Annotated in this window: 426 protein-coding genes, 7 tRNA genes and 4 pseudogenes; 207 read left to right on the top strand and 230 right to left on the bottom strand. The window is 65.5% G+C overall.

Annotated elements, in window-relative coordinates; translation table 11 throughout:
* Positions 1–363: 363 nt before the first annotated feature.
* The 4 genes from XH93_RS02175 to XH93_RS02160 are packed head-to-tail and all read left to right on the top strand — an operon-like array spanning position 364 to position 2,937.
* Positions 364–663: a DUF2282 domain-containing protein gene (locus XH93_RS02175; protein WP_139479937.1), complete on the top strand. Its 300-nt coding sequence runs from the start codon at positions 364–366 to the stop codon at positions 661–663.
* A gap of 48 nt (positions 664–711) precedes the next feature.
* Positions 712–1,623 (top strand): DUF692 domain-containing protein, encoded by a 912-nt coding sequence (locus XH93_RS02170; protein ID WP_194472214.1) that lies wholly within the window; start codon positions 712–714, stop codon positions 1,621–1,623.
* Entirely contained in the window at positions 1,610–2,392 is a 783-nt protein-coding gene (locus XH93_RS02165; protein ID WP_194472213.1) for a DNA-binding domain-containing protein, read from the top strand. The genes XH93_RS02170 and XH93_RS02165 overlap by 14 nt, the downstream gene beginning before the upstream one ends.
* Complete coding sequence (locus XH93_RS02160) at positions 2,392–2,937, top strand: DoxX family protein (RefSeq protein ID WP_194474954.1); 546 nt, start codon at positions 2,392–2,394, stop codon at positions 2,935–2,937. The genes XH93_RS02165 and XH93_RS02160 overlap by 1 nt, the downstream gene beginning before the upstream one ends.
* Here the strand turns inward: XH93_RS02160 and XH93_RS02155 are convergent.
* From XH93_RS02155 to XH93_RS02145, 3 genes are all read right to left on the bottom strand, one after another.
* Entirely contained in the window at positions 2,883–3,101 is a 219-nt protein-coding gene (locus tag XH93_RS02155; protein ID WP_194475552.1) for a hypothetical protein, read from the bottom strand. The genes XH93_RS02160 and XH93_RS02155 overlap by 55 nt on opposite strands.
* Before the next feature lie 51 nt (positions 3,102–3,152).
* Positions 3,153–4,346, bottom strand: coding sequence for a serine hydrolase (locus tag XH93_RS02150; protein ID WP_194472212.1), 1,194 nt, complete (start codon positions 4,344–4,346; stop codon positions 3,153–3,155).
* Between the two features lie 82 nt (positions 4,347–4,428).
* Positions 4,429–6,069 (bottom strand): NAD(P)/FAD-dependent oxidoreductase, encoded by a 1,641-nt coding sequence (locus XH93_RS02145; protein WP_194472211.1) that lies wholly within the window; start codon positions 6,067–6,069, stop codon positions 4,429–4,431.
* Between XH93_RS02145 and XH93_RS02140 the strand changes: the two genes are divergently transcribed.
* Positions 6,025–7,269 carry a helix-turn-helix transcriptional regulator gene (locus tag XH93_RS02140; RefSeq protein ID WP_246799459.1) on the top strand — a complete coding sequence of 415 codons (1,245 nt, stop codon included), beginning with the start codon at positions 6,025–6,027 and terminating at the stop codon, positions 7,267–7,269. The genes XH93_RS02145 and XH93_RS02140 overlap by 45 nt on opposite strands.
* A 33-nt stretch (positions 7,270–7,302) precedes the next feature.
* Here the strand turns inward: XH93_RS02140 and XH93_RS02135 are convergent, their stop codons facing one another.
* A complete protein-coding gene (locus XH93_RS02135) occupies positions 7,303–8,484 on the bottom strand; it encodes an MFS transporter (protein WP_194472210.1) in 1,182 nt (393 codons plus the stop codon).
* Positions 8,485–8,586: 102 nt separating this feature from the next.
* Here XH93_RS02135 and XH93_RS02130 point away from each other — a divergent pair, with 102 nt between their 5' ends.
* Positions 8,587–9,546, top strand: coding sequence for a LysR family transcriptional regulator (locus XH93_RS02130; protein ID WP_194472209.1), 960 nt, complete (start codon positions 8,587–8,589; stop codon positions 9,544–9,546).
* Between the two features lie 8 nt (positions 9,547–9,554).
* Here XH93_RS02130 and XH93_RS02125 read toward each other — a convergent pair whose 3' ends face one another.
* Positions 9,555–10,304 (bottom strand): class I SAM-dependent methyltransferase, encoded by a 750-nt coding sequence (locus XH93_RS02125; protein ID WP_194472208.1) that lies wholly within the window; start codon positions 10,302–10,304, stop codon positions 9,555–9,557.
* 202 nt (positions 10,305–10,506) lie between these two features.
* Here XH93_RS02125 and XH93_RS02120 point away from each other — a divergent pair, with 202 nt between their 5' ends.
* The 3 genes from XH93_RS02120 to XH93_RS02110 all read left to right on the top strand — a co-directional run bounded on the left by XH93_RS02120 (position 10,507) and on the right by XH93_RS02110 (position 13,940).
* A complete protein-coding gene (locus XH93_RS02120; protein WP_194472207.1) occupies positions 10,507–11,826 on the top strand; it encodes an Hsp70 family protein in 1,320 nt (439 codons plus the stop codon).
* A 138-nt stretch (positions 11,827–11,964) separates the two neighbouring features.
* Positions 11,965–13,548 carry an ABC-F family ATP-binding cassette domain-containing protein gene (locus tag XH93_RS02115; protein WP_194472206.1) on the top strand — a complete coding sequence of 528 codons (1,584 nt, stop codon included), beginning with the start codon at positions 11,965–11,967 and terminating at the stop codon, positions 13,546–13,548.
* 164 nt (positions 13,549–13,712) lie between these two features.
* On the top strand, positions 13,713–13,940 hold the full coding sequence (locus tag XH93_RS02110) for a hypothetical protein (protein ID WP_194472205.1): 228 nt from the start codon (positions 13,713–13,715) through the stop codon (positions 13,938–13,940).
* Positions 13,941–14,256: 316 nt separating this feature from the next.
* On the opposite strand, the gene XH93_RS02105 is transcribed toward XH93_RS02110, so the two are convergent.
* Both XH93_RS02105 and XH93_RS02100 read right to left on the bottom strand, forming a co-directional pair.
* Positions 14,257–14,517, bottom strand: coding sequence for a GIY-YIG nuclease family protein (locus tag XH93_RS02105; protein WP_194472204.1), 261 nt, complete (start codon positions 14,515–14,517; stop codon positions 14,257–14,259).
* Between the two features lie 183 nt (positions 14,518–14,700).
* A tRNA-Ser gene (locus XH93_RS02100) sits at positions 14,701–14,790 on the bottom strand.
* Between the two features lie 214 nt (positions 14,791–15,004).
* Between XH93_RS02100 and XH93_RS02095 the strand changes: the two genes are divergently transcribed.
* On the top strand, positions 15,005–15,871 hold the full coding sequence (locus XH93_RS02095; RefSeq protein WP_194472203.1) for an alpha/beta fold hydrolase: 867 nt from the start codon (positions 15,005–15,007) through the stop codon (positions 15,869–15,871).
* Between the two features lie 210 nt (positions 15,872–16,081).
* On the opposite strand, the gene XH93_RS02090 is transcribed toward XH93_RS02095, so the two are convergent.
* Positions 16,082–17,251, bottom strand: a complete 1,170-nt coding sequence (locus XH93_RS02090; RefSeq protein WP_194472202.1) for an ROK family protein — start codon at positions 17,249–17,251, stop codon at positions 16,082–16,084.
* Between the two features lie 97 nt (positions 17,252–17,348).
* Between XH93_RS02090 and XH93_RS02085 the strand changes: the two are divergent.
* The 4 genes and pseudogenes from XH93_RS02085 to XH93_RS02070 all read left to right on the top strand — a co-directional run.
* Positions 17,349–17,504, top strand: a pseudogene (locus XH93_RS02085) (GlxA family transcriptional regulator); the annotation flags it as partial.
* A 254-nt stretch (positions 17,505–17,758) separates the two neighbouring features.
* Positions 17,759–18,139, top strand: a complete 381-nt coding sequence (rplU, locus tag XH93_RS02080; protein ID WP_194472201.1) for a 50S ribosomal protein L21 — start codon at positions 17,759–17,761, stop codon at positions 18,137–18,139.
* A 117-nt stretch (positions 18,140–18,256) separates the two neighbouring features.
* The gene (gene rpmA / locus XH93_RS02075; protein WP_139479951.1) at positions 18,257–18,526 is read left to right on the top strand and encodes a 50S ribosomal protein L27; all 270 of its coding nucleotides are present in this window, start codon (positions 18,257–18,259) and stop codon (positions 18,524–18,526) included.
* A 170-nt stretch (positions 18,527–18,696) separates the two neighbouring features.
* Positions 18,697–19,293 carry a GNAT family N-acetyltransferase gene (locus XH93_RS02070; protein WP_194472200.1) on the top strand — a complete coding sequence of 199 codons (597 nt, stop codon included), beginning with the start codon at positions 18,697–18,699 and terminating at the stop codon, positions 19,291–19,293.
* A 172-nt stretch (positions 19,294–19,465) separates the two neighbouring features.
* On the opposite strand, the gene XH93_RS02065 is transcribed toward XH93_RS02070, so the two are convergent.
* Positions 19,466–20,380 (bottom strand): DMT family transporter, encoded by a 915-nt coding sequence (locus XH93_RS02065; RefSeq protein WP_194472199.1) that lies wholly within the window; start codon positions 20,378–20,380, stop codon positions 19,466–19,468.
* 281 nt (positions 20,381–20,661) lie between these two features.
* Here XH93_RS02065 and XH93_RS02060 point away from each other — a divergent pair, with 281 nt between their 5' ends.
* From XH93_RS02060 to XH93_RS02005, 12 genes are all read left to right on the top strand, one after another.
* Complete coding sequence (locus tag XH93_RS02060; protein WP_194472198.1) at positions 20,662–21,141, top strand: MaoC family dehydratase; 480 nt, start codon at positions 20,662–20,664, stop codon at positions 21,139–21,141.
* 206 nt (positions 21,142–21,347) lie between these two features.
* Positions 21,348–22,397, top strand: a complete 1,050-nt coding sequence (gene obgE / locus XH93_RS02055) for a GTPase ObgE (protein WP_139479955.1) — start codon at positions 21,348–21,350, stop codon at positions 22,395–22,397.
* 70 nt (positions 22,398–22,467) lie between these two features.
* Positions 22,468–23,610 (top strand): glutamate 5-kinase, encoded by a 1,143-nt coding sequence (proB, locus tag XH93_RS02050; protein ID WP_194472197.1) that lies wholly within the window; start codon positions 22,468–22,470, stop codon positions 23,608–23,610.
* A 164-nt stretch (positions 23,611–23,774) separates the two neighbouring features.
* The gene (locus XH93_RS02045; protein WP_194472196.1) at positions 23,775–25,067 is read left to right on the top strand and encodes a glutamate-5-semialdehyde dehydrogenase; all 1,293 of its coding nucleotides are present in this window, start codon (positions 23,775–23,777) and stop codon (positions 25,065–25,067) included.
* Positions 25,068–25,157: 90 nt separating this feature from the next.
* Positions 25,158–25,736 (top strand): nicotinate-nucleotide adenylyltransferase, encoded by a 579-nt coding sequence (locus XH93_RS02040; RefSeq protein ID WP_244622087.1) that lies wholly within the window; start codon positions 25,158–25,160, stop codon positions 25,734–25,736.
* 263 nt (positions 25,737–25,999) lie between these two features.
* Positions 26,000–26,293, top strand: a complete 294-nt coding sequence (gene rsfS, locus XH93_RS02035) for a ribosome silencing factor (RefSeq protein ID WP_229175197.1) — start codon at positions 26,000–26,002, stop codon at positions 26,291–26,293.
* Positions 26,294–26,342: 49 nt separating this feature from the next.
* Entirely contained in the window at positions 26,343–26,825 is a 483-nt protein-coding gene (gene rlmH / locus XH93_RS02030; RefSeq protein WP_139479959.1) for a 23S rRNA (pseudouridine(1915)-N(3))-methyltransferase RlmH, read from the top strand.
* 39 nt (positions 26,826–26,864) lie between these two features.
* The gene (locus XH93_RS02025; RefSeq protein WP_371814911.1) at positions 26,865–28,259 is read left to right on the top strand and encodes a murein hydrolase activator EnvC; all 1,395 of its coding nucleotides are present in this window, start codon (positions 26,865–26,867) and stop codon (positions 28,257–28,259) included.
* On the top strand, positions 28,256–29,626 hold the full coding sequence (locus tag XH93_RS02020; protein ID WP_139479961.1) for a S41 family peptidase: 1,371 nt from the start codon (positions 28,256–28,258) through the stop codon (positions 29,624–29,626). The genes XH93_RS02025 and XH93_RS02020 overlap by 4 nt, the downstream gene beginning before the upstream one ends.
* A 159-nt stretch (positions 29,627–29,785) precedes the next feature.
* On the top strand, positions 29,786–30,994 hold the full coding sequence (locus tag XH93_RS02015) for a divergent polysaccharide deacetylase family protein (protein WP_194472194.1): 1,209 nt from the start codon (positions 29,786–29,788) through the stop codon (positions 30,992–30,994).
* Positions 30,995–31,078: 84 nt separating this feature from the next.
* Entirely contained in the window at positions 31,079–31,582 is a 504-nt protein-coding gene (locus XH93_RS02010) for an RNA pyrophosphohydrolase (protein ID WP_194472193.1), read from the top strand.
* Positions 31,583–31,597: 15 nt separating this feature from the next.
* On the top strand, positions 31,598–32,110 hold the full coding sequence (locus XH93_RS02005) for an RNA pyrophosphohydrolase (protein ID WP_194472192.1): 513 nt from the start codon (positions 31,598–31,600) through the stop codon (positions 32,108–32,110).
* Here XH93_RS02005 and XH93_RS02000 read toward each other — a convergent pair.
* The 6 genes from XH93_RS02000 to XH93_RS01975 form a co-directional block, all read right to left on the bottom strand.
* Positions 32,056–33,051: an AraC family transcriptional regulator gene (locus tag XH93_RS02000; protein ID WP_194472191.1), complete on the bottom strand. Its 996-nt coding sequence runs from the start codon at positions 33,049–33,051 to the stop codon at positions 32,056–32,058. The two genes, XH93_RS02005 and XH93_RS02000, sit on opposite strands and share 55 nt — an antisense overlap.
* Before the next feature lie 417 nt (positions 33,052–33,468).
* Entirely contained in the window at positions 33,469–33,876 is a 408-nt protein-coding gene (locus XH93_RS01995) for a F0F1 ATP synthase subunit epsilon (protein WP_139479966.1), read from the bottom strand.
* A gap of 116 nt (positions 33,877–33,992) precedes the next feature.
* Positions 33,993–35,435 carry a F0F1 ATP synthase subunit beta gene (atpD, locus tag XH93_RS01990; protein WP_139479967.1) on the bottom strand — a complete coding sequence of 481 codons (1,443 nt, stop codon included), beginning with the start codon at positions 35,433–35,435 and terminating at the stop codon, positions 33,993–33,995.
* Between the two features lie 26 nt (positions 35,436–35,461).
* Positions 35,462–36,340, bottom strand: coding sequence for a F0F1 ATP synthase subunit gamma (locus XH93_RS01985; RefSeq protein WP_194472190.1), 879 nt, complete (start codon positions 36,338–36,340; stop codon positions 35,462–35,464).
* A 102-nt stretch (positions 36,341–36,442) separates the two neighbouring features.
* On the bottom strand, positions 36,443–37,972 hold the full coding sequence (gene atpA / locus XH93_RS01980) for a F0F1 ATP synthase subunit alpha (protein WP_139479969.1): 1,530 nt from the start codon (positions 37,970–37,972) through the stop codon (positions 36,443–36,445).
* Positions 37,972–38,532 carry a F0F1 ATP synthase subunit delta gene (locus tag XH93_RS01975; protein WP_139479970.1) on the bottom strand — a complete coding sequence of 187 codons (561 nt, stop codon included), beginning with the start codon at positions 38,530–38,532 and terminating at the stop codon, positions 37,972–37,974. The genes atpA and XH93_RS01975 overlap by 1 nt, the downstream gene beginning before the upstream one ends.
* Positions 38,533–39,177: 645 nt before the next feature.
* Here XH93_RS01975 and XH93_RS01970 point away from each other — a divergent pair.
* Positions 39,178–39,663, top strand: coding sequence for a septal ring lytic transglycosylase RlpA family protein (locus XH93_RS01970; RefSeq protein ID WP_194472189.1), 486 nt, complete (start codon positions 39,178–39,180; stop codon positions 39,661–39,663).
* A gap of 208 nt (positions 39,664–39,871) precedes the next feature.
* Here XH93_RS01970 and XH93_RS01965 read toward each other — a convergent pair whose 3' ends face one another.
* Positions 39,872–42,082, bottom strand: coding sequence for a primosomal protein N' (locus XH93_RS01965; protein WP_194472188.1), 2,211 nt, complete (start codon positions 42,080–42,082; stop codon positions 39,872–39,874).
* Positions 42,083–42,190: 108 nt separating this feature from the next.
* Here XH93_RS01965 and XH93_RS01960 point away from each other — a divergent pair, with 108 nt between their 5' ends.
* Complete coding sequence (locus XH93_RS01960) at positions 42,191–43,162, top strand: tyrosine recombinase XerC (protein ID WP_194472187.1); 972 nt, start codon at positions 42,191–42,193, stop codon at positions 43,160–43,162.
* A 181-nt stretch (positions 43,163–43,343) separates the two neighbouring features.
* Positions 43,344–43,934, top strand: coding sequence for a DUF4337 domain-containing protein (locus tag XH93_RS01955; RefSeq protein WP_194472186.1), 591 nt, complete (start codon positions 43,344–43,346; stop codon positions 43,932–43,934).
* 676 nt (positions 43,935–44,610) lie between these two features.
* Here XH93_RS01955 and XH93_RS01950 read toward each other — a convergent pair.
* The 12 genes from XH93_RS01950 to XH93_RS01895 all read right to left on the bottom strand — a co-directional run bounded on the left by XH93_RS01950 (position 44,611) and on the right by XH93_RS01895 (position 58,989).
* Positions 44,611–45,141, bottom strand: coding sequence for a hypothetical protein (locus tag XH93_RS01950; RefSeq protein ID WP_194472185.1), 531 nt, complete (start codon positions 45,139–45,141; stop codon positions 44,611–44,613).
* Positions 45,142–45,257: 116 nt separating this feature from the next.
* Entirely contained in the window at positions 45,258–46,658 is a 1,401-nt protein-coding gene (gene lpdA / locus XH93_RS01945) for a dihydrolipoyl dehydrogenase (protein WP_194472184.1), read from the bottom strand.
* Between the two features lie 27 nt (positions 46,659–46,685).
* A complete protein-coding gene (locus tag XH93_RS01940) occupies positions 46,686–47,435 on the bottom strand; it encodes an SDR family oxidoreductase (protein ID WP_172627888.1) in 750 nt (249 codons plus the stop codon).
* Between the two features lie 75 nt (positions 47,436–47,510).
* Entirely contained in the window at positions 47,511–48,761 is a 1,251-nt protein-coding gene (gene odhB / locus XH93_RS01935) for a 2-oxoglutarate dehydrogenase complex dihydrolipoyllysine-residue succinyltransferase (protein ID WP_194472183.1), read from the bottom strand.
* Positions 48,762–48,937: 176 nt separating this feature from the next.
* The gene (locus XH93_RS01930; protein ID WP_139479979.1) at positions 48,938–51,898 is read right to left on the bottom strand and encodes a 2-oxoglutarate dehydrogenase E1 component; all 2,961 of its coding nucleotides are present in this window, start codon (positions 51,896–51,898) and stop codon (positions 48,938–48,940) included.
* A gap of 440 nt (positions 51,899–52,338) precedes the next feature.
* Positions 52,339–53,220 carry a succinate--CoA ligase subunit alpha gene (gene sucD, locus XH93_RS01925; protein ID WP_139479980.1) on the bottom strand — a complete coding sequence of 294 codons (882 nt, stop codon included), beginning with the start codon at positions 53,218–53,220 and terminating at the stop codon, positions 52,339–52,341.
* Positions 53,221–53,311: 91 nt separating this feature from the next.
* Positions 53,312–53,788 (bottom strand): DUF1579 family protein, encoded by a 477-nt coding sequence (locus XH93_RS01920; protein ID WP_139479981.1) that lies wholly within the window; start codon positions 53,786–53,788, stop codon positions 53,312–53,314.
* Positions 53,789–53,790: 2 nt separating this feature from the next.
* Positions 53,791–54,987 (bottom strand): ADP-forming succinate--CoA ligase subunit beta, encoded by a 1,197-nt coding sequence (gene sucC / locus XH93_RS01915; protein WP_194472182.1) that lies wholly within the window; start codon positions 54,985–54,987, stop codon positions 53,791–53,793.
* A gap of 161 nt (positions 54,988–55,148) precedes the next feature.
* A complete protein-coding gene (mdh, locus tag XH93_RS01910; protein WP_139479983.1) occupies positions 55,149–56,117 on the bottom strand; it encodes a malate dehydrogenase in 969 nt (322 codons plus the stop codon).
* 208 nt (positions 56,118–56,325) lie between these two features.
* On the bottom strand, positions 56,326–57,510 hold the full coding sequence (gene zapE / locus XH93_RS01905) for a cell division protein ZapE (protein WP_194472181.1): 1,185 nt from the start codon (positions 57,508–57,510) through the stop codon (positions 56,326–56,328).
* A 135-nt stretch (positions 57,511–57,645) separates the two neighbouring features.
* Complete coding sequence (gene thpR, locus XH93_RS01900; RefSeq protein ID WP_139479985.1) at positions 57,646–58,182, bottom strand: RNA 2',3'-cyclic phosphodiesterase; 537 nt, start codon at positions 58,180–58,182, stop codon at positions 57,646–57,648.
* A gap of 171 nt (positions 58,183–58,353) precedes the next feature.
* Positions 58,354–58,989, bottom strand: coding sequence for an arylesterase (locus tag XH93_RS01895; RefSeq protein WP_139858544.1), 636 nt, complete (start codon positions 58,987–58,989; stop codon positions 58,354–58,356).
* A 55-nt stretch (positions 58,990–59,044) separates the two neighbouring features.
* Here XH93_RS01895 and XH93_RS01890 point away from each other — a divergent pair, with 55 nt between their 5' ends.
* The 4 genes from XH93_RS01890 (at position 59,045) to XH93_RS01875 (ending at position 63,982) form a co-directional block, all read left to right on the top strand.
* Positions 59,045–59,764, top strand: a complete 720-nt coding sequence (locus XH93_RS01890) for an ABC transporter ATP-binding protein (RefSeq protein ID WP_194472180.1) — start codon at positions 59,045–59,047, stop codon at positions 59,762–59,764.
* The gene (locus tag XH93_RS01885) at positions 59,761–62,331 is read left to right on the top strand and encodes an ABC transporter permease (protein WP_194472179.1); all 2,571 of its coding nucleotides are present in this window, start codon (positions 59,761–59,763) and stop codon (positions 62,329–62,331) included. Before XH93_RS01890 ends, XH93_RS01885 begins: the two co-directional genes overlap by 4 nt.
* Before the next feature lie 233 nt (positions 62,332–62,564).
* Positions 62,565–63,353: a Bax inhibitor-1/YccA family protein gene (locus tag XH93_RS01880; protein WP_139479988.1), complete on the top strand. Its 789-nt coding sequence runs from the start codon at positions 62,565–62,567 to the stop codon at positions 63,351–63,353.
* Positions 63,354–63,439: 86 nt separating this feature from the next.
* On the top strand, positions 63,440–63,982 hold the full coding sequence (locus XH93_RS01875) for a GNAT family N-acetyltransferase (protein WP_194472178.1): 543 nt from the start codon (positions 63,440–63,442) through the stop codon (positions 63,980–63,982).
* Between the two features lie 107 nt (positions 63,983–64,089).
* Here the strand turns inward: XH93_RS01875 and XH93_RS01870 are convergent, their stop codons facing one another.
* From XH93_RS01870 to acnA, 3 genes are all read right to left on the bottom strand, one after another.
* Positions 64,090–64,461 (bottom strand): DUF2794 domain-containing protein, encoded by a 372-nt coding sequence (locus XH93_RS01870; protein ID WP_139857261.1) that lies wholly within the window; start codon positions 64,459–64,461, stop codon positions 64,090–64,092.
* A 529-nt stretch (positions 64,462–64,990) separates the two neighbouring features.
* Positions 64,991–65,752, bottom strand: coding sequence for a thioredoxin family protein (locus XH93_RS01865; protein ID WP_139479991.1), 762 nt, complete (start codon positions 65,750–65,752; stop codon positions 64,991–64,993).
* Positions 65,753–65,997: 245 nt separating this feature from the next.
* The gene (gene acnA / locus XH93_RS01860) at positions 65,998–68,718 is read right to left on the bottom strand and encodes an aconitate hydratase AcnA (RefSeq protein ID WP_194472177.1); all 2,721 of its coding nucleotides are present in this window, start codon (positions 68,716–68,718) and stop codon (positions 65,998–66,000) included.
* Positions 68,719–68,959: 241 nt separating this feature from the next.
* On the opposite strand from acnA, the gene ccmA reads away from it, so the two are divergent.
* The 5 genes from ccmA (at position 68,960) to XH93_RS01835 (ending at position 71,857) form a co-directional block, all read left to right on the top strand.
* Complete coding sequence (gene ccmA, locus XH93_RS01855) at positions 68,960–69,562, top strand: heme ABC exporter ATP-binding protein CcmA (RefSeq protein ID WP_194472176.1); 603 nt, start codon at positions 68,960–68,962, stop codon at positions 69,560–69,562.
* Complete coding sequence (gene ccmB / locus XH93_RS01850; RefSeq protein WP_139857264.1) at positions 69,559–70,227, top strand: heme exporter protein CcmB; 669 nt, start codon at positions 69,559–69,561, stop codon at positions 70,225–70,227. The genes ccmA and ccmB overlap by 4 nt, the downstream gene beginning before the upstream one ends.
* Before the next feature lie 76 nt (positions 70,228–70,303).
* Positions 70,304–71,083, top strand: a complete 780-nt coding sequence (locus XH93_RS01845) for a heme ABC transporter permease (protein ID WP_194472175.1) — start codon at positions 70,304–70,306, stop codon at positions 71,081–71,083.
* Positions 71,084–71,087: 4 nt separating this feature from the next.
* Positions 71,088–71,267, top strand: a complete 180-nt coding sequence (ccmD, locus tag XH93_RS01840) for a heme exporter protein CcmD (RefSeq protein WP_194472174.1) — start codon at positions 71,088–71,090, stop codon at positions 71,265–71,267.
* Positions 71,264–71,857 carry a DsbE family thiol:disulfide interchange protein gene (locus XH93_RS01835; RefSeq protein WP_194472173.1) on the top strand — a complete coding sequence of 198 codons (594 nt, stop codon included), beginning with the start codon at positions 71,264–71,266 and terminating at the stop codon, positions 71,855–71,857. The genes ccmD and XH93_RS01835 overlap by 4 nt, the downstream gene beginning before the upstream one ends.
* 94 nt (positions 71,858–71,951) lie before the next feature.
* Here XH93_RS01835 and XH93_RS01830 read toward each other — a convergent pair whose 3' ends face one another.
* Together XH93_RS01830 and ftsY are read right to left on the bottom strand one after the other, a co-directional pair.
* Positions 71,952–72,554: a septation protein A gene (locus tag XH93_RS01830; protein WP_194472172.1), complete on the bottom strand. Its 603-nt coding sequence runs from the start codon at positions 72,552–72,554 to the stop codon at positions 71,952–71,954.
* Between the two features lie 61 nt (positions 72,555–72,615).
* Positions 72,616–73,563 (bottom strand): signal recognition particle-docking protein FtsY, encoded by a 948-nt coding sequence (ftsY, locus tag XH93_RS01825; RefSeq protein ID WP_194472171.1) that lies wholly within the window; start codon positions 73,561–73,563, stop codon positions 72,616–72,618.
* Between the two features lie 211 nt (positions 73,564–73,774).
* Here ftsY and XH93_RS01820 point away from each other — a divergent pair, with 211 nt between their 5' ends.
* Both XH93_RS01820 and XH93_RS01815 read left to right on the top strand, forming a co-directional pair.
* Positions 73,775–74,476 carry an RluA family pseudouridine synthase gene (locus XH93_RS01820; RefSeq protein WP_194472170.1) on the top strand — a complete coding sequence of 234 codons (702 nt, stop codon included), beginning with the start codon at positions 73,775–73,777 and terminating at the stop codon, positions 74,474–74,476.
* Between the two features lie 111 nt (positions 74,477–74,587).
* A complete protein-coding gene (locus XH93_RS01815) occupies positions 74,588–75,721 on the top strand; it encodes a DUF2336 domain-containing protein (RefSeq protein WP_194472169.1) in 1,134 nt (377 codons plus the stop codon).
* A gap of 11 nt (positions 75,722–75,732) precedes the next feature.
* Here the strand turns inward: XH93_RS01815 and mtaB are convergent, their stop codons facing one another.
* Both mtaB and dapF read right to left on the bottom strand, forming a co-directional pair.
* Positions 75,733–76,986 carry a tRNA (N(6)-L-threonylcarbamoyladenosine(37)-C(2))-methylthiotransferase MtaB gene (gene mtaB, locus XH93_RS01810; RefSeq protein WP_194472168.1) on the bottom strand — a complete coding sequence of 418 codons (1,254 nt, stop codon included), beginning with the start codon at positions 76,984–76,986 and terminating at the stop codon, positions 75,733–75,735.
* Positions 76,987–77,049: 63 nt separating this feature from the next.
* A complete protein-coding gene (dapF, locus tag XH93_RS01805) occupies positions 77,050–77,922 on the bottom strand; it encodes a diaminopimelate epimerase (RefSeq protein ID WP_194472167.1) in 873 nt (290 codons plus the stop codon).
* Between the two features lie 245 nt (positions 77,923–78,167).
* On the opposite strand from dapF, the gene XH93_RS01800 reads away from it, so the two are divergent.
* Positions 78,168–78,887: a GyrI-like domain-containing protein gene (locus XH93_RS01800; RefSeq protein WP_194472166.1), complete on the top strand. Its 720-nt coding sequence runs from the start codon at positions 78,168–78,170 to the stop codon at positions 78,885–78,887.
* A 5-nt stretch (positions 78,888–78,892) separates the two neighbouring features.
* On the top strand, positions 78,893–79,597 hold the full coding sequence (locus XH93_RS01795) for an SIMPL domain-containing protein (protein WP_194472165.1): 705 nt from the start codon (positions 78,893–78,895) through the stop codon (positions 79,595–79,597).
* A gap of 287 nt (positions 79,598–79,884) precedes the next feature.
* Here the strand turns inward: XH93_RS01795 and XH93_RS01790 are convergent, their stop codons facing one another.
* Positions 79,885–80,949, bottom strand: a complete 1,065-nt coding sequence (locus tag XH93_RS01790) for an MBL fold metallo-hydrolase (protein ID WP_194472164.1) — start codon at positions 80,947–80,949, stop codon at positions 79,885–79,887.
* Between the two features lie 449 nt (positions 80,950–81,398).
* Between XH93_RS01790 and ffh the strand changes: the two genes are divergently transcribed.
* The 3 genes from ffh to rimM all read left to right on the top strand — a co-directional run bounded on the left by ffh (position 81,399) and on the right by rimM (position 83,952).
* Positions 81,399–82,946 (top strand): signal recognition particle protein, encoded by a 1,548-nt coding sequence (gene ffh / locus XH93_RS01785; RefSeq protein ID WP_139857273.1) that lies wholly within the window; start codon positions 81,399–81,401, stop codon positions 82,944–82,946.
* A 134-nt stretch (positions 82,947–83,080) separates the two neighbouring features.
* The gene (gene rpsP / locus XH93_RS01780) at positions 83,081–83,413 is read left to right on the top strand and encodes a 30S ribosomal protein S16 (protein ID WP_139857274.1); all 333 of its coding nucleotides are present in this window, start codon (positions 83,081–83,083) and stop codon (positions 83,411–83,413) included.
* A 17-nt stretch (positions 83,414–83,430) separates the two neighbouring features.
* The gene (gene rimM / locus XH93_RS01775) at positions 83,431–83,952 is read left to right on the top strand and encodes a ribosome maturation factor RimM (RefSeq protein WP_194472163.1); all 522 of its coding nucleotides are present in this window, start codon (positions 83,431–83,433) and stop codon (positions 83,950–83,952) included.
* 15 nt (positions 83,953–83,967) lie between these two features.
* Here the strand turns inward: rimM and gcvA are convergent, their stop codons facing one another.
* Positions 83,968–84,879: a transcriptional regulator GcvA gene (gcvA, locus tag XH93_RS01770; protein ID WP_194472162.1), complete on the bottom strand. Its 912-nt coding sequence runs from the start codon at positions 84,877–84,879 to the stop codon at positions 83,968–83,970.
* A 173-nt stretch (positions 84,880–85,052) separates the two neighbouring features.
* Between gcvA and XH93_RS01765 the strand changes: the two genes are divergently transcribed.
* The 6 genes from XH93_RS01765 (at position 85,053) to XH93_RS01740 (ending at position 90,803) form a co-directional block, all read left to right on the top strand.
* Entirely contained in the window at positions 85,053–86,264 is a 1,212-nt protein-coding gene (locus tag XH93_RS01765) for an MFS transporter (protein WP_194472161.1), read from the top strand.
* Between the two features lie 98 nt (positions 86,265–86,362).
* Positions 86,363–87,445 (top strand): zinc-binding dehydrogenase, encoded by a 1,083-nt coding sequence (locus XH93_RS01760; protein WP_194472160.1) that lies wholly within the window; start codon positions 86,363–86,365, stop codon positions 87,443–87,445.
* Between the two features lie 9 nt (positions 87,446–87,454).
* On the top strand, positions 87,455–88,189 hold the full coding sequence (gene trmD, locus XH93_RS01755; protein WP_194472159.1) for a tRNA (guanosine(37)-N1)-methyltransferase TrmD: 735 nt from the start codon (positions 87,455–87,457) through the stop codon (positions 88,187–88,189).
* Between the two features lie 110 nt (positions 88,190–88,299).
* Positions 88,300–88,680 (top strand): 50S ribosomal protein L19, encoded by a 381-nt coding sequence (gene rplS, locus XH93_RS01750; RefSeq protein ID WP_139480012.1) that lies wholly within the window; start codon positions 88,300–88,302, stop codon positions 88,678–88,680.
* Positions 88,681–89,020: 340 nt separating this feature from the next.
* Positions 89,021–90,427 (top strand): 3-isopropylmalate dehydratase large subunit, encoded by a 1,407-nt coding sequence (gene leuC, locus XH93_RS01745; protein WP_194472158.1) that lies wholly within the window; start codon positions 89,021–89,023, stop codon positions 90,425–90,427.
* Positions 90,428–90,593: 166 nt separating this feature from the next.
* Positions 90,594–90,803, top strand: coding sequence for a hypothetical protein (locus XH93_RS01740; RefSeq protein ID WP_194472157.1), 210 nt, complete (start codon positions 90,594–90,596; stop codon positions 90,801–90,803).
* A 58-nt stretch (positions 90,804–90,861) separates the two neighbouring features.
* Here the strand turns inward: XH93_RS01740 and XH93_RS01735 are convergent, their stop codons facing one another.
* A complete protein-coding gene (locus tag XH93_RS01735) occupies positions 90,862–91,443 on the bottom strand; it encodes a hypothetical protein (protein ID WP_194472156.1) in 582 nt (193 codons plus the stop codon).
* A 150-nt stretch (positions 91,444–91,593) separates the two neighbouring features.
* On the opposite strand from XH93_RS01735, the gene XH93_RS01730 reads away from it, so the two are divergent.
* Positions 91,594–91,887: a DUF1330 domain-containing protein gene (locus tag XH93_RS01730; RefSeq protein ID WP_139480015.1), complete on the top strand. Its 294-nt coding sequence runs from the start codon at positions 91,594–91,596 to the stop codon at positions 91,885–91,887.
* 76 nt (positions 91,888–91,963) lie between these two features.
* Here the strand turns inward: XH93_RS01730 and XH93_RS01725 are convergent, their stop codons facing one another.
* From XH93_RS01725 to XH93_RS01715, 3 genes are all read right to left on the bottom strand, one after another.
* Entirely contained in the window at positions 91,964–92,269 is a 306-nt protein-coding gene (locus XH93_RS01725; protein ID WP_194472155.1) for a hypothetical protein, read from the bottom strand.
* Positions 92,270–92,395: 126 nt separating this feature from the next.
* The gene (locus XH93_RS01720) at positions 92,396–92,623 is read right to left on the bottom strand and encodes a hypothetical protein (RefSeq protein ID WP_194472154.1); all 228 of its coding nucleotides are present in this window, start codon (positions 92,621–92,623) and stop codon (positions 92,396–92,398) included.
* A 280-nt stretch (positions 92,624–92,903) separates the two neighbouring features.
* Positions 92,904–93,218, bottom strand: coding sequence for a hypothetical protein (locus XH93_RS01715; protein ID WP_194472153.1), 315 nt, complete (start codon positions 93,216–93,218; stop codon positions 92,904–92,906).
* Between the two features lie 101 nt (positions 93,219–93,319).
* Here XH93_RS01715 and XH93_RS01710 point away from each other — a divergent pair, with 101 nt between their 5' ends.
* The 3 genes from XH93_RS01710 to XH93_RS01700 all read left to right on the top strand — a co-directional run bounded on the left by XH93_RS01710 (position 93,320) and on the right by XH93_RS01700 (position 95,392).
* Complete coding sequence (locus XH93_RS01710) at positions 93,320–93,721, top strand: metallopeptidase family protein (protein WP_194472152.1); 402 nt, start codon at positions 93,320–93,322, stop codon at positions 93,719–93,721.
* 187 nt (positions 93,722–93,908) lie between these two features.
* Positions 93,909–94,511, top strand: a complete 603-nt coding sequence (gene leuD, locus XH93_RS01705; RefSeq protein ID WP_194472151.1) for a 3-isopropylmalate dehydratase small subunit — start codon at positions 93,909–93,911, stop codon at positions 94,509–94,511.
* Between the two features lie 92 nt (positions 94,512–94,603).
* Positions 94,604–95,392 carry a hypothetical protein gene (locus tag XH93_RS01700; protein ID WP_194472150.1) on the top strand — a complete coding sequence of 263 codons (789 nt, stop codon included), beginning with the start codon at positions 94,604–94,606 and terminating at the stop codon, positions 95,390–95,392.
* A gap of 311 nt (positions 95,393–95,703) precedes the next feature.
* On the opposite strand, the gene XH93_RS01695 is transcribed toward XH93_RS01700, so the two are convergent.
* Positions 95,704–95,994, bottom strand: coding sequence for a GYD domain-containing protein (locus XH93_RS01695; RefSeq protein ID WP_139857286.1), 291 nt, complete (start codon positions 95,992–95,994; stop codon positions 95,704–95,706).
* A gap of 586 nt (positions 95,995–96,580) precedes the next feature.
* Positions 96,581–97,459, bottom strand: a complete 879-nt coding sequence (locus tag XH93_RS01690) for a CoA ester lyase (RefSeq protein ID WP_194472149.1) — start codon at positions 97,457–97,459, stop codon at positions 96,581–96,583.
* A 146-nt stretch (positions 97,460–97,605) separates the two neighbouring features.
* Here XH93_RS01690 and XH93_RS01685 point away from each other — a divergent pair, with 146 nt between their 5' ends.
* A complete protein-coding gene (locus XH93_RS01685; protein ID WP_139479455.1) occupies positions 97,606–98,247 on the top strand; it encodes a carbonic anhydrase in 642 nt (213 codons plus the stop codon).
* Between the two features lie 23 nt (positions 98,248–98,270).
* Here the strand turns inward: XH93_RS01685 and XH93_RS01680 are convergent, their stop codons facing one another.
* The 3 genes from XH93_RS01680 to XH93_RS01670 form a co-directional block, all read right to left on the bottom strand.
* Entirely contained in the window at positions 98,271–100,409 is a 2,139-nt protein-coding gene (locus XH93_RS01680; protein WP_194472148.1) for a C1 family peptidase, read from the bottom strand.
* Between the two features lie 187 nt (positions 100,410–100,596).
* Positions 100,597–101,151 carry a TIGR00645 family protein gene (locus XH93_RS01675; RefSeq protein WP_139479457.1) on the bottom strand — a complete coding sequence of 185 codons (555 nt, stop codon included), beginning with the start codon at positions 101,149–101,151 and terminating at the stop codon, positions 100,597–100,599.
* A gap of 117 nt (positions 101,152–101,268) precedes the next feature.
* The gene (locus XH93_RS01670; protein ID WP_139479458.1) at positions 101,269–102,303 is read right to left on the bottom strand and encodes an aspartate-semialdehyde dehydrogenase; all 1,035 of its coding nucleotides are present in this window, start codon (positions 102,301–102,303) and stop codon (positions 101,269–101,271) included.
* A 116-nt stretch (positions 102,304–102,419) separates the two neighbouring features.
* Between XH93_RS01670 and XH93_RS01665 the strand changes: the two genes are divergently transcribed.
* Together XH93_RS01665 and XH93_RS01660 are read left to right on the top strand one after the other, a co-directional pair.
* On the top strand, positions 102,420–103,220 hold the full coding sequence (locus XH93_RS01665; RefSeq protein ID WP_194472147.1) for a hypothetical protein: 801 nt from the start codon (positions 102,420–102,422) through the stop codon (positions 103,218–103,220).
* Between the two features lie 176 nt (positions 103,221–103,396).
* Complete coding sequence (locus XH93_RS01660; protein WP_194472146.1) at positions 103,397–103,807, top strand: hypothetical protein; 411 nt, start codon at positions 103,397–103,399, stop codon at positions 103,805–103,807.
* A gap of 365 nt (positions 103,808–104,172) precedes the next feature.
* Here the strand turns inward: XH93_RS01660 and leuB are convergent, their stop codons facing one another.
* Complete coding sequence (gene leuB / locus XH93_RS01655; RefSeq protein WP_194472145.1) at positions 104,173–105,285, bottom strand: 3-isopropylmalate dehydrogenase; 1,113 nt, start codon at positions 105,283–105,285, stop codon at positions 104,173–104,175.
* A gap of 300 nt (positions 105,286–105,585) precedes the next feature.
* On the opposite strand from leuB, the gene XH93_RS01650 reads away from it, so the two are divergent.
* Positions 105,586–106,764 (top strand): YbfB/YjiJ family MFS transporter, encoded by a 1,179-nt coding sequence (locus tag XH93_RS01650; protein ID WP_194472144.1) that lies wholly within the window; start codon positions 105,586–105,588, stop codon positions 106,762–106,764.
* A gap of 77 nt (positions 106,765–106,841) precedes the next feature.
* Here XH93_RS01650 and XH93_RS01645 read toward each other — a convergent pair whose 3' ends face one another.
* The 4 genes from XH93_RS01645 to XH93_RS01630 all read right to left on the bottom strand — a co-directional run bounded on the left by XH93_RS01645 (position 106,842) and on the right by XH93_RS01630 (position 110,133).
* Complete coding sequence (locus XH93_RS01645) at positions 106,842–107,627, bottom strand: molybdopterin-dependent oxidoreductase (protein WP_194472143.1); 786 nt, start codon at positions 107,625–107,627, stop codon at positions 106,842–106,844.
* A 15-nt stretch (positions 107,628–107,642) separates the two neighbouring features.
* Positions 107,643–108,275 (bottom strand): cytochrome b/b6 domain-containing protein, encoded by a 633-nt coding sequence (locus XH93_RS01640; protein WP_194472142.1) that lies wholly within the window; start codon positions 108,273–108,275, stop codon positions 107,643–107,645.
* Between the two features lie 182 nt (positions 108,276–108,457).
* Positions 108,458–109,009, bottom strand: a complete 552-nt coding sequence (locus XH93_RS01635; protein WP_139479465.1) for a fasciclin domain-containing protein — start codon at positions 109,007–109,009, stop codon at positions 108,458–108,460.
* Between the two features lie 362 nt (positions 109,010–109,371).
* Positions 109,372–110,133, bottom strand: coding sequence for an SDR family oxidoreductase (locus XH93_RS01630; RefSeq protein ID WP_194472141.1), 762 nt, complete (start codon positions 110,131–110,133; stop codon positions 109,372–109,374).
* An 87-nt stretch (positions 110,134–110,220) separates the two neighbouring features.
* Here XH93_RS01630 and XH93_RS01625 point away from each other — a divergent pair, with 87 nt between their 5' ends.
* Positions 110,221–111,750 carry a malonyl-CoA synthase gene (locus XH93_RS01625; RefSeq protein ID WP_194472140.1) on the top strand — a complete coding sequence of 510 codons (1,530 nt, stop codon included), beginning with the start codon at positions 110,221–110,223 and terminating at the stop codon, positions 111,748–111,750.
* Positions 111,751–111,774: 24 nt separating this feature from the next.
* On the top strand, positions 111,775–112,272 hold the full coding sequence (locus XH93_RS01620; protein ID WP_139479468.1) for a hypothetical protein: 498 nt from the start codon (positions 111,775–111,777) through the stop codon (positions 112,270–112,272).
* 249 nt (positions 112,273–112,521) lie between these two features.
* Here the strand turns inward: XH93_RS01620 and XH93_RS01615 are convergent, their stop codons facing one another.
* Both XH93_RS01615 and XH93_RS01610 read right to left on the bottom strand, forming a co-directional pair.
* Positions 112,522–113,382 (bottom strand): sulfite exporter TauE/SafE family protein, encoded by an 861-nt coding sequence (locus tag XH93_RS01615; RefSeq protein WP_194472139.1) that lies wholly within the window; start codon positions 113,380–113,382, stop codon positions 112,522–112,524.
* Between the two features lie 5 nt (positions 113,383–113,387).
* Positions 113,388–113,633, bottom strand: a complete 246-nt coding sequence (locus XH93_RS01610) for a hypothetical protein (RefSeq protein WP_194472138.1) — start codon at positions 113,631–113,633, stop codon at positions 113,388–113,390.
* A gap of 98 nt (positions 113,634–113,731) precedes the next feature.
* Here XH93_RS01610 and XH93_RS01605 point away from each other — a divergent pair, with 98 nt between their 5' ends.
* The 5 genes from XH93_RS01605 (at position 113,732) to XH93_RS01585 (ending at position 118,409) form a co-directional block, all read left to right on the top strand.
* Complete coding sequence (locus tag XH93_RS01605) at positions 113,732–114,685, top strand: LysR family transcriptional regulator (protein WP_246799458.1); 954 nt, start codon at positions 113,732–113,734, stop codon at positions 114,683–114,685.
* Between the two features lie 201 nt (positions 114,686–114,886).
* Positions 114,887–115,285: a succinate dehydrogenase, cytochrome b556 subunit gene (sdhC, locus tag XH93_RS01600; RefSeq protein ID WP_139479472.1), complete on the top strand. Its 399-nt coding sequence runs from the start codon at positions 114,887–114,889 to the stop codon at positions 115,283–115,285.
* Positions 115,286–115,299: 14 nt separating this feature from the next.
* Entirely contained in the window at positions 115,300–115,674 is a 375-nt protein-coding gene (gene sdhD / locus XH93_RS01595; RefSeq protein WP_194474951.1) for a succinate dehydrogenase, hydrophobic membrane anchor protein, read from the top strand.
* A gap of 3 nt (positions 115,675–115,677) precedes the next feature.
* Positions 115,678–117,519: a succinate dehydrogenase flavoprotein subunit gene (sdhA, locus tag XH93_RS01590; RefSeq protein ID WP_194472136.1), complete on the top strand. Its 1,842-nt coding sequence runs from the start codon at positions 115,678–115,680 to the stop codon at positions 117,517–117,519.
* Positions 117,520–117,623: 104 nt separating this feature from the next.
* The gene (locus tag XH93_RS01585; RefSeq protein WP_139479474.1) at positions 117,624–118,409 is read left to right on the top strand and encodes a succinate dehydrogenase iron-sulfur subunit; all 786 of its coding nucleotides are present in this window, start codon (positions 117,624–117,626) and stop codon (positions 118,407–118,409) included.
* 74 nt (positions 118,410–118,483) lie between these two features.
* Here the strand turns inward: XH93_RS01585 and XH93_RS01580 are convergent, their stop codons facing one another.
* Positions 118,484–120,358, bottom strand: a complete 1,875-nt coding sequence (locus tag XH93_RS01580) for a ferrous iron transporter B (protein WP_194472135.1) — start codon at positions 120,356–120,358, stop codon at positions 118,484–118,486.
* Positions 120,355–120,642 (bottom strand): FeoA family protein, encoded by a 288-nt coding sequence (locus XH93_RS01575; protein WP_194472134.1) that lies wholly within the window; start codon positions 120,640–120,642, stop codon positions 120,355–120,357. The genes XH93_RS01580 and XH93_RS01575 overlap by 4 nt, the downstream gene beginning before the upstream one ends.
* Positions 120,643–121,046: 404 nt before the next feature.
* Here XH93_RS01575 and XH93_RS01570 point away from each other — a divergent pair, with 404 nt between their 5' ends.
* The 7 genes from XH93_RS01570 to XH93_RS01540 all read left to right on the top strand — a co-directional run bounded on the left by XH93_RS01570 (position 121,047) and on the right by XH93_RS01540 (position 130,277).
* A complete protein-coding gene (locus tag XH93_RS01570) occupies positions 121,047–123,191 on the top strand; it encodes a hybrid sensor histidine kinase/response regulator (protein WP_194472133.1) in 2,145 nt (714 codons plus the stop codon).
* Positions 123,192–123,468: 277 nt separating this feature from the next.
* Positions 123,469–123,987, top strand: coding sequence for a transposase (locus XH93_RS01565; RefSeq protein ID WP_194472132.1), 519 nt, complete (start codon positions 123,469–123,471; stop codon positions 123,985–123,987).
* Positions 123,951–126,008: an ABC transporter ATP-binding protein/permease gene (locus tag XH93_RS01560; RefSeq protein WP_194472131.1), complete on the top strand. Its 2,058-nt coding sequence runs from the start codon at positions 123,951–123,953 to the stop codon at positions 126,006–126,008. The genes XH93_RS01565 and XH93_RS01560 overlap by 37 nt, the downstream gene beginning before the upstream one ends.
* A 62-nt stretch (positions 126,009–126,070) precedes the next feature.
* The gene (locus tag XH93_RS01555) at positions 126,071–126,910 is read left to right on the top strand and encodes an FkbM family methyltransferase (RefSeq protein ID WP_194472130.1); all 840 of its coding nucleotides are present in this window, start codon (positions 126,071–126,073) and stop codon (positions 126,908–126,910) included.
* A gap of 182 nt (positions 126,911–127,092) precedes the next feature.
* Positions 127,093–127,479, top strand: a complete 387-nt coding sequence (locus tag XH93_RS01550; protein ID WP_194472129.1) for a VOC family protein — start codon at positions 127,093–127,095, stop codon at positions 127,477–127,479.
* A 65-nt stretch (positions 127,480–127,544) separates the two neighbouring features.
* Positions 127,545–127,796: a hypothetical protein gene (locus XH93_RS01545; protein ID WP_139479642.1), complete on the top strand. Its 252-nt coding sequence runs from the start codon at positions 127,545–127,547 to the stop codon at positions 127,794–127,796.
* Positions 127,797–128,051: 255 nt separating this feature from the next.
* Complete coding sequence (locus XH93_RS01540) at positions 128,052–130,277, top strand: OmpA family protein (protein WP_194472128.1); 2,226 nt, start codon at positions 128,052–128,054, stop codon at positions 130,275–130,277.
* A gap of 160 nt (positions 130,278–130,437) precedes the next feature.
* On the opposite strand, the gene XH93_RS01535 is transcribed toward XH93_RS01540, so the two are convergent.
* A complete protein-coding gene (locus tag XH93_RS01535) occupies positions 130,438–130,803 on the bottom strand; it encodes a nuclear transport factor 2 family protein (protein ID WP_194472127.1) in 366 nt (121 codons plus the stop codon).
* A gap of 153 nt (positions 130,804–130,956) precedes the next feature.
* On the opposite strand from XH93_RS01535, the gene XH93_RS01530 reads away from it, so the two are divergent.
* The gene (locus tag XH93_RS01530) at positions 130,957–131,544 is read left to right on the top strand and encodes a TetR/AcrR family transcriptional regulator (protein WP_194472126.1); all 588 of its coding nucleotides are present in this window, start codon (positions 130,957–130,959) and stop codon (positions 131,542–131,544) included.
* 71 nt (positions 131,545–131,615) lie between these two features.
* Here XH93_RS01530 and argG read toward each other — a convergent pair whose 3' ends face one another.
* From argG to XH93_RS01500, 6 genes are all read right to left on the bottom strand, one after another.
* A complete protein-coding gene (gene argG, locus XH93_RS01525) occupies positions 131,616–132,953 on the bottom strand; it encodes an argininosuccinate synthase (protein ID WP_194472125.1) in 1,338 nt (445 codons plus the stop codon).
* A 79-nt stretch (positions 132,954–133,032) separates the two neighbouring features.
* Positions 133,033–133,815: a phosphatase PAP2 family protein gene (locus tag XH93_RS01520; protein ID WP_194472124.1), complete on the bottom strand. Its 783-nt coding sequence runs from the start codon at positions 133,813–133,815 to the stop codon at positions 133,033–133,035.
* Positions 133,816–134,092: 277 nt separating this feature from the next.
* Entirely contained in the window at positions 134,093–134,581 is a 489-nt protein-coding gene (locus XH93_RS01515; RefSeq protein WP_194472123.1) for a hypothetical protein, read from the bottom strand.
* A 119-nt stretch (positions 134,582–134,700) separates the two neighbouring features.
* Positions 134,701–135,915: a 23S rRNA (adenine(2503)-C(2))-methyltransferase RlmN gene (gene rlmN / locus XH93_RS01510; protein ID WP_194472122.1), complete on the bottom strand. Its 1,215-nt coding sequence runs from the start codon at positions 135,913–135,915 to the stop codon at positions 134,701–134,703.
* A gap of 102 nt (positions 135,916–136,017) precedes the next feature.
* Complete coding sequence (locus tag XH93_RS01505; protein ID WP_194472121.1) at positions 136,018–136,629, bottom strand: invasion associated locus B family protein; 612 nt, start codon at positions 136,627–136,629, stop codon at positions 136,018–136,020.
* 136 nt (positions 136,630–136,765) lie between these two features.
* Positions 136,766–137,605 (bottom strand): SDR family oxidoreductase, encoded by an 840-nt coding sequence (locus XH93_RS01500; RefSeq protein WP_194472120.1) that lies wholly within the window; start codon positions 137,603–137,605, stop codon positions 136,766–136,768.
* Between the two features lie 89 nt (positions 137,606–137,694).
* Between XH93_RS01500 and XH93_RS01495 the strand changes: the two genes are divergently transcribed.
* Entirely contained in the window at positions 137,695–138,675 is a 981-nt protein-coding gene (locus XH93_RS01495; RefSeq protein WP_139857328.1) for an NADPH:quinone oxidoreductase family protein, read from the top strand.
* A 352-nt stretch (positions 138,676–139,027) separates the two neighbouring features.
* Here the strand turns inward: XH93_RS01495 and XH93_RS01490 are convergent, their stop codons facing one another.
* Entirely contained in the window at positions 139,028–139,420 is a 393-nt protein-coding gene (locus tag XH93_RS01490; protein WP_194472119.1) for a YkvA family protein, read from the bottom strand.
* A 221-nt stretch (positions 139,421–139,641) separates the two neighbouring features.
* Positions 139,642–139,947 carry a 4a-hydroxytetrahydrobiopterin dehydratase gene (locus XH93_RS01485; protein ID WP_194472118.1) on the bottom strand — a complete coding sequence of 102 codons (306 nt, stop codon included), beginning with the start codon at positions 139,945–139,947 and terminating at the stop codon, positions 139,642–139,644.
* A gap of 309 nt (positions 139,948–140,256) precedes the next feature.
* Between XH93_RS01485 and XH93_RS01480 the strand changes: the two genes are divergently transcribed.
* Positions 140,257–141,666, top strand: a complete 1,410-nt coding sequence (locus XH93_RS01480; protein ID WP_194472117.1) for a TAXI family TRAP transporter solute-binding subunit — start codon at positions 140,257–140,259, stop codon at positions 141,664–141,666.
* 397 nt (positions 141,667–142,063) lie between these two features.
* Positions 142,064–143,626 (top strand): alkaline phosphatase, encoded by a 1,563-nt coding sequence (locus tag XH93_RS01475; RefSeq protein ID WP_194472116.1) that lies wholly within the window; start codon positions 142,064–142,066, stop codon positions 143,624–143,626.
* A gap of 206 nt (positions 143,627–143,832) precedes the next feature.
* On the opposite strand, the gene XH93_RS01470 is transcribed toward XH93_RS01475, so the two are convergent.
* Positions 143,833–144,222 (bottom strand): response regulator, encoded by a 390-nt coding sequence (locus tag XH93_RS01470; RefSeq protein ID WP_194472115.1) that lies wholly within the window; start codon positions 144,220–144,222, stop codon positions 143,833–143,835.
* A gap of 261 nt (positions 144,223–144,483) precedes the next feature.
* On the opposite strand from XH93_RS01470, the gene XH93_RS01465 reads away from it, so the two are divergent.
* From XH93_RS01465 to XH93_RS01430, 8 genes are all read left to right on the top strand, one after another.
* On the top strand, positions 144,484–145,248 hold the full coding sequence (locus XH93_RS01465; protein WP_194472114.1) for a Crp/Fnr family transcriptional regulator: 765 nt from the start codon (positions 144,484–144,486) through the stop codon (positions 145,246–145,248).
* Positions 145,249–145,510: 262 nt separating this feature from the next.
* Positions 145,511–146,230: a prolipoprotein diacylglyceryl transferase gene (locus XH93_RS01460; RefSeq protein WP_194472113.1), complete on the top strand. Its 720-nt coding sequence runs from the start codon at positions 145,511–145,513 to the stop codon at positions 146,228–146,230.
* Positions 146,211–147,656, top strand: a complete 1,446-nt coding sequence (locus XH93_RS01455) for a radical SAM protein (RefSeq protein ID WP_194472112.1) — start codon at positions 146,211–146,213, stop codon at positions 147,654–147,656. Before XH93_RS01460 ends, XH93_RS01455 begins: the two co-directional genes overlap by 20 nt.
* A complete protein-coding gene (locus tag XH93_RS01450) occupies positions 147,653–147,898 on the top strand; it encodes a hypothetical protein (protein WP_139479497.1) in 246 nt (81 codons plus the stop codon). The genes XH93_RS01455 and XH93_RS01450 overlap by 4 nt, the downstream gene beginning before the upstream one ends.
* Positions 147,899–147,916: 18 nt before the next feature.
* Complete coding sequence (locus tag XH93_RS01445; protein WP_139857352.1) at positions 147,917–148,171, top strand: hypothetical protein; 255 nt, start codon at positions 147,917–147,919, stop codon at positions 148,169–148,171.
* Between the two features lie 7 nt (positions 148,172–148,178).
* Positions 148,179–148,448 (top strand): hypothetical protein, encoded by a 270-nt coding sequence (locus tag XH93_RS01440; protein WP_194475551.1) that lies wholly within the window; start codon positions 148,179–148,181, stop codon positions 148,446–148,448.
* Between the two features lie 289 nt (positions 148,449–148,737).
* A complete protein-coding gene (typA, locus tag XH93_RS01435; RefSeq protein ID WP_139479500.1) occupies positions 148,738–150,564 on the top strand; it encodes a translational GTPase TypA in 1,827 nt (608 codons plus the stop codon).
* Between the two features lie 228 nt (positions 150,565–150,792).
* Positions 150,793–152,040, top strand: coding sequence for an NAD(P)/FAD-dependent oxidoreductase (locus XH93_RS01430; protein WP_194472111.1), 1,248 nt, complete (start codon positions 150,793–150,795; stop codon positions 152,038–152,040).
* Positions 152,041–152,129: 89 nt separating this feature from the next.
* Here XH93_RS01430 and XH93_RS01425 read toward each other — a convergent pair whose 3' ends face one another.
* From XH93_RS01425 to XH93_RS01415, 3 genes are all read right to left on the bottom strand, one after another.
* A complete protein-coding gene (locus XH93_RS01425) occupies positions 152,130–152,537 on the bottom strand; it encodes a thiol-disulfide oxidoreductase DCC family protein (RefSeq protein WP_194472110.1) in 408 nt (135 codons plus the stop codon).
* The gene (locus XH93_RS01420; RefSeq protein WP_194472109.1) at positions 152,534–153,859 is read right to left on the bottom strand and encodes an SDR family oxidoreductase; all 1,326 of its coding nucleotides are present in this window, start codon (positions 153,857–153,859) and stop codon (positions 152,534–152,536) included. The genes XH93_RS01425 and XH93_RS01420 overlap by 4 nt, the downstream gene beginning before the upstream one ends.
* A 63-nt stretch (positions 153,860–153,922) precedes the next feature.
* Positions 153,923–154,390 (bottom strand): DUF2269 domain-containing protein, encoded by a 468-nt coding sequence (locus tag XH93_RS01415; RefSeq protein ID WP_194472108.1) that lies wholly within the window; start codon positions 154,388–154,390, stop codon positions 153,923–153,925.
* A 351-nt stretch (positions 154,391–154,741) separates the two neighbouring features.
* Here XH93_RS01415 and XH93_RS01410 point away from each other — a divergent pair, with 351 nt between their 5' ends.
* Together XH93_RS01410 and ppa are read left to right on the top strand one after the other, a co-directional pair.
* The gene (locus XH93_RS01410) at positions 154,742–155,251 is read left to right on the top strand and encodes a GNAT family N-acetyltransferase (protein WP_194472107.1); all 510 of its coding nucleotides are present in this window, start codon (positions 154,742–154,744) and stop codon (positions 155,249–155,251) included.
* Positions 155,252–155,407: 156 nt separating this feature from the next.
* Positions 155,408–155,941 (top strand): inorganic diphosphatase, encoded by a 534-nt coding sequence (ppa, locus tag XH93_RS01405; RefSeq protein WP_194472106.1) that lies wholly within the window; start codon positions 155,408–155,410, stop codon positions 155,939–155,941.
* Positions 155,942–156,169: 228 nt separating this feature from the next.
* On the opposite strand, the gene folD is transcribed toward ppa, so the two are convergent.
* The 3 genes from folD to XH93_RS01390 are packed head-to-tail and all read right to left on the bottom strand — an operon-like array spanning position 156,170 to position 157,682.
* The gene (folD, locus tag XH93_RS01400; RefSeq protein ID WP_194472105.1) at positions 156,170–157,054 is read right to left on the bottom strand and encodes a bifunctional methylenetetrahydrofolate dehydrogenase/methenyltetrahydrofolate cyclohydrolase FolD; all 885 of its coding nucleotides are present in this window, start codon (positions 157,052–157,054) and stop codon (positions 156,170–156,172) included.
* A gap of 1 nt (position 157,055) precedes the next feature.
* Positions 157,056–157,382, bottom strand: coding sequence for a DUF167 domain-containing protein (locus XH93_RS01395; protein ID WP_194472104.1), 327 nt, complete (start codon positions 157,380–157,382; stop codon positions 157,056–157,058).
* Between the two features lie 9 nt (positions 157,383–157,391).
* A complete protein-coding gene (locus XH93_RS01390) occupies positions 157,392–157,682 on the bottom strand; it encodes a YggT family protein (RefSeq protein WP_194472103.1) in 291 nt (96 codons plus the stop codon).
* 203 nt (positions 157,683–157,885) lie between these two features.
* On the opposite strand from XH93_RS01390, the gene XH93_RS01385 reads away from it, so the two are divergent.
* Positions 157,886–157,961 (top strand) — tRNA-Ala (locus XH93_RS01385).
* Positions 157,962–158,086: 125 nt separating this feature from the next.
* Here the strand turns inward: XH93_RS01385 and XH93_RS01380 are convergent.
* The 7 genes from XH93_RS01380 to XH93_RS01350 form a co-directional block, all read right to left on the bottom strand.
* Positions 158,087–158,896, bottom strand: coding sequence for an enoyl-CoA hydratase (locus XH93_RS01380; RefSeq protein WP_194472102.1), 810 nt, complete (start codon positions 158,894–158,896; stop codon positions 158,087–158,089).
* 116 nt (positions 158,897–159,012) lie between these two features.
* A complete protein-coding gene (locus XH93_RS01375; RefSeq protein ID WP_194472101.1) occupies positions 159,013–159,801 on the bottom strand; it encodes a glutamine amidotransferase in 789 nt (262 codons plus the stop codon).
* A 119-nt stretch (positions 159,802–159,920) separates the two neighbouring features.
* The gene (locus tag XH93_RS01370) at positions 159,921–160,700 is read right to left on the bottom strand and encodes an SDR family oxidoreductase (RefSeq protein ID WP_139479511.1); all 780 of its coding nucleotides are present in this window, start codon (positions 160,698–160,700) and stop codon (positions 159,921–159,923) included.
* A 236-nt stretch (positions 160,701–160,936) separates the two neighbouring features.
* Positions 160,937–161,440: a TerB family tellurite resistance protein gene (locus tag XH93_RS01365; RefSeq protein ID WP_194472100.1), complete on the bottom strand. Its 504-nt coding sequence runs from the start codon at positions 161,438–161,440 to the stop codon at positions 160,937–160,939.
* A 210-nt stretch (positions 161,441–161,650) separates the two neighbouring features.
* Positions 161,651–163,060 carry an adenylate/guanylate cyclase domain-containing protein gene (locus XH93_RS01360; protein ID WP_194472099.1) on the bottom strand — a complete coding sequence of 470 codons (1,410 nt, stop codon included), beginning with the start codon at positions 163,058–163,060 and terminating at the stop codon, positions 161,651–161,653.
* Between the two features lie 80 nt (positions 163,061–163,140).
* Entirely contained in the window at positions 163,141–164,526 is a 1,386-nt protein-coding gene (locus XH93_RS01355; RefSeq protein WP_194472098.1) for a cytochrome P450, read from the bottom strand.
* Between the two features lie 146 nt (positions 164,527–164,672).
* Positions 164,673–166,043, bottom strand: coding sequence for a hydrolase (locus XH93_RS01350; protein WP_194472097.1), 1,371 nt, complete (start codon positions 166,041–166,043; stop codon positions 164,673–164,675).
* Positions 166,044–166,193: 150 nt separating this feature from the next.
* Between XH93_RS01350 and XH93_RS01345 the strand changes: the two genes are divergently transcribed.
* Positions 166,194–167,882 carry an MFS transporter gene (locus tag XH93_RS01345; RefSeq protein ID WP_194472096.1) on the top strand — a complete coding sequence of 563 codons (1,689 nt, stop codon included), beginning with the start codon at positions 166,194–166,196 and terminating at the stop codon, positions 167,880–167,882.
* 114 nt (positions 167,883–167,996) lie between these two features.
* Here the strand turns inward: XH93_RS01345 and XH93_RS01340 are convergent, their stop codons facing one another.
* Positions 167,997–168,215, bottom strand: a complete 219-nt coding sequence (locus XH93_RS01340; RefSeq protein WP_139479517.1) for a hypothetical protein — start codon at positions 168,213–168,215, stop codon at positions 167,997–167,999.
* 171 nt (positions 168,216–168,386) lie between these two features.
* Positions 168,387–168,635, bottom strand: a pseudogene (locus XH93_RS41970) (hypothetical protein).
* Between the two features lie 249 nt (positions 168,636–168,884).
* Here XH93_RS41970 and XH93_RS01335 point away from each other — a divergent pair.
* Complete coding sequence (locus XH93_RS01335; RefSeq protein WP_194472095.1) at positions 168,885–169,934, top strand: polysaccharide deacetylase family protein; 1,050 nt, start codon at positions 168,885–168,887, stop codon at positions 169,932–169,934.
* Positions 169,935–170,116: 182 nt separating this feature from the next.
* Positions 170,117–171,334 (top strand): FAD-binding oxidoreductase, encoded by a 1,218-nt coding sequence (locus tag XH93_RS01330; protein ID WP_194472094.1) that lies wholly within the window; start codon positions 170,117–170,119, stop codon positions 171,332–171,334.
* A 521-nt stretch (positions 171,335–171,855) separates the two neighbouring features.
* Here XH93_RS01330 and XH93_RS01325 read toward each other — a convergent pair.
* The 4 genes from XH93_RS01325 to XH93_RS01310 form a co-directional block, all read right to left on the bottom strand.
* A tRNA-Thr gene (locus tag XH93_RS01325) sits at positions 171,856–171,931 on the bottom strand.
* A 110-nt stretch (positions 171,932–172,041) separates the two neighbouring features.
* Positions 172,042–173,787, bottom strand: a complete 1,746-nt coding sequence (locus XH93_RS01320) for a heme biosynthesis protein HemY (RefSeq protein WP_194472093.1) — start codon at positions 173,785–173,787, stop codon at positions 172,042–172,044.
* 20 nt (positions 173,788–173,807) lie between these two features.
* Positions 173,808–175,025 (bottom strand): COG4223 family protein, encoded by a 1,218-nt coding sequence (locus XH93_RS01315; protein ID WP_194472092.1) that lies wholly within the window; start codon positions 175,023–175,025, stop codon positions 173,808–173,810.
* Positions 175,026–175,138: 113 nt separating this feature from the next.
* Entirely contained in the window at positions 175,139–175,879 is a 741-nt protein-coding gene (locus XH93_RS01310) for a uroporphyrinogen-III synthase (protein ID WP_194472091.1), read from the bottom strand.
* Positions 175,880–176,055: 176 nt separating this feature from the next.
* Here XH93_RS01310 and tsaD point away from each other — a divergent pair, with 176 nt between their 5' ends.
* The 3 genes from tsaD to XH93_RS01295 all read left to right on the top strand — a co-directional run bounded on the left by tsaD (position 176,056) and on the right by XH93_RS01295 (position 178,757).
* A complete protein-coding gene (gene tsaD, locus XH93_RS01305; RefSeq protein WP_194472090.1) occupies positions 176,056–177,129 on the top strand; it encodes a tRNA (adenosine(37)-N6)-threonylcarbamoyltransferase complex transferase subunit TsaD in 1,074 nt (357 codons plus the stop codon).
* Between the two features lie 231 nt (positions 177,130–177,360).
* Entirely contained in the window at positions 177,361–178,341 is a 981-nt protein-coding gene (locus XH93_RS01300) for an NAD(P)H-dependent glycerol-3-phosphate dehydrogenase (RefSeq protein ID WP_194472089.1), read from the top strand.
* 2 nt (positions 178,342–178,343) lie between these two features.
* Positions 178,344–178,757, top strand: coding sequence for an EVE domain-containing protein (locus XH93_RS01295; protein WP_139479526.1), 414 nt, complete (start codon positions 178,344–178,346; stop codon positions 178,755–178,757).
* 155 nt (positions 178,758–178,912) lie between these two features.
* On the opposite strand, the gene XH93_RS01290 is transcribed toward XH93_RS01295, so the two are convergent.
* Both XH93_RS01290 and XH93_RS01285 read right to left on the bottom strand, forming a co-directional pair.
* The gene (locus XH93_RS01290; RefSeq protein ID WP_139479527.1) at positions 178,913–180,082 is read right to left on the bottom strand and encodes a DNA topoisomerase IB; all 1,170 of its coding nucleotides are present in this window, start codon (positions 180,080–180,082) and stop codon (positions 178,913–178,915) included.
* Between the two features lie 278 nt (positions 180,083–180,360).
* Complete coding sequence (locus XH93_RS01285) at positions 180,361–180,870, bottom strand: DUF2059 domain-containing protein (RefSeq protein WP_210340433.1); 510 nt, start codon at positions 180,868–180,870, stop codon at positions 180,361–180,363.
* Positions 180,871–181,068: 198 nt separating this feature from the next.
* Between XH93_RS01285 and acs the strand changes: the two genes are divergently transcribed.
* Positions 181,069–183,021 (top strand): acetate--CoA ligase, encoded by a 1,953-nt coding sequence (acs, locus tag XH93_RS01280; protein ID WP_194472087.1) that lies wholly within the window; start codon positions 181,069–181,071, stop codon positions 183,019–183,021.
* 316 nt (positions 183,022–183,337) lie between these two features.
* On the top strand, positions 183,338–183,853 hold the full coding sequence (locus tag XH93_RS01275) for a L,D-transpeptidase (RefSeq protein WP_139479530.1): 516 nt from the start codon (positions 183,338–183,340) through the stop codon (positions 183,851–183,853).
* Between the two features lie 70 nt (positions 183,854–183,923).
* Here XH93_RS01275 and XH93_RS01270 read toward each other — a convergent pair whose 3' ends face one another.
* Entirely contained in the window at positions 183,924–184,535 is a 612-nt protein-coding gene (locus tag XH93_RS01270) for a thermonuclease family protein (protein WP_194472086.1), read from the bottom strand.
* Between the two features lie 65 nt (positions 184,536–184,600).
* Complete coding sequence (locus XH93_RS01265; protein ID WP_194472085.1) at positions 184,601–184,825, bottom strand: DUF1674 domain-containing protein; 225 nt, start codon at positions 184,823–184,825, stop codon at positions 184,601–184,603.
* Between the two features lie 226 nt (positions 184,826–185,051).
* Between XH93_RS01265 and XH93_RS01260 the strand changes: the two genes are divergently transcribed.
* The 3 genes from XH93_RS01260 (at position 185,052) to purH (ending at position 190,302) form a co-directional block, all read left to right on the top strand.
* Positions 185,052–186,404 (top strand): RsmB/NOP family class I SAM-dependent RNA methyltransferase, encoded by a 1,353-nt coding sequence (locus XH93_RS01260; protein WP_194472084.1) that lies wholly within the window; start codon positions 185,052–185,054, stop codon positions 186,402–186,404.
* A gap of 166 nt (positions 186,405–186,570) precedes the next feature.
* Positions 186,571–188,322: a heparinase II/III family protein gene (locus XH93_RS01255; protein ID WP_194472083.1), complete on the top strand. Its 1,752-nt coding sequence runs from the start codon at positions 186,571–186,573 to the stop codon at positions 188,320–188,322.
* Between the two features lie 387 nt (positions 188,323–188,709).
* Positions 188,710–190,302: a bifunctional phosphoribosylaminoimidazolecarboxamide formyltransferase/IMP cyclohydrolase gene (gene purH, locus XH93_RS01250; protein ID WP_194472082.1), complete on the top strand. Its 1,593-nt coding sequence runs from the start codon at positions 188,710–188,712 to the stop codon at positions 190,300–190,302.
* A gap of 298 nt (positions 190,303–190,600) precedes the next feature.
* Here purH and XH93_RS01245 read toward each other — a convergent pair whose 3' ends face one another.
* Positions 190,601–191,704: an IS4 family transposase gene (locus tag XH93_RS01245; protein WP_194472081.1), complete on the bottom strand. Its 1,104-nt coding sequence runs from the start codon at positions 191,702–191,704 to the stop codon at positions 190,601–190,603.
* Between the two features lie 82 nt (positions 191,705–191,786).
* Positions 191,787–193,163: an MFS transporter gene (locus XH93_RS01240; protein ID WP_194472080.1), complete on the bottom strand. Its 1,377-nt coding sequence runs from the start codon at positions 193,161–193,163 to the stop codon at positions 191,787–191,789.
* Positions 193,164–193,282: 119 nt separating this feature from the next.
* Between XH93_RS01240 and ggt (XH93_RS01235) the strand changes: the two genes are divergently transcribed.
* From ggt (XH93_RS01235) to XH93_RS01225, 3 genes are all read left to right on the top strand, one after another.
* Positions 193,283–195,022, top strand: coding sequence for a gamma-glutamyltransferase (ggt, locus tag XH93_RS01235; RefSeq protein ID WP_194472079.1), 1,740 nt, complete (start codon positions 193,283–193,285; stop codon positions 195,020–195,022).
* A gap of 203 nt (positions 195,023–195,225) precedes the next feature.
* Positions 195,226–196,521, top strand: a complete 1,296-nt coding sequence (locus XH93_RS01230) for an MFS transporter (RefSeq protein WP_194472078.1) — start codon at positions 195,226–195,228, stop codon at positions 196,519–196,521.
* A gap of 241 nt (positions 196,522–196,762) precedes the next feature.
* Positions 196,763–197,638, top strand: a complete 876-nt coding sequence (locus XH93_RS01225; RefSeq protein WP_194472077.1) for an NAD(P)-dependent oxidoreductase — start codon at positions 196,763–196,765, stop codon at positions 197,636–197,638.
* Here the strand turns inward: XH93_RS01225 and XH93_RS01220 are convergent.
* Positions 197,635–197,970, bottom strand: coding sequence for a GIY-YIG nuclease family protein (locus XH93_RS01220; protein ID WP_194472076.1), 336 nt, complete (start codon positions 197,968–197,970; stop codon positions 197,635–197,637). The two genes, XH93_RS01225 and XH93_RS01220, sit on opposite strands and share 4 nt — an antisense overlap.
* 101 nt (positions 197,971–198,071) lie before the next feature.
* On the opposite strand from XH93_RS01220, the gene XH93_RS01215 reads away from it, so the two are divergent.
* Positions 198,072–198,512, top strand: a complete 441-nt coding sequence (locus XH93_RS01215) for a DUF1330 domain-containing protein (protein ID WP_194472075.1) — start codon at positions 198,072–198,074, stop codon at positions 198,510–198,512.
* An 8-nt stretch (positions 198,513–198,520) separates the two neighbouring features.
* On the opposite strand, the gene XH93_RS01210 is transcribed toward XH93_RS01215, so the two are convergent.
* A complete protein-coding gene (locus XH93_RS01210) occupies positions 198,521–199,186 on the bottom strand; it encodes a glutathione S-transferase family protein (protein ID WP_194472074.1) in 666 nt (221 codons plus the stop codon).
* A gap of 131 nt (positions 199,187–199,317) precedes the next feature.
* Between XH93_RS01210 and XH93_RS01205 the strand changes: the two genes are divergently transcribed.
* From XH93_RS01205 to panE, 3 genes are all read left to right on the top strand, one after another.
* Complete coding sequence (locus XH93_RS01205; RefSeq protein WP_194472073.1) at positions 199,318–199,905, top strand: DUF2239 family protein; 588 nt, start codon at positions 199,318–199,320, stop codon at positions 199,903–199,905.
* Positions 199,906–200,084: 179 nt separating this feature from the next.
* Entirely contained in the window at positions 200,085–200,690 is a 606-nt protein-coding gene (locus XH93_RS01200; RefSeq protein ID WP_194472072.1) for a 2-hydroxychromene-2-carboxylate isomerase, read from the top strand.
* Between the two features lie 108 nt (positions 200,691–200,798).
* The gene (panE, locus tag XH93_RS01195) at positions 200,799–201,719 is read left to right on the top strand and encodes a 2-dehydropantoate 2-reductase (protein ID WP_194472071.1); all 921 of its coding nucleotides are present in this window, start codon (positions 200,799–200,801) and stop codon (positions 201,717–201,719) included.
* Positions 201,720–201,814: 95 nt separating this feature from the next.
* On the opposite strand, the gene XH93_RS01190 is transcribed toward panE, so the two are convergent.
* The 5 genes from XH93_RS01190 to XH93_RS01170 all read right to left on the bottom strand — a co-directional run bounded on the left by XH93_RS01190 (position 201,815) and on the right by XH93_RS01170 (position 205,736).
* Positions 201,815–202,411: a cytochrome c gene (locus XH93_RS01190; RefSeq protein ID WP_194472070.1), complete on the bottom strand. Its 597-nt coding sequence runs from the start codon at positions 202,409–202,411 to the stop codon at positions 201,815–201,817.
* 192 nt (positions 202,412–202,603) lie between these two features.
* Positions 202,604–203,881 (bottom strand): sorbosone dehydrogenase family protein, encoded by a 1,278-nt coding sequence (locus XH93_RS01185; RefSeq protein WP_194472069.1) that lies wholly within the window; start codon positions 203,879–203,881, stop codon positions 202,604–202,606.
* A 265-nt stretch (positions 203,882–204,146) separates the two neighbouring features.
* Positions 204,147–204,770 carry a DUF2865 domain-containing protein gene (locus XH93_RS01180; protein WP_194472068.1) on the bottom strand — a complete coding sequence of 208 codons (624 nt, stop codon included), beginning with the start codon at positions 204,768–204,770 and terminating at the stop codon, positions 204,147–204,149.
* A 273-nt stretch (positions 204,771–205,043) separates the two neighbouring features.
* A tRNA-Gly gene (locus XH93_RS01175) sits at positions 205,044–205,118 on the bottom strand.
* A gap of 183 nt (positions 205,119–205,301) precedes the next feature.
* Positions 205,302–205,736: an SRPBCC family protein gene (locus XH93_RS01170; RefSeq protein ID WP_194472067.1), complete on the bottom strand. Its 435-nt coding sequence runs from the start codon at positions 205,734–205,736 to the stop codon at positions 205,302–205,304.
* Between the two features lie 210 nt (positions 205,737–205,946).
* Between XH93_RS01170 and trxA (XH93_RS01165) the strand changes: the two genes are divergently transcribed.
* Both trxA (XH93_RS01165) and XH93_RS01160 read left to right on the top strand, forming a co-directional pair.
* A complete protein-coding gene (gene trxA / locus XH93_RS01165; protein ID WP_172626590.1) occupies positions 205,947–206,867 on the top strand; it encodes a thioredoxin in 921 nt (306 codons plus the stop codon).
* Between the two features lie 114 nt (positions 206,868–206,981).
* Positions 206,982–207,656, top strand: a complete 675-nt coding sequence (locus XH93_RS01160) for an LON peptidase substrate-binding domain-containing protein (protein WP_194472066.1) — start codon at positions 206,982–206,984, stop codon at positions 207,654–207,656.
* A gap of 16 nt (positions 207,657–207,672) precedes the next feature.
* Here XH93_RS01160 and XH93_RS01155 read toward each other — a convergent pair whose 3' ends face one another.
* The 7 genes from XH93_RS01155 to XH93_RS01125 form a co-directional block, all read right to left on the bottom strand.
* Positions 207,673–208,260 (bottom strand): cytochrome b/b6 domain-containing protein, encoded by a 588-nt coding sequence (locus XH93_RS01155; RefSeq protein ID WP_194472065.1) that lies wholly within the window; start codon positions 208,258–208,260, stop codon positions 207,673–207,675.
* A 94-nt stretch (positions 208,261–208,354) separates the two neighbouring features.
* Positions 208,355–208,633, bottom strand: coding sequence for a PepSY domain-containing protein (locus XH93_RS01150; RefSeq protein WP_371814907.1), 279 nt, complete (start codon positions 208,631–208,633; stop codon positions 208,355–208,357).
* Positions 208,634–208,858: 225 nt separating this feature from the next.
* Positions 208,859–211,393 carry an EAL domain-containing protein gene (locus XH93_RS01145; RefSeq protein WP_194472063.1) on the bottom strand — a complete coding sequence of 845 codons (2,535 nt, stop codon included), beginning with the start codon at positions 211,391–211,393 and terminating at the stop codon, positions 208,859–208,861.
* 183 nt (positions 211,394–211,576) lie between these two features.
* Positions 211,577–212,389 (bottom strand): SDR family oxidoreductase, encoded by an 813-nt coding sequence (locus tag XH93_RS01140; RefSeq protein ID WP_194472062.1) that lies wholly within the window; start codon positions 212,387–212,389, stop codon positions 211,577–211,579.
* Positions 212,390–212,414: 25 nt separating this feature from the next.
* Positions 212,415–212,837 carry a PaaI family thioesterase gene (locus XH93_RS01135; protein WP_194472061.1) on the bottom strand — a complete coding sequence of 141 codons (423 nt, stop codon included), beginning with the start codon at positions 212,835–212,837 and terminating at the stop codon, positions 212,415–212,417.
* Positions 212,834–213,637: a crotonase/enoyl-CoA hydratase family protein gene (locus XH93_RS01130; RefSeq protein WP_194472060.1), complete on the bottom strand. Its 804-nt coding sequence runs from the start codon at positions 213,635–213,637 to the stop codon at positions 212,834–212,836. Before XH93_RS01130 ends, XH93_RS01135 begins: the two co-directional genes overlap by 4 nt.
* A 14-nt stretch (positions 213,638–213,651) precedes the next feature.
* Complete coding sequence (locus tag XH93_RS01125; RefSeq protein ID WP_194472059.1) at positions 213,652–214,002, bottom strand: hypothetical protein; 351 nt, start codon at positions 214,000–214,002, stop codon at positions 213,652–213,654.
* Between the two features lie 104 nt (positions 214,003–214,106).
* On the opposite strand from XH93_RS01125, the gene XH93_RS01120 reads away from it, so the two are divergent.
* Together XH93_RS01120 and XH93_RS01115 are read left to right on the top strand one after the other, a co-directional pair.
* A complete protein-coding gene (locus tag XH93_RS01120; protein ID WP_194472058.1) occupies positions 214,107–214,649 on the top strand; it encodes a TetR/AcrR family transcriptional regulator in 543 nt (180 codons plus the stop codon).
* Between the two features lie 47 nt (positions 214,650–214,696).
* On the top strand, positions 214,697–214,894 hold the full coding sequence (locus XH93_RS01115; protein WP_018269337.1) for a Trm112 family protein: 198 nt from the start codon (positions 214,697–214,699) through the stop codon (positions 214,892–214,894).
* Positions 214,895–215,002: 108 nt separating this feature from the next.
* On the opposite strand, the gene XH93_RS01110 is transcribed toward XH93_RS01115, so the two are convergent.
* A complete protein-coding gene (locus XH93_RS01110) occupies positions 215,003–216,223 on the bottom strand; it encodes a ubiquinone biosynthesis hydroxylase (RefSeq protein ID WP_194472057.1) in 1,221 nt (406 codons plus the stop codon).
* Between the two features lie 214 nt (positions 216,224–216,437).
* Here XH93_RS01110 and tesB point away from each other — a divergent pair, with 214 nt between their 5' ends.
* Positions 216,438–217,298, top strand: coding sequence for an acyl-CoA thioesterase II (gene tesB / locus XH93_RS01105; protein ID WP_194472056.1), 861 nt, complete (start codon positions 216,438–216,440; stop codon positions 217,296–217,298).
* A gap of 85 nt (positions 217,299–217,383) precedes the next feature.
* Here tesB and XH93_RS01100 read toward each other — a convergent pair whose 3' ends face one another.
* A complete protein-coding gene (locus XH93_RS01100; RefSeq protein WP_194472055.1) occupies positions 217,384–218,277 on the bottom strand; it encodes a DUF4339 domain-containing protein in 894 nt (297 codons plus the stop codon).
* A 311-nt stretch (positions 218,278–218,588) separates the two neighbouring features.
* On the opposite strand from XH93_RS01100, the gene XH93_RS01095 reads away from it, so the two are divergent.
* The 9 genes from XH93_RS01095 (at position 218,589) to XH93_RS01055 (ending at position 229,010) form a co-directional block, all read left to right on the top strand.
* Positions 218,589–218,927 carry a P-II family nitrogen regulator gene (locus XH93_RS01095; RefSeq protein ID WP_139479558.1) on the top strand — a complete coding sequence of 113 codons (339 nt, stop codon included), beginning with the start codon at positions 218,589–218,591 and terminating at the stop codon, positions 218,925–218,927.
* A 71-nt stretch (positions 218,928–218,998) separates the two neighbouring features.
* Positions 218,999–220,330, top strand: a complete 1,332-nt coding sequence (locus tag XH93_RS01090) for an ammonium transporter (protein WP_194472054.1) — start codon at positions 218,999–219,001, stop codon at positions 220,328–220,330.
* A 306-nt stretch (positions 220,331–220,636) separates the two neighbouring features.
* Positions 220,637–220,975, top strand: coding sequence for a P-II family nitrogen regulator (locus XH93_RS01085; RefSeq protein ID WP_044539269.1), 339 nt, complete (start codon positions 220,637–220,639; stop codon positions 220,973–220,975).
* A gap of 41 nt (positions 220,976–221,016) precedes the next feature.
* Positions 221,017–222,465, top strand: coding sequence for an ammonium transporter (locus XH93_RS01080; protein ID WP_194472053.1), 1,449 nt, complete (start codon positions 221,017–221,019; stop codon positions 222,463–222,465).
* A 200-nt stretch (positions 222,466–222,665) separates the two neighbouring features.
* Positions 222,666–223,070 carry a GFA family protein gene (locus XH93_RS01075; protein WP_194472052.1) on the top strand — a complete coding sequence of 135 codons (405 nt, stop codon included), beginning with the start codon at positions 222,666–222,668 and terminating at the stop codon, positions 223,068–223,070.
* A gap of 327 nt (positions 223,071–223,397) precedes the next feature.
* Positions 223,398–224,624, top strand: a complete 1,227-nt coding sequence (locus XH93_RS01070) for an aminotransferase class I/II-fold pyridoxal phosphate-dependent enzyme (RefSeq protein WP_194472051.1) — start codon at positions 223,398–223,400, stop codon at positions 224,622–224,624.
* A gap of 16 nt (positions 224,625–224,640) precedes the next feature.
* Positions 224,641–227,127, top strand: a complete 2,487-nt coding sequence (locus tag XH93_RS01065; RefSeq protein WP_194472050.1) for a DNA translocase FtsK — start codon at positions 224,641–224,643, stop codon at positions 227,125–227,127.
* Positions 227,128–227,225: 98 nt separating this feature from the next.
* Positions 227,226–228,059, top strand: a complete 834-nt coding sequence (locus XH93_RS01060; protein WP_194472049.1) for an outer membrane lipoprotein carrier protein LolA — start codon at positions 227,226–227,228, stop codon at positions 228,057–228,059.
* Between the two features lie 135 nt (positions 228,060–228,194).
* Positions 228,195–229,010, top strand: a complete 816-nt coding sequence (locus tag XH93_RS01055; RefSeq protein ID WP_194472048.1) for an exodeoxyribonuclease III — start codon at positions 228,195–228,197, stop codon at positions 229,008–229,010.
* Positions 229,011–229,363: 353 nt separating this feature from the next.
* Here XH93_RS01055 and XH93_RS01050 read toward each other — a convergent pair whose 3' ends face one another.
* The gene (locus XH93_RS01050; RefSeq protein WP_139479566.1) at positions 229,364–229,804 is read right to left on the bottom strand and encodes a cyclic nucleotide-binding domain-containing protein; all 441 of its coding nucleotides are present in this window, start codon (positions 229,802–229,804) and stop codon (positions 229,364–229,366) included.
* Between the two features lie 58 nt (positions 229,805–229,862).
* The gene (locus XH93_RS01045) at positions 229,863–230,549 is read right to left on the bottom strand and encodes a response regulator transcription factor (protein WP_139479567.1); all 687 of its coding nucleotides are present in this window, start codon (positions 230,547–230,549) and stop codon (positions 229,863–229,865) included.
* Positions 230,550–230,824: 275 nt separating this feature from the next.
* Between XH93_RS01045 and XH93_RS01040 the strand changes: the two genes are divergently transcribed.
* A complete protein-coding gene (locus tag XH93_RS01040) occupies positions 230,825–231,364 on the top strand; it encodes a L,D-transpeptidase (RefSeq protein WP_194472047.1) in 540 nt (179 codons plus the stop codon).
* A 194-nt stretch (positions 231,365–231,558) separates the two neighbouring features.
* Positions 231,559–232,344 carry a 2-keto-4-pentenoate hydratase gene (locus tag XH93_RS01035; RefSeq protein WP_194472046.1) on the top strand — a complete coding sequence of 262 codons (786 nt, stop codon included), beginning with the start codon at positions 231,559–231,561 and terminating at the stop codon, positions 232,342–232,344.
* A 183-nt stretch (positions 232,345–232,527) separates the two neighbouring features.
* On the opposite strand, the gene XH93_RS01030 is transcribed toward XH93_RS01035, so the two are convergent.
* Positions 232,528–233,232, bottom strand: coding sequence for a YggS family pyridoxal phosphate-dependent enzyme (locus XH93_RS01030; protein ID WP_139857432.1), 705 nt, complete (start codon positions 233,230–233,232; stop codon positions 232,528–232,530).
* A gap of 110 nt (positions 233,233–233,342) precedes the next feature.
* Here XH93_RS01030 and XH93_RS01025 point away from each other — a divergent pair, with 110 nt between their 5' ends.
* From XH93_RS01025 to holA, 4 genes are all read left to right on the top strand, one after another.
* Positions 233,343–235,034, top strand: a complete 1,692-nt coding sequence (locus tag XH93_RS01025) for a diguanylate cyclase domain-containing protein (RefSeq protein WP_194472045.1) — start codon at positions 233,343–233,345, stop codon at positions 235,032–235,034.
* 226 nt (positions 235,035–235,260) lie between these two features.
* Positions 235,261–237,885 carry a leucine--tRNA ligase gene (gene leuS, locus XH93_RS01020; RefSeq protein ID WP_194472044.1) on the top strand — a complete coding sequence of 875 codons (2,625 nt, stop codon included), beginning with the start codon at positions 235,261–235,263 and terminating at the stop codon, positions 237,883–237,885.
* Complete coding sequence (lptE, locus tag XH93_RS01015; RefSeq protein WP_194472043.1) at positions 237,872–238,423, top strand: LPS assembly lipoprotein LptE; 552 nt, start codon at positions 237,872–237,874, stop codon at positions 238,421–238,423. The genes leuS and lptE overlap by 14 nt, the downstream gene beginning before the upstream one ends.
* A gap of 111 nt (positions 238,424–238,534) precedes the next feature.
* Entirely contained in the window at positions 238,535–239,566 is a 1,032-nt protein-coding gene (holA, locus tag XH93_RS01010) for a DNA polymerase III subunit delta (protein ID WP_194472042.1), read from the top strand.
* A gap of 117 nt (positions 239,567–239,683) precedes the next feature.
* Here holA and XH93_RS01005 read toward each other — a convergent pair whose 3' ends face one another.
* The 7 genes from XH93_RS01005 to hemJ form a co-directional block, all read right to left on the bottom strand.
* Positions 239,684–240,568 (bottom strand): ParB/RepB/Spo0J family partition protein, encoded by an 885-nt coding sequence (locus tag XH93_RS01005; RefSeq protein WP_172627894.1) that lies wholly within the window; start codon positions 240,566–240,568, stop codon positions 239,684–239,686.
* A 141-nt stretch (positions 240,569–240,709) separates the two neighbouring features.
* On the bottom strand, positions 240,710–241,561 hold the full coding sequence (locus tag XH93_RS01000; RefSeq protein ID WP_139479576.1) for a ParA family protein: 852 nt from the start codon (positions 241,559–241,561) through the stop codon (positions 240,710–240,712).
* A 31-nt stretch (positions 241,562–241,592) separates the two neighbouring features.
* Positions 241,593–242,258 (bottom strand): 16S rRNA (guanine(527)-N(7))-methyltransferase RsmG, encoded by a 666-nt coding sequence (rsmG, locus tag XH93_RS00995; RefSeq protein WP_194474950.1) that lies wholly within the window; start codon positions 242,256–242,258, stop codon positions 241,593–241,595.
* A gap of 126 nt (positions 242,259–242,384) precedes the next feature.
* Positions 242,385–244,268 carry a tRNA uridine-5-carboxymethylaminomethyl(34) synthesis enzyme MnmG gene (gene mnmG, locus XH93_RS00990; protein WP_194472041.1) on the bottom strand — a complete coding sequence of 628 codons (1,884 nt, stop codon included), beginning with the start codon at positions 244,266–244,268 and terminating at the stop codon, positions 242,385–242,387.
* A 266-nt stretch (positions 244,269–244,534) separates the two neighbouring features.
* Entirely contained in the window at positions 244,535–245,860 is a 1,326-nt protein-coding gene (gene mnmE / locus XH93_RS00985) for a tRNA uridine-5-carboxymethylaminomethyl(34) synthesis GTPase MnmE (RefSeq protein WP_194472040.1), read from the bottom strand.
* 307 nt (positions 245,861–246,167) lie between these two features.
* Positions 246,168–247,433 (bottom strand): transcription termination factor Rho, encoded by a 1,266-nt coding sequence (gene rho, locus XH93_RS00980; protein ID WP_021078151.1) that lies wholly within the window; start codon positions 247,431–247,433, stop codon positions 246,168–246,170.
* A gap of 250 nt (positions 247,434–247,683) precedes the next feature.
* Positions 247,684–248,118: a protoporphyrinogen oxidase HemJ gene (gene hemJ, locus XH93_RS00975; RefSeq protein WP_194472039.1), complete on the bottom strand. Its 435-nt coding sequence runs from the start codon at positions 248,116–248,118 to the stop codon at positions 247,684–247,686.
* 445 nt (positions 248,119–248,563) lie between these two features.
* Here hemJ and XH93_RS00970 point away from each other — a divergent pair, with 445 nt between their 5' ends.
* From XH93_RS00970 to dnaQ, 4 genes are read left to right on the top strand one after another with little or no spacing between them, the layout of a single operon-like run.
* On the top strand, positions 248,564–249,400 hold the full coding sequence (locus XH93_RS00970; RefSeq protein ID WP_139479580.1) for a pyruvate, water dikinase regulatory protein: 837 nt from the start codon (positions 248,564–248,566) through the stop codon (positions 249,398–249,400).
* Between the two features lie 10 nt (positions 249,401–249,410).
* The gene (locus tag XH93_RS00965; RefSeq protein WP_194472038.1) at positions 249,411–250,019 is read left to right on the top strand and encodes a nucleoside triphosphate pyrophosphatase; all 609 of its coding nucleotides are present in this window, start codon (positions 249,411–249,413) and stop codon (positions 250,017–250,019) included.
* Positions 250,020–250,060: 41 nt separating this feature from the next.
* Complete coding sequence (gene coaE, locus XH93_RS00960) at positions 250,061–250,660, top strand: dephospho-CoA kinase (RefSeq protein ID WP_139479582.1); 600 nt, start codon at positions 250,061–250,063, stop codon at positions 250,658–250,660.
* A 25-nt stretch (positions 250,661–250,685) separates the two neighbouring features.
* The gene (gene dnaQ, locus XH93_RS00955) at positions 250,686–251,411 is read left to right on the top strand and encodes a DNA polymerase III subunit epsilon (RefSeq protein ID WP_194472037.1); all 726 of its coding nucleotides are present in this window, start codon (positions 250,686–250,688) and stop codon (positions 251,409–251,411) included.
* A gap of 188 nt (positions 251,412–251,599) precedes the next feature.
* On the opposite strand, the gene secB is transcribed toward dnaQ, so the two are convergent.
* Entirely contained in the window at positions 251,600–252,088 is a 489-nt protein-coding gene (gene secB / locus XH93_RS00950) for a protein-export chaperone SecB (RefSeq protein WP_139479584.1), read from the bottom strand.
* Between the two features lie 401 nt (positions 252,089–252,489).
* Here secB and XH93_RS00945 point away from each other — a divergent pair, with 401 nt between their 5' ends.
* Genes XH93_RS00945 through XH93_RS00935 form a run of 3 tightly spaced genes read left to right on the top strand, consistent with a single transcriptional unit; the run spans position 252,490 to position 255,399 of the window.
* On the top strand, positions 252,490–253,194 hold the full coding sequence (locus XH93_RS00945; RefSeq protein WP_194472036.1) for a Tim44/TimA family putative adaptor protein: 705 nt from the start codon (positions 252,490–252,492) through the stop codon (positions 253,192–253,194).
* Positions 253,178–254,815: a murein transglycosylase A gene (locus tag XH93_RS00940; RefSeq protein ID WP_371815147.1), complete on the top strand. Its 1,638-nt coding sequence runs from the start codon at positions 253,178–253,180 to the stop codon at positions 254,813–254,815. Before XH93_RS00945 ends, XH93_RS00940 begins: the two co-directional genes overlap by 17 nt.
* Positions 254,812–255,399, top strand: coding sequence for a Smr/MutS family protein (locus XH93_RS00935; RefSeq protein ID WP_194472034.1), 588 nt, complete (start codon positions 254,812–254,814; stop codon positions 255,397–255,399). Before XH93_RS00940 ends, XH93_RS00935 begins: the two co-directional genes overlap by 4 nt.
* 79 nt (positions 255,400–255,478) lie before the next feature.
* Here the strand turns inward: XH93_RS00935 and XH93_RS00930 are convergent, their stop codons facing one another.
* From XH93_RS00930 to hslV, 5 genes are all read right to left on the bottom strand, one after another.
* Positions 255,479–256,615 (bottom strand): hypothetical protein, encoded by a 1,137-nt coding sequence (locus XH93_RS00930; protein ID WP_194472033.1) that lies wholly within the window; start codon positions 256,613–256,615, stop codon positions 255,479–255,481.
* A gap of 166 nt (positions 256,616–256,781) precedes the next feature.
* Positions 256,782–258,086 carry an ATP-dependent protease ATPase subunit HslU gene (gene hslU / locus XH93_RS00925; RefSeq protein ID WP_139861134.1) on the bottom strand — a complete coding sequence of 435 codons (1,305 nt, stop codon included), beginning with the start codon at positions 258,084–258,086 and terminating at the stop codon, positions 256,782–256,784.
* A gap of 48 nt (positions 258,087–258,134) precedes the next feature.
* Positions 258,135–258,731: a DUF2585 domain-containing protein gene (locus XH93_RS00920; protein ID WP_139479589.1), complete on the bottom strand. Its 597-nt coding sequence runs from the start codon at positions 258,729–258,731 to the stop codon at positions 258,135–258,137.
* Positions 258,728–259,213 carry a GNAT family N-acetyltransferase gene (locus tag XH93_RS00915; protein WP_194472032.1) on the bottom strand — a complete coding sequence of 162 codons (486 nt, stop codon included), beginning with the start codon at positions 259,211–259,213 and terminating at the stop codon, positions 258,728–258,730. Before XH93_RS00915 ends, XH93_RS00920 begins: the two co-directional genes overlap by 4 nt.
* Before the next feature lie 2 nt (positions 259,214–259,215).
* Positions 259,216–259,773 carry an ATP-dependent protease subunit HslV gene (gene hslV / locus XH93_RS00910; RefSeq protein ID WP_194472031.1) on the bottom strand — a complete coding sequence of 186 codons (558 nt, stop codon included), beginning with the start codon at positions 259,771–259,773 and terminating at the stop codon, positions 259,216–259,218.
* 244 nt (positions 259,774–260,017) lie between these two features.
* On the opposite strand from hslV, the gene hisB reads away from it, so the two are divergent.
* From hisB to coaA, 7 genes are all read left to right on the top strand, one after another.
* Positions 260,018–260,611, top strand: coding sequence for an imidazoleglycerol-phosphate dehydratase HisB (gene hisB, locus XH93_RS00905; RefSeq protein ID WP_139479592.1), 594 nt, complete (start codon positions 260,018–260,020; stop codon positions 260,609–260,611).
* A gap of 85 nt (positions 260,612–260,696) precedes the next feature.
* The gene (locus tag XH93_RS00900) at positions 260,697–261,227 is read left to right on the top strand and encodes a DUF2628 domain-containing protein (protein ID WP_194472030.1); all 531 of its coding nucleotides are present in this window, start codon (positions 260,697–260,699) and stop codon (positions 261,225–261,227) included.
* Positions 261,224–261,874, top strand: coding sequence for an imidazole glycerol phosphate synthase subunit HisH (gene hisH / locus XH93_RS00895; RefSeq protein WP_194472029.1), 651 nt, complete (start codon positions 261,224–261,226; stop codon positions 261,872–261,874). Before XH93_RS00900 ends, hisH begins: the two co-directional genes overlap by 4 nt.
* Entirely contained in the window at positions 261,871–262,602 is a 732-nt protein-coding gene (gene hisA, locus XH93_RS00890) for a 1-(5-phosphoribosyl)-5-[(5-phosphoribosylamino)methylideneamino]imidazole-4-carboxamide isomerase (RefSeq protein WP_194472028.1), read from the top strand. Before hisH ends, hisA begins: the two co-directional genes overlap by 4 nt.
* A gap of 9 nt (positions 262,603–262,611) precedes the next feature.
* Entirely contained in the window at positions 262,612–263,388 is a 777-nt protein-coding gene (hisF, locus tag XH93_RS00885; RefSeq protein ID WP_139479596.1) for an imidazole glycerol phosphate synthase subunit HisF, read from the top strand.
* Between the two features lie 93 nt (positions 263,389–263,481).
* Positions 263,482–263,805, top strand: a complete 324-nt coding sequence (locus tag XH93_RS00880; RefSeq protein ID WP_139479597.1) for a phosphoribosyl-ATP diphosphatase — start codon at positions 263,482–263,484, stop codon at positions 263,803–263,805.
* A 15-nt stretch (positions 263,806–263,820) separates the two neighbouring features.
* Positions 263,821–264,777: a type I pantothenate kinase gene (gene coaA, locus XH93_RS00875; protein WP_139479598.1), complete on the top strand. Its 957-nt coding sequence runs from the start codon at positions 263,821–263,823 to the stop codon at positions 264,775–264,777.
* 172 nt (positions 264,778–264,949) lie between these two features.
* Here the strand turns inward: coaA and XH93_RS00870 are convergent, their stop codons facing one another.
* The 8 genes from XH93_RS00870 to rsmI all read right to left on the bottom strand — a co-directional run bounded on the left by XH93_RS00870 (position 264,950) and on the right by rsmI (position 274,070).
* A complete protein-coding gene (locus tag XH93_RS00870; RefSeq protein ID WP_194472027.1) occupies positions 264,950–267,214 on the bottom strand; it encodes a PAS domain-containing hybrid sensor histidine kinase/response regulator in 2,265 nt (754 codons plus the stop codon).
* A gap of 103 nt (positions 267,215–267,317) precedes the next feature.
* On the bottom strand, positions 267,318–267,854 hold the full coding sequence (locus XH93_RS00865; RefSeq protein ID WP_194472026.1) for a hypothetical protein: 537 nt from the start codon (positions 267,852–267,854) through the stop codon (positions 267,318–267,320).
* A gap of 120 nt (positions 267,855–267,974) precedes the next feature.
* A complete protein-coding gene (locus XH93_RS00860; protein ID WP_194472025.1) occupies positions 267,975–269,525 on the bottom strand; it encodes a YifB family Mg chelatase-like AAA ATPase in 1,551 nt (516 codons plus the stop codon).
* A gap of 489 nt (positions 269,526–270,014) precedes the next feature.
* Positions 270,015–270,106: transfer RNA gene (locus XH93_RS00855), tRNA-Thr, on the bottom strand.
* A gap of 376 nt (positions 270,107–270,482) precedes the next feature.
* On the bottom strand, positions 270,483–271,454 hold the full coding sequence (locus XH93_RS00850) for an MBL fold metallo-hydrolase (RefSeq protein WP_194472024.1): 972 nt from the start codon (positions 271,452–271,454) through the stop codon (positions 270,483–270,485).
* Between the two features lie 263 nt (positions 271,455–271,717).
* A complete protein-coding gene (gene gshB, locus XH93_RS00845) occupies positions 271,718–272,665 on the bottom strand; it encodes a glutathione synthase (RefSeq protein ID WP_194472023.1) in 948 nt (315 codons plus the stop codon).
* An 81-nt stretch (positions 272,666–272,746) separates the two neighbouring features.
* Complete coding sequence (locus tag XH93_RS00840; protein WP_194472022.1) at positions 272,747–273,130, bottom strand: YraN family protein; 384 nt, start codon at positions 273,128–273,130, stop codon at positions 272,747–272,749.
* The gene (gene rsmI / locus XH93_RS00835) at positions 273,117–274,070 is read right to left on the bottom strand and encodes a 16S rRNA (cytidine(1402)-2'-O)-methyltransferase (protein ID WP_194472021.1); all 954 of its coding nucleotides are present in this window, start codon (positions 274,068–274,070) and stop codon (positions 273,117–273,119) included. Before rsmI ends, XH93_RS00840 begins: the two co-directional genes overlap by 14 nt.
* Before the next feature lie 225 nt (positions 274,071–274,295).
* Between rsmI and XH93_RS00830 the strand changes: the two genes are divergently transcribed.
* Positions 274,296–275,507: a penicillin-binding protein activator gene (locus tag XH93_RS00830; RefSeq protein ID WP_194472020.1), complete on the top strand. Its 1,212-nt coding sequence runs from the start codon at positions 274,296–274,298 to the stop codon at positions 275,505–275,507.
* A gap of 97 nt (positions 275,508–275,604) precedes the next feature.
* Here XH93_RS00830 and XH93_RS00825 read toward each other — a convergent pair whose 3' ends face one another.
* The 5 genes from XH93_RS00825 to rph all read right to left on the bottom strand — a co-directional run bounded on the left by XH93_RS00825 (position 275,605) and on the right by rph (position 280,146).
* Positions 275,605–276,450, bottom strand: coding sequence for a hypothetical protein (locus XH93_RS00825; protein WP_194472019.1), 846 nt, complete (start codon positions 276,448–276,450; stop codon positions 275,605–275,607).
* Positions 276,447–277,544 (bottom strand): aminotransferase class I/II-fold pyridoxal phosphate-dependent enzyme, encoded by a 1,098-nt coding sequence (locus tag XH93_RS00820; RefSeq protein WP_194472018.1) that lies wholly within the window; start codon positions 277,542–277,544, stop codon positions 276,447–276,449. The genes XH93_RS00825 and XH93_RS00820 overlap by 4 nt, the downstream gene beginning before the upstream one ends.
* Positions 277,545–277,641: 97 nt before the next feature.
* Positions 277,642–278,799: a radical SAM family heme chaperone HemW gene (gene hemW, locus XH93_RS00815; RefSeq protein WP_194472017.1), complete on the bottom strand. Its 1,158-nt coding sequence runs from the start codon at positions 278,797–278,799 to the stop codon at positions 277,642–277,644.
* Entirely contained in the window at positions 278,786–279,421 is a 636-nt protein-coding gene (gene rdgB / locus XH93_RS00810; protein ID WP_194472016.1) for an RdgB/HAM1 family non-canonical purine NTP pyrophosphatase, read from the bottom strand. Before rdgB ends, hemW begins: the two co-directional genes overlap by 14 nt.
* Before the next feature lie 11 nt (positions 279,422–279,432).
* On the bottom strand, positions 279,433–280,146 hold the full coding sequence (rph, locus tag XH93_RS00805) for a ribonuclease PH (RefSeq protein WP_194472015.1): 714 nt from the start codon (positions 280,144–280,146) through the stop codon (positions 279,433–279,435).
* A 167-nt stretch (positions 280,147–280,313) separates the two neighbouring features.
* On the opposite strand from rph, the gene hrcA reads away from it, so the two are divergent.
* Positions 280,314–281,402 (top strand): heat-inducible transcriptional repressor HrcA, encoded by a 1,089-nt coding sequence (gene hrcA, locus XH93_RS00800; protein ID WP_139860504.1) that lies wholly within the window; start codon positions 280,314–280,316, stop codon positions 281,400–281,402.
* A 172-nt stretch (positions 281,403–281,574) separates the two neighbouring features.
* Positions 281,575–282,180 carry a nucleotide exchange factor GrpE gene (grpE, locus tag XH93_RS00795; protein ID WP_139479613.1) on the top strand — a complete coding sequence of 202 codons (606 nt, stop codon included), beginning with the start codon at positions 281,575–281,577 and terminating at the stop codon, positions 282,178–282,180.
* A 22-nt stretch (positions 282,181–282,202) separates the two neighbouring features.
* Here the strand turns inward: grpE and XH93_RS00790 are convergent, their stop codons facing one another.
* The 4 genes from XH93_RS00790 to XH93_RS00775 form a co-directional block, all read right to left on the bottom strand.
* Positions 282,203–282,628, bottom strand: a complete 426-nt coding sequence (locus XH93_RS00790; protein ID WP_194472014.1) for a VOC family protein — start codon at positions 282,626–282,628, stop codon at positions 282,203–282,205.
* Between the two features lie 76 nt (positions 282,629–282,704).
* Positions 282,705–283,559: a helix-turn-helix domain-containing protein gene (locus XH93_RS00785; protein ID WP_194472013.1), complete on the bottom strand. Its 855-nt coding sequence runs from the start codon at positions 283,557–283,559 to the stop codon at positions 282,705–282,707.
* 12 nt (positions 283,560–283,571) lie between these two features.
* Positions 283,572–284,282 (bottom strand): bifunctional nicotinamidase/pyrazinamidase, encoded by a 711-nt coding sequence (pncA, locus tag XH93_RS00780; protein WP_139860509.1) that lies wholly within the window; start codon positions 284,280–284,282, stop codon positions 283,572–283,574.
* A 195-nt stretch (positions 284,283–284,477) separates the two neighbouring features.
* On the bottom strand, positions 284,478–285,413 hold the full coding sequence (locus XH93_RS00775; protein ID WP_139479617.1) for a hypothetical protein: 936 nt from the start codon (positions 285,411–285,413) through the stop codon (positions 284,478–284,480).
* Between the two features lie 580 nt (positions 285,414–285,993).
* Here XH93_RS00775 and dnaK point away from each other — a divergent pair.
* The 11 genes from dnaK to XH93_RS00720 all read left to right on the top strand — a co-directional run bounded on the left by dnaK (position 285,994) and on the right by XH93_RS00720 (position 297,007).
* Positions 285,994–287,895, top strand: a complete 1,902-nt coding sequence (dnaK, locus tag XH93_RS00770) for a molecular chaperone DnaK (RefSeq protein ID WP_194472012.1) — start codon at positions 285,994–285,996, stop codon at positions 287,893–287,895.
* 150 nt (positions 287,896–288,045) lie between these two features.
* Positions 288,046–289,176: a molecular chaperone DnaJ gene (dnaJ, locus tag XH93_RS00765; protein WP_139479619.1), complete on the top strand. Its 1,131-nt coding sequence runs from the start codon at positions 288,046–288,048 to the stop codon at positions 289,174–289,176.
* A 95-nt stretch (positions 289,177–289,271) separates the two neighbouring features.
* A complete protein-coding gene (locus XH93_RS00760) occupies positions 289,272–289,874 on the top strand; it encodes a class I SAM-dependent methyltransferase (RefSeq protein ID WP_139856934.1) in 603 nt (200 codons plus the stop codon).
* A gap of 50 nt (positions 289,875–289,924) precedes the next feature.
* Positions 289,925–290,503 carry an NADPH-dependent FMN reductase gene (locus XH93_RS00755; protein WP_194472011.1) on the top strand — a complete coding sequence of 193 codons (579 nt, stop codon included), beginning with the start codon at positions 289,925–289,927 and terminating at the stop codon, positions 290,501–290,503.
* Between the two features lie 6 nt (positions 290,504–290,509).
* Positions 290,510–291,220, top strand: coding sequence for an orotidine-5'-phosphate decarboxylase (pyrF, locus tag XH93_RS00750; RefSeq protein ID WP_194472010.1), 711 nt, complete (start codon positions 290,510–290,512; stop codon positions 291,218–291,220).
* A gap of 136 nt (positions 291,221–291,356) precedes the next feature.
* A complete protein-coding gene (locus tag XH93_RS00745; RefSeq protein WP_139856937.1) occupies positions 291,357–291,653 on the top strand; it encodes a DUF1330 domain-containing protein in 297 nt (98 codons plus the stop codon).
* A gap of 82 nt (positions 291,654–291,735) precedes the next feature.
* Positions 291,736–292,554 (top strand): 4-hydroxy-tetrahydrodipicolinate reductase, encoded by an 819-nt coding sequence (gene dapB, locus XH93_RS00740; protein ID WP_194472009.1) that lies wholly within the window; start codon positions 291,736–291,738, stop codon positions 292,552–292,554.
* A 102-nt stretch (positions 292,555–292,656) separates the two neighbouring features.
* Positions 292,657–293,280: a 2,3-bisphosphoglycerate-dependent phosphoglycerate mutase gene (locus XH93_RS00735; RefSeq protein ID WP_139479625.1), complete on the top strand. Its 624-nt coding sequence runs from the start codon at positions 292,657–292,659 to the stop codon at positions 293,278–293,280.
* 126 nt (positions 293,281–293,406) lie between these two features.
* Entirely contained in the window at positions 293,407–294,180 is a 774-nt protein-coding gene (gene nth / locus XH93_RS00730; RefSeq protein ID WP_194474949.1) for an endonuclease III, read from the top strand.
* A gap of 63 nt (positions 294,181–294,243) precedes the next feature.
* The gene (locus XH93_RS00725; RefSeq protein ID WP_246799457.1) at positions 294,244–295,392 is read left to right on the top strand and encodes an HlyD family secretion protein; all 1,149 of its coding nucleotides are present in this window, start codon (positions 294,244–294,246) and stop codon (positions 295,390–295,392) included.
* Entirely contained in the window at positions 295,379–297,007 is a 1,629-nt protein-coding gene (locus tag XH93_RS00720; RefSeq protein WP_194472008.1) for an MFS transporter, read from the top strand. Before XH93_RS00725 ends, XH93_RS00720 begins: the two co-directional genes overlap by 14 nt.
* A gap of 9 nt (positions 297,008–297,016) precedes the next feature.
* On the opposite strand, the gene XH93_RS00715 is transcribed toward XH93_RS00720, so the two are convergent.
* The 3 genes from XH93_RS00715 to XH93_RS00705 form a co-directional block, all read right to left on the bottom strand.
* Positions 297,017–297,769: a sulfate transporter family protein gene (locus XH93_RS00715; protein ID WP_139856942.1), complete on the bottom strand. Its 753-nt coding sequence runs from the start codon at positions 297,767–297,769 to the stop codon at positions 297,017–297,019.
* 161 nt (positions 297,770–297,930) lie between these two features.
* Entirely contained in the window at positions 297,931–299,346 is a 1,416-nt protein-coding gene (locus tag XH93_RS00710) for an MFS transporter (protein ID WP_194472007.1), read from the bottom strand.
* 146 nt (positions 299,347–299,492) lie between these two features.
* A complete protein-coding gene (locus XH93_RS00705; protein ID WP_194472006.1) occupies positions 299,493–300,419 on the bottom strand; it encodes a LysR family transcriptional regulator in 927 nt (308 codons plus the stop codon).
* 120 nt (positions 300,420–300,539) lie between these two features.
* Here XH93_RS00705 and XH93_RS00700 point away from each other — a divergent pair, with 120 nt between their 5' ends.
* Both XH93_RS00700 and XH93_RS00695 read left to right on the top strand, forming a co-directional pair.
* On the top strand, positions 300,540–301,709 hold the full coding sequence (locus tag XH93_RS00700) for a CaiB/BaiF CoA-transferase family protein (RefSeq protein WP_194472005.1): 1,170 nt from the start codon (positions 300,540–300,542) through the stop codon (positions 301,707–301,709).
* Between the two features lie 7 nt (positions 301,710–301,716).
* Entirely contained in the window at positions 301,717–302,664 is a 948-nt protein-coding gene (locus XH93_RS00695) for a hydroxymethylglutaryl-CoA lyase (protein ID WP_194472004.1), read from the top strand.
* Positions 302,665–302,763: 99 nt separating this feature from the next.
* Here XH93_RS00695 and XH93_RS00690 read toward each other — a convergent pair whose 3' ends face one another.
* A complete protein-coding gene (locus XH93_RS00690; RefSeq protein WP_246799456.1) occupies positions 302,764–303,648 on the bottom strand; it encodes a YiiX/YebB-like N1pC/P60 family cysteine hydrolase in 885 nt (294 codons plus the stop codon).
* A gap of 199 nt (positions 303,649–303,847) precedes the next feature.
* On the opposite strand from XH93_RS00690, the gene XH93_RS00685 reads away from it, so the two are divergent.
* Positions 303,848–305,257, top strand: a complete 1,410-nt coding sequence (locus XH93_RS00685; protein WP_194472003.1) for an NAD(P)/FAD-dependent oxidoreductase — start codon at positions 303,848–303,850, stop codon at positions 305,255–305,257.
* A 211-nt stretch (positions 305,258–305,468) separates the two neighbouring features.
* On the opposite strand, the gene XH93_RS00680 is transcribed toward XH93_RS00685, so the two are convergent.
* The 5 genes from XH93_RS00680 to pheS all read right to left on the bottom strand — a co-directional run bounded on the left by XH93_RS00680 (position 305,469) and on the right by pheS (position 311,622).
* On the bottom strand, positions 305,469–306,413 hold the full coding sequence (locus XH93_RS00680; RefSeq protein WP_194472002.1) for an MBL fold metallo-hydrolase: 945 nt from the start codon (positions 306,411–306,413) through the stop codon (positions 305,469–305,471).
* A gap of 38 nt (positions 306,414–306,451) precedes the next feature.
* On the bottom strand, positions 306,452–307,228 hold the full coding sequence (locus XH93_RS00675) for a sulfite exporter TauE/SafE family protein (RefSeq protein ID WP_194472001.1): 777 nt from the start codon (positions 307,226–307,228) through the stop codon (positions 306,452–306,454).
* A gap of 280 nt (positions 307,229–307,508) precedes the next feature.
* Positions 307,509–309,917 carry a phenylalanine--tRNA ligase subunit beta gene (gene pheT / locus XH93_RS00670; protein WP_194472000.1) on the bottom strand — a complete coding sequence of 803 codons (2,409 nt, stop codon included), beginning with the start codon at positions 309,915–309,917 and terminating at the stop codon, positions 307,509–307,511.
* The gene (locus XH93_RS00665) at positions 309,914–310,348 is read right to left on the bottom strand and encodes an endonuclease domain-containing protein (protein WP_194471999.1); all 435 of its coding nucleotides are present in this window, start codon (positions 310,346–310,348) and stop codon (positions 309,914–309,916) included. The genes pheT and XH93_RS00665 overlap by 4 nt, the downstream gene beginning before the upstream one ends.
* Before the next feature lie 191 nt (positions 310,349–310,539).
* The gene (gene pheS / locus XH93_RS00660) at positions 310,540–311,622 is read right to left on the bottom strand and encodes a phenylalanine--tRNA ligase subunit alpha (RefSeq protein WP_139856952.1); all 1,083 of its coding nucleotides are present in this window, start codon (positions 311,620–311,622) and stop codon (positions 310,540–310,542) included.
* Positions 311,623–311,827: 205 nt separating this feature from the next.
* Here pheS and XH93_RS00655 point away from each other — a divergent pair, with 205 nt between their 5' ends.
* The gene (locus XH93_RS00655; protein WP_194471998.1) at positions 311,828–312,238 is read left to right on the top strand and encodes a hypothetical protein; all 411 of its coding nucleotides are present in this window, start codon (positions 311,828–311,830) and stop codon (positions 312,236–312,238) included.
* Between the two features lie 13 nt (positions 312,239–312,251).
* Here the strand turns inward: XH93_RS00655 and rplT are convergent, their stop codons facing one another.
* From rplT to infC, 3 genes are all read right to left on the bottom strand, one after another.
* Positions 312,252–312,611 (bottom strand): 50S ribosomal protein L20, encoded by a 360-nt coding sequence (gene rplT / locus XH93_RS00650; protein WP_139479640.1) that lies wholly within the window; start codon positions 312,609–312,611, stop codon positions 312,252–312,254.
* Between the two features lie 75 nt (positions 312,612–312,686).
* Complete coding sequence (gene rpmI / locus XH93_RS00645) at positions 312,687–312,887, bottom strand: 50S ribosomal protein L35 (protein WP_008539890.1); 201 nt, start codon at positions 312,885–312,887, stop codon at positions 312,687–312,689.
* Positions 312,888–313,306: 419 nt separating this feature from the next.
* Positions 313,307–313,846 (bottom strand): translation initiation factor IF-3, encoded by a 540-nt coding sequence (gene infC / locus XH93_RS00640; RefSeq protein WP_139479437.1) that lies wholly within the window; start codon positions 313,844–313,846, stop codon positions 313,307–313,309.
* Positions 313,847–314,076: 230 nt separating this feature from the next.
* Between infC and XH93_RS00635 the strand changes: the two genes are divergently transcribed.
* Both XH93_RS00635 and XH93_RS00630 read left to right on the top strand, forming a co-directional pair.
* Positions 314,077–314,925, top strand: coding sequence for a carboxylesterase (locus XH93_RS00635; protein ID WP_194471997.1), 849 nt, complete (start codon positions 314,077–314,079; stop codon positions 314,923–314,925).
* Positions 314,926–314,950: 25 nt separating this feature from the next.
* Positions 314,951–315,418 carry a nuclear transport factor 2 family protein gene (locus XH93_RS00630; protein ID WP_194471996.1) on the top strand — a complete coding sequence of 156 codons (468 nt, stop codon included), beginning with the start codon at positions 314,951–314,953 and terminating at the stop codon, positions 315,416–315,418.
* A 104-nt stretch (positions 315,419–315,522) separates the two neighbouring features.
* Here the strand turns inward: XH93_RS00630 and XH93_RS00625 are convergent, their stop codons facing one another.
* Genes XH93_RS00625 through XH93_RS00615 form a run of 3 tightly spaced genes read right to left on the bottom strand, consistent with a single transcriptional unit; the run spans position 315,523 to position 318,183 of the window.
* Positions 315,523–316,320, bottom strand: a complete 798-nt coding sequence (locus XH93_RS00625; RefSeq protein WP_194471995.1) for an acyl-CoA thioesterase domain-containing protein — start codon at positions 316,318–316,320, stop codon at positions 315,523–315,525.
* Between the two features lie 34 nt (positions 316,321–316,354).
* Positions 316,355–317,542 (bottom strand): tRNA epoxyqueuosine(34) reductase QueG, encoded by a 1,188-nt coding sequence (queG, locus tag XH93_RS00620; protein ID WP_194471994.1) that lies wholly within the window; start codon positions 317,540–317,542, stop codon positions 316,355–316,357.
* Positions 317,491–318,183 carry a glutathione S-transferase family protein gene (locus XH93_RS00615; RefSeq protein WP_139856959.1) on the bottom strand — a complete coding sequence of 231 codons (693 nt, stop codon included), beginning with the start codon at positions 318,181–318,183 and terminating at the stop codon, positions 317,491–317,493. The genes queG and XH93_RS00615 overlap by 52 nt, the downstream gene beginning before the upstream one ends.
* Positions 318,184–318,470: 287 nt before the next feature.
* Between XH93_RS00615 and XH93_RS00610 the strand changes: the two genes are divergently transcribed.
* Positions 318,471–319,277, top strand: a complete 807-nt coding sequence (locus XH93_RS00610) for an undecaprenyl-diphosphate phosphatase (RefSeq protein ID WP_139479421.1) — start codon at positions 318,471–318,473, stop codon at positions 319,275–319,277.
* 248 nt (positions 319,278–319,525) lie between these two features.
* On the opposite strand, the gene XH93_RS00605 is transcribed toward XH93_RS00610, so the two are convergent.
* Entirely contained in the window at positions 319,526–320,494 is a 969-nt protein-coding gene (locus XH93_RS00605; RefSeq protein WP_194471993.1) for a complex I NDUFA9 subunit family protein, read from the bottom strand.
* Positions 320,495–320,641: 147 nt separating this feature from the next.
* On the opposite strand from XH93_RS00605, the gene XH93_RS00600 reads away from it, so the two are divergent.
* A tRNA-Leu gene (locus tag XH93_RS00600) sits at positions 320,642–320,728 on the top strand.
* Between the two features lie 300 nt (positions 320,729–321,028).
* On the top strand, positions 321,029–322,429 hold the full coding sequence (locus XH93_RS00595; protein WP_194471992.1) for an NAD(P)/FAD-dependent oxidoreductase: 1,401 nt from the start codon (positions 321,029–321,031) through the stop codon (positions 322,427–322,429).
* A 34-nt stretch (positions 322,430–322,463) separates the two neighbouring features.
* Here XH93_RS00595 and XH93_RS00590 read toward each other — a convergent pair whose 3' ends face one another.
* Entirely contained in the window at positions 322,464–323,729 is a 1,266-nt protein-coding gene (locus XH93_RS00590; RefSeq protein ID WP_194471991.1) for an MFS transporter, read from the bottom strand.
* A 299-nt stretch (positions 323,730–324,028) separates the two neighbouring features.
* Here XH93_RS00590 and XH93_RS00585 point away from each other — a divergent pair, with 299 nt between their 5' ends.
* The 9 genes from XH93_RS00585 (at position 324,029) to XH93_RS00545 (ending at position 332,186) form a co-directional block, all read left to right on the top strand.
* Complete coding sequence (locus XH93_RS00585; protein WP_194471990.1) at positions 324,029–324,643, top strand: ribonuclease D; 615 nt, start codon at positions 324,029–324,031, stop codon at positions 324,641–324,643.
* Positions 324,644–324,826: 183 nt separating this feature from the next.
* The gene (gene lptC, locus XH93_RS00580) at positions 324,827–325,558 is read left to right on the top strand and encodes an LPS export ABC transporter periplasmic protein LptC (protein ID WP_194471989.1); all 732 of its coding nucleotides are present in this window, start codon (positions 324,827–324,829) and stop codon (positions 325,556–325,558) included.
* A gap of 8 nt (positions 325,559–325,566) precedes the next feature.
* Complete coding sequence (locus tag XH93_RS00575) at positions 325,567–326,268, top strand: LptA/OstA family protein (protein WP_246799455.1); 702 nt, start codon at positions 325,567–325,569, stop codon at positions 326,266–326,268.
* 30 nt (positions 326,269–326,298) lie between these two features.
* Positions 326,299–327,012, top strand: a complete 714-nt coding sequence (locus XH93_RS00570; protein ID WP_246799454.1) for an LptA/OstA family protein — start codon at positions 326,299–326,301, stop codon at positions 327,010–327,012.
* A gap of 248 nt (positions 327,013–327,260) precedes the next feature.
* Positions 327,261–328,247, top strand: coding sequence for an LPS export ABC transporter ATP-binding protein (lptB, locus tag XH93_RS00565; protein WP_139479413.1), 987 nt, complete (start codon positions 327,261–327,263; stop codon positions 328,245–328,247).
* A 91-nt stretch (positions 328,248–328,338) separates the two neighbouring features.
* On the top strand, positions 328,339–329,991 hold the full coding sequence (gene rpoN / locus XH93_RS00560; protein ID WP_139479412.1) for an RNA polymerase factor sigma-54: 1,653 nt from the start codon (positions 328,339–328,341) through the stop codon (positions 329,989–329,991).
* 187 nt (positions 329,992–330,178) lie between these two features.
* Complete coding sequence (hpf, locus tag XH93_RS00555) at positions 330,179–330,778, top strand: ribosome hibernation-promoting factor, HPF/YfiA family (protein WP_139479411.1); 600 nt, start codon at positions 330,179–330,181, stop codon at positions 330,776–330,778.
* Positions 330,779–331,011: 233 nt separating this feature from the next.
* Positions 331,012–331,473, top strand: a complete 462-nt coding sequence (ptsN, locus tag XH93_RS00550; RefSeq protein ID WP_139479410.1) for a PTS IIA-like nitrogen regulatory protein PtsN — start codon at positions 331,012–331,014, stop codon at positions 331,471–331,473.
* A gap of 89 nt (positions 331,474–331,562) precedes the next feature.
* Entirely contained in the window at positions 331,563–332,186 is a 624-nt protein-coding gene (locus XH93_RS00545; RefSeq protein WP_194471986.1) for a hypothetical protein, read from the top strand.
* A 57-nt stretch (positions 332,187–332,243) separates the two neighbouring features.
* Here XH93_RS00545 and XH93_RS00540 read toward each other — a convergent pair whose 3' ends face one another.
* Entirely contained in the window at positions 332,244–332,798 is a 555-nt protein-coding gene (locus XH93_RS00540; RefSeq protein ID WP_371815146.1) for a TetR/AcrR family transcriptional regulator, read from the bottom strand.
* Positions 332,772–332,873 (bottom strand): annotated as a pseudogene (locus XH93_RS42860) (TetR/AcrR family transcriptional regulator); the annotation flags it as partial. The pseudogene XH93_RS42860 and the gene XH93_RS00540, both read right to left, overlap by 27 nt.
* Positions 332,874–333,221: 348 nt before the next feature.
* Here XH93_RS42860 and XH93_RS00535 point away from each other — a divergent pair.
* The 3 genes from XH93_RS00535 to XH93_RS00525 all read left to right on the top strand — a co-directional run bounded on the left by XH93_RS00535 (position 333,222) and on the right by XH93_RS00525 (position 336,705).
* On the top strand, positions 333,222–334,025 hold the full coding sequence (locus XH93_RS00535; protein ID WP_139479408.1) for an SDR family NAD(P)-dependent oxidoreductase: 804 nt from the start codon (positions 333,222–333,224) through the stop codon (positions 334,023–334,025).
* A 37-nt stretch (positions 334,026–334,062) separates the two neighbouring features.
* A complete protein-coding gene (locus tag XH93_RS00530) occupies positions 334,063–335,193 on the top strand; it encodes a DUF5938 domain-containing protein (RefSeq protein WP_194471985.1) in 1,131 nt (376 codons plus the stop codon).
* Positions 335,194–335,322: 129 nt separating this feature from the next.
* The gene (locus tag XH93_RS00525) at positions 335,323–336,705 is read left to right on the top strand and encodes an AMP-binding protein (protein ID WP_194471984.1); all 1,383 of its coding nucleotides are present in this window, start codon (positions 335,323–335,325) and stop codon (positions 336,703–336,705) included.
* 31 nt (positions 336,706–336,736) lie between these two features.
* Here the strand turns inward: XH93_RS00525 and XH93_RS00520 are convergent, their stop codons facing one another.
* Both XH93_RS00520 and XH93_RS00515 read right to left on the bottom strand, forming a co-directional pair.
* On the bottom strand, positions 336,737–337,408 hold the full coding sequence (locus XH93_RS00520; RefSeq protein ID WP_194471983.1) for a hypothetical protein: 672 nt from the start codon (positions 337,406–337,408) through the stop codon (positions 336,737–336,739).
* Positions 337,409–337,430: 22 nt separating this feature from the next.
* The gene (locus XH93_RS00515) at positions 337,431–337,988 is read right to left on the bottom strand and encodes a cytochrome P460 family protein (protein ID WP_194471982.1); all 558 of its coding nucleotides are present in this window, start codon (positions 337,986–337,988) and stop codon (positions 337,431–337,433) included.
* Positions 337,989–338,290: 302 nt separating this feature from the next.
* Here XH93_RS00515 and XH93_RS00510 point away from each other — a divergent pair, with 302 nt between their 5' ends.
* Entirely contained in the window at positions 338,291–338,629 is a 339-nt protein-coding gene (locus tag XH93_RS00510; RefSeq protein WP_194471981.1) for a DUF6665 family protein, read from the top strand.
* 201 nt (positions 338,630–338,830) lie between these two features.
* Here the strand turns inward: XH93_RS00510 and XH93_RS00505 are convergent, their stop codons facing one another.
* The 8 genes from XH93_RS00505 to XH93_RS00470 all read right to left on the bottom strand — a co-directional run bounded on the left by XH93_RS00505 (position 338,831) and on the right by XH93_RS00470 (position 346,251).
* Positions 338,831–339,103 carry a DUF1150 domain-containing protein gene (locus XH93_RS00505; protein WP_139479402.1) on the bottom strand — a complete coding sequence of 91 codons (273 nt, stop codon included), beginning with the start codon at positions 339,101–339,103 and terminating at the stop codon, positions 338,831–338,833.
* Positions 339,104–339,153: 50 nt separating this feature from the next.
* Positions 339,154–339,579: an Hsp20 family protein gene (locus tag XH93_RS00500; protein WP_139479436.1), complete on the bottom strand. Its 426-nt coding sequence runs from the start codon at positions 339,577–339,579 to the stop codon at positions 339,154–339,156.
* A 373-nt stretch (positions 339,580–339,952) separates the two neighbouring features.
* Positions 339,953–341,032 (bottom strand): sn-glycerol-3-phosphate import ATP-binding protein UgpC, encoded by a 1,080-nt coding sequence (locus XH93_RS00495; protein WP_139479401.1) that lies wholly within the window; start codon positions 341,030–341,032, stop codon positions 339,953–339,955.
* A 6-nt stretch (positions 341,033–341,038) separates the two neighbouring features.
* A complete protein-coding gene (gene ugpE / locus XH93_RS00490; RefSeq protein ID WP_139479400.1) occupies positions 341,039–341,887 on the bottom strand; it encodes a sn-glycerol-3-phosphate ABC transporter permease UgpE in 849 nt (282 codons plus the stop codon).
* On the bottom strand, positions 341,887–342,768 hold the full coding sequence (gene ugpA, locus XH93_RS00485) for a sn-glycerol-3-phosphate ABC transporter permease UgpA (protein WP_139856972.1): 882 nt from the start codon (positions 342,766–342,768) through the stop codon (positions 341,887–341,889). Before ugpA ends, ugpE begins: the two co-directional genes overlap by 1 nt.
* A gap of 118 nt (positions 342,769–342,886) precedes the next feature.
* Complete coding sequence (gene ugpB / locus XH93_RS00480; protein ID WP_194471980.1) at positions 342,887–344,206, bottom strand: sn-glycerol-3-phosphate ABC transporter substrate-binding protein UgpB; 1,320 nt, start codon at positions 344,204–344,206, stop codon at positions 342,887–342,889.
* 218 nt (positions 344,207–344,424) lie between these two features.
* Entirely contained in the window at positions 344,425–345,630 is a 1,206-nt protein-coding gene (locus XH93_RS00475) for a CaiB/BaiF CoA-transferase family protein (RefSeq protein WP_246799453.1), read from the bottom strand.
* Between the two features lie 195 nt (positions 345,631–345,825).
* Positions 345,826–346,251 (bottom strand): organic hydroperoxide resistance protein, encoded by a 426-nt coding sequence (locus XH93_RS00470; protein ID WP_139479396.1) that lies wholly within the window; start codon positions 346,249–346,251, stop codon positions 345,826–345,828.
* A gap of 161 nt (positions 346,252–346,412) precedes the next feature.
* On the opposite strand from XH93_RS00470, the gene XH93_RS00465 reads away from it, so the two are divergent.
* Positions 346,413–346,874: a MarR family winged helix-turn-helix transcriptional regulator gene (locus XH93_RS00465; RefSeq protein WP_194471979.1), complete on the top strand. Its 462-nt coding sequence runs from the start codon at positions 346,413–346,415 to the stop codon at positions 346,872–346,874.
* 149 nt (positions 346,875–347,023) lie between these two features.
* Here XH93_RS00465 and XH93_RS00460 read toward each other — a convergent pair.
* A tRNA-Ala gene (locus XH93_RS00460) sits at positions 347,024–347,099 on the bottom strand.
* Between the two features lie 100 nt (positions 347,100–347,199).
* Positions 347,200–347,607 carry a TIGR02300 family protein gene (locus tag XH93_RS00455; RefSeq protein WP_097671433.1) on the bottom strand — a complete coding sequence of 136 codons (408 nt, stop codon included), beginning with the start codon at positions 347,605–347,607 and terminating at the stop codon, positions 347,200–347,202.
* Between the two features lie 145 nt (positions 347,608–347,752).
* Here XH93_RS00455 and aroA point away from each other — a divergent pair, with 145 nt between their 5' ends.
* Positions 347,753–349,090 carry a 3-phosphoshikimate 1-carboxyvinyltransferase gene (gene aroA / locus XH93_RS00450; RefSeq protein ID WP_194471978.1) on the top strand — a complete coding sequence of 446 codons (1,338 nt, stop codon included), beginning with the start codon at positions 347,753–347,755 and terminating at the stop codon, positions 349,088–349,090.
* On the top strand, positions 349,087–349,716 hold the full coding sequence (cmk, locus tag XH93_RS00445) for a (d)CMP kinase (protein WP_194471977.1): 630 nt from the start codon (positions 349,087–349,089) through the stop codon (positions 349,714–349,716). Before aroA ends, cmk begins: the two co-directional genes overlap by 4 nt.
* A 69-nt stretch (positions 349,717–349,785) precedes the next feature.
* On the opposite strand, the gene XH93_RS00440 is transcribed toward cmk, so the two are convergent.
* Positions 349,786–349,959 carry a hypothetical protein gene (locus XH93_RS00440; RefSeq protein ID WP_194471976.1) on the bottom strand — a complete coding sequence of 58 codons (174 nt, stop codon included), beginning with the start codon at positions 349,957–349,959 and terminating at the stop codon, positions 349,786–349,788.
* 488 nt (positions 349,960–350,447) lie between these two features.
* Between XH93_RS00440 and rpsA the strand changes: the two genes are divergently transcribed.
* The 6 genes from rpsA to trpB all read left to right on the top strand — a co-directional run bounded on the left by rpsA (position 350,448) and on the right by trpB (position 356,775).
* The gene (rpsA, locus tag XH93_RS00435; protein ID WP_139479391.1) at positions 350,448–352,157 is read left to right on the top strand and encodes a 30S ribosomal protein S1; all 1,710 of its coding nucleotides are present in this window, start codon (positions 350,448–350,450) and stop codon (positions 352,155–352,157) included.
* Positions 352,158–352,734: 577 nt separating this feature from the next.
* Positions 352,735–353,700, top strand: coding sequence for a signal peptide peptidase SppA (sppA, locus tag XH93_RS00430; protein ID WP_194471975.1), 966 nt, complete (start codon positions 352,735–352,737; stop codon positions 353,698–353,700).
* 186 nt (positions 353,701–353,886) lie between these two features.
* Entirely contained in the window at positions 353,887–354,216 is a 330-nt protein-coding gene (locus XH93_RS00425; RefSeq protein WP_139479389.1) for an integration host factor subunit beta, read from the top strand.
* 71 nt (positions 354,217–354,287) lie between these two features.
* Positions 354,288–354,674 (top strand): lipopolysaccharide assembly LapA domain-containing protein, encoded by a 387-nt coding sequence (locus XH93_RS00420; RefSeq protein WP_194471974.1) that lies wholly within the window; start codon positions 354,288–354,290, stop codon positions 354,672–354,674.
* 63 nt (positions 354,675–354,737) lie between these two features.
* Positions 354,738–355,439 carry a phosphoribosylanthranilate isomerase gene (locus XH93_RS00415; protein ID WP_194471973.1) on the top strand — a complete coding sequence of 234 codons (702 nt, stop codon included), beginning with the start codon at positions 354,738–354,740 and terminating at the stop codon, positions 355,437–355,439.
* 118 nt (positions 355,440–355,557) lie between these two features.
* Complete coding sequence (gene trpB, locus XH93_RS00410; protein WP_139479386.1) at positions 355,558–356,775, top strand: tryptophan synthase subunit beta; 1,218 nt, start codon at positions 355,558–355,560, stop codon at positions 356,773–356,775.
* Between the two features lie 79 nt (positions 356,776–356,854).
* Here the strand turns inward: trpB and XH93_RS00405 are convergent, their stop codons facing one another.
* Positions 356,855–357,199 carry an endonuclease domain-containing protein gene (locus tag XH93_RS00405; protein ID WP_194471972.1) on the bottom strand — a complete coding sequence of 115 codons (345 nt, stop codon included), beginning with the start codon at positions 357,197–357,199 and terminating at the stop codon, positions 356,855–356,857.
* 73 nt (positions 357,200–357,272) lie between these two features.
* Here XH93_RS00405 and trpA point away from each other — a divergent pair, with 73 nt between their 5' ends.
* The 4 genes from trpA to XH93_RS00385 all read left to right on the top strand — a co-directional run bounded on the left by trpA (position 357,273) and on the right by XH93_RS00385 (position 361,357).
* Positions 357,273–358,109, top strand: coding sequence for a tryptophan synthase subunit alpha (trpA, locus tag XH93_RS00400; RefSeq protein WP_194471971.1), 837 nt, complete (start codon positions 357,273–357,275; stop codon positions 358,107–358,109).
* A gap of 105 nt (positions 358,110–358,214) precedes the next feature.
* Positions 358,215–359,156, top strand: a complete 942-nt coding sequence (gene accD, locus XH93_RS00395; protein ID WP_194471970.1) for an acetyl-CoA carboxylase, carboxyltransferase subunit beta — start codon at positions 358,215–358,217, stop codon at positions 359,154–359,156.
* Positions 359,157–359,251: 95 nt separating this feature from the next.
* Positions 359,252–360,496, top strand: a complete 1,245-nt coding sequence (locus XH93_RS00390; RefSeq protein ID WP_371815145.1) for a folylpolyglutamate synthase/dihydrofolate synthase family protein — start codon at positions 359,252–359,254, stop codon at positions 360,494–360,496.
* Between the two features lie 120 nt (positions 360,497–360,616).
* Positions 360,617–361,357 carry a metallophosphoesterase gene (locus XH93_RS00385; RefSeq protein ID WP_194471968.1) on the top strand — a complete coding sequence of 247 codons (741 nt, stop codon included), beginning with the start codon at positions 360,617–360,619 and terminating at the stop codon, positions 361,355–361,357.
* Between the two features lie 190 nt (positions 361,358–361,547).
* On the opposite strand, the gene XH93_RS00380 is transcribed toward XH93_RS00385, so the two are convergent.
* The 12 genes from XH93_RS00380 to ubiE all read right to left on the bottom strand — a co-directional run bounded on the left by XH93_RS00380 (position 361,548) and on the right by ubiE (position 379,904).
* Positions 361,548–362,561 (bottom strand): ATP-dependent DNA ligase, encoded by a 1,014-nt coding sequence (locus XH93_RS00380; RefSeq protein WP_194471967.1) that lies wholly within the window; start codon positions 362,559–362,561, stop codon positions 361,548–361,550.
* A 152-nt stretch (positions 362,562–362,713) separates the two neighbouring features.
* Positions 362,714–363,034: a thioredoxin gene (trxA, locus tag XH93_RS00375; protein ID WP_139479381.1), complete on the bottom strand. Its 321-nt coding sequence runs from the start codon at positions 363,032–363,034 to the stop codon at positions 362,714–362,716.
* A 113-nt stretch (positions 363,035–363,147) separates the two neighbouring features.
* Positions 363,148–366,627 carry a double-strand break repair helicase AddA gene (gene addA / locus XH93_RS00370; protein ID WP_194471966.1) on the bottom strand — a complete coding sequence of 1,160 codons (3,480 nt, stop codon included), beginning with the start codon at positions 366,625–366,627 and terminating at the stop codon, positions 363,148–363,150.
* A complete protein-coding gene (gene addB, locus XH93_RS00365; protein WP_194471965.1) occupies positions 366,621–369,764 on the bottom strand; it encodes a double-strand break repair protein AddB in 3,144 nt (1,047 codons plus the stop codon). The genes addA and addB overlap by 7 nt, the downstream gene beginning before the upstream one ends.
* Before the next feature lie 160 nt (positions 369,765–369,924).
* Positions 369,925–370,647 (bottom strand): nucleotidyltransferase family protein, encoded by a 723-nt coding sequence (locus XH93_RS00360; RefSeq protein WP_194471964.1) that lies wholly within the window; start codon positions 370,645–370,647, stop codon positions 369,925–369,927.
* A 137-nt stretch (positions 370,648–370,784) separates the two neighbouring features.
* A complete protein-coding gene (locus XH93_RS00355; RefSeq protein WP_139479377.1) occupies positions 370,785–371,105 on the bottom strand; it encodes a PilZ domain-containing protein in 321 nt (106 codons plus the stop codon).
* Positions 371,106–371,187: 82 nt separating this feature from the next.
* Positions 371,188–372,711 (bottom strand): tRNA (adenosine(37)-N6)-threonylcarbamoyltransferase complex ATPase subunit type 1 TsaE, encoded by a 1,524-nt coding sequence (gene tsaE, locus XH93_RS00350; protein WP_194471963.1) that lies wholly within the window; start codon positions 372,709–372,711, stop codon positions 371,188–371,190.
* Entirely contained in the window at positions 372,708–375,218 is a 2,511-nt protein-coding gene (locus XH93_RS00345; protein WP_194471962.1) for a PAS domain-containing sensor histidine kinase, read from the bottom strand. The genes tsaE and XH93_RS00345 overlap by 4 nt, the downstream gene beginning before the upstream one ends.
* 310 nt (positions 375,219–375,528) lie before the next feature.
* A complete protein-coding gene (gene dut, locus XH93_RS00340; RefSeq protein ID WP_139479374.1) occupies positions 375,529–375,987 on the bottom strand; it encodes a dUTP diphosphatase in 459 nt (152 codons plus the stop codon).
* Positions 375,984–377,408 carry a bifunctional phosphopantothenoylcysteine decarboxylase/phosphopantothenate--cysteine ligase CoaBC gene (gene coaBC / locus XH93_RS00335; protein ID WP_210340432.1) on the bottom strand — a complete coding sequence of 475 codons (1,425 nt, stop codon included), beginning with the start codon at positions 377,406–377,408 and terminating at the stop codon, positions 375,984–375,986. Before coaBC ends, dut begins: the two co-directional genes overlap by 4 nt.
* Before the next feature lie 163 nt (positions 377,409–377,571).
* A complete protein-coding gene (gene ubiB, locus XH93_RS00330; protein ID WP_194474945.1) occupies positions 377,572–379,146 on the bottom strand; it encodes a 2-polyprenylphenol 6-hydroxylase in 1,575 nt (524 codons plus the stop codon).
* The gene (ubiE, locus tag XH93_RS00325; protein WP_194471961.1) at positions 379,143–379,904 is read right to left on the bottom strand and encodes a bifunctional demethylmenaquinone methyltransferase/2-methoxy-6-polyprenyl-1,4-benzoquinol methylase UbiE; all 762 of its coding nucleotides are present in this window, start codon (positions 379,902–379,904) and stop codon (positions 379,143–379,145) included. The genes ubiB and ubiE overlap by 4 nt, the downstream gene beginning before the upstream one ends.
* 141 nt (positions 379,905–380,045) lie before the next feature.
* On the opposite strand from ubiE, the gene mutM reads away from it, so the two are divergent.
* The gene (gene mutM / locus XH93_RS00320; RefSeq protein ID WP_194471960.1) at positions 380,046–380,927 is read left to right on the top strand and encodes a bifunctional DNA-formamidopyrimidine glycosylase/DNA-(apurinic or apyrimidinic site) lyase; all 882 of its coding nucleotides are present in this window, start codon (positions 380,046–380,048) and stop codon (positions 380,925–380,927) included.
* A 34-nt stretch (positions 380,928–380,961) separates the two neighbouring features.
* Positions 380,962–382,641, top strand: coding sequence for a gamma-glutamyltransferase (gene ggt, locus XH93_RS00315; RefSeq protein ID WP_194471959.1), 1,680 nt, complete (start codon positions 380,962–380,964; stop codon positions 382,639–382,641).
* Between the two features lie 105 nt (positions 382,642–382,746).
* Here the strand turns inward: ggt (XH93_RS00315) and XH93_RS00310 are convergent, their stop codons facing one another.
* Complete coding sequence (locus XH93_RS00310; protein WP_194471958.1) at positions 382,747–384,093, bottom strand: serine protease; 1,347 nt, start codon at positions 384,091–384,093, stop codon at positions 382,747–382,749.
* Between the two features lie 96 nt (positions 384,094–384,189).
* On the opposite strand from XH93_RS00310, the gene XH93_RS00305 reads away from it, so the two are divergent.
* Complete coding sequence (locus XH93_RS00305) at positions 384,190–384,990, top strand: molybdopterin-synthase adenylyltransferase MoeB (RefSeq protein ID WP_194471957.1); 801 nt, start codon at positions 384,190–384,192, stop codon at positions 384,988–384,990.
* 3 nt (positions 384,991–384,993) lie between these two features.
* On the opposite strand, the gene XH93_RS00300 is transcribed toward XH93_RS00305, so the two are convergent.
* Entirely contained in the window at positions 384,994–386,001 is a 1,008-nt protein-coding gene (locus tag XH93_RS00300) for an aldo/keto reductase (protein ID WP_194471956.1), read from the bottom strand.
* A 124-nt stretch (positions 386,002–386,125) separates the two neighbouring features.
* On the opposite strand from XH93_RS00300, the gene XH93_RS00295 reads away from it, so the two are divergent.
* Positions 386,126–387,037, top strand: coding sequence for a LysR family transcriptional regulator (locus XH93_RS00295; RefSeq protein WP_194471955.1), 912 nt, complete (start codon positions 386,126–386,128; stop codon positions 387,035–387,037).
* 414 nt (positions 387,038–387,451) lie between these two features.
* Here XH93_RS00295 and XH93_RS00290 read toward each other — a convergent pair whose 3' ends face one another.
* Positions 387,452–388,456 (bottom strand): D-glycerate dehydrogenase, encoded by a 1,005-nt coding sequence (locus XH93_RS00290; RefSeq protein ID WP_194471954.1) that lies wholly within the window; start codon positions 388,454–388,456, stop codon positions 387,452–387,454.
* Between the two features lie 341 nt (positions 388,457–388,797).
* Here XH93_RS00290 and XH93_RS00285 point away from each other — a divergent pair, with 341 nt between their 5' ends.
* Entirely contained in the window at positions 388,798–389,328 is a 531-nt protein-coding gene (locus XH93_RS00285) for an SH3 domain-containing protein (protein WP_194471953.1), read from the top strand.
* A gap of 153 nt (positions 389,329–389,481) precedes the next feature.
* On the opposite strand, the gene irrA is transcribed toward XH93_RS00285, so the two are convergent.
* Entirely contained in the window at positions 389,482–389,973 is a 492-nt protein-coding gene (gene irrA / locus XH93_RS00280) for an iron response transcriptional regulator IrrA (protein ID WP_139857002.1), read from the bottom strand.
* Between the two features lie 365 nt (positions 389,974–390,338).
* Between irrA and fabA the strand changes: the two genes are divergently transcribed.
* From fabA to fabV, 3 genes are all read left to right on the top strand, one after another.
* The gene (gene fabA, locus XH93_RS00275) at positions 390,339–390,860 is read left to right on the top strand and encodes a bifunctional 3-hydroxydecanoyl-ACP dehydratase/trans-2-decenoyl-ACP isomerase (protein ID WP_139479363.1); all 522 of its coding nucleotides are present in this window, start codon (positions 390,339–390,341) and stop codon (positions 390,858–390,860) included.
* A gap of 43 nt (positions 390,861–390,903) precedes the next feature.
* Complete coding sequence (gene fabB / locus XH93_RS00270; RefSeq protein ID WP_194471952.1) at positions 390,904–392,127, top strand: beta-ketoacyl-ACP synthase I; 1,224 nt, start codon at positions 390,904–390,906, stop codon at positions 392,125–392,127.
* Positions 392,128–392,205: 78 nt separating this feature from the next.
* Positions 392,206–393,378, top strand: a complete 1,173-nt coding sequence (fabV, locus tag XH93_RS00265; RefSeq protein WP_194471951.1) for an enoyl-ACP reductase FabV — start codon at positions 392,206–392,208, stop codon at positions 393,376–393,378.
* Between the two features lie 236 nt (positions 393,379–393,614).
* On the opposite strand, the gene XH93_RS00260 is transcribed toward fabV, so the two are convergent.
* From XH93_RS00260 to rimP, 10 genes are all read right to left on the bottom strand, one after another.
* Complete coding sequence (locus XH93_RS00260) at positions 393,615–394,079, bottom strand: GNAT family N-acetyltransferase (protein ID WP_194471950.1); 465 nt, start codon at positions 394,077–394,079, stop codon at positions 393,615–393,617.
* 107 nt (positions 394,080–394,186) lie between these two features.
* Positions 394,187–394,924 (bottom strand): superoxide dismutase, encoded by a 738-nt coding sequence (locus XH93_RS00255; protein ID WP_194471949.1) that lies wholly within the window; start codon positions 394,922–394,924, stop codon positions 394,187–394,189.
* 198 nt (positions 394,925–395,122) lie between these two features.
* Entirely contained in the window at positions 395,123–397,279 is a 2,157-nt protein-coding gene (gene pnp / locus XH93_RS00250) for a polyribonucleotide nucleotidyltransferase (protein ID WP_194471948.1), read from the bottom strand.
* Between the two features lie 290 nt (positions 397,280–397,569).
* Positions 397,570–397,839 (bottom strand): 30S ribosomal protein S15, encoded by a 270-nt coding sequence (gene rpsO, locus XH93_RS00245; protein ID WP_139479357.1) that lies wholly within the window; start codon positions 397,837–397,839, stop codon positions 397,570–397,572.
* A gap of 2 nt (positions 397,840–397,841) precedes the next feature.
* The gene (truB, locus tag XH93_RS00240) at positions 397,842–398,951 is read right to left on the bottom strand and encodes a tRNA pseudouridine(55) synthase TruB (RefSeq protein ID WP_194471947.1); all 1,110 of its coding nucleotides are present in this window, start codon (positions 398,949–398,951) and stop codon (positions 397,842–397,844) included.
* The gene (gene rbfA / locus XH93_RS00235) at positions 398,951–399,361 is read right to left on the bottom strand and encodes a 30S ribosome-binding factor RbfA (protein ID WP_139479355.1); all 411 of its coding nucleotides are present in this window, start codon (positions 399,359–399,361) and stop codon (positions 398,951–398,953) included. Before rbfA ends, truB begins: the two co-directional genes overlap by 1 nt.
* A 169-nt stretch (positions 399,362–399,530) precedes the next feature.
* Positions 399,531–402,254: a translation initiation factor IF-2 gene (gene infB / locus XH93_RS00230; protein WP_194471946.1), complete on the bottom strand. Its 2,724-nt coding sequence runs from the start codon at positions 402,252–402,254 to the stop codon at positions 399,531–399,533.
* Between the two features lie 108 nt (positions 402,255–402,362).
* On the bottom strand, positions 402,363–403,049 hold the full coding sequence (locus tag XH93_RS00225; protein ID WP_194471945.1) for an RNA-binding protein: 687 nt from the start codon (positions 403,047–403,049) through the stop codon (positions 402,363–402,365).
* A 15-nt stretch (positions 403,050–403,064) separates the two neighbouring features.
* Positions 403,065–404,678 carry a transcription termination factor NusA gene (nusA, locus tag XH93_RS00220; protein ID WP_139479352.1) on the bottom strand — a complete coding sequence of 538 codons (1,614 nt, stop codon included), beginning with the start codon at positions 404,676–404,678 and terminating at the stop codon, positions 403,065–403,067.
* Between the two features lie 3 nt (positions 404,679–404,681).
* Positions 404,682–405,446 carry a ribosome maturation factor RimP gene (rimP, locus tag XH93_RS00215; RefSeq protein WP_194471944.1) on the bottom strand — a complete coding sequence of 255 codons (765 nt, stop codon included), beginning with the start codon at positions 405,444–405,446 and terminating at the stop codon, positions 404,682–404,684.
* 339 nt (positions 405,447–405,785) lie between these two features.
* Between rimP and XH93_RS00210 the strand changes: the two genes are divergently transcribed.
* Positions 405,786–406,856, top strand: a complete 1,071-nt coding sequence (locus XH93_RS00210; protein ID WP_194471943.1) for a DUF2336 domain-containing protein — start codon at positions 405,786–405,788, stop codon at positions 406,854–406,856.
* An 85-nt stretch (positions 406,857–406,941) separates the two neighbouring features.
* On the opposite strand, the gene trmB is transcribed toward XH93_RS00210, so the two are convergent.
* From trmB to murJ, 16 genes and pseudogenes are all read right to left on the bottom strand, one after another.
* Positions 406,942–407,679: a tRNA (guanosine(46)-N7)-methyltransferase TrmB gene (trmB, locus tag XH93_RS00205; protein WP_194471942.1), complete on the bottom strand. Its 738-nt coding sequence runs from the start codon at positions 407,677–407,679 to the stop codon at positions 406,942–406,944.
* A pseudogene (locus tag XH93_RS00200) lies at positions 407,676–408,801 on the bottom strand (M20 family metallopeptidase). Before XH93_RS00200 ends, trmB begins: the two are co-directional and overlap by 4 nt.
* Positions 408,802–408,895: 94 nt before the next feature.
* Positions 408,896–409,318: a helix-turn-helix domain-containing protein gene (locus tag XH93_RS00195; protein WP_139479347.1), complete on the bottom strand. Its 423-nt coding sequence runs from the start codon at positions 409,316–409,318 to the stop codon at positions 408,896–408,898.
* 263 nt (positions 409,319–409,581) lie between these two features.
* Positions 409,582–411,195, bottom strand: a complete 1,614-nt coding sequence (gene lnt / locus XH93_RS00190; RefSeq protein ID WP_194471941.1) for an apolipoprotein N-acyltransferase — start codon at positions 411,193–411,195, stop codon at positions 409,582–409,584.
* Positions 411,192–412,307 (bottom strand): hemolysin family protein, encoded by a 1,116-nt coding sequence (locus XH93_RS00185; protein ID WP_194471940.1) that lies wholly within the window; start codon positions 412,305–412,307, stop codon positions 411,192–411,194. Before XH93_RS00185 ends, lnt begins: the two co-directional genes overlap by 4 nt.
* Before the next feature lies 1 nt (position 412,308).
* Complete coding sequence (ybeY, locus tag XH93_RS00180) at positions 412,309–412,806, bottom strand: rRNA maturation RNase YbeY (protein WP_139856888.1); 498 nt, start codon at positions 412,804–412,806, stop codon at positions 412,309–412,311.
* A 68-nt stretch (positions 412,807–412,874) separates the two neighbouring features.
* Positions 412,875–413,927 (bottom strand): PhoH family protein, encoded by a 1,053-nt coding sequence (locus XH93_RS00175; RefSeq protein WP_194471939.1) that lies wholly within the window; start codon positions 413,925–413,927, stop codon positions 412,875–412,877.
* Between the two features lie 5 nt (positions 413,928–413,932).
* The gene (miaB, locus tag XH93_RS00170) at positions 413,933–415,318 is read right to left on the bottom strand and encodes a tRNA (N6-isopentenyl adenosine(37)-C2)-methylthiotransferase MiaB (RefSeq protein ID WP_194471938.1); all 1,386 of its coding nucleotides are present in this window, start codon (positions 415,316–415,318) and stop codon (positions 413,933–413,935) included.
* Positions 415,319–415,555: 237 nt separating this feature from the next.
* On the bottom strand, positions 415,556–416,236 hold the full coding sequence (locus XH93_RS00165; RefSeq protein ID WP_194471937.1) for an HAD family hydrolase: 681 nt from the start codon (positions 416,234–416,236) through the stop codon (positions 415,556–415,558).
* A 5-nt stretch (positions 416,237–416,241) separates the two neighbouring features.
* Positions 416,242–416,691: a Fur family transcriptional regulator gene (locus tag XH93_RS00160; protein WP_139479340.1), complete on the bottom strand. Its 450-nt coding sequence runs from the start codon at positions 416,689–416,691 to the stop codon at positions 416,242–416,244.
* Positions 416,692–416,740: 49 nt separating this feature from the next.
* Positions 416,741–417,226, bottom strand: coding sequence for a ribosomal protein S18-alanine N-acetyltransferase (gene rimI / locus XH93_RS00155; RefSeq protein ID WP_139479339.1), 486 nt, complete (start codon positions 417,224–417,226; stop codon positions 416,741–416,743).
* Positions 417,223–417,918 (bottom strand): tRNA (adenosine(37)-N6)-threonylcarbamoyltransferase complex dimerization subunit type 1 TsaB, encoded by a 696-nt coding sequence (tsaB, locus tag XH93_RS00150; protein ID WP_194471936.1) that lies wholly within the window; start codon positions 417,916–417,918, stop codon positions 417,223–417,225. The genes rimI and tsaB overlap by 4 nt, the downstream gene beginning before the upstream one ends.
* An 88-nt stretch (positions 417,919–418,006) precedes the next feature.
* Complete coding sequence (locus XH93_RS00145; RefSeq protein WP_139856902.1) at positions 418,007–418,573, bottom strand: NifU family protein; 567 nt, start codon at positions 418,571–418,573, stop codon at positions 418,007–418,009.
* 330 nt (positions 418,574–418,903) lie between these two features.
* Positions 418,904–419,398 carry a universal stress protein gene (locus XH93_RS00140; protein ID WP_139479336.1) on the bottom strand — a complete coding sequence of 165 codons (495 nt, stop codon included), beginning with the start codon at positions 419,396–419,398 and terminating at the stop codon, positions 418,904–418,906.
* A gap of 88 nt (positions 419,399–419,486) precedes the next feature.
* A complete protein-coding gene (trpS, locus tag XH93_RS00135) occupies positions 419,487–420,539 on the bottom strand; it encodes a tryptophan--tRNA ligase (protein ID WP_194471935.1) in 1,053 nt (350 codons plus the stop codon).
* Between the two features lie 65 nt (positions 420,540–420,604).
* The gene (gene murJ / locus XH93_RS00130) at positions 420,605–422,143 is read right to left on the bottom strand and encodes a murein biosynthesis integral membrane protein MurJ (protein ID WP_194471934.1); all 1,539 of its coding nucleotides are present in this window, start codon (positions 422,141–422,143) and stop codon (positions 420,605–420,607) included.
* A 578-nt stretch (positions 422,144–422,721) separates the two neighbouring features.
* Between murJ and XH93_RS00125 the strand changes: the two genes are divergently transcribed.
* The gene (locus tag XH93_RS00125; RefSeq protein ID WP_194471933.1) at positions 422,722–423,723 is read left to right on the top strand and encodes an adenosine kinase; all 1,002 of its coding nucleotides are present in this window, start codon (positions 422,722–422,724) and stop codon (positions 423,721–423,723) included.
* Between the two features lie 168 nt (positions 423,724–423,891).
* Here the strand turns inward: XH93_RS00125 and XH93_RS00120 are convergent, their stop codons facing one another.
* Positions 423,892–425,598 carry an AMP-binding protein gene (locus tag XH93_RS00120; protein WP_194471932.1) on the bottom strand — a complete coding sequence of 569 codons (1,707 nt, stop codon included), beginning with the start codon at positions 425,596–425,598 and terminating at the stop codon, positions 423,892–423,894.
* Between the two features lie 281 nt (positions 425,599–425,879).
* Positions 425,880–427,070 carry a serine hydrolase gene (locus tag XH93_RS00115; RefSeq protein WP_194471931.1) on the bottom strand — a complete coding sequence of 397 codons (1,191 nt, stop codon included), beginning with the start codon at positions 427,068–427,070 and terminating at the stop codon, positions 425,880–425,882.
* Between the two features lie 359 nt (positions 427,071–427,429).
* Here XH93_RS00115 and XH93_RS00110 point away from each other — a divergent pair, with 359 nt between their 5' ends.
* Positions 427,430–427,753, top strand: coding sequence for a hypothetical protein (locus XH93_RS00110; RefSeq protein ID WP_139479331.1), 324 nt, complete (start codon positions 427,430–427,432; stop codon positions 427,751–427,753).
* Between the two features lie 138 nt (positions 427,754–427,891).
* Positions 427,892–429,379 carry an NAD-dependent succinate-semialdehyde dehydrogenase gene (locus XH93_RS00105; RefSeq protein ID WP_194471930.1) on the top strand — a complete coding sequence of 496 codons (1,488 nt, stop codon included), beginning with the start codon at positions 427,892–427,894 and terminating at the stop codon, positions 429,377–429,379.
* A 302-nt stretch (positions 429,380–429,681) separates the two neighbouring features.
* Here the strand turns inward: XH93_RS00105 and XH93_RS00100 are convergent, their stop codons facing one another.
* Positions 429,682–430,551 (bottom strand): amino acid ABC transporter substrate-binding protein, encoded by an 870-nt coding sequence (locus XH93_RS00100; RefSeq protein WP_246799452.1) that lies wholly within the window; start codon positions 430,549–430,551, stop codon positions 429,682–429,684.
* A gap of 172 nt (positions 430,552–430,723) precedes the next feature.
* Here XH93_RS00100 and XH93_RS00095 point away from each other — a divergent pair, with 172 nt between their 5' ends.
* Positions 430,724–431,425, top strand: coding sequence for a GntR family transcriptional regulator (locus XH93_RS00095; RefSeq protein WP_194471928.1), 702 nt, complete (start codon positions 430,724–430,726; stop codon positions 431,423–431,425).
* Positions 431,426–431,475: 50 nt separating this feature from the next.
* Positions 431,476–432,852, top strand: coding sequence for an FAD-binding oxidoreductase (locus tag XH93_RS00090; protein WP_194471927.1), 1,377 nt, complete (start codon positions 431,476–431,478; stop codon positions 432,850–432,852).
* 514 nt (positions 432,853–433,366) lie between these two features.
* Here the strand turns inward: XH93_RS00090 and XH93_RS00085 are convergent.
* The 4 genes from XH93_RS00085 to XH93_RS00070 all read right to left on the bottom strand — a co-directional run bounded on the left by XH93_RS00085 (position 433,367) and on the right by XH93_RS00070 (position 438,597).
* Positions 433,367–435,565 (bottom strand): SLC26A/SulP transporter family protein, encoded by a 2,199-nt coding sequence (locus XH93_RS00085; RefSeq protein WP_139479431.1) that lies wholly within the window; start codon positions 435,563–435,565, stop codon positions 433,367–433,369.
* Positions 435,566–435,659: 94 nt separating this feature from the next.
* Positions 435,660–436,481, bottom strand: a complete 822-nt coding sequence (locus XH93_RS00080) for a crotonase/enoyl-CoA hydratase family protein (RefSeq protein ID WP_194471926.1) — start codon at positions 436,479–436,481, stop codon at positions 435,660–435,662.
* A 214-nt stretch (positions 436,482–436,695) separates the two neighbouring features.
* Positions 436,696–437,610: a phosphoribosylaminoimidazolesuccinocarboxamide synthase gene (locus XH93_RS00075; RefSeq protein ID WP_194471925.1), complete on the bottom strand. Its 915-nt coding sequence runs from the start codon at positions 437,608–437,610 to the stop codon at positions 436,696–436,698.
* A gap of 69 nt (positions 437,611–437,679) precedes the next feature.
* Positions 437,680–438,597, bottom strand: coding sequence for a pirin family protein (locus XH93_RS00070; protein WP_139479324.1), 918 nt, complete (start codon positions 438,595–438,597; stop codon positions 437,680–437,682).
* Between the two features lie 179 nt (positions 438,598–438,776).
* Here XH93_RS00070 and XH93_RS00065 point away from each other — a divergent pair, with 179 nt between their 5' ends.
* From XH93_RS00065 to XH93_RS00055, 3 genes are all read left to right on the top strand, one after another.
* Positions 438,777–439,352, top strand: a complete 576-nt coding sequence (locus XH93_RS00065) for a GNAT family N-acetyltransferase (protein ID WP_194471924.1) — start codon at positions 438,777–438,779, stop codon at positions 439,350–439,352.
* Positions 439,353–439,385: 33 nt separating this feature from the next.
* Positions 439,386–440,480, top strand: coding sequence for a helix-turn-helix domain-containing protein (locus tag XH93_RS00060; RefSeq protein WP_194471923.1), 1,095 nt, complete (start codon positions 439,386–439,388; stop codon positions 440,478–440,480).
* Positions 440,481–440,795: 315 nt separating this feature from the next.
* Positions 440,796–442,223 carry a serine hydrolase gene (locus XH93_RS00055; RefSeq protein ID WP_194471922.1) on the top strand — a complete coding sequence of 476 codons (1,428 nt, stop codon included), beginning with the start codon at positions 440,796–440,798 and terminating at the stop codon, positions 442,221–442,223.
* Between the two features lie 258 nt (positions 442,224–442,481).
* Here XH93_RS00055 and XH93_RS00050 read toward each other — a convergent pair whose 3' ends face one another.
* Positions 442,482–443,852, bottom strand: coding sequence for an MmgE/PrpD family protein (locus tag XH93_RS00050; RefSeq protein WP_194471921.1), 1,371 nt, complete (start codon positions 443,850–443,852; stop codon positions 442,482–442,484).
* 132 nt (positions 443,853–443,984) lie between these two features.
* Between XH93_RS00050 and XH93_RS00045 the strand changes: the two genes are divergently transcribed.
* A complete protein-coding gene (locus XH93_RS00045) occupies positions 443,985–445,124 on the top strand; it encodes an aromatic acid exporter family protein (RefSeq protein ID WP_194471920.1) in 1,140 nt (379 codons plus the stop codon).
* A 133-nt stretch (positions 445,125–445,257) separates the two neighbouring features.
* Here XH93_RS00045 and XH93_RS00040 read toward each other — a convergent pair whose 3' ends face one another.
* The 8 genes from XH93_RS00040 to dnaA form a co-directional block, all read right to left on the bottom strand.
* A complete protein-coding gene (locus tag XH93_RS00040) occupies positions 445,258–445,914 on the bottom strand; it encodes a 2-hydroxychromene-2-carboxylate isomerase (RefSeq protein WP_194471919.1) in 657 nt (218 codons plus the stop codon).
* A gap of 28 nt (positions 445,915–445,942) precedes the next feature.
* Complete coding sequence (locus XH93_RS00035; protein WP_194471918.1) at positions 445,943–447,337, bottom strand: MATE family efflux transporter; 1,395 nt, start codon at positions 447,335–447,337, stop codon at positions 445,943–445,945.
* 171 nt (positions 447,338–447,508) lie between these two features.
* Positions 447,509–448,801: a UDP-N-acetylglucosamine 1-carboxyvinyltransferase gene (murA, locus tag XH93_RS00030; protein ID WP_139479317.1), complete on the bottom strand. Its 1,293-nt coding sequence runs from the start codon at positions 448,799–448,801 to the stop codon at positions 447,509–447,511.
* 30 nt (positions 448,802–448,831) lie between these two features.
* Positions 448,832–451,267: a DNA topoisomerase (ATP-hydrolyzing) subunit B gene (gyrB, locus tag XH93_RS00025; protein WP_194471917.1), complete on the bottom strand. Its 2,436-nt coding sequence runs from the start codon at positions 451,265–451,267 to the stop codon at positions 448,832–448,834.
* Between the two features lie 231 nt (positions 451,268–451,498).
* Entirely contained in the window at positions 451,499–452,635 is a 1,137-nt protein-coding gene (recF, locus tag XH93_RS00020) for a DNA replication/repair protein RecF (protein WP_194471916.1), read from the bottom strand.
* A 47-nt stretch (positions 452,636–452,682) separates the two neighbouring features.
* Positions 452,683–452,970, bottom strand: a complete 288-nt coding sequence (locus XH93_RS00015; protein ID WP_194471915.1) for a GIY-YIG nuclease family protein — start codon at positions 452,968–452,970, stop codon at positions 452,683–452,685.
* A gap of 52 nt (positions 452,971–453,022) precedes the next feature.
* Positions 453,023–454,141: a DNA polymerase III subunit beta gene (gene dnaN, locus XH93_RS00010; protein ID WP_139479314.1), complete on the bottom strand. Its 1,119-nt coding sequence runs from the start codon at positions 454,139–454,141 to the stop codon at positions 453,023–453,025.
* 275 nt (positions 454,142–454,416) lie between these two features.
* Positions 454,417–455,847, bottom strand: a complete 1,431-nt coding sequence (gene dnaA, locus XH93_RS00005) for a chromosomal replication initiator protein DnaA (protein WP_139479313.1) — start codon at positions 455,845–455,847, stop codon at positions 454,417–454,419.

Genomic DNA, 455,847 nt, shown 5'->3' with positions numbered 1-455,847 from the left:
GCGCTTCGCGGTAGAACAGCGTTCATACTGGCTTCCGCCGGTCTATGGCAGGCATTGGTGGCGATACGCCGGCCAGGGGTGGATTGTTACGCGAGGCCAGCTCGCGTCGATCATGCCGCGGGAAGGTCGGCGCCGCCAATGCTCAGCGGGTTTGGTTTCGATAACGAACAGGCATTGGAAAGCAGCGTAAGTTTTCGCCTATCTGCACCCAAGCGCGGCCCCGTGGGGCGATCAGCGCGACATCCGCGACGATCTCACCGATTCGTGAGCGGCCGAAGCCGTAACGGCAGCCGTTGGCGATACGAATGAGATGGCGCGCCCCCATTCGCCGAGGAGGCGAGGTAAACCAAAGTGGAGAAACCCATGAAGACCATTGTCAGCTCGCTCATCCTCGCGAGCGCCGTGACGACAGCGCTCGCGACCGTTGCCGCCGCCAATCCCTTGACCAAGGCGGAAGCCGATGCCGCCGTCGCAGCGCACAAGGAAAAGTGCTTCGGCGTCGCTCTGAAGGGCCAGAATGATTGCGCCGCCGGCCCCGGCACCACCTGCCAAGGTACCTCGACCGTGGACTTCCAGGGCAACGCCTGGAAATTCGTGCAGGGCGGCACCTGCACCAGCATCCAGCTTCCGAACGGCAAGACCGGCTCGCTCAAGCCGGTCTGATCGACCGGGCAGGCGACCATCACGATAGCGGGAAAGCGGAGAGACGACATGAGTGCAGCGGTCTTGTCCGGATTGCATGCAACCGAGGCTCATCGCTTTCCTGTATTTCAGGTACGCGACCTCGCCGGTAGCAGCTTCAAGCATGAGCACCTCCCGGCGATTCTCGACGAAGGAAGGCAGCGCGGCTTCTTCGAAGTCCACGCCGAGAATTACATGGGAGCGGGAGGACCGCCGCATCGTGCGCTGGAGGCCGTGCGCCGCGACCATCCGATATCGCTGCATGGCGTTTGCATGTCGATAGGAGGTCCGGAGCCGCTCGACCGGACTCATCTTGCGCGCTTCCGCGCCCTGGTCGAGCGCTACGAGCCCGCGCTGGTGTCGGAACATCTGGCCTGGTCTACCCACCAGACCACTTACTTCAACGATCTGCTGCCGCTGCCCTACACCGACGCGACGCTCGGCCGGGTCTGCGATCATGTCAGCCAGGTGCAGGATGCCATCCGGCGGCCGCTTCTGCTGGAGAACCCGTCCACCTATTTGTCATTCAGCGAATCGACGATGGCAGAGACGGAGTTCATCCGGCGCATCGCGGAGCATACCGGATGCGGTCTGCTGCTCGATATCAACAACGTCTTCGTCTCCGCGACCAACCACCGATTCTCTGCGCTCGATTATCTTTCAGACTTTCCGCTTGAACGTGTCGGCGAGATTCATCTTGCGGGCCACGCCGAACAGACCGACGACGAGGGCGACCTGCTCCTGATCGACAGTCACGACGGACCGGTGGCCGACCCGGTATGGAAACTGTACGAGCTCATCATCGCACGATGCGGCCCCATCCCGACCCTGATCGAGTGGGACAGCAACATTCCCGATTGGCCCGTTCTGAGGGCCGAAGCGGCCGCCGCGCAAGCGATCCTTGACCGTTACAAGAGGGATGCGCGTGATGCTGCCGCTTGAGCCGGAAATACCGTCCTATGCGGCGTTTGCCGCGGCGCTTGTCGATGCAACGCGCGCGACGCCTCCGATCGTGACCGGCCCTGCCGGCAAGGGCGCGGTGAAGCGCTACAACGTCTATCGCAACAACGTTACGGTCAGTCTCGTCAACGCACTCGCCGCGGTCTATCCGGCCGTCCAACGCATCACCGGCGGCGAGTTCTTTCGCGCCATGGCGCGATTTCACGTCCGCGCCACGCCGCCGACGTCGCGGCTCCTGTTCGAATACGGTCGCGACTTTCCGGCTTTCATCGAGACTTACGAATACGCGCGAGGCCTTCCTTGGCTTGCCGACGTCGCACGGATCGAGCGGGCCTGGCTCGACGCATACCACGCGGCCGACGCCGAACCACTGTCTGCGGCTGCGCTGGCGGCGACACCGCCCGAGCGGCTGGCGCACGCGGTGTTCACCGCGCATCCGGCAACGCGGATCGTGCGCTCCCGTTTCTCGGCCGTGACGATCTTTGCGGCCAACCGGAACGAGGCCCCCGTGGGGCAGATCGATGCCGGTACGCCGGAAGACGCCCTGATCACGCGGCCCGACGCCGAAGTCATCGTACGGCATCTGCCCGAGGGCGGCGCCGTGTTCCTGGAAAGCCTGGTATCGGGCCAATCACTTGGCGAGGCCGCGGCGTTGGCGATGCGCTGTTCGCCGTCCTTCGATCTCGCCGCCGGCATTGCTGGAATGATTCAGGCGGGTGCCTTCACCACTCTCAGTCTCGGAGCAGCATGATGGTCATCGATCGACAGTACGGCGCGAGCGATCGGCTTCCGCTCAGCCTTCTTGCAGATAAGGCCATCCACCTGATCCAGACGGTGGCGCAGCCGTCGCTGGTTCAACTCGTCATGCGCCTGGCCCTGGCCGTGCCGTTCTGGAAATCCGGCATCCTCAAATGGACCGGCTTCGGGAAACTCAGCGACACCGCGGTCACCCTGTTTACCGATGAATTCATGCTGCATCTGCCCGGAGGGCCCTATCACTACCCGGTGCCGACAGTGATGGCCTTCCTGTCCGGAACAGGAGAGATCCTTTTTCCGGTTCTGCTCGTGCTTGGGCTGGGTACCCGCTTCGCGGCGCTCGGGCTGTTGGTCATGACGGTGATTGTTGAACTGACCGTGCCTGATGGCTGGCCGATTCATATTACCTGGGCGGCGATGGCGCTTGGGATCATGGCCTGGGGACCGGGACGCCTCTCACTCGATCATCTGATGCGCGGATACGTTCAGTTACCGAATGACAGGCGGACCGCGGCAAGGGAAACGCGCTTGGGCGAATGACGGCGCGTCGATGCGGCTTCGGCACAGAGCGCGCGGCCGTCGTCGATCAGATCGCAGTTGCCGCCGTAATGCTCGATCGCCGACACGGTGCCGTCGACCCAGCCGCGCCGATAGCTCGGCCCGGCTGAGGGATTGTGGCGGGAGAACATGGTCCCGTTCGACATGGGACCATGTCATCATAATTCGCCTCCGGCAGCACGCCGGAAGTACCGCCCTTACCCCGCCTTGCGCAGCTTCAGCGCATCGTAGAGGGCGGTTTCGAAATTCATGTAGCCGATGAACGATGCCGGATCGCCGAACGGGAGAATCTGGGTGGCCCAGAATCCGCCGAACCCGTTCTGGCGATCGATCCAGTAGAACAGGTTGGCAAGGCCGGCCCAGCCCAGCGCACCGGCCGGGCGGCCGGTCGGAGCCTGCTCGTCATTGATCATGAAGCTGAGCGCCCACGACTTCGACTGGCCGGGGAAGAACTCCGCGTCGTTGGCGAGCGAGGGGATCACGCCGGTGATCGCGGTGACCTTGTTGTTGCCAAGGTGGTTCTTTTCCGCCATCCGCACGGTTTCGGGCCGCAGCACGCGGCCGTTCTCGCCGGCGCCGTCGTTCAGCCACATCCGGATGAAGCGCATGTAGTCGCCGATCGTGCCGTAGAGCCCGTGGCCGCCCATGTGGATTTCGGGATTTGCCGGCAGTTCGAAATCCATCGGCGTCAGCGAGCCGTCGGCGCCGCGGGCATGAATCCCGGCGAGCCTGCGCCGCATCGCATCGGTGAGCTCGAACGTCGTATCCTCGATGCCGAGCGGTTCGAAGATGCGCGTCCTGAACACCTCGCCAAGCCGCTTGCCCGCGATCGCTTCGACGATCTGACCGCACCAATCCATGTTGGTGCCGTATTCCCAGCGCTCGCCCGGATCGAACAGCAGCGGGGTCATCAGCGCGGCCCTGGACGCCGTGATGACGCTCGGCTGTCCCTTCTCCTGCGCGAGCCGATTGTAGGTGTGATTGATGAAGTCGTAGCTCAGGCCGGCGGAGTGGACCATCAGCATGCGGGTGGTGATGTCGCGCTTCGGCGCGCGGAGCCGCGGCTCGCCGTTGTCGTCAAAGCCTTCGATGACCTGGAGCTTGCCGATGTCGGGGGCGTAAGTTTTGGCCGGCGCGTCGAGATCGAGCTTGCCCTCCTCGACGAGTTGCAGCGCGGCCGTCCCGGTGATCGCCTTGGTGGTCGAGAAGATCGCGAACACGCTGTCGGTCGTCATGTCGGCGGGTTGATCGAGGCGGCGCTTGCCGGCGGCGCCTTCATAGATGTTGCGATGGCGGTCGGTCACCATGGCAACGACGCCGGGAACGCGCGGATTGGATGTCACAACGCCGTCGAGAATCGCATCTGCTGCCGCACTGAAATTCGTGCTCATTGTCGTCCTCCCATATTGTTTGTGATGTGATCGATCGTGAGCGGCGCCGCCGGCCGGAAGGCCGCGGCGCCGGACGCAACCGTTACTGCATGGCAAAGCCCTGATAACCGCTCGCAGCAACCTCGTCGCATTTCTGGCGATAGGTGCCGACGCCGCCGCAATAGGACAATACCCGGCGCGGCTTGCCCTCGACATTCGAGCCGAGGTACCAGGAATTGGTCTTCGCGATCAGCGTCGCGTTTGCCGTTTCATCGTGGTGCGCCACCCACTGATCTTCGGCATCCCTGGTCGGCTCGATGACGTTCAGATTCTTGCCGCGCAAATATTTGATGCAATCGTCGATCCACTCGACCTGTTGCTGCAGGCAGGTGGTCATGTTGCAGAGTGCGGCCGAGGGCGCGAGCGGCACCGCAGTGGTGAACAGGTTCGGGTAGCCGTGAACCTGCAGGCCCATCGTGGTGCGGATGTCCCTGCCCCAGTCCTCCTTCAGCGATCGTCCGTCGCGGCCGCGTATATCGATCCGCGTCAACGCTCCCGTTCCGGCGTCGAAGCCGGTCGCCAGAATGACGACGTCGAACTCATGCACCGTGCCATCGGCAGTCTGGATGCCCTCCGGCGTGATGCGGGCGATCGGATTGTTCTTGACGCTGACGATCTCGACATTGGGCCGCAGGAAGGCCTCGAGGAAATTGGATTCGAGCGGCACTCGGTGGGTGCCGAAGCCGTAGTCGGACGGAATCAGCTGCTCGCACAGCTTGGGGTCCTTGAGCCGCTCGCGCATCTTCTCGCGCACGAACTCGGTAATCTCGGCGTTGACGGCTTCGTCGAAGAACAATTCGGCGAAGGATGAGACCCACAGCTTCAGGGACCCGTGGTTCCAGCAGTCTTCGATCACCTGACGTCGCTGCGCGGGCGTCAGGTCGGCCCAGACGTGCTCAAAGTCGAATTCGAATCCGGTAAACGTCTTCGGCAGCCGCTCGGTGAGGGATTTGAACTTCGATTTGTAGGCCTCGATATCCGACACCTCCCATTTCGGGTTCTTCATCGGGATGATGTATTGCGGCGTGCGGACGAACACCTTGAGGTGACCGACCTCGCCGGCGATCGACTGGATCACCTGGATGCCGGTCGCGCCGTTGCCGACCACGCCCACCCGCTTGCCTGCGAATTCGATCGGCCTCTTGGGCCAGCGCGCAGTGTGGAACAGCTCGCCCTTGAACGTCTCCTGTCCCGGGAAGGACACGTGCGGCGCCGAGAGCATACCGCAGCAGGTGACCAGGAACTGGGTGTCGATGACATCGCCCTTGTCCGTCGTCACCAGCCAGCGTTGCGCCGCCTCATCGAAATGCGCGCTCTTGACCGTGGTGCCGAACTGGATGTCCTTCTTGAGGTCGAGGCGGTCGGCGACATAATTCAGCCAGCGCTCGATTTCCGGCTGGGCCGGGAAGCGCTCGCTCCAGCTCCAACCTTTGTAGAGTTCCTCCGAGAACAGGTACTGATAGGTGTGGCCTTCGGAATCGAAGCGCGCCCCGGGATAGCGGTTCCAGTACCAGGTGCCGCCTACGCTTGACCCGGCGTCGATCCCCCTCACACTCAGTCCCTGCTCACGCAGGCGGAATAATTGATAGAGACCGGCGACGCCGGCGCCGACGACCACGGCGTCGAGCTTGGTCGTAGCATGCGCACCATTGCTTCCATTCGACCTTGTGACGGTCTCGGTCATCGTTTCCTCCTGTGTCCTGATTCACACACTCCCATCCGCCGGCGTCGCCGGGCGATGGTGCGTTGCGTCAATTTGGCCCCGGCCGCTGGCGCAGTCGCCGAGACGCTGAGCAGGCTACGGGCCGCTCGACCGAGCGGCTTGGATGAAACTGACAATCTCTGGAACGCGGCCGTGCAATCGAGCCATCGGCCGTTGGTCGGCTTGGCAAACCGCGAAAGCGGCCTATCCTGCGCTCAGACGTCCGGCCAAGAAGAAGCGGTCAACCGCGCCACGGATTCCAGGGAGGAGGCTCGCGCGATGGCCCAATTGATCACGGTCGAGGAGCTGCCGCGCTACGCTCCCGGAGAGATGAAGCTGGACAGCGCCTCAGTCGGGAGGGACGATTTCCGGTTGCGCATCTTTCGCTATGCGCCATCGGATATCTGGGTTCCCCCGTCGGCCAACTTTCTGCTTGTGCTCTATCGCGACGGCGTGACGTCGATGAACCGCCGTGTCACCGGCGCCTGGAAGCAGGATCACGTCGGCCGCGGCGTCACGTCGTTCTTGACCCGCGCGGAGCCGTCAAGCTGGCACTGGAAGAATGACATCGAGGTCACGCATTTCTATATCTCCCCCGCCCTCATGATGAAGACGGCGAGCGATGCCTTCGACCGCGACGCCGAGGCGATCGAGCTTCACGATCTCCTTAAAGCCGAAGATCCGATGCTGACCTGGATCAACGACCAGATGGTTCAGGAGGTTGCCTCAGGAGGTCCGGGCGGACGCCTCTGCTATGACGCGCTGGCGCTGCAGGCGAGCGTGCACATCCTGCGGAAATATGCGGCGATCGAGTTCAAGATGCCCTGCGCGCAAGGACGCTTCCGCCCGGCGCATGCCCGGCTGATCGAGGACTATATCGAGCAGAACATCTTCCGAAACATCACACTCGAGGAGTTGGCGAACATCTGCAATTGCACGCCGGTCCAGTTTGCCCGCAAATTCCGCGTGCATTACGGCATGCGGCCGCACGCCTATGTCCTGCGGCGCAAGGTGGAGCACGCATGCCAGCATCTGCGCAAAGACCGCGTCGCGCTGAAGGAGATCGCGCTGCTGAGCGGCTTCGCAGATCAAAGCCACCTCAACCGCGTCTTCCGGCAGCACATGAACGTGACGCCGGCGGAGTATCGCCGGCAAGTGTGCGAGCACACGGCGCAGGCGTGAGGTGGCCTGCGCCGCCGGCGGCGAGTTTGCCGTTCATTCCGCCGGGCACTGCGCGGCGAGCACGGCCGGCCGGTCGAGCCGCAGGCTCCACAGCGCGAGCAGCAGCCCGACCGCGGTGATGGCGGCCGCGACCAGCGGCAGCGCGCCGAGGCCGAGGCCGTGATCGATGGTGACGCCGCCGGCCCAGGCGCCGAGCGCATTGCCGAGATTGAACGCCGCGATGTTCAGGCTCGAGGCCAGCGTGCGCCCCTCGACGCCGGCGGCCTCGAGCACGCGCAGCTGCAGCGGCGCGACGGTGGCAAAGGCGGCGATGCCGAGGATGAACAGCAGCGCCACGGCGAGCGCCTTGACGGAGACGACGGCTGCGAGCGCGACGAGCACGATCGCGAGGCCGCCGAGCGTCACGAGCAGCGCCCGCGCCAGTCCCTTGTCGGCGAGCCGGCCGCCCGCGACGTTGCCGACCGCAAGGCCAGCGCCGAACACCAGCAGGATCGGCGACACCGCCGCATCGGAGAATCCGGTGAGGCGAGTCAGGATCGGCTGCACATAGGTGAACACTGCGAACAGGCCGCCGAAGCCGAACACCGTCATAGCGAGCCCGAGCAGCACCTGCGGCCGGCCCAGCACGGCCAGTTCCTCGCGCAGCGGCGCAGGCTTGTCCTTGGCGCCGACATGGCCGGGGACCAGTACGGCCAGCACGACGAAGGCGACCACGCCGATCGCCGCCACCGCCCAGAACGCGGCGCGCCAGCCGAGCATCAGGCCGAACCAGGCGCCGAAGGGCACGCCGAGCAAGGTCGCGACCGTCAGCCCGATGAACATGGTGGCGATGGCGGAGGCGCGCTTGTCCTCGGCGACGAGGCTGGTCGCCACCACGGAGCCGACACCGAAGAAGGTGCCGTGCGCCAGCGAGGTCAGGATGCGCGCCGCCATCAGCAGCGAATAGCTCGGCGCCAGCGCGCAGGCCGCGTTGCCGAGCGTGAAGATCGCCATCAGTGCCAGCAGCACGGCCTTGCGCGGCATTTTGCGGGTCGCCAGCGTCAGGATCGGCGCGCCGACGAACACGCCGAGGGCATAGCCGGAAATCAGGAGGCCCGCCGCGGAGACCGAGACCTGCATGTCGGCGGCGACCTGCAGCAGCAGCCCCATGATGAGGAATTCGGTGGTGCCAATGCCGAAGGCACCGGCGGTGAGGGCTAGAACAGCAGCAGGCATGGGTCGCTCCGGATCGAATGGGATTCCGCGATCCGAGATAGCGAAGCGCTCGCCTGAGGATTAGGATGGCCGAAATCCAATCATTTATGACGTGAATTCAACATGGCCCGATCCGACACCAACCGCTCCGGCGAGATGGAGGTCTTCGTCCGCGTCGTCGATCTCGGCGGCTTCACCGCCGCGGCGAAGAATCTCGGCCTCACGCCCTCGGGCGTCAGCAAGCTGGTTTCGCGGCTCGAAGCCCGGCTCGGCACAAGGCTGGTCAACCGCACCACGCGCCGGCTGCTGCTCACCGCGGAAGGCAAGGCCTTCTACGAGCGCGCGCAAACCATTCTCGCCGATATCGAGGAGGCCGAACGGCTGGCAGGCTCCGGTGCCGCGCCGCGCGGCCATCTCACCGTCAATTGCAACATCCCGTTCGGCATGCTGCATGTGATGCCGCTGCTGCCGCGCTTCATGAGCGAGCATCCGGACGTCACGCTCGACCTCGTGCTGACCGACACGCTGGTCGACCTGATGCAGGAGCGCGCCGATGTCGCGATCCGCGCCGGCCCGCTCGGCGCTTCGCGGCTGATCGCGCGCAAGCTCGGCACCAGCCGCATGGCCGTGGTCGCCGCGCCGTCCTATCTCGCCCGCTACGGCGCGCCGAAGACGCCGGCGGATCTCGCCGCGCATCGCGGCATCGGCTGGACCTTTCCGCGCAGCATCCGCGGCTGGCCGTTCCGCCGCGCCGAGAAGATCGAGGAGGCGCTGCCGCCGCCGGTCGCCCGCGCCAGCGACGGCGAGGTCGCGCGCCGGCTCACGCTCGGCGGCATTGGCCTGGCGCGGCTCGCGCTGTTCCACATCGGCCCCGATATCGATGCCGGGCGCCTCGTGCCGGTGCTGCAGAATCTCAATCCCGGCGATCGTGAGGATATCCACGCGGTCTATGTCGGCCATGCCGGGCCGCTGCCGGCACGGGTGCGCGCCTTCATCGATTTCCTGGCAAAACACATCCGGATCGGCGACCCGGCGCTGCGCCGTGGCGCGGACGGGAAATGGAAGATCGTGCCGGGGAAGTAAGAGCGCGATCAGACCCGCTTCAGCAGATACAGCCGCGTGACATAGGGAAACACCACCTCGTCGGCGTCGCCGAGCCCGGCCTCGCGCAGGATATCGTCGGTCTTCTTGCGGAGGATCGCCTTTTCGTCGTCGGGAAGATTGGCGACATAGCTCGTCGACACCACGCGCTCGAACACGCCCTGGCGCGACATGCGATGCGGATGGTCCTGCACGATCTCCTTGTCGAGCGCGAAGCGCGGATCCTGCAAGATCCAGCGCCACCGCCCGGATTGATGGCGAGGCGTATCGCCGGCGTATTTCTCGATCATCACGGACAGCGCCTTGACCCACGGCGTGCCGTCGTCCCTGACATTCCAGACCAGCCCCAGCGTTCCGCCTTGCCGCAGCAGGCGCGCGATCTCGGCGACCGACGGCTCATTGTCGAACCAGTGAAACGCCTGGGCGCAGGTGACGAGATCGACGCTGCCGGTCTCGAGGGTGATCGCATCGGCGCGCGTGTTGATGACCTCGACCTTGCCTTCGCTCGCCAGCTTCGCCGACATCTCCGCAACGGGTTCGACCGCGACCAGGCGGGCTCCCGCGCCGAGATGCGCAAGCAGCAGGCGGGTGAACTTGCCGGTTCCGGCGCCGAGATCGACGACGCAACGTGCGCCTTGCAGCGGCAGCGCGGCGACGATCTCGGCCGGATAGCTGGGCCGGCCCGCCTCATAGGCATTGACCGCGACGCGATAATTTTTGGCTGTTGGGTTCAAGGTCATTCAGCTTCTCCTGCGCGCCGCACTCGTATAGCCCGGCGGATGGCAGAGCGCAGCAGACGCGCAACGCTGAAAGCGCCGGATCAATTCAAAATTCGCTGATCTTGCTTCACCATCGCGTCACAGGCATCGCGCCGCAGGGGTTGGCAAGCGCGGCCAAAGCCGCTAAAGGTCCGCCCCCTTCACATCAGCATCCGAGCATGACATGTCGAGCGCCCCGCCCGCCGTCTCGATTGGCGTCGATTTCGGCACCAGCAACACCGTGGTTGCCTTGTCCGACGGCGATGGCCGCGTCGAGGCGATCAGATTCGATCACGGCGGCCGCACCCATAGCGTCTATGTGTCGGCGCTGTGCTTCTGGGAGGACCGACCGGGAAGCGGCCTGCATCCGCGCGCCGAGGGCGGCCCGTGGGCGATCGAGCAGTTCCTCGAGGGCCGCACCATCCATCGCTTCATCCAGTCGTTCAAGACGTTTGCGGCGAGCTCGGCGTTCAACACCACGCAGATTTTCCGCCAGCGCTACAGGTTCGAGGATCTGCTCGCGGCCTTTCTGCGCACGCTGACGCGCCATGCCGGCGACGGCTTCGATCTCGGCGCGCCGACCATCATGGTCGGTCGTCCCGTGCGCTTCGCCGGCGGCAATCCCAACGACGAGCTCGCGATGCAGCGCTACCGCGCCGCGTTCGAGCGGTTAGGCGCCGGTCACGCCCGCTATGTCTACGAGCCGGTGGGCGCCGCATTCTCCTTCGCGCGCAGCCTCGACCACGACGCCACCGTGCTGGTCGCCGATTTCGGCGGCGGCACCAGCGACTTCTCGGTGATGCGGTTCTCGCGCAAGGGTGGCGTGCTGCGCGCCGAGCCGCTGGGCCACGCCGGCATCGGCATCGCCGGCGACACCTTTGACTATCGCATCGTCGACCACATCGTCTCGCCGCGGCTCGGCAAGGGCACGAGCTACCGTTCCTTCGACAAGGTGCTGCCGATCCCCAATCACTATTATTCGAGCCTCGCCCGCTGGCATCAGCTGGCGATGATGCGGGGCAATGGCGATCTGCGCGAGTTGCAGCAGCTCGCGCGCACCGCGCTCGATCCCGCGCCGCTGCAGGATTTCATCACCATCGTCGACCACGATCTCGGCTTTGCGCTCTATCGCGCAGTGTCCGACACCAAGGTCGCGCTGTCGAGCCGCGACAGCGTCGAGTTCCACTTCGCGCGCGAAGGCATCGACATCGGCGCCACCGTCACCCGCGACGATTTCGAGAGCTGGATCGCCGACGACATCGAGCGCCTGGGCGCGACCGTCGACGAGGCGCTGGCGAAGGCCGGCATCACCGCTCGCGACGTCGAAAAAGTGTTCTTGACCGGCGGCACCTCATTCGTGCCGGCCGTGCAGCGCCTGTTCGCCGAACGCTTCGGCGCGGCGCGGCTGACATCGGCGGATCAATTCGAGTCCATCGCCTATGGGCTCGCGCTGATCGGGCACACACAGGATCCCGACCGCTGGACCGTCGCCGCGGCGGCGTGATCTGCCGCTTCGGCCTTGATCCCGCATCGAGGCGCGACTACATCACTTGCGTTCATCAATCCGAGAGGATGCCGACGGCCATGGATTTTATCCGGACAGCAAAGCCCTTCAGCGTTGCCCACCGGGATATCCATTGCCATGCCTGCATCGATCACGCTCTCGAATCTGGCTCTGTCCGCGCCTGACGGCCGGGTTCTCCTTTCCAACATCGACCTCAGTTTCGGACCCGAACGGACCGGCCTTGTCGGCAGGAACGGCGTCGGGAAAACGACGCTGCTCGCCCTGATCGCAGGTCAACACACGCCGCAATCGGGCACGGTCTCGGTCCAGGGACGCGTCGGGATGCTGCATCAGGCGGTCCAGACCAGGCCGGACCAATGCGTCGTCGATCTGTTCGGCGCACGCCAGGCGCTTGCCGCGCTGCGGCTCGCCGAACAGGGCCTTGCGACCGCCGAGGAGCTTGCGGATGTCGACTGGACGCTCGATGTCCGCATCGCCTCCGCACTCGACCGCGTCGGATTGAACGCTGATCTCGAAGCGCCGCTGGCGACACTGTCCGGGGGACAGACCACCCGGGTGCGGCTCGCCGCGCTGACCTTTGCGCAGCCGGACTTTCTGCTGCTCGATGAGCCCACCAACAATCTCGACCGCGACGGACGAGGGGCGGTGATCGATCTGCTCGCCAATTGGCGCCATGGCGCCATCGTCGTCAGCCACGACCGCGAGCTGCTCGAGACCATGGATGCGATCGTCGAACTGACCTCGCTGGAAGCCAGACGCTACGGCGGCAATTGGAGCGAATACCGCGCGCGCAAGGCCATCGAGCTTGCGGCCGCAAGGCACGACCTCGCGGATGCCGAGAAGCGCGTGGATGACATCGGTCGCAAGGCGCGGGAAACCACCGAGCGGAAAGCACGCAAGGATGGCGCGGGCACGAAGAAGCGCGCCAAGGGCGACATGCCACGTATCGCGGCCGGGCTGCGCAAGGATCGCAGCGAAGATACCGGCGGCGAGAACGCACGCCTTGCCGAGCGCAGGCGGACGCAGGCGCTCGAATTCGCGGTCGCGGCGCGGCAGCGCATCGAGGTCCTGCAGCCGTTCTCGGTCCAACTGCCATCCACTCGCCTGCCGGCGGGGCGGACGGTGCTGCGGATCGAAGCCGCCGATGCCGGCTACACAACCGAAGCACCGATCCTGCGTGGCGTCACCTTCTCCATGTCAGGTCCGGAACGTGTCGCGATCACAGGTCCCAACGGCGCGGGCAAGACGACATTGCTCAGGCTCATCAGTGGCGATTTGCCGCCATTGCGCGGCACAGTCGAGGTGATGACCCGCTTCGCCATGTTCGATCAGGCGGTCAGCCTGCTCGATGCGTCCGCCTCCATCCTGGACAATTTCCGGCGCATCAATTCGCATGCAAACGAGAATACCTGTCGCGCAGCACTGGCGCGATTCATGTTCCGGGCCGACGCCGCGCTGCAGACCGTCTCCTGCCTCAGCGGCGGCCAGTTGCTTCGCGCCGGCCTTGCCTGCGTTCTGGGCGGCGCAACGCCGCCGCCTCTGCTGATCCTCGACGAGCCGACTAACCATCTGGACATCGATTCCATGGAGGCGGTCGAGGCCGGACTGCGCGCCTATGACGGGGCGCTGCTGGTCGTGAGTCACGACGAAACCTTCCTCGAGGCGATCGCGATCACCCGCAGGTTCGATCTCGCGTCGTAGAGGTGATGCGGAATTGTCTTCACGCAATTCAATGTTCGAACGACGAAGGTTGGTCAGCAAAGGAACAGCCGAGCACGCGTCGCCTTGGGGCAGGTTGTAAGGCGCGGTGCTCGGCTGCCAGGCCGCGCGGCGGTGCGGCCATCCCCGCAAGCTTCGCTCACCCCATGAGCGAGGCCGTCGGAGCTAGATTTCGCCTGCTGTTAAATGCGCGCCGTCGAATGGAGTGCGTTTCTCCGAAGGGCAAATGCGACGAAGCCAGCCAGCAACAAAAGGCCGCCACCGACCGCGATCAAGAAATGCGCGAACGTCATTTGGAACATCCCAATTGTGAAGTTTCGTGCGGCGCGATCTGCGCCGCAGCCTGGCAATCAAAAATGCACTTCAGGAATTGATTTGCCCCGCCGGCCGCCGCCGGCAGCCCGAAAGGTGGCTGGCACTGCGCTCTGCCCACCCTTCGATTTCAGAGAGGTCGTCAAGCCACTCGGCTTTTGCCTCCCAACAGGCGGTTCGTCACACCGCTGAACTGTCACCACGATAATCGATAAAACTTTATCGACAATCGAAACGGCAAATTAAGGTTACCGGCGGCGCCGATGCGATTGATCCGCCAGATTCAGACGACGTTGCTCAGGCTCATCACCGGCGATCTGCGACCATCGCGCGGCACGGTCGAGGTGATGACCCGGTCCACCATGTTCGATCAGGCGGTCAGCCTGTCGATGTGTCCGCCTTCCGCAGAAAGCGCTTGTTGGCAAACGCCTTTCCAGAGCCCGATTTGAAGTACCGCTCTAGTGCGCGAGCCGTCTGTTCATCTGCCACGGCGACATAGGAACGAAGGACGACCGGCAAGAGGCCGCGCGTGGAGATGACATGCCCTTGCTGGTGCGACGCGATTCTGCGGCGAAGATCGTTGGTCGAGCCGACGTAGACGTCGCCATTGCTCAGTTCCAGAAAATAAACGTACCACAAAGCAATGCCTCCAACGATTCAACGTGGAGGCTCAAAGATACAACCCTCGGATGTCAAACGGAACTCCGCAGGGCAGCTCCTGCATCGTCGACAGTCTCCCTACGCTTCTTCAAAGCTTCGGGAGACACCCTTCGCCCTGATTGAGAGGGTGGCCTGCCACCCGAAGCCCGGCAGGGCGAAGGGTGGCGGAGAGGGAGGGATTCGAACCCCCGATAGGCTTGCACCTATGCCGCATTTCGAGTGCGGTGCATTCAACCACTCTGCCACCTCTCCAGTGGACCAGGTGATTTGCACCACCCGCGGTCGGGGCGTGTTCTAGGCGAGGATGGCGGGCCAGACAAGGCGCTGCAATAATATTTCCGTCACGGCGCCGGCGAACGGCACAGCTATCGCGGCGGCCGAAGAAAGTGCGTGGAAACAAAGCTCTAGCGGCACGGCTCCGGTCGGACCGGCCGGCGCCGGGCCAGCCTGAACAGGGAGCGGAGAGATGGAGCATCTGACGATTCGGGCCAATGGCGCCGCGTTCCATGTCGCAAGGATCGGGAGCGGCAGGCCGCTGCTGCTGTTGCACGGCTGGCCGGAATTCTGGCTGACCTGGCAGCCGGTGATGACGCGGCTGGCCGACCGTTACACGCTGATTGCGCCCGACCTGCGCGGCTTCGGCGACAGCGACAAGCCCGGCGCACCGGCCTACGGCCCGGACCAACATGCCGACGACATGCTGGCGCTGCTGGATGCGCTCGGCATCGAGGCGGCCGGCGTGGTCGGCCACGACGTCGGCGGCGCGGTGATGCAGCCACTGGCGCGAAGAGCGCCGGAGCGCATCGCCGGGCTGTTCTTGTTCGATTTCGTTTATCCCGGCATCGGCCCGCGGATGGCGGCGCCCGACCGGCTGAACCACATCTGGTACCAGTCGTTCCACCAGATGGAGATGGCGCCCGCGCTGGTCGGCGCGACGCGCGAGAGCTGCCGGACCTATATCGGGCACTTCCTGCGCAACTGGTCGCACCGCAAGGCCGCGTTCGACGACGTGCTGGAGGATTTTGCCGACAATTTCTTCAAGCCCGGCAATCTCGCCGGCGGCTTTGCGCATTACCGGGCGGCGCATGCCGCGCGCGTCAGGATGATGCAGGGTGAAGCCCCCGCGCTGCCGCCGATCACGGTGCCGGCCTGCGTCCGCTGGGCGGAGCACGATCCGCTGTTTCCCTTTGCCTGGACCGACCGGCTGGGCGAGACCTTCTCCAATCTTGATCTCAAGATGTTCGGCGACGTCGGGCATTTCCCGCATCGCGAGGATCCCGACCGTGCGGCCTCCGAGATCGCCGGGTTCTTCGGGCGGATCAACTGGAGATAGAGAAGAGTGGGACCGCCAGGACGCGACAAAAAACTGGCGGCCCCGTGCCGCTTCTCAATATTGCTGGCCGGGAAGTGCGGCTTCGCCGGTCGGCGGGAGCGACAGGGCTCACGGTAGCAAGCAGCATCGAAACAGCAACGCGAAGCCGATCTTAACCTAACCCGTCAACCTTACCGGGCCGCGCCCCGCCGGTGCAGCTAACGGCACAACTCAGGCATCGGCCTTCTTGGCCTTTTTCTCGCTCTTGTCGTTTTCGTCGCCGTTCTTGGCCTTCCTGTCGCCCTTACCATTTTCCTTCTTGCCGTTTTCCTTCTTGCCGTTCTCTTTCCTGCGATTGGTGTAACGCGCGTTGCCGAGCCCGGTGCCGATCGTCAGCACGCCCCAGCGCTCGACATCCTGCATGAACGGAACCTCGGCGAGCCCCTGCGCGACACCGTCATTGTGCATCACGATCGCGGTGTCATGATCGCCGATCTGCGGGATCGCCTCGACCAGGCTCGCCGGCAGGTTGAACTTGCTGCTTTGCCAGTTGCCCGGCAGGTTCTGCGCGCCCTTCTCGATCGAGCCGTCCTCGTTGATGACGCCGGGACAGGAGATGCCGATGAACGGCGCGAGCTTGAGGTCCTCCGCTTCGGCGGCGGCAATCAGATCCTTGAGCATCTTCACCAGCCGCTTCACGGCGCCTTCGCGCGTCGGCTCGTCATCGGCATGCCGCCACAGTTCCGATTTCCACACCGACGCCTTGGACAGATCGGGCGCCTTCTTCCAGCGCGTCTCCACGACGCCGCAGCGGATATTGGTGCCGCCGATATCGACCGCGAGAACGCCATCGTGGGCCTCGAAGATCCATGATGGCGCCAGATGCAGCGTTCCGATCAGGCCGGCTTCGTCGGGATGAAATCGAATCGGCACGATGTCGCCCTTGAAGCCTTCGGACTTCAGGATGATCTCGGTGCGCGCGATGGCGAGTTCGCCGAGCCGGCTTTCGCGAAAGCCACCGCCGACCACGATGCGTTCGGTCCTGGCCCAGGCCTTGGTCTTCAGGAAGCGGCGCGTCACATAGGCAAGCTCCTGCGCGAACTCCTCGATCGCGCTGTGCACGACCGCCGAGGCCTCGGTGTCGTCGCCGACCAGCATCTCATCCAGTTTCTTCTTGCTGATCTTGTCCGATGGCTCGTCGCCGAACGGGTCCTCGCCCGACTTGCGCAGCGGCTTGCGCCAGCGGTCCAGGATCTTGCGGAACGCGCCCTTGGAGGCACGGTCGCCGAGGAAGCCGTCCTCGTCCTTCAGCTCGATGTTGAAACCGTCGATGTCGACCGACGGCAGCCGCGCGGCACCGTGGTGCGCGATGCCAGTGGTCAGTCCGGTCTCTTCCGCCATTCGCCCTTGCCCGGTTGAGGTCCGGGTCACTAACGGCGGGGAACCCAAATGGTTGCGCCCCGCGAGCAGCGCTTTGGCCGGCGCGGGACGCCATTTTCTGATCGGCGACGGCCGCCATTCGATGGACGAGATTGCGAGCGAGACAGGCTTTGCCGACCGTGAGCCGATGCGGCGGGCGTTTCTGCGCGTGCTGGGCCAGCCGCCGCAGACCATCCGCCGGCACGCCAGGGCAGCTGCCCAGGCGACCGCTTGAGGCGATCCAGGGCTAAAATCGCGCCAAACCATTCATTTTTGGCCGGTTTTTGCCCCGCTTTACCTTGACTCTCCGCGGTTTGCGGCTATAAGTCCGCTCCATCCGGCGCGAGGATTTCTCGCGCCGCTTGTTTTTGCGCGAACCGTTTTGGGAATTCGTTCCCTTCGTGCGAAAATCTGAACCCATAGCGACTGAACAAAAAGCCGACCCGGGCGATCGTCCGAGGCCGGAATCGAACACGAAGGAATCAAACGATGTTCGCAGTCATCAAAACCGGCGGCCGGCAGTACCGTGTCGTTCCGAATGATGTACTCGAGATTGGCAAGATCGCCGGCGATGTCGGCACGATCGTGCAGCTAGGCGAAGTTCTGGTGCTCGGCGGTGACACGTCGGTGCTGGGAACGCCCACCGTCGCAGGCGCGTCCGTTGCAGCCGAAGTGCTGCAGCACAAGCGCGGCGCCAAGGTGATCGCGTTCAAGAAGCGTCGCCGCAAGAATTCACGCCGCAAGCGCGGTTATCGCGACGAGCTCACGGTGCTTCGCATCACCGAGATCCTCGCCGATAACGCCAAGCCGACCATCGGCCCGCGGCCGAAGAAGGAAAAGGTCGCTGCTCCCGCCGAGGCCGCCGAGTAAAGCCGGCGCTGCAAGCGAGAAGTGATCGTCGCGCTGCAAGAGTTGAAGCGTGACAAAACGTGAAATGATTCCGTCAAGGAATTGATCTAGAGATCAAAGCGAAGTCGGAGACGAGCCATGGCTCACAAAAAGGCAGGCGGTTCATCGCGCAACGGACGTGATTCCAAGGGCAAGCGCCTTGGCATCAAGGCGTTCGGCGGCGAGCTCGTAATCCCTGGAAACATCATCGCGCGTCAGCGCGGCACCACCTGGCATCCCGGCCTTAATGTCGGCATGGGCACCGACCATACTCTCTTCGCGAAAGTCGAGGGTCATGTCGAGTTCCGTGCCAAGGCCAATGGCCGCACATTCGTATCGGTTATTCCGGTGGCGGAGGCGGCCGAGTAGACGGTGGACACACATGAGTCCGCCGGGTCCTGTTGAACCGGCGGAGTCGCAAAGGGCTCCAAGGGGAGGCGGGATTACCGGCCTCCCCTTTTTGTTGCGCGTGTTCCTGAAGGGCCACGCGTGACGTTCCAAGCGTTGCGTATCATTTATTCGCATCACAGGAGCTCGACATGTTGCAGGACATCCCGACGCCGACCTTGCGCGAAGCAAGAGCTTGCGTCCTCGAGACCGAACGGCTGACCTTGCGCAAGCCGACGCTCGCGGACGTAAAAGCAATTGCACGCCTCGCCAATGATCGCCGCATCGCGGAGAACACCCGCCGCCTGCCGCATCCCTATACCCAGGACGACGCCATCGATTTCGTGCGTGCCGTGGCCGATGGCGGCCGCGAAACCGTTTTCCTGATCGAGAACAATCACACGCCGATCGGCATGGTCGGCCTCGACTGGCGCGAGGAGAATGCAGCTGAGCTCGGTTACTGGCTCGGCGTCGACTATTGGGGCCAGGGCTTCGGCACGGAGGCCGCGCGCGCGGTGATCGATTACTTCTTCGAGGAGTTCGACCTCGACCAGCTGATCTCGGGCGCCCGCGTCGTCAACCCGTCGTCGCGCAACATCCTCGAGAAGTGCGGCTTCCAGTGGAGCGGCGTCGAGCTGCACCGCTTCGAGGCGCTGGGCTCGTCGAGCCCGGTCGACTGCTTCCGCCTGTCGCGCAGCGTCTGGGCCTCGCTGAAGAGCTGGAACAATTCGATCCGGCGGAAGGGTTGATCTTCACCCTCCCCTGGAGGGGGAGGGTCGACGCGAATGAAATGAGCGGCGGGGTGGGGTGGCGGTCTCTCCACGTCCAACAGTGCCCGTGTTGAGAGATCACCCCACCCCGTCTCGCACCTCGCTTCGCTCAGTTGCGAGTCGACCCTCCCCCTCCAGGGGAGGGTAAGAATTACGCCGGTGGATTCACTGCGGGATCCTCGCGGCCGAGCTGTTGCTCGCGGACGAAAATGTAGAGCCCGGCCGCGATGATGATCGCGGCGCCGACGATGGTGGCCCAGGACGGCACGTCGCCGAACACCACAAAGCCAAAGATCACGGCCCAGACGATCATCGAATATTGGTAGGGCACCACGACGCTGGCCGGCGCCAGCTTCAGCGAGCGGTTGACGCATAATAACGCGGCGACCGAGACGAGGCCGGCGGCAAAGAACAGCATCAGGCTGCCGGCAGACGGCGTCACCCAGCCGATCGGCGAGAGCACGGCGCCCAGCAGGAACGTGCCGCCGAACTGCGAGGTCGCGAGCACGATGTCGGGCGTCGAGCGCAGCGAGCGGGTGACCAGCATCAACACGGCAAACGACAGGCTGCCGCCAAGTGCGATCATCGCCGGCCAGCTGATCGTCTGCGCCGACGGCCTGAGCGCGATCAGCACGCCGCAAAAGCCGACCAGAATTGCGGTCCAGCGCCGCCAGCCGATGTGCTCGCCGAGCACGAGGCCCGACATTGCCGTAACGAAGATCGGTCCGGCCAAATAGTAGGTGATGACGTCGGCGAGCGGCAGATAGATGGTCGCGAGGAAGAACGCCGCGACCTCCAATGTCGACAGCGTGACCCGCAGCAATTGCAGCCACGGCCGTTCCAGATGCAGAAAATCCGCGCGTTGCTTCCACACCATCGGCAGCAATACCAGCAGCGCCGCGCAGGCGCGCAGCCACAACAGCTGTCCGACCGAATAGGTGGCGACGAGGAATTTGCCCATCGCATCGCCGAACGAGAACATGAAGATCGACAGCAGCATCAACCCGATGCCGGCGAGCCGCGCCGATCGATCGTCATAGGTGGACAGCTTTGCGAACAGGCTCATGAATGGATTTGCGCGTTTGCGTCGTTCTTGGTTGCGGCCGGGCGGGTCCCGGGTCGTCCGGTTTTAAAGACGTGGGCGGGTAGGACAAGCCCGCCGATGACGAATTGAACGGATTGCCGCACCTCGACCGCTGCGCTACCTCTAAAGCGCGATGAGATTGGGTTGAATCGTCATCGCGCTTTAGCTCTTTGTTTGAGCATGATCTTTTCGGAAAACCGCTTCACACTTTTCCGGATCATGCTCGAGCGCAACCAGTGACAAAAACGCGCAGGAAATGCCGCTTGACCGAGTTCGACCCCACGCAGCACCGCATGGTCCCCGCGCAGCGCTGGTTCGAGGATTTCGTGCTCGGCGAGCGCTTTGTCATTCCGAGCCGCACCCAGACCTCGGCGGTGTTTGCGGCGTTCCAGACCGCGAGCGGCGACACCCATCCGATCCATTACGACGTCGAATATTGCCGCGCCCGCGGCATGCCCGATCTGCTCGCGCATGGCTTCCAGACCCTGGTGCACACCGCGCCCGGCGCCGGGCTGTTCCCTTATGTCGTCGAGGAATCGCTGATCGGCTTCCTCGAGCAGTCCAGCAAGTTCCTGAAACCGGTCTATGCTGGCGACACCATCTACCCCGCGCTGGAGGCGATCGAGCTCGCCCCGGGCCGCTCCACCGGCGTGGTGACGCTGCGCTCCACCGTGCACAATCAGCGCCGCGAGCTGGTGCTGGAGGGCATGCAGAAATTCCTGTTGCGGCGGCGGCCGACCTAGCCCCGAGGGCCGCAAAAAGGCCCGAAAATTAAGGCTTTTCACTCATGTAAGGGCGTTTCCGGGTTGCCGCAGCGGCCCCCCTGCCCTAACTAGAGCCCTATCGGTTCTGACAAGATCAGAACCGATATGCTCTCGCTTTGGTTTTGACGCGTTTTCTTCACGCGAACCGGCGACCACTTCGCTTGAAAACGCTATAGTTGAAAATCATGAAATTCCTCGATGAAGCAAAAGTCTATATTCGCTCGGGCGACGGCGGCAACGGCTGCGTCGCGTTCCGGCGCGAGAAGTTCATCGAGTTCGGCGGCCCCTCCGGCGGCAATGGCGGCCGCGGCGGCGACGTCATCATCGAGTCCGTCGACGGCCTCAACACGCTGATCGACTACCGCTACCAGCAGCACTTCAAGGCGCAGAAGGGCGGCAATGGCATGGGCAAGGACCGCCATGGCGCCAACGGCAAGTCGATCGTGCTGAAGGTGCCGGTCGGCACCCAGGTGTTCGACGAGGACCGCGAGACGCTGCTGCACGACTTCACCGAGCTCGGCGAAAAGTTTGTGCTGGCGAAGGGCGGCAATGGCGGCTTCGGCAACGCGCATTTCAAATCCTCCACCAACCGCGCGCCGCGCAACGCCAATCCCGGCGCGCCGGGCGAAGAGCGCTGGATCTGGTTGCGGCTGAAGCTGATCGCCGACGCCGGTCTCGTCGGCCTGCCCAACGCCGGCAAATCGACCTTCCTCTCGGTGGTCAGCGCCGCACGGCCGAAGATCGCCGACTATCCCTTCACCACGCTGCATCCGCAGCTCGGCGTCGTGAACTACGGCGGCCGTGAATTCGTGCTCGCCGACATCCCCGGCCTGATCGAGGGCGCACATGAGGGCGCCGGCCTCGGCGACCGCTTCCTCGGCCATGTCGAGCGCTGCCGCGTGCTGCTGCATCTGATCGATGCGACCTGCGAGCATGCCGGCAAGGCCTACAAGACCGTGCGCACCGAGCTCGAGGCCTATGAGGGCCAGCTCGCCGACAAGATCGAGATCGTCGCGCTGAACAAGATCGACGCGGTGACGCCGGATGAACTGAAGAAGCAGAAGGACCGGCTGAAGCGGGCTGCGAAGAAGACGCCGCTGCTGCTCTCCGGCGCCACCGGCGAAGGCGTGCAGGACGCACTTGCTGCGCTGGTCGAGGTGATCGGCGAAGCGCCGGTCTCCAACAAGGCGAAGGCTCAGGCGGAGCCGTGGGCGACACCGGTGCCGCAGGGCTAACGGCCGCCCTGCACTTCCCAAGCCACCTCGTGGCGCGTATTGCTTCCCACCGTCCCGCTAGACCAAGCCCATGAAACGCCCCGCGCTCAAGAATTTTCGCCGCATCGTCGTCAAGGTCGGCTCCTCGCTATTGGTCGACTCGCAGGCCGGCGAGGTGCGCGCGGCCTGGCTCGCGGCGCTGGTCGACGACATCGCCAAACTGCACAAGGACGGCCGCGAGGTGCTGGTGGTGTCGTCGGGCTCGATCGCGCTCGGCCGCAGCCGCCTGAAACTGCCGCGCGGGCCGCTGAAGCTCGAGGAAAGCCAGGCTGCCGCGGCGGTCGGGCAGATCGCGCTGGCGCGGATCTGGTCGGAGGTGCTCGGCCATCACGGCATCGGCGCCGGGCAAATTCTCGTAACGCTGCAGGACACCGAGGAACGCCGCCGCTATCTCAACGCGCGCTCGACGATCGCAAAGCTGCTGGAATGGCGCGCAGTGCCTGTCATCAACGAGAACGACACCGTCGCCACCAACGAGATCCGCTATGGCGACAATGATCGCCTCGCCGCGCGCGTCGCCACCATGGCGAGCGCGGATTTGCTGATCCTGCTGTCCGACATCGACGGCCTTTACACCGCGCCGCCCGCGGTCGATCCCAATGCGACGCTGATCCCGGTGGTCGAGAGCATCACCTCGGAGATCGAGGCGATGGCGGGCTCGGCCGGGTCCGAACTGTCGCGCGGCGGCATGACGACCAAGATCGAGGCCGCGAAGATCGCGACCACCGCGGGCACGCATATGCTGATCGCTTCCGGCAAGATCGAGCATCCGCTGGCCGCGATCGCCGACGGCGGCCGCTGCACCTGGTTCCTCACCCCGGCCAATCCCGTCACCGCGCGAAAGCGCTGGATCGCCGGCTCGCTGGAGCCGAAGGGCACGCTGACCATCGACGCCGGCGCGGTGGCCGCGCTGCGCGCCGGCAAGAGCCTGCTGCCGGCCGGCGTGATCCGGGTCGACGGCCAGTTCGCCCGCGGCGATGCCGTGGTGGTGCGCGGCCCCGACACCCATGAGATCGGCCGCGGCCTGATCGCCTACGACGCCGAGGACGCCGAGAAGATCAAAGGCCGCTCCTCCCGCGATGTGATGGCCATTCTGGGCACCAGCGGCCGTTCCGAGATGATCCACCGCGACGACCTTGTGGTCGGGCCGGCCGGGGCGATTCCGGCCAAATAGGCCATTGGCCGAGCCCCCGCAGCCGGCCGCCCATCTGCCATGCCGGTTCCGTACCTCGCCACCCCTCAATTGCCATGCTAGAACATGGCCTTAGAGCATGATCCGGAAAAGTGGACACCGGTTTTCCGAAAAAGATCATGCTCAAACAAAGAGCTGGGACTTCCATGACCGCGCCCCTGAAGGCGATCGACGGCAACGCCGATCTCACCGCCCTGATGACCGACCTCGCCACGAAAGCGCGCGCCGCTGCGCGCGTGCTGGCGCTGGCGCCGCCGGAGCAGAAGAACCGGGCGCTCGCGGCGATCGAACGCGCGATCCGCGCCAATGCGCCGGCGATCCTCGCTGCCAACGCTGAGGATGTCGCCGACGCCCGCGCTACCGGCATGACCTCCGCTTTCGTCGACCGCCTGACCCTGACACAGGCGCGGATCGACGGCATGGCCGACGGCGTTGCCACCGTGCGCGAGATCGTTGATCCGGTCGGCGCCGTCACCGAAAGCTGGCAGCGGCCGAACGGCATGACCATCGAGCGCGTCCGCGTCCCGCTCGGCGTGATCGGCGTGATCTTCGAGAGCCGCCCCAATGTCGCGGCCGATGCCGGCGTGCTGTGCCTGAAGTCGGGCAATGCCGTGATCCTGCGCGGCGGCTCCGACAGCTTCCGCTCCTGCCGCGCGATCCATGATTCTCTCGTGCAGGGCCTGCGTGAAGCCGGCCTGCCCGAGGCCGCGATCACCCTGGTGCCGACCCGTGACCGCGCGGCCGTCGGCCTGATGTTGACGGGATTGAACGGCGGCATCGACGTGATCGTGCCGCGCGGTGGCAAGAGCCTGGTCGCGCGCGTCGAGGCCGAGGCGCGCGTTCCTGTGTTTGCGCATCTCGAGGGCGTCAACCACATCTATGTCGATGCCAGCGCCAGATTGGATATGGCCAAGGCGGTCGTGCTGAACGCCAAGATGCGCCGTCCTGGCGTTTGCGGCGCCGTCGAAACCCTGCTGATCGATCGCAACGCCGCCGCGGAAAAGCTGAAGCCGCTGGTCGCGATGCTGATCGACGCCGGCTGCGAGGTGCGCGGCGACGAGATCGTGCAAGGCGCCGATGCCAGGGTGAAACCTGCGTCCGACGAAGACTGGAACACCGAATACGAGGACGCGATCATCTCGGCGAAGATCGTCGACGGCCTCGATGCAGCGATCGCGCATATTCAGAATCACGGCTCGCATCACACCGACGCGATCGTGACCGAGGATGCCGAGGCGGCCTCGAAATTCCTCAGCGAGGTCGATTCGGCGATCGTGCTGCACAACGCCTCGACCCAGTTCGCCGACGGCGGCGAGTTCGGCTTCGGCGCCGAGATCGGGATCGCCACCGGCAAATTCCACGCCCGCGGCCCGGTCGGCGCCGAGCAGCTGACGAGCTTCAAGTACCGCGTCCACGGCACCGGGCAGACGCGGCCGTGATCATGTTCGCCCGTGCACGGTAGACCCTTGCAGCAAGCCTCGAGCGTGCCGCTCTCCGCAGCCCAGGCGCTGCCGTTCTACACCAACGGCATGCGCATCGGATTGCTCGGCGGCTCGTTCAATCCGCCGCATGCCGCGCATCGCGCCATCAGCCAGTTCGCGCTGAAGCGGCTGCAGCTCGACCGCGTCTGGTGGCTGCTCACGCCGGGCAATCCGCTGAAGAATCACGACGGCCTGCACGCGCTTGCCAAGCGCGCCGAGGCCGCGCGCCGTGTCGCCGACGATCCGCGCATCGACATCTCCTGTCTCGAAGCTGTCATTGGCACCCGCTACACTGTCGACACGATCATCCATTTGCGGCGCCGTGTCTCCGGCGTGCACTTTGTCTGGATCATGGGCGCTGACAACCTCGCGCAATTCCATCGCTGGAAAGACTGGCGGCGCATCGCCTCGGATGTGCCGATTGCCGTGATCGATCGACCGCCGCAAAGCTTCCGCGCCCTTGCCGCACCGGCGGCGCAGGCGCTCGCGCGCTATCGCATGCCTGAAAATCAGGCGACACGGCTGGCCGATCAGCAGGCGCCGGCCTGGGTGTTCCTGACAGGAATGAAATCCAATCTGTCTTCGACCGGACTTCGGAACCCGGACGGGAGCTGGAGAACGGCGTGAGAGCGCAAAAGGGTTACTGGAATATTGAAACCATTAACCCCACATGCGTAGTATGGTCCGTGGGCGCCGAGGATTCGGCACCCGCGATACAGTGAAAGGAATGGTCCCTGGCCACATCTGTATTGTCCAAGTCTGTTTTACCCAAGGTTCCCAAGACTTCGCGTAAAACACCGACGAAAACCGCGGCCTTGCAGGCGCAACCGGACGCCGACAAACCGGATGCCGACAAGACGCTGAGCCTGGTCCTCTCCCGCCTCGAGGATATGAAGGCGGAAGAGACGGTCACCATCGACCTTCGAGGCAAATCCGCATATTCCGACTACATGATCGTCACCTCGGGCCGGGCCAACCGGCACGTCGGTGCGATCGCGGAAAATGTGACGAAGGGCCTCAAGGAAAACGGGGTCAAGAACATCCATGTCGAGGGCCTGCCCAATTGCGACTGGGTGCTGATCGATTCCGGCGACGTGATCGTGCATGTGTTCAGACCCGAGGTGCGTGAGTTCTACAATCTCGAACGGTTGTGGACTCAGAACCCGGCGGTCGCGGCGGTCTAGGACGTACTGAGCCGATGCGAATCGGCAGCAGCGCAGCTAGTCTGCGTTGATGCGTCTTGCTGTGATCTGCATCGGCCGTCTGAAACAGGGTCCGGAACGGGAGCTCGCCGAGCGCTATCGGGAGCGCTTCGACGACATCGGCCGCAAGCTCGGCTTTCGCGGCCTCGATATTCATGACATCGCGGAAAGCCGCGCGCGTGACGCCACCACGCGCATCGCCGAGGAGGCCGCGGCGATCGCCGCGCTGATCCCCGACAAGTCCACGCTGGTCGCGCTCGACGAACGGGGCAAGAACGTCGACAGCACCAGCTTTGCCCAGCAGCTCGGCCGCTGGCGTGACGAGGGAATCGCGCATACTGTCTTCGTGATCGGCGGCGCGGACGGACTTTCGCCTGAATTGCAGCGCAGAGCTTCGCTGCGCATGGCATTTGGCGCCGCGACCTGGCCGCATCAAATGGTCCGCGTCATGCTTCTGGAACAAATCTATCGGGCCGCCACGATTTTGGCCGGCCACCCCTATCACCGCGCCTGACGCGCGATGACGGGCGATTGAAAGCGCTGAACACATCGGATGCAGCACAGGCGAAACATGCGTTCGTATTCCGGCACCGCGCGTCGCGGCTGGCTGAGCGCATCGCTGCCGCTTGCAATCGCCGCGTTCGCGGTACATCCGCCTGCACCCGCGCATGCCCAGGCGACACCGTCCGCGCAGGAGTCGGTGCCGCCGGCGCAGCAGGCCGCGGCGACGGCGACCGCGCCCGATGCCATCAAGCAGCGCGAGCAGGAGCTCGAGGCGGCGCGCGAGGAGCAGCGCAAGGCGACCGAGCTGCAGGAGAAGCTGAAGGCCGACATCGCCGCGATCGGTCAGGATCGCAGCAAGCTCAATCAGCAGCTGATCGACATCGCCGGCCAGGTGCGCAGCGTCGAGACGCGGATCGCCGACGCCGAGACGCGCCTGCAGCCGCTCGACAACCGCGAGCGCGAAATCCGCTCTTCGCTCGACTCACGCCGCGCCGAAGTCATCGAGGTGCTGGCGGCGCTGCAGCGCGCCGGACGGCGCACGCCGCCGGCGCTGCTGGTGCGGCCGGAGGACGCGCTGCAATCGCTGCGCACTGCGATGCTGCTCGGGGCCGTGGTGCCGGAATTGCGCACCCGCGCCGAGAAGCTTGCCAACGACCTCGGCGAACTGGTCGCGTTGCGCAAGACCATTGCGACCGAACGCGATGCGCTGGCGCATGACCGCGACCGGCTCAAGGAGGATCAGACCCGCCTCGCCGCGCTGGTCGACGAGCGGCAACGGCAGCAGGCCGCGGCCGAAAAGGACATGGCGACCGAGGGCGCCCGCGCCATCGCGCTGTCGAAGCAGGTCACCGACCTGCAAGGCCTGATCGCCAAGATGGAGCAGGACATCAAGAGCGCCGCCAAGGCCGCGGCCACCGCGAGCCTGCAGGGGGCACCGGCGACGGTTAACGGCAAACCGAATCTGGGGGCCTTCAAGGACCCGGCCCGGTTGAGCCCGGCGGTCGCCTTCGCCTCGGCCAAGGGCCTGTTCGCGTATCCCGTGAACGGCAGCAAGATTCGCGATTTTGGCGGTTCCGACGGCTCGGGCGGCGTACAAAAAGGCATTTCTTTGGCAGCCAAGCCCGGTGCACAGGTCACAACCCCGTGTGACGGCTGGGTTGTTTACGCTGGTCCTTTCCGTAGCTATGGACAACTCTTGATCCTCAATGCCGGGGGCGGGTATCATGTCCTGATCGCCGGGATGGAGCGTATTTCGGTTAACATCGGCCAGTTTGTACTTACGGGGGAGCCGGTTGCGACCATGGGGTCGACATCCCAAGTTGCATCTATCCTCGCGACCAATGCGAGCCAGCCAGTGCTCTATGTCGAGTTCCGGAAAGACGGCACTCCAATCGATCCAGGTCCATGGTGGGCCACAAATGAAGGCGAAAAGGTTCGCGGATGATGCGCAAGACTTCTGTAATTCTCCTTAGCGCCGCCACCGGCGCAGCACTGACGCTTTTCGTCACGCAGCCCCGCGCTGTGCTGATGGGATCGAGCGCACGTGCTGCGACCTCTGACACGTATCGCCAGCTCAACCTGTTCGGCGACGTGTTCGAGCGCGTGCGCAGCGACTATGTCGAGAAGCCGGACGACTCCAAGCTGGTTGAATCCGCGATCTCCGGCATGCTGTCCGGCCTCGATCCGCACTCGAGCTACATGGACGCCAAGAGCTTCCGCGACATGCAGGTGCAGACCCGCGGCGAGTTCGGCGGCCTCGGCATCGAGGTCACGATGGAAGACGGCCTGATCAAGGTCGTCTCGCCGATCGACGACACCCCGGCCTCGAAGGCCGGCATCATGGCCAACGACATCATCACCACGCTCGATGATGAAGCCGTGCAGGGCCTGACCTTGAACCAGGCCGTCGAGAAGATGCGCGGTCCGGTCAACACCAAGATCAAGCTCAAGATCGTCCGCAAGGGCCAGGACAATCCGATCGAAGTCACGCTGGTGCGCGACAACATCCGCGTCCGCTCGGTGCGTGCGCGCGTCGAGGCCGACGACATCGCCTATATCCGCATCACCACCTTCAACGAGCAGACCACCGAAGGCCTGAAGAAGGAGATCGCCAATCTCTCCGGCCAGATCGGCGACAAGCTGAAGGGCTACATCATCGACCTCAGGAACAACCCCGGCGGCCTGCTCGAAGAGGCGGTCACGGTGTCCGACTCCTTCCTGGAGCGCGGCGAGATCGTTTCGACGCGCGGCCGCAACGCCGAGGAGACGCAGCGCCGCGCCGCCCATCCGGGCGACCTGACCAAGGGCAAGCCGGTGATCGTGCTGATCAATGGCGGCTCGGCCTCGGCCTCCGAAATCGTCGCCGGCGCGCTGCAGGACCACAAGCGCGCGACGCTGGTCGGCACCCGCTCGTTCGGCAAGGGCTCGGTGCAGACCATCATCCCGCTCGGCTCGGGCAACGGCGCGCTGCGCCTGACCACCGCGCGCTACTACACGCCGTCGGGCAAGTCGATCCAGGCCAAGGGCATCGTGCCCGATATCGAGGTGCTGCAGGACGTGCCGGATGAGCTGAAGGCGCGCACCGACACCAAGGGCGAGGCCTCGCTGCGCGGCCATCTGAAGACCAACGACGGCGACGAGAAGACCGGCTCGCAGTCCTACGTGCCGCCGGACGCCAAGGACGACAAGGCGCTCAAGATGGCCGACGACCTGCTGCACGGCATCAAGTCGACCTCGAGCGCGCCAGCGGCACCTGAGGCCGCGCGCGACAAGGCCGCCGTCGACAAGCCGGGCAACAAGGCCGCGAACTGATCCAATCATCGATCTGGCGAAAAGGGCGGCCCTCGGGCCGCCCTTTTTGCTTTGGATGACGCACCCTGGACGGCCGCACCGTGCCTCCACGGAGCAGGCGCCGCGCGCCGGTGTACGCCGCATCGTGCTATCGTTCCCCCGATTGATTCGGGGAGGGCTATGGCAGAGGCGGCCGACGAGCTCAGCACGCCGCTTGGGCAGAAAACCGCGAGCAAGAGGCGCCGGATCCGGCTGCCGTTCACGGCGATGCAGGCGCTCGCCGTGCTGCTCGGGCTCGTGCTGGTCGCCTTCGCCGGTGTCGCGCTGTTCAACAATAACCCGCTCGGCGGCGAGCCGGTCGCCCATATCGCGCTGCGTAAAACTCCGCCGGCCACCGAAGACAAGCACGCCCCGGCCGGTCAGGCCGAACCTGCGGCCAAATCCGCCGCCAGGCCGCCCGCAGTGGCCGGCGATTCCAGGACCGTGACCATCATCGACGGCTCCAGCGGCAAGCGCCAGGACGTGGTGATCGGCGCTGGCGATGCCGCCGACAAGGCCGATGGCGGCGACGCGCCCGCCGCGATGATGACCGGGATCGACCAGCGCCTGCTGGAAAAATCGCGCTACGGCATGATCCCGGTGGTTGCCGATGGCTTGAAGCCGTTCACGGTCTATGCCGCCGATGCCGACCGCGCCAAGGCCGCCCGGATGCCCGTGGTGGCCATCGTGGTCGCAGGCCTCGGGGTCGGCGCCGCCAAGACCACTGACGCCATCATGAGGCTGCCGCCGGCCGTGACGCTGGCCTTCACGCCCTATGGGGCCGACCCCGGCAAGCTCGCCGAGCGGGCCCGGGCCCAGCGCCACGAGATCCTGCTGCAGATCCCGATGGAGCCGTTCGATTACCCCGACAATGATCCGGGGCCGCAGACCCTGCTGACCACGCTGAGCGGCGAGCAGAACCTCGACCGCTTCTACTGGCACCTCAGCCGCCTGCAGGGCTATGCCGGGATCGCCAATTTCATGGGCGCCCGCTTCACCGCGTCCGATGCCGTGATGCAGCCGATCGTTCGCGATGCCGCGAGGCGGGGCCTCGGCTATTTCGACGACGGTTCCACCCCGCGCAGCGTGGCCCATACCGCGGCGGCGGGCCAGTCGATGCCGTTCGCCAAGGCCGATTTCACCATCGACGCGGTGCCGACCTCGGTGGAAATCGACCGCACCCTGGTCAAGCTGGAGACGCTCGCCAAGGAACGCGGCACCGCCGTGGGTGTCGCCTCGGCCCTGCCGGTCTCGATCGAGCGGCTCGGCGCCTGGGTCAAGACCCTGGACGCCAAGGGGATCATGCTTGTGCCATTGACAACGGCGATGCTGAAATCAAAATCGGGCTAACAATCAATCCGTTGGGGCGCCTTGAGACCATGCCGGGGGGCCGGGTCGGGGGGCAGCTCCAGAGATGTGCGAGGTAGCGGCAGCATGGCACGTTACGAAGACCTGCCCTATCGAACCTGCGTCGGCATCATGCTGCTGAATGAGGCGGGGCTGGTCTTCATCGGGCGCCGCGCGGGCGGGATCGAGCATGTCGACGAGGCCCATGTCTGGCAGATGCCGCAAGGTGGCGTCGATCCCGGCGAAGACACCTTTCAGGCCGCCAAGCGCGAGCTGTACGAGGAGACCAGCATCAAATCGGTGGAGAAGCTCGGCGAGGTCTCGGACTGGCTGATCTACGACATCCCGCGCACCGTGGCGGGCCGCGCCTGGAAAGGCCGCTATCGCGGGCAGCGGCAGAAGTGGTTCGCGCTGCGCTTCACCGGCAAGGAGAACGAGATCAACGTCGCCAGTCCCGGCGGCGGACACAAGGCCGAGTTCGTCACCTGGCGCTGGGAGCCGATGAAGAATCTTCCCGAGCTGATCGTGCCGTTCAAGCGTCCGGTCTATGAGCGCGTGGTAAAGGAATTCGCCGGCCTCGCGGGCGGCTAGACAAACTCCGCCGCCATGTCATCGGAAAAGCCCTACCGCCCCAATGTGGGCATCGCGCTGTTCAACGCCGAAGGGCGCGTGCTGATCGGCCGCCGCTTCAAGGACGACGGTCCGGAGATCATCCTGCCCGGCCTCGAATGGCAGATGCCGCAAGGCGGCATCGACGCCGGCGAGGATCCGCGCCAGGCCGTGATGCGCGAATTGTGGGAGGAGACCGGCGCCGTCAGCGCCGACTATCTCGGCGAGACCACCTGGATCACTTACGAATTCCCGCCCTACGACGGCCCGGCATCGCACCGGCTCGCGCGCTTCCGCGGCCAGCGCCAGAAGTGGTTCGCGCTGCGCTTCACCGGGCGCGATGACGAGATCGACCCGCTGACGCCGCGCAACGGCCAGCCCGCGGAATTCGACCAATGGCGCTGGGAGCGGCTCGACCGCGTCGCCGATCTCGTGGTGCCTTTCCGCCGCGAGGTCTATCGCGCGGTCGCCGCCAGCTTCGCGGAATTCGCCGGCGCATCGGCGGCCTGAACGCGCCGCGCATCGCCCGGCGTCATGCCAAAGCTGGCGCGGAACACGCGATAGAAGGTCGCGATGCTGTCGAAGCCGCAGGAGAAGGCGATCTCGTCGATGCCGCATTCCGGCATGGTGGAGAGCAGCCGCCTCGCCTCCTTCAACCGCATCGCCGTCAGCGTCCGCGCAAAGGAAAGGCCGGTCGGCTCGAACAGCGCATGCAATTGCCGCAGCGAAATGCCGAGCTCGGAGGCAACCACCGCCGGCGTCAGCGCCGGACGATGCAGGTCGCGGAGCATGATCTCGCGCGCCGCGTGGAGATAGCCTGCATGCAACGCGGCACGGATTTCGTCCTGACGCGGCCGCGCGCGCCCGCGCGACAGCAACGCAAGCCGCACCATATGCGCGACGTCGCCGGCGAATTGCCCGGCGTTGGCGGGATCGCGGGTCATGGAGCGGAACATGGCGCCGACCAGGCGGGTCAGGCTGGCATCGCGCGGCAGCGCGACCGGCGGCACGTCCTCGATCGGCGCTCCGAGCACGAGCTCGCTGCTGACGGGAATCTTGAGGCTGTAGAAGTGAAAGCCGTCGCTACGTTCGGGCGTCGACGCGAACGGAAGGTTGGAATGGCCGAACACCAGATCCCCGTTGCGGACGTAGTGAACGCGATCGCGGCCGATGTTCAGGTGTCCGGGCCCACGCACCTGCCAGGCGAGATGCAGGCTGTTGCTCGGCACGCGGGCAATGTCGGTCGAGGTCCGGCTGACGCGATAGGAGGATGCCTTCATCTCCGCCAGCACGGCATCGCCGATCGGCGTTGCGGAGAACCGTCCCCGGAAATCCGGACGCTTGTCGCGGTCGAGCTCGATCGTGACGCCGAACAGGCTCTTGCCGCGTACGTCGCACCAATGTTCAAAACGGTCCTGCGGACGGAGAGCGTCGGTGGAGAAGGTCAGCACGGCATTGCGTCCATGGCGTCCAGGGGAGCGGTGAGGTTGGGCCGATCGGTCACCGCGCTTCAACTTGTCATTTGCGCACGATCGCCGCTGTAAGCTGCTTCACATTTCCGGCTCACGCTCTCGTTGGGACTACCGCGAACGGCCCGATATCGCTGCCGCGTTTGGCGCATTCGCCACGGCCCACATTGACGGCAGCCTGCAATATCAGCCGCAAGGATCGCCTCGATCTTGCGTTTCATGAAGCCCAGCCCCGAAGCCCGAATATGCGGTGCAGGATGCCGTCAGGCGTTCGCGGGTGCAACAAGCATTCAGCGCCCGCCAGGTCTGGCGAGCGCTGAATCGTTCAAGTCTTCGTATGTGATAAACGGAAAAACCGTGAGCGGCTTCACAAAGCGCGGCGACGAATCGCCACCGCGCTTAATGCATTGCCGTCGCGTTGAGCTCGTGCTGGATGCTCTTGAAGTGGTCGAGCCGCTCGATGGCGTGATCGAGTTCGGAGCCCTCCTTTTCGGCGAGCTTCTCTTCCATTTCCTTGATCGTCTCGGCGAACTTCGCACGATCGAGATCCACAATCGCAGTCGCGACGTCGGCGAGCACGGTGAGACCCTTGTCCGACACTTCGGCAAGTCCGCCGAGCACGATGACCTTCTCGCGCTTGCCGGCAGCCGTGATCGTCAGGATGCCCGGACGAACCGTGGCGACGACCGGCGCGTGTCCGGCCAGCACGCCGAAATCACCCTCCACGCCGGGAACGTCGACCTGATCGACATCGCCGGAGAAGGCGAGCTTTTCGGGAGAGACGAGATCGAAGTGGAAGGTGGTCATGGTCTTTCCGTTCTTTGCGCTGTCACCCGCGGGCTTGACCCGCGGGTCCATCAGTCAAAACTGGTCTCGTTCGATGGATCGCCGGATCAAGTCCGGCGATGACGACATCATGAAGCTTAGGCCGCCTCGGCGGCGAGCTTCTTGCCCTTCTCGACGGCCTCTTCGATGGTGCCGACCATGTAGAACGCCGCTTCCGGCAGGTGGTCATACTTGCCCTGGCAGAGATCGCGGAAGCCCTTGATGGTGTCCGCGAGGTCGACGAACTTGCCCGGCGAGCCGGTGAAGACTTCGGCGACGTGGAACGGCTGCGACAGGAAGCGCTCGACCTTGCGGGCGCGGGCCACCGTCAGCTTGTCCTCTTCCGACAACTCGTCCATGCCGAGAATGGCGATGATGTCCTGCAGCGACTTGTAGCGCTGCAGGATCTGCTGGACCAGACGCGCGGTGTTGTAGTGCTCTTCACCGACGACGAGCGGCGACAACATGCGCGAGGTCGAGTCGAGCGGGTCCACTGCCGGATAGATGCCCTTTTCCGAGATCGCGCGCGACAGCACCGTGGTGGCGTCCAAGTGCGCGAACGAGGTGGCGGGCGCCGGGTCGGTCAAGTCGTCGGCCGGCACGTAGATCGCCTGCACCGAGGTGATCGAGCCCTTCTGCGTGGTGGTGATGCGCTCCTGCAGCGCGCCCATGTCGGTCGCGAGCGTCGGCTGATAACCCACCGCCGAAGGAATACGGCCGAGCAACGCCGACACTTCCGAGCCCGCCTGGGTGAAGCGGAAGATGTTGTCGACGAAGAACAGCACGTCCTGGCCCTGGTCGCGGAAGTGCTCGGCGACCGTCAGACCGGTGAGGCCGACGCGGGCGCGGGCGCCGGGCGGCTCGTTCATCTGGCCGAACACCAGCGCGCACTTCGACTTCACGCTCGGATCAGGATTGTGCGGATCGGCGTTGACCTTCGATTCGATGAACTCGTGATAGAGGTCGTTGCCTTCGCGGGTGCGCTCGCCGACGCCGGCGAACACCGAGTAGCCGCCGTGCGCCTTCGCGACGTTGTTGATCAGCTCCTGAATCAGCACGGTCTTGCCGACGCCGGCGCCGCCGAACAGGCCGATCTTGCCGCCCTTGGCGTACGGAGCAAGAAGGTCGACAACCTTGATGCCGGTGACGAGAATTTCCGCTTCCGTCGACTGGTCGGTATAGGTCGGCGCATCCTGGTGGATGGCGCGCAGGCCCTCGGACTTGATCGGGCCGGCTTCGTCGATCGGCTCGCCGACCACGTTGATGATGCGGCCGAGCGTGCCTTCACCGACCGGCACGCGGATCGGCGCGCCGGTGTCGGTCACTTCCTGGCCGCGGACCAGACCTTCGGTGGTGTCCATCGCGATGGTGCGGACGGTCGATTCGCCGAGATGCTGGGCGACCTCGAGCACCAGGCGGTTGCCGCCATTCTTGGTCTCGAGCGAGTTGAGAATCGCCGGAAGGTGGCCTTCGAATTGGACGTCGACCACGGCGCCCGTGACCTGGGTAACGCGACCGACCTGGGTGGCTGCTGTAGCCATGGATGTTCTCCTTCGAAAAACTTGCCTTAGACCGCTTCAGCGCCGGAGATGATTTCAATCAGCTCCTTCGTGATCTGGGCCTGACGGGTCCGGTTATAAATAAGGGTTTGCTTGCGGATCATTTCGCCGGCGTTGCGGGTGGCGTTGTCCATCGCACTCATCTGCGCGCCGTAGAACGAGGCGTTGTTCTCCAGCAGCGCACGGAAGATCTGCACTGCGAGGTTGCGCGGCAGCAGCGAGGTGAGGATCTCGTCCTCTTCCGGCTCGTATTCGTAGGACGTGGCAGGCGCCGCATTGGCCGCGGGTGCAGCGACCTCCAGCGGGATGATTTGCTGCGCGGTCGGGATCTGCGCGATCACCGACTTGAAGCGCGAATAGAACAACGTGCAGACGTCGAATTCGCCGGCGTCGAACCGCGCCAGCACCTTGGTGGCGATGTCCTCGGCATTGACGAAGCCAAGCTGGCGCACCGAGCGCAGGTCGAGATGCTCGACGATCTGCCGCTCGAAGGTCCGGCGCAGCTGCTCGTAGCCCTTGCGGCCGACGCAGAAGAACTTGACCTCCTTGCCCTGCGCGATCAGCGACTGCGCCCGCTCGCGCGCCAGGCGCACGATCGAGGAGTTGAACGCGCCCGACAAGCCGCGCTCGCCGGTGCAGACCAGCAGCAGATGCACCTGATCCTTGCCGGTGCCCGCGAGCAGCGCCGGCGCGCCGGGCGAGCCGTTCGCGGCGGCAGCGATGTTGGAGATCACCGCGTCCATCTTGTCGGCGTAGGGCCGCGCCGCCTCAGCGGCTTGCTGCGCGCGGCGCAGCTTGGAGGCTGCGACCATCTGCATGGCCTTGGTGATCTTCTGCGTCGCCTTGGTCGAGGCGATGCGGACCCGCATGTCTTTCAGTGACGCCATTCTTCGTCCACCCCGGCGATCCGACCGCAAGGGTCAGATCGCAAGCCTCTGTTCGTCACGCCCGGCGGCACGCCGGGCGACGCCCCTTGTTATGCAAACGTCTTACGCAAAAGTCTTGGCGAAACCTTCGACCACCGTCTTCAGCTTGGCGGCGGTGTCGTCGGAGAGATCGCGGCTGGTGCGGATCGCGTCGAGGATCTCGGCGTTCTTGCCGCGCAGCAGCGACAGCAGGCCTTCCTCGAACGCCTTCACCTTGTTGAGCGGCAGCGGATCGAGATAGCCGTTGGTGCCGGCCCAGATCACGCAGACCTGCTCTTCCATCTTCAGCGGTGAGAACTGCGGCTGCTTCAGGAGCTCTGTGAGGCGCGAGCCACGGTTCAGCAGGCGCTGGGTCGAGGCGTCGAGGTCCGAGCCGAACTGCGCGAACGCCGCCATTTCGCGGTACTGCGCGAGCTCGCCCTTGATCTTGCCGGCGACCTTCTTGGTTGCCTTGGTCTGCGCCGACGAGCCGACGCGCGACACCGACAGACCGACGTTCACCGCGGGACGGATGCCCTGGAAGAACAGGTCGGTTTCCAGGAAGATCTGGCCGTCGGTGATCGAAATCACGTTGGTCGGGATGTAGGCCGACACGTCGTTGGCCTGGGTTTCGATGACCGGCAGTGCGGTCAGCGAACCCGAGCCATGCTCCTTGTTGAGCTTCGCAGCGCGCTCGAGCAGACGAGAATGCAGATAGAACACGTCGCCCGGATAGGCTTCGCGGCCCGGCGGACGGCGCAGGAGCAGCGACATCTGGCGGTAGGCGACGGCCTGCTTGGACAAGTCGTCATAGATGATCACAGCGTGCATGCCGTTGTCGCGGAAGTATTCGCCCATGGTGCAGCCGGTGAACGGCGCGATGTACTGCATCGGCGCCGGGTCCGACGCGGTGGCGGCAACAACGATCGAGTATTCGAGCGCGCCCTGCTCCTCGAGCACCTTGACGAACTGCGCGACGGTGGAGCGTTTCTGGCCGACCGCGACATAGACGCAGTACAGCTTGATGTTCTCGTCCGGCTGCGCGTTGAGCGGCTTCTGGTTCAGGATGGTGTCGAGCGCGATCGCGGTCTTGCCGGTCTGGCGGTCGCCGATGATCAGTTCGCGCTGGCCGCGGCCGATCGGGATCAGCGCGTCGATCGCCTTCAGGCCGGTGGCCATCGGCTCGTTCACCGACTTGCGCGGAATGATGCCGGGCGCCTTGACGTCGACGCGCTTGCGTTCGGTGGCCTGGATCGGGCCCTTGCCGTCGATCGGGTTGCCGAGCGCGTCGACGACGCGGCCGAGCAGGCCCTTGCCAACCGGCGCGTCCACGATGGCGCGGGTGCGCTTGACGGTCTGGCCTTCCTTGATCTCGCGGTCGGCGCCGAAGATCACGATACCGACGTTGTCGGTTTCGAGGTTGAGCGCCATGCCGCGGGTGCCGTTCTCGAACTCGACCATCTCACCGGCCTGGACGTTGTCGAGGCCGTAGACGCGGGCGATACCGTCACCGACCGACAGCACCTGTCCAACTTCGGTGACCTCGGCTTCCTGGCCGAAATTCTTGATCTGGTCCTTGAGGATCGCAGAAATTTCTGCGGCGCGGATGTCCATCAGCCTGCCTCTTTCATCGCGTTCTTGATCGAATTGAGTTTGGTGCGAAGCGAACTATCCACCATCCGGCTGCCGAGCTTGACCACCAGGCCACCAATAATGGAGGGATCGACCTTCACGTTGAGCGCGACGTCCTTGCCCGTCACTGATTTCAGTGCGGCCTTCAGCGCGTCGAGATTCTTGTCACTGAGTTGTTCGGCGACGGTGACTTCCGCGGTCGCCTCGCCCTTGAACTTCGCCACCAGCGCGCGATAGGCGCGGATCACATCGGCAATTGCGAACAGCCGGCGATTGGAGGTGAGCACTTTGAGGAATTTTGCCGAGGTGCCGGAAATGCCGGCCTTGTCCAGCACCGCGGTCAGCGCCTTGAGCTGGGCTTCGGCGGAAAACACCGGACTGCGGACGAGGCGCTTGAGGTCCTCGCTCTCGTTCAGCATGGCCTCGAATCTGTCGAGATCAGCCTTTACGGCATCGACGGATTGCTCGTCGCGCGCCAACTCGAACAACGCCGTTGCATAACGGCCGGACACTCCCGAAACGGACGGATCTTCAGCAGCCACGAGCTCGCTCTTTTTGCTGTTAAATTCGCAAGGGAAAAACCGTCGCCACCAAAGCAGCGCCTAGCGATCCAAGCCCTTGGAATTCAAGCGGGACTTCGATTTTCGACCGGCACAGGACGTGCCGGGACCGTTAAAATCGCGGGCTTTGCTAACATAGCAATCGCGCAGGTGCAACATGACGACACGCGCTGGCGCCGCCTTGTCGCACGCGCGTCGCACACGTGCTTTGGCGGCCACGACCGCCGGCCGAATCAGCGAATTCTGCGGACGGGAATTTTGCCGGCACCGCATCGGATTCGCACGGACCGGATTCGTTCCAGAAAAAATTCACATGCGGCCATGAGTGATCGCGAGGGAACAAATCGCGAGGCACGCGCTCCATTTGGCGAATACTTACCGAAAACTTACTACGGTGTCGTTTTTCAGTATTCGCAAGTATTTTAATCGTTAAAATTTAGTTAAAGCGGAAGGTTACGGAACCTCCCGAGACCACCCCGAAGCGGTAACAAGATATTTCAGCCGGAGGCAATCCGGATTTACTGCCCAATTCACGCCGCATTGCGAAATCAAACGGCCTTGGTCAACAAGGGACGGGGGTTCCACTTGCCACGGTTGGTGGCAATACTGTCTGAGGGTCTTAAATCAATGACGAATATCAAGAAAATGGTACTGGGCGTAACCCAGTCGCGTACGGCGCTTGCTGTTGTGGCCGCGACGCTTCTGGTTGGGGGCAGCGTGACCGAAGCGTCCGCGAAGTCCAGGCATCATCGCCATCATCACCACCATCATCACGCCCGGGCCGAGGGGTCGGCCTGGCGCAACGCCAACGCCTCGGTGCAGCCGGGCGGCGGCCACTCGTTCTCGGGGATGGCGTCGTTCTACGGCAATGAATCGGGCAGCCGCACCGCCTCCGGTCAGCGCTTCAACCAGAACGCCATGACCGCGGCCCATCGCTCGCTGCCGTTCGGCACCAAGCTCCGCGTCAGCCATGGCGGCCGCAGCGTCGTCGTCACCATCAATGACCGTGGCCCGTTCATCCGCGGCCGCGTGCTCGACCTCTCGACCGGCGCCGCCCGCGCCATCGGCCTGACCGGCGCCGGCGTCGGCCGCGTCACCGCCGAGGTCATCTAAGCGTCTTAAGTAAGCGTTGCGTAGCGTAACGGCCGCGAGGCCCGTGCCTCGCGTGCCAAAAGTGGCCTGCCGTCGCAAATGACGGCAGGCTTTTCTTTGCGGGCCGGCCGCACCACCAACCCGCGTCATTGCGAGCGAAGCGAAGCAATCCACGGGGCCGCATATGCAGAGCGATGGATTGCTTCGCTTCGCTCGCAATGACGGCTACCTACAAAAAGCTCTGCGGATCGACGTCGACCTCGAGCTTGAGATTGCCCTTGGTCTTCGGACCGGCGGCCAGCCATTCGCGCAAGTACTGCGACAGGTCGACATTGCGCAGCGATTTCACCAGCAGGCGGAAGCGGTAGCGGCCCTTGATCACCGCGAGCGGCGCCTCCGCCGGACCGAGCACCTGGATCCGCTCGTCGAGCGGCGCCACCGCAGCGAGCTTGCGGGCAAAGCCCTCCGCGGTCGGACGATCGCCAGCGGAAATGATCAGGCTCACCAGGCGGCCGAACGGCGGATAGCCGGTGCGCTCGCGGATATCGATCTCGCTGGCGTAGAACGCCTCGCGGTCGTTCGCGATCAACGCCTTGATCACGGGATGCTCGGGCTGGTGCGTCTGCAGAAAGCCGACGCCGCGGCCCTGCTCGCGCCCGGCACGGCCGACCACCTGGTTCAGCAGCTGGAACGTGCGCTCGGCGGCGCGCGGATCGCCATTGCTCAAACCGAGATCGGCATCGACGACGCCGACCAGATTGAGCCGCGGGAAGTTGTGTCCCTTGGCAACGAGTTGCGTGCCGATGATGATGTCGACGCGGCCCTGGGCGATCTCGTTGAGCTCGCTGCGCATGGTTTCGATCGAGGTGATGAGATCGCTCGACAGCACCATGGTGCGCGCCTCGGGGAAGATGTGAGCTGCCTCCTCCTGCAGGCGCTCGACGCCGGGACCGACGGCGGCCAGCGATTCCTCCGCCGCGCAGTTCGGGCAGATGTTCGGGCGCGGCATCGAGAAGCCGCAGTGATGGCAGACCAGCCGCTGGCGAAACCGGTGATCGACCAACCAGGCATCGCAGATCGTGCAGGCGAAGCGATGACCGCAGGCGCGGCACAGCGTTAGCGGCGCATAGCCACGGCGATTGAGAAACAGCAGCGCCTGCTCGCGCCGCTCGATCGCATAGCGGATCTGCTCGGCCAGTGGCGGCGAGATGAAGCGGCCGCGCGGCGGCGGCGCGCGGCGCAGATCGATCGCATCGATATGCGGCATGTGCTGGCCGCCGAACCGCGACGGCAGCGCGACGCGCTGGTAGCGCCCCTTGCGCGCATTGACCTCGCTCTCGACCGACGGCGTGGCGGACGCCAGCACGATCGGAATCTTTGCGATATGGGCGCGCACCACCGCCATGTCGCGCGCGTGATAATGCGCGCCGTCGTCCTGCTTATAGGCCTGGTCGTGCTCCTCATCGACGATGATGAGGCCGAGATCGGCGTAGGGCAGGAACAGCGCCGAGCGGGCGCCGACCACGACCGGCGCCTTGCCCTCCGAGATCGCCGCCCAGTTGCGCGCGCGGGTGCGCGGCGTGAGCTCGGAATGCCATTCCAGCGGCCGCACCCCGAAGCGCTGCGAGAAACGGTCGAGGAACTGGCCGGTCAGCGCGATCTCCGGCATCAGGATCAGCGACTGCTTGCCGCGCCGGATGTTTTCCGCAATCGCCTCGAAATAGACCTCGGTCTTGCCGGAGCCGGTGACGCCGTCGAGCAGCGCGACATGAAAGCTGCCGCTGGCGGCGAGCGTTCGCATCACGTCGACGGCGCTGCGCTGCTCGCGGGAAAAATCCGGTTGCGCGAAGGCGGGATCAGGACGCGGCGGCGGCGCCGGCGGCGGCATCGCCTCGACCGTCAGCGTGCCCTCATCGACCAGGCCGTCGACCACGCCTGAACTGACCCCGGCCTCCTTCGCGGCGTCCGACTTGCCGTGCAGCAGGCCGTCCGACAGCACCTCGATCAATCGCCGCCGCGCTGGCGTCAGGCGCTGCGGCGGCTCGCCGACCAGCCGCACGCCGAGACGCGTGCGCTCGGGCCCGAGATTCTCGCCCATGCGCAGCGTCATCCGCAGCACCATGCCGCGCGCCGACAGCGTGTAGTTCGACACCCAATCGACCAGCTGGCGCAGTTCCGCCTTCAGCGGCGGAACATCGAGCTTCTCGCTGACGTCCTTGAGGCGGTTGTGCAGCCGCGGATCGGGCTTGGCGTTCTCGGCCCATACCACCGCGACGACCTCGCGCGGCCCGAGCGGAACGGCGATCACGTCGCCCGGCGCGAGCTCCATGCCGCGCGGGACGCGGTAGGAATAGGTCTGGTTCAGCGCGACAGGCACCAGCACGTCGACGACACGTGTCGCCGATGCGGAAGCCGTGCTGTTGCGCGTGGTGTGGTCCATCGGATTCGCCTAGCACCGCTGCGCCGCCTTAGCGAACGGTAAACGAAGGAAGTGCGATATAATCAGGAGAATCGCAGCACCAATAGCCCCCAAGGTCGCTTACAAGATATGGCCCGGACCGATCAGCCCGTTCAAGCGCTCGAGCTCGACTGCGCCGACGTGTCAATCACACAGGAGATGACGCGCTGGCTGTCGCATCTGCGCGCCGAGCGGCGGCTGTCGCCCAAAACCCTCGAAGCCTATGCCCGCGATGTCAGGCAATGCCTGGCTTTCCTCGCGGGGCATTGGGGCGCCAAGGTCACGCTTGCCGGCTTTGCCGCGCTGGAGGCGAGCGATGTCCGCGCCTTCATGGCGATGCGGCGCGCCGACGAGATCGGCGGCCGATCGCTGATGCGGGCCTTGGCCGGCCTGCGCTCGTTCGGACGCTTCCTGGAGCGCGAGGGCAAGGGCAAGGTCGGCGCGCTGTCGGCGATCCGCGCGCCGAAAGTTGCAAAAAGCCTGCCGAAGCCGATCCACATGGAGGCGGCGAAGCGTTTTGCCGATGCCGACGAGCGCGCCGGCGAGGAACGCGAGACCTGGATCCTGGTGCGTGACGCCGCCGTGATGGCGCTGCTCTATGGTTCGGGCCTGCGCATCTCCGAGGCGCTGGGGCTGAAGCGCCGCGACGTGCCGAAGCCCGGCGAAGGCGACGTGCTGGTCGTGACCGGCAAGGGCAACAAGACCCGCATGGTGCCGGTGCTGCAGACCGTGCTGCAGTTGATCGCGGACTATGCGGCGATCTGTCCGCATCCGCTGAGCCCGACCGGGCCGATGTTCGTCGGCGCGCGCGGCGGTCCGCTCAGCCCGCGCATCATCCAGCTCACCATGGAGCGGCTGCGCGGCGCGCTCGGCCTGCCCGACAGCGCGACCCCGCACGCGCTGCGGCACTCCTTTGCCACCCATCTGCTCAGCCGCGGCGGCGATCTGCGCGCGATCCAGGAACTGCTCGGCCACGCCTCGCTGTCGACCACGCAGATCTATACCGGCATCGACAGCGAACGCCTGCTCGAAGTCTATCGCTCGGCGCATCCGCGCGGCTAAAGCATGATCCGGAAAAGTGTGAAGCGGTTTTCCGAGAAGATCATGCTCAAATAGGCGCGGCGTTCATCATTGTGAACGCGGCCCGCGCCGTTCGTCTTCATACGGCTGCCATAAATCGCTCGCCCCTTGCGTTGTGCGGCGCATTCGGCAATCGTGCCGCGGTCGCATCCGGAGGGGAATCATGAGCGCACATGAAAGTATGGAGCACGCCGAACATGCCGAGCATGCATCCGGCTCGAACAAGAAGATCGCCCTTTTGATCGCCGTGATCGCGCTGTTCCTGGCGCTGTCGGAAACCCTCGGCAAGGGCGCGCAGACCGAAGCGATCGCCAAGAATGTCGAGGCCTCCAACCTCTGGGCCTTCTTCCAGGCCAAGAGCATCCGCCGCACTACGGTGCAGGTCGCGGCCGATCAGGGCAAGCTCAGCCTCGGCGCCACGACCGACGAGGCGGCCAAGGCGGCGCTGCAGAAGCAGATCGACGACTGGACCAAGACCGCGGCGCGCTACCGCTCGGAGCCGGACACCGGCGAAGGCTCGGAGCAACTGTCGGAGCGCGCCAAGCATGCCGAGCATGAGCGCGACGAGGCGACCGCGAAATATCACCATTTCGAAATTGCCTCTGCCGCCTTCCAGATCGCCATCGTGCTGGCGTCGGCGACCATCATCACCGGCATCCTCGCGCTGGCCTGGGTGTCCGGCATCGTGACCTTGGCCGGCATCGCGATGACCGCGCTCGGCCTGTTCCAGCCGCATCTGCTGCATCTGCATTGAGGTCTGGGCTGGGACGCGCGCCCCGTCGCAGGCGCACGCCGCCAATATGGCGAAAACAACCCCATGCAAAGTAGCCGGCGGCTGCCGCCGTTCGGCAACGCGCTTGACACGTCGAGCAACTCAGGGGTATTCTTCTAATATTCCGAAACAGTGTGCGCGCGGTGACAGTGGGGCCGTCGACCCTTCGAGACGCGCGCAAGTGCGCGCTCCTCAGGGTGACGGTGATGGTTTGCTCAGCTTGCTCGGTGTCATCACCCGGCTTGACCGGGTGATCCAGTATTCCAGAGACGCCGGTGATAGAAGCGAGGGGCCGCGGCGTACTGGATCGCCCGGTCCATGTGCGCAATTGCGCACAGGCCGGGCGATGACAACGGTAGATGAGGACAAAGCTTCACAAGCTCTCAGGATGACGGGTTGAGCGGCGCTGCAACACATACGGTATCGTCCCGGCGCCAGCCTTCGCCGGGACGACACCGGGGGTCGCGTCCACTCGTTCCGTCATCCTGAGGTGCGAGCCTCTTCGGCGAGCCTCGAAGGATCGACGGCCCGGCTCTCTCCGCGTGATCGCAGCGGGGCCGATTCATCCTTCGAGGCTCGCCCAGCAGCGCAATTGCGCTGCAAGAGCTCGCACCTCAGGATGACGGTTCGACGGATCACTGAACCTCGATGAAGAAACTCAGCGCGCCTGGTGCACGCTCTTGCGGAAGCGTGCGATCGAGCGCAGCGTGCGGGCGGTCCAGCCGTCGCCGTCGCCGCGCAGCATCTCGAGGGCGCGCTGCTTGACCGGTTCGACCAAAGCGGTGGCCTTGGCGCGGAGCGCGATCACGAAATCATAGAGCCGCTGGAACCAGCGCATCTGCAACAGCTTCGGCCGCGTCACGTCGAACAGGAAAGCGGTGAGGCCCATGCCGACGAACTTGGCGAACAGGATCAGCGAGACCGCGCTCATCCAGTAATTGTTCGCCAACAGCCACAGCCCGATCAGCTTGAGCGGGAACAGCGAGATCGCGGGGATGACGAAGATGAACAGCGTGGTCGCCGGCGAAAGCGAATGCACCCGCTCGGCCACCCAGTGTTTCATCGCGCGCAGCGGTAGCGCCGCCACGATGCGCTCGACGATCGGCTCGAGGTGGTCCCACAGCCACGCCTCGATCAGGAAGATGATCGCAAGCAGGATCCAGAACGCGTTCAACAGGCGGCGCAACATCGTCGTGATCTCTCGATCATGATGCGACTGAGCATCATGATCTCATCTCTTTACCAGAGCGTGAAGCCGGCTTCAGTTATCCAGGTCACGCTCCGCCGGCTCGCACCGGACTTCGATCACATATGGATGGCGCGTTTGCCCACCGCAAGCGAGGCTTCCTTGATGGCTTCCGAGCGGGTCGGATGGGCGTGGCAGGTGCGGGCCAGATCCTCGGCCGAACCGCCAAATTCCATCAAAACGCAGGCTTCATGGATCATTTCGCCGGCTTCGCGGCCGACGATGTGCACGCCGAGCACCCGATCCGTTTTCGCATCTGCGAGAACTTTCACAAGACCATCGGTGGTCTGATTGACCTTGGAGCGGCCGTTCGCGGTGAACGGAAACTTGCCGACGGTATAAGCGACGCCGGCCTGCTTGAGCTCCTCCTCGGTCTTGCCGACCGACGACACTTCCGGCGTGGTATACACGACACCTGGGATAACATCGTAGTTCACATGGCCCGCCTGCCCCGCGATGATCTCCGCGCAGGCGACCCCTTCGTCTTCCGCCTTGTGCGCGAGCATCGGTCCGGCGACGACGTCGCCGATCGCGTAGATGCCCTTCACGTTCGTCGAGAAGTGCGCGTCGATCTCAACGCGGCCGCGATTGTCGAGCGCGACCCCGGCTTCCTTCAACCCAAGGCCCTCGGTGTAGGGCACGCGGCCGATGCAGACGAGCACGACGTCGGCTTCGATCGTCTCCGCCGCGCCGCCCGCCGCCGGCTCGACCTTGGCCTGCAGCGTCTTGCCCGAGGTGTCGACCGCGGTGACCTTGGTGCCGAGCTTGAAGGTGAAGCCCTGCTTCTCCAGCATGCGCTGGAATTGTTTTGCCACTTCGCCGTCCATGCCGGGCAAAATGCGGTCGAGGAATTCCACCACGGTGACCTTGGCGCCGAGACGGTGCCAGACCGAGCCGAGCTCGAGCCCGATCACGCCGGCGCCGACGATCAACAGACTCGACGGCACCTTCTCCAGCGACAGCGCGCCGGTCGACGACACGATGCGCTTCTCGTCGATCTCGATGCCCTTCAGCCGCGCGATGTCGGAGCCGGTGGCGATCACGATGTTCTTGGTCTCGACGGTCTCGGTCTTGCCGTCACCGGAGACTTCGACCTTGCCGGCACCGAGAATCTTGCCGGTGCCCTTGAGCACGTCGATCTTGTTCTTCTTCATCAGGAACTCGACGCCCTTGACGTTGCCGTCGATGCCCTGCTGCTTGAAGTTCATCATCGCGGGCAGATCGAGCTTCGGCGCCGAGACGCTGACGCCCATCTTGGCGAAGGAATGCGCAGCTTCCTCGAACATCTCGGAGGCGTGCAGCAGCGCCTTCGAGGGCATGCAGCCGACATTGAGGCAGGTGCCGCCGAGCGTCGCGTTCTTCTCGACGACGGCGACCTTCATGCCGAGTTGCGCCGCGCGGATCGCGCAGACATAGCCGCCAGGGCCGGTGCCGATGACGACGAGATCGTAAGAAGCCATGATTGAGGTCCTGTAACTCTTTGACTGTTAGCGACCGCCCGACACGTCGAGGATCGTGCTGGTGACATAGGAGGCCTCGTCCGACATCAGCCAGACGATGGCGTTAGCGATCTCATCCGCGGTGCCGACGCGCTTCATCGGCACCATATGGGCGAGCCGGTGCGCGCGGTCGGGCTCGCCGCCCGCGGCATGGATTTCGGTGTCGATCAGTCCCGGCCGGATGCCGGCGACGCGAATGCCTTCGGCCGCGACTTCATGGCCAAGGCCGACGGTGAACGAATCGATCGCGCCCTTGGACGCGGCATAATCGACATAGGTGTTGGGCGCGCCGAGCCTTGCCGCGACCGAGGAGAGGTTGACGATGACGCCGCCCTGGCCGCCATGCTTGGTCGACATCCGCTTCACCGCTTCGCGGGCGCAGAGGATCGAGCCGGTGACGTTGACGGCCATCACGCGCCGGATGCGCTCGGCCGACATTTCGTCGACGCGCACGCCGCTGGTGCCGACGATCCCGCCATTGTTGACCAGCGCCCCGAGCGTGCCGAATTTGTCGGCCGCCTTGAACAGGTCGAGGATATCGCCTTCCTCGGCGACATCGCATTTCACCGCGATCGCCTTGCCGTTGCTAGCCGCGATCTGGGCGACGACCTCGTCGGCCGCCTTCTTGTTGCTGGCATAGCCGACCACAACACGATAGCCGCGCGCGGCGGCAGCGAGGGCGGTGGCGCGGCCGATGCCGCGGCTGCCGCCGGTGATGATGACAACCTTATCCGTCACATTGATCCCCAAAGATACGCGGCCAAAACGATTGCGGCGCCCGATCGGGTCGAGCGCCGCGCGCGAATGACCTTCTTACAGGTCCAGCACCAGGCGGGCCGGATCCTCCAGGCTCTCCTTGACGCGCACTAGGAAGGTCACTGCTTCCTTGCCGTCGATCACGCGGTGATCGTAGGACAGCGCCAGATACATCATCGGGCGGACCTCGATCTTGCCGCCGACCACCATCGGCCGCTCCTGGATCTTGTGCATGCCGAGGATGCCGGACTGCGGCGCGTTGAGGATCGGGGTCGACATCAGCGAGCCATAGATGCCGCCATTGGTGATGGTGAAGGTGCCGCCCTGCATCTCGTCGATCTTGAGCTGGCCGTCGCGGGCTCTACGGCCGTAGTCGGCGATCGACTTCTCGATATCGGAGATCGACTTGTGGTCGCAGTCGCGCACCACGGGCACCACCAGGCCGCGGTCGGTGCCGACGGCGACGCCGATGTGGTAGTAGTTCTTGTAGATCAGGTCGCTGCCGTCGATCTCGGCGTTGACGGCGGGAATGTCCTTCAAGCCCTGAACGACGGCCTTGGTGAAGAAGCCCATGAAGCCGAGCTTGGCGCCGTGCTTCTTCTCGAACACGTCCTTGTACTGGGCACGCAGCTTCATCACCTCGGTCATGTCGACCTCGTTGAAGGTCGTCAGCATCGCTGCGGTGTTCTGCACGTCCTTGAGGCGGCGCGCGATGGTCTGGCGCAGCCGCGTCATCTTCACGCGCTCCTCGCGCGCGGCATCGTCGGCCGGCGACGGGGCGCGGACCTGCACCGCGGCGGCCGGCTGATTGACCGGGGTCGGCGCCGAGGCGGCCTTCTCGATCGCGGCTAGCATGTCGCCCTTGGTGACGCGGGCGTCCTTGCCCGAGCCGGGCACGGTGGTGGCATCGACGCCGCTTTCGGCGGACAGTTTTCGCACCGACGGAGCGAGCGGGGCATCCGCCGGCGGCGCCTTCGGCGCAGCAGGAGCCGGCGCGGGGGCGGCGGCCGGCGCCGCGGCGGCGGGCGCCGCAGCCTTGGCAGCCGGAGCGGCGGCGGGCTTCGCCGGAGCCGCGCCATCATTGATCTGGCCGAGCAGCGCGCCGACGGCGACCGTCTCGCCATCCTTGGCGATGATCTCGCCGAGCGTGCCGGCGGACGGCGCCGGCACCTCGATCGTGACCTTGTCGGTCTCCAGCTCCACCAACGGCTCGTCCACCGCGACGGCATCACCCGCCTTCTTGAACCAGCGGCCGATGGTGGCCTCGGTCACGGATTCACCGAGCGTTGGAACGCGAATTTCAGTCATGGTCTTTTCCTCAGATCAACCCTGCGGTCATGAAACTTGGTACGGCCACCGCCCGCCGAAGCGGACGATCCGGTACTCCGTGACGACAGCGACCTAGCTGGATGACCCGGGATACCGGATGCCCCGCTCCAGTGCGCAATTGCGCACAAGGCGGGGCATGGTGGTGGTGAAGGTGGTTAATTCAGTGCGTCGTCGAGCAGCGCCTTGAGCTGCGCCAGATGTTTCGACATCAGGCCGGTGGCGGTGGCCGCCGCGGCCGGACGGCCGGCGTAGCGCGGACGCTTGTTCGGCGCGTGGATCTGGTTCAGCACCCATTCGAGATAGGGCTCGATGAAGTGCCAGCCGCCCATGTTGCGCGGCTCTTCCTGGCACCACACGATCTCGGCGCCCTTGAAGCGGCCGAGCTCCTGCACCAGCGCCTTCAGCGGCACCGGATAGAGCTGCTCGACGCGCATCAGATAGATGTCGTCGATGCCGCGCTTCTCGCGCTCCTCGTAGAGATCGTAGTAGACCTTGCCCGCGCACAGCACGACGCGACGGATCTTGTCGTCCGGCTTGAGCTTGATCGCCTCGTTCGGCAGCATCTGGGCGTCATCGTACAGGATGCGGTGGAAGGTCTGGCCCTCGCCGAGCTCGTCGAGCCGCGACACCGCCCGCTTGTGGCGCAGCAGCGACTTCGGCGTCATCATGATCAGCGGCTTGCGGATCTCGCGGTGCAGCTGCCGCCGCAGCACGTGGAAGTAGTTGGCCGGGGTGGTCGGATACACCACCTGCATGTTGTCTTCGGCGCAGAGCTGCAGATAGCGCTCGAGCCGCGCCGAGGAGTGCTCCGGCCCCTGACCCTCATAGCCATGCGGCAGCAGGCAGACGAGGCCCGACATGCGCAGCCATTTGCGCTCGCCCGAGGAGATGAACTGGTCGAACAGCACCTGGGCGCCATTGGCGAAGTCGCCGAACTGGGCTTCCCACATCGCCAGCGCATTCGGCTCGGCCAGCGAGTAGCCGTATTCGAAGCCGAGCACCGCCTCTTCCGAGAGCAGCGAGTTGATGACTTCGTAGTGGCCGGTGTCGTTGCCGCCGAGATGGTTGAACGGCGTGTAGCGGCTCTCGTCTTCCTGGTCGATCAGCACCGAATGGCGCTGCGAGAAGGTGCCGCGCTCGGAGTCCTGGCCGGACAGCCGCACGTGGTGGCCTTCCTGCAGCAGGGTGCAGAACGCCAGCGCCTCGCCGGTCGCCCAGTCGATGCCGACGCCGGAGTCGATCGCCTTGGCGCGATTGTCGAGGAAGCGCTGGATGGTGCGGTGGACGTGGAAGCCGTCCGGCACCTTGGTGATCTTGCGGCCGATCTCCTTCAGCGTGGCGACGTTGACGCCGGTGACGCCGCGGCGAGCGTCCTCCTCCTGGTCGGCAATCTTGAAGCCGGCCCACTTGCCGTCGAGCCAGTCGGCCTTGTTCGGCTTGTAGCCGGCGCCGGCCTCGAACTCGGCATCGAGCCGCGCGCGCCAGTCGGCCTTGGCCTTGTCGACCTCGCCTTCGGTGATCACGCCCTCGGTGATCAGCCGCTTGGCGTAGATCTCCAGCGTGCTCGGATGCGAGGCGATGCGCTTGTACATCACCGGCTGGGTGAATGCCGGCTCGTCGCCCTCGTTATGGCCGTGGCGGCGATAGCAGAACATGTCGATGACGACCGGCTTGTGGAATTTCTGCCGGAACTCGATCGCGACCTTGGCCGCGAACACCACGGCCTCCGGGTCGTCGCCGTTCACATGGAAGATCGGCGCATCGATCATCTTCGCGACGTCCGACGGATAGGGCGAGGAGCGCGAGTAGCGCGGGTAGGTGGTGAAGCCGATCTGGTTGTTGACGATGAAGTGCAGCGAACCGCCGGTGCGGTAGCCCTTGAGGTCCGACAGGCTGAAGCATTCCGCGACCACGCCCTGACCGGCGAAGGCGGCGTCGCCGTGCATCAAGAGCGGCAGCACCGAGATACGCTGATCCGGCGGATCGCCGTGCTGGTCCTGCTTGGCGCGCACCTTGCCGAGCACGACGGGATCGACGATCTCGAGATGCGACGGGTTGGCGGTCAGCGACAGATGGATCTTGTTGCCGTCGAACTCGCGGTCCGAGGAGGCGCCGAGGTGATACTTGACGTCGCCGGAGCCTTCGACCGCGTCCGGATTGGCCGAGCCGCCCTTGAACTCGTGGAACAGCGCGCGGTGCGGCTTGGCCATCACCTGGGTCAGCACGTTGAGGCGGCCGCGATGCGGCATGCCGACCACGATCTCCTTCACGCCGAGATTGCCGCCGCGCTTGATGATCTGCTCCAGCGCGGGAATCAGCGACTCGGCGCCGTCGAGGCCGAAGCGCTTGGTGCCGGTGAACTTGGTGTCGCAGAATTTCTCGAAGCCTTCCGCCTCAACCAGCTTGTTGAGGATGGCGCGGCGCCCCTCGGGGGTGAAGCTGATCTCCTTGTCCGGCCCCTCGATGCGCTCCTGGATCCAGGCCTTCTGCGCGGCATTGGAGATGTGCATGAATTCGACGCCGAGCGTCTGGCAATAGGTGCGCTCGCAGATCTGCACGATCTCCCGCAGCGTGCCGTATTCGAGGCTGAGCACGTGATCGAGGAAGATCTTGCGGTCGAAATCGGCCTCGGTGAAGCCGTAGGAGCGCGGATCGAGCTCCTCGCGGTCGCGCGGCGCCTCGATGCCGAGCGGATCGAGCTTGGCGTGGAAATGGCCGCGCATGCGGTAGGCGCGGATCAGCATCAGGGCGCGAACCGAATCGCGGGTGGCCTGGTGGACGTCGGCGTCGGACAGTTCGGCGCCCCTGGCCTGCGCCTTGGCCGCGATCTTGGTGCTGACCGCCTTCTCGACCTGGGCCCAGTTGCCGTCGAGCGCGGAGGTCAGGTCGTCGCGCGGGGTGAGCGGCCAGTTGTCGCGGCCCCAGGAGGCGCCGTCGGCGTTCTTCCGTACGTCGCCAGGCGCGTCCTTCAGGCTCTTGAAGAAATCCTGCCATTCGGCGTCGACGGACGACGGATCCTGCTCATAACGCGCATAGAGGTCGTCGATATAGGCGGCGTTGGTGCCCTGGAGGAACGATGAGAGGGCAAAAGCGGCGTTCGCGTCTTGGCGAGACATATGGAAGTCCTGGTGATTTTTGGTTGGCGCGTGGCAGACGGCGCAAGACCAGTCCGAAGGACCAGCTGAATGGATATCCTTTAGCCTATTTAAGTCGGATATTCGCGCCTAAAAGAACCAAAAAATGAATGGACTTTCAAAACATATTGAAGCGCCTGCCGTGCGGATAACGCAGGACAAAAAGATACGCTCCCTGGCGATTTGAACCACCAGGGAGCGGTGAAGCTAGGTTGAGCCGGAGCGACGGCGAGTTCACCTCTCCCTTGGGAGAGGTCGGCGCGAAGCGCCGGGTGAGGGGTTATGGTCTCTCGGTGGAGCTGCGGCCCCTCACCCGATTTGCTTGCGCAAATCGACCTCTCCCCGACGGGGAGAGGTGGGCCGAACCCGCGGTCAAAGCTGAGTTCATCCCGCGCTAGCGGGATAGAATTGCAGTCGCGGCGTCACTTCAGCATCTCGGCCAGGGTGTGCCCGAGCCGCGCCGGGGACGGCGACACCCTGATGCCGGCCGATTCCATCGCCGCGGTCTTGGAGCCCGCGTCGCCCTTGCCGCCGGAGATGATGGCGCCGGCATGACCCATGCGGCGGCCGGGAGGTGCGGTGACACCGGCGATGAAGCCGACCATCGGCTTCTTGCGGCCGCGCTTGGCCTCGTCCTTGAGGAACTGGGCGGCGTCTTCCTCGGCCGAGCCGCCGATCTCGCCGATCATCACGATCGACTTGGTGTTGTCGTCGGCCAGGAACATTTCCAGCACGTCGATGAACTCGGTGCCCTTGACCGGGTCGCCGCCGATGCCGACCGCGGTGGTCTGGCCGAGGCCTTCCTGGGAGGTCTGGAACACCGCCTCATAGGTCAGCGTGCCGGAGCGGGAGACGATGCCGACCGAGCCGGGCTTGAAGATGTTGGCCGGCATGATGCCGATCTTGCACTCGCCGGCGGTCATCACGCCCGGGCAGTTCGGCCCGATCAGCCGCGACTTCGAGCCCGACAGCGAGCGCTTCACCCGCACCATGTCGAGCACCGGGATGCCCTCGGTGATGCAGACGATCAGCGGGATTTCCGCATCGATCGCCTCGCAGATCGCATCCGCCGCGCCCGGCGGCGGGACGTAGACCACGCTGGCGTCGGCGCCGGTCCTGGCGCGCGCCTCGGCGACGGTGTCGAACACCGGCAGATTGAGATGGGTCGAGCCGCCTTTGCCCGGCGCCACGCCGCCGACCATCTTGGTGCCGTAAGCGATCGCCGCTTCCGAATGGAACGTGCCGTTCTTGCCGGTGAAGCCCTGGCAGATGACCTTGGTGTTCTTGTCGATCAGAATGGACATGGTTCGAGATGCTTTCGCGAGACGAGAAGGGACTCTATGGTTTGAGCATGATCATATCGGAAAACCGGGGGCCACTTTTCCGGATCATGCTCTAGTGGATACGCCGGTACACGCCGGTGAGCACGTCGGCCCACCCTTCCGCGTCGGGCGAAAACTGGATCTTCATGTTGTAGGTATTGTCGTCGACGACCTCGTAGACATGGCGGGCGTTGCCGCGCAGCGAGCCGCGCACCAGGATCAGCGATTTGTTGACCCAGCCGCCCGAGGCCGGCGACGGCGGGTAGTAGCCGAGCGAATCGTGCCAGAACAATTTGTAGGTCCGGTCCTCGCGGTCGTAGGTGAAGACGCCGTGGGTGGCAAAGCTCTCCTTGCCGTCGCGGCTCTGCACCGTGTCCTGGATCAGGTAGAAGCCGTTGAGCGCGATCCGCGCCACCACATGCGAGGTCGCCGGACCGCCTGCGGTCCAGCGCGACGGAAACACCATCTCTTCGCCGTTCCACTCGCCTGCGAACAGCGCAAGCTTGCGGTGCTCTTCCAGGGGTAGCGGGGCGTCGAGATGATCGGCCATCGTTAGCCTCCCTTGACGGCGTTCACGATCTTCTGGGCTGCGTCATCGAGATTGTCGGCGGGGACGACGTTGAGGCCGCTTTCGCGGATGATCTTCTTGCCCTGCTCGACATTGGTGCCTTCGAGGCGCACCACCAGCGGCACCTTGAGGCCGACTTCCTTCACCGCGGCGACCACGCCCTCGGCGATCACGTCGCACTTCATGATGCCGCCGAAGATGTTGACCAGGATGCCCTTCACGTTCGGATCGGCGGTGATGATCTTGAACGCGGCCGCGACCTTCTCCTTGCTGGCGCCGCCGCCGACGTCGAGAAAGTTCGCCGGCGACATGCCGTAGAGCTTGATGATGTCCATGGTCGCCATGGCGAGGCCGGCGCCGTTGACCATGCAGCCGATATTGCCGTCGAGCGCGACATAGTTGAGGTCGAACTTCGACGCCTCGATTTCCTTGGCGTCTTCCTCGGTCTCGTCGCGCAGCGCCATCACGTCGGGATGGCGGTAGAGCGCGTTGCCGTCGAACGACACCTTGGCGTCGAGCACGCGGAGCTGTCCCTGCTTGGTGACGACCAGCGGATTGATCTCCAGCATCGCCATGTCCTTGGCGGCGAACGCGGCATAGAGCTGGCCGGTGAGCTTCTCGGCCTGCTTGGCGAGATCGCCGGTCAGCTTCAGCGCCTGGGCGACAGTGCGGCCGTGATGCGGCATGATGCCGGTCGCCGGATCGACCGAGAACGAGACAATCTTTTCGGGCGTGTTGTGGGCGACGTCCTCGATGTTGACGCCGCCTTCGGTCGACACCACGAACGAGATTTCCGAGGTCTCGCGGTTGACCAGGATCGAGAGGTAAAACTCCTTGTCGATGTCGGAGCCTTCCTCGATGTAGAGGCGGTTGACCTGCTTGCCGTGCGGCCCGGTCTGTACCGTGACCAGCGTGGCGCCGAGCATCTGCTTGGCGTACTCACCGACCTCGCCGACCGACTTGGCGATGCGGACGCCGCCCTTGTCGCCGGCGGAGGCTTCCTTGAACTTGCCCTTGCCGCGGCCGCCCGCATGGATCTGGCTCTTCACCACCCAGATCGGGCCCGGGAGCTGCTTGGCGGCGGCATCGGCCTCCTCGGCCTTCAGCACCGCGACGCCGCGCGAGATCGGCACGCCGAATTCATGCAGCAGTGCCTTGGCCTGGTATTCATGGATATTCATGGAAAGACGCTCCCAAACCCTCGTGCGGCGAACTTTCAAGTCAGCCTTGGGCTTGGCATACCATATACCAAAGCCCGTGCAAGCATAAAATCCGCCAGAATTTCATTACGTTGCACCCGACAGGCGATCGGAATCGCCTATCGGGTCATTGCCAGGTCCAATTACTTGCCGAGCAGATCGGGGGCGATCTTCTTGCAGGCGTCGACCAGGCCCTGCACGGCGCCGACCGACTTGTCGAAGGCTTCGCGGTCCTTGCCGGCCAGCTCGATCTCGACAACGCGCTCGACACCCTTGGAGCCGATCACGACGGGCACGCCGACATACATGTCCTTCACGCCGTATTCGCCGTTGAGATAGGCGGCGCAGGGCAGCACGCGCTTCTTGTCCTTCAGGTAGCTCTCGGCCATCTGGATCGCGGAAGCCGCCGGCGCGTAGAACGCCGAGCCGGTCTTCAGCAGGTTGACGATCTCGGCGCCGCCGTTGCGGGTGCGATCGACGATCTCGTCGACGCGCGCCTGCGAGGTCCAGCCCATCTTGACGAGGTCGGGCAGCGGGATGCCGGCGACGGCGGAGTAGCGGGTCAGCGGCACCATGGTGTCGCCGTGACCGCCGAGCACGAAGGCGGTGACGTCTTCGACCGAGACATTGAATTCGTCGGCGAGGAAATAGCGGAAGCGCGCGGAGTCGAGCACGCCGGCCATGCCGACCACCTTCTTGTGCGGCAGGCCCGAGGCCTTCTGCAGCGCCCACACCATGGCGTCGAGCGGGTTGGTGATGCAGATGACGAAGGCGTCGGGCGCGTACTTCTTGATGCCGGCGCCCACCTGCTCCATGACCTTGAGGTTGATGGAGAGCAGATCGTCGCGGCTCATGCCGGGCTTGCGCGGCACGCCGGCGGTGACGATGCAGACCTTGGCGCCGTCGAGCGCCTCATAGGAATTGGCGCCGACCAGGTTGGAATCGAAGCCGTCGACCGGCGACGACTGCGCGATGTCGAGCGCCTTGCCCTGCGGCACGCCCTCGGCAATGTCGAACAGCACGACGTCTCCCAGTTCCTTGAGGCCGACGAGGTGCGCCAGCGTTCCGCCAATCTGTCCGGAGCCAATCAGTGCAATCTTGTCGCGTGCCATGGGAAATCAGTCCTTCGATCTGGATGCAGGAGGGAGGGAAGTCGGTTGCAAGGGTGGTTATCCCTTTCGAATGATCGGTTCAAGTCGCGGCCTGCTCGATCGGGCGCCCTGCCTCGAATTCGATCAGGCATGCCAGCGACATCAGCCCTGGACGCACGAAAAATTGCTCCGAACCGGGCGGCGCGCAAGGCCGAATTCAAGGCTGAAATCAGGTTTCGACCAGGCCGGTCGACGCGCCGCTCGCCGAGGAATCCTTTCGGCCGTGCGGTAGCGCCAAATAGGATTCCGAGCTCATCTCGATCAGGCGCGATGAGGTGCGCTTGAACTCCATCGCCTCATTGCCGTCGTCGGCAAGGTACAGCGACACCGGGTCGGCCTCTGCCGAGGCCATCAGCTTCACGGCATTGTCATAGAGCGTGTCGATCAGCGAGATGAAGCGCTTGGCGGCATTGCGCTCGGCGTAATCCATCACCGGAATGTGGTCGACCAGCAGCGTGTGATAGTCGTGCGCGAGCCTGAGATAGTCGGACGCGGCCAGCGGCTGCTCGCAGAGTTCGGCAAAGCTGAAGCGGGCGACGCCGTGCGCCGCGCACGGCACGTGCAGCACCCGCCCCTTGATCGTGATGTCGCGCGGCTTGCACGGCGCGTTGCCGGTCATCTTGCGCCAGGCCGCATCGAGCGCGGCGCCGGCGGCGGCATCATCGGGCACCAGCCACATCTTCACGCCGAACAGTTTTTCCAGCCGGAAATCGGTGCGCGCATCGAGCCGCAGCACGTCCATGTGCTCGGCGATCTGCGCGATGAACGGCAGGAACAGTGCGCGGTTGAGGCCGCCCTTGTAGAGATCGTCGGGCGCGACGTTCGAGGTCGCGACCACCACGGTGCCGAGCTCGAACAGCTTTGCGAACAGCCGTCCGAGGATCATCGCGTCCGCGATGTCGGTGACATGGAATTCGTCGAAGCAGAGCAGCCAGGCCTCGTCGAAGATCGCCTGCGCGGTGAGCGCGATCACGTCGCCGTCGGCGATCTCGCCGCGCGCGATCTGCTGGCGATAGCCGTAGATGCGCTCATGCGCCTCGGCCATGAATTCGTGGAAATGCGCGCGGCGTTTGTGCTCGACCGGGCTCTGCTGGAAGAACAGATCCATCAGCATGGTCTTGCCGCGGCCGACCTCGCCATGGACATAGAGCCCGCGCGGCTTGCCGTTATTGTCGCCGCCGAACAGCCGGCCGAACAGGCCCTGCTTGCGCTGCGGCTTGTAGTACGCGAGCCGCTCGTCGAGCGCGCCGAACGCCTCGGCGGCGCGCGCCTGCGCCGGATCGGCCTCGATCGCGCCGGAGGCGACCAGGGTCTTGTAGTGTTCGAGGAAAGCGGCGGGCGAGGTGGACTGCATCGGCCCACCTTACGGCCCTACTGCGCGGGAAAATGCAAGCCGTGAATTGGGGCGATAGCCATGCAAGCGCACGCCTTGCATGCCACGGCCGACCGGACGAGCCGGCCGCTAAAGTCCCGCAATCTGTCTCAGACCTTACGCGCAGAGCGCGTAGGCGTCCTCGACCACGTAGGGTCCGCCGCCGGTCGACGCGCGCGACGAGTACAGCACGAAGCGGTCTGCCATGAAGCTGCGGCTCGGGAAGTAGCCGCGCACCGACAGATAATCCGCGACGTCCTGGCTCGATGCGTCATGCAGACGCGCGAGCGTGACATGTGGCGTGAACTTTCGCCCCTCGGGATCGAGCCCCATCCGCTGCATCATCCGCTCGAGCTCGGCCTGCAGCTCGATCAGCGGCCGGCTCGGCTCGACGGAGGCAACCACTGCGCGTGGCTTGCGTCCGCCGAAGCTCGAGAGGCCCTTGAGCTTGACCTCGAACGGTTTGCGGTTCACCCGAAACAGCATCGACGCGATCTCGTTGGCCCAGAGGCCGTCGATATCGCCGATGAAGCGCAAGGTGACGTGATAATTTTCGGGATCGATCCAGCGTGCGCCGGGAAGGCCGCCACGCAAATTGGAGAGGGTCTGACCGATATCGGCCGGAATTTCCAGTCCAGTGAACAGACGCGGCATCGCAATAATCCTCGATGCAGTGGCGCGAGTTTTGGGAGCCCGCGCCGTCGAACACACCCCGGTGACGAATCACCGACGTCTCTTTTGTACCCGAGTTATATGACTCTGCGAAGCATAACGCGTTAACAGCTCGTAAAGCTCCGGTTAATCCACCGGCCCGCCTTCTGCTTTTCAGCCACGCTGCGCAGATAATGATCCGAGCAGTGCCTCCACCGTAGGCAGGATATTTTTCACAACGATATCGACGCCCTCCGCAGTCGGATGCATGCCGTCGGCCTGGTTGAGCTTGGCGTCGGCGGCAACGCCGTCGAGAAAGAACGGGTACAGCGGCACGCCGAAGGCCTTTGCGAGATCGGGATAGATCGCGTTGAACTTCGCGGCGTACTCAGTGCCATAATTCGGCGGCGCCAGCATGCCGCACAAGAGCACCGCGATGTTGCGCGCCTTCAACTTTGTGATGATGTCGGACAGCGCGGCGCGGGTCACCGCGGGATCGGTGCCGCGCAGGGCATCGTTGGCGCCGAGTTCGAGAATCACCACACTGGTTCCATCGGGCACCGACCAGTCGAGCCGCTCGCGGCCGCCCGAGGAGGTGTCGCCGGACACCCCGGCATTGATCATGTCGACCTTTATCCCCTTGGCTTCCAAGGCTTTTTGGAGACGGACCGGGAATGCCGCGCCGGCCGGGAGGCCGAAACCGGCGCTCAAGGAATCGCCCAGAACGACCATTTTGATCGGCTTCGCCGGGTCCGCCGTCTGCGCATTTGCCGCCGTCATCAGGCCCATAAGCAACACGAGTATGTGCACGAAGATTCGCAACCGGCCCTCGACCGCAACCGCGGAAGTGCCATATGACCAAACCATGGACAGCCTCATCGAATCCCCTTCATTGACCGGCGTCGAGCCGGACACGATCTCTGTCAAGAACGTCAACCTGTCGCTCGGCGCCGGCGCGGCACGGGTCCATATCCTCAAAGATATCAGCCTTCGTGTGGCAGCGGGTGAGGCCATCGGCCTGATCGGTCCGTCAGGTTCGGGCAAGTCGACCTTGCTGATGGTGATGGCGGGGCTGGAACGTCCTGACAGCGGAGAGGTGGTCGTGAGCGGCACCTCGTTCAATGCCCTCGATGAAGATGCGCTGGCGCGTTTCCGCGGCCGCCAGGTCGGCATCGTCTTCCAGTCGTTCCATCTGATCCCGACCATGACGGCGCTGGAGAACGTCGCGGTGCCGCTCGAGCTCGCCGGCAACGCGGATGCCGCGGAGCGTGCCGCGCAGGAGCTGCAATCGGTCGGCCTCGGCGAGCGGCTGCATCATTATCCGACACAGCTCTCCGGCGGCGAGCAGCAGCGCGTGGCGATCGCGCGCGCGCTGGCGCCCGATCCCGCGATCTTGGTCGCCGACGAGCCGACCGGAAATCTCGACGAATCGACCGGCAGGCAGATCGTCGATTTGCTGTTCACCAAGCACGCCGAACGCGGCATGACGCTGGTGCTGGTGACGCACGATCTCGCGCTCGCGCAGCGCTGCGATCGCGTGGTGCGGCTGCGCTCCGGCCGCATCGACGGATCATCCGCGACATGAGCATCGCGTCCGAAGTCGCGGTGCAGAGCCGCGCGTCGTCGCTTGCCTTCCGTTACGCGCTGCGCGAATTGCGCGGCGGCCTGCGCGGCTTCTACGTGTTCATCGCCTGCATCGCGCTCGGCGTGATGGCGATCGCCGGCGTCGGCTCGGTCGCCGCGAGCCTCGGCGACGGCCTGTCGCGGGAAGGCCGCACCCTGCTCGGCGGCGACGTCGCCTTCTCGCTGATCCAGCGCGAGGCCAAGCCCGAGGAGGTCGCCTATCTGCGCACCCGCGGCGAGGTCTCGGTCGCGGCCACGCTGCGCGCGATGACCCGCAGCGGCGACGGCAAGCTCGCGCTGGTCGAGCTCAAGGCGGTCGACAGCAACTATCCGATGCTCGGCGAGCTGACGCTCGAGCCGAAGATGCCGCTTGCCGATCTGCTCGCCGAGCGCGACGGCGCCTATGGCGCCGCCGTCGACTCGACCTTGCTGGCGCGGCTCGATCTGAAGCTCGGCGACCGCGTCAGCATCGGCAGCGCGACCTATCAGATCCGCAGCGTCGTGGTGTCGGAGCCGGACAAGCTCGCCAGCGGCGTCGGCCTCGGCCCGCGCTTCCTGGTCAGCGAAGCCAGCCTGCGCGCCACCGACCTGCTGCAGCCGGGCAGCCTGGTGCGCTGGATCTATCGGGTGAAGCTGCCCGACGGTGCCAATGACGAACGCGCGACCACGGCGCTGATCGACGGCGCGCGCAGCGCGGCACCGCAGGCCGGCTGGGAAGTCCGCAGCCGCAGCAACGCCTCGCCGCAGCTCGAACGCACCATCAACCGCTTCACCCAGTTCCTGACCCTGGTCGGCCTCGCCGCGCTCCTGGTCGGCGGCGTCGGCGTCGCCAACGCGGTGAAAAGCCATATCGACCGCCGCCACGACGTCATCGCCTCCTTCAAGGCACTCGGCGCCACCGGGCGCGACGTCTTCACGATCTACCTCACCCAGGTCGTGGTGCTGGCCGGCATCGGCTCGGTGATCGGGCTCGCGCTCGGCGCCGCGCTGCCGTTCGTCGTCGTCGGCCTGTTCGGCAAGGTGCTGCCGCTGCCGGTGGTGCCGACGGTGCACCCCGACGAGCTTGCGCTGTCCTTCATCTACGGCCAGCTCACCGCGCTGGCCTTTGGATTGTGGCCGCTCGGCCGCGTCCACGACGTGCCGGTGGCGGCGCTGTTCCGCGAGACCATCACCAGCGAATGGCACCGGCCGCGCTGGAGCTATCTCACGCTGATGGCCGTGGTGATCGTGCTGCTGATTGGGGTGGCGATCGGGCTCGCCTACGACAAGCGGGTCGCCTCGGTGTTCGTCGCCTCCTCGATCGCGGTGTTCCTGCTGTTGCGCGGGATCGCCGAACTCTTGATGGCGGTGGCGCGGCGGGTGCCGCGCAGCCGCATGACCATGCTGCGGCTGGCGATCGCCAACATCCACCGGCCGGGCGCGCTGACGCCGTCGGTCGTGCTCTCGCTGGGGCTCGGGCTCGCCGTGCTCGTCACCATCACCCAGATTGACGGCAATCTGCGCCGCCAGTTCCTCGCCGCGCTGCCGGAGCGGGCGCCGTCGTTCTTCTTCATCGACATCCCCTCCACCGAAGCCGATCACTTCGGCGCCTATCTGAAGCAGATCGCCCCTGACGCGACCGTCGAGGACGTGCCGATGCTGCGCGGGCGCATCGTCGCCGCCCGCGGCGTCAAGGCCGACCAGCTCAAGCCATCCGTCGATTCGGAATGGGTGCTGCAGAGCGACCGCGGCCTGACCTATACCGGTGAGGTTCCGAAGGGCTCCAAGATAGTCGAGGGCGAATGGTGGGGACCGGACTATAGCGGGCCGCCGCTGGTCTCGATGGAGAAGAAGATCGCCGACGGCCTTTCCCTGAAGATCGGCGACGAGATCGTCGTCAACGTGCTCGGCCGCGACGTTCCGGCGAAGATCGCCAATCTGCGCAACATCGACTGGCAGGGACTCGGCATCAATTTCGTGCTGGTGTTCTCGCCGAACGCCTTCAAGGGCGCGCCGCACAGCCATGTCGCGACCCTGACCGAGGTGAATCCGACCGCCGCCGATGACGCGCGCATCATTAAGCAGGTCGCCGATGCCTTCCCGATGGTGACGAGCGTGCGGGTCCGCGAGGCGCTGGAAACGGTCGGCAGTGTCGTCAGCAACCTCGTGCTGGCGATTCGCGGCGCCAGCGCGGTTACGCTGATCTCGGCGATCCTGGTGCTCGGCGGCGCGCTCGCCGCCGGTCACCGCCACCGCGTCTACGACGCCGTGATCCTCAAGACGCTCGGCGCCACGCGGGTCCGGCTGCTCGGCGCCTATGCGCTGGAGTACCTGATGATCGGCCTTGCAACCGCCGTGTTCGGCGTGATCGCGGGCTCGGTTGCGGCCTGGATGATCGTGACGCGGCTGATGACGCTGAGCTTCATCTGGCAGGCCGGCAGCGCCGCGCTGGTCGTGGTCGCCGCCCTCATCGTCACGGTCGGGTTAGGACTGGCCGGAACACTGCTGGCGCTGAACCAGAAGCCGGCCTCGGTGCTGCGCAATTTGTGACATTATGTAGCGGCGTTAACGCCGCTTTTGCCTATATGCGCCGGGTCAGAGCGACATTCAGCCGCGCGTGGAAGCTTGCGTCGGCTGTGCTAATTTCCCACATACCAAGCGGGTCGGATGGCCGCTATGATGACGCGGAATTAATGTTCCTCAAGTCACGCCATCTGGGATAGATTTACACCGGCGCCGCAAATCCCTTGCGCTCCACCGGGACCAACCACGGGAATTCGACCATGTCGGACCTAGACCGCAATTACACTTCTCCATTCGGCCGGGCCGCCGGACGCATTGACACTGTGGCCGTCGACGCCGGTCTGCGCGCCTACATGCTGCGCATCTACAACTACATGAGCATCGGCCTCGCCATCACTGGCCTCGCCGCGCTCGGCGTCTACATGGCCGCGGTGGCGGATCCGGCTTCGGCCGTCGCGCACTTCGGCAAGGTGCCGCTGACGCAGTTCGGCTACGCGATGTTCGTGAGCCCGCTGAAGTGGCTGTTCATCCTCGCCCCTCTGGTGATGGTGTTCGTCATCTCGGCCGGCATCAACCGCCTGCAGCCGGCGACCGCCCAGCTCCTGTTCTGGGTGTTCTCGGCGCTGATGGGCCTGTCGCTGTCGTCGATCTTCCTGATCTATACGCACACCTCGATCGTGCGCGTATTCTTCATCACCGCGGCGACGTTCGGTGCGCTCAGCCTCTACGGCTACACCACCAAGCGTGACATGAGCGGCATGGGCTCGTTCCTGTTCATGGGCCTGATCGGCATCATCATCGCGAGCCTGGTCAACCTGTTCCTGGCGAGCACGGCGCTGCAGTTCATCGTGTCTGTTGTCGGCGTGCTGGTGTTCGCCGGTCTCACCGCCTGGGACACCCAGCGGCTGAAGAACGACTACATCTACGGCTACGCCTCGCAGGGCGGTGTGATGGCAGAGCGTGCGGCGATCACCGGCGCACTCTCGCTCTACCTGAACTTCATCAACCTGTTCACGCTGCTGCTGCAGCTGCTCGGCCAGCGCGACTAAGCCGCGCGAGCCAGAGCCAATCGAGTTAAGCCCCGGCCTCGCGGCCGGGGCTTTTCTTTTGCGCGCGGCAAAAATAGTGTCGCGCCATGCCCGAGCTTAAGTCCAATTCTGAAATCAGGCCCGCCACCGAGGCTGACCTTGCTGCCGTCACGGCGATCTACGAGCAGGCGGTGCGCTTCGGCACCGCGACCTTCGAGCTGATCCCGCCCGACCTCACCGAGATGACGCGCCGCTACCGGGCGCTGGCGGACGGCGGCTTCCCCTATCTCGTCGCCGTGCTTGACGGCCGCGTCGCCGGCTACGCCTATGCCGGCCCCTACCGGCCGCGTCCGGCCTACCGCTTCACGGTCGAGAACTCGGTCTATCTGGATCCTGCCGTCCATCGCCGCGGCATCGGTCTCAGGTTGATGGAACGGCTGATCGCCGACTGCGAGGCCGCCGGCTTCCGGCAGATGATTGCGGTGATCGGCGATTCCGCCAATGCGGGCTCGATCGGGCTGCACCGCCGATGCGGCTTCCAGATGATCGGAACCCATCCCAGCGTCGGCCTGAAGTTCGGCCGCTGGCTCGACACCGTGATGATGCAGCGCGCGCTCGGCGAAGGCGCGGAAACGGTGCCGGCGGATTAGACAAGATCAGTAGCCTGGATGGAGCGCAGCGCAATCCGGGACCGCACTCTCCGCGGATGATGAATCCCCGGATTGCGCTGCGCTTCATCCAGGCTACGGCAGCGTGGTCACACCAGCGCCAGCTTGCGGTCGATCACGAGCAGGACGCGTTCGAGTTCATGACCGCGGCGCAGGATCAGGCCGGTCGCCGAAATCACGCTGTACATGCCCTGCTTGCGCGCGAGGCGCGGATCCTTCTCGATGCGGTAGATCGGCACTTCCGACGCGCGGCGAAACACCGAGAACACCGCGCGGTCCTTGAGGAAGTCGATCGCATAGTCGCGCCACTCACCGTCGGCGACCATGCGGCCATAGAGATTGAGAATGCGATTGAGTTCAAGTCGATTGAACGTCACACGGTTGGACTGAGGGGCCGCCGCGGCGGGACGCGCCACGGCGCGGCTCCCGCTCGGATCAGTGTCCTCCGAGATCAAACTCATCGAGCGCCTCCTGTCATCTCGGCGACGATCACACCCCAAACCGGTCCCCGCTGCTCGGGATCGTCACGAGGCTGACATGATTGCGCTAAGCGCAGAGCGCCGCAAGGGCCCATTCGCGAGGCAACCGAACCTTAACCACTTCGAGCGCGACCGATTGTCCCGAAAATCCCTTATCTCTGAAGGACTCACGGGAACGTTAGCGGAATCATATTGCTGCCCCACTTCCGCCAATCGCCCGCCCTGCTGCCTTGCGAAAAGAAAATCCTGCGTTGGCCCGGTCCTTTCGGTTCCGGATTCCTCAGCCCCCAGCCCCCCGGGGCCGTCGGGATCGGGCCTGTTCGCAGGGGAGTTAATCCCAACACTGGGCCAACGAAAGTTGGTCCTTTTTGTTTTTGGGGGACTGCTCGACGCGGCGTGATCGCGTCACGCGCAAGGCGCGGACCACCTTCGTTGCAAAAGATGTCTGGAAGGACGCTCGACGGACGTCGCGCATTGCACGACGCCGTTGACGACGATTGCGTGCTAACGGTTAGCGAAGCGACGTGATCGCCGCGCCGAGCATCGGGCCCGGCTTCTCACGATTGCCGTCCTGGATATAGACCGCCGCGGCGTCGACGCCGTCGCGCGTGATGTTCTCCAGCGGGACGGTCCAGCTTCCGGACGAACCGTTCCAGTCACCGACCTTCAGGAGATTGCGCACCACATTGTGGTAGGTGATCTCGCGGCCGCGATTCTCGCCGCGCGCAATCGAGATCGGCACCGACTTCGAGATCGAGCAGATCCAGACCTCGCCGCGCGCCGCCGTCGGCGACTTGGCCGCGGCCACCGAAACGTTGATCTGCTTGCCGCTCAACGTCAGCGTCACCGGCACCGACATCACGCCGGCGCTGTTGTCGGTGGCCTTGATCGCGCTCTCGATGCTGTCGCGGTCGCTGCCGATCACATGCGCGGAGCCGTTGATCACCGCCTGCGGCGTGTAGACGTCGCGATCGCCGCGCATGTGCGAATAGGCCTTCTGACGCGCGCTGAAACGGGAATCGGCCAGCGTGTCCTTCCAGCCGAGATAGTCCCAATAATCGATCGGCATGCTCAGCGCGATGACGTTGGGATCCTTCGCGAGCTCACCGATGACCTTGTCCGCGGGCGGACAGGACGAGCAGCCCTGCGAGGTGAAGAGTTCGACGACGGCACGCGGGTCGGCGTGAGCGGGGCGGATGATCGCGATGATTGCGCAGATACCGAGGGCGCTGGACCATTGCGATATGCGATTATAGGCCATCATCGCTGTCATACTGCGAACCAGTCGTGATGATTTCCATCCGTAATTGTACGGAGCATGAAGCTGTCCCTGAAACTGCGTGCCCCAAAACGCCAGAAAGCGGCCTTTGTCATAGGCCGCCTTCTTTTTGGTCGCTACTCACTAAGCGGTGAGCCACCGATCACAAATCCGCGTAGAGCATGATCCGGACCCGGAGGGCCGCGTCAGCGCAAAGTGCGAAGCGGTTTTCCGTGCAGATCATGCTCAAACGGAGGGCCTTAAGCCGCGAGTTTGCGCAACACATAATGCAGGATGCCGCCGTTGCGGTAGTAATCGAGCTCGTCCAGCGTATCGATGCGGCAGAGCAACGGGACGTCCTTCTTGCCGCCATCGCTGGAGACGATTTCGGCGGTCAGGGTCTGGCGCGGCTTCAGATCGCCCTGCAGCCCGCGGATCGTGACCTTCTCATCGCCCTTCAGACCGAGCGACGACCACGATGCGCCGTCCTGGAAGGTGAGCGGAAGCACGCCCATGCCGACCAGGTTGGAGCGGTGGATGCGCTCGAAGCTCTGGCAGATCACCGCGCGCACGCCGAGCAGGCGCGTGCCCTTGGCCGCCCAGTCGCGTGACGAGCCGTTGCCGTATTCGGCGCCGGCGAACACCACCAGCGGCACGCCCTCGGCTTGATACTTCATCGCAGCATCGTAGATCGACATCTGCTCGCCGTCGGGCCAGTGCTTGGTGAGACCGCCCTCCGGAATATTGCCGTCGGCGCCCTTCAGCATGAAGTTCTTGATGCGGATGTTGGCGAAGGTGCCGCGCATCATCACTTCATGGTTGCCGCGGCGCGTGCCGTACTGGTTGAAGTCGGCGGGACGCACCTGGTGCTCGCTGAGGAACTTGCCGGCGGGCGAGGTCAGCTTGATCGAACCGGCCGGCGAGATGTGGTCGGTGGTGATCTTGTCGCCGAACATCGCGAGGATCCGTGCATCGACCACGTCGGTGATCGGCGCCGGCTCCTTCTTCATGCCCTCGAAATAGGGCGGGTTCTGCACATAGGTCGAGCTCATGTTCCAGCGATAGGTCTCGCTTTCCGTGGTCTTGATCTTGCGCCAGTTGGTGTCGCCCTTGAACACGTCGGCGTATTTCTTCTTGAAGATCGTCGCGGTGACGAAGCGCTTCATGAAGGCGTTGATTTCCTTCGCGGTCGGCCAGATGTCCTTGAGGAACACCGGCTTGCCGTCCTTGCCGATGCCGAGCGGCTCGACCGCGAGATCCTTGGTCACGGTGCCGGCGATCGCATGTGCCACCACCAGCGGCGGCGAGGCGAGATAGTTGGCCTGCACGTCGGGCGAGACGCGGCCTTCGAAGTTGCGGTTACCCGACAGCACGGCGGCAGCGACGATGCCGTTCTCGTTGATCGATTTCGAGATGTCTTCCGGCAGCGGGCCGGAATTGCCGATGCAGGTGGTGCAGCCGAAGCCGACCAGATTGAAACCGACCTTGTCGAGATCGGCCTGCAGGCCGGAATTGGCGAGATATTCCGCCACCACCTGGCTGCCCGGCGCCAGCGAGGTCTTCACCCACGGTTTTGCCTTCAGCCCCTTGGCGGCTGCCTTGCGGGCCAAGAGGCCGGCGCCGATCAAGACGCTCGGATTCGAGGTGTTGGTGCAGGAGGTGATCGCCGCGATCACGACGTCGCCATGGCCGAGATCGAAGTCGCGGCCCTCGACGGCAAAGCGCTTCTGCTCACCGTCGGGCTTCTTGTACTCGTTGACCAGCGCGGTTGCGAAACCGGTCGAGACCGCCGGCAGCGCGATGCGGCCCTCGGGGCGCTTCGGTCCGGCCATCGACGGCACGACGTCGGCGAGGTCGAGCGTCAGCGTGGTGGTGAACACCGGATCGGCCGACTTGGCGGTGCGGAACAGGCCCTGCGCCTTGGCATAGGACTGCACCAGCTTGACCCGATCGGCCTTGCGGCCGGAGGTCTTGAGGTAATCGATGGTCGCGGCGTCGACCGGGAAGAAGCCGCAGGTCGCGCCGTATTCGGGGGCCATGTTGCCGATGGTCGCCTTGTCCGCGACCGAGAGATAGTCGAGGCCCGGGCCGAAGAACTCGACGAACTTGCCGACCACGCCGAGCTTGCGCAGCATCTGGGTGACGGTCAGCACGAGGTCGGTCGCGGTGACGCCCTCCTTGAGCTGGCCCTTGAGCTTGAAGCCGACGACCTCCGGCAGCAGCATCGACAGCGGCTGGCCGAGCATGCAGGCTTCCGCCTCGATGCCGCCGACGCCCCAGCCGAGCACGGCGAGGCCGTTGACCATGGTGGTGTGCGAGTCGGTGCCGACCAGCGAGTCCGGATAGGCGACCTCGAAGGTGCCGGTCTTCTTGCCGACCGTCATCTTCTCCTTCTTGGTCCACACCGTCTGGGCGAGATATTCGAGATTGACCTGGTGGCAGATGCCGGTGCCGGGCGGCACCACCGAGAAGTTCGAGAACGCCTTCTGGCCCCACTTCAGGAACTCGTAGCGCTCCTGGTTCTGCTTGTATTCCTCGACCACGTTCTTGCCGAACGCCTTGTTGTCACCGAAGAAGTTGACGATGACAGAGTGGTCGATGACGAGATCGACCGGCACCAGCGGGTTGATCTTCTCGGCATCGCCGCCGAGGTTCTGCATCGCGTTGCGCATCGCGGCGAGATCGACCACGGCCGGGACGCCGGTGAAATCCTGCATCAGGACGCGCGCCGGGCGGAAGGCGATTTCGTGCTCGAGCTGGCGCTTCTTCAGCCATTTCGACACCGCGACGATGTCGTCTTTCTTGACGGTGCGGCCGTCCTCGTTGCGCAGCAGGTTCTCGAGCAGAACCTTCATCGAATATGGCAGCTTCGAAATGCCCTTCAGTCCGTTCTTCTCTGCCGTGGGCAGGCTGTAATAGACGTAGGTCTTGCCACCGACCTTCAAGGTCTTGCGGCATTTGAAGCTGTCGAGCGAGGTCATGCGAGGGATCCCAATTTTTAGTTTGTACCCGGAAAGGGTAACTAAACACCGGCGGCGCGCTGGCTAGCTAGGACAGGCCGGGGTGGCTTGCGGCCGCCGATTGTGTGTGCTGCATCAAGTTCCGGGCTTATAGAACCTTTCTAGAAGCACCGCCACACCGACAAGCGTGCGACAGCGTTGCGCGACCCAAAAATTCTCACGCGGTAGCGAAAGATTTCAGAGGGCTGTGACAAGACCAACCATGCGGCTCTCGGGACGAAATCTGACATGCGTGCGCGGCGGCCGGCAGGTGTTTTCCGGACTGGATGTGTCGGCCGCCGCGGGCGAGGCGCTGGCCATCACCGGGCCGAACGGCGTGGGCAAGACCTCGCTGCTCCGCGTCATCGCCGGGCTGCTGGTCCCGGCCGAAGGATCGGTCGCGCTCGAAGGCGGCGATGCCGAGCTCAGCCTGCCCGAGCAGGCGCACTATCTCGGCCACCGCGACGCCCTGAAGCCGGCGCTCAGCGTGCGCGAAAATCTGTCGTTCTGGCGCGACTTCCTCGGCGGCGACACGCAGGACACGCAGCAATGCCTTGCCGCGGTGGCGCTCGATCACGCCGCGCATCTGCCGGCGGCCTACCTCTCCGCCGGCCAGCGCCGCCGCCTGTCGATCGCGCGCCTGCTCGCGGTGCGGCGGCCGGTCTGGCTGCTCGACGAGCCGACCTCGGCGCTCGATGCGGCCGGCCAGGCGCTGTTCGTCAGGCTGATGCGCGACCATCTCGCCGGCGGCGGTATCGTGATTGCAGCCACCCACCTGCCGCTCGGCGTCGATGCCAGCAGCCTGCGCATGGGAGGCGCGGCATGAGCGCGCTCGCGGCACTGATCCGGCGTGACATCAGGATCGCGCTGCGCGTCGGCGGCGGGGCGCTGATCGGGGTGCTGTTCTTTCTCACCGTCACCGTGCTGATGCCGTTCGCGGTCGGGCCGGATCTTGCCCTGCTGTCGCGGCTGGGTCCGGCCATCCTCTGGCTCGGCGCGCTGTTGGCGAGCCTGCTCACGCTCGACCGGCTGTTCACGGCGGATCACGAGGACGGCTCGCTCGACCTCATCGTGATGAGCCGGACGCCGCTGGAACTGGCCTGCGCGGCCAAGGCGCTGGCGCATTGGCTCGCCGCCGGCCTGCCGCTGATCGTCGCGACGCCTGTGCTCGGCCTCTTGCTCAATCTCGACGGCACCGCGACCCTGGCGGTGGCGCTGACGCTGCTGGCGGGAACGCCGGCGCTGACCTTCACCGGCATGATCGGCGCGGCGCTGGCGGTGACGCTGCATCGCGGCGGGCTGTTGCTTGCCGTGCTGGTGCTGCCGCTGTCGATCCCGGTGCTGATCTTCGGCGTTGCGGCCTCGCAGGCGGCGATATCGGGTCCGATGTCGTTTGGAACGCCGTTCTCGATCCTGTGCGCGCTATCGCTGTTCAGTCTGGTTATCGGGCCGTTTGCCGCCGCCGCCAGCCTGCGGCACGGGCTGGACTGAAACGGAACAGATCAATTCTCGACGAGAGGACATTGGCCGATTGCCCGCGACCCATCAGGCGACTATCAGGAATGTCATGACGCTGACCGATCTCGCCAACCCGACCAGATTCCTGGCGCTGACCACGCGGATCCTGCCGTGGCTGGCGGGCGCGACCGCGATCCTGCTCGCGATCGGCCTCTACCAGTCGGCGATGGCGCCCGACGACTATCAGCAGGGCGCCACGGTCAAGATCATGTTCATCCACGTGCCGAACGCGTGGCTGTCGATGTTCGTCTGGGGCGTCATGAGCATCGCCGCGCTCGGCACGCTGGTGTGGCGGCATCCGCTCGCCGACGTCGCGGCAAAGTCGGCCGCGCCGATCGGCGCCGCCTTCACCTTCCTTGCGCTGGTCACCGGCTCGCTGTGGGGCCGGCCGATGTGGGGCACCTACTGGGAATGGGATGCGCGGCTGACCTCGGTGCTGATCCTGTTCCTGATGTATCTCGGGCTGATGGCGCTGTGGCGCGCGGTGGAGGATCCCTCGCGCGCGGCGCGGGCGGCGGCGGTCCTCACGCTGGTCGGCGCGATCAATATTCCGATCATCAAATTCTCGGTCGACTGGTGGAACACGCTGCATCAGCCGGCCTCGGTGTTCCGCGCCGGCGGGCCGACCCTCGACAAGGCGTTCCTATGGCCGCTGCTGGTGATGGCGATCGCGTTTTCGCTGCTCTTCATCACCTTGCACCTCGCCGCGATGCGCAACGAGATCCTGCGCCGCCGCGTCCGCAGCCTGCAGATGATGCAGGCCAGTCGCGTCGCGTTTTCGGGCGAAGCCAGCACCGGAAGCACGCCAAAAGAAATTGGAGCCGCGTAACACGATGTCGCTCGGCCCCTACGCCTCCTTCATCGTGACCTCCTACGCGCTGGTGACCGCGGTCGTGCTGCTGCTGATCGTCTGGATCATCGCCGACTATCGCCGGCAGCAGGCGCGCCTGAGGGAGATCGAGGCCAGCGGCGTGACCCGCCGCTCCGGCCGCAGCGCGGCGGACATGCGATGAGCGAGCAGGCGGCCAATCATCCTCCGCAGGGCCGGCGCTGGCTGGTGCTGCTGCCGCTGGTCATCTTCCTAGGGCTCGCGGGCCTGTTCCTGCTGCGGCTCTATGGCGGCGATCCCTCGAAAATCCCGTCGGCGCTGATCGGGCGGCCGGCGCCGCAGACCGCGCTGCCCGCGCTCGACGGCCTGGCAAAGGACGGCACGCCGGTTCCAGGGCTCGATCCCGCCGTGTTCAAGGGCAAAGTCAGCGTGGTCAATGTCTGGGCGTCGTGGTGCGTGCCCTGCCATGACGAGGCGCCGCTGCTGACCGAGCTCGGCAAGGACAAGCGCTTCCAGATCATCGGCATCAACTACAAGGACGCGCCCGAGAACGCCCGGCGCTTCCTCGGCCGCTACGGCAATCCGTTCGGCATCGTCGGCGTCGACGGCAACGGCCGCGCCTCGATCGAATGGGGCGTCTACGGCGTGCCCGAGACCTTTGTGGTCGGGCGCGAGGGCAAGATCGTCTACAAGCTGGTCGGCCCGGTGACGCCTGAGAACGTCAACACCGTGCTGAAGGCCGAGATCGAGAAGGCGCTGGCGGCGGGAAGCTAACCGCTGTCGTTCCGGGGCATCGCGGGAGCGATGAACCCGGAACCTCGAGATTCCGGGTTCGGCTCTGCGAGCCGCCCCGGAATGACGGCGAAAATCACCCCTTCCGCACGTCGCCCGCATCAGCCTCGCTCGCCTCCAGCGAGACCGGCTCGAGATGATAGCGCTTGGTCAGCGGCATCTGCGCGATGGCGAAGACCATGGTCAGCGGCGTTACGCCGAACACCTTGAAGTTCACCCAGAAATCCGTCGACTGGGTGCGCCAGACGATCTCGTTCAGGATCGCCATGCCGGCGAAGAACAGCGCCCAGCGCGCCGTGAGGATGCGCCAGCCCTGCGGCGTCAGGTTGAACATCTGGTCGAACATGATGGCGATGAAGGAGCGGCCGAACAGCAGCCCGCCGCCGAGCACCGCCGCGAACAGGCCGTAGATGATGGTCGGCTTCAGCTTGATGAAGGTCTCGTCGTGCAGCACCAAGGTCAGCGTGCCGAACACCAGCACGATGGCGCCGGTCACCAGCGCCATGATCGGCACGTGCTTGGTCACCACATAGGACGCGATCATCGCCGCGACGATCGCGACCATGAAGGCGCCGGTCGCCGCGAACAGATGGTATTTTGCATTCACGACAAAGAACACGAGCAGCGGCCCGAGCTCGGTCGCAAGCTTGAACAGTGGATGCGGCTGCGTCTTGTCCATCAATTCTCTATCTTGGTTTGAGGCATGACCTGATCCGAAAACCGGTTACCACTTTTCGGGGTCATGCCTCGATTCCAGCAATCGCCTTGGCAAAATCCTTCGCCGCGAACGGCGCGAGATCCTCGACGCCTTCGCCGACGCCGATGAAATGCACCGGCAGCTTGTGCTTCTCCGACAGCGCGACCAGGATGCCGCCGCGCGCGGTGCCGTCGAGCTTGGTCATCACCAGGCCCGTGACGCCTGCCGTACGATGAAACGCCTCGACCTGCGACAGCGCATTTTGTCCCACCGTGGCGTCCAGCACGAGCAGCACGGCATGCGGCGCCGCAGCGTCGACCTTCTTGATGACCCGCACCACCTTCTCGAGCTCGTTCATCAGCTCGGACTTGTTCTGCAGCCGGCCGGCGGTGTCGATCAAGAGTACGTCGCGTTGCTGTTCCTTCGCCGCGGTCAGCGCAGTGAAGGCGAGGCTTGCCGAATCCGAGCCCTGGGCGCCGGCGATGACCGGCGATTTGGTGCGCTCGCCCCAGACCTTGAGCTGCTCGATGGCCGCGGCCCGAAAGGTGTCGCCGGCCGCCAGCATCACCTTGCGGCCCTCGGCGGAGAATTTTGCGGCCAGCTTGCCGATCGTCGTGGTCTTGCCGGAGCCGTTGACGCCGACCACCAGGATGACGAACGGCCGTTTCGATCCATCGATCTCCAGCGGCTTCGCCACCGGCGACAGCACCTTCTCGACCTCGGTCGCGACCACCGACTTGACCTCGTCGGCCGAGATCGCCTTGTCGTAACGGCCCTTGCCGACGGCATCCGCGATCCTGACCGACACCTCGGTGCCGAGATCGGCGCGCAGCAGCACATCCTCGATGTCATCGAGCATGGCGCGATCGAGCTTGCGCTTGGTGACGAGATCGGCGACCGCAGTTCCAAGCGCACCCGAGGTGCGCTTCAGACCGCCGGTCAGCCGCTGCCACCAGCTCTTCTTGGGGGGTTCCGCAGTGGTATCGTTCATGTCTAGTGTCCGGCTCTAACATTCGCATCCCGTTGCGGCTAGCTCTGTTGCGAATGTTAGAGCCGAGGGACACTAGAGAATCTTGATTCTGGTGCGGCTTTTCGGATTTGACATTCGCTCACCGGTGCGCGGAAACAAGAAGCGAATGTCAAATCCGCCGCACCAGGGGCTGTGTTAGCCGTTTCGCCCCACAAACGAAAGTCTCGACGAATTGATCGATGTTCCCTCATTGACCCCTGAACAAATCCAGGCGCGGGTGCTCCACCGCGACGGGCTGATGCTGGTCATCGACAAGCCGCCCGGGCTGCCGGTGCATCGCGGTCCCAAGGGCGGCCCCAATCTCGAGGCGTCGTTCGACGCGCTGCGCTTCGGCCTGCCGCGGCCGCCGGTGCTGGCGCATCGGCTGGACAAGGATACGTCCGGTTGCCTGGTGCTGGGACGCCACCGCAAGGCGACCGCCTCGCTCGGGCTGCTGTTCAAGCACGGCAAGATCGCAAAGACCTACTGGACCGTGGTCGAGGGCGGGCCCGCAGAAGATGAGGGGACCATCGACCTGCCGCTCGGCCGGCTCAACGCGGAACGCGGCTGGTGGCAGAAGCCGGACCCGGATGGGCAGAAGGCGATCACCAACTGGAAGGTGCTGGGACGCGGCCAGGGTCTGACTTGGCTCGCGATGGAGCCGGTCACCGGCCGGACCCATCAGCTGCGGGTGCATTCGGCCGCCACCGGCTGGCCGATCGTCGGCGACAACATCTACGGCAACGGCCCGCGCTTCGGCGAGCCGATCCTGCATCTGCATTCCCGCGAGATCGGCATCCCGATCTCCCGCAACAAGGAGCCGGTGCGCGTGGTCGCGCCGCCGCCGGAGCACATGCGGGAGCGGCTCACCGCCTGCGGCTGGAACGGCGAATAGACACCGGAGACCCCGGGATTTTACGGATCATTATCCTTTACGGATCATTCAGTTCCGTCCGGTAGTCCTGCAAGCTGGCCAGAAAAGCGCCGCCACGGCTCAGGACGAGCAATGCAGAATGCAGGGCAATCCATTGTCGATGAGGTCGAGGCTGCGATCCGCGCCGGTTCGGCCGAAAAATGCATGGCGACGGCCAAGCGCGTCACCGACCTGTTCCTGACATCGGCCGGCAGCTTCAACGCCGAGCAGATCGAGCTGTTCGACAACGTGCTCGAGCGGCTGGTCAACACCATCGAGCTGCGGGCGCTGGCCGATCTCAGCGCGCGGATGGCGCTCGCCGAGATCAGTGAGCAGCTGGCACCGGTGGCGCAGGCGCCGCCCGCGCTGGTTCGCCGCCTTGCCAAGAACGACGAGATCAGAATCGCGCGGCCGCTGCTGCAGGAATCGTCGCGCCTGAGCACCGAGGATCTGGTCGAGATCGCGCAGACCAAGAGCGAGCAGCATCTGCTTGCCGTCGCCGGCCGCTGGTGGCTGAAGGAAGCCGTCACCGACGCGCTGTTGGCGCGCCGCTTTGCGAGCGTGAGCCGGCGCCTGGTCAGCAATCCCGGCGCAAAAGTGTCGGCGAGCGGCTTTACCGTGATCCTCGCCCAGGCCGAATACGATCCCGACCTTGCGGTCGAGACCGGCATCCGCGCCGATCTGCCGTCCGAGCTCCGCCTGCAGCTGCTGCACGAGGCCACCGAAGAGGTGCGCGGCCGGTTGCTGGAACGCGCCCCGCCGCATCTGTTCGAGGAAATCCGCCACGCGATCGCCGCGGTCGCCGCCGGCGTGGAGCGCGATATGTCGCGGGTCCGCGATTTCACCGCGGCGAAGCGGCACGTCGCGAAACTCAAGGAGAGCGGCGAGCTCGACGAAGCTGTCCTGTTCAACTTCGCCAGGCAGCGCAAATACGAGGAGACGGTGGTTGCGCTGGCCTATCTGGCGCAATCGAGCATCGAGGTGATCCGCCCCCTGATGCAGAGCCTGCGCAGCGAAGGCCTGCTGGTGCCCTGCCGGGCCGCAGGGCTGAGCTGGGACACCACCGCAGCGATCATGGAATGCCGCTATACAACCGGCTCCATGGGACCGGCCGAGCTCGCCAACGCCAAAAGCCAGTTCACGCGATTGACGCCGGGCAATGCCGACCGCCTGTTACGCTTCTGGCAGGTCCGCGCATCGCAATCGCCACCGCCGGGCAAGCGCTAGCCTTTCGTGGCTCAGACCGTGAGACGGGCGCCGTCATGCCCGGTGATGACGTGCCGCCGCACCATGCCCGGCACATCACCTGCAATAGCCACCGGCAGGAAATGCTCGGTTCGGCCCTGCCTGTCGCTTTCGATCAGCACGTCGCGCGTTGCGCCAACCTCCGCTGCGAGCCGACGCCGCAGCGCGGCCTCGCCCGCCGCGCGCAGACGCTTCGCGCGCTCTTTGATCGCACCGCCTGCGACCTGCGGCATCCGCGCGGCCGGCGTACCCGGCCGCTTCGAATACGGAAACACATGCAGGAAGGTGAGATCGCATTGCTCGACCAGGTCGAGCGAGCGCGCGAACATCGCCTCGGTCTCGGTCGGGAAGCCCGCGATGATGTCGGCGCCGAGCGCGATGTCCGGCCGCAGCCGCCGCACCTGCGCGCAGAAATCGATCGCGTCCCGGCGCGAATGCCGGCGCTTCATCCGCTTGAGGATCAGGTCGTCGCCGGATTGCAGCGACAGATGCAGATGCGGCATCAGCCGCGCATCACTGGCGATCACGTCCAGCAAATCGCGATCGGCCTCGATCGAATCGATCGATGAGATCCGCAGCCGCTTCAATTCGGGGACGTGGCGCAGGATCTGCCGGGTCAATTGGCCGAGCTTCGGCGCACCCGGCAGGTCGCCGCCGTAGCTCGTGAGATCGACGCCGGTCAGCACGATCTCGGCATGGCCGCGCTCGACCAGCGCGCGGACCTGATCGACCACCGCGCCCATCGGCACCGAGCGCGAATTGCCGCGGCCATACGGGATGATGCAGAAGGTGCAGCGGTGGTCGCAGCCGTTCTGCACCTGCACGAACACCCGCGGCAGGCCGCGCTCGAAACCGTCGAGCAGATGCGGCGCCATCTCCGTCACCGCCATGATGTCGGCGACCGCGACCTTCTCGCTTGCGCCGATATCGAACGCAGTGCGCGCCGCTCGCCAGGCCTCGCCGCGCATCTTCTCGTCATTGCCGACGACGCGATCGACTTCGGACATCTCGGCAAACATGTGCGCCTGCGTCTGCGCAGCGCAGCCGGTGACCACGATGCGCGCGGCGGGCCGCTCGCGCTTCAGCTTGCGGATCGACTGCCGCGCCTGCGCGACCGCCTCGCTGGTGACGGCGCAGCTGTTGATGACGATGGCATCTGTGAGGCCCGCCTGCTCCGCCTCGCGCCGGATCACCTCGGATTCGAATGCATTGAGGCGGCAGCCAAAGGTGACGACGTCGACGCCCATGGGAGATCTTTCTTTGAGCATGATCTCTTCGGAAAACCGGCTTCCACTTTTCCGGATCATGCTCTAAGCGACGCTGGCGAACAGCGCCGGATCGAAACGTCCCTCATATTCGAAGTCGGCGGTGCCGGTCATCAGCACGTGGTCGTCGCGCTCGCGCCACTCGATGCCGAGCTTGCCGCCGGGCAGCGTCATCTCGACGATACGGTTGGCGCGCTTCAGGCGCGCCGCCGCGACCGCCGTCGCGCAGGCCGCCGAGCCGCAGGCCCGGGTCAGTCCGGCGCCGCGCTCCCAGGTGCGCATCGTGATGTGATCGCGATCGACGATATGGGCGAGCGTGATGTTGGCACGCTCCGGGAAGATCGGGTGGTTTTCCAACAGCGGCCCGAAACGCTCGAGGTCGTAGGCGTTGACGTCATCGACCCAGAAGATCGCGTGCGGATTGCCCATGCTCACCACTGAGGGCGAGTGCAGCACCGGATTGTCGATCGGCCCGACCTGCAGCTCGATGTAACGGGTGTCGCGAAATTCCTCGGCCAGCGGAATGTCCTGCCAGCCGAACTTCGGCGCGCCCATGTCGACGGTGTAGAGATCGGGCGCCGGACCCTGCCAGCAATTGAGCAAGCCCGCGCGGGTCTCGAATGTCGCCGTGGCCTGGCCGGTCTTCTCGAAGATCCGCCGTACCACGCAGCGCATGCCGTTGCCGCAGGCGCCGGCCTCCGAGCCGTCATTGTTGTAGATCTTGATGAACGCCTCGGTGCCGTCGAGCCGCGGCGGCTGCAGCACCATGAGCTGGTCATAGGGCACGCCGGCGGGCGAAGCGACCGCGCGCGCCTCCGCGGCCGTCACCGATGCCTTGGAATCGCGCAGGTCGACGACGACGATCTCGTTGCCGATGCCGTTCATCTTGGCGAATGCGTGGTTGGCGAGCGCGCTCATCGATTTTCCCAAATTCTGCCTGCTTATATGGCGAGTGGTGGGGCGTTGGCCAGTCTAGAGCGTTTTCGAGCGAAGTGGATGCCGGTTCGCGTGAAGAAAACGCGTCAGAACAACAGTCCGAATGGCCCCATGACGCATCTGTCATGGGACGAAAGCGGAACTTGCGTGTTAGGACTATCGCGCCTCGCGGACCGTGCGCCGGGACAGATCGAACGGCCGTCTTGAGGATGGGGATGGAGAATAAAATGAACCGTATCAGCACGCTCCGCGCGGCCCTGCTCGCGCTGCTCCCTTTGGCCGCAATCGCACTGGCAAGCCCGGCATTTGCCCAGTCGCCGGCCGCCTCGCCCTCTCCGGCGCCCGCCGCGAGCCCGGCGCCGGCCCCCGCACCATCGGCAACGCCGGCCCCGGTGCCGCCGCCGGCCGAAACCAAGTCCCCGGCTGACGGCCCCGCCGCGTCCCAGACGCCGGCGCCGCCGCCGCCGGCCGCGCCGGTGCAGACCGCCGACCCCTTCGGCGAGCCGTTCACGCTGGAGCCGAAGAAGGTCGTGATGCTGAAGGGCAACGCCAATTGGGACGCGGCATTCGATGCCCTGATCGAGGCGTTCAAGCAGCTTACCGCGCAGCTCGGCAAGGAGAACGTCAAACCGTCAGGCAATCCGATGATCGTCTACACCTCGACCGACGACACCGGCTTCACCTTCATCGCCGAGATCCCGGTCGATCAGGACGTGAAGAATCTCGGCAAGGGCATGAGCATGGGCAATTCGCCCGACGGCAAGGCGCTGAAGTTCGTCCATCGCGGCTCCTACGACAACATGGACAACACCTATGAGGCGATCACCAATCACCTCGACGACAAGAAGCTCGAGGCCAAGGACACCTTCATCGAGGAATACATCACCGATCCGCTGAAGACCGCGGAGGACAAGCTGGTGATCAACGTCTACGTGCCACTGAAGTGAGAGCCATGAAACTGCCCCTGCCGCTCGCCTTGCTCGCATTCGCGCTGCTTGCCGCACCGGCATCCGCGCAGGTGCCGCCGCCGGCGATTTCCGTCACCGGCGAGGCCACCGTCTCGGTCGCGCCGGACCAGGCCATGATCGACGGCGGCGTGACCTCGGATGCGAAGACCGCGCGCGAGGCCGCCGAGGCCAACAACGCCGCAATGGCGAAAGTGCTGGCGGCCTTGAAGGGCGCCGGCCTCGACGACAAGGACTACCAGACCTCGCGGCTGTCGCTGCAGCCGAAATATGCGCCTGACCGCGCAGGCGGTGCCCCGGCCACGGTCAGCGGCTATCGCGCCAGCAACCGCGTCACCATCAAGGTGCGCGACGTCAGCAAGGTCGCCGGCGTGATCGACGCGCTGGTCGGCGCCGGCGCCAACGAGATCGGCGGCATCAATTTCGTGGTGTCGCAGGCTTCCAAGGTGCTCGACGAAGCACGCGAGAAGGCCGTTGCCGACGCCCGCCGCAAGGCGGACATCTACGCCAAGGCCGCCGGCGTCACGCTCGGCGACCCCATCAGCATTTCCGAGGAAGGCAGCGCGCCCGTGCCGATGTATCGCAGCAAGGTCGCCGCGCCGATGGCGGCCTCCGGCGCGCCGGTCGCGCAGGGCGAGGAGACGCTGTCGGTGACGGTCAGCGTGTCCTGGGCGATCAAACCCAAGCAGTAAATCACGATGTCGTCCCTGCGAAAGCAATCGGCGTCACGAAATCCGGGCTCGACTCCACCTCCCCTTGAAAAGGGGAGGTCGGTTTGCTCGCCAGAGCAAAGCGGGTGGGGATCTGCTCTCTCCATTTGCAGCGGAGCCTGTGGCTGACCCCCATCCCGACCTTCCCCCTTTCAGGGGGAAGGAGAAGAGCGAGCGTAGCCCGGATGGAGCGCAGCGAAATCCGGGAAAGTCTTGCCGCAGAGAGGTTTTCCCGGATTGCGCTGCGCTTCATCCGGGCTACCTTTCTTCTAAATCTCGAACACCTGGCCGGGCTTCAGCGTTTGAAATTTTTCCCGCGGCACCTTGGCCGCATCCAGCGCTTCGCCGAGCGCGATCACCGGCGCGTCGATCGCTTCATCCGTCAATTGAAACGTGCCGTGATGATGCGCCAGCGCCTGCGCGGCGCCGCAATCGGCCAGCGCTTTCACCGCGTCTTCCGGGTTCATGTGCTGGTCGCGCATGAACCAGCGCGGCTCGTAGGCGCCGATCGGCAGGATCGCGAGCCGCAGCGGGCCGTGCGCTTCGGCGACGCGGCGGAAATGCACGCCGCTGCCGTAGCCGGAATCGCAGACGATGTAGAGCTTGCCGGCGGGCGTCTCCAGCACGAAGCTCGCCCACAGCGCCTTGTTGCGATCGAACAGCCCGCGCGCCGACCAGTGCCGCGTCGGCACCAGCGTCACGGCGAGACCATTGCCAAGCTCGACGCGCTGATGCCAATCGAACGCCTCGGCTTTGATCGCTTCATCCGCCGCGCGCATGGTCACGTCATTGCCGAGCGGCGTGACCACGCGCGGCGCGAACGATGCGGCGAGCCGCGACAGCGTCGCGACGTCGAGATGATCGTAGTGACCGTGCGACACCAGCACGACGTCGATGTCAGGCAGCTTCTCAAAAGCGATGCCGGGATCATTATGCCGCTTCGGCCCGGCAAAGCTGAACGGCGAGGCGCGCATCGACCACACGGGATCGACGAGAATGTTGAGGCCTGCGGTCTGGATCAGCCAGCTCGCATGGCCGACGAACGAGAACCGCACCTTGGCGCCCTCGACCCGCGGCGGCGGCGTATCGGCATAGGGGCTCGGGACCCAGTCCGGCCAGACCGATCGCGCACCGCGGCCCCCGAACTGCCAGCGCAGCACTTCGCCGAGCGACTTCGGCGGCGATCCGTCGGGATCAAAGAAGTGCAGTCCGTCGAAATGATCGGAGACGGGGCCGTCATAGGTTTTCATGGTGGACATCCAGATCGAGGGCACGCCGATCGCGGCGGCGGCTCCGGTCAAGGCTGCAAGGACGCGGCGGCGGGTGATGGACAAGCGGGTTCCGGAATGGCGACGGCTCGATCTATATGGGTGGCTACGGCAGATTCGGAACTGATATGATAAAACGGCGTCATTTCAGAGCCTTATCGATCTCGCCGGGCGAGCGGTCAGCAAACTTTCCTTGACTTTCCGCCCCCGGCAGCGTTTAACGCCGCCACTTTCTCGGAAAGATCCGTCTTTTCGACCCGCCGACCGGTCCTGGAGGCCGGAGGCCAACGCCCGACAGCGCGATGCGCCCTCGGGCGCGAAAGTGTTTGGACCCACTTCTCCCTCGCCCCGCTCTTGCGGGGTCGAGACGAGCGAAAGCTCGCTCTTAGAGGGTCGGGGTGAGGGGCTGTCTCCGCGCGCAGTGCGCTTAGATAGTCCTGTACCCCCTCACCCGCCGCGCAAGTGCGCGGCGACCTCTCCCCGCAGGCGGGGAGAGGTAAAAAAGGACAACGGCATTGTTCGACAATCTGTCGGAACGGCTTGGTGGCATTCTCGATCGTCTGACGGGGCGCGGTGCGCTGACCGAAAAGGACGTCGATGCCGCGATGCGCGAGGTGCGCCGCGCGCTGCTCGAGGCCGACGTCGCGCTCGAAGTGGTCCGCAGCTTCACCGAGCGGGTCCGCGAGCAGGCGATCGGCGCCACCGTCGTCAAGTCGGTGACGCCCGGCCAGATGGTGGTGAAGATCGTCCATGACGAGCTCGTCGCCACGCTCGGCTCCGATGGCCAGACCATCGACATCAATTCCGTGCCGCCGGTGCCGATCATGATGGTCGGCCTGCAGGGCTCCGGCAAAACCACCACCACCGCAAAGCTCGCGCGGCGCATGGTCCAGCGCGACAAGCGCAAGGTGCTGATGGCCTCGCTCGACGTCTACCGCCCGGCGGCGATGGAGCAGCTCGCGGTGCTCGGCCGAGATCTCGACATTCCGACGCTGCCGATCGTCGCCGGCCAGATGCCGCCGCAGATCGCCCGGCGCGCGCTCGAGGCCGGCAAGCTCGGCGGCTACGACGTCGTGCTGCTCGACACCGCCGGCCGCACCACGCTCGACGAAGAGATGATGAAGGAGGCGGCCGAGATCAAAGCCGCCGCCAATCCGCATGAGGTGCTGCTGGTCGCGGACTCACTCACCGGCCAGGACGCGGTCAACCTCGCGCGCTCGTTCGACCAGCGCGTCGGCCTCACCGGCATCGTGCTCACCCGTGTGGACGGCGACGGCCGCGGCGGCGCCGCGTTGTCGATGCGCGCGGTCACCGGCAAGCCGATCAAGCTGATCGGCACCGGCGAAAAGACCGATGCGCTGGAAGATTTTCATCCGAGCCGGATCGCCGGCCGCATCCTCGGCATGGGCGACGTGGTCTCGCTGGTCGAGAAGGCTGCGGCCAACATCGACGCCGAGAAGGCCGCACGCACCGCCGAGCGCATGCGCAAGGGTCAGTTCGACCTCAACGACATGCGCGAGCAGCTGCAGCAGATGGCGAACATGGGCGGCATCGGCGGCCTGATGGGCATGATGCCCGGCATCGCCAAGATGAAGAACCAGATCGCCGCCGCAGGGATCGACGACAAGATCATCAAGCGCCAGGTCGCGATCATCGATTCGATGACGCGGCAGGAGCGCAAGAACCCGGACATTCTGAAAGCGAGCCGCAAGAAGCGCATCGCGGCCGGCGCCGGCCAGAATGTCGAGCAGGTCAACAAGCTCCTGAAGATGCACCGGAACATGGCCGACATGATGAAGGCCATGGGAAGCGGCAAGCGCGGCCCGCTCGCCGGCATCGCGCAGGCGATGGGCTTTGGCGGCGGCGCCAAGCCGCCGTCGGCGGAGGAGATGAAGGCGCTGGCCGAGAAGATGCAGGGCGGCGCCGGTGGCGGCCTGCCGAACCTGCCGAAGGACATGCCGCTCGGTCTGCGCGGCGGCCTGCCGAATGTGCCGGGGCTGACCGGCCTCAGCGGCAAGCCGACGCTGCCGGGTCTCGGCGGTTTTCCAGGCAAGAAGAAATGACCCTCTTTCGTCATTGCGAGCGCAGCGAAGCAATCCACCTCACCGCACGTGAAGACATGGATTGCTTCGCTGCGCTCGCAATGACGGCGTAACTGACCAACACAGACTTTGAACCAACACTTAAGGAGAACTGAATGTCCGTTGTTATCCGCCTTGCTCGTGCCGGCACCAAGAAGCGTCCGGTCTATCACGTCGTCGTCGCCGACTCGCGCTTTCCGCGCGATGGCCGCTTCATCGAGCGGCTCGGCCACTTCAACCCGCTGCTGCCGAAGGACAACGAGGCGCGGCTGAAGCTCGACATGGAGAAGGTGAAGGCCTGGCTCGCCAAGGGTGCGCAGCCGTCGGATCGCGTGACCCGTTTCCTCGACGCCGCCGGCGTCAAGAAGCGCACCCCGCGCAACAACCCCGAGAAGGCCGTGCCGCGCAAGGAGCGCAAGGCGCAGGCCGAAGCCGCCGCCAAGGCGTAAGCTGAACGGCTGATACGGTGGCCGCACCGGTCTGTGTCGCCCGCATCGGCGCTGCGCATGGTGTGCGCGGCGCCGTCCGGCTTTGGACCTTCACCGAAGACCCGCTGGCCGTGAAGGATTACGGCCCGCTGATGACCAAGGACGGCAAGCGCCAGTTCGAGGTCACGCATGTCCGCGAGGCCAAGGACCATCTGGTGGCGACGCTGAAGGGCGTCGCCACGCGCGATGACGCCGAACGGCTCAACGGCCTCGAATTGTACATTCCGCGCGACCGGCTGCCGGAGACCGAGGACGGCGAGTATTACCACGCCGACCTGATCGGCCTCGCCGCGGTGACGACGGCAGAGCAGCCGCTCGGCAAGGTGATCGCGATCCACAATTTCGGCGCCGGCGACATCATCGAGATCGCCCCGCCGCAGGGCGCGACGATGCTGCTGCCCTTCACCAACGCCGTGGTGCCGACCGTCGATCTCGCCGGCGGCCGCGTGGTGATCGACCTGCCGCAGGAGATCGAGGGCGACGATCCGTCGGCGGCATGATCGCACAATCTGTCTTCAACCCGTCTTGCGGCCCTGCTGCTCGAGCCAGTCGCAAAACACCGCGCTGTGCGGATCATTGCTGCGGCCGGCAGGGAAATAGGCGAAATAGCTTCGTGCCGGCAGGCTGATGTCGGGAAACGGCGTCACCAGACGCCCGGCGGCAAGATCGTCCGAGATCAGCGCCGTCGGCCCCATCGCGACACCGAGACCATCGAGCGCGGCCTGGATCGTCAGATAGAAATGGTCGAAGCTCAGCGAGGCCGCCGGCTCCAGCGCGGAATGCCCGGCCTCGGTGAGCCAGTCGCGCCACAGCCGCGGCATCGACGTGACATGCAGCAGCGTATGCCGCGACAGGTCGGTGATCTCATTCACCGGCAATTGCGCTGATAGCGACGGACTGCACACCGGCAGCCGTCGCTCGGATACGAGAAAGCGCGACGAGAAGCCGTGGAACGTGTCCGGCCCGCCGCGGATCACCACGTCGAACTTGTCAGGCAATGCATCGACGGGATCGTTCGATGTGCTGAGGCGCACCTCGATATCCGGATGCTCGGCGCGAAACCGGCTCATTCGCGGCAACAACCAACGCAGGCTGAATGTCGCAAGCGCGTTGACGCGCAGCACCGCGACGGCCGCATCGCCGCGCCGCTCGCGATGCTGCTGCACGGCGGCCGAAATCCGGTCGAGCGCAGGAGCGAACTCGGCGAGCAGCGCCGCGCCCGCCGGCGTCAGCACGACGCGGCGGACCGATCGCCGAAACAGCGCCGGCGCGCCCAGCCATTCCTCGAGCAGGCGGATCTGCTGGCTGACGGCGCCATGGGTGACGCTGAGCTCGGTGGCCGCCTCCTTGAAACTGCCGAGACGCGCCGCAGCCTCGAACGCGCGGACCGCATTGAGCGGCGGCAGGCTTCGACGTGGGACGAACATGATTCCCTCAATGCAAGATTTTCTAACTCATGATCCAATTATTACTGATTTGTGACAAGGGCCGGAGCGGCGCATACTGCACCGCAAGGTACGTCGTTTGCTTGATTTTCTGAGGCTCCAACCCCGATGACCCGCGGTCCAATCTTTAGATTTTCTTCCATCGGCTGGCTGCAATGAGCGTATCCGTCGGGGTCGAAACATCCCGTCCCGAACGCGCCCGCGCGACCCGGACGCTGACGGTGACCGGGCTCAATCATGCCCTCCATGACGGCTACACCGACCTGATCTACGTGCTGCTGCCGGTCTGGCAGGCCGAATTCACGCTCAGCTACGGGCTGCTGGCATTGCTGCGCGGGGTCTATGCCGGCGCCATGGCCGGATTGCAGATCCCCGTGGCGCGCGTTGCCGGACGGATCGATGGCAAGCTCATTCTGATCGCGGGCACGGCACTCGCGGCGTTTGGTTATCTGCTCGCCGGATTCTCCGGCGGCATCGTCGGGCTTGGCCTCGCGCTCGCGCTCTCCGGCGCGGGATCGAGCACGCAGCATCCGATCGCATCGGCCGCGGTATCGCGCGCCTACGGCACCGCCGCGCGCGGGCCGCTCGGCATCTACAATTTCACCGGCGATCTCGGCAAGGCCGCGATTCCGGCGCTGACCTCGATCCTGCTCGTGATCATGTCGTGGCGCCACACACTGCTCGTGCTCGCCTTCATGGGCCTGCTGGTTGCGGTCTGCATCGCACTGTGGATGCCCTCGGTTGGCAAGGGAGCGGAGCGTAAGACGACCGCCGCAGCGCGCCACGACAGCGTCAACCGAGGCGGCTTTCCCTGGCTGCTCGCGATCGGAATTCTCGATACCGCGGCCCGGATGGGCTTCCTCACGTTCCTGCCGTTCCTGTTGCTCGACAAGGGCGGATCGCTTCCGATCAACGGCCTTGCGCTGGCGCTGGTCTTCATCGGCGGCGCCGCGGGCAAATTCACCTGCGGATGGCTCGGCGAACGGGTCGGCACGCTGCGCACCGTGCTGCTCACCGAGGGCGGCACGGCGGCCTTGATTATTGCAGTGCTGGCATTGCCGCTGGTGCCCGCCATCGTGCTGCTGCCGCTGCTCGGCGTGATGCTCAACGGCACATCCTCGGTGCTCTACGGTACCGTGCCCGAGCTGACGCCGCCGCACCGGACCGAACGCGCCTTCGCGCTGTTCTACACGGGGACGATCGGATCGGGCGCGGTCGCGCCGGTGCTCTACGGCGTGCTCGGCGACGCACTCGGCCCTGTTCTCGCGACCGTCGCCACCGCGCTCACGGCACTGGTGATCTGTCCGCTCGCGGTCGCACTGGCGCGGCATCTTCGCGACAACGCCGGCGCGCATCGCGCCGCCTGACGGCCACCGCGCTAGTTGCATCAGCGGACTGGCGCGTTCGGGACCGCGCAATACATAGACCGTTGCGTCGATAAGGACGACCAACGGGAAGACACATCATGACAAGCACCCACAAAGCCTGGCGGCTGCACGCCTACAATGATCTGCGTTTCGACGATGTCGCGACGCCAACGCCCGCGCCTGACGGCGTCGTGGTCCGGATCGAGGCCGGCATGGTGCTCTCCTACACCAACAGACTGCTGTCGGGCGCATTGCCCTACAGCCTGCCGCCGATGCCGTTCGTCCCCGGCACCAATGCAATCGCGCGCGTTATCGCGACAGGCGAGAACGTCACGCATGTTCGTGAGGGCGACCGCGTGTTCCTGAGCCCGCATCTGCGCGGCGACGTGCCGGATCGCGATCCGCCGCAAATCCTGATCGGCCTCACCGCTACGGTGACCACGCCGGAGGCGTTCGCCCTGCAGGCGCGCTGGCGCGACGGCGTATTCGCTGAGATCGCGCACTGGCCGGCCGCCTGCGTCACCCAACTTGCCAATCTCGACGACAAGCCGGCCGCCGAGCTGATCGGATTGGCAAAGCTGATCGTGCCGTTCGGCGGGCTGCAGCGCGCCGGCCTGCGCGGCGGCCAGACCATCATCGTCAACGGCGCCACCGGCTATTTCGGCTCGGGCGGCGTGATGCTCGCGGTCGCGATGGGCGCCGGCCGCGTCGTCGCGGTCGGACGCAAGCAGGCGGCGCTCGAGCAGTTGCGCGACGCGTTCGGTCCGCGCGTCATTCCCGCCGTCGTCACTGGCGATGCTGCAAGCGACCTGCCGATCATCCGCCGCGCGGCCGGCGGGACCGCGGACGTCGCGCTCGATCTGCTCGGCGCCGCCAAGAGCACCTCGACCACGCTGTCGTCGTTGCGCGCGCTGCGGCGTGGCGGACGAATGGTGCTGATGGGCAGCGCCGAGGTGCCGCTCGAGCTCTCGTTCCGCGAGATGCTCGCCAACGACTGGGAGGTGGTCGGCCAATTCATGTATGACCGCACGGCGCCGGGCCAGCTCGCGGCGCTGGCCGCCGAAGGCCTGCTGGACCTCGCCAGGATCAACGTTGCGACCTTCAAGCTTGCCGACTTCCGCCGCGCCGTGGAGGCCGCCGCGATGATGCAAAGCCTCGACCTCACGGCCGTGGTGCCGTAACCAGAGGCCATGACATCCGAGCCCACACCCTGGCGCGCGACCGTGCTGACGCTGTTTCCGGACATGTTTCCGGGGCCGCTCGGCGTCAGCCTCGCCGGCAAGGCCTTGGCCGCCGGCTTGTGGGCGCTGGAGGCGCGCGACATCAGGGCGTCGGCCACCGACAAGCACCGCAGCGTCGACGACACGCCGGCCGGCGGCGGCCCGGGCATGGTGCTGCGCGCTGACGTGCTGGCCGCCGCGATCGACGCCGCTGATATCGTCCCGAACCGCCCGCGCCTCTTGATGAGCCCGCGGGGTCGGCCATTGACCCAGGCGGAGGTGGTGGGGCTCGCGGCAGGGCCCGGTCCGCTGATCGTTTGCGGCCGTTTCGAGGGCATCGACCAGCGGGTGATCGAGGCCCGCGGGCTCGAGGAAGTCTCGATCGGCGACTATGTGCTGTCCGGCGGCGAAATCGCCGCGATGGTGCTGATCGACGCCTGCGTTCGCCTGCTGCCGGGGGTGATGGGGAAACAGGCCTCGGGAACCGAGGAAAGCTTTTCCGAAGGATTACTGGAATACCCCCAATACACCCGCCCGCAGGAGTTCGAGGGCCGGCAAATCCCGGAAATCCTGATTTCCGGCGACCACGCCAAGGTCGCGGCCTGGCGGCAGGCCCAATCCGAGGCCCTGACCCAGGCGAGGCGGCCCGATCTCTGGTCGCAAAAAGCCCGCCGGCGGGGGACAAAAAACACGACAGACGGGTGACAAACCCTGCGCTTTGCCTTATAGCAGCGCCCAAATCCGCACACGCGCAGGATAGAAGGACGTTTGCGCAGCCCGCCAAAGGCTGGGCGCGCCGCCGATGGAGATTTCACATGAACCTGATTCAGCAGCTCGAAAAAGAGCAGTTCGACAAGCTCGCCGCCACCAAGGAAATCCCGGAATTCGCGCCCGGCGACACCGTCATCGTCAACGTGAAGGTGGTCGAAGGCGAGCGCACCCGCGTGCAGGCCTATGAAGGCGTCTGCATCGGCCGCTCCGGCCACGGCCTCAACGAGAGCTTCACGGTGCGCAAGATCTCCTACGGCGAAGGCGTCGAGCGCGTCTTCCCGGTGATGTCGCCGATGATCGACTCGATCAAGGTGGTGCGTCGCGGCAAGGTCCGCCGCGCCAAGCTCTATTACCTGCGCAACCTGCGCGGCAAGTCGGCCCGCATCGTCGAGAAGCAGGACCGCCAGACCGCCGTCGGCGAGTAATTCATCCCTTCATACGGGATGTGACCGAAAGCGCGGGGCCTGCCCCGCGCTTTTTTGTTGCGGCATACCTATCTAGGGTGCAGCCCCGCGCATCGATCGATTGTCGCGGGCGCGAGCCCTGTGTTAGAAATTTAGAATGGTTCCGGATCAAGCCAACCAGCCCTGTCAGCGCGTCGTGATCGACGATCGCTCGCGGCTGCCCGGCCGGTTCTTCGGGCGCTTTGCGACGTCGGCGACGTCAGAGCTTAGGCGCGCAGCATAACGCTGCCTGGACGCTCTCGCCTGCGCGCCGACCGGCGCTGAACCTGCTCACACTGAATTTCTTCTGGAGCTCAAGCTCATGTCCAAACCGACCACGCTGTACGACAAGATCTGGAACGACCATTTGGTCCACGAGGCCGAGGACGGCACCTGCCTGCTCTACATCGACCGCCACCTGGTGCACGAGGTGACTTCGCCGCAGGCGTTCGAAGGCCTGCGCGCCTCCGGCCGCAAGGTGCACGCGCCGGACAAGACGCTCGCCGTCGTCGACCACAACATCCCGACCACCGACCGCTCGAAGCCGAACCCGGATCCGGAAAGCATCGAGCAGATGCGGGTGATGGCCGAGAACGCCAAGGAATTCGGCATCGAGTACTACAACGAGTTCGACAAGCGTCAGGGCATCGTCCACGTCATCGGCCCCGAGCAGGGCTTTACGCTGCCCGGCACCACCATCGTCTGCGGTGACAGCCACACCTCGACGCATGGCGCGTTCGGCGCGCTCGCCCACGGCATCGGCACCTCGGAGGTCGAGCACGTGCTGGCGACGCAGACGCTGATCCAGAAAAAGGCCAAGAACATGCGCGCGGTCGTCGACGGCAAATTGCCCGACGGCGTCACCGGCAAGGACATTATTTTGGCCATCATCGGCGAGATCGGCACCGCCGGCGGCACCGGCTATGTGCTGGAATATGCCGGCGAGGCGATCCGTGCGCTCTCGATGGAAGGCCGCATGACGGTCTGCAACATGTCGATCGAAGGCGGCGCGCGCGCCGGCCTGGTCGCGCCGGACCAGAAGGCGTTCGACTTCCTGCGCGGTCGTCCGAAGTCGCCGAAGGGCGCCGTCTGGGACGCCGCGATGCGCTACTGGGAGACGCTGCGCTCCGACGAGGGCGCGCATTTCGACCACGAGATCCGGCTCGATGCTGCAAAGCTGCCGCCGATCGTCACCTGGGGCACGAGCCCTGAGGACGTCATCTCGGTGACCGGCTTCGTGCCCGACCCCGACAAGATCGAGGACGAGGCCAAGCGCCTCTCTAAGCATCGCGCGCTGAAATATATGGGCCTGACCGCGGGGACGAAGATCACCGACATCAAGCTCGACCGCGTCTTCATCGGCTCCTGCACCAACGGCCGCATCGAGGATTTGCGCGCCGCCGCGAAGATCGCCGAAGGCAAGACGGTGAACGCCAACGTCAACGCGATGATCGTGCCGGGCTCGGGCATCGTGAAGGAGCAGGCGGAAGCCGAAGGCCTCGACAAGATCTTCATTGCGGCCGGCTTCGACTGGCGCGAGCCGGGCTGCTCGATGTGCCTTGCGATGAACCCGGACAAGCTGAAGCCGGAAGAGCGCTGCGCCTCGACCTCGAACCGCAACTTCGAGGGCCGCCAGGGCTTCAAGGGCCGCACCCATCTGGTGTCGCCGGCGATGGCCGCCGCGGCTGCGATCGCCGGACACTTCGTCGACGTCCGCGACTGGCGGTAACGCTCGAGCATGATCCGGAAAAGTGTGAAGCGGTTTTCCGAATAGATCATGCTCAAACAAAACGCGACGGTTCTTGTCTCAAGCTCGAACCGTTGCGGAAACGGCCCGTTAACGGCCGGCACGCACACTGGCCCCCGGCGAAGGCAGTCTTCGTGGGGAGCCGGACGTGGCCGATAAACGCGAATTTGTCGATATGATCAGCGAGGCGACGCGGCAGAAGCGCCGTCGCGCCATGCCGCGTATCGTCGATCCGTCTCCGGAAGTGAAGGAAACCTCGCGCCTCAGCCATTGGCCGCCGGAACGCTGGACGCAATGGCGGCTGGAAAACCTGACGCCGTGGAAGATCAAGTCCTGGAAGCTGAAGAACTGGGACTAGATATGCGCGGCATCAACAGGACGGGCGCCCTTCGGCGCCCGTTGTCGTTTTCCCTACCTCACCAATAGACCCCGTAGGGCCGCCAGTAGTGATGGCGATGCCACCACGGCCGGCAGATCCGCCGCGGCCCGTAATAGGTCCAGATCACCCGGCAACGCCGATAGTGGTGGTATCCGTAATAGTAGGGCTGCACGTAGAAGCGCCGGTGGTAGAAGTGCCGACGGTAGTAAGGCCGGTAGCCATAGCGGTAACCGCCGCCGTAGAAGCGATGGTAGCCGCCGTAGGGACGATGGAAGCCACCATGGCGGAAGCCGCCGTGGATCGCGGGCGCGGCCCGAAAGCCGCCGCCATGGAAGCCGCGGAAACCGCCACCATGAAAGCCGCCGCCGCGGAACCCACCTCCATGGAAACTACCGCCGCCACGGAATCCGCCACCGCCACCGTGGAAGCCGCCTCCGCCGCCATGCCGGACCTGCGTCGTCAGCGCATCACTTGCATGTTTCGCCGCCGGCGCCGTGCCCGGGCTCGCCAGCGACAGCGCTTCGGCGCGCTGCTGGGCCGCGATCGACAGCGCGAAGATCGCGGCCGCCGCAACACCGACACGGCGCAGCAGCCCGTGTCTCACATACCTCTCCCTCATTCCTCAACCTCCTCACAACGGCAATGAGAGCCATGCTGCGCGCAGCCGGCTTCATGCGTTCATTGCAGTCGCTCCCGGCACGACGCTAGAAATGCCGACGTGAATGCGCCATGAACGTGCGCGAGGTGCGACGAATGGTCCGGAGGAACAGTGACTGTCTATGTGATCGTGCAGCTGAAGATGACCGACCGCGCCGCCTATGATCGCTATCAGGCGCGCTTCTTCGACGTGTTCAGGAAATTCAACGGACGGCTGCTGTCGGCCGACGAGCAGCCGCAGGTGCTCGAAGGCAACTGGGATCGCGACAAGCTGGTGCTGATGTCGTTCCCCGACGAAGCCGCGTTCCGCGCGTGGTCGCAGTCGCCCGACTACATCGAGATCTCCCGCGATCGCAAGGCGGGCGCACAGGCCGTCGTGCTGCTGGCGCAGGGATTTGCGCCGTGACCCGCTCAGAGCAGCCCCGATCGATCGAGGCTGCTCTGTCGCGCATCGCTCGCGTCACGCGCAAGCGCTGTGTGCGTCACCAAAACGGACCGAACCCGAAGCCGAAGACAAAGGGCGCCGGCGTGGCATAGGGGTACGGCCGATAGTAATAGGGCCGTCCGTAATAGTAGGAATCGTACGGCCGGTAATAGGAATAATGCGACCCGTAATACGGCCGGTAGCCGTAGTGATAGTGGTGACGATGGTAATGGCGATAATGACGCTGGGCGCTGAACTCCGTCGCCTTGCCGGCGTGCCGTTGTTGCGCAGCCGCTGACGCCGCTGCGGGCGCCATCAATGCGAACGCGCCCGCGACAACCGCAACACCGATCCATCTCATCATGATCAACTCCTGCAGATTTCGATCCCTGCATCTCCTGCGCTGGAATCTGCCTGTTTCATGGCTGCGAACGACAACAGGCCCGCTGCTCACGGGCCTGTGTCTCAACTGCGCTGAAACGCCGCGCGATCAGTAGCGCCGGTGTCCACGATGCCAGCCGCGGTGATGTCCGCGGTGCCACCCGCGATGCCAGCCGCGGCCCCAGCGCACCTGCGTGGTGATCTGGTTGGCGTCGCCCTGAACCGCGGCAGCCATGCCTGGAGAAGCGAGCGACATCGCATGTGCGCGCTCGCCCGGCGCAGCCAGCACGAGCACGGCAGCAACGGCCGCGAGCCCCAGAACATTCGTCATCTTCATCAGTGGTCTCCTCGATTTTCGGATGTCACGTCTTGCAACGACGATCCGCGATCGAATCGACCCCGTTGCCGCGACGCAGATCGCAAGCAGAATGCGCGCGACGTGAATGGAGATTGAACAACTGCGCCACGAGGATGAATGCCGCTGGATGCATCGGGTTCCGATACATCGCATGATTATTCGCATCCGCGCGCGAACGGCGAACGTGCGGCGCCGGGTGGTCCCATGATACTGTTCGAGATCGCGGTTTCCCGGCGCGGTGCGCCGAGGGTTCACGCAGCTAGCCGGGCCGCCAGAAGCAGTTCATCCGCGGCGTGATCACCGTGCCGCTCGGCCGGTACTCCTGCACATAATGGGCGGTGCACTCGCGCACGGCGTTGGGGCCGGGATTGTAGCGCGGGATGACATCCGGATCCCAATGTTCGGAGCGGTAGATCGGGACACGCCACAGCGGGCGGCGCCGTTCAACGATCCTGCGCTCCGCCGGCTGGCCGACGCGCGCTTCCGCTTGCGCAGACTGTGCCTTCGCCTCGGTCCCGACAAGCGGGAGCCCGACTGATGCCGCCAACAGCGCCGTCGCCACGATCCGTTTCATTTGCGCCACCAAGCCCCATTCTCGGGCCGCACGGTCACCCATTGCGCCGCCGAGGTCAACTGCGCTGGCGCCACCGACGCCACTCGCGCTAAAGGAGTGTCATGTGGACCACAGCCAAAGCCCCCTCGCTGGCCGAAATGGAAGCCATGGCGCACGAGGTCTTCGAGCGCCTGCCGAAGACCTTCCGGACGCTCTGCGAAGGCCTGATCATCCGGGTCGACGATTTCCCGACCGATGAGGTGCTCGACGAGATGCAGGCCCAAAGCGAGTTCGACCTGCTCGGCCTGTTCCAGGGGGTCGGCCTGCCGCAACAGAGCTTTAGCGACGTCGCCCGGCTGCCCAACCTGGTCTGGCTCTACCGCCGGCCGATCCTGGATTACTGGGCGGAGCACGACGAGACCCTCGGCCACATCGTCCGCCACGTCCTGATCCATGAAATCGGCCACCATTTCGGCCTCTCGGACGCCGATATGGAGGCGATTGAGGCGCAGGCGGGCAACTAGAGCGTTTTCGAGCGAAGTGGACACCGGTTCGCGTGAAGAAAACGCGTCCAAAAAAGAGAGCTGGAGCTCCCGTTTCGATCTAATCGGAACGGGAGTTCCAGCCCTGCAGAAATCGCCCTTTTACCGCTGTCACATTCGCGATAGATATCCCGCCCTATCCCTCGATTTTGACCGGGAAGCTCAGGCCATGGACAAGTTCACCACGCTGGAAGGCGTCGCGGCGCCGCTGAAGATCATCAATGTCGACACCGACATGATCATTCCGAAGCAGTACCTGAAGACCATCAAGCGCACCGGCCTTGGCAAGGGGCTTTTCTCGGAACAGCGCTACAAGGACGACGGCAGCGAGAACCCGGACTTCGTGCTCAACCAGCCGGCCTATCGCAGCGCCAAGGTGCTGGTCGCCGGCGACAATTTCGGCTGCGGCTCGAGCCGCGAGCATGCACCCTGGGCGCTGCTCGACTTCGGCATCCGCTGCGTGATCTCGACCTCGTTCGGCGACATCTTCTACAACAACTGCTTCAAGAACGGCATTCTGCCGATCCGCGTCTCGCAGGAAGACCTCGACAAGCTGTTCGACGACGCCGAGCGCGGCGCCAACGCGACGCTGACCATCGACCTGCCGAACCAGGAGATCCGCGGCCCCGATGGCGGCAAGGTCAAGTTCGAGATCGACCCGTTCCGCAAGCACTGCCTGATCAACGGCCTCGACGACATCGGCCTGACGATGGAAAAGAAGAGTTCGATCGACGCCTACGAGTCCAGGCTCAAGGAACGCGCCTGGGCCTGAGGCCAGCCTTTCATCACGCCCCGGTGCCTTCAGGCGCCGGGGTTTTTCTTTGCCGATTTGCATCGCTGCAAGACTGCTGCTAGCTGGCGCCCATGCTGCCTGACATCGTCACCTTCTGGCACGGCCCGATGGATGCGCTGCGCCAGACCTGCCTGCGCTCGCAACTGGCGGCCGGCCACAAGGTCACGGTCTACAGCTTCGATCCGATTCCGGGCCTGCCCGACGGCATCGGCAACGCCGAGGCCGAGGCGGTGCTGCCGCATTCCTTCTCCGAGAAGCTGCGTCCGGCCGAGCCGGACGGCTCGTGGCGAGACTGGACCATTTTGCAGTTCAGCGACTTCTTCCGCATGAAGCTGATGGCGCAGCGCGCCGGGCTCTGGCTCGACGCCGACGTGCTGCTGCTGAAGCCGGTCGAGATCGATCCGGCAAAACCCTATTTTGCCTGGGAGCGGCCGCGGCAGCTCGGCAACTCCGTGCTGTATCTGCCGCCGCACGATCCGATCGTGCGCGCCTTCGAAGACCTGATGGAGCAGGAGGAACTCACTCCGGACTGGCTTGCGCTGCGCCATCGCCTGACATTCCTGATGCGCCAGTTGCGCCGCCGATCGAACCGCCTTGCCGACATTCGCATAGCGATCTTTGGCCCCGCAGCCCTCACCGCGCTGGCGCGCCGCGAAGGCAGGTTGCACCACGCGCTGCCGAAACGATCATTCTACGCCGTGCACGCCGAGCCGAAACTGTTCTTCGAGCCGTCGGATTATGCGCACTATCTGAACGATCCTGCCATCATCGGCCTGCACATCTCGCCGAAAGGCCGCGGCAAGGAGGCGCCGATTCCCGGCAGCCTCTATGCGTGGGCGACGGAGAAATTTGGCGCGTGACGCAGACTCCGCTGCACCCTCTCCCCTTGTGGGAGAGGGTGGCTTCGCGAAGCGAAGCCGGGTGAGGGGTCCTCTCCACACGGCGCGATCTCGCAAGCGGAAACAACCCCTCATCCGGCGCCGTAGCCGATGCAAAGCATCGACCGGCGATGATCCCTACAAGGACGACGCCTACCGGCTGTGGGCGCTCAAACAGCGCGGCAACGGCACTTGATGTCCGCCTGTCCCAGTAGCAGCTCAAAAGCAGACATGCGTCGTTAAACAAAACCCCGGCGCGAGGCCGGGGTTTGTATTTGAGAGATGAAGTTTGTTCATAAAGATGCAGCCATCTTCTTGTAGTCGTCCTCGGTAAACGCCCGACAAGTCTGCGTCCGTACAAATCCGAGGGCTGCCGTTCCCATGACGAGTTTTGCAACCACTTCGTCATTCGGTGCTTCGACAATCGACACGGCATCATACTGGCCCGTTACGAGGTAAAAGGCCTTCAATTCGGCACCAGCGGCGCGGAAACGTTCCTTTGCCGCAGCGAGGCGATTGGGCCCGTCCTTGATCGCTTCGGCTCCCTTCTGAGTGAAGTTGATTAAGGAGATATAGGTGGGCATGGGTAAGCCTCCCTTGGTCATCTCAAGAGTGAGCAGTGTTCGGCATTCCCGTTGTGGGTAACAACGAGCAAGCCGACAACACGATGCGGATGCCTGTCTTTGACTTAAATCAACATCCGTAAAATTAATCACGTGGGCTCGCGGAGCCATTCCTACTCGCGGGCCCTCCAGGGTCGGGGTGGGGGTCTCTCCAGGAGTCGTATCGCGGAAATAACCCCCACCCGGATCGCATCTGCGATGCGATCCGGCCTCCCGCGCAAGCGGAGAGGCGAAGCGAGCCCGTGGTCAAGCCCGCGCATTGCATATGCGATGGCCCTGCCCTCCAAGGGAGGGTGGAGTCAATGCCCCATCGCGGCGCATCGGCAATCGCGATCGCAGCCTCTAGGCGTGGGCAATGGAGAAACTTGGCGGGGTAGGCACCGCTGCACCCTCTCCCCTTGTGGGAGAGGGTGGCTTCGCGAAGCGAAGCCGGGTGAGGGGTTCTCTCCACACGGCGCGATCTCGCAAGCGGAAACAACCCCTCATCCGGCGCTTCGCGCCACCTTCTCCCACAAGGGGAGAAGGGAAGGATCGCCGATCGGCTGGATCAATGCCCCATTGCGGCGATTGCGTCCGCGATCGCGATCGTGCGCTTCGCCATCTCGGCGTGCAGGCGCTCGACCATGCGGCCGTCGAGCTGGATCGCGCCGCGCGAGGCGTTCTCCGGCAGTTGGAACGCGGCGATGATCTTGCGCGCCTCGGCGACCTCGGCCTCCGGCGGTGTGAAGATGGCGTTGCAGGCGTCGATGTGGCTCGGATGGATCAGCGTCTTGCCGTCGAAGCCGAGATCGCGGCCCTGCGCGCATTCCTCCGCAAAGCCGTCGATGTTGCCGATGTCGCTGTAGGGTCCGTCGAGGATTTCCAGCCCATGCGCGCGGGTCGCCAGGATGCAATGCGTGATCATCGGGATCATCGCCGCGCGGCCCGGCTTCATCCGGATCCTTGTCTCGCGCGCAATGTCGTTCGGCCCGAACACGAAGCCGGCCAGGCGCGTCTCGGAATCCTTTGAGGCCGCGGCGAGCTTGTCGGCGTCGAGCGCCGCGCGCGCGGTCTCGATCATGGCCCAGACCCGGATCGAGGCCTGGGCACCGATGTCGCTCAGGCGGTCGGCGACGGCGTTGAGATCGTCCACGGTCGAGATCTTGGGAACCAGGATGCCGTCCGGCTGCGCCTTGCCGGCCATGGTGATGTCGTCGATCCACCAGGGCGAGTCGAGCGCATTGATGCGGATCAGGATCTCGCGCTTGCCAAACCCCTTGGCGGCGACCGCCTTGGCGATCTGCTCGCGCGCCATCGCCTTGGCGTCGGGCGCAACGGAATCCTCGAGATCGAGGATGATGCCGTCCGCCGGCAGCGTGCGGGCCTTTTCCAGGGCCCGTGCATTGGATCCCGGCATGAACAGCAGGCTGCGGCGCGGACGGGTCATGGCGATCTCCTCAAGGCCTTTGGCTCGGCAAAAGTCCATTGTTTAGGCACTGATCGGGCAGCGCTTTTCAAGCCCTGCCCCTATCATTTCAGCTCCGATACCGAAAGTCTTGTTCCAGACATCTGCTTGTGGTTTAGCCGGAGGCCATGAAATCCTTTCCGAAGCGATTGATCGACGGATACCACGCTTTCGCGACGCAACGGCTGCCGACCGAACAGTCGCGCTACCGGGAACTGTCCGAACGCGGCCAGTCCCCGGAGACGATGCTGATCGGCTGCAGCGATTCCCGCGTCTCGCCGGAAGTGATCTTCGATGCCGGCCCGGGCGAATTGTTCGTGGTGCGTAACGTCGCCAATCTGGTTCCGGTCTATCAGCCCGACACCGCCGCCCACGGCGTCTCGGCCGCGCTGGAATATGCCGTGAGCGTGCTGCAGGTGAAGCACGTCGTGGTGCTCGGCCATGCCCAGTGCGGCGGCATCCGCGCTTTTGTTGACAAGATCAAGCCGCTGACACCGGGCGACTTCATCGGCAAATGGATGCAGATGTTCATCAAGCCGGGCGAGATCGTCGAGCAGCGCGAGCATGAGAGCATGCAGGACTTCGTGACCCGCATCGAGAAGGCCGCGGTGTTCCGCTCGCTCGAGAACCTGATGACATTCCCGTTCGTGCGCGACCGGGTCCAGAACGGCCAGATGCAGCTGCACGGCGCCTATTTCGGCGTCGCCGAGGGCTCGCTGTTCGTGCTCGATCAGGCCGCGAAGGAATTCCGCAGCGTCAGGAACGGCTGACGCTGCGCCTTGGCGCGGCCGCGTCAGAATCCGCGCAAATCCGTCACCGGCATGCGCAGCGTTTTCTTGCCGGTGATCAGCTTGATCGCGCGGTTGACGACCTCCAGATTGTTGTCGAACGAGCCATGGCCGGCATCGATCGTCTCGTCCTTGTCGGGCTCGTCGTTGATGGGCACTTCGGTTTCCGTGACCGACTGCAGAACGACCCCCTCGCTGTCGGCCTGCCAATCGGCAAGAATTTTTTGATAGCCCGGCATTAAGTCGGCGCCTGCGGACCATTTTGGCCACACCCTTTGCAGCCCGAGAATGGGCGTCTTGTGATCCGGCTCCAGCGCTCTTGAAACCAGATACAGCAGCGACTTCGAGTACAGCACCGGCACGCAGGGGTCGGTCAGCTCGTTGTCGTCGCTCAGCACGTCAATGAACGTGGTGGTGGGATCGGCGACCTTGTTGGCGAAAGCCTGGCCGTATTTGGCGGTGGCAAATTCGACCGTGCAGGCCGGCGCCCACAGGTGAACGGAGCTTGCCTGCAGGCTCCGCGCCTTCATCGCCGACAGGAAGTGCCCCTGCATGATGGCTCCGGCCGAGTGACCCACGAGATGAATTTCGGGCCGCTGGGCCTTGCTCAATGCACCGATCGCCGACCGCAATTCCGTGGCGGCGGTCATCAGGCCGCCGCCGCTGCGGCTGGCTCCGTCGGCGCGGTTCTTCATGTTCTCCCAGATCGCCTTGACGCCGGCGTCGCGGGCAAACACCTCGAAGGCGCGATCCTTGATCTCGTCGATCTTGCTGCGCAGCCAGCCCTTGTCGGCGCCCGCGGGGACGCCGATCTTTTCCACCGCACCCTTCAGGATGTCGGCGGCGGACTCGAAAAAGCCGGTCTGCCACACCACAAAGATCGGCATGATGTCGTTGGCCTCGAGCCACGGCCCGAGCACGCGCGCACGATCCAGCCCTTCGGAGCGGCTGTTCAATCCGCCATGCGCATAGATCGCAACATGCGAGTAGCCCCGGTCGGCCGCGGTGGCCACGCATTCCCGGACCACGCTGACGACGGCATCGTCGCCGGAGTTCGCCGCCACCAGCTCGCGCTCCGCGCGGCCATTGTGACCGATGAAAATGGTGCGATGGGCCTCCTCGCCATTGATCCACGGTGAAACCGCGCTGGTGTCCTTGGCGACGTCGTCGCGCTGCATCGACCGCGCGCGCATCCGTTCGTCGAGCGACAGATCCGTGCGCATCTTCGGACTGCGAAACGGGCTGGCGGTCTGGGGCTTGGCTCCCTTTTTGGGCTTGACCGAGGGAAACGACACCTCCATCGGAGCCCCGAGCGCCAGCGCCCAAGCGTCTGTGCCATGGCGGGTCCAGTCTTCGTAGGGCAGGACGGCGAAGCCGTGAAAGCCCCAGTCCGGCCCCCAGGAATTCTGCACGATGAATCCTCTGGACGTGTAGCCGACCATCGCAAATGCATGCCCGCCGACGTCATTCGGCTTGTTGGGGGGACCGATCAGGGCGTCGCCGATGGATTTGCGGTTGTTTCCGACCCGAACCCAGCCGTCATGCACGTCGGCGGACACGTAGATCGCATGCGTCTCGTAGATCGCCGACTGCATGTCGACGATCGACTTGCCGTCGATGCGAAAATAGGCGCCGAGCGGCGTCTGAGGCGCACTGGCGTCCCATCCCTCGCGTGGAAGGCCTGGCTTGTTGCGCTTCTCCAGGTACGGCCAGTACTGCTCGGCACAGACGCCGTGCTTGTGAAATCCCTTCATGGCGCCGCGGCAGCTCGAACCTTCGTAGTCCTCCCCCTTCCATTCATCGTAGAGGCGGGCGTTCTGGTAGAGCATCCGCGCGCTGACCCGTCCGTCGGGCTTGGGAGCCGGCTTCTCGCCACCTTCGATCGCCGTGGCGTTTGCCAACTCCCATCGCAGGTAATTCACCACTCCCGCGAGGCCAAAGCCGGTGCAGGATCCCTCGTCTCCCTGGTCGAGGACCATGTCGGATGCGCGGTAGATCGGAAACCATTCTTCAATCAGCTGATCGCTTGGATATTTCATTGGCAGGCTGACGAGCCGTGCGCGATAGGGCAGGTCGCGAAAATCGATGCGATCGGGGCGCGCGTCGAATGTCCGGGTGCCGTTGAAAAGAGTTTTGGTCGGCATGTGCTCACCATGAAATCTGGATTTCTGAAAATGGAGGCCGGACGCAGGCGCGAAGCCGGCCGGGCACAATTCTGGCGTGCACTTCCTTAGGTTGCAACAGCAGTCAGCACGTCGCCCGCGACACGAGCGCGCAGGGGGCGTTGTCAGGGAAAGTCAGGGATGGCGCGCCGGCGACGCCGACGGGCGGCTATTCGCCGCCGTGATGGCCGCTGCCCCAGCGGTCGGAGATCGCGAGCATGAAGGACGAGACCACGAACGCGAGGTGCACGCCGACCAGCCAGGCGAGCTTGCCCGGATCGAACGCGGTGTCGAGGTTCATGAACGCCTTGAGCACCTGAATGGCCGAGATCGCGACGATCGACGCCAGCAGCTTCTGCTTCAGCCCGCCGAAATCGACCTTGGTCATCCAGTCCGGCCAGTCCGGATGCCCCGCCGGATCGATCTTCGAGACAAAATTCTCGTAGCCGGAAAACACCACGATCAGGATCAGATTGCCGGTCAGCGAGATGTCGATCAGCGAGAGCACGCCGAGGATGATGTCGGATTCCTTGGCGTCCGGCACATGCAGGAGGAAGTGCCACAGCTCCAGGCAGAACTTGAGCAGCAGCGCCGCGAGGCTGATGACGAGGCCGAAATAGAACGGCGCCATCAGCCAGCGGCTGTTGAAGAGCAGGCTCTCGAAGCCGTTCTCGACGCGCTTCAGCGTCGGATTGGGCCGGTAGGTCGCCGGTTCTTCCGCCATGGCACGCACTTCCTGACGCCGAGATCTCGCGTTCTACTGCTTTTGTTTGAGCATGATCTTTCCGGAAAACCGCTTCGCACTTTGCGCTAACGCGGCCCTCCGGGTCCGGATCATGCTCTAGGCCGCCTTCTTCTTGGCGGTGATCAGCTTGCGGTTGATCAGGACTTCGGCGATCTGCACGGCGTTGAGCGCCGCGCCCTTGCGCAGGTTGTCCGACACGCACCAGAACGACAGGCCGTTCTCCACGGTCGCGTCCTCGCGAATGCGGCTGATATAGGTGGCGTCCTCGCCGGCCGCCTCATAGGGCGTGACGTAGCCGCCCGGCTCGTGCTTGTCGATCACGAGACAGCCCGGCGCGTTGCGCAGGATGTTGCGCGCCTCGTCCGGGGTGATCGGGTTGGCGAACTCGACATTGACGGCTTCGGAGTGGCCGACGAACACCGGCACGCGCACGCAGGTGGCGGTGAGCTTGATCTTGGGATCAAGAATCTTCTTGGTCTCCGCCATCATCTTCCACTCTTCCTTGGTGTAGCCGTCTTCCATGAAGACGTCGATGTGCGGGATGACGTTGAAGGCGATGCGCTTGGGGAATTTCTTGTTGACCAGCTCGTCATTGGTGTAGACGGCCTTGGTCTGCGAGAACAGTTCGTCCATCGCATCCTTGCCGGCGCCGGACACCGATTGATAGGTCGAGACCACGACGCGGGTGATCGTCGCCTTGTCGTGCAGCGGCTTCAGCGCGACGACCAGCTGCGCGGTCGAGCAGTTCGGATTGGCAATGATGTTCTTCTTGGTGAAGCCGGCGGTCGCATCGGCGTTCACCTCGGGCACGATCAGCGGCACGTCCGGGTCCATGCGCCAGGCCGACGAATTGTCGATCACGACGGCGCCGGCGGCGCCGATCTTCGGCGACCATTCCTTGGAGACTGCGCCACCGGCCGACATCAGGCAGATGTCGACGTCGGAGAAATCATAGTGCTCGAGCGCCTTCACCTTGAGCGTGCGGTCGCCATAGGAGACCTCGATGCCGACGCTGCGGCGCGAGGCCAGCACCACGACCTCGTCGGCGGGGAATTTGCGCTCGTCGAGAATGTTGAGCATTTCGCGCCCGACATTGCCGGTCGCTCCGACCACCGCGACTTTGTAACCCATCGTTCACTCTCCGACGAAAAATGCCCGTTCCCCCGCTGGCAGCGGAAAGGGAAGAGGCAGCGCTTCTATGCGAGAAACCCCGTCAAGACAACGTTGCGTAGCTTTTGAGCGTTTTGATGCGTCCGTTTCGGGCCGTTCCGGCCGCACCCCATCATACGAGAATTCCGTCGGCGCTGACGAGTTTCGTCGACGAGGTCTACGCCACGCTGTCGCGGCTGTTCGCCTATGCCGCCGCGCTGGCGCTGTTCGGCGGGCTCGGCGTCCATCTATGGCGGCAGCTCCCCGACGCAACCGCGATGGCGCCTATACCCGCAGCCGCCGCGCATTGGAGCCCGGCCGCCCGCGCGGCCCCGGCCTTCGCCATCAGCAGGCTCGATCCCCGAGACAAAACAGAGACTTACGAAGTCCTCCGGCACCCCCTGGGCGGCCGCAAGGACATCTTCCGCTGGGCCGAGGCCGAAGGCGCGCCGGCGGCCGAGCTCGAGATCTACCGTCCGGGCGAGGAGGCCATGGGCCCCGCGGTCACCGAGATTGCCGGACGCCTCGACCCGAGCGGCGTGCGCGAGCTCGAGGCCGCCGGCATCATCGACAGCAAGTTTGGCAGCGTTACGCTGCTGCGCCCGGCACGGCGGGACGACGACCGCGCCTGCCTCGGCTTTCTCAAGCAGATCGACGCGCCGGACCTGCGGATCTCCGGCTGGACCTGCCAGGGCGCCAGCCTGCCGGCCCAGCGCGCCGCGATCGGCTGCATGCTGAACCGGCTGACCCTGCTGACGTCAGGCAGCGATCGGCGACTGGCCGAGCTGTTCGCGCACGCCGAGCTGAAGCGCACCGGCTGTGCCGCCTCCGGCCCGCCCGCCCTGTCGTCCGACTGGGTGCTGGGCAGCGAGAACCCGAGGCTGCGCGGCGGCCTTTGATGGCGAGACCGTGGCAAGGTACTGGTTTTCATGAAACTTTCGCGCTTCTCGCCGCATTATGTCTGCCGGTGTGGCGCAATTGACCTAGTGGCGGCGGGCGGCCGCCACTACAATATGTTCCCAGTGACTTTGGCGAACGCGCCAGCCCCGGACGGGGCCGCAATGACGAGGATGCGATGACCTTGAAATTCCCTGCCGCGAACAAGCTCGTGGTGTTGCTTGCCGCGGCTGCCGTCACCGCAACCGCCTTCGGCATGAGCGCGGCCAACGCGCAGAGCCCGAGCAAGCGCAAGCAACAGCAGCAGGACCAGTACGACCGCGACGGCCGCCGCTATTACGGCGCGCAGGGTCCGAACCGCGTCTACCAGCAGGGCCCGCGCACCCGCGTCTACGTCACCACGCGCTCCTGGCTCGACGCCGGCACCGAAGTGCTGCCCGGCGACCGCAAGTTCAACGACTACGCCTATCCGCCGGACGTCGGCTATCCCTCGTTCGCGCGCGAGAACAAGAACCAGCCGATCGACCGCCAGCCGCTCAGCCCGCCCGGCGATCTCGGCGGCTATCCGCGGACCTTCCCGCTGTATTGAGACATCAGGCGATCTGCCGACGCGAAAATGGCCGGGCTTGCCCGGCCATTTTTGTTTTGGGGGTCATTCCGGGATGGTGCGCGAGCACCAGACCCGGAATCTCCCGAACAATCCGACGAGCCGCGCGCGTAAGGGAGCCACCAGCGGCAGGGTTCCCTCCCCCCTTGCGGGGGAGGGTTAGGGAGAGGGGTGCCACACGACGTGCTCTCTCTATTGCCTTGCGCGCGAGCAAGACTGCGAAGGCGGTGATCTGATCGATCGTCTCGCCCGGGGCTTACCCCTCTCCCCAGCCCTCCCCCGCAAGGGGGGAGGGAGCCCTGCCAGCTTGCTCACCTCACGCCGGCAACAGAAAGCCCGGCGTAACCCTACGCGTGCAGCTTCTGCAACTCCTTCAGGATCGCCTCGCCCATCTGCGTGGTGCTGGCGGCCGTCGCGCCTTCCGATTTGATGTCGGCGGTGCGCAGGCCGCTGGCGAGCACCGCTGCGATCGCGGCGTCGACCTTGTCGGCGAGTTCGCCCATGTCGAAGGAGTAGCGCAGCGCCATGCCGAACGAGGAGATCATCGCGATCGGATTGGCGAGGCCCTTGCCGGCGATATCAGGCGCCGAGCCGTGCACCGGCTCGAACAGGGAGCGGCGCTTTTTGGTCTTGGCATCGACCTCGCCGAGCGAGGCCGACGGCAGCATGCCGAGCGAGCCGGTCAGCATCGCCGCGATGTCGGACAGCATGTCGCCGAACAGATTGTCGGTGACGATGACGTCGAACTGCTTCGGCGCCTTCACCAGGTTCATGCCGCCGGAATCGGCGAGCTGATGCTCCAGCGTAACGTCCTTGTATTCGCGCGCGTGCACGGCGGTCATGACCTCGTTCCAGAGCACGCCGGACTTCATGACGTTGCGCTTCTCCATCGACGTCACCTTGTTGCGGCGCTTGCGCGCCAGGTCGAAGGCGACGCGGCCGATGCGCTCGATCTCGTAGGTGTCGTAGACCTGGGTGTCGACCGCGCGCTTCTGGCCGTTGCCGAGATCGGTGATGGTCTTCGGCTCGCCGAAATAGACGCCGCCGGTGAGCTCGCGCACGATCATGATGTCGAGGCCCTCGACCGCCTCGCGCTTGAGGCTGGAGGCATCCGCCAGCGCCGGGTAGCACACTGCCGGGCGCAGATTGGCGAACAGGCCGAGATCCTTGCGCAGCCGCAGCAGGCCGGCCTCGGGCCGAACCTCATAGGGAACGCTGTCCCACTTCGGACCGCCGACCGCGCCGAAGATGATGGCGTCGGCCGCGGTCGCCTTGGCCATGTCAGCTTCCGAGATCGACACCTTGTGGGCGTCATAGGCGGCGCCGCCGACCAGGCCCTGCTCGGTCTCGAATTTTGCGATCCCCTGCGCGTTCAGCCAGTCGATCAGGCGCTGCACCTCGGCCATCACTTCGGGGCCGATGCCGTCGCCGGGGAGAAGCAGCAATTTATGGGTCGCCATGGTCGTTACCTCGAGATAGCTGTTTTGCCGTCAAAGCCCGGGCATAACGCGCGCGGGAAATCCGGCGCGAGTGCTAAAACGCCCGGCATCGATTGGCAAGGCACCCCAACGCAGGGCCGAAACGGCTCTCACCCGGCTGTTCCTGGTGCTGTCGCCCATGATGCTGCACGGCGAGCCGGTGGTCTGGCGGGCGCGGGCGCTCGTCGCCCGATTGCCTGATCTGCAAGACACCGTTGCGGCCTGAGGCGCTGGGCAGGGCCGTCGCGGGCTGCCACAATGGCTGACTTGCCGGAGTGATTTGTGCGAGCCCCTGCCCCGTCCTACCCGCATCCTGCGCGGCTGATCCTGATCCTGTCGCTGGCGCCGACCGTCGGTCTCGGCATCGGCCGCTTTGCCTATTCGCTGGTGCTGCCCGACATGCGGGACTCGCTGGCCTGGTCCTATTCGGCCGCCGGCTTCATGAACACGATCAATGCCGCCGGCTATCTGGCCGGTGCGTTGTTTGCCTCGCGCCTGATCCAGCGCTTTGGGCTCGCCACATCGGTGCGCTGGTCGACGCTGGCCTGCGTGCTGTCGCTGGCGCTGTGCGCCGTCTCGGGCAATTTCGTGGTGCTGAGCTTTGCCCGCTTGCTGGCCGGCTTCGCCGCGGCGATCGGCTTCGTCGGCGGCGGCGCGCTGGCGGCGACCATCGCGCAGTCGCGCCCCGAGCGCGCCAACTTCCTGATCAGCCTGTTCTATGCCGGCCCGGGCATCGGCATTTTGGCATCCGGCCTGGTCGCCCCCTTCGTGCTGCAGGGTTTTGGCGCGGGCTCATGGTGGATCGTGTGGTGGGCGATGACCCTGCTGTCGGCCATCATGACCGTGCCGCTGCTGCTGGCGCCGTTCCATGCCGGTCCCGCTGCCGGCGGCATCGTGAGAACGAAATTCGCGGTCATGCCCGTGCTGATCTATCTCACCGGCTACTTCCTGTTCGGCGCCGGCTACATCGCCTACATGACCTTCATGATCGCCTATGTCCGCGACGGCGGCGGCGGCGCGGTGGCGCAGAGCGCGTTCTGGAGCCTGATCGGCGTCAGCGCCTTCGTCACGCCCTGGGTCTGGCGCCGCGTGCTGGCGCTCAACCGCGGCGGGCTCGCCACCACCATCATTCTCGGCGTCAACGCGCTCGGCGCGGCGCTGCCGATCTTCGGCCACGCGCCGCTGCTGCTGGCGATCTCGGCCTTGGTGTTCGGCGTCGCCTTCTTCGCCGTGGTCGGCTCGACCACCGCCTTCGTGCGCTACAACTATCCGCCGGAATCCTGGCCGACCGCCATTGCCGCGATGACGATCGCCTTCGGCATCGGCCAGACGCTGGGCCCGATCGTGGTCGGCGCCATCACCGACGCGGTCGGCAGCCTGTCGTTTGCGCTGAATGTCTCGGCTGCGATGCTGGCGCTGGGGGCACTGCTGTCGGCGTTTCAGCGGAAGGTGGGTCCGTAGCTGGCGAATAGCGAATAGCGAGTGGCGAATAGCCGGAGCCAACCCGGCTCTCAATTCGCTATTCCCTATTCGCCTCCTCAGCTCCCGCTGAACGAATTATACCCCTGGTCTTCCCAGTAGCCGCCCTTGTACTCGTTGGTGACTTCCATCGAGATCACGTATTTCGGGTTCTTGAAGCCGAGCTTGGTCGGCACCCGGATCTTCATCGGATAGCCATAGGCGCGCGGCAAAATCTCGTCGGCGAATTTGAACGACATCTGGGTCTGCGGATGCAGCGCGCTCGGCATATCCAGCGGCGAATTGTAGCCGTCCTTGTCGGCGCACTGGAACCAGACGTATTTCGCCCGCGTGTCGGCGCCGACCAGCTTGAGGAAGTCGCGCAGCGGCGTGCCGGTCCAGCTGCCGATCGCGCTCCAGCCCTCGACGCAGATGTGGCGCGTCACCTGCTTGACCTGCGGCAGTTGATAGAGCTCGTCCAGCGTCCAGGATTTCTTGTTCTCGACCAGCCCGCGGACCTCCAGCTTCCACTCCTTGCCATCGATGTCAGGCGCGTCGTCGACATCGTAGTAGCCGTTGAACGGGAACGGCTTTGTGATCATGCTCTCCGGGAAGGTCGGCGCCAGCGCATTCGGATTGAACATCCAGGCCTGCACCGCATCGTTGAACTTCGAGACCTGCTTCAGCATGTCCTCCGCCGAGGACGAATCGATCACGTCGCAGCCGGTCAGCAGCGTTAGCGAACCGAGGCTCGCGCCCATGGTGATGAAGCGGCGGCGCGTCAGGTCCGGCATCACCTTCACGGCGTCGCGGACCAAGAGCTTCTTGTCGACGCCGGGGATCAGCAATTTGCGGAGACGACCCATGGTGAATCTCCTTTCTCAGCGACCGATGATCATGGCGCGCAGGCTCTTCGGCACCAGCACCGCGAGCGCGACATGGATCACGAGGAATGCGACGATCAGCGCCATGCAGGTGAAATGGACATAGCGCGCGAAGTCATAGCCGCCGAACAGCGTCACCAGCCAATGCAATTGCACCGGCTTCCACATCGACAGGCCGGACAGCACGATGACGACGCCGACCACGATGATGCCGGCATAGAGCAGCTTCTGCACCGAATTGTATTTGCTGAGATCGGCGTGCGACAGCTTGAAGGTCAGCGCCGCCTTGGTGTCGGAGATCACGCCGCCGGGGGTGATCGGCAGCAGCTTCTTGCGGAAGCGGCCGGTGGCAAGACCGAGCGCCAAATAGATCAGGCCGTTGACCATCAACAGCCACATCGCGGCGAAGTGCCACAGCAGCGCGCCGCCGAGCCAGCCGCCCAGCGTGATGCTGCGCGAGAAGCTGAAGTTGAACAGCGGCGAGGCGTTATAGATCTGCCAGCCCGACATGATCATCAGGATCATCGCAAACGCATTGATCCAGTGCAGCACGCGGACCCAGGCGGGCTGGATCGCCTTCGTTGGCTTTGCGGTGTCTGCATGGTCGTCGCTAACGGCGAGGCTCGACATGGGATTTCTCTGCTCGGGTCGTTACAGGTCTATTCGCCGGGAAGTAGGGTTCCGTTACACGATCGCAGGTGATCATTTTAGTCCACGGCCGCCTTTGGCGGTCACAAAAATGCGAGCCGGGTGCAGGCCCCGGCTCGCCGTTTTCGCGCGCCCCGTCGGGGACTAAACAGGGCGGTGAGGTGTTACGTCGCCGGCATCAGCACGGTGTCGACGACATGGATAACGCCGTTCGACTGGTTGACGTTCGAGATCGTCACCATCGAAGTGCCGCCCTTGGCGTCGACGATCCAGACCTTGCCGTCCTGCTTCTTCACGGTGAGTTCCTCGCCCTCGGCGGTCTTCAGCTTCTTGCCGTCGGTGAGGTCGGAGGCCTCGAGCTTGCCGGGCACCACATGGTAAGTGAGGATCTTGGTCAGCGTTCCCTTGTTCTCGGGCTTGACCAGATTGTCGACGGTTCCGGCCGGCAGCTTGCCGAACGCGGCGTTGGTCGGCGCGAACACCGTGAACGGGCCCTTGCCTTCCAGCGTGTTGACCAGGCCCGCGGCCTTCACCGCGGCGACCAGGGTGGTGTGGTCCTTGGAATTGACGGCGTTCTGGATGATGTTCTTGGACGGGAACATCGCGGCGCCGCCGACCATCACGGTCTTCTCCTCGGCGCGAGCGGGCGCAATGACGGTGGCAGTGATCGCGAGCGCGCTGAAGGCGGCAGCGAGAATGGCAATACGCTTCGACATGGTGTCGTCTCCCAATGGGTCAGCTGTCCGGCGGCTCTGCGCCGGTGATGAAGGGGCAACAACGGCGCGGGTTGTTGGTGAGTGCGTCGTCGTTGGCCCGAGCTACGGGAGGTTTTCCGGGCGGTTTCCGGAAATAATTCTTTGTGATTTCTGAAACCGGTGAGGATGCATTGCGTACATCTCGCCGCCATGAGCACGCGGCGTGCACCTCCCCTTGAAAAGGGGGAGGTCGCTTTGCTCGCCAGAGCAAAGCGGGTGGGGATCTGCTCTCTCGGCAGAGAGCGTCGCCTGTGGCTTGACCCCCATCCCGACCTTCCCCCTTTCAGGGGGAAGGAGAAGAGAGATCATCGCCCGTCGACGGCCTAATCCCGGTTCGCCGGGGTCTGGATGAAACCGCGGTTGTGGGTCGGGCTGATCAGGATCTCGTTCATGCAGACCCGCGCGGGCATGCTGGCGACGAAGGCGATGGTGCGGCCGCAATCCTCGGGCTGCAGCATCCTGGCCTGCTCGGCCTCGCTCGGCACCACCGGCCGCAGCTTCAGGATCGGCGTTGCCACCTCGCCCGGCGACAGGCAGCAGGCGCGCAGGCCGTTGACGCATTCGTCCATGTTGAAGGAATGGGTCAGCGCCAGCACCGCGTGCTTGGTCGTGGTGTAAGCCGGGCCGGGCATCTTCGAGACGTGGCGGCCGGCCCAGGAGGCGACGTTGATGATGCAGCCGTCCTGCTGCTTGCGCATCGTCGGCAGCACCGCGCGCATGCAGTAGAGCACGCCGTTGAGGTTGATCTCGACCAGTTTGTCCCAGCCTTCCAGCTCCATGTCGGCCCAACTGCGCTTCGGCACGTTGATGCCGGCGCTGTTGACCAGGAGATCGATGCGGCCGTGCTTGGCGACGATCGCCTCCGCCGCCTTGTTGACGTCGGCCTTGTTGCTGACATCCAGCGGGATCGCCTCGGCCTTGCCGCCCTTCTTGGTGATGTTGCCGACCACGCGGTCGAGCTCTTCCTTGCGGCGGCCGGAGACCACGACTGTCCAGCCGTCCGCGGCGAGGAACTCGGCCCCGGATTCGCCGATCCCGGTGCCGCCGCCGGTCACCCAGGCCACGCGTTTCCCATTGTTTGTCATGCAATCTGTCTCCGTTGCTTTCCGAAGGGCGTTTTTGCTAATCCAGCCTGACTCTTACCGGCTCTTTCGCCCCTTACGGGATGTTGCATGAACACGACCGCCAACGCCAACCTGTTTTCCCGCCTGTTCGACGGCCTCGACGACCCCGATCGGCTGGCGATCGAGCAACTCGACGGCAGCCGCATCTCCTATGGCGACCTGATCGCGCGCGCCGGCCAGATGGCGAATGTGCTGGTGAGCCGCGGGGTGAAGCCGGGGGATCGAGTCGCGGCGCAGACCGAGAAATCGGTCTCCGGCCTCGTGCTGTATCTCGCCACCGTGCGCGCCGGCGGCGTTTATTTGCCGCTCAATACCGCCTATACGCTCAACGAGCTCGAATATTTCATCACCGACGCCGAGCCGACGGTGGTGGTCTGCGATCCCTCGAAGCTGGAGGGCATCAAGGCGATCGCCGCCAAGGTCGGCGCGAAAGTCGAGACGCTCGATCCGACCGGCAAGGGCTCGCTGACCGAAGCCGCCGACAAGGCGCCCACGGATTTTGCCACGGTGCCGCGCGGCAATGACGACCTCGCCGCGATCCTCTACACGTCCGGCACCACAGGCCGTTCCAAGGGCGCGATGCTGTCGCACGACAATCTGGCGTCGAATTCCTACTCGCTGGTCGACTACTGGCGCTTCACCGACAAGGACGTGCTGATCCACGCGCTGCCGATCTATCATACCCACGGCCTGTTCGTGGCGAGCAACGTCACGCTGTTCGCGCGCGCCTCGATGATCTTCCTGCCGAAATTCGATCCGGACCTGATCATCAAGCTGATGGCGCGCGCAACCGTGATGATGGGCGTGCCGACCTTCTACACCCGCCTGCTGCAAAATCCCGGCCTCAACAAGGACGCGACCAGGCACATGCGGCTGTTCATCTCGGGCTCCGCGCCGCTGCTCGCCGACACCCACCGCGAATGGTCTGATCGCACCGGCCACGCCGTGCTGGAGCGCTACGGCATGACCGAAACCAACATGAACACGAGCAACCCCTATGACGGCGACCGCGTGCCCGGCGCGGTCGGCTTCGCGCTGCCCGGCGTCTCCGTGCGCGTCACCGACCCGGAGACCGGCAAGCCGCTTGCGCCGGAGACCATCGGCATGATCGAAGTCAAGGGCCCGAACGTATTCAAGGGCTACTGGCGGATGCCGGAAAAGACCAAAGCCGAATTCCGCGGCGACGGATTCTTCATCACCGGCGACCTCGGCAAGATCGACGACAGGGGCTATGTCCACATCCTCGGCCGCGGCAAGGACCTCGTGATCTCGGGCGGCTTCAACGTCTATCCGAAGGAGATCGAGAGCGAAATTGACGCCATGCCCGGTGTGATCGAGTCGGCCGTGATCGGCGTGCCGCATGCCGATTTCGGCGAGGGCGTCACCGCGGTCGTGGTCCGCAGCAAGGGCGCCGATGTCAGCGAAGCCTCGGTGCTGCGGGCGCTCGACGGGCGGCTGGCCAAGTTCAAGATGCCGAAGCGCGTGTTCGTGGTCGACGAACTGCCGCGCAACGCGATGGGCAAGGTGCAGAAGAATATCTTGCGGGATAGGTATAAGGATATCTATTCGAAGGCGTGAGAATAGGGACATTGTGGAGGGGCAATGAACCAACAGCAAGCATCCAAGATCAACGATCACCTGCTTGATGCATTGGCGGCGATGCAAGATGCCGAGATGGCGATTGCAGGCCTTGGTAAAGCAGAGCGGCTCAACTTCGATCGCTCGCTTGCAGAAGTCATCGCAGATTTTCAGCAGAAGCTGCTTGAGCCGATCTACAGGCAGTATCCTGATCTGGAGCCGCCATTAATCGATGAAGAACCTCCCGAAGTGTGTAGCGAGCTCGCTTGGGACGAGGTGAAACTACCTTCACATGTGACCGAGAGCCGGCTCGACGAGATCATCTTCTCGCTGTTGACGCCGCGCTGGCAAAAGGTCGCAACGGTTTTGAGCCGAGGCGTGAAGCGCTGCGAAGCATTGGGATTGCCGAACGTCGATCACATGATGGCAGCACGTCTGCGATTCCTCTCCGAGGCTGACCTAATCGAAGGTATCGGCGATTTGCGGATGTGGGGGCATAGTGAAGTACGATTAAAGGACTAGATCTGTAGCCCGGATGGAGCGAAGCGAAATCCGGGAGCGGTCGATAGCCGGCGCGACCTTCGCATTTTTCTTCCCCTTCCCCCTGAAAGGGAAAGATCGGGATGGGGGTCAGCCGCAGGCGACGCTGCAAGCGGAGTGAGCAGATCCCCACCCGCTTTGCTCTAACGAGCAAAGCGACCTCCCCTTTTCAAGGGGAGGTTAACAAATGGACCGGTCCCGGATTGCGCTTCGCTGCATCCGGGCTGCGGGCTACGCGCCATTCAACAGGCTGATTACGAACCGTCCGCCGACGATGAAGAGATACGCCCCGAACGCCATCTCCAGCGCGCGCTTCGACAGCGCGTGCGCGACCTTGACGCCGAGCGGCGCGGTGACCAGCGTGGTCGGCATCACCAGCAGCGCGCCGATCAGCGAGACGTAGCCGAGCGCAAACGGCAGTTGCAGCGCGGCGATGTCGGGAAAGCGCGCCGCGGCCGGCCAGCCGGCATAGACATAGCCGAGCGCGCCGGGGATCGAGATCAGCACCGCGAGCGCCGATGAGGTCGCGACCGCCTGGTGGATCGGCCGGCCGTAGAAGGTCATCAGGAGGTTGGCGAACAGGCCGCCACCGATCCCCATCAGCGTCGACAGCAGGCCGACGAAGAAGCCGTAGACGCGCATCAGAACGCCTTTCGGCATCTCGTCGCCGAGCTTCCAGGTGTCGCGCGCCAGCAGCAGCCGCGCGGCGGCCGACCACGCCACCATCACGAACACGATCTTGAACAGCCGCTCCGGCGCGAAGCGCGCGGTGACGCTGCCCGCCGCAACGCCGAGCAGGATCGGCAGCCACCAGCGCTTGAGAATCGTCATGTCGACCGCACCGCGGCGATAATGGGCGCGGAACGAGCTCAGCGAGGTCGGGATGATGATCGCGAGCGAAGTGCCGATGCAGAGCGGCATCCGCACCCCGAGCGGGACGCCGGCGAGGCGGAAGCACTCGTAAAACACCGGCACCAGGATGGCGCCGCCGCCGATCCCGAACAGGCCGGCGAGAAAGCCGGACAGCGCGCCGACCGCAACCAGCAACAGCGCAAGCTCGACCAGCTCGGCGACATCAAGTCCAGCAACCATTCAATTCATTCCCGCTCGGGCCCGCCTGCGTCGGCGCGATCCGCCAACCACGACATGACCATCGCCGCCACCGGGGCAGCGCCCGCGATCAAGGCAAAGCTGAGTGAGGCCGAGTGCGCTGCGCCCTGCAGCAGCAGCGCCAGCACGTCGATTAGCAATCCGGCGCAAGAGAAGACAAGCAGGTTGGCCGGCCCGTCGATGCTTGCGCGGCGGCGTTCGATGGAATCGGGGTGACTGGAAATCGAGGCCATTGCCGGCTCCTCGGATCATTGAGAACGGCAGGCTAGACCCTTCTCCTTTTCGGGAGTATCACTGCAGTTCGATAGGGTCTCTTGCGCAGATCGGAAGGATGGCCGTGGATCAGCTCGCCGCCATGTCGACCTTCGTGCGGGTGGTCGAGGCCGGCAGCCTGTCGGCGGCCGCGCGGGCGATTCCGAGTTCGCTCACTTCGGTCAGCCGGCAGATTGCGGCGCTGGAGCAGCATTTCGGGACACCGCTGCTGCTGCGCACCACCCGCCAGCTCGCGCTGACCGACGACGGCCGGCTGCTCTATGAGCGCGCCAAATCGATCATCGGCGAGGTCAAGGAAATCGAAGCCGCACTGGCGCGCGATCCGCGGCAGCCGTCGGGACGGCTACGGGTGAGCTCCCCGAGCCTGCTCGGGCGGCTGGTGATCGCGCCGATGCTGACCGAATTCCTGCGGCGCCAGCCGGCGCTTTCCGTCGATCTTCTGCTGGTCGATCGCGCGGTCGACATGGTCGAGGAGGACATCCATCTCGCTGTCCGAATCGGCCGCCTCAGCGATTCGCAACTGATCGCGCGCCGGCTTGCCGACATCCGGATGATCACCTGCGCGTCGCCGGATTATCTGGCGCGCCGCGGCGCGCCGCGAACGCCGCACGATCTCACCTCGCACGACTGCCTGGTGTTCTCGGATACGCCGGGCAGCGCCGAATGGCGCTTTGCCGACGGCAGCAGGACGGGTCGCAAATTCCGCATATCCGGTCGGCTCTGGATGAATAGCCTCGACGCCCTGGTCGGCGCCGCCAGGGACGGCGCGGGGATCGTGCGGGCACCGTCGTGGCAGGTGGAGCACGATCTCGCCGCCGGCCGGCTGCAACGGCTGCTAATCGATCACGAGCCGGCGCCGACCCCGCTGCATCTGATGCTGCAGCCGTCGCGCCTGGCATCGCCTAAGGTCAGGGCATTTGTCGATTATCTGGTCGAGCGATGGCGCCGCATCGACACCTTCAGCGCGCCGCCAGACGCGACGCGACGGGTCGATTCTCATTCGGACATATAGATTCAATTCTTGGTTCACGCGACATGGCGTCTGGTATACCAGACTGCGGATCAACCAGAATTCGGCTGCGCTAGTAATGAACTTCGGTTCGAACGAAGGCTAATTGGCCGTTGCGCGGCGTGGTGCGACTCCGTAAATAGAATTCATCCACCGCGTTCCCCGATGGGCCGGCCGCGGTCCCTCACACCATGAAGCCCGCCGATGACCGCCAGGATCGAACGACCGCTCTCGCCACATTTGCAGACCTACCGGTGGACGCTGACATTGGCGATGTCCATCATTCACCGCGGCACCGGGATCGCGCTTTATTTCGGCACTCTGCTGCTCGCCTGGTGGCTGATCGCAGCCGCCACGGGCCCCACCGCCTACGCCAATGTGCAGGCCTTCACCGGCAGCCTGATCGGCAAGCTGATCGTGTTCGGCTACACGTGGTCGCTGATGCACCACCTGTTCAGCGGCATCCGGCATCTGGTCTGGGACCTCGGCTACGGCTTCAAGGCCAATGAGCGCGAGGCGCTGACCTGGGGCGCGCTGATCGCCGGCATCTCGGCCACCGTCCTGGTCTGGATCATTGCCTACGCCGTTGGAGGTGGACGATGAGCGGCCCGTCCTCAATGCGCACGCCCTTGGCGCGCGTCCGCAATCTCGGTTCCTCGCATTCCGGCACCAAGGATTTCTGGCGGCAGCGCCTCACCGCGGTCGCGATGGTGCTGCTGATCGTTCCCGTGATCATCGTCGTGATCATGCTGCTCGGCCGCAACCATGCCGGCGCGGCGCAGATCCTCGGCTCGATCCCGATTGCCGTGATCCTGCTGCTCTTCATCATCGCCAGCACCTGGCACATGAAGATCGGCATGCAGATCGTGATCGAAGACTACGTGCATAACGAGAAGCTGAAGATCGCGGGCGTGATGGCCAACAACTTCTTCTGCGTCGCGGTCGCTCTGGCCTCGATCTACGCAATCCTCAAATTGTCATCGGGAGTTTGACCCATGGCTAACGAAGGCAACGGCAAGGCCACCAACGGCAGTGGCCCGGCCACCAACGGCAAGGCCTACCCGATCACCGACCACACCTTCGACGTCGTCGTGGTCGGCGCCGGCGGCGCCGGCCTGCGCGCGGTGGTCGGCTGCTCGGAAGCCGGCCTGCGCACCGCCTGCATCACCAAGGTGTTTCCGACCCGCTCCCACACCGTTGCGGCGCAGGGCGGCATCTCGGCCTCGCTCGGCAACATGCATCAGGACGACTGGCGCTGGCACATGTACGACACCGTGAAGGGATCGGACTGGCTCGGCGACCAGGACGCGATCGAATACATGGTGCGCAATGCGCCCGAAGCGGTCTACGAACTCGAGCATTGGGGCGTTCCGTTCTCGCGCACCGAGGACGGCAAGATCTATCAGCGCCCGTTCGGCGGCATGACCATCGACTTCGGCAAGGGCCAGGCGCAGCGCACCTGCGCCGCCGCCGACCGCACCGGCCACGCCATGCTGCACACGATGTACGGCCAGTCGCTGCGCCACTCGGCCGAGTTCTTCATCGAGTTCTTCGCCATCGACCTGATCATGGACGACCAGGGCGTCTGCCGCGGCGTCATCGCGCTCAAGCTCGACGACGGCACGCTGCATCGCTTCCGCGCCCAGACCACGATTCTCGCCACCGGCGGCTACGGCCGCGCCTACGCCTCCTGCACCTCGGCGCACACCTGCACCGGCGACGGCGGCGGCATGGTGCTGCGCGCCGGCCTGCCGCTGCAGGACATGGAATTCGTCCAGTTCCACCCGACCGGCATCTACGGCTCCGGCTGCCTCGTCACCGAGGGCGCCCGCGGCGAAGGCGGCTATCTGGTCAACTCCGAGGGCGAGCGCTTCATGGAGCGCTACGCGCCGTCGGCCAAGGACCTCGCCTCGCGCGACGTCGTCTCGCGCGCGATGACGATCGAGATCCGCGAAGGCCGCGGCGTCGGCAAGAAGAAGGATCACATCTTCCTGCACCTCGATCATCTCGATCCGAAGGTGCTGCATGAGCGGCTGCCGGGCATCTCCGAATCGGCGAAGATTTTCGCCAATGTCGACGTCACCCGCGAGCCGATCCCGATCGTGCCGACCGTGCACTACAACATGGGCGGCATCGCCACCAACTATCACGCCGAGGTGCTGACCAAGCGCAACGGCGACGACAATTCGGTGGTGCCCGGCCTGATGGCGATCGGCGAGGCCGCTTGCGTGTCGGTGCACGGCGCCAACCGCCTCGGCTCCAACTCGCTGATCGACCTCGTCGTGTTCGGCCGCGCCGCGGCGCTGCGTCTCGCCGAGAAGCTGACCGCCAACGCCAAGCAGCCGGAGCTGCCGAAGGATTCGTCCGACCGCGCGCTCGGCCGGCTCGATCACTTCCGCCACGCCTCCGGCGGCACCCCGACCGCGAAGCTGCGCGACAGCATGCAGCATGTGATGCAGAACAATTGCGCGGTGTTCCGCACCGGCGAAGTGCTGCAGGAAGGCCAGAACCTGATCCACAAGGTCTATGGCGGCATCGGCGACATCTCGGTGTCGGACCGCTCGCTGGTGTGGAATTCCGACCTGATCGAGACGCTGGAATTCGACAATCTGATCGTGCAGGCGCTGGTGACGATGGACTCGGCCGCCAACCGCACCGAGAGCCGCGGCGCGCATGCCCGCGAGGATTTTTCCGCCCGCGACGACAAGAACTGGATGAAGCACACGCTGGCGTGGCTTGATCCGGCCGGCAAAACCACGATCGATTACCGTCCGGTGCACGACTACACGATGACCAACGACGTGCAGTACATCCCGCCGAAGGCGCGGGTCTACTGAACGATTAGCCCGTCATTCCGGGGCGATGCGGAGCATCGAACCCGGAATCTCGAGATTCCGGGTCGGGTCCTTCGGACCATCCCGGAATGACGAAAGGTAGAGAGATGGTTGAATTCGCACTTCCGAAGAATTCGAAGATTTCCGGCGGCAAGACCTGGCCGAAGCCGGCCGGCGCCACCGAGACGCGCGAATTCCGGGTGTATCGCTGGAACCCGGACGACGGCAAGAATCCGAGCGTCGACACCTATCATGTCGACATCCACGATTGCGGCCCGATGGTGCTGGACGGGCTGATCTGGATCAAGAACCACATCGATCCGACCCTGACCTTCCGCCGCTCCTGCCGCGAGGGCGTCTGCGGCTCCTGCGCGATGAACATCGACGGCCAGAACACGCTGGCCTGCACCAAGTCGATGCACGACGTCGCCTCCGGCGGCGCAGTGAAGATCAACCCGCTGCCGCACCAGCCTGTCGTCAAGGACCTCGTCCCCGACCTGACCAATTTCTACGCCCAGTACGCCTCGATCGAGCCGTGGCTGAAGACCACCACGCCGACGCCGCAGAAGGAGTGGAGGCAGAGCCACGAGGATCGCGAGAAGCTCGACGGCCTCTACGAGTGCATCCTGTGCGCCTGCTGCTCGACCTCGTGCCCGAGCTATTGGTGGAACAGCGACCGCTTCCTCGGCCCTGCCGCGCTGCTGCAGGCGACGCGCTGGGTTACCGATTCCCGCGATGAGGCGACTGGCGAGCGGCTCGACAATCTCGAGGATCCGTTCCGCCTCTATCGCTGCCACACCATCATGAACTGCGCCAAGGCGTGCCCGAAGGGCCTCAACCCGTCGGAAGCGATCGCCGAGCTCAAGCTCAAGATGGTGGAACGCCAGATCTGACGCTTCTCATTGAAGCATGATCCGGAGACCGCTTCGCACCTTTCCGGATCATGCTTCGGCCTCGCGGCCGGGCATCAATTGATGCCCAGCGCCCGCGCCAGGTTGAAGGTCAGCAAGCTCGCGACATAGGCCAGCGCGAGCATGTAGACGAACGTCATCACCATCCACTTCGCGCTGCCGGTCTCGCGGCGGATCACCGCCAGCGTCGAGGCGCATTGCGGCGCGAAGATGTACCAGACCAAAAGCGACAGCGCGGTCGCCAGCGTCCATTTCTGCGCCAGCACCTGGCCGATCTGCTCGGCTGCCTCCTTGCCGCCCTCGATCGAGTAGACCGTGCCGAGCGCCGCGACTGCGACCTCGCGCGCCGCCATGCCCGGGATCAGCGCCACCGCGATCTGCCAGTTGAAGCCGATCGGCCGCAGCAGCGGCTCCAGCGCGTGGCCGATCATCGCCGCAAATGAGTAGTTGATCGCCGGCCCCTCGGCGCCCGCAGGCGCGGTCGGGAACGAGGCCAGGAACCAGATCAGCACCATCATCGACAGGATCGTGGTGCCGGCGCGGTAGAGGAACGCCTTGGCGCGATTGAAAATCCCGATCGCGATGCTGCGCAGCCGCGGCACCTTGTAGTCGGGCAGCTCCAGCATGAACGGCGCCGGCGCATGATCGCGCCACAGGAAGAATTTTGCGATCGCCGACACCGTCAGCGCACTGGTGATGCCGGCGGCATAGAGGCCGAACATCACGAGGCCCTGCAGATTGATCCAGCCCCACACCTTGGTCGCGGGAACGAAGGCCGAGATGATCAGCGTATAGACCGGAATCCGCGCCGAGCAGGTCATCAGCGGCGCGATCAGGATCGTGGTCAGGCGGTCGCGGGGATTGTCGATCACCCGCGTCGACATGATGCCGGGGATCGCGCAGGCAAAGCTCGACAGCAGCGGAATGAAGGCGCGGCCATGCAGCCCGGCGCCGCCCATGACGCGGTCCATCAGGAACGCGGCGCGCGCCATGTAGCCGAAATCTTCCAACAGCAGGATGAACAGGAAGATGATGATGATCTGCGGCAGGAACACGATGACGCTGCCGACGCCGGAGATCACGCCGTTCTGCAGGAAGCTCTGCAACAGGCCCCAGCTTTCCGGCAGCACGTCGTGGACCCATTGCCCGAGCGTCGAAAAACTGTCGGACAGCAGCTCCATCGCCGGCTGCGCCCAGCTGAACACCGCCTGGAACATCACGAACAGGATCAGCGCCAGGATGATGAGACCCCAGACCGGATGCAGCACCACGGCGTCGATCCGGTTGGTCAGGGTGTCGGGCTTGGTCGGCAGCGTGACGCTCGCGGCGATGATGCGGTCGGCCTCGCGCTGCGCGGCCTTGAGATCCGAGATCGTCGGCGCGGTCCATTGATTGGCCTGCGCCTCCAGGGCGCGGCCCATCAGTTCGTCGGTCCGCTTCAGGAGCTCGTCGACGCCGCCCTTGCGAACCGCGACCGCGGTCACGATCGGCAGCCCGAGCTCCTGCGACATCCGCTCCAGATCGATGGTCACGCCGCGGCGCTTGGCGATGTCGATCATGTTGAGCACGAGCAGCATCGGCCGGCCGATCCGCTTCAGCTCCAGCACCAGCCGCAGCGTCAGCCGCAGATTGGTGGCGTCCGCAACGCAGAGCACAAGGTCGGGCACCGCCTCGCCCTCGAAGCGCCCAAGCACGATGTCGCGGGTGATCTCCTCATCCGGGCTGCGGCCGCGCAGCGAATAGGTGCCGGGCAGATCGAGCACGGTGACGCTGCGGCCTTCCGGCGTGGTGAAGCTGCCGGATTTGCGCTCGACCGTGACGCCGGGATAGTTGGCGACCTTCTGGGTGCTGCCGGTCAGCCGGTTGAACAGCGAGGTCTTGCCGGTGTTCGGCGCACCGACCAGCGCCAGGCGCAGGGATGCAGTTGTCATTCGACGATCACAGCCATGGCTTCGCTCCGGCGCAGCGCGATCGTGATGGTGTCGACGCGCACCGCGATCGGGTCCCGCCGGATCGTGCCCTCATGCAGGATTTCCACGCGCGCGCCTTCCACAAACCCCATCTCGACCAGCCGCTGCTCCAGCTCCTGCGGCGACAGCGATGAGCCGGTCACGAGCGCATCGAGCCTGATGATTTTGCCGACAAAACCGCGATCCGCATGTCCGAGCCGGGTATCCTGCCGGATATCTTGGGAACGTTTTGGATCGCCTGTCATGTGGCCTGTTTTTCAGCAGGTAGTTATAGGGTCAAGCATTAGCCCGCGGCGGGTTTTAGAACCGCTAAAAACAGCGATCGCAAGCGGCGTCCCGACCGGTTTTCGGCCGCGCCGCGGGTCGCCGTTGACGCCGCCGTGATCTGGCGCCGCCGACGCCGGACATGCGGCCGCTCCCGGGAGCCAGATGCGGCCTGCGGTCGCGTTCGTCGGCGACCGCTCCAAAGGAAGGCGCAGGGGGATCACGCAGAGGGTCGCGCAGGCGAATTGGCGCGCAATTTAGCGATCCGGCCCGGCCGCCACGGCCCCACGTGGTGGCGGGGTCACGAACCGGCAACCAGGACGCGGGGTTTCGCTTTCTCCGGCGCGGCGGTTTGCGTTAATGTCTGCCGAGAGCCGGAGCGCCCGTGCAACCCGCCCAACGCAATTCGTTGAGACTGCTGAAATGGATGATGGCCGCATCGCTGGCCCTCCCGCTGGCGCTGTTCGTGTTTGCGTCCACGATGTCCTGGTTCTCCACCAACGAGACCGCCGACCGCGAGATCGAGCGCACGCTCGACGTCGCCCATGAGCACGCGCTCAAGGTGTTCGAGACCATCGACCACAGTCTGTCCGAAATCGCCGAGATCATCCGCGGCGCGTCGGACGCCAACATCTCGGCCCGCGAGCTCCCCCTGCATCAGCGGCTGAAGCAGCTCGTCGGCACCCTCCCCCAGGTGAAATCGGTCTGGGTGTTCGACGCCACGGGCCATGCCCTGGTCAACAGCCTGGTGGCGCCGGCGCCGAGCATCGATTTCTCCGACCGTGACTACTTCCGGATCCATGCCGGCGGCGATATCGGCACCTATATCGGCGAGGTGCTGACGCCGCGGCCGCCCTACCAGGGAGCGCGCTTCTTCGGCGTCGGCCGCCGCCGCAGCAACAAAGACGGCAGTTTTGCCGGGGTGATCCAGGCCTCCGTGCTGCCCGAATATTTCGAGAATTTTTACGCCCGGATCGGCCGCGAGCCCGGCAGCTTCCTGGCGCTGATCCGGACCGACGGCGCGCTGCTGGCGCACTTCCCGCCGGTCGACCACGACGTCCGGTTCGACCCGGGCGGGGCGCTCGGCCAGCAGCTCGTCGCCCATCCGCTCGCCGGCACCATGACCATCGTTTCCCCGGCCGACGGCGTCGAACGGCGCATGCGCTATCAGCGGCTCGCCGAATACCCGGTCTATGTCAGCGCCGGGCTGGACACGTCGGCGATCCGCGCGCGCTGGATATCGAACATTGCCCCGCATTTGATCTTCGGCGCGCCGGCCACCGCGCTGCTGTTCGGCCTGCTCGCGCTCGCCTTCCGGCGCACCCAGCGCCTGCACGAGGAGGCCGACCGGCGCGAGGAAGCCGAGGAGGCGCTGCGCCACGGCCAGCGGCTCGAGGCGCTCGGGCAGCTCACCGGCGGGGTCGCGCACGACTTCAACAACCTGCTCACCGTGATCCGCGCCTCGGTCGACATGCTGCGCCGGCAGGATCTGCCCGAGCCGCGGCGGCTGCGCTACATCGAAGCGATCTCCGACACCGTGGGCCGCGCCGCCAAGCTGACCGGCCAGCTGCTTGCCTTCGCGCGCCGGCAAAGCCTGCAGCCGGAAGTGTTCGACGCCTGCGCGAACGTGCGCACGCTGAGCGAGATGCTCGCCACCCTGATCGGCTCGCGCGTCGAGATCACGGCGCAGGTGCCCGATGAGCCCTGTCTCATCAACGCCGATGCCGGCCAGTTCGAGACCGCAATGATCAACATGGCGGTGAACGCGCGCGACGCGATGGACGGTGTCGGCCAGCTCACGATCACGGTCCGCCGGGTCGACCGCCTGCCGGCCACCAGCACCCACGCGCAGAACCCGCACGGCCATGTCGCGGTGTCGGTGACCGACACCGGCGTCGGGATTCCGCAAGAGCTGCTCGGCCGCATCTTCGAGCCGTTCTACACCACCAAGGAAGTCGGCCAGGGCACCGGGCTCGGCCTGTCGCAGGTGTTCGGCTTCGCCAGACAGTCCGGCGGCGAGGTCGACGTCGTCAGCGAGGTCGGCAAGGGCTCGACCTTCACGCTCTATCTGCCGCGCGTCACCGCCGTGCGCAGCGCCGAATCGCCGCTCGCCGATGACGCGCCCTCAGTCGGTCGGGGCGGCGCTTCGGTGCTGATCGTCGAGGACAATGCCGAGGTCGGACAATTCGCCGCCGACACGCTGACCCAGCTCGGCTGCACCTGCGTGCTGGTCGACAACGCCACCCATGCGCTGGAAGAGCTCGTGATCGCTCCCACCCGCTTCGACCTCGTCTTCACCGATGTCGTGATGCCCGGCATGAGCGGCATCGAGCTCGCGCAGGAGATCCGCAAGGGCGGGCTCGACCTGCCGATCGTGCTCGCCTCCGGCTACAGCCAGGTGCTGTCGCAGCAGGGCAGCCACGGTTTCGAGCTGCTGCAAAAGCCCTATTCGGCCGAGCAGCTCGCCCGCGTGCTGCACAAGGCCATGCGCGCGCGCCGCCTCAAGCGCGATCAGGCCACGGCGGAGTGAGTGAATGGCGCCCCGGGCGTGCCGCAAACACGCCGTCGTCCTGGCGAAGGCAGGGACGACGGTGAGTTAGGTTTCACATCGCTCGCCAAGTAACCGGTGTCATCACCCGCGAAGGCGGGTGATCCAGTATTCCAGAGACAGTCATTGTTGCGCCGAGAGGCCGCAGCGTACTGGATCGCCCGGTCCATGTGCGCAATTGCGCACAGGCCGGGCGATGACAGTTGTCGATGGGGTACAGTCGCGGATCGTCTCAGACGATAGTATAGCGCGACCGCAGTTGGCGGACCGGATCGACGCGGGCTTTCTCAGGAACCAAAGCGGCCGACACGAAGTTGTCACGCCAGTACCGGATCGCGAAGCGAATTCGCATCCCGCAACTTCATTTCAGAAAAGCCAGGACAATTCATTCGTCCGCGCCCGCATCGCGAAGGAAGCGGTCGCGCATGCCGACGAAGCGATATCATGGGATAACTTCGATGAGTGTTTCCAGATCAAAAGAATCAGCCATCAGAAGGCATACGGCCTCGATGGCGCGGGCGCTGACATGGCTGAGGAATACGTTTCCCGCCTGCGACGCCCCGAGATCGGATTTGACAACCACATCGCCGGTGCGCGTCTCCTCCGATACGCGCGGCGGTCCTCATGGCATGAGGACGACGCGCGCGTCTCGAATGGAGATGAGGTAAACAGGATGCCGCGCCGGCGGTCTGCCGTCAGGCCTGTCAGGGAACCGATTGATTTCCCTCGCGTTGCAAACCCATGGGCAAGGTCGCGGCCAAATCCGGATCGCAGCTAAAGAAGAGGTCGTCCACCGAGACCTCGTCGTCTGCCCAGCGCGTCAAAGCAAAGCCGCCCGATAAAGACGTCGAGAAGCCCACGAAGCAGTCCGCCGACGACACCTCCGAATTCGTCGACGTGACCGCCGAGGATGGCGACCATGTCGAGCCACCGCCGCCGGAGGCGCTTGAACCCGATCCCGAACTATCGCCCGAGGAAGCCGAGCAGGCACGCAAAGAATACCTGCTGACGCGCTTCTGGATCAGCGCGCGCGGCTATTGGGGCCGCAGCGGCGACCGGCTGGCGTGGCTGTTCACGATCGGCCTCGGGCTACTCATCATCGCCCATGTCGCGGTTCAGTACGGCATCAATGTCTGGAATCGCGAGATCTTCGATGCGATCGAGAAGCGCGATTCGATCAGCGTCTTCCAGCTGACGGCGATCTTCGTTCCGCTCGCGATCGGCAGCGTGCTGCTCGGCATCGCCCAGGTGTTTGCCCGGATGGGCATCCAGCGCCGCTGGCGCGCCTGGCTGACCAACGCAGTGGTATCGCGCTGGCTGACCAACGGCCGCTACTACCAGCTCAACCTGGTGGAGGGCGATCACAAGAACCCGGAATATCGCATCGCCGAGGATCTGCGGATCGCAACCGACTCGCCGGTCGACTTCGTCGCCGGCGTCACCTCCGCGCTGCTGTCCGCGATCACCTTCATCGTCGTGCTCTGGACCATCGGCGGCGCGCTGACGCTGACGCTCGGCGGCTCCTCCATCACCATCCCGGGCTTCCTCGTCGTCGCCGCCGTCATCTATGCCGCGATCGCGTCCGGCTCGATCATGGCGATCGGCCGCAGCTTCGCGCAGATCTCCGAGGACAAGAACCAGGCCGAGGCCGAACTCCGCTACACCCTGACCCGCGTGCGCGAGAACGGCGAGAGCATCGCGCTGCTCGGCGGCGAGGCCGAAGAGCGCGACGGCATCGACAAGACATTCTCGAACGTGCTGCGGCAATGGGCGCGGCTCGCCGGCCAGCACATGCGCACGACACTGGTGTCGCAGGGGTCGAACCTGATCGCGCCGGTCGTCCCTCTGCTGCTGTGCGCGCCAAAATTTCTCGACGGCAGCATGTCGCTGGGCCAGGTGATGCAGGCGGCCTCGGCCTTCACCATCGTGCAGACCGCATTCGGATGGCTGGTCGACAATTATCCGCGGCTGGCCGACTGGAACGCCTGCGCGCGCCGCATCGCTTCGCTGATGATGTCGCTGGACGGGCTCGAGCGCGCCGAGACCGGCGACGGCTTTGGCCGCATCCAGCGTGACGAAACCGAAGGCGAGGCGATGCTCAGCCTCAACGATCTCTCGGTCACGCTCGATGACGGCACCGCCGTGGTCGGCGAGACCGAGGTGGAAATCGTAGCCGGCGAGCGTTTGCTGGTCGCCGGCGAGTCCGGCACCGGCAAGAGCACACTGGTGCGGGCGATCGCCGGGCTATGGCCGTGGGGCGGCGGCAGCGTCGGCCTGCACGCGGATCGCCGCCTGTTCATGCTGCCGCAAAAGTCCTACGTGCCGTCCGGCACGCTGCGGCGCGCAGTGGCCTATCCGGGCGCCGCAGAGGACTGGAGCGTCGAAGAGATGGGCGAAGCCCTGCGCAAGGTCGGCCTCGATCATCTCAAGGACAAGCTCGAAGAGGATGCGCCGTGGGACCAGACGCTGTCCGGCGGCGAGAAGCAGCGGCTCGCCTTTGCCCGCCTGCTGCTGCACAGTCCTGATATCGTCGTGCTCGACGAGGCGACCTCGGCGCTCGACGAGAAGAGCCAGGACAAGATGATGGAGATGGTGGCGAAGGAGTTGCCGAAGGCGACGATCGTCAGCGTCGGTCATCGCGCCGAGCTCGAAGCCTTCCACAGCCGCAAGATCGTGCTGGAGCGGCGCAAGGGTGGCGCCAAGCTGGTCAGCGACATCGACCTGATTCCGCGCAAGGGCAGGCGAAGGTTGCTCGGGCGCTTTTTGGGGCAGCGGAACGCAGCGGGCAGAGCGGCGTAACGGCCCGTTGGAGTCGGCGGCAAAACCGGCTATGCATGCGCCGCTTTTGACGAGGATACCGCTTGATCCCCAGCAACGATCTTTCACCGGCGCCGTTCGGCGCGTTCGCGCCGAATCCGGCGCAGGCCGCGATCATCCGGCTTGCGCATGCGACCGGGCTGAAGCGCGGCGCGTTCCGGCCCTGGCTGTCGCGGCTGGTCAACCTATTCGGCGCGGGGCCGCTCGACGTGCCGTATCAGGGCGCCTCGTTCCGTTTCTATTATCAGGCCAGCGCCACCGAGCGCGGCGCGCTGTTCAATCCCGATTACAATCTCGAGGAGCTGCAGTTCCTGCGCCGCCATGTCGCCGCGGGCGGCACCTTCGTCGATCTCGGCGCCAATGTCGGCACCTACGCGCTGGCGCTGGCGCGCGACGTCGGGCCGACTGGAAAGGTGATCGCGATCGAGCCGCATCCGGTGACGCATGCGCGGCTCGCCTTCAACACGGCGGCCTCCGGCTATACGCAGGTGCGGCTGGTCGCGGCCGCCGCCGGTCCTGCCGACGGCGAGCTGATGATCGAAACCGACGGCGACAATCTCGGCGCCAGCCACATCGTCACCGGCACGCCGACCGGCGAGGGACTCAACAAGGCGTTCAAGGTGCCATCGTTGCGGCTGCAGCGCATCCTCGAGGAGGCCGGCGCGCGCCAGGTCGACGCGCTGAAGATCGACGTCGAGGGCTTTGAGGATCGCGTGCTGATCGGCTTCTTCCGCGACGCGCCCGAAGCGCTGTGGCCGCGCGCTGTGGTGATCGAACATCTGTCGAAGGATGAATGGACCGACGATTGCATTGCGGACATGCACATGCGTGGTTACGTCGACCAGGGCCGCACGCGCAGCAACACGCTGCTCGTGCGCGGGTGAGTTTTCTCCTTCCCCCTGAAAGGGGGAAGGTCGGGATGGGGGTCAGCCACAGACGATGCTCTCAGCGGAGAGAGCAGATCCCCACCCGCTTTGCTCTTGCGAGCAAAGCGACCTCCCCTTTGCAAGGGGAGGTGCAGCGAGATTGCGGACGCACATCCGCCAGCAAGAAAGGAAACCTCGCGATGATCGACCACGTCGGCTTTTCAGTTTCCGACTACGCGCGCGCAAAAGCGTTCTATCAGGCGGCGCTGGCGCCGCTCGGCTACGGCCTGATCATGGAAGTGCCGGCTGAGGTGACCGGGCACGGGCCCGCGGCCGGCTTCGGCGCCAATGGCAAGCCGGACTTCTGGATCGGCGGCGAAGGCGCGATGAACAAGCCAGTGCATATCGCTGTTGCCGCCAAGGACCGCGCCACCGTCGACGCCTTCTACCAGGCGGCGATATCGGCCGGCGGCCGCGACAATGGCGCACCGGGCATTCGCCCGCATTATCACCAAAACTATTACGGCGCGTTCGTGCTCGATCCCGACGGCCACAACATCGAGGCGGTCTGTCACACGCCTGAATGAGCTCAAGCGGCGCAGGAACGTCGCAGCACGCGGCCGGTTATCGCTTCGACATCAATGGAGCCATGATGCCGATCGAGCCGCCCGAGATTCCGCCGACGACGCCGGGAACGCCGGGCGAGCCGCCGCCGGGGATTCCGCCTGGCAATCCCAACCCCGAGGTTCCGCCGCCGGTGCATGAACCGGGCGAACCGGCGCGGCCGGACGAACTGCCCGGCAACACGCCCGAGGAGTCACCGGTGCGCGGGCCGCCCGGTCCGACCGGCCCGCCGCCCGCGACGGATCGCCAACAGACGCGGGCGAATTGGCTGCACCCTTAGCCAGTGTTTACGCACGATGTTTGCGCGCGGCGCGCGGCGAGTTCCACGACGAATAGTTGTGTCCGGGCATTTCTTCTGAATGCGCCGTGAACAAAGTCATATGCAACCCGTTATGATGCCGAAATAAACTGCGTCCGCGATTCGTTGCTCGCCACAATGCGGCCTCACCGCTGGAGGTTCATCGTGTCGCCGAATTTGTTCGGTTCTCACGTTTTCTTCTTCCTGCCCAGACCTTCCGCCGGGGATTCCAAGATCATGACAAAGCTTCGTCTCGTGCTGCTCGCCACGACTGCACTGACGGTGTCGCAGTTCGCCGCCTCCGCATCGCATGCGCAAACTGCGCCGCTGGTCGTCGCCCAGGCGCAGCCACGGGAAGAGACTGGACCGGACGGACGACCGAAGCAGCCGGCGCGACCCGCGCCGGGCGGACCCGCTGCGCATCCGCCGGGACAGCCTCCGGCCGCCGCGCCCGCACGTCCCGCACCAACACCGCCGGCCCCGCCGCCCGCGGCAGCACCTGCACGTCCGACACCGCCGCCCCCGCCGCCGGCAGCCGCACCTGCACATCCGACGCCGCCTGCTCCGCCTGCGGCCGCACCGGCACGGCCGGCTCCAACGCCGCCGCCGCCCCCGCCCGCGGCCGCGCCCACCCGTCCGACACCGCCGCCGCCTCCGGCCGCTGCGCCCGCGCATCCGACGCCAACTCCGCCACCCGCGGCTGCGCCTGCGCGTCCGACGCCGACTCCGCCACCCGCGGCCGCACCGGCGCGTCCAACACCCCCGCCCCCGCCCCCGCCGCCGCCCGCGGCTGCCCCGGCGCGTCCCACACCGACACCACCGCCCGCTGCCGCGACGCCCGAGCGGCCGACCCCGCCGGCACCGGGCGCCGCTCCACCGGCTCGCCCCGGAGCACCGCCGGCTGCAGCGACGCCTACGCCGGCCACGCCGAGCCCGACGCCAGGTGCGCGCCCGCAAGGTGGACCGCCGCCGGGCGCTCCCGGCGCACGGCCAGCCCCAGGCACGCCGCCCGGTGGCGCCACGCCGGCACCGCAGGGTTCGCCCACACCTTCGCCGACGACACCGCCCGCGGCAGGTGGCGCGACGCCGCCGCCACGGCCGGGCACGTTGCCGACGCAGCCCGGTGGTGCCGCCGCTCCGGCGCCGACGCCTCCGCCTGCAGCAGGTGCGCCGCCGGCGCGGCCCGGTGCACCCGGCGCTACGCCGACGACCCCGCCGCCTGCAGCAGGTGTGCCCCCGGCACGGCCCGGCGCGCCCGGCGCAACGCCGACAACTCCGCCGCCGGCCGGTGGGGCTGCAGCCACGCCACCTGCGGGCGGAGCCCCGCTGGTGCGCCGCGACGGCGCCACCGCGCCGAGCGTCGTGCCCGGCTCGGCGGCCGCAACGCCGCCGCCCGGCCGCGCGCAATACGCGCCGCCGACGGTCGCACCGGCATTCCAGCGCGCGCCGACGGTTGCAGCACCGCTGCCGCCGCCGCCGCGGAATGACAACATCAAGCCGCTCGCGATCGGTGCTGCGGTCGGGGCCGGCGTGGTCGCCGGCGCCCTCATCGGCGGCACCATCGCCGACCTGCACAGAGAGCGGCGCGAGGTGGTCGAGGACGGCCGCACCATCTACACCGAGCCGGACCGCATCATCGTGCGCGACCCGAGCGGCCAGGCCTATGTCCGCGGCGACGATATCTATCGCTTCCGCTACGGCGCGCGCGACATCCGCACCGAGACGGTCGGCGGCGAGACCCGCACCGTCGTGGTGCGGCCCGACGGCACCGAGATCATCACGGTGGTCGGCCGCGACGGCCAGATGCTGCGCCGGATCCGCAGGGATCGCGGCGGCCGCGAGGTCGTCATCATCGACAACAGCTACCGCGATCCGCGTGCGGTCGGCGGCTTCTATGTCGACGTGCCGCCGCCGGTGGTGAACATCCCCTACGACCGCTACATCGTCAGCGCCGACGATGCGTCGCCCGATGTGATCTACGAGACCATGGAGGCGCCGCCGGTGGAGCGGATCGAGCGCCGCTACTCGCTCGACGAGATCCGCTACAGCCCCAACGTCCGGATGCGGATGCCGAGCGTCGACATCGACACCATCACCTTCGACACCGGGTCGTGGACCATTCCGCCGGACCAGGCCGCGAAGCTGCAGGTGATCGCCGACGGCATCAATCGCGCGCTCCAGCGCAACCCGAGCGAGGTGTTCCTGATCGAAGGCCACACCGACGCGGTCGGCAACGACGTCGACAATCTGTCGCTGTCGGATCGCCGGGCGCAATCGGCGGCGGAATTGCTGACCCAGCAGTTCAACGTGCCGGCCGAGAACCTGACGTCGCAGGGCTACGGCGAGCAGTATCTCAAGGAGCAGACCGACGGACCGAGCCGCATCAACCGGCGCGTTACCGTCCGCCGCATCACCCCGCTGCTCAACGGCGGCACCGCCTCCGCCGCGCCGCCGCCGCGCTGAGCGGGCGACACATCACGATGCGAAATGGCCGGGAGCGATCCCGGCCATTTTTGTTTTGGGAAGCCGGACGCAGGGACGCGCTTCCTAAAATGTCGAAAAACAACCCCATGCAAAGTAGCCGCCTCCACCACAAGCGGTATGATTGTATTGCGGAGAATGCTCACCGCCCCATCTGCGCCGGATCGTAGAAGAAGCGCTCCTCGATCAGCTCCTCGCCGCGCCAGGTCTGCCAGGCGACCTCCTCCATGCTGCGGACCTTGCCGTCCTTGCCGGTGAATTCGAACCGCCAGCAGATCGCGGAATGATCGCCGTCGAGCAGCAGCGGCCCGAGCCGCATGGTCTTGACGCCGGCGACCGCGGCCAGCACCGCCGCCTCGCGCGCCGCCAGCGCCTCGCGCCCGACCCGCCATTCGCCGTCGTTCTCCTGGGTGCGGGCGTCCGCGGCGTAGAAATTTTTGATCGCGCCGACGTGGTCGTTGGCTTCGACCGTGTCGGCGAAGGCCTGCAGGGTTTTCAGGGAGGGCATCTGATCTACCTCTTTTGCTTGAGCATGATCCTAGCGGAAAACCGGTTCCCACTTTTCTGAATCATGCTCGTATACCGACTATCGGTCGGTATTTATCGACTGCAAGTCGGTAAGTCAATTGGCGCGGCGAAGGAACTGAGCTAGAGATGGATCATGGCAACCCAGGCCGAGCGACGCGAGAAGACCAGAGCGGCAATCGTCAAGGCAGCGCGGCGCATCTTTGGCGAGCGCGGCTTTGCCGCGGCGACGATGGACGACATCGCCGCCGGCGCGCGGGTGGCAAAGGGCGCGGTCTATCATCACTTCGCGACCAAGGAGGCGGTATTCGAGGCGGTGTTCGAGCAGGTCTCGCTCGACCTCGTGGCCGATCTCGACCGCATCTCGCGCGCGGAAAACGATCCGCTCGCGGCGATGGCCGCGGGCACGCAGGGCTATTTCGCGGCCTGCGCAAAGGGCCCGACCGGCCAGATCATTTTGCGCGATGGCCCCGCCGTGCTCGGCTGGGAGCGCTGGCGCGAGATCGACGCCAAACATTTCGGCGGAAAGTTTCCGCGCGCGCTTTCGGCGGCGATGGAGGCCGGCGTGATCGCAAAACAGCCGATCGAGCCCTTGGCGCGGCTGTTGCTCGGCGCGGTGACGGAGGCCGCGGTTGCGGTGTCGGCCGGACCGGACATCGGCAAGAGCGGCGCGGATTACGCGCGTGCATTTCGCTCGCTGCTGGATGCGCTCAGGGTGAAGTAGGCCGCAAATCTCTCCACACGTCGTCCCGGCCTTCGCCGGGACGACGGCGAGTTTGTTGCGACGTTGCGCGATCAGCCCTTGTCGTTCTCGAGCTTGAAGATCTCCGAGCCCTGGCCGCCGGAGATCAATCCAGTGTTGCCGTAGATGCCGAGCTTGGCGCGGCTGTCGGCGATGTCCAAATTGCGCATCGTCAGCTGGCCGATGCGATCGGCCGGCGTGAAGGCGGCGTCCTCGACCTTCTCCATGCTGAGCCGCTCCGGCGCGTAGGTGAGGTTCGGGCTCTCGGTGTTCAGAATCGAATAGTCGTTGCCGCGGCGCAGCTCGAGCGTGACCTCGCCGGTGACGGCGCGCGCCACCCAGCGCTGCGCGGTCTCGCGCAGCATCAGGGCCTGCGAATCGAACCAGCGGCCCTGATACAGCAGGCGGCCGAGCCGCATGCCGCTGATGCGGTACTGCTCGATCGTATCTTCGTTGTGAATGCCGGTGACGAGGCGCTCATAGGCGATGTGCAGCAGCGCCATGCCGGGCGCCTCGTAGATGCCGCGGCTCTTGGCCTCGATGATGCGGTTCTCGATCTGGTCGCTCATGCCGAGGCCATGGCGGCTGCCGATCGCGTTAGCCTCGAGGAACAGCGCGACCGGATCGGCAAACGTCTTGCCGTTCAGCGCGACCGGCTGGCCCTCCGCGAAGCGCACCGAAACCTTTTCGGGCTTGACGTCGCAATCGGCGCGCCAGAACGGCACGCCCATGATCGGGTTGACGATGGTGATGCCGCTGGACAGGCTTTCGAGATCCTTGGCCTCATGGGTGGCGCCGAGCAGATTGCTGTCGGTCGAATAGGCCTTCTCCGCGCTCATCTTGTAGGCAAAGCCCTGCGCGGTCATGAACGCCGACATCTCGGCGCGGCCGCCGAGTTCGTCGATGAATTGCTGGTCGAGCCATGGCTTGTAGATGCGCAAGCTCGGATTGGTGAGCAGGCCGTAGCGGTAGAAGCGCTCGATGTCGTTGCCCTTGTAGGTCGAGCCGTCGCCCCAGATGTTGACGCCGTCCTCCTGCATCGCCGCCACCAGCATGGTGCCGGTCACCGCGCGGCCGAGCGGCGTGGTGTTGAAATAGGTGATGCCGCCGGTCGAGATGTGGAAGGCGCCGGACTGGATCGCGGCGATGCCCTCATGCACCAGCTGGGTGCGGCAATCGACCAGGCGCGCCTTCTCGGCGCCGAACTCCATCGCCTTGCGCGGGATCGCGTCGTAGTCGGCCTCGTCGGGCTGGCCGAGATTGGCGGTGTAGGCGAACACCTTGGCGCCCTTCTGCTTCATCCAGAGCAGCGCCGCCGAGGTGTCGAGCCCACCCGAAAATGCGATGCCGACTTTCTCGCCGGTGGGGAGGCTCTTCAGAATCGTGCTCATGGGACGGTCCAATCGGTCGAAAACGGTGGTGTTTGACGTGGCCGAATAACAAATTTCGGCAGGCTGGGCACGCCTTTAATCAGGCCTGCGGCTGACCGGACTGCGCCTGCCGCTGGCCGCGCCAGCGCTGCATCAGGCGGTAGCCGGGCTGGGCCAGCCGGGTCAGCGCCGCATCGACCTGCGCGTCGGTCAGGCGCGTCGCCGCCCAGCGGTAGATCAGGGCATAGAACAGCCAGACCACCAGGAACGAGACCAGGCCGGCGATCGCGACGTCGGTGAAGAAATGGCCGCCGAACGCCATTCTGAGCCCGCTGGTGACGACGCCGAACACGGTGGCCGCGGCGAAGGCCAGCGGCCGCCAGGCCGGCGGCGTCAGCGCCGCCGGGGCATAGGTCCAGAACGCGGTGGCGCCTTCGCCGGAGAAGAACGAGCAGTTGCGCGGGCAGGCGCCGCGCGGATCCCACCACGGCACGAATTGCAGGTCGCCGCCGAACTGCGTCACCACCACCGGGCGCGGCCGGCCCCAATAGCTCTTGAAGGTGAAGTTGGTGAGCACGCCGGCGGAGAGCAGCATCGTCGTGAGCAGGAAGACCGCGGCGCGGCCCGACATCAGCATCGGGCGGTCGGGGCGAAAGAACTTCACCACGATGGTGACGATCGCCGGCAGCACCAGCGCCCAGGCAACCCACATCGCCGCATCGCGCGCGAACGCCGCCAATGCATCGAGCTTGAGCGGAAAGGTTTTTTGCGCGGCATCGTAGAACAGCGCCGCCAGCTTGAGGTCGAGCTCGGGAAAGATCCCGAACAGGACGCCGACGACGAGCGCGAGTCCAAGCGCGATGACAAGTCCGGTCCGGTTCATGGCGCGCGGTTTAGCCGAGGCGGCGGGACAAGGGAAGTAGCGGGTGATCGTCATCCCCGCACAAGGGCGAAGCCTTTGCGCGGGGATGACGGTGTTGGTTTGCTCAGCTTGCTCGGTGTCATCACCCGGCTTGACCGGGTGATCCAGTATTCCAGAGACGCCGGTGATAGAAGCGAGAGGCCGCGGCGTACTGGATCGCCCGGTCCACGTGCGCAATTGCGCACCGGCCGGGCGATGACAGCGGTGGGTGAGGACAAAGCTTCACACCCTCTCAGGATCACGGCTGCGGCCGCGAATGCGACGGCAATGGCGGCGGCGGCGTCAGCGGGCGCGGCGGCTCGCGCCAGGCGCCGGCGCTACGGCCGGCGATCAGCCAGTAGACCAGGCCGGCGACGATGCCGGCGCCAGTCATGATCTCCAAATGCCGGCGCACGATGCCGTCGAACCGCATCGTATCGGGATCGAACGGGATCAGGCCGAGATAGCAGGCCGCGCCGACCACCGCGCCACCGACCGCATAGGCCAGCACGCTCCGGATATAGAAGGCCTCGGTGACCAGCACCACGATCAGCGCGGGCAGCAGCGCGAAGCCGGAAATGAAGATGAAGCCGAAGCCGAGCACGATGTTGATCGCGCTCTGGTCGATCTGTCCGCCGAAATCGCTGATTTCAGGATACAGCACCGCGCCGACCACGATGGCGCCGGCGACGAAGCAGGCCATCAGGAAGGCGAAGAACACGACGAACAGGCGGCCGATCAGCGCCATGCTACCTCCCCGTCATTGCGAGCGCAGCGAAGCAATCCATTGCCACCGAGTGCGCGGAAGGATGGATTGCTTCGCTGCGCTCGCAATGACGATATGGAGAGCGCGGTGGGCCACAACACTCAATCCGTCATCGCCATCGCGCGCAGCGCCTGGCGCTCGCGTGCGGAGAGTTTTTCGGTCTCCGACTTGAGCTGGCCGCAGGCGGCGAGGATGTCGCGGCCGCGCGGGGTGCGCACCGGCGAGGAATAGCCGGCGTTGAAGATGTATTCGGAGAATTTTTCGATCTGATCCCAGTCCGAGCACTCGTAGGCCGTGCCCGGCCATGGATTGAACGGGATCAAATTGATCTTGGCCGGAATGCCCTTGAGCAGTTTTACCAGCAGTTTCGCATCATCGAGCGAATCGTTGACGCCCTTCAGCATCACATATTCGAAGGTGATGCGCCGCGCGTTCGACGCGCCGGGATAATCGCGGCAGGCCTGCAGCAGCTCCTTGATCGGATATTTGCGGTTCAGCGGCACCAGCTCGTTGCGCAGCTCGTCGCGCACCGCGTGCAGCGAGATCGCGAGCATCACGCCGATCTCCTCGCCGGTGCGCGCAATGTTCGGCACCACGCCCGAGGTCGACAGCGTGATGCGCCGGCGCGAGATGCCGATGCCTTCATTGTCGGCGACGATCAACAGCGCATCGCGCACCGCGTCGAAATTGTAGAGCGGCTCGCCCATTCCCATCATCACGATGTTGGTGACGCGGCGCGTGCCGTCCTCGCGGTCGGCCCAATCGTTGAGGCGGTCGCGCGCCACCATCACCTGGCCGACGATCTCGCCGGCGGTGAGGTTGCGCACCAGCCGCTGCGTGCCGGTATGGCAGAACGCGCAGTTCAGCGTGCAGCCGACCTGCGAGGACACACAGAGCGTGCCGCGATCGGTCTCGGGGATGTAGACGCACTCGACCTCGTGCGGCCGCTCCAGCGCGTTGCCGCTCGGCAGCCGCAGCAGCCATTTGCGGGTGCCGTCGTTGGAGATCTGCTCGGCGACCACCTCGGGACGGTCGACGGTAAAATGCTTCTCCAGCTCGGCGCGCATGTCCTTCGAGACGTTGGTCATCTCGGCAAAGTTCTTGGCGCCGCGGAAATACATCCAGTGCCAGAGCTGCTGGGTGCGCATCTTGCGCTGCGCAGGCGCAAGGCCGATCTCGCCGAGCCGATCGGCGATCTCGGCGCGCGACAGCCCGATCAGCGACGGCTTGGCCGGCGGCACATAGGTTTCCAGCGGAACCTTTTCGACCAGCGTGTTGGCGCCGGGCACAGCAGTGGTGGTCTGGGTGTCGGTCATGAAACCTCAAATAGGCCTTCCAGCCGGTGCTGGAAAGCCACCAAATACCTCGATTTTGCGTCTCTTGTTACGTCCCTTGGGCGAGCCTTAACGCCGGCAGTCTTAGCGACGGCAGTCCTGGTTCAACCGATCAAGCGCCTGCGACAGGCCCTTCAGCGAAAACGTGTCCGTGGTCTCGGTGCCCTTGGCCGAGACCGCCTTCACCGTCACGTCGGCCGATTTGCGCATGGCTTCCACCATCCGCTCCTCCTCGGCCGCGTTCTTGATCCAGAGCCCGTCGCCCTGGGTGTACATCGCATAGGTCCCGCCGCCCACCTGGAGCGTCGATTCCGAGCCCGGCTTCACGGCGTAGCCGATCATGATCGAGACCTCGTTGACGACCTTCTCCGCCGGACGGGTCGAGACGAAGGCGTAGGCCGGATCGCGCGGCCGGTTCGGCGGGTTGGTCTTGGACGACGACGGCTTTGCCAGCGCAAAGCAGACCTTCTTGCCGTTCGGCGACGCCGTGTAGGCGCCCCAGGTGCCGAATTGCCCGATCAGTGTCGGCTCCGCGCCGCCGGCCGCAGCCGCGGCGGCCGAAGGCGCCGGCTTGGCCGCTTCCTTTGCCGCGTCCTTGGCATCCTTCTTCGGCGCAGCCTGCGCCGGCGCAAGGAAGACGATCCCGCACACGAGGCTGCACGTAACCAATGATGTCAGTATTTGCCGCACGGCCAACTGGTTCCCCCATCATTGTGACTGGAAGATGGCTCGGCGATTCGCCCCCCGCCGGCGCGGATGGATAACCGGGAAACGCCTGTTTGGGAAGGCAGTTACGCCGCGAGATCGGCGCGCAGCGTGGCCGCGTTGCGCATCATGCTTTGCTGCGTGCCGCGCGCTGCTTCTCCCACTGTTCGTCAGTCCATTGCAGCAGGTCCTCGGCACCGGAACTGCGCAAATGCGCGCCGCCGTCGACCACCACCATCTCGCCATTGATGTAGCCGCCCTGGTCGGAGATCAGGAAGCTCGCGAGGTTGGCGAGTTCGGAATGCTCGCCGGCGCGGCCGAGTGGAACACGCTGCGCCCAGCTCTCGCCGCGCCCCTCGGGACGCAGTTGTCCGGTCGCCCCGGGCGTCGGGAACGCACCCGGCGCGATCGCCACCGTGCGGATGCCCTTCGGGCCCCATTCGACCGCAAGGCTCTTGGTCATCGCCAGCACCGCGGTCTTGGCCATCGACGACGGCACGGTGAAGGCGCGGCCGGTGATGGTCGAGGTCGAGAGGATCGAGAGCACCACGCCCTTGTGCTTGCCCTCGATCCAGCGGCGGCCTGCGGCGAGCGTGCAATACAGCGTGCCGTGCAAGGTCGGCGCGAGGATCGCGTCCGCCGCACGGAATGACAGATGCTCCGTCTGCGCGATGAAGGTTGCGGCAGCATTGTTGACGAGAACGTCGATCGGCGCGTCCTGCCAGACCTGATCCATCATCGCCTCGACCGCCGCGCCGTCGCGGATGTCGCAACGCGCGGTCGATACCTTCGCCCCGAATTCGCTACGGAATTTGGCTGCGGTTTCTTCCAGCAGCTCCTGCCGCCGCCCGCAGATGATCAATTCGGCGCCGAGTTCGGCAAAGCGGCGGCCCATCGCCGCGCCGAGGCCGGAGCCGCCACCGGTGATCAGGATGCGCTTGTGTGCCAGCAGGCCTTTTTCAAACATAGTTTGATCCTCCGCTTTGTATTGTCGCTCCGCGCCAAATCCGGCAAAGAAGCTTTCAGACTTTTTGCGTCCGAAACTCAGGTGTGTCCATGAAAGCCATCCTCTGCTCGCAATACTGTCAACCCGACGATCTCGTGCTGGCTGACGTACCCGATCCGGTGGCCGCGCCGGGCGAAGCCGTGATCGCGATCAAGGCGGCGGCGCTGAACTTCTTCGACATCCTGATGATCCAGGGCAAGTACCAGATCAAGCCGCCGTTCCCGTTCTCGCCGGCCGCGGAAGTCGCGGGCGTGATCGAAAGCGTCGGCGATGGCGTCACCGACCTGAAGGTCGGCGACCGCGTCGTGGCGTCGTGCGGCCACAACGGCGCGCGCGACAAGATCGCGCTGCCCGCGAACTCGATCGTGAAGATCCCCGACAATCTCGACTACGATCGCGCTGCAGGGATCATCATCATCTACGGCACCGCGCTGCATGCGCTGGAAGATCGCGCCAGCCCGAAGCCGGGCGAGACGCTCGCGGTGTTAGGGGCCGCCGGCGGCACCGGGCTTGCGGCGTGCGAGCTCGGCAAGCTGATGGGTCTCAAGGTGATCGCCTGCGCCTCGTCGGACGAGAAGCTCGAATTCGCCAAGCAGCACGGCGCCGAGCTGACGCTGAACTACGCCAAGGAAGATTTGAAGGAAGGCCTGCGCAAGCTGACCGGCGGCAAGGGCGCCGACATCGTGTTCGATCCGGTCGGCGGCGCCTATGCCGAAGCGGCGCTGCGCTCGACCGCGTGGGAAGGCCGCTTCCTGGTGATCGGCTTTGCCGCCGGTGACATTCCAAAAATTCCGCTCAACCTCGCGCTCTTGAAGGGCTGCGATATCAGAGGCGTGTTCTGGGGCGCCTGGGCGCGGCTCAATCCGGACAAGAACCGCAAGAACCTCGAGAAGCTGGTGCAGTGGACCGCGGAAGGCAAGATCTCCTCGCATGTCGACCGCACCTTCCCGCTGTCGCAGACCGCGGAAGCACTGAAGGTGCTCGCCGGCCGCAAGGCGATGGGCAAGGTGATTTTGCATCCGGGAAGCTGAGGAAGAGATCACGTAGGGTGGGCAAAGCGCAGCGTGCCCACCTTCACGCGCACGGAGCAAGAATGGTGGGCACGTCGCTAGCGCTCCTTTGCCCACCCTACGAAATCGTAGCCCGGATGGAGCACAGCGAAATCCGGGGCCGGTGCTCGAACGTGAGAGAAGATTCCCGGATTTCGCTTCGCTTCATCCGGGCTACGCAGCTCTCTCCCCCGTCATCCTGAGGTGCGAGCTCTTGCGAGCCTCGAAGGATGAATCGGCCACCAGCCGGGCCGTGCATCCTTCGAGGCTCGCCGAAGAGGCTCGCACCTCAGGATGACGGATTGAGGATCCGTAGCCCGCAAAAGCTTGCACGTCAGGATGACGGGTCGAGAGGTGCATCATCCACCCCGCGCTTCAGCGCAGCACGGGCGGCTTCGCGGTGCTCGGGGGTAATGTGGCTTGCCACCATGCGGATCGCGGTGGCGAGCACGGCGGCATCGTCGGTGAAGCCGAGGATCGGCAGCATGTCAGGAACGAAATCGAACGGCAGCACGAAATAGGCGATCGCGCCGAGCAGCGCCGCCTGCACATGGCGCGGCGTCTGGCGGTCGAACGCGCAGTAGTAGGCGGCCAGCAATTCCTCGGCAAAAGGCAGGCTTCCCACCACCTTCTTGAACTTGATCCAGAAACGGCGGCGCACGCTTTCAGGATCCTGCGCCAGCCGGTCGGCAGGCCCAAATCCCGCACCCTGATCAGTCGATGGCATCGCTCGAGTTCCTCGACGCCGCACGACGGTTCGGCGGCGGACGGAACGAATCTGGGGGTTTTCGCCGACTGCCGCAAGGTTCCCGTCATTGCGAGCCAACGGGTCGGCGCAAAGCGCCGCCCGATGACAGGCTCCGCGAAGCAATCCATCTTTCCGCACGCCGGGCGCCAATGGATTGCTTCGCTGCGCTCGCAATGACGGGGCGCGGAGGAGCCGTGAGGTCAGTTCACCCCGAGCTGCCTTGCGATCGCGTTCATGGCCTTGGCGAGGTCGATATCGCGCTTGGTCACCCCGCCGACGTCGTGGGTCGCCAGCACCACCTCGACCGTCTTGTAGACGTTCTTCCATTCCGGGTGATGGTCGTTCTTCTCGGCGATCAGGGCGGCGCGGGCCATGAAGCCGAAGGCCTCGCTGAAGTCCTTGAACACGAAGGTTTTGGTGATCGCCTCGCGGCCGGCCACCTCCGACCATCCCGCCAATTCCCAGAGCGCGGCCTTCATTGCTTCCGCTGACAGCCGTTCGACCATATCAAACCCTCCCGCTTGGCCCTGATTCCAGGGCATTTCCGGTTCTGACCAGATCAGAGCCGAAGCTCTAGCTTGTTGTTTTGACGCGCTTTCTTCGCGCGAACCGGCATCCGCTTGGCGCCAACCGCTGTGACCTAACAACCGGTGCCCGCATCGGATCCATGCCGAAATTAAGGCCGAAATCGCGTCCTATGGCCACTGGTAACCATGACGGAGTTGTAACATCTGTCGGTTCAGGAATTTGCTACTACATGAGGATATACGCGCGTTGACAGTGCCGAGACCGAGCCCCGACCGCTTGCGAGATCGATGACCGACGGCCCCGCCAACCAATCGCCAAAACCGCTGCGTTCGGCGAAGCGGCGGCTGATCTTCGTTTTGATCGCGGGCGTGCTCGCCATTATCGGCACCCTGACCGCAGGCTATTACTTCGCGGTGCGCCCGGTGACGCTGAAGATCGCGGTCGGGCCGGCCAACAGCGACGATCTCAGGGTGGTGCAGGCGCTCGCGCAGGCCTTCAACAACAACAACCAGCAGCACAGCCAGGTCAAGCTCCGCCCGGTGCCGACCGAGGGCGCCACCGCGAGCGCGCAGACGCTCGGCGAGGGCAAGGCCGACCTCGCCATCATCCGCGGCGATCTCGATGTGCCGAAGAACGCGCAGGCGGTTGCGACGCTGCGCAAGAACGTCGTGGTGATGTGGGCTCCGCCCAGCAAAGGCAAGGCGCGCAAGGGCGCGAAGATCACCAAGATCACCCAGCTCGCCGGCCACAAGATCGCCGTCGTCGGCCGCACCCCGGCCAACGTTAATCTGCTCAAGCTGATCCTGCAGCAATACGGCGTCGATCCAAACAAGGTCGAGATCGTCCAGTTCCCGGCCAATGAGGCGGCCGACGCGATCCGCAACCAGAAGGCCGACGCCTATCTCGCCGCGGGTCCCGCCAACAGCAAGATCACGATCGATGCGATCACCGCATCGAGCCGCGACGGCGGCGAGCCGACCTTCCTTGCGATCGACGCCGCGGAGGCGATCTCGCAGAACCATCCGGCCTATGAGGCCGCCGAGATTCCTGCCGGCTCGCTCGGCGCGGCGAACCGGCCCGAGGACGAGGTGAAGACCATCAGCTTCGCGCATCACATCGTGGCGCGAAAGGGACTGGCAGAATCCACCGTCGCGGCGTTCACCCGGCAATTGTTCGCGATCCGCCAGCAGCTCAAGACCGATTTTCCGCTCGCCGCCAAGATCGAGACGCCCGACACCGACAAGGACGCCACCATCCCGGTGCATCCGGGCGCCGCTGCCTTCGTCGACGGCGAGGAGAAGACCTTCCTCGACCGCTACAGCGATTACATCTGGTGGGGCCTGATGGCGCTCTCGGCGATGGGCTCGGCCGGCGCCTGGTTCGCCGGCTATCTCAAGCAGGACGAACGCAACACCAACACCTCGCAGCGCGAGCGGCTGCTGGAAATGCTGAAGACCGCGCGGCAGAGCGATGCGACCGACGAGCTCGACCAGCTGCAGGCCGAAGCCGACGACATCCTGCGCCACACGCTGGACTGCTACGAGCACGGCGCGATCGAGGAAGGCACGCTGACCGCGTTCAACATCGCGCTCGAGCAGTTTCACAACGCCGTCGCCGACCGCAAGGCGCTGCTGCTGAGCATGCCGCAAAACCTGCAACGCGCCGCGACCCAGTTCAGGGCCGCGGGGACGGCGTAGCTTTCATCTCCTCAAGAACGACTCCCCCTTCCACCCCTGACGAGCGGCCCACGTCAGGGAGCTACCGGCGCAGGGTTCCCTCCCCCCTTGCGGGGGAGGGGTTAGGGAGAGGGGTGCCACACGACGTTCCCTCTCCATTGGCTTTGCGGGCGAGCAGGATTGCGAAAGCAGTGATCCTCACGATCATCTCGCCTGGGGCTTACCCCTCTCCCCAGCCCTCCCCCGGGGGAGCCCCGGGGGAGGGAGCCCTGCCTGCGTGCTCACCTGACGTAGAAGCCGGCAGCGATCCCGGAGCCGAATTCGCCCGTCCCTGTAATCTCGCCGTCATGGAATTTTTCTAGGTCTTGCCCCGCTTGCGGCGCATTGTCGCGCTCGCGACCCCTTCAGGAGGATCCCCATGACAATCCGGTTTTCGCGCAAGCTGACCCGCCGGCGCTTTTTGTCCACTGCGGCAGCGGCCGGAGCCGGGGTCATCGCGATGCCCTATCTGTCGCGCGCCGCCGACCGCCCGGTGATCACCCATGGCGTGCAGTCCGGCGATGTCGGCACCGACGGCGGCGTGGTGTGGGCGCGGGCCGACCGTCCGGCGCAGATGATGGTCGAGGTCGCAACCACCGAATCGTTCAAGGATGCCCGCACCCTGCCGCCGATCGCGGCGCTGCCGGAGAGCGACTTCACCGCCAAGATGCTGCTGGAGAACCTGCCCTCGGGCCAGGACATCTTCTACCGCGTCCGCTTCCGCGATCTGTCGCATATCGACATCGTCGGCGAGCCGGTGGTCGGCCGCTTCCGCACCGCGCCGAGCGACCGCCGCGACGTCTCCTTCGTGTGGGGCGGCGACGTCGCCGGCCAGGGCTGGGGCATCAACCCCGATGACGGCGGCATGTTCACCTTCTCCGCGATGAAGAAGCACAATCCGGATTTCTTCCTGCATTCCGGCGACACCATCTATGCCGACGGCGTCATCAACGCCGAGCAGAAGCAGCCCGACGGCAAGATCTGGAAGAACATCACGGTTGCCGAGAAGGCCAAGGTCGCCGAGACGCTCGACGAATTCCGCGGCGCGCACAAGTACAACATGCTCGACGAGAATCTGCGCGCCTTCAACGCCGAGGTGCCGATCTTCGTGCAGTGGGACGACCACGAGGTGACCAACAATTGGTCGCTGTCGAAGCAGCTGCCGGCGGCCTACAAGGAGCGCGATATCACGCTGCTGGCTGCGCGGGCGGCGCGCGCCTTCCACGAGATGTATCCGATGCGCGAGAGCATCGTCGAGCCGGGCCGGGTCTACCGCACGCTGAGCTACGGCCCGCATCTCGACGTGTTCATGCTCGACGAGCGCAGCTATCGCGGCCCTAACGGTCCGAATTTGCAGGAGAGCTACGATCCCGGCGCCTATTTCCTCGGGCCCGAGCAGCTCGCCTGGCTGAAGCGCGGCCTGCTCAACTCGCGCGCCACCTGGAAGGTGATCGCCTCCGACATGCCGCTGTCGCTGATCGTCTATGACGATGCCGCCAACAAGAAGGGCTCCGAGGCGTTCGCGCAGGGCGACGGCCCGGCGCGCGGCCGCGAGCTCGAGATCGCCGACATCCTGCGCTTCATCAAGACCTCCGGCGTCGTCAACACGGTGTGGTTGACCGCCGACGTGCACTACGCCGCCGCGCACTACTACAACCCGAACAAGGCCCAGTTCCAGGACTTCGACCCGTTCTGGGAATTCGTCTCCGGCCCGCTGCACGCCGGCACGTTCGGCCCGAACGAGCTCGACAACACGTTTGGTCCCGAGGTGAAGTTCGTCAAGGCGCCGGGCGAGGCCAACCAGAACCTGCCGCCGTCAGCCGGCATGCAGTTCTTCGGCCACGTCAAGATCGACGGCAAGAGCGGCCAGATGACGGTCAGCCTGCGCGACCGCAAGGACGTCGAGCTGTGGTCGATCGCGCTCGATCCGAAAGTGGTGTGAACACCGCTTCAACTCGGTGATGCCGACTCTCTCTCTTTGAACGCGGCTCTCACTTCCCCTTCCCCCTGAAAGGGGGAAGGTCGGGATGGGGGTCAGGCCACGGGCCGTGCTCTCTGTGGAGACAGCAGATCCCCACCCGCTTTGCTCTGCGAGCAAAGCGACCTCCCCTTTTCAAGGGGAGGTGAGGAGCCCGCAGCCCCCGGCGTTCACTGCGGCTGCGCGCTGTGCCCCTGCCGCAACGCCGCCTGCAGGGCGTCGATCGAACACGGCTTGGTCAGCCGCGGCTTGTCGGCAAGCGACGGCGGCAGCCTGATCTCCGCGCCATAACCGGTGACGAACACGTAGGGCACGCCGAGCACATCGAGCCGCTCGGCGATTGCGAATGCCGTCTCGCCTCTGACGAGGCCGACGTCGAGCAGCGCGAAATCCGGCGCCTGCGCTGCGATCAGATCGAGCGCCCGCGCTACGTTGGCAGCGGTGCGCACCGTGCGGGCGCCGAAGCCGAGGATGGTGTCCTCGAAATACAGCGAGATCATCGGGTCGTCCTCGACGACGAGGACGTCACCGGGCATGCCGATATTGTGGGCGGGGTCCATGGCTCACCAGAATCCGTTTCATGCGGCATGATCCGGAAAAGTGTGAAGCGGTTTTCCGATCCGATCATGCTCAAGCAAAGAGCGTGAGGTTGAGGCCGGATCAGGTCCGGCCGGCTGGCCCGCGACCGGCGCCCCTGTCGAGCACGCCGGCTGTTCCCGGCATGAAACCAACACATCGCAGGCCGCGCCGTCTGTTCACTAGTGCACACAAATGCGGGAACTTTTCATCTAACGTCCGCGTTGGATGTGCAGGAATTTCCAATGACAAACAGACAGACGGACTTGGCCGGGACAAGCGACCGGCCGTTCAACAATCTTTTGCGCCGGCTCAACGCCGCCGACTATGCGCTGATCGCACCGCATCTCGTGCCGGTGGACGGGCGGGCCAACGACCTGTTCTACAACCCCGGCGACGATGTCCAGACCGTGCACTTTCCGTGCGGGCCGAGTCTCGTTGCCTACATGGTGCCGAACGAGGACGGGCGCGACGTCGAGACCATTCTGGTCGGCCGCGAGGGCGCGGTCGGCGGCATCGTCAGCCAGGGATTCCTGCCGGCCTATACCCGCATCACCGTCAAGTTCGGCGGGCCGTTCGTGCGGCTGCCGATCAGCAAGCTCGACGCCGCCAAGCTCAAATCGATCTCGGTGCGCAACATCTTCGCGCGCTATGCCGACTGCCTGCTGGCGCAGATCTTCCAATCCACCGCCTGCAACGCGATCCATTCGATCGAGCAGCGCGCCGCGAAATGGATCATCTCGGCGATGGAGCGCACCGACGGCGATAGCGTGGTGCCGCTGACGCATGAGCAGCTCTCGACGTTGCTCGGCGTCGGCCGCAGCTACACCAGTCGGGTGATCCAGAGTTTTAAGGCGGAGGGCGTGCTGGAGACCCGCCGCGGCGCGATCATGGTTCGCGATCCGGACCGGCTGCGACAGCGCGCCTGCCGGTGCAACGACGCGGTCAAGGACCATTTCGAGGAAGTGCTGCGCGGCGTCTATCCGAAGGAGGACAATCCGGTGAACTGAGGCGGTGAAGTCGCCTCTCCCCGCTTGCGGGGAGAGGCCGGATTGCATCGCCAGATGCAATCCGGGTGAGGGGGAGCCTCCGCGAACTCATTGCTTGCGGAATTTGCTGAAGCAGCCCCTCACCCCAACCCTCTCCCCGTAAGAACGGGGAGAGGGAGAGGAGAGAGGGCCGCGCACACGGCTTCTCTTCTCCCCGCTCTTTGCGTGGAGAGGGAGTGCCGGCAGCTATCGCGGACCGCGAAATTCGCGTTACACTCGCGTCATGAGTGGGGCTGGACTGCACGCCATCTTCGACGTTGCCGCATGGTGCGCCGCGGGAGCTGCCATGTGGTGGCTGTCGCGGGTGCGCGGGCTGCAATTCCCCAGACAATCTTTCGAATTGTCCTACATCGCCGCGCTGGTGTTCGGCGCCGGGATCGGCGCCTACATCTTCGGCACGCTGAACCTGTGGGCCTCGGGTATGGCGGGGCTCGCGCGCTCGGTCGAGGGCGCGCTGGCCGGCGGCATCATCGCGATCGAGCTCTACAAATGGCGGCACGGTATCTCCTTACGCACCGGCGCGCGCTTCGCGCTGCCGCTCGCGATCGGCGTCGCAGTCGGCCGGCTCGGCTGCTACTTCGCGGGGCTCGAGGATTTCACCTACGGCACGCCGACCGCGCTGCCCTGGGGCCATGATTTCGGCGACGGCGTCTCGCGCCACCCGGTGCAGCTCTATGAGAGCTTGGCGATGGCGGCATTCGCGGCCTTCTACGTGTGGGCTGTGTTGAACCGCAACGCCGCTGTGATCACCAACGGATTCTACCTCGTCCTGCTGTTTTACGGGCTGCAGCGCTTCATCTGGGAATTCCTCAAACCCTACGGTGGGCTGCTCGGCCCGTTCTCGCTGTTTCACCTGCTATCGCTGTTTGTCATGGTCTATGCCGCCGTCATGCTGGCGACGGCGCCACGAGTGAGTTTGAAGCATGAACGCGCCGCTGCGTAAGGCCCGCCCTTACATCTTCTGGGGCCAGACCCAATCGCTCTGCGAAACCTGCCTGTCCCTGGTGCCGACCAAGATCCAGATCCTCGGCAACGAGGTCTGGTATGAGAAGCGCTGCAAGCAGCACGGCGTGCAGTCGACGCTGGTGTCGACCGATTCGGCCTATTGGCGGCTGTGCAAGGATTTCATCAAGCCCGGCGACCGGCCGCTCGCGTTCCAGCGCCACACCGAATTCGGCTGCCCCTACGATTGCGGGCTGTGCCCGGACCATGAGCAGCACTCCTGCCTGGCGCTGATCGAGATCACCGAGCATTGCAACCTGACCTGCCCGGTGTGCTTCGCCGACTCCTCGCCGGCGCGCACCAAGTTTACGCCGCTCGCCAAGATCGAGAAGATGCTGGACGCGCTGGTCGCAAGCGAAGGCGAGCCCGATCTGGTGCAGATCTCCGGCGGCGAGCCGACGCTGCATCCGGATTTCTTCGCCATCCTGGATGCGGTGCGGGCGCGGCCGATCCGCCATGTCATGATCAACACCAACGGCCTGCGCATCGCGCGCGAGCCGGAGTTCGTCGCAAAGCTCGCCGAGAACAAGCGCGGGCTGGAAGTCTATCTGCAGTTCGATTCGCTGAGGCGCGACGCGCTGGTCAACCTGCGCGGCGCTGACTTGCGCAAGATTCGCCAGCAGGCGCTGGAAAATCTCGAGCGCTACGGCGTCTCGACCACGCTGGTCGCGACCATCAAACGCGGCGTCAACGACGCCGAGATCGGCGACATCGTCCGCCATGCGCTGACCTGGAAATGCGTGCGCGGCGTCACGCTGCAGCCGGTGCAGGACGCCGGCCGCAACGAGAATTTTGACAAGAACACCGACCGCATCATGCTGTCGGAGATCCGCAAGCAGGTGATCGCTACAGGCGTGTTCGGCGACAAGGACATGATCCCGCTGCCCTGCAATCCCGAGAGCATCTCGATCGGTTACGGCCTGCGCAATGGCGAAAAGGTGCTGCCGCTGACCTCACTGTTTCAGCAGGAGCAGCTGATCGCGGTGATGCCGAACACGATCAGCCCGGAAAAATATCCGGTGCTGCGGGAAAAGTTCGTCGACCTGTTCTCGCTGTCGTCGGGGCCGCTCAACACAAGCGAGCGGGTCTGCGAATTGCTGTGCTGCCTGCCGAGCTTCGAGGTGCCGGAGGGGCTCACCTACGAGAACGTGTTCCGCGTCACCATCGTGCAGTTCCTCGATCGCTTCAATTTCTGCGTCGGCAACGTCAAGCGCAGCTGCATCCACTTCGTCACCGAGAGCGGCGCGATCATCCCGTTCGACACCTACAATCTGTTCTACCGCAACGGAAAGATCGATGGCATCCGCGCCGCGCTGGCCGGCCAGACCTACCGCGAGGCACGGCCGAGCGAGACGGTGCCGCGATGAGCGAGCCGGGTCCACCGCCGCTGCCGCCGTCGTCGCAGCCCGGCGGCTGTGGCACCGCGTTGATGCTGCTGTTTGGCGTGATCCTGCTGCTGCCCGGCCTCTGCGCCATCCTGTTCCTGGTCGGCTCGGTGACGACCGGCGGCGCCGATTCGACGCTGGTCGGCCTCGGGGTGCTTGGTCTCATGCTCGGCGCGATCGGGGTGATGCTGCTCTACACCGCCGTCAAAGGCCGAGGGCGCTGACCGAGGATCCGACCATCGATGAGCGAGACCGGCACCACATCCCCCGTTCCACCCGCACCGCCGCCACGGCGGCACGGCTGCGCGACCGCCTTCATGGTGCTGTTCGGGATCATCCTGCTGCTGCCCGGCCTGTGCGCCATCCTGTTCGGGTTCGGCATCCTCGCCGATCAGCGCCCCGATGCCACCATTCTGGCGCTGATTCTCCTCGGCCTGCTCGTCGGCTCGGCCGGGGTGTTGCTGATCTACGCCGCGATCAAGGGACCCAGGGCCTAGCCACATCATGAGCAGTTCTGATCAGACCCCGCCAATCCAGCCACCGGAGCCGCCGTACCAATACGTTCCGCCGCCATCGGAGCCACGTAGCGGCAGCGGCTGCCTGACCGCCTTGATGATCGTCGTGGGGGTGATCCTGCTGATTCCGGGCACCCTCTGCCTCATCCTCAGCGCCAATATGGGCGGCGGGGGCGGCGGCAACCCCATCACGCTGATCGTGATGCTGGTGGCGTTTGGCGGCCTCGGGCTGATCGTGTTCGCCCTGACGCGGAAATAAACTCCGGGCGATCCCGGGAAACCCCGGCAAAAACGGTATTTGGACCGAAAACAGTCGCCCAAATTGCCAATAAACCATTGTTTTTTGGCGATTTCTGACTATATTGCGCCGCAACGCGCAAGGCGCCCGGTCCGGACGACCGGGCTTCCTTTTTGGGGCGATGCGTCCCCGTCAAATTTCTTAGGTATGAGCGTGATCCGGGCCCCGATCGGGCCGCGAGAGCGAACGGCCGGCCCCGATGGTCCGGCGAGATCGCGCCAGGACCTTTTGCACGACCAGAAGAAGAGCCATGAACCTTCGTAACGTCGCCATCATCGCCCACGTCGACCACGGCAAGACCACCCTCGTCGACCGCCTGCTGCAGCAATCCGGCACCTTCCGCGAAAATCAGAAGGTCGCCGAGCGCGCCATGGACTCCAACGACCTGGAGCGCGAGCGCGGCATCACCATTCTGGCGAAAGCCGCCTCGGTGCAGTGGAAGGACATCCGCATCAACATCGTCGACACCCCCGGCCACGCCGATTTCGGCGGCGAGGTCGAGCGCATCCTCAACATGGTGGACGGCGCGCTGGTGCTGGTCGACGCCGCGGAAGGCCCGCTGCCGCAGACCAAGTTCGTGGTGTCGAAGGCGCTCAAGATCGGCCTCAAGCCGATCGTCGTGATCAACAAGGTCGACCGCCCCGACGCGCGCCCGACCGAAGTCATCAACGAGGTGTTCGACCTGTTCGCCGCGCTCGACGCCAGCGAGGAGCAGCTCGACTTCCCGATCCTCTACGGGTCGGCCAAGCAGGGCTGGATGGGCGACAGCCCGGAGGCCTCGCATGACGCCGGCATGCAGCCGCTGTTCGACCTGATCGTGCGCCACGTCGAGCCGCCGAAGGTCGAGCAGGGTCCGTTCCGCATGATCGGCACCATTCTCGAGGCCAACCCCTATCTCGGCCGCATCATCACCGGCCGCATCTCCTCGGGCTCGATTAAGCCGAACCAGCAGGTCAAGGTGCTGGGCGCCGACGGCAAGCTGATCGAAAGCGGCCGCCTGACCAAGATTCTGGCCTTCCGCGGCCTCGAGCGCACCCCGCTCGATGAGGCCGAGGCCGGCGACATCGTCGCGATCGCGGGCCTGACCAAGGGCACCGTCGCCGACACCTTCTGCGATCCCTCCGTCGAGACGCCGCTGCCGGCGCAGCCGATCGATCCGCCGACGGTGTCGATGTCGTTCATCGTCAACAACTCGCCGCTGGCCGGCACCGAAGGCGACAAGGTGACCTCGCGCATGATCCGCGACCGCCTGCTGCGCGAGGCCGAGGGCAATGTCGCGCTGCGCGTCGTCGAGGCCGCCGACAAGGATTCCATGGAAGTGTCGGGCCGCGGCGAATTGCAGCTCGCGATCCTGATCGAAACCATGCGCCGCGAGGGCTTTGAGCTCTCGGTGTCGCGCCCCCGCGTCGTGCTGCAGAAGGACGAGGCCACCGGTCAGTTGCAGGAGCCGATCGAAGAGGTCGTGATCGACGTCGACGAGGAGCATTCCGGCGTCGTCGTGCAGAAGATGAGCGAGCGCAAGGCCGAGATGATCGAGATGCGTCCGTCCGGCGGCAACCGCCTGCGGCTGGTGTTCTACGCGCCGACCCGCGGCCTGATCGGCTACCAGGGCGAACTGCTCACCGACACCCGCGGCACCGCGATCATGAACCGCATCTTCCACGGCTATGCCGCCTACAAGGGCGAGATCCAGGGCCGCCGCAACGGCGTGCTGATCTCGAACGACCAGGGCGAAGCGGTGGCCTATGCGATGTTCAAGCTGGAAGACCGCGGCCCGATGATGATCGAGCCGGGCTGGAAGGTCTACAAGGGCATGATCGTCGGCGAGCACACCCGCGACAACGATCTCGAGATCAACGTGCTGAAGGGCAAGCAGCTCACCAACATCCGCACCACCTCGAAAGACGAAGCGGTGCGCCTGACCCCGCCGATCCGCATGACGCTGGAAAAGGCGCTCGCCTATATCGAGGACGACGAGCTCGTCGAGGTGACGCCGAAGTCGATCCGGCTGCGCAAGAAGCATCTCGATCCGAACGAGCGCAAGCGCGCGGAAAAGGCCAAGGAAGCTGTGGCGTAAGCCCCACTGTCGTGCCCCGGCTTGCCGCCTCCGCTAAGCTCCGGCGCGCCCGAGATCGCGAGCCCCGTCGAAGCCTTGGCGTAGACGGGACCGGGGCACCCAGTACGCCGCGGCCTCTCGGCTCTATCATCGCCGTCTCTGGAATACTGGATCACCCGCTTTCGCGGGTGATGACAGTCATGCTCGTGGCGGCTTCTGGCACGCTGCCGAACGTGCTAGAGCCAAGGCATGAGTTCCCTCCCCTCAACGATCGACGTCGCCATCATCGGCGCAGGTGCCGCAGGCCTCGGCGCGGCCAATGCGCTGAAGGATTCCGGCCTCTCCAGCATCGTACTGGAGGCCCGCGACCGGCTCGGCGGCCGCGCCCACACCGTCATGGCGTCGCCTGACGTCGTGTTCGACGTCGGCTGCGGCTGGCTGCACTCGGCCGACATGAACAGTTTCGTCCCGATCGCCGAGCGGCTCAATTTCGAGATCAACAAGGACCTGCCGCCGTGGCGCGAGCGCGCCTATGGCAAGGCGTTTCCGCAGGCCGATCGCGACGAGTTCGTGTTCGCGCTCGACCAGTTCTACGATCGCATCGAAGCGGCCGCGGCGAGCGGCGACGATGCTCCCGCAAACCTCTTTCTCGAGCCCGGCAATCGCTGGAACCCGATGATCGACGCGATCTCGACCTATGTGAACGGCTGCGAGCTCGACCAGGTCTCGATCCTCGACGTCGACGCGTACGAAGACACCAACGTCAATTGGCGGGTGCGGCGCGGCTACGGCGCGCTAGTCGCGGCCTATGGCGCAGGGCTGCCGGTGGCGCTGAACTGCGAGGTCCGCCTGATCGATCATTCCGGCAAGCGCATCCGCATCGAGACCTCGCGCGGCACGATCGAAGCGGACAAGGTGATCGTCACCGTACCGACCAATCTGATCGCCGATCAGGCGATCCGCTTTTCGCCCGCGCTGCCGGACAAGCTCGACGCCGCGCGCGGCCTGCCGCTCGGCCTCGCCGACAAGGTGACGCTGGCGCTCGCCGAGCCGGAGACGATGCCGAAGGAAGGCAATCTGCGCGGCGCCACCATGCGTACCGAGATGGGCACCTATCATATCCGACCGTTCGGCCAGCCCTGCATCGAGGGCTTTTTCGGCGGCCGTTTCGCGCAAGCGCTCGAAGACGCCGGCGACGGCGCAATTGCCGCCCACAGCATCGACGAGATCGCCGGCTTCCTGGGCAACGATTTCCGCCGCAAGCTCAAGCCACTCAGGGAATCGCGCTGGTCGCACGACCCGTTCGCCCGCGGCTCCTACTCCCACGCCCTCCCCGGCCACGCCGACAAGCGCGCCGTGCTGGCCGCGCCGGTCGACGGCCGGCTGTTCTTTGCCGGCGAGGCAACCTCGCCGAACTTCTTCTCGACCGCGCATGGGGCAAGGGACTCAGGCGAGAGGGCGGCGATGGAGGTGCTGGCGACCTTGCCGCGCAAGTAGCCACATCGTCATTGCGAGCGAAGCAATCCATAGCGCGGCGCATGCGGATCGATGGATTGCTTCGCTTCGCTCGCAATGACGGACGAACATCACTCCAGCACCCGTGCCCGCATGTCGGCGTCCGGCACGAAGCACGTCTCGTACTTACCGAAGATCTTGTAGCGGTTGCGCGCTATGAGGCTGTACACCGCGTCGCGCAGCGGCTTTGGCACTGCGAACAGAGTGCGGGTCCAGCTCCAGCCGGGAAGATGGCTCAGCACGGTCAGTGCGGCGTCCGATTTCAGATACGCGATTCCACCGTGCACCACCGCGTTGGTGTCCGGGTCATCCGGATCGATCCCGAATGTCTTTGCCAGCCGCGCGCCGTAGTCCGACTGGATCGGCGTGAAGCGGAAGCGGCGGGCGGTGTCGCGCGCGACGACGAAGCGGACCCAGCGCGAGCAGAAGATGCAGACGCCGTCGTAGAGGATCACGTCGTCGTCGGGCCAGGTCGTCATCGGTTATCCAGGGTCAATAACGCGACCAGCATCAGCACGATCGCGGGGCCGGTCTTTACCAGCGCGCCGAGCGGCTCGATCCAGAGGTCCGGCGTCAGGATCGCCGAGCCCACCATGTAGCCGAGCGAGGCGATGATGCCGGCGACGAGGCCGAACGCCGCAGTGCGGCGGAAGGCGATCAGGACGCCGATGCTGATGTCCATCAGGCTGGTCACCACCGTGACGGGCCCGACCAGCGCCGGCGGAAAATTGTGCGCGCGCAGGATGCCGGCGGCGGCGTCATAGGAAATGACCAACGCGATGAAGCCGGAGACGACCCAGAACAGCACGAGGCTGATGAAGATCAGCGCCTTGATCAAGAACAGCCGCGCGAACCATTTGTCCTGAATGGCCGCGGGACGGCTGCCGATCGCCTCTGCGATCGCCTTCGGCACAATGCCGGTTGCCGCCATCCAGGCGGCGGGATCGCCGGTGACGCCGCGGCGCAGCTCCGCGATCGCGGTGGAGCGCAGCGGCGGCATCCAGCCGAGATAGGTCGAGAGATCGCCGAGGCGGGCGCCGAGATCGATCAGGAACGACGGCGATGCGATTCGCAAATGCTTCGATGTGCCGAACGACCTGCGGAACTGGGCGATGACGCCGCCGAGCGAAATCGGCTGCGGCTGCATCAGGTCCCAGCTCACCGCGCGCACGCTGTCATCGGCAATGTCGCGCGCGGCGAGCCAGGCGATGGTGGCGGCGATATCCTCGACGGCGACCGGCTGGAACGGCGTCGCCGCCTCACCGGCCGGCAGCTCGACGGGAAGCGCGGCCAGCGCACGCAGCATGGCGCTGCCGCCATAGGCCGAGGGCGCGACCACAAAACCCGGGCGCAGGATCGCATGGGCGATGCCGGAGGCCGCGATCAGCCGTTCGGCCTCGCGCTTGGTGGTGCTGAAGGCGGTCCGATCCTCGCCGGCCGCGCCCGGGATCGAGATGTGGACGAGACGGATGGCGCGCCCGCTGGCGCGGATCGTCTCGATCAGCCGCGACACGAAATCGCGATGCACCGCGCCGGTGTCGCTGCCGGGGCCGTCCTGCAGCACGCCGAGGCAGTTCACGACGACGCCGACTTCATGCGTGCGAAGCAGTTGCGCCAGCGCCGCGGCGTCCATCGCCATCACCGGCAATTCGAGGTCGAGCGCGCTCATCTTCTGCGCCGGCGAAAATTGCCGCGCGATCCCGATCACGTGAAAGCCGCGTGCCCGCAGGTCGTCGGTGACATAGCGGCCGATCAGGCCGGAGGCGCCGAGCACGATGATGCTGCGTGGTTGGCCGGTCATCGGAGTCTCATTTCGAGCATGATCCTGTTCGGAAAACCGCTGCACACTTTTCCGGATCATGCTCTAAAAGGGTTTCGCGATCATCAGCCACAGGATGATCATCACCGAGCCGAAGCCGGGAATACCGAATAGGAACCAGCGCCGGAACAGCGCGAAGTAACGCGGCGGCAAAGCATTGCCCTTGCTGGCCGCCGCTTGCGCGAGATCGCGCATCTCGATCTGCATGAAGACGACGGGGACCCAGAACGCGCCGGCGACGGCGTAGAGCGCGAGCGAGGCCAGCAGCCAGCGCTCGGTGATGCCGGTCGACGACAGCAGCATCAACAGGGCGCCGCTGACCGGCTGCAGCAACACCGCCGTCAGCGTGAAGATCATGTCCGCGATCACGACGGTCGCCGCGGTGCGCGCGATGAAGGCGGTATCCTGCGAGCGATGCGCCATCAGCATGAAGAAGGCGATCCCGGTCCCGGTGCCGAGGATCACGATGGCGCCGAGCACATGGAGGTATTTGAGCAGGAAGTACAGCGTCATCGCATTCCGCCTGCGGTCAGAGGCGCCGGTTTCACGTCACCTCAGTTTCTGCCAGAGGCCGGACGCCGGCAAATCGATCGCAGTACGGCCTGCTCCCCGCGCCATGGATTGAATTCCTGTGCCGAATTGTCCGCGACGAATCAGGCCGGCGATGTCCCGAGCTCTGCACTGTCACAAATCGCCACCGCGCATTGTCGAACGTCGAAATCCATCCCGATAAGTGGGTTTGCGACAGCAAGCTGTCCTCTTTCGGTACAAGTTTTCACATCACTGATGCAAAAAATCCACAGGTTAACCGATAATTAACGATGGACCTTGAAGGCGGCGCTGCGACTTGCTTTGATTGTGTCCATGAGCACAACGCTGATCGAGGTCCGGCCGGCCAAAGCTGCAGACGCGGCGGCAGTGGCGTCGACCCATGACGAAGCCTGGCGCTCGGCGTATCAGGGCATCATCCCCGGCGCCGAACTCGAGAAGCTGATCAACCGCCGTGGCCCGCAGTGGTGGGACAGCGCGATCCGCAAGGGCAGCCGCGTCAGCGTGCTGGTGTTCGGCGACCGGATCGCCGGCTACGCCAATTACGGTCGCAACCGCGCCCGCAGCCTGCACTTCGAAGGCGAGATCTACGAGCTCTATCTGCGGCCGGAATTCCAGGGCCTCGGCTTCGGCCGCCGCCTGTTCGCGGCGGCACGCCGCGACCTCCTGCAGAGCGGCCTGAAGAGCTTGGTGATCTGGGCGCTCTCCGACAATGAGCCGGCGACCGAGTTCTACCGCGCGCTGGGCGGCCGCATGGTGGCGCGCTCGTCGGAGCGGTTCGGGCCGAAGTCGCTCGACAAGGTCGCTTTCGCCTGGTCCGCCTGAAAATCCTGCTTCTCTCGCAGCCGCAGCAAGGCTAAACCAGCCGGCGTGCTGCGCGCAGGCCAGCCCGGCCGCCGGCCGGGCTTGAAGCCGGTTCGCGTCCAGCGCCAACAAAAATCACCTCCATTCTCAACTTCCAAAGGCCACGCGGAGCAATCCATGCGTATCGACGCCATATCGACCGGAAAGAATCCGCCCCACGACGTCAACGTCATCATCGAGGTGCCGGTCGGCGGTGAGCCGATCAAGTACGAGATGGACAAGGAGGCCGGCACGCTGGTGGTCGACCGCTTCCTCTACACGCCGATGCGCTATCCCGGGAATTACGGCTTCATTCCGCACACGCTGTCCGGCGACGGCGACCCCTGCGACGTGCTGATCATCAACACCCGCGCCATCGTGCCGGGCGCCGTGATGAGCGTCCGCCCGGTCGGCGTGCTCTTGATGGAAGACGAGGCCGGCGGCGACGAGAAGATCATCGCGGTGCCGTCCTCGAAGCTGACCCAGCGCTACGACAAGGTGAAGAACTACAGCGACCTTCCGCAGATCACGCTGGATCAGATCCAGCACTTCTTCGAGCACTACAAGGATCTCGAGAAGGGCAAATGGGTGAAGGTGCTGCGCTGGGGCGACGCCGATGAAGCCTGCAGGCTGATCCTGGAGGGGATCGAGCGGAATAAGAAGGCGAAGTGACGACGTAGTCGTCATTCCGGGCACACTGCCCGGGCTCCCTCGCCCCGCGCTCTTGTCCGCCGAAGCCCGCCTTCGGGCGAAGGCGGATGCGGGGAGAGGGTGGGGTGAGGGGCTTCTCTCGGCGAACTCCAACGCCGAGGCGAGCCCCGGGGAGACTCCCCCTCACCCGACATTCAAGCTTCGCTTGAATGTCGACCTCTCCCCGCAAGCGGGGAGAGGTAAGGAAAGTCACACCGCCGGCGCCGGCAGGCCGTGGATCGCGCAGGCGGCGCGCAGCGTGTTCACCAAAAGGCAGGCCACCGTCATCTGGCCGACGCCGCCGGGCACCGGCGTGATGGCGCCGGCGACTTTGACCGCTTCCTGGAACGCGACGTCGCCGACCAGCTTCGGCTTGCCGCCCTCGACCGGAATGCGGTTGATGCCGACGTCGATCACGGTCGCGCCCGGCTTCAGCCAGTCGCCGCGCACCATCTCCGGCTTGCCGACCGCGGCATAGACCAGGTCGGCCTGGGCGCAGAGCTTTGGCAGGTCGCGCGAGCGCGAATGCGCGATGGTCACCGTGGCGTTCTCGTTCAAGAGCAGCTGCACCAGCGGACGGCCGACCAAATTGGAGCGGCCGATCACGATCGCGTTCATGCCCTCGAGCGAGGGGTGCACGCTCTTGGTCAGGATGATGCAGCCGAGCGGCGTGCAGGGCGACAGCGCGGCAAGGCCGCCGGCGAGCCGTCCGGCATTATGCGGATGCAGGCCGTCGACATCCTTGGCCGGGTCGATCGCGTTGATGATGGTTTCGGTATGCAGCGATTTCGGCAGCGGCAGCTGCACCAGGATGCCGTGCACGAGCGGATCGCGGTTGAGCCGCGCGATCAGCGCCAGCAGGTCGGCCTCCGACACATCCGCCGGCAGCTTGTGCTCGAACGAGGCCATGCCGGCGGCCTGGGTCTGGGTGTGCTTGCTGCGGACATAGACCTCGCTGGCCGGATCGTTGCCGACCAGCACGACCGCAAGCCCCGGCGTCAACGCATGATCGCGCTTGACGCGCGCGACTTCGGCGGCGACGCGGGCGCGAAGTTCGGCGGCAATGGCCTTTCCGTCGATGATGCGGGCAGTCATATCAGTCCTTTGTCTCCTTGGCCGCTGTCAGCTTCCGCAATGTTTCGCCAAGCCCTTTCGGATCGCCGTCGACAGCCACCTGCTTCAGCCGCGAGGTGGCGCCGGACAACAGCTTCACCCTGGCCTTGGGCACGCCAAGCGCCTTGGCCAGCAGCTCGGTCACGGCGCGGTTGGCCTCGCCGCCCTCGGCAATGGCGCGGACCCGCACCTTCACCACCGTGCGGCCGTTGGCCAGCGTCTCGATCCCATCGATGCCGTCACGGCCGCCGCGTGGCGTCACGCGCAAGGCGATGCTGATGCCCTCGGTGGAGTAGCGCCAGGGATCCATAGTTTCATCCTATGGAACGTTCGGATAGATGTACTCCGCGAGATAAATTTGGATAAGCCAAAGCAGAAAAAACACTATGATTGGTGAGATATCCAGGCCGCCGAAATTGGGAAGGCGCCGGCGAATCGGACCAAGCACCGGCTCCGTAATCCTGTAGAGGAACTCTACGACCGCTCCGACAAACTGATTGCGCGTGTTCACCACATTGAAGGCGACCAGCCACGAGAACACCACAGCCGCGAGCAGCAGGTACATATAGAGATTTATGACCTGGATCAGGATGAATATGATTGGCTTCATAGGGTGAGTTGTTCCGGAGGAGGTAAGGCGAGTACGCTCGGAGGGCTTGTTGCTAGATATCGGTTCGTCCCCCCGCAAACAAGGGAAGTTCCCCGCCGACCGGGCCGAAAACCGCGGTTTAAGCGTTCTTGACTTGGCCTTGGGCGGCACTGTAAATGGCGCCCTGCCGTCGGCCGGGATACTCAGCATTACCCGGCCGCGATGGGGCCATAGCTCAGCTGGGAGAGCGCGTCGTTCGCAATGACGAGGTCGGCGGTTCGATCCCGCCTGGCTCCACCAGCCTTCGCTCGCTTCGCGAGCTTCGGCTGGGCAAGCCCGGGAAGTCTCTCGTAGCGAAGTGAGCGAAGGCTGCCCCGCCACAGCCCGCAGGGCGACGGCGGGCTGGTGCAGCAGGCCCCTCCCCCTCACGTCCCCGTAAACCGCGGCGGCCGCTTCTCCACGAAGCTCGCCACCCCCTCCCGGAAATCGTTGCCCTTGAGCGCGATCTGCATTTCGCGGTTGGCGTCGATGGTGGCTTCCGCCAGCGTCTGGAACGGCACGTCGTAGACCTGCCGCTTGATCACGGCGATGGCGCTCGGCGACACGAAGTCGGCGAGGTCGCGGGCATAGGCGTAGGTTTCCTCGCGCAGCTTGTCCGGCGCAGAGAGCCGGTTGACGAGACCGATGCGCAGCGCCTCCGCGGCCGAGACGCGCCGCGCCGACATCAACAGATCGAGCGCATTGGCGTGGCCGACGATGCGCGGCAGCATCCAGCTGATGCCGTGCTCGGCGATCAGGCCACGCCGTGCGAAGGCGGTGGTGAACACCGCGGTGTCGGCGGCAAAGCGCAGATCGCAATACAGCGCATGGACGAGACCGATGCCGGCGGTGGCGCCGTTGAGCATCGCGATGACAGGTTTCCTGATCGCAGGGTAATAGGCATAGCGCGTCTGCCAGTCGGCGCGGCGATTCATGTCGAACGGAATGCTCTCGCCACGGCGGACCTCGTTCGGATCGATGCCCTGCAGCGCCTCCATGTCGGCGCCGGCGCAGAAGCCGCGGCCCGCGCCGGTCAGCACGATAACGCGGACATTGTCGTCATTGGCCGCCGCATCCATCGCCTGACGCACGTCGCGCTCCATGGTTGCGGTCCACGCATTCATGCGATCGGGACGATTGAGCGTGATGGTCGCGATCCTGTCGCTGACCTCGTATAGGATGTGCTGGTAGCTCACGACGATCTCCCTGTGCGTTGTTGTTCTTGAGACGCGCGATGGTGCGGCCGCGCGCGGCGGCCGAGACTAGCACAATCATGATGATGACAAGCTGCGCCGAAAATTCCGCGCGGCGGCTATTCCGCAGCCTGCAGCATCGCGCGCGGCGTGCGTACGATCCAGCCGGCGATGAAATGCGTCAGCCACGCCCGCTCCGCGGCATCGTAGACCGCACGCTCGGCAAAATGCTGATGGCGCGGCTGCGCGCCGGGCTGCTCCATCCGCACGCAGCCGCGCGCGGTCCAGCGATGCATCATCGCGTAGGTCACGTCGGGATGGAATTGCAGGCCGAAGGCGTTGCCGAACTGAAATGCCTGCATCGGGAAGTCATTGCCTTCCGCGAGCAGCTCGGCGCCATCGGGCAATTCAAATCCTTCGCCGTGCCAGTGGTAGACCCGCGCCGGCCAGTCCGGGCACAGCGCGCGGCCCGCATCGGTCGGGCGAATCGGATAATAGCCGACCTCGACGCGGCCTTCCGTATGCGGCGCGACGGTCGCACCGAGTTGTCGCGCCAGCATCTGGGCGCCGAGGCAGATGCCGAGCAACGGCCGCTGCTCGCGCAAGGGAATTGCAATCCAGTCGATCTCGCGGCGCACATAATCATCGGGATCGTTGGCGCTCATCGGGCCGCCGAAGATCACCGCGCCGGAATGTTGCTCGAGTGTTTCGGGCAGAGCGTCGCCGAAGCGCGGCCGGCGGATGTCGAGGCGGTAGCCCAGCGCGCGCAGTGCATTGCCGATCCGGCCGGGGGTCGACGTCTCCTGGTGCAGCACGATCAGCACCGGGCGGGCCTGCTCCGGCGTGGCCGCGGCCGGCCTTCGCTTGGCGAAGGGCACGACACGGGCTTGGTCCGACCGGAACGACATTGTCTCTGCTTAAATTCTCGGCACGTAAGGCGGGATCATAACTAAGCAGTTCTTAAGATCGTGTGAGTTTGCGCACACAGCCCTGCGAAGCAAATCGCGGGCCAGAACAGCGTTACCGGTTAGCGCTTGCGGAGCTGGAAGCCGCCGACCGCCGTCAAAATGAAGGAGCGCGGGAAAAAACGCAGCAGGAACGGTACCATCTTGATGAAGAAGCCGGGCATCACGGCGCGCTTGTTGGCCATCAGCCCGCGATAGGCCTGGCGCGCGACCTCGGCCGCCGCAACGTTGAGAATCGCGGAATCGAAGCCAGGCGCGAAGCCGGCGCGGTCCTGGAATTCGGACGGCACCGGCCCGGGGCAGACCACGGTGACGCGCACGCCCTGCGGCGCCAGCTCGCAGCGCAACGCCTCGGAGAACGACAGCACATAGGCCTTGCTGGCGTAGTAGACCGCCATGCCGGGCCCCGGCAGGAAGCCGGCGATCGAGCCGAGATTGAGAATGCCGCCGCGGTTGCGGATCAGCTGGTCGGCGAAGCGCAGCGTGAGATCGGTCAGCGCGCGGATGTTGACCGTGATGATGTTGAGCTGCTCGGCGCGGTCGCGCGCGACGGCGAGGCCGAACACGCCAAAACCGGCATTGTTCACGAGATATTCGACCTCGACGCCCGCCTCGCGCAGGGCCTGTTCGATCCTGTCGCCGGCGTCCGGCTGCTGCAGGTCGCAGGGGATCACGATCGGCACAGCACAGCCCTTGCCGCCCAGCTCATCGGCGAGCGCCTTGAGGCGATCGGCGCGCCGCGCCACCAGCGCCACGCGGTGACCGTTCGATGCAAACATGCGCGCCAGTTCGGTGCCTATGCCCGCCGATGCCCCGGTTATCAGCGTCACACGCTCGGTCACGTTCAAACTCTTATTCAAATTCCAGAGAGGTCCCCAACAGGGCGACGAGAGCATAGGCATGCGGTGGGACGCAAGCCGTCCGTCGACTTTGTGGACAGCGGTTCTGCGCCGATTTTGCGGTCAAATGCCGGATTTTCAGCCCATCACCACGGACGGCGGCAGGCCGAACCGCACATTAAAGTTTCGTCATCTGTGATGGTGGCGCGACCGTGGCAGCGCCTGCGCGCGGCGACGTGTCAGATTGCCGCGTCGGCCGCGCCCCAGGGGCCTTTCGGCAACGCCGCCTGCTTTTCGGCGACACGATGCTTGAGATCGATGCGGTCGCGCGAGGACACGCCGAGCAGATCGGCGGCGCGCCAGACCACATTGTCCTCGAACTCGCTGACCTGGCCGTCGGCATAGACCAGTTCCCACATCATCTCGACGATGCGCAGCCGCCCCTCCTCGTTCACCGAGCGCATGATCACGCTGGTAAAGCGATAGAGATCGACGGACTCGCCCTCGACACGCGTGGCCGAGGTGATCAGCTTGTCGGCGGTGCCGGGATCGAGCTGGAATCGGCTCTCAATCAACGAGTGCAGCTTGCGCTTCTCGGCCGGCGTCGGCTCGCCGTCCAGCGAGACCACGTGGACCAGCAGCGCGGTCGCTGCCAATCGATAGTCGTTGTCGTCGAAGGTCCGGTCAGCCTGCTGATCGGGGCCGACGATATCGGCAATGAATTGGCGCAGTCCGTCGAGCATCGCTCTCTCTGTCGAATGAAGCCTGATGCAGGCTATATGGCGTGAAAACAGACTAGGCGCAATTGGTGCCGGTTCCCGCAGGGGCATTACGTTTCGGCAACCTGGCCCTGGTTCACCGTCATTGCGAGCGAAGCGAAGCAATCCATCTATCCCCGCGCTGAGGCGTGGATTGCTTCGCTTCGCTCGCAATGACGGCTGCCGCTGGCGCAATCACGGTATCTCGTACACCACCATCTTGTCGGCGATGCCGCGCAGCGCCGCTTCCTTCTGGATAGGCTTGATCGACGCCCGCTCCAAAATGCCGGTCACTTCGGGCGAAGCGATCACCGGCTGAGTGAGGTGGATTTCCTGCGAGGTCGACAGGCTCTGCACCCGTGCCGCGATGTTCACGGTCTGGCCGAAATAATCCTGCCGCTCGTTCAGCATCACCGCAAGGCACGGGCCTTCGTGAATGCCGATCTTGACGACCAGATCCTCCTTGCCGCGCTCGTCGTTGAGCGTCTTCATCGCCGCGCGCATGCGCAAGCCCGCGGCCAGCGCATGTTCGGGACGCACAAAGGTCGCCATCACGGCGTCGCCGATGGTCTTCACCACGGCGCCGCGCTCCGAGGCGATGATGTCGAGCAGCGCGTGGAAATGCGCGCGTACCAAGTCGAAGGCGGCCAGGTCGCCGACCCGCTCATAGAGCGCGGTCGATCCCTTGAGATCGGTGAACAGGAAGGTCAGCGAGGTGATCTTGAGCCGCTGGTCGAGATTGAGATTGTCGGCTTTGTAGATGTCGCGAAAAGTCTGGTTGCTCAGGACGCGCTTGGCGGTGAGGAACGGTTTCCGCTTGCCGATCAGATGATGCAGCGCTTCGGCCGCGATGAACACCGACGGCAACGCCCGAACGCCGGCCTGGTTGTCGAGCGACAGCCTTAAGGGGCCGGGCCGCAACGTCATATTGCCGACCGGCGCATGCACCTTGTTGTACATCAGCGACAGATGCTGGCGGTCCTTGGTCGGCTCGCCCTGCACGTCGATGAACTGCGCCGAATGCGTCACCGGCTCGAACACGATGATGAACTCTTTCGGCAGGTTCAGCGACAGCACCGCCTTTTCACCGGGCGGCAGTTCGAGCGCGTCGAGCACGACCTCCTGCGACAGCTCGTCGAACGACTCCTTGTTGAAGTCGATGCCCGAGCTCCAGAATATCTGCTTGTAGTAGTCCCAGATCGGCAGCGTGTGCGGATCATGCGCGGCGATGCGGCGGACCCGCGGGCTCACCGTGAAGGCGACCTCGACCTGCTCGTCGACCGAGGCCTCGTAGCCGCAGGCGCAGAGGCCGCATTGATAGTCGTCGCTGCGCAGCGATTTCAGCGTGGCGTGGGCATCGAGCACGCCGCCGCAGCCCGGGCAGAGCACATTCCAGGTCAATTCGAACAAGCCGAGCCGCGCGGCATGCAGGAAGCCGGAGATCACCCGCTCCTCATCGAAGGCCTTGTGCTTGGCGAAGTCGAGCACATTGACCCGGTTGAGCTCGTGGTCCTCGCCCTTCGCGATCAGATGCGCGATGGCTTCGGCGACCGCGGGATCCGTGGTCTGCCGCAACACCGAGATTTGGGCCTGAATATCGCTCATGAAGCACCTAACATGAGGTGGCTGAAGCCGGGGCGCAAGGCGCGATTGAAGCTCGATGCAAAGTCTCGATTCAAGTCTGATTACCTGGGCGTGATCGCGAACATCGGGGACCGGTTCGGCTGCGTCGTCACCACGCCGATCGGGATCACCGGCTCCTTGTCGGCCAAGGCGACGCGGAACGCGCCGATGATTTTCGCCAGCGCGAGCGTCGCCTCGACCTGCGCGAAATGCGCGCCGATGCAGACGCGGGCGCCGACGCCGAACGGCAGATAGGCGAAGCGGTCGGGCGGCGTCTCGGTCATGAAGCGCGCCGGCACGAATGCGTTGGGATCGCGCCACAGCTTCTCGTGGCGGTGCAGCAGCCATGGTGCGATCAGGATCAGGTCACCCTTCTTGACCGGAAGCCCCGCGATGGTGTCCGGACCACCCGCCGCACGCGCGATCAGGAATGCGGGCGGGTAGAGCCGCATGGTCTCCTCGACGACCGCGCGGGTGAATTTCAGCCGCTCGATGTCCGGCGCGCCAGCTGCCGCCGCACCGCGCACCTCGGCGGCCAACTGTTCCTGGGGCGCGGGATCCAGCGCCAGCAAATAGAGCGCCCAGAACAGCGCGGTCGCGGTGGTCTCATGGCCGGCCAGGATCATGGTGGCGACCTCGTCGCCGAGCTGGGCGTCGGTGAACGCCTGGCCGGTTTCGGGATCGCGCGCGGCGCCCATCAGGTCGAACAGGTCGCGCGGCGGCGCGTTGTCGTTCTTGCCGACGGCGCGGCGTTCGGCCATCAGCTCGCCGACGAACGCGGTCCAGCGCTTGCGAAAACGGGCGCGGCGGAAATCCTGCGGGCTCGGCCAGCCGAGCGGCAGCAGCAGGTCCAGCATATGCGGCCGGGCGAACTTGTCGGCATACTCCATGACGAAATCGCGCAGCGCCGCGCCGTGACGGTCCATGCCGAACGAGAACATGGTGCGGCCGGCGATCTCCAGCGTCATCCGCTGCATCACTTCGCGCAGATCGACCGGGCCGTCGGTCGCGGCCTTCAGCTTGGCGATGGTCTCGTCGACCGCCGCGACCATGTAGGGTACGAGCGACGTCACCGCGCGCGGCGTGAACGCCGGCGCCAGGGTGCGGCGCTGATGCTTCCACGCCCGGCCCTCGGCGATGAGTAGGCCTTCGCCCAGGATCGGACGCAGCACGCGGATGCCGGCCGGCGTGCGGGTGTAGTTCTCGAAATTGTCGACCAGCACATGCCTGATGGCATCCGGCGTGTTGAGGATGAAGCTCGCGCGGCCGAAGAAACGGCCCTGCACGATGTCCTCCTGATAGGCACGCGCGCCCCAGGTCTCGATCGGCGAGTTGCGCATCGCGCGCATCCGCCCGAACGCGGTCATGTTGTCGGGCGCGCGCGGCGGCATCGGCGGCACCAGGGGGCGCCGCGTGACCGTGATGTCGTAGACCTCGGCTATGCTCATGGGTGTCCCGCAGTGGTAGCCCGGATGAGCGAAGCGACATCCGGGGCCGGTTTCAAGACACCCGCAGTCGCTGCGCTCGTGCGGGCTACAATGTCATCCAGGCAGGCGATCCCGGCGCCAACAAGGCGCGCGGACCTTGAAAACAACTAGTAGGTCAGTTCGGCGACCGCAATCCGGTTCTCTGCGGCCGGCCAGGCCCGCATCACGATACGCTCCTGGTTGAACAGCGCGACCACCGGACGGCCGGCATCCGCCGCGGCGAGCCGCAAGGTGGTCACCGAATCCGTCGGCACGCCGCTCTTGACGTCGGTCGGCTCCTTGCCGTCGAGCAGCACGACGTCGCGCGGCAGGCCGAAATAGCCGCGCGGCCGCGACATCAGCACCACCGCGCCGGCGCCGGCGTCGGCCTGCCCGAGCGGCCGCGCCGCGCGCAGATGCACGATGTCGGACGAGCGCGGAAACGGCGAGCGGTAGATGTGCGTCGTCACCGCGCCGGGCGAGGTCAGCACGAATTCGAGCGGCCAGGATGCATCGACCTGCGCCGGACCCCAGCGGCCGTCGGCGCTGGTCTGCGACGAGTGCACCGGCCCGCCGATGCGCTCGCCGGTCTCCGCCGACACCCGATAGATGTCGACCGACGCGCCGGACACCGGACGATTGGTCTGCACGCCGCCCGGCGTGCCGGTGACGATGCCGCTCAGCCTGACTTCGGCCTCCGGCACGATCTCGATCCGCAACGGCTCGCGCCCGGCGATGAACTTGTAGATCTCGCGGAACGCGCGCGGATGAAAGGCGGTCTCGCGATGATCGATCGCGCCGAGCACCAGATTGGTGGCGCCCTTCAGCGCCGGGCCTTCCGCGGTGATGTTGGTCGGCGTGCCCGGCTTGCCGACGAAGCGGCCGTCGTCTTGCGCGAACTTGTCGATGCCGTCGCTGCGCAGCGTCAGGAACGCGGTGCCCGCCGTCACCTCGCTGTCGCCCTCGTTGAGGCCGTGCAGGAACGGGCCGCGGCCGTTGAACTCGTTGCCGAGGCCGTCATCCCAGGCATAGACGCCGTGGTTCGGCGTGCCGCACAGCACGGCATGGCTGACATCGCCGCCATTGCCGTTCTTGACGACATTGCGGATCGCATTGCCGCCGCGCGAATTGCCGACCAGCGCGACCCTCGCGGCGCCGGTGGTCTGCTTCAACTGCCTGATCGCCTCGGCGAGCTCGCGGCGCTGGTCCTCGGTCGAGGAGCGGCCCGCCTGCTCGACCTTGTCGTCGGTGCGCGCCAAGGGATCGGTGAAGTTGATCGCGAACATACGCTCGCGCGGCACACCATTGGATTCCATCCGCCAGATCGTCGTCATCCAGAGCGGCGCCTGGTCGCCATTGCCATGCACGAACAGAATCGGCGGCAGGTCGCCGGCCGGTGCTGCCGTGGCCGTCTGGGCCATCGCCGGCGCAGCGAATCGGCCCGCCATCAGGGACAGCGCCCCGGCACCTTGCAAAATTGTTCGCCGCGTCAGCCCCATTGTCCCCTTCCCCAAGCGTTTCAGTACTTTAGCTGTGCCCTGCGCCGGCGAATGATACCGTAAACGCTGGACAGGACACGCGTTTCGCGGGCATCTCTTGATGCAGCCGGAATCTACACTCAAGCCATAGCAGGCCAAACGGAACCGGATATGACCGAACCGCGGCAACGCACCGACAGTATCACTGCACCGTTACGGCACTCAATCTTCCGGCGAATCTGGCTCGCCAGCCTGCTCTCCAATCTGGGCATCCTGATCCAGGGCGTCGGCGCCGCCTGGGCGATGACCCAGATGACGTCGGAGGCCGACAAGGTCGCGCTGGTGCAGACCGCGCTGATGCTGCCGGTGATGCTGATCTCGATGCCGGCCGGCGCGATCGCCGACATGCATGACCGCCGCATCGTCGCGCTGGTGTCGCTCGCGATCGCACTGGTGGGCGCCACCACGCTGACCGTGCTGGCCTGGCTCAATCTGGTGACGCCAAACATTTTGCTCGCGCTGTGCTTCGTCGTCGGCAGCGGCATGGCGCTGTTCGGGCCGGCCTGGCAATCCTCGGTCAGCGAGCAGGTGCCGGCCGAGACGCTGCCGGCCGCGGTCGCGCTCAACGGCATCAGCTACAACATCGCGCGCAGCTTTGGCCCGGCGATCGGCGGCATCGTGGTTGCCTCCGCCGGCGCGGTGGCGGCGTTCGCCGCCAACGCTGTGCTCTATCTGCCGCTGCTGGTGGTGCTGTTTCTCTGGAACCGGGTCACCGAGCCGTCGCGGCTGCCGCGCGAGCGGCTCAACCGCGCCATGGTCTCGGGCGTGCGCTACATCACCAATTCGCCGTCGATCAAGATCGTGCTGACCCGCACCATGGTGACCGGCATCATCGGCGGCTCGGTCTCGGCGCTGATGCCGCTGGTGGCGCGCGACTTGCTGCATGGCGGCGCGCAGACCTACGGCATCATGCTGGGCGCCTTCGGCATGGGCGCGGTAGTCGGCGCGCTGAATATTTCAGAGATCCGGAGCCGGCTCAGCGGCGAGGCCGCGGTGCGCGCCTGCGCGCTGTCGATGGGCGCTGCGATCGCCGCGGTGGCGTTGAGCACGGAGCCGGTGATCACGGCCGCCGCCCTGGTCGTCGCCGGCGCGGCGTGGATGCTCGCGGTGGCGCTGTTCAATATCGGCGTGCAGCTCTCGGCGCCGCGCTGGGTCGCGGGCCGCTCGCTCGCCGCCTTCCAGGCCGCGATTGCCGGCGGCATCGCGATCGGCAGCTGGGGCTGGGGCCGCATCACCGACATCGGCGGCGTCGAGACCGCGCTGCTGATCTCCGCCGGATTGATGCTGCTGTCGCCGCTGCTCGGCATCTGGCTGCGCATGCCGCGGGTCGGCGCGCGCAACGAGGATGCCAGCGAAGCGCTGGCCGATCCCGAGGTGCAGTTGCAGCTCACCGCCCGCAGCGGGCCGCTGGTGGTCGAGATCGAATACCGGGTGGCGCAGGACAACGCCCGCGCCTTTCACAACGTGATGCAGGACGTGCAGCTGAGCCGCCAGCGCAACGGCGCCTATGGCTGGTCGATCGCGCGCGACATCGCCGATCCGGAATTGTGGACCGAGCGCTACCACTGCCCGACCTGGCTCGATTTCCTGCGCCAGCGCAACCGCGCGACGCAGGCCGAGCGCGAGCTGTACCAGAAGGCCATCGACTTCCACATCGGCCCGGAGCCGGTGCGGGTGCGCCGGATGCTGGAGCGTCCGTTCGGTTCGGTGCGCTGGAAGGACGAGACGCCGGACCGGGCCGCGAGGGAAGTGATCCCGGTGGTCGCGACCGCCGCGGGCGCGGCGGGAAACAGCACGTAGCCTCTCCACGTCCGTCATTCCGGGGCATCGCACCAGCGATGAACCCGGAATCTCGAGATTCTCAGGTGCGCGCCGCGGTTCGATGCTTCGCATCGCCCAGAATGATGGTTGGCCCTACTGCCCGTGCTCGGTCAGCGTCTTCTGGCAACCCTTGCTCAGCCGGGCGCGATGCTGCTGCAGGCAGGCCAGCACGGCGTCGTCGCCGTTATTGAGCACGGGGCGGCAATGCCGCTGGGCGTCGCGGGTGCAGGCTTCTCGCCCCTGTTGTTGCTGCGCCGAAGCAGCGGACGTCAGCAGAACCAGCGGAATCACGGCAAGCAGGAATCGGGTCATCTCAAAGCCTCTAATCAATGCGCCGCCGGTTCTATAGGGTTTCAGCGCGCCGCAGAAGCTTGAAACGGCGGAACGGGCACCAAGGTTCCGATTTGCCTGCAATCCCCTCGGATATCTCTTGGCGATCCCAGGCCCGCGGCTCGTCGCCGCAGGCGCTTGAGTGCACCGCAATCAGTCCGCGGAGGGGCGACGCTGGGCGGCGAGGTCGCGGTCCAGCGCGACACGGCAGCCGCTGCTCAGCTGGGTGCGGTGCTTGATCATGCAGGCGGTGATCTTCGGGATATCAGGGATCTCGTCGCTGCACAGGCGGAACGCGTCGCCGGTTCACATCTGCCGCGCTTCCGCTCTCAAGGCAAAGCTCGCGGTCGAGGACAGCGCGAAGACAGCCACAAACGCCAGCGCGGCGGGCGGCCTTTGCAAACTGACTTCTGACTGCGGTCATGATCGGCTCCCATCGGCCCGCGGCGTGGGCCGGTTGACGGGGTCCGATCCTGCGCGGGCGCGGGATTCGCGACTGTGACGGTCGTCACGAAGGTGCAAAGCACGGGTCAAGGCACGCTTTTTCTTCCGCTTCTGGCGCCGTGTTGGGATCGCGTTAAGACCTTGTTGGCACTAATCGCTCGTTACAGCTGTTGGCGTTTCCCCGAGTTCCGAGAGAGTTTTGTAGCGATGCGTAATCCATTGGGCCTGATGCTGGCCAGTGTTGTCATGGCGGTCGTGATCGCCGGAGCGTGGTTCTGGACCTCCTCCCGCGCCACCGCTCCCCAAACCCAGGCTGCCAAGGCCGATCCGGCGCCCGCGCCGGCGCCGAAGCTGGCCGCCAGGGACGATGTCGAGGTCACCGCGGCGCTGTCGTCGAAGCGCGCCGAGGCCGCGCCGGCCCCGGCTCCCGCTCCGGCGCCGCAGCCCGCACCGGTCGCGGCCGCGCCGAAGACGACCTGCAACAATCCCGACGCGCTCGGCGTCAGCCGCACCGTGGTGGTCGACACCAACGGCGGGCCCGGCTTCGGCTTCCTGCAGTACAAGCAGTACGACTTCCTGACCGAGAAGGAGATCGTGCTGACCTTCGACGACGGTCCGTGGCCGACCACGCCCGCCGTGCTGAAGGCGCTGGCCGACGAGTGCACCAGGGCGGTGTTCTTCCCGATCGGCATGCACACCACCTACCATCCGGACATTCTCCGCCAGGTCGCCGCCGCCGGCCACACCATCGGCGCCCACACCTGGTCGCACGCGCATCTCGCCGGCAAGAAGATCACCGAGCAGCAGGCCAAGGACGAGATCGAGAAGGGTTTTAGCGCGGTGAAGCTCGCGCTCGGCCAAAACCCCGCGCCGTTCTTCCGCTTCCCGGCGCTGGCCCACACCCCGGCGACCACGGCCTATCTCGGCACCCGCAACATCGCGATGTTCTCGGTCGACGTCGATTCCAACGACTTCAAGTCGAAGAACGCCGACGAGGTGATCAACAACGTGATGACCAAGCTCGACAAGGAGCACAAGGGCATCATCCTGATGCACGACCTGCAAAAGCACACCGCCCAGGCGCTGCCGACCCTGCTGCGCAAGCTGAAGGCCGGCGGCTACAAGGTGGTGTGGATGAAAGCCAAGAGCCAACTCGAGACGCTGCCCGAATACGACGCGATGATGGTGAAGAACGAGAAGGTGCCGACGGCGGCGGCGAGGCCGGTGAGCAGCGTCATTCAGACGGTGGCGGATTAGCGCGGTAGCTTCGCCGGGATCAGCATTCGAGCAGACAGCGCCCCTGGATTCGATCCAGGGGCGTTTTTTCTTATTGCCGTAAAGCCGCCGCTGCGCTGGGGCCAACGACAGCCGAGCATGGTCAGTCGGCTCCGCCGCGTGATAGGGTTCGCTCGCACCTAATCTATTTCGGGGCCGGCGTCATGATCAACAATGCCGATGCCATCATTATTGGGTCCGGCGGCCTCGGCGCTGCCACAGCGTATCACTTGAGCAAACGCAAAGGTCTCAGCGTAGCTCTCGTCGACAAGCATGATATCGGATCGCAAACCTCGCCGCGCGCTGCAGGCATGGTGAGCTGCGTTCGCAAAAGCGACCTGATGACAAGCCTCATCAAGGACGCATGCCGCAAGATTGAAGCATTCACCGAAGAAACCGGACAGCCTCTCGATTGGGTGCATTCGGGCAGTCTGAAGATCGCGCGTCGGCCGCAAGACGCGGAGGTGATCAAGGCCGACTTCGAGCGCAGTCGGCGTATGGGCCTCGATGTCGAGCTGATTTCTCCAGAGCAGGCCAGCCGCCTCAATCCATTTCTGAAGCCGACGGGCGTGGTAGCGGCAATGTGGATCGGCGACGACAGGTATTTCGACCCGGCTCAGGTTGCCGTCGGCTTCGCCAAGGCAGCGGCGCGTCAGGGCGCGACTCTGTTGCCGAACACAGACGTGCTGAGCGTGAACATCAGCGCCGGCAAGGTGACGGGCGTAACCACCGCGAACGGCATCATTGAAGGCTCCATCGTCGTCGATGCGGCGGGTGCATGGACGCGACAGGTAGCGGAGGCAAGTGGAATTCGTGTCCCGCTGGTCCCGACCCGCCAGCAACTGATCGTGACCGAACCGTTGGACGGCGCGCGCGCCGACCTGCCGATGGTTCGGATCATGGATGCGGCGGTGTACACGCGCCCGTGCCAGGGTGGCTTCCTCTGGGGCGTTTACGAGGAAACGCCGAGATTTTTCGACATGCAGTCGCTCGGTGCCAATTTCGACGTCAAGGACATGCCACTCCACATCGAGGTGCTTCGTGCTGCCGCCACCGAAGTCAAGGATCAGTTCCCGGTCCTGCAAACCGCCAAGGTGCGAGAATTTCGCGGCGGCATACCGACGATGACTGCTGACGGTCATCATATTCTCGGCCCGGCGCCCGGTGCTGCGGGCTTTTATTTTGCAAGCGGATGCAATGTCGCCGGGCTTTCGATTTCGCCAGCCGTTGGAGAGCTGCTCGCAACCTGGATAGTGGATGGCGAGCCGCGCGTTGATCTCTCCCTGATGTCCGTCACGCGCTTCAACGACCGGGCATGGTCTGAACCCGAGCTGCACAGGGAAGCGGCTTGGCAATACCGGCACTTCTACGGCGCGGTCTAACTAGTCCCTCGCCGCGCGGCCGATCCCTCCTGGCCTAGGGTGCGCCCCGGGGGGTAGGGCCAAAATTCGTCGGCGCGGATCGGCCCATAATGCCTCTCGGCACGATGCAGAAAATTCCAGAAACTGGGGCCGGGGCCTCTACGCTGCCCAGTCCATGATTGCGTCAATGAAAGTCTGAGCCTGACGGATCGCATCCTGCCTAGTAGCGCAAACGCCGACCGAGACTGTCCTGCCCTTTCCCACGGTCCATTTCCAACCGCTCGGGTAGCTCATTTCTATGACTGAAAAGCTGATGCCTCGATGTTCCACGGAGGGCCTCCGCTTAACATGGTTGTGATGCGCTCAATGAGGTTACTGCATCGGATCGGCTCAGCCAAGGCAACGGCCGCCTCCCTTTCACGGGAGCGAGCTGCAGCTAGCGGCGCAAGGGGCGAAGTCGATTTCCACGCGTCCGGGAAGCAGCGCGGATGGCCTCCCGTACCTATGGCAAAATCTGAAGTCGCGAAATCGGGGCTAAGCGCTGGTGCCGCAAGAGGGATTCGAACCCCCGACCCCGTCATTACGAATGACGTGCTCTACCGACTGAGCTATTGCGGCGGACCGTTCGCGACTGCCTGATAACGCGTGCCACCTGATATCGGGCATGGGCCCGATTGGCAAGGCAAACGGGTCTGCAACCCGCGCTTCTGCGGGCATCTAACCGCAGATTAGCTTCCCAAACGTGACAGAAATCCCTTCCAGCCGCCGATCTGGGCCTTTGGCGGGCCGATTTGTTCCGCGAATTCGTCCGCGGGGCCGTCCTCGTCGACGCCGGGGTCGTCGGGGGCGCGAACGATCGGGATCACGGCGGGGATCGGAGCCGGTGCCGTCTTGGGCAGGTCGGTCCGTGACCGGAACAAGGGGGCCGGAGCCGGGGGCGCTGATTCGGGCTTCGGGGCGGGCTCGGGCGTGGCCGCCGGTTCGGCCGGGGCCGGTTCAGCTTCGAGGGCCGTGGGCACCGGGACGTTGTCCTGCACGGTCGGGGCCGACTCGGCTGGCTTGACCTCGATCGGCTCGGCCGGTGTTGGCGCGGGGGCCGGCAGCTCGCTGGCCGCCGGCTTCGGCGGCTCGACCGGGCGCGGCGCCAGCATCGCTTCCTCGAACGGCGAGGTCTCGATCGCGCTGCCCTTGTCCGACGGCAGGGCGGCGACCGGAGTCTGCCACTGGAAGGCGTCGAGCCGGCCGGTGACCGGCGACACCGGGCGCCAGCGGTCCGACACATAGCCGTCGGCGGTCCAGACCGGATCGTGCAGCGCGCGCACCGCGCGCAGGGTCCAGGCGCGGGCGCGGCCGCTGTCACCGTGCTCGGTGCGCTCGATCTCGGCCATCAACAGCGCGACGCGCTGGGTCGGCGCTGCGATGAACGGCTCCAGCGCCGCGCGCGCCTTGGCGAATTCGGAGGCATCGATCGCGGCGCGGGCGATCGCCAGCGCGCCCTCGATGTGGCCCGGCGTCTTCGCCGCCAGCGTCTCGACCCGGACCAGGCGCTGCCGCGCGGCATCGCCGAGCCGCACATGGGCGTAGGCATCGGCGAGGTCGGGATGCGGCTGCGCCAGCCACGCGGTCTCGACCAGACGCATGGCGCGGCGCACCTGATGCGCCTCGCTCTCGAACTTCGCCGCCAACACCGCGGCCGGGATCAGCGTCGGCGCCAGCTTGACCGCCTCCTTCACGCTCTCGCGCGCCAGGTCGCGATCGACGCTCTCCAATTCCAGCGCGCGCGCCGTGAGCAGCACGCCGCGCTGCCGCCGGTAGGTCGCCTTGTCGATCAGGCCGGAGCTCTGGTTGTTGTCGATGATCGACAGCGCACCGGCCCAATCGCCCTTGGCGCAGCAGAAGCCGAGCACCGCATGCGAGGCCCATGACGACGACGGCGACAGTTTTAGCGCTTCCTCGGCGACCATCACCGCGGTGACCGGATCGTCGGCGCGCTGCGCCTCGATGAACAGGCCGCGCAGGCCCAAGAGCCGCGTGTCTTCGCGCTCGGCCATGGCGCGGAAGGCGCGCTGCGCGCCGTCGCGGTCGCCGTCGAGCTGCGCCGATTGCGCGTGCAACAGCAGTGTCAGCGGATCGTTGCCGGCATGGCGCCGCGCCACCTCGGCATGCACGCGCGCCGAGGTCGAATCGCCGTGGCCGATCGCGAGCAAACCTTGGGTGATGGCGCGGCGGCCGCGGGCGTGCAGCCGCTCGCGCCTGTTACGGCGGACGTAAGCCGGCACCTTCCACAGCGCGCGCAGGATCACGCCTGCCAGCATCGCGCCGACCAGCACGAGCGCGAGCAGGAACAGCGGCTGCTTCGACGTCAGGCGCAGCCCGCCCCATGACAGCACAAGATCGCCGGGCTGATCGGCCAGCCAGGCCGCGCCCCCACCAACGACCGCGATCAGCAGGAGAAACAGAATGATCCGGATCATCAAAGACCTATTGCAATGACCTACTGGTTGACCGTGGCGAGCGCCGCCATGGCGTTGTCGGCGAATTTCCGCGAGGCGCCAAGCGCCGCGCGGCGTGCGTCCACCTTGTCGAGCCAGGCTTGCGCCGCGGTGCGATCGGCCGGCGGCAGCGACTTCAATTCGCGCTCGGTCAATGCAAGATCATTATGGACGGCGGCAGATGTCACGCGCGCGACGATGCTACCGCGATCGGTGCCGGTGCCGTCGGTCCGCTCGATGCGGATCAGCTTTGAGGCGCCGGCCTGCAGACGATCGACCAGCCCGGCGTTGGCCACAGGCGCATCGGGCGGCGGCGGTGCGAGGCGCGGCACGATCTCGAGCAGCTCGCGGCACAGCGCGTTCGCGCTCGGCACGCCCGACGCCGCAAAGGTCTCGAGCGGCTTCAGCATCGCGGAATCGTCGGAGAGCGCCTTGGCGGCGTCGAGCGCCGAGCCGTAGGGATCGCCATGGCGGACCGCGACGTCGAGCAGCGATGCCGCGACCACGCGGCGGAGCGGCACGTCGTCGGCCTTCGCTTCGGCCTTGCTGTCGGCGATCTTGCCGTCCTGTGCTTTCAGCGCGCCCTCGATCCGGTCGATCCGCGCGGTGATGCCGGAAAGATCCGGCGCGGCCGCACCGTTGCGCGGGGCAGCATTGGCCGCGGCCGCGAGCTTGTCGGATTGTGCGCGCGTCGTGGCGAGCTCGCTGCGCAGCGCCGTGATCGATCTGTCGAGCGCCTCCAGCCGCGCCGCCGTCGCGGGATCGCCCGCCGGCTTGCTCAGCTTCGCTTCGACGCCGGCGATGCGGCCGGTGAGTTCGTCGATGGCCGCGACGGTATTGAGCTGCGGTGTCGCCGCCGGCTGCACCGCCGGCCAGCCGAGCAGCCAGCCGACGGCGATCACCAGCGCCGCGGCGACCGCACCGGATACCGGCGCGATCACCCAGGGCGACACCGGGCGCGGCGGTTCAAATTCCGCCGCCGTGGCAACGGTCTCGGGCTCCGGCTGCGGCGCGGCCTCAGGCTGGGGCGTCGTCTCAGGCGCGGCCGCATCCGCGGATGCGCTCGCCGCGTCCTTGGCCGGCCCTATGCCCGCCTCTTTGGGCCCCTCCGCCTTGGTCTCGCTGGAAACCTCGGTCGCCGCGAGATCGATGGTCGGCGGCGCGCGCTTCGGCCTTGCATCCGGCGACGGTGCGGTGTCCTCGGGCCTCTCTTCAGCCATCGCGGGGGGTCCTCAATACTTGCTGGCCGCACATTCTAGCAGAATCGGCGCAGCTTCTTAGAGCACGATCGGAAAAACCGGGCATTGGCTAACATCATGTTCAGACGAAAGAATTATGTCGACGTCGGGCGCAGGGCACGCCCTAAGGCATCGAGCAGGGCAGTTTCATCCGGCTGGGACGCCACCACCACCTGAGTGGCGCCGGCGTCATGCAGGACGGAGGCGACCGAGGCTGACATGCAGCATTGCGGCAGCGCCAAGGCCGAAATCTCCAGCCCGCCGGCCCGCACCGCGTCGACAAAGGCCTGGGCGCTGCGGCGGGAATAATGCAGCACCGCCGTGATCCGGTTCGCCATGAAGGCGTCGCCGATCTCGCCCGGCAAGCTTGACACCGGCGCCATCCGGTAGGCGGTGTGGGTGACGACGGTCAATCCCTTGGCGCCGAGCTCGCCGGCGAGGTCGCGCGAGAGATCGGCGCCGGCAAGATAGAGCAGCGTGGCGGCCTTTTTCAGCTTGCCGGCCTTGACCTGCGACAGCACGAGGTCGCGCAGCGCCGCCGCATCGCCCTTGGCCGTGATCACCTGGCCGAAGCCGGCCGTGCGCGCGGCGTCGGCGGTGTGGGTCCCGACCGCGAACAGCGGCAGCCGCAACAGCCGGCTGCCGGCGAGATCGATCGCCCGCAGCGCATTGGCGCTGGTCACGATGACGGCGTCATGATCGGCGCCGTCATCGTCATGAAACGGCAGCGGCTCGAAGCGCAGCAGCGGCGCCGCCAGGGCGTCAAAGCCCCGCTTGCGCAGGGCAGCCAGCGTCGCCTCATTGTCGGGATACGGGCGCGTAACGAGGACAACCACCGGTCAGGACTCCAACCGCAAGAAATGGACACTGCCGACCGATTGCACTTTGAGACCTCGCAATGCTACCCCGGAAGGGACATCTCTCTCGAAATTGAGCACGGCCGGACAGGCAGTTCCCATCCGTCCGGATCATGCTCGTAGCACAAGGGCCGAAATTGGGTCACGAACCGCCGATGCTGGTGTTGGGAATCGAGACCACCTGCGATGAGACCGCGGCCGCCGTGGTCGAGCGCCAGGCGGACGGCTCGGGAAAAATCCTGTCCAACATCGTGCGCTCGCAGACCGCCGAGCACGCCCGCTTCGGCGGTGTGGTGCCGGAGATCGCCGCGCGCGCCCATGTCGACCTGCTCGACGGCATCGTCGCGAGCGCGATGAAGGAGGCCGGCGTCGGCTATGCGCAGCTCTCGGCGGTGGCGGCGGCGGCGGGCCCCGGCCTGATCGGCGGCGTGATCGTCGGGTTGACCACCGCAAAGGCGATCGCGATGGTGCATGACACGCCGCTGATCGCGGTGAACCATCTCGAGGCGCACGCGCTGACGCCGCGGCTGACCTGCGCGCTGGCGTTCCCGTACTGCCTGTTCCTGGCCTCGGGCGGCCACACCCAGATCGTCGCCGTGGTCGGCGTCGGACAATATGTGCGGCTCGGCACCACGGTCGACGACGCGATGGGCGAGGCGTTCGACAAGGTGGCGAAGATGCTGTCGCTGCCCTATCCGGGCGGGCCGCAGGTCGAGCGCGCCGCCGAGGACGGCGACGCCAAGCGCTTTACCTTTCCGCGCCCGATGCTCGGGCGGCCCGATGCGAATTTCTCGCTGTCGGGACTGAAGACCGCGGTGCGCAACGAAGCGAGCCGGCTGGTGCCGCTGGAGCCGCAGGACGTCAGCGATCTCTGCGCGAGTTTTCAGGCCGCGGTGCTGGAAACGACGGCGGACCGGCTGAGCGTCGGCCTGAAATTGTTCCAGGAGCAGTTCGGCACGCCGCGGGCGCTGGTCGCGGCGGGCGGCGTCGCCGCCAACCGTGCAATCCGCGGCGCGCTGCAGGATGTCGCTGCGCGCGCCGAGACCACGCTGATCATCCCGCCGCCGGCGCTGTGTACCGACAATGGCGCGATGATCGCCTGGGCCGGCGCCGAGCGGATGGCGCTCGGCCTGACCGACACGATGGAAGCCCCGCCGCGCGCCCGCTGGCTGCTCGACGCCAACGCCAAGGCGCCCGCCGGCCACGCCAACAGCCGCGCGGGATATTGAGTTCTACAAATGGAAATCACTCGCGCCGCGATCTCCGCTTCACCTCGCCCCGCTCTTGTCCGCCGAAGCCCGCCTTCGGGCGAAGGCGGATGCGGGGAGAAGTCGGATCGCGTCACCAGATGCGATCCGGGTGAGGGGGACTCTCCGCACGGCCGGTGCTCGCTGATGCAGCCCCTCACCCCAACCCTCTCCCCGCAAGCGCGGGGAGAGGGAGCCCGATAGAGCCAGCCGATGCCGGCGTACACATCAGTCAGCGTGATCGGAGCCGGCGCCTGGGGCACGGCGCTGGCCGATGTCGCGGCGCGCGCCGGGCGCAGCGTCACGCTCTACGCACGCAACGCCGCCCATGCGGCGCAGATCGAGGCGACGCGGATCAATCCGAAGCTCGCCGGTGTGCGCCTCGACCCTGCGATCGCGGTGACATCAGATATCGCGGCTGCGGCGCGCGCCGACATCATCCTCGCCGCAACGCCGGCACAGCATTTGCGCGCCGCGGTCGGTCACCTTGCGCCGCATCTCAAGCCCGGCACGCCCGTCATCGCCTGCGCCAAGGGCATCGAGCACGGCACGCACAAATTCATGACCGAGGTCGTCGCCGAGGCCGCACCGCAGGCGGTGCCCGCGATCCTGTCGGGGCCGAGTTTTGCAGATGACGTCGCGCGCGGGCTGCCGACCGCAGTGACATTGGCGACGAAAGACGAGGCACTGGCGCGCGCACTGGTGCAGGCGCTCGGCTCGGCGACGTTCCGACCCTATCACGCGACCGACGTGCGCGGCGTCGAAATCGGCGGCGCGGCGAAGAATGTGCTGGCGATCGCGGCCGGCATCGTGGTGGGCAAGAATCTCGGCGCCTCCGCGCTTGCGGCGCTGACGACGCGCGGCTTCAGCGAGCTCGCCCGCCTCGGGCGCGCCTGCGGCGCCCGCGCCGAGACGCTGGCCGGGCTATCGGGATTGGGCGACCTGCTGCTGAGCTGCTCGACCGCGCAATCGCGCAACTTTGCGCTCGGCGCCGCGCTCGGCCGCGGCGAGGCCGCACCGGTCGGCAAGCTCGCCGAGGGCGCGTTCACCGCGCCGGTGCTGGTCGAGCTGGCGGCTTCGCAAAATGTCGATATGCCGGTATCAAATGCGGTCGCGGCGATCCTGGCAAACAGGCTGACCATCGATGCCGCGATCGAGGGCCTGCTGACACGGCCGTTCAAGGCGGAGGAATGACGATGGCGTACTGGCTGGTGAAATCCGAACCGTCGAGCTGGTCGTGGGACCAGCAGGTCGCCAAGGGCGCAAAGGGCGAAGCCTGGACCGGCGTGCGTAATTTCACCGCGCGACAGAACCTCGTGAACATGAAGAAGGGCGACAAGGCATTCTTCTATCACTCCAACGAGGGCAAGGAGATCGTCGGCATCGCCGAGATCATCAAGGAAGCCTATCCCGATCCGACCGACAAGACCGGCAAGTTCGTCTGCGTCGACATCAAGGCCGACAAGCCGTTGCCGACACCAGTGACGATGGCCGCGATCAAGGCCGACAAGAAACTCGCCGACATGGCGCTGGTGAAATACTCGCGGCTCTCGGTGCAGCCGGTGACGGCGGATGAGTGGAAGATGGTCTGCAAGATGGGCGGGCTGTGAACCCTCTCCCCTTGTGGGAGAGGGTCGCTTCGCGAAGCGAAGCGGGGTGAGGGGTATCGCGCCCCTCGGCACACTCTCGCAAACGGAGAGAGACCCCTCATCCGTCGCGGACTACGTCCGCGCCACCTTCTCCCACAAGGGGAGAAGGGAAGAAATCAAGCCCCCGCCGCCATCACCACCTGCGCCAGCAGTTGCTCGCGCTTGCTCTGGGTGCGGTAGCCGCCCATCGTCGCGGCGAAGCGCTCGAGGATGCCGTCCTCGAAAGCGGTGACGATGGTGTCGTGGACGTAGCTCTTGCGGCAGATCGCCGGCGTGTTGGAGAGCTGGTCGGCGGCGGCGCGGATCGCGTCCAGCACCTGGCGCTTGCGGCCGCGCTGGCTGGTGGCCGGCGTGATCCGCGACAGCGATTCGACCACGACCGCCGACGCCATCAGGGTGCGGAAATCCTTCAGCGAGATCTTGATGCCGGCGATCTCGCGCAGGAACGCGTTCACCGCGGTGGTCGAGGCGGCGCGGACGACGCCCGAGCGGTCGTAATACTGGAACATGCGCTTGCCTGGCACCGCGCGCAGAACGCCGATCGCGCGCACCAGCTTGGCCGCATCGCATTCCTTGCGCACGGCCTTGCCGCCCTTGGCCTTGAATGTCAGCACCAGCGAATCGTCTTCCAGCGTGACGTTGGACTTCAAGAGCGTGGTGGCGCCGCGGGTGCCGTTGAGGCGGGCATAGGACTCGTTGCCGGGACGGATCGCGGTGCGCGCGATCAACTCGATCACCGCCGACAGCGCGAATTCGCGGGTCGGCTCGTCGCCCGACAAAAACGCCGAGACCTTGCGCCGGATCTTCGGCAGCGCGGCCACCAGCTTGGCGAGGCGATGCGCCTTGCGTTGCTCGCGGACCTTCTCCCAATCGGCGTGATAGCGGTATTGCAGCCGGCCGGCGGCATCGAGACCGACCGCCTGCAGATGCGTGTTCGGATCGGTGGAGTAGCGCACCTGGCGATAGGCCGGAGGCATTGCCATCGCGTGCAGCCTGCGGATGGTGCGGGCGTCGCGGACGTGCGAGCCGTTGGCGCGAACGAATGAATATGTCTTGCCGCGCTTGATGCGGCGGATCGTCAGCTCGTTCTGGTCGCCGAGCCGCAGGCCGAGGTCGCGGGCGAGTTCCTCAACTGAGGCCTTGATGGCGCCTGATGCGTCGAGCTTGATTGTGCCGGGCTTGCTGGCCGGACGCGGCTTCGGCCATTGGCCAAGCGCCTTTGCCAAAGCGACAGCAGGATCGGCGGAAACGGGCCGCACAGCCGCGATGTTCTGCTGATCCATCATCTTCGCTAGACGCCTTGTTCCTGTTCTCCGGGTAATGCCGCTTCTTGGGGCTTCGTTCCGGCGGGCCGTCTGGGCCCCGGGAAGGCCATTTAGGGGGTCTCGGCCGACATTGCGAGTCGCGAATCAGTCATTAGAGGTTTCTAAATACCTTTCATGGGTGCCATTCGGCCGATAACCTTGATGTCGGCCTGCCCTGATACGGGGAATTGATCGCTGGAACCGTCGGCGGAGGCGGCGGTCCGTACCGATTTGGGGCCCGGGAACGACCCGGAACCGGGTCAGATATTGTGGCCCTTCTTGCGCAGCTCCTCGATCATCCGCTGCCGCAGCTCGACGGAAACCGACTGTCCGAACTTCTGGCCGGCCAGCAGGGATTGCTGCGTGAGCGCGGGCGACTTGGCGAGGAATTTCTGGCCGACCGGGGTCTTGTAGAAGGCGATCAGGCCGCGCAGATCGTCGGGAGTGAAGTTGTTGGCGTAGACGATGGCGACCGCCTCCGACAATTCGCTGAAGCGGGCCTGGAAGGCCGCGAGCATAACCGGCATCAGGGCGTCGTAGTCGCGCTCGACTTCGCTGCGGCCCTGCACGATGGCGGGCTTGAGGCTCGTCATCAGCGTCGGCATCAGCGCCTTGAACTGATCGACGAAGTGGATGGTGGTTACCAGCTCCCGCGCGGCCGCCAGCGCGTCCGCTGACGGCGCCGGCGCCGCCGTCTCGGCGCGGGCGAGCGGCGCCGAGAGCGACATGACTACGACCAAGAGAGCAGTGACGCGGAGCAGGCGATCCATCATAGAGGTTACTCGTCGGTGCGTTGCGGCAAGCCATCCTACCACAGGTAGAAGCGCAGAGCATGCCCGGCGGTTTGACGCGACGAAAGTACAGTCCTTTTTCCTTGCCGGGCCGGAATGCGGCAACGCATAATTCGGCAATGATCAAGAAGGCTTGCCGGCGCGTTGTTGGCTGGTGGCAGTGAGTGGAGGAAGCGAATGTCCGAGAAGATCTATGACGTGTCGGCCGACTGGGCCAAGCGCGCCTATATCGATGACGCCAAATATCGCGAGATGTATGCGCGCTCGGTCAAGGACCCCAACGGCTTCTGGGCCGAACACGGCAAGCGGGTCGACTGGATCAAGCCCTTCACCAAGGTCGAGAACGTCTCCTTCGCGCCGGGCAACATCTCGATCAAATGGTTCGAGGACGGCGAGCTGAACGTCGCCTGGAACTGCATCGACCGCCACCTCGACAAGCGCGGCGACCAGACCGCGATCATCTGGGAGGGCGACGACCCCTCCGAGTCCAAGCACATCACCTACCGCCAGCTGCATGACGAAGTGTGCAAGATGGCCAACATCCTGCGCACCCGGAACGTGAAGAAGGGCGATCGCGTCACGATCTATCTGCCGATGATTCCGGAGGCGGCCTACGCGATGCTGGCCTGCGCGCGGATCGGCGCGATTCATTCGGTGGTGTTCGGCGGCTTCTCGCCCGACAGCCTCGCCCAGCGCATCAAGGACTGCGACTCCAAGGTGATCATCACCGCCGACGAGGGCCTGCGCGGCGGCAAGAAGGTGCCGCTGAAGGCCAATGTCGATGCGGCGATCGCCAAAACCGGCGGCGTCGACTGGGTCGTGGTGGTCAAGCGCACCGGCGGCAAGGTCGACATGAACCCGACGCGCGACCTCTGGTATCACGCCGCCGCCGAGATGGTGACCACCGAATGCCCGTGCGAGCCGATGAACGCCGAGGATCCGCTGTTCATCCTCTATACCTCGGGGTCGACCGGCACGCCGAAGGGTGTGCTGCACACCTCGGCCGGCTATCTGGTGTTCGCGTCGATGACGCATCAATACGTCTTCGACTATCACGACGGCGACATCTACTGGTGCACCGCCGACGTCGGCTGGGTCACCGGCCACAGCTACATTCTCTATGGGCCGCTCGCCAACGGCGCGACCACGCTGATGTTCGAGGGCGTGCCGAACTACCCGGACAATTCGCGGTTCTGGCAGGTGATCGACAAGCACAAGGTCAATACCTTCTACACCGCGCCGACCGCAATCCGCGCGCTGATGCAGGGCGGCGACGAGCCGGTGAAGAAGACCTCGCGCGCCTCGCTGCGGCTGCTCGGCTCGGTCGGCGAGCCGATCAATCCGGAGGCCTGGGAGTGGTACCACCGCGTGGTCGGCGACGACCGCTGCCCGATCGTCGACACCTGGTGGCAGACCGAGACCGGCGGCATTTTGATCACGCCGCTGCCCGGGGCGACAAAACTGAAGCCGGGATCGGCGACCCGGCCGTTCTTCGGCGTAGTGCCTGAAATCGTCGACGCCGACGGCAAGACGCTGGACGGCGAGACCTCGGGCAATCTCTGCCTCACGCGCGCTTGGCCGGGAATGATGCGCACGGTCTATGGCGACCACGACCGTTTCGAGCAGACCTACTTCTCGACCTACAAGAACAAGTACTTCACCGGCGACGGCTGCCGGCGCGACGCCGACGGCTTTTACTGGATCACCGGCCGGGTCGACGACGTCATCAATGTCTCCGGCCACCGCATGGGCACCGCCGAGGTCGAGAGCTCGCTGGTCGCGCATGAGGCGGTCTCCGAGGCTGCGGTGGTCGGCTACCCCCACGACATCAAGGGCCAGGGCATCTATGCCTATGTCACCTTGATGAAGGGCACCGAGCCGACCGAGGCGCTGCGCAAGGAGCTGGTGGCCTGGGTCCGCAAGGACATCGGCCCGATCGCCTCGCCGGATCTGATTCAATTCGCGCCCGGCCTGCCGAAGACCCGCTCCGGCAAGATCATGCGCCGCATCCTGCGCAAGATCGCCGAGGACGATCCGTCCAGCCTCGGCGACACCTCGACGCTGGCCGATCCGGCCGTGGTCGACGACCTCGTGCACAACCGCCAGAACAAGAAGGGCGCGCCGGCGTAAGCTGACACCGGCAACATCGCACGACGAATCTGAGGGCCGCGCGCAATTCGCTGCGGCCCTCTGCCTTTCACGGGATTGTCAGAGACGTGGCGCGCACGCGGCGCGTTTGTGGCCAAGTGTTGTTTTCAAGTCATTTACTTTAATCGGAAGATTTTCTTTCTTGCCGCCATCAGAACGTGTCTCGCGACCGCCGTGGCAACCATCCGGTTAAGACACGCGGTTAACATCGCGTGCGTGAGACCGCAGGCCCGTTTTTGCAGGGGCTTGTCGCTTCGTTTTTGGCTCCCCAGGGAGCTGTTGGGACGTGGAGAGTGTGATGTCGGTGAGGATTGCGGTGGCGGTGGCCGCCACTATCGGGGCGGGCGTGTTGATGTCTTCTGCGGCCGAAGCGCGGCCGGAAATGGTCGGGATACACGCTGACAATTACGAGCCGGGCACCATCGTGGTCAGGACCAACGAACGGCGGCTCTATCTCATTCTCGATTCCGGCCATGCGATGCGTTACCCGGTCGGCGTCGGCAAGGCCGGCAAGCAGTGGGCCGGCACCACGAAGATCGACGGCAAATACACCAATCCCGCCTGGTCGCCGCCCGCCGAGGTGAAGCGCGACAAGCCCAACATGCCGGACGTGATCCCCGGCGGCTCGCCGCGCAACCCGATGGGCGTCGCCGCGATGACGCTCGCCGGCGGCGAATACGCGATCCACGGCACCAACGTGCCGGGCTCGGTCGGCGGCTTCGTCTCCTACGGCTGCATCCGCATGCTGAACAGCGATATCACCGATCTCTATCAGCGCGTTTCGGTCGGCGCGACCGTCGTCGTCACCCGCTGATCCACAGCAAGGTTGCACACGACAAAGGCCGCGCCTCTGCGCGGCCTTTTGCTTTCGTCGGCACGGCCGCTCAACGCGCGGCGTTCGCGCACCAGCCGAAGCGGTGACCGCCATTGTAGACGCGCGCATAGCCGCCGGCGAGCAGCGCGGACGAGACGTTGTCGGTCTTCCTCGTTGCGACGTCGGCCACGACGCGTCCCTGATATTTGTCGGGGCCGACATTGTAGATCGCGACGCTGCCCTGGCCGAGCAGATCGCGCAGCGCCACCGTCGCCGCTTCCGCCATCTGCAACTCGCGCCAGCACGACGCCTTCAGCTCCGGCGCATCGATGCCGCGCAGCCGGACCCGCGTGATCAGATCGGGGCCCGGCGACAGATGCACCCGCGCCTCGAATGTGTCGCCATCGATGGTCCTGATCACGTCGACGGCATGCCGGATGTCGGGCGCGCCGGTACGCTGCAAGATCACGTAGGTATCTTGCGACCGGCCGAGCGACCAGTGCGGCGGCCAATGCACCCACTGGCGGATCGGAAGCGTGCTGCCGATGGCGATGCCGAGCACGAACACCCATGGCAGCACCGAGGAGAAGCGCCGGCCCCAAACCGAGCGACCGGACGACGGCCGCCCGAATGGCGGGCGTCCCGGCACCCGATGAGCATTTATTCTCTCGTATGGGGACATATTCCCAAGCTAAGCCCGACTCGCGGCCTCAGGCAAGGGTCGCACGGCACAGGTTACCAAGAGTCTCAAAAGTCCGACGCGATGCCCTTGGTTTCCCAGTCACCGTAACGCGTCGGCTCGGGACCTTTCGGGCCCTGATATTCCTTCGGCCGCGCGGCTGCGTTTTGCTCTGCAGCCTTGCGCCGCTCCTCCGCTTCGGCGAGCGCGCGTTGCGCCGCCGGCGTCAGTGGCTTGCGCGGGGCGGGTTCCGCGGGCGATGTAATTTTTTCAGGTGGAGATTTCTCGGACATGGCGGGACTCTTTGGCAGGACTCTTTGGCAAAGCTCTTCGGCAGATTTCTCGACAAACTCTCCGGCTGCGTGCCTCGACTTGTGATGCCCTCACAGTGACGGCATCACGTTCCTGAAATCCCTCAGCGCGATTCTTACATTTGGCATATTCGCATGCCAGAGGTGTTTCTCGCGTTACGGGCATGAGCCGAATGTAACTCAGCACCTTTCGAGATATCTCCGCTTCATGCCCCCTTCAAGGTTTGCAGTTCCCGCCGAAGTGCCCGGTCTCGCGGCACGCCGTATTGCGGCCGACATTCTCGACGGCGTGCTGCACAAGCATCGCACGCTCGATGATCAACTCGACGGCGCCGGCGCGCATCCCGGTCTGAAATCGCTCGCCGATCGCGACCGCGCGCTGATGCGCCGGCTGGTGTCGACCATCCTGCGCCGGCTCGGCACGCTCGGCCATCTGCTGTCGCGGCTGCTCGACCGCGGCGTCCCGACTGATGCGCCGCGTGCGCAAAGCGCGCTTCTGATCGGCGCCGCGCAGATCCTCTGGATGGACGTGCCCGATCACGCCGCGGTCGATCTATCGGTGCGGCTGGTGCAATCGGACCGCCGCGCGGCGAAATATGCCGGGCTCGTCAACGCCGTGCTGCGCCGCTGTGCGCGCGAGGGCCAGGGGCTGATCGACGAGGTGAAGACGCAGACGCTCGACCTGCCGCAGTGGATGCTGGCGCGCTGGACCGCGCATTACGGCGAGGAGACCGCGCGCAACATGGCGCTCGCGCTCGGCCACGAGCCGTCGCTCGATCTCACGGTGAAGGCGGACGCCCTGCAATGGGCAAGTCGCCTGCATGGCGAGCGGCTGCCGACGGGAACCGTGCGCACGCTGCTGCAGGGTTCCGTCACCATGCTGCCCGGTTTCGCCGAAGGCCAATGGTGGGTGCAGGACGCCGCCGCCGCGCTGCCGGCGCGGCTGTTCGGCGACGTCAAGGACAAAGCGATCGCCGATCTCTGCGCCGCGCCCGGCGGCAAGACCGCGCAGCTGGCGCTGGCCGGCGCCCGTGTCACCGCGATCGACCGCTCGCCGGCGCGAATGGCGCGGCTGCGCGACAACCTCACGCGGCTGGCGCTATCGGCCGAGCCCATCGTCGCCGACGCGGCCGAATGGCCGGCGCAGGCCGCAAGTTTCGACGGCATCCTGGTCGATGCGCCCTGCACCTCGACCGGCACCATCCGCCGTCACCCCGACGTTGCCTGGCTGCGCCAGGAGGCCGACATCGGCGCGCTGGCGGCGTTGCAGAAGCGGCTGCTGCAAAAGGCGGTCGCGCTGCTCAAGGTCGGCGGTACGCTGATCTACTGCACCTGTTCGCTGGAGCCGGAGGAAGGCGAGCGGGCGATCGCCGCGCTGCTGGCGAGCGAATCAGGCCTGCGGCGCGCGCCGGTCGAGAAGGGCGAAGTCGCGGGCCTCGAGGAGATCATCACCACTGACGGTGATTTGCGCACCCTGCCCTGCCATTTGCCGCACGCCGATCCGCGGCTTGGCGGCCTGGATGGATTTTACGCGGCAAGGCTGGTTAAATCCGCTGGTTAAATCCTGATTTTAAGCGTGATTCTTCTAAGCTCGTTGCAGTGATTCGCGCGCGTGACAAGACCGTGTCCGAGTGCGTTCTTGGGTACGTTTTCTTGGCACGTTTTCTTGGCCGCGTTTCCGGATTAAATAAGGATTCGTTGAACAACTCCTCCCCACAAGGTTAGGCGTGTCGGTCGCTCAAAGCAGACGCATCTCGACGCTGATTGCTGGCCGCTTCGCGCGCAGCATGATTGCGCGCGCGAGCGGGGGAACCGTCGCGCTGTCGCGGCTGTGGCCAGGTCGCACCGACCGCCTGATCATCGCCCCTCACGATCTCAGGACCGCCGACGCCACCCGCGCCGCCGAGATCTATGCCGGGCGCTTCGTGTTCGCGGGCAAGATCGTCACCTGCCACGGCCGCTCGATATTCGATCTCGAGCCGCCGTCGGAGGATTGGGAAGCCGCGCTGCTCGGCTTCGGCTGGCTGCGTCATCTGCGCGCCGCCGACACCGCATTGACCCGCGCCAACGCCCGCTCGCTGGTCGACGACTGGATCTCCAACCAGGCGCGCAAGCGGCCGCTGGAACGCCGCGCCGACGTGCGCGCACGCCGTGTCATCTCGCTGCTGTCGCAGGCGCCGCTGGTGCTCGGCGATACCGACGGCAAATTCTACCGCAAATATCTGCGCGGGCTGGCGCGCGAGATCAAATATCTGCGCTACTCCACGCTCGACAATGACGGCGTGCCGCGCCTGCAGGTGCTGATCGCGCTGTGCTACGCCTCGCTCTGCCTCGCCAACCAGGCGCGCAACATCAAGACCGCCTCGCGGAAGCTGTCGGACGAATTGCAGCGCCAGATCCTGCCCGACGGCGGCCACATCTCGCGCAATCCCGGCGCGCTGGTCGAGCTGCTCAGCGATCTGTTGCCGCTGCGCCAGACCTTTGCTGCGCGGAACATCGCGCCGCCGCCGGCGCTGCTCAACGCCATCGACCGCATGATGCCGATGCTGCGCTTCTTCCGTCACGGCGACGGCAGCTTTGCGCTGTTCAACGGCATGTCGACCGCGCCCTCCGATCTCGTCGCGACGCTGCTCGCCTATGACGACACCCGCGGCGTGCCGATGTCGAACATGCCGCATTCCGGGTTCCAGCGCATCGACGCCGGCACGACCGCGCTGATCATCGACACCGGCGCGCCGCCGCCGCCGAGCGTCAGCCAGGACGCGCATGCCGGCTGCCTGTCGTTCGAGTTCTCCTCCGGGGCGAGCCGCATCGTGGTCAATTGCGGCATGCCGTCGACTGGCCGCGACAATTGGCGGCCGTTCGCGCGCTCCACCGCGGCGCATTCGACGCTGACCTATCACGAGGCGTCGTCGTGCCAGTTCGTCGAGCTGTCGGCGATGAAGCGGCTGCTGCGCGGCTCGCCGATCACCTCAGGCCCCAGCAATGTCGAGAGCCGCCGCGAGGCCATCAGCGACGGCGACATGCTCACCGCGTCGCATGACGGCTATCTCTCCCGCTTCGGCGTGATCCACCGCCGCGTGCTGATGGTCTCCGACGACGGCACCCGCCTCGAAGGCGAGGACCAGGTCGCGCCGGCGCCGAGCGGCCGCATCAAGGGCAGCGACGCCGATTTCGCACTGCGCTTCCATCTGCACCCGTCGGTGAAGGCGAGCCGGCTGTCGGACGCGCGCGGCGTCATGCTGGTGCTGCCGAACCGCGACGTCTGGACCTTCGAGGCTGTTGACGACAAGGTCGAGCTCGAGGACAGCGTGTTCCTCGCCGGCAATGACGGCCCGCGCCGCACCTCCCAGATCGTGATCCGGCAGGACGCCCGGGCCGCCTCCACCATCCGCTGGAGCTTTGTCCGCTCCTCGACCTCGGCCTCCGCCACCAACGCCCGCCGCAACGCCCGCCGCGAGCCGGAACTGCCGCTGTAGAGACGGCCTGAGGGGGGCGCTGCCAAAATGGCGAAAACAACCCCATGCAAAGTAGCCGGCGGCGGGGCAGCCGGCCTTCGACACCAAGATTCGGCGCCGTCCCGGCCTAGTGCGCAATTGCGCACTGGAGCCGGGACGACGAGTGACATGGTCGCTCTATCCCCGTCATCCTGAGGTGCGAGCCTCTTCGGCGAGCCTCGAAGGATGCACGGCCCGGCTGGTGGCCGTCGACCCTTCGAGGGCCGCTGAAGAAGCGGCCACCTCAGGGTGACGGGTCTGATTGCTCCCCAATCGCCCGCAATTTCCGGGGAATCGGCGTCCGGAACCGGTTTCGGTCCCCGCCAAACCGTGCTACCCGGCTGCCTTAACAGCCAGGGATTTCCTCAGATGACTGAACAGCTTCGCCGCGTGACCCGCGCTCTGTTGTCGGTTTCCGACAAGACCGGATTGATCGATTTTGCCAGGGCACTGTCCGACCATGGCGTCGAGCTGGTCTCGACCGGCGGCACTGCGAAAGCGATCGCGGCGGCGGGGCTACAGGTCAAGGACGTCTCCGAGCTCACCGGTTTCCCCGAGATGATGGACGGCCGGGTCAAGACGCTGCATCCGAAGGTGCATGGCGGCCTGCTCGCGATCCGCGACAACAAGGAGCACGCGTCCGCGATGGCCGCGCACGGCATCGCGCCGATCGATCTCCTGGTGGTCAATCTCTATCCGTTCGAGGCCACCGTCGACAAAGGCGCCGGCTTCGAGGAGTGCATCGAGAACATCGACATCGGCGGCCCCGCGATGATCCGCGCCGCGGCCAAGAACCACGACGATGTCGCCGTCGTGGTCGAGGCGAGCGACTATCAGTCGGTGCTCGAGGAACTCACCGCGCACAACGGCGCGACCTCGCTTGGCCTGCGCCGCCGTCTCGCCGCCAAGGCTTACGCGCGCACCGCGGCCTATGACGCGGCGATCTCGAACTGGTTTGCCGTGCAGCTCGACACCAAGGCGCCGGACTTCCGCGCCTTCGGCGGCCGGCTGCTGCAGTCGCTGCGCTATGGCGAGAACCCGCATCAGACCGCGGCGTTCTACGCCACGCCGGAGAAGCGGCCGGGCGTTGCGACCGCGCGGCAGCTGCAGGGCAAGGAACTGTCCTACAACAACATCAACGACACTGATGCTGCCTATGAATGCGTCGGCGAGTTCGATCCGCAGCGCACGGCGGCCTGCGTCATCGTCAAGCATGCCAATCCCTGCGGCGTTGCCGAGGGCCCGGACCTTGCCACCGCCTACCGCAGCGCGCTCGCCTGCGATTCGACCTCGGCCTATGGCGGCATCATTGCGGTCAACCGCACGCTCGATGCGGACGCGGCGCGCGCCATCATCGGCATCTTCACCGAGGTGATCATCGCGCCCGACGCGACCGAGGAGGCGATCGCGATCATCGCCGGCCGGCGCAATCTGCGCCTCTTGCTCGCCGGCGGCCTGCCCAACCCGCGCGCCGTCGGCCTGACCGCCAAGACGGTTGCCGGCGGCCTGCTGGTGCAGAGCCGCGACAACGCCGTGGTCGAAGACATGGATCTGAAGGTCGCGACCAAGCGCGCGCCGACCGACGCCGAGCTGCGCGACCTGAAATTCGCCTTCCGCGTCGCCAAGCACGTCAAGTCGAACACCATCATCTACGCCAAGGATCTCGCCACCGTCGGCATCGGCGCCGGCCAGATGAGCCGGGTCGATTCCGCCCGCATCGCCGCGCGCAAGGCGCTGGATGCGGCGGCCGAGCTGAAGCTCGCCGAGCCGCTGACCAAGGGCTCGGTGGTTGCCTCGGATGCGTTCTTCCCGTTCGCCGACGGCATGCTCGCCTGCATCGAAGCCGGCGCCACCGCGGTGATCCAGCCCGGCGGCTCGATGCGCGACGACGAGGTGATCAAGGCCGCGGACGAGCACGGCATCGCCATGGTGTTCACCGACGTGCGGCATTTCCGGCACTGATGCATCGGTTGTCGTCCCGACGAAGGCGGGGACCCGACCACCGATCTTGCTTGGTGAGGGACAACTAACCCCAGCGCGCCTTCGATAGATCACGCGGTTTGGGTCCCGGCCTTCGCCCATAGGCGCTAAGATAGTTCGATCATGGCCTGATAGCGGCGCTTGCGTCTCGGAGACTCGCGCAGATGTCGTTGGAGAGCGACGCTGGCTCTGCGCAGACGTGCGATCGTTGGCTGGGGAATGATGGCTTGGAGCAGTGAGGCGGTGAGCTGACGGAGCAGGCGCCATGCTGCAGGTCCGGTCAGGCGGCTTCGGCCAAGCGGGGAGAGTCCTCGAGTTCGTCGACAAGCGGCTCGAGCAGAAGAATGATCAGTAGATGAGCGAGGATATGGGGTCTGGCTGACCGCTCGTCGGTTCCTGGAGGTCCCTTCAAGCCGATCAGACTCTTCAGTCGCTTGAAGCCGAGTTCAATCCGCCATCGCAGCCGGTAAAGGGCAAGCACGTCAGCCGTTGAGAAGTCCTCGGGCTTGAGCGAGGTCACCAGGATCACCCAATCTGCGGCTTCAAGCGTTTGCCTGGAGAGTTGATGGCCTCCCTTCTGGGCCGTCCTGCGTGCCTTGCGCCGTGCAGTTGCGGCCGCTTGGGCCGGCTTCTTGACGGCAACTAAACGGACAGCGAGCGGCGAGCCACCAGACTTGCGTTTTATCCAGATCGCCCGGTCGATCATGCCGCGTGCCGAGGCCTTGCGCAGTTCGACGACGAGATCGATCAGATTGCCTTTGCGATCCAGCCAGCGGGCGCTCTTCCAGCCCGAGCGGATCACGAAGTCCGCACCGGCCTCGACCAGATGCGCCATGCGCTCCGGTTGCAGATAGGCGCGGTCGGCAAGACGGATCTCGCCGGCAACCACCGGAATCCGGTCCAGTGTCTCGCCGTCGCGCTGATCAGTCAGCTCGAAGTGGCCAAAACGCTCTCGCGGAAGATCGAACGCACTGTGGATGCGCCACACCGCGTTCTTCTGCCTGCCGCCGGTTCCAGCCTTGGGCACCGTCGTGGCGTCAACGATGCGGATCAGTCGACCGCGGCTTGCCTTCGGCGCAGCGCTCGCAAGTGCCCGGCCTATCAGCTGCGCCAGCCAATCCCCACTCTGACGCAAGCGATACAACAGAGCCACATTGGAAATATCGACAAGGCCCACCGAGGTTGCCCATGCCGCCGTCAACCGCAGGCCTCTCGTGCCCAGACAATACGCAAGGATCAGCCGCAGCAAATCGACCGCATTGCTGATCTCGCGCGGACGCACAAACGCCTTCGTCTCGCGCGCGCCAACCTCCAACGCCTCGGCACCACCAAGCCGAGTCACAACATGCGCCCAGTCTTCGTTCAAAAGCGATTCGTGTCCCATCTCTCCTTGGAATCACACACGAATCTAACGTGCAAATCCTATTTTAGCGCCTATGGGCCTTCGCCGGGACGACGGTGGTGGTTTACGCGCGCACCCGTGCCAGCAGCGCCAGCCCCAGCACGAAGAATCCCACCAGCACCGCCATCCCCGCCTTCTGACTCGCGGTCGCGGCGGTGATCGCGCCGATCAGGAGCGGGCCGATGAATGACGTGACCTTGCCGGTCAGCGCGAACAGGCCAAAATACTGCGCGATGCGATCCTTCGGTGCGAGGCGGATCAGCAGCGTGCGCGAGGCGGCCTGCAGCGGCCCGCCGGCGGCGCCGATCAGGCAGCCCAGCACGATGTAGGCGCGCTCGGCGGCGCCGGCGAACAACGGGCCATCGGGCACCGGCGGCGCGACCGGCATGAACAGGATGGAGTCCTTGTTCACGGTGAGGATCACCACGATCGCAAACAGCAGGATCACGAGACTGCCGGTGATGACCCGCTTCGGACCCAGCGCATCGTCGAGCTTGCCGCCGAGCCAGGCGCCGAACGTGCCGGCGATCGCGAGAATAATGCCGAAGGTGCCGATGCGGATGGTGTCCCAGCCGAACGTGCCGGCAGCGTAGATGCCGCCGAATGCGAACAGCGAGACCAGCCCGTCGGTGTAGATCATGTTCGCGAGCAGGAACCGCGCCATCGATTTCTGCTTCGGCAGGCTCACCAGGGATTCGCGCAGCTCGCGCAGGCCTTCGCCAAGCGCGTCGCGGATCGGACGTTTCGCCGGATAGTCCGGCGTGAACAGGAACATTGGCGTCACGAAGACGACGAACCACAGCGCGGTCAGCGGCCCGGTGATGCGGTCGCCGGCATGCGTGACCGGATCGAGCCCGAACAGCGGGGTGAGACCGAACAGCGTGCGGCCGGTCTCGGCATTGGCGGCGAGAAAGCCGAGCACCAGCACCAGGCTCAAAATGCCGCCAACATAGCCGGTGGCCCAGCCGGTGCCTGACAGCCGCCCGATCTTGTCCGGCGGCACCAGGGTCGGCATCATCGCATTGTTGAAGACGGTGGCGAATTCGACGCCGACGCTGGCGATCGCATACGCCAGCAGCAGCGCAGGAATGACGTCCGGATTGCCCGGCTTGCCGATCCACATCGCGCTGGCGCCGATCACGAGCAGCGCGCCGAAACCCGCGATCCACGGCTTGCGCCGGCCGCTGGCATCGGCGATCGCTCCTAACACCGGCGACAGCAGGGCGATGGCGAGCCCGGCGGCTGCGGTGGCAAAGCCCCACAGCGCCTGCCCGCTCGCCGGATCGGACGCGACAAAGCCAGCAAAATAAGGCGCGAACACAAAGGTCGTGATCAGCGTGAAATAAGGCTGCGCGGCCCAGTCGAAGAAGATCCAGCTGACGACGGCAGCGCGGCCCGGATAGGTTTTTGCGCTGTCGGTACCCGTCTCAATTGTCGTCATCGCCAAAGCTATTCCCAAAAGTCCGATCACGCGCAGGCTTTCGCCTCTGCAATCCGTTCCCATATAGCATGAGCTTGTTGGGTGAATACCGGATGGCGATGAACAGGGCGGGGCTCTCGATGGCAGCAACACTCTCGCGGCGGCTGTTTGCCGCGCTCCTCGTCATCGGCATCTCCGCACCAGCATTCAGCCAGGAGCAGCGCCGGTTCTATTCGCCGCCGGCTCCTGACGCCGTCAGCAGCGTTCCCGCCGAACACGGCATGGTGGTGGCGCAGGAGAAGCTCGCCGCGCAGGTCGGCGCCGACATCCTGCGGCAGGGCGGCAATGCAGTCGACGCCGCGGTCGCCACCGGCTTTGCGATGGCGGTGACCTATCCGCGCGCCGGCAATATCGGCGGCGGCGGTTTCATGGTGATCCACCTCGCCGGCCGCAATGAAGATATCGCCATCGACTATCGCGAGACCGCGCCTCAGGCCGCGACCCGCGACATGTTCCTGGGCGCCGACGGCAAGCCCGATCCGGACAAGTCACGCAACTCGGCGCTGGCGATCGGCGTGCCCGGCACGGTCGCGGGACTCGCGCTGGCGCTGGAGAAATACGGCTCCGGCCATTTCACGCTGGCGCAGATTCTCAAGCCCGCGATCGATCTCGCCCGCGACGGCTTTATCGTGACCGACGACACATCGGACACGCTCGGAGACATGTACCGCCGGATGTCGCGCTGGCCGAATTCGGCAAAGACGTTCTCGAACGCCGACGGCAGGCCGCTGCGCGAGGGCGACCGCCTGATCCAGGGCGATCTCGCGGCGGTGCTGACGGCGATTGCCGAGCAGGGCCCGCGCGGCTTCTACCAGGGCGCGGTCGCCGAGAAGCTCGTCAACGGCATCAACAATGCCGGCGGCATCTTCACCCTTGAGGATCTCAAATCCTACCAGCCGGTGATCCGCACGCCGATGCGCGGCAGCTATCGCGGTTACGATGTGGTGTCGATGCCGCAGCCTTCCTCCGGCGGCGTCGTGCTGATCGAGATCCTCAACATTCTCGAGGGCCTGCTGATGTCCGACATGAAGCAGGGCTCGGCCACGTCGCTGCATGTGATGCTGGAGGCCATGAAGCGCGCCTATGCCGACCGCGCGCGCTATCTCGGCGATCCCGCCTTCGTCGACGCGCCGACGCAATTGCTGACGTCCAAGGACTATGCCGCCAAGCAGCGCGCGACCATCGATCTCGCCCGTGCCACGCCCTGGGTCGATGTGCAGAACGCCAAGCCGCCGAAGGAAGGCGACAACACCACGCACTATTCGGTGGTCGATGCCAGCGGCAACGCCGTCAGTAACACCTATACGCTGAACTTCCCCTATGGGGTCGGCCTGGTGGCCGAGGGCACCGGCGTGCTGCTCAACAACGAGCTCGACGACTTCACCGCCGCGCCCGGCGCCGCCAACGCCTTCGGCCTAGTCGGCTTCGAGGCCAACCTGCCCGGCCCCGGCAAGCGTCCGCTGTCCTCGATGTCGCCGGCCATCCTGCTGAAGGACGGCAAGGTGGTGCTGGTGACGGGATCGCCCGGCGGCAGCCGCATCATCTCCGCGGTGACGCAGATCATCGTCGACGTGATCGACTACAAGATGGATATCGCGGCCGCGGTGGCCGCGCCGCGCGTCCATCATCAATGGCTGCCCGACGAGGTCAGGATCGAGCGCGGCTTTCCCGATGATGTGCTGGCCGAGCTGCGAAGCAAGGGCCACAAGCTGGTCGAGCCGCTGGGCTATTCCTCCGCCAACTCGATCCTCGTGACGCCGAATGGTCTGCTCGGCGCGCCCGATCCGCGCACGCGGGGGTCGGAGGCGGCGGGGCAGTAAATCGCAGGGCGGGCAAAGCGGACCCGTCGCGCCGTAGCTCGAAGAGCGAAGGCGGAAGTGTACCCACGATCACGAGCACACTACCGATGGTGGGCACGGCGCAAACACGCCTTTGCCCACCCACCGGCATCGGGCTAAGTTGCTCCTTCCGCAAAGCCGGCCGCGGTTCAGAAGCTGGCGACAAATCTTCCAAGGAAGCGCGCATGAGCCAAGCCGAATCCAAACCGATGGAAATCGCCGAGATCGAGGACACCAGCCTCCTCGCCTTCTATCGCGACATGAACAACAAGGAACGGCACACCTTCTGGGCCTGCGCCTCGGGCTGGACGCTCGACGGCATGGATTTCATGATCTATCCGCTGGTGATCGGAACCATCATCACGCTGTGGAAGGTCGACCCCGGCACCGCGGGCCTTGCGGGCACGGTGACGCTGCTGGCCTCCGCCGTCGGCGGCTGGCTCGGCGGCTATCTCTCCGACCGCATCGGGCGGGTGAAGACGCTGCAGCTCACCATCATCTGGTTCTCGTTCTTCTCGCTGGTCTGCGCGTTGGTGCAGAATTTCGACCAGCTGCTGATCGCCCGCGCGCTGCTCGGGCTCGGCTTCGGCGGCGAATGGGCCGCCGGCGCGGTGCTGATCGGCGAGGCGATCCGGCCGCAATATCGCGGACGCGCGGTCGGCTCGGTGCAATCGGGCTGGGCGGTCGGCTGGGGCCTCGCGGTGCTGTCGCAGGCGGTGCTGTTCTCGATCCTGCCGGCGGAAAGCGCCTGGCGCTGGATGTTCGTGATCGGCGCGCTGCCGGCGCTCTTGGTGTTCTATCTGCGCCGCTACGTCACCGAGCCGGAGATTTCCGCCGCGACCATGGCGCAGCAGCAGGCGTCCGGCAGCGGCCCGGCCGCGCTGTGGGAGATCTTTCAGGGGCCGATCCTGAAGACGACGCTGCTGGCGTCGCTGGTCGGCACCGGCATGCAGGGCGGCTACTACGCCATCACCTTCTGGGTGCCGCGCTTCCTCACCACCGAACGCAAGCTGTCGGTGGTCGGCTCGACCGGCTATCTCGCGACCCTGATCATCGGCTCCTTCATCGGCTATCTGGTCGGCGCCTGGCTCGCCGACCGCATCGGCCGCCGCAACCTGTTCCTGATCTTCTCGCTCGGCGCCATCGCCGTGGTGCTGCTCTACACCCAGCTGCCGCTCTCCAACGAGGTGCTGTGGGTGCTGGGCTTCCCGCTCGGCTTCTTCGCCTCGGGCTATTTCTCCGGCATGGGCGCGTTCCTGACCGAACTCTATCCGACACGGCTGCGCGGCTCCGGCCAGGGTTTCTGCTACAATTTCGGCCGCGGCATCGGCGCGCTGTTCCCGTTCCTGGTCGGCGCGCTCTCGACCACGACCTCGCTGGCCAACGCGATCGCGATCTTCGCGGTGGCGGCCTACGGCGTGTTCTTCCTCGCCGCCTACGCGTTGCCGGAAACGCGCGGGCGGGTGCTGCATGCGGATTGAAAGCGGTCGCGACATGGTCAAGCCGCTTGCTCCGCTTCGCCTCTCCCCTCCTGTCCGCCGAAGCCTTGGCGAAGGCGGATGTGGGAGAGGCCGGATTGCATGAAGCGAAGCGGAATGCGATCCGGGTGAGGGGTATCTCTCCACGCGACGCGCCGTGTGGAAGGATACCCCTCACCCCCAACCCTCTCCCACAAGGGGAGAGGGAGCCTGACGGAGTGCGTCCCTAACTGGAGGTCGTGCAATGACATCGCTCAAGGGCAAGACGCTGTTCATCTCGGGTGCGAGCCGCGGCATTGGGCTGGCGATTGCGCTGCGGGCGGCACGGGACGGCGCCAATATTGCGATCGCGGCCAAGACCGCCGAGCCGCATCCGAAGCTGAAGGGCACGATCTACACCGCGGCCGACGAGGTTCGCGCCGCCGGCGGCAAGGCGCTGCCCGTGATCTGCGACATCAGGGACGAGACGCAGGTGGTGGCGGCGATCGAGAAGACGGTGGCCGAATTCGGCGGCATCGACATCTGCGTCAACAATGCCAGCGCCATCAGCCTGACCACCTCCCAGGCGACCGACATGAAGCGCTACGACCTGATGATGGGCATCAACACCCGCGGCACCTTCATGGTGTCGAAATATTGCATCCCGCATCTGAAGAAGGCGGAGAACCCGCACATCCTGATGCTGTCGCCACCGCTCGACATGAAGACCAAATGGTTCGAGCATTCGACCGCCTACACGATGGCGAAGTTCGGCATGAGCATGTGCGTGCTCGGCCTCGCCGGCGAGCTGAAGGCCGCCGGCATCGCGGTCAACGCGCTGTGGCCGCGCACCACGATCGCCACCGCCGCGGTCGGCAATCTGCTCGGCGGCGACACCATGATGCGGGCCAGCCGCACGCCCGAGATCATGGGCGATGCGGCCTATGCGATCTTCACCCGGCCGGCGCGCGAGTTCACCGGCCAGTTCTGCATCGACGACAAGGTGCTCTATGCCAACGGCATGCGCGACTTCGAGCACTACCGCGTCGATCCGTCGGTACCGCTGATGGCGGACTTCTTCGTGCCCGACGACGACGTGCCGCCGCCCGGCGTCACCGTGCAGGCGTTACCGTCGCACTAGATCGCTGACGCATTGAGTTGCGCGCGCCAGTGCTGCACGCGCTCCTTGAGCAGCGTATCGCGGACATAGGCGAGCTCCTCGTCCGCGATGCGCTCGAGCGCTTCGAGCGCGAAGTTTTGTTCGCCGTGCGCCGACCACGCGCGCTGCAGCTCGGCGTTGCGATGATCGCCCATCCGCAAGGTGAACCAGATCCGGTTCTGGATCTTGTCGAGGTCGAACGCCTGCCCGACCCAGATCTCGCCGCTCGCGCGGCAGCGGATCGCGAACACGCCGGCGATGCTCAGGCGCTTCTTGTAGTCGGCGGTGGCAAGTTTTCGGGTCTCGGTTTTCATGGCGGGCTCCTGTCGCTCGCCTATTTATATCCGGGTATTATTGACATGGCAATAAGACCCGGGTAAAACATGTCCATCGAAGCCCGACGGGACGACCGGACATGAACACCGCCTGCCACTTGGAGCCGACCTATTTGGAGCCGACTTGGGACGCCGGACGCGCCTTTGCCCAGCGCGAGATCGCCGGCGAGATGGTGATGCTCAATCTGCTGCGCTTCCGTGCGATCGCCGACTATTCGCAAAGTCCCGAGCTCGCCCCGCCGCAGCCGATCTCGGGCGCCGAGGCCTATGACCGCTATGTCGCGCACACGCTGCCGCTGCTGCGCAAGAGCGGCGGCGATCTGTTGTTCATGGGCGAAGGCGGCGCGTTCCTGATCGGGCCCGAGGGCGAGCGCTGGGACCGCGCCATGCTGATCCGGCAGAAGAGCCGCGGCGCCTTCCTCGCCTTTGCAGTGGCGGAGGCCTATCTCGCCGGCATCGGACACCGCACCGCGGCGCTGTCGGATTCGCGGCTGCTGCCGCTCATCGAGTTGCCGCGATGAGCGCGAAATCAGCGGCCGACCTGGTATGGCCCGCCCTTCTCAAGCGCTCGCACATAGGCCGGGCGCGCGTGAATGCGCGCGAGGAAGGCGACGCATTTCGGATGGCCGTCCTCGAGCCCGCCGCGCGCCGCGGCCGCTTCGAGCGGAAAGCTCATCTGGATGTCGGCGCCGGTAAACTCGTTGCCGGCGAACCACTCGGTCTTGCCGAGCTCGCCCTCCCAATAGGCCATGTGTTGCTTGATCTGCGGATTGACCAGCGTGGACAGCGCCGTGTTGGACACCTTGCGCACCAGCGGCCGCAGCAGCGCCGGCGCGCGCTTCGGCATCAGCGTGAACAACAGCTTGAGCAGCAGCGGCGTCATCGCCGAGCCCTCAGCATAGTGCAGCCAGTAGGTGAAACGCAGCCGCTCCGGCGTACCGGCCGGCGGGATCAGCCTGCCATTGCCGTAGGTGGCGATGATGTAGTCGAGGATCGCGCCGGATTCCGCGATGGTGTTGCCGTTGTCGGTGATCACGGGCGACTTGCCGAGCGGATGGATCGCGCGCAGCTCCTTCGGCGCGCGCATGTCGGGCTGGCGCTGATAGCGCACGATCTCGTAAGGAACGCCCAACTCCTCGAGCAGCCACAGCACGCGCTGCGAGCGGGAATTGTTGAGATGATGAACGGTCAGCATGGGTGTCCTCTGAAGCCTCAGCGCAGTCGAGCACTGTTTGGTGCCAGCCGGCCGCGAGAAAGTCGAGATCGAGGCACTACGGCCATCAAAAATTACCCGGACAATATGTCGCGCAACCCGAGAGGTCCGCAATGAATCCCGCCTACGTCGCCTTCGAGGGTGAGCGCCGCATCGCCGCCGGCGACCTCCCCGAGGTTGTCCGCACGGCCAAGCAGCTGCTGGACCGGCGCAAGGACGCCGCGATCCTCGTGTTCAACGGCCACACCTCGGCCCTGGTCGACATCGATTATCGCGGCTCGGTCGACGAGGTGCTCAAGCGTCTGCCGAAGTCGGCCACTGCGCCGGCGGAAGAGCCACCGGCGGCCACGGCGCCGCGCGGCCCCGGCCGTCCCAGGCTCGGCGTCGTCGCGCGCGAGATCACGCTGCTGCCGCGGCACTGGGACTGGCTGGCGCAGCAGAAAGGCGGCGCATCGGTCGCGATCCGCAAGCTGATCGACGAGGCCCGCCGCGCCAGCGGCGACAAGGATCGCACCCGCCTCGCCCAGGACGCGGCCTATCGCTTCATGACGACGATGGCCGGCAACCGGCCGCATTACGAGGACGCGATCCGCGCGCTGTTCGCGCACGACCGCCGGCGCTTTGCGACGCTGATCGCGGACTGGCCCGCCGATATCCGCGACCACGCCATCAGCCTCGCCCACAGCGATCAGGCGGATTAGCGCGCCGCCTTGCCGCGCGTTGTTCCGGACCCTGCGATCCGGGTGCGGAATGGCGCGTATGCGCGGCCGATCCAGCGTTTGACAACCCGTCGCACGGCTCACATGATGAGTATCATATTCTACGCACTGGGCCTGCGGCAGCAGGCCTGTGCCAAGCGAAGCTTCAGGGAGAGACTGCCGTGAGCCAAAATCCGCAATTCCTGTTCGATTTCGGCAGTCCCAACGCCTTCCTCAGCCACAAGGCGATCCCGGCCATCGAGCAGCGCACCGGCGTGAAATTCGAATATGTCCCGATCCTGCTCGGCGGCATCTTCAAGGCCACCAACAACAAGTCGCCGGCCGAGACGCTGGCCGGCGTCAAGAACAAGCCCGAGTTCCAGCAGGTCGAGACCGAGCGCTTCCTCAAGCGCTTCAACGTCGCGCCCTATGTCTGGAACCCGTTCTTCCCGGTCAACACGTTGAACTTGATGCGCGCGGCGGTCGCGGCGCAGATGGAAGGCGTGTTCGAGCCATATATCGAGGCCGCGTTCCACCATATGTGGGTCGAGCCGAAGAAGATGGACGATCCGGAAGTGGCCGCCAAAGCCCTCACCGCCTCGGGTCTCGACGGCGCCAAACTGCTCGCCCGCGGGCAGGAAGCCGAGGTGAAGGGCAAGCTGATCGAATACACCCAGAAGGCCGTCGAGCGCGGCGCATTCGGCTCGCCGACCTTCTTCGTCGGCAACGAGATGTTCTTCGGCAAGGAGCAGCTCCGCGAAGTCGAGGAATTGGTGTCGGGAAAGTGAGATGAGCGAACGGCGAATAGCGAGTAGCGAATAGACTTCTTATCTATTCGCTACTCACCATTCGCTATTCGCCCGCGAGCCGCGGACGACAAAGAAGGGAAAAATCCCATGCGCGTTCTCGTGGTCGGCGCCGGTGCGATCGGCGGATATTTTGGCGGCCGGATGCTTGAGGCCGGCCGCGACGTCACCTTCCTGGTCCGGCCGCGCCGCGCCGCCGAGCTGGCGTCGGCCGGCCTCGTGATCAAGAGCCCGAACGGCGATGCGACCTTGACGAATCCGCCGACCGTGCAGGCCGACAAGCTGTCGCAAAAGTTCGACGTCGTGCTGTTGAGCTGCAAGGCCTTCGATCTCGACGATGCAATCAAGTCCTTTGCACCCGCGGTCGGCGACAACACCGCGATCATTCCGCTGCTCAACGGCATGCTGCATCTCGATGCGCTCGACAAGAGGTTCGGGGCGCAGCACGTGCTCGGCGGCTTGTGTGCGATCGCGGCGACGCTGAACGAGAAGCGCGAGGTGGTGCAGCTGCAGCCGATGCAGTCGCTCAATTTCGGCGAACGCGCCGGCGGCCTGTCGGACCGGGTGCGCGCCATCGCCGACACCTTCTCCGCGATCAACGGCGCGGCCGCCAGCGACCACGTGATGCAGGACATGTGGGAGAAATGGGTGTTTCTGGCCTCGCTCGCCGCCTCGACCAGCCTGATGCGGACCTCGGTCGGCAACATCCTGGCCGCGCCCGGCGGCAAGGACTTTTTGCTCGGCATTCTGGACGAATGCAGCGCGATCGCCGCCGACGCCGGCCACGCGCCCGGTGGTTCGTTCTTCCAGCGCACCCGCGGCCTGCTCACCACCGAAGGCTCGCCGATGACGGCATCGATGTTCCGCGACATCAGAGCGGGGCTGCCGGTCGAGGCCGATCACGTGATCGGCGATCTGATCGTGCGCGCCGATGCGGCGAAGATCCCCGTGCCGAAGCTGCGCACGGCGTATACGCATCTCAAGGCGTATGAGAAGCAGCGGGCGAGTTAGTTCGTAGCCCGGATGGAGCGCAGCGTAATCCGGGGGCGGTCGTTTCCGCCGATGCAGCGGCCCCGGATTGCGCTACGCTTCATCCGGGCTACGGCTTATTGCGGCGACAGATGCGCGAGATAATGCGCGAGCGCGGTAATCTCCTCGTCGCTCAAGGGATAGGCGACGTCGGCCATCGCGGCCTGGGCGCCGCCGGAGCGCAGGCCCGACTTGTAGTCGTGCAGTGCCTTGACGAGATAATCCTCGCGCTGGCCGGCGATGCGGGCGACCGCCTTGGTGCCGACATAGGTGTCGGTGTGGCATGAGGCGCAGCGGCGGCCGGCGGCGGCCTGCTTGCCCTTCTCCGACAATTCCGGATTGTCGTCCTTGCCGCCCTTGAATGGCTCGAGCGAGGCAAAATAGGCGCCGAGATTGCGGATGTCGTCGTTCGTGAGCTGCTCGACGATCGGCTGCATCTGGTCGTTCTTGCGGGCGCCGGCGCGGAAGAATACCAGCTGCCACTGCACGAACTGATCGAGTTGGCCGGCCAGCGAGGGAATATTCTCGATCTGCGAGAGGCCGTTCTCGCCATGACAGCCGATGCAGACCTCGGCCTTCGTTTTGCCGGCAGCGACGTCGGCGGCCTGGCCTGGCGCCATCGCGAACGCAAGCACGACGCCGAGGGTGGCACGTAATACCAATCTGTTGAGCATGGGGACAGCGCTTTCGCGAGGAGAGTGTTGCGATCGTTTTCTTGGGATGCGTCAAGCGCAGGCCCGGATGTCATAACCCCGATCGAGGATCGTGAGTTCCGGATACGTCGGCGCGCGTCCGATCGAAAGTCAAAAAAACATGAGGCTGCGGCCGCCTTGTCGGCCACCGCAGCCTCATTGGTGTTTAGCCGGTTACTTCTTGCTGTAGCTGATGCGATAGATCGCACCGGCCCAGTCGTCAGCGACGAGGATCGAGCCGTCCTTGTCGAGCACGATATCGGCGGGACGGCCGAGATAACCCTGGTCACCCTCGATCCAGCCCGACGCGAAGATCTCCTGCTTGGCGTTCTTGCCGTCGGGACCAGCGGTGATCCGCACGATGCGGCCGCCCTGGTACTTGTGCCGGTTCCAGGAGCCGTGCTCGGCGATCAAGATGCTGTTCTTGTACTCGGCCGGGAATTGGCTGCCGGTATAGAACTTCATGCCGAGCGGAGCGACGTGGGCGCCGAGATTGAACACCGGCGGGGTGAACTCCGAGCACTTGTGGCCCATCGCAAACTTGTCATCCGGCAGGTTGCCCTGGTGGCAATAGGGATAGCCGAAATGCTCGCCGATCTTCGAGATCATGTTGAGCTTGTCGCTCGGCAGATCGTCGCTGATCCAGTCGCGCGCATTCTCGGTGAACCAGTACTTGCCGGTGCGCGGATCGACGTCGCCGCCGACCGAGTTGCGGACGCCGAGCGCCACGATTTCCGCATTGCCGGTTTTCGGATCGACGCGGCGGATCTGCGACACCGAGGTCGGCGGGATGCCGATGTTGAAGGGCGGGCCGAACGGCAGGTAGAACCAGCCGTCCTTGTCGACCGCGATGTATTTCCAGCCATGCGCGGCATAGGACGGCATGTCGTCATACACCACCTTGCCGCTGCCGAGATTGTCGAGATTGGCTTCGGCACTGTCGTAGCGGATCAGCTTGTCGACCGCGATGACGTAGAGCGCGCCGTTCTGGAAGGCGAGCCCGGTCGGCATGTTGAGGCCCTTGAGGATGGTCTTGACCTCTTTCTTGCCGTTGTTGTCCTTGATCGCATAGACGTTGCCGAGGCCGAACGAGCCGACGAACAGCGTGCCCTTGTCGCCCCAGGCCATCTGCCGCGCCGCGAGCACGTTGGAGGCGTAGACCTCGATCTTGAAGCCCGGCGGCAGCTTGATCTTCTTCATCATCGCCGCGAGCTCGGTATCTGAGGCGCCGGTCGGCGGACCGGACGGCGGCGCAAGGCCCTTCTGCGCCTCGGTCTCGTCGCCGAGGAACCAGTCATCCGGCGGATGGGTCCAAAATTCCTTGGTGCCCGATTCGTATTTCTTCAGCGCCCGGTTCTTGTCTGTTTGTTGCTGCGCACTGGCGAAGGTCGTCCCCGCCAGCAATGCAATCGCCGCGAACGCAAATATGGATCGATTGAAAGCCGATTTCATCGCGTCACTCCCCTATGCAGGCCGTTGCAGCCTGCCGCTGTTATTGATTTTGAACGCCTTGAGAGATGATGGTGGCGGTCTGGAGGTAGGTCAGACGGCAAAATGGTAGCACATCCGATGCGGCTGAGAAGTGCAGCCCGCTTTGTGCTGCGCTGCAGTCAAAACAAGTTGAGCGACTAAATTTTGAGCGCAATTTGCCTCGGACGATTTCCGCGCACATTGCAACGCAATATTCGCGCGAAGCCAACGCGTCATATCGCGTCGGCTATCTGGACGAGATGCGTGCGAGGCCGAGCGCCTGCGCGCGCGCCTTCGACAGCGGCCTGAACAGAACGCTGCGCCGATGCCCGCCGGAGACCGCCGCGATCTTGAAGCCATCATCCGCCGCAACGATGTCGCCGGTGCGCAGCGTCATGTCGTTCTCGATCGCGACAGGCGAAAGACCGGGCGTGCCGGCACGGCACGCGCATTGCGGCACGATCTCGCGCTGGAAGCGAAACGCATTCGCCAGCGTCTTGTAGGGCAGGCCCTGCTCGGTCCTGGCGCTTTCGATGTCGGCACCCGCGTACAGCTGCACCTCGGCGGCGGGGCAGACCGCCTCGCATGCGCTGACATTGACCGCTTCACTCAGGCGCGGCAGCGGGAAGTAGCGGCCGTCGCAGGTCCTGACACAAAAGTTCTGGCTGCCGCCCGAATGCGACCGTGTCGGGATGTAGACGCGGGTGCGTGGCCGGTCCTGCGGATCGAAGTCAGGCGCGGAAAAAAAGCTGGGCGGCGCGGCGGGAGCCGCCGCATATGCCGTGTCCCCCGGCATCAACTGCGCCGAGGCCGGCGCGCACAACGAGCTGCAGCCGAGAACGACAAGCGCAGCAATGCTCGCGCGCGCCATGCGTCGTTTCAGTCCCCGCTCTGGCTTCCAACTTACCGGCATCTGTGCTGCTTGCCGGATCGCACGCGGCGATCGCGGCCACCACCTGGGTCCGGCGTCGACAACACCACAAATTTCTATCAGTTTTGAGAACAGCCGCCGGGACGGTTAATTGGACATCGACGCGCCGATGACGGACCAGGCGGAGCGGCCCAACCAATCCTGCGAAAAGCAAAAAGCCCGCCTCAAATCAGCGGGCCTTCATCAGACTGTCAGCTCGGTCAGCGAGAAGTTTGGAGCGGGCGAAGGGGCTCGAACCCTCGACCCCGACCTTGGCAAGGTCGTGCTCTACCACTGAGCTACACCCGCATCCGAGATGGCGGCGATCGCTCGCCGACAACGGCAGACCTATGCCAAATGCGCTCCATGAATGCAACACAAGAGCACGGTCCGAAGCTGTCGAAATAGCGTGAATTCCTTAAAAATTGCGCTCGAATCGGCCCCAAACCGGGCCGGGCCAAAATTTTCTTCGCGGCCCGCGGGGAACCGGCCTCAGAGCGCCATACGGTCCCGCAGCGATTCGAGCCAGGTTTCGAACCAGCCGGTCAGGGTCCGGCTCAGCTCGGTGCGGCAGTCGGGATCGCAATCGAACACCGCGGACCATTCGATGAAGGCGCGATCGCCGTCGATGACAGGGGTGACCCGCAACGTGGCCTGGAAATCCTGCAGCGGCAGGGTCGGGGCATCGGCGAATTCGTAGGTCTGGAAACGGTCGGTGTCGGACTGCGCGAGCAGCCGCTGCCGGATCCGCCGCTCCCGGTAGAGCACGCTGCGCACCGCGCCGATGGTGTCGCCGGATTTGCCCTCCTCGATCTCGCTAAAACCCGCGCCATGGACCCAGACCGGGTAATTGTTGAAATCACGGATGATTTTCCAGACCTCGCCGGCCGGCTGCTCGAACACGGTGCTGTAATAGGCCTTTGCCATGGGCGATCCCCGGTTTGCCGCAACGGATCGCCATGATCGGCCGCCGTGGGGCCGAATCCACCCGATCTCCGATGGAACTGGTCGGCGCCATAAGCGATTGAATTTTGCTGGCTGACCGCCATTTAGCCTGACAGAACGGCTGAACCGGCCGTGTGGAGCGTGCTAGAACGCCTCCAGCTTTTTCGACCTCAGACGACAGGCGAGGACAACGTGACGATAATGGAGCAGGGCGGCCCCACGCCCGAGGCAGCGCCCGATCTGATCAAGGAAACCACGACCCAGACCTTCGTGAAGGACGTCATCGAGGAGTCGCGCCGCCAGCCGGTCATGATCGACTTCTGGGCGCCCTGGTGCGGCCCCTGCCGTCAGCTCACCCCGATGCTGGAGAAGGCGGTCCGCAACGCCAAGGGCCGGGTCAAGCTGGTCAAGATGAACATCGACGAGCATCCGGCGATCCCCGGCCAGATGGGCATCCAGTCGATCCCGGCCGTCATCGCCTTCGTCAACGGCCAGCCCGCCGACGGCTTCATGGGCGCGGTGCCGGAAAGCCAGGTCAACGCCTTCATCGAGAAGATCACCAAGGGCGTGCCGGCGGCGGGCGAGCCCAATCTCGCCGAGATCATCGCCGAGGCCGAGGCCGTGCTCGCCGAGGGCGATGCCGCCGCCGCGGCGCAGATCTATGCCGAAGTGCTGGCGCATGATGCCACCAACATCGCGGCGCTGGCCGGGCTGGCAAAATGCTACATCACGACCGGCGCGGTCGAGCAGGCCAAGCAAACGCTGGCGATGGTTCCGGAGTCCAAGCGCAATGATGCCGCGGTGAAGGCGGTGCAGGCCGCGATCGACCTCGCCGAACAGGCGCAGTCGGTTGGCCCCGTTGCCGAGCTGGAACAGAAAGTCGCCGCAAACCCGCTCGATCATCAGGCAAGATTCGATCTCGCGACCGCCCTCAATGCGATGGGCAAGCGCGTCGAGGCGACCGAGCAGCTGCTCGCCATCGTCAAGCGCGACCGCAAGTGGAACGACGACGGCGCGCGCAAGCAGCTGGTGCAATTCTTCGAAGCGTGGGGCGGCACCGATGAGGCAACCGTCGAGGGGCGCAAGCGGTTGTCGACCATCCTCTTCTCCTAAAGCGCAACAAGGTCGCGCTTTAGGATATTGTTTGAGCATGATCCTGTCGGAAAACCGCTTCACACTTTTCCGGATCATGCTCGGAGCGCGCCGGTAACAGCAGCGGGACCGCAGATGCCGATCAATGCCGAATATCGCGGGCCCGGCGAGTTGCCGGAAGTGATCCCGGTGTTTCCGCTGCCCGGTGCGTTGCTGCTGCCGCGCGGTCAGATGCCGCTCAACATCTTCGAGCCGCGTTATCTTGCGATGGTCGACGACGCGCTGCGCGACGGCCACCGTTTGATCGGGATGATCCAGCCCGACGTCACCCATTCGCCGAAGGAGGCGAAGCCGGTGCTGTTCAAGATCGGCTGCGTCGGCCGCATCACCCAGCTCGCCGAATCCGGCGACGGCCGCTACATCCTCGAGCTGACCGGCGTCTCCCGCTTCAAGGTGGTCGAGGAATTGAACGTGCAGACGCCGTACCGGCAGTGCAAGGTCGACTTCTTCTCCTTCACCGGCGACTTCACCGCGCGCAAGGGCGAGGACGCGGTCGACCGCAAGGCGCTGCTCGAGGTGCTCGCCGATTTCCTGGAAGCCAACAAGCTGAAGGTCGACTGGGAAGGCATCGAGGCCGCGCCCAACGAGGCGCTGGTCAACGCGCTCGCGATGATGTCGCCCTATGGCGCCGCGGAGAAGCAGGCGATGCTGGAGGCGCCCGACCTAAAGACGCGCGCCGAAATCCTGATCGCCATCACCGAGATGGACCTCGCCAAGAAGCGCACCAGCGGCGACCCGCCGGTGCAGTAGCGCGCTTCGCGCGCCGTCAGTGATGGCCGAGGTGCTTGCGCCCGCTGAACATCGCGCGCACCAAATTCTGCCGCTGCAGGATCGCCATCACGACGACGCCCAGCACATGCAGCCCGGCGAGGATGATGACCGCATCCGACGCGTAAGCATGGGTGTCCTCGACCCACCAGACGCCGAAGAAGGTCACGGTGACCGACATCGCGCCCGTGATCGTCGAGACCGCGAGCGAGAGCAGCAGCGCCACCAGCATGATGGTGCCAGCCGGGTTGAGCCCGATATAGCGCCCGGTGATGCCGCGGCGGAGATTCCAGATGTAGCGCGGCGCGGCGCGCAAGCGGACGCCGAGCTTGCTGAACCGCGAATAGCGCGTGCCGGCAAAGCCCCAAACCAGCCGAAACGCCAGCAGGGCGATCACCGCATAGCCGGAGAGCCGGTGCAGCCGGTCATAGGTGCTCGGCGTCAGCCACGCGATCAGCACCAGGACCGCGAGGGCCCAGTGCCAGAGCCGCAGCGGCAGGTCCCAGACCTGCACCGTCCGCGACGCCGTGCGCTGCGCGGGCGCCGCTGTGGACGCATCGCGCAGACCGTGCACCGTCTCGCTCATCGTGCTTTCGCTTGTTGCTTGAGCATGATCTGGTCGGAAAACCGCTTCGCACTTTTCGCTAACGCGGCCGTGCCGGTCCGGATCATGCTCGGCTTCACTTCGCGATCGTCTTCTTCAGGCTGAGATCTTCGGGGCTGTAGAACAGCTCGTAGAGCTTGCCTTCCTTGACGCCGTAGACCTCGTAACACGAGCCCTCGACCTTGGACCGCCGCACCTCGTAACCGGCCGCCTTGGCCTTGGCTTCTGCGTCGGCTGCAGGCTTCCACGACGCCTTGTCGAGCTTGGTGCAGTTCTTGAAGCCGTCGGCCAGCGCCGTCGATCCCATCAGCCCCAGCAAGGACACAGCAAGCACAGCACTCCGAATGACGCTCACGCGCATCTCCCCTCCATTTTCGATCATGCGCGAAACGCCGTCGCGCAGAACACATGCGTGAAGGAAGCCGAGGCTCTTGCCAAGTCAAGGCAGCGCTGTCAGGGGCATGCTTTAGAGAAATTCTAACGGTCGCGAAAACCGCCGTGGTGACCGCGCGCAATTTGCGTTTGGCCGCGTGCTGCGGCGTTACGCCTCACGAGCCGCAATCGGGGCGGCCGCCCGCGATCAGAATGCGGCCTCCGCCATGGCGCGGCGAACGGCAGGGCGCGGCGCCTCGGCCGGCGCCCGCTCGCCGATCATTTGCGCGACCCGGGCGCCCTGCACCGGCGGGCTGAAGTGGAAGCCCTGCACTTCCACGCAGGCATCGGCGCGCAGGATGTCGAGCTGCTCCCGGGTTTCGACGCCCTCGGCCGTGGTCGTCTTGCCGAGGCTGACCGCGAAGCGAACCACCGCGCGCGCGATCCGGCGCGACTCGTCGCTCGCGCCCGACAGTTCGGAGACGAAGCTGCGATCGATCTTGACCTTGTCGAACGGAAACTTCTGCAGAAAGCTCAGCGACGAATAACCGGTGCCGAAATCGTCGAGCGCGATCCGCACCCCCAGCGCATGCAGCTGAGCGAGCACCGCGAACACCGTCTCGCTGTCGTGGATGATGGCGGTCTCGGTGACCTCGAGCTCGAGCCGGTGCGAGGCGATGCCGGCGTTCGCCAGCGCGCGCATCACGATCGGGACCAGCTCCGGGCTCCGGAACTGGACCGGCGACAGATTGACGGCGATCTTGAGATCGTCGGGCCATTTCGCGGCCTCGGCACAGGCCGTCATCAGCACCCATTCGCCGAGCGGCACGATCAGGCCGGTCTCTTCCGCGAGCGGGATGAAATCCGCGGGTGATACCCGGCCGCGTTCCGGATGATTCCAGCGCAGCAGCGCTTCGAAGCCGCAGGTCTCGCCGCTCACGACATGAATGAACGGCTGATAGTGCAGCTCGAACTCTCCGTGCGCGAGCGCGCTGCGCATGTCGCGCTCCAGGCTGCGCCGGGCCTGCAGCTGCCGGTCGAGCTCGGGCTCGAAGAAGCGGAACGAGCCGCGCGCACCGCTCTTGGCCGAATACAGCGCAAGGTCGGCGCTGCGCAGGATCTCGTCCGAATCTGTGCCGTCGCGCGGCGCGATCGCAATGCCGATGCTGGTCGTGGTGGTGACCCGGTGATCGCCGAGGTCGACCGGCTCGCTCAACGCCCGTCTGATCTGCTCGGCGAGCTGGCCTGCATCCGCGACCGGATCGGTGACATAGTCGATCACCGCAAACTCGTCGCCGCCGAGGCGCGCGATCAGCGTGGACTCGCTGACGCAGCGGCGCAGCCGTGCCGCCACCGCCTGCAGCAGCGCGTCACCCGCCGGATGCCCGAGCGTGTCGTTGACTTCCTTGAAGCGATCGAGATCGAGCATCAGCACCGCAAAGCTCGGTCCGCCGCGCAGCGTCGCCGCCAGCGCCTGTTCCATCCGCTCCTTGAGCAGCACGCGATTGGGCAGATCGGTCAACGCGTCGTGCTGCGCCATGTGGGTGATCTTGGCTTCGGAGCGCACCTGCTCGGTGACGTCGCGATGGGTCGCCACCCATCCGCCGCTCGGCATCGGCTGCCGGGTGACGCAGATCAGCCGGCCGTCGGCGAGCTCGTCGATCCGGCTGGTGGTCTCGTTGGCCGGCAGCGCATTCAACGTCGCGAGCACCTTGGTCGCAGCGGTGTCGCTGGTCTCGCCCTTGAGAATGCCGTTGGCGATCCGATGCCGGATGATCTCGCCGTGCGGCGTGCCCGACATCAGCAGTTCCGGCGGCAGCCGGTACATCCTGGCGTAGCGGTCGTTGCACACGACGAGGCGCTTATCCGCATCGAACATGCAGAGGCCTTCGCCCATGTTGTTGATGGCGGTGTCGAGCCGGAGCTTCTGCTCCTGCAACTCGTTCTGCTGCGCCTCGACCTGCTGGCGCGCGTGCGAAAGCTGACTGATGATCTCCTCGAAGCGGCTGGTGCGCAGTGCAAGCCGCCGGTCGGCCAGCACGCCGACCATGCTCATCCCGAGCACCGTCAGCGCCACTCCGGCGATGGTGACGGCGAGGAAGGCGGGCGACAGCGAGAGCGCGTCGGAGACCCGCGACGGGTCGGGAATGATCCCCACTGCACCCATCGCCGTGAAGTGATGCGAAACGATCGCAAGCGTCAGGAGCAGCGCCGCCGCCAGCGACATCCAGCGGTCCTGGTGGCGGACCGCGATCGCCAGCGCGGCATATCCGAACAGCATGCCGAGTACGATCGAGGCGGCCACGAGGTCGAGCGACCAGGTGACGTGGCCCGGCACTTCGAGCGCCCACATCCCGAGATAGTGCATGGAGGCGATGCCGGCCCCGATCACCGCGCCGCCGACCGGCGCGCGCCAGCGGCTGGTCTCGCTCGCGGCAAAGCCGAGGCCGACCGATGTCAGCATCATCGCCACAGCGAGCGACAGCGCGGTCAGCGCAATGGCGTAACCGGTCGGCACGCCCGGCTCATAGGCGAGCATGGCGATGAAATGCGTCGCCCAGATTCCGTAGCCGATCGCCGCGCCGGCGATCGCGATCCAGATCAGGCGCGTCCTTGCTTGCGACGCCATCGCGCGATGGAAGATGTTGACGGCAACGATGCTGGCAACGAAACAGACAAGGCCGGCGAGCAGAACGAGCCGCCAGTCATGCTCACCGGAAATGCACGTAAGAATACGGAACATTGAATCGGCCCATGAACAACTGCTTCAACCAATAGGCCGAGTGGATTTTCTTCTCGATAATTTTTCGCAACTTTCGGTGGCATGGTTATCCGCGCGTAAGCCGGATCTGCTGCGGAATTGATGACTCCATCAAATTCCGCAATGTGCTTCGACCGCACTGCAAGAAGTCGCGGTTCCAACGGCTCACGCCGCGATTTGGAACGCGGATGACCGCCGCTGCAGCCAATCGGACCAGGACAGAGTTCCGCGCACGCCGCTGCTCACGACAAAGCCCATGCCGCGGGCCGTGCGCTCGGACACCCGCATCGGCAGGATCGGCCGGCGGATGCCGCGGGCGGCTTGATACTGCCGCGCGAATGCATCGCAGCCGAGATCATCGGGGCCGCCGATCTCGGCACGCTCGCCGCGCTCTTCGTCGAACGCACAGCTGACGAGATAGCCGGCGACGTCGGACGTATCGACCGGATTGAACACGGTCGTCGGCACCGGCCAGAGCGGAAGCCAGGAGAGGGAGGCGAGCATGGTCTCCAGCAGATAGTAGAACGGCATCGCGCGGACCACCGACCACGACAAGTCGGAGCTGCGCACAAGGCGCTCGCCCGCAAGTTTGACGCGAGCATAAGGCAGTGACGCATCGTCGAGGCCAACGATCGAGACATGAAGGAAGTGCTGGACCTTCGCATCACCGCACGACGCGAGCAGCCGCTCGGTGCCTTCGACATCGACGGCGGAGGGCGATCTGAAAAAATCGATCGGCCTGATGCCGCCGCGCCGCGCGATCGGCGAAAACGTCGCCGCATTGATCACGGTGTCAACGCCGCGCAGCGCCGCGCGCAAACCTTCGCCGGTGGCGAGGTCGCCGGTCGCCCACTCGATATCGGCGCGAGCTTGCGGCGACCGCGCGAACACCCGCACGCGGTGCCCGGCCTGAACCAACCGGTCGACCAGATCGCGGCCGAGATGGCCGCTGCCGCCGGTGACGAGAACGAGGGACATGTTGGCACTCCCTGGTGTTGACCGATCAGGCGCTGAGAGGAACGAGCACCGTCTCACCGGTGGCGACGAGGATCATGTCGCCCCGCTCATTCTCCGCGAACAGCTCCGCCCGTGCGAACACCTGTTTGCGCCCGGCGCGCACCGTGGTGCCCTTCGAGACAAACCTGAGGCCGGCGGCGGGTTTCAGGCAGTTCATCGAAAAATGCGACGCGGTGACGCTGCCGATGACGGTCGCCGCGGCAAAGCCGCAGGCGGTGTCGAGCAGCGCTGCGATCATGCCGGCATGCAAATGGCCGGCATATTGGCCGAAGTCGTCGCGCCACGGCATGCGCAGCTCGACCTCGCCGTCACCGGCCGCGACGACCTCGAGGCCGATGAGCCGGTTGAACGCGGCGGATGCATTGACCGCGGCAAGGCGCTGCAGGTCGAAACCCGGATCCGCGGTCATGCAACACTCCAGCGCGGCGGGCGGCGTTCGAGATTGGCCCTGACCGCCTCGACGTGATTGGGCGTGCCGAGCAGCTGCGCCTGCTCGGCGGTCTCGGCCGCGAGCCCGGTCGCGGCGTCGCAGCTGGCCGCGAGATTGAGCAGCCGCTTGGCGGCGCGGATTGCATCCGGGCTGCGGTCGGCGATCGCGCGCGCTGTCGCCAGCGCGGCCTCTCGGGGATCGTCGACCACTTTTGTAGCGAAGCCGTAGGCGAGCGCTTCGTCGGCGGAGAAGATGCGCGCGGTGTAGGTCAGCTCGCGGACGATATCTTCGCGGGCGAGATGACGCATCAGCTGGGTGCCGGCCATGTCGGGCACCAGACCCCATTTGGCTTCGACGATGCCGAGCCGCGTGCCGGGCGCGAGATATCTGATATCGGCGCCGAGCGTGAGCTGGAATCCGCCACCGACCGCGACGCCGTGGACGGCCGCGATGACAGGCACCGGCAGCTCCCGCCACAGCCAGACCAGATGCTGCGCCCAGTTGGCGATGCCGTGGGTGCGCCGGCCCAGATCGGCAAACGGCAGGATGGATTCGCCTTCGGTCGTGGCGACCAGGCGCTCGATGTCGAGGCCGGCGCAGAACGCCTCGCCTTCGCCCGACAGCACCACGGCGCGGACGCCGCTGTTATCTGCAAGCCGCGCGCCGGCATCGGCGATCGCCACGAACATCGCGGGATCGAGCGCGTTCAGCCGGTCCGGTCGGTTCAGCCGGACGTCGGCGACGCCGTTGGCGATGGAAAGGCGGATGCGATCGTCCATGGTGAACTCCTGCGCTAGTAGGCGGCCACCGCGAGCGCCACGACCGCGCTCATCCCGATCCAGCCGAGATGCGGGCCCCGGGTCGCAATCGCATTTGCGATCGCGGCAAAGCCGAAGACGACGGCGAAGGTCACCACGATCCAGTGCCGCGCCGCGTCCGACGCCATTGCGGGGGCTGCGAGCAGCAGGACGCCGCCGGCGATCCAGGCGATGGTGCCAGCCTGCCAGACCAGGCGGAGCAGCAGTCGCAGCCGCGGCGGCTCGACGGTGGCGCGCGCGAACACCTTGGTCTCGCCGAGCACGCCATGCGCCAGGCTGATGCCGATGGCGATCAGTCCGGCAGCCTGCAGCAGAAGATCGCGCATCGCGACGCCTCCATACATAACTGTATGGTTGATGCTTATCGCACCGGCGGCTGGCGCCTGTCAATACAGTTGTGTATGGTCGGCCGGCGCGGGAACGGGGAACCATGACGGAACAGCTTTCGGCAAAGGATTGGCTCGATCGGGGCCTGAAGACGCTGGCAAAAAGCGGCTTCACGGCGCTCAAGGCCGAGCCGCTGGCGAAGGCGATGGGCGTCTCGCGCGGCAGCTTCTACTGGCATTTTGCCGATATCGGCGCGTACCGCGCGGCGATCCTCAAGCACTGGCGCGAGGTCAGCGCCGAGCAGGTGATCGCCGAGCTCGAGACGGTTCCGAGCGGCGAGGACGCGCTGGCGCTGCTGCTGCGCCGCACCTTCTCGGCGCGGCTTCTGCTGGAACGCGCGGTGCGCAGCTGGGCGACCGTCGATCCGGAGGCGCGCGCCGCGGTGCTCGCGGTCGACCAGCGCCGCATCGGCTATATCGAGACCCTGCTGCGGCAGGCCGGATTTGCCGACGAGGTGGCGCGCGGCCGCGCGCAGATCTTCTACTGGGCGTTCGTCGGCTACGCGCTGTCGGACCAGACCGGCCCGAAGGTGCGGCAGCAGGCCGCGCTCGACGAGCTGCTGCGGATGGCCCGCGCGCCGTCATGACTCGCGCCGATTGGATGTGCTAGACGACAGGGAAGCTGGAGAGCGCAATGAATTCCACGACCGATCACCTCGAGAGCACCGCCGACCCGAAGCTGCTGGAAATTCTGGTGTGCCCGATCACCAAGGGCCCGCTGGAATTCGACGCCGCGCGGCAGGAGCTGATCTCGCGCTCCGCAAAGCTCGCCTATCCGATCCGCGACGGCATCCCGATCATGCTGCCGGAAGAGGCAAGAAAGATCGATTGAGGGAAGACCCGTAGCCCGGATGCAGCGCAGCGCAATCTGGGCAGATTATCCGCGGTGAGACTTTCCCGGATTTCGCTTCGCTGCATCCGGGCTACGAAGCTACAAATTCTACAGCGCCTCGCCCTTCAGCAGCCGCGGCACTTCGCCTGACAATCCCGCCGCCTGGCGGATGAACATCTCCTTCAGCGGCGGCGTGCGGTCGACGAGACCGAGGCCGATGTCGCGCACGGTGCGCAGCAGCGTCGATTCGTTGGAGAACAGGAAGTTCAGCGAGTTGGTGGCGACGCCCATCGCCATGGTGTCGAAGCGGCGCCAGCGCTGGTAGCGCTCGAGCACGTCGGCCTGGCCGAGATCCATGCCGAGCCGCGCCGCGTCGACCACGACTTCGGCCAGTGCGGCGACATCCTTCAGGCCCAGGTTCAACCCCTGCCCTGCGATCGGATGGATCACATGCGCGGCGTCGCCGATCAGCGCCATCCGCTCGGCGATGAAGGAGCGCGCGACGAAATAGCCGAGCGGAAACGCGCGCGGCTTGTCGAGCGCCTTGATCTCGCCGAGGTGCAGACCGAAGCGCTGCTCGAGCTCGGCGTGGAATTCCTCGTCACTCAGCGCGGTGATGCGCGCGGCGTCCTTGCGCGTCTCGGTCCACACCAGCGAGGAGCGGTTGCCGGTCAGCGGCAGGATCGCGAACGGGCCCGCGGGCAGGAAATGCTCCTCGGCGCGGCCGTTGTGCGCGCGCTCATGGCCGACGGTGACGACGATGCCGGATTGATCGTAGTCCCAGCCATGGGTGGCGATGCCGGCGCGCTCGCGCAGCCTTGAGCGCGCGCCATCGGCGGCGACCAGGAGGCTCGCGTCGATCACGGTGCCATCCGCCAAGGTGACGCTGACGCCGTCGGGGCGCGCATCGAAGCTCGACACCGCGGTGGCGCGCAGCTCGACGCCCTCGGCCTCGGCGCGCGCGGCGAGCGCATCGATCAGATAGCGGTTCTCGACCATATGCGCGAACGGCTCGCCGGGCTCGACATTGCCGGCGAAGGTCAAAAACACCGGACGCGTAGCGTCCTCCAGCTTGGAGTCGGTCACGACCATGTCGGTGATCGGCTGCGCGGTCGGCGCGACCTGGCCCCAGACCCCGAGCGTCTCGAACAGCCGCCGGCAGGCCGCCACGATCGCGGTCGCGCGCGGGTCGCGGCTTGGCCGCTGGCTCAGCGCCGGGTCGGCCACGACCACGCCGACGTCGGGCCCGAGCCCCTGGCGCAGCGCCACCGCCAGCGCCAGCCCGGCAAATGCACCCCCGCAGATGACAATACTTCGCTGTGCCGGCATGCCGTTCCTTTACGCGCGTGGCGCCCTCAGACTGTGCTTGCTACCTGATAATAGCTGGGCGAAACAGGTGCCAGAAACAAGCCCAACGCGGTCATTCCGGGGCGATGCGATAGCATCGAACCCGGAATCTCGAGATTCTCAGGTGCGCAATTGCGCACCATAGTTCACGCTTCGCGCGCCCCGGAATGACGGGCCAAGACACCGAAAGCCATCCATGTCCAAAAGCCTGATCGACCTGCTGTCCATCCTCGACCTCGAGCAGCTCGAGGTGAATTTGTTCCGCGGCAACAGCCCGAAGACCAGCTGGCAGCGGGTGTTCGGCGGCCAGGTGATCGGGCAGGCGATGGTGGCGGCGTGCCGCACCGTCGAGGGCCGCCTGCCGCATTCGATCCATTGCTATTTCATCCTGCCGGGCGATCCGCAGATCCCGATCATCTACCAGGTCGAGCGTCTCCGCGACGGCAAGAGCTACACCACCCGCCGCGTCACCGCGATCCAGCACGGCAACGCGATCTTTTCGATCATGGTCTCGTTCCACGCCGACGAGGAGAGCAACTTCAACCACCAGGACAAGATGCCCGACGTGCCGCCGCCGGAGAAGCTGACGGCCGAGGAAGTGTCGAAGCAGCCGATGTTCAAGGAAATGCCGGAGTTCATCCGCCGCTACTACGAGAGCGACCGGCCGATCGAGCTGCGCCCGGTCGAGCTCGGCCGCTACTTTGGCCAGAAGATCGACGACGGCCGCATCCATGTCTGGATCCGCACCGCCGCCAAGCTGCCCGACGATCCCGCGCTGCATCTGTGCGCGCTGGCCTATGCATCGGATTTCTCGCTGCTCGACGCGGTGATGGCGCGCTACGGCCGCACGCTGTTCGACCGCCGCATGATGCCGGCGAGCCTCGACCATGCGATGTGGTTTCACCGCCCGTTCCGCGCCGACGAATGGCTGCTCTACGTGCAGGATTCGCCGAGCGCGCAATCCGGCCGCGGGCTGACCCGCGGCCTGATCTTCAAGCCCGACGGCACGCTGGTGGCGTCAGTGGCGCAGGAAGGCTCGGTGCGCGAGCGGCGGTAGAGCATGATCCGGAAAAGTGTGAAGCGGTTTTCCCTCGCGACAAACGCGGTACGCGTTTGCGCGGAGATCATGCTCAAACAAAGAGCTAGACGGCGACGAAGCCGGACTGACGCTCGACCAGCGCGAATTGCGAGATGTACCAGTTGGCGTACCAGCGCAGCACCCAGGGAATCGGGATCAGGAACGCGCAACCGATCGCGAACACGATGGTTCGCCACAGCACCTCGAGCCCCGACGCGTTGAAGGTGACCTCGCGGCGCGTGCCTTCGATGTTGCGGCAGATCCAGCGCATCCAGGCCGTCATCACCCAGGCCCAGCCGATGATCGTGATCGAAGAGATCACCATCAACACATACCAGCCGATATAGACCGCCGGGCTGCCCTTGAACGCGATCGGCAGCTCCTGGCCGTTCGAGCTGAGACGGCTGGCGATCCAGCGGACGATCATCCAGCCGAGGAACGCCTGCAGCACCAGGGACAGCAGCGTGACGATGTTGCTGTCGGCGACCCCGGCATAGGTCAACAGACCCAACACGATGAAGACGTACCAGATGTCGAGCGGTTGTCCGGTGAACTCGAGATTCGGCCGGCCCGGGACGCGGATGTAGGGAATCGCGAAGCGGTACAGGGCGGTCGCCGTCCACGGCGCCGGAATGACGAAAATCTGGCCGATGAACAGCAGCAGGCTGCGTCCGAACAGGCCCCAGGTCGGGAAGTCCGCCGACAGCGCCCCGCCGGTGTAGCTGCCGGAGGCCGCGACCTGCGGCGCCCCGCCTGCTTGCGGAAACGCCGGTGGCGCGCCCGCGCCGGGAACGAGGCCGGGAATTTCGCCCGCCTTCTGCCAACCGGACATGCCTTCGGTCCACACCAGCGTATCGGCCCGCACCATGCCGCGGCTGATGAGGTCACGCAGCTGGCCCTCCGGCAGGGGACCCTTCTGCTGGCCTTCGGATGCATAAAACCAGTTTCGGTTCGACATTTTTGTTTCCTCGGGGCGCGCGCGGGGGACGCGGTGGCGAAACAAGCCAGCGGGGAGCTGCTGACCGGGTGGGAAAGCCACATTCTGGCCGAGGGTTTTCGTCCCGTATAGTGAGCGACCTCACCGGCTGCGCATGTTTTCCGCTTCATGTTGCAACTTTTTTGTGCCATTTGCCCAGAAAGCTGCCAGATTTGGTGGACGCAGAACGCCAGCCGCGAGGGGGCGGCAAGTTGCCGCTCCACAAGACGGCACGTGCCGCTCCGGCCACTGCTGCGGATTGCGAAAAACCTCAAGGGAATGAAGGCCTCACCATGAAACTCGTCGTCGCGATCATCAAACCGTTCAAGCTGGACGAGGTGCGCCAGGCGCTGACTGCGATCGGCGTCCACGGCATGACGGTGACCGAGGTGAAGGGCTACGGCCGCCAGAAGGGTCACACCGAGATCTATCGCGGCGCCGAATATGTCGTGAACTTCCTGCCCAAGCTCAGGATCGAGATCGCGGTCGATACCGACCTCGCCGAAAAGGCGGTTGCCGTCATCACCCAGCACGCCCGCACCGGCCAGATCGGCGACGGCAAGATCTTCGTCACGCCGATCGACCACGCCCTGCGCATCCGCACCGGCGAGACCGACCGCGACGCGCTGTAACTTTCCAATCGAGATCACCGCCGGCAACGACGCCGGCGCATCCAAACAACGACGACCGCCGGGGAATGATGATGGGGGCATGGGCTCTTCGCGCAGCGATCACAGCTGCGCCGATCAATGCTGCAATTCTGCTGGCGCTGGACACGCCTGCCTTCGCGCAGGATTCAGCCGGCACGTCGGCGGCCAATCCCGGTATCAACGGCGCCGACACCGCCTGGATGATCGTCGCCACCGCGCTGGTGCTGATGATGACGATCCCGGGGCTGGCGCTGTTCTACTCCGGCATGGTGCGCAAGAAGAACGTGCTGGCGACCATGGCGCAGAGCCTTGCTGCGGTCGCCATCGTCTCGATCCTCTGGGTCACCTTCGGCTATTCGCTGAGCTTCGTCGGCGACGGCGCCTGGCTCGGCGGGCTCGACCGGTGGTTTCTCGCGGGCATGACGATGGACAGCGTCAATCCGGCGGCCAAGACCATCCCCGAAGCGCTGTTCATGCTGTACCAGATGACCTTTGCGATCATCACGGTGGCGCTGGTCGCGGGTTCGGTCGCCGACCGCATGCGGTTCTCCGCCTATGTGCTGTTCTCGATCGGCTGGTTCGTGTTCGCCTATGTGCCGCTGGCGCACTGGGTGTGGGGCGGCGGCTTCCTCGCCCAGGCCGGCGTGCTCGATTTCGCCGGCGGCCTCGTCGTGCATTTGTCCGCCGGCATCAGCGGCCTGGTCGCGGCCAAGGTGATGGGCAACCGCCATGGCTATGGCAGCGAGAACCTGGCGCCATTCGATCTGTCGCTCGCGGTGATGGGCACCGGCCTGCTCTGGGTCGGCTGGTTCGGCTTCAACGGCGGTTCGGCGTACGGGGCCAATTCGCGCGCGGTGATGGCGATCACCGCCACGCATCTGTCGGCCTGCGCCGGCGCGCTGACCTGGGGCGCGATGGAATGGGCAACGCGCCGCAAGCCGTCGGTGCTCGGCATGATCTCGGGCGCGGTCGCCGGCCTCGGCACCATCACGCCGGCCTCCGGCTACGTCGCGCCGTGGCACGGCGTCGTCGTCGGCATCATCGCCGGCCTGGTCTGCTACTGGGCCTGCACCTGGCTGAAGCACCGCTTCAAATATGACGACTCGCTCGACGTGTTCGGCGTGCACGGCATCGGCGGCCTGACCGGCACGCTGCTCGCCGGCGTGTTCGCGGCCTCCGCGATCGGCGGCACCGCCGGCCTGCTCGAGGGCAACCCGAAGCAGCTCGTGATCCAGCTCTACGGCGTGGCGGTCACCTTCATCTGGTGCGGCGGCGTCACCTTCGTGCTGCTCAAACTGGTCAGCGCCTTCGTGCCGCTGCGGGTCTCGGCGCAGCAGGAGCTCGAGGGGCTCGACATCTCACAGCACGGCGAGGCGCTGCAGTAATTCACGCTATCCCGCTACCGCCACCCTGCCGCCGCTCTGGGCACAATTATGTCCGGAGTAGGCCATGCCTGCGTTTTAGACAGGCCTGATTAAGTTTTAGGCGCGACGGAATAGCGCAGGGTCGCCTCCCTCCCGCAAAGCGGGAAAAGAACCGGATTCATAAACCGTTAGCGAAGTCCCGCCGACTGGCACGGCATTTGATTCTAGGGGTCCCGGCTGTGCCCGCGTTGTGGATGTCCTCCGCGTGGTGGTTCTCAGTCGCAAACTTCCCGGTGTCCGCATCGGGTCCAAGCGGGGATAGGACTCATGAAAATTGTTATGGCGATCATTAAGCCATTCAAGCTCGAAGAGGTCCGTGACGCCCTGACCGCCATTGGCGTTCACGGTCTCACGGTGACGGAAGTCAAAGGTTACGGCCGTCAGAAGGGGCACACGGAAATCTATCGCGGCGCCGAATATGCCGTGAGCTTCCTGCCCAAGATCAAGATCGAGGTCGCAGTCGCCTCCGATCAGGTCGACAAGACCATCGACGCCATCACCGCTGCCGCCAAGACCGGGCAGATCGGCGACGGCAAGATCTTCGTCATCAGCCTCGAACACGCCGTGCGCATCCGCACCGGCGAGGCTGATGCCGCGGCCCTCTGATTTCGCGCTCAAACCTTACAAGACCTCAGGAGTAAAATAACATGACGTTCAAGCGTCCCTACGGCGCGGGACTGGCGGCACTTGCAGTCGGCCTGTTTGCCGCGACCGCCGCCTACGCTGAGCCAACCGTCAACAAGGGCGACAATGCCTGGATGCTGACCTCGACGGTGCTGGTGCTGCTGATGACCATCCCGGGCCTGGCGCTGTTCTATGGCGGTCTGGTCCGCTCCAAGAACATGCTCTCGGTGCTGGCGCAGGTGTTCTACACCGTCTGCCTCGTCACCGTGCTCTGGGCCCTCTATGGCTACAGCCTCGCCTTCACCGGCGGCTCCGACTTCATCGGCGGTTTCTCCAAGGCGTTCCTGATGGGCGTCACCACCGACTCGAAGGTCGCGACCTTCTCGGTCGACGCCAACATCTCCGAGCTCGTCTACATCTGCTTCCAGATGACCTTCGCGGCGATCACGCCGGCCCTCATCGTCGGCGCCTTTGCCGAGCGGATGAAGTTCGCGGCGCTGGCGCTGTTCATCCCGCTCTGGGTCACGCTGATCTACTTCCCGATCGCGCACATGGTCTGGTACTGGCCGGGCCCGGACGCGATCCAGGATGCCGCCAAGGCGCTCGCCGCTGCGGCTGACGGCGCGGCCAAGACCGCGGCGCAGGCCAAGCTCGACGAGATCAACGCCGATGCCGGCTGGATCTTCAAGAAGGGCGCGATCGACTTCGCCGGCGGCACCGTGGTGCACATCAACGCGGGCATCGCCGGCCTCGTCGGCGCGCTCCTGATCGGCAAGCGCACCGGCTACGGCAAGGAGCTGATGGCTCCGCACTCGCTGACCATGACCATGATCGGCGCCTCGCTGCTCTGGGTCGGCTGGTTCGGCTTCAACGCCGGCTCCAACCTCGAAGCCAATGGCGGCGCTGCGCTCGCCATGACCAACTCGTTCGTGGCTACCGCTGCGGCGGCGCTGTCCTGGATGTTCGCGGAATGGATCATCAAGGGCCATCCCTCGCTGCTCGGCGCGCTCTCGGGCGCGGTCGCGGGTCTCGTCGCGGTGACGCCGGCGGCCGGTTACTCCGGTCCGATGGGCGCCATCGTGCTCGGCCTCGTCGTCGGCGTGGTCTGCCTGTTCTTCTGCACCGTGGTGAAGAACGCGCTCGGCTATGACGACTCGCTCGACGTGTTCGGCGTCCACTGCGTCGGCGGCATCGTCGGTGCGCTCGGCACCGGCATCCTGGTCAACCCGGCGCTCGGCGGCGCGGGCATCATCGACTACACCGCGATCCCGCCGAAGGTCGCCGACTACGACCTCGTGACCCAGATGGTCTCGCAGTGCTGGGGCGTCGGCACCACGCTGGTGTGGTCGGGCATCGGCTCGGCGATCCTCTACAAGGTCGTCGACGTAATCGTCGGCCTGCGCGCCAATGTCGAGACCGAGCGTGAAGGCCTCGACATCACCGAGCACACCGAGCGCGCCTACAACATGTGAGTTCTCCCGGGGGGCGGCCTCCCCAAGCGGCCGCTCCCAGAACTACGGCCCGGGCACATACCCGGCAATGCCCGGACCGTTGAGGGGCTCCAGCGCAAGTTGGAGCCCCTTTCTTTTTCCCCGCGCTTGAGAAAAAAATGTCAGGATAACGTGCCACCGTGGAACGACGCGGTCAGGCCAACAATCAGCGGGAGGACGTCATGAAGGTCGAAGGCGGATGCTATTGCGGCAAGGTACGCTATCAGGCCGAGGGCGAGCCGGTGATGGCGGCGCAGTGTCTGTGCCGCGAGTGCCAGTACATCACCGGCGGCGGGCCGAATATGTTCATGGCGATGCCGACCACCGGCTTCAAATACACCGCAAGCGAGCCCAAGCAGTTCACCCGCAAGGACCTCGAGCGCGCCGTGACCCGCGAATTCTGTCCGGAATGCGGCACGCATTTGGTGACCAAGGTGCCCGGTCTGCCCGCCACCATCCTCAAGGTCGGTACCTTCGACGACCCCAGCGTGTTCAGCCCGCAGATGACGATCTACACCTGCGACAAGCAGACCTTCCACCACGTGCCCGACGGCAAGCCGGCCTTCGAGAAGCTGCCGGCGCGGTAGGCTCGACGCCACATTTAACTGCGTAGCCCGGATGGCGCGCAGCGCAATCCGGAGGCCGCTCTGTCCGCGGATGGACCTGCCCCGGATTACGCTTCGCTGCATCCGGGCTGCGGCGCAGAAATCGTTTCAGCGATCGCCGCTGGTCGGTCAGCACTTCGGCATCTGGCAACGGCGGGCGCGCCGTCATGCGGCAGGTTTCCGCGGCAGTTCGGACCGCGGCGCCGATGGTTAATCGCGTCTTAACCTCGCCCTATCTATGGTGACTTGATCGGTTTACGGTCGCCCCCCTCCACCCCCGACCGCAGTGAAAGTGCTGGCGCTTCAAACATGGCAATGACCGCCTCATCCGGCGTGGCGCAGGGCGCCGGCAATGATGTCGCATCCGGCCAGGCCGAGCGTTCCCCATTCGTGCGGACCACCGAGCTGCTGGCACCCTACCAGCCGGCTAAGCCATTGATTACGCTATCGGTCGGCGAGCCGCAGCACCCGGTGCCGGAGTTCGTCGGGCCGGTGCTGGCGAAACATACCGCCGAGTTCGGCCGCTACCCGATGGCCAAGGGCATCGAGCCGTTCCGCCGTGCCGCCGCGGCCTGGCTGTCGAGCCGGTTCCGGCTGCCCCGCCCGGTCGATCCGGAGAGCGAGGTGCTCGTGCTGAACGGCAGCCGCGAGGGGCTGTTCTTTGCCGCGATCACGGCCGCCCGTTACGTCAGTCCGCGCAAGGGACGGCCGGCGATCCTGATGCCGAACCCATTCTACCCGGCCTATGGCGCCGGCACCCGCGCCGCCGGCTGCGAGCAGATCTATCTGCCGACCACGCTCGCCAACGGCTTTCTGCCCGACCTCGATTCGATCGACGAGGCGACCTGGGCGCGCACCGTCGCGTTCTTCATCGCCTCGCCGGCGAACCCGCAGGGCTCGGTCGCCTCGCGCGCCTACTTCATGCGGCTGAAGGAGCTCGCCGACCGTTACGGCTTCATCATCTTGAGCGACGAGTGCTACTCGGAGATCTATACCCGCGAGGCGCCGGGCAGCATGCTGGAATGCGCCGGGCCCGACTTCGCCAATGTGGTCGTGTTCCAATCACTGTCGAAGCGCTCGAACCTGCCAGGCATGCGCGTCGGCTTCGCCGCCGGCGACAAAAAGTTTTTGGCCGCATTCCTCGAGCTGCGTAACGTCGCGGCGCCGCAGGTGCCGGTGCCGCTGCAGCATGTCGCGGTCGCCGCCTACGGCGACGAGGCGCATGTCGAGGAAAACCGCCGGCTCTATCGCATCAAGTTCGATTTCGCCGACCAGATTCTCGGCAACCGCTACGGCTTCAAGCGGCCGGCCGGCGGCTTCTGCGTCTGGCTCGATGTCTCCGATCGCGGCGGCGACGAGGCGGTGACGGTGCAGCTCTATCGCGACGCCGGCGTGCGGGTGATTCCCGGCAGCTATTTGGCGCGCCAGCAGAACGACGGTTCCAATCCGGGCGCGGGCTACATCCGCCTTGCGCTGGTCTCCGACAGTGAATCCACGGCCGAGGCGTTACACCGCCTGGTCGAAACCCTGGGTTAATCGCAAAGCGCGAAGATTGAGTATGCCTGCGATCGAACGAGTCATTCCCCTGGTCGGCCATCTGCCGCACTCCATGCGCGAGGCGCTGGCGCGGCGGCTGCGCGAATTGACCGGGCTCGGCCTGATCGCGCTGTCGGGCGTGGTCGCGGCGGCGCTGATGACCTGGTCGGTGCAGGATCCCTCGCTGAGCCACGCCACCTCGCGCGCGATCCGCAACGTGGTCGGCTATCCCGGCGCGATCGGCGCCGATCTCTTGATGCAGATCCTCGGGCTCGGCGCCATCATGCTGGTGCTGCCGGTCGCGGTGTGGGGCTGGCGGATGCTGACGCACCGGCCGTTCGACCGCGAGGCGCTGCGGCTCGGCTGCTGGATCCTCACCACTGTGATCGCGGCGGGCTTTGCCAGCTGCTGGCCGCACAACACCGCCTGGCCGCTGCCGACCGGGCTTGGCGGCGTGGTCGGCGATGCGCTGCTGCGGGCCCCCGCGGTGGCGTTCGGGCCGCCTGGCTTCATCTACCGCGTCGTGCTCGGCCTGATCCTGTTCGTCGCAATGGTGCCGTGCTTCCTGTTCGCCTGTGGCTGGGGCGCCAAAGAGCAGGAGGACGAGCTGACGCCGATTGCCGATGACGACGAGCCGTTCGTCGAGGAGGATGAGGACCGCAGCTCGGTCTCGCTGGGCTGGCTGTTCCATGCGCTGATGAGCGCCAAGGCGCGGCTCGGCTGGCTATTCACCACCGCCTACAAATCGCTGGTGTCGAGCGCATCGCAGGGTCGCACCGGCGCCTTCGAGCGCCAGGAGCCAAATATCGGCGGCAGCGGCCGCGCCGCGCCTTCGATTACACCGGCCGGACATGACGACGAGGACGACGCCGACCACTTCGATCATGGCAGCGATGATGAGGAAGAGGACGAGGAGGAGGAAGCTCCCGCCGCCCGCGCCCCGCGCAAGAAGGCCGAGCCGAAGCCGAAGAAAAAGAATTCAGACAAGTTCGAGCTGCCGTCCGTCTCCGTGCTCACAGCGCCGAAGGCCAGCGACCGCCAGCCGCTGAGCAAGGCCGAGCTGGAAGCCAATTCGCGCGCTCTCGAAGGCGTGCTGCAGGATTTCGGCGTGCGCGGCGAGATCGTCAAAGCCAATCCCGGTCCCGTGGTGACGCTGTACGAGCTCGAGCCGGCGCCCGGCATCAAGTCGTCGCGCGTGATTGGTCTATCCGACGACATCGCCCGCTCGATGAGCGCGCTGTCGGCGCGCGTCGCGGTCGTCGCCGGCCGCAACGCGATCGGCATCGAGCTGCCGAACGCGCATCGCGAAAAGGTTTATCTGCGCGAGCTCCTGGTCGCCAAGGAGAGCACCGAGTCGGTGGCAAAACTGCCGCTGTGTCTCGGCAAGACCATCGGCGGCGATCCCGTCATCATCGACCTCGCGCGCACGCCGCACATGCTGATCGCCGGCACCACCGGCTCCGGTAAATCGGTCGCGATCAACACCATGATCCTCAGCCTGGTCTACCGGCTGCGGCCCGATCAGTGCCGCCTGATCATGGTCGATCCCAAGATGCTCGAACTCTCCGTCTATGACGGCATTCCCCATCTGCTGACGCCCGTCGTCACCGATCCGAAGAAGGCGGTGGTGGCGCTGAAGTGGGCAGTGCGCGAGATGGAAGAGCGCTACAAGAAGATGGCCAAGCTCGGCGTTCGCAATATCGACGGCTACAACCAGCGTCTGGTCGAGGCCAAGGGCAAGGGCGAGGAGCTGACGCGCACCGTGCACACCGGCTTCGACAAGGAGACCGGCAAGGCGATCTACGAGGAAGAGAAGCTCGATCTCGATCCGCTGCCCTACATCGTCATCATCGTCGACGAGATGGCCGACCTGATGATGGTCGCCGGCAAGGACATCGAGGGCGCGGTGCAGCGCCTCGCGCAGATGGCGCGCGCCGCCGGCCTGCACGTGATCCTCGCGACGCAGCGTCCGTCGGTCGACGTCATCACCGGCACCATCAAGGCGAACTTCCCGACCCGCATCGCCTTCCAGGTGACCTCGAAGATCGACAGCCGCACCATTCTGGGCGAGATGGGCGCCGAGCAGCTGCTCGGCCAGGGCGACATGCTCTATATGGCCGGCGGCGGCCGCATCAGCCGCGTGCACGGCCCGTTCGCCTCGGACGAAGAAGTCGAGAAGGTGGTGCGTCACCTCAAGACGCAGGGCGCGCCGGAATATCTCGAGGCGGTCACCGCGGAAGAGCCCGCCGAGGGCGAGGACGGCGCGGTGTTCGATGCCACAGGCATGGGCGGCGACGGCGGCGGCGATCTGTTCACGCAGGCGGTTGCGATCGTCAAGCGCGACCGCAAGGCCTCGACCTCCTACATTCAGCGCCGGCTGCAAATCGGCTATAACCGCGCCGCCTCGCTGATGGAGCGGATGGAACTGGAAGGCATCGTCGGCCCGGCGAATCACGCCGGAAAGCGCGAAATCCTGGTCGACGAGGAAGAGGGCCAGTTCTGACCGGGGCCGATCATCACGGAAAAACCATATCTCCCTTGGAAGAGGCGGGATAAAGTCGGGCAAGCGGGACGAGCGTCGAACAGAGACTGACATATCTGATGGCAAAACACCTCACTCACCGCGGCACGCGCACCGCGCTGGCTCTCCTCGTCTCCGCTGCGATCGCCGGTGCCGCCACCGCGCAGAACGCGTCGGCGCCGCAAAAGCCCGCGCCCGCACCCAAAGCGGCGCCGAAGGCCAAGGACGCCGGCGCCCAGAGCAATGCGCAGGACAAGGATAAGGACAAGGGCCCGACGACGACGGGCGCCACCCAGGCGCCGCCGAACCCGGTGATTCCCGATCCGCGGCGCAACGTGCCCGCCAACATCTTCCAGACCTTCGACGCCAACCAGAAGGCGCAGGCCGCCAAGGTCTCGGCCTATCTGTCGTCGCTGCAGACCATGGTCGGCAATTTCGTCCAGGTCGGCCCCGACGGCACCAAGACCAAGGGCGATTTCTACATCCAGAAGCCCGGCAAGGTGCGCTTCGAATATGAGGAGCCGAGCCCGATCGAGATCATCGCCGACGGCTCGTCGGTGGCGGTGCGCGACCGCCGGCTCGCCACCCAGGACATCTATCCGCTGTCGCAGACGCCGCTGCGCTATCTGCTGTCGGATCGTATCGACCTGATGAAGGACACCAACGTCATCAGCGTCACCGCCGACGACGTCTTCGTCAGCATCACCATCGAGGAGAAGCAGGCGCTGGTCGGCACCAGCCGCTTCCTGCTGATGGTCGGCGCCAAGGACGGCAAGCTCAAGCAGTGGACCGTCACCGATCCGCAGGGCTACGACACCACGGTTGCGGTCTACAATCTCGACGTCAACCAGAAGCCCGATCCGGCGCTGTTCAAGATCGACTTCACGACCTATCCGGGCAGTTCGCCGGGGTAGCCGTTCTTCTCCCTCGCCCCGCATCCGCCTTCGCCCGAAGGCGGGCTTCGGCGGACAAGAGAGCGGGGCGAGGTGAAATCCCGCCTGTGGACAAGGCCTCGGCCGCAGCGAGAACCGTGCTAAGACGCAGCTCTCATGCGGTTCTCCGTCACCACCTGGAACATCAATTCGGTGCGCCTGCGCATCGATATCGTCGCCAAATTCATCAAGGCGGCGCGGCCGGACGTGCTCTGCCTGCAGGAGACCAAATGCATAGACGATGCGTTTCCGCTCAAGCGCTTCAAGCGGCTCGGCTATGAGCATGTCGCGCTGAACGGACAGAAGGGCTATCACGGCGTCGCCATCGTCTCGCGGTTGCCGTTCGAGAGCACCGACATCCGAACCTTCTGCGACAAGCTCGATTCACGGCATGTCTCGGTCTCGTTCGGCGAGAAGGCGCAGCTTTCAAAGCCGGTGGTGCTGCATAATTTCTACGTGCCGGCCGGCGGCGACATCCCCGATCCCGCGCTCAATCCGAAGTTCGAGCACAAGCTGCAATTCCTCGACGAGATGAAAGCTTGCGAGCCGCTGCATCCGCGCGGCGACGATCGCCACATCCTGGTCGGCGACCTCAACGTCGCGCCGCACGAGAACGACGTGTGGTCGCACAAGCAGCTGTTGAAGGTGGTCTCGCACACGCCGGTCGAGACCGAAAAGCTGCTCGCAGCGCAAGCGCATGGCGAATGGTTCGACATCGCGCGCGAGCGGATTCCGATGTCGGAAAAGGTCTACACCTGGTGGAGCTACCGCGCCGCCGACTGGACCGTCGGCGACCGCGGCCGCCGGCTCGATCACATCTGGGTGTCGCGCGCGCTGAAGGATTCTGTCAGCGACTTCAAGATCACCCGCGACGCCCGCAGCTGGGATCGGCCGTCGGATCACGTGCCGGTGACGGCGGTGCTTGAGGTGTGACTGGTCTCGCCGAACCAGGCCCGTTATCCGTCATCCTGAGAGGGTGTGAAGCTTTGTCCTCACCCACCGCTGTCATCGCCCGGCCTGTGCGCAATTGCGCACATGGACCGGGCGATCCAGTACGCCGCGGCCTCTCGGTTCATTCACCACTGCCTCTGGAATACTGGATCACCCGCCTGCGCGGGTGATGACACCGAGCAAGTTGAGCTAACCAACCCGTCACCCTGAGGTGCGAGCCCTTGCGAGCCTCGAAGGGTCGACGGCCCCGCTGGTGGCCGATTCATCCTTCGAGGCTCGCAAGAGCTCGCACCTCAGGATGACGGATCAGAGAGCTTTCGCCGGGATGGCGCCCGCTATGTACTCAGCTTGGCGCCCGCCATCAAAATATCGCTGGCGAGCTGGCTGGTGCGCATCGCCATTTCGTCGCGCAGGCGGCGGGCGGCGGCGGGGTCGCTTTCCAGCACGCGCTGAAAGAGAGAGCGCGCGACGCGGATGACGGAGGCGCGCTCCAGCGCGATCGCCGTGGACGGCCGCTTCATCGCGACGATCAGTGCAAGCTCGCCGATCAGCGCACCGGGCGCGGCGACGATCTCGGCGCCGCCTTCCTCGACCCGAAAGGTGCCGCGCTGCACGACATAGCCGGCATCGGCGTCGTCGCCGGCGCGGAACAGCACGTCGCCGGTATTGAAGTCGCGTTGCTCGGAGCCGATCGCCAGCATGCGCAGGGAGCTTTCGCCCAACAGACGCATCGTCGGGACCCGCTCGAGCAGGGCTACGTCATCATCGATCGACATTCAGGGCCGGTGACCGGGGGTGCGCCTCGATTTCACGAATCGTTGAGCGCAAAGCGTATCACGGCACCAGCTTGTAGCCACCGGCTTCCGTGACCAGGATTTCCGGGTTGGCGGCGTCCTTCTCGATCTTCTGGCGGAGGCGGTAGATGTGGGTTTCCAGCGTGTGGGTGGTGACGCCGGAATTGTAGCCCCAAACCTCCTGGAGCAGGGTTTCGCGCGACACCGGCAACTGGCCGGCGCGGTAGAGGAACCGGAGGATCGCGGTTTCCTTCTCGGTCAGCCGCACCTTCCTGGCGTTGGGACCGGTCAGCATCTTGGAGCCGGGCCGGAACGAGTAGGGGCCGACCGAGAACACCGCGTCCTCGCTGGCCTCGTGCTGGCGCAGCTGCGCCCGGATCCGGGCGAGCAGCACGGCGAAGCGGAACGGCTTGGCCACATAGTCGTTGGCGCCGCTTTCCAGACCGAGAATCGTATCGGAATCGGTGTCGTGGCCGGTCAGCATGATGATCGGGGCCTTGAAGCCACCCTTGCGCAGGCTGCGGACCACTTCGCGGCCGTCGGTGTCGGGCAGGCCGACATCCATCAGAACGAGATCGGGGGAGTTGGCTTTGGCGGCGCTGGCGCCCTTGGCGCCGGTATCGACAGCGGAGGCTTCGAATTCTTCGTGCAGCGAGAGCTGCTCGACCAGCGTATCGCGCAGATCGGTATCGTCATCCACGATCAAGATCTTGCGGGCATTGGCCATAGGTACAATCCTTCGGGGGCGGGGCGGTCAGAAGCGAGCGCTTATGGCCGTAACGTGGTCTAGACGTGACCTGAGCTGGTCCAGCCGGACTTGGGCTAGATATGCTCTCAGGTAGGCGATTGTTACCGATTCACAAGGCGACACAGTTTACCCCAGAATCGGCGGGCAGGAGGTGAATGTCCTGTAATACCGCGGGAATAGTGCAAATGGGGCTTGCGAGGCAAGTTCGATTTGGAACGATTCTTAAAGGAAGACCAGCTATTTCAATCACTTATATGACAGAAAGACGTGATCATCTGCTCTCTAGCGTGCACGTGCAGCGCGCCGCCGGCGACCCGCGGCGGGGCTGGCTTTCGGCCGGCGGCTGGACCGTGCCGGTGGCGCTCGGGCGCGGCGGCATCCTCGCCAACAAGCGCGAAGGCGACGGCGGTACGCCGCGCGGCATCTACCATCCGCTGCGTCTGTGGTGGCGTGCCGACCGCTACCCGCGGCCCAAGACATTCCTGCCGACGCGGCCGATCCGGCTCGACGACGCCTGGTGCGAGGACCCCGCCGATCGCCACTACAACCAGCCGATCCGGCTCGGCGCGGAGCAGGCCGGCGACCGCCTGACGCGTGCCGATCACCTCTACGACTTCATCGTCGAGATCGACCACAACGCCGCGCCGCGCGTCGCCGGCCGCGGCAGCGCCGTGTTCCTGCATCTGGCGCGGCCGAATTTCGCGCCGACCGCCGGCTGCGTCTCGATGACCCAAGCATCGATGCTACGGCTGTTGCGGCGGATGAGCCCGCGGACGAAGATCGTCATCGGGTAAGCTTGCCCCTCATTGGCGCTTGCGATGACGTCGAAAAATTGTGGCACACCTCTATCCCGTCATTGCGAGCGAAGCGAAGCAATCCATCGCACTGCATACGCGGATCGATGGATTGCTTCGTCGCTTCGCTCCTCGCAATGACGAGCTGACAGAGATTCGCTACATAACGACCAACTCCTCCTGGGAATTCGACAATGCTCGACAACAGCCAGATCACAGCCGCCGCAAAAATCCTCAACGCGCACTGGCGCGCGGGCACAAAGCTCGGCGAACTCGACGCGGCGATCCGGCCGCGTGATCGCGCCGAGGGCTATGCGGTGCAGGCGGCGCTGGAAAAAACCTCGCGCGAAAAACTGTTCGGCTGGAAGATCGCGGCGACCAGCGCGGCCGGACAGAAGCACATCAATGTCGCGGGACCGCTCGCCGGGCGCATTCTTGCCGAAACCGTGATCGCCGATGGCGGCACCGCCTCGATGGCCGGCAACGAGATGCGCGTCGGTGAACCGGAATTCTGCTTCCGCATGGCGCGCGACCTGCCGCCGCGCGCGATACCCTACAGCGTGCAGGAGGTACTCGACGCCGTCGCCACGCTGCATCCGGCGATCGAGATCCCGGATTCACGCTTCGCCGATTTCACCGCCGCCGGCGAAGCGCAGCTGATCGCCGACAATGCCTGCGCGCATCTGTTCGTGCTGGGACCCGCGACCTCGGCCGACTGGCGCGCCATGGATCTGATCGAGGAGCGCCCGACGATCACGCTGCGCGGCGAGCGCACCATCGGCCACGGCAAGAACGTGCTCGGTGATCCCCGTGTCGCACTCGCCTGGTGCGCCAATGAGCTGCGCGGGCTCGGCCTCACGCTTCGCGCAGGCGAGGTCGTCACCACAGGCACCTGCCACCCGCCGCTGCCAATCGCGGCGGGCGACGCGTTCGCCGCGGATTTCGGCGTGCTCGGCAAGGTGTCGGTGAAGTTCGGGTAAGACGACAACCAAACCAACACCGTCATCCTGAGGTGCGAGCCTTGCAGCGCAATTGCGCTGCTGGGCGAGCCTCGAAGGATGAATCGGCCCGGCTGGTGGCCGTCGATCCTTCGAGGCTCGCCGAAGAGGCTCGCACCTCAGGATGACGGGACTAATCGCGGTGCAAGAACAATGGAACAATAGCTAAGCGTGCGGCGCCGTCCGCGTGCCGAAGATCGCCGAGCCGACGCGCACATGCGTCGCGCCCATCTGGATCGCGGTGGCGAAATCCGCGCTCATGCCCATCGACAGATTCTTCAAGCCGTTGCGCGCGGCAATTTTTGCGCAGAGTGCGAAATGCGGGGCCGGGGCCTGGTCGACCGGCGGGATGCACATCAGTCCGGAAATCGCGAGGCCATACTTCTCGCGACACGCCGCGATGAAGGTATCGGCGTCCTGCGGCGCGACGCCGGCCTTCTGCGGCTCCTCGCCGGTGTTGATCTGAACGAACAATTCCGGCTGCTTGCCCTGAGATTTGATTTCCTTGGCTAACGCTTCGCAAATGCTGGCGCGGTCGACCGAGTGGATCGCATCGAACAGCGCCACCGCCTCTTTCGCCTTGTTCGATTGCAGCGGCCCGATCAGGTGCAGCTTCAAGCCGGGATGATCCTGCGTTAACGCCGGCCACTTGCCCTTGGCCTCCTGCACGCGATTTTCGCCGAATACGCGCTGTCCGGCGCCGATTATCGGCAAAATTGCATCGGCCGCGAAGGTCTTCGACACCGCGATCAGCGTCACCGAGGCGGGGTCGCGGCGCGCTTCCTTGCAGGCGCGCGCGATCTCCTGCGCCACGGCGGCGAGGCCGTGTGGTGAATCAGCCGATAACGGCGTGGTTTGGCTTTGCGTCATGCTTGTGCCGTTCTCTGACAGATGGTGGGGCTTGGGTCGAATTTTACCAAATTCGGGAAAGGCTTTTTGAAGCCCTTCATTCTACCTTGGCGCACGGGGCAAGGACGAGAATGTCGGGCGTAACTTTCAACCGCAACCGGGTCAAACTCAAGAAGCTTCTGGGCATTCGTGCCCGGCTGGCCCTGCTTGCCGTGATGCTGGTCGCGCCGCTGATGCTCGACCGCGTCCGCACGCTGGAGAATTCCCGCGCCACGCAGATCGCGCAGGCCGCGGAAGGTTACGCCAATCTGACCCGCCACGCCGCCGAAACCCAGCGCGAGGTGGTGTCGTCGGTCGAAACCATGCTGAAATCGGCCGCCTATATCCGTGCTTCCGGCGGAGTCGCGCGGAGCTGCGAGCTGCTGCGCGCCAGCCTGCCGACGGTTCTGCCGTGGATCCGCAGCATCATGTTCGTGTCGCGGGATGGGCTGGTGCAATGTTCCACCCTCAACGTCCAGGTCGGGCTCGACCTCAGCGACCGCGACTATTTCAAGAAGGCGCAGGACACCCGCGGCTTCGTCTTCAGCGACTATCTGTTCGGCAAGACCAACGGCCGTCCGATGATGATGGCGGCCTATCCGGTCGCTGCGATCAATCCGGAACAGGACGCCGTGGTCGTCGCCGGCATCAACATCGACTGGCTGTCGCAGATCATGGGCAATCTCGGCGGCCAGCCGGGCATGTCGGCGGTGCTGGTCGACAGTACCGGCGTCGTGATCGCCGCGCCAAAGGACCATGCGAGCCTGATCGGCCACTCGCTCGATACCATCCCGCTGATGGCGGCGATCGCCGAGAAGGCGCTGAGCTACGACGAGCCGTCGGGCTCGGTGTCGTTCATGGCGGCCGACGGCGCGCAGCGCACGCTGAGCTTTGCCCGTATCGCCGGCACGCAATCGCGGCTGATCGTCAGCATGGACGAAGCCAAGGTGACGGCGGCGATCAACCGCGAGATCCGCACTGCCTATCTGCAGCTCGGCTTCGTCTGCCTGTTCGTGTTGCTGGGCGCCCTCGTCGGCGCCGAGCGGCTGGTGATCCATCCGATCGGGCTGATGACCGGCATGGCACGCCGCTTCGGCGAGGGCGACTGGTCGGCGCGCGTCGCCAAGCAGAAATTGCCCGCGGAATTCGTGCCGCTGGCGCGCGCCTTCAACGCGATGGCGGCGCAGCTCAGCCAGCGCGAGCGCGAGCTGGTCGCCTCCAACGACCGCCTCACCGTGATGGCCTCGATCGATGCGCTGTCCGGCCTTGCCAATCGCCGCGGCTTCCAGAGCCGGCTCGATTTCGAGTGGATGAAGGCGCAGCAATATGACTGCGCGCTGTCGCTGCTGATGATCGATGTCGATCACTTCAAGCTCTACAACGACACCTATGGCCATCCTGAAGGCGACGCCTGCCTGACCCGGATCGGCGCAACGCTGGCCGGCATCGCCGCCGACACCATGGGCTTTGCCGGCCGCTACGGCGGCGAGGAATTCTGTCTGCTGCTGCCGAACACCGACGCGCCGCATGCGCTGGCGATCGGCGAGACCGTGCGCACCGCCATCCTCGGCCTCGCCGTGCCCCATTGCACCTCCGGCCACGGCATCGTCACCGTCAGCGTCGGCGTCGCCAGCACCAGGCCGAACGACATCCACACCCCCGGCGACCTGATCGAAGCGGCGGATGCCGCGCTCTATGCCGCCAAGCGCGGCGGGCGGAATGCGGTGGTCGAGCACGGATTTGTGCAGCGGCTCGATGAAGCTGGGATGGCGCTGGCGAGCTAGCGGCTTCTGTTCTCGCCGTCGTCCTGGCTTTTTCGCCAGGACGACGGCGAGGGTGGTTCCGAGCGCCCGACGGGCGTCTCCGGGCCGCCCTGCGGCGGCGGCAGGGCCGCTACGCCCGTGGGTGCGGCCTTTGGGCCCCCAAACCGTTGACCCCATGGGGGTTTTCATGGCCTAGTCCGCCGTCCTTTGCCCGGACCAGAAAACCACCCAAAAGCTCTGCGATTTCATGACCTCCGAACGCTACAACGCCCGTGAATCCGAACCCCGCTGGCAACGCCTGTGGGATGACAAGGCGATCTTCGCCTCCAAGAACGACGACACGCGGCCGAAATACTACGTGCTCGAGATGTTTCCCTATCCGTCCGGGCGCATCCATATCGGGCATGTCCGCAACTACACGCTGGGCGACGTGCTGGCGCGCTACATGCGGGCCAAGGGTTTCAACGTGCTGCACCCGATGGGTTGGGACGCGTTCGGCCTGCCGGCGGAAAACGCCGCGATCGAGCGCAAGGTGGCGCCGAAGGCCTGGACCTACGACAACATCGCCGCGATGAAGAAGCAGCTGCGCTCGATCGGGCTGTCGCTGGACTGGTCACGCGAATTCGCGACCTGCGATCCCAGCTACTACAAGCATCAGCAGAAGATGTTTCTGGACATGCTGCGCGCCGGCCTCGCCGAGCGCGAGAAGCGCAAGCTGAACTGGGACCCGGTCGACATGACCGTGCTCGCCAACGAGCAGGTGATCGACGGCCGCGGCTGGCGCTCCGGCGCCGTTGTCGAACAACGCGAAATGAGCCAGTGGGTCTTCAAGATCACGAAGTACGCGCAAGAGCTCTTGGAGGCGCTCGACGGGCTGGACCGCTGGCCCGACAAGGTGAGGCTGATGCAGCGCAACTGGATCGGCCGCTCGGAGGGCCTGTTGATCCGCTTCGCGCTGGATCCGGCGACCACGCCGGACGGCGAGAGCGAGCTGAAGATTTTCACGACGAGGCCGGACACGCTGTTCGGCGCAAAGTTCATGGCGATCTCGGCGGATCATCCGCTGGCGCAGGCGGCTGCCGCGAAGAATCCTGATCTTGCCGAGTTCATCGCCGACATCAAGAAGATCGGCACCGCGCAGGAGATCATCGACACCGCCGAGAAGCAGGGCTTTGACACCGGCATCAAGGCGGTCCATCCGTTCGATCCGAACTGGAAGCTGCCGGTCTATGTCGCGAACTTCGTGCTGATCGAATACGGCACCGGCGCGATCTTCGGCTGCCCGGCGCACGACCAGCGCGACCTCGATTTCGTCAACAAGTACAATCTCGGCAACACGCCGGTCGTGTGTCCTGAAGGCCAGGACCCGAAGACGTTCGTCATCACCGACACCGCCTATGACGGTGACGGCCGCATCATCAATTCGCGCTTCCTCGACGGCATGACCATCGAGCAAGCGAAGGAAGAGGTCGCAAAACGTCTCGAAAGCGAGGTGCGCGGCAATACGCCGGTCGGCGAGCGTCAGGTGAACTTCCGCCTGCGCGACTGGGGCATCTCGCGCCAGCGCTATTGGGGCTGCCCGATCCCCGTCATCCACTGTCCGAAGTGCGACGTGGTGCCGGTGCCCGACGCCGACCTGCCCGTGGTGCTGCCGGAAGACGTGAGCTTCGACAAGCCGGGCAACGCGCTCGACCATCATCCGACCTGGAAGCACGTCACCTGTCCGCAATGCGGCGGCAAGGCGGTGCGCGAAACCGACACCATGGACACCTTCGTCGACTCGTCCTGGTATTTTGCGCGCTTCACCGATCCCTGGAACGCAACCGCGCCGACCACGCCCGCGGTCGTCAACCGGATGATGCCGGTCGATCAGTATATCGGCGGCGTCGAGCACGCGATCCTGCATCTGCTGTACAGCCGCTTCTTCACCCGCGCGATGAAGGCGACCGGCCATGTCGACATGACCGAGCCGTTCGCCGGCATGTTCACCCAGGGCATGGTGGTGCACGAGACCTATCAGAAGGCCGACGGCAGCTTCGTCACGCCGGCCGAGGTGAAGATCGAGATCGACGGCAACGGCCGCCGCGCGGTGCTGATGGAGACCAGCGAGGAGGTCGAGATCGGCCCGATCGAGAAGATGTCGAAGTCGAAGAAGAACACGGTCGACCCCGACGACATCATCGCGAGCTACGGCGCCGACGTCGCGCGCTGGTTCATGCTGTCGGACTCGCCGCCGGACCGCGACGTGATCTGGAGCGACGAGCGGGTGCAGGGCGCCTCCCGCTTCGTGCAGCGGCTGTGGCGGCTGGTGAACGAATCGGCCGAGATATCAAAGGCGGCGCCAGCGACCCGGCCGGCGACGTTCGGGCCCGAGGCCTTGGCGCTGCGCAAGGCCGCCCATGGCGCGCTGGACAAGGTGTCCGGCGGCATCGAGCGGCTGCACTTCAACGTCTGTCTCGCCCACATCCGCGAATTCGCCAATGCGCTGGCCGAGGTACTGGGCAAAGGCGACAAGCCGGCTCCCGACGTCGCCTGGGCCGTCAACGAGGCCGCCGTCATCCTCGTTCAACTTTTCTCTCCGATGATGCCGCATCTGGCCGAGGAGTGCTGGGGGGTCTTGGGCCAGAACGGGCTGGTTTCGGAGGCCGATTGGCCCCAAATCGAACGTGATTTGCTGGTCGAAGACAGCGTGACCCTGGTCGTCCAGGTCAACGGTAAAAAGCGGGGTGATGTTACCGTGCCACGGGCCGCCCAAAATGCGGATATAGAGGCTGCCGTTTTGGCGCTCGATACGGTAAAAGTCGCCCTGGGCGGCAATCCCGTCCGCAAGGTGATCGTAGTGCCCATGAGGATCGTCAATGTTGTCGGCTAGCATCAGGATTGCCGCCCGGCTTGTGGCCGTGGCCGCCTTGGCCGCGCTGACGGCAGGCTGCTTCCAGCCGATGTATGCCGAGCGTACCGACGGCACCCCCGGCCTGCGCGAGAAGCTGATGGGCGTCGAGATCCCGCCGGTCGACAAGGCGAACGCCTCGCGCGAGGCGCGGGTCGGCGTCGAGATCCGCAACGCGCTCGCCTTCAAGCTCTACGGCACCGCCACCGGCATGCCGCCGACCCACAAGCTGGTGCTGCGGTTCAGCTCTGGCCGCTCCTCGCTGATGGTCGACACCAACACCGGGCTGCCGACCAGCGAGAACTACTCGGTCGACGCGCAGTTCAACCTGGTCGAGATCGCGTCGAACAAGTCGGTGATGACCGGCACCACCTTCTCGCGGGTGTCCTATGACCTGCCGGGCTCCTACCAGCGCTTCGCCCGCGCCCGCGCCTTCCGCGACGCCGAGGATCGCGCCGCGCAGGAGATCGCCGACAACATCCAGACCCGGCTCGCCTCGTTCTTCGCCACCGGGACTTGACGCGACTCCGTCATTCCGGGGCATGCGAAGCATGAACCCGGAATCTGGAGATGATGGCGCGAGATTCCGGGTTCGCGCGTCGCGCGCCCCGGAATGACGATTTGGGGATAGATGGTCGCGCTGCGCGGAAAAGAGATCGACAGCTACCTCGCCCGGCCCGATGCCGGCCGCCCGATCATCCTGCTCTACGGACCGGACGCCGGCTTGGTGCGCGAGCGCGCCGACGCGCTGATGGCCTCCGCGGTCGACGATCCCAACGATCCGTTCTCACTGGTCCGGCTCGATGGCGACGAGCTCGCCGCCGAACCGTCTCGGCTGGTCGATGAAGCGATGACGGTGCCGCTGTTCGGCGGCCGCCGCGCCATCCGCGTCCGCGCCGGCTCGCGCAATTTTTCGAGCGGCGTCGAGACGCTGACCGAGACGCCCGCTTTGAAGGATTGCCGCATCGTGATCGAGGCCGGCGAGCTGCGCCCGGAATCGCCGCTGCGCAAGATCTGCGAGCGGGCCAAGAACGCGGTCGCGATCGGCTGCTATCCCGACACCGAGCGCGATCTCACCAAACTGATCGAGGACGAGCTGCGCGTCTCCAACCTCAGGCTGGCGGCGGATGCGCGCGCCGTGCTGATGTCGCTGCTCGGCGGCGACCGTCAGGCCTCGCGCAACGAGCTGCGCAAGCTCGCGCTGTTCGCCCACGGCCAGGGCGAGATCACGCTCGACGATGTGATGACCGTGGTTTCAGACGCCTCCGAGCTAAAACTCGATCCGATCGTCGACGGCGCCTTCGCCGGCAACGCCGCGCTGGTCGAGAGCGAGTTTGCAAAGGCGATGGTCGCCGGCACCTATCCCGGCGTGATCATCTCGGCCGCGCAGCGCCAGGCGGCGTGGCTGCACAAATCGGCGCTGGCAATTGCCGAAGGCACGCCGGCGTCCGCGGTGCTCGAAGGCGGCTTTCCGCGGCTGCATTTTTCCCGCAAGGCGGTAGTCGAGGTCGCGCTGCGCAATTTCAGCGCGCCGCGGCTGGTGGTCATCATCGATCAGCTTGCAACCGCCGCGCTCGACATGCGCAAGCAGGCCTCGCTCGCCGCCGTGATCGGACAGCGCGCGCTGCTCTCGATCGCGGCGAACGCGAAGCGGAGAGGATGAGGCGGTCTGCCTCCACAATCGTCATTGCGAGCGCAGCGAAGCAATCCATCGCTCCGCATATGCGGGCCTATGGATTGCTTCGCTTCGCTCGCAATGACGTGGAGTGAGATCGAAGGGCTAACCGCCCTCCAGCCGCCGCACCACCTCGTCGAGCTGCTCGAGGTTGCGGTAGCTGATCTGCACGGTGCCGCCGGGATCGCGGTGGCTGACGGTGACGGTGAGGCCGAGCGCATCGCTGACCCGCTTCTCCAGCGCCAGCGTGTCGGCATCCTTGCTGACTTTGGCCGCGGCTGCGCGCGGCTTCTGCGGCTTGCGCTCAGGCACGCCCTCCTCATGCGCCAGCGCCTCGGCCTGGCGGACGTTGAGGCCTTCGGCGACGATGCGCTTCGCCGCGGCGAGCGGATCCGGCACGCCGATCAGCGCGCGGGCGTGGCCGGCGGACAGATCGCCCTTGGCAATCAGCGCCTGCACCTCGTTTGGCAGCTTGGTCAGCCGCATCATGTTGGCGACATGGCTGCGGCTCTTGCCGACGATCTTTGCGATCTCTTCCGGGCTGCGTTTGAACTCGTCGGCCAGCGCGTGATAGCCCTGCGCCTCCTCCATCGCGTTGAGATCTTCGCGCTGGACGTTCTCGATGATCATGATCTCGAGCGCATCGGAATCGCTGACCTCGACCGGCACGATCGGCACTTCGTGCAGGCCGGCGAGCTGCGAGGCGCGCCAGCGGCGTTCGCCGGCGATGATCTCATAGCGGTCCTGCACGCCCTTGATCGCGCGCACCACGATCGGCTGGATCACGCCGCGCTGCTTTATCGAATCGGCGAGCTCGCCGAGCTCGGTATCGGCAAAGCTGCGGCGCGGGTTGCGCGGATTGGCCTTCAAAAATTCGATCGGCACCTTGCGCTGATTGCGCGGCCGCTCGACATGCGCCGCCTCGCCGCCGACATCTCCGATCAGGCTTGCCAGCCCGCGCCCCAGTCGCGAACGCGCTTCATCGGCCATTGTTGCGAGCTCCCTTGGATTCACGCGCAGTACTCCGGACTTGAATTTCAGAATTGTGGGATGGGTCAAGCGCAACGAAACCCATCGCGCTCGTTGCGTGTCGTGATGGGTATCGCCGCGCTCCACCCATCCGACGCACCATCAATGTGTGCGCAGCTCGCGCTCGCGCTGGATCACTTCGGTGGCGAGCTTGAGGTAGGCTTCGCTGCCGACGCATTTGAGGTCGTAGACCAGCACCGGCTTGCCGTAGGACGGCGCCTCCGAGATGCGCACGTTGCGCGGGATCATGGTGTTGTAGACCTTGGCGCCCATGAACTGGCGCACGTCGGCGACGACCTGGTTGGACAGGTTGTTGCGCGAGTCGAACATGGTCAGCACGATGCCGTGGATCGACAGGCTCGGGTTCAGCGTCGAGCGCACCTGTTCCACGGTCTGCAAGAGTTGCGACAGACCTTCGAGGGCGAAGAATTCGCACTGCAGCGGCACCAGGATCGCATCCGACGCCGCCATCGCATTGACGGTGAGCAGGTTGAGCGACGGCGGGCAGTCGATCAGCACGTAGGTGTAGTCGTTGTCGGGCGAGACGTTGTTGTTGAGACCGGCGATCGCATCGCGCAGCCGGAATGCGCGACCCGGCGTGGTGCCGAGCTCGAGCTCGAGGCCGGAGAGGTCCATGGTGGAGGCCGCGATGTGCAGCCGCGGCACCGCGGTCGCGACCACGGCATCGCGCAGCGGCGCTTCGCCGATCAGGACGTCGTAGGTGGAGCAGCTGCGGTTGCGGCGGTCGATGCCGAGCCCGGTCGAGGCGTTGCCCTGCGGGTCGAGATCGACCACCAGAACCCGTTCGCCGATCGCGGCGAGTGCGGTGCCTAGGTTGATCGCCGTGGTTGTCTTGCCGACGCCGCCCTTCTGGTTGGCGAGCGACAGGATGCGCGGATGGCCCGGCGCTTGGGGCGCCCTATCCTCTTGAGAAATCTCGTCCATCACAGTCATACCAAAATACCACTTACTGTTGCGGTGTCCCCTAGCGCCGCTCGATTGACCCGAGTTCGACGATCCAGCCCTGTCCGCCGGTCCGGCTGGAATGTAGCTCTGGCGCGATTTTCCAATATTTAGTGGCTTCGGTCAATTCAGCCTCTACATCTTGGCCCTTCAAAAACAGCGCTTTGGCGCCCTTTTTGACCCACGGCTCCGCGAAGCCGATGAGTTGATGTAATGGAGCCAGCGCCCGCGCGGTGACGCAATCGATCGGGCCCGGGATTCTATCCACAGTATCCCCGATATCAGCGAGATGCACAGTCCCCGGCGCCCCGGTGACGCGAATCGCCTCGCGCAAGAATGCCGCCTTCTTGGCGATTCGCTCAACCAGATGGATCCGGGCGCCCGGCACCTCGGCCAGCGCGCAAGCCAGGACCACGCCGGGAAAGCCGCCGCCGCTGCCGAGATCGACCCAGGCCTTTGCCGATGGCGCGAGGCTGAGGAGCTGCAGCGAATCGGCGATGTGGCGGGTCCAGAGGGTCGGCAGGGTTGAAGGCGCCACGAGATTGGTCTTGGCCTGCCACTCAAGAAGGAGCGCGACGTAGCGATCGAGGCGGGCTTCGATTTCGCGCGAAATGGGGGTGAGCGCCAAGGCCGCGGCCTTGTCGTCAGCTGAGATATTGAAGGCCTTGGTTTGCGCGGATGAAGTCATTTCTCTTGGATGCCGGTCGAAGCGAAGCAATCCATGGTGCCGTCCGGGAAGCGATAGATTGCTTCGTCGCTTCGCTCCTCGCAATGACGCGGATAGGCCAGCGGCCTACCCGTTTCACGTGAAACGCTACGCGGACGCCTTCGCCGTCTTCCGCCGCGCCTCGCGCCGCAGATAGGCGGCCAGGATGCCCAGCGCCGCCGGCGTCATGCCGTCGATCCGGCCGGCCTGCCCGACGGTTCGCGGCTGCGCCTTCTGCAGCTTGGCGCGCGCTTCGTTGGAGAGGCCGGGCACATCGGCATAGTCGACATCGGTGAGGGCCAGACTTTCGTCGCGGCGGAAGGCGTCGACGTCGGCGCTCTGGCGCTTCAGATAGACATCATATTTGGCGTCGATCTCGAGATGCACGGCGATCGCGGGATCAATGGCCGCCAGCTCCGGCCAGATCGCCTGCACCGTTGGCCATTCGACCTCCGGATAGGCCATCAGTTCGAACGCCGAGCGGCGCTGGCCGTCGCGGTTGAGGGCCAGACCGTGCTTTGCGGCTTCGTTCGGGGTGATCGACAGCGACTTCGCCAGCGTCTTGGCTGCGTCCAGCGCCGCCATCTTGGTCCGGTGGCGCTCGGCACGGGCCTCGCCGACGCATCCGAGGGCGATCCCCTTGTCCGTCAGCCGCTGATCGGCATTGTCGGCCCGCAAGGTCAGCCGATACTCGGCGCGCGAGGTGAACATCCGATAGGGCTCAGTAATCCCGCGGGTGACGAGATCGTCGATCATGACGCCGAGATAGCCGTCGGCGCGATCGAAGACGATCGGCTCCGTGCCGCCGGCGGTCAGCGCGGCGTTCAGACCGGCGACAATGCCCTGCCCGGCCGCCTCTTCATAACCGGTGGTGCCGTTGATCTGGCCGGCAAGGAACAGCCCGCGAAGACGCCTGGTCTGCAGGGTCGGCTCGAGCTCGCGGGGATCAACATGGTCGTATTCGATGGCATAGCCCGGACGCACCATCTTGACCCGCTCGAGGCCAGGAATGCTGGCGAGGATCGCGAGCTGAACCTCCTCCGGCAGCGAGGTGGAGATGCCGTTGGGATAGACCGTGGTGTCGTCGAGCCCTTCCGGCTCCAGAAAGATCTGGTGGCCGTCGCGGTCGCCGAAGCGGACGATCTTGTCCTCGATCGAGGGGCAATAGCGCGGGCCGGTGCTCTTAATCTGCCCGGAATACATCGGCGAGCGGTGCACATTGGCCCGGATCACCTCATGGGTGGCCGGCATCGTCCGGGTGATGCCACACTGGATCTGCGGCGTCGTGATCCGGTCGGTCATCACGGAAAACGGCTCGGGCGGCTCGTCCCCGGGCTGCATCTCGACCGCCGACCAGTCGATCGTGGTGCCGTCGAGCCGCGGCGGAGTGCCGGTCTTGAGCCGGCCGAGCACAAAACCGGCCCGTTCGAAGGATGCAGACAGACCCATGGCCGGCGCCTCGCCGACCCGGCCGGCCGGCCAGTTCTTCTCCCCGAGGTGGATCAGGCCGCGCAGGAAGGTGCCGGTGGTGATGACGATGGCACCCGCAGCGAGCTGACGACCGTCCCCCATGCGGATGCCGGTCACACGGCCGTCGACAACGGTCAGTTCGTCCGCCTCGCCCTCGATGACGCTGAGGTTCGCGGTCTCCGATATCGCCGCCTGCATCGCGGCGGCATAGAGCTTGCGATCGGCCTGGGCGCGGGGTCCGCGCACCGCCGGACCCTTGCGGCGGTTGAGCATCCGGAACTGGATGCCGCCGGCGTCGGCGACCCGGCCCATCAGACCGTCCAGGGCGTCGACCTCGCGGACCAGATGCCCCTTGCCGAGGCCCCCGATGGCGGGATTGCAGGACATTGCGCCGATGGTCGCGAAACGATGGGTAACCAGGGCGGTCTTCGCCCCCATCCGGGCGGAAGCGCTCGCGGCCTCGCAGCCGGCATGGCCGCCGCCGATGACGATGACGTCAAATGTGTCTGCCCGGGAATTCATGGCGGACTTCTATCGCGGAGTGATGAATGCCGGAAGAACGAATGTTGGAATCGTCCGGTCCGGAGGGAAATTGGTCAGATCAGGAAATATGGAGAGCCTCCCGCTCCCCGCAACGAAAACGCGTGTTTCACGTGAAACATGGCGCCGCCCTCGCGTTGCTGTTTCACGTGAAACAGAGACGGCAGCCCCAGGAACTTGTTTCACGTGAAACGTATTGCTCGGCCCATGGAGTCATTTCACGCAAAACAACCCCATGCAAAGTAGCCTTACTTGCCGACGCAGAACTCCCGGAAGATCACATCCAGGACGTCCTCAACATCGACCCGGCCGAGGAGGCGGCCGAGCGAGAGTGCCGCAGAGCGTAGTTCCTCTGCCGCGAGTTCCTCGCCCTGCCCCACGACGTCGATGCTGCGGCTCAGCGCATCGGCCGTCTGCTGCAGCAACTCGCGCTGCCGCGCCCGCGTGATCAGTCCGCCCTCGCTGGCGCCGAAGTAATCGTGCGCAAAGCCGACCAGGCTCGCGATGAGCTCGGGGATGCCGTCACCCCGAACAGCCGAGATGTTGAACTCGGGAGCCCCTGCGCGTAGCTCGGCCAACGGCCGACCCAGGTCGATCTTGTTGTGCACCAACCAGACCGGCGTCGTGCCGTCGTGTCCGACCCTGGTGTCGGCATCATCGGCCAGCCACAGCACGAGGTCCGCTTCAGCAGCCCGAGCGCGGGCGCGGCGAACACCTTCCTGCTCAACCGGATCCTCGGTCTCGCGAATCCCGGCCGTGTCGATCACCGTGACCGGATAACCGTCGAGGTCGAGCTGCACCTCGATCACGTCGCGGGTGGTGCCGGCGTGCGGCGAGACGATCGCGACCTCGCGGCGGGCGAGCTGATTGATCAGGGTGGATTTGCCGACATTCGGCGGGCCAGCGATTGCGACCACCAGGCCGTCGCGCAGCCGTTCGCCCTGCCCCTGGGCCGCAAGGACGCCCTGAATCTCGGCGCGCAGCGATCTGATCCTGTCCAGCGCCGGCGCGATCAATTCGGCCGGCACATCGCCCTCGTCGGAGAAATCGATGCCGGCCTCGATCAAGGCCGAGGCAGCGATGATCCGCTCACGCCAGTCGCGGGCGCGATCGCCGAGCAAGCCCTTCAACTGCCGCAGCGCCTGGCGCCGCTGACGATCGGTGTCGGCGTGGATCAGATCGTCGAGGCCTTCGGCTTCGGTCAGGTCGAGCTTGCCGTTCTCGAACGCCCGCCGCGTGAACTCGCCGGGTTCGGCCGGCCGCACATTCTTGAACGCCGCGATCGCGCCGTACAACGCCACCAGCACGGCGCGGCCGCCATGGACATGAAACTCGGCGACGTCCTCGCCGGTCGCACTCGCCGGGCCCGGAAGCCACAGGACGACGGCGTCGTCGATCGGCTGATGATTCCGGTCGCGGAGCAGCGCCCGGGTCGCCATACGTGGGACCGGCGTCTTGCCGGCCAGGTTTGAGACGACCTGCTCGGCCATTGGACCAGACACCCTGACGATGGCGATCGCGCTCGGTAGCCGGCCGGACGACAGTGCAAAGATGGTTTGGTCGCGTGGATGCATCGCCTATTAGTTCCCGGCTTCTGACAAAGGCAATGACGATTCAATCCGTGAGCAATCCAGCGAAATGCTGCACCGCAGCATAAGCGTCTTGAGACTGCAACATCCCTGCAGCAATTATGTTGCAGGGAACCGAAATTCCTTGCCCGCAAGATCCTATATCGCGAAAACAATAAGCTATATCAATAACTTATAAAGAAAATGAATCGTTAAGCCGTTTCATCCCATGCTGCACTCTTGCTGCAGCATAAGCGCAAAAGAAAAGGCGCCCGCGTGAACGGAGCGCCCTGTTCTTCCGAGGCAGCCGGCCTCAGGTGTTCATGGAATCGAAGAACTCGGAGTTGCTCTTGGTATTGCGGAGCTTGTCGAGCAGGAAGTCGATCGCGTCCATGGTGCCCATCGGATTGAGGATGCGGCGCAGGACGTACATCTTCTTCAGCACCTGCGGATCGGTGATCAGCTCCTCCTTGCGGGTGCCGGAGCGGGCGATGTCGATCGCCGGGAAGGTCCGCTTGTCCGAGACCTTGCGGTCCAGGATCAGTTCGGAGTTACCGGTACCCTTGAACTCTTCGAAGATGACTTCGTCCATGCGGCTGCCGGTATCGACCAGCGCGGTCGCGATGATGGTCAGCGAACCGCCCTCCTCGATGTTGCGCGCCGCGCCGAAGAAGCGCTTCGGGCGCTGCAGCGCGTTGGCGTCGACGCCGCCGGTCAACACCTTGCCGGATGACGGCACCACGGTGTTGTAGGCGCGGCCGAGACGCGTGATCGAATCGAGCAGGATCACGACGTCGCGGCCGTGCTCGACGAGCCGCTTGGCCTTCTCGATCACCATTTCGGCGACCTGGACATGACGCACCGCGGGCTCGTCGAAGGTCGACGACACCACCTCGCCCTTCACCGAGCGCTGCATGTCCGTGACTTCTTCCGGACGCTCGTCGATCAACAGCACGATCAGATAGCAGTCGGGATGATTGGCGGTGATGGAGTGCGCGATGTTCTGCATCAGCACCGTCTTGCCGGTGCGTGGCGGCGCCACGATCAGCGCGCGCTGGCCCTTGCCGATCGGCGCGACGATATCGATGACGCGCGCGGAAAGGTCTTTCTTGGTCGAGTCCTCGAGCTCCATGCGGAAGCGCTGATTCGGAAACAGCGGCGTCAAGTTGTCGAAATTGACCTTGTGCTTCGACTTCTCGGGATCTTCGAAATTGAGCGTGTTGACCTTCAGCAGCGCGAAATAGCGTTCGCCTTCTTTCGGGCTGCGGATATGGCCTTCGATGGTGTCGCCGGTGCGCAGGCCGAAGCGGCGGATCTGCGAAGGCGAGACGTAGATGTCGTCGGGGCCGGGCAGGTAGTTCGCGTCGGGCGAACGAAGGAAGCCGAAGCCGTCGGACAGAACCTCGACGACGCCTTCACCGATGATGTCGGTCTCGGCGATCGCGAGCTGCTTGAGGATGGCAAACATCAGCTCCTGCTTGCGCATGGTGCTGGCATTCTCGACCCCGTTCTCTTCCGCAAACGAGACGAGCTCGGCCGGCGTTTTCGATTTGAGGTCCTGGAGTTTGATTTCCCGCATGGGGGTCGTCCTGTGAGGAAGTAAGTAGGGAAGGGATGCGAGGCTTTGGAAAAAGCGGACGCCAAAGGGAAGGTCCGCAGGTCTCAGCCAGGAAAGTGCCAATGAGGCTTCAAACCTGATGCGGCGCCGGTTCGAAAAGAACCGGAGCGCGACCATCCGCCTGCGTGGGGTGGGATAATCACTATATAGAAAATCGGTCTCCGCTGCGCAAGAAGGACTGAAGCATGCTTCTTGAGCATCGAGAAGCCTCTCAGAATGGCTTCCAGAATGGCTTCACGACCACCAGAATCACGATCAGGATCATCAGTAACGTCGGTACTTCATTGATAACACGATAGAATTTCTGGCTGCGCTGATTCCGGTCGGCGGCAAAGTCCTTCACGCAGCGAGACAAAAAACCGTGGATACCGGACATGATCAACACCAGCATAAATTTGGCGTGAAACCATCCGTAAAAATACCACTGTCGGTCCCAGACCAGATAAAGGCCGGCCAGCCAAGTCACGATCATCGCCGGGTTGATGATCGCCTTCAAAAGCCGCCGCTCCATAACCTTGAAGGTCTCGGACTGCTTCGAGCCGGCCTCGGCCTCGCAATGATAGACGAACAGCCGCGGCAGATACAGCATGCCCGCCATCCAGGAGATGACGGCGATGATGTGCAGCGCCTTGATCCACTCGTACATCGCGGGATTGCCTTTCAGGGAACAGCTCGGACGGTCTCAGCGTTGCTGACCAAGCTCTTCAAGCGCGGGACCGATACTTATCCGCAAGCTCCGCTTTCCTAAACCTATTAATTTTAGAATCTTAGGTTTGAGTCTAGGTGACGGTGGATTTGACTCACGCAAGGCGATCCCGCCGTTTCCGCAGGCTTGTTCACATCCCTCAACATTCCGACCAGCCGGCACAGGCATCCGGAATCTGTTGTTCGACTCAGTTGCTTGCGCGTCCCTGTGGTCAGCTTATGAAGAGACAAATCCACACCTACCCACTATCATCGCGGCCATGACCTCGACTTATCCTTTGTCGAGGTGCTGTGAAGAAAGGGACGAGATATTCAGGGGCGGCCCGCCAGCCCCCAATTTTCGTCCTCGACCTCCACAGGGATTCACAGGATAGACAGGGGTTCTGGTGCCCAACACCTCCAACTATTTCCATCTGCATCTGGTGTCTGATTCGACCGGCGAGACGCTGATCACCGTGGCGCGCGCGGTCGCCGCGCAATACGCCAACGTGACCGCGGTCGAGCATGTCTATCCGCTGGTGCGCAGCCAGAAGCAGCTCGATCGCGTGCTGGACGAGATCGAGGAATCGCCCGGCATCGTGCTGTTCACGCTGCTGGAGAAGGATCTGGTCGGCCGGCTCGAGGCCAAGTGCAGGGAGATCAACGTTCCGAGCCTGTCGATCATCGGGCCGGTGATGCAATTGTTCGAGGCGTATCTGGGTGCCGCCACCACGGGGCGCGTCGGCGCGCAGCACGTGCTCAACGCCGAATATTTTGCCCGCATCGATGCGCTGAATTTCACCATGATGCATGACGACGGCCAGCACGTGGAAGGCCTCGAGGAGGCCGACGTCGTCCTGGTCGGCGTATCCCGCACCTCGAAGACGCCGACCTCGATCTATCTCGCCAACCGCGGCATCCGCACCGCCAATGTGCCGCTGGTGCCGGGCATCCCGCTGCCGCACCAGCTCGAGACCTTGAAGAAGCCGCTGGTGGTCAGCCTGCACGCGACGCCGGAGCGGCTGATTCAGGTTCGGCAAAATCGTTTGCTCACCATGGGTGACCGCGACAATGAGACTTATATCGACAAGCAGGCGGTGGCGGACGAAGTCGCCTTCGCCCGCCGCCTGAGCGCAAAATTCAACTGGGCGCTGCTTGACGTGACGCGGCGCTCGATCGAGGAGACGGCGGCCGCGGTCATGAAACTCTACAATGACCGTTTGCGCGCGCGGCCGCCGGAATGATCGCGGCCTCATGAGCATCTGGCGCGGACAACAAAGGCTGATTCTTGCGTCGCAGAGCCGCGCGCGAAAAATGTTGCTGGACAATGCCGGCCTCGATTTCGAGGCGCTGCCGGCCGATATCGACGAGCGCGCCGTGCAGCACGATTCCGGTCTCACAGCGCCCGGCGAGATCGCCGCGCTATTGGCGCGCGAGAAGGCGCTGTTCGTCTCGAGACAAAAATCTGGCCAGTATGTCGTCGGCGCCGATCAGACGCTGGCGCTGGGCAATCGTCTGTTCAGCAAGCCGGCGGGCCGGGCCCAGGCCGCCGAGCAACTGGCCCTGCTGGCCGGCCGGACCCATGAGCTGCATTCCGCGGTCTCAGTCGCACGCGACGGCAAAACCCTGTTCACGGATGTGAGCGTCGCCCGCATGACGATGCGCCGGCTCAGTGCGAACGAGATCGAGGCCTATCTCGACCAGGCCGGCGCCGCGGTGACGACCAGCGTCGGCGCCTATCAGCTAGAGAGCCTTGGCGTGCATCTGTTCGAGCGCATCGAGGGCGACCATTTTACCATTCTCGGCCTGCCGCTATTGTCGCTGCTCGCATTCCTGCGCAGCGAGAAATTGCTCGCGGTATAAGTGCTGTTAACGGGCGAGGGGACGAAGAGATTGTTGATCCGATGTTGATCCTTGGACTGACCGGCTCGATCGGGATGGGGAAATCCACCACCGCGAAACTGTTCGTCGAAGCCGGCGTTCCGCTGTACGACGCCGATGCCGAGGTGCATCGGCTGTACGAAGGCGAGGCGGCGCCGGCGATCGAGGCGGCGTTTCCCGGCACCACGGCCGGCGGCAAGGTCGACCGCGCAAAGCTGTCGGCGCGCGTGGTGCACGACGCCGCGGCGATGAAACGGCTCGAGCAGATCGTCCATCCGATGCTGGGTGCCTCGCGGCAAAAGTTCTTTGCCGATGCGGAGGCCGCCGGCGCGCCCGTCGTCGTGCTCGATATTCCCTTGCTGTTCGAGACCGGCGGCGAGAAGCGCGTCGATGCCGTCGTCGTCGTCACGACCTCGCCGGAACTGCAGCGCGAGCGGGTGCTGGCGCGCGGCACGATGGATGCGGCGAAGCTCGATGCCATCATCGCCAAGCAGATGCCCGACGCCGAGAAGCGCAAGCGGGCGGATTTCATCGTGGATACCTCGCACGGACTCGACCCGGTGCGGGCCCGCATCCGCGACATTCTGGCCGAGGTTGTTAAGATGCCGCAGCGGCGCGAGTGATTCGCCGTTCTGGATCCCTGACCTCATGCGTGAAATCGTTCTCGACACCGAAACCACCGGCCTCGATCCGCTCCGCGGCGATCGGCTGGTCGAAATCGGCTGCATCGAGATTTTCAACCGCATGCCGACCGGGCAGACCTTTCACGTCTACATCAATCCCGAGCGCGACATGCCGGCGGAAGCCTTCGCCGTGCACGGGCTGTCGACCGAGTTCCTGGCCAGCAAGCCGCTGTTCACCGAGGTGGTCGACGATTTTCTGGCCTTCATCGGCGACACACCGCTGGTGATCCACAACGCCTCGTTCGACATCAGCTTCATCAACGCCGAGCTCGACCGCATCAAGCGGGCGGCGATCCCGAAGGACCGTCTGGTCGACACGCTGCTGCTGGCGCGCCGCAAGCATCCCGGCGTGTCGAACCGGCTCGACGATCTCTGCTCGCGCTATGCGATCGACAATTCCCGCCGCACCAAGCACGGCGCGCTGCTCGACGCCGAATTGCTGGCCGAGGTCTATATCGACCTGATCGGAGCGCGGCAGTCGCAGCTCATCCTGGCGTCGGAGGCGGCCGACGCCCGCTCCGGCAGCTACGGCGATATGCCGCGGCGGCATCGCGAAGTCCCGCTGGCGGCACGGGTCAGCGAGGCCGACCGCGAAGCCCACCGCGCCTTTGTCGCCACCCTGGGCGACAAGCCGATCTGGAACGATTACCTGCCGCCGCTGGCCACGCCGGCTGCTGCGCCGGCGGCGTGACCGGTTATTCCGGCATCCGGAGGGGTGTGGAGCTTTGTCCTCATCCACTGCTGTCATCGCCCGGCTTGACCGGGCGATCCAGTATTCCAGAGACGCCAGTGATAGAATCGAGGGGCCGCGGCGTACTGGGTCGCCCGGTCCATGTGCGCAATTGCACACAGGCCGGGCGACGACACCGAGCAAGTTGATCAGCTCGGCTTGGCGCCGCTGGCGGCCTGGGCGGCGGCCTGGCGCTCCATGTTCTGGCGGTAGAGGCCGACGAAATCGACCGGATCCAGCATCAGAGGCGGGAAACCGCCGTCGCGGACTGCGGTTGCGACGATTTCGCGGGCGAACGGGAACAGCAGCCGCGGGCACTCGATCATGACCAGCGGGTGCAAATTCTCCTTCGGCACGTTGACGATCCGGAACACGCCGGCATAGGCAAGGTCGAAGCTGAACATCACCTTGCCGCTGCCTTCGGCCTTGCCCTCGATCGACAGCACCACCTCGTATTCGTTCTCGGCGAGGTTGTTGGCGGAGACGTTGATCTGGATGTTGATCGCCGGCTGCTGCTGCTGCGGGCCGAGCGAAGCCGGCGCGTTCGGGTTTTCGAACGAGAGGTCCTTGGTGTACTGCGCCAGCACGTTGAGCTGGGGAGGAGCCTGTTCGACAGGTGCGCCGTTGCCGTTGGTCATGAAATGTCTCCTGAAGCGATGCGCGAATGACAGGATGTCCGTCGGCACGCGCTAAGGTGTTGGAAATGCCGAATGCCGCGCGAACGGCTATCATAGGCCCGGCTTGCTCCACAAGGACGACGAACGGGCACAAGCGGTGGGCCAAGGCGGATCTCCGCAGCTCTGCCCAATCCATTAACGGCTTCCTAAATAATTGAAGATGCGCGATTTCCTGGACGGGACGGGTTTCCCCTTGGCGGTAAAACCGCTACACTTGCCCGTGCCAAAAAGCGCCATTGGCCGAGCATAGTTTCGTGCCTACATGCTGCGGACTTAATCGGTGATGTAATCTCTGCCGTTCCCCACCGGGAACGTTTGGACGGCCGGCCGGTTGCCGGCAGAGATCAGAAAGCGAATTCGACGTGGATATCTACACCATCATCTTCCTGGCGCTGGCTGTGTTCATCTTCCTGCGCCTGCGCAGCGTACTCGGACAGCGCACGGGAAGCGAGCGGCCGCCCTATGATCGTGCCGCGCCCAACGTCGTGCAGCGCGGCCAGGACAATAACGTCGTTCCGATGCCCGGGTCAGTGATCGACCAGCCGACCGCCGCGGCGCCGACTGAGCCGGTCGAGCCGACCGATCGCTGGAAGGGGGTCGCGGAACCCGGCACCGCCCTGGCGCAGGGCCTCGATGCCGTGGCCACCCAGGATTCCTCGTTCGATCCGCGGCACTTCCTGTCCGGCGCCCGTTCCGCCTATGAGATGATCGTGCTGGCCTTCGCCAATGGCGACCGCCGCGCGCTTAAGGATCTGTTGTCGACTGAGGTCTATGAAAGCTTCGAGACGGCGATCAAGGATCGCGAGAAGCACGAGCAGAAGACCGAAACCCGGTTCGTGTCGATCGACAAGGCTGAGATCGTCAATGCCGAGGCACGGGACCGTTCAACGCAGCTGACCGTCCGCTTCGTGTCGCAGATGATTTCGGTCACCCGCGACAAGGCTGGCACCATCGTCGACGGCAGCCCGGACAAGGTCGCCGACATCACTGACGTCTGGACATTCGCCCGCGACTCGACTTCCCGCGATCCGAACTGGAAGCTGGTTGGCACTGGAAGCGCTCACTAGACATCTGAGCTACGGACGCCTCGCCGTCGCGAGTTGCGCGCTCGCGGTGGTCTGCTCCACGGCGGCCATCGCTGCACAGCATTACCGAAGCCGGCACGCCGCCACGCGGCACGAGCACAGCCGCGCGCTGCCCTACCCCAATCTGGAATTGCCGCTGCAGGTTGGCGGCAGCCAGTATCAGCCGCTCGCCTTCGCCAATGTCCCCGGCTGGAGCGACGACGATCAGCTCGCCGCGTACAAGGCGTTTCGGACCAGCTGCAAGCCGATCGCGGCCCAGCACGGACAGGTGGAAGCCAAGGCGCTCGGCGGCTCGCTGCGCGATCCCTGCCGGATCGCCAAGGAGCTGGAGATTTCCGACCGCGCCAGGGCGAAGGATTTCTTCGAGCAGAACTTCGTGCCGCTGCGCATCTCGCGGCTCGGCGAGGACGCCGGTTTCGTCACCGGCTATTACGAGCCGGTGCTCGACGGCTCAAAGACGCGGACCGACGTCTACAACGTCCCGGTCTATCGCCGCCCGTCCAACCTGTTCGTGCGCGGCAAGACCCAGGCTTCGGTCGGCCTGCCCAACAGCGGGCCGGTGTATCGCAAGATCGGCCGCCGCAAGCTGGTGCCCTATTACGACCGCGCCCAGATCGAGGACGGCGCGATCGCCGGCCGCGGGCTGGAGCTCGCCTGGCTGAAGAGCCAGACCGATTTGCTGTTCGCCCAAATCCAGGGCTCGGCCCGGATCAAGTTCGACGACGGCACCACGCTGCGCATCAATTACGACGCGCATAACGGCTACCCCTATACGGCGGTCGGACGCATCCTGATCGACCGCGGCATCATCCCGAAGGATCAGATGTCGATGCAGAAGATCCGGGAGTGGATGGAGCACAACCCCGACGGCGCCAACGAGCTGCGGCGGCAGAACCGCGCCTATGTGTTCTTCCGCGAGGTGCCGCTGTCGGACAAGGACGAGGCGGTCGGCGCCCAGGGCGTGCCGCTGACTGCCGGCCGCTCGATCGCGGTCGACAAGGCGCTGCATGTCTACGGCACGCCGTTCTTCATTACCGGCGAGCTGCCGATCGAATCCGAGCTGGCGAAGACGCCGTTCCACCGGCTGATGATCGCACAGGATACGGGATCTGCGATTGTCGGCCCGGCGCGCGCCGACCTCTATTTCGGCGCCGGCGCCGATGCCGGCAAGGTCTCGGGCCGGCTGCGGCACAACATGCAGTTCGTCATGCTGGTGCCGAAGGGGCTCGATCCGGTGGCGCGTGGCCGCAAGCTGCCGGTCCCGGACGAGCGGCCGTCGGCCAAGATCGCAAAGCTGTTTCCGCAGACCGATCCTGATAAGGACAAGCCGGCGGCGAAATCGGCCGACCTGCCGACCGCAACGGTCGCCCGGAGCACGGCGAAGGATTCCGCAAAGGATCCGGCGAGGGAAACGGCCGGCAATGCAGCCAAGGGCCATCCCGCCACGAAGGATGCCGCGCCGGCCGCCCCGGCCGCGACGACCCCTGTCGCACAGGCCGCACCTGTGGCAGAACCGGTGCCGCTGCCGGCAGCCCGGCCCGACATTCCGCAAGTTCAGGAGAAGCGGCGCTACCGGCGCACTCGCCATCACCGCTACCGATGAAACGCCCAGCGCCGATCCCCGATCTCTCCGCGCCGTCGCGGCGCAAGCGTGCGCTGAGCGAGGAAGAGCGCGCGCTCTGGGAGAGCGTCGCAAAACACGTCAAGCCGCTGCGCAAGAAGGCGGCTGCCGCGAAAGCACAGACGGCGCCGGATCCGATCACCCATCACGTCGCGGCAAAACCTATCCCGATCAAGACGGCGGCGGCGATCAAGCCTGCGCCGGCGCCGCGGCCGGCAATCCCGCCGCTGGCGCCGATCGGCCGGCGCGAGCGCGCAAAACTGTCGCGCGGCCGGCAGGAGATCGACGCGCGGCTCGACCTGCACGGCATGACCCAGACCCGCGCGCATCGCGTGCTGTTTGCCTTCCTGCAGCGCGCCCATCATGACGGGCTCACCTTCGTGCTCGTCATCACCGGCAAGGGCAAGGCCGGCAGCGCGGACACCGAGCGCGGCGTGCTCCGCCGCCAGGTGCCGGAATGGCTCAGCCTGCCGGAATTCCGCTCGCTGGTCGTCGGCTTCGAGGAAGCCCATATCGGCCATGGCGGCGAGGGCGCATTGTACGTGCGCGTTCGGAGAGCCCGCTAGAGCATGATCCGGAAAAGTGTGAAGCGGTTTTCCCTCGCGACAAACGCGGGACGCGTTTGCGCGGAGATCATGCTTCCAACTAAAAAGGCCGCACGATGCCGACGCGCGGGATCAGCGTGATGACCCAGCCGAAGATGTTCGTGTTGCGATCGTCCGGCGGGATCATCGACACCTCCTTCGAGGCCGGCAGCATCTTCACCGCGTGCAGCAGCAGGAACATGCAGACCGCCCAGTTCGAGATCCAGCGCGAATAGTCGAACACGATCGCGAAAATGATGAGATAGCCGGCGCCGATTATCACGAGCGCCGCGACGACGATCCGGCGGTGCAATTCACTCGCCAGCGCGCCGATCAGCCGCGCGAAGTATTGCCAGAGCGGCGTGTGCAGCCAGATCAGCAGCGCGAACACCGGGATGCCCAGGATGTTCGAGGGCATGCGCCCCCAGGTGTCGGCGATCTCCTTCGCCAGCGGCTGGTACCAGATGTAGCCGAACTGCAGCAGGTCGGTGCGCGATGGATCGGCCATCCGGCCCTGCAGATGCCGGATGAATTCGTCATAGGGCACCGGCACGGTGCCGTCGAATTGCGCGACCAGGAACAGGATGCCGACCGCGGCAAGCGCGCCGCACCCGGCCGCAATATTCAGCCGGGTCACGCCCTGCACGAGATAGAACCGCAGCACCACGATGGCCGCGATCGTCGGCACGTACATCAGGACGAAGATGTGGTGGATCAGGATCAGCACGATCGAGGCCAGCGCGGCCGCGAGCACATAGATGATCGAACGCGCCGGGATCAGCAGCAGCACGATGGTCAGCGCGCAGCCATAGATGTCGAAATGGCCGAGCGTGTGCATGAAATTCTTCAGGAAGAACGGCGATCCCGCCATGAAGACGAACAGCGGCAGCTGCGCGTCATCGAAACCAAACGTGCGGCGAAACAGTTTTGCGAACAGGCCGAGCGTCAGCAGCCAGACCGCGCCGGCGAGTGCAAACACCAGCCACACCGGCACCTTGTCGGTGAACAGCGAAACGACGGCGCCGATCAGCGCGCGCTTGGTGAAGCCGTAGTGATAGTCGACCAAGAGGTGGATGTAGGGAACGAAGGGCCGAAGCTGGATCTTGTGCAGGAATACCCCGACCAGCACCGCGGCATTGACGGCCAGCAGCAAGCGCCAGGGGTTTTGCGAAGCGTTTTGCCAGACCCGCAGATTCATCGACCGCCCATTCTCGTCGTCCCGGCCGATTGCGCACGAAAGCCGGGACCCATAACCACCGAATTTGGTTCTTAGACGGGATAGCGGCCCGAGTCTTGTTCAATGCGGGCAGCGGTGGTTATGGGGCCCGGCCTGCGCCGGGGCGACAGGCGGTTGTATGGCGGGCCTACAGAATAAACCGGCTGAGGTCGGTGTTCTTGGCGAGGTCGCCGACATGCTTGGTGACGTAGTCGGCGTCGACCTGGATGGTCTCGCCGTGGCGGTCGGGGGCGGTGAAGGAGATCTCGTCCAGCACGCGCTCCATCACGGTCTGCAGCCGCCGCGCGCCGATGTTTTCCACGCTCGAATTGACGGCGACCGCGACGTCGGCCAGCGCGTCGATGGCGGCGTCGGTGATGTCGAGCGTGACGCCCTCGGTCTTCAGCAGCGCGACATACTGCTTGATCAGCGAGGCCTCCGGCTCGGTCAAGATCCTGCGCATGTCGTCGCGGGTCAGCGCCTGCAGCTCGACGCGGATCGGCAGGCGGCCCTGCAGCTCGGGCAACAGGTCCGACGGTTTTGCGATATGGAACGCGCCGGAGGCGATGAACAGCACGTGGTCGGTTTTCACCGCGCCGTGCTTGGTCGAGACCGTGGTGCCCTCGATCAGCGGCAGCAAATCGCGCTGCACGCCCTCGCGTGAGACGTCGCCGCCCTGGCGGTTCTCGCGCACGCAGATCTTGTCGATCTCGTCGAGGAACACGATGCCGTTGTTCTCGACCGCGCTGATCGCCTCCTGCACCAGTTGGTCGGTGTCGAGCAGCTTGTCGGATTCCTCGTTGACGAGGATCTCGTGCGAACCTTCGACGGTCAGGCGGCGGGTCTTGCTGCGCCCGCCCATCTTGCCGAAGATGTCGCCAAGCGAGATCGCGCCCATCTGGGCGCCGGGCATGCCGGGGATCTCGAACATCGGCATGCCGCTGCCGCCCGACTGGGTCTCGATCTCGATTTCCTTGTCGTTGAGCTCGCCGGCGCGCAGCTTCCTGCGGAAGGACTCGCGGGTCGCCGGGCTCGATCCGGGGCCGACCAGCGCATCCAGCACGCGCTCTTCGGCGGCGAGCTGGGCGCGGGCGTGGACGTCCTTGCGCTTGCGCTCGCGGGTCTGCGCGATCGCGACCTCGACCAGGTCGCGGATGATCTGCTCGACGTCGCGGCCGACATAGCCGACCTCGGTGAACTTCGTCGCCTCGACCTTGAGGAACGGCGCGCCGGCAAGTTTGGCGAGCCGCCGCGCGATCTCGGTCTTGCCGACGCCGGTCGGCCCGATCATCAGGATGTTCTTCGGCAGAACCTCCTCGCGCAGGGAACCGGCGAGCTGCAGCCGGCGCCAGCGATTGCGCAGCGCGATCGAGACGGCGCGCTTGGCATCGGCCTGGCCGACGATGAAGCGGTCGAGTTCGGAAACGATTTCACGGGGGGAGAAGTCGGTCATTGGCTCTAGCTAGGTTGAAAACGCGGTCTCGGCAAGCGGCCCTCCGGCCTAGAGAATGGGCGGTCCCGCCTGCCATTGTTTGATCACGTCGAACGGGTGGATCAGCATGATGATGTTCAGCGTCAGATTGTCGCGAATGTGGAGCAACAGCACGATTTCGAACACAATGCCGAGCGCGACCGTCGCGGCGACCGGCAGCTTGCGCGCGACAAGGAATCCCAAAACCATCGCCAGCGTGTCCGACACCGAATTGACGATGGTGTCGCCATAATAGTCCAGCGAGATGGTGCCGGCGCGGTAGCGCTCGATGATGAAGTTGGAGTTCTCGACCAGCTCCCACGTGCCTTCGATCAGCATCGCGACAATCAGCCGCCCCGGCCAGGCGAGGCGAGGCAGCACGAGAAACGTCAGGCCGTAGAACAACAGGCCATGCAGCACATGCGACAGCGTGTACCAGTCGGCGATGTGCTGCGAATTCTCCGAGCTCAGCACCGTGCCGTGCCAGAGCTTGACATAGCCGCAGGCGCAGATCGGCAGGCGGCCCATCAAATAGAGCAGCGCGGCCTGCAGCGCGAGCAGCGCCGCGGCGATCGCGAACCAGTGCCACGCCGAAATTCCCTTGCCCTGGTCGCGCAGCAGCGTCATGCGTCGCGCACCATCAACAATGCCGTGCCGTCAGGCGTTTCGACCATGCGCACGCGTTCGAAGCCGGCTTTCTCGTAAGCCCGGATCGCGCGCGGATTGGCCGGATCGGGATCGGTGACGACGCGCGGCGCGCCGTCGGCCAGTCGCGCATCGACAAAGCCGCGGATCAGCGCCGAGCCGTGACCGCCTGCGATCATGTCGGGTTCGCCGATGAACAGATCGATGCCACGGGTGCCCTCGGGATGCTCGCCGAAGCCGGAATTCCACGCCGTCAGACTATAGCACTGGATGTAGCCGACATCCTTGCCGGCGAATCCGACGATGAACTGGTCCATCGCCGGCTCATCGAGATCGCCGCTGACGATGGCATATTGCTCGTCTGGATCGCCCCACCATTCCCGGACATGCGGCAGCGCCAGCCAGCGCTTGATCTGCGGCAGATCGGCCGTCGTCATCGGGCGGAAATGATAGGGCGCGGCCATGCTCAGCCGCCTAGCGTCTCTATCGTCACGTTCCGGTTGGTGAAGACGCAGATGTCGGCGGCGATATCGAGCGCACGGCGCACGATGGTTTCGGCGTCCTTGTCGGTGTCGACAAGCGCGCGGGCCGCGGCCAGCGCATAGTTGCCGCCGGAGCCGATCGCCATCACCCCGGACTCCGGCTCCAGCACGTCGCCGGTGCCGGTCAGCACCAGGGAGACGTCCTTGTCGGCGACGATCATCATGGCCTCCAGCCGGCGCAGATAGCGGTCGGTGCGCCAGTCCTTGGCGAGCTCGACGGCCGCCCGGGTCAGCTGTCCCGGATACTGTTCCAGCTTGTTCTCCAGCCGCTCGAACAGGGTGAAGGCGTCGGCGGTGGCACCGGCAAAGCCGCCGATCACGTCGCCCTTGCCGATCCGGCGGACCTTCTTGGCATTGGCCTTGATCACGGTCTGGCCGATCGAGACCTGCCCGTCGCCGCCGATCACCACCTTGCCGCCCTTGCGGACGGTGCAGATCGTGGTGCCGTGCCAGACCGGCAGCTCGTTTTGGGATGCTTGCATGGGTTACCTCTCTCCGGGGCAGATTTAGGCGGTCCGGCGGGGGGTTACAATTGGGCCGATTTGGCGCGTTTTCGAGCGAAGTGGCGACCGGTTGGCGCGAAGACAACGCGTCGTGACCAGACGGCAAGGATTTCCGGTCACCATGGCGGCAAGTTCAGCCCTTTTCGGCGTCATCCCGCAGTAGCGAAGGTGACATCAGCCTGTTAAAAGACCGGCGTTTTCGGCACGGGAAAGCTTCATTTTCATGCGCACCGCAACCATCAAGCGCAAGACCAAGGAGACCGACATCGAGGTGACGGTCAACCTCGACGGCGCCGGCGTATCCACGGTTTCGACCGGGATCGGCTTCTTCGACCATATGCTCGACCTCCTGGCCCGGCATTCCCGCATCGACATCGCGGTGAAGGCCGATGGCGATCTCCATGTCGATTACCACCACACCACCGAGGACGTCGGCATCGCGCTGGGTCAGGCGGTGAAGCAGGCGCTCGGCAACATGGCCGGCATCAACCGCTATGCCTCGATCCACATGCCGATGGACGAGACGCTGACGCGGATCGTGATCGACATTTCGGGCCGCCCGGTGCTGGTTTTCAAGGCCGACTTCCCGCGCGACAAGATCGGCGAGTTCGACACCGAGCTGGTGCGCGAATGGTTCAACGCCTTCGCGATGAACGCCGGCGTGACTCTCCACGTCGAGACCCTATATGGCGAGAACAGCCATCATATCGCCGAATCCTGTTTCAAGGGTTTGGCGAGGGCGCTCCGGACGGCGGTCGCGATCGATCCGCGCGCCCAGGGCGAAGTGCCCTCGACGAAGGGTCAGCTCGGCGGCTGATCGAGAGCATGATCCGGAAAAGTGGGTACCGGTTTTCCGAAAAGATCATGCTCCAAAAAGAGTTCATCTTTCGGCGGAGCGTTCGATGCCGGTCTACACAGTGCATGCCCCCGTGGGGAACGGCGCCGATCTTGCGGCGGCCGACAAGTTCACCTTCGTGCGCGACGGCTTCCACTTCTGGGCCGCGGTCGCCGGCGTGATCTGGCTGGCCTGGAACCGGCTCTGGCTGGCGCTGATCGGCTGGCTCGTTCTGACCTTCGCGATCGATTTCGCCCTGGCGCGGCTCGGCGTTGGCCGTGGCGCGATCTCGCTCGTCGACCTGGTCTTGATGCTGCTGCTGGGATTCGAGGCGGCCAGCCTGCAGCGCTGGACGCTGTCGCGGCGCAACTGGCGCCAGCTCGACATCGTCGTGGCCGACGATGAGGAGGCTGCCGAACGCCGCTTCTTCGATCGCTGGGCGGCGCGGCACCGCGGCGTCGTCAACGACCAGCGTTCGATCGATCGCGGCGCGCCGCCGCCGACCCGGGACGTTCCGGGCCAGCCGTTCTCAAAAGCCCCGCCGCTGCCGCAGGGCGGCATTATCGGTTTGTTTCCAGAGCCAGGAGGATCGCGATGACCGTTGCAATCATCGATTACGGCTCCGGCAATCTGCATTCGGCGGCCAAGGCCTTTGAGCGCGCCGCGCGCAGCATGGAGGATCCGCAGGCCATCAAGGTGACACGCGATCCGGACGCGGTGTACCGCGCCGACCGCATCGTGCTGCCCGGCGTCGGCGCCTTCGCCGATTGCCGCCGCGGCGTCGACGCGGTCGACGGCATGCTGGAGGCGCTGACCGAGGCGGTCAGGGTCAAGGCGCGGCCGTTCTTCGGCATCTGCGTCGGCATGCAGCTGATGGCGACCCGCGGCAAGGAGCATGTCACCACCGACGGCTTCAACTGGATCGCCGGCGACGTCGAGAAGATCGAGCCGCGCGACGAGAACCTGAAGGTCCCGCACATGGGCTGGAATACGCTCGATCCGATCCGCGAGCACCCGGTGCTGGAGCGGCTGCCGCTCGGGCCGAAGGGCCGCCACGCCTATTTCGTGCACTCTTATCACCTCAACGCCGCCAACGAGGCGGACGTGCTGGCGCGTGCCGACTATGGTGGGCCGGTGACCGCGATCGTCGCCAGGGACACCGCGATCGGCACCCAGTTTCACCCCGAGAAGAGCCAGCGCTTTGGCCTCGCTCTGATCTCGAACTTTTTGAAGTGGAAGCCGTGATCCTCTTTCCAGCGGTTGACCTGAAGAACGGCCAGTGCGTGCGCCTGGAGCAGGGCGACATGGCGCGCGCCACCGTGTTCAATCTCGATCCGGCGGCGCAGGCCCGCGCCTTCGCCGCGCAGGGATTCGAGTATCTCCATGTCGTCGATCTCGACGGCGCCTTTGCCGGCAAGCCGATGAATGCGCAGGCGGTCGAGGCGATGCTGCAGGCCATCAAGATGCCGGTGCAGCTCGGCGGCGGCATCCGCGACCTCAAGACCATCGCGGCCTGGCTCGACAAGGGCATCACCCGCGTCATCATCGGCACCGCGGCGGTGCGCGATCCCGACCTGGTGAAGGGCGCGGCCAAGCAATTCCCCGGCCGCGTCGCGGTCGGGCTCGATGCCCGCGACGGCAAGGTCGCGGTCGAAGGCTGGGCCGAGACCTCGCAGGTGACCGCGCTCGACATCGCGCAGCGCTTCGAGGACGCCGGCGTCGCCGCGATCATCTTTACCGACATCGCCCGCGACGGCCTGCTCAAGGGCCTCAACCTCGATGCCACCGTCGCGCTCGCCGATCGGATCTCGATCCCAGTGATCGCCTCCGGCGGCTTTGCCTCGATCGACGACGTCAAGGCGCTGCTGGAGCCGCGGGCGAAAAAGCTCGCCGGCGCCATCGTCGGCCGCGCGCTCTATGACGGGCGGCTCGATCCGGCCGCGGCGCTCGAGCTGATCCGCGCGGCCGCGTAAGGAGGGGACATGTTCAAGGTTCGCGTCATCCCCTGCCTCGACGTCAAGGACGGGCGCGTGGTCAAGGGCGTCAACTTCGTCGACCTCCGCGATGCCGGCGATCCGGTGGAGGCTGCGATCGCCTATGACGCCGCCGGCGCCGACGAGCTCACCTTTCTCGACATCACCGCCACCCATGAAAACCGCGGCATCATGCTGGACGTGGTGCGGCGGACGGCGGAAGCCTGCTTCATGCCGCTGACGGTTGGCGGCGGTGTCCGCACCGTCGACGACATCAAGACCCTGCTGCGCTCCGGCGCCGACAAGGTCTCGATCAATTCGGCCGCGGTCAGCCGTCGCGAGTTCGTCAAGGAAGCCGCGGAAAAATTCGGCGAGCAGTGCATCGTGGTCGCGATCGACGCCAAGCGGGTCAAGCGCCCCGGTGGCTCCGACCGCTGGGAGATCTTTACCCATGGTGGACGTAATGCCACCGGTATCGATGCCATCGAATACGCCCAGGAGGTGGTCGCGCTCGGCGCCGGCGAGATCCTGCTGACCTCGATGGACCGCGACGGCACAAGGCAGGGCTTTGACCTGCCGCTGACCCGGGCGATCGCCGACAGCGTCGCGGTCCCGGTCATCGCCTCTGGCGGCGTCGGCAACCTCGACCATCTGGTCGACGGCGTCCGCGAGGGTCACGCCACCGGCGTGCTGGCCGCCTCGATCTTCCACTTCGGGGAATTCACCATCCGCCAGGCCAAGGATCACATGGTGCGCGCCGGGCTGCCGATGCGCATTGACCCTTGAGCGTCAGTTGGGACTCCTTGTGACAGAAATGCTAAATCCCCACCTTGGGGATGGCACCGGGACGGTGCCGGCGCACGTGTATGAGTTGAGTTGATGTCGCGTTTCACGGTCCATGATCTGGCCGCCACCATCGATGCCCGTGCTGCGACGGGCGGCGAGGCGTCCTACACCCGCAAGCTGCTCGACAAGGGCGCGGAGCACTGCGCCAAGAAGCTGGGCGAGGAAGCGGTCGAGACGGTGATCGCCGCGGTCGAGAATGACCGCGATCATCTCATCGCCGAGAGCGCCGACCTGGTGTTTCACCTGCTGGTTCTGCTGAAGTCACGTGGCGTGAAGCTGGAGGATGTCGAGGCGGCACTGGAGAAGCGCACCACGATGTCCGGACTGGAAGAGAAGGCGTCGCGCAAGCGCGATTGATCAAGGGGCGGTCTCATGGATATCCGGGCACCAGATCAGCAATACAATCCCTACCGCATCTTCACGCGCCAGCAATGGGCGCATCTGCGCGACGACACGCCGATGACGCTGGAGCCGGGCGAGTTCGACCGGCTGCGCTCGATGCACGATCGCCTCGATCTGCAGGAGGTCGAGGACATCTATTTGCCGCTGTCGCGGTTGCTGTCGATCTATGTCGACGCGACCCAGCGGCTATATTATTCGCAGCGCCAGTTCCTCAATATCCGCGACCGCAAGATGCCTTACATCGTCGGCGTCGCCGGTTCGGTCGCGGTCGGTAAATCGACCACCGCGCGCGTGCTGCAGGCGATGCTGGCGCGCTGGTCGCCGCGGCCGAAGGTCGACTTGATCACCACCGACGGTTTTCTGTATCCCAATGCCGTGCTCGAGCGGCAGGGCATCATGCAGAAGAAGGGTTTTCCGGAGAGCTACGACCTGCCGTCGCTGCTGTCGTTCCTCAGCGACATCAAGGCCGGCCGCCGCCATGTCCGCGCGCCGGTGTATTCGCATCTGACCTACGACATCGTGCCGAACAAATGGGTCGAGATCGACCAGCCCGACATCCTGATCGTCGAGGGCGTCAACGTGCTGCAGGCCGGCCGGCTGCCGCGCGACGGCAAGGCGGTGCCGTTCGTCTCCGACTTCTTCGACTTCTCGGTCTATATCGACGCCGAGGAAGCGGTGCTGCGGGAATGGTACATCAAACGCTTCCTGGCGCTGCGCGACACCGCGTTCACCGATCCCAGGTCCTACTTCCACCGCTACGCGCCGCTGTCGGACGAGGAAGCCACCGCAACGGCGATCGCGATCTGGGAGCGCACCAACCTCGCCAATCTCGAGGACAACATCCTGCCGACCCGGCCGCGCGCGACGCTGATCTTGAAGAAAGGCGCCGACCACGTGGTGCAGTCGGTCGCGCTGCGGCGGCTTTGAGTATTTCAACCGTCCAGGCTGACCGCATCACCGGTGTCATCACCCGCGAAGGCGGGTGATCCAGTATTCCAGAGGCAGCAGTGCTTGAGCCGATAGGCCGCGGCGTACTGGATCGCCCGGTCGAGCCGGGCGATGACGGTTGTGGGTGAGGAGGCAGCGAACTTGCGGCGCCTTACGCCGCAACGTGCCTTGCCGCGGCGAGGCCGGCGAGCGCCTGCTCCAGCTTCTCGCGATCGAGCGGCTTGATCAGAAAACCGTCCATGCCGGCTTCGAAGCAGGCATAACGGTCCTCGACCAGCGTGTTGGCGGTCAGCGCCAGGACGGGGGTGCGGCGGCCGGGCTGCTCGGCCTCGTGGCTGCGGATCTGCTTGGTGGTCTCGATGCCGTCGAGTCGCGGCATCTGGATGTCCATCAGGACGAGATCATAGGGCGTGCCGGCGGAGCGCGCCGACAGCCAGGATTCCATCGCCTGCTCGCCATCGGTGGTGACGACCACGTTGTGGCCGAGCCTCGAGAGCAGCGAGCGCATCAACAGCGCGTTGATCTCGTTGTCTTCGGCCACCAGGATCGAGAGCCCGGCGCCCGGCGGCGTCGCCGCAGGCGCGGTCGGCGCCGCTTCGCCGAGCGCTTCGATGGCGAGGCTCGACATGGACAGGCTTGGCGCCGCGATCTCGGGTGCGGCGGTCAGGCGCGCGGCGAGCGAGGACGCGCGCAGCGGCTTGATCAGATAGCCGGTGAAATTGGCCGTGGTCGACGCCAAGAGGTCCTGCCGCGTCGCCGGCGTGAACATCACGATGCGATGGATGGCGTGGTTGCGGGCGGCGCCGGCGAGCGTCTCCATCGCGGCCGCGCCGAGCGCGTGGTCGATCAGCACCGCGTGCCAGGTTCGCTCCGGCAGCAGCGCCGCGGCGACCTCGGCATCCGACACGATGCAGGTTTGCGCGCCCCAGCGCTGCAGTCGCCGCGAGATCAGCGAGACCTCGATGCTCTGCGGCGCGGCCAGCATGATCGACTGCTCCGAGAGGTCCGGCGCGGCGAAGCCGTTGGCCTCGCCGGTGTCGGCGGCAGCCAGCGGGATCGACACCTCGAAGGTCGAGCCTGCGCCCGGCGTGCTGGCGAGCGCGATCCGGCCGCCCATCCGCTTGACGATGCGGTCGCTGATCGACAGGCCGAGGCCGGTGCCGCCATAGCTGCGGGCGATGCGGTCGTCGGCCTGCTCGAACTCGCGGAAGATGCGCTGCTGGGCCTCCGGCGGAATGCCGATGCCGGTGTCGCGCACCAGGAAGCTGATCTCGTTCGGCCAGATGCCGGGCTCGACGATCAGCGCGACGCCGCCGATCGTGGTGAACTTGATGGCGTTGCCGGCGAGATTGAGCAGCACCTGGCGCAGCCGCGCGGCGTCGCCGATCACCTGCGCCGGCAGCCGCTCGTCGACATAGGCGGCGATCTCGATGCCCTTGGTCTGGGCGCGCGGCGCCAGCAGCTCGGTGATGTCCTCGATCAGGCCCGACAGCGCGAAGGCGCGGTGCTCGAGATCGATCTTGCCGGCCTCGATCTTGGAATAGTCGAGCAGCTCCTCGATCAGGGCGAGCAGCGCGTCGCCGGAGGTCTTCACCGCCTTGACATAGGTGGTCTGCTCCGGCGTCAGCTGGGTGTCCATCAACAGTCCGCTCATGCCGATGATGCCGTTCAGCGGGGTGCGGATCTCGTGGCTGGCCATCGCCAGGAAACGCGACTTGGCGCGGTTGGCGGCGTCGGCCTGGTCGCGCGCCTCGGCCAGCGCGCGCTCGCTCTCGGTGCGGTCGGTGACGTCGCGGCCGACGCTCTGCATCTCCGCCGGGCTGCCGGCGTCGTTGCGGACCAGGCCCTCGCGCCAGGCGATCCAGCGCGGCCCGAGCGGACCCTCGATCTTCTGGTCGTGGACCCGGGTGCCGCTGGCCTCGAGCGCGGTGTCGCCCTGCTCGATGATCTTCAGCGCCGTGGTGCTGCCGATCAGCGCGTCGCGGGAGGCCTGCGCCAGCTCGCAATAGGCGTCGTTGGCGTAGGTGATGCGTCCCTCGAGGTCGCGCAGCACGATCAGGTCGCCCTGCGCCGCGAACAGGTTGCTGGCGCGCTGCTCGGCTTCCTGCAGTTCCCAGTTGCGGTCGGCCATCGCTTCATTGTGCAAGGCGATGGTGCGCAGCTTGGCGCGCAACAGGCGGAGGCGGATGCCGAGCGTCACGATCCAGAGGCAGGCCAGCGCAAACAGAAAGCTGACGCCGATCGCGAACGAGTTCGGGTCGTAGCCGCTCTTTTCGCCGACCGCGCCCGAGATGAAGCCGAAGGCGCCGCCGAACGCAGCCGAGAAGATCATCAGGGAACGGACGATCAAGCTGAGACGCGGGTGACGTCGCAGGAAGCGGCGCAGGCGCAACTTGATCCGGAAAAAACGCCCCATCAACAGCGGCCCTGAATGCTCGAGTGTTGCCGACGACGATGCGTCGGCCACGTTGCAAAGTGCTTGAAACAGAGGCGCGTTTCGCGCGGCGCTGCGAACAGGGTTAGCGAGCGGTTAACGCCGCCAGCATAGGCACGTGGACCGGCGCCTCGGAGGGCAGCGACGCTTCCTCGACGGGGCGAGGTTCACCGCGGGCGCTGACGATCAGGGCCGCGGCGTCGCGTGCCGAAAACGTCTTCGACTGCACGAACACGCGATAGTCGGACGGGCCGTCTTGCGAAAGGTAGATCACGGGGTCGTTCGGCCGCGGGTCGCTGGAGATCGCAATCAACTGCGGCACGGTGCTGCTCTCGCAGGCGCCGGTTTCGCGATCGCCGATCGCCTCGCGGTCGTCGACATCGTCGATCACGGTGAAGTCGGCGAGCTCGGCGCTGTCGGTGATCTGAACGCGGACCGTGGAGCGGCGCGGATCGTCGGTGAAGCTGACATGGGCGTGCGCGAGCCAGGGGTGAGAGGCGATCTGCAGCGCTGCGCCGCCGACCTCGATGCAGGGCCGCGGACCGGGCAGCAATTCGGCACGGGCAAACACCGCGGCCGCGGCGAGGGGAAGCACCGAGGCCAGAACCTTGAAACGCAACATGACACCACTCGCTCGACCCAAGCGTCCCGCCGATCGCGGTCGCTTATGGTTTGCGGAGCGTAAATAAGAGTGGTTACCGTCGCGTTGACGCGACGCGAATCCGCACGAAAACGGGACGGATCACGCCGCGCGCCTGAGATCGTCGGCCAATGCACGATAGGACAGCGCCTCGGCAAGGTGCAGCCGGCCGATCGTTTCGGCGCCGTCGAGATCGGCCAGCGTGCGCGCCACCCGCAGCACGCGGTGATAGCCGCGCGCGGTGAGGCGCATGTTGTCGGCGGCCTCGCGCAGCAGCTTTTGCCCGTGCGCATCCGGCTGCGCGATGGTCTCGAGCAGCGCGCTCGGGCATTCCGCATTGGTGCGGATCTGCGGCAGGCCGGCGGCGGCATAGCGCGCGAGCTGGACGTCGCGCGCCGCCGCGACGCGGGCGGCGACCTCGGCCGATCCTTCCGCCGGCGGCGGCAGGATCAGATCCGCGGCGGTCACCGCGGGCACTTCGATCCGCAGATCGATGCGATCCATCAGCGGGCCGGAGATCCGCATCTGATAGTCGGCGGTGCAGCGGTCGAGCCTGCCGCGCTTGCAGGAATAGCCGGGCTCATAGGCGTGGCCGCAGCGGCACGGATTCATCGCCGCGACCAGCATGAAGCGCGCCGGATAGGTGACGCGGTGGTTGGCGCGACTCACCGCGACCTCGCCGTTCTCCAGCGGCTGACGCAGCGAGTCCAGCACGCGCGGATCGAACTCCGGCAACTCGTCGAGGAACAGCACGCCCTGATGCGCGAGCGAGATCTCGCCGGGCTTGGCCCGCGTGCCGCCGCCGGTCAGCGCCGCCATGCTGGCGGAATGATGCGGGCTGCGGAACGGCCGCCGCGCGGTCAGCGCGCCGTCGCGGATCTCGCCGGCGACGGACGCGATCATCGAGACTTCGAGCAGTTCAGACGGCGACAGCGGCGGCAGGATCGAGGGCAGCCGCGCCGCCAGCATCGATTTGCCGGCGCCGGGCGAGCCGATCATCAAGAGATGATGTCCGCCGGCCGCCGCGATCTCGAGCGCGCGCTTTGCGCTTTCCTGGCCCTTGATGTCGCGCAGGTCCAAAAGCGCTTCCTCGCGCGCTTCGTTTTGTTCTTGCACCCTCGGCTGGGGGCGCGACAGCACCTGGGTGCCCTTGAAGTGGTTGGCGATCTGGATCAGCGAGTTCGCCGCGATGATCTGGATGTCCGGGCTCGCCCACGCCGCCTCCGAGCCGCAGGCTGCCGGGCAGATCAGCCCCTCGTCGCGCGAATTGGCGCCGATCGCGGCCGGCAGTACGCCGGCGACCGGCGCGATCGAGCCGTCGAGCCCGAGCTCGCCGAGCACGGTGAAGCCGCCCAGGGCATCCGGCGGGATCGCCCCGATCGCCGCCATCAGGCCGAGCGCGATCGGCAGGTCGTAATGACTGCCTTCCTTGGGCAGGTCGGCGGGCGCGAGGTTGACGGTGATACGGCGGGCCGGCAGCGCGAGGCCGGAGGCGATCAGCGCCGAACGCACCCGCTCGCGCGCCTCCGACACCGCCTTGTCGGGCAGGCCGACGATCGCAAACGCCGGCAGGCCGGGCGCGACCTGCACCTGCACGTCGACCGCGCGGGCCTCGATCCCCTCGAACGCGACGGTGGAAACCCGCTGAACCATGCTGCCCCATTCTTCCGCCACCCAAGGTAGCGGAAAGGGGCGCTCAGCGCAAGAACATTACAGGAACATATGCAAAGCTTGCTTTGACCTTGTTGAAACGATCGAAGCCTTTGAGGCTAAGGCCGGGTAACTTGGACGGCGCCACTTCCCGGTAAGGGGGGCGCCATGCTCAGCGTTCCCTGAGCGATTAGCATTTTGCAATGATCGAATAGCGCGATCGCCGCCGCTTGCGGTCGTGTGTTTCCGTAGAGTCCCGTCTCGATCAAGCGATCCAAATACCAAACCGACTGCGGATTTAGGGAGAGGCTCACTTCCTCTGTCTTGAGCGGATTCGACCCTTTTGCCATCACATACTCCGGATTATTCCCCGGAATAATGGCACAAAAATACTTGTTCGCGAGGGCAATTTGTGAGACTATCGACTCCTCGGACAGACTTTGCTTGAATAAAAAAGGCCCCATCTTGCGATGGAGCCTTTCTTACCGAAGTTGGCGGAGACGGGTGGACTCGAACCACCGACCTCCGGATTACGAATCCAGTGCTCTCTAGGCTTGTCAGGGCTCCAGCTGAGCTACGTCTCCTAACTTCGATCTAGACGCCCCGTCCGTAAGGTCGGGGCGTTTTAGTTTGGGGAATCATGGGCCGAACACCTCTGGAAGCGTAAGGTCACACCCATCCGCCCGTCAAGGACTAGTACGAGTTACTGAATCAAACACTAAATATGGTGGAAAGAGGGGATAACAGGGGCGGGTACCTTCACCCGTCCTGCCTCTAAGTATCGGTGAGTCTTGAGAGATTCCCAAGTCAAAAAATCGGCCGGCGGCCGACAGTTCACCTACATCAAGCCGGTCTAGTAAAATTTCCACGCCACATTTTAGAACTGACCAGTGCCTGCCAAGCGCAAGAACATTACAGGAACATTCGGAGGCGACGTACGCCGCCCCCGAACGACCGCCGTCAGAGCAGCATCTGCATCGGCTCGGGATAGTAGTGAAAGCCCTCGCCGGCCTTGGCGACGTGGCCGTAGCCCGGCCAGGCGAAGTGATAGGACATCACCGCGATCTTGTTCGCCGCCAGCATCTCCAAGAGCTTCACCCGCGACGCCGCCGCCTGCTTCGGATCGGTGTCGTAGGAGAATTCCATCCGCGGACGCTCGAGCAAGAGCACCGCGTGATGCGAGAGGTCGCCGAGGAAGGCGAAAGATTTGCCGGCCGAGGTCACCATGAAGATGGTATGGCCGACGGTATGGCCGGGCGCCGCGATCGCCTGCACGCCGGGCAGGAATTCCTGGCCGTCCTTGATGAACACCAGGCGGTCCTTCACCGGCAGCAGGTTCTTGCGGGCATGCACGATGAAATCCTTCAGCGGGCTGCCCATCTTGCCTTCGTCGGTCCAGAACTCGTAATCGCTCTGGGTGATGTAGTACTGCGCGTTCGGGAACAGCGGTTTGTCATTGGCGTCGACGATGCCGCCGATGTGGTCGATATGGGCGTGCGACAGCACCACCGCGTCGATGTCTCCGGGCTTGATGCCGGCTTCCATCATGCTCTTCTGCTGCCGGCCGGTGGTCGGGCCGAACGCCTGCGAGGTGCCCATGCCGGTGTCGAACAGGATCAGCTTGTCGCCGGTGTTGACGATCGGCGAGTTCTGCTCGAGCACGACATTGTCCGGATTGAGGAAGTTGTCGGCCAGCATCTTCTTCACTTCTTCCTTCGGCACGCCGGTGAAGGTGCCGGAGGGATCGCCGAGCGGCAGCGGGCCGTCGGAGACCACGGTGACTTCGGCCTCGCCCAGAACGAAACGGTGCCAGTAGGGCGTCTGCGTGCCCTGCTTCGGCGCGCGCGCCATCGCGGTGCCGCCGAGCAAGGTGCTGGCGCCGAGACCGGCGCCGAGCGCGAGCAAGGATCGTCGTGAGACATTGAGCGTCATACGTCTTCCTCCATAGTCTTTTTGAGATTGTTCGCGTTGTTGCCCGCTCTGGCCCGCTGCTTGACCTGATGCAGGCAAGGCGATGCTGCGCTCGCCCGCGCAAGCTGGCAAGTGGTCTCATAAGGTCGAGCTTGGAAGCCGTCATCTCGTGCGAATGATTCGCAGGAGATACCGTGCACGCTGCTTAAATCAGGTGCACGCTACTTTGCATGGGGTTGTTTTGTCGCTTTTGTTGCAAGTCTGCGCGCGCGGCGAGCGCGCGATCAGGGCTTGGCGCGCTTCGCCTCGATCGCATCCCAGATCTTCGCGGCGACGTCGGGGCCGTTGAGCCGCTGGATGGCGCGGATGCCGGTCGGTGATGTCACGTTGATCTCGGTGAGGTTGCCGTCGATCACGTCGAGGCCGACGAACATCAGGCCGCGCTCGCGGAGCGCAGGCCCGACGGTGGCGCAGATTTCGCGCTCGCGGTCCGAGAGCTCGGTCGCCGCGGCCGCGCCGCCGCGCACCATGTTGGAGCGCAGATCGTCTGCAGCCGGCACGCGGTTGACCGCACCGGCGAATTCACCGTCGACCAGGATGATGCGCTTGTCGCCATGCTTCACCTCGGGGAGGAAGCGCTGGATCACCCAGGGCTCCTTGAAGGTCACCGAGAACATGTCGAACAGCGAGCCAAAATTCATGTCCTGCGGCATCACGCGAAACACCGCGGCGCCGCCATGGCCGTGCAGCGGTTTCATGACGACGGCGCCGTGCTGGTCGCGGAAGGCGTTGATCTCGTCGAGCTCGCGCGAGATCAGGGTCGGCGGCATCAGCTGCGGAAAGTTCATCACGAACAGTTTTTCCGGCGCGTTGCGCACGCTGGCTGGATCGTTGACCACCAGCGTCTTCGGATGGATGCGCCCCAGGAAATGCGTCGAGGTGATGTAGGCGAGGTCGAACGGCGGGTCCTGGCGCAGCAGCACGACGTCGTAGCCGTTGAGCGCCTCGCGCTTGGCTTCGCCGAGCGTGAAGTGGTTGCCGACCTCGTCGCGCACGGTGAGCGGCTGCACCGGCGCCACCAGCTCCTCGCCGCGCAGCGACAGCTTGTCCGGCGTGTAATAGGAAATGCCGTGGCCGCGCTTCTGCGCCTCCAGCAGCAGCGCGAAGGTGGAATCGCCGCGGATGTTGATGCGCGCGATGGGGTCCATCTGGACGGCGACTTTCAATTTCATGGGGCGTGTCCGCGGGTCTGGAGGGCTTGTTTGAGCATGATCATTTTCGGAAAACCGGTTCCCACTTTTCCGGATCATGCCTTAGGCGCTTGCGTCGAATGCCGCTAACAGATGGCGCGGCAGGCTTCGCGGCGCAATCAGCACGGCATCGAATCTGAGGTCAAATTCGGCATGTTCGGGATGCGCCATCAGCCAGGCCTGGGCGGCATTGATGATGCGCTGCTGCTGGCGCGGCGTCACCGCATAGGCGGCGTCGTCGAGGCTGGGGCGCGCCTTGACCTCGACGAAGACGATCAGGTTGCGCCGGCGCGCCACCAGGTCGATCTCGCCATAGGGGGTGCGGAAGCGCTTGGCCAGGATGCGATAGCCTTTTGCGATCAAAAGCGCGGCGGCGCGGCTTTCGGCCGACAGGCCGGTGCGGAAGGCGGCGACGCATTCGGGCGAGGCGCTGTCAGTCTTCGCCATCGCTGTCCCCGGTATCTTTGGCAAGCTCGAGGGCCCGCGCATAGACCTCGCGGCGCGGCCGCCCCGACAGTTCGACCGCATGCGCCACCGCGTCCTTGACGCTGCCGCGCGCGAGCTGCGCACGGAGCAGATCGTCGAGCGCGTCCTGGTCCATCACGGTGGCATCGTCAGGCGGCGGGCCGATCACCAGCACGAACTCGCCGCGCGTTTCCAGCGCATCGGCGGCTGCGGCAAGCTCGGCGACCGGTCCGCGCGTGATCTCCTCATGCAGCTTGGTCAGCTCGCGGCAGATCGCGGCATCGCGGCCGTCCATGGCCGCGGCGAGATCGCGCAAGCTGTCCTGCACGCGATTGCCCGATTCGAACATCACCAGCGTCGCATCGATCCGGGCCAGCTCGCCGAGCCGCGCGCGGCGCGCGTGCTCCTTGGCCGGCAAGAATCCCTCGAAGAAGAACCGGTCGGTCGGCAGCGCCGCAACCGACAGCGCGGTCAGCACCGACGAGGCTCCGGGCACCGCGATCACCGTGTGTCCGGCGGCGCAGACCTCGCGCACCAGCTTGAAGCCGGGATCGGAGATCAGCGGCGTGCCGGCATCGGAAACCAGCGCGATCGAGGCGCCCTGCGCCAGCCGCTCCAGGATCTTTGGCCGCGCCTGCGCGGCATTGTGCTCATGATAGGGCGCGAGCTCGGCGCTGATCGCGTAACGCTCGGTCAGGCGGCGGGTGATCCTGGTGTCCTCGCAGGCGATGACGTCGACACCGGCCAGCGTTTCCAGCGCGCGCAGGGTGATATCAGCCAGATTGCCGATCGGGGTCGCGACCAGATGGAGCCCCGCCGCGGCCCTGGGCGCTGGAAGCACCTGACCAGCGATCGAAAAGGTTCTGTCCACAGCGCCCGCCGTGGCGTTCGAACTATGGAGGGAACTGGCTTTTGCGCGCATAATGCCAATCTAGAGCGATGGCAGCGCTTGCGCCACATCGGGACGGATGGCGGTGGAAAGCTGGCTGGCCGGCTGGGAGGAAACGGAGGCCTCGGCGGCGGCGCCGCAGGGCCATAATCCTTTTGTTTTGGTTAACTATTCGCCGACAATATGCCTGAATCCACCCGCCTGATCAGGCCGGAATGGAGTCCTGGCCGATCAAGGTCGGCCAAGAGAAGAGAGACGATGGAAGGCCCGCATCACCGCAAGTCCCCGCCGTCGGGCGCGACCCGGCGGACCGCGCTTGGCCTCATCGTGGGCGCGCCGCTGCTGTCGGCCTGTTCCGGCGTGCAGCAGAGCCTGAGCCAATTCACCAGCCCGTTTTCCGGACCGGAGGCCGGCCCGGCCGGCCCGCCGCAGCAACCGCAGGCGGTCGGCACCGGACAGGTCAAGGTCGGACTGATCCTGCCGCTGTCGGCCGCCGGCAATGCCGGCGTCGCCGCGCAGTCGATGCGGAACGCGGCCGAAATGGCGCTGGCGGAGTTTCAGAACCCCAACATCCAGCTCCTGATCAAGGACGATGGCGGCAGCGCCCAGGGCGCGTCGCAGGGCACCCAGCAGGCGCTGTCCGAAGGCGCCGAGATCATTCTGGGGCCGCTGTTCGCCGGCTCGGTGCCGGCCGCCGCGCAACTGACGCGGACGCGCGGCGTTTCGCTGATCGCGTTTTCGACCGATTCCAGCGTGGCCGGGCGCGGCGTCTATCTGCTCAGCTTCCTGCCGGAATCCGACATCAACCGCATCGTCGACTATTCCGCAGGGATCGGAAAACGCTCGTTTGCGGCGATGGTGCCCGACAACGCCTACGGCAACGTGGTCGAGGCCGCGTTCAAGCAGGCGGTCGGCCGCAAGAACGGCCGCATCGTCGCCTTCGAGAAATACGGCGCGGACCGTGCGACGCCGGCGCGGTCCGTGGCGCAGGCGCTCGGCCAGGCCGATGCGCTGTTGATCGCCGATGACGGCGATTCGGTCGTCGCGACCGCCGATGCGCTGACCGCGGCCGGCGCCAATCTGCGCAACATCCAGATGCTCGGCACCGGCTTGTGGGACAATCCGCGGGTGGCCGCGAGCCCGGTGCTGCAGGGCGGCCTCTATGCCGCGCCGGATCCCGCCGGCTTCCGCAACTTCGCCGGCCGCTACCGCGCCAAATTCGGCGGCGAGCCGGTGCGCACCGCAACCCTTGCCTATGACGCCGTGGCGCTGATGGCGGCGCTTGCCCGCACCCAGGGCGCGCAGCGCTTCGCGCCGGAAACGCTGACCAATCCGTCCGGCTTTGCCGGCATCGACGGCCTGTTCCGTTTCCGCTCCGACGGCACCAACGAGCGCGGCCTTGCGGTGATGAAGGTGGCGTCCGGCGGCGCCACGCCGGTCGCCGGCTCGCCGAAGAGTTTTGGCGCCTAAAGCGCGATGAGATTAGGTTGAATCGTCATCGCGCTTTAGCTCTTTGTTTGAGCATGATCTTTTCGGAAAACCGCTTCACACTTTTCCGGATCATGCTCTAACCGGTCTTTGTCGCGGCAGCGAATTCGGCCTCGTAGCGGCGCCGGTTGCTCCAGTAGATGTTGGCGAACAGCGCCGCCTCCTGGCGATAGGGAATGTGGTCGTCGGGATCTTCAGCGGCGTGCGTCTCGATCCATTCCGCATGCGCCTTGATCGCGCTGGAGCGATCGCCCTGCAGCGCGCGGATCTGGAAATCGAACATGTGGCTCTCGATTTCGAGATAGCGGTCGTACCAGCAGGTCGACCACTGACGGTTCTGCAGCGCGAAGCGCCGGATCCAGCGCTCGGTCAGGTCCATCTCGTGCTCGGGCTTCGAGAACATCACGTCGCGCCGAGCTTCCTGCAACGTCTCGATCGCGACCGGCTTGTTCTTGCGCCACAGCGTCTGCATCGCAGGGTCGGTCAGGAAGCGGTCGGCATAGATCGGATGCGGGAAGGCGATCTCGCGCAACTGCGGCAGCTCGAAATAGACGCGGATTTCCGAACAGACGCTGGCCTTCAGCTCGTTGTCCTCCATCTTGCGATGGAAGGCGTCGAAGCCGATGCCGGGGAAATACGGCATGAAGGCCGCGTGGAACATCTCGTGCAGGCGGTAGAGGTCCTCGATCGCCGGATTGTCGTAGGTCCGGTTCATCGTGACGCCCCACCACGAGCAAAAATGCGCGCGTTCGAGCCGGTCGTCGGTCGAGTCGCAGAACAGCCGCGGCAGGCTGGCGAACTGCTCGACGATGTCGTGAATGAAGCCGCCATCGGCGTGCGAGGCGCGCAGCGGCGCACTGCGCCAGAGCTCGAAGACGTGACGGTGAACGTCCTGCGGGCTGGTCAGGATGATCGGGTTCCTCAACGCGCGCCTCCCGGCACTGCGATCGGTCCAGCGGTCCCGATCATCTCGGCCATCGCCGGCGTCAGGCACAGCCGCAATGGTGCATCGATGTCGCCGGCCGGCCGGCGCAGGAATGCGGCAAGCGCGCGATCGGTCGTCGCGTCCGCTACCGCAAGCGCCAGCACGCTGACGTCGCTCGGCGTCAAGGCAAGGCCGAGGCGGCGGCCGATCTGCGCCGCGGCCTCACGCTGGATGGGCCGGTAGCGCCGCGGCAGGTCGAACACATCGTGGCGTTCGAGCAGCGCGCTGCCGAGCTGCAGCGAGGTCAGGTTCTTGAACCATTGATTGCCGAACAAGGTCGGCATCGCCTTGCGGCTCAGCACGCCGCCGATGCGGTCGTAATAGACGCCGAACGGTTTTGACAGGCTGAAGGCGAGCGCCAGCACCGCCGGACTGTCGGCCGCGATGCGCGCGGCGGGCGGCTCGGCAATCGAGCCGACATAGGTGACGTCGAGCAGCACGCGGGGCTGATCGCTTGCCGCGGCGAGAAGGGCAAGCAAGTCATTGGCCTGCGGCCACACATTGCCGTCGATCGCAGACGGCTGGCTCAGGCAGAACAGCGCGGTGGCCGGAAGGCTGCGGCCGGCCGCCTGCCAGTCGGCGCGGGCATGCTCGACCACGGCGATCCCGCAGGCCTCGGCGTAGGCCTTGTAGCCCTCATACTCGCCGGCGAAGACGTGGACCTCGGGATCGAATTTCTCACTGCGCGCGCGATTGCCGTAGGCGGCGATCACATGAAACAGCGCCTCGCTGCCGCCGGCGGTCGGATAGCGCCAGGGAAAGCCGCTCCTGTCGATCGCAGTCACCGGTGCTGCCCACGCCATCCAGCGTTCGATGAAGGCCTCGTGGGCGGCGAACTGCTTGCCGGTCCAGGCGTCGCGAAACTGCTCGAGATGATGCCGCCGCGCGGCATCCGGCCTGTCGAGCGCGTTGCCGAGGATGATTTGCTTGGCCGCCTCGGTCTCCGGCGTGACCAGCGCATAGACGGTCTTGCTTGCGCCGGCGGCTTTGACGCGGCGGTCAAGCTCGGGATCATGGATCGGTGGCGCGTTCATGATCGTTAACTCGACGGGCAATCGGAACAGGCGAGGGAACCGATACCACAACCCTGCGGGCAGGGAGCGAAATCCCTGCCGATTGGCTACTCAACGGTTACGCCGCGAGGTCCGCGACCACAGCGTCGAGCACCGGGAAGCCCGACTTCGTCACCCGCAGGCGTCCATCGGCGTCGACGTCGATCGCGCCTTCCTCGCGCAGCATGGCGATCCGGCGCGGATCGAGCTCGCGGCCGGACAGTTTTGCGTAACGGCTGGGGTCGATGCCCTCGACGAGCCGCAGTCCCATCAGCAGGAATTCGTCGGCGCGTTCTTCGCTGTTGAGGCTGTCGTCGGTCATGACGCCGTGACCGCGTTCCTCGACCTTCGATAGCCATGCCTCGGGACGCTTGTCGGTGGCGGTCGCGTGCCTGACGCCGTCGATGTCCAGCCGGCCATGGGCGCCGGGGCCGATGCCGGCATATTCATCGCCGCGCCAGTAGACCAGATTGTGCCGGCACTCGGCACCTAGGCGGGCGTGATTGGAGATCTCGTAGGCCGGCAATCCCTCAAGGGCGCAGACCTCCTGCGTCACGTCGTAGAGGGCGCGTGAGGTCGCCTCGTCCGGCGTCCTCAGTTTGCCGGCGGCGTGCAGCCCGAAGAACGGCGTGCCTTCCTCGATCGTGAGCTGATAGAGCGACAGATGCTCGGCGGCTTCCGCGATCGCCTGCTTCAATTCGCCAGCCCACATTTGCGGCGTCTGGTCGGGGCGGGCGTAGATCAGGTCGAACGAATAACGATCGAACGCAGAGCGCGCGATCGCCACCGCATCGAGCGCCTCGCGCGCGGTGTGCAGGCGGCCGAGCGCTTTCAGCGAGGCATCGTCCAGCGCCTGCACGCCGAGCGAGACGCGGTTGACGCCGGCAATGCGATAGCCGCGAAACCGCGTCGCCTCGACGCTGGTCGGATTGGCCTCGAGCGTGACCTCGACGTCTGGCGCGACCGACCAGTATTTGCCGATCGCATCGAGCACCGCGCCGACGGTCTTCGGCTGCATCAGCGAGGGCGTGCCGCCGCCGAGGAAGATCGACGACACTTCACGTCCCGGCACGCGCGCGGCCGTGGTCTCGATCTCGCGGGTGAAGGCGCGCACGAAGCGGTCCTCGTCGATCGGCGCATGCCGGACGTGGCTGTTGAAATCGCAATACGGGCATTTCGACAGGCAGAACGGCCAGTGCACGTAGACGCCAAAAGCTGGTCGTTCAGCGTGGCTCAAGGCAGATCTCCGCGAGCTTCACGAAGGCGCGGGCGCGATGCGACAGGCCGAGCCCGAGCGGCGGCAGGCCGTGCTTCTCGATGCTGCTCATCTCGCCGAAGGTACGCGTGTGCCCGTCGGGCAGGAAGGCCGGATCATAACCGAAGCCGGCGGTACCGCGCGGCGGCCAGACCAGGGTTCCATCGACGATGGCCTCGACCTCTTCGAGATGATCGTCCGGCCAGGCCACGCACAGCGCCGAGACGAAATGTGCCTTGCGCTTGTCCGGCGTGGTGGCGCCGCGCTCCTGCAGCAGGCGCTCGATCCGCGTCATCGCCGCCATGAAGTCCTTGCCCTCGCCGGCCCAGCGCGCGGAGTGAATGCCGGGCGCGCCGCCGAGCGCATCGACCACGAGGCCGGAATCGTCGGCAAAGGCCGGCAATCCGGTCGCCTTCGCCGCGGCAATCGCCTTGATCGCCGCATTGGCGCGAAAGCTGTCGCCGGTCTCCTCGGGCTCGCCGAGACCAAGCTCGCCGGCCGGCACCGCCTCCACGCCGTGCGGCGCCAGCAGTTCCCGCATCTCGGCAAGCTTGCCGGGATTATGGGTGGCGATGACGAGCTTACCGGTGATTCGGCGGTGCATGACCAATCTGTCTACGCCACCGCGATCTTTTGCAAGTCGACCAGACGCGCGACACCTTTGCGCGCCAGCGCCATCAGCGCCAGAAATTCGTCCTGCGTAAACGGGGTCTTTTCCGCGGTGCCCTGCACCTCGATGATGCGGCCGTCGCCGGTCATGACGAAATTGGCGTCGGTCTCCGCTTCCGAATCCTCGGCATAATCGAGATCGAGCACTGGCGTTCCCTGGTAGATGCCGCAGGAGATCGCCGCCACGTTGTCGCGCAACACGTTGGTCTTGATCATGTTGCGGGTCTTCATCCAGTTGATGCAGTCGGCCAGCGCCACCCAGGCACCGGTGATCGAGGCGGTGCGGGTGCCGCCATCGGCCTGGATCACGTCGCAGTCGACCGTGATCTGGCGTTCGCCGAGCGCGTCGAGATCGACGGCGGCGCGCAGCGAGCGGCCGATCAGGCGCTGGATCTCGACGGTGCGGCCGCCCTGCTTGCCGGCGGAGGCCTCGCGGCGGGTGCGTTCCAGCGTGGCGCGCGGCAGCATGCCGTATTCGGCGGTGACCCAGCCGCGGCCCTGGCCCTTCAGCCATGGCGGCAGGCGCTCCTCGAGCGTGGCGGTCACCAGCACATGGGTGTCGCCGAACTTCACCATGCAGGAACCCTCGGCATATTTGACGACGCCGCGTTCCAGTGTGACGGGACGCAGTTCATCGGGCGCACGGCGGCTTGGCCGCATTGGAAATCCTCCGAAAATCCGTGAGATGGCTGGCGGTGCTTGTAGGAGGGGGAACGGGCAGCGGCAAGGGTTTTCGGCCAGGGATTTGGGGGCGATCCGGGGGCCGAATGCTGCTTGTCACCGGCCCCCCGGATCGACAAATTAGGGGAGCTACCAAGGAGTGGAGTGTGGCTCAGCACGATCCGATTGGCCTGATCACGCCCTACGCAGGGCTGGCCCAGCTCAACGAGCGCTCGCGCGATATTTTTCGTCAAATCGTCGAAAGCTACCTTGCGACCGGCGAACCGGTCGGCTCGCGCAACATCTCGCGCCTGATCGCGTTACCGCTATCGCCGGCTTCGGTCCGCAATGTGATGTCGGACCTCGAACAGCTCGGGCTGATCTACGCGCCGCACACCTCGGCCGGCCGGCTGCCGACCGAGCTCGGCCTGCGCTTCTTCGTCGACGCCCTGATGCAGGTCGGCGACCTCACCGAGGACGAGCGTCAGTCGATCCAGACCCAGCTTGCCTCCGTCGGCCGCGCGCAAACCGTCGAGGCCGCGCTTGGCGAGGCGCTGACCCGGCTGTCGGGGCTGACCCGCGCCGCGGCGGTGGTGCTGACGCCCAAGGCGAATGCGCGGCTGAAGCATATCGAATTCGTGCGGCTGGAGCCGGAGAAGGCGCTGGTGGTGCTGGTCGGCGAGGACGGCAGCGTCGAAAATCGCGTGCTGGCGCTGCCGCCGGGGGTTCCCTCCTCGGCGCTGACGGAGGCGACCAATTTCCTCAATACGCGGCTCCGCGGCCGGACCTTGGCCGAGGTCCGCCTCGAGCTCGAGACGGCGCTGACGCAGAGCCGCGCCGAGCTCGACCAGCTGACGCAAAAGGTCATCGCGGCGGGGATCGCGAGCTGGTCCGGCGGCGAGAGCGAGGATCGCCAGCTGATCGTGCGCGGCCACGCCAATCTGCTGGAGGATCTGCACGCGCTCGACGATCTCGAGCGCATCAAGTCGCTGTTCGACGACCTAGAGACCAAGCGCGGCGTGATCGATCTGCTCGGCCGCGCCGAACGCGGCGAGGGGGTGCGGATCTTCATCGGATCGGAGAACAAGCTGTTCTCGCTGTCGGGTTCCTCGACCATCATCGCGCCCTACAGCGATGCCCACGGCCGGATCGTCGGCGTGCTCGGTGTGATCGGTCCGACCCGGCTGAACTACGCCAGGGTGATCCCGACCGTCGACTACGCCGCGCGGGTCGTCAGCAAGATTTTGGGCGGCTGATCGGATCGAACTTCGCTCAATTTGACCCGGTTCCTCCATGGGAGGTGGAAACCATGCCGGGGCGAGCCGCGTTCCAAACCCATCTAACGCTTGATTTTCATCGCTCAAAGCACGATACCCGGCCAACAATCCCCAAGATTTGAACCGACGCGAGTTTTCGAGAAGGCACGCCATGACCGATCCGAACCGGGCCAACGACAACACCGAGAATTCGGCGCCGACGGGTGAGCCCGTGGTCTCGAAGCCCTACGTCATGCCTGACGAGCCCGAGGTGGGATCGGCGGAGGCGCTGGCCAAGGAACTGGCCGAGGCGCGCGACCGGACGCTGCGCACGCTGGCCGAGATGGAGAACCTCCGGCAGCGCACCCGCCGCGAGGTCGCCGACGCCAAGACCTACGGCATCACCGGCTTCGCCCGCGATGTGCTCGAGATCGCCGACAATCTGCAGCGCGCGCTCGACGCGGTGCCGGCCGAGGCCAAGGAAGCCGCCGATCCCGGGCTGAAGGCGCTGATCGAAGGCGTCGAGCTGACCGAGCGCTCGCTGCTCAACGCGCTGGAGAAAAACGGCGTCAAGAAGTTCGATCCGATCGGCGAAAAATTCGATCCGAATTTCCAGCAGGCGATGTTCGAAGTGCCCGATGCGTCGGTGCCGTCGGGCACCGTGGTGCAGGTGATGCAGGCCGGCTACATGATCGGCGAGCGCGTGCTGCGCCCGGCGCTGGTCGGCGTCTCCAAGGGCGGCGCCAAGGCCGCCCCGGCCACCGACTTCACCGCCTGATCGTTCGCGTGTGCCGCTGGCGTTAGGCCAGCGGCTTCTCGTGCGCCTTCGGCCAATAGGTGCCGAAGCTCCAGAGATTTCCTTCCGGATCGCGGCAGGCGAAATCGCGGCTGCCGTAGTCGGTGTTGCGCAGCTCCATCTCGATCTTCGCGCCCGCGGCCTTGACCTTGGCATGCAGCGCATCGGGATCGGTGACGGCGATATAGATCGAATCGGTGCGGCGGCCATCGAGGTCGCCGACCAGCTTGCCGTAGGCGTCGTCGCGGCTCTGGCCCAGCATCAACATCGACGAGCCAAAGGCGAGCTCGGCATGGTGGATCACGCCGCCATCGCGATAGACGACGTGTTCGGTGAAGCCGAGCACGGTCTTGAGCCAGTCGATCATCGCCTCGGCATCGCTGCAGCGGAGCGTCGGGTAGATGCGCGGTGGTTCGATTTCGTTGGTCATGGTCGTTGGGCCTCGTTGCTGATCGCCTGATGTCGCCACTATGCGCAGGCCAACGCGGCATCGGCTTGAAGGTTTGTTACCAGTCCGCCGGTTCATCCTCGAAGCGCACCAGCCGGCTGTCGGTCAGCGCCAAGCGGCGCGCCCAGGCGGTCGGCGGTTCCCCGGCAAATTCGACGAATTCGCGGGCGAGGTGGGCCTGGTCGGCATAGCCGGTTTCGGCCGCGATTCCTGCCCATCCGCCAGCTGCACCGCTCTGCGCCAGCCGGCTCGCCCGGTGAAAGCGCATCAGGCGCGCCAGCGCCTTGGGCGGCAGGCCGAGCTCGGACCGGAACCGGTCGACGAGGTGCTTGCGGCTCCAGCCGATCTCGCCGGCCAGCGCCGTGATGCGGGCGGCGCCGCCGGAACGCGCCAGCCTACGGTAGGCGAACACGATCTCGGGCGAGGGCGGGCGGCCGATGCGGCGCAGCACGAAGTCCTCGATCAGGTCGAAGCGGCGCTGCCACGATGGTGCGGCGCCAAGCCGCTCGCGCAGGCGATGGCCGTCATGGCCGAGCACGTCGTCGATCGCGACCATGCGCCCGGCGAGTTCGGTGACGGCACCGCCGAACACGCGATAGGCGCCGAGCGGGGTGAAATCCACCTGCACACAGGCGGCCCCGCCGTCGGACTCGATATAGACCGGTCCCGGATAAAGTCCGGCGGCGAAGCTGAGCTGACGGTCCGATGCCTCGGGCTCGCGTCCGAGCGCGATCAGGAACGGCGTGCCGAAGCTGATGATCAGCGGAACGATCAGCGGCGCGGTCTGGCGCTGGGCGAACCGGCCGCCCGCCGTCTCGCGATAGCCGGTCATGGCGATGATCGTGCCGGCCAGTTGCGGCGACGGCCCGCGCTGCACGAACTCGAATGCGAACGGTGCCGCGGATTCGGCCATGCGCAGCGCGCCCTAGGCAATATCCGACGACTGGATGCGCTTGACCCCGGCCTTGGCCATGTCGGCCCAGGCCTTGGCGAGCGAGCCCTGGGTGTCGATGCCGCGGCAGGCGTCCTCCACCACCGAGGTCTCGAAGCCGGCCTTGCGGGCATCGAGCGCGGTCCAGGCCACGCAGAAATCGGTGGCGAGACCGGCCACGAAGACGCGCTTGACCTTGCGCGCCTTGAGGTAGGCGGCAAGGCCCGTGGTGGTCTTGCCGTCGGCCTCGGTGAAGGCGGAGTAGCTGTCGACGTCCTTGTGAAATCCCTTGCGGATGATCAGCTCGGCCTGCGGGATTGCGAGATCCTTCGACAGCGCGGCGCCGTCGGTGCCCTGCACACAATGGTCGGGCCACAGCACCTGCTTGCCATAGGCGAGGTCGATGGTCTCGAACGGCTTCTTGCCGGAATGGACCGAGGCAAAGGAGATGTGCCCGGGCGTGTGCCAGTCCTGCGTGATCACCACATTGGCAAAGCTCTTGGCGATCCTGTTGATGATCGGCACCACCTGCTCGCCATCCTTCACGGCGAGGCTGCCGCCGGGCAGGAAGCAGTTCTGGACATCGATCACCAGCAGCGCCGAGGCATCGTCCGGCTTGATCGCTGCCGCCCGCAGCCGCCCCGGAACCAGGCTCGCAAGCGCCGCCGCACCGATGCCTGCAACCACCCGCCGTCGATCCAACATCGCGCCCTCCTCGCTCTGCATGAGACTTGCGAGAAGGCTAGTTCCGTTCGCGGAGCTGCGAAAGTGCGATTTTGCGGCGGGCTTTGCGAAACGCTAGAGCTCCGTTCCGACGGAATCGGAACGGAGCTCTAGATTCTTGTTTTGACGCGTTTTCTTCACGCGAACCGGCACCCACTTCGCTAGAAAGCGCTCTCGTCAGCCGCGCGGCTGGATGCCGTCGCGCACGGCGCGGAAGCGCGGGAACGCCTTCTCCCAATCGGTGCGCGGCGAGCTGCCGATGATGCGCATCGACGTCTGCCCGCCGAACCGCAGCCACTGCACGATGGTCACCGGCGTGTTGTCCTTGCCGCTGGTGGCGTCGATCCGGGTCTCGTAGCCGGGCAAGCCGTCGATCCGGATCGGCTCGGACATCGTGATACGTCCGTCGCGCACGCCGGGGATCGTGGTGGCGATCTGCTGGGCGAAGCGGCCGCGGTCATCGGGGGTGGCCGGGGCCGAGCCGACGAGGCCGAGCAGCATGAACGGCTTGCCCTCGAGGCTCTTCTCGTCGCCGTCGGCCAAGAGCAGCGCCGCGCCCGGCGCCAGCATGCGGACCGTCTTGAAGTCGCTGAGCTGCGTGACCTTGAACGGCATCATGCCGAGCTGCTCGTCGACCGGCACCTCGGTGCGGATCGCCGCGGTGGCGAACATCTGCCGCACGGCCTCGTCGGTGTAGATCTTGCCGGCGTTCTCCGGCACCTGCATCGCGACATAGCCGGAGAAGGTCGGGCCCGGCAGGATCATGGAATAGCGCCGCACATTGGTGGCGCCGTCGCGCGCGCTCTCCACAGTGTAATAGGCGAGGCCGGCGGGGGTCTCGAGGCTCTCCGGCTTGATGTTGCCGGTGCCGCCGGGATTGGCCTTGAAGGCGCCGACCACCTCGGCATAGGCGTCGGCGGGCAGATCGGCGATCAGGACCTTGACGCCTTGATCCTCGGTCTCGAAGCCGATGAACGATTTCGCACGGACCAGGCCGACCAGCGGCTTCATCCCGACATGCGCGCCCGGCGGAAACACCACGTCCGCCGCGAACGCAGCGCAGGTGGCGGCAATCAGAAAGGCAACCGCAGCGAGAACTCGAAATGGCGTCATGGGAGGGATCTACCGGGTTTGCTTGAGGCCGCTCGACGGCCCGATGCAGGGCTGGTGGGCCTCATTCAGTCGGCCCGCTTTTAGCGGTTTTGATGGCCCTGCAACAGGGTTGGACCGAGCTTCGTTCCTGCCGCACCGGCCGGATTCATCGGGTTTTCCCCCGGATAGGCCGCCGTTTCCAGTGTTTCCGGCCATTTCCGGGGAAGCGGATCACACGCCCGCCGCGCGCGCCAGCGGCCAAATATCGCGCCCGAATGCGGTGTTCGGCCGGCGAGCGCAGGCTCGTTTGTGAGCGTTCACTCAACAGCGGGGACGCCTCGCGGTGGTCGATCACACCCGCAGCATTGCCGATTTATTAACATGTTGGCAGCTTGAACCGGCGCCGCGCCCGGGCTGACACAATCTTTCAAACGTCAGTCTTTTCAGGCCTCAACGTTGCGTCCAGTCCTTGCGGGCGGGACCCTCTCTCCTATATCAGGCTCACCGTCGCAATATCGCGAGTATGTGAACGTCTGGGGGTTCGGTACGGAGCGCCGTCAGGGCCCAACCAACCTGCCGTAGCAAAGAGGATATGAAAACCATGGGTAAGGTCATTGGGATCGACCTCGGCACCACGAATTCGTGCGTCGCCGTAATGGATGGCAAAAATGCCAAGGTGATCGAGAATGCCGAGGGCATGCGGACGACGCCGTCGATCGTTGCCTTCACAGACGATGGCGAGCGCCTCGTCGGCCAGCCGGCCAAGCGCCAGGCGGTGACCAATCCCGAGCGAACGTTCTTTGCGGTGAAGCGCCTGATCGGCCGCCGCTATGACGACCCGATGGTCGAGAAGGACAAGAAGCTCGTTCCCTACAAGATCGTCAAGGCATCGAACGGCGACGCCTGGGTCGAAGCCGACGGCAAGACCTATTCGCCCTCGCAGGTCTCGGCCTTCATCCTGCAGAAGATGAAGGAGACCGCTGAGGCGCATCTCGGCCAGAAGGTCGATCAGGCCGTCATCACGGTTCCCGCTTATTTCAACGACGCCCAGCGTCAGGCCACCAAGGACGCCGGCAAGATCGCCGGCCTCGAAGTGCTGCGCATCATCAACGAGCCGACCGCGGCCGCGCTCGCCTATGGTCTCGACAAGACCAAGTCCGGCACGATTGCGGTGTACGACCTCGGCGGCGGCACCTTCGATATCTCGATCCTCGAGATCGGCGATGGCGTGTTCGAGGTGAAGTCGACCAACGGCGACACCTTCCTCGGCGGTGAAGACTTCGATATGCGCCTGGTCGGTTATCTGGCCGACGAGTTCCAGAAGGAGCAGGGCATCAACCTGCGCAACGACAAGCTCGCGCTGCAGCGCCTGAAGGAAGCTGCGGAGAAGGCCAAGATCGAGCTGTCGTCGACCACGCAGACCGAGATCAACCTGCCGTTCATCACGGCGGACCAGACCGGTCCGAAGCATCTGACGATGAAGCTGACCCGCGCCAAGTTCGAGGCGCTGGTGGCCGACCTCGTCGAGAAGACCATCGAGCCGTGCCGCAAGGCGCTGAAGGATGCCGGCCTCACCGCCGGCGAGATCGGCGAAGTGGTGCTGGTCGGCGGCATGACCCGCATGCCGAAGATCCAGGAAGTGGTGAAGCAGTTCTTCGGCAAGGAGCCGCACAAGGGCGTCAACCCGGACGAGGTCGTCGCGATTGGTGCTGCGATCCAGGCCGGCGTGCTGCAGGGCGACGTCAAGGACGTGCTGCTGCTCGACGTGACCCCGCTGTCGCTGGGCATCGAGACGCTGGGCGGCGTGTTCACCCGCATCATCGACCGTAACACCACGATCCCGACCAAGAAGAGCCAGGTGTTCTCGACCGCCGAGGACAACCAGAACGCCGTCACCATCCGCGTCTTCCAGGGCGAGCGTGAAATGGCGGCCGACAACAAGATGCTGGGCCAGTTCGACCTGATGGGCATTCCGCCGGCTCCGCGCGGCATGCCGCAGATCGAGGTGACCTTCGACATCGACGCCAACGGCATCGTCAACGTCTCGGCCAAGGACAAGGCGACCGGCAAGGAACAGCAGATCCGGATCCAGGCATCCGGCGGTCTGTCCGAGGCCGACATCGAGAAGATGGTCAAGGACGCTGAGGCCAATGCGGCCGAGGACAAGAAGCGCCGCGAGGCGGTGGACGCCAAGAACCATGCCGACGGCCTGGTCCATTCGACCGAGAAGGCCCTGGCCGAGCACGGTTCGAAGATCGCCGACACCGACCGTCGTGCCATTGAAGACGCCGTCAGCGACCTCAAGGAAGCGCTGAAGGGCGACGACGCCGAGACGATCAAGGCCAAGACCAACACCTTGGCGCAGGCTTCGATGAAGCTCGGCGAGGCCATGTACAAGCAGCAGGCCGAGGCCGACGCGGCCAAGGACGCTGCCAAGGATGACGTCGTCGACGCGGAGTTCACCGAGGTCGACGACGACAAGAACAACAAGAAGTCTGCTTAACAGGCGGGCTGAGATGATGACCCTCACGCCAAAGAGCACGCCAGGCGTCTCGGAGGAGTGGGGGTCATTTTTCGTTAAGGCGATCGCTGCATTTTCCTGATTGGCGCGATCCCTATCGCAATGGCGACGAACTTCGGACGGAATTGAGGGATGTCCACCAAGCGCTGCTATTACGAGACCCTCGAGGTCGATCGAAATGCGGACGAGACCAAGCTGAAAGCGGCTTTCCGCAAGCTCGCCATGAAGTGGCACCCGGACAAGAATCCGGGCGATGCCTCGAGCGAAGTCCGGTTCAAGGAAATCAACGAGGCCTATGAGGTCCTGAAGGACGGCGACAAGCGCGCCGCCTATGACCGCTTCGGCCATGCAGCGTTCGAGCAGGGCATGGGCGGTGGCGGCCCCGGCTTCGGCGCCGGCTTTGCCTCCTCCTTCTCCGATATTTTCGAAGACCTGTTCGGCATGGCCGGGCAGCGCCGCGGCGGCGGCCGCGAGCGCGGCGCCGATCTGCGCTACAACATGGAGATCACGCTCGAGGAAGCCTTCCAGGGCAAGACCGCGCAGATCGAGATCCCGGTCTCGGTCACCTGCGAATCCTGTTCGGGCACCGGCGCCAAGGCCGGCACCAAGCCGAAGACCTGCTCGCATTGCGGCGGCGCCGGCCGCATCCGGCAGGCCCAGGGCTTCTTCACGCTGGAGCGCACCTGCCACGGCTGCCAGGGCCGCGGCCAGATGATCGAGGACGCCTGCACCTCCTGCGCCGGTTCTGGCCGCGTGACGCGCGACCGCACGCTGTCGGTCAATATTCCGCCGGGTGTCGAGGACGGCACCCGCATTCGTCTTGCCGGCGAAGGCGAGGCCGGCGTCCGCGGCGGACCGCCGGGCGACCTCTACATCTTCCTGTCGCTGACCACGCACCAGTTCTTCCAGCGCGACGGCGCCGACCTGCACTGCCGCGTGCCGATCTCGATGGTATCAGCCGCGCTCGGCGGCGAGTTCGAGGTGCCGACCATCGACAAGGGCAAGACCAAGGTGAAGGTGCCGTCCGGCACCCAGTCCGGCCGGCGATTCCGCATCGCATCAAAGGGCATGCCGGTGCTGCGCTCGCGCCAGACCGGCGACATGTACGTCCAGGTCGTGGTCGAAACGCCGCAAAATCTGACCAAGAAGCAGCAAGAATTGCTGATGGAGTTCGAAAAGCTGTCGTCCGGTGCAACCCAGCCGGAGGCCGCGGGTTTCTTCTCTAAGGTCAAGGACTTCTTCGGTAACCGCACCGCCCAGTAGTTGTCGGCATACTTGACCGTAGCGGTTTCGGCCTATACGTCTTTATGACCGTTTTCTGACAACCGCTCGATTGTGCGGTCCCGCCTGGTAGCGACATGCCCTTGCAATCGTCCGTGCGTGCGTCGAAGAAGCCCCTCCGTCTCGACGATGAGGTTCGCTTTCTCCGTTCTTGGATGGAGAAGCCGCTGCACATGGGCGCGGTGATGCCGTCGGGGCGGCTGCTTGCTCGCACCATGGCGCAGTATGTCGACGCTGAAGCGGAAGGGCCGGTCATCGAACTTGGGCCCGGGACCGGGGCGATCACCAACGCCCTGATCGAGCACGGCGTCGATCAGAAGCGGCTCGTCCTGGTCGAATACAATCCCGGCTTCTGCGCGCTGCTGCGCGAGCGCTATCCGCAGGCCAAGGTGGTGCAGGGCGACGCCTATCGGCTGCGCGACACGCTGTGGGAGGTCCTGAAGTCTCCCGCCTCTGCCGTGGTCTCCGGCCTGCCGCTGGTCACCAAGCCGATGCTGACGCGCTTAAAGCTGGTCCGCGATGCCTTCCTGGCGCTCGCGCCCGGCGCGCCGTTCGTGCAGTTCACCTATTCGGTGGTGCCGCCGATCCCGAAGTCGCTGCCGGGGGTGTCCACAGAAGCCTCCGAGCGGATCTGGATGAACCTTCCGCCGGCCCGGGTCTGGGTGTATCGCAAGGGCTGAAACGCGCCTTGCGTCATCGCGCTGGGCGGGTCCCAACCGCGATGTCCTGAATGTCCGCGCTGAAAATCCTCGTCATCCCGGGATCGCTCCGAACCGGCTCGCTCAATGCGAAGCTGGCGGCCGTGCTGGCCGAGGCGCTGGCGCAGCGTGGCGCCGACGTCACCCGCATTTCGCTCGCCGATTTTCCGCTGCCGATCTACGACGGCGACCTGCAGGCCAAATCCGGCGTGCCGCAGCATGCCGTCAATCTGAAGCGAATGATCGGCGCCCATCACGGCGTGCTGATCGTGACGCCGGAATATAATTCCTCGATCCCGGCGCTGGTGAAGAACACCGTCGACTGGGTGAGCCGGGTGCAGGACCCGCACGAGAGCCGCGGCCAAGTGTTCCATGATCGCGCGTTTGCGATCGCGGCGGCATCCGGCAATCGGCTCGGCGGAACGCGCGCGCTGGCGGCGCTGCGCTTGATCCTGACCGCGTGCCGCGCGACCGTGATCCCGAACCAGCTCGCACTGTCATTTGCCGATCAGGCCTATGACGATATGGATCGACTGAAACATCAGGCCGACATCGATGCGATGCAGGCGCTGGTGCGGCAGCTGATCGACCATTCCGAACGCATGATGTGAGGTGACATGCAGCCTGCCCAGATCGCTCCGAGAGACCGGTTGATTGTGGCGCTCGATCTGCCTTCCGTGGCGGCGGCGGAAGCGATGATCGACCGGCTCGGCGACAGCGTCAGCTTCTACAAGATCGGCTATCAGCTTGGCTATGCCGGCGGCCTGCCGCTGGCGAAGCAGCTGGCAGGCCGCGGCAAGAAGGTCTTCCTTGATCTCAAGCTGCACGACATCGGCAACACGGTCGCGCGCGGCGTCGAAAGCGTTGCTGCGCTCGGCGCCACCTTCCTCACCGTGCACGCCTATCCGCAGACCATGAAAGCCGCGGTCGAGGCGCGCGCAGGCACCTCGCTGAAGATCCTCGCAGTCACGGTGCTGACCTCCTACGATGACAACGACCTCCAGGCAGCGGGCTATGGCCTCAAGGTCCCCGATCTGGTCGAAGCCCGCGCCAGGCAGGCGCAAGCGATCGGCGTCGACGGCATCGTCAGCTCGCCCGAGGAGGCCGCCGCAATCCGCAAGATCGTCGGCCACGAGATGAACCTGGTGACGCCGGGCATCCGCCCGGCGGGATCCGCCACCGGCGACCAGAAGCGCATCATGACGCCGGCCCGTGCAATCGCTGCCGGCGCCGACTATCTGGTGGTTGGGCGTCCCGTGGTCGAAGCTGATGATCCGAAGGCCGCCGCCGAGGCCATTCAAGCCGAGATCGCGCAAGCGCTCGGATAGAGCATGATCCGGAAAAGTGTGAAGCGGTTTTCCGAAAAGATCATGCTCAAACAAAAGAGTCTGATTTTGACGCGTTTTCTTCACGCGAACCAGTATCCACTTCGCTTGAAAACGCTTTGAACAAGGGAGAACAGAGATGGCGAAGGGCTACTGGATCGGACGCGTCGACGTGCACAACGAGGAAGGCTACAAGCCGTACATGGCGGCCAACCCGGCCATCTTCCAGAAATTCGGCGGCAAGTTCGTGGTTCGCGGCGGCAAGTTCACCGCGGTCGAGGGCCAGAGCCGTTCCCGCAATGTCGTGATCGAATTCCCGGACTACGAGACCGCGCTGGCCTGTTACAACTCGCCGGAATACCAGGCCAACATCAAGGTGCGGCAGCCGCATTCGATCGCCGATCTGATCATTATTGAAGGTTTCGCCGGCGCTTAGGCCCTCCGATCGGGCGCGCCTTGGTTGCCGGAACAGGCTTCGCCCGCTATAGGGCGGGGAGAGGTGAGCCGAGAGATGAGCCATGGCTGACATGCGTCTGATTGTTGCGGGAGCCGGCGGCCGGATGGGCCGCACGCTGACGCGGGTAATCTCGGAAACTCCGGGGGCGGAGCTGGTCGGCGCGCTGGAAGCGCCGGGCTCCGATCTGCTCGGCAAGGACGCCGGCGTGCTCGCCGGCCTGCCGGCCAACGGTGTCGCGCTGTCGGCCGATCTGTGGACCATGTCGGCCAATGCCGACGGCATCCTGGATTTCACCGTGCCTGCCGCCAGCATCGCCAATGTCGCGATCGCGGCCCAGCGCGGCCTCGTCCATATCATCGGCACCACCGGCATGTCGCCGTCGGACGACGCGGTGATCCGGAGCGTCACCGATCGCGCCATCGTGGTGAAGTCGGGCAATATGAGCCTCGGCGTCAATCTGCTCGCCGCGCTGGTCAAGCGCGTCGCGCAGTCGCTCGACCAGAGTTTTGACATCGAGATTCTGGAGATGCACCACAAGTCCAAGATCGACGCGCCGTCGGGCACCGCGCTGATGCTGGGCGAAGCCGCTGCGGCGGGGCGCAATATCTCCCTGTCGCAACATTCGGCGCGCGGCCGCGACGGTCTGACCGGCGCTCGCCGTCCCGGCGACATCGGCTTTGCCTCGCTGCGCGGCGGCACCGCGGCGGGCGATCACAGCGTGATCTTTGCCGGCCCCTACGAGCGTCTGACGCTGTCGCATCACGCCGAGGACCGCACTCTGTTCGCGCAGGGCGCGCTGAAGGCGGCGCTGTGGGCGCACGGCAAGAAGCCCGGCATGTATTCGATGGCCGATGTGCTCGGGCTGAGCGACCAAGCATGATCCGGAAAAGTGCGAAGCAGTTTTCCGAACAGATCATGCTCAAGCATAGAGCTAAGCGCTCGACCGAAATCTAATCCAGCCTAAACGAAACGGAATCCTGAAATGAGCGATCGACTTCTTGTGCTCGTCCGTCACGGTCAGAGCGATTGGAATCTGAAGAACCTGTTCACCGGGTGGAAAGACCCGGATCTGACCGAGCAGGGCATCGCCGAGGCGAAAGACGCCGGGCGCAAGCTGAAGGCGCAGGGCCTGACGTTCGACGTCGCCTTCACCTCCGTCCTCACGCGTGCCCAGCATACGCTGAAGCTGATGCTCGCCGAGATCGGCCAGACCGGATTGCCGACCACGAACAATCTCGCGCTCAACGAACGCGACTACGGCGACCTCTCCGGCCTCAACAAGGATGATGCCCGCAAGAAGTGGGGCGAGGACCAGGTGCTGATCTGGCGCCGTTCCTATGACGTGCCGCCGCCCGGCGGCGAAAGCCTGAAGGACACGCTGGCGCGCACGCTGCCCTATTACGTGCAGGAAATCCTGCCCGGCGTGCTGCGCGGGCAGCGCACGCTGATCTCCGCCCACGGCAATTCGCTGCGCGCGCTGATCATGGTGCTGGAAAAGCTTTCGCCGGAGCAGATCCTCAAGCGCGAGCTCGCCACCGGCGCGCCGGTGATCTACCGCCTCAACGCCGATTCCACCGTGGCGTCGAAGGTGGATTTGGCGGCGTAAGCGCAAGCGACTCGGACTATTGACCCGTCATCCTGAGGTGCTCGCCGCTTCGGCGAGCCGCTCGCCTCAAGGTCTTGCCCGGGAAAGTCGTTGCCTGCGGTCATGACGTATCAGTATATCCCGTTCATGGCCAAAATCATCCGCTCTCAACGCGCCAGAACATCAAGCGTTCGGTCTGCGTCCAAGAAGAAACCGGCAAAAGCGGCAAGGCCGCTGCCCAAACCTGCGGCAAAGAAGGCGGTCAAGAAAGCAGTCAAGCCGAGGCCGTGGACCGCGGAGGAGATCTATGAGGTCTTCAGCCGGTTCCGCAAAGCCAATCCCGAGCCCAAGGGCGAGCTCGAGCATCTCAACCCCTACACGCTGCTGGTCGCGGTGGTGCTGTCGGCACAGGCGACCGATGCCGGCGTCAACAAGGCGACGCGCGCGCTGTTCGCGGTTGCCGATACGCCGGAGAAGATGATCGCGCTCGGCGAAGACAGCGTGCGCGAATACATCAAGACCATTGGCCTCTATCGCAACAAGGCCAAGAACGTCATCGCGCTCTCCGAGAAGCTGATCGCCGAATTCGGCGGTGAGGTGCCGCGCACCCGCGCTGAGATCGAGTCATTGCCCGGTGCCGGGCGCAAGACCGCGAATGTCGTGCTCAACATGGCGTTCGGCGAGCACACGATGGCGGTCGACACCCATGTGTTTCGCGTCGGCAACCGCACCGGACTAGCACCCGGCAAGACGCCGCTCGAGGTCGAGCTCGGACTGGAGAAGGTGATCCCCACGGAGTTCATGCTGCACGCGCATCATTGGCTGATCCTGCATGGCCGCTATACGTGCCTCGCGCGCGGTCCGCGTTGCGAGGTATGCCTGATCAATGATCTATGCCGGTGGCCGGAGAAGACGGTCTAAGGCATGATCGTCATCATATGCCGGTATGCCTCGCCGGGCGGTTCGTAGCGTGAGGAAAGATTTGTGACAGAGCAGGTTCAAAACAGTCCGCCACCCGCTGGCGCAGCGGCATCTGCTCCGTCGGCGCCGGCTACGCCGCAGGCCGCGCCAAGCAGCATTTTTGGCCGCGTCGCCATTCCGCTGTTTGCCGTGATCGTTGCGCTCGGCTTCGTTGCGGTGGCGACCACGCGTTGGGATGCCTGGGTCGGCAGCGCCACCATCCAGACCACTAACGACGCCTATGTGCGGGCCGAGCTGACGCAGCTCGCGAGCCGCGTGTCCGGCGAAGTGCTCAACGTCGCCGTCTCCGATTTTCAGCGCGTCAAGGCCGGCGATCTCCTGGTGCAGATCGATCCTGCCGACTACCAGGCGCAGGTCGCGCAGGCCGAGGCCGGCGTCGTCGGCGCACAGGCCGTGCTCGACAACCTCAATAACCAGGTCGAGCTGCAATATGCGACGATCGCGCAGGCTGAAGCCTCGCGGTTATCAGCCGAGGCGCAAGAGACACTTGCGCGTCAGGAGGACGAGCGTCAGCAATCGCTGTCGCAAACCGATGCAGGCACGCGGCAGCGGCTCGAGCAGGCGACTGCGGCCTACGCCAAGGCGCAGGCCGACGTGCGCGCGAGCCGCGCGGTGGTCGCCGCACAACGCCACCAGCTCGAGGTTTTGCAGGGCACCAAGAAGCAGCGTGCGGCCGATCTCGACGGCGCCAAGGCTCAGCTCGCGCAGGCCAAGCTCAAGCTTGGATATACCAGGATCGTTGCGCCGTTCGACGGCGTCACCGGCGAGCGGCAGGTGCAGCCGGGCGACTATGTCAACATCGGCACCAATCTGGTCAACGTGGTGCCGCTGCCGAACGTCTATGTGATCGCCAACTACAAGGAAACCCAGCTGACCAACGTCAGGCCGGGCCAGCCGGTGGAGGTGACCGTGGATACATTCTCCGGCCAGAAGCTGCGCGGTACCGTCGAGCGCATCGCGCCGGCCAGCGGCTCGCAATTCGCGCTGCTGCCGCCCGACAACGCCACCGGCAATTTCACCAAGGTGGTGCAGCGCATCCCGGTGCGCATCCAGTTCGACAAGGGCCAGCCGTTGCTTGAACGCCTGCTGCCGGGGATGTCCGTCGTCACCCGCATCAACACCGGCGAGGCGGTCGCCAATGGCGGAAAGTGACGACCGCCGCAGCGGCCCGGTCTCGCAGGGCGGCGTCGCGCGCTATCCGTTGTTCGCGGTCGGCGCCGTGCTGCTCGGCGCCTTCCTGGCCAATTTCGACAGCCGCCTGACCACGGTCGGCCTGCCCGACCTGCGCGGCGCGTTCTCGCTCGGCTTCGACGAGGGCGCCTGGCTCTCGACCGCCGCCATCGGCTCGCAAATCTTCGTCGCGCCCGCGGTGGCCTGGCTTGCCACCGTGTTCGGACTGCGCCGCGTGCTCGGGATCCCGAGCCTGATCTACGCCGTGGTGTCGTTCGTGATTCCGTTCGTGCACGACTACACCACGCTGATCGCGCTCAGCATCGTCCACGGCATGCTGCTCGGCACCTTCGTGCCGGCGACGCTGATGATCATCCTGCGCAATCTGCCGATCCGCTGGTGGCTGCCGGCGATCTCGATCTATTCGATCCGGGTCGGCTTTGCGCTGGATTCGTCGAGCTCGCTGGTCGGCCTCTATGTCGAGCATCTCGGCTGGCCCTGGCTGTACTGGCAGGGCGCGCTGATCGCGCCGCTGATGGGCCTGATGGTCTATCTCGGCACCCCGAACGAGCCGGTGAACCGCGACCTGCTGCGCCACGCCGATTGGGGCGGCATGCTGCTGCTCGGCGCCGGCGTCTCGATGGTCTATGCCGGTCTCGACCAGGGCAACCGGCTCGACTGGCTGGCATCGGGCACGGTGATGGCGCTGTTGATCGGCGGCGGGTTGTTGATCGTCGCCTTCATGATCAACGAGACCTTGGTGCGGCAGCCTTGGGCGCACTTCAACGTGCTGTTCTCGCGCAATATCGGGCTCTCGCTGATCGTGATCCTGCTGTACACGCTGACCAGCCTGTCGAACTCGTCGCTGGTACCGAATTTCCTCGGCACCATCGCCGCGCTGCGGCCGGAACAATCCGGCGTGCTGCTGCTGACCTATGGCGCGCTGCCGATGTTCGTGCTGGTGCCGATCTCGATCTTTCTGCTTCGCCACCTCGATCCGCGCATCGTCGTCGTGCTCGGCTTCTCGGCTTTCGCGGCCGCCAACCTCTGGGGCACGCTGCTCACCCATGTCTGGGCGCGGGAGGACTTTGTCGGCATCGTGCTGCTGATGTCGGTCGGGCAGGCGTTCACGCTGCTGCCGATCATCATCATGGCGCTGTCCAACTCCGACCCGTCGCGCGCAACCGCGTTCGCGGCCTATATCCAGATCAGCCGGCTCGGCGGCGCCGAGATCGGCATCGCGTTGATGGGAACCTGGCTGCGGGTCCGCGAGCAGATCCATTCCAACTATCTCGGCCAGTATGTCCAGCATGGCGATTCCGACGTTCTGCGCCTGCTGCAGCGGATGGCGGAAGACTTTTCCGCGAACGGCGCCGGAGCGGCGATGGGGCGAGCCATGGGAACGCTGGCTGCGCGAGTGCAGCGCGAGGCGAACACGCTGGCCTACATCGACGGCTTCTGGCTGTGCTTCTGGTTCGCGATGCTGGCGCTTTGCCTGGTGGCGCTGATCACGCGCGCGCCGCAAGGTCCGCTGACGCCGGTGCCGCTCAACTTCGTGAAAAATCTGTTCCGGAAGCGCGGCGCGGCCGCGACTTGAGAGGGCGAGCTATCGCATCGAGATTTCCTGACGCCGCGCAGGCTCCAGCAGCTCCGGCCGCGGGCCCGAGAGCCGCTTGTGCATGTGGACCATGAAGGCCATGGCGAACACCGGCGTCGCCAGATTGACGATCGGTATCGAGACGAACGCCGCGATGAACAGGCCGGCGGTGAACACCGTCGCCGCGTTGTCCTTTCGCATCGCCTTGGCGTCCGCCGGCGAGCGGAACCGCATCGCCGCGAGCTCGAAATATTCGCGGCCGAGCAGCCAGGCGGTGGCGAGGAAGAAGATGATGAAGCCGGCGCCGGCGAACAGCACGAAGGGCAGGGCGACCAGGTACACCAGCAGCGTCAGCAGCGCCGTCTTGACGCCCTCGATCGTCGCCACCGTGACCGGCAGCGCAACGCCGGGCCGCTCGGCCGGATAGTGCTCGCGCTCGACATGGTCGGCGACGTCGTCGACGAACAGGCTCGCGATCAGCGAGGTGATCGCGGGCATCAGAAAGATGCCGCCGAGCACGACGCCGAGGCCGGCCGCGATCGAGATGATCCAGGACAGCACGTGCAGCGTGGAGTGGAAGTTGGGGCCGAGCATGCCTTCGGCCCAGACTTCGCCGTAGTCGGCAAACCAGCTCAGCAGCCGCTGCAATCCGATCGCCAGCACGGTGATCAGCACCAGCGCGAGCCCGATCGAGCGCCACAGGATCGAGCGCAGCGGCGGCGACAGGATTTGCGTCAACGCCTTGACGGCGGCGTCCAACATGATCGGGTTACCTCCGCAAAAAGTTCTCGCGAGAGGTAGACACCCAATATGGCTTCGGCAAGGGCCGCTTTCGTCGCGGGCCAATCTGAGCCGAAGCGCTAGATTCTTACTTTGACGCGTTTTCTTCACGCGAACCGGCGTCCACTTCGCTCGAAAACGCTTTAGGCGTCGAGCGGTTTGCCGCGAACCAGCGGTCCCCAGATGCCGATCGCGACGATCACGATGACCATCGCCGCGGTGATCAGGCCGAACACGCCGCCGACGCCGGCTTCCTTCAGCATGAAGGCGACGATGAAGCCGGAGAAGGTGGCGCTGAGCCGGCTCATCGAATAGACGAGGCCGGCCGCGCGGGCCCGGATCGCGGTCGGGAACACCTCGGTCTGGTAGGCGTGATAGGCGTAGGACAGCGTCATGTTGGCGCCGGTCACCAGCACGCCGCTGGCGATCAGCAGCGCCGGCGCGGTGAACTGGGAGAACGCCATGCCGAACACCGCGATCGCCGCGGCCGCGCCGCAGATGATCCATTTGCGCTCGAAGCGGTCGGCGAAGGTCGAGGCCAGCAGCGGCGCGAGCGGATAGGCGAAGGCGATGATGAAGGAGTATTGCAGGCTCTTGGTGACGTTGATGCCCTTCTCGACCAGGAGCGCCGGAACCCAGTTGGCGAAGCCGTAGACGCCGAACGCCTGGCACAGATTGAAGATCATGAACAGCACGACCAGCGAGGCATAAGGCGGCCGGAACAGCTCGGCATAGCCGGGCGATCTGGTCGCCGCCCGCGCCGGCGCAGCCGCTACCGCTGCGGCCGGTGGCGCCGCAGCCACGCCCGCCGCGTCCTCGAGCGTCCGCATGATCCGGTCGGCCTCGCGGGCGCGGCCCTGGCGGGCCAGCCACAGCGGACTTTCCGGCACGTAGAGCCGCAGCACCCAGATCACCATGCTCGCGGTGGCGCCGATCAGCACCACCCAGCGCCAGCCGTCGACGCCGTACGGCGACAGGGGCACCAGCCACCACGACAAGGCAGCGACGATCGGCACCGCCGACAGCATCACCGCCTGGTTGATCGCAAACGCCCGGCCGCGGATCCGGCTCGGCACCAGCTCGGTGATATAGGTGTCGATGGTGACGACCTCGATACCGATCCCGATCCCGGCGATGAAACGCCACAGCAGCAGGCCGCCCGGCGTCGTCTGGCACGCCATGATGACCGACGCCGCGCTGTAGAACAGCAACGAATAGGTGAAGATCGCCTTGCGCCCGAAACGATCGGCGAGGAAGCCGAGGCAAAAGGTGCCGATGAACAGGCCGGCGAAGGTCGCGGCGACGAAGGCGCCGATGCCGGAGAAGCCGAAGAAGGCCTGCGTCGTCGTGGTCATCAGCCCGCTGCGGGCGAGGCCCGGGGCGATGTAGCCGGTGAAGAACAGGTCGTAGATCTCGAAGCAGCCGCCGAGCGAGAGCAGGATGACGAGCCGCCAGACATAGGCTGAGGCCGGCAGCGCCTCGAGCCGCCGCGAGACCTCGTCGGGGCCGCTGGCGGTGCTGGCATGGTCGATCACTGAGCCGGCGTCGACGGCGCTCATGCTGGTCCTCCCGGAATGTTCCGCTGGCCGCCTTTCTTGCGAAGGCGTGCCGGTGGCCCATGTTTGGGCGGCGGGGAGCCAGAAATCCAGACGAACATATCGAAGGAATCGTTCGAGATTTTCGATATCGGTAGTCCCAACGCAGGTCAGATCAGCAATGTCGCCTGCCAGAAGCCACGGCCGACCTGCTCGGCGACCAGGGCGCGGATCAGCCGGCACATCTCCTCCATCACATAGGTCATCGGGCGGTTGCGCAGGCGGCAGAGATAGAGCGTGCGGGCCAGCGTCGGTTCGATCACCTCGCGCGCCACCAAGGTCTTCGCCTTCAACTGTTCCTTCACGAACAGGTCGGTCGCGATGGTGCAGCCGAGGCCGTCGGTCAACGCGCCGATCATGCCGGTGATCGAGTTGAGGCGCATGATCGCGTTGGCCTCCAGCCGCTTCAGCAGCACCGGATCGTCCAGCAGCGCCCGCGACGACAAGCCGTAGAGCAACAGAATCAGCGGCAGCCGCGTCACCTCCTCGAAGCTGATCGGCGCCTTGCTCTTGCCGATCAGCTTCTCGGTGCCGACGCAGAACATCTGCTCCTCCAGCACCGGCTCGGCGATCAGGTCCTTCTCCGCCGGCGGATTGTAGACCAGCGCGAGATCGATCTCGGACCGCATGAGATGCAGCAGCGTCGCGCCGGACAGGCTTTCGGTCAGCGACAATTTTACGTTCGGATGCTTGGTCAGCACGGTGCGCATCAACGGCACACCGATCGCCTTCATCCCGGAATTGGCCATGCCGATCGAGATGTCGCCGGCAATGACGCTGCCGCCTTCCTTGATCTCGCGCTCGGCCGCCGCCATCGCGCGCAGGATGATGCGGGCGTGCTCATAGAGCCGCTCACCGGCCGCGGTCGGTTCCATGCCGCGCGGCTTGCGCTCGAATAGCGGCGTTGCAAATTCCGCCTCGAGATTCGCGATATGATGGCTCAGCGCGGATTGCGCGACATTGGCCTGGTCCGCCGCCCGCGACAGGTTGCGCTGCTCGTAAACCGCGATGAAATAGCGAAGCTGGCGCGAATCCATGAAAATCCAGCGTTCTAGAACCACGAATACACTATTCGACAGATTATATTTTTCAGATAGCGTGCGGAAGCCTAGCCTCAGCTGATACCGAACAAGCGCGCAATGAGCACGGAGCAACCGATGACGGGCAGCGGACTGCCGCTGGAAGGCGTAAGGGTCATCGAGATGACCCACATGGTGATGGGGCCGACCTGCGGCATGATCCTGGCGCAACTTGGCGCCGAGGTGATCAAGGTCGAGCCGCCCGCCGGCGACAAGACCCGCTCGCTCGGCGGCATGGGCGTCTCGTTCTTCCCGCTGTTCAACCGCGGCAAGCGCAGCGTCGTGCTCGACTTCGCCAAGACTGAAGATCGCGAGACCATGCATCGGCTGCTCGCCAGCGCCGACGTGTTCCTGGAAAACTTTCGTGATGGCCAGCTCGACAAGCAAGGTCTCGGGCCCGAGGAGCTGCGCAAGAAATACCCGCAGCTGATCGTGGCAGGCCACAAGGGCTTTCTGTCCGGCCCCTATGAGCATCGCCCGGCGCTGGACGAGGTCGTGCAGATGATGTCCGGGCTCGCCGCGATGACCGGCACCCGCGACAAGCCGCAGCGCGTCGGCTCCTCCGCCAACGACATCATGGGCGGCATGTTCGGCGTGATCGCAATCCTCGCCGCGCTCTATCAGAAGCGTGGCGGCAACAAGAGCGGTGCCGATATCCGCATCGGCCTGTTCGAGAACTGCCTGTTCCTGGTCGCCCAGCACATGGTCGAGTACGAGATGACCGGCCGCAAGCCGCGCTCGATGCCGGAGCGCGAGCACGCCTGGCCGATCTACGACATCTTCGATGCCGCCGGTGGCGACCGCATCTTCATCGGCGTCGTCACCGAAGGCCATTGGCAGAGCTTTTGCCGCGAGTTCGGCCTGCATGAATTTGCCGACGATCCGGCGCTGCGCACCACCACGGATCGCATCATGGCGCGCGACCGGATCATTCCGCGCGTCGCCGAGGTGATCAAGGGCTGGAAGGTGGCGGACCTTTCGGCGAAGCTCGACGCGCTCAACATCTGCTTCTCGCCGATCAACCGTCCGGAGGATTTGCTGCACGACCCGCATGTGCTGCGCCCCGGCGGCCTCGTCAACAATGTGAACGCCGACGGCAAGCCGTTCCGCGTCCCGGCGCTGCCGGTCGAATGGAACGGCAGCCATATCGGCGAAGGCCTGAAGGTCGCGGCGCTCGGCGCGGATACCGACGACGTCCGAGCCGAGCTCGCACAACAAAAGATCTCATCAACCGGAAACGCTGCGTGAGGCTGTCATGACCCGCGTCCACGATATCTATCCCAACGACAAGGTGACCCTGCGCGAAGTCGGCCTGCGCGACGGCCTGCAGCTGGTGAAGACCTTTCCGTCGACATCCGCGAAGCAGCGCTGGGTGCGCGATGAATACGCCGCCGGCGTCCGGCACTTTGAGGTAGGCTCGTTCCTGCCGGCAAAAACCTTTCCGCAATTCGTCGATGTGCGCGACGTCGTCGCGACGGTTGCCGCGCTGCCCGGCGCGCACGGCATCGCGCTGGCGCTGAACGAGCGCGGCGTCAACGAGGCGCTGGCCTCCGGCGTCGGCGAAATTGCCACGGTGGTGTCGGCGACCGAGGAGCACAGCCAGGCCAATGCCAACCGCTCGCGCGAATCCGCGATCGAGAACGTCAGGCGGCTCTGCGAACTGCGCGACGCCAGCGCGCACAAGCCGGTCGTCAATGCGGCGATCTCGATGGCGCTGGGCTGCTCGATCGTCGGCGCGGTCGATCCGGCCGAGGTGCTGCGCCTGACCGAAAAGCTCTACGAGGCCGGCGTCGACATGGTCGCGATCGCCGACACCGTCGGCTATGCCGGGCCGAAGCAGGTCGGCGAGTTGACACGCGGCGCGGTCAGGATCGCCGGATCGAAGCCGGTCTGCGTCCACCTGCACGACACCCGCGGCATGGGCATCGCCAATGCATCCGCTGCGCTCGACGAGGGTGCCCGCGTGCTCGACGGCTCGCTCGGCGGCCTCGGCGGCTGCCCGTTCGCGCCCGGCGCGACCGGCAATGTCGTGTTCGAGGACCTCGTGTTCCTCTGCGAGAGCAAGGGATTTCCGACCGGTATCGATCTCGACCGTCTGATCGCGGTGCGCGAGATCCTCAAATCCGAGATGCCGAATGAGGCGCTCTATGGCGGCCTCGCCCGCGCCGGCCTGCCGCGCGGCGCAAACGCGAAGGCGGCGTAACGCGCTCGTAGCCCGGATGGAGCGAAGCGTGTCTCGCCGCGGATGGTCTGTCCCGGATTGCGCTTCGCTGCATCCGGGCTACGCGGCTACGGCACGCAACTACGCTTGCGTCGGCTCCGCGGCCGTCATTTCCGTAGCAGCCGGAAGCGGCGCCGCTTCGTCAGCCGCTTCAGGAACGAGCGGCGGCGACTTGCGCTCTGGAAACACACTGAATTCGCCCGCCACCTCCTGGAGCGGCTTCTGCTTGTCGGCCCAGTGCAGGGCTGTGTAGTCGAATCCGTGTACGATGGTGGGTTTGACGATTTCGAAATAGGGCGAGATGTCGAAATCGCGCGGCATGTAGAGCGAGGAATCGCGGATGTGCAGGATCTCGCGGCGCGCCTTGCGGCTGGCGGCGCGGGTGATCTTGGGCAGGATCGGATAGCGCACGGCGTCGAAGGCCTGCGCGATCAGCGCCGAGCAGATGATCTTGGTCGGATCGCCGGAGCCGAATGCGATCATGCGACGGCGAAAGCGCTGCGGGATCGGCAGCGGAAACAGATAGCGCGCGAGATCGACGATGTTCTTGGTGTCGTAGCCGAAGCCGATGCGGTTGATGGCGTAGCGGCACACCGTGGTGCGGTCCTCGAACGACAATCCGACCGGACGGCAGAGCCTTGTGTGGTAAGCGAAATATTTCGACAGCGGCGCCGAGGTGACGCCCTCGCCGATATTGGCCTCGATCAGCACATGCTGCTCGCCGTCGGGCTCGAATGCACCGTCGATCGGGCCGACAAACAGCGCGGCGTGCGACCAGGTCGACTGCGTGAGATATTTGATGATGCCGGAGATGCGGTTGTTGCCCTCGACCAGCAGGACGTCACCCGGCTGGATGATGTCGCGCAGATGGTCCGGATCGCTCGGCGTGAACGGTTCGTAGCCGGGCACCTCCTTCTGCAGGTACCCAGCGATCCATTGGCCGACAGTGTCGAGCATTACGCCCATTAATTCCCCCCGAGCGGTTCTACGACCGCTTGTCTTCACCTAATAGTCGCCGCAAGCCGTTGCAATTTAGTTCATGCATGGTGCCGATCAATCATGATTGATTTACCCTGATGGTTGCTGCGGTCGGTGAGATGCGGCACAGTTCGCGAAGCGTTCTCATTCGCTGGAAGTCCCCGGAAACCATGCCAGAAAAAACACCATGCCCATGACCCGCCGCGATTTCCTGTCGGCGTCCGCAGGCCTCGCGCTGGTGCCTGCGCTGGGCGGCCGGGTCGTTGCTGCGCCAGTGCCGCGCGAGGCCGACATTGTCGTGATCGGCGCCGGCGCCGCCGGCATTGCCGCCGCGCGGCGGATCGCTGCGGCCAATCGCAAGGTGATTGTGGTGGAGGCGTCCGGCCAGATCGGCGGGCGCTGCCAGACCGATGCGTCGAGCTTCGGCGTGCCGTTCGATCGCGGCGCGCGCTGGATGCACAATCCCGAGACCAATCCGATGATCCGCCTCGCCCGCGCGGCCGGCCTCGAGATCGTCACCGCGCCGGCGGGCCAGAAGATCCGCATCGGCCGGCGCTACGCCCGTCCGGGCGAGACCGAGGAATTTCTGGCGGCGCTGGTGCGCACCAACCGCGCCATCGACGACGCCTCGCGCAAGGCCGATATCGCCTGCGCCGCGGCGCTGCCGAAGGACCTCGGCGACTGGACCGGCACCGCGGAATTCCTGCTCGGCGCCGGCTTCAGCGGCAAGGACCTGAAGGACGTCTCCGCCGTCGACAAGGTGCGCGCGCAGGACCGCAACACGGCGATCGGGTGCCGGCAGGGGCTCGGTGCGCTGGTCGCAAAGCTCGGCGAGCAGCTGCCGCTGTCGCTGTCGACGCCGGCGCAGCGCATTTCGTGGAGCAACCGCGACGTGATGGTCGAGACGCCCTCGGGCAAGATCACCGCGCGCGCCGCCATCATCACCGTATCGAGCAACGTGCTCACCAGCGGCAACATCAAATTCGCGCCCGAGCTGCCGAAGCGCGCGCTCGATGCCGCCGCGAAGCTGAGCCTCGGCAGCTATGACCGCATCGCGCTGCAGCTCCCCGGCAATCCACTCGGCCTGTCGCGCGACGACGTCATCGTGGAACAGAGCAATTCGACGAAGACGGCGCTGCTCTACGGCAATATCGGCGGCTCCTCCCTGTGCACGATCGACATCGGCGGCTCGTTCGGGCGCGATCTCTCCGCACAGGGCGAGAAGGCGATGACGGCGTTCGCGGTGGAATGGCTGACCAAGCTCTATGGCAGCGAGGCCGGCGCGGCGGTGAAGAAGACCAGCGTCACGCGCTGGAACGCCTCGCCCTTCATCCTCGGCGCGATGTCCGCCGCCGTACCCGGCGCGCAGCAATCGCGAAAAATCCTGAGCGAGCCGATCGGCTGCGTCTATCTCGCCGGCGAAGCCACGCATGAGACGCTGTGGGGCACTGTCGACGGCGCCTGGGAAAGCGGCGAACGCGCCGCCGACGCTGCGCTGCGGCGGATCGGTGCGATCAGGGACACGACCCCGGAGCCCGCGCCGGCTGCGAAGCCGCGCCGGCGCACGCCGCACCACCCTGCCGGGCCGATGAATTAAGGTTGCGGTCGAGCGCCGGTCGCGCGCATGCAGGGACGACGGTGAGTTAGGTTTCGCATTGCTCGCCAAATAACCGGTGTCATCACCCGCGCATGCGGGTGATCCAGTATTCCAGAGGCAGTCATTGTTAGGCCGACAGGCCGCGGCGTACTGGATCGCCCGGTCGGGCCGGGCGATGACAGTTGTGGATGGGATACAGCCGGCCGCCGCCTCACACCGGCAGCCTGAGCTCCATCAGGTCCTTCGCCACCACGATCCGGCCGGAGAAATTTTTCTTCACGTCCCTGGTCCAATCATCGTCGGTGACCTGCGGATCGTCGCCGGGCACGAAATGGCTCATCACCAGCATCTTCACGTTGGCGGCGACGGCGATGCGGCCGACGTCTTCGGTCGAGGTGTGGCTGTCGAGCAGATGCTTCTTCAGCGCCGCGCCGTTCTTGGTGGTCGCCACCAGGCGATCGACCGCGGGGACGTAGAGGCATTCGTGCACCAGCACGTCGGCGCCTTTGGCAAACTCGGCGAGTTTTGGGTTGTAGGCAGTGTCGCTGGAGAACACGATGACGCCGTCCGGCGTCTCGAACTTGTAGGCGAAGTTGTCGACGATCGGCGGATGCGGTGTGCGGAAGGCGGTGACGGTGACATCGGATGTCTTCAGCACCACGCCGTCATCGGCGATGTCCTTCGCGATCAAGAGCGGGCGCGGGTCGGGGCGGCCTTCGTCCTCGATCCGGGTCTCGACGTCGAACTTGTTGAGCTCCCAATACGCTCTGGTCATCGCCTCGATGCCCTTGGGGCCGAACGAATGGATCGGCGTTTTCAGGCCGGCGGCCCAGGCGTTGTAGAACAGATTGCCGTATTCGAGGTTGTGATCGGAATGGTGATGGCCGATGAAGATGTATTTCACCGACGGGATCGGCACGCCGGCGCGCACCAGCTGACGGCTGACGCCCATGCCACAGTCGATCACGAATGGGGTATCGCCAACGACGACGAGATTGGCCGGATTGGAGGCGCCGGTGCCGACCCGCGGCCCGCCCTTGGTGCCGAGAAACACGATGCGCGTGCGCGGCTTGGCGTCTTGCGCGCGCACCGCCGGCGCCGCGAGCATGGCGGCGCTGCCGAGCGCCAGTTTCAATGCGTTGCGGCGATCGATCATCGGTGGCTCCCTGGGCTTGTTCTCGGTTGAGAGCGACCCTAACCGCCGCGCAGGATGCCATCAAGCGCCGGCAATCCGACGATGACGGCAGCGGCGATCAGCGCATAGCAGATCGCGCGAAACACCCTTTCGCTCGCTTTGCCGAACAGCGCGGCGCCGAACCAGACCCCGATGCCGTAGACCGGACCAACGATCAGTGAGAATTTCACCGACTCGAGCGTGATCAGTCCGGTGAAGAAGTAGCTGATCAGCGAGAAGAAGTCCGAGGCGCCGAAGAACAGCACGATATTGGCGCGCGAGACCACGGAGGAGATCGGGCGGCCGAGCCAGTAAGCGATGATCGGCGGGCCGCCGGTTTGCGCGAGACCGCTGCAGAAGCCGGAGAGGCCGCCGACGCCGACCGAGAGCGCGGCATGCTCGTTGCCGTGGTAGCGCCAGCCCGACAGCAGCAGCACCAGCAGCGCCGCGACGAAGCCGGAGATGATCCAGCGCGTCGTGATGGGCTCGAGCACGGTGAGGAAATAGGTGCCAATGGGAACGCCGACCAGCGCACCAGCGACCATCACCGCGGTCGCCTTGCGGTCGGCATGCCTCCACGCGTTCGGCAGCAGCGGTGTTGCCGCGACGAAGTCGATGAGGAGCAGCAGTGCCGCCACCAGTCGCGGCCCTGCGACGCTGCTCGCCAGCGGCATGAAGATCAGCGCCGAGCCGAAGCCGGAGAAGCCGCGCGCGGTGCCGGAGACAAAGGCGATGGCGCAGATCGCGAGCGCGATCTGGGTCGAGATGTCGGAGGGGATGAGGCTGAGGGAGGTCATGCGGAGGGACTGGGACGTGAGGCTCGATCTGCTGTGCGGCGCTCGAGCGGCGATTCAAATAGGACCGCAACCTTATCAGACCCGTCATCCTGAGGTGCGCGCCCGGCGGCGCACTTGCGCCGCTGGGCGAGCCTCGAAGGATGAATCGGCCCACAGTCGGGCCGTCGACCCTTCGAGGGCCGCTGAAGAAGCGGCCACCTCAGGGTGACGGTGATAGATTGGTGCCGGAGGTGGGTTCGTGACGGTGATAGATCCACGAAGCTCATCGCCCGTAGCCCCATCACCCCCGCAGCGTGCCGCCGGTTTTCTTCGTGACCTCGGCGACGATCCTAGCCGCGACGGCGTCGATTTCCTGGTCGGTCATCGTCTTGTCGCGGGGCTGCATCGTCACCGCGATCGCGATCGACTTCTTGTCGGGATCGATGCCCTTGCCCTCGTAGACGTCGAACACGGTCACACCCGTGATCAGCTTCTTGTCGAGGTTCTGCACGGTGCGGACGATGTCGCTGGCCTTGACGGTGCGGTCGACGATGAAGGCGAAGTCGCGCGACACCGGCTGGAACGTCGAGAGGTCGATCGGCGGCTTGGCGCGGGTCGCTCTCTGCTTGCCTTCCGGGATGCGCTCGAGGATCATCTCGAACACGATCATCGGGCCGTCGGCGCCGAGCGCCTCGGCGGTGCGCGGATGCAACTCGCCGAAGTAGCCGAGCACGTTCTGCGGACCGATCTGGATGGTGCCGGAGCGGCCCGGGTGCAGCCAGGCCGGCCCGCCCGGCACGATCTGCAACGCCTGCATCGGTGCGCCGGCGGCCGCCAGCACGGCGAAGGCATCGGCCTTGGCGTCCATCGCATCCGCAGTCGAGGAGCCGATCCAGTGCCGTCCGGTGCCCGTCGAAGAGGCGTAGCCATGGCGCACGCCGGAGGCGGCCACGAACTGGTCCTCCGGCCGGTCGCCGCGGAACACCTGACCGACCTCGAATAGCGCGAGGTCAGGATAGCCGCGGTTGATGTTGGCCTGCGCTGCCGCGACCAGGCCCGGCACCAGGCTCGGCCGCATGTCGGACAGATCGGCCGCGATCGGGTTCGCCAGCACTAGCTCGGCCTGGCCGCCGCCGAACAGTTTTGCCGCGTCATTGGTGATGAACGACCAGGTCACCGCCTCGACCAGGCCGCGCGCACCGAGCGCGCGCTTGGCGCGGCGGGTGCGCTGCTGGATCGGCGTCAGCACCGGCTTGCGCGGCTCCTCACCGCGATCGAACGGCGTCATCGGCACCTTGTCGACGCCGACGATGCGCACGATCTCCTCGACGATGTCGGCCTTGCCCTGCACGTCGGTGCGCCAGGACGGGATCGCGATCTTCACCACCGGGCCGGCGCCCGCCAGCATGAAGCCGAGCCGGGTCAGGATCAGCTTGACCTCGACCAGCGGCACCTCGATGCCGGCGAGCCGCTTCACCTCGCTGAGCGGGAAGTCGATGACGCGATCCTCGCCGAACTGCTTGCCGACCACGACGTTCTCGGACGGCGTGCCGCCGCACAGATCCAGCACCATCTTGGTGGCGAGCTCGAGCCCGGGCACCATGAAGGCCGGATCGACGCCGCGCTCGAAGCGGTAGCGCGCATCGGAGTTGATGCCGAGCTTGCGGCCGGTCTGGGCGATGTTGATCTCGTTCCACAGCGCCGATTCGATCAGCACATCGGTGGTGCTCTCGTCGCAGCCCGAAGCCTCGCCGCCCATGATGCCGGCGAGCGACTCGACGCCGTGCTCGTCGGCGATGACGCAGATGTTGCTGTCGAGCGTGTAGGTGCGGCCGTCGAGCGCGAGCAGCGTCTCGCCATCCCTGGCGCGGCGGACGGTGAGATTGCCCTGCACCTTCTTGGCGTCGAACACGTGCAGCGGGCGGGCGCGGTCATAGGTCATGAAGTTGGTGATGTCGACCAGCGCGTTGATCGGGCGCAGCCCGATCGCGGTCAACCGCTGCTGCAGCCATTCCGGCGACGGGCCGTTCTTCACCCCGCGCACCAGGCGCAGCGCGAAGCCGGGGCAGAGCGTCGGGTCTTCCACCGTCACCTGCACCGGGCAGGGGAATTCGCCCTTGATCGGCCTGATCCCGGGATCCCTGAACTTGCCCATGTCTGCGGCGGAGAGATCGCGCGCGATGCCGTGCACGCCGGTGCAGTCCTGCCGGTTCGGTGTCAGATTGATCTCGATGACGGGGTCGCCGAGCCTCGCCCATTCGACAAAGCCCTTGCCGACCGGCGCATCCGCCGGCAGCTCCATGATGCCGTCGTGATCTTCCGAGAGCTGCAGCTCGGCCGCCGAGCACAGCATGCCGCGGCTCTCGACGCCTCTGATAGTGCCAACGCCGAGCGTGATGTTCTTGCCGGGGATGTAGGTGCCGGGCGGCGAGAACACGCTGATCAGCCCGGCGCGCGCATTCGGCGCGCCGCACACCACCTGCACCGGCGCCCCGCCGTCGCCGGTGTCGACCATGCAAACGCGCAGCCGATCGGCATTCGGATGCTGCTCGGCCGAAATCACCCGCGCAATGGTGAACGGCGCCAGCGCCTTCGCCTTGTCCTCGATGCTCTCGACCTCGAGCCCGATCATGGTGAGCTTCTCGGCGAGCCTATCGAGCGGCTCATCGGTCTCGAGATGTTCCTTCAGCCAGGAGAGGGTGAACTTCATGACGACGGCTTCTCCGATCCCCTCTCCCGCTTGCGGGGGAGGGTTAGGGTGGGGGCTCTCTCCGCGATGGTAGAGGCAATTATTTCGAGGACGCCTGCTCGATTGTTCAGGACGTCGAGGTTGTTGAAGCGAAGAACCTTGAAGCCTTTCGCTTCGATAATGGCTGAGCGTACTGCGTCAGCACGTTCGCCCTGATCCGAAAAATGCTGGCCACCGTCGAGTTCGATGACGAGCTTTGCGGCGTGGCAGATGAAATCGGCGATGTAGTTCTCGATTGGAACCTGGCGGCGGAAGCTAGCTCCGTTGAGCCGATTGCCGCGCAGCTCGGACCAAAGGATGCGCTCGACGTCGGTCGAGTTCTTGCGAAGCGCACGCGCGTTGGATCGGAGTTTCTCCGACACCTTCCAATCGGGATGCTCGGGATCGACCATTGCCAGCCCCATTGTGGAGAGACCCCCACCCCAACCCTCCCCCGCAAGCGGGAGAGGGAGTTCGACCGTTCGTGGCGAGGAAGTCTTCGTGTCCATTCGAGACGCGTGCGCACGCTCCATCCATTCCCTCCCTCGCTTGCGGGTGAGGGTTGGGGTGGCGGCTCTCTCATTTGAGGGAGCGCAGACCGGCATCACGTGCTCAACCCTCCCGCGATCGTCGGGATCTCCAGCGGCTTGAAGCCGTAGTGGTTGAGCCAGCGGACGTCGTTCTCGAACATCTGCCTGAGATCGGCGATACCGTATTTCAGCATCGCGATGCGGTCGATGCCCATGCCCCAGGCAAAGCCCTGGTAGACGTCGGGATCGAGGTTGCAGGCGCGCAGCACGTTCGGGTGCACCATGCCGCAGCCGAGGATCTCCATCCAGTCCTCGCCCTCGCCGAAGCGGATCTCGCCCTTGTCGCGGCGGCACTGGATGTCGACCTCGAGCGACGGCTCGGTGAACGGGAAGAACGATGGCCGGAACCGCATGTTGATGTGGTCGACCTCGAAGAACGCCTTGCAGAACTCGTGCAGGATCCATTTGAGGTGGCCGAGATGCGAACCCTTGTCGATCACGAGGCCCTCGACCTGGTGGAATTGCGGCGTGTGGGTCGCGTCCGAATCGATGCGGTAGGTGCGGCCCGGGCAGATCACGCGGATCGGCGGCTTCTGCGTGAGCATGGTGCGCACCTGCACCGGCGAGGTGTGGGTGCGCAACAGCATGCGCGAGCCGTCCTCCTTCGGATTGAAGAAGAAGGTGTCGTGCATCTCGCGCGCGGGATGGCCGATCGGGAAGTTCAGTTTTGTGAAGTTGTAGTCGTCGGTCTCGATGTCCGGACCCTCGGCGACCGCAAAGCCCATGTCGGCGAAGATGGTGGTGAGCTCGTCCCAGACCTGGCTCAGCGGATGGATACGGCCGGCATCCGCCGGCGTGTCGCGCAGCGGCAGCGTGACGTCGATGGTCTCGGCGGCGAGGCGTGCATCCAGCGCGGCCGCTTTGAGCACGTCGCGCCGGGTCGCGAGCGCCTGCGTCACCGCATCCTTGGCGAGGTTGATCTTGGCGCCCTCGGTCTTGCGCTCGTCCGGCGACATTTTGCCCAGCGTTGCAAGGAGCGCGGAGATCGAGCCCTTCTTGCCGAGGGAGGCGACGCGCACCGCCTCGAGGGCGGCCTCGTCGGAGGCGGCGGCGATCTGGTCGAGGATGGATTTTTCGAGCGTTGCGAGGTCCGACACGGGTCAATTCCTGCTTTGAGCGGCGCACGATCCGATCGGAAAACCGGGAGCCATTTGTCCGGATCGTGCTGCCAAATTCGGGCTGGGTTGTCGCCGCCCGAAGGCGGTAACGTCAAGCAAAAAGCCGGTCATTTCGGGCCGGCGAGCGGGCCGGTTGAACCCCCTCGCGGCGCGATGGGACCAAAGGGGGAAGAGGAGATTTGCGATGCACTTGCGGTCCTGGCTGGCTGGCCTTGCCGTCGTCCTGTCGCTCGCCGCATCTCCGGCACGTGCGGCGGTCTGCATGGAGACGTCGATGACGCTGGACGCGATCGTCGAGGCCATCAACGCCACCAAGGGATGCGCGGCGGCGATGAAGCTGTTCACGGACTGCGCATTCGGCGCGAGCGGCGACGTCCAGCTCGGCGAGGCCGTCGAGAAGAAGTGCGAGGCGGACTTCCTGTCCGGCCTGAAGGGCGCGCAGAAGAAGACCTATGCGGGCGAGCTCGGCCGCTGTGATCGCAAATACCGCAACGAGAGCGGCACCATGTACCGCTCGTTCACGGCATTCTGCCGGGCCGAGGTGTCGCAGCGCTATTCGCAGAAGGCGCTGAAAGCGGGCTCGAAGGCCCGCTAGCGGGCGCGAGAGATCAGGCGGCCAGCGCGGCCTTGGCCTTCTCGGCGATCGCCTGGAACGCAGCCGGCTCGTGGATCGCGAGATCCGACAGCACCTTGCGGTCGACGGTAATGCCCGACTTGGACAGGCCGTTGATAAACACGCTGTAGGTCATGCCGAACGGACGGACGGCGGCGTTAAGGCGCTGGATCCAGAGCGCGCGGAAGGTGCGCTTCTTGCGCTTGCGGTCGCGGAAGGCGTACTGGCCGGCCTTTTCGACCGCCTGCTTGGCGACGCGGATCGTGTTCTTGCGGCGGCCGTAATAGCCCTTGGCGGCCTTGTAGACTTTCTTGTGCTTGGCGTGAGCGGTCACACCGCGTTTGACGCGAGACATGACGGAAATCCTTGAGATCTATGAAGTGATGACGGGGGCCTCGCGCGGACGCGGGCCGGTTTCAAGCAGCTGCGATCAGGCGTTCGGCAAGAAGTACTTCTTGACGTTGTCGCCGTCGGTCTTGAACAGCACGCGGGTGCCGCGGAGCTGACGGATCTGCTTCTTGGTCCGCTTGATCATACCGTGGCGCTTGCCGCGCTGGGCGTGCATGACTTTGCCGGTGGCCGTCACCTTGAAGCGCTTTTTAGCGCCCGATTTGGTCTTCAACTTGGGCATTTGGCTCTCCTGTCGCACAACACAAAAATCGCCCCGAAAGGCGTTCGGCCGGCTAAAATGCTCGTTAGAGCGTTGATAGTGCTAAGGTTTTTCCCGAATTGGACGAACCTGCACTGAACGTCGCCACGGCAGCCCTTGATCAGCCGGGCGGCGAAGGCCCGGCTTATGACAGAGGAAGCGCGGTTTTGCAATGCTCGGCGGCCAGCAACCGGCTCCCTCTTCTCCTTCCCCCTGAAAGGGGGAAGGTCGGGATGGGGGTCAGGCCGCGGCGGTGGTGTCGGAGGAGAGAGCAGATCCCCACCCGCTTTGCTCTGGCGAGCAAAGCGACCTCCCCTTTTCAAGGGGAGGTGGGTACGGAAACGAAACAGCCCGCCGATCCAGCGGGCCGCTCCATTCTCAGCAATCCGACTAACGCGAACCTAGCGCGGCGCCAGCACCATCACGACCTGGCGGCCTTCGAACCTTGCGTCCTGCTCGACCTTGGCGAACTCGGCGACATCGGCCTTCACCTTGTCCAAGAGCTTGGTGCCGATCTCCTGGTGCGCCATCTCACGACCGCGGTAGCGCAAGGTGATCTTGACCTTGTCGCCTTCCTCGAAGAAGCGCTGCATAGCGCGCATCTTCACGTCATAGTCGTGATCGTCGATCATCGGGCGGAGCTTGATCTCCTTGATCTCGACGACCTTCTGCTTCTTGCGGGCTTCGGCGGCCTTCTTCTGCGCGGAATATTTGTACTTGCCGTAGTCCATGATCTTGCAGACCGGCGGACTGGTGTTCGGCGAAATCTCGACGAGATCCATGCCAGCTTCCATGGCCATCTTGATGGCCACCATTGTCTCGACGGTGCCTTTGTTGACACCATCCTGATCGATCAGCTGGATCTGCGCGTTGCGGATGTCATCATTGGTGCGCGGCCCATCTTTGGCGACTGCGGGCGGGGCTCTATTGGGACGGCGAATGGGTAACTCTCCAAAGTTGTGAAAGGGAAGGCGGATATTTTGTAGCAAGACGTTGCAACGGGCAAGCGAACTCGCTGATTACGCGGCAAAACCGTCAAATGCGAGGCATTTTGGCCACGCACGGCACATATAGCGGGTGCGCGCACTCCGCAAGGCGTCGGACGCAGCCGTTGACCGGTGCCAGCGGACGATTGAAAACCAAATCCCTGACACCCGAGTGACCGACCCAAATGACTGAGCCGACAACCCAAACTGCCGCAGCCAACCAGGAACCCGCTTTCATCGAGGTCGGCGAGGGCGATCACAAGCGGCGGATCGCGGTGCGCGCCCGCGCCGCCCGCGGCCCGGGGAGCGCAAGTGGTGCCCCCGGCAGCGCAAGTGGCGCGCCGGGGCTGGTCTGGCTCGGCGGGTTCAAATCCGACATGCAGGGCACCAAGGCGCTGGCGCTCGATGCCTGGGCCGCCGAGCACGGCCGCAGCTCGGTCCGGTTCGACTATTCCGGCCATGGCGAATCCTCCGGGGATTTTGCCGACGGCACGATCGGCCGCTGGCTCGAGGAGAGTGTCGCGGTGTTTACGCAATTCTGCCGCGGGCCGCAGGTGCTGATCGGTTCCTCGATGGGCGGCTGGATGGCGCTGCTCTTGGCGCGCGAGATCGCGCGGCGCGGAGAGGGGCAGGCCTCGCTCGCCGGCCTGGTGCTGATCGCGCCGGCGCCTGACTTCACCGAGGAACTGATGTGGAAGGGCTTTTCGCCCGAAATCCGCGCCGAAATCGAGACGAAGGGCCTCTGGCTGCGGCCGTCGGACTATGGCGACGGCTCGCCGTATCCGATCACCCGCGCCCTGATCGAGGAGGGCCGCAACCACCTCCTGCTCGGCAGCAAGATCGATGTCGGCTGCCCGGTGCGCATCCTGCAGGGCGCGCAGGATCCGGACGTGCCGTGGAAGCACGCCTTCGCGCTGGTGCACCGGCTGCCGGCCGAGGACGTGGTGCTGACCATGATCCAGGACGGCGACCACCGCCTGTCGCGCCCGCAGGACATCGCGCGGATCATCGCCGCAGTGGCGGAGATCGGGTAAGCTCCTCTCACAGGGAGAACCGTCAATGGAAACCACAACAATGCTGCGCGCGTTCTGCGACGCGGTCGAGCAGCGCGACGGCAAGGCGTTTGCAAAACTGTTCAGCGAGGACGGCGTCTATCACGACGTGTTTTACGGCGCGTTCAAGGGCCACGAACGAATCGCCGAGATGATCGACGACTGGTTCTACCGGACCGCGACCGATTTCCGCTGGGACATGCACGATCCCGTCAGCGACGGCACGACGCTCTACGCGCGCTACACGTTCAGCTATCGCTCGACCCTGCCGGAGGCGAAGGGCGCCCGTGCGATGTTCGAGGGCGTCGCGATCCTGCGGCTGCGCGACGGCAGGATCGCGGAGTATCACGAGGTCGCCAACACCGCGCCGGCGTTCGTCGACCTGAATTTTGCGCCGGAGCGGATCGCCAAGATCGTCGGCAAGCAGGGCGCGGAGCTGCGGGCGCGGCCGGAGATGAAGCGGCATTTGGCCTAGTAATTCACCGTCATTGCGAGGAGCCGAGCGACGAAGCAATCCATCGGTCCGCATACGCGGAAGCATGGATTGCTTCGCTTCGCTCGCAATGACGGCGGGAGAACTTACGGCGGCGGCGGATTGGTCATCGGCCGGCGCTGCGCCAGCGCGGCGACCGTCGAGGTGCCGATCGGGCCCTGCTCGTCGTAGAGCCAGCACTCGCCGATCGCGACGCCATCGCTCGCGTGGTGGTTCACCACCTCGAAGCCGATCCACCGCGTCACCGGCAGGCGGTGCAGATAGATCGTGACGTCGCTGTTGATGTAGCCGAGCCCCTGGTCGCCGGCATTGGCGAACGGGCTGGCGAAGTCGGCGCCGGTGGCGACATGGACGAACGGCGTCATCGGCACGCCCTCGACCAGCTCGCGCACCTCGCTCATCCAGAGCCGGCGCGCGCCGAGCGAGCCCATGTGGCCGATGATCGGCCGCGTCTCCCATTTGCCGTTCATGCCGAGCCGGGGATCGGCCGGCTTCGGAATGTCCGATGGTGCCGGCACCTCCCAGTTCGGTGGCGACCAGACATTGCCCGGTGCATTTTCCGTCCGGCGCAACAACTGGCAGGAGGCGCGTGCCATGCTGGTGCCGCCGGAAAAGAATTCGGCCTCGATCAGCTTGATGCGCAGGCCGTCGCGCACCAGCTTCGTCGTCACCTCGATCGGCGTCGTGATGTTGGGCAGCCGGAACATGTCGACCGTCAGCCGTGCGGGCACGAAATCGTCGGAGCCGTGGCGCTCCTCGATGACGAAGGCGAGCAGGCCGATCACGACGCGGCCGTGCAGGGATTCCGGACTCCACGGTCCGTTGGCAACCGGTGTCGGCATGAAGCCATTGCCGTGCCTTAAGAAGAAGGGCTGGTTTGTCATGGTCGGTGACCATGAGGGGAACGGCGCGCTGAAATCAAGAGGCGGCGGCGCGCCACTCCTGCTGCACCGTCACATCGGGCTCGCCGCCGGCCCGCGCTGCCAGCGCGGTAAACTCGTCGCGCGGCATCAGTTGCGACAATGCCCACACCGCGGCGCCTCGCACCAACGGGCTTGCGTCGTCGAGCAACCGCCGCGCTTCACCGGCGAGAGCAGCATCACCGGAGTTGCCGATCGCGATCAGCACATTGCGGATAAAACGGTCGCGGCCGATGCGCTTCACCGGGGATTTCGTGAACAGTGCGCGGAAGGCGGCATCATCGAGCCGCGCGAGATCGGCCAGCCCGGGCGCGCGCAACGCATCGCGCGCGGCGAGCTTCTGCTCGCGTCCCTCTTGCGCGAATTTATTCCACGGGCAGACGGCGAGGCAATCGTCGCAGCCATAGATGCGGTTGCCGATCGCCTTGCGGAATTCGTGCGGGATCGGGCCTTTGTTCTCGATCGTCAGATACGAGATGCAGCGCCGCGCATCGAGCCGGTAGGGCGCCGGAAACGCCGCGGTCGGGCAGATGTCCTGGCAGGCGCGGCAGCTGCCGCAATAGTCGGCCTCGCCTTCATCGCGCGGCAGTTCCGTCGCGGAATAGATCGCGCCGAGAAACAGCCACGAGCCGAATTCGCGCGATACTAGGTTCGTGTGCTTCCCCTGCCAGCCGACGCCCGCGCTCTGCGCCAGCGGCTTCTCCATCACCGCGGCGGTGTCGACGAACACCTTGACGTCGTCGCCGCTGATGGCGGCGAGCCAGCGCGCCAGAACCTTCAGCCGCTTCTTGACCACGTCGTGGTAGTCGTCGCCCTGCGCATAGACCGAGATCGCACCGCGGTCGCGGCGCGCGAGAATATTCAGCGGATCATCATCAGGTCCGTAATTGACGCCGAGCATGACGATCGAGCGCACGCCGCCCCACAGCGCGCGCGGATCGGTGCGGCGTTCGGGGCTAGACGCGAGCCAGTCCATGTCGCCATGGCCGCCGCTGCCGAGGAATTCGAGAAAATGCTTGCCGGCCTCCGCGATCGCATCCGGACCGGTGACGCCGATCGCATCGAAGCCGAGGGCGCGCGCCTCGCGGATCAGCGCGGCCTTGAGATCTGAGGGAGAGAGCCGGACCGCCTGGTTCAGAAGTCGAGGTCCACATAGGTGCGCGACGCCGGCACCCCCGCCAGCCATTCGCTGAGCAGCGGGCGGAACGACGGGCGGGATTTCACCCGCGCGTACCACGACTTTGCCGCGTCGTCCTCGCTCCATGGCACGTCGCCCAAATAGTCGATCGCCGAAAGATGCGCTGCGGCGGCGAGATCCGCGTAGGTCAGGCGGTCGCCGGCCAGATAGTTCCGCGTCTTCGCCAGCCAGCCGATATAGGTCAGATGATAGCGCACATTGACCTTGGCTGCGCGCATGACGTCGGGCGCCGGCGGCCCGCCGCCATTGTCCTCGCTCATGAAGCGCTTGTAGATCCGCTCGGTCACCAGCGGGTTGGAGGCTTCCTCGAAGAACTTTTCGTTGAACCAGGCCATCAGCCGGCGCACTTCGACGCGCTCGGCCATCGAGGTCGGCAGCAGCCGACGTTCGCCGGCATCGAGCCCGTGCGCTTCGTCGACATATTCCGCGATGATCGCGGCCTGCGGAATCGGCGGAAAGCCCTCCGCGATCAGCACCGGCGTGGTGGCCGCCGGATTGAGCGCCAAAAACGCCTCGCGCCGCTCCCAGACCCGCTCCTCCACAAGGCGAAGATCGAGGCCGTACTCGCCGAGCACGAGGCGGATGAATCGCGAATGCGGACAGAACGGATGATGATACAGCGTATACATGAAGCCCTTGGTAGTTTCGCGCGCTTAAGAAACCATCAACCTGTGTGCAGCTTGAACCTGTGACTCGGCCAGTGACTTAGCCTGTCACTTGGCCGGCGTGCCCGATCATCTCTATGTCGCGTCATCGCGCGAACCGGTAGCCTCCCGCATGCAGGATGCGGGTCACAAAAACGCTATAGCCCAGCAAATCGATCAGGCAACCACTTGTTTGCCGTTTTTTTGCGATTGCAGCAAATGGCTGGATAGTCCAGAAGGACCGCGGTTTTCCACAAGGGGCAGGCCAGATCATGATGACGGATATGCTGCGAGCGGTGATCCTCGGCATTGTCGAGGGCGTCACCGAGTTCCTGCCGGTGTCTTCGACGGGCCACCTGCTGCTTGCGGAACGCTTCTTCAATCTCGGCGAAGGCGATTTCTGGAAAAGCTTTGCGATCCTGATTCAGCTCGGCGCGATCCTCGCGATCCTTGCGCTCTATTTCGTCAAATTGTGGCGCGTGGCGCTCGGCATGTTCACCAACCCGGACGACCGCCGCTTCGTGATCGGCGTGCTGGTGGCCTTCCTGCCCGCCGTCGTGATTGGCCTGATCGCCGGCAAATACATCAAGGAATTCTTGTTCAATCCGTGGGTGGTGTGCTTCACGCTGATCGTCGGCGGCGCCGTTCTGCTGTGGGTCGATCAGCTCGACCTCAAGGTCTATGAGGACGACGCGACGCGATTTCCGCTGCTGATGTATTTCTGGATCGGCGTCGCGCAGTGCGTCGCGATGATCCCCGGCGTGTCGCGCTCCGGCGCCAGCATCGTGGCGGCGATGCTGCTCGGCGCCGACAAGCGCTCGGCAGCGGAGTTCTCGTTCTTCCTCGCGATCCCGACCATGGTCGGCGCGTTCGCCTATGATTTCTACAAGAACCGCGGCGACTTCACGACCGACAATCTCAGCGTCATCGCGGTCGGGTTCGTGGTGTCGTTCATCACCGCGATGATCGTGGTGCGGGCATTCCTCAACTTCGTCACCCGCCGCGGCTTTACGTTCTTCGCCTGGTGGCGCGTGATCGTCGGTACGCTCGGCCTGATCGCGCTGGCGATGGGACGGTAAGCGCCACGGACGCCGCTTCACCTCGCCCCGCCTGCGGGGAGAGGTCGAAACTCAAGCGCAGCTTGAGTTTCGGGTGAGGGGGACTCACCGCGAACTCACGTGCATCCAATTTGCGGAGTCGGCCCCTCACCCCATAGCCGATGCTTCGCATCGGCGTTCTTATGAAGGGAGGACGGCGGCCGTAGGCCGCCTACGCCTCTCTCCGCAAGAGCGGGGCGAGGGAGCACACCGCCGACGCGGCGAGCACGCTACGCGCTCTTCTTCTGGAACTGGCCCGAGGCGCGGTAGCGCCAGAGATATTGCGGGGCTACCGCTTCCATCGAATCGGGCGTGATGCCGAGCCCGGCATAGGTGAGGCCGGCCGCGGTCGCGGCCTCCGACACCACATTGTCGGCGCGCAGCATCTCGACCTGGTCCGGCGTCAGCTTGAACGCGCCGGGCGCGAATTGCAGGACGTACGACTGGAACTTGGCGAGGCCGAATGGCAGCGGCACCAGCATGCGGTCGCGCTGGGTGATCTGCTGGATGATCTCCATCACCTCGCGCATGGTCAGCACTTCCGGTCCGCCGAGTTCATAGGTGGCGCCCGCCTTGGCCTTGCCGTCCACGGCATCGGCCACCACCCGCGCGACGTCGGCGACATAGGTGGGCTGCAGCCTGTTGACCCCGCCGCCGACCAGCGGCAGCACCGGCGAGAACCGCGCCAACGCCGCAAAGCGGTTGGTGAACTGGTCCTCGGGCCCGAACAGCAGCGACGGCCGGATGATGGTGGCCGAGGGCAGGGCCGCATGCACGGCCGCCTCGCCGCCGGCCTTGGCGCGGTAGTAGCCAGAGGTCGAATCCTTGTCGGCGCCGATCGCCGAAACATGGACCATTCGGGCGCCCGCGGCCGCCGCCGCCTTGGCGACCGCCTCGGCGCCCTTCACCTGCACCGCCTCAAAGGTCTGCCCGCCGCCCTCGGCCAGGATGCCGACCAGATTGATGGCGACCTGCGAACCACGCATCGCCGCCTCGACCGAAGCCGGGTAGCGCACATTGGCCTGGACGGCATGGATCTGCCCGACCCGGCCGAGCGGCTGCAGATGGCCGGCCAGCTCCGGCCGCCGCACCGCGACGCGGACGCGGTAATCCCGCTTGCACAGCGCCCGGACCACATTCCGCCCCAGAAAACCCGATCCGCCGAAGACCGTGACTGTGGTGTCCAGGTTCGATGCCATGGGGGTAAATTCCTGCCGGATTCGAGAGTTATTAACGGGAGTTAGCCGTTTGGCGATACGCCATCGGTCTCATCCTGTACAGCGTATTTGATTTTCCAATCGCGAATTTGACAAGCGCGTCACCGATCCTTACAGAGCGCCCCACGTGCCCAGGTGGCGGAATTGGTAGACGCGCTGGCTTCAGGTGCCAGTGGCTTCACGGCCGTGAAGGTTCGAGTCCTTTCCTGGGCACCACTCCCTTTTCAAGCGATTGAAATCGCTGACGATCCGTAGGGCGGGTGAGGCGAAGCCGTAACCCGCCGCGGGTTGGGCGAGCCACCGAGCTTGGCAGGGACGCGGCACGCTTCGGCCGATCACCACCTGCCGTCGCCAGTGACGCCTGTGAGCTGTGAACCTCCGGTTCCCCGCACCGACCTATGTCTTGAGCAATTCCGGTCCGCCCGAAGAGTAATGCGCAGCCGGAACGAAGACGGAGCCGGCCACGACGATTTCACCCTTCCGCGTTCGCCAAGCTTGAACAACCAGGAGGAAGCGATGAGCAGGGTCCTCATTTGCGGTGGCGGCGTGATCGGGTTGTGTGCAGCGGCCATGCTTGGTCGCGACGGCCACGACGTCACGGTCCTGGAGGCCGACCACGCAGATCGACCTACCACCCCTGTGGAGGGATGGGGCTCCTGGGAACGCCCCGGAGTTGCCCAATTCAGGCAACCCCACAATCTCAGTTCGCGATTCCGGATGATCAGCGATCAGGAGCTGCCGGGATTGACCGATGTCCTGCTCGGGGCCGGCTGCGTCTGGGTAGACTTTCTCGACAGCCTGCCTCCCACCATGACGGACCGGACGCCACGCCCGACCGACGAGGCGATACGTTTCGTCACCGGTCGCAGGCCGATCATTGAATGGGCCGTCGCGACGATGGCGCAAGCCGCGCCCAATGTAACCATCCGTCGGGGGACCAAGGTTCGTGAATTGATCGCGGGCGCGTCGGCCGTCTCCGGGGTGCCGCACGTTTCAGGCGTACGCACGACGGCCGGCGAGGAGATTCGTGGTGATCTGGTCATCGACGCGATGGGGCGGCGAAGCCAAGCCTGCGAATGGATCGTCAATGCGGGAGGCCGCGGCGCGATCGAGGAAGCGGAGGACAGCAACTTCGTCTACTTCACGCGCTATTTCTCGGGGCAGCGCCGGCCTCGCAGGATAGGACGCGCGCTCACGCCGATGGGCCTGTTCTCGATCCTGACGCTGGATGGGGACAACGACACATGGTCGGTCACCCTGTACACCTCGTCGAAAAACAAGGCGATGCGGGCCTTGCGCGATACGGCCACATTCCATCGCGTCGTCTCGGCATGCTCACGGCAGGCCCACTGGCTCGACGGGGAGCCGATCACGCCCGTCCTCCTGCTGGCGGGCGTTCTCGACCGTTATCGGCGGCTCATGGTCGATGGCCAGCCTGTCATCACGGGTTTTGCTGTGGTGGGTGATGCATGGGCATGCACCAATCCGTCCGCGGGACGCGGCTTGAGCGTCGGCCTGCTGCACGCCCAGGTGCTCCGTGACGTTGCGCGCCGGCACATCAACGATCCGCTCGCCTTCGCGCAGGAATACGATGCGGAAACCGAACGCCAGGTTGCTCCATTCTATCGAAACCAGATCGCCGCCGACCGCGCGCGGGTGGCCGAGATGAACGCTCTGGAGCAGGGGCTGCCGATGCCGGCACCGAATCCGGTGATGGCCAGGTTTTTCGCGGCTGCTGCGCAAGACGCTGACGTGCTGCGTGGCGCGATCGAGATCGCAATGTGCCTTGCACTTCCACAGGAGGTCCTTGCCAGGCCGCGCGTCGCCGCAAGGCTGGCCGAACTCGACGGCCAGAGATTGCCGCCGGACCCCAACATCATCGGTCGGGATCGGATGGCCGCGCTGCTGAACGGTTGACCGATCCGAACGCTTCCGATGGCATTTTCCGCCCTCACACCATCCGCCGGCCGCTGCGCTTCGCCACCTGCTTCTGCACAAAATACATCGCGGTCATCGAGATGATCGACGTCGTCACGACGACGTAGCCGATGCGGTCGAAATGCACGAGCGAGCCGTCGGCGGCTTCGGCGACGAGCGCGGCGGCGACCACTGAGCCGAGGCCGCCGGAGAGCTGCTGCACCGAGGCGGAGACCGCGTTGAAGGAGCCACGCTGGCTGGCGTCGGGGATCGCGGTCATCAGCGCCTGCGACGGGATCATGCGCGAGAAGATGCCGACGAACATCAGCACGTTGACCACGATCGCGGTCAGCAGCGAGACGTGACCGAGATTGGTGTAGATCAGCACCATGATGATCGACACCACGCTGCCGAACACGAAGGTCGGATATTTGCCGAAGGCGTCGCTGGCGCGCCCGACCAGCGGTCCGATCACGATGCTGAACAGGCCGGAGACCAGATAGATAGTCGGCAGATGCACGATGTCGATGCCGAGATTGTGCACGGTGAAGGCGCTGCCGAACGGCATCAACATGAAGCCGCCGGTGGCGAGCAGGGTCGTCACCATGAAGGCCAGCGTGTAGCGCGGCTCGCCGATGGTCGCGATCAGGTGGCGGAACGGATTGCTGTCGTGCTGCAGCTTGAGATGCGCGTCGACCGGCTGCATCACCAGCGCGATTGCCGCGATCACGGCGAGCGAGAGCGCGACGATGGCCACGAAGCAGACGTGCCAGTTCCAATGGTTGGCCAGAAACAGCCCGGCGGGAACGCCGAGCACCTGGCTCGCGGCGAACGCGGTTTGCACAAAGCCCATCACGCGGCCGCGCAGATGCAGCGGGAACAGGTCGGCGACGATGGCGAGCACCACCGAGCCGATTACGCCGGCGAACAGTCCGGTGACGATCCGCCCCGCCAGCAGCACATGGAAATCCTGCGCCAGCGCGCACAGCGCGGTGCCGACGGTGAAGCCGACATAGAAAAACAGCAGCAGCCGCTTGCGGTCGAAGCGATCGGCAAAGCCGGCGGCAAGGATGCCGGAGATGCCGGCGGCGAAGGCGTAGGCGGACACCGCGACGCCGAACTGCCCGGCCGTGATGTTGAGCGCCGGCATCAGGATGGCGCCGAGCGGCGACATGATGATGAAGTCGAGGATCAGCGTGAACTGCGTCAGCGCCAGCAGCGCAATGAGGAATGATTGGTAGCGCGAGAAGCCGCGTTCCTGCGGCTCCTCGATCGGCGCGGCGATGGTCTGGTCCGTCATGCGACTCATTTCGTGGTATGCGGGGTGCCGGGCTCAGATAGGGTGGACGGGAGGCGATTGCACCGCTGTCGGGGCGCAAAAATACGGGCTGTGGCCGATCGGCACCGGGTTGTGCTGATGTTCCTGCTCGCCCTGGACCGCCGTTTCGGGATATGAGCAAAACCGCGGCGAAAGCCGCGGTTCAGGCGCCCGAAGGCTGCCTATCCGCTCGCTTCCCTGACATTTGGGGGCTAGTGTCCCCCCTCGAATCGACCCAACAATCGGCCCAAGAACCGACCAAGACCCGAGGCACCTGTTACATGACTATCCGCTTGCACCATGGCGATCTGCCCGATCTGTCCCGCTATACCGAATCGGTTGCGATCGACACCGAGACCATGGGGCTCAATCCGCATCGCGACCGGCTCTGCGTGGTGCAGATGTCGAACGGCGACGGCACCGCCGATGTGATCCAGATTCCGAAGGGCCACACCCATTCGCCGAATCTGAAGGCGCTGCTCGCCAACCCTGCGATCACCAAGATCTTCCATTTCGCGCGCTTCGACGTCGCGGTGCTCTACAACACCTTCGGGGTGATGCCGCAGCCGGTCTATTGCACCAAGATCGCCTCGCGGCTGTCCCGCACCTATACCGACCGCCACGGCCTCAAGGACCTGGTACGTGAGGTCCTGAACATCGAACTGTCGAAGCAGCAGCAGTCGAGCGACTGGGGCGCGCCCGGTCTCAACGACGCCCAGCTCGCCTACGCCGCCTCCGACGTGCTGCATCTGCATGCGCTGCGCGACAGGCTCGACGTCATGCTGGCGCGCGAGGGGCGGACCGACCTGGCAAAAGCCTGTTTCGAATTCCTGCCCACCCGCGCCCGGCTCGATCTCAACGGCTGGGAGGAAGAGGACATTTTCGCCCATTCATGATGGATGGCGATTTCCGTCACCGGCGGCCGGTTCCGCCCCGTTTCGGACAAACTGTTGACGCGAGGTCGGTTTTGAAGCCCGTCTTGGGGGCGCGACGCGAGGTCCAGCTGCATATTCGGATCGCTAAAGGTACAATGGGCAGCAATTTCGCGCCCTTAGAGCTGCGGTGAAATCGGAGCTGCGGTGAGTTCGGTTCAGAATCCAGCCTATGTCGCGGGCCTCGAGGCGCGCTTTGCCGCCGCCGCGCGGCATAGCCGCATGGTGCGAATCCTGCGCGTCGCGGTGCCTGCGGCGGTGGGGCTGGCGATGGGGACGATCATCTTCATCTCGGTCTACAACCCGTTCCACGACGTGATCCCCAAGCTGCCGCTCGAGATGGACAACCTCGTGGTGTCCGGCACCAAGATCACGATGGAATCGCCGCATCTCTCCGGCTTCTCCAACGACGGCCGGCCCTATGAGATGTGGGCCAAGGCCGCGATCCAGGACGTCACCGACCCTGACCATGTCGAGCTGAAGACGATCCGCGCCAAGGTGGCGATGGAGGATCAGACCACTGTTGTCATGGATGCGCGCACCGGCTTCTTCGACAACAAGAAGCAGCTGCTCGACCTGCGCCAGGACATCTTCCTGCAATCGTCGACCGGCTATGAGGCGAAGATGACCCAGGCCTTCGTCGACATCAACAAGGGCAACGTCTCGTCGGACGAGCATGTCGACGTCAAGCTGCTCGACGGCACGCTGACCGCCGACAAGCTCAGGATCTTCAACAGCGGCGAGCTGGTGCGGTTCGAGGGCAATGTGGTGATGAATCTGGACAAGCTCGGCGACAGTCCGCCGGCCGAGCCCGCACCGCCACCGCAGCCAGCGCCGCCGCCGCAGCAGAAGGCGCGCAAATCCGCCAACCCGAAATGATTTCGATCATGCAATTTTTTCCGCGCGGCGCAGCCATTGCCGCCTTCCTGTTTGCGCTGTTCGCCGCCGGCTCTGCCTCCGCGCAGGGCAAGATGAGCGGCGTCCCCAACGCCATGCAGGGCTTCACACAGAACCGCGACCAGCCGATCCAGATCGAGGCCGCGACGCTCGAGATGCGTGACCAGAAGAAGGAGGCGACCTTCGCCGGCAATGTGAAGGTCGTGCAGGGCGACACCACGATGACCTCGAAGACGCTCGACGTGTTCTACGAGGACAGCAAATCCCAGGCGCCGGCCAAGCCGGCGAAGGGAGCGAAGGGCGCTGCTCCCATGCAGTCGGCGAAGCCCGGCCCCGGCGGCGCCTCCTCGATCAAGCGGCTCGAGGCGAAGGGCAACGTCGTCGTCACCCAGAAGGATCAGGTCGTCACCGGCGAGACCGCGATCTTCGACACCAAGAACAACCTGATCACCATGCTCGGCGGCGCTGGCGTCCAGGTGGTGCTGACCCAATGCCAGAACGTGCTGCGCGGCGACCGTCTGCTGGTCGACATGACGACCGGCGTCTCACGCGTCGAGGCCGATAACGGCAAGGTGCAGGGCCTGTTCATCCACACCGACAAGGATCAAGGGGGCGGTTGCGGAACGCCCGCTGCCCCGGGCGCAAGTCCGGCGCTTCCATCGCTCGTTCCGGTTCCGGGCAAGCCGAAGTAAAGGCGGCGTGGCATGGCCAGAGGATCGACAATGACGGCGCTCCTGTCGCGGGTCTTCGCGATGGCGGCCATCGTTGTCGCGCCGATCGTCCTCGATGAGGCCTTTGGACAGGGCGCGGGCTCAACGCCCAACGCCATGCAAGGCTTTGTGCAAAATCGCGACCAGCCAGTACGGATCGAGGCCGCCATTCTCGAAATGCGCGACAAGAAGAAGGAGGCCACCTTCTCCGGCAATGTGAAGGTGGTGCAGGGCGACACCACCATGACCTCGAAGGTGCTGGTGGTGTTCTACGAGGACAAGGCCGCGCAGCCGTCCACACTGGCCGACACCAAGGGTGCCAAGGGAGACAAGAGCGCAAAGGCCGCGCCGACCCAATCGGGCACGCCCGCTCCTCCGCCCGGCCCCGGCGGCAGCTCGTCGATCAAGCGGCTGGAGGCGAAGGGCAGTGTCGTCGTCACCCAGAAGGATCAGACCGTCACCGGCGAGACCGCGATCTTCGACGCCAAGGCCAATTTGATCACCGTGCTCGGCGGCGGCGGCGTCCAGGTGGTACTGACCCAATGCAGCAATGTGCTGCGCGGCGACCGCCTGCGGGTCGACATGACCACCGGCGTCTCCCGCGTGGACTCCGAGACCGGCACGGGCAAGGTGACGGCGACCACGGGCGGTGGGGGACAGGATTGCGGCACGCCGGCCGGCGCGGCCCCCTCGGTGCCCTTGGCGGCCTCCGGAAAGGCAAAGTAACGCTCAATAAATCAATATGTTAGACAATAACCCGCGAGCCCGAGGTTGAAGCGCGCGGGGTGAGACTGTATCTACTGCAGCGGCCCGGGCGGACCCGAGGGGATTGTGATGTTGGCCGGGCCAGGGGCATCCACTCATTTCAAGGCGCGTCGCCGCGCTTTGCGTCATTGTTCGAGCATGATCTCTTGCGCAAACGCGCTTCATGCTTGTGTCGCGGGATCACCGTAAGAGGCTGAAGCGAAGCGGGGATGGTGGATTTACTCGGCATGTTCCGGCGGCGCCCTGCGAAACGCAGTCCCGGCTTTGCGCGCTCGCACGACGACATCACCGCGCTCGGCGATTCCTTCGGCGATATGCTGACGAGCCCGGTGCGCGATGCGCCGCCGATGGCGCGTGCCGCCCCGGTCCCCGGCGTCGAGCTGCAGCGGTCCGCGCCGGCGGCCCCGGCGCCCGCGCCGGCGCGTCCCAGAGCCGCCCAGAAGGCCGCGGCCGCCCCGCAGCTGATCAAGCGGCCGGGCTACCTGGCTGTGCATAGCGTGGAAAAGAGTTTTGGCAGCCGCCAGGTGGTGCGCGGCGTCAGCATCTATGTGCGCCGGGGCGAAGCCGTCGGCCTGCTCGGGCCGAACGGCGCCGGCAAGACCACCGTGTTCTACATGATCACCGGCCTGATCAAGGCCGATCGCGGCGCCATCGAGCTCGATGGCCATGACGTCACCAAGCTGCCGATGTACCAGCGCGCCCGCCTCGGCATCGGCTATCTGCCGCAGGAAGCCTCGATCTTCCGCGGCCTGTCCGTCGAGCAGAATATTCGCGCGGTGCTCGAGGTGGTCGAACCCTCGAAGAAGAAGCGCGAGCACGAGCTCGATTCGCTGCTCGACGAGTTCAACATCACACGGCTGCGCAAGAGCCCGTCGATCGCGCTGTCCGGCGGCGAGCGCCGCCGCGTCGAGATCGCCCGCGCGCTCGCAACCCGCCCGAATTACATGCTGCTCGACGAGCCGTTCGCCGGCATCGATCCGATCGCAGTCGGCGACATCCAGGATCTGGTGCGCCACCTGACCAACCGCGGCATCGGCGTCTTGATCACCGACCACAACGTCCGCGAAACGCTCGGCCTGACCGACCGCGCCTATATCGTCTATGCCGGAGAGATCTTGACTGAGGGCAGTCCGGAAGAGATCGTTAGCGATCCGGATGTACGCCGGCTTTACCTTGGCGAGGAATTCCGCCTCTAGCCCAAATTTCTCATTCGTCAAGACGTGTACATCGTCTTCGGACTAAGATAAGCAAGAATCGAGCCAACTTTCCGGGATCGATCTTGCCTCCATGGCACTGACGCAAAGACTAGAGTTCCGCCAGTCGCAGTCGCTGGTCATGACGCCGCAGCTCATGCAGGCGATCAAGCTGCTGCAGCTGTCGAACCTCGATTTGTCGGCCTTTGTCGAGGAGGAGCTCGAGCGCAACCCGCTGCTGGAGCGGGGCGCCGACGGCCCGGAGCCGCCGGTGGCGGGCGAGCCGGCCCTGGAGCGGCCGGACTACGGCGATTCCGACGATTCCGGCAGCTACGGGGACGGTGACGGCCCGTCCGACCTTTCAGCCGGTTCCGGCGGCGAGGGCTTCGAGCCCAGCCAGGAGGAGTGGCTGAACCGCGACCTCGGCAGCCGCGCCGAGATCGAGCAGACGCTGGATACCCGCCTCGACAACGTCTTCACCGAGGAGCCCGCGGAAGCCGCCGCGCGCGCCGCCCAGGACGCGCCGCCCTCGGTCTATACCGAATGGGGCGGCGGCGCCTCCAGCGACGACGAATACAATCTGGAAGCCTTCGTGGCGGCAGAGCTCACCTTGGCCGACCACCTCGCCGAGCAGCTCGCGGTGGCGTTCTCGGCGCCGGCGCAGCGTATGATCGGGCAGTATCTGATCGACCTGGTCGATGACGCCGGCTATCTGCCGCCCGATCTCGGCCAGGCCGCCGAGCGGCTCGGCGCCTCGCAGGCGGCGGTCGACGAGGTCGTCGCGGTGCTGCAGAAGTTTGATCCGCCCGGCGTCTGTGCGCGTAACCTGAGCGAGTGCCTCGCGATCCAGCTGCGCGAGCTCGATCGCTACGATCCGGCGATGCAGGCCCTCGTCGAGCATCTCGATCTGCTCGCCAAGCGCGACATCGCCTCACTGCGCAAGCTCTGTGGTGTCGACGACGAAGACATCACCGACATGATCGCGGAGATCCGCAGGCTCGATCCGAAACCGGGCCTGAAGTTCGGCACCGCGCGGACGCAGACCATGGTGCCCGACGTCTATGTGCGGCCGGGTCCGGACGGCGGCTGGCATGTCGAGCTCAACAGCGACACTCTGCCGCGCGTCCTGGTGAACCAGACCTATTACGCTGAGCTGTCGAAGACGATCCGCAAGGACGGCGACAAGTCGTACTTCAGCGACTGCCTGCAGAATGCGACCTGGCTGGTGCGCGCACTCGACCAGCGCGCCCGCACTATTCTGAAGGTCGCAACCGAGATCGTCCGCCAGCAGGACGGCTTCTTCACGCATGGCGTGGCGCACCTGCGGCCGCTCAATCTGAAGGCAGTGGCGGACGCGATCCAGATGCATGAATCCACGGTGTCGCGCGTCACCGCCAACAAATACATGGCGACCAATCGCGGCAGTTTTGAATTGAAGTATTTTTTCACCGCGTCGATTGCGTCCGCCGACGGCGGCGAGGCGCATTCGGCGGAAGCGGTGCGTCATCACATCAAGCAGTTGATCGACGGCGAAGCGCCGTCGGCGATCCTGTCCGACGACACCATCGTGGAACGTTTGCGCGCCTCCGGCATTGACATCGCTCGCCGCACCGTCGCGAAGTACCGCGAGGCGATGCGAATACCTTCCTCGGTGCAGCGCCGCCGTGACAAACAGAGCATGCTCGGTAATGCCCTTTCGGCCCCTGCCTCCTCGTCCGACCGGTCGCGCGATACAGCCCCCGTTTAGGTTACTTTTCGAGAATGCCGGCGCCGGACCGCCGTCCGGTTCAGGCTGTCGTTGCGTTCGCCGCAAATCGGAATAGTCTCAATCTCCCCCGTTGCGACGTGATCCAGAAGAGGAGGTCACCGAGACGCCAGAAACCATCATGCTCCAGCAAGAGAGTGATCGCGGCATCCAGCAATCGAGGCATCAAATGACCCTTCGAATCTCGGGAAAGAGCATCAGCATCGGCGAGGCGCTTCGGGCGCGCGTCAGCGAGCGCACCGACGAGGTCCTGCGAAAGTATTTTGATGGCAACTATTCCGGTCACATCACGCTGAGCAAGGACGGCTTCGGCTTCCGGACCGATTGCGCGCTGCATCTGGATTCCGGCATCACGCTGGAAGCCGACTCCAACGCCACCGACGCCTATGCCAGCGCGGACGCCGCGCTGCTGATGATCGAAAAGCGGCTGCGCCGCTACAAGAGCCGGCTGAAGGACCGCTCGGCCCGCAAGGCCTACGCCGCGAGCGCCGCGCTCGCCGAGCTCAACGGCGGCGGGCTCGACGCGCCGAGCTATGTCATCGAGGCGCCCGAGAACGAGGACGAGGTCACCGAATACGCACCCGTGATCATTGCCGAGGCAACCACCGCGCTGAAGCGGCTATCGGTCAGCGAGGCAGTCATGGAGCTGGATCTGAGCGGCGCGTCCTGCCTGGTGTTCCAGCATGGCGGCAGCGGCCGGGTGAACATCATTTACCGCCGGACGGACGGCAATGTCGGCTGGGTCGACCCCCCGTCGGTGACCCCCTGAGGATATATGGCAGATGGCATTGACGCCGGAAGCAAGCCCTGCTTATGGTCCGCCGCCCCAGCAGAAGGGGGGCGGAACCGGGGTTTCGCCGGTGTTGGCACCGCCGATGCGTTGGGGTAGAAGCCCTGCCAACCGGACCCGGGCCACGCCCGCATCCCACCACATCTTCTTGACGACGCCGGCGTAAAGCCTATTTCGCAACCTGACGGTCTCATTCACCTCGGAACGTCCCAATGCCGATTACCGATTTGGTCGCACCCGAGGCGATTCTCCCCGCTTTGAAAGTCATCAGCAAGAAGCAGGCGCTGCAGGAACTTGCCGCGCGCGCGTCTGCCCTGACCGGCCAGAACGAGCGCGCCGTCTTCGAGGTGCTGCTGCAGCGCGAGAAGCTCGGCACCACCGCCGTCGGCTACGGCGTCGCGATTCCGCACGGCAAGCTGCCCAAGCTGGAAAAGCTGTTCGGCCTGTTCGCCCGGCTCGAGCGCCCGATCGATTTCGAGGCGATGGACGGCCAGCCCGTCGACCTGATCTTCCTGCTGCTGGCGCCCGAAGGCGCCGGCGCCGACCACCTCAAGGCCTTGGCGCGCATTGCCCGCCTGCTGCGCGACCAGGACGTCGCCAAGAAGCTGCGCGCCTCCCGCGACGCGCAGGCGATCTACTCGGTGCTCGCACTGCCGCCGGCCAGCGCGGCGTAGTCCGATCCGACGGCACATCGGCCGGATGTGCATTAAGGCTTTGGCTCATATAAGAAGATTACTCGCCCTACCCGTCCGCGAGGCATCATATGCGCCGCCTGATCGCCGCTCTTTGTCTGATCGGTGCAGTCGTCGGTCCCAAGAAAGCGGAGGCGTTGTCTTGCGCCCTTCCGTTGTCAACCTCGTGGTACCGGTCTCCCGACGTCAACCAGGTCTCGGTTGAAAAGAAACGTCGCGATATGGAGGCGCGCGCGACGCTTGAACTGTTGGAGCGCACGCCGATTATACTTCGCGGACGCGTCGTTTCGTCACGTCTGCTATCCGACCTTCGTAAGACCAATTCCCCGATCAGCCTGATTGTTCTTGATCATGTCGAGATGTTGAAGGGACGGTTGTTTACCGCTCCTACGGATCGGAAGGCCTTCATCATCAAAGAGTATTGGTGCGACGGGACGTGCGAGAGCAGGGAGAACACCCTGCATTGGCCACGTGGTGAAACCTTGGTTGTTGGTGCATCCCGGAATGACATGGCCGAGCCATCGAAGATGGTGGACCCTGACAGCAAACTAACCATCTACCAAGGTCGCATCGATGCAATGGTGGGAGCGTGCACCAGCGGCCCGCTGACGCCCGAAGCATTGGATCTCTTGAATGCTCCTCAGGAAGTCGCTCGATTGAAGCGTGAATACTTGCGCCGTCGTCCCGATCATTGACGTCGTGCTCGCGCGCGGGGCGCTGCGGGTGGACGGACTACATGCGTCGCAATCGCCTTAGCAAATCGTCGGCAACAACCGCCGCACTTCAGCGAGCAGGTCCGGCACGGCCGTCTCGTCGTTCGCGAGGTGCCGGAGCAGCGCGCTCTGGAACAGGCCGTCGAGCAGCGCGTAGAGCGCGGCCGGCGATGAGGCCGGCCGCTTGCCGCCGAGCTCGGCGTAGCGTGAGGCGATGCGCCAGATCATCGCCTCCAGGCTCTTGTCGATCTCGAGCACGTCCTTGCGAAACGCCGGCTCGAACATCGCCTGCGCGCGCAGATCGTACCAGAGCCGGTGCATGCGGGCTTCGTTCTGCAGCGTTTCGGCGAGCTTGCCGAGGAAGCCTTCAGTCAGTTCGTCGCGGCTTTGCGCTGACGTCACCACCTCGTCATAGCGCGTCACGCATTTCGCCTTGTAGTGGCGGACGCAGCAGCAGATCAGGTCGAGCTTGTCGCTGAAGTAGTAGTGAAACACGCCGTGCGTGAACGCCGAGTTCTGCGCGATCTCGCGCAGGCTGGTGCGCGCGAAGCCGAGCTCGCCGAGCGTCTCCAGCGCGGCCTCCGCGAGCTCGATCCGCCGCGCGTTGAACTTTTCGTCGCGCGGCGCCTCGGCCGCTACCACCACGCGTCGGGCCGCTCCTGTCGCTTGCCGCGCCATTTCGTGCCTTTCCGTCTCTTCCCCTTAGCGACTTATAGCGCGCCAAGCGCGCCGCGCTCCATCCCCTCACAACCATCATCTTTGACACTTGTCAAATTTGGCTTGACAAGTGTCAAGTTCCTGGACGAGGGTTGGCCAAATAATTTTGGACAGTCGTCAAGATGGCTGACCTAATTTGCAACAGGGAAGGAGATGCCTCGCCGGAGCGGCACCACTGCGCTCCGCCGATGCCGGCCGTGACCACGATGCGCCCCCGGCGCGCGGTCCGCCGGCCCGTGCTGCTCATCGCCAGCGCCAAGCAAACATCAGCGCAAACATCAGCAAAGGGAGGACTACGTCATGAGTGCGAAGAGCCTTGAGGGCAGGAAGGCCCTGGTCACCGGCGGCGCCCGGGGGATTGGCGCGGCGATTGCGCAGGCACTGGCGCGCTCCGGTGCGGCGGTCATGATCGGCGACATTCTCGACGGCGTCGGCAGGGACACTGCGGGTGAGATCGCCAAGGCCGGGGTGAAGACCGGCTTCGTCAAGCTCGACGTCACCGACGATGCGCAGTGGGAGCGTGCGGTTGCCGCCACTGTCGAAACGCTCGGCGGCTACGACATCCTGATCAACAACGCCGGCATCGAGATCACCTCGCTGGTCAGCGAGATCAAGGCCGAGGACGCGCGCCGGATGTGCGACGTCAACATCGTCGGCACCGTGCTCGGCATGAAGCACGCGTTCCGCGCGATGCGCCCGGGCGGGCCGGCGGGCAAGGGCGGCGCCGTCGTCAACATCGCCTCCGTTGCGGCGACCATCGCATTCCCGAGCATCGCTGTCTATTCGGGTACCAAATCCGCGGTCGATCGCATGACGCGCGTTGCGGCGATGGAAGCCGGCAAGCTCGGCTTCGGTGTCCGCGTCAACTGCATCTATCCCGGCCTGATCCCGACCGACATGGGCCTGCAGCTCGCCAATGACATCGTCAGCATCGGGCTCGCTGCCGACGTCAACGCGGCGGTCGGCTCGGTGGTCGAGCAGACGCCGCTCGGCCGCCTCGCCGAGGTCAGCGACATCGCCGACGCCGCCGTGTTCCTGTGCTCGAACGATGCGCGCTTCATCACCGGCATCGGCCTGCCGGTCGACGGCGGCATGGGCATGTGAGCGGCAAACCAGACAACAAACATCTCGGAGGATCGCAATGAGCGAGAAGAAGCCCGTCATCGTCTATGGCGCTTCCGGCTACACCGGCCGGCTGGTCTGCGAATATCTGCGCGAGTACAACGTCCCCTTCATCGCCGCCGGCCGCAGCGCTGAGAAGCTCAACGCCGCGATGAAGTCGAACGTGGCCGGCATCGAGACCGCCGACTACGAGGTGGTGGAGGTGCCGCACACGGTCGCCGCGTTGACCGAATTGTTCAACGGCGCCTCGGTGGTGCTCAACACCGTGGGACCGTTCGCCAAGTTCGGCGGCGAGGTGGTGCAGGCCTGTTGGGCTTCCAGATGCCACTACACTGACACCACCGGCGAGCAGGACTGGCTGATCACGCTCGATCAGGAGTGGGGCGCGAAGTTCGCCAATGCCGGCCTGCTGCTGGCGCCGGGCATCGCGCAGATGTACACCACCGGCGAGATCGCCGCGCAGCTGTGCCTGGAGACGCCCGGCCTCGACACGCTTGATATCGCCGTGTTCTGGGGCGGCAGCCCGACCATCGCCTCGACGCAGACCATTTTGGTCAACGCCGCGATGGCCAAGGCCTATTATCTGGAGCAGAACAAATACGTCGAGCATCAGCCCGACGCCGGCCTCTACAACCTCGCCATCCCCGGCCAGCACGAGCTGGCGCTGGCGCTGCCCTGGGGCGGCACCTCGCACCCGGTGTGGTTCAAGCGCGATCCGCGCGTCGCCAATGTGAAGGTGCTGGGCGGCGTCTTCAACCGCGCGCTGATGCTGGGCGTGCCGCAGATCGTCGCCGCCGCGCTGGAGGCGACCAAGGACATGAACCCCGACGACCGCTACGCCGCGTTGGCGCAGACCGCGGCCGGCGTGATGAACACCATGCCGCCGCGTGAGAACCCGCGCGTCAACAAGTCGATGGATTCGGTATATGCGTCCGGCCCGCTGGGGCGCGCGCACTGCGTCATCTACGGCAACAGCAACTACAAGCAGACCGGCATGCTGCAGGCTTTTGCCGCGGCGCACCTGCTGCAACAGCCGCCGAAGCGCGTCGGCTTCGCCTCCGGCTGTCAGGCTTTTGGCCATCACGAGCTGCTCGGGCAATTGCGCAGCTTTGGGCTGGTCGGCAAGCCGGTCCTGACCGTGCACGACTGAGTTTGGGCTGCCAAGGATTTCGTTTGAGGCGTTTTCGTCACGCGATCCGGTTGTCTATTTCGCTCGAAAACGCTTCGCTGCGGGTGACGCGCTAGCCCCCGTCACCCGCAGTCTATTTCGGGACCGACCATGCGTTTCATCGACTATCTCGACAAGGGCGCCTCGCTCGGCGCCGATGCACCGTGCCTCACCATGGACGGCCGCGACCTCAGCTATGGCGAGGTGCAGCGGCTGAGCTACCGGATCGCGCGCGGCCTGGAGCGATCGGGCATCGCGCCCGGCGAAAAGGTCGCGATCTTGTCCGGCAACGATCCGCTCGCCTTCGCCTGCGTGTTCGGCATCTCGCGCGCGGCCGCCGTGTGGTGCCCGATCAATCCGCGCAACGAGGCCGCCGAGAACAAGTTCATCCTCGACGCGTTCGATTGCAGCCTGCTGCTGTTTCATTCCAGCTTTGCGCCGATGGTCGAGGCGGTCAGGCAGGATCTGCCCAAGCTGCGCGCGCTGGTCTGTCTCGATGCCGAGCTGCCGTTCGCACCGTCGTTCGACCGCTGGCTCGCCGGCCTCGCCGATGATCTCTATCAGCGCGAGCCGGTCGACGATCTCGCGATGATCCCGGGCACCGGCGGCACCACCGGCAAGCCGAAGGGCGTGATGCTGTCGGGCCGCAACATCGAGACCATGACCGCGTTGACCCTGATGGGCTACCCGTTCAAGGGCCGCCCGGTCTATCTGGCGCTCGCGCCGCTGACCCATGCCGCCGGCGTGCTGTGCTTTCCGATCATGACGCTGGGCGGCCGCATCGTGATCATGCATCACCCCGACATCGGCGAGTTCCTCGATCTGATCGCGCGCTATCGCGTCACCCACACCTTCCTGCCGCCGACCGTGATCTACATGCTGCTCGATCATCCAAAGCTCGACGCGGCCGAACTCAGCTCGCTGCAATGCTTCTGGTACGGCGCGGCGCCGATCTCGGCGGCGCGGCTCGCGGAAGCCCTGCGGCGGATCGGGCCGATGGCGCAGCTGTTCGGCCAGACCGAGGCGCCGATGATGATCTCGATGATGGCGCCCGCCGAGCACTACAATCCGGACGGCTCGATCGCGATGGCGCGACTCGCCTCCGCCGGGCGGATCAGCCCGCTGGTGCAGGCCGGCATCATGGATGGCGATGGCAGACTGCTGCCGACGGGATCGCGCGGCGAGGACATGATCATCACCGGCGGCTTCAACGTCTACTCGATCGAGGTCGAGAACGCGTTGCGCGCGCACGAGGCGGTGCAGGACTGCGCGGTGATCGGGCTGCCCGACGACAAATGGGGCGAACGCATCGTCGCCGTGGTGCAGCCGCGCGCCGGCCAGGCGATCGATGGGGCGGCGCTGGCCGCCTTCGTCAAGCAGCAGATCGGCAGCATCAAGACGCCGAAGCAGATCGAGATCTGGGATGATCTGCCACGCTCCAAGGTCGGCAAGGTGCTGAAGCCGGACATTCGCGCGCGGTTGGCCGGGCGCTAGCGATTAATGTCCGAAAGCCCATGAATTCGGGCTATGGCTCCTGCTTTTTCCTTCGTCGTTTGATGCTTGGCCGGAGCGCGCTCAACGGTCGGTCGGCGGATGGCGGTGCAGCCTGCGGATCGGGCGTGTAACCATTGAAATCGGCGAGGCAGATATCATCTCCGGCATCGCTTCTGTGCATCAATAGCCCGTTCAGGGTGAACACCAGCCGTCCGTCTTGATCGCGACCCGACCATTCGGAGCCTTCAACCTCTTTGGATGAGACATGGAGAGGTACATCGCCAAGGGAGATGGATATCCCGGCGCCGGGATGATCGGGGTGGGCGTTCCTGCACCCTCTGATGATGGCACTGCGATTGCCCGTGAAACGGCCGCCTCCTCCATACGTCGTCCCCTGAGGCCACAGCCCGATCGCGGTGAGCCAGGGATTGCGGCTGATTGCGGTCCAGGCATCCGTGTAGTCTGTGCGCACACGATTGGCTTGATGCACGAAATAGAGCAGCAGCTCGCCATCCGGTGACAAGTCGCATTTCTCGGGATAGATGCGACCCTTAAACCAGGCTCCGCTGTGAAAGGTGTCGTTCTGGGTGTTCCAGCGAATGACGTGATACCACCTGGCCGGACCGCGCCTGAAGATCACGGCTTCATGCGCGCTCCTGGCGAATATGACGAACAGTCTGGGCGGGATCGGCGATCGGCGCATTTTGCCTATCGGCTTTTGCAGCTCACCGCTTGCCGTATTCGGTGAAGACGTAGTCGCGGTTCTGCACCACCGTGTGGCACGCGTAGCCGCACTTTGCGTCGTTGTCCTGCGGCGGGTTGTCTGTTGTATTGGCGGGCCTGAACACATCCGACGCCGCGTCATACTCGAACGCACCGTATCCCCATCCGCCGCTGTCTGCGAACCGCTTGCTGTCCTTCACCATGAAGTCGACGTCGTGCTGGGCGCCCGGCACTGTCGGCTGACCGGGATAAGCTTCCTGCTTCTTGGGGATCCAATGGATCTTCGCCATCTTGGCGCCGTCCGGGAACGGCTTGCCGTTGCCGGGTGTGCCCTCCCGATAGGCGGCGATCATCGCCGGATTCCCGAGGATCACGGCAATGACGCCTTCGTTCTCGCTGATCGCGATCACCGGCCAGTCCTCGTATCCGCTGAACTCGGAGAATGCGAGCCCGTTCGGCACGCTCAGACTGTATTTGTCTTGCGCAGAAATCGCGACACCCGTCGCCAGGACGGCGATCGACACTGAAGCAATGAGATTGATCAGGATGCTTTTCTTCATGGTCGCATCTCCTTCATTCAAATTGGCGCGGATAATTTTCTGCTTGGAAATTCCCTCGTCGAATTATCGGAAGGCTCGGCACCGCCCGGACCGATGGTCGCGGCAACTGATTACAGCATGGAAATTTGACCCGCGAAACGGCGCCGCCGTCATGGCCACGGCCCAAAGCAATGGCAAAGCAGCGCCAAAATTGGGCGGGCTGATCCTTGGACTCCGAGACGGGAGCACCTATTGACAGTCGTGCTATCAAGCCAGAAGACAGGCAGGCGCGCTGCCGGCGCGTGCAACCCACGGAATAGCCGATGTCCCGTGATTTTCGCCTCGATCGCGTTCCCGTCGACGTTCTCGCCTATGAGCTCGCCGAAGAGCGCGCCACCGCGCTCGGGCGCATGGGGCGCGCATTGGAACAGGCGCTTGCCAAACTTCGTGAGTTCGACGCCGCCAACCCCCGCGCGGAGGCATCGGCGCAGCAGGCGCGGCGCATGCTGGTGCGCCAAGCCGGCCATGCGCTGTGGATGTTCGTGGTGCAGCGAGAGGCGTGCGGCCTGCGCAACAACCGCTTGCTGATGCGTGATTACAACGTTCCCGGCGAGGTGCAGCAGTGCATGGCGCCGCTGCTCACATCGACTAAAGCGCGATGAGATTGGGTTGAATCATCATCGCGCTTCAGCTCTTTGTTTGAGCATGTTCACCGCGCAAACGCGTTCCGCGTTTGTCGCGAGGGAAAGCCGCTTCACACTTTTTCGGATCATGCTTTAGGTCACCATAGAAACGCGCGGGCCGCCTCGGTGATCGAGGCATGCCCGCGCGCCTGAACTCGCGGATGTTAGGTCAGCCGTGCGTCAGTGGACGCTGACGGCCTGCAGCTCGTTGCTCCAGGCGTTCGCGATCGCGGCCTCGCGGCTGTCGGTCAGCATGATCGGCGTGCCGTCGGCGGCGTGGAGAGCGAACAGCTTGAGGCCCGGCGAAAGCTGGGGTGCCTCGGGAAACAATCCCGGCACATCCTCGGAACGGACCTGCTTCACATAGGCGATATGGCCCTCGCCCAGGTGCGCCAGCGCCTCCGGCGTGACGCTGTCGGATGACTCGATGGTGGTGGTACTCAGTTCAGTCATGGTCTCGACTCCTCAGTCAGATAAGCGGTCGAGTCCGCTCCAGGTTTCTATTATTCGTGCTCATTGATAGCGATTGTCTTAATGACCCGTTCAGGTTCCGGCCTGGCCAGGTCGATCGACAACAGCCCGTTCTTCAGGTCCGCGCCCAGCACCTGCATCCCCTCCGCCAGCACGAAGGTGCGCTGGAAGTGGCGCGCGGCGATGCCGCGATGGATGTATTGCCGGGCCTTGTCGTCCTGCTGGCGGCCGCGGATGACGAGCTGATTTTCCTCAATAGTCACATCGAGTTGGTCACGGGTAAAACCCGCCACCGCCAGCGTGATGCGCAGCCGCTCGGGCTGCCCATTGCTGCGGTCGAACCGCTCGATGTTGTAGGGAGGATAGCCGTCGGCACCCTTCACGACGCGGTCGAGCGCACGCTCGATTTCGTCGAATCCCAGAAGGAACGGACTGGACAACGATGGAACACGAGACATTACAAAGTCCTCTCGAAGCGACTTTGGCGCGCGCGACCAGCAAAAGTGGGAACCGGTTTTGCGTCCGGTCGCGCGCCAAATTTGAATCTGGCGCATGATCCGACCGCCGAACCGCCCACACTTCGGCGGATCATGCGTCAGGGCCCTTGCGGCACCCCATGCAACCGCCGGGCCTCTTGCCCGGCGGTCAGTCGTCAATATGGGGCTGATTTGGGGTGGGTTCAAGCATCTCAGGAATCAGGCTTAATTGTCGCATAACCGGTCTTTCCCGTTCATTTCGGGGCATTGCACAAGCGTCGAACCCGGATTCTCGCGGCGCAACCTCCGGATTCCGGGCTCCCGCTGGCGCGGGCCCTGGAACGACCGCTCCTCGTCACCCGATTCGCTTGCGCCCGTCGGCGCTAAAAAGATGCAGCTTGTCGCGCGGCGCCACCGCCCGGATCTGCTCGCCGATGGCGGGGCCGCTGACCCCGGGAACCCGGACGATCACTTCGCCGGGAGGCAGATCGCCGGGATTGGCGGCCACCCCGTGCTCCTCGCGCTGGCGGCTGCCATAGACGAAGGTTTCGGCGCCGACATGCTCGATCGCCTCGATCGTCAGGCCGAGCGCCACCCCGCCGGGGGCGGTCTCGCTGGAGATGACAAAATCCTCCGGCCGGATCCCGACGATACCGGCGCCGTCGACGCCGGCGATCTGGGACTTCAGCTCGTCCGAGCGCAGCGGCATCAGATTCATCGGCGGGGCGCCGATGAAGGAGGCGACGAAGGTGGTGGCCGGCCGCTGGTAGATGTCGAGCGGATTGCCGATCTGCTCGACCTGGCCGCCGTTCATCACGACGAGGATGTCGGCGAGCGTCATCGCCTCGAGCTGGTCGTGGGTGACGTAGATCGAGGTGGTGTTGAGCCGGCGCTGCAGCTTGCGGATCTCGACCCGCATCGCGATGCGCAGTTTTGCATCCAGGTTCGACAGCGGCTCGTCGAACAAAAACACTTTCGGCTGGCGCACGATGGCGCGGCCCATCGCGACGCGCTGGCGCTGGCCGCCGGAGAGCTGCCGCGGCTTGCGCTCCAGCATCGGCGTGAGCTCGAGGATGCGCGCGGCCTCCTCGACCCGGGTCTTGATCTCGGCCTCCGGCATGCCGCGGTTGCGCAGGCCGTAGGCCATGTTGTTGTAGACGCTCATATGCGGATAGAGCGCGTAGTTCTGGAACACCATCGCGATGTCGCGATCGGCCGGCTCGACCTGGTTGACGACGCGGCCGCCGATATCGATCTCGCCGCCGCTGATGGTCTCGAGCCCCGCGACCATGCGCAGCAGCGTGGACTTGCCGCAGCCGGAGGGGCCGACCAGCACGCAGAACTGGCCGTCGCCGACATCGACGTCGACGCCCTTGATGGCCTCGAAGCCGCCGGGATAGGTCTTGCGGACGCTGCGCAGCGTGACGTTTGCCATGAGCTCCTACTTTTCCGTCTCGACCAGTCCACGCACGAACAGTTTCTGCATCGCGACCACGACGAACACCGGTGGCAGCATCGCGAGCAGGGCGGTCGCCATCACCACCGGCCATTCGGTCAGCGCGTCGGTGGTGGTGATCATCTTGCGGATGCCGACCTGGATGGTCTGCATGTCGTCGCGGGTCGTGATCAACAGCGGCCAGAGATATTGATTCCAGCCGAGGATGAACAGGATCACGAACAGCGCCGCCATGTTGGTGCGCGACAGCGGCAGCAGCGTATCCCAGAAGAAGCGGAACGGGCCGGCGCCGTCGATCCGCGACGCCTCCAATAGCTCATCCGGCACGGTCATGAAGAACTGCCGGAACAGCAGCGTTGCGGTGGCCGAGGCGATCAGCGGCAGCGACAGGCCGGCATAGCTGTCGAGCAGATGCAGGTCGGCGACGATCTTGTAGGTCGGATAGATGCGCACCTCGACCGGCAGCATCAAGGTGATGAAGATGATCCAGAAGATCGCCATCCGGAACGGAAAGCGGAAATAGACGATCGCATAGGCCGAGATGATCGAGATCGCGATTTTGCCGATCGCGATCGCCAGCGCCATGACCAGCGAGTTCAGCATCATGTTGAGCACCGGCTCGCGGGTCGAGCCGCTCGTGCCGACGAACAGCGTCTGGTAGTAGGTCTCGAGGAAATGGCCGCCCGGCAACAGCGACATCTGGCCGTTGGCGATGACCGCGTTGTCCTGGGTCGAGGCGACCAGCGCGAGATAGACCGGGAAGGCGACGATCGCGATCCCGATCCACAGGATCACGTGAGCCAGATAGCGCTGAAAGCCCTCTTCCTCGACCATCAGTAGGTCACCTTGCGTTCGACGAAGCGGAACTGGATCGCCGTCAGCATGATGACGATGACCATCAGGATCACCGACTGCGCCGCCGAGGAGCCGAGATTGCCGCCGAGCAGGCCGTCGGTATAGACCTTGTAGACCAGCGTTTCCGTCGCCTTGCCGGGGCCGCCGCGGGTCATCGTGTCGATGATGCCGAAGGTGTCGAAGAAGGCGTAAACGATGTTGACGACCAAAAGGAAGAAGATGGTCGGCGACAGCAGCGGGAAGATCACGGTCCAGAACCGCCGCATCGGACGGGCGCCGTCGATCGCGGCAGCCTCGATCACGCTCTTCGGGATGCTCTGCAATCCGGCGAGGAAGAACAGGAAGTTGTAGGAGATCTGCTTCCAGGCTGCGGCCAGGATGATCAGCAGCGCGGCTTGGTCACCGTCGAGCAGCGGATTCCAGTCGACGCCGAGCGCGCGCAAATAGCGCGACAGCACGCCGAGCGAGGGATGCAGCATGAATACCCAGAGCACGCCGACCACCGGCGGCGCCACCGCATAAGGCCAGATCAGCAGTGTGCGGTACAGCGTCGAGCCGCGCAGCGGCTTGTCGGCCATGACGGCCAGCAGCAGCGCGAAGGACAGCGAGGAGATGGCGATCGCGAACGAGAACACGAAAGTCCTGACGATCGCGGTGAAATAGGCCGGGTCCTTGAACAGCTCGAGATAGTTCTCGAACCAGACAAAGCTCGTCGAAAGGCCGAAGGCGTCCTGCAGCAGGTAGGACTGGATCACCGCCTGCACGGCTGGCCAGTAGAAAAAGATCAGCACGATCGCGAGTTGCGGGGCAACCAGCGCGTAAGGCAACAGCTTTGATTGGAAGATCGCTTGCTTTTGCATGATCTTGGAAAACTGGCAGGCCGCGGGATGCGGCCTGCCGGGATGGTTCTAAAGCTTGAGCATGATCTTTTCGGAAAACCGCTTCGCACTTTTCCGGATCATGCTTTAACCCATCATGTCAGCGGACGGCGGCCTTTTCAAACTGCCGCAGCATCGTGTTGCCGCGCTCGACGGCCGAGTCCAGCGCCTGCTTGGCGGTCTTCTTGCCGGCCAGCGCCTGCTCGATCTCCTCCGACCACATGTCGCGCAGCTGCACCATGTTGCCGAGGCGCAGGCCGCGGGAGTTCTCGGTCGGCTCCTTGTTGGTGAGCTCCAGCAGCGGGGTCTCGAGATAGGGCTGCTCCTTGTAGAAGCCCTCTTCCTTGGCCTTGGCATAGGCCGCCTTGGTGATCGGCAGATAGCCGGAGGCCTTGTGGATCCAGACCTGGCGGTCGGTGTCCGACAGGAAGGTCAGGAATTTGGCCACGCCCTTGTACTCCTCGGGCGACTTGCCGCCCATGATCCAGAGCGAGGCGCCGCCGATGATCGAGTTCTGCGGCGCGCCCTTGGTGTCCGGATAGTACGGCATCGGCGCCGCGGTGAAGTTGAACTTGGCCTGCGCCTTGACGTTGCCGAAGAACGCCGACGAGGTCAGGTAGATCGGGCATTCGCCCGAGGTGAAGCGGCCCTCGCCGGTGTTGGTGCGGCCGGCATAATCGTAGGTCTTGTCCTTCTGCAGCTCGACCAGGTTTTCGAGGTGCTTGAGCTGCAGCGGGCCGTTGAACTCGAGCACGGTGTCGAAGCCGTCGAGGCCGTTGGCCTTGCTGGCGAGCGGTACGTTGTGCCAGGCCGAGAGCTGCTCGAGATTGACCCAGGTCACCCAGGAGCCGGAGAAGCCGCAGGTATTGTAGCCTGCCGCCTTCAGTTTCTTGGCGTCATCGAACACCTGCGGCCAGGTCTTCGGGATCTCGGCGATGTTGGCCTTCTTCAGCGCGTCGAGATTGACCCACATCACGGTCGACGACGAGTTGAAGGGGAACGACAGCATCTCGCCCTTCGAGGTCGAGTAATAGCCGGTGATCGCGGGCAGATAGTTCTTCGGATCGAACTTCTCGCCGGCGTCGGCCATCAGCTTGTAGACCGGCTTCACGGCGCCGGTGGCGGCCATCATGGTCGCGGTGCCGACCTCGAACACCTGCATGATGTGCGGCGCGTTGCCGGCGCGGAAGGCGGCGATGCCGGCGTTCATGGTGTCGGCGTAGCCGCCCTTATAGGTCGGGATCACCTTGTAGTCGGATTGTGCAGCGTTGAAATCGTTGGCCAGCTTGACGATGACGTCGTTGTTGGCGCCAGTCATCGCGTGCCACCACTGAATCTCGGTCACCGCAAACGCCGGCGACGCGCCGAACGCCAGTGTGGCAGCAAGTGCAACAGCCGCACCAAATTGTCGAAGTGCCATCAATAATCCCTCCCCTCGGCCGTCAAAAATGTGCGCTTGCGCTAGCAGCGCCCTGTGACGTTCACATGACTTGTGTAAGCGGCCAAAACGAAAGCGGCAAGCGCAACAAAATGGAAGCCGGAAAATAGGCGAAGACCCGCAGGCGGCCGGAGCCGCCCGCGGCGCGCAGGCGTGCTCACGCCGCAGTGCGGCATTTGACGATTTTGCCGGTTAAGGCCTCAGCGCTTGCGCTCGGGGCCGCAGACTACGCCCTTGTCGACCAGGGCGTTGATCTCGTCTCTCGAATAGCCGAACTCGCCGAGCACCTCGGCGGCGTGCTGGCTGAATTTCGGCGGGGTGCGGCGCAGGCTCGGCTTGGTGCGGTCGAGCCGGATCGGCGAGGCGACGCCCTTGTACCAGTCCTTCTCGATGACGTCGCCGCGGTGGAGGGTGTGCGAGTTGGTCAGCGCCTGGTCGATCTTCTGCACCGGCCCGGCCGGCAGGCCGGCGGCGAGCAGGCGGTTGCACAGCGGTTCGGCCTCGTGCTGGCTGAAGACCGCGGCGAGCTCGACGCGCAGCGCATCGCGGTTGGCGATGCGGTCCTTGTTGCGGGCAAAGCGCGGATCGGTGCCGAGCTCGGGCTTGCCGATCTCCTTGGCGAGCTTGCGGAAGGTGCCGTCATTGCCGACGCCGATGAAGATGTTGTCGGTCTTGGTCGGGAAGATCGCGTAGGGCACGAGGTTGGGATGCTCGTTGCCGGTGAGCGACGGCGGCTTGCCATGCATGAAATAGTTCGCGGTGTGCGGATGCATGATCGCAAGGCCGGTCTCGTACAGCGTGGTCTCGAGGAACTGGCCGAGGCCGGAGCGCTGCCGCTCCGACAGCGCCATCAGGATGCCGATCGCCGCATAGAGCCCGGTGGTGATGTCGACCAGCGGCACGCCGATGCGCATCGGGCCGCTCTCCGCCGAGCCGGTGGCCGCGATCATGCCGGTCATCGCCTGGATGATCGCGTCATAGCCGGGATTGCCGCCGCGCGGGCCGTCGGCGCCGAAGCCGGAGATGCGGCAATGCACGAGGCGGGGAAATTTTTCGCGCAGCACGTCGTTGCCGACGCCCCATTTGTCGAGCGTGCCGGGCTTGAAATTTTCGATCAGCACGTCGGCAGTCTCGAGCATCTTCAGCAGGACGGCGCGGCCGCCCTCGGAGGCGAGGTCGAGGCCGACCGAGCGCTTGTTGCGGTTGATGCCGACGAAATAGGCCGCGTCCTCCTCGTGGAACGGAGGGCCCCACTCGCGCACCTCGTCGCCGGCGGGCGGCTCGACCTTGATCACGTCGGCGCCGTGGTCGGCGAGGATCTGCGTGCAATAGGGGCCGCCGAGCACGCGCGTCAGATCGATCACGCGCAGTCCGGTCATCGCGCCCGCAGCCGCTGGGGTATTCATGGAAGCAACCTTCGCTCAGAGAGGATGAGAGGGTCCCAGAGCTAACGGTTGTCGGGCGGGGCAGCAATGCCCCGGGATGCGCAGGCCCATGCAATCGGCCGCGCGTGCGTTCGCCACGCGAACCGACCCGGAAAAGCAATGGTCCGCCACGCGCGGCGGCGGACCATCTGGAATGCGATGGATGAGGGCGACCGATCAGACGACGGTCAGCTTGACGTCGACATTGCCGCGGGTCGCGTTCGAGTACGGGCACACCTGGTGGGCCTTCTCGACCAGCGCTTCGGCATCAGTGCGGGGCAGGCCGGGCAGCGAGACCGCGAGCTCGACGGCGAGGCCGAAGCCGCCGGCCGAGCGCGGGCCGATGCCGACCGTGGAGGTGACCGAGGCGTCGGCGGGAACCTTGGGGCCGCCCTGCGAGGCCACGAACTTCATGGCGCCGATGAAGCAGGCGGCATAGCCGGCCGCGAACAGCTGCTCCGGATTGTTGCCGGCGCCGCCGCCGCCACCCAGCTCCTTCGGGGTCGTCAGCTTGACGTCGAGCGCGCCGTCGAGCGTTGCCGCATGGCCGTCGCGGCCGCCGGTTGCCTTGGCGCTGGTCTTGTAGAGCACGTTCACAGACATGGTGGTCTCCCTGGGTTGAATTCGAAGGCCAGCATATTGCGCAAAATTAGATTGTGCGCAATATGAATTATGCGGTCTCACATTTAATTGTTCGCAATTGAATCCCGCCTGCCGTGAGCCCAGAATGAACCTTGAACATGACGAGGTCGACGGGAATCCCCATGGTCAGGAAACAGATGGCGGCGGATCAGGCGCTGCGGCTCGACAACCAGATCTGCTTTGCGGTCTATTCGACCGCGCACGCCTTCAACCGCGTCTATAAGCCGCTGCTCGACCGACTCGGCCTGACCTATCCGCAATATCTCGTCATGCTGGCGCTATGGGAGCGCGACGACGTGCCGGTGAAGGATCTCGGCGAGCGGCTGTTCCTGGACTCCGGGACGCTGACGCCGCTCTTGAAGCGGCTCGAGGCGGCCGACCTGATCAAGCGCACCCGCAGCACCGCGGACGAGCGTCAGGTGCTGATTGCGTTGACCGCCCAGGGCCATGCGCTGCGCGACAAAGCCAAGTCGGTGCCGCAGTCGATCCTGGCGGCATCCGACTGCTCGGTCGGGGAATTGATGGCGATGAAGAACGAGATCGTCGCGCTGCGCGACCGGCTGAATGCGGTGCTTGGGGAGTAGGCGCGGGATCGCCGATAGAGGGGATTCAGCGCGGATAAAGTCGGGGATCGAATCAGTCCGGCTTCGCGCTTCGGGCTACGCCGCGGCAGCCTTCACTACGAGAGACTACCCGGGCTTGCCGAGCCGAAGCTGGCGTAGCCAGCGAAGGCTGGTGGAGCCAGGCGGGATCGAACCGCCGACCTCTTGCATGCCATGCAAGCGCTCTCCCAGCTGAGCTATGGCCCCGTTAGTCTTCCAGTCGGGCGCGATCCCTGAGGACCCGCCCGGCCCGCGAGCCCTAGGCGACTCGCGAGGATGCACCCTTCACCACAGATCGGCGCCGATCTCAAGTCTCTTCGTCGCCGCCGACGTCACCAATGATGTCGGTCACGTCCTCATCGCCCTCTTCCTCGTCGGCAATGAAGGTCGAATCGTCGTCATCATCGTCGTCGATGGTCTCATCGACCTCGATATCGTCCTCGGATTCGGGAACCTGGGCCTTGACCTTCCCGGTGTTCTCCTCGGCATCGGCCTCCTCGAGCGAGACCAACTCTTCGGTCTCGGCAGCCTCCGGCATCTCGGCGGCGGTTGCCGGCGAACTGACGGTCGCGCCGCGGCCCCGCGGCGGGGCAACCGGCGCGATCGGCACGACCTCGCCGGTGTACGGCGAAATGACCGGATTCTTGTTGAGGTCGTAGAACTTCTTGCCCGTGGTCGGGCAAATGCGTTTGGTTCCGAGCTCGGACTTGGCCACGTGGTAATCCCAGAATTTTCCTGAAAAGCGGTGCTTCACTTGGCTAGTTGAGAAGCCGCTGTCAATAGCGGTTTGCGGGCATTTGACAGGCGCGTGACGCGCTGGTGCCTATGTGATACCTGCCGCGGCGCGAGAGGACACAATCTTGGCTCAATCTGACACCCAAACCCCGCTGGAAGCCCGCGCAAGCGGCCCTTTGGCCGGCAAAGTCCGCGTTCCCGGCGATAAATCGATTTCTCACCGCGCGCTGATCCTGGGGGCGCTTTCGGTCGGCGAAACCCGCATTTCCGGCCTGCTGGAAGGTGAGGACGTGCTCAACACCGCCAAATCGATGCGGGCGCTGGGCGCCCGGGTCGAGCGGACCGCGCCGTTTGCCTGGACGGTCAACGGCGTCGGGGTCGGCGGCTTTGCCCAACCGGCCGCGCCGCTCGACTTCGGCAATTCCGGCACCGGCTGCCGGCTGGTGATGGGCGCGGTGGCGGGCTGCCCGGTGGCGGCCGTGTTCGACGGCGATGCCTCGCTGCGCTCCCGCCCGATGCGCCGGATCCTCGATCCGCTGGAACTGATGGGCGCGCGGACCAGCGACATCAGGGAGGGCGGCCGGCTGCCGCTCACCCTGCATGGCGCCCGCTATCCGGTGCCGATCGTCTACAAGACGCCGGTCGCCTCGGCCCAGATCAAGTCTGCAGTGCTGCTGGCGGGGCTGTCGGCCCCCGGCGTCACCACGGTGATCGAGCAGGAGGCGAGCCGCGACCATACCGAGTTGATGCTGAAGCATTTTGGCGCCGACATCACCTCGGAGCCGGAGGGCAGTCACGGCCGCAGGATCACGCTGACCGGCGAGCCCGAGCTGCGCGGCGCCAATGTCGTGGTGCCGGCCGATCCGTCCTCGGCCGCATTCCCGATCGTGGCGGCGCTGATCGTCGGCGGCTCCGACGTCGTGTTCTTCGACGTGATGACCAATCCGCTGCGCACCGGCCTGTTCACGACGCTGCGCGAGATGGGCGCCTCGATCGAGGAGAGCGAGGTGCGTGGCGATGCCGGCGAGCCGATGGCGCAGCTGCGCGTGCGCGCCTCGAAGCTGAAAGGCGTCGAGGTGCCACCGGAGCGCGCGCCGTCGATGATCGACGAATATCTGGTGCTGGCGGTGGCCGCGAGTTTTGCCGAGGGCACAACGATCATGCGCGGCCTGCAGGAATTGCGCGTCAAGGAATCCGACCGGCTCGAAGCCACCGCGGCGATGCTGCGCGTCAACGGCGTCAAGGTCGAGGTGTCCGGCGACGACCTGATCGTCGAGGGCCGCGGCCATGTGCCCGGCGGCGGCCTGGTCGCGACCCACATGGACCATCGCATCGCGATGTCGGCGCTGGTGATGGGCTGCGCCGCCGATCGCCCGGTCAAGGTCGACGACACCGCCTTCATCGCCACCAGTTTTCCGGATTTCATTCCGATGATGCGCTCGCTCGGAGCAGACTTCGCATGATTATCGCTATCGACGGACCCGCCGCCTCGGGCAAAGGCACGCTCGGCAAGCGGCTCGCCCATCACTATGGCTACCGCCATCTCGACACCGGGGTGATCTACCGCGCGGTCGCCTATGCCATGCTGGAAGCCGGCGCCGACCTCACCAATGAGGTGCTGGCGGTGGCCGCGGCGCTCGAGCTCGACCCCGAAAAGTTCGGCAACCCGGCGCTGAAGACCCAGCGGGTCGGCGATGCCGCCTCGGTGGTGTCGGCGATCCCGAAGGTCCGCGAGGTGCTGGTGAATTTCCAGCGCCAGTTCGCCGCCGATCCGCCCGGCGCGGTGCTTGATGGCCGCGACATCGGCACTGTGATCTGCCCGAACGCCGACGTGAAGATCTTCGTGGTAGCCGATCCCAGGGTCCGCGCCCGGCGGCGCACGCTGGAGGCCCGCGGCCGCGGCGAAGACGCCGACGAGGAGGCGGTGCTCGCCGACATCATCAAACGCGACGAGCGCGACCAGAACCGGGCGATTGCGCCGCTGCGGCCCGCGGCGGACGCACACACGCTGGACAATTCCAACCTCGACATCGAGGCCGGCGTCCGCGCCGCCATCGCCATCGTCGAAGCGGCGCGCGCCAAGCGCTGAAGGTCCGTTCGAACAGAAAACAGCGCGATGACGGCGTCATCGCGCTCGAGATCCGAACGGTCGGGTGGATCAGTTCTTCGACCAGTAGCGGTCGAACGGCAGTTCCTGGTCGGCCATGCTCAGGATCGGCTGTGCCGCCTGAACCGATGCGCCATGTTCGGCTGAAACCGCGGCCGGCATCGCTGCAAATGCATTTCCAAGCGTCACGATGGCAATCGCCGCCAGCACCACAAAGCTCTTCATTGAATTCGCTCCCTGTTTTTAATGCAGGGATGGTGTCTTGGACCGGCTTAAGGCCAGGTTCCGCCGCCGCGCCTCCGCGGGGCATTTCTGCCAGCGCGGTCAACAAGATGTTGCAGTAGGGCTGGCCGGGGCGCTCAGCAGCCTTAATCGCCCGTAAACCGGCCGTTTCTGCTTGCCGAAAAGGTGCCTCGGGGCTATATCAGCGCCGTCCGGACCACCATCGACCATGTCGAGGCCGTGTCTGAAGCGGGCCGGCGATGGGTTTGAGCCCTCGCCGCATCTGGAGGAACGCCCGCTCCCAGGTCTTGAAGTCGATATTCGTTTCAGGCGCCGGATCATTCAGAACGTACCGAACGTGCAGTTGACTGCCGGCCCGCTGTTGCGCCTCCCGCAACGAGCGGCCGTCGGGGTTTGCGGAACCCTGACACTGTATGCGCGGTGCGCCCATTAACCCGAACGGCCGGCGAAATTCCGCATCTGGAGAACAAATGGCTTCGAATTCTGCGTCTTCCTATAATCCGACCCGCGACGATTTCGCGGCGATGCTTGATGAGTCCTTTGCTGGCGGCAATTTGCAGGAAAGCTCGGTCATCAAGGGCAAGGTTGTTGCAATTGAGAAGGACATGGCCGTCATCGACGTCGGCCTGAAGACTGAGGGCCGCGTCGCGCTGCGCGAATTCGCCGGCCCCGGCCGTGAAAGCGATCTGAAAGTCGGCGACACCGTCGAGGTGTTCCTCGACCGTATCGAGAATGCGCTCGGCGAAGCCGTGCTGTCGCGCGACAAGGCGCGCCGCGAGGAGAGCTGGGGCAAGCTCGAGAAGGCGTTCCAGAACAACGAAAAGGTCAACGGCGTCATCTTCAACCAGGTTAAGGGCGGCTTCACCGTCGACCTCGACGGTGCCGTGGCGTTCCTGCCGCGCTCGCAGGTCGACATCCGTCCGATCCGCGACGTTGCGCCGCTGATGAACAACTCGCAGCCGTTCCAGATCCTCAAGATGGACCGCCGCCGCGGCAACATCGTGGTGTCGCGCCGCACGGTTCTCGAAGAGACCCGCGCCGAGCAGCGCCAGGAGCTGGTGCAGAACCTCGAAGAGGGTCAGGTGATCGACGGCGTGGTCAAGAACATCACCGATTACGGTGCGTTCGTTGATCTCGGCGGCATCGACGGCCTGCTGCACGTCACCGATATCGCCTGGCGCCGCGTCAACCACCCGACCGAGGTGCTGACCATCGGCCAGACGGTGAAGGTCAAGATCATCAAGATCAACCACGAGACGCACCGCATCTCGCTCGGCATGAAGCAGCTGCTGGATGATCCGTGGCAGGGCATCGAAGCCAAGTACCCGCTGGGTGCCCGCTTCACCGGCCGCGTCACCAACATCACCGACTACGGCGCGTTCGTCGAGCTCGAGCCGGGCATCGAAGGCCTGATCCACGTCTCCGAGATGTCGTGGACCAAGAAGAACATGCACCCCGGCAAGATCGTTTCGACCTCGCAGGAAGTCGAAGTGCAGGTGCTCGAAGTGGATTCGGTCAAGCGCCGCATCTCGCTCGGCCTCAAGCAGACCATGCGCAATCCCTGGGAAGTCTTCGTCGAGAAGTTCCCGGTCGGTTCGGTGGTCGAGGGCGAGGTCAAGAACAAGACCGAGTTCGGTCTGTTCCTGGGTCTCGAGGGCGACGTCGACGGCATGGTCCATCTCTCCGACCTCGACTGGAAGCTTCCGGGCGAGCAGGTCATCGACAACTTCAAGAAGGGCGACATGGTCAAGGCCGTGGTGCTCGATGTCGATGTCGAGAAGGAGCGCATCTCGCTCGGCGTCAAGCAGCTCGAAGGCGACCCCTTCGCGGAGCCGGGCGACGTCAAGAAGGGCGCGGTCGTGACCTGCGAAGTGCTCGAGGTGAAGGAGAGCGGCATCGAGGTGCGGATTTCCGGCACCGAGTTCACCACCTTCATCAAGCGGTCCGAGCTGGCCCGCGATCGCAACGACCAGCGCGCCGAACGCTTTGCCGTCGGCGAGAAGGTCGATGCCCGCGTCATCCAGTTCGACAAGAAGGCCCGCAAGGTGCAGGTCTCGATCAAGGCGCTGGAAGTTGCCGAAGAGAAGGAAGCCATCGCGCAGTACGGCTCCTCCGATTCGGGTGCGACGCTCGGCGACATCCTCGGCACCGCGCTGAAGAACCGCGGCACCGACAAGTAAGCGTTTCGTCCAACAGACGCGATCAAAGCCCCGGCGAAAGCCGGGGCTTTTTGTTTGCGTAGCTATTTAGCCCGGATGCAGCGTGGCGCAATTGTCTTCTCCTTCCCCCCGAAAGGCGGAAGGTCGGGATGGGGGTCAGCCGCGCGCTCCGCTCCTGCTGAGAGAGCAGATCCCCACCCGCTTTGCTCTTGCGAGCAAAGCCACCTCCCCTTTTCAAGGGGAGGTGGATGCCTGCGCAACTTCGGAATAATGGAATAATACCAATGATTTGCCCGACGCGTCAAGCTGCCGCGCCGGCGACCGCGAGCTACTTTGCATGGGGTTGTTTTTCGACATTTTGGCAGCCGTGTAACCTGGATGCAGCCAACGGGTCGCGCGAACGCGCGCCCGATGACAGACTCCGCGCAATCCGGGGTCCCTGCCGCCGCGGCGAGACTTTTCCGGATTGCGCTTCGCTCCATCCGGGCCATAGATAGGGGCCTTGTTTTCTTCATATTGCGCCGCAATTGATGTATTCGGCTAAGCTTATGGTGACGCTGCGGCCGCAAAACGCGCGGGACATTTTTGGAGAAATTCGATGTCGCTGGATTCAGACGTGATCGTCGATCGCCGCCGCATCAGGCGCAAGCTGACGTTCTGGCGCGTCGCCGCCGCGGTCGTTGCGATCGTGGCCATCGTCGGCGCGGGCCTGCTCGCATCGGTCGGGGGCGGCGTGTCGGGCTCGATTGCGCGGGTCACGATCGAGGGACTGATCCGCAGCGACCAGGCGCGCGTCGAGGCGCTGGAGCGGCTCGAGAAGTCGAACTACGAAGCCGTCATCGTCCACATCAATTCGCCCGGCGGCACCACTGCGGGCTCCGAGCAGCTCTACGATTCGCTGATGCGGCTGAAGGCCAAGAAGCCGCTGGTGATCGTCGTCGACGGTCTCGCCGCCTCGGGCGGCTACATCACGGCAATCGCGGCCGATCACATCGTCGCCCAGCAAACCTCGCTGGTCGGATCGATCGGCGTGCTGTTCCAGTTTCCGAACGTTTCGGAGCTGCTGAAGACGGTCGGCGTGAAGATGGAAGAAATCAAATCCTCGCCGCTGAAGGCTGCGCCCAACGGTTTTGAGCCGACCAGCCCCGAAGCGCGCGCCGCGATCGATGGCCTGGTGAAGGACTCCTATGCATGGTTCCGTGGATTGGTGAAGCAGCGGCGCGGTATGGATGACGCCCTGCTGGAGCAAGTCGCGGATGGCCGCGTCTTCACCGGCCGGCAGGCGGTCGATCTCAAGCTGATCGATCAGCTCGGCGACGAGCGGACTGCGGTCGCCTGGCTGGTTGCGGAGAAGAAGATCAAGAGCGAGCTGCCGGTGCGCAACTACAGGCTCAATCCGCGGTTCGGCGACCTGACATTCTTGCGCACTGCGGCATCTATTACCCTCGATGCGTTCGGTCTGGGCGCCATTGCCCAGCGAATCGAGCAGGGCGGCGTGGTGCAGGCGGTCGATCGGTTCGGGCTCGACGGCATGCTGGCGCTGTGGGCCCCAGGAACCAACTGAGGAACCAACTGACTGGTTGCCCAACGCGTAGCTTTGCAGCTATTCCCGCTTTGCGGGAGTCATTGGATGCCCCAATCGGGCTATTTGTCACGCAAATTCACGGCGCTCTAAATCGATTTAGCGTCTTGACAGTGCACGGTATTTTCACGGAAATGGGTTTCCGCAAGAGCCCGGATCCCATTTTCGATGATCAAATCCGAACTTGTTCAGCGTATCGCCGAGCACAACCCGCATCTCTATCAGCGGGATGTCGAGAACATTGTGAATGCGATTCTTGATGAGATCGTCGCTGCGCTGGCGCGGGGAGACCGTGTCGAGCTGCGCGGTTTCGGCGCATTCTCGGTGAAGCATCGCCCGGCTCGCGCCGGCCGCAATCCACGCACCGGCGAGCATGTGCCGGTCGATCAAAAGAGCGTGCCGTTCTTCAAGACCGGCAAGGAAATGCGCGAACGTCTCAATCGCGAGAGCGGCGAGACCGATGCATCCAGAGTGGATGCGCCAAAGGCCGACGCGTAACGCACGACGTCAGGCGTTGCCGTGTTGCGGGCCGCGCGCCCGCGCGTTCTCCATCGCTATGAGAGATGGTCATGCGAAAGTTCTTCACGGCAGTGGTGGTCATTCCGCTCGGATTGATTTTTATCATCTTCGCGGTCGCCAATCGTCATTGGGTGACGGTGTCGTTTGATCCCTTCAATGCCACGACGCCGACGGTTGCGGTCACGCTGCCGCTGTTCGTCGTGATCATCGTCTCCGCCATCCTCGGCGTGATCGCGGGCGGCATGACGACCTGGTTCCGGCAGGGCCGCTGGCGTCGCGCCGCGCGGCAGCACGAGGCCGACGCCCGCCAGATCCGCGCCGAACTTGCCAGCCTCAGGGCGGCCGCCTCCCGGGACGAGGCGCCGCGCCGCCCCGCGGCGGCCCAGCTCGGCTTTTACGGGCCTGCCGGGCGAGACAAGCAGGGCGCGACGTTGTAATACCCGCCCCGTCGGACTGGGCTGCGCCCGGGTCCCGGCGCCCGAAAACCCGTTTGAGAGACCATGTCCCTGCTCGTCAAAATCTGCGGCCTGTCCACGCGCGAGACGCTCGACGTCGCGCTTGAGGCCGGCGCCGACATGGTCGGGTTCGTGTTCTTTCCCCCGTCGCCGCGGCATATCAGCCTCGAGGCGGCGCGCGAGCTCGGCAGCCACGCCGAGGGCCGCGCCGTCAAAGTCGCGCTGACCGTCGATGCCGATGACGCGACCTTGGAGAACATCGTCGAGACGCTGCGGCCGGATATCCTGCAGCTGCACGGCAAGGAGACGACGGCGCGGCTGCGCGACATCAAGCAGAAGTTCGCGCTGCCGCTGATGAAGGCACTGCCGGTCGAGACCGCCGCCGACCTCGCCGCCCTGCCAGGCTATGCCGGCGTCGCCGACCGCATCCTGTTCGATGCCCGCGCGCCCAAGGATGCCACGCGGCCGGGCGGCCTGGGGGCGCCGTTCGATTGGCACGTCCTGGAAAATCTCGATCTCGCGCTGCCCTACATGGTCTCCGGCGGGCTCAACGCCGGCAACGTCGCCGAGGCCGTCCGCGTCACCCGCGCCGGCGGCGTCGATGTCTCGTCGGGCGTCGAGCGCACGCCCGGCGTCAAGGATCCCGAGCTGATCCGCGCCTTCATCCGCGCCGCGCGCGCAACCGACCCTTCTTCACCTCTCCCCGTTTACGGGGAGAGGTCGACCGCGCAACGCGCGGGCGGGTGAGGGGCCTTGCCATGACGATCGCGCAAGTGGAGATACCCCTCACCCCAACCCTCTCCCCGCAAGAGCGGGGCGAGGGAGTAGATAGAGCGCCGCGCGCAACTCAAGAACTGACGGTTCGATGAATCAAAACCTGCCCAACTCCTTCCGCAGCGGCCCCGACGAGCGCGGGCATTTCGGCATTTTCGGCGGACGCTTCGTTGCGGAAACGCTGATGCCGCTGATCCTCGATCTGGAAAAGGCCTATGCCGAGGCCAAGGCCGATCCGTCGTTCCAGGCCGAGATGAACGGCTATCTGAAGGACTATGTCGGCCGGCCCTCGCCGCTGTATTTCGCCGAGCGCCTCACCGCGCATCTCGGCGGCGCCAAGATCTATCTGAAGCGCGAGGAGCTCAACCACACCGGCTCGCACAAGGTCAACAATGTGCTCGGCCAGATCATGGTCGCGCGCCGCATGGGCAAGCAGCGGATCATTGCCGAGACTGGCGCCGGCCAGCACGGCGTGGCGACCGCGACGCTGTGCGCCCGCTTCGGGCTCGAATGCGTGGTCTATATGGGCGCGGTCGACGTCGAGCGGCAGCAGCCGAACGTGATCCGCATGGAGATGCTGGGCGCCAAGGTGATCCCGGTGCAGTCCGGCGCGCGCACGTTGAAGGACGCGATGAACGACGCGCTGCGCGATTGGGTCACCAACGTGCACAACACGTTCTACTGCATCGGCACGGTCGCCGGTCCGCATCCCTATCCGATGATGGTGCGCGACTTCCAGTCGGTGATCGGCGAGGAGACCCGTCGGCAGATGCAGGAGGCCGAGGGCCGCCTGCCGGACTCGCTGGTCGCCTGCATCGGCGGCGGCTCCAATGCGATGGGCCTGTTTCATCCGTTCCTCGATGATCCCTCGGTCGAGATCTTTGGCGTCGAGGCGGCCGGCCATGGGCTGACCCAGCTGCACGCCGCCTCGCTTGCCGGCGGCCGCCCCGGCGTGCTGCACGGCAACCGCACCTATCTGTTGATGGACGCCGACGGCCAGATCGAGGAAGCGCATTCGATCTCGGCCGGCCTCGATTATCCCGGCATCGGCCCCGAGCACGCCTGGCTGCATGAGACCGGCCGCGTCAAATATCTCTCGGCGACCGACGAGGAGGCGCTGGCCGCGTTCCAGCTGCTGTCGCGGCTCGAGGGCATCATCCCCGCGCTGGAATCCGCGCACGCCATCGCCAAATTGTCGGAGCTCGCGCCGCAGCGGCCGAAGGATCACCTGATGGTGGTCAACCTCTCCGGCCGCGGCGACAAGGACGTGCCGCAGGTCGGCGACATCTTGAAGGGCAGGAAGAAGTGAGAGGCTGGGCGCGCTTTCCTTACCTCTCCCCGTCGGGGAGAGGTCGGCTGCGCAGCAGCCGGGTGAGGGGTCTTTCCGCTCATTCGAACCGAAGCGATGTTTCGATCATCTCGAGCACACCCTCGAGATTTTCATATACGTCGGTATTTGTGACCCGAACGACGAGAAAGCCGCAGGCCTCGAGGACGTCCGTCCTCACCTTGTCACGCTTCATCTCCGAAGTGGTCGAATGGGTCGCGCCGTCGACTTCGACGATCAGCTTCCCATCAAGCGTGACGAAGTCAACGATATATCGGTCAATCGGGTGCTGGCGACGGAATTTCCATCGCGCCAGCCTTCGATTGCGCAGCGCCTGCCAAAGCTTTGCTTCGGCGCTCGTCTGCGATGCGCGGAGGCTTCGCGCTCTTGCCTTGAACCGCTCCATCCCCCTCACCCGGCTGCTGCGCAGCCGACCTCTTCCCCGGAGGGGAGAGGTATAGCACAGCGACGGCAACACCATGACCACCCGTATCGACGCCAAGTTCGCCGAGCTCAAGCAGCAGGGCCGCTCGGCCTTCGTCACCTTCGTGATGGCCGGCGATCCCGACGAAAAGACCTCGCTCGAGATCATCAAGGCGCTGCCGAAGGCCGGCGCCGATGTCCTCGAGATCGGCATGCCCTTCACCGATCCGATGGCCGACGGCCCGTCGATCCAGGCCGCAGGCCTGCGCGCGCTGAAAGGCGGCATGACGCTGCGCAAGACGCTGGAGATGGTGCGCGGCTTCCGCAAGGACGACGACACCACGCCTATCGTGCTGATGGGGTACTACAATCCGATCTACATCTACGGCGTCGACACCTTCCTGGCCGATGCCAAGGCCGCCGGCGTCGACGGCCTGATCATCGTCGACCTGCCGCCGGAGGAAGACACCGAGCTCTGCATCCCCGCGATGAAGGCCGGCTTGAACTTCATCCGCCTGGCGACGCCGACCACCGACGACAAGCGGCTGCCGGCCGTGCTCGCCAACACCTCGGGCTTCGTCTACTACGTCGCCGTCACCGGCATCACCGGCAGCGCTGCGGCCGATTCGAAGGTGGTTGGCGCGGCCGTGGGCCGCATCAAGCGGCACACCGCGCTGCCGGTCTGTGTCGGCTTCGGCATCCGGACGCCGGAAGTCGCGCGCGCGATCGCCGAGAGCGCCGACGGCTCGGTGGTCGGCACCGCGCTGGTCGACGCCTTGAAGGGCAGCCTCGATGCCGAGGGCCGGGCGACGGCCAGGACCGTGACGGCGGTCGCCGACCTCGCGGCCGCGCTGGCCCAGGGGGTCCGGGGCGCCAAGCAGGCGGCCGAATAAGCCACAATTTGCGGCGACAAGGCCGCGGGCGGCGGCTTGCCGGGCTTGGCCCGGCCCGCCATATACTCACTTCATGCGGAACCGACCCGCATTTCGGAGCGAACCATGAATTGGCTCACCAACGTCGTCCGGCCGAAGATCCGCAACATCCTGCGCCGCGAGACGCCGGAAAACCTCTGGATCAAGTGCCCGGATTCCGGGCAGCTGGTGTTCTACAAGGACGTCGAGGCCAACCAGTTCGTGATCCCCGGCTCGAACTACCACATGCGCATGGGCGCGGTGGCACGGCTGAAGTCGATCTTCGACAATGAGACCTGGTTCGACGTCGCGCTGCCCGAGGTCACGCCCGACCCGCTGAAATTCCGCGATGAGCGCAAATATGTCGACCGCATCAAGGATGCCCGCGCCAAGACCGGGCTGAACGATGCGATCAAGGTCGGCTACGGCAAGCTCGAAGGCGCCGCCGCCGTGGTCGCGGTGCAGGATTTCGACTTCATGGGCGGCTCGCTCGGCATGGCCGCGGGTGAAGCGATCGTGCGCGGGCTCGAGCTTGCGGTCGAGAAGAGGTCGCCCTTCATCGTGTTCGCCGCATCCGGCGGCGCGCGGATGCAGGAAGGCATTTTGTCGCTGATGCAGATGCCGCGCACCACCGTCGGCGTGCAGATGTTGCGCGAGGCGCGGCAGCCCTACATCGTGGTGCTGACCAATCCGACCACCGGCGGCGTCACCGCTTCCTACGCGATGCTCGGCGACATCCAGATCGCCGAGCCCGGCGCGCTGATCGGCTTTGCCGGCGCGCGCGTGATCGAGCAGACCATTCGTGAAAAGCTTCCGGACGGTTTCCAGCGCGCTGAATATCTGCGCGAGCACGGCATGGTCGACATGGTCGTGCACCGCCACGAGATGAAGGCGACGCTGGCGCGACTGTGCCGCCTGCTGACCAAATCGCCGGCACCCGAGACCGCTGCGAAGCCCGCTGCCGCCGTCACCGAGCCGGCCCAGATCGTCACGGCGCCGGAGACGGTGCCGGCCGCGCCGCACGCGTGACCGCAAGCGCCGCCCCATCACAACCCTCGCTCGAGGCGTTGCTCGCGCGGATCTCGGCGCTGCATCCCAAGCGCATCGATCTCAGCCTGGATCGCATGCGCGACCTGATGCAGCGGCTCGATCATCCCGAGCGCAAGCTGCCGCCGGTGATCCATGTCGCCGGCACCAACGGCAAGGGCTCGACCATCGCCTATCTGCGCGCGATCCTGGAGGCCGCCGGCCTCAAGGTGCACGTCTTCACCTCGCCCTATCTGGTGCGGATCAACGAATGCTACCGGCTCGGCGCGCCCGGCGGCGGCAGGCTGGTCGGCGACGACGAGCTGCGCGAAACGTTGGAGCATTGCGAGCGCGTCAACGCCGGCAACCCCGTCACCATCTTCGAAATGGAAACCGCGGTCGCATTCTGCCTCTTCGCCAAGCATCCGGCTGACGTTGCGTTGCTCGAGGTCGGCCTCGGCGGCCGGCTCGATTCGACCAACGTGGTCGAGACGCCGCTCGCCTCGGTGATCGCGCCGGTCAGCATGGACCACATGGAATTCCTCGGCGACAATCTGACTGCGATCGCCGGCGAGAAGGCCGCGATCATCAAGCGCAAGGTGCCGGTGATCTCGGCCGAGCAGGCGCCGGAAGCGATGGCCGTGGTCGAGGCGCAGGCGAGCCGGATGCGCGCGCCGCTGCATGCGGCCGGCCAGCAATGGCATGTCGGCATCGAGCGCGGCCGGCTGGTCTATCAGGACGAGCGCGGCCTGCTCGATCTCGCGGCGCCAAAGCTGTTCGGCCGGCACCAGTTCGACAATGCCGGCCTTGCGATCGCGACCTTGCGCGCGATCGACGCGTTCAAGCTCACCATGTCCGCCTACGAGGCCGGCATCGTCAACGCGGAATGGCCGGCGCGGATGCAGCGGCTGACTTCAGGTGCGCTGGTCAGCCAAGGCCCGCAGGGCTGCGAGATCTGGCTCGACGGCGGGCACAATGCGGAAGGCGGCCGCGTCGCGGCGGCGGCGCTCGGCGATCTCGAGGAGCGGGTGTCGCGGCCGCTGGTCGTGATCGCGGGCATGATGGCCAACAAGGATGCCAATGCCTTCCTCGCCAACTTTGCCGGGCTGACCCGCCATATCATCGCGGTGCCGGTGCCAGGCCGCGACAACGGCATGCCGCCAGACCGGCTGGCCGATGCGGCACGCGTGTTCGGCATGCGCGTCGAGACCGCGCCCGGTGTCGACGCCGCGCTGCGGCGCCTCGCCATGCTGGCCTACGAGATCCCGCCGCGCATCCTGATCACCGGCTCGCTCTATCTCGCCGGCCCGGTGCTTGCCGCCAACGGCACGCCGCCTGCATGATGTTGCCGTAGGTGCCGTAGCCCGGATGGAGCGAAGCGCAATCCGGGACGGCACCATCCGCGGACGCAGACCCCGGATTACGCTTCGCTCCGTCCGGGCTACAAAGGACTAAGAGAGACGATGCGTTTCGCGGCCATCGCCGACATCCACGGCAATCACCTCGCGCTCGAAGCCGTGCTGTCGGACATTCGCGCCCAGGGCATTTCCGACATCGTCGATCTCGGCGACATGGTGAGCGGGCCGCTCGATGCGCGGCCGACCATCGACATGTTGATGCAGCTCGACACGGTCCATCTGCTCGGCAATCACGACCGCTACCTGATCGACCGGCCGCACGAGAAGATGGGCTCGTGGGAGCGGCGCACATGCACGCAACTCGAGCCGCGGCATTTCGACTGGCTGCGCACGCTGCCTGCGACCGCGATCTATCGCGACCGGGTTTTCCTCTGTCATGCGACGCCCCAGGATGACGAGACCTACTGGCTCGACACCGTGCTGCCGGGTGGCGAGGTGGTGATGTCCTCGCTGGAAGCGATCGAGGCGAGGGCCGCCGGCCTGACGCAATCGCTGATTCTGTGTGCGCATACCCACACCGCCCGCGCGGTGCGGCTGCGCGACGGCCGCTTGATCGTTAATCCCGGCGCCGTGGGCTCGCCCAGCTATCGCGCCGGCAAGCCGCACCCGCATGTCGTCGAAGCCGGTTCGCCCGATGCGCGCTACGCCATTCTCGAACAGGTCGATGGTGCCTGGGACGTGACCTTCCGCCATATCCCGTACGACCACGAAACGATGGCGGCGCTGGCGCGGCAGAACGGCGAAGCCGAACTCGCATCGGCGCTGGCGACGGGGTGGATCAGGTAACGGCCATCCGCATGCAACGCTCGTCACACGCGGGCTTGACCCGCGTGTCCATCAATCTTCGCAAAAAAGCGCTTCTTTCGAAGCGGATGGATGGCCGGGTCAAGCCCGGCCATGACGAATTCAAAATCCGGATCGGGACAATGGGTCACGCGAGCGCCCAGGCCTGCTTCGCTCCATCCGAGCCACGAGGCTACGCCTTCAGCAGCTTCATCGGATCGGCGGCCTTCTGCTTCAGCTGCTCGAACGTGCATTGCTTCGGCGCCTTGTCCGGGCGCCAGCGCAGGATCGAGGTGCCGTGGCGAAAGCGGTCGCCGCTGAAATGGTCGTAGCAGACTTCGACCACGAGCTTCGGCCGCAGCGGGCACCACTCCGCCGAACGCTCGGTCGACCATCGGCTCGGGCCGCCCGGCGCATTGCCGGTGAAGCCGGGCCTTTCGATCAGCGGCTCCAGCCTGTCGGTCAGCTGGGGCTTCTCCTGCTGCTTGATCGCCGAGCTGAAGCCGACATGGTGCAGCAGGCCGTCGTCGTCATAGAGGCCGAGCAGCAATGAGCCGACGACGTTTCGGCCGCCGATCCTGTTGGTGGCGTAGCGAAAGCCGCCGACCACGCAGTCGGCGCTTCTGAATTTCTTGATCTTCTGCATGCCGTCGCGATTGCCGGCCTGATAGGGCAGGTCGACGCGCTTGGCGATCACGCCGTCAAAGCCGCCGCCCGACCGCGCCAGCCATTTCCTTGCGACCGCATAGCTTGTCGTGACCGGCGACAGCCGAAAGCTGGCACTGGATTTCAGCTGCGACTTGGCGAACGCCTCGAGCTCGGGGCGACGCGCGCTCAACGGCAGTTCCGCAAGCTTCTTCCTGGTTGGCGACGCCAGCAGATCGAACACCAGAAACAGCGCCGGCGTCTCCTGCGCAAGCCTGGTCACCCGGCTTGCCGCGGGGTGGATTCGCTGCAGCAGATCGTCGAACGAAAACGTCCGGCCGTGCGGCACCACGATCTCGCCATCGAGCACGAATGAGCTCGCCTTGACGCCCAGCGCCGCGGCGACCAGCTCCGGAAAATAGCGGCCGAGATCCTCGCCCGACTTCGAGCGCAGATCGACCTTGCCGCCCTCACGTTTCAAGAGGCAACGGAAGCCATCCCACTTTGGTTCGTACTGCCACTCCTTGCCGCGCGGAATGGCGTCGACCGAACGCGCCTCCATCGCGACAAGCTGCGAGGAGCGGGAGGCGGACTTCCGGTGGGGAGACGGCAAGCGCTGGGACCTTCTGAACGCAATACACCTCATCCCAACGCAAACGGCCGGCGAATCCGCCGGCCGTTGCTCGAAAATATTCTAATCGGGTGAAAGCTGGATCAGACCGCAGCGGAAATCCACTGCTGCAGCTTCGCCTTCGGCGCGGCGCCGACCTGACGCGAGGCCATCTCGCCGCCCTTGAAGATCATCAAGGTCGGGATCGACATCACGCCGTATTTCGACGCGGTCACCGGGCTCTCGTCGACGTTGAGCTTCACGATCTTGACCTTGTCGCCCATCGCGCCGGAAATCTCGTCAAGCGCGGGTGCGATCATGCGGCAAGGGCCGCACCATTCGGCCCAGAAGTCGACGACCACCGGCCCGGTCGCCTTGAGCACTTCGGCTTCGAAATCGGCGTCAGAAACCTTGCCAACGGCCATTGCAGTACCTCGTTCGGTTGAGAAAGGGCGCGACGAAGAATCGCGCCCGGGAGCATGGGGGAAACCTATGAACGCCCCCTTGCCGGGTCAAGCTTTGGTCACGCCGACATGACTTATGCCAGGGCCGCGTCCAGCGCGGGGGCGGAAATCTCCATGATTTCAGCGGTTTCGGTCCAGAGCAGGGCGGCGTGGACGAGCCGCTGGGGATAAAGCTTGGTCAGGATCGCGCGGTACAGCGCGAGTTGCCGGATGTAGCCCTTGGGGGCCTCGGCGGCGGTTTTGGGTGGGGCGTGGTTGGTCTTGAAATCGACGATCAGGACGTCGTTCGGCGTCACCACCAGGCGGTCGATCTGGCCGGAGACCAGCACCTTGGGCTGGCCCGGCCGCTCGAGCCGCCCAACGATCGAGACCTCGGCGCGGCTGCCCGGCCCGAACACCGGCGCAAAGCGCAGGTCCACGATCAAGGCGAGCACCTGTTGGGCGAGCGCCGCGCGCTCCTCTTCGCTCCAGCCATCGGCATTGCGCGCGAGATAGGCGAGGGCGGCGTCACGGCGCCGCTCGGCGGCGACATCGGGCAGCGACTGCAGCAGGCGGTGCACCAGCGTGCCGCGCTGCAGGGCGCGGGCGCGCAGCAGGACCGAATCGCCGGTCCGCACATGGGTGCCCTCGTCGGCGCCGGGATCGGAGGGACGCAGCACACCCGCCGCGGATGGCTCCGGCGCGGCCGGCGCACGCAGCCAGGACGGCAACTCGATCGGCACCGCGGCCGGCGCCGCCGCTGCACCGGCGACGTCGGTCACGTCATCCGGCCGTGAGTAGCGCATCACCTTGCCGGCCGGCGTCTCCAGCTCCTCGAGCTTGAGCCCGGCATTGGCGAGCCCCTTGGTGATCAGATCGTACCAGGAGGATTTCCGCACCGAGTTCATGTTGCCGGGCATGCAGCCGCCGACAATCAGCCGATCGGCCGCGCGCGTCATCGCGACATAGAGCAGGCGGCGATACTCGTCCTCGGTATCGCCGAGCATCGCCTTGCGCGCGTCAGCGACGCCGGGCGGATCTTCCGCCTTCTTGCCGGCCCACACCACGACGCCGGGCGCATGCGGCGCGGCGTTGCCCTGCGGCAGATGGATCAGCCGCAGCCGCTGCGTGTCCGACGGCGAGGTCGTGGTGTCGACCAGGAACACCACTGAGGCCTCCAGGCCCTTGGCGCCGTGCACGGTCATGACGCGCACCTCGTCGCGCGAAATCTCCATGTCGCGCTTCACCTCGGTATCGGCGGCGCGCAGCCAGGCGACAAAACCCTGCAGCGAAGCCGGCGCCTTGCGCTCATAGCCGAGCGCAAGCTCGAGGAATTCGTCGAGCGCGTCGTTGGCTTCGTGGCCGAGCCGGCGCAGGATGCGCGCGCGGCCGCCGTCGCCGCCGAGCAGCCAGGCATAGAACGCGAACGGCGTTTCCTGGATGAAGCGGCGCTCGCATTGCTCGAGGCGATGCAGCACGGCGGCGAAGCGTTCGTCGCTCGGCGCCTGCGCGGCCAGCGCCTCGCGCAGCGAGCCGCGCCGATTATACGCGAGCTTGAACAGATCGTCGTCGTTAAGGCCGAACAGCGGGCTCTTCAGCGCCACCGCGAGCGCGAGATCGTCCTGCGGCAGCAGCAGTGCGTCGGCGAGGTTCATCAAATCGATGATCGCGATGTGCTCGGTCAGCTTCAGCCGGTCGGCGCCGGCCACCGGGATGCCGGCGTGCTTGAGCGCCTGGATCACCGCATCGAAGGCATTGCCGCGCCGCCGCACCAGGATCAGCATGTCGCCATAGCGCAATGGGCGCCGCGCGCCTGCGCTGCCGGTCATGGTGCCGCTCTCGACCAGGCGCTTGATCTCGGCCTGGATGCGTCTGGCGAGCTTCACCTCGGGGCTGGTCAGCGCGACGCCGTCGAACGGCGCGCGCCAGCCCTCGATGTCCTCGCGCTCGTCGGCCTTCGCAAGATCCCAGAGCTCGATCAGGCTCGGGCCGGCATCGGCCATCGCATTGTGGAGCGGGTAGCCGTTCTCGACCGCATGGATGCTGCGGTAGATCTCTTCGTCGCGGAAGACGTGGTCGACCGAGTGCAGGATCACCGGTCCGGAGCGGAACGAGTAGGTGAACGACACCGGATCGAATTTCAGCCCGGCGTCCTCGAACCGCTGCTTCAGCTCGCGCCGGCGCAGGTCGAATTCGCGCGGCGCGGCGCCCTGGAACGAGAAGATCGACTGCTTCTCGTCGCCGACCGCGAACACGGTGCGCACCAGGCCGTCGCGCGCGCCGGCGCCGGAGGTGAATTCCGAGATGATGTGCGCGACGATGTCCCATTGCCGCGGGCTGGTGTCCTGCGCCTCGTCGATCAGCACGTGATCGACGCCGCGGTCGAGCTTGTAATGCACCCAGCCGGAGGAGACGCGGTCGAGCATCGCCAGCGTCTTGTCGATCAAATCGTCGTAGTCGAGCAGGCCGCGCTCCAGCTTCTCGCGGCGGTAATTCGCCGCCGCGGCGGTCGCGATATGGATCAATGCCTCGGTGCGGTCACGGGTGACCACGGCGCGGCGGCGCTCGATCAGCGGCAGGACACGGCGGGTCTCGGCCTCGAACATCCGGCCGATCACCGGGTTGTTGTCGGCGAATTTTTTCGTCACCACCGACTTGCGCGGTGCGCGCTCGGTCTCGGTCAGGAACACGGCAAGATACGCATCGACCTGCGCGGCGCCGGTGAACGCCAGCGCCTCGCGCAGCCGCGCCGCCTGGTCCTGGTCGGACTTGCTGCCGGTATCGAGAACGGTGGCGATCTCCTCCCAGCCGGACCTCTTGAGATAGGGCCCATCGACGATCTCGCGCTCGACATCCTCGATGCGGTCGTCGGCAGACACGCCGAGCGCAGCCGACATCTGCGCGGCGGCGGCTGCCGCGCTGCCGGCGGTGTCAGTCCAGGCCATGAAGTGGTCGCGGCTGAGGCAGGCCTCGCGGACCACGTCCTTGAAGGTGACGTCGGCAGCGCTGGCCATCGCCGTCATCAGCGCGCGGCCGATCGGACTATCCGGATTGCGGGAGGCCTCGAGGAACACTGCCAGATTGGCGCGCTCCATCATCTCGGTCTGGTCGCGGTCGTCGAGCACGGCGAAGCGCGCCGGCACGTTGGCCTCGAACGGAAACTGCTGCAGCAGCCGCGTGCACAGCGCGTGGATGGTCTGCACCTTCAACCCGCCCGGCGTCTCCAGTGCGCAGGCGAACAGTTTTCGCGCCTCTCTTCGCAGCTTGGGGGAGGGATGCGCGATACCGGCCTCGCGGATTGCGTCGTCGAGCGCGGCGTCGTCGAGCGTCACCCAGTGTCCGAGCGTGGTGAAGACGCGCTCGGCCATGTTCGCCGCGGCAGCCTTGGTGAAGGTGATGCAGAGGATCTTTTCCGGCGGCACGCCTGACAGCAACAGGCGGATCACGCGCTGGACCAAAACGTGGGTCTTGCCCGAGCCGGCATTGGCCGACACGAAGGTTGACGCCTTCGGATCGGAGGCGCGGGCCTGCGCATCGCGCACTGCCGGCGGAATCGGGCGGGGAGCCTTCACCATTCCTCGATCCCCAGGCCGCCGGCGGCGGACCATTCCTTGATGCGGGCGAGATCGTCATAGGCGCCGTAGCGGTTCGCCCACATCGACAGGTTCAGCGAGGTGTAGGCCTGCTCCTCATTGTCGAAAGCGCGGATCAAAGCCTCGAGCTTGAGCCGCGCGCTGTCGGCGGCTTCGTCCGGCGGCTGTGGCGTCTCGTTGCGGATCTTCAGCTCCAGCGAGCGCTGCTCGCCGGGCGGATTGTTGCCGCTCAGCCGGACATAGACCAGTTCGCCGACCGAGGAGTCGGCCGGGATCTCGGCAAAGCCGCCCTCGCGCAGGATCGCGGCCTCCAGCGTGAGCTGCGGCGACAGGCCCATCCGTACCTGCTTTCCGGTCGGCGGCTGGCCGGTCTTGTAGTCGAGGATCGCAAAGCTGCCGTCATGCCGCCGCTCGATCCGGTCGGCGCGCGCCGAGAGGATGAAGGTCCGGGCATTGTCGAGGGGAATGCCGATCTCGCCGCGGATCTCGGCGTTGATGCCGGCAATATTGCCGCGCCGTGCCTGCTCCCATTCGGCGAACCACGCCGCGATGCGCTGGAAGCGCGGCCACCACAGCGCGCGGGCCTCGGGTCGCTCCATCAGCGGCGCGAAGAATTTGCCGCCGATCTCGCGCAGCGTGCTCTTGACGTCGTCAGGCAGCGCGTCGGCATATTTCTGCGTGAACTCGCCGAGCGCCTCGTGGATCGCCGAGCCGCGATCGGCCGCCGACAGCGGCATGTCGACGGGATCGAGCGGATCGAGCCGCAGGATGTAGCGCGCATAGATCGTGTAGGGATCGCGCAGCCAGTCCTCGATCGCGGTGACCGACATCTTCAGCGGCCGCGCCTCGCGCGGCGGACGCGGTTCCGGCTGGGGGATCGGCTCGACCTTGTCGGGCCGGTCGAGTTCGGCGGCGTATTGCACGTAAGTGTCGCCGGCCGCTTTCGCCGCCTTCCAGCGCATTTCGCCCGCCACCGCCTCCAGCCGATGCAGGAAGCGCGAGGCGACCGCCGGCGCGCCGCCGACCTTGGCGGCGTGGGTCAGGATCACCTCGTCATGCCCGAGCAATTGCGCGAAGTCGTGCGCCGAGAGGCCGATGCGCCGCTCCGGAAGATCGAGCCCGAGCTCGTGCCGCATCGGCCGGCTCAGCCAGGGATCGATCCGCGGCGCCGGCGGCCAGACGCCTTCGACCAGGCCGCCGAGAATGATGCGATCGGATTCGGTGAGACGCGCCTCGAGCTGGCCGAAGATGTTGAGCTGCGATCGCGCCGATTCCGGCCGCCGCACCATGCGGTCGGCGAACGCGGTCTGGAACACCTCGGGATAATCGGCGAGCGGCGTCGATAGTCCACTCGGCTGCCCCTTTGCCAGCAGCTCGTCGAATGCCGAGGCCAGCGACGCGCCGGCGCGCTCCTCGAACACGGCGGCGACGCTGTGCTGATCACTCGACAGCGCAATCAGCGCCTCGCGGTGCCGAATTGCCAGCTCGGCAAAATCGTAGGGCCTCGAGGATGCCATGCCCTCGAGCGGCGCCAGCGCCGCCTGCAGCCTTGCGATCAGATGCTGGGCCCGGTCGAGATCGCTGTCGCGCAGTCGCGCGCGCTGTTCGGCCTTGTGCAGCGAGGAGGTCTCGCCGCTGTTGAGCTTTGTCAGCTCGGCACGGAAGCGCGCGAAGTCGCGTGCCAGGCCGCCCGTTCCCGGCTGTGGCCGGGTGCCGCGCAGCAGCGCGAGCTCCAGCACCTCGATCGCGCGCCTGAGCGCGCCATGCGCGCCGCCGAGCCGGAACAGCGGATGCTTCAGCAGCGCCAGCAGCGTCGGCGGCTCCAGTCCTCGCGCGGCGGCCTCCGCGGCAAGGCGGGCGAACGCGCCGGCCGGCGTCTCCATCAGCGCGTCGCCGCCGGAATCGTCGAACTCGAGCTGCCAGCGCGTCAGCGAGGCCATCACGCGGCGCGCCAGCGCGCGGTCCGGCGTCACCAGTGCGGCGGATTTGCCGAGATGCCGCGCCTCGCGCATCGCCACCGCAATCGCCAGCGCCTCCATCTCCGGGTTGGGCGCCTCGACCACCGCAAGGTTGGTCATCCCGGCGGAAATCCGCGCGACGATTTCCGGCCGTTCCAGCCGGTCGTGCCATTGCGCGGTCGCGGTCGAGGGGCGCATCGTCTCCGATACCAGCACCTCGCGGCCGAGCGGCGCCGGCGCGGCAAGACTCTCGACGTCGCGGCGCCTGATGCCGAAGCGGTCGAGCAGCATGTGCATCGCGAATTGCGGATGGTTCGATGACGGCGGGGTCGTAAACCTGCCGTCGTCACCGCGTTCGCCGCCGATCGTGTTCCAGGACTCCTCGTCGAGATCGGTGTCGAGCCCCGGCAGCACCACCGCGCCGTTCGACAGCTTCGCCACCGCATGCAGGAACTTGGCGGTGGCCGGCATCGAGCCAGTCGAGCCCGCGGCGATCACCGGGCCGGCGCGATGCTTCGCCAGTCGTGCCGCTTCCGCCTCGATCAGGAAATCGCGGCGCGCCGCCGGCTCGATCTTGCCGATCTCCTTGAGATAGTTCGGCCAGGCGTCGCGCGCGATGCGCAAAAATTCCAGCGAGTGCTGCCAGTATCTGTCGAGCTGGTCGGGCACCAGGCGGTCGAGCTCGCGCCAATCGACGCCGCGCGTCACTATGTCGTCCATCAGCCGCGCGAGGTCGCCGGCGAGCTGCAAGGTCGAGGCCGGGCCGCCGACCACCAGCGGCGACGACACCGGCGTCTTCGCCCAGGCCGCGACCAGATGCGCCAGGGTCAGGCGGCGCTCGAGCTCGCCGAGCTTTGGCGGAATCTCCAGCGGCGCGGCGCCGCCGACCTCGTCGGATTGATCGGCGAAGGCGAGCTCGTCCTCATCGATGTCGCCGAGCGCGACGATGCGCGGCAGCACCGCGGCGTCGGTGTCGAGCACGTCGAGGAAGATTTCGCGCGCCAGCCGGCCGGCACGGCGGGTCGGCAGATAGAGCGTGGCGTTGGCGAGCTTGGCGGGATCCTTGCGCGCCTCAAATCCCGCGACCAGCCGGCCATCGACCAGTGCGGCGATGACGGTGCGCAGGAACGGGACGGAGAGTGGAACGCTGAAAACGCGCATTGGCAGCCTGATTCGGATCAGGCGCCAATATAGGGAGCGATGGGCTGGAGGTCATCGGTGTGGAGAGAGCCGTCATTCCGGGGCGATGCGAAGCATCGAACCCGGAATCTCGAGATTCCGGGTCTGGTCCTTCGGACCATCCCGGAATGACGCGTACCTACTACGCCACGCTCTCCAAATACGCCTCTTCCGCGGCCTGGATCGCATCGGGGGTTCCGACATGCATCCAGACGCCGTCGAGGCGCAGGCCGAACAGCCGTTCCTGGTCATTGGCGCGGTCGAACATTTTGGTCAGCGAGAACTCGCCGGCCGGGGCATCGGCGAACAGCGCCGGCGACATGATCGCCGCACCGGCATAGACGAACGGCACCACCTGATTTTCCCGCCGCTTGCGCAGCGCGCCGTCGGGCAGCATGCTGTAGTCGCCGCGGCCGCTATAGCCGATGCTGCTCGCGGTCGGCGCCATCAACAGCAGGATGTCCATCCGCGCCGGATCGAAGGTTTCCGCGAGCCGCGCCAGATTGGAGCGCACGCCGTCGATCCACATCGTGTCGGCGTTGAGATGGAAGAACGGCGCCTCGCCGAGCAGCGGCAGCGCCTTGACGACCGCGCCGCCGGTGCCGAGCACCTGGTCGCGCTCGTCCGAGATGATCACGCGCGGGCGGCTGCGGGTCTTGACGTGGTCGATGATCTGGTCGGGCAGATAATGCACGTTGACCACGGCTTCGCTGACGCCGGCGCCGGCGAGCTTGTCGAGCACGTGGTCGAGCAGCGGCTGGCCGGCCACGCTCACCAGCGGCTTGGGCATCGTGTCGGTCAGCGGGCGCATGCGCACACCGAGGCCCGCAGCGAGCACCATGGCTTTGTGGGGGGTGACTGGCATCTTCCGGATATTCTCGGTCATCGTTCTCTTCGCGCCGATCATATCACGGCGATTCGACAGGCACATTAACCAACCGCCATAGTCAGCGGACATGACGGCTGTAAGACGGCGGTCAAGCCGGCGACCCTGGACCGGGTCTAGACGTCCACAGCCTGCGAGCTGCGCCGGGCCGGTTTCTTCTTCTTATCGCCTTGTTTCAAGAAATTGACGCCGATCTGGTCGCCATTGACCCATGCCAGCTCGCAGCGGCGATAGGCCAATCCTGTGGACGACAGCAGCAGAAAAAACTCCTTCAGGGCCAGTCCCTCGACCGAGCCCTCGACGGTGAGCTTGGCGCCGGTCTCCGACACGTCTTCCATCATGCAGTCGCGCCGCCAGGTGCCGTCGATGCCCATCATGTGCGCCGGAATGCCGCGCTCAAATGTGACGCGATCGCCCCTGCGTCGTTCGGTCCCCATTATGGTCGCGCTCCAGATCCGGCCGTCCGTCCGACACAGCCCGGTTCCAGCTTAGGCGACGGTTGGCTAACAACCGGTAAACCTACGGTAGCGGGGGAGGGACGTTGGCCTCGTACCAGAGGCGGAAGGTGGTGAGCGCCGGATGGGCCAGCGATCGGTTGAGATAGGTCCAGATCCGCGGCTGGTGCTTCAGATATTGCGGCTTGCCGTCGCGGCGGTTGAGCCGGGCGAAGGTGCCGAGCAGGCGGGTGTTGCGCTGTGCCGACATGATCGCATAGAGCTCGGCGAATTGCGCCGGATCGAAGCTCATGTCGGTGGTGCGCCGCGCCTTGATGTAGCGGGTCAACAGCGCCAGCTCGAGCTGCTCCGGCACGTCGATCCGCGCATCCTGCAGCAACGACACCACGTCATAGGCCGCCGGGCCAAGCACCGCGTCCTGGAAATCGATGATGCCGACGCGCAGGATGCCGGTGCGCTCGGCGAGCCAGATGATGTTCGGCGAATGGAAGTCGCGGATCGCCCAGGTCTGCGGCGCCGCGGCGGGCTTTTCCAATAGCCCGCGCCACATCCCCAGAAATTCGCTGCGCAGCTCCTCGCTCGGCTCGACGCCGCGGTCGGGCAAATACCATTCGAGCATCAGCCCGATCTCGATCAGCCAGGCGTCGATGTCGAACACCGGGATGTCGTAGGCCGTATCGGCCGTGATCGGCAGCGTCTCCGGCAGCGCCTCGCGATGCAGTGCCGCCAGCATATCGGTGGCGGCCTCATAGCGCTCGACGATCGGCTGCGGCGGATCGCCCTCGATCACGCCGGCGCTGCCGAAATCCTCGGTGATGAGAAAGCCGGACTCGAGATCGCTGTGCCGGATCGCGGGCGCGGAAAAGCCGTGCTTGCGCAGCCCGTTTCCGATCGCGACGAACGGCCTGACGTCCTCGGCAAGATGCACCGCCGCGCTGTAGGACTGGCCGTTGTAGATCGCGGGGCCGTCGGGGCGGCGCGGCGAGTTCATCAGGATGACGCTGCCGTCATCGGTGCGCAGCCGCGCATAGGAGCGGGTCGAGGCATCGCCCGGCATCCGCTCGCGGCGGGCGTGGAGAAAGCCCGCGCGCTCGAGAAACTGGCGCAGCACCTCGAGCCGCGCGACCTTCGCCGCCGATGTGCCGTAGCCGGTGATCTCGGCGGCGCGGGCCGTCGATCCCAGCGCCGGACGATGGCTGAACGCGATGTCGATGCGATCGTCGGGCATCGCATCGGGCGCGCGCTCCGGCCACTCGATCAGCGCCGCGACGTCGTCGGGCAGCGGCGACAGCCCGATCTCCTCGAGCTCGCTGGCGTCGTTGATGCGGTAGAGGTCGGCGTGAATGATCGGAAACGCCGGCAGCTCGTAGCTCTGCGCCAGCGTGAAGGTCGGGCTCGGCACCTCCAGCGTCGCGTCGTCGGCGAGATAGCGGATCAGCGCGCGGGCGGCGGCGGTCTTGCCGGCGCCGAGGTCGCCGGACAGCGTGATGACGTCGCCGGCGCCGATCAACAGCGCGAGATCGGCCATCAGCTCGGCTGTCGCGGTTTCGTTCGCGAGCGGCACCGAGAATGTCGAGGTCGCGATCATTCAGCGGCGTTGCGGTGCGCGGTCTGGTCGATCGGGAAGTCGCAGGTCACGGTCGTGCCCTTGCCGACGGTCGAATCGACGCGCACCCGCCCGCCATGCAGTTCGACAAACGAACGTACCAGTGACAGCCCGAGCCCGGCGCCGCGATGCCGCGAGCCGTGCGAATGGCTCTCGAACCAGTTGAACACCTTGTCCCGCATCTCCAAGGGAATGCCGGGGCCGGAATCGGTCACCGAAAACACCACGCTGTGCTCGGTCCGCCGCGCGCTGATCGTGACGGTGGCGTCATGCGGCGAGAAGCCGACGGCATTGGCGAGCAGGTTATAGAGCACCTGCACCACCCGCCGCTCGTCGCCGGTAAAGCCGCCGATATTGGGCTCGATGTCGACCTTGAGCGCGATCCGGTCGGTCGCGAGCCGGTCCTGGATGCCTTCGGCCGCGGCCTCGATCGCCTGGGCGATGTTCACCGGCCCAAGCTCGAGCTTCATCGCGCCGGCGTCGATGGTGGCGAGATCGAGGATGTTGTTGGTCAGCGCCAGCAGCGCGTTGGTCGATTTGGTGACGTAGTCGAGATATTCGGCCTGCTTCGGCGTCAGCGGCCCGGTCGAGGGATCGCTGAGGAAATGCGCGAAGCCGATGATGGTGGTGAGCGGCGCGCGCAACTCGTAGGAGACGTGGTGGACGAAATCCACCTTCATCTGGTCGGCCGCCTCGAGCGCCTCGTTGCGCTCGCGCAGCGCGCGTTCGACATTTTCGGTGTCGGTGATGTCCTGGAATGCGAGCAGGGTCTTGCCGTCGGGCAGCGGGACGGTCATGCAGTTCAGCACGCTGCCGTCCTTGCGCTCCAGCTTGAGCGCGACCTGGGCGCGGTTCTCGATCGCGGTGATCGATTCGCGCAGCGTGCGCCAGGTCAGCGCGTCGTCGAACAGCGGCCGGCACATTGCTTCCACCGCCTCGATATGCGGCTCGCCCTGCAGCGCGTCCGCCGGCAGCTTCCACATCTTGGCAAACGGCGGGTTGAACAGCTCGGCGCGGCCGTTGCTGCCGAACACCGCGACCGCCTCGCCGAGATTGTCGAGGGTCTCGCGCTGCACCCGGGTCAGGCGGTCGAACTGGCGCGCCAGGTCGAGGCTCTCGGTGACGTTGTCGAACAGATAGGTGACGCCGCCCTCGAGGTTCGGCGTGGTGACGACGCTGATGGCGCGGCCGTCGGGCAGGAACCAGGTGTAGGTCTCGGATTCGACGGCGCGATAGGCCTCGTGCAGCTTGGCCTTCCAGGCGCGGAAGTCCGGCTGCTCCGGCAGTTTGCGGTTGGCGCGCAGCCGGTCGAGGATGCTGGAATCGTCGGGATTGCCGTCGAGGAAGGCCTGGTCGAGGCCCCACAGCCGTCGATAGGATTCGTTGTAGAAGGTGAGGCGACGGTCGGCGTCGAACACCGCGACGCCCGACGACAATTGATCGAGCGTGCGGCGGTGCGCCTCGACCATGCGCACGATCGCCGCGCGCAGCGCCGCGGCTTCGCTGGCGTCGATCGCGATCCCGGCGCTGCCGCCGCCGAGCTTGAGCGCCTGCACGTCGTAGATCCGCCGCTCGCCGCTGACCACGATCGGCAGCCGCGCGGCATAGCTCGCATTGTCGTTGAGTGCCTTGGTCAGCTCGCTGCGCTGCTCGCTTTCCAGCAGTTCGAGATTGCGCTGCAGCGCGTCGGCGACGCTCTTGCCCTCGGTGGCGCGGACATAGGCGGCGTTGGCGTAGCGCAGATTGCCCTCGAGGCTCTTGGCCCAGATCGGCCACGGCGCCGCGGCGGCGAAGTCGCGCAGCAGCTCGGTCTCCTCCTGCAGCGCTTTGTAGCGCAGGTTGGCTTCGGCGAGCTCGCGGCGCAGCCCGCCGAGCTCGCGGATCCGCACGATGGCCTGGCCGCCGATGGCGCGGCCCATCGCCTCGATGGCGCGGCCGGCCGAGGTCGAGAGGTTGAGCAAAAACGCCTCGCCCTTGTCGCGCAGCGCGTCGACGGCGTGGTCCATCTGCAGCGCCGGTTCCGGCGGCAGCCAGGTTCCGAAGGCGAGGATGCGCTGCGGGGAACCCTCCTGCGACATCACCAGCGAGATGTCGCCCGAGATCTGCGGCCGGTTGTCGCCGGCGGCCCAGGAGATCAGCACCTGCGGCTCGACGAACAACAGCGCGCGCAGCCGGTCGGACTGCGCCTGCAGGTCCGAGATCTCGAAGCGCAGCCGCTCCTCGTTCCGCGTCGCGCGGACCCGGGTGCGCATCAACAGGATCGCGGCGACGGCGGAGAAGCCGACCAGCGCCAGCGAGGTCGCGAGCACCGCGACCTCCTGGTGGTTGAGGCCGAATTGATCCGCGATCGCCTGCGCGAGGACGCCGTCGGCGGCAAACGCCGAGCGGACCGGCAGCAATGCCGTGGTGACGAGTCCGATCATGCCGTCGCGCGCCAGTGAGGTGCATGACAGCAGGCTGCGACGCATCGCTGCGACTACGCCCGACATATGTTGCCCCAGAACGCACAACTCCCAGGCAAGACCCGCAGAAGATCCGGAAAAGTGGAGACGGTCTTCCGGTGACGTGCCCAAGCAGGACCAGATAGCCCGACGAAGACCCCCCGTCGTGCTCGAATCAAGTCAGAATAGTCCCATTGCGAGTCAGCGAGTAAGAGTCCAGACCGTGAACGCAGAATCGGCTGTGAAAAAATGCGCAGCGATGGCGCGAATTTTACGCGAATTGACTCCGCACTCGCGGAAGGACTTATTGGAGCATGATCTTTCCGGAAAACCGGTGCCCACTTTTCCGGATCATGCTCTAGCGCCCGGTCGAGCCGAAGCCGCCGCTGCCGCGCTCGGTCACGGACAGCACCTCGACCGGAACCAGCTCGGCCCGCGTCACCGGCGCGATCACCAGCTGCGCGATGCGCTCGCCGCGCCGGATCTGGAACGGCGCCTGGCCGTGATTGATCAAGAGCACGTTGATCTCGCCGCGGTAGTCGGCGTCGATGGTGCCGGGCGAGTTCAGCACGGTGACGCCGTGCTTGGCGGCCAGCCCGGAGCGCGGCCGCACCTGGGCCTCATAGCCCGGCGGCAGCGCGATGGTCAGCCCGGTCGGAACCATCTCGTAGCGTCCGGGCAGCAGGATCAGCGGCGCTGAGCGCGGCACCGCGGCCAAGAGGTCGAGCCCGGCCGCGTCGGCCGTCTGGTAGGCCGGCAGCAGTAAATCGGCGCCATGCGGCAGCTGGCAGATCTCGACCTTGATCACGGCGCTCACGATGCAGTCCCCACGGCTCGTGCGATCCGCGACACCAGCGCGGCCGCCACCTCTTCCTTGGTCATCACCGGCCAGGAATCGACGGTGACGTCCTTGCCCTCGCGCGACAGCAAATGAACGGTGTTGCGGTCGCCGCCCATCACGCCCGTGGTGGGCGAGACGTCGTTGGCGACGATCCAGTCGCAGCCCTTGCGCGCGAATTTGGCCTTGGCGTTCTCGATCAGATGCTCGGTCTCGGCGGCGAAGCCGATCACCAGCGGCGGCCGCTTCTCCTTCAGCTTCGAGATGGTGGCGAGGATGTCGGGATTCTCCACCAGCTGCAGCGGCGGCATGCCGGCGGCGCTCTTCTTCAGTTTCTGGCTGCCCTCGCTGGCGACCCGCCAGTCGGCGACCGCGGCGGCGAAGATCGCGACATCGACCGGCAGCGCCGCCTCGACCCGGTGCAGCATGTCGCGCGCCGATTCCACCCGCATCACCGACATGCCCTGCGGATCGTCGAGCTCGACCGGGCCGGACACCAGCACGACGTCGGCGCCGGCCGCCTGCGCCGCGGCGGCAATGGCAAAACCCTGTTTGCCGGAGGAGCGGTTGGCGATGTAGCGCACCGGATCAATCGCCTCATGGGTCGGGCCGGCCGTGACCAGCACGCGCTTGCCGGCGAGCGGATGCGGTTTGGGCGGCCGCAGCATGCGGTCGGCGGCGGCTGCAATCTCGGTCGGCTCGGCCATCCGTCCGACCCCGGCTTCGCCCGCTTCCGCCATCTCGCCGGCATCGGGCCCGACGGTGTGGACGCCGTCGCGGCGCAGCTGCAGCACGTTGCGGCGGGTGGCCGGGTTGTTCCACATCAGGGGGTTCATTGCCGGCGCCAGCAGGATCGGCCGGTTGGCGGCGAGCAGGATCGCGGTGGCGAGGTCGTCGGCATGGCCCTGCGCCATCTTGGCCATCAGGTCGGCGGTGGCCGGCGCCACCACGATCAAGTCGCACTCCCGCGCCAGGCGAATATGGCCGGCGTCGAACTCGCTCTCGGCGTCGAACAGGTCGGTGTAGACGCGCTCATGCGACAGCGCGCTGGCGGCGAGCGGGGTGACGAATTGCTGGGCCGCCCTGGTCAGCACGCAGCGGACCTCGATGTGCCGCTCCTTCAGCCGCCGGATCAGGTCCAGCGCCTTGTAGGCCGCGATCCCGCCGCCGATGATCAGGGTGATGCGGGGCTCGCCAGCCGCGCTGGCAGCCCGTGGCGCGCGGGCGACAGCAGCGGCCAGCCCCGCGGCGAGCGCCTCAGCGGGCTCCGCACGGCCCTCCGCAAGCTCGCGCAGGATCACCCGGACTTCCTCCTCGACGGAGCGCCCGTTCTTGGCGGAGCGCAGCCGCAGATAGGTTTTCAGCTCGTCGTCGAGTTTGCGGATGGTCAGGCTGGCCATGGCATACGCCCTCAGATGTGCTAGCGATGCTAGCACGAGATGCATGCATTGCAATCAAATTTAGAGCGTTTTCCAGCGAATTGGATTCCGATTCGCGTGAAGAAAACGCGTCAAAAACTAGAATCTAGAGCTCCGTTCCGATTCCATCGGAACGGAAATAGCTCTAGTGGCCGCGGATCGTGAAGAAGATTCCGATCAGGGTGAGGGCAATGATCCAGAGGCCGACGGTCTGCAGCCGCGCCTTCTTTGCCTCAGCGCGGGCCATCTCGTCGATGGTATCAGACGACAGCATGTGGCCCTCGCGGGTCATGGTCTCCAGCTGCTCGAGCACGGTCATGGCGCGGGTCGCGATCGACGGCAGGCCGGCGAGGACGCGGCCGAGTTCGCCTGCGCCCGACAGCGCGCTCTGGATGCGGCCGGCCGGGCCGAGATTCTGCGTGATCCACTCGCGCACCACGGGGTCGGCGATCTTCCAGATGTCGAGCTTGGGATCGAAGCCGCGCGCCACGCCCTCGACCACCACCATGGTCTTCTGCAGCAGGATCAGTTCGGGCCGCGTCTGCATGTCGAACAGGCCGGTGACCTCGAGCAGAAGCGTGAGCAGCTTCGCCATCGAGATTTCCTCGGCGGTGCGGTTGTGGATCGGCTCGCCGATGGCGCGGATCGCCTGCGCGAAATTCTCCACCGAGTGATGGCCCGGCACGTAGCCGGCCTCGAAATGCACCTCGGCAACACGGCGATAGTCGCGGGTGATGAAGCCGAGCAGGATTTCGGCCAGGAAGCGGCGCTCCTTGGCGCCGAGCCGTCCCATGATGCCGAAATCCACGGCAACGAGGCGGCCGGCCTCGTCGAGGAACAGATTGCCGGGATGCATGTCGGCGTGGAAGAAGCCGTCGCGCAGCGCATGGCGCAGAAAGCTCTGGATCACCTTGCGGCCGAGATCGGGCAGGTCGACCTTGGCCTCGGCGAGACGGGCGTGATCGTTCAGCGCGATGCCGTCGATCCACTCCATGGTCAGCACGTTGTGGGTGGTGCGGTCCCAGTCCACCGCGGGCACCCGGAAGTCGGGATCGTCGTTTGTGTTCTCCGCCATCTCGGAGAGCGCGGCCGCCTCGAGCCGCAGATCCATCTCCATCGCGACCGAGCGCGACATCGTGTTGATGACCTCGATCAGCCGCAGCCGCCGCGCCTCGGCGGAGTGCGCCTCGGCATTGCGTGCGACGAAGAAGAAATCGCTGAGGTCGCGGCGGAAGCGCGCGGCGACGTTGGGCCGCAGCACCTTGACCGCGACCGGGTGCCGGACGCCATTGCGCTCGACCTCGGCGCGATGCACCTGCGCGATCGAGGCTGCCGCCACCGCCGGGCCGAGATGTGTGAACGCCAGCGACAGCGGCCGTTCCAGCGATTGCGTGATCACCGCCTCGGCCTCGCTTTGCGAGAACGGCGGCAGCCGGTCCTGCAGCGCTTCGAGGTCGCGCGCCATCGCCACGCCGACGACGTCGGGACGGGTGGCGAGGAATTGTCCGAGCTTGAGATAGGCGGGCCCGAGCCGGGTCAGCGCGCGCGACAGCCGCGCGCCGGACTTGGCGTTGCGGCGTTCGATCAGCCGCGCCATTTTCAACGCGAGCTGCCCGGGCGGCGGCACCAGCGAGGGATCAACGACGCCGAACACGCCTTCGCGCGCAAACACGAACCCGGCGCGGGCGAGGCGCGCGATGTGGGAAAACGCGGAGATCACAAACGCCAGCCCGAATGCAGCGCCACGATGCCGCCGGAGAGGCTCTGCCACTTCACACGCTTGAAGCCGGCCGCCCCGATCATCTCGGCGAAGACGGGCGGCCGCGGGAATTTGCGGATCGACTCGACGAGGTACTGGTAGGACTCGGCGTCGCCGGTGACGGCGCGGCCGAGCGGCGGGATCACCTTGAAGGAGAACAGATCGTACAACCGGTCGAGCCCGGGCACGTCGACGGTGGAGAACTCCAGGCACAAAAAGCGGCTGCCGGGCTTCAAGACGCGATAGGCCTCGCGCAGCGCGAGGTCGATCTGCGGCACGTTGCGGATGCCGAACGCGATGGTGTAGGCGTCGAACGCGCGGTCGGCGAAGCCCAATGTTTCCGCGTTGCCCTCGACGAACGACACGCGGTCGCCGAGGTGCTGCTTGGCGGCGCGTTCTCGGCCCACCGCAAGCATGTCGCCATTGATGTCGCAGACCGTGGCATGGAATCCCGGGCCCGCCGCCTTGGCGGCGCGGAACGCGATGTCGCCGGTGCCGCCGGCGACGTCGAGCAGCGCGAACGGCCGGTCGCCCTTCGGCGGATCGAGCGCCGTGATCATAATGTCCTTCCAGACCCGGTGCAGGCCTGCCGACATCAGGTCGTTCATCAGGTCGTAGCGCGACGCCACGCTGTGAAACACGTCGTTCACCAGCGTCTGCTTCTCGCCCAGGGGGACGTCCCTGAAGCCGAAATGGGTGGTTTGATCCGACCGATCCATCAACGCTTTACTCTCAACCTTTTTTGGTCGCGTTTTCTTCACGCGAACCGGTACCCACTTCGCTCGAAAACGCTCCAGCCGGACCATAGCGCGGCGGCCGCAATGGCGCTATCACGTCACTTCCAAAAGGTGAATGCCTCCATGCCGGAATTACCCGAAGTCGAGACCGTCCGCCGCGGCCTGCAACCGGCCATGGAAGGCGCAAAGATCGTCAAGGCCGAAGCCCGCCGCAAGGATCTGCGGTTTCCCTTTCAAAAAGACTTTATCGCCCGGCTCGAGGGCCAGACCGTCACCGGGCTCGGCCGCCGCGCCAAATATCTGATGGCGGATCTGACCTCCGGCGACGTGCTGCTGATGCATCTCGGCATGTCCGGCTCATTTCGCGTGCACCGGGAGGAGGGCGGCGCGACGCCGGGGCAATTCCATCATCCGCGCAGCGAGGACCGCGCGCATGATCACGTCGTGTTTCACATGTCGTCGGGCGCTGCCATCGTCTTCAACGATCCGCGCCGCTTCGGCTACATGAAGATCATCGCCCGCAACGCGATCGAGGATGAGCCGTTGCTGAAGGGGCTCGGCCCCGAGCCGCTCGGCAACGAATTCGACGCGGCGATGCTGGCGCGCGCCTGCCACAACAAGAAGACCAGCCTGAAGGCGGCGCTGCTCGACCAGCGCGTGGTGGCGGGACTTGGCAACATCTATGTTTGCGAGGCGCTGTTTCGTTCGCATTTGTCGCCGCGGCGATTGGCCGCGACGCTCGCAACGAAGAAGGCCGAGCCGACTGAGCACGCCGGGCGGCTGGTCGATGCGATCCATGCGGTGCTCAACCAGGCGATCAAGGCCGGCGGCTCCTCGATCAGCGATCACCGGCTGACCAATGGCGAGCTCGGCTACTTCCAGCATTCGTTCCAGGTCTATGACCGCGAAGGCGAGACGTGCCGCACCGGAAAGTGCAGCGGCATCGTCAGGCGTTTCACCCAGAATGGCCGTTCGACATTCTGGTGCCCGAAGTGCCAGAAATAGAACTGCCAATAACAACAACAAGGGGAGACCGACCATGAGCGGCGACTGGCGCAATCACACGGGGACAACTTTCAACTGCGAGAAGCAGCCGGCGAGCTCGAGCCGCGGCATGGTGGTGAGCAATCATCCGCTGGCCTCAGCCGCAGGCGCGGAAATGCTCGCGGCCGGCGGCAACGCCATCGACGCCGCGATCGCTACCCTGTTCACGCTGACCGTGGTCGAGCCGATGATGGTCGGCATCATCGGCGGCGGCATGGCGCATATTCGTCTCGCCGACGGCAGCCATCGTTTCATCGACGGGCAGAGCACGGTGCCGCAGGCGGTGCGGCCCGATACCTACACCTCGAAGCCCGGCTCGGCGCATGACGTGTTCGACACCGTCGGCAACGAGAATCTGAACGGGCCGAAGGCGGTCGCCGTACCCGGCTCGCTGAAAGCCTGGTGCGAGACGCTGCGCCGCTTCGGCACCATGAGCCTCGCCGACGTGATGCAGCCGGCGATCAAGCACGCGGCGCGCGGCTATGCGGCGACGCCGTATCTGCATGAATGCATCACCGACGGCGCCGAGGAGATGCTGAAGGACAAGCCGATCTCGGCGATCTATCTGCCTGATGGTACGCCGCTGAAGCCCGGCGAGCGTGTGGTGCAGGCGGAATATGCCGAGACGCTGAAATACATCGCCGAGCACGGCGACAACGCGCTGTATGAGGGCCCGCTCGGCGACATTCTCGTCGACTACATGAAAAACAACGGCGGCTTCATCGCGCGCGAGGATCTCACGTCCTACAAGACCGTCGAGCGCGCGCCGATCCGCGCCGACTATCGCGGCTGGGAAATTTTGGGGCCGCCGCCGCCGGCCGCGTCCGGCGTGCACATCACCCAGATGCTCAACATCCTCGAAGGCTATGACATCGCGCGCCTCGGCTTCGGCACCGCCGAGACTATCCATTATCTCGCCGAGGTGCTGAAGATCGCCTTCGCCGATCGCGCGGCCGCGAGCGGCGATCCCGCCTACATCAATGTGCCGGTGCAGCGGCTGACCTCGAAGGCCTATGCGGAAGAGCGGCGCGGCGCGATCGATCCTGATCGCGCGCAGGCCTGGGGCGCCGGCGTCGCGCAGCTCGAAAGCGCACACACCACGCACATGACCGCGGCGGACGCGGTGGGCAATGTGGTCGCGACCACGCAGACCATCAACAATCTGTTCGGCGCCAAGATCCTGATTCCGGGCCTCGGCACGGTGCCGAACAACTATATGAACCTGTTCGATCCGCGGCCGGGGCATGCGCTGTCGCTGGCGTCAGGCAAGCGTGTGACCACCTCGATGTCGCCGATGATGGCGCTGCGCGGCGGCAAGCTCGTCTACGCGCTCGGCCTGCCCGGCGGCAAACGCATCTTCCCGAGCGCGATGCAGGCGCTGATCAATCTGATCGACCACGGCATGAGCCTGCAGGAGGCGGTCGAGGCGCCGCGGGTCTGGACCGAAGGCAATGCGCTCGAGGTCGAGCAGGCGGTGCCGGAAGCCGTCCGCGCCGCGCTCACCGCGAAGGGCCACAAGGTGCAGGTAGTGGCAACGGTGGCCGGCGGCATGAACGCGATCCAGTTCCACGCCGATGGCACCATGTCAGGCGCGGCCTGCTGGCGCGCCGACGGCACGCCGGTCGGGATTGCGGGCGGACTGGCGCGGGCCGGGGTGCGGTTTGCGTTGAGATAAGGAGCTTCGTAGCCCGGATGCAGCGAAGCGCAATCCGGGGCATCTCTCACCAGGGGCTCGACCGCCCCCGGATTGCGCTTCGCTACATCCGGGCTACGGGTATTCTTACTTCCTGACGCAGATCACGCGGACCACGGCGGCCTTGGCGTCGGTCGATCCACCTGATGCGTTGACGCCATGCGCTTTCAAAAACTCCCGCACGGTGTCCGCCGGCACCAGCGCGGCCTGCGCCGGCGTGGTTGGGCCGGCGACGATCACCGGCTTGAGCACCGCGATGCCGGCAAATTTGCCGCCGCCGTCGAGCGCCGCGGCGCCGGAGAAGCCGACGGCCGGCGCCGGTGACAGCGCGGCATCGTTGCCGCCGAGCTGCGCCACCGAGGCTTTCACACTGCTCGCCGCGGCGCCGCCGCCCTGGCTTTGCGGGTCGGAGATGCCGGTGATGTCGAGCGTGGTCTGCGTCGCACGTCCGGCGATGTTGAGCGGCTTCAGGTCCCGCGCGCCATAGACGCGCAGCAGGGCGAGATCGTGCTCCTTGTCCGCGGCGATGCGGTCGGCATTGCCGTGGCCCGGGATCGTCAGCGCGATGCAGTCGTCGGTCACCACGCGATCGGTGACAACAGCGCCGTCATCGCTGACCACGACGCCGGTGCCGTATTCCACCGTCTTGCGCGGCGGCGGCCCGGCCACGACGCCGGATGGGAACGGATTGAACGCGCTCGACATCGCGATCACCACCGGCTCGACGGTGTTTTGCATCGCCTGGTCGTAGAGAATGGTGAGGATGCGCACTTCGTCGCCCTTGAAGGTGCCGCGCAGATAAAACTTCTTCAGGCCCTGCATGCCGGACAGGACGAAGAAGTCCGGCTTCACCACCGTGTAGTCGATGGTGCGGCCGGCCGGTTCCTTCTTTTCCTGTTCGGCGAGCTTGGCGGTGGACGGGCCCGCCTCCTTGCGCCGCGTCAGCAGCACCTGGACCGTGCCGGTCGGCGAGGTCCATTTCGCGCCGGAGGCATCGCTGGTGAGCTGCGGCACCAGTTTGCTCGGAATGCCCAGCCGCGCGCCGGTGGCGGGCTCGATGACGATGCGCCAGCCGACATTCTCCTGCCGCTTCCGCGCGGTGTCGGCGAGCACGCCGCGCTCCTGCGGGTTCAGGACGCCGGTCGGCTTGCCGCCCTGCTTCTTTTGAAATTCCTTGATCGCATTGACCATGCGCTCGCTGACGTCGCCGGATATCGCGCCATTATAGTCGCCGACCCAGGCAAGGTCGGATTGCAGCGCCAGCCGCTCGGCCTGCGTCATGCCGCCTGCGGTATCCTCGGGCTTCTGCAGCGCCGGGCGGATCGGCACGGTGGTCACGGTCTTCGGCTTGACGCCGGGCACGGCCGGCGGGGTCTGGGCCTGTGCGGCCCCCACAGCCGCGAGCAGCAATGTTGCCGAAAGCACCAATCTCATGACAAATCCGCCCATTGACGTCCACGCAACTAAGCACATCTGCTTGGTCGACTCCAACCGCGCCCGGGTTCAGGGAATAGCGCGCAGGAATTCATGATGCTGAGTGCCGACGAACTCGAACGCTATGCCCGCCACATCGTGCTGCGCGAGGTGGGCGGTCCCGGCCAGAACGCGCTGAAGAACGCCGCGGTGCTGGTGATCGGCGCGGGCGGCCTCGGCGCGCCGGCGCTGATGTATCTGGCCGCCGCCGGCGTCGGCCGGCTCGGCGTGGTCGACGACGATATCGTGTCGCTCTCCAACCTGCAGCGCCAGATCATCCATGCGACGCCAGATGTTGGCAAGCGCAAGGTCGACAGCGCCGCTGCCCAGATCCATGCGCTCAATCCGCATGTGGCGTTCGAGGCGCATGCCGTGCGGCTCGACGCCAAGAATGCGATGGCGCTGATCGCGGATTACGATCTCGTGCTCGACGGCTCCGATAATTTCGAAACCCGATATCTCGTTTCCGACGCCTGCTTCCTCGCCAAGCGGCCGCTGATCACGGCCGCGCTCGGCCAGTTCGACGCGTCGCTGACCACGATCCGCGCCCATGAGAAGAACGCGCAGGGCGAATTCAACCCGACGTATCGCTGCCTGTTCCCGGAAGCGCCGCCGCCGGGCACGGTGCCGGCCTGCGCCGAGGCCGGCGTGATGGGCGCGCTTGCCGGCGTTCTGGGATCGATGATGGCGTTGGAGGCGATCCGCGAGATCGTCGGCTTCGGCGAGGGCCTGGTCGGCCGCCTGTTGATGGTGGATGCGCGCGCGATGCGCTTCGAGACGCTGCGCTACGCGCGCGATCCGCAAAACCCGCTCAACGGTGATGCACCAGACATCACCGACCTGAGCGGGCATCTGTAACGCCTACGAGACGGTCGCCGGCTTCTCGCTGTCCATGTGCCGGAGATGCTCCTCCGGATAGCGTCCGCCGGCGGCGGCACCGGGCGGAAACGCGGATGCCAATGCCGCGCGGTGGGCGTCGGTCAGCTTCACATCGAGCGCACCGAGCGCTTCGATCAGCCGCTCGCGCCGCCGCGCGCCGACCAGCGGCACGATGTCCGTGCCCTGTGCAGCGACCCAGGCGATTGCGACCTGCGCCGGTGAGGCACCGACATCCTCCGCGATGACGCGCAGCCGATCGGCAAGCGCGAGGTTGGCGTCGATATTGCCGGCCTGGAAGCGCGGGCTGAGCAGCCGGAAATCCTTCGCCCCCGCGCGGTCCTTCGACCAGTGCCCGCTGATCAGCCCGCGCGCCAGCACGCCATAGGCTGATATGCCGATGCCGAGCTCGCGGCAGGTCTTCAGGATGTCGGTCTCGATGCCGCGCGACAGCAGCGAATATTCGATCTGCAGATCGGCGATCGGATGCACCTTGTGGGCGCGGCGGATGGTGTCGGAGCCGACCTCGGAGAGGCCGATATGCCGGATCCAGCCGGCCTTGATCATGTCGGCGATCGCGCCGACCGTGTCCTCGATCGGCACGTTGGGATCGAGCCGCGCCGGGCGGTAGATGTCGATATGGTCGACGCCGAGCCGCTGCAGCGAGTAGGCGGCGAAATTCTTCACCGCGACGGGGCGGCTGTCATAGCCGAGAAAGCCGTAATTGCGGTCGCGCAGCGCGCCGAATTTGACGCTGATCTGCACATTGTCGCGGTTCTTACCCCTGAGCGCTTCGCCGATCAGCATCTCGTTGTGGCCCATGCCGTAGAAATCGCCGGTGTCGAGCAGGGTGATGCCGGCCTCCAGCGCGGCATGGATGGTGGCGATGCTCTCGCTGCGGTCGCTGGGGCCGTAGAAGTCCGACATGCCCATGCAGCCGAGACCGAGCTGCGAGACGGCGGGGCCGGTGGAGCCGAGCTTGCGTGTGTCCATGGTGGTGCTTCCCTCGAAGGTCGCGGCGGGTGAATTCGCCGCCGAATGACGCGGCTGATATGCGTCCGCGCGAGGAAACCGATAAGCTGGACAATCTGGAACAGCTTGTTCACTATATCGAACAATGCAGGATTTCGACCTTCGCGACCTCGACGCCTTCGTGGCGGTGGCGCGCACGCGCAATTTCCGGCGTGCCGCGCTGGAGAGCCGCGTCTCGGTCTCGAGCCTCAGCCAGCGGCTGCGCGACATGGAGGAGCGGCTCGGCGTCCGCCTGATGAACCGCACCACCCGCAGCGTCGCGCTGACCGAAGCCGGCGAAATGCTGCTGGCGCGCGTCGCCCCGGCGATGTCAGATGTCGGCGATGCGCTGAACCAGGTGCGCGGCCTGCGCGCCGAGCCGTCCGGCCGGTTGCGCATCAATGCCCCGCCGCCGGCGGTCGACCTCGTGCTGGCACCGATGGTCGGGCCGTTCCTGGCAAAATATCCGAAGGTCGAGCTGGAGATCGTCGCCGAAACCGCCTTCGTCGACATCGTCGCCCAGGGTTTCGACGCCGGCGTGCGCTATGGCGAGCATTTGGCGCAGGACATGATCGCGGTGCCGCTGGGCGCGCCGCAGCGCTACGCGGTGGTGGCCTCGCGCGACTATGTCGCCAGGCACGGCCGGCCGCTGCATCCGAAGGATCTGCTGAAGCATGCCTGCATCCGCACCCGCTTCAGCAACGGCGCGATGTTCGACTGGGAGTTTGAGAAGAACGGCCGCCTGGTCAAGGTCTCGCCGCCGGCCAAGCTGATCGCCACCTATCTCGGCCTCGCGTTGCGCGCGGTGCATGACGGCGTCGGCTACTGGGCGACGTTCGAAGGCTATGTCCGCTACGGCGTCAAATCCGGCGCGCTGGTCAGCGTGCTCGACGACTGGTGCCCGCCGTTCGACGGCCCGTTCCTGTATTACCCGAGCCGCCGCCAGCCACCCCCCGCGCTCGCCGCCTTCGTGGCGTTCGTCGCCGACTGGCGCAAGCAGGCGCGGCGGAAGGCGTAACGCGCACCCTCGCCGTCGTCCCGGCCCCCGTGCGCAATTGCGCACTAGGCCGGGACGACACCGAACGTGGGCTCCAGGCCGCCCCCGGCTACTTTGCATGGGGTTGTTTTCGCTGTTTTGGCAGCGCGCCCCCGCGACGGCATCCCGTAGCCCGGATGCAGCGCAGCGCAATCCGGGGAGGTGATTCCGCGGAGAGGCTGTTCCCGGATTGCGCTGCGCTGCATCCGGGCTACAGATCTTTCCTCTCCTTCCCCCTGAAAGGGGGAAGGTCGGGGATGGGGGTCAGCCGCGGGCTCCGCTCTGCGGAGAGAGCAGATCCCCACCCGCTTTGCTCTGGCGATCAAAGCGACCTCCCCTTTTCAAGGGGAGGTTGGAGCTGCGTCGCTTGGATGGAGCGTAACCCGGACTATGCCATCACAGCATGCTCGGCAGCACGCGGTCCGGCGGCTTGTGGTTGTCGAGGAAGGTGCGGATGTTGATGATCACCTTCTCGCCCATCTCGACGCGGCCTTCGATGGTGGCCGAGCCCATATGCGGCAGCAGCGCCACCTTGCCGGCCTTGGCCAGCCGCACCAGCTTCGGGTTGACCGCCGGCTCGTGCTCATAGACGTCGAGCGCGGCGCCGCCGATCTCGCCGGCCTCGATCAGCTTGATCAGCGTGTCCTCGTCGATCACCTCGCCGCGCGCGGTGTTGACGACGTAGGCCTCCTTGCGGATCAGCTTGAGCCGCCGCGCCGACAGCAGATGGAAGGTGGCCGGCGTGTGCGGGCAGTTCACCGAGATGATGTCCATCCGCGCCAGCATCTGGTCGAGGCTTTCCCAATAGGTCGCCCCTAGCTCGTCGGCGATCACGGGCGCCACCGGGCGGCGGTTGTGATAGTGGATCTGCAGCCCGAAGGCGCGGGCGCGGCGCGCCACCGCCTGGCCGATCCGGCCCATGCCGATGATGCCGAGCCTTTTTCCCCCGATGCGGTGGCCGAGCATCCAGGTCGGCGACCAGCCCGCCCAGTGCTGCTTGCCTTCGGTCAGGATCGAGGCGCCCTCGATCAAGCGCCGCGGCACCGCCAGAATCAGCGCCATCGTCATGTCGGCGGTGTCCTCGGTCAGCACCTTCGGGGTGTTGGTGACCGTGATGCCGCGGGCATGCGCCGCCGCGACGTCGATATTGTCGACGCCGTTGCCGAAATTGGCGATCATCTTCAGCTTGCATTCGGGATGATTGATCACGTCTTCGCGGATCAGGTCGGTCACCGTCGGCACCAGAATGTCGGCGCTGCGCGCCGCGTCTGCGATCTGCTCCGCGGTCATCGGGGTGTCGTCGAGATTCAATCTGGCATCGAACAGCTCGCGCATCCGGGTCTCGATCGAGTCCGGCAGCTTGCGGGTGACGACGACGAGAGGCTTTTTCTTTACCGACATGTCCTGCTCTCATGAGCTGCGCGGCCTGCCAAAGATCAAGCCGTTCAGTGCTCATTAACCCGGTTGTTCGACACTGCTGATCGCCGCTCTGTGCCGGCGTTTCCTTCGCGTTTCCTAGGGTTCCCCGAGACTTACCCGGCCTTCGGCCTGCGGGAAATTCGGGCGTTCTGGTTCTAGAAGCGTTCCGTCCTCTCTAGCAGAAGGCCGGGCCAAGACAAGAACCCCTCGGATGTCCGGTCGGGAACGAACGGCGCTGACGTGAGGGGCCGGTATTGGGGCGTGGGTCAATGGGGTTGCAACTCGCCGAATGCGGGTTGGGCATCTCGGCAGGAGACGAGTTGATGGTGGGGTTCTGGCGTTTCGGTTCGTTGACGGCGCTGGTCGGGTGCATGCTGGGCACGTCGGTAATGCCGGGACATTCCGCCAAGGATGCGAGCCCCACCACCAGCGGACTGCCGATCCCGCGCTATGTCAGCCTGAAATCCGACCATGTGAATGTCCGCGCCGGCCCGACCAAGGACAACGACGTCGCCTGGGTCTACACGCGCTCCGGGCTTCCGGTCGAAATCACCGCCGAATTCGAGAACTGGCGCCGGGTGCGCGATTCCGAGGGCGCCGAGGGCTGGGTCTATCACTCGCTGCTGTCCGGCCGCCGCACCGCGGTGGTGACGATGAAGCACAAGGACGATCTCGCCTCGCTCTACGATCGCCCCGACGCCACCAGCGCCATCGCGGCGCGGCTGCAGGCCGGCGTGGTCGCGCAGGTCAAGAAATGCGCCAACAACTGGTGCCGGGTCACCGGCGCCGGCTTCGACGGCTGGATCGAGCAGCAGCGCCTGTGGGGCGTCTACGCCGACGAGAAGGTGGATTGACGCTAAGCGCCATTCCGGGGCGATGCGCCAGCATCGAACCCGGAATCTCGAGATTCCGGGTCTGGTGCTAACGCACCATCCCGGAATGACGATGTCTCAAACAACAATGGCCGGGACGAGCCCGGCCACCAAATCCATTCGACGGTAATCCGATCAGCGCTTCTTGCGCAGCCGCACCACCATGTCGACGCGGGAGATCTCGTAGCCCTCGGGCACCTCGGGCATCTTCGAGAGCATCATGGTCGAGTCGTGGATGTCGACCAGTTCGTGATTGTGCTCAAGATAGAAGTGGTGGTGCGCCGACACGTTAGTGTCGAAATAGGTCTTGGTGCCGTCGACGCTGACCTGGCGCAGCAGACCGGCGTCGGTCAGCTGGTTGAGGGTGTTGTAGACGGTCGCCAGCGACACCGGAACCTTGGCCAGCGTGGCTTCTTCGTAGAGCATTTCCGCGGTCAGATGCCGGGCGCCCTTGCCGAACAGCAACCAGCCCAGCGCCATGCGCTGGCGGGTCGGCCGGAGACCGGCGGCCTGCAACATCTCGTTGACGTCATGCCAGGGGCAGCCGGTCAAGGCCGGGTGATGCCCAGCGCCGCGGGCGGCGGGGTGCACGGCGTCATCGTTCACAGCCGGTACTTCCTCGTTCATATCCACTCTATGCACCTAACTCAGGCAATATTCCTGATAAATATAAAAAGGATGCCTACCAGATGCAAGTTTTTCGCAACTAGAACGAATCCAAGGTACAGTCAAAACCCATAGAAACCCATTGGCTAGCCGGTAATTTATCACCTGAAAGCGGCTTTGCCGCCCTGTTGAGCCTATGTTAGAGAGCGCGCGGACCACATATGCGCTTTCGGCAGAGATCAAGGCCAGGCAGCGTACCCAGGTAGCGCCCACGATACGGGATGTTCCAGTTCCCGTGGGAAGATAAGGTCCGGCTTAGGCTAAGAGCTTAGGTACAAGAGCTTAGGTAAGAGCGCTTTATCGGGACATTGAGAGGTTGGAAGAGGATGCTGGATCGGCGCGGCGGTTATGAATATGAGGATTTGCTGGCTTGCGGCCGGGGCGAGCTGTTCGGTCCCGGCAACGCCCAGTTGCCGCTGCCTCCGATGCTGATGTTTGACCGCATCAGCCAGATCTCGGAAACCGGCGGCGAGTTCGGCAAGGGACTGGTGCGCGCCGAACTCGAGGTGAAGCCGGACCTCTGGTTCTTCGGCTGCCACTTCAAGAACGATCCGGTGATGCCGGGCTGCCTCGGCCTCGACGCCATGTGGCAAATGGTCGGCTTTTATCTCGGCTGGATCGGCGGTGAAGGTCGCGGTCGCGCGCTCGGTCTCGGCGAACTCAAGTTCTCCGGCCAAGTGCTGCCGCATGTGCGCAAGGTTGTGTACAACGTCGATATCAAGCGCGTGATGCGGTCAAAGCTCGTGCTTGGAATCGCCGACGGGTGGCTTTCCATGGACGACGAGATTATCTATCGCGCAAAGGATTTGAAGGTCGGATTGTTCAAGCAGGGCACGGCGCCATCTTGAGCAGGATCATCATGCGACAACATAAAGGCAGGGCGAGGCGAACATGAGGCGGGTTGTCATCACGGGGATGGGCATTGTCTCGTCCATCGGAAACAACACCCAGGAAGTGCTTGCGAGTCTCTACGAGGCGAAGTCGGGCATCACACGCGCGGAGCGGCACGCCGAGCTCGGCTTCCGCTCGCAGGTGCAGGGTGCGCCGACACTCAATCCCGCCGACGTGATCGACCGTCGCGCGATGCGGTTCCTCGCCGAGGGCGCGGCCTGGAATCACGTCGCGATGGAACAGGCGATCCGCGACTCCGGCCTCGAGGAGACCGAGGTCTCCAATATCCGCACCGGCATCATCATGGGGTCCGGCGGGCCGTCGACGCGGACCCTGGTGGAAGCCGCCGACATCGCGCGGAGCAAGGGTCCGAAGCGCGTTGGTCCGTTCGCGGTGCCGAAGGGCATGTCCTCGACGGCGTCGGCGACGCTTGCGACCTGGTTCAAGATCAAGGGCGTGAACTACTCGATCTCGTCGGCCTGCGCGACGTCGAACCACTGCATCGGCAACGCCTATGAGACGATCCAGATCGGCAAGCAGGACATCATCTTCGCCGGCGGCTGCGAGGAACTCGACTGGACGCTCTCGGTGCTGTTCGACGCCATGGGCGCGATGTCCTCGAAATTCAACGACACGCCGGCCACCGCCTCGCGTCCCTACGACATCAGCCGCGACGGTTTTGTGATCGCCGGCGGCGCCGGTGTTGTGGTGCTGGAAGAGCTCGAGCACGCCAAGGCGCGCGGCGCCAAGATCTACGCCGAGGTGGTCGGCTACGGCGCGACCTCCGACGGCTACGACATGGTGGCGCCGTCGGGCGAGGGCGCCGAGCGCTGCATGCGCATGGCGCTGTCGACGGTCGACACGCCGATCGACTACATCAATCCGCACGCCACCTCGACGCCGGCCGGCGATCCGCCGGAGATCGAGGCGATCCGCAGGGTGTTCGGCACCGGCGAGAAGTGCCCGCCGATCTCGGCGACCAAGGCGCTGACCGGCCATTCGCTTGGCGCCACCGGCGTGCAGGAGGCGATCTATTCGCTGTTGATGCTCAACAACGGCTTCGTCTGCGAAAGCGCGCATATCACCGAGCTCGATCCGGTGTTTGCCGACATGCCGATCGTGCGCAAGCGCATCGACAACGCCAAGCTCGCGACCGTGTTGTCGAACTCGTTCGGCTTCGGCGGCACCAACGCCACGCTGGTGTTCAAGCGCCTGGATGCTTGATCTCGATTTTCACGTCCCGCGCGAAGGAGGTCGGCAGACTGCGCATGGGACATTGCAACGATCCGAAATGGGGTGCGCATGATCATTGAACCGCGCGTGCGAGGCTTCATCTGCACCACGGCACATCCCGTCGGCTGCGCCACCAATGTCCGCGAACAGATCGCCTATGTGCTCAAGCAGGGCCCGGTCGCCGATTGCCCGAAGCGCGTCGCCGTGCTCGGCTGCTCGACGGGTTACGGCCTCGCCAGCCGCATCGTTGCGACCTTCGCCGGCGGCGCCGACACCATCGGCGTGTCGCTTGAGCGCGAGCCGACGGAAAAACGGACGGCCACCGCCGGCTGGTACAACAACCGCGCCTTCGAGATCGAAGCCAAGAAGATCGGGCGATCCCCGCTCACCTTGGAGGGCGACGCCTTCTCCGACGAGCTGAAGACCAACTTCATCGAACGCGTGCGTGAAAAGTTCGGACAGCTCGACATGCTGGTCTACAGCATGGCCGCTCCGGTGCGTACCGATCCGGTCACCGGCGAGACCTATCGCTCGGTGATCAAGCCGCTGGGCGCCCCCGTCGAGATCAAGACCCTCGACACCGAAACCGGCGAGGTGTTTCAGACCACGCTCGAGCCGGCGAGCGAGGAGCAGACCGCCGCCACGGTCGCGGTGATGGGCGGCGACGACTGGAAGCGCTGGATCGATCAGCTCGCCGACGCCGGCGTGCTGGCCCCTGGCTTCCGCACCCTCAACTACACCTATATCGGCAGCGAGCTGACCTGGCCGATCTACTGGAACGGCACGCTCGGCCGCGCCAAGGTCGATCTCGACAGCAAGGCGGAAGCGATCCGCGGCCGGCTCGGCGCGGAGGCGGCCCGCGTCGTGGCGCTGAAGGCGGTCGTCACCCAGGCAAGCTCGGCGATCCCGGTGGTGCCGCTCTACGGCACGGTGCTGTTCAAGGTGATGAAGCAGCTCAACCTGCACGAAGGCTGCATCGAGCAGATCGATCGCCTGTTCCGGACCAAGCTGGGCAAGGCTGTCGAGCTCGACGACGCGCAGCGCGTCAGGGTCGACGACTGGGAGCTGTCGTCCGAGGTTCAGACGGAAGTGTCGCGGCGCTGGCCGCTGCTGACGACGGAAACCCTCGGCGAGCTCGCGGATCTCGGGGAATACAGGAGCCAGTTCCTGCGCCTGTTCGGCTTCGGCATCGACGGCGTCGACTACACGCAGGACCTCGATCCCCGCGTCGTCCCGGCTTAGGTGCCCCTTCGTAGCCTGGATGCAGCGAAGCGAAATCCGGGAGCTCGTTCCACAACCGCGTCTGTCCCGGATTGCGCTGCGCTCCATCCGGGCTACGAATCTTCTCCTTCCCCTGAAAGGGGGAAGGTCGGGATGGGGGTCAGCCGCAGGCGACGCTGCAGGTGGAGAGAGCAGATCCCCACCCGCTTTGCTCTGCGAGCAAAGCGACCTCCCCTTTTGAAGGGGAGGTTGGAACGCTAAGCGCTACGTGCGCTTCTCTTCCACCGATAGTGCTTCATCATGAAGCCGGTCACCGGATTGGGCGCTTCCTCCTCGAATACAAAGCCCTCGCGCTCGTACCAGCGCCAGGCCTTCTCGTTCTCGCGGACGCATGTCAGCCAGATCTCGTCGGGCAGTTGCCGGCGCGTGAACGCGAGCAAATGGCGTCCGAGGCCGCGGCCCTGATGGGACGGCGCGACCATCAGCTGGTCGAGCAGCAGGGTCGGCAGATGCAGCGCCAGCATCGCGGCGATGGTGCCGTGATCGTCGGCGACGAACAGGCTCCAGCCGCCCGCGATCTCGCGCGGCAGGCGGGCGCGCAGATCGCTCAACAATTTTTCGCTTGGCTGCGACAGCCCGGTCGAAACCCAGCTCTCCATCCAGATGCGCGCGATCGCGTCATGCTCGTCGGCGCGAGCAACGCGGATTTCCGGCAGCGGCATCGTTCAATCCATGGCGTTCGCGATCAGACGCGCGATGTAAAAAGCCCCACGATTGCGCGTGGGGCTTTCAAGTCTAGCGTAGCTCGCAGCGATCGGCGAGCGCTGGCTCAGACGCCGAGCGTGCCGGCCTTCGCGGCGGCGTAGCGTTCGGCCACGGCCTTCCAGTTCACCGTGTTCCACCACGCCTTGAGATAATCGGGCCGGCGGTTCTGGTAGGTCAGGTAATAGGCGTGCTCCCAGACGTCATTGCCGAGCAAAGCGCGCTTGCCGTCCATCAGCGGAGTGTCTTGGTTCGGCCGGGTCTCGAGCGCGAGCTTGCCGTCCTTGGTCACGGTGACAAACACCCAGCCCGATCCGAACACGCGTCCGCCGGCGGCGTTGAAGTCGGTCTGCAATTTCTCCATGCCGCCGAGGTCGCGCTCGATCGCGGCCAGCACCTCGCCCTCCGGCTTGCCGCCGTTCGGGCCCATGATCTGCCAGAACATGGTGTGGTTGGCGTGGCCGCCCATGTTGTTGCGCACGCCGGTGCGGACCGCTTCCGGCACGCTGTTGAGGCCGGCGAGCACCTCGACGATCGGCTTCTCGGCGATCGCGGGATGGTCCTTGGCAAAAGTGTTCAGGTTGGTGACGTAGGCCTGATGATGCTTGTCGTGATGGATCTCCATCGTCCTGGCATCGATGTGCGGCTCCAGCGCGCTGGTGGGATAGGGCAGCGGATCGATCTTGAACGGTCCGCTCGGGGCCGGTGCCGTTGCCTGGGCGAATACCATCCGCGGGACGGACGTGGCGGCTGCGGCGATGCTGCCGGCTGCGATGATCAGGCGGCGTCGGGACATCGATGACATCGTGATTCTCCATGCTCAAGGAAAGCGTCCTGATGTTAGGCCCGAGTTGTGACCGGGTTCCAATGGCTTCCGTTCACAATGTCGGGTCAAAAGCGCACAGGCCGATCAGCGGCCGGTGATCTCGCGTCGCACCCTGCACAATGAAAAAGGGCGGCCTTTCAGCCGCCCTTTCGCAATCCTTTGAAGTGTTTGCTGGCCTTACTCGCCGGCGGCCTCGCGCGGCGCCGGGGCGTCGGTCTTCTGCTTGGCCTCGAGATCCTCGCCGGTCTCCTGGTCCACCGCCTTCATCGACAGCCGGGTCTTGCCGCGGTCGTCGAAGCCGAGCAGCTTGACCTTGACCTTGTCGCCTTCCTTGACGACGTCGGAGGTCTTCTGCACGCGGTTGGCCGCGAGCTGGCTGATGTGGACGAGGCCGTCCTTGGCGCCGAAGAAGTTCACGAAGGCGCCGAACTCCATCACCTTGACCACGGTGCCCTCGTAGATCTGGCCGACCTCCGGATCGGAGGCGATCGACTTGATCCACTTGATCGCGGCCTTCATCGCCTCGCCGTCGTTGGAGGCGACCTTCACGGTGCCGTCGTCCTCGATGTTGACCTTGGCGCCGGTCTTCTCGACGATCTCGCGGATCACCTTGCCGCCGGTGCCGATCACTTCGCGGATCTTGTCGGTGGCGATCTTGAAGGTCTCGATGCGCGGCGCATATTCGCCGAGCTCGGCGCGGGCCGCGGTCAAGGCCTTGGCCATCTCGCCGAGGATGTGGATGCGCCCTTCCTTGGCCTGGCCAAGCGCAACCTTCATGATCTCCTCGGTGATGCCCTCGATCTTGATGTCCATCTGCAGCGAGGTGATGCCCTGGTCGGTGCCGGCGACCTTGAAGTCCATGTCGCCGAGATGATCCTCGTCACCGAGGATGTCCGACAGCACCGCAAAGCGCTGACCTTCCAGGATCAGGCCCATGGCGATACCGGCGGTCGGCCGCTTCAGCGGCACGCCGGCATCCATCAGCGACAGCGAGGCGCCGCACACCGACGCCATCGACGACGAGCCGTTCGACTCGGTGATCTCGGAGACCACGCGGATCGTGTACGGGAACTCGTGATGCGGCGGCAGCACCGGATGGATCGCGCGCCAGGCGAGCTTGCCGTGGCCGATCTCGCGGCGCTTGGTGCCGCCGAGGCGGCCGGTCTCACCGACCGAGTAGGGCGGGAAGTTGTAGTGCAGCAGGAAGGTTTCCTTGTACGTCCCCGACAGCGCGTCGACATACTGCTCGTCCTCGCCGGTGCCGAGCGTGGTCACGACCATCGCCTGGGTCTCACCGCGGGTGAACAGCGCCGAGCCGTGGGCGCGCGGCAGCACGCCGGCCTCGGCGATGATGTTGCGCACCGTCTTGACGTCGCGGCCGTCGATCCGCTTGCCGGTGTCGAGGATGTTCCAGCGAACGATCTTGGCCTCGAGCTCCTTGAACACGTCGGCGACGCGCAGCTTGTCGTATTTCGGCTCCTGGCCTTCCGGGAAGAAGTGCGCCAGCACCTTCTCCTTGACGGCGCCGACCGCCGCATAGCGCTCCTGCTTGATCGGGATCGCATAGGCGGTGCGGAGCTCCTGCTCGGCGATGCCGAGCATCTCCTTCTCGATCTCCGAATTGTCGATCGGGGTGACGTCGCGCGGCTCCTTGGCGGCCTTCTCGGCGAGCTCGATGATCGCGTTGATCACCGGCTGGAAGTGGCGGTGGCCGAACATGACGGCGCCGAGCATCACCTCTTCGTTGAGCTCCTTGGCTTCCGATTCCACCATCAGCACGGCGTCGGCGGTGCCGGCGACGACCAGGTCGAGCTGGGTCTCGGTCATCTCGTCGAGCGTCGGGTTGAGGATGAACTCGTCATTGGCGAAGCCGACGCGGGCGGCGCCGATCGGGCCCTTGAACGGCACGCCGGACAGCGTCAGCGCGGCGGACGCTGCAACCATCGCCAGCACGTCGGGATCGTTCTCCATGTCGTGCGACAGGGTGGTGATGATCACCTGGGTCTCGTTGCGCCAGCCGTCGACGAACAGCGGACGGATCGGGCGGTCGATCAGGCGGGAGACCAGCGTCTCTTTCTCGGTCGGACGGCCCTCGCGCTTGAAATAGCCGCCGGGAATGCGGCCCGCGGCGTAGGCCTTCTCCTGGTAGTCGACGGTGAGCGGCAGGAAGTCGACGCCCTCGCGCGGCGCCTTGGCCGCGACGACGGTGGCGAGCACCACGGTCTCGCCATAGGTCGCCAACACGGCGCCATCGGCCTGGCGGGCGATCTTGCCGGTTTCAAGTTTGAGGGGACGTCCACCCCAGTCGATCTCGACGGAATGCGTATTGAACATTTCGGTCTTCTTTCATGGTTTCACGAAAGCACGGTGCCTCAAAACACAAAGACCATGCGCAAGACGGCGAGACACTGATGCGCGTTCGCGACCAGCATCCGGCGATCCTGCCATGGTCCTTGGATTTCGGATGGCGTCCATCCTTTCGGTCATCTGGGCATCTTGCCCCGTCCAGCGGCCGGATTGCTGCTGGACGCTAGTAGCGCATGATCATCTTTCGACAATTCGAAAGTCCGTTTCCCGGAATATCATGCGAAAACGCGCGCGAATTGCGCGCGTACTCTCTCAAATCAACGACGGATGTTGTGCTTCTCGAGCAGCGCCTTGTAGCGCGCCTCGTCCTTGCGCTTGATGTAATCGAGCAAAGAGCGACGCGTCGACACGAGCTTCAGGAGACCACGGCGGGAATGGTTGTCCTTGTTGTGGGTCTTGAAGTGCTCGGTGAGGTTATTGATGCGTTCCGAAAGGATCGCGACCTGAACCTCGGGCGAGCCGGTGTCGCCGGCTTTGGTGGCATTCGTCTTGATGACTTCCGCTTTACGTTGCGCGGTAATCGACATCGTCAGTTACTTTCATGGTTGCGAGCCGGACTGGCAGTCAGTCCGCTCAGGTTGAACACGCGCTTGGGGATGAGTTCGCCATTGCCAATTTCGGCAAGCGCGAGAAGCCGGCCTGCCACCGTGACATAGACTGTGCCGCTACTATTGGGCGCATCCCGTCCGCGCAACAAAACGGCCTGGCCCCTGTGGAGCCTTGCCGCATCAGCCCGTGTGACGGCCAGTGCCGGGATGTCGTCCAGCGCGGTCTCAACGGGCAAAAGCGCGTCGGCGAGGCTGCCCTCGCCAGACGCGGCTCTATTGCATAAAGCCTCCAACTGTTCCAGCGGAATCATGTCCGCCTCGGTAAACGGGCCGACAATGGTCCGCCGCAGGGCGCAGATGTGGCCGAAACAGCCGAGAATCCGGCCCATATCGCGGGCCAGCGCCCGGACATAGGTTCCCTTGCCGCACTCGGCCTCGAACACGGACTGGCCGTTATCTCCGTGTTCTACAAGGGTTAATTCGTGAATCTCGACCGGGCGGGGCTGCAGCTCCACGGTCTCGCCATCGCGCGCCAAATCATAGGCGCGCTCGCCCTGCACCTTGATCGCCGAATATTGCGGCGGAACCTGCTCGATCAGCCCGGTGAAGCGGGGCAACAGTTCCCGAATCGCGTCGGCGCTCGGCCGGCTTTCGCTGGTCCTGACCGGGCGGCCCTCGGTGTCGTCGGTGTCGCGCTCCTCGCCCCAGCACACCGTGAAACGGTAGCGCTTGCGGCCGTCCATCACGAACGGCACCGTCTTGGTGGCTTCGCCGAGCGCGATCGGCAGGCCGCCGGAGGCGAGCGGGTCGAGCGTGCCGGCGTGTCCGGCGCGCTTGGCCTGGAACAGGCGCTTGAGCACGGCGACCGCGTGGGTCGAGGTCATGCCAATCGGCTTGTCGAGCACCACCCAGCCGTGGACGTCGCGCTTGTCGCGGCGCGGCTGCTGGTTCTGCTTGCCCTGCTTCTGGCGCGGATCGTTGTTGACGCGCCGCACCTCGTCGGTGCGCGGCTCGGGCAAGGCATCCCGCTCAGCGTCGCGCGCGTCGGCATCCTGCGCATCGATCACGCCGTTGGTCGTCATCACAGTCATCACTCGTCGTCCGAATCGGGTGCCAGGTCGCGTTGCACCGCAGGTGTTCGCAGAAGTTTTTCGATGCGCGCCGCCTCGTCGAACCGCTCGTCGACGCGGAAGCGGATGTCGGGCGCAAATTTCAGGTTGACGCGATGCGCGATCTCGCCGCGGAGGAATTTCTTGTTGCGCTCGAGCGCTGCGATCACGACATCGGTGTCGCGGCCGCCGAGCGGCATCACGTAGATCGTGGCGAGCTTCAGGTCCGGCGACATACGCACCTCGGGAACGGTGATGATGTGGCCTTCCAGATCCGGATCGTGGACGTCACCGTGTGACAGAATATCGGCAACCGCGTGGCGAACGGTCTCGCCGACGCGCAACTGACGTTGCGAGCCGCCGGGGGCGGAACTTTTCTTTTGACGGGGCATGACCTACTTCCAAAACCGTCGCGCCCGCAGGCTTCGCCGCGCGGGCATCAATGTCCAAGCTTTCAATTCAGGCAATGCACGGGTGGCCGGACAGTGTCCGGCCACGCCGCCGCATGTTCAGTTAAATGGACCCAACGCTTCTTCGATCTGCGCTTCGTAAGATTTGGACTTACAGAGAGCGCTGGATCGTCTCGATGCGGTAGCACTCGATCACGTCGCCGACACGCATGTCGCCGTAGTTCTCGAATGCCATGCCGCACTCCTGGCCGGCGACCACTTCCTTCACTTCATCCTTGAAGCGCTTCAGCGTCGACAGCTTGCCTTCGTGCACCACGACGTTGTCGCGGATCAGGCGCACATTGGCGCCGCGTTCCACGGTGCCGTCGGTGACGCGGCAGCCTGCGACCTTGCCGACCTTGGAAATGTTGAACACTTCCAGGATCTGCGCGTTGCCCAGCATGGTTTCGCGCAGCGTCGGCGCGAGCAGGCCGGACATCGCCTTTTTGATGTCATCCACCAGATCGTAGATGATGTTGTAGTAGCGGATCTCGATGCCGTTGCGCTTGGCCGCGGCCGCCGCTTCCTTGTTGGCGCGGACCGAGAAGCCGATGATCGCGGCGTTGAAGCCTTCCGCCAGGGTGACGTCGGACTCCGAGATGCCGCCGACGCCGGCATGCAGGATGCGCGCGGCGACTTCCTCGGTGCCGAGCTTCTCCAGCGAGCCCAGGATCGCTTCCAGCGAGCCCTGCACGTCGGCCTTCACGATCAGCGGGAACTCCTTGCGGCCCGCGGTCTTCAGCTGCGACATCATCTGCTCGAGCGAGCCGCGCATGCCGGAGATCGAGGCGGCGGCGTTCTCGCGCTTCTGGTGCGCACGGTAGCTGGTGACCTGGCGGGCGCGGGCTTCGTTCTCGACCACCGCGAGGCGGTCGCCGGCTTCCGGCGGACCGTTGAAGCCGAGCACCTCGACCGGCACGGACGGGCCGGCCTCCTCGAGATTCTCGCCCTGGTCGGAGATCAGCGCGCGAACGCGGCCCATCTCGGCACCGGCCACGATGATGTCGCCGATGCGCAGCGTGCCGCGCTGCACCAGCACGGTTGCGACCGGACCGCGGCCGCGATCGAGCTTGGCTTCGATCACGGTGCCTTCCGCCGGGCGCTCCGAATTGGTCTTCAGGTCGAGGATTTCGGCCTGCAGCGCGATCATCTCGAGCAGCCGGTCGAGATTGGTCTTGTTCTTCGCCGAAACCTCGACGTCGACGACCTCGCCGCCGAGCGATTCGACCTGCACCTCGTGCTGCAGCAGCTCGGTGCGCACGCGCTCCGGCCGCGCATCGGGCTTGTCGATCTTGTTGATCGCCACGATCATCGGCACCTTGGCCGCCTTGGCGTGGTTGATCGCCTCGATGGTCTGCGGCATCACGCCGTCATCGGCCGCGACAACCAGCACGACGATGTCGGTGACCTTGGCGCCGCGGGCGCGCATCGCGGTGAAGGCGGCGTGGCCGGGCGTGTCGATGAAGGTGATCTTGGTGCCGCTCTCGGGCGACAGCACCTGATAGGCGCCGATATGCTGGGTGATGCCGCCGGCTTCGCCCGACACCACGTTGGCGTGGCGCAGCGCGTCGAGCAGCGAGGTCTTGCCGTGGTCGACGTGACCCATCACCGTGACCACGGGCGAGCGCGGCTCGGTGTCGGTGGAATCGTCGACGACGTCGAACAGGCCTTCTTCCACGTCGGCGGCCGCGACGCGCTTCACGGTGTGGCCGAGCTCCTCGGCGATCAGTTGCGCGGTGTCGGCATCGATCACGTCGGTGATCTTGTGCATCGCGCCTTGCTTCATCAGCATGCGGATGACGTCGACCGCGCGCTCCGACATGCGGTTCGCGAGTTCCTGGATCGTGATCGCTTCCGGGATCGTGACTTCGCGGATCAGCTTTTCCTTCGGTTCGTTCGACGCATGGCCCTTGAGGCGCTGGGTGCGGCGGCGGAACGAGGCGATCGAACGCTCGCGCACGTCGTCGGCGTTGAGCGCGGTGGTCACCGTGAGGCGGCCGCGCTCCTTCTGCGGACCGGGCTTGTGGGTCGTCTTCGGCGCAGCCGCGGGACGGATTGCACCGCCGGGACGGCGCACCAGACGCGGACCTTCATCCTCATCGGCCTCGGCCGCAACGGCCGGCGCCCGCGGCGCGGAAGCCGGCGTGCGTGCGGTGGTGGTCGTGGTGGTGCGGCCCGGCGCAGATGTGCCGGGGCGTGAGGGCGCCGACGTCGCGGGACGTGCCGCCGTCGCCGTCGCGGGAGCTGCCGGCTTGGCCGGTGCGGCAGCGGCAGGCGCTCCCGGCTTGGCCTCGCCTTCGCCGAACCGGCGCTTGGCTTCGACTTCGGCCTTGCGCTTGGCTTCCTCTTCGTGGCGATGGCGCTCCTCTTCCGCCTTGCGGCGGGCTTCGGCGGCCTCGCGCTCGATCTTCTCGGCGGCCTCGCGGGCGGCGCGGCGCTTGGCTTCCTCTTCGGCCTGGCGGCGCTCCTCGATATCGCGCTGGCGCGCGTCGGCGAGCGCGCTGGCACGCGCGGAACGTTCGTCCTCGGTCAGGGTCGGCAGCACGACGCCGGAGCGGGTGTTGCGCTGCGGCTGGCCCTGCGGCGAACCCGAGGGGCGGCCGAGCGGCGGCTTGGGCGCGGGCGCCGCAGGCTTTGCAACCACGGGTTCCGGGGCATGAGTCTCGGGGCCGTCGCCGCCAATCCGGCGCTTGCCGCGCTTTTCGACCACGACCTGCTTGGTCCGGCCGTGGCTGAAGCTCTGGCGCACGGTGCCCGTCTCGACGCGCGGCTTCAGCGACAACGTCTTGCTCGGAACACTCAGAGTCTTGTCGCCAGGGGTCTTGGTATCAACCATTCAGCAGTCCTAATCTCGTTTCGCTGTGCGTTTCCCGCACAAATCCTTCAACAGGTCGTCTATTGCTGAGCGCGATCCGGTCGGAAAGACGGCGTCCGCCTTCCCGGATCACGCTCTGGAATTTCTGGCCGCTTCGGCGGTCTTGTCGTCGTCGGCCATCCGGTATCGGACCAGCAACTGGCAGCGCGACAGGAACGTCTTGCTCGCCGGGCCCGCGAGCAGGGCAGCATGTATCACATTTGACCGCCCAAGTGCCAAATCCAATTCTTCCGACGTCAAAACATTGACGACGGCAATTACCGGCGATTCACCACGTTTCTCGACCCTTTGCCGCAGGATCGCGTCCAATTTGCGGATTCCGTCGGCGGCGCCGTCGGAAGCGTGGATCAGGGCTGCGGTTTCGCTCCGGTTGAGTGCATCCTCGACCTTACCGAAGCCACAAACCACCTGACCGGCCTTGGCGGCCATCGCCAGCGCCTCGGTGACGCTGCGCACCAAAAGGGTCTCGGTGTCGGTGGGAAGGGTCGGCGCGACGCGAACATCACGCTTGAATCCCTTGCTAAATTGGTGTCGGCGGACCGCTTCCGCAACGCTTCGCCGCGACGCGGAAAGCCATAATCCGCGGCCCGGCAGCTTGCGCTTGATATCCGGAACCACCTCGCCGGTGGGCGCGACGACGAACCGGATCAGTTCGTCGATCGGACGGACCTCGCGGCTGACCGCGCACATCCGCGTGGTCGCGGACTTGCCTGTCCGCGGCCCATCGTCGAGATCGGGGTCAGCTGATGCGAGCATCCGTGGGCCATCTCCTTACGACGCCGTTTCTTCTTCGGCAGCCTCGGCCTCCTCGGCCGGCTTGGCGAGGTCGGCCTCGGTGATCCAGCCGGCCTTGAGGCGGGCCTGCATGATCAAGGCCTCGGCCTCGTCACGTGAGATCTCGATGCCGTCGAGGAACCCGGCATGCTTGGTCGGCTCGCTGCCTTCCTTGCGCTCGGTCCAGCCGACCAGATCGTCGGTGGCGCAGCCGGCGAGGTCTTCGACGGTCTTCACGTCGTTCTCGCCGAGCTTCACCAGCATCTTGCCGGTGATGCCGGGCACGTCCTTCATGTCGTCCTCGACCCCGAGTTCCTTGCGCCGCGCTTCCAGCTCGGCTTCGAGCCGCTCCAGATATTCGCGGGCGCGGGTCTGCAGCTCGGTGGCGGTCTCCTCGTCGAAACCTTCGATGCCGGCGAGTTCCTTGACATCCACCAGCGCGAGTTCCTCCACCGAGGTGAAGCCTTCGGAGGCGAGCAGCTGGCCGACCACCTCGTCGACATTGAGCGCTTCCATGAACACGCGGGTCGAATTCTCGAAGTCGGCCTGGCGGCGCTCCGACTCCTCCTGCTCGGTGAGGATGTCGATGTCCCAGCCGGTGAGCTGCGAGGCGAGGCGGACGTTCTGGCCGCGGCGGCCGATCGCCAGCGACAGCTGGTTGTTGGTGTCGGGCACCACGACCTCGATGCGCTCGCGGTCCTCGTCGATCACGACCTTGGCGACTTCCGCCGGCGCCAGCGCGTTGACGACGAAGGTTGCGATGTCGGGCGACCACGGGATGATGTCGATCTTCTCGCCCTGCAGCTCGTTGACCACGGCCTGCACGCGCGAGCCGCGCATGCCGACGCAGGCGCCGACCGGGTCGACCGAGGAATCGCGCGAGATCACGCCGATCTTGGCGCGCGAGCCCGGATCGCGGGCCACCGCCTTGATCTCGACGATGCCGTCATAGATCTCGGGCACTTCCTGCGCGAACAGTTTTGCCATGAACTGCGGATGGGTGCGCGACAGGAAGATCTGCGGACCGCGCGTCTCGCGGCGGACGTCGAAGATGTAGGCGCGGACGCGGTCGCCGTTGCGGAACACCTCGCGCGGCAGCATCTCGTCGCGGCGCACGATCGCCTCGCCGCGGCCGAGGTCGACGATCACGCTGCCATATTCGACGCGCTTGACGATGCCGTTGACGATGTCGCCGATGCGGTCCTTGAATTCCTGATACTGCCGGTCGCGCTCAGCCTCGCGCACCTTCTGCACGATCACCTGCTTGGCGGACTGCGCGGCGATGCGGCCGTATTCCAGCGGCGGCAGCGTGTCGGCGATGGTGTCGCCGACCTGGGCGCCCGGATTGGCGCGCTGCGCATCGTGCAGCGAAATCTGGTTGGAGGCGTTCTCGACGACGTCGACCACCAGCATGTGGCGGGTCAGCCGCAGCTCGCCCTTCTTGGCGTCGATCTCGGCATGGATATCGGTCTCGCTGCCGTAGCGGGCGCGCGCCGCCTTGGCGATGGCATCCTCCATCGCCGCGATCACGATGGAGCGGTCAATCGACTTTTCGCGCGCAACTGCGTCTGCGATCTGCAGCAGTTCGAGTTTGTTGGCGCTGACTGCCATGGCTTAGTCTCCTTCGGATGAATCGATCTCACCGCGGCGCGCACGCTCGGCGGCGAGGCGGTGTTTCTTGGTATTGGTCGGCTCCGGCTTCTTGCCGGGTTTCGGTTTCGGCTTGTTGCTTTTCGCCGGATCGCTCTTCTTGGCGTGTGCTGGCTGCGGCGGCGCGAGACCGAGCTCGCGGCGCAATTCACGCTCGGCGGCCTTGCCGCGGCGCATCGATTCCTCGATCAGCTCGTCGGTCAGCACCAGCCGCGCATCCGAGATGTCTTCCATCACCAGCAGGACCTCGGCATCCTCGTCGGGGCGCGGGTCGTCGCGCCTGACGCGCACGGCATCGCCTTCGACGCCGGCGAGCGCGCCGCGGAACCGCTTGCGGCCCTGATGCGCCACTGCCATCTCGATCTTCACGAGGTGGCCGATGTAGCGCTCGAAATCGGAGCGGCGCACCAGCGGACGGTCGATGCCAGGCGAGGAGATCTCCAGCCGATAGGCACGCTCGATCGGATCGGCGACGTCGAGCACCGGCGACAGCGCGCGCGAGATCGCCTCGCAATCCTCGAGCTGCATCGAGCCGTCGGGCCGCTCCGCCATGATCTGCACGGTGCAGCCGGCATCGCCCGAGACCTTGATGCGCACCAGGCGATAGCCCATGCCCTGCAGCACCGGCACCGCAACCGCGGCGACCCGCGCCGCGACCCCCGGCTCGACCACGAGCCTTGGCTCGGCGAGCAGTTCGGCGTCCACGGACGTGGCAGTCTGATCGATCATATCCAGTGTCAAAGGCAGTCTGAGGTTTCTGAGGTCTGTCGTGTTGGCTCGGCGGCCTTAAGGGGCCGGTAACGCTACCCAAACGGGCACCCGCCTGGCTGGGTCCGCTCGGGTAATAAAAAAGAGCGGGTCCCGGGGGGCCCACTCTCCTACGCGATCGTATGAGATACCATAAGTTGCTGCCGATATAGCCCTTTCGCGCAGGGCCGGCAAGGCCTCCGGGGGCCGCGGGGAACGATTTTGCCGCTCTCCGGGGTGCGGCTTGATCTAACCCTCCGTTTACGAACGGGACCTTAGATTGCCCGCAAACCGGCACAAGCCGCTGGTCTGGATCACCTTATGACGACAGCCCCCGCGCTGCTCCCGGAACTCGACGATATCGTTCGCCGCGGCGACCCTAAGCGCCGCGCCGAGGCCGCGCGCCAGGTCGGCGAGCTGTTTCTGCAGGGTGCGGCGAATTTTCGCGCCGACCATATCGACCTGTTCGACGGCGTGCTCACCAGCCTGGTTCCGCATGCCGAGCTGGCTGCGCGGATCGAGCTTGCCGAGCGGCTCGCGCTGCTCGCCAACGCGCCGCGCCAGCTTGTCGGCCAACTCGCCCATGAGGACGACATCGCGGTCGCTGGCCCGCTGCTGCGCCGCTCGCCTGTGATCGACGAGCCGGTGCTGGTCGAGATCGCCAATGCCAAAGGGCAGGGCCATCTGCTCGCGATGGCCGAGCGGCCAAAACTTTCCGTCGGACTGACCGACGTCATCATTCGCCGCGGCGATCGCGACGTGGTGAGGTGCGCGGCCGGCAATGCCGGCGCGGCGTTCTCCGACGAGTCCTTCGCGGAGATGATCCGGCGCGCCGGCCAGGACGGCGTGCTGACGCTGAAGATCGGCCGCCGCGACGACCTGCCGCCAGAACATCTGAAGAGCCTGCTGGCCGGCTCGATCGACGTGATCCGCCGGCGCCTGTTCGACGTCGCCAAGCCGGAGCGGCAATCCGAGATCAAGCTCGCGATGAGCGAGATCGAAGGCGTGATCCCGCAGGTCACGGGCCGCGATTTCGTGCCGGCCCAGCGCGCGATCCTCACGCTGCATCGCGCCGGCGAATTGAACGAGGCGGCGGTGCTCAGCTTCGCAAGGGCCCACCAATACGAGGAATGCGTGGCGGCGCTGGCCGCGATGACCGGCGTGAAGATCGTCACGCTCGACCGTCTGATCTCAGGTGACCGCTACGACCCGATCCTGATCGCCAGCAAGACGATCGGCTTCGATTGGCCGACGGTGCGAGCGCTGATCCTGATGCGGCTCGGCCGCAACCGCGTGCCGTCACCGTCCGATATCGAAGGCGCGCGGGTGAACTTTACGCGTTTGATGCCGTCGACCGCGCAGCGCGTCGTGGACTTCTGGAAGTCGCGGTAGGACGCGTCGCGCGCTCTCTCCACGTCATTGCGACCCGTTGGCTCGCAATGACGAGGCGATGGTTCCGTCCGCGACGATGATCCGTTTAGTGCCGTCTGAACCGCAAATACGCCGCCTTGCGCCCTTCGCGCTCGGCCTTGGCGCCGTAGCGCGTCATGGTGTAGTCGGGCCACGGTTGCAGCCAGTCGGTGGCGCGCTCGGCGAGCCAGGCGAAGTCGGGCGAACGCATCAGATGCGCGAGCGTCCAGGCGCAGTAGTCATCGATATCGCTGACGAAGCGGAATTCGCCACCCGGCTCGAGAATCCGCGCCATCGCGGCCACCGTCGCATCCTGAACGAAGCGCCGCTTCCAGTGCCGCCGCTTCGGCCAGGGGTCGGGATGGATCAGGTCGATGCGCGCGAGCGCGCGCGGCGGCGCCCAGGCCAGCAGCTCGGCGGCGTCGCCGGCGAATAGTCTGACATTGCCGATATTGTGCGCCTCGATCTGGGTCAGGATCTTGGCCATGCCGTTGACGTAGGGTTCGCAGCCGATGAAGCCGGTGTCCGGATGTGCCTGCGCTTCCGCGATCAGATGCTCGCCGCCGCCGAAGCCGATCTCGAGCCTGACATGTTCGATGCCGTCATCGAACAAGTCAGTGAGTTTCTCGGGCGCGGGCGTCGAGATATCGACGGCCAGATGCGGCAGCAGATTGTTGATCAGGTCGGCCTGGTGGGCGCGCAGCCTGTGGCCCTTGCGCCGCCCGAAGAACGACCCGCGCGAATGCGCCAGCGCGTCGTCATCGGGAGGATCGCGATCGCCGGCGTCGCGTGGTGCGGCAATCATCGCAGCGTCTGATAGAGGCGGTACAGCAGCCGTGCCCGCGGCTCGAGCGAGGAGATGTAGAGCTTGCTCGTAATGGGTATGCGCGCCCTTGCCGTCGACGCCGAGCCCGTCGAGCGTTGCGGTGTGCGGCGCGGTGAAATTGCCGTCGGAGCCGCCGCCGGTGAAGACGTCGTGCAGCTCGAAGCCAAGCTCGGCGGCCACTCCTCTGGCGTGCTCGAACAGCGCCGCGCCGGCATTGCTCTTCTCGTAGGGCGGACGGTTCAACTCGCCCGTGACCTTGACGCTGACGCCCTCGGTGCGCGACGTGATCCCGAGAATCTTCGGCACCAGCTCGTCGGCGTCGGCGATGGTTGGCACGCGCAGGTCGACTTCCGCGTAGGCCTCCTCCGCGATCACGTTGGGCTTGGTGCCGCCGCGGACGACGCCGACATTGACGCTGATGCCGCGCTCGAGGTCGTTCATCGACCCCAGGGTCTGGATCACATGGCCGAGTTCCCGGATCGCGCTGCGGCCGTCCTCGGGGCGCGTGCCGGCATGGGCCGGGACACCCTTGATGAAAACATCGAAGCGCGCCACGCCCTTGCGCCCGGTCACGATCTTGCCGCCGTCGCGCGCCGGCTCCGTCACCAGCACGTACTTGGCCTTGCGCCCTTCGGCCTCGATCAGTGCCCGCGAGGTCGGGCTGCCGATCTCCTCGTCGGAGACATAGAGCTGGGTGATGCCGAGCGGGGGCCGCGCGTCATCGGCGCAGATCTGCCGGAAGGCGTGGTAGGCGAGAAAGGCGCCGCCCTTCATGTCGTAGATGCCGGGGCCGAACGCGCTGTCGCCGTCGACCCTGAACGGCAGCCGTTCGATGAAGCCCATCGGATGCACGGTGTCGAGATGGCTCAGCACCAGCACGCCGGGCGAATCCTGGCCCCAGGACGAGCGCGCCACCAGATGATCGCCGCAGCCGTTGCACCCGGTGACCCGCTCCAGGGTCGCCGGCAGACCGCGATAGCCTTCTGCAACGATATCAACCAGTTGGTTGACCTGTTCGGGCCGCTCGGTCGGCGACTCGATCTCGACCCAGCGGCGGATGCCCTGAAGCATCGCTGCGGCGTCAAACGGATTACTGGACATGGCTGTTGTCGCCGCCTGGAATTGTCATCACGCGCGCGCTTCCGTGCGCCGGAATGACATATTCCAGATTTGGCGATCCCTCAAACGGATATGGTCAAGACGAGGCCTGCTCGGACGCCTCGCGCGCGGCGATCTGCTCCACCAGTTCGACGATGCTGCGGCGGAGTTTGGCGTCGTTGATGCGGGTGAAGGCGCGCGTCAGCGCCAGACCTTCGGCGGTTGCCAGGAAATCGGAGACATAGGCCGGTGAGGCGCCCTCGGAAAAGCCGTCGGCGGTCCTGACCCCGCTCGGGCCGCCATCGAACAGGAAAGAGACCGGGACCTGAAGGATTTCGGAGATTTGCTGCAGCCGGCTGGCGCCGACGCGGTTGGTCCCCTTCTCGTATTTCTGCACCTGCTGGAAGGTCAGGCCCAGCGCCTCGCCCAGCTTCTCCTGGCTCATGCCGAGCATGATACGCCGCATGCGGACGCGGCTGCCGACATATTTGTCAACAGGATTGGGCGCTTTAGTGGACATTCCCAACTCTCCTCCTAAGGGATTGCGCGCCCGGGATGAGGCAAGTTGGAAAGGAAGTATGCCTCAGGCGCCGGTGCCGTCAAATCCTGCGAGGAGGATCGGGACGAAATGCGGACAATTTGCGCAAAGGGGCTGACTGGACTTGTGATTTCGATTGGACCCGTACAATGCGAAGTGCACGGTCAATCTGTCAACAGGTGGAATCGCGCTGAGGTAAATTTCGACGTTTTTTCGGGTTCAGCGACAACCGGCGATATGCACCGTCAGGCTTTTCGCCTGGCAAAACGCCGCCGCAACACGATTGCGAGGGCAACCATCACAATCACGGCGGCCGGGATGTTCCCGATACGTGCGTAGATCGTCGGCGCGATGGCCGCCGGCAGGCCGGCGTCGAGCACGCCCTCGATGCCGAGCCCGAGCTGCGCGACCATCCGGCCCACGGGATCGATCACGGCGGAGATGCCCGTATTGGCGGCACGCACCATCGGCAGCCCTTCCTCGATCGAACGCATCCGGGCCTGCTGCAGATGCTGGTAGGGACCGGTCGAGATGCCGAACCAGCCGTCATTGGTGAGGTTGATGATCCAGCCCGGGCGGTCGTCGCGTTCGACGACATTGCCGGGAAAGATCGCCTCGTAGCAGATCAGGGGCAGCGCGCGCGGCGCGTTCGGCACGTCGAGTGGTCGGCGCACCGTGCCCGGGATGAAGCCGCCCACCACCTTGGTGAGCTGCATGAAGCCGAGCTTCTCCATCCACTGCTGGAACGGCAGATACTCGCCGAACGGCACCAGATGCAGCTTGTCGTAGACCGACAACACGCTGCCGTCATGGTCGATGACATAGATCGAATTATAGGCGCGGGTGACGCGGACGCCGGGCGGCAGGTCGGGCGCGCGCACCGAGCCTGTCAGCAACACGGTTCCACGCGGCAGCAGATCGGCGATCTGCGCCATCGCGTCGGCTTCCCGCGTCAGGAAGAATGGAAACGCACTTTCCGGCCAGATCAGGATGGTGGCGTCGCTGACGCCGGTCGATTGCGGTCCCGACGCCCGATCCGACAGAGTGAGATATTTTTGCATCACCGCCGCCTTGGCGGCGTAGTTGAACTTGGCATCCTGCTGCAGGTCGGGCTGCATGATGCGCAGCTTGACGCCGGCGACCATGTTGGTCGGCTCGAGCGACAGGCGGACCGCGCCGAACGCCAGCATCGCCGCCAGCACCAGCACGCCCATAAGCGGCGCAAGCCACGGCCGGCGGCCGCGCGAAAAGCCGTCGATCAGCACGGCCGGGCTCGCGAAGATCGCGACCGCGAGGAATGTCATGCCCCACAGCCCGATCAGCGATGCGGTTTGCGCCAGCGCCAGCGGCTCGCTCAGCGCATAGCCGAACGCGTTCCACGGAAAGCCGCTCAGCATGTGGCCGCGCAGCCATTCCGAAATCGTCAGACTGACCGCGAGCGCCAGCACGCGCGTGATATCGCGCGGCCAGATCAATCGCGCCAGACCGAAGCCGAAGGCGGTGAACAGCGCGAGATAGGCCGGCAGGCCGAGCACCGCGAACGGCGTCAGCCAGGCGAAAGTCTGCGCGTCGACGAAGAAGGCGTAGCCGATCCAGTACAGTCCCGGCACGAAATAGCCGAGGCCGAACCAGAAGCCGGACAGCGCCGCCGCCGGCACGCCGCGCCAGCGTCCGGCCGCGGCGCCGTCGATCAGCCAGACCGCGACAGAAAAGGTCAGAAACAGCACCGGCCAGGCGTTGAACGGCGCCATCGCCAGCGCCGACAGCGCGCCGGCGAGCAGCGCGATCAAGGCCCGCTTCCATCCCCAGGTCAGGATGACCGCCAGCCCGGCCGCGCGGAGTTTGTCGGAAAACCTCACTGCGGACCGGCTCCATCGCCGGACGGCGGCGGGGTGTTGTCATTGGCCTGCGGGGTTCCGGAGTCAGGCGCCTGCTCGCGGCGCCGCTCGCGCTCCTTGCGCGGCGCCGGCCGTTCCTTGCGGGTGGTGATGCGCAGCCGCTTCACCCGCCGCGGATCGGCGTCGAGCACCTCGACCTCGAAATTGCCCGGTCCCGAAATCACCTCGCCGCGCACCGGCAGGCGGCCGACGAACGACACCAGATAGCCGCCCAGCGTCTCGACCTCCTCGCCGGCATCGCCGGTGACGAAATCCTCGCCGATCACCGAGCGCACGTCGTCGAGGCTGGCGCGCGCGTCGGCGATGAAGGAGTTGTCCGGCTGGCGAACGATCGACGGCGGCTCGTCGGAATCGTGCTCGTCGTCGATCTCGCCGACGATCTGCTCGACGATGTCCTCGATCGAGACCAGCCCGTCGGTGCCGCCATATTCGTCGACCACCAGCGCGAGATGGATGCGCGAGGCCTGCATCTGCGCCAACAGATCGATCGCGCGCATCGAGGGTGGGATATAGAGCAGCTTGCGGATGATGTTGGCGTCCGCCAGCGGCAGCGCGAGATCGACCGCGCGCAGGTCGAGCCCGGCCGGGAACGGCTTCTTGCGCCGCGTCTTGGTCGTGTCGGTGACGCGCGCCCGCGCGGTCATGAAGGCGAGCAGGTCGCGGATGTGCACCATGCCCTCGGGATCGTCGAGGGTTTCGTTGTAGACCACGAGCCGCGAATGCGCCGCGCTCTCGAACAGGCTCATCAATTCGCCGAGCGGAATGTCGCGCTTGACCGCGACGATGTCGGCGCGGTGCACCATGACGTCGGCGATCCGCCGCTCGTTGAGCGACAGGATGTTGCGCAACATGGTGCGCTCGATCGCGGAAAAGCCGACGTCGTCGGGCGTCGAGGCATCGAGCACGACCTGCAGATCGTCGCGCACCGAGCCGGCCTTCCAGCCGAACAGCGTGCGGATCGCGCGCACCAGCCAGCCCTCGGCCGCGGGGCGCTGCACCTCGCCGTCATGCACCACTGCGGGGAGATTGCTCACGTTGCGCGGATTGTCGTGGGTCGGTTCGGAATCCGCCATGTCAGTCGATCCGATCCGCATAGGGGTCGGGAATGCCGAGGCGTTTGAGGATCTCGCGCTCGAGATTCTCCATGTCTTCGGCATCGGCGTCGTTCTCGTGGTCGTAGCCGATCAGATGCAGGAAACCGTGCACCGCAAGATGGCTCAAATGATGGTCGAACGGTTTCTGCTCCTCATCGGCTTCCCGCCGCGTCGTCTCGAAGGCGATCGCGATGTCGCCGAGCATGCGCGGGGCATCGTCGTCGCTGCCGTCGCCCTCGGGCTGCAGCGCCGGGAACGACAGCACGTTGGTCGGCTTGTCGATCTTGCGCCAGTTGGCGTTGAGCGTGCGGATGCCGGCATCGTCGGTCAGCATGATTGCCAGTTCGGCATCGGCGACGTCGGCGTCGGCGATTTCCGCGGCCGCCTCGATGGCGCGATGGATCACCGCTTCGGCATCGGGCTCGGTCCGCCAGATGTCGGCGGTGACGAGAACCTCGGTTGCGGGGAACACGGACACGTTCGTTCCAACGTCTGCGTTATGGCCGGAACCCGCATCGCGCGGGCTCGCGGCCGAAGCTATTGGTCTCAAGATCTGGCGTTTGCCGGCTTTTGCGGCAATCCCTCGTAGGCGGCCACGATGCGCGCCACCAATTCATGGCGAATGACGTCCTCGGCCTTGAAATGCACCTGCGCGATGCCCTCGACGCCGTCGAGCAGCTTCATGGCTTCCGCAAGCCCGGAGGCCTGGCCATGCGGCAGGTCGACCTGCGAGGGATCGCCGGTGACGATCATCCGGCTGTTCTCGCCGAGACGGGTCAAAAACATCTTCATCTGCATCGACGTGGTGTTCTGCGCCTCGTCGAGAATGATCGCTGCATTGGTCAGCGTGCGGCCGCGCATGAAGGCGAGCGGCGCGATCTCGATCTCGTTGCCCTGCAGCGCGCGCTCGACGACGCGGGCATCCATCAGATCGTACAGCGCATCATAGATCGGGCGCAGATACGGATCGACCTTCTCCTTGAGGTCGCCCGGCAAAAATCCGAGCCGTTCGCCGGCCTCGACCGCGGGCCGGGTCAGGATGATCTTGTCGACCTCCTTGCGCTCGAACAGTTGCGCAGCATGAGCGACCGCGAGCCAGGTCTTGCCGGTGCCGGCGGGTCCGATGCCGAACACCAGTTCGTGCCGCTTCAGCGCGCGGATGTAGGAATCCTGCGCCGCGGTGCGCGCCCGCACCGCCCGCTTGCGCAGATTGATGGTCTCGAAGGTCGGCTTGGCGGTCTTGTTGTCGAACTCGAACAGCGAGCCCTGTGCGATCACGGCGCGGATCGCGCCTTCGACTTCGCCCTGGTCGACATCGTGACCGGCGACGGCCTGCGTATAGAGCGTCTCGAGCACGCGCCGCGCCGCGTCGCAGCCGTCGCGCGAACCGGCGATGGTGACGTGGTTGCCGCGGGAATCGACCACGACGCCGAGCCGCCGCTCGATCAACGCGAGGTTCTGTCCGTAGGGGCCGACCAGTGCCGATGCGGCGCGGTTGTCGTCGAAATCGATGACGACCTGGGTCTCAGGTGGTGGAGCTTGCATGTCTGGTTTGCGGCTGGGAGCGAGCGAAGACGAATCCGATGCGCTTCTGGGCAAGGATTTCAGGCTCCAATGGTCTGCGAAACGAGGCTCGGTGCTGATGTCGCGAGCTCGCCGATCAGGCTGTAGCGCTCGAGGCTGTCGATCCGCACCGGCAATATTTTTCCGATGATGTCGGGCGAGGCCATCACATGCGCGGGCTGCAGATAGGCGGTGCGGCCGACGATCTGGCCGGGATTGCGCGCAGCGCGCTCGAACAGCACATCGACCGTTGTGCCGATCGCGGCTCGATTGAAGGCCGATTGCTGGCTGTCGATCAGTCCCTGAAGCCGCCCCAAGCGCTCGTCCATCTCTAGAGCTGACACCGTCTCCCGCATCTCCGCCGCCGGCGTGCCTGGCCGGGGCGAATATTTGAATGAATACGCTGCAGCGTAGCCGATTTGCGTGACAAGCGCGAGTGTGGCGGAAAATTCTTCCCTGGTCTCTCCGGGGAAGCCGACGATAAAATCCGATGAAAAAGCAATGTCTTGCCGGGCTGCCCGGAACCGGTCGATGACGCGCCGGTAGTCATCGGCGGTATGTTTGCGGTTCATGGCTGCAAGGATCCGGTCCGACCCCGATTGCACCGGCAGGTGCACGAACGGCATCAGCTCGGGCAGGTCGCGATGCGCCGCGATCAGGGAATCGTCGACATCGCGGGGATGGCTGGTCGAATAGCGCAGCCGCGCAACGCCCGGAATTTCGGCAAGCCGCTGCAGCAGCTTGCCGAGCGGCCAGGCGAGGCCGTCGGGGCCCTCGCCGTGATAGGCGTTGACGTTCTGCCCGATCAGCGTGATCTCGCGCACGCCGTTGTCGGTGAGCTGCTTCACATCGTCGATGATTTTTGCAACCGGACGCGAGACTTCCGCGCCGCGGGTATAGGGCACCACGCAGAAGGTGCAGAACTTGTCGCAGCCTTCCTGCACGGTGACGAACGCGGAGATGCCGCGCGCGCGGATCGCATCCGGCTTCGGCTGCGGCAGGAAGCCGAACTTGTCCTCGACCGGAAACTCCGTCTCCAGCGCGCGGCCGTTGGCTTTGGCGCGCTGCAGCAGCTGCGGCAGGTGATGATAGCTTTGCGGGCCGACCACGATGTCGACGGTCGGGGCGCGATGGATGATCTCCTCGCCTTCGGCCTGCGCGACGCAGCCGGCGACCGCGATCTTCATCTCGCGGCCCGCCCGCGCGGCCTCTTCCTTGGCGGCGCGCAGCCGTCCGAGCTCGGAATAGACTTTTTCCGATGCCTTCTCGCGGATGTGGCAGGTGTTGAGGATCACGAGATCCGCGTCGTCGGCGCTCGCCGTCTCGACAAAGCCCTCGCCGGCCAGCGTGTCCACCATGCGCTGCGCATCGTAGACATTCATCTGGCAGCCATAGGACTTGATGTGCAGCTTGCGCGGCGTCGTCATGGAACCCAAGGTCGTGGATTGGAGATGGCGCCATCCGGGCGCCGGGGCTCAGATATAGCCTAAAGCGGCGAAAATCCAGCGTTCCCGGGCTGTTCCTGTAACCTCCCCTTGAAAAGGGGAGGTTGCTTTGCTCGCCAGAGCAAAGCGGGTGGGGATCTGCTCCCTCCGCAGAGGGCGTCGCCTGCGGCTGACCCCCATCCCGACCTTCCCCCCTTTCAGGGGGAAGGGGAAGGTTACTCACGCAACTGGGGTTTTGGCGCCAATTTCAGCGATCAACCCCGGCAACTCGCGCATATCCGCGAACGTCACCGCCGCCCCCGCCTGGCGCAGCATGTCCTCATGCTCCGCGGTGCAATGACTGCCGCCATAGAACCCGAGCACCGTCATCCCGGCGGCGCGGGCGCCGGTGACGCCGGGCACGCTGTCCTCGATCACGACGCAGCGCACAGGATTCGCGCCCATCTGCTCGGCGGCGAACAGGAACAGATCGGGCGCCGGCTTGCCGCGCTTGACCTGCACGGCGGAGAAAATATGCGGCGCGAGCTGGTCGTAGAGCCCGGCGCAGTCGAGGCCGTGGCGGATTTTTTCCGGCGTGCCGCTCGAGGCCACGCATTTCGGAAGATCGAGCGCCGCGATGGCGTCGCCGACATGCGCGATCGCGCTGAGATCGTCGGCATAGAAGCCGAGCGTCGCCTGCTTGACCTCGGCTTCGAATGTGTCGGGCAGCTTGCGGCCGATCTCGCTCTCCACGATCTGCCGCGCCTCGCGATCGGACACGCCGAGAAAACGTTTCAGCACGCCGCTGGGTGTGATCGGATAGCCGTGACGCGTCAGCGTCGCCGCATGCGCGCGACAGGAGATCACCTCGCTGTCCACAAGCACGCCGTCGCAATCGAAGATGACGAGATCGAATGACACTCGGTTCAGGATTTCTCTTCGTCGAGCGGAACGCAATACAGCTCGAGCCGGTGATCGACCAGCTTGTAGCCGAGCCGGCGCGCGATCTCGGCCTGCAGCTTCTCGATCTCTTCCGAGGTGAATTCGATCACCTTGCCGTCGCGCAGATTGATCAGGTGATCGTGGTGGCTTTCGGGCATCTGCTCGTAGCGGGCGCGGCCCTCGCGGAAATCGTGCCGCTCGATGATGCCGGCATCCTCGAACAGCTTGACGGTGCGGTACACCGTCGAGATCGAGATCTTGTCGTCGACCGCGACACAGCGGCGGTACAGCTCCTCGACATCAGGGTGATCCACGGCTTCCGCCAGCACGCGCGCGATGACGCGGCGCTGTTCGGTCATGCGCATGCCGGTCGCGGCGCAACGCGCCTCGATGCCGGTATTCTTCTGCACAGGCGGGATTTTCACCGTGGTCATGGTCCAGAGCCTCGGGGTAGCAGAGCAGTGTTCTGCCATCGCGCGGATGTTACGACAAGTCGCGCCGCATCAGAAGCGCGTTCAAATGTTCCCCGCCGGGCTGCTTGTAATAGCGTTCGCGGCGGCCGATCACACCGAATCCGGCCTTTTCATAGAGCCGTCGCGCCGGCTGGTTGTTTTCTTCGACCTCGAGAAAGATGGTGCGGATGCCGCGGCCGGCAAGATGACCCAGATGGGTCAACAGCAGGTCGCGCGACAGGCCGCGCCCGCGCTTGCTAGCATCGATCGCGATCGAGAGGATCTCCGCTTCATCTGCCGCCATGCGCGAGACCGCGAAGCCGATGATCTTGCGTCCCTGCCGCAGGCGATGCACCAGCGTGTTGCGCTCGGTCAGCATGGTCTCGAACTCGCCTTCGCCCCAGCCGCGGTGGAACGACGCGCCGTGCAGCTGTGCGAGCCGCGCCGCATCGCGCAGCGTCGCGGGCTCGACCGCGGGCGTGCCGCCGCCCCACCATCGTGCAAGCCAGTCTTTCATGGCGATGGCGGCGCGCTGACCTGGAGTTGATCCCGCGGCGGCTTGGCATCCGGTGCGCGCAGGTAGAACGGGCGCGGCGGCGCGCTGTCCGGATCGACGGCGGCGCCGACCCAGGCCACCCAGGTGATGTCGGGCGCGGCCTGCTTGTCGACCTTGACCGGCGGCGTCGCGTCGGCGGGCCAGCGTTCGGCAAGAATGCTCGCGGCGTTGCCGACCAGATGCAGCGCGCCGAACTGCACGGCCTCGAGCGCCTCCGCGATCGGCGCCACCTTCGGCTTCAGCATCGGACTGCCGTCGCCGCCGACCAGCTGGAAATAGACGTGATCGTGCCGCGCATCGATCGCCGACAGGATGGGGTGCTCGCCGTTCTCGGCCACCACGGGCGCGGCATAGGCGGCGAGGGTCGAGAGCCCGACCACCGGCTTGTCCGCGGCGAGCGCGAGGCCGCGCGCCGCCGAGAGGCCGACGCGCAGGCCGGTGAAGCTGCCGGGGCCGGTGGTGACGGCGATGCGGTCAAGCCCGGCAAAGCCGATGCCGCTCTCCTTCATCACCCGGTCGATCAGCGGCATCAGCGCCTCGGCATGGCCGCGCTGCATCAGCTGCGATTCGATGGCGATGGTATTGCCGGAGGTGGTGTCGAGCACCGCCGCGGCGCAGGCATCGAGCGCCGTATCGATGGCGAGAATCATCATGAGGGGGCGAATGGCCAGTAGGGAATAGCGAATAGGGAATCAAAGCGGATTGCTATTCGCCATTCGCTATTCACCATTCGCCTCCCCATTACATCGGCCGGACTTCCTGCACGTCGGGCACAAAGTGCCGGAGCAGGTTCTGGATGCCGTGCTGCAAGGTCGCGGTCGATGACGGGCAGCCGGCGCAGGAGCCCTTCATGTTGAGATAGACGATGCCGTCCTTGAAGCCGCGGAAGGTGATGTCGCCGCCGTCATTGGCGACCGCCGGACGCACCCGGGTCTCGATCAGGTCCTTGATCTGCTCGACGGTCTCGGCATCTGCCTCGTCGAAGAATTCGTCGGCTTGATCGCCGGCGTCGTCGGCCACGCTGCCGTCGGCGAGCAGCGGCGCGCCCGACATGTAGTGCTCCATGATGGCGCCGAGGATCGCGGGCTTGAGGTGCTGCCAGTCGCCGTCCGCCTTGGTCACGGTGACGAAGTCGGAGCCGTAGAACACGCCGGTGACGCCCGACACGGCGAACAGCCGTTCGGCGAGCGGCGAGCGTGCCGCGGCCTCCGGCGAGGAGAATTCCATGGTCCCGCTGTCGAGCACGGTGCGGCCCGGAATGAACTTCAGGGTGGCGGGATTGGGTGTGGCTTCGGTCTGAATGAACATTTGCTGTCTCCGGCGTCGCCGGTTCAAGGCCGGCGCGTTGGGGTTCCCCCTTCAAATGGCAACTAAAAAGCCGCCGATCAAGCCGCAAAACCGCGGTTCCGGGGGGCTTACCCATGCCTTGGAGTAGGACAAGGTTGAGTTGAAGCGGTTTGGCCTCCGGTTCGGTTCACCTCTCCCCGACGGGGAGAGGTCGATTTGCGCCAGCAAATCGGGTGAGGGGCCGCAGCTCAACGAGAGACCGTAACCCCTCACCCGGCGCTACGCGCCGACCTCTCCCAAGGGAGAGGTAAACTTCCGATGCCGCGCCAGCATAACCCAATCTCGTCGCAGCTAGGACAGGGCGTCGATCTCGGCGTCGGTCAGGCCGCCGGGCACGATGGTGACCGGAATCGGGAACGCGCCCATGGTTTTGGCCATGGTGGTGATGATCGGCCCGGGGCCCTCGGCGCCCGGATTGGCCGCCAGCACCAGCATGGCGATATCGACGTCCTTCTCGATCACGTCGAGGATCTGCTCGGTCGGGTCGCCCTCGCGAATCACCCGCTCCGGGGTGATCGCGGCGATGCCGTTGGCGCGGCCGGCGGCACGGTCGAGCGCCTCGTTGGCGGTCTCCTCGGCCTCGGCGCGCATGATGTCGGCGACGCCGAGCCATTGCTGGTTCTGGTCCTCGGTCTCGATCACCCGCAGCATTACCACGCCGCCGCCGACCCGGATCGCCCACCGGCTGGCATAATAGACCGCGCGGTCCCATTCGGCGGTGTCGTCGACGATGACCAGGCATTTGGGCTGGTGGCCCGTCTCATAGCTGCGTCGCTGGGTGGTCATGCATGTCCCGGTGCTGAACCAAACCAACCCATGCTGCCACACTCCCTCTCCGTTTGGGAGAGGGCGCGCGCAGTTCTTGCCGGGCGTGTCAGCGCTGGCGGATGAAGCCGACGATGTCCTTGGTGGTGCGCATCGTCTCGTCGGCGATGCCGCGGGCGCGGTTGGCGCCGTCGGCCAGCACCGCATCGACATGGCCGGGATCGGCCATCAGCTTCTTCATCTCGCGTGCGATCGGCGCCAGTTTTGCGACGCACACCTCGACCAGCGCGTTCTTGAAGCTGGAGAACTGGCCGCCGCCGAACTGCTTCAGCACCTCCTGCTTGGAGATGCCGGCGAGCGCCGCGTAGATGCCGACCAGATTGTCGGCCTCGGGGCGCGGCTCGAGGCCCTTCTCCTCCGACGGCAGCGGCTCCGGATCGGTCTTCGCCTTGCGGATCTTCTGCGCGATGGTGTCGGCGTCGTCGGTCAGGTTGATGCGCGAATTGTCCGACGCATCCGACTTCGACATCTTCTTGGTGCCGTCGCGCAGGCTCATCACCCGCGTCGCAGGCCCGGTGATCAGCGGCTCCGGCTGCGGAAAGAACAGGCCGTCGGCAAAGCCATGGCCGCGGATCGAATCCGCAAAATCGTTGTTGAACTTCTGCGCGATGTCGCGCGAGAGCTCCAGATGCTGCTTCTGGTCCTCGCCGACCGGCACATGGGTGGCGCGGTACAGCAGGATGTCGGCGGCCATCAGCACCGGATAGTCGTAGAGGCCGACGGAGGCGTTCTCGCGGTCCTTGCCGGCCTTCTCCTTGAACTGGGTCATGCGGTTCAGCCAGCCGATCCGCGCGACGCAGTTGAAGATCCAGGTCAGCTCGGCATGGCCGGCGATCTGGCTCTGGTTGAACACGATGTGCTTCTTGGCATCGATGCCGGCAGCGATGAACGCCGCGGTCACTTCGCGGGTGTTGCGCGCCAGCTCGGCCGGGCCGCCCCAGACCTCGACGCCTTGCGTGATCGCGTGCATGTCGACGACGCAGTAGATGCAGTTGTGCGTCTGCTGCATCTTCACGAAGTTGACGATGGCGCCGAGATAGTTGCCGAGGTGCAGATTGCCCGTCGGCTGGACGCCTGAGAAAACCCGTTCAACGAACGCCATGGTCAAGATTCCCGGAATGCTGGCTTTGGCGGCGTCGTTTGCCACTTAAGGCCCGCGCGCGCAAGTCACGCCGGATGCCTTTGCCTGATGGCGTTAACCGCCTCGCGCCAGCCGGTGACGCCGAAAAGCTGCAAAAGCAGCCCGTAAGCGGCGATCCCGACGGCGATCAGCACGAGGAGGGATGCGGCTTGCACGAAGCCGTGGCGGGTCGCGGCCGGCAGGGCGCCGGTGGCAAGCCACAGCAGCACGCCCATCGCGAGCGCAGCGGCCAGGATCCGCGGCAGCCGGCGGCGGGCGTCGGCATCGATCGCAAAGCCGAAGGTCGCCGCGCCCTTGCGGATCAGCGACGCCGCATTGCTCCAGGCGCCGAGCGCAATCCCGGCGGCGATCCCGTTGGCGCCGAACAGATGGCCGAGCACGAAGGCCGCGGCGATCGCGACCACGATGGATTTCAGCGTCGCGAGCAGCGGCGTCAGGGTGTCCTCGCGCGCAAAGAATGCCGGCGACAGCGCCTTCACCAGCACGTGGGCCGGCAGCGTCAGTGTCAGCCAGATCAGGGCCTGCGCGGTTGCCGCGGTATCCGCGGCCGTGAATGCGCCGTGCTCGAACAGCATGCGCACGATCGGAGTGCTCAGCACCATCAGGCCGAGTGTCGCCGGCAGCGCCAGCCCGGCCGCAAGTTCGAGCGCGCGCGATTCCGCATGCGCAATCGCGGCGTGCTCGCCGCTGCGCACCGCGCGCGTCATCTCGGGGATCAGCACGGTGCCCATCGCGACGCCGACGATGCCGAGCGGCAGCTCGAGCAGGCGGTTGGCGAAATAGAGCCAGGACACCGCCGACGGCGAGGTCGAGGCGATCACCGCGCCCGCCACCATCAGCCATTGCGGCGCGCTGCTCGCGACCATGCCGGGCACCGCGCGGCCGAGGAAGCCGCGCATCTCGGGATCGAACGCGACGCGCAGCGGCGACGCGAATTTCGCGCCGCGCAGCGCCAGCATCGACAGCTGCAGCAAGCCGGCGACGCCGATGGTCGCCGCCATCACCAGCGCGGCCTGCACCGGATCGTGCTGCCGCACCAGCAGCACCGCCATCACTGATATCAGCGCGATGTTGAACAGCAGCGGCGAGAATGCCGTCAGCGCGAAGCGGCCCTGCGCATTGAGCAGCGCCATCATCACGGTGACGGGGCCGGCGAAGGCGAGATAGGGCAGCATCAACCGCGCGTCATCGACGGCGAATTGCAGCGTGTCGCGGCCGACAAAGCCCGGCGCGATCGCCGCGATCACCAGCGGCATCACGAGGCCGAGCACGAGCGCGGCCACGATCACAATTGCGCTGACGGTGCCGAGCACGCGGCCGGCAAAGGCGGTCGCGGCGTCCGCGCCGTCGCGATCGCGCGCTTTCAGCCATGCTGGCACCAGCGCGGCGTTCAGCCCGCCCTCGGCGAGCAGCCGCCGCACCACATTGACGAGCTGAAACGCCGCCAGGAACGCATCCGCCACCGGCCCCGCACCAAGCAGCGCCGCGATCACGGAATCGCGCACGAAGCCGAGCAGCCGCGACGCCAGCGTTCCCGAGGACACCGTGAGGAAGGAGCGGAGCATTGTGTCTGTATAGCAGCGACAAGCGCCGCCGCCAGCGGCACCCTATCAAATCCGTCATCCTGAGAGGGTGTGAAGCTTTGACCTCACCCACCGCTGTCATCGCCCGGCTTGACCGGGCGATCCAGTACGCCGCGGCCTCTCGGTTCATTCACCACTGCCTCTGGAATACTGGATCACCCGCATGCGCGGGTGATGACACCGAGCAAGTTGAGCTAACAAACCCGTCATCCTGAGGTGCGAGCCTTGCGGCGTGCTTGCGCCGTTGGGCGAGCCTCGAAGGATGAATCGGCCACAGTCGGGCCGTGCATCCTTCGAGGCTCGCCGAAGAGGCGAGCGCCTCAGGATGACGGGTCAAAGAGCGCGCGGATGACGGATCAAACAGCGCGGGGATGACGGAATGGGCAACTGCTCGGCGTCGCTTGCTGCCATCATGCCTAACGTGATAGGCCGCAGCCTCTCGCCGGGCATGATCGGGAACAGCGGGCCGGGGCTTCGATCATGGTCAATCCGCAAGCATCGGGTGGAAGGGCGGTTTGATGAACCTCACCCGCTCCGATGCCGCAAAACAGGGCAGGTCTATGGCTGACGCAAAATACGACGTTCTCGGAATCGGCAACGCGATCTTCGACGTGCTGGTGCAGACCGACGAAGGATTCCTCGCCCGTCACGGCATGACCAAGGGCTCGATGCAACTGATCGACGAAGCCCGTGCCACCGCGATCTACAGCGACATGGGCACGGCGACCGAGATGTCGGGCGGCTCCGCCGCCAACACCATCTTCGGTGTCGGCAATTTCGGCGCCCGCGCGGCCTATGTCGGCAAGGTCAAGGACGACCAGATCGGCCGGCTCTATGTCCACGATATCCGCGCCGCCGGCGTCACCTTCGACACCAAGCCGAATGTGACCGGGCCGGCCACCGGCTGCTCCTACATTCTGGTGACGCCGGACGGCGAGCGCACCATGAACACCTATCTCGGCGCCGCGCAGGATCTGACGCCCGACGACATCGATCCGGCTCAGATCGAAGCCGCCAGCATCATCTATCTCGAAGGCTATCTCTGGGATCCGAAGAACGCCAAGGACGCGTTCGTGAAGGCGGCGACGATCGCGCATGGCGCCGGCCGCCAGGTCGCGCTGACGCTGTCGGATTCATTCTGCGTCGACCGCTACCGCGACGAATTCCTCGAGCTGATGCGCAAGGGCATCGTCGACCTGGTGTTCTCCAACGAGTCCGAGCTGCATTCGCTGTACCAGACCGCGGACTTCGACACCGCGCTGAAGCAGTTCGGCGTTGATACAAAACTCGGCGTCGTCACCCGCAGCGAGAAGGGCTGCGTCGTGGTGTCGAAGGAGGGCGTGGTCGCAGCACCGGCCTATCCGATCGACAGGCTGGTCGACACCACCGGCGCCGGCGACCTGTTCGCCGCCGGCTTCCTGGTCGGCCTGGTCCGCAATGTCGGCTACGAGAACGCCGGCCGTCTCGGCGCACTTGCCGCCGCCGAAGTGATCCAGCACATCGGCGCCCGCCCGCTGGTGTCGCTGAAGGAGCTGGCGAAGGCGAAGGGGCTGCTGGTGTAGGTTTTCCTTCGCCTCTCCCCGCCTGCGGGGAGAGGCCGGAATGCATCGCCAGATGCATTCCGGGTGAGGGGGAGTCTCCGCGCACTCCTCCGCATCGAATTTGCGGAAGCAGCCCCTCACCCCAACCCTCTCCCCGTGAAGAACGGGGAGAGGGAGAAGGGAGCGACCTCACGCCGTCTTCGCCGCCTTCAGCCCCAGCCGCTTCTCCACGGCCTCGCGCATCACGAATTTCTGGATCTTCCCGGTCACCGTCATCGGGAATTCCTCGACGAATTCGACATAGCGCGGGATCTTGTTGTGGGCGATCTGGCCCTGGCAGAACGCGCGCACCTCGTCCTCGGTCAGCGTCTCGCCTGACCGCAAGCGCACCCAGGCGCACAGCTCCTCGCCATAGCGGTCGTCGGCGACGCCGAAAATCTGCACGTCCTGGATCTTGGGGTGGCGGTACAAAAATTCCTCGATCTCGCGCGGATAGAGGTTCTCGCCGCCTCTGATGACCATGTCCTTGATGCGGCCGACGATGTTGCAATGGCCCTCGTCGTCGATCACGGCGAGATCGCCGGTGTGCATCCAGCCATTGGCGTCGAGCACGTCGGATGTCTTCTCCTTCTCGTCCCAATAGCCGAGCATCACGCTGTAGCCGCGGGTGCAGAGCTCGCCGCGTTCGCCGCGTGCTACCACCTTGCCGTCGAGGTCGACGACCTTGACCTCGACATGCGGATGGATGCGGCCGACGGTGGAGACGCGTCGCTCCAGCGGATCGTCGGTCGCGCTCTGAAAGCTCACCGGGCTGGTCTCGGTCATGCCGTAGGCGATCGTCACCTCGCGCATGTTCATCTCGGTGTTGACGCGCTTCATCACCTCGATCGGGCAGGGCGCGCCGGCCATGATGCCGGTGCGCAGCGACGACAGGTCGAAGTGCGCAAATTCCGGATGATCGAGCTCGGCGATGAACATGGTCGGCACGCCGTACAGCGTCGTGCATTTCTCCTGCGCCACCGTGGTCAGCGTCGCCAGCGGATCAAAGCCCTCGCCGGGATACACCATGGTGGTGCCGAGCGTGACCGAAGCGAGGTTGCCCATCACCATGCCGAAGCAGTGATAGAGCGGCACCGGGATGCAGATGCGGTCCTGCTCGGTCAGCCGCATCGCGCGACCGGTGAAGTAGCCGTTGTTGAGGATGTTGTGATGGGTCAGCGTCACGCCCTTGGGCGAGCCGGTGGTGCCGCTGGTGAACTGGATGTTGACGGGATCGTCGAACTGCAGGCTTTCGCCGAGCGCAAGAAGCTGCTCGCGGTGCCGCGGCCCGCCCATCTGCGCTACCTGCTCGAACGGAATCGTGCCCGGCGCCGCCGGGCCGCCGATCTGGATCACCGCGCGCAGCTGCGGCAGCCGGGCCGAGCGCAGCTGGCCGGGTTCGGCGCGCGCCAGTTCGGGCAGCAGCGTGTTGATCATGTCCATATAGGCCGAGGTCTTGAACGCGGTCGCGGTGACGATCGCGGCGCAGCCGACCTTGCCGAGCGCGAATTCGAGCTCGCTCAGGCGATAGGCCGGATTGATAGTGACGAGGATCAGCCCGGCCTTGGCGGCGGCGAATTGCGTCAGCGTCCATTCCGGCCGGTTCAGCGACCAGATCCCGATCCGCTCGCCGCGTTGCAGGCCGAGCGCGAGAAAGCCCGCCGCCAGCGCCTCGACACGTTCGGCGAACTCGTTCCAGGTCCAGCGCACATTGTGGCTGGGCGACACCAGCGCCTCGCGCTCGCCCCAGCGCGCCCGCGCGCGATCGAGGCTGCGGCCGATGGTTTCGCCGAGCAGCGGCGTATCGGAAATGCCGCAAACATAGCTGTCCGCCTTGGGTGCCAAGATCTTAGGCATCAAGATCGTTCCTCCTCGCGTTTGTCGTCGCGTTGAGCGCGATCTTAGCGGTTTGGATCGGGCCTGATAGGCCCGACCTATGGCGGGTATCGCGACGTGCGCGCCTGCGATCCGCGGCGGTGCTGTACGGCTCCCTCTCCCCGTTCTTCACGGGGAGAGGGTCGGGGTGAGGGGCTGCCTCCGCATGAACGGTAGCAGTTGAATTTGCGGAGGCTCCCCCTCACCCGGATCGCATCTTCGATGCGATCCGACCTCTCCCCGCAAGCGGGGCGAGGTGATTTTCAAGCCGCCTTCTGCCCGCTGCCGGCGAGCCCGCCATAGATGCCGCGCTCGAAGCCTGCAAAGGCCTCCAGGCTGTGCTTGTCAGCGAACGGCAGCAGTTGCGTCAGGATCACGCCGCAGACATCGCGCGACGGATCGATCCAGTAGTAGGTGTTGGCGAGCCCGGCCCAGGCGAGGCTGCCGGGGCTGCGGCCTTCCGGTGTCTTGGCGGTGTTGATCAGGAAGCTCAGCCCCCATTTCTTCACCTGGTCCGGATAGAGATCGACGTCATTTGTGAAGGGCGGCGCCGCCGTCGTCATCTTGGTGACGCTGAGATCGCCCATCTGGTTCTGGCCCATCGCCGCGACCGTCTCCGGCTTCAGCAGCTGGTTGCCGTTGCCTTTGCCCTTGTTGAGGATCATCTGGCAGAACTTGATGTAGTCGGCCGCGGTCGAATACAGCCCGCCGCCGCCCATGTGGAATTCAGGGTTCTGCTCGAGCTCGAACGGGATCGCCGCCAGCGTGCCGTCCTCGCCGCGCGCATGCATGCCGACCAGCCGCTTGCGCATGTCGTCCGAGATCTTGAAGCCGGTCTCGCCCATGCCGAGCGGCGCGAACATGTTGTCGCGCAGATAGGCATCGAGCTTCTTGCCGGATGCGGCCTCCACGGCCTTGCCGACGAAGTCGATATTGATGCCGTATTCCCAGCGCGTGCCGGGATCGCTGGCGAGCGGGGTCTTCAGCGCGGCATTGAGGCAGGAGATGATCCCGGGCGTGCCGGTCTTCTCCATGTATTTGCCCATGTCGGCGTTCCACAGATCGTAGCAGAAGCCGGCGGTGTGGGTCATGAGCTGGCGCAGCGTGATCTGCCCCTTCGCCGGCCGCAGTTTTGGTTCGCCCTTGGCGTCGAAACCGTCCAGCACCTGCGGCGCGGCGAGCTCGGGCAGCAGCTTGCCGATCGGCTCGTCGAGCGACAGTTTTCCCTGTTCGACGAGCTGCATCGCGCCCGCGCAGGTCACCGCCTTGGTCATCGAGGCGATCCAGAACACGCTGTCCTGGGTCATCGCATCGCTCTTGGAGAGGTCGCGTTTGCCGAACGCGCCCTGATAGATCACCTCGTTGCCGGTCGCCGCGATGGCGACGACGCCGGGAATCTCCTTTGCCTCGCTCTTCTGACGCAGCACCTGATCGATCTGAGCCTTGCTTTGCATTGGGGGTCTCCTCCGGTGGGACATTGTTCTGGAGTGGCGGGATCATCGTCCCGCTTTCCGGGTCCCGCAAGGCGGACGCGAGGCGCGATTGTGTCGCGATCGCGTGATGGTGAGGCCCTTACGCCGACCTTGCGCCGCGCCGGCGCGCACCGGATGTAAACCACGCGTGGAGATTTTGCGGTGGACGTCGCGGCAAGCCGCGTGACCCCCGCCGATGCCCACGGTAACGTGATGGAGAAATCGATTTTGGTGCCTGATTTTTTATATTAACGCATTCAGATCGCTGCACAAAAGGTGCGGCGCGGTTCAAATGATTTGACGAAAACGATCGTCATATTCGGGGTTGCGGGGACGCAGCAATGATTTCGACCTGGAGTGAATGGAAGCGCTATCCGCGGCCTGGCCGCGGCGAGAATATCGAGGCGCCGATCAGCCCTGGCCTTTATGAGGTTCGCTACGCCGGTACCGGTGCGCTGCACTCGTTCGAGGCGGTCGAAAACGTGGCGCAGGCGCTCGCGCTGCTGCAGACCGGCGCGAAATCCTGGTTCAGCCGCCGCGACCCGGCCGCGCAGGCCGATCTCGAATACCGCACCTGCGCAACCTCGACCAAGGCGGACGCCAAGGCCGCCGCCGAACGCATGATCGGCCGCCGCGAGACCTATATGAGCGGCGGCGCGGTGTGAGCCGCATCGTGCCGGAATGACGGGCGGATAGAGCCGCATTTGCGCGCCAGCAGGCGCGCGCCGCGGGCAATGCATCTGTCCGCGTTTCGGCCTATATAGGCGGCAATACCCCCTCCAAAAAAATCGAGGAGCAACGCCATGACCCCGCCCGTCGCCGCACGCGCCACGCAATCCGCATCTTCCCTGCAGCTGAAGGACCCGTCGCTGCTGCGCGACCGCTGCTTCATCGACGGCGCCTGGGTCGGAACCCCGTCGCGTCCGGTGACCAATCCGGTCAACGGCGTGGAACTGGCCAAGGTGCCGGTCATGAGCACCGCGGAGACGACGCAGGCGGTGGAAGCCGCCGAGCGCGCGTTCCCGGCCTGGGCCAAGCTGACCGCCAAGCAGCGCTCCAACATCTTGCGCAAATGGTTCGAACTGATCGCCGCCAACCGCGAGGACCTCGCGCTGATCCTGACCTCCGAGCAGGGCAAGCCGCTCACTGAAGCGCTCGGCGAGATCGATATCGGCGGCGCCTATGTCGAGTTCTTTGCCGAGGAGGCGCGTCGGGTCTATGGCGAGACCATTCCGACGCAGCGCGCCGATGCGCGGCTGCTCGCGATCCGGCAGCCGATCGGCGTCTGCGGCGCGATCACGCCGTGGAATTTCCCGTGCTCGATGATCACCCGAAAGGTCTCGCCGGCGCTGGCGGCCGGCTGCACCGTGGTGCTGAAGCCCGCCAACGAGACCCCGCTGACGGCGCTGGCGCTCGTTGCGCTGGCGGAAAAGGCCGGCGTGCCGAAGGGCGTGTTCAACATCCTTACCGGCAATTCGTCGGCGATCGGCAAGGTGCTGTGCGAGCATCCTGCGGTGCGCTTCGTCGGCTTCACCGGCTCCACCGAGGTCGGCAAGATCCTCTACGAGCAGGCCGCGGTCGGCGTGAAGAAGCTCGGCCTCGAGCTCGGCGGCAACGCGCCGTTCGTGGTGTTCGACGACGCCGATATCGACGCCGCGGTCGAGGGCGCCATCGTCTCGAAATATCGCAACATGGGCCAGACCTGCGTCTGCGCCAACCGCCTCTATGCCCAGGACAAGATCTACGACGAATTCGTCGACAAGCTGTCGAAGAAGGTCGCCGCGATGAAGGTTGGCGACGGCACCGAAGCGGGCGTGACCCAGGGCCCGCTGATCAACATGGACGCCGTGCTCAAGGTCGAGAAGCACATCGAGAATGCCGTCAAGGGCGGCGCCAAGATCATCACCGGCGGCAAGCGCCACGCGCTCGGCGGCTCGTTCTTTGAGCCGACCGTGCTCGCCAACGTGAAGCCGGACGCGCTGGTCGCGCATGAGGAGACGTTCGGGCCCTTGGCGCCGGTGTTCCGCTTCAAGGACGAGGCCGAGGTGGTTGCGATGTGCAACAACTCACCGTTCGGCCTCGCCTCCTACTTCTACTCGCGTGATATCGGCCGGGTCTGGCGCGTCGCCGAAGCGCTGGAGTCCGGCATGGTCGGCGTCAACACCGGCCTGATCACCACCGAGGTGGCGCCGTTCGGCGGCGTCAAGGAAAGCGGCCTCGGCCGCGAAGGCTCGCGCCACGGCATGGATGAATATGTCGAGATCAAATACGTGATGATGGCCGGCGTCTGACCCCATCCATTCCCGCCGTCCGGCGTTCTCGCCGGACGGCGGGAATTCCGCGCCCGGTGAGCGCTCTCTTGCGCGATGAGATTAGGTGAGCTGGAGCGGCATCGGAGCTTCACCTCTCCCTTGGGAGAGGTCGGATCGCATCGAAGGTGCGATCCGGGTGAGGGGTCGCGGTCTCTCATTGGAGCTGGAGCCCCTCACCCGATTTGCTGCGCAAATCGACCTCTCCCCGTCGGGGAGAGGTGGATCGAACCCGCGGTCAATCCGATTCAACCTAACTTCATCGCGCTCTAATCGACTCGCCGTCACACGCCCTTGTCGTTGGGGTTGGCGACCGCATCCTTCAGCGGCGCGGTCATCGGGAAATTCAGGTTCACGTTCTTCGGCGGAATCGGCCGCGTGAACCACTTTGCGTAGAGCTCCTGGAATTCGTTGTTCGTCATCATCGCGACCAGCGTCTTGTCGACCAGCGCCTTGAACTCACCATCGCCCTTGCGGATGATCAGCCCGTAGGGCTCGGTGCGCAGGCTGTCGTCGATGATGCGCCAGTCGGCCGGATTGGCGCTGTTCGCGATCAGGCTGGCGAGCAGGATGTCGTCCATCACGAAGGCGTCGCTGCGTCCGGTGGTCAGCGCCAGGAACGAGGCGCCGTGATCCGGGGTCAGCATGTTCTTGGTCTGAAAATTCTTCTCCTGGGCGCGCGCCGTCAGCAGGCCGATCGAGGTCGAGCCCGAGGTCAGCGACACCGCCCGGCCGTTCATGTCCTCAAACGTCTTGATCGGCCCATCCTTGCGCACCGCGGCGCGGATGCTCGAGACGAAGATCGTGTTGCTGAACGCCACCACCTTCTGCCGCTCCAGCGTGTTGGTGGCGGGGCCGCAGACGATGTCGATGGTGCCGTTCTCGATCAGCGGGATCTGGGTCGAGAGCTGGATCGGCTGCAATTTGGTTTGCAGCGACGGCAGCTTGAGCTCGCGCTTCACCGCATCGACGATCCGGCCGCAAAGGTCCATCGCGAAGCCGACCGGCTTCTGGTTGTCGTCGAGATAGGAGAACGGCACCGAGACGTCGCGGTGCCCGAGCCTGATCTCGCCGCTATCCCTGATCTTGGCCAGGGTGCCGCCGGGCGACTGGGCGTAGGCCGGCGCGGACATCGTGGTTGCGAAAAGTGCCAAGTAAATCAATCGGTTGGCGGCTTGCCTCATCGCGCGCTCCTTGATGCCGGCGGTGTTGGATACGAAAACGTGAGATTTTATACACAGCATTGCATAATCGGCAAATAAATTTTATACAATCGTGCTGTGCTCGGATATCCTTGCCGGGTCACGCAGCGAGAGGGGGAGCCGGATGGGACCTGGAACCGCCGCCAGCAATCGAGCCGCCGGACCTCACGGTTCCGCACCGGACACCGTGCGCGAGGCTCTGCGGGCTGCAATCAGCTCGGGCGAACTCGCGCCCGGTATCCAGCTACGGCAGGACGAACTCGCCGAGCGGTTCGGGACCAGCCGCATCCCGGTGCGCGAGGCGTTGCGGCAGCTCGAGGCCGAGGGTTTTGTCACGATCCTGCCCAACCGCGGCGCTGTCGTCTCCGATCTCTCGATCGACGAGGTGATCGAGCTGCTCGAGATCCGCATCGCGCTCGAATGCCATGCGCTGCGGCTGGCGATCCCCGCGATGGGCGAGCTCGATCTCGACGGAGCCACCAAGATTCTCCGTGCCTATGACGCGGAGCCCGATCCGGCGAAATGGGGCGCCTTCAACTGGACGTTCCACGCCACGCTCTACGCGCCATGCAATCGTCCGCGCCTGCTCGCGATGATCGAGGCGAATTACGGCCATGTCAGCCGCTTCACGCGGGCGCTGGTGTCGCAGGCGACCGGCAAGGAGCGTCCGCAGCGCGAGCATTACCGGCTGCTCGAACTGTGCCGCGAGGGCGAGGTGAAGAAGGCAGTCCGGCTGCTGCGCCAGCATATCGAGGAGACGCAGAAGACGCTGCGCTCGGCACAGCGTCAGGCGGAGCGCGAGCCGGGCCCGCCGGGCGCCGCCTGATCGATGCTCGCGAGAATCGAATCTATGCAGGCCTTGATCCCCGCAGGAGTATGCGCGTGAAGAGCAATGACGTCGAAATCCTGGTGATCGGTGCCGGCATCGTCGGCATCGCCACGGCCTATTACCTTGCTGTCCAGCACAAGCGGTCGCGTCTCTTGATCGTCGACGAGGGCCAGCCGATGGCGCTGACCTCGGCGCAGTCGGGCGAGAACTACCGCAACTGGTGGCCGCATCCGACCATGGCCGACTTCACCAATCACTCCACCGACCTGATGGAAGAGATCGCGCGCCGCAGCGACAACCGCATTCACATGACGCGGCGCGGCTATCTGCTGGTCACGCGCGATGAGAGGCCGGAAGAACTGCTGCAGCAATTGCACGCCGGCTACGGCGCGTCGGCCGCAAAGCTGATCCGCCTGCATGAAGGCACAAGCCGCGGCTATGTGCCGCCGTTGTCGGCGGACTGGCAGACCGCGCCTGACGGCGTCGATGTGCTGCTCGGGCGCGACCTGATCCAGGCGCATTACCCGGCCTTCGACAAGGAGGTCGCGACCGCGCTGCACATCCGCAGGGCCGGCGATATCAGCGGCCAGCAGCTCGGCCAGTACATGCTGGAGACGATGCGGCCGCTTGGCGCGCAGTTCCAGCAGGCCAAAGTCGTTGGCATCGCGAAGGCAGATCGCTTCAATGTCGACGTGCTGGCCGATGGCACGCGGCAAACCATCACCGCCGACATCATCGTCAACGCCGCGGGGCCGTTTGCCGCGCAGGTCGCGGCGCTGCATGGCGAACGGCTGCCGATCGTCAACAATCTGCAGCAGAAGATCGCGTTCGCCGATCGCAACCGCGCCGTCGATCGCAAAATGCCGTTCGCGATCGATCTCGACGGCCAGACGCTGGCCTGGACCGACGACGAGCGCGAGGCACTGGCGGCGGCGCCCGAGTTCGCGCGCCTGCTGCAGCCGATGCCGGGCGGCATCCATTGCCGCCCCGACGGCGGCGACCACGGCGAATGGATCAAGCTCGGCTGGGCCTTCAACACGGAGACGACGACCGAACCGGTGCGCGAGCCCGAACTGAATCCCTATTTCCCCGAAGTCGTGCTGCGCGCGGCGAGCCGGCTGCAGCCACAGCTCGCGCACTATCTCGGCGCGCTGCCGCGCGACCGCGTGCATTACGGCGGCTACTATCCGATGACAAAAGAAAACTGGCCGCTGATCGGCGCGGCCAAGACGCCGGGTGTGTTCCTGGCAACAGCGCTGTCCGGCTACGGCACGATGGGCGCCTGCGCCGCCGGCGATCTCTGCGCCCGCGCTGTGGTCGGCGCGGAAGCGCCGGCGTTCGCCCGCAGCCTGTCGCTGGCGCGCTACGACGACAAGGCGTTGATGGCCGAGCTCGAAGCGACCGCGAGCCGCGGCTTGCTCTAATCCTCGTAGCCCGGATGCAGCCGGGCTACGGTCTTCTCCTTCCCCCTGCAAGGGGGAAGGTCGGGATGGGGGTCAGCCACGAGCGACGCTCTCTCCGGAGAGAGCAGATCCCCACCCGCTTTGCTCTGGCGAGCAAAGCGACCTCCCCTTTTCAAGGGGAGGTTGGCGCACGTCGCCTGGATGAAGCGCAGCGAAATCCGGGGACCGCCGCCGCCGCGCGCAAGAACCCCGGATATCGCTTCGCTCATCCGGGCTGCGCAGCTGGAGGCGCACTGTTTCGGAATAATAAAAGAATACCCCTGACTTGCCCGACGCGTCAAGCGGCTGTGTCGACCGCCGGCCGCCGCCGGCTACTTTGCATGGGGTTGTTTTTCGGCATTTTGGTAGGAGGCAACCGCGAGCCGCGGGTTGCTGTTATCCTCGTAGCCCGGATGAAGCGAAGCGAAATCCGGGGCAAGCCTGCCCGCATGCAAGAATCCCGGATTATGCTTCGCTCCATCCGGGCTACGCATAGTCACCGCCGCAACACCGCGATCGTGCGGTTGGCGAAGGCGAGGCGCTCGGCCATCACGGACACAAAATAGGTCAGCAGCTTCTGGCCGAGCTGGGGATCTTCGGTCTTGATCGCGTCGAACTGGTGGGCGTTCAGCACATAGAGCACGCTCGCCACCTCGGCCTGGATGGTGGCGCTGCGCGGGCTGCGCGAGACCAGGCCCATCTCGCCGATCGTGGTGTAACGGCCGAGGCTGCGCACTCGCGTGGTGCGTCCGTCATCGGCCGGCACCATGACGCCGACGCGGCCGTCGAGGATGAAGTGCATGGAATCCGCAGGGTCGCCGGCGCGCACGATGACCTCGTCGGTCGCGACCTCGATGCGCTGGCAACGGCGGATCAGTTCGTCGGCGCTGTGCTCGCTTTCGAGGATCCGCGTGAACCAGCTGCGCAGGTCGGCCTGCTCCTGTGCCAGATCCTGATGCTGCGAAATGATCCCGTTCTCGCACCATTCCAGCGCATGATCCAGTTCATCGATCACTGTGACGCCTGCCGTGATGAAGTCGCTGGAGCGCAGCGCCTTCTCGGCGGTCGCCGACAGATGCACCAGCACCAGCTCGACGCCGACCTCCTGCGCGCTGCGCTTGATCTGGGCAAAACTGTAGGCTGCCGATGAATCGACGCCGGTGACGAGCTTGAAGTCGAACAGCAAATAGCGGCACTCGGGATTTTGCTGCAGCAGCTCCTTGACGTGCTGGTAGAGCCGGTTGGCCGAGCCGAAGAACAGGTAGCTCTGCAGGGTCATGCCGCGGATCTTGCCGCCGTGCGCCAGCAGCGTGTCCTGGTCGTCGCGCGAGCGATCGAGCGAGCTGCGATATTCGGAGCCGTCGAAGCTGAACTTGATCGCCTCGATCCGCGACGCCGAGAGCGCGAAGGTCGCGCAGCCGATGATGACGCCGATCAGGATGCCGGGAACGAAGCCCCAGATCACGATGATGACGATGATCGCGAGCAGCGACAGATATTCCGTCACCGACAGCCGCCGGCGTGACTCGATGATCCATTTGTGCAGCTGGTCGGCGCCGAGATAGAGCAAGAGGCCGCCGAGCACGAATTTCGGGATGAAGCCGAGCAGCTGCGGCGCGATCGCCAGCATCAGCAGCGCAGCCGCGGCGGCGGTCAGGCCCGACAGGCGGCCGCGCCCGCCGGTCGAGAAATTGAGCACGGTGCGGCTGATCGAGATGCAGCCGGCATAGGCGGCCATCGCGCCGGCCAGGATATTGGCCAGGCCGGTGACGTTGAGCTCGCGCTCCAGGTCGGCTTCGCGGTGCACCGCAACCTCGACGCCGGTGGTGTTGAACAGCGTCGAGGCGGCGGTGACGAACACCACGGCGACGAGGTGGCCGAGCAAATCCGGAACCACGAACCACGGAAAGCGCGCGAGCTCATCGGCGTGCCAGGGCAGCGTCAGGGTCGCTGACGGCGGCGGCTCGAAGGTCCAGCCCAGCATCCGGGTCTCCTCGGCCGTGAGGCCGGTGATCCAGAACGTCAGATGCGCGACGATCACGCCGCCGATCAGGATGATCGGCAGCCCGAACGGGGTTCGCGAGCGGTGCCAGGTCAGGTACAGCACCAGCGCCATGGCGCCGGCCGCGCCCAATTCGGAGAGGGTGATGAAATTCGCGAAGGAGGGCAGCGTTTCGAGCCGCAGCGGATACCCGGTGATGACCCGGATCGCACCCAGCACGATCAAGAGCCCGGTCGCGCCGAGGAACCCGCCGACCACGGGATAGGGCACGTAACGGATCGCACGGCCCATCCGCGTCAGCCCGAGGCCGCACATCACGAAGCCGGTGACCATCGTCGACAGGCCGAGCGTGATCAATACCGGCGCGAGCAGCGGCGCCGACGGATCGACCGCGATCATGCGCTCGACCAGCGAGGCCGCCAGGATGCCCATCACGGCGGCGGTCGAGCTGTCGGGGCCGGCAATCGCAAACGGCATCGAGCTGCCGAGCGCGATGACGGCCGCGAGCAGCGCCGAGCTGATGAACGTCGCCGCCACGCCGTAGGACAAATAGGGCGTCAGCGGGCCGGCGAAGACCAGCAGGGCGTAGGACAGGCCGAACGTGATGCTGAGGACGCTCGCCGCGCTTCCGCCGAGCACATCATTGATGGCCCGCCGCGTCCGCGAGCCGAAATAAAGCGACCGACTGATCACGAAATCAGTGCCCTGAAAATTCTGTTGCCAGTCGTAAACGACCGCGGCACTGCACGACAACAGGAATCTTGCGGCAAGAATCTTGAGAACGGCCTCAGCCGTGCCCGCCCTCGTTGCCGAACGCGCCGTGACGGCCGGCGCCCGACGCAAACCGCGTCGCACCCGACAGCGTCTCACCCGAGGCGATCACCTCGAGGCCGCCGCGCATCTCGTTCCGGATCGCGTCCTCCTCCTCGAGGTCCCATTGCCGCAGCGCGGAAAGGCGGTCGGCGCGCATGCAGTTTTGCGGGAAGCGCGCGATGTCCCTGGCCAGCGCGATGGCGTGGGCGCGCGCCTCGCCCTTCGGCACCAGGCGGTTGGCAAGCCCCATGCGATGGGCTTCGGGGCCTGTGACCGGACGCCCGGTCAGGATCAGGTCGATGGCCTGCGAATGTCCGATCAGCCGCGGCAGGCGGATGGTGCCGAGATCGATCAGCGGCACGCCGAAACGGCGGCAGAACACGCCGAAGGTCGCATCCTCGGCGACCACGCGCATGTCGGCCCACAGCGCGAGCTCCATGCCGCCGGCGACCGCAAAGCCCTCGATCGCGGCGATCACGGGTTTTGACAGCCGCAGCCGGCTCGGCCCCATCGGCGCGATGGTGTTGTGGCCGCCAAGCTCGCGCTTCTTGTTGGGATCGCCGGCCGCCACCGCCTTTAGGTCGGCGCCGGCGCAGAAATAGCCACCGGTGCCGGTGAACACGGCGACCGATGCGTCGGCATCCGCATCGAAGGTGAGAAACGCATCATACAGTTTGTGCGCGGTGGCGCCATCGACGGCGTTGCGGCAATGCGGACGGTTGATGGAGACGATGGTGATCGGGCCATCGCGCTCGACGAGCACGGCATCGGCTTCGGACGCTGCGGCTTCAGACATGGGGCGCTCCCTGGGCTCTTGTTCTGCCAGGAGAGTGGCACTACTGACGATGCGCAGGCAATCCCGCCCCGTCATCCTGAGGTGCGAGCCTTGCAGCGCAATTGCGCTGCTGGGCGAGCCTCGAAGGATGCACGGCCACCAGCCGGTCCGATTCATCCTTCGAGGCTCGCCGAAGCGGCTCGCACCTCAGGATGACGGCGACGAGATAACGCCGCTAAACTTTCAGCTCCGTCCCGGTCACGCGGCGATATGCCTCAAGATACCGCTTGCTGGTGGCATCGACCACGCTGGCGGGCAGCGGCGGGGCGGGGGCGTCGCCGTTCCAGCGGCCGGCGCGGCGCTCGGCGTCGAGATAGTCGCGCAGCGGCTGCTTGTCGAAACTCGGCTGCGGTTGGCCTGGCTTGTAGGCATCGACCGCCCAGAACCGCGAGGAGTCCGGCGTCATCACCTCATCAATCAGGATGATGCGGCCGTCCTTGTCGCGCCCGAACTCGAACTTTGTGTCGGCGATGATGATGCCGCGGGCGCGGCTGGTCTGCTCGCCATAGCCATAGACATCGCGCGCCATCTTCTCCAGCGTCGCCGCGACTTCGGCGCCGACGATCTCGCGCACCCGCGCAACCGTGATGTTCTCGTCATGGCCGGCCTCGGCCTTGGTCGCCGGGCTGAAGATCGCGGGCTCGAGTTTCTGGCTCTCGACCAGGCCCGCAGCCAGCTTCTCGCCGGCGAGCGTGCCCTCGGCCGCGTACTCCTTCCACGCCGAGCCGGAGATGTAGCCGCGGATCACGCATTCGATCGGGAATACTTCTGTGCGCTTGCACAGCATCGCGCGGCCCACAATGTCGGCGCGATGATCTTTCAGCGCCGGCACGGCGCGGATGATCTCGTCGGCGTCGGCGCTGATCATGTGATGCGGCACGGTAGATTCGAGCTGCCGGAACCACCAGGCGCTGATTTGCGTGAGCACCGCGCCCTTCATCGGGATGGTCTCCGCCATGACAACGTCGAACGCCGAGATGCGGTCGGTGGTCAGCAGCAGCACGCGGTCGTCGCCGACGGCATAGATATCGCGCACCTTGCCGCTGCCGATCTTGGGCAAAGGCAGGTCGCTGGTTCGCATGGCGGTCATGGCTTGGTCTCTCAAAAGCGGCGCGCCCGCGCGGGAGGCGCGGGCGCCAAAACTATCACACGAAATAGCTCACTCCGGCAGGGGAATGAACTCGTGCTCGTGCGGAACCTGGGCGAAACGCCCGGTTTTCCAGTCCTGTTTGGCCTGCTCGATCCGCTCCTTCGAGGAGGAGACGAAATTCCACCAGATGTGGCGCGGCCCTTCCAGCGCGTCGCCGCCGAGAAACATCATGCGGGTCGGCCGCACCGTCTTCACGGTGATGCGGTCGCCGGGCCGGAAGATCAGGAGCCGCGGCCCCTCGTAGCGCTCGTTCGCGATCTCGACCTCGCCGTCGACGAGATAGATCGCGCGCTCCTCGTGGTCGGGGTCGAGCGGGAGGCTGGTAGCGGCCTGCGCGGTGACCTCGGTGTAGAACCACGGCGACACCATGCTGACCGGCGAGGTGATGCCGAACGCCGAGCCGGCGATGACGCGCGCGGTGAAATCGCGCTCGGAGATCATCGGCAGGTCGCCGGCGGCATAATGCTGGAACGACGGCGCGATCTCTTCCTTGCCGGCGGGCAGCGCGATCCAGCTCTGCAGCCCCAGCATCTTCTGGCCGTCGCGGCGCTGCACGTCGGGGGTGCGCTCGGAATGCGCGATGCCGCGGCCCGCGGTCATCAGGTTCATCGCGCCGGGCTGGATCTCCTGGATGTTGCCCTCGCTGTCGCGGTGCATGATGCTGCCGTCAAACAGATAGGTGACGGTGGCGAGCCCGATATGCGGATGCGGCCGCACGTCCATGCCCTTGCCGGCGAGATACTGCACCGGACCAAAGTGATCGAAGAAGATGAAGGGGCCGACCATCTGCCGCTTGCCATGCGGCAGCGCGCGCCGCACCGCAAAGCCGTCGCCGAGATCGCGCGTGCGCGGCACGATGATCAGCTCCAGCGCGTCGCAGGTGCGGGGATCGCCGAGTTCGGGATCGGTCGAGGGTTGCCAGCTCATGGAAGGTCTCCTTGCTTGTTGCGGCGATCATACTCTCTACTTGTCGTCTCGGCCAAGCCAACGGGTCGGCGCGAAGCGCCGCCCGATGACAGGCTCCGCGCGAGCAGGAACGACGGTGTGCTTGCGGCACTGGCGTGCATCGGATGATAGCGGCATAATTCCGGAAACTGGGGCGAGCCATGGTTTCTCTGTTCAAGCCCGGCGCAAAGCTGCTGTGGGTCGGTGGTCCCGTGATTGAGACCGCGCGGCTGATCCTGCGGCCGTGGCGCGCCTCCGACGTCGCCGACAACACCAGAATGCTGTCGGATCCGGAGACCGCGCGCTTCATCACGCCGGATCATCAGCCGATCACCTCGGAGCTGAAGGGCTGGCGCAACGCCGCCGTGATCTCCGGCCATTGGGCGCTGCATGGGTTCGGCATGTTTGCGGTCGAGGAAAAATCTTCCGGCCGCTATATCGGCCGTGTCGGGCCGTATTATCCACCTGAATGGCCCGGGTTCGAGGTCGGCTGGGGCATTGCCAAAGAATGCCGCGGCCGGGGCTATGCGGTGGAAGCCGCGCGCGCCGCGATCGATTTCGTGTTCGCCAATTTCACCGTCGACCGCATCATCCATTGCATCGATCCGGCCAACGTCGCCTCGCAGGCGGTGGCGCGGCGGCTCGGCGCCGTGAACGAAGGTCCCGGCAAGCTCGAAGGCGATACTGTCGATATATGGGTGACGACGCGGCAGCGCTGGTGCGGCGATCCGTCTTGAAAAATTTTCGCTGACCGACGATTGTTCGGCCCGATGACCTTGGCTGCAACCGAACTTTGCCTGCGCAGCGCCGCCGTGACGCTGCTGCTGGTGCTTGCGGCCTCGATGTTCGCGGATTTCCGCAAGCTGCCGGCCGGGCGGCTCGTGATCGCCTTCGCGCTCGGTGCGGCCGCGCATGCGGTGACCGCGTCGATCGGCGCGGGGGCGCCGGTCCCGGCCTGGCAAGCGCCGCTGATCGCGCTATCGACCGGGGCTATCGTGGTGTTTTGGCTGTTCACCCGCGCGCTGTTTGATGAGGCCTTCAAGCTGCGCTGGTGGCACGGCCTGATCTGGGCCGCGGTCGTGGCCTACAGCTTCGTCAATTGCACGTGGATTGCACCCGCCGGTCACGCGCGGATCGCGATCATCATGGTCAATTCGCTCACACTCGTCTTTATCGCGCTTGCGGTGGGGCAGACCATCACGTCGTGGTCGGCCGATCTGGTCGAGCGTCGCCGCCGTGTCCGCGTCTTCATCGTCGCCGCGTCTGCGCTGTACGGCGGAATGAACGCATTGCTGCAGATTGCCTATGCCGGCAGCCGCGTGACGGTGGAATGGGCCAATTTGCTGAACGTGGCCGTGCTCACCGCCATCGTCGCCGCGATCACCTGGGCGATGATGCGCGTCGACGGCACCGACCTGTTTACCGTGCCGGCCGAGGCCGTCGTGCTGGTCAAACCGGTTGCGGCCGAGGAGGCGGCGGACCAAAAATTGGTCGACGCCCTGATACGGCTGATGGCGGACGAGCGCATCTACCGCCACGACAACATCACCATCGGCACGCTGGCGACCCGGCTGAAGATTCCCGAATACCGGCTGCGGCGACTGATCAACCAGCGGCTCGGCTATCGCAACTTCAACGTCTTCCTCAACAACCACCGCATCGAGGAAGCCAAGGCCGCGCTCGCCGATCCCGCGCAGGCCGAAGTTCCCGTCATCACCATCGCCATGGACGCCGGCTTCCAGTCGCTCGGTCCCTTCAACCGCGCCTTCAAGGCGACCACCGGCGTGACCCCGACGGAGTACCGGCGGCGGCGTGAGGGACGCACTGGCGGCAGGGTTCCCTCCCCCCTTGCGGGGGAGGGTTAGGGAGAGGGGTGCCACATGGCGTGCTCTTTCAATTGCGTTTTGATCACGCGCGCGACTTGAGGAGGCGGCGTTCACATCGATCATTTCGCCCGGGGCTTACCCCTCTCCCCAACCCTCCCCCGCAAGGGGGGAGGGAGCCCGAGCGATGTGCTCACCTCACTCGCGACGTTAGCCACTGTAATCGCAACGCAATTCCAAAATCGGCGAGCTCGCGCCGGTATTCGACCAGCCGAATTTCCAAATCCGGCGAGCATCTCCGCGCCCTCCACGTCTTCCTCCCAGCCATGCGCCCATTGCGCCAATCCGGAGGACCCTGTGACCCGTCGAAAGCTCATTCTCATCCTTGCCGCCACCACCGCATCCGGGGCGCTCGCGCTCTCGGTCGCTCGTGCCCATGACGTGCCGAAGGTCGCAACCGGCTTTGTCGCCAACATCATCTGCTCGGAAACCTTCGTCAGCGGGCTCGAACCGGCGCGGATTTTCTCCGAGACGACCGAAGCGATGCCGGGGGTCGGCCTGATCACCTGGGCGATGGACTATCAGGTCGACCGTGCGCGCAAGGATGTGACCGTGACGCTGTTCGGCCTCGGCCGCAGCCATGCCGTCTATCGCGAGGGGCTCGGCTGCATGCTCGATCATGGCACGGCGCCGGCCGATGGTTCGCTGCCGAAGGCGACGCCGCAGCCGGCGCTGCTGCCCGAGATCGCCGGACCATCGATCGTCGCGCCGCAGAGCCCGCAACTCGCCTTAGCGCTCGACCGCGCCTTTGCCGAGCCGGCGCAGGCGCCGTTCCGCCGCACCCGCGCAATCGTCGTGCTGAAAGACGGCCGCGTCGTCGCCGAGCGTTACGCCGATGGGATCGGCATCGACACGCCGCTGCTCGGCTTCTCCGCGACCAAATCGGTGATCTCGGCGCTAACAGGAATTCTGGTGCGCGACGGCAAGCTCACGGTCGATCAGCCGGTGCCGATCGCGGCGTGGCAAAACCCCGACGATCCGCACCATGCCATCACCGTCGATCATTTGCTGCGTCACACCGCAGGGCTCGCACTCGGCAGCTCGCTGGAGGCCTCGCTGGCCTCAGTGCTCGAACCGGTGAACCGGATGAAATTCATGGAGCCGGACATGGCGGCGTTCGCCGAAAGCTCGCCGCTGGAGAGCGCGCCCGGCCGCAACTGGAATTACAACGACGGCAATTTCGCCGTGCTGTCGCATCTGATCCGCGACGCGGCCGGCGGGCACGCCGCCGATGTGATGCGCTTCGCGCGCCGCGAATTGTTCGATCCGCTCGGCATGCGCAGCGTCGTGATCGAATTCGATGCCGCGGGAACGCCGGAAGGATCGAGCCAGATGCTGGCGAGCGCGCGTGACTGGGCGCGGTTCGGCCAGCTCTATCTCAACGACGGCATCGCCGGCGGCAGGCGCATCCTCCCCGAAGGCTGGGTGAAGTATTCGGCGTCGCCGACGCCGAACGCCTGGGTCGGCTACGGCGCCGGCTTCTGGACCAATCTCGGCGACAGTTTTGGCGCCCGCCATCGCGTCGAACACGGCTGGCCGCGTGATGCGTTCTACGCCAAGGGCACGATCGGGCAGTACGTGATCATGGTGCCGTCGCACCGCCTCGTCATCGTCCGCCTCGGCCGCTCGCCCAACGCGCCGCCGCAGGCCGACGGCGTGTTCGACCTGGTCCGCGACGTCGTCGCCGCGACGTCCGGCAGCGCGAAGCTCGCGGGCGGGGATTGAGGGTGTCGGGCTTTCTCGGTGTCGCGCGTTAGGGACGCACCAGCGGAAGGGTTCCCTCCCCCCTTGCGGGGGGAGGGTTAGGGAGAGGGGCACCACGCGACGCGCTCTCTCCATGGCAGTCGCAACGAAGCGCGGAATTGCAAGAGCAGCGCTCCAAACGATCGCCTCGCCCGGGGCTTACCCCTCTCCCCAACCCTCCCCCGCAAGGGGGGAGGGAGCCTGACCAGCGGCTCGCCTCACGTGGCTATGTGGTGACGTCTACTGCCGCCCGAGCTGCGTTGCCTGCTCCACGCGATCGAAGCGCTCCAGCGTCAGGATCGCGTCCGCGAGCTGGTCGGCGCGCTTGTCGAGCACCGGGCGGGCCAGTGTCAGAAATTTCTGCTGCATCGCCTGCGCGTCGGGGAACGAGGTCGGCTCGCCCGACGGGTCGGCGTAGAGGCGCTCATGGGTGCCGTCGTCGGTGGTGATGGAGACGCGGGCGCCGAACGGATGGGTGCGGCCGACCTCGAGGCGGTCGTCCTGCACCACGTCGAACTTGTCGGCGAGCGCGTCGATCGCGGCATCGCCGAGACGGTCGTAATCGTCCCAGCCGAAGCGGCCCTGGTCGAGCGCGATCGCGCCGGTGAAGAACATCGAGAACTGGCCGCCGACCACCGAGGTCGGGTGCCGCTTGGTGGCGGCGTCGCCGGTCAAGGTGATGCCGTTGCGATGCAGGCCGATCTCGACCTTCTTGATCTGGTCCGGCGTCAGATTGTGCTCGCGCCGCATCGCGATCAGCGCGTCGATCGCGGCATGGGTGTAGCGGCAGCTCGGATACGGTTTTACGCCGATCTTCATGGTCTCGTAGGTATTGCCGAGCCCGGCCACCGCCTTGTCGGGATGCGCATCGTCACTGTAGCCGGCCAAAAGGCCATGCTTGCCCTCGACCGCCTCGGTCGAGCCGACGAAGTCGTTGCGCGCCAGGGTCGCGGCGATCACGCCGTTCATCGCGGCGGCGCCGACCTGGTAGCGCTTGTTCCAGGCGCCGTTGACCAGAAACTGCAGCGAGCCCGCGGCCTGGCTGCCGGAGACGCCGAAGGCGGAGACGAGCTGCGCCTGCGAGAGGCCGAACAGCTTGCCCGCCGCCGCGGCCGCGCCGTAGGTGCCGGCGGTGGCGGTCGGGTGGAAGCCGCGGGCGTAATGCGAGGTCGGGTCGAGCGCGTTGCCGAGCCGGCAGCACACCTCGTAGCCAGCGACGATCGCGGTCAAGACGTCACGGCCGGAGGCGCCGACCATTTCGCCGACCGCGAAGGCGGCCGGAACCACCGGCGCGCTCGGATGCAGCGAGGAATCGGCATGGGTGTCGTCGAAATCGAGGGAATGGCCGAGCGCGCCGTTGAGCAGCGCGGCGACCGCCGGCGTCCAGGTCTTGGTGTCGCCGAACACGGTGGCCTCGCCCTTGCCGTCCAGCGCCAGCGCTTCCAGCATCTTCATCAGCGAGGGCGTCGATTCCGCGTCGCGGCGGGCGCGGATCGTGCTGCCCAGGAAATCCAGCGTCAGCACCTTGGCCCGCTCCAGCACCTCCGGCGGGATGTCCTGATATTTCAGGTTGGCGACATAGGCGGCGAGCGTTGCGGTTTCGTGGGCCATCGTGTTTCCTCAATTTTGCGGCGCAGGGTAGGCGGGCGGATCAGGTGTTTCAAGCCGCCTTGCCGCCGCGGGCAGCAGCCATGCTCCACGCTATCTAACATGGGCCTTTCGATTGATTCCGGATCACGCTGCATGAGCACCTTCGCAAAACGCATGTTCGACCAGCTTTGGACGCGCAAGACTCAATTGGCGCTGGCGGTCCGGATCGCGTCCGCGGGCGTCGTCGCCTACACGATCGCGGTGGCGCTGCATCTGATGCTGCCGCTCTGGGCGGTGCTGACCTCGCTGATCGTGACGCAGATGAGCGTCGGCCGCTCGCTGAAGGCGAGCCGCGACTACATGCTCGGCACCATCGGCGGCGCCATCTATGGCGGCGCGATCGCGGTGCTGATCCCGCATTCCGGCGAGGGCAGCCTGCTTGCCCTGCTGGTGCTGGCGATCGTACCGCTGGCCTTCATCGCCGCGCTCAATCCCAGCCTCAACTCGGCGACGGTGACGGCGGTGATCGTGCTGTTGCTGCCGACCATGCATCATTCCAACCCGCTGGACTCGGCGATCGACCGCGTGCTCGAGGTCACCGTCGGCGCGCTCACCGGGCTGGCGATCTCGTTCCTGGTGCTGCCGTCGCGCGCGGTGAGCCAGATCCGGGTCAACGCGTCAAAACTGCTGGAGCTGCTGTCGGCGGCGTTCGCCGAGCTGCTTGCCGGGCTGACACGGGGGTTGGACAACGACGCCCTGCACCGGATTCAGGATGGCATCGGTACGGCGGTGACCAACCTGCACGCGATGGGCCTCGAGGCCGAGCGCGAGCGTTCCATGCATCTGTCGTCGGGGCCGGACACCGGTCCGCTGCTGCGCACGATCCAACGCCTGCGCCATGACGTCGTGATGATCGGGCGCGCCTGCGTCGTGCCGCTGCCGGCCGATATTCAGGCCAGGCTGGCGCGGCCACTGGCCGACGTCAGCACCGCGATCGTCAGCTATATGATGGCGGTCGCGACCGCGCTTCGCGCCGGCAGCGGTCCGGCCGACATGGCGCCGGTCGACGCCGCGCTGCACGCCTATAGCGAGGAGGTCGCCGCGGTCCGGAGGGACGGCCTGATCCGCGGCCTGCCGGTCGATGCGGCCGAGCGGTTCTACGCGCTCGGCTTCTCGCTGGACCAGATGCGGCAGAATCTGAACGATCTCAAACGCTGCCATGGCAATTGGTGCATGAACGCCGAGGTTTTGGAGAAGATCGTCAAGGATACGCCGGAGAAGACCGCGGCATGAATGCGCGCTAAAGCGCGATGAGATTAGGTTGAATCATCTTCGCGCTTTAGCTCTTTGTTTGAGCATGATCTCCACGCAAACGCTTCGCGCTTGTCGCGAGGGAAAACCGCTTCACACTTTTCCGGATCATGCCCTATGCCTCGCGGCGCGTCAGGCCTCGGCTCTCCATGCGCCAGATCAGCAGGTCGATCCGGTCCTGACCGAAGAACGGTTCGTTCTCGAACACGAAGGTCGGCACGCCCCAATGGCCGGATGCGGCGTGCGCTTCCTCGTTGCCCTTGATGACCTGCTCGTAGCTGTCGGGGTCGGCGGCAACGGCCGCATCCATCGCGGCGAGATCGAAGCCGGCGTCGGTCGCGGCCCGCGCAAGCTGATCGCCTTCATTCCAGCCCTTCACCGAACCGTCCCACAGCACGCGGCTGATCGCGGCGGTGAACGAGAGCGAACGGCCCTCGCGCTGCGCGGCGGCGCCGAGCCGGGTCAGGCGATGGATGTAGGGCTGGTGCTCCGCGACATCGAGCGTCGTCATGTCCTGCACGATCGGATCAGGGCGCGGAAAGCGGAACGGGATGTTGTCGTGCTGGGCGACGCGGCGGGAATCGAGCACGACATAGCGGGCGAATTGCGGATTGGTCTGCTTGAAGAAGCCGGGCACCCGCACCGCCAGCGGATAGACCGGCCGCAGGTTCACCGCGACGTCGTAGTCCGCAACCATCTTCAGCGTCTTCGGCAGCGCCAGATAGCTGTAAGGGCTGCGGAACGAGAAGAACAGATCGACCGACAATGTCATGGCCCGGCCCTCCTCCGCCCCGCGGCGATCAGGCCGCCATCCTGCTTGCCAGCAGGCGGAAGCGCAAGATCAGCAAGGTCGCGTAGACCGCGGTCCCGAGCGACAGCCCGATCCAGACCCCGGCGGCGCCGAGCCTGATCCAGAACGCGAGCGCGCAGGCCGACGCAAAGCCGATCAACCAGTAGCTGATGGTGGCGAACAACAGCGGGACCTGGGTGTCGTTCATGCCGCGCAACGCGCCCGCGGTGGTGGTCTGGACGCCGTCGGCGATGAAGAAGGTCGCGCCGATCATCAGCAGTGCCGCGGTGAGCTGCGCCGTGGTGTCGCTGGCCTCGCCAAGGAACAGTTCGGCGATCTCGAACCGGGCCAGGATCACCGCAAGCGTCATCACGCTCATGAAGATGCCGCTGAGCGCGACCGCGACATAGCCGGCGCGGCGCACCTGGTCCGGGTCGCGGCGGCCGACCGCCTGGCCGACCCGCACGGTCGCGGCCATGCTGATGCCGAACGGCACCATGAACAAGATCGCCGCGATCTGCAGCGCGATCTGATGCGCGGCCAGCGCCGTGGTGCTGATCAGGCCCATCAACAGACCGGCGGCGCCGAACAGGCCGTATTCGAGCAAGAAGGACAGCGAGATCGGGGCGCCGACCGCGACCAGCTTGCCCATCAGCGGCCAGTCGATGCGCCAGACCCGGCTGAACACGTGATACTTGCGGAACGGGCGGCGGCGCGCCGCAAACCAGACGCCGGCGAGGAAGGTGCCGAGATTGACCAGCGTCGTCGCAAGGCCGGCGCCGAACATGCCGAGCTCGGGCATGCCCCATTTGCCATACAGCAGCAGATAGACCAGCAGCGCATTGGCCGGGATCGCCGCCAGCGTGATCCACAGCACCGGCTCGGGGCGGTTGACCGCGCTCATGAAGCCGCGCAGCGCGATGAACCACAGCGCCGGCAGGATGCCCCAGCCGAGCCCGGACAGATATTGCTGCGCCAGATGCGCGGTGGCCGGGGTCTGGCCGAGCGCGAGCAGGATGCGCTCGCCATGGAACGGCAGCGCCATCAGCGGCAGCACCATAAAGAAGCCGGCCCACAGCCCGACCCGCAGCGCGCGCCGCATCATATGCGGGTTGCGCGCGCCAAACGCCTGCGCGGCCAATGGCGAGACCGCGGACATCATGCCCATGCCGATGGTGAAGCTGACGAAATACACGGTGTGCGCCAGCGCCGCCGCGGCGACGCTCTCGCTGCCGAGCCGGCCGATGAAGGCGAGGTCGGTCGTCATCATCGCGATCTGCCCGAGCTGCGTCAGCGCCAGCGGCACGGCGAGCTTCAGCGTTTCCGCAAGCTCGGCCGTGAGCAGATTGCGAGAGACGGCGACGGCCGCAGGCGCGGCCGGTTCAACCTTGTCGATGCAGGTCATGCGGGAACGCTTAGCACGTCAACCGGGTCAAAAGCTTGGCCAAAAGCACGGCCAGGCTGCCGCAGGGGACCAGAGCGTTTTCGAGCGAAGTGGATACCGGTTCGCGTGAAGAAAACGCGTCAGAACAGGAATCTAGAGCTCCGTTCCGATTTGATCGGAACGGAAATAGCTCTAGGATCGTGCGGGTATCCGGGTGATCTTGGCGCCGAGCCCGTTCAGCCGCTCCTCGATCCGCTCATAGCCACGCTCGATCTGGTCGGCGTTGTTGATGGTGGAGGTGCCCTCGGCGCAGACCGCCGCCAGCAGCATGGCCATGCCGGCGCGGATGTCGGGCGAGGTCATCGGCGCGCCGCGCAGCCGGCTCGGGCCGGCGACGATCGCGCGGTGCGGGTCGCACAGCACGATGCGGCCGCCCATCGCGATCAGCTTGTCGACGAAGAACATGCGCGACTCGAACATCTTCTCGTGCATCAGGATGACGCCGTCGCACTGCGTCGCGGTGACGATCGCAATCGACATCAAATCGGCCGGGAAGGCCGGCCAGGGCTGGTCCTCGAGCTTCGGCACGTGGCCGCCGAAATCGTCGTGGATCTTCATGGTCTGGTTCGACGGCACGACGAGATCGTCGCCCTCGACGCCGCAGACGATGCCGAGCCGTTCAAACCCCATCCGGATCGAGCGCAGGTGCTCGACGCCGGCGCGCGCGATGCGCAGCGGCGAGCGGGTCACCGCGGCAAGCCCGATCAGCGAACCCACCTCGATATGGTCGGGCTGGATCGCATAGCTCGCGCCGCCCAGCGTCGCCGGGCCGTGCACGATGATGGTGTTGGTGCCGACGCCCTCGATCGTGGCGCCAAGCGCGACCAGGAAATTCGCCAGGTCCTGGACATGCGGCTCAGAGGCCGCATTGCGCAGATAAGTGGTGCCGCGGGCGGCAACCGCCGCCACCAGCGCATTCTCGGTCGCGGTGACGCTGGGCTCGTCGAGGAACACGTCGGCGCCCTTCAGGCGCGAGGCGCGGAACTCGAGCCGGTGGGTCGCGGTGACGGTGGCACCGAGCTGCTCGAAGGCCAGAAAGTGGGTATCGAGCCGGCGGCGGCCGATTACGTCGCCGCCGGGCGGCGGCAGCGCGACCTCGCCGCAGCGGGCGAGCAGGGGGCCGGCGAGCAGGATCGAGGCGCGGATGCGCGCGCAAAGGTCCGGATCGAGATCGGCGGCGCGGATTTCCTTGGCGTGGATCGCAAGCGTGTTGCGCTCGGTCCATTCCGCCGAGGCGCCGACCGAGCGGCACAGCTCGACCAGGGTCTCGGTGTCGCGGATCCGCGGCACGTTGGTCAGCGTGACCGGGTGCTCGGTCAACAGCGCTGCGGCGATGATCGGCAGCGCCGAATTCTTGTTGCCGGACGGCTCGATGGTGCCGGAAAGCCGGCGGCCACCTTCTACGATGTACTGGATCGGCGCCACGCGGAAACAGGCCCCATGTTGGATGTCGATTTAGATGTCGATCGTGGCGCTCAGCGAGTGTTCTTGGATGAAGTCGCGGCGCGGTTCTACCACGTCGCCCATCAGTTTGGTGAAGATATCGTCGGCCTCGTCGACCTCCTTGACCTTCACCTGCAGCAGCGAGCGCGCGTCCTTATCCAGCGTGGTCTGCCAAAGCTGCTCCGGGTTCATCTCGCCGAGACCTTTATAGCGCTGCAAGGTGACGCCCTTGCGGGCCGCGTCGGTCACGGCCTCGAACAGGTCGACCGGGCCATAGATGACCGTCTCGCTGTCCTTGCGGCGAAGCTTGCCTGCCTTCGCATAAACTTCCTGCAGCTTCGTGGCGTATTCGTCGAGCTTGCGTGCATCCGCCGAGCCAAGCAGCGCGTCGTCGATAACAGCCACTTCCTTGACGCCGCGTACGGTGCGCTCGAACTGGAACCCGTGACCCTCGATGAAGTCGCCGATCCAGCCGCGCTCGACTTCTTCAGCCAATGCGTCCAGCCGCATGGCGATATAGCCGGCGGCCGATTTGGCGACCTCGAGATCGCCGGTGATCTTGGGATTGAGCACGCCGGCAATCGCGGCCTGCTCGATCACAGTGCGATTGTAGCGACTGTGCAGATTGCGCAGCACCGAGCGGATGACGCGGGCGTCTTCGACCAACGACAGCAGGTCGCGGCCCGAGCGGTCCTCGCCGGATGCCGGCCTGAACACGCATTCGTCGAGCCCGGTCGAGATCAGATAGTTCTCGAGCGCGCGCTCGTCCTTCAGGTACTGCTCGGACTTGCCGCGCGCGACCTTATAGAGCGGCGGTTGGGCGATGTAGAGGTAGCCGCCATCGATGATTTCGCGCATCTGGCGGTAGAAGAAGGTCAGCAGCAGCGTGCGGATATGGGCGCCGTCGACGTCGGCGTCCGTCATCACGATGATCTTGTGATAGCGCAGCTTGTCGACCGAGAAGTCGTCGCTGATGCCGGTGCCGAGCGCGGTGATCAGCGTACCGATCTGCTCGCTCGACAGCATCTTGTCGGGGCGGACCCGCTCGACGTTGAGTATCTTGCCGCGCAACGGCAGCACCGCCTGGAACTCGCGGTTGCGGCCCTGCTTGGCGCTGCCGCCGGCCGAGTCGCCCTCGACGATGAACAGTTCGGATTTCGCCGGGTCCTTCTCCTGGCAATCGGCAAGCTTGCCGGGCAGCGAGGAGACGCTGAGCGGGCTCTTGCGGGTCAGCTCGCGCGCCTTGCGCGCCGCTTCACGGGCCGCGGCCGCCTGGATCACCTTGCCGACGATCTCCTTGGCTTCCTTCGGATTCTCCTCGAACCAGGCGGCGAGCGCCTCGTTGAGGACGTTCTCGACCACCGGGCGCACTTCGGAGGACACCAGCTTGTCCTTGGTCTGCGACGAGAATTTCGGATCGGGCACCTTCACCGACAGCACGGCGGTGAGGCCTTCGCGGCAGTCGTCGCCGGTCAGCGCGATCTTTTCCTTCTTGGCGTTGGCCTCGGCATAGCCGTTGACCTGGCGCGTCAGCGCGCCGCGGAAGCCGGCCAGATGAGTGCCGCCGTCACGCTGCGGGATGTTGTTGGTGAAGCACAGCACGTTCTCGTGGTAGCTGTCGTTCCACCACAGCGCGGCTTCAACGCCGATGCCGTTGGCCTCCGAGCGCACCATGATCGGCGCCGGCACGATCGCCTTCTTGTTGCGGTCGAGATACTTGACGAATTCCTCGACGCCGCCGGAATAGTGCATCTCCTCGCGCTTCTCGACCGCGTGGCGCATGTCGGAGAGCACGATGTTGACGCCGGAATTGAGGAAGGCGAGCTCGCGCAGCCGGTGCTCCAGCGTCGCGAAGTCATATTCGACGTTCTTGAAGGTCTCGACCGCGGCGTGGAAGGTGACCTCGGTGCCGCGCTTGCCCGGCGCCTCGCCGACCACCCGAAGCGGTGCGACGGCATCGCCATGGGCGAACTCGATGTAGTGCTCCTTGCCGTCGCGCCAGATGCGCAGTTCCAGCTTGGAGGACAGTGCGTTGACGACGGAGACGCCGACGCCGTGCAGACCGCCGGACACCTTGTAGGAGTTCTGGTCGAATTTTCCGCCGGCGTGGAGCTGGGTCATGATGACCTCGGCGGCCGAGATGCCTTCGCCCTTGTGGATGTCGACCGGAATGCCGCGGCCGTCGTCGTACACCGTGACGGAATTGTCGGCGTTGAGCGTGACCAGGACGCGGCTGGCATGGCCCGCCAAGGCCTCGTCGATCGCGTTGTCGACGACCTCGTAGACCATGTGGTGCAGGCCGGAACCGTCGTCGGTATCGCCGATATACATGCCCGGCCGCTTGCGCACGGCGTCGAGGCCCTTCAGCACCCGGATCGATTCCGCGCCGTATTCGACCGGAATGGGATGCTCGGATTCGGCAGGTGTCTGCCGGGCAGGTTCTGTCATATGAGGCCTTCGAGGATGTCCCGAATCAGCTGCGCAATATCAGGCGCTGATTACGCTATTTGTGCCATGAAAGAGGAGTTGCGCCTAGCGCAAAGTCTGTCTCCACAAACTATTGAAGACATAGGATTTTTTAGCACTTTTTCAAGGCCTTTGAGGGTCGATTCAGGAGGCCTCGAAAAGCTCGATTCGGAGGCGGATTCGCGGCCGTTTTGCAGGCCGATTTTGCGTTCCTCAGCGGCGCCCTGTGATCCGTCCGGATTCGACGTCGAAGAGCTCACCGCTAGGGCCGATATCGACAAAGGCCAAGGGATCGGCGCCGGTCATCCAGACCTGCGCGCCGAGCTTTGCCAGCTCGTCGAACAACGCCTTGCGCCGGTTCGGATCGAGATGCGCGACGACCTCGTCGAGCAGCAGCAGCGGCACGATGCCGGTCATCTCCGCGACCATCGTCGCATGTGCCAGCACCAGCCCGATCAAGAGCGCCTTCTGCTCGCCGGTCGAGGCATCGCGTGCGGGCATGTTCTTCGGCGCGTAGACCACCTGCAGATCGGTCAGATGCGGGCCGTCCAGCGTGCGCCCGGCGGCGGCGTCGCGCGGGCGGCTCGCGCGCAGGATCTCGCGATAGCGGTCCTCGACCGCGGTTGCGGGCTCCTGCAGCAGTGCATTTTCCATCCAGCCGTCGAGCGCGATCTCGGCGGAGGGAAACGCCGACGCCGCGCCACGCGCGCGCAGCATCACAGCAAGCTTGGCGGCGGTCTGGCCGCGCGAGGCCGCCACCGCGACGGCAAGCTCCGCGGTTTCGCGCTCGATCGCGTCACACCAATGATCGTCATAGTTGCGCACCTCGAGCAGCCGGTTGCGCGAGCGCAGCGAGCGCTCCAGCGCCGAGACGCGGCTGGAATGCTCGGAATCGATCGCCAGCACCAGGCGGTCGAAGAAGCGCCGCCGCTCGGAGGCCGCGCCCATGAACAGGCCGTCCATCGCCGGCGTCAGCCATACGATGCGCAGATGGTCGCCGAACGCGGTCGCCGAGCCGACCGGCTCGCGGTCGATGCGGCAGCGCCGTGTGCTTCCGGCGTCGCCGGTCGGCGCGTCGATGCCGGTGCCGAGCGTGGCGAGGCCGAGCGCGCCCTCGACCTCCGCCGACACCGCCCAGGAGCCGTCGCCCTGGTTGTCGGCGATGTCCTCCAGCGTCGCGCGGCGCAGCCCGCGCCCCGGCGACAGGAATGATATCGCCTCCAGGCAATTGGTCTTGCCGGCACCGTTCGGCCCGACCAGCACCACCATGTCACCCGCGACCTGCAGCGTCGCCGCCCGATAATTGCGGAAATGCGTCAGCGACAGGCGGTGAATGCGGGACGGGGTCATGGTTCCTTGTCATTGCCGGGCTTGACCCGGCAATCCATCGTCCGCGGTCAGCGGACAATCTCGTCATATAGGTCGCGCCACTCGGGATTGCCGGCAACGATCAGGTCAATTTTCCACTCGCGTGACCAATGCTTGATGTTCTTCTCGCGTTGGAGTGCCGCAGCGATCGTTTCATGGGCTTCGAAATAGACCAGAGTCTTGACGCCGTAACGCTTGGTGAAGCTTTCGGCCAGTCCCTCTCGATGCTCGTAAACGCGACGTATGAGATTATTGGTCACGCCGACATAGAGGGTTCCACCGGGCTTGCTGGCGAGGATGTACACCCAATAGGTCATTTCATTTTGATGGATGGCCGGGTCAAGCCCGGCCATGACGAGGGAAAAGAAGCTACACCCGCATCGGCATCAGCACATACAGCGCGCCCTTGTTGTCCTTGTCCTGCACCAGCGTCGGCGAGCCGGGGTCGGCGAGCTTCAGCACCGCGACTTCGCCCTCGATCTGGGCGGCGATGTCGAGCAGGTAGCGCGAGTTGAAGCCGATATCGAGCGCGTCGGAGGCGTATTCGACCTCGAGCTCCTCGGTGGCGCTGCCGGAATCCGGGTTGGTGACCGAGAGCACCAGCTTGCCGGAGGACAGCGCGAGCTTGACCGCGCGGCCGCGCTCGGAGGAGATGGTCGAAACGCGGTCGACGGCGGCCTCAAAGTCCTTCTTGTCGACCACCAGCTCCTTGTCGTTGTTCTGCGGGATGACGCGGCCGTAGTCCGGGAAGGTGCCGTCGATCAGCTTTGAGGTCAGCACCACATTGCCGAGCGAAAAGCGGATCTTGCCCTGCGACAGCTCGATCGAGATCTCGGCTTCGCCATCCTCGATCAGCCGCTGCACCTCGCCGACGGTCTTGCGCGGCACGATCACGCCGGGCATGCCGGCCGCGCCCTTGGGCAGCACGAGATCGATCTGCGCTAGGCGGTGGCCGTCGGTGGCGACGCCGCGCAAGGTCGCGGCCTTGGCGGTGCCGGCGGAGTGCAGATAGATGCCGTTGAGGTAGTAGCGGGTCTCCTCGGTCGAGATCGCGAACTGGGTGCGGTCGATCAGCCGCTTGATGTCGGCGGCCGGCAGCGCGAACGAATGCGTCATGTCGCCGGCAGCGAGATCCGGGAAGTCGCTCTCCGGCAGCGTCTGCAGCGTGAAGCGCGAGCGGCCGGCCTTGACCGCGAGCACCGAGCGGTCGCCGTCGGCCTCCAGCACGATCTGCGAGCCGTCCGGTAGCTTGCGGACAATGTCGTAGAACATGTGCGCCGGCACGGTGGTCGAGCCGGCGGTTCCGGTCTCCGCGGCCAGCGTTTCCGTCACCTCGAGGTCGAGGTCGGTCGCCTTCAAGGACAATTGGCTGCCTTCGGCGCGGATCAAGACGTTGCCGAGGATCGGGATGGTGTTGCGGCGCTCGACCACGCGATGGACGTGACCCAGCGATTTCAGGAGTTGCGCGCGCTCGACGGTGACCTTCATTGCAATACCCGCCAGATCCCTCAGATGGAGAAGCCGGGCGGCCGTTCACGGCAGCACCGCGGCATTTGAAACCCGAAAAGCCGGATCAATGTCGGATTTGATCAAACCCACGGGGGGACCGCAAGGTGGCGCGGATGGCGGGCCGGCGCAAGGGAGACGCGAGCGAAACGGCGCCCGTTCCCCACGTTTTGGGCCGGAAATAGCGTCGCCCTCCCCCGGCGAAGGGGAGGGCGAGCAAATGAGGCAGCCTTAACGCGCCGGCTTGGCGCGGCGCGTTATTCCTGCAGCTGGCGCTTCAGCGATTCGACCTCTTCCGAGAGCGCCGTGTCCTTGGCGACCAGTGCCTCAATCTTGCGCACGGCGTGCAGCACCGTGGTGTGGTCGCGGCCGCCGAAGCGCCGGCCGATCTCCGGCAGCGAGCGCAGGGTCAGCGTCTTGGCCAGATACATCGCAACCTGGCGCGGGCGCACCACGTTGGCGGTGCGGCGGGACGACAGCAGGTCGGAGCGGCTGACATTATACTGCCGGGCCACCACGCGCTGGATGTCCTCGATCTTGATCCGCTTCGGCTCCTGCGGGCGGATCAGGTCGCGCACCTCGCGCTCGGCCATCTCCAGCGTCACCGGCTGGTTGTTGAGCTTGGAGTGCGCCAGCAGGCGATTGATCGCGCCTTCGAGATCGCGGCCGTTATGGGTGATGGTGCGGGCGAGATAGTCCAGCACCTCTTCCGGCACGTCGAAGCTCGCATGGTGGACGCGGGCCGCGGCGACGCGCGATTTCAAAATGCCGAGCCGCAGTTCCTCGCCGAGCGATCCCATCTCGACCACGAGGCCGCCGGCCAGCCGCGAGCGCACGCGGTCGTCGAGGCTTTCGAGGTCGGACGGCGGGCGGTCGGCGGCGATCACGACCTGCCGCCCGGCATCGATCAGCGCGTTCAGCGTGTGGCAGAACTCGGCCTGGGTCGACTTGCCCTGCAGGAACTGCAAATCGTCGATGACAAGCACGTCGATGCCGCGCAGCGCCTCCTTGAAGGCCAGCGCCGTCTGGGTCTTCAGCGCGGCGACGAAGCCGTACATGAACTTTTCCGCGGTGAGGTACAGCACCTTGCGCTCGCTGCCGGAATTGCCGGCCCAGGTCACCGCCTGCAGCAGATGGGTTTTGCCGAGGCCGACGCCGGCATGGATGTAGAGCGGGTTGAACATCACGGGATCGCCGCGGCGTCCTTCGGCGACCTGGCGCGCGGCGGCATGCGCCAGCGTGTTGGAACGGCCGACGACGAAGCTCGCGAAGGTCAGGCGCGGATCGAGCGGTGAGCCGCCGAGCGCGTCATGGCTCGCCGACACCGGCGCGGTCGCAACCGAGCGCAGCTCGGGCGCGGGGCGGCCGTCGGTGCGCTCGACACGGCGCACCTCGACCGGTGCCGCCGCTTCCTTCACCGGCACTGCGGCGCGGATCGCGGAACGCACGGTGAGGTCGATACGATGCACTTCGGGCATCTCGGCCTGCCAGCAGGTGAGCACGCGATCGGCGTAGTGCGCCTGGATCCAGCTCTTCAGAAACCGGGTTGGAACCGACAGGTGCACGCTCTCGTCGTGCACGCTCTCCAGATCCATCCGCGCGAACCAGCTGGTGTAGACGTCCTCGCCAACGCTCGTCCGCAACCGTCCCTTCACCCGCGACCAGCGATCCTGTTCCGTATTGTTCAT

This window comes from Bradyrhizobium sp. CCBAU 51753 (genome assembly GCF_015291565.1).
In the GTDB taxonomy this organism is placed as follows: domain Bacteria; phylum Pseudomonadota; class Alphaproteobacteria; order Rhizobiales; family Xanthobacteraceae; genus Bradyrhizobium; species Bradyrhizobium ivorense.
This window is presented reverse-complemented; position numbering and strand designations above follow the sequence as displayed.

Bases quoted from the DNA above. Each gene is read 5' to 3' on its own strand.
- XH93_RS02175 (WP_139479937.1), top strand. From the start codon at position 364: ATGAAGACCATTGTCAGCTCGCTCATCCTCGCGAGCGCCGTGACGACA.
- XH93_RS02170 (WP_194472214.1), top strand. From the start codon at position 712: ATGAGTGCAGCGGTCTTGTCCGGATTGCATGCAACCGAGGCTCATCGC.
- XH93_RS02165 (WP_194472213.1), top strand. From the start codon at position 1,610: ATGCTGCCGCTTGAGCCGGAAATACCGTCCTATGCGGCGTTTGCCGCG.
- XH93_RS02160 (WP_194474954.1), top strand. From the start codon at position 2,392: ATGGTCATCGATCGACAGTACGGCGCGAGCGATCGGCTTCCGCTCAGC.
- XH93_RS02155 (WP_194475552.1), bottom strand. From the start codon at position 3,101: ATGTCGAACGGGACCATGTTCTCCCGCCACAATCCCTCAGCCGGGCCG.
- XH93_RS02150 (WP_194472212.1), bottom strand. From the start codon at position 4,346: ATGAGCACGAATTTCAGTGCGGCAGCAGATGCGATTCTCGACGGCGTT.
- XH93_RS02140 (WP_246799459.1), top strand. From the start codon at position 6,025: ATGCGCACCATTGCTTCCATTCGACCTTGTGACGGTCTCGGTCATCGT.
- XH93_RS02145 (WP_194472211.1), bottom strand. From the start codon at position 6,069: ATGACCGAGACCGTCACAAGGTCGAATGGAAGCAATGGTGCGCATGCT.
- XH93_RS02135 (WP_194472210.1), bottom strand. From the start codon at position 8,484: ATGCCTGCTGCTGTTCTAGCCCTCACCGCCGGTGCCTTCGGCATTGGC.
- XH93_RS02130 (WP_194472209.1), top strand. From the start codon at position 8,587: ATGGCCCGATCCGACACCAACCGCTCCGGCGAGATGGAGGTCTTCGTC.
- XH93_RS02125 (WP_194472208.1), bottom strand. From the start codon at position 10,304: ATGACCTTGAACCCAACAGCCAAAAATTATCGCGTCGCGGTCAATGCC.
- XH93_RS02120 (WP_194472207.1), top strand. From the start codon at position 10,507: ATGTCGAGCGCCCCGCCCGCCGTCTCGATTGGCGTCGATTTCGGCACC.
- XH93_RS02115 (WP_194472206.1), top strand. From the start codon at position 11,965: ATGCCTGCATCGATCACGCTCTCGAATCTGGCTCTGTCCGCGCCTGAC.
- XH93_RS02110 (WP_194472205.1), top strand. From the start codon at position 13,713: ATGAGCGAGGCCGTCGGAGCTAGATTTCGCCTGCTGTTAAATGCGCGC.
- XH93_RS02095 (WP_194472203.1), top strand. From the start codon at position 15,005: ATGGAGCATCTGACGATTCGGGCCAATGGCGCCGCGTTCCATGTCGCA.
- XH93_RS02090 (WP_194472202.1), bottom strand. From the start codon at position 17,251: ATGGCGGAAGAGACCGGACTGACCACTGGCATCGCGCACCACGGTGCC.
- rplU (WP_194472201.1), top strand. From the start codon at position 17,759: ATGTTCGCAGTCATCAAAACCGGCGGCCGGCAGTACCGTGTCGTTCCG.
- rpmA (WP_139479951.1), top strand. From the start codon at position 18,257: ATGGCTCACAAAAAGGCAGGCGGTTCATCGCGCAACGGACGTGATTCC.
- XH93_RS02070 (WP_194472200.1), top strand. From the start codon at position 18,697: ATGTTGCAGGACATCCCGACGCCGACCTTGCGCGAAGCAAGAGCTTGC.
- XH93_RS02065 (WP_194472199.1), bottom strand. From the start codon at position 20,380: ATGAGCCTGTTCGCAAAGCTGTCCACCTATGACGATCGATCGGCGCGG.
- obgE (WP_139479955.1), top strand. From the start codon at position 21,348: ATGAAATTCCTCGATGAAGCAAAAGTCTATATTCGCTCGGGCGACGGC.
- proB (WP_194472197.1), top strand. From the start codon at position 22,468: ATGAAACGCCCCGCGCTCAAGAATTTTCGCCGCATCGTCGTCAAGGTC.
- XH93_RS02045 (WP_194472196.1), top strand. From the start codon at position 23,775: ATGACCGCGCCCCTGAAGGCGATCGACGGCAACGCCGATCTCACCGCC.
- XH93_RS02040 (WP_244622087.1), top strand. From the start codon at position 25,158: ATGCGCATCGGATTGCTCGGCGGCTCGTTCAATCCGCCGCATGCCGCG.
- rsfS (WP_229175197.1), top strand. From the start codon at position 26,000: ATGAAGGCGGAAGAGACGGTCACCATCGACCTTCGAGGCAAATCCGCA.
- rlmH (WP_139479959.1), top strand. From the start codon at position 26,343: ATGCGTCTTGCTGTGATCTGCATCGGCCGTCTGAAACAGGGTCCGGAA.
- XH93_RS02025 (WP_371814911.1), top strand. From the start codon at position 26,865: ATGCAGCACAGGCGAAACATGCGTTCGTATTCCGGCACCGCGCGTCGC.
- XH93_RS02020 (WP_139479961.1), top strand. From the start codon at position 28,256: ATGATGCGCAAGACTTCTGTAATTCTCCTTAGCGCCGCCACCGGCGCA.
- XH93_RS02015 (WP_194472194.1), top strand. From the start codon at position 29,786: ATGGCAGAGGCGGCCGACGAGCTCAGCACGCCGCTTGGGCAGAAAACC.
- XH93_RS02010 (WP_194472193.1), top strand. From the start codon at position 31,079: ATGGCACGTTACGAAGACCTGCCCTATCGAACCTGCGTCGGCATCATG.
- XH93_RS02005 (WP_194472192.1), top strand. From the start codon at position 31,598: ATGTCATCGGAAAAGCCCTACCGCCCCAATGTGGGCATCGCGCTGTTC.
- XH93_RS01995 (WP_139479966.1), bottom strand. From the start codon at position 33,876: ATGACCACCTTCCACTTCGATCTCGTCTCTCCCGAAAAGCTCGCCTTC.
- atpD (WP_139479967.1), bottom strand. From the start codon at position 35,435: ATGGCTACAGCAGCCACCCAGGTCGGTCGCGTTACCCAGGTCACGGGC.
- XH93_RS01985 (WP_194472190.1), bottom strand. From the start codon at position 36,340: ATGGCGTCACTGAAAGACATGCGGGTCCGCATCGCCTCGACCAAGGCG.
- atpA (WP_139479969.1), bottom strand. From the start codon at position 37,972: ATGGACATCCGCGCCGCAGAAATTTCTGCGATCCTCAAGGACCAGATC.
- XH93_RS01970 (WP_194472189.1), top strand. From the start codon at position 39,178: ATGACGAATATCAAGAAAATGGTACTGGGCGTAACCCAGTCGCGTACG.
- XH93_RS01965 (WP_194472188.1), bottom strand. From the start codon at position 42,082: ATGGACCACACCACGCGCAACAGCACGGCTTCCGCATCGGCGACACGT.
- XH93_RS01960 (WP_194472187.1), top strand. From the start codon at position 42,191: ATGGCCCGGACCGATCAGCCCGTTCAAGCGCTCGAGCTCGACTGCGCC.
- XH93_RS01955 (WP_194472186.1), top strand. From the start codon at position 43,344: ATGAGCGCACATGAAAGTATGGAGCACGCCGAACATGCCGAGCATGCA.
- XH93_RS01950 (WP_194472185.1), bottom strand. From the start codon at position 45,141: ATGTTGCGCCGCCTGTTGAACGCGTTCTGGATCCTGCTTGCGATCATC.
- lpdA (WP_194472184.1), bottom strand. From the start codon at position 46,658: ATGGCTTCTTACGATCTCGTCGTCATCGGCACCGGCCCTGGCGGCTAT.
- odhB (WP_194472183.1), bottom strand. From the start codon at position 48,761: ATGACTGAAATTCGCGTTCCAACGCTCGGTGAATCCGTGACCGAGGCC.
- XH93_RS01930 (WP_139479979.1), bottom strand. From the start codon at position 51,898: ATGTCTCGCCAAGACGCGAACGCCGCTTTTGCCCTCTCATCGTTCCTC.
- sucD (WP_139479980.1), bottom strand. From the start codon at position 53,220: ATGTCCATTCTGATCGACAAGAACACCAAGGTCATCTGCCAGGGCTTC.
- XH93_RS01920 (WP_139479981.1), bottom strand. From the start codon at position 53,788: ATGGCCGATCATCTCGACGCCCCGCTACCCCTGGAAGAGCACCGCAAG.
- sucC (WP_194472182.1), bottom strand. From the start codon at position 54,987: ATGAATATCCATGAATACCAGGCCAAGGCACTGCTGCATGAATTCGGC.
- mdh (WP_139479983.1), bottom strand. From the start codon at position 56,117: ATGGCACGCGACAAGATTGCACTGATTGGCTCCGGACAGATTGGCGGA.
- zapE (WP_194472181.1), bottom strand. From the start codon at position 57,510: ATGCAGTCCACCTCGCCCGCCGCTTTCCTCGAACACTACAAGACCCTG.
- thpR (WP_139479985.1), bottom strand. From the start codon at position 58,182: ATGCCGCGTCTGTTCACTGGACTGGAAATTCCGGCCGATATCGGTCAG.
- XH93_RS01890 (WP_194472180.1), top strand. From the start codon at position 59,045: ATGGACAGCCTCATCGAATCCCCTTCATTGACCGGCGTCGAGCCGGAC.
- XH93_RS01885 (WP_194472179.1), top strand. From the start codon at position 59,761: ATGAGCATCGCGTCCGAAGTCGCGGTGCAGAGCCGCGCGTCGTCGCTT.
- XH93_RS01880 (WP_139479988.1), top strand. From the start codon at position 62,565: ATGTCGGACCTAGACCGCAATTACACTTCTCCATTCGGCCGGGCCGCC.
- XH93_RS01875 (WP_194472178.1), top strand. From the start codon at position 63,440: ATGCCCGAGCTTAAGTCCAATTCTGAAATCAGGCCCGCCACCGAGGCT.
- XH93_RS01870 (WP_139857261.1), bottom strand. From the start codon at position 64,461: ATGAGTTTGATCTCGGAGGACACTGATCCGAGCGGGAGCCGCGCCGTG.
- XH93_RS01865 (WP_139479991.1), bottom strand. From the start codon at position 65,752: ATGACAGCGATGATGGCCTATAATCGCATATCGCAATGGTCCAGCGCC.
- acnA (WP_194472177.1), bottom strand. From the start codon at position 68,718: ATGACCTCGCTCGACAGCTTCAAATGCCGCAAGACCTTGAAGGTCGGT.
- ccmA (WP_194472176.1), top strand. From the start codon at position 68,960: ATGCGGCTCTCGGGACGAAATCTGACATGCGTGCGCGGCGGCCGGCAG.
- ccmB (WP_139857264.1), top strand. From the start codon at position 69,559: ATGAGCGCGCTCGCGGCACTGATCCGGCGTGACATCAGGATCGCGCTG.
- XH93_RS01845 (WP_194472175.1), top strand. From the start codon at position 70,304: ATGACGCTGACCGATCTCGCCAACCCGACCAGATTCCTGGCGCTGACC.
- ccmD (WP_194472174.1), top strand. From the start codon at position 71,088: ATGTCGCTCGGCCCCTACGCCTCCTTCATCGTGACCTCCTACGCGCTG.
- XH93_RS01835 (WP_194472173.1), top strand. From the start codon at position 71,264: ATGAGCGAGCAGGCGGCCAATCATCCTCCGCAGGGCCGGCGCTGGCTG.
- XH93_RS01830 (WP_194472172.1), bottom strand. From the start codon at position 72,554: ATGGACAAGACGCAGCCGCATCCACTGTTCAAGCTTGCGACCGAGCTC.
- ftsY (WP_194472171.1), bottom strand. From the start codon at position 73,563: ATGAACGATACCACTGCGGAACCCCCCAAGAAGAGCTGGTGGCAGCGG.
- XH93_RS01815 (WP_194472169.1), top strand. From the start codon at position 74,588: ATGCAGAATGCAGGGCAATCCATTGTCGATGAGGTCGAGGCTGCGATC.
- mtaB (WP_194472168.1), bottom strand. From the start codon at position 76,986: ATGGGCGTCGACGTCGTCACCTTTGGCTGCCGCCTCAATGCATTCGAA.
- dapF (WP_194472167.1), bottom strand. From the start codon at position 77,922: ATGAGCGCGCTCGCCAACCACGCATTCGCCAAGATGAACGGCATCGGC.
- XH93_RS01800 (WP_194472166.1), top strand. From the start codon at position 78,168: ATGAACCGTATCAGCACGCTCCGCGCGGCCCTGCTCGCGCTGCTCCCT.
- XH93_RS01795 (WP_194472165.1), top strand. From the start codon at position 78,893: ATGAAACTGCCCCTGCCGCTCGCCTTGCTCGCATTCGCGCTGCTTGCC.
- rpsP (WP_139857274.1), top strand. From the start codon at position 83,081: ATGTCCGTTGTTATCCGCCTTGCTCGTGCCGGCACCAAGAAGCGTCCG.
- gcvA (WP_194472162.1), bottom strand. From the start codon at position 84,879: ATGTTCGTCCCACGTCGAAGCCTGCCGCCGCTCAATGCGGTCCGCGCG.
- XH93_RS01765 (WP_194472161.1), top strand. From the start codon at position 85,053: ATGAGCGTATCCGTCGGGGTCGAAACATCCCGTCCCGAACGCGCCCGC.
- XH93_RS01760 (WP_194472160.1), top strand. From the start codon at position 86,363: ATGACAAGCACCCACAAAGCCTGGCGGCTGCACGCCTACAATGATCTG.
- trmD (WP_194472159.1), top strand. From the start codon at position 87,455: ATGACATCCGAGCCCACACCCTGGCGCGCGACCGTGCTGACGCTGTTT.
- rplS (WP_139480012.1), top strand. From the start codon at position 88,300: ATGAACCTGATTCAGCAGCTCGAAAAAGAGCAGTTCGACAAGCTCGCC.
- leuC (WP_194472158.1), top strand. From the start codon at position 89,021: ATGTCCAAACCGACCACGCTGTACGACAAGATCTGGAACGACCATTTG.
- XH93_RS01735 (WP_194472156.1), bottom strand. From the start codon at position 91,443: ATGAGGGAGAGGTATGTGAGACACGGGCTGCTGCGCCGTGTCGGTGTT.
- XH93_RS01725 (WP_194472155.1), bottom strand. From the start codon at position 92,269: ATGATGAGATGGATCGGTGTTGCGGTTGTCGCGGGCGCGTTCGCATTG.
- XH93_RS01720 (WP_194472154.1), bottom strand. From the start codon at position 92,623: ATGAAGATGACGAATGTTCTGGGGCTCGCGGCCGTTGCTGCCGTGCTC.
- XH93_RS01715 (WP_194472153.1), bottom strand. From the start codon at position 93,218: ATGAAACGGATCGTGGCGACGGCGCTGTTGGCGGCATCAGTCGGGCTC.
- XH93_RS01710 (WP_194472152.1), top strand. From the start codon at position 93,320: ATGTGGACCACAGCCAAAGCCCCCTCGCTGGCCGAAATGGAAGCCATG.
- leuD (WP_194472151.1), top strand. From the start codon at position 93,909: ATGGACAAGTTCACCACGCTGGAAGGCGTCGCGGCGCCGCTGAAGATC.
- XH93_RS01700 (WP_194472150.1), top strand. From the start codon at position 94,604: ATGCTGCCTGACATCGTCACCTTCTGGCACGGCCCGATGGATGCGCTG.
- XH93_RS01695 (WP_139857286.1), bottom strand. From the start codon at position 95,994: ATGCCCACCTATATCTCCTTAATCAACTTCACTCAGAAGGGAGCCGAA.
- XH93_RS01690 (WP_194472149.1), bottom strand. From the start codon at position 97,459: ATGACCCGTCCGCGCCGCAGCCTGCTGTTCATGCCGGGATCCAATGCA.
- XH93_RS01685 (WP_139479455.1), top strand. From the start codon at position 97,606: ATGAAATCCTTTCCGAAGCGATTGATCGACGGATACCACGCTTTCGCG.
- XH93_RS01680 (WP_194472148.1), bottom strand. From the start codon at position 100,409: ATGCCGACCAAAACTCTTTTCAACGGCACCCGGACATTCGACGCGCGC.
- XH93_RS01675 (WP_139479457.1), bottom strand. From the start codon at position 101,151: ATGGCGGAAGAACCGGCGACCTACCGGCCCAATCCGACGCTGAAGCGC.
- XH93_RS01670 (WP_139479458.1), bottom strand. From the start codon at position 102,303: ATGGGTTACAAAGTCGCGGTGGTCGGAGCGACCGGCAATGTCGGGCGC.
- XH93_RS01665 (WP_194472147.1), top strand. From the start codon at position 102,420: ATGCGTCCGTTTCGGGCCGTTCCGGCCGCACCCCATCATACGAGAATT.
- XH93_RS01660 (WP_194472146.1), top strand. From the start codon at position 103,397: ATGACCTTGAAATTCCCTGCCGCGAACAAGCTCGTGGTGTTGCTTGCC.
- leuB (WP_194472145.1), bottom strand. From the start codon at position 105,285: ATGGCGACCCATAAATTGCTGCTTCTCCCCGGCGACGGCATCGGCCCC.
- XH93_RS01645 (WP_194472143.1), bottom strand. From the start codon at position 107,627: ATGGGTCGTCTCCGCAAATTGCTGATCCCCGGCGTCGACAAGAAGCTC.
- XH93_RS01640 (WP_194472142.1), bottom strand. From the start codon at position 108,275: ATGTCGAGCCTCGCCGTTAGCGACGACCATGCAGACACCGCAAAGCCA.
- XH93_RS01635 (WP_139479465.1), bottom strand. From the start codon at position 109,009: ATGTCGAAGCGTATTGCCATTCTCGCTGCCGCCTTCAGCGCGCTCGCG.
- XH93_RS01630 (WP_194472141.1), bottom strand. From the start codon at position 110,133: ATGACAAACAATGGGAAACGCGTGGCCTGGGTGACCGGCGGCGGCACC.
- XH93_RS01625 (WP_194472140.1), top strand. From the start codon at position 110,221: ATGAACACGACCGCCAACGCCAACCTGTTTTCCCGCCTGTTCGACGGC.
- XH93_RS01620 (WP_139479468.1), top strand. From the start codon at position 111,775: ATGAACCAACAGCAAGCATCCAAGATCAACGATCACCTGCTTGATGCA.
- XH93_RS01615 (WP_194472139.1), bottom strand. From the start codon at position 113,382: ATGGTTGCTGGACTTGATGTCGCCGAGCTGGTCGAGCTTGCGCTGTTG.
- XH93_RS01610 (WP_194472138.1), bottom strand. From the start codon at position 113,633: ATGGCCTCGATTTCCAGTCACCCCGATTCCATCGAACGCCGCCGCGCA.
- XH93_RS01605 (WP_246799458.1), top strand. From the start codon at position 113,732: ATGGCCGTGGATCAGCTCGCCGCCATGTCGACCTTCGTGCGGGTGGTC.
- sdhC (WP_139479472.1), top strand. From the start codon at position 114,887: ATGACCGCCAGGATCGAACGACCGCTCTCGCCACATTTGCAGACCTAC.
- sdhD (WP_194474951.1), top strand. From the start codon at position 115,300: ATGCGCACGCCCTTGGCGCGCGTCCGCAATCTCGGTTCCTCGCATTCC.
- sdhA (WP_194472136.1), top strand. From the start codon at position 115,678: ATGGCTAACGAAGGCAACGGCAAGGCCACCAACGGCAGTGGCCCGGCC.
- XH93_RS01585 (WP_139479474.1), top strand. From the start codon at position 117,624: ATGGTTGAATTCGCACTTCCGAAGAATTCGAAGATTTCCGGCGGCAAG.
- XH93_RS01580 (WP_194472135.1), bottom strand. From the start codon at position 120,358: ATGACAACTGCATCCCTGCGCCTGGCGCTGGTCGGTGCGCCGAACACC.
- XH93_RS01575 (WP_194472134.1), bottom strand. From the start codon at position 120,642: ATGACAGGCGATCCAAAACGTTCCCAAGATATCCGGCAGGATACCCGG.
- XH93_RS01560 (WP_194472131.1), top strand. From the start codon at position 123,951: ATGGGCAAGGTCGCGGCCAAATCCGGATCGCAGCTAAAGAAGAGGTCG.
- XH93_RS01550 (WP_194472129.1), top strand. From the start codon at position 127,093: ATGATCGACCACGTCGGCTTTTCAGTTTCCGACTACGCGCGCGCAAAA.
- XH93_RS01545 (WP_139479642.1), top strand. From the start codon at position 127,545: ATGCCGATCGAGCCGCCCGAGATTCCGCCGACGACGCCGGGAACGCCG.
- XH93_RS01540 (WP_194472128.1), top strand. From the start codon at position 128,052: ATGACAAAGCTTCGTCTCGTGCTGCTCGCCACGACTGCACTGACGGTG.
- XH93_RS01535 (WP_194472127.1), bottom strand. From the start codon at position 130,803: ATGCCCTCCCTGAAAACCCTGCAGGCCTTCGCCGACACGGTCGAAGCC.
- XH93_RS01530 (WP_194472126.1), top strand. From the start codon at position 130,957: ATGGCAACCCAGGCCGAGCGACGCGAGAAGACCAGAGCGGCAATCGTC.
- argG (WP_194472125.1), bottom strand. From the start codon at position 132,953: ATGAGCACGATTCTGAAGAGCCTCCCCACCGGCGAGAAAGTCGGCATC.
- XH93_RS01520 (WP_194472124.1), bottom strand. From the start codon at position 133,815: ATGAACCGGACCGGACTTGTCATCGCGCTTGGACTCGCGCTCGTCGTC.
- XH93_RS01515 (WP_194472123.1), bottom strand. From the start codon at position 134,581: ATGGCGCTGATCGGCCGCCTGTTCGTCGTGTTCTTCGCCTTCCTGATG.
- rlmN (WP_194472122.1), bottom strand. From the start codon at position 135,915: ATGACCGACACCCAGACCACCACTGCTGTGCCCGGCGCCAACACGCTG.
- XH93_RS01500 (WP_194472120.1), bottom strand. From the start codon at position 137,605: ATGTTTGAAAAAGGCCTGCTGGCACACAAGCGCATCCTGATCACCGGT.
- XH93_RS01495 (WP_139857328.1), top strand. From the start codon at position 137,695: ATGAAAGCCATCCTCTGCTCGCAATACTGTCAACCCGACGATCTCGTG.
- XH93_RS01490 (WP_194472119.1), bottom strand. From the start codon at position 139,420: ATGCCATCGACTGATCAGGGTGCGGGATTTGGGCCTGCCGACCGGCTG.
- XH93_RS01485 (WP_194472118.1), bottom strand. From the start codon at position 139,947: ATGGTCGAACGGCTGTCAGCGGAAGCAATGAAGGCCGCGCTCTGGGAA.
- XH93_RS01480 (WP_194472117.1), top strand. From the start codon at position 140,257: ATGACCGACGGCCCCGCCAACCAATCGCCAAAACCGCTGCGTTCGGCG.
- XH93_RS01475 (WP_194472116.1), top strand. From the start codon at position 142,064: ATGACAATCCGGTTTTCGCGCAAGCTGACCCGCCGGCGCTTTTTGTCC.
- XH93_RS01470 (WP_194472115.1), bottom strand. From the start codon at position 144,222: ATGGACCCCGCCCACAATATCGGCATGCCCGGTGACGTCCTCGTCGTC.
- XH93_RS01465 (WP_194472114.1), top strand. From the start codon at position 144,484: ATGACAAACAGACAGACGGACTTGGCCGGGACAAGCGACCGGCCGTTC.
- XH93_RS01460 (WP_194472113.1), top strand. From the start codon at position 145,511: ATGAGTGGGGCTGGACTGCACGCCATCTTCGACGTTGCCGCATGGTGC.
- XH93_RS01455 (WP_194472112.1), top strand. From the start codon at position 146,211: ATGAACGCGCCGCTGCGTAAGGCCCGCCCTTACATCTTCTGGGGCCAG.
- XH93_RS01450 (WP_139479497.1), top strand. From the start codon at position 147,653: ATGAGCGAGCCGGGTCCACCGCCGCTGCCGCCGTCGTCGCAGCCCGGC.
- XH93_RS01445 (WP_139857352.1), top strand. From the start codon at position 147,917: ATGAGCGAGACCGGCACCACATCCCCCGTTCCACCCGCACCGCCGCCA.
- XH93_RS01440 (WP_194475551.1), top strand. From the start codon at position 148,179: ATGAGCAGTTCTGATCAGACCCCGCCAATCCAGCCACCGGAGCCGCCG.
- typA (WP_139479500.1), top strand. From the start codon at position 148,738: ATGAACCTTCGTAACGTCGCCATCATCGCCCACGTCGACCACGGCAAG.
- XH93_RS01430 (WP_194472111.1), top strand. From the start codon at position 150,793: ATGAGTTCCCTCCCCTCAACGATCGACGTCGCCATCATCGGCGCAGGT.
- XH93_RS01425 (WP_194472110.1), bottom strand. From the start codon at position 152,537: ATGACGACCTGGCCCGACGACGACGTGATCCTCTACGACGGCGTCTGC.
- XH93_RS01420 (WP_194472109.1), bottom strand. From the start codon at position 153,859: ATGACCGGCCAACCACGCAGCATCATCGTGCTCGGCGCCTCCGGCCTG.
- XH93_RS01415 (WP_194472108.1), bottom strand. From the start codon at position 154,390: ATGACGCTGTACTTCCTGCTCAAATACCTCCATGTGCTCGGCGCCATC.
- XH93_RS01410 (WP_194472107.1), top strand. From the start codon at position 154,742: ATGAGCACAACGCTGATCGAGGTCCGGCCGGCCAAAGCTGCAGACGCG.
- ppa (WP_194472106.1), top strand. From the start codon at position 155,408: ATGCGTATCGACGCCATATCGACCGGAAAGAATCCGCCCCACGACGTC.
- folD (WP_194472105.1), bottom strand. From the start codon at position 157,054: ATGACTGCCCGCATCATCGACGGAAAGGCCATTGCCGCCGAACTTCGC.
- XH93_RS01395 (WP_194472104.1), bottom strand. From the start codon at position 157,382: ATGGATCCCTGGCGCTACTCCACCGAGGGCATCAGCATCGCCTTGCGC.
- XH93_RS01390 (WP_194472103.1), bottom strand. From the start codon at position 157,682: ATGAAGCCAATCATATTCATCCTGATCCAGGTCATAAATCTCTATATG.
- XH93_RS01375 (WP_194472101.1), bottom strand. From the start codon at position 159,801: ATGTCGTTCCGGTCGGACCAAGCCCGTGTCGTGCCCTTCGCCAAGCGA.
- XH93_RS01365 (WP_194472100.1), bottom strand. From the start codon at position 161,440: ATGCTCGACGGACTGCGCCAATTCATTGCCGATATCGTCGGCCCCGAT.
- XH93_RS01360 (WP_194472099.1), bottom strand. From the start codon at position 163,060: ATGAGCGATATTCAGGCCCAAATCTCGGTGTTGCGGCAGACCACGGAT.
- XH93_RS01355 (WP_194472098.1), bottom strand. From the start codon at position 164,526: ATGAGCATAGCCGAGGTCTACGACATCACGGTCACGCGGCGCCCCCTG.
- XH93_RS01350 (WP_194472097.1), bottom strand. From the start codon at position 166,043: ATGGGGCTGACGCGGCGAACAATTTTGCAAGGTGCCGGGGCGCTGTCC.
- XH93_RS01345 (WP_194472096.1), top strand. From the start codon at position 166,194: ATGACCGAACCGCGGCAACGCACCGACAGTATCACTGCACCGTTACGG.
- XH93_RS01340 (WP_139479517.1), bottom strand. From the start codon at position 168,215: ATGACCCGATTCCTGCTTGCCGTGATTCCGCTGGTTCTGCTGACGTCC.
- XH93_RS01335 (WP_194472095.1), top strand. From the start codon at position 168,885: ATGCGTAATCCATTGGGCCTGATGCTGGCCAGTGTTGTCATGGCGGTC.
- XH93_RS01330 (WP_194472094.1), top strand. From the start codon at position 170,117: ATGATCAACAATGCCGATGCCATCATTATTGGGTCCGGCGGCCTCGGC.
- XH93_RS01320 (WP_194472093.1), bottom strand. From the start codon at position 173,787: ATGATCCGGATCATTCTGTTTCTCCTGCTGATCGCGGTCGTTGGTGGG.
- XH93_RS01315 (WP_194472092.1), bottom strand. From the start codon at position 175,025: ATGGCTGAAGAGAGGCCCGAGGACACCGCACCGTCGCCGGATGCAAGG.
- tsaD (WP_194472090.1), top strand. From the start codon at position 176,056: ATGCTGGTGTTGGGAATCGAGACCACCTGCGATGAGACCGCGGCCGCC.
- XH93_RS01300 (WP_194472089.1), top strand. From the start codon at position 177,361: ATGCCGGCGTACACATCAGTCAGCGTGATCGGAGCCGGCGCCTGGGGC.
- XH93_RS01295 (WP_139479526.1), top strand. From the start codon at position 178,344: ATGGCGTACTGGCTGGTGAAATCCGAACCGTCGAGCTGGTCGTGGGAC.
- XH93_RS01290 (WP_139479527.1), bottom strand. From the start codon at position 180,082: ATGATGGATCAGCAGAACATCGCGGCTGTGCGGCCCGTTTCCGCCGAT.
- XH93_RS01285 (WP_210340433.1), bottom strand. From the start codon at position 180,870: ATGGATCGCCTGCTCCGCGTCACTGCTCTCTTGGTCGTAGTCATGTCG.
- acs (WP_194472087.1), top strand. From the start codon at position 181,069: ATGTCCGAGAAGATCTATGACGTGTCGGCCGACTGGGCCAAGCGCGCC.
- XH93_RS01275 (WP_139479530.1), top strand. From the start codon at position 183,338: ATGTCGGTGAGGATTGCGGTGGCGGTGGCCGCCACTATCGGGGCGGGC.
- XH93_RS01270 (WP_194472086.1), bottom strand. From the start codon at position 184,535: ATGTCCCCATACGAGAGAATAAATGCTCATCGGGTGCCGGGACGCCCG.
- XH93_RS01265 (WP_194472085.1), bottom strand. From the start codon at position 184,825: ATGTCCGAGAAATCTCCACCTGAAAAAATTACATCGCCCGCGGAACCC.
- XH93_RS01260 (WP_194472084.1), top strand. From the start codon at position 185,052: ATGCCCCCTTCAAGGTTTGCAGTTCCCGCCGAAGTGCCCGGTCTCGCG.
- purH (WP_194472082.1), top strand. From the start codon at position 188,710: ATGACTGAACAGCTTCGCCGCGTGACCCGCGCTCTGTTGTCGGTTTCC.
- XH93_RS01245 (WP_194472081.1), bottom strand. From the start codon at position 191,704: ATGGGACACGAATCGCTTTTGAACGAAGACTGGGCGCATGTTGTGACT.
- XH93_RS01240 (WP_194472080.1), bottom strand. From the start codon at position 193,163: ATGACGACAATTGAGACGGGTACCGACAGCGCAAAAACCTATCCGGGC.
- ggt (WP_194472079.1), top strand. From the start codon at position 193,283: ATGGCAGCAACACTCTCGCGGCGGCTGTTTGCCGCGCTCCTCGTCATC.
- XH93_RS01230 (WP_194472078.1), top strand. From the start codon at position 195,226: ATGAGCCAAGCCGAATCCAAACCGATGGAAATCGCCGAGATCGAGGAC.
- XH93_RS01225 (WP_194472077.1), top strand. From the start codon at position 196,763: ATGACATCGCTCAAGGGCAAGACGCTGTTCATCTCGGGTGCGAGCCGC.
- XH93_RS01220 (WP_194472076.1), bottom strand. From the start codon at position 197,970: ATGAAAACCGAGACCCGAAAACTTGCCACCGCCGACTACAAGAAGCGC.
- XH93_RS01215 (WP_194472075.1), top strand. From the start codon at position 198,072: ATGAACACCGCCTGCCACTTGGAGCCGACCTATTTGGAGCCGACTTGG.
- XH93_RS01210 (WP_194472074.1), bottom strand. From the start codon at position 199,186: ATGCTGACCGTTCATCATCTCAACAATTCCCGCTCGCAGCGCGTGCTG.
- XH93_RS01205 (WP_194472073.1), top strand. From the start codon at position 199,318: ATGAATCCCGCCTACGTCGCCTTCGAGGGTGAGCGCCGCATCGCCGCC.
- panE (WP_194472071.1), top strand. From the start codon at position 200,799: ATGCGCGTTCTCGTGGTCGGCGCCGGTGCGATCGGCGGATATTTTGGC.
- XH93_RS01190 (WP_194472070.1), bottom strand. From the start codon at position 202,411: ATGCTCAACAGATTGGTATTACGTGCCACCCTCGGCGTCGTGCTTGCG.
- XH93_RS01185 (WP_194472069.1), bottom strand. From the start codon at position 203,881: ATGAAATCGGCTTTCAATCGATCCATATTTGCGTTCGCGGCGATTGCA.
- XH93_RS01180 (WP_194472068.1), bottom strand. From the start codon at position 204,770: ATGGCGCGCGCGAGCATTGCTGCGCTTGTCGTTCTCGGCTGCAGCTCG.
- XH93_RS01170 (WP_194472067.1), bottom strand. From the start codon at position 205,736: ATGGCAAAGGCCTATTACAGCACCGTGTTCGAGCAGCCGGCCGGCGAG.
- XH93_RS01160 (WP_194472066.1), top strand. From the start codon at position 206,982: ATGCCGATCAATGCCGAATATCGCGGGCCCGGCGAGTTGCCGGAAGTG.
- XH93_RS01155 (WP_194472065.1), bottom strand. From the start codon at position 208,260: ATGAGCGAGACGGTGCACGGTCTGCGCGATGCGTCCACAGCGGCGCCC.
- XH93_RS01145 (WP_194472063.1), bottom strand. From the start codon at position 211,393: ATGTTCCGTATTCTTACGTGCATTTCCGGTGAGCATGACTGGCGGCTC.
- XH93_RS01140 (WP_194472062.1), bottom strand. From the start codon at position 212,389: ATGTCCCTCGTTCTCGTCACCGGCGGCAGCGGCCATCTCGGCCGCGAT.
- XH93_RS01135 (WP_194472061.1), bottom strand. From the start codon at position 212,837: ATGACCGCGGATCCGGGTTTCGACCTGCAGCGCCTTGCCGCGGTCAAT.
- XH93_RS01130 (WP_194472060.1), bottom strand. From the start codon at position 213,637: ATGGACGATCGCATCCGCCTTTCCATCGCCAACGGCGTCGCCGACGTC.
- XH93_RS01125 (WP_194472059.1), bottom strand. From the start codon at position 214,002: ATGCGCGATCTTCTGCTGCAGGCTGCCGGACTGATCGCCATCGGCATC.
- XH93_RS01120 (WP_194472058.1), top strand. From the start codon at position 214,107: ATGACGGAACAGCTTTCGGCAAAGGATTGGCTCGATCGGGGCCTGAAG.
- XH93_RS01115 (WP_018269337.1), top strand. From the start codon at position 214,697: ATGAATTCCACGACCGATCACCTCGAGAGCACCGCCGACCCGAAGCTG.
- XH93_RS01110 (WP_194472057.1), bottom strand. From the start codon at position 216,223: ATGCCGGCACAGCGAAGTATTGTCATCTGCGGGGGTGCATTTGCCGGG.
- tesB (WP_194472056.1), top strand. From the start codon at position 216,438: ATGTCCAAAAGCCTGATCGACCTGCTGTCCATCCTCGACCTCGAGCAG.
- XH93_RS01100 (WP_194472055.1), bottom strand. From the start codon at position 218,277: ATGTCGAACCGAAACTGGTTTTATGCATCCGAAGGCCAGCAGAAGGGT.
- XH93_RS01095 (WP_139479558.1), top strand. From the start codon at position 218,589: ATGAAACTCGTCGTCGCGATCATCAAACCGTTCAAGCTGGACGAGGTG.
- XH93_RS01090 (WP_194472054.1), top strand. From the start codon at position 218,999: ATGGGGGCATGGGCTCTTCGCGCAGCGATCACAGCTGCGCCGATCAAT.
- XH93_RS01085 (WP_044539269.1), top strand. From the start codon at position 220,637: ATGAAAATTGTTATGGCGATCATTAAGCCATTCAAGCTCGAAGAGGTC.
- XH93_RS01080 (WP_194472053.1), top strand. From the start codon at position 221,017: ATGACGTTCAAGCGTCCCTACGGCGCGGGACTGGCGGCACTTGCAGTC.
- XH93_RS01075 (WP_194472052.1), top strand. From the start codon at position 222,666: ATGAAGGTCGAAGGCGGATGCTATTGCGGCAAGGTACGCTATCAGGCC.
- XH93_RS01070 (WP_194472051.1), top strand. From the start codon at position 223,398: ATGGCAATGACCGCCTCATCCGGCGTGGCGCAGGGCGCCGGCAATGAT.
- XH93_RS01060 (WP_194472049.1), top strand. From the start codon at position 227,226: ATGGCAAAACACCTCACTCACCGCGGCACGCGCACCGCGCTGGCTCTC.
- XH93_RS01055 (WP_194472048.1), top strand. From the start codon at position 228,195: ATGCGGTTCTCCGTCACCACCTGGAACATCAATTCGGTGCGCCTGCGC.
- XH93_RS01050 (WP_139479566.1), bottom strand. From the start codon at position 229,804: ATGTCGATCGATGATGACGTAGCCCTGCTCGAGCGGGTCCCGACGATG.
- XH93_RS01045 (WP_139479567.1), bottom strand. From the start codon at position 230,549: ATGGCCAATGCCCGCAAGATCTTGATCGTGGATGACGATACCGATCTG.
- XH93_RS01040 (WP_194472047.1), top strand. From the start codon at position 230,825: ATGACAGAAAGACGTGATCATCTGCTCTCTAGCGTGCACGTGCAGCGC.
- XH93_RS01035 (WP_194472046.1), top strand. From the start codon at position 231,559: ATGCTCGACAACAGCCAGATCACAGCCGCCGCAAAAATCCTCAACGCG.
- XH93_RS01030 (WP_139857432.1), bottom strand. From the start codon at position 233,232: ATGACGCAAAGCCAAACCACGCCGTTATCGGCTGATTCACCACACGGC.
- XH93_RS01025 (WP_194472045.1), top strand. From the start codon at position 233,343: ATGTCGGGCGTAACTTTCAACCGCAACCGGGTCAAACTCAAGAAGCTT.
- leuS (WP_194472044.1), top strand. From the start codon at position 235,261: ATGACCTCCGAACGCTACAACGCCCGTGAATCCGAACCCCGCTGGCAA.
- lptE (WP_194472043.1), top strand. From the start codon at position 237,872: ATGTTGTCGGCTAGCATCAGGATTGCCGCCCGGCTTGTGGCCGTGGCC.
- holA (WP_194472042.1), top strand. From the start codon at position 238,535: ATGGTCGCGCTGCGCGGAAAAGAGATCGACAGCTACCTCGCCCGGCCC.
- XH93_RS01005 (WP_172627894.1), bottom strand. From the start codon at position 240,568: ATGGCCGATGAAGCGCGTTCGCGACTGGGGCGCGGGCTGGCAAGCCTG.
- XH93_RS01000 (WP_139479576.1), bottom strand. From the start codon at position 241,561: ATGACTGTGATGGACGAGATTTCTCAAGAGGATAGGGCGCCCCAAGCG.
- rsmG (WP_194474950.1), bottom strand. From the start codon at position 242,258: ATGACTTCATCCGCGCAAACCAAGGCCTTCAATATCTCAGCTGACGAC.
- mnmG (WP_194472041.1), bottom strand. From the start codon at position 244,268: ATGAATTCCCGGGCAGACACATTTGACGTCATCGTCATCGGCGGCGGC.
- mnmE (WP_194472040.1), bottom strand. From the start codon at position 245,860: ATGCATCCACGCGACCAAACCATCTTTGCACTGTCGTCCGGCCGGCTA.
- rho (WP_021078151.1), bottom strand. From the start codon at position 247,433: ATGCGGGAAATCAAACTCCAGGACCTCAAATCGAAAACGCCGGCCGAG.
- hemJ (WP_194472039.1), bottom strand. From the start codon at position 248,118: ATGTACGAGTGGATCAAGGCGCTGCACATCATCGCCGTCATCTCCTGG.
- XH93_RS00965 (WP_194472038.1), top strand. From the start codon at position 249,411: ATGAGCATCTGGCGCGGACAACAAAGGCTGATTCTTGCGTCGCAGAGC.
- coaE (WP_139479582.1), top strand. From the start codon at position 250,061: ATGTTGATCCTTGGACTGACCGGCTCGATCGGGATGGGGAAATCCACC.
- dnaQ (WP_194472037.1), top strand. From the start codon at position 250,686: ATGCGTGAAATCGTTCTCGACACCGAAACCACCGGCCTCGATCCGCTC.
- secB (WP_139479584.1), bottom strand. From the start codon at position 252,088: ATGACCAACGGCAACGGCGCACCTGTCGAACAGGCTCCTCCCCAGCTC.
- XH93_RS00935 (WP_194472034.1), top strand. From the start codon at position 254,812: ATGAAACGCCCAGCGCCGATCCCCGATCTCTCCGCGCCGTCGCGGCGC.
- XH93_RS00930 (WP_194472033.1), bottom strand. From the start codon at position 256,615: ATGAATCTGCGGGTCTGGCAAAACGCTTCGCAAAACCCCTGGCGCTTG.
- hslU (WP_139861134.1), bottom strand. From the start codon at position 258,086: ATGACCGACTTCTCCCCCCGTGAAATCGTTTCCGAACTCGACCGCTTC.
- XH93_RS00920 (WP_139479589.1), bottom strand. From the start codon at position 258,731: ATGACGCTGCTGCGCGACCAGGGCAAGGGAATTTCGGCGTGGCACTGG.
- XH93_RS00915 (WP_194472032.1), bottom strand. From the start codon at position 259,213: ATGGCCGCGCCCTATCATTTCCGCCCGATGACGACGGCCGATCTGCCG.
- hslV (WP_194472031.1), bottom strand. From the start codon at position 259,773: ATGCAAGCATCCCAAAACGAGCTGCCGGTCTGGCACGGCACCACGATC.
- hisB (WP_139479592.1), top strand. From the start codon at position 260,018: ATGCGCACCGCAACCATCAAGCGCAAGACCAAGGAGACCGACATCGAG.
- XH93_RS00900 (WP_194472030.1), top strand. From the start codon at position 260,697: ATGCCGGTCTACACAGTGCATGCCCCCGTGGGGAACGGCGCCGATCTT.
- hisH (WP_194472029.1), top strand. From the start codon at position 261,224: ATGACCGTTGCAATCATCGATTACGGCTCCGGCAATCTGCATTCGGCG.
- hisF (WP_139479596.1), top strand. From the start codon at position 262,612: ATGTTCAAGGTTCGCGTCATCCCCTGCCTCGACGTCAAGGACGGGCGC.
- XH93_RS00880 (WP_139479597.1), top strand. From the start codon at position 263,482: ATGTCGCGTTTCACGGTCCATGATCTGGCCGCCACCATCGATGCCCGT.
- coaA (WP_139479598.1), top strand. From the start codon at position 263,821: ATGGATATCCGGGCACCAGATCAGCAATACAATCCCTACCGCATCTTC.
- XH93_RS00870 (WP_194472027.1), bottom strand. From the start codon at position 267,214: ATGGGGCGTTTTTTCCGGATCAAGTTGCGCCTGCGCCGCTTCCTGCGA.
- XH93_RS00865 (WP_194472026.1), bottom strand. From the start codon at position 267,854: ATGTTGCGTTTCAAGGTTCTGGCCTCGGTGCTTCCCCTCGCCGCGGCC.
- XH93_RS00860 (WP_194472025.1), bottom strand. From the start codon at position 269,525: ATGGTTCAGCGGGTTTCCACCGTCGCGTTCGAGGGGATCGAGGCCCGC.
- XH93_RS00850 (WP_194472024.1), bottom strand. From the start codon at position 271,454: ATGACGCTCAATGTCTCACGACGATCCTTGCTCGCGCTCGGCGCCGGT.
- gshB (WP_194472023.1), bottom strand. From the start codon at position 272,665: ATGAAATTGAAAGTCGCCGTCCAGATGGACCCCATCGCGCGCATCAAC.
- XH93_RS00840 (WP_194472022.1), bottom strand. From the start codon at position 273,130: ATGGCGAAGACTGACAGCGCCTCGCCCGAATGCGTCGCCGCCTTCCGC.
- rsmI (WP_194472021.1), bottom strand. From the start codon at position 274,070: ATGCGCGCAAAAGCCAGTTCCCTCCATAGTTCGAACGCCACGGCGGGC.
- XH93_RS00830 (WP_194472020.1), top strand. From the start codon at position 274,296: ATGGAAGGCCCGCATCACCGCAAGTCCCCGCCGTCGGGCGCGACCCGG.
- XH93_RS00820 (WP_194472018.1), bottom strand. From the start codon at position 277,544: ATGAACGCGCCACCGATCCATGATCCCGAGCTTGACCGCCGCGTCAAA.
- rdgB (WP_194472016.1), bottom strand. From the start codon at position 279,421: ATGCACCGCCGAATCACCGGTAAGCTCGTCATCGCCACCCATAATCCC.
- rph (WP_194472015.1), bottom strand. From the start codon at position 280,146: ATGCGGCCAAGCCGCCGTGCGCCCGATGAACTGCGTCCCGTCACACTG.
- grpE (WP_139479613.1), top strand. From the start codon at position 281,575: ATGACCGATCCGAACCGGGCCAACGACAACACCGAGAATTCGGCGCCG.
- XH93_RS00790 (WP_194472014.1), bottom strand. From the start codon at position 282,628: ATGACCAACGAAATCGAACCACCGCGCATCTACCCGACGCTCCGCTGC.
- XH93_RS00785 (WP_194472013.1), bottom strand. From the start codon at position 283,559: ATGGCCGAATCCGCGGCACCGTTCGCATTCGAGTTCGTGCAGCGCGGG.
- pncA (WP_139860509.1), bottom strand. From the start codon at position 284,282: ATGTTGGATCGACGGCGGGTGGTTGCAGGCATCGGTGCGGCGGCGCTT.
- XH93_RS00775 (WP_139479617.1), bottom strand. From the start codon at position 285,413: ATGACGCCATTTCGAGTTCTCGCTGCGGTTGCCTTTCTGATTGCCGCC.
- dnaK (WP_194472012.1), top strand. From the start codon at position 285,994: ATGGGTAAGGTCATTGGGATCGACCTCGGCACCACGAATTCGTGCGTC.
- dnaJ (WP_139479619.1), top strand. From the start codon at position 288,046: ATGTCCACCAAGCGCTGCTATTACGAGACCCTCGAGGTCGATCGAAAT.
- XH93_RS00760 (WP_139856934.1), top strand. From the start codon at position 289,272: ATGCCCTTGCAATCGTCCGTGCGTGCGTCGAAGAAGCCCCTCCGTCTC.
- XH93_RS00755 (WP_194472011.1), top strand. From the start codon at position 289,925: ATGTCCGCGCTGAAAATCCTCGTCATCCCGGGATCGCTCCGAACCGGC.
- pyrF (WP_194472010.1), top strand. From the start codon at position 290,510: ATGCAGCCTGCCCAGATCGCTCCGAGAGACCGGTTGATTGTGGCGCTC.
- XH93_RS00745 (WP_139856937.1), top strand. From the start codon at position 291,357: ATGGCGAAGGGCTACTGGATCGGACGCGTCGACGTGCACAACGAGGAA.
- dapB (WP_194472009.1), top strand. From the start codon at position 291,736: ATGGCTGACATGCGTCTGATTGTTGCGGGAGCCGGCGGCCGGATGGGC.
- XH93_RS00735 (WP_139479625.1), top strand. From the start codon at position 292,657: ATGAGCGATCGACTTCTTGTGCTCGTCCGTCACGGTCAGAGCGATTGG.
- nth (WP_194474949.1), top strand. From the start codon at position 293,407: ATGGCCAAAATCATCCGCTCTCAACGCGCCAGAACATCAAGCGTTCGG.
- XH93_RS00720 (WP_194472008.1), top strand. From the start codon at position 295,379: ATGGCGGAAAGTGACGACCGCCGCAGCGGCCCGGTCTCGCAGGGCGGC.
- XH93_RS00715 (WP_139856942.1), bottom strand. From the start codon at position 297,769: ATGTTGGACGCCGCCGTCAAGGCGTTGACGCAAATCCTGTCGCCGCCG.
- XH93_RS00710 (WP_194472007.1), bottom strand. From the start codon at position 299,346: ATGAGCGCCGTCGACGCCGGCTCAGTGATCGACCATGCCAGCACCGCC.
- XH93_RS00705 (WP_194472006.1), bottom strand. From the start codon at position 300,419: ATGGATTCGCGCCAGCTTCGCTATTTCATCGCGGTTTACGAGCAGCGC.
- XH93_RS00700 (WP_194472005.1), top strand. From the start codon at position 300,540: ATGACGGGCAGCGGACTGCCGCTGGAAGGCGTAAGGGTCATCGAGATG.
- XH93_RS00695 (WP_194472004.1), top strand. From the start codon at position 301,717: ATGACCCGCGTCCACGATATCTATCCCAACGACAAGGTGACCCTGCGC.
- XH93_RS00690 (WP_246799456.1), bottom strand. From the start codon at position 303,648: ATGGGCGTAATGCTCGACACTGTCGGCCAATGGATCGCTGGGTACCTG.
- XH93_RS00685 (WP_194472003.1), top strand. From the start codon at position 303,848: ATGCCCATGACCCGCCGCGATTTCCTGTCGGCGTCCGCAGGCCTCGCG.
- XH93_RS00680 (WP_194472002.1), bottom strand. From the start codon at position 306,413: ATGATCGATCGCCGCAACGCATTGAAACTGGCGCTCGGCAGCGCCGCC.
- XH93_RS00675 (WP_194472001.1), bottom strand. From the start codon at position 307,228: ATGACCTCCCTCAGCCTCATCCCCTCCGACATCTCGACCCAGATCGCG.
- pheT (WP_194472000.1), bottom strand. From the start codon at position 309,917: ATGAAGTTCACCCTCTCCTGGCTGAAGGAACATCTCGAGACCGATGAG.
- XH93_RS00665 (WP_194471999.1), bottom strand. From the start codon at position 310,348: ATGGTCGATCCCGAGCATCCCGATTGGAAGGTGTCGGAGAAACTCCGA.
- XH93_RS00655 (WP_194471998.1), top strand. From the start codon at position 311,828: ATGCACTTGCGGTCCTGGCTGGCTGGCCTTGCCGTCGTCCTGTCGCTC.
- rplT (WP_139479640.1), bottom strand. From the start codon at position 312,611: ATGTCTCGCGTCAAACGCGGTGTGACCGCTCACGCCAAGCACAAGAAA.
- rpmI (WP_008539890.1), bottom strand. From the start codon at position 312,887: ATGCCCAAGTTGAAGACCAAATCGGGCGCTAAAAAGCGCTTCAAGGTG.
- XH93_RS00635 (WP_194471997.1), top strand. From the start codon at position 314,077: ATGACTGAGCCGACAACCCAAACTGCCGCAGCCAACCAGGAACCCGCT.
- XH93_RS00630 (WP_194471996.1), top strand. From the start codon at position 314,951: ATGGAAACCACAACAATGCTGCGCGCGTTCTGCGACGCGGTCGAGCAG.
- XH93_RS00625 (WP_194471995.1), bottom strand. From the start codon at position 316,320: ATGACAAACCAGCCCTTCTTCTTAAGGCACGGCAATGGCTTCATGCCG.
- queG (WP_194471994.1), bottom strand. From the start codon at position 317,542: ATGGCTGGCGGGGGTGCCGGCGTCGCGCACCTATGTGGACCTCGACTT.
- XH93_RS00615 (WP_139856959.1), bottom strand. From the start codon at position 318,183: ATGTATACGCTGTATCATCATCCGTTCTGTCCGCATTCGCGATTCATC.
- XH93_RS00610 (WP_139479421.1), top strand. From the start codon at position 318,471: ATGATGACGGATATGCTGCGAGCGGTGATCCTCGGCATTGTCGAGGGC.
- XH93_RS00605 (WP_194471993.1), bottom strand. From the start codon at position 320,494: ATGGCATCGAACCTGGACACCACAGTCACGGTCTTCGGCGGATCGGGT.
- XH93_RS00595 (WP_194471992.1), top strand. From the start codon at position 321,029: ATGAGCAGGGTCCTCATTTGCGGTGGCGGCGTGATCGGGTTGTGTGCA.
- XH93_RS00590 (WP_194471991.1), bottom strand. From the start codon at position 323,729: ATGACGGACCAGACCATCGCCGCGCCGATCGAGGAGCCGCAGGAACGC.
- XH93_RS00585 (WP_194471990.1), top strand. From the start codon at position 324,029: ATGACTATCCGCTTGCACCATGGCGATCTGCCCGATCTGTCCCGCTAT.
- XH93_RS00575 (WP_246799455.1), top strand. From the start codon at position 325,567: ATGCAATTTTTTCCGCGCGGCGCAGCCATTGCCGCCTTCCTGTTTGCG.
- XH93_RS00570 (WP_246799454.1), top strand. From the start codon at position 326,299: ATGACGGCGCTCCTGTCGCGGGTCTTCGCGATGGCGGCCATCGTTGTC.
- lptB (WP_139479413.1), top strand. From the start codon at position 327,261: ATGGTGGATTTACTCGGCATGTTCCGGCGGCGCCCTGCGAAACGCAGT.
- rpoN (WP_139479412.1), top strand. From the start codon at position 328,339: ATGGCACTGACGCAAAGACTAGAGTTCCGCCAGTCGCAGTCGCTGGTC.
- hpf (WP_139479411.1), top strand. From the start codon at position 330,179: ATGACCCTTCGAATCTCGGGAAAGAGCATCAGCATCGGCGAGGCGCTT.
- ptsN (WP_139479410.1), top strand. From the start codon at position 331,012: ATGCCGATTACCGATTTGGTCGCACCCGAGGCGATTCTCCCCGCTTTG.
- XH93_RS00545 (WP_194471986.1), top strand. From the start codon at position 331,563: ATGCGCCGCCTGATCGCCGCTCTTTGTCTGATCGGTGCAGTCGTCGGT.
- XH93_RS00535 (WP_139479408.1), top strand. From the start codon at position 333,222: ATGAGTGCGAAGAGCCTTGAGGGCAGGAAGGCCCTGGTCACCGGCGGC.
- XH93_RS00530 (WP_194471985.1), top strand. From the start codon at position 334,063: ATGAGCGAGAAGAAGCCCGTCATCGTCTATGGCGCTTCCGGCTACACC.
- XH93_RS00525 (WP_194471984.1), top strand. From the start codon at position 335,323: ATGCGTTTCATCGACTATCTCGACAAGGGCGCCTCGCTCGGCGCCGAT.
- XH93_RS00520 (WP_194471983.1), bottom strand. From the start codon at position 337,408: ATGCGCCGATCGCCGATCCCGCCCAGACTGTTCGTCATATTCGCCAGG.
- XH93_RS00515 (WP_194471982.1), bottom strand. From the start codon at position 337,988: ATGAAGAAAAGCATCCTGATCAATCTCATTGCTTCAGTGTCGATCGCC.
- XH93_RS00510 (WP_194471981.1), top strand. From the start codon at position 338,291: ATGTCCCGTGATTTTCGCCTCGATCGCGTTCCCGTCGACGTTCTCGCC.
- XH93_RS00505 (WP_139479402.1), bottom strand. From the start codon at position 339,103: ATGACTGAACTGAGTACCACCACCATCGAGTCATCCGACAGCGTCACG.
- XH93_RS00500 (WP_139479436.1), bottom strand. From the start codon at position 339,579: ATGTCTCGTGTTCCATCGTTGTCCAGTCCGTTCCTTCTGGGATTCGAC.
- XH93_RS00495 (WP_139479401.1), bottom strand. From the start codon at position 341,032: ATGGCAAACGTCACGCTGCGCAGCGTCCGCAAGACCTATCCCGGCGGC.
- ugpE (WP_139479400.1), bottom strand. From the start codon at position 341,887: ATGGTCGAGGAAGAGGGCTTTCAGCGCTATCTGGCTCACGTGATCCTG.
- ugpA (WP_139856972.1), bottom strand. From the start codon at position 342,768: ATGCAAAAGCAAGCGATCTTCCAATCAAAGCTGTTGCCTTACGCGCTG.
- ugpB (WP_194471980.1), bottom strand. From the start codon at position 344,206: ATGGCACTTCGACAATTTGGTGCGGCTGTTGCACTTGCTGCCACACTG.
- XH93_RS00475 (WP_246799453.1), bottom strand. From the start codon at position 345,630: ATGAATACCCCAGCGGCTGCGGGCGCGATGACCGGACTGCGCGTGATC.
- XH93_RS00470 (WP_139479396.1), bottom strand. From the start codon at position 346,251: ATGTCTGTGAACGTGCTCTACAAGACCAGCGCCAAGGCAACCGGCGGC.
- XH93_RS00465 (WP_194471979.1), top strand. From the start codon at position 346,413: ATGGTCAGGAAACAGATGGCGGCGGATCAGGCGCTGCGGCTCGACAAC.
- cmk (WP_194471977.1), top strand. From the start codon at position 349,087: ATGATTATCGCTATCGACGGACCCGCCGCCTCGGGCAAAGGCACGCTC.
- XH93_RS00440 (WP_194471976.1), bottom strand. From the start codon at position 349,959: ATGAAGAGCTTTGTGGTGCTGGCGGCGATTGCCATCGTGACGCTTGGA.
- rpsA (WP_139479391.1), top strand. From the start codon at position 350,448: ATGGCTTCGAATTCTGCGTCTTCCTATAATCCGACCCGCGACGATTTC.
- sppA (WP_194471975.1), top strand. From the start codon at position 352,735: ATGTCGCTGGATTCAGACGTGATCGTCGATCGCCGCCGCATCAGGCGC.
- XH93_RS00425 (WP_139479389.1), top strand. From the start codon at position 353,887: ATGATCAAATCCGAACTTGTTCAGCGTATCGCCGAGCACAACCCGCAT.
- XH93_RS00420 (WP_194471974.1), top strand. From the start codon at position 354,288: ATGCGAAAGTTCTTCACGGCAGTGGTGGTCATTCCGCTCGGATTGATT.
- XH93_RS00415 (WP_194471973.1), top strand. From the start codon at position 354,738: ATGTCCCTGCTCGTCAAAATCTGCGGCCTGTCCACGCGCGAGACGCTC.
- trpB (WP_139479386.1), top strand. From the start codon at position 355,558: ATGAATCAAAACCTGCCCAACTCCTTCCGCAGCGGCCCCGACGAGCGC.
- XH93_RS00405 (WP_194471972.1), bottom strand. From the start codon at position 357,199: ATGGAGCGGTTCAAGGCAAGAGCGCGAAGCCTCCGCGCATCGCAGACG.
- trpA (WP_194471971.1), top strand. From the start codon at position 357,273: ATGACCACCCGTATCGACGCCAAGTTCGCCGAGCTCAAGCAGCAGGGC.
- accD (WP_194471970.1), top strand. From the start codon at position 358,215: ATGAATTGGCTCACCAACGTCGTCCGGCCGAAGATCCGCAACATCCTG.
- XH93_RS00390 (WP_371815145.1), top strand. From the start codon at position 359,252: ATGCGCGACCTGATGCAGCGGCTCGATCATCCCGAGCGCAAGCTGCCG.
- XH93_RS00385 (WP_194471968.1), top strand. From the start codon at position 360,617: ATGCGTTTCGCGGCCATCGCCGACATCCACGGCAATCACCTCGCGCTC.
- XH93_RS00380 (WP_194471967.1), bottom strand. From the start codon at position 362,561: ATGGAGGCGCGTTCGGTCGACGCCATTCCGCGCGGCAAGGAGTGGCAG.
- trxA (WP_139479381.1), bottom strand. From the start codon at position 363,034: ATGGCCGTTGGCAAGGTTTCTGACGCCGATTTCGAAGCCGAAGTGCTC.
- addA (WP_194471966.1), bottom strand. From the start codon at position 366,627: ATGGTGAAGGCTCCCCGCCCGATTCCGCCGGCAGTGCGCGATGCGCAG.
- addB (WP_194471965.1), bottom strand. From the start codon at position 369,764: ATGCGCGTTTTCAGCGTTCCACTCTCCGTCCCGTTCCTGCGCACCGTC.
- XH93_RS00360 (WP_194471964.1), bottom strand. From the start codon at position 370,647: ATGCCAGTCACCCCCCACAAAGCCATGGTGCTCGCTGCGGGCCTCGGT.
- XH93_RS00355 (WP_139479377.1), bottom strand. From the start codon at position 371,105: ATGGGGACCGAACGACGCAGGGGCGATCGCGTCACATTTGAGCGCGGC.
- tsaE (WP_194471963.1), bottom strand. From the start codon at position 372,711: ATGATCGCGACCTCGACATTCTCGGTGCCGCTCGCGAACGAAACCGCG.
- XH93_RS00345 (WP_194471962.1), bottom strand. From the start codon at position 375,218: ATGTCGGGCGTAGTCGCAGCGATGCGTCGCAGCCTGCTGTCATGCACC.
- coaBC (WP_210340432.1), bottom strand. From the start codon at position 377,408: ATGGCCAGCCTGACCATCCGCAAACTCGACGACGAGCTGAAAACCTAT.
- ubiE (WP_194471961.1), bottom strand. From the start codon at position 379,904: ATGGATCGGTCGGATCAAACCACCCATTTCGGCTTCAGGGACGTCCCC.
- mutM (WP_194471960.1), top strand. From the start codon at position 380,046: ATGCCGGAATTACCCGAAGTCGAGACCGTCCGCCGCGGCCTGCAACCG.
- ggt (WP_194471959.1), top strand. From the start codon at position 380,962: ATGAGCGGCGACTGGCGCAATCACACGGGGACAACTTTCAACTGCGAG.
- XH93_RS00310 (WP_194471958.1), bottom strand. From the start codon at position 384,093: ATGAGATTGGTGCTTTCGGCAACATTGCTGCTCGCGGCTGTGGGGGCC.
- XH93_RS00305 (WP_194471957.1), top strand. From the start codon at position 384,190: ATGCTGAGTGCCGACGAACTCGAACGCTATGCCCGCCACATCGTGCTG.
- XH93_RS00300 (WP_194471956.1), bottom strand. From the start codon at position 386,001: ATGGACACACGCAAGCTCGGCTCCACCGGCCCCGCCGTCTCGCAGCTC.
- XH93_RS00295 (WP_194471955.1), top strand. From the start codon at position 386,126: ATGCAGGATTTCGACCTTCGCGACCTCGACGCCTTCGTGGCGGTGGCG.
- XH93_RS00290 (WP_194471954.1), bottom strand. From the start codon at position 388,456: ATGTCGGTAAAGAAAAAGCCTCTCGTCGTCGTCACCCGCAAGCTGCCG.
- XH93_RS00285 (WP_194471953.1), top strand. From the start codon at position 388,798: ATGGTGGGGTTCTGGCGTTTCGGTTCGTTGACGGCGCTGGTCGGGTGC.
- irrA (WP_139857002.1), bottom strand. From the start codon at position 389,973: ATGAACGAGGAAGTACCGGCTGTGAACGATGACGCCGTGCACCCCGCC.
- fabA (WP_139479363.1), top strand. From the start codon at position 390,339: ATGCTGGATCGGCGCGGCGGTTATGAATATGAGGATTTGCTGGCTTGC.
- fabB (WP_194471952.1), top strand. From the start codon at position 390,904: ATGAGGCGGGTTGTCATCACGGGGATGGGCATTGTCTCGTCCATCGGA.
- fabV (WP_194471951.1), top strand. From the start codon at position 392,206: ATGATCATTGAACCGCGCGTGCGAGGCTTCATCTGCACCACGGCACAT.
- XH93_RS00260 (WP_194471950.1), bottom strand. From the start codon at position 394,079: ATGCCGCTGCCGGAAATCCGCGTTGCTCGCGCCGACGAGCATGACGCG.
- XH93_RS00255 (WP_194471949.1), bottom strand. From the start codon at position 394,924: ATGTCATCGATGTCCCGACGCCGCCTGATCATCGCAGCCGGCAGCATC.
- pnp (WP_194471948.1), bottom strand. From the start codon at position 397,279: ATGTTCAATACGCATTCCGTCGAGATCGACTGGGGTGGACGTCCCCTC.
- rpsO (WP_139479357.1), bottom strand. From the start codon at position 397,839: ATGTCGATTACCGCGCAACGTAAAGCGGAAGTCATCAAGACGAATGCC.
- truB (WP_194471947.1), bottom strand. From the start codon at position 398,951: ATGACTGTGATGACGACCAACGGCGTGATCGATGCGCAGGATGCCGAC.
- rbfA (WP_139479355.1), bottom strand. From the start codon at position 399,361: ATGCCCCGTCAAAAGAAAAGTTCCGCCCCCGGCGGCTCGCAACGTCAG.
- infB (WP_194471946.1), bottom strand. From the start codon at position 402,254: ATGGTTGATACCAAGACCCCTGGCGACAAGACTCTGAGTGTTCCGAGC.
- XH93_RS00225 (WP_194471945.1), bottom strand. From the start codon at position 403,049: ATGCTCGCATCAGCTGACCCCGATCTCGACGATGGGCCGCGGACAGGC.
- nusA (WP_139479352.1), bottom strand. From the start codon at position 404,678: ATGGCAGTCAGCGCCAACAAACTCGAACTGCTGCAGATCGCAGACGCA.
- rimP (WP_194471944.1), bottom strand. From the start codon at position 405,446: ATGATCGATCAGACTGCCACGTCCGTGGACGCCGAACTGCTCGCCGAG.
- XH93_RS00210 (WP_194471943.1), top strand. From the start codon at position 405,786: ATGACGACAGCCCCCGCGCTGCTCCCGGAACTCGACGATATCGTTCGC.
- trmB (WP_194471942.1), bottom strand. From the start codon at position 407,679: ATGATTGCCGCACCACGCGACGCCGGCGATCGCGATCCTCCCGATGAC.
- XH93_RS00195 (WP_139479347.1), bottom strand. From the start codon at position 409,318: ATGTCCACTAAAGCGCCCAATCCTGTTGACAAATATGTCGGCAGCCGC.
- XH93_RS00185 (WP_194471940.1), bottom strand. From the start codon at position 412,307: ATGGCGGATTCCGAACCGACCCACGACAATCCGCGCAACGTGAGCAAT.
- miaB (WP_194471938.1), bottom strand. From the start codon at position 415,318: ATGACGACGCCGCGCAAGCTGCACATCAAGTCCTATGGCTGCCAGATG.
- XH93_RS00160 (WP_139479340.1), bottom strand. From the start codon at position 416,691: ATGACCACGGTGAAAATCCCGCCTGTGCAGAAGAATACCGGCATCGAG.
- rimI (WP_139479339.1), bottom strand. From the start codon at position 417,226: ATGAAAGACTGGCTTGCACGATGGTGGGGCGGCGGCACGCCCGCGGTC.
- tsaB (WP_194471936.1), bottom strand. From the start codon at position 417,918: ATGATGATTCTCGCCATCGATACGGCGCTCGATGCCTGCGCCGCGGCG.
- XH93_RS00145 (WP_139856902.1), bottom strand. From the start codon at position 418,573: ATGTTCATTCAGACCGAAGCCACACCCAATCCCGCCACCCTGAAGTTC.
- XH93_RS00140 (WP_139479336.1), bottom strand. From the start codon at position 419,398: ATGACCACCCAGCGACGCAGCTATGAGACGGGCCACCAGCCCAAATGC.
- trpS (WP_194471935.1), bottom strand. From the start codon at position 420,539: ATGGCGTTCGTTGAACGGGTTTTCTCAGGCGTCCAGCCGACGGGCAAT.
- murJ (WP_194471934.1), bottom strand. From the start codon at position 422,143: ATGCTCCGCTCCTTCCTCACGGTGTCCTCGGGAACGCTGGCGTCGCGG.
- XH93_RS00125 (WP_194471933.1), top strand. From the start codon at position 422,722: ATGGCTGACGCAAAATACGACGTTCTCGGAATCGGCAACGCGATCTTC.
- XH93_RS00120 (WP_194471932.1), bottom strand. From the start codon at position 425,598: ATGCCTAAGATCTTGGCACCCAAGGCGGACAGCTATGTTTGCGGCATT.
- XH93_RS00115 (WP_194471931.1), bottom strand. From the start codon at position 427,070: ATGCAAAGCAAGGCTCAGATCGATCAGGTGCTGCGTCAGAAGAGCGAG.
- XH93_RS00110 (WP_139479331.1), top strand. From the start codon at position 427,430: ATGATTTCGACCTGGAGTGAATGGAAGCGCTATCCGCGGCCTGGCCGC.
- XH93_RS00105 (WP_194471930.1), top strand. From the start codon at position 427,892: ATGACCCCGCCCGTCGCCGCACGCGCCACGCAATCCGCATCTTCCCTG.
- XH93_RS00095 (WP_194471928.1), top strand. From the start codon at position 430,724: ATGGGACCTGGAACCGCCGCCAGCAATCGAGCCGCCGGACCTCACGGT.
- XH93_RS00090 (WP_194471927.1), top strand. From the start codon at position 431,476: ATGCGCGTGAAGAGCAATGACGTCGAAATCCTGGTGATCGGTGCCGGC.
- XH93_RS00080 (WP_194471926.1), bottom strand. From the start codon at position 436,481: ATGTCTGAAGCCGCAGCGTCCGAAGCCGATGCCGTGCTCGTCGAGCGC.
- XH93_RS00075 (WP_194471925.1), bottom strand. From the start codon at position 437,610: ATGACCGCCATGCGAACCAGCGACCTGCCTTTGCCCAAGATCGGCAGC.
- XH93_RS00070 (WP_139479324.1), bottom strand. From the start codon at position 438,597: ATGAGCTGGCAACCCTCGACCGATCCCGAACTCGGCGATCCCCGCACC.
- XH93_RS00065 (WP_194471924.1), top strand. From the start codon at position 438,777: ATGGTTTCTCTGTTCAAGCCCGGCGCAAAGCTGCTGTGGGTCGGTGGT.
- XH93_RS00060 (WP_194471923.1), top strand. From the start codon at position 439,386: ATGACCTTGGCTGCAACCGAACTTTGCCTGCGCAGCGCCGCCGTGACG.
- XH93_RS00050 (WP_194471921.1), bottom strand. From the start codon at position 443,852: ATGGCCCACGAAACCGCAACGCTCGCCGCCTATGTCGCCAACCTGAAA.
- XH93_RS00045 (WP_194471920.1), top strand. From the start codon at position 443,985: ATGAGCACCTTCGCAAAACGCATGTTCGACCAGCTTTGGACGCGCAAG.
- XH93_RS00040 (WP_194471919.1), bottom strand. From the start codon at position 445,914: ATGACATTGTCGGTCGATCTGTTCTTCTCGTTCCGCAGCCCTTACAGC.
- XH93_RS00035 (WP_194471918.1), bottom strand. From the start codon at position 447,337: ATGACCTGCATCGACAAGGTTGAACCGGCCGCGCCTGCGGCCGTCGCC.
- gyrB (WP_194471917.1), bottom strand. From the start codon at position 451,267: ATGACAGAACCTGCCCGGCAGACACCTGCCGAATCCGAGCATCCCATT.
- recF (WP_194471916.1), bottom strand. From the start codon at position 452,635: ATGACCCCGTCCCGCATTCACCGCCTGTCGCTGACGCATTTCCGCAAT.
- XH93_RS00015 (WP_194471915.1), bottom strand. From the start codon at position 452,970: ATGACCTATTGGGTGTACATCCTCGCCAGCAAGCCCGGTGGAACCCTC.
- dnaN (WP_139479314.1), bottom strand. From the start codon at position 454,141: ATGAAGGTCACCGTCGAGCGCGCGCAACTCCTGAAATCGCTGGGTCAC.
- dnaA (WP_139479313.1), bottom strand. From the start codon at position 455,847: ATGAACAATACGGAACAGGATCGCTGGTCGCGGGTGAAGGGACGGTTG.